The organism is Mycobacterium xenopi, assembly GCF_009936235.1.
Lineage (GTDB): Bacteria > Actinomycetota > Actinomycetes > Mycobacteriales > Mycobacteriaceae > Mycobacterium > Mycobacterium xenopi.
Genome location: NZ_AP022314.1, coordinates 3,094,063 through 3,550,560 on the forward strand (window position 1 = coordinate 3,094,063; position 456,498 = coordinate 3,550,560).

General features: G+C 66.5%; 430 protein-coding genes, 6 tRNA genes, 46 pseudogenes and 5 riboswitches (2 of these 487 cut by a window edge). Of the genes and pseudogenes, 165 read left to right on the forward strand and 317 right to left on the reverse strand.

Annotated elements, in window-relative coordinates:
- From ruvC to pdxS, 5 genes are all read right to left on the reverse strand, one after another.
- On the reverse strand, positions 1-236 hold the start of the coding sequence (ruvC, locus tag MYXE_RS14405; protein WP_085198592.1) for a crossover junction endodeoxyribonuclease RuvC. 319 nt of this gene lie to the left of the window's left edge; the window shows 236 of its 555 coding nt (coding positions 1-236); the start codon lies at positions 234-236; the stop codon falls past the left edge of the window.
- A gap of 93 nt (positions 237-329) precedes the next feature.
- The gene (locus MYXE_RS14410; RefSeq protein ID WP_003919977.1) at positions 330-1,082 is read right to left on the reverse strand and encodes a YebC/PmpR family DNA-binding transcriptional regulator; all 753 of its coding nucleotides are present in this window, start codon (positions 1,080-1,082) and stop codon (positions 330-332) included.
- 72 nt (positions 1,083-1,154) lie between these two features.
- Positions 1,155-1,751: a pyridoxal 5'-phosphate synthase glutaminase subunit PdxT gene (gene pdxT, locus MYXE_RS14415; protein WP_003919976.1), complete on the reverse strand. Its 597-nt coding sequence runs from the start codon at positions 1,749-1,751 to the stop codon at positions 1,155-1,157.
- A complete protein-coding gene (tesB, locus tag MYXE_RS14420) occupies positions 1,748-2,590 on the reverse strand; it encodes an acyl-CoA thioesterase II (RefSeq protein ID WP_085198594.1) in 843 nt (280 codons plus the stop codon). The genes pdxT and tesB overlap by 4 nt, the downstream gene beginning before the upstream one ends.
- A gap of 9 nt (positions 2,591-2,599) precedes the next feature.
- On the reverse strand, positions 2,600-3,448 hold the full coding sequence (gene pdxS, locus MYXE_RS14425; RefSeq protein WP_232061834.1) for a pyridoxal 5'-phosphate synthase lyase subunit PdxS: 849 nt from the start codon (positions 3,446-3,448) through the stop codon (positions 2,600-2,602).
- Between the two features lie 264 nt (positions 3,449-3,712).
- On the opposite strand from pdxS, the gene MYXE_RS14430 reads away from it, so the two are divergent.
- Positions 3,713-4,801 carry a PPE family protein gene (locus MYXE_RS14430; protein WP_085198596.1) on the forward strand — a complete coding sequence of 363 codons (1,089 nt, stop codon included), beginning with the start codon at positions 3,713-3,715 and terminating at the stop codon, positions 4,799-4,801.
- Between the two features lie 19 nt (positions 4,802-4,820).
- A complete protein-coding gene (locus MYXE_RS14435) occupies positions 4,821-6,197 on the forward strand; it encodes a PE family protein (RefSeq protein ID WP_085198598.1) in 1,377 nt (458 codons plus the stop codon).
- 46 nt (positions 6,198-6,243) lie between these two features.
- Here MYXE_RS14435 and MYXE_RS14440 read toward each other — a convergent pair whose 3' ends face one another.
- From MYXE_RS14440 to MYXE_RS14475, 8 genes are all read right to left on the reverse strand, one after another.
- Positions 6,244-7,278: an NUDIX hydrolase gene (locus MYXE_RS14440; RefSeq protein ID WP_085198600.1), complete on the reverse strand. Its 1,035-nt coding sequence runs from the start codon at positions 7,276-7,278 to the stop codon at positions 6,244-6,246.
- Entirely contained in the window at positions 7,278-8,402 is a 1,125-nt protein-coding gene (locus tag MYXE_RS14445; protein ID WP_003919970.1) for a glycosyltransferase family 4 protein, read from the reverse strand. Before MYXE_RS14445 ends, MYXE_RS14440 begins: the two co-directional genes overlap by 1 nt.
- Positions 8,402-9,289, reverse strand: coding sequence for a phosphatidylinositol mannoside acyltransferase (locus tag MYXE_RS14450; RefSeq protein WP_232061836.1), 888 nt, complete (start codon positions 9,287-9,289; stop codon positions 8,402-8,404). The genes MYXE_RS14445 and MYXE_RS14450 overlap by 1 nt, the downstream gene beginning before the upstream one ends.
- Positions 9,290-9,348: 59 nt before the next feature.
- Positions 9,349-10,014 carry a phosphatidylinositol phosphate synthase gene (pgsA, locus tag MYXE_RS14455; RefSeq protein ID WP_085198604.1) on the reverse strand — a complete coding sequence of 222 codons (666 nt, stop codon included), beginning with the start codon at positions 10,012-10,014 and terminating at the stop codon, positions 9,349-9,351.
- Positions 10,011-10,586, reverse strand: a complete 576-nt coding sequence (locus MYXE_RS14460) for an ATP adenylyltransferase (RefSeq protein WP_085198605.1) — start codon at positions 10,584-10,586, stop codon at positions 10,011-10,013. The genes pgsA (MYXE_RS14455) and MYXE_RS14460 overlap by 4 nt, the downstream gene beginning before the upstream one ends.
- On the reverse strand, positions 10,579-12,687 hold the full coding sequence (gene thrS, locus MYXE_RS14465; RefSeq protein ID WP_085198607.1) for a threonine--tRNA ligase: 2,109 nt from the start codon (positions 12,685-12,687) through the stop codon (positions 10,579-10,581). The genes MYXE_RS14460 and thrS overlap by 8 nt, the downstream gene beginning before the upstream one ends.
- 80 nt (positions 12,688-12,767) lie before the next feature.
- Entirely contained in the window at positions 12,768-13,382 is a 615-nt protein-coding gene (locus MYXE_RS14470; protein WP_039889768.1) for a PaaI family thioesterase, read from the reverse strand.
- 19 nt (positions 13,383-13,401) lie between these two features.
- Positions 13,402-14,283, reverse strand: a complete 882-nt coding sequence (locus MYXE_RS14475) for an aldo/keto reductase (RefSeq protein WP_085198609.1) — start codon at positions 14,281-14,283, stop codon at positions 13,402-13,404.
- Between the two features lie 58 nt (positions 14,284-14,341).
- Here MYXE_RS14475 and MYXE_RS14480 point away from each other — a divergent pair, with 58 nt between their 5' ends.
- Positions 14,342-14,839 (forward strand): DUF1990 domain-containing protein, encoded by a 498-nt coding sequence (locus MYXE_RS14480; RefSeq protein ID WP_085198611.1) that lies wholly within the window; start codon positions 14,342-14,344, stop codon positions 14,837-14,839.
- A gap of 21 nt (positions 14,840-14,860) precedes the next feature.
- Here the strand turns inward: MYXE_RS14480 and MYXE_RS14485 are convergent, their stop codons facing one another.
- Positions 14,861-15,313, reverse strand: coding sequence for an Rv2617c family stress response/phage resistance protein (locus MYXE_RS14485; protein WP_003919962.1), 453 nt, complete (start codon positions 15,311-15,313; stop codon positions 14,861-14,863).
- Between the two features lie 83 nt (positions 15,314-15,396).
- Here MYXE_RS14485 and MYXE_RS14490 point away from each other — a divergent pair, with 83 nt between their 5' ends.
- Positions 15,397-16,119, forward strand: coding sequence for a helix-turn-helix transcriptional regulator (locus MYXE_RS14490; RefSeq protein ID WP_003919961.1), 723 nt, complete (start codon positions 15,397-15,399; stop codon positions 16,117-16,119).
- Here the strand turns inward: MYXE_RS14490 and MYXE_RS14495 are convergent.
- The 5 genes and pseudogenes from MYXE_RS14495 to fdxA all read right to left on the reverse strand — a co-directional run bounded on the left by MYXE_RS14495 (position 16,114) and on the right by fdxA (position 18,898).
- Positions 16,114-17,061 carry an NAD(P)H-dependent flavin oxidoreductase gene (locus tag MYXE_RS14495; RefSeq protein ID WP_085198613.1) on the reverse strand — a complete coding sequence of 316 codons (948 nt, stop codon included), beginning with the start codon at positions 17,059-17,061 and terminating at the stop codon, positions 16,114-16,116. The two genes, MYXE_RS14490 and MYXE_RS14495, sit on opposite strands and share 6 nt — an antisense overlap.
- A gap of 10 nt (positions 17,062-17,071) precedes the next feature.
- Positions 17,072-17,416: a cupin domain-containing protein gene (locus MYXE_RS14500; protein WP_003919959.1), complete on the reverse strand. Its 345-nt coding sequence runs from the start codon at positions 17,414-17,416 to the stop codon at positions 17,072-17,074.
- Between the two features lie 33 nt (positions 17,417-17,449).
- Positions 17,450-17,874 (reverse strand): annotated as a pseudogene (locus tag MYXE_RS14505) (hypothetical protein).
- A complete protein-coding gene (locus MYXE_RS14510) occupies positions 17,871-18,545 on the reverse strand; it encodes a helix-turn-helix transcriptional regulator (protein WP_003919957.1) in 675 nt (224 codons plus the stop codon). Before MYXE_RS14510 ends, MYXE_RS14505 begins: the two are co-directional and overlap by 4 nt.
- Positions 18,542-18,898 carry a ferredoxin gene (gene fdxA, locus MYXE_RS14515; RefSeq protein WP_003919956.1) on the reverse strand — a complete coding sequence of 119 codons (357 nt, stop codon included), beginning with the start codon at positions 18,896-18,898 and terminating at the stop codon, positions 18,542-18,544. Before fdxA ends, MYXE_RS14510 begins: the two co-directional genes overlap by 4 nt.
- A gap of 85 nt (positions 18,899-18,983) precedes the next feature.
- On the opposite strand from fdxA, the gene MYXE_RS14520 reads away from it, so the two are divergent.
- Both MYXE_RS14520 and MYXE_RS14525 read left to right on the forward strand, forming a co-directional pair.
- A complete protein-coding gene (locus MYXE_RS14520; protein WP_003919955.1) occupies positions 18,984-19,583 on the forward strand; it encodes a DUF2249 domain-containing protein in 600 nt (199 codons plus the stop codon).
- A complete protein-coding gene (locus MYXE_RS14525; protein ID WP_003919954.1) occupies positions 19,583-20,401 on the forward strand; it encodes a class I SAM-dependent methyltransferase in 819 nt (272 codons plus the stop codon). The genes MYXE_RS14520 and MYXE_RS14525 overlap by 1 nt, the downstream gene beginning before the upstream one ends.
- Here MYXE_RS14525 and MYXE_RS14530 read toward each other — a convergent pair.
- Together MYXE_RS14530 and MYXE_RS14535 are read right to left on the reverse strand one after the other, a co-directional pair.
- A complete protein-coding gene (locus MYXE_RS14530) occupies positions 20,380-20,841 on the reverse strand; it encodes a group III truncated hemoglobin (protein ID WP_085198615.1) in 462 nt (153 codons plus the stop codon). The two genes, MYXE_RS14525 and MYXE_RS14530, sit on opposite strands and share 22 nt — an antisense overlap.
- Complete coding sequence (locus tag MYXE_RS14535; protein ID WP_085198665.1) at positions 20,834-21,577, reverse strand: helix-turn-helix transcriptional regulator; 744 nt, start codon at positions 21,575-21,577, stop codon at positions 20,834-20,836. Before MYXE_RS14535 ends, MYXE_RS14530 begins: the two co-directional genes overlap by 8 nt.
- A 269-nt stretch (positions 21,578-21,846) precedes the next feature.
- Here MYXE_RS14535 and ctaD (MYXE_RS14540) point away from each other — a divergent pair, with 269 nt between their 5' ends.
- The gene (gene ctaD / locus MYXE_RS14540) at positions 21,847-23,565 is read left to right on the forward strand and encodes an aa3-type cytochrome oxidase subunit I (RefSeq protein ID WP_112650148.1); all 1,719 of its coding nucleotides are present in this window, start codon (positions 21,847-21,849) and stop codon (positions 23,563-23,565) included.
- A gap of 592 nt (positions 23,566-24,157) precedes the next feature.
- Here ctaD (MYXE_RS14540) and MYXE_RS14545 read toward each other — a convergent pair.
- Entirely contained in the window at positions 24,158-24,547 is a 390-nt protein-coding gene (locus MYXE_RS14545) for a pyruvate kinase (RefSeq protein ID WP_085193869.1), read from the reverse strand.
- A gap of 627 nt (positions 24,548-25,174) precedes the next feature.
- On the opposite strand from MYXE_RS14545, the gene MYXE_RS14550 reads away from it, so the two are divergent.
- A complete protein-coding gene (locus MYXE_RS14550; protein ID WP_085193867.1) occupies positions 25,175-25,507 on the forward strand; it encodes a cupin domain-containing protein in 333 nt (110 codons plus the stop codon).
- Positions 25,508-25,685: 178 nt separating this feature from the next.
- Here MYXE_RS14550 and MYXE_RS14555 read toward each other — a convergent pair whose 3' ends face one another.
- On the reverse strand, positions 25,686-25,925 hold the full coding sequence (locus MYXE_RS14555) for a hypothetical protein (protein ID WP_085193865.1): 240 nt from the start codon (positions 25,923-25,925) through the stop codon (positions 25,686-25,688).
- A gap of 769 nt (positions 25,926-26,694) precedes the next feature.
- Here MYXE_RS14555 and MYXE_RS14560 point away from each other — a divergent pair.
- The 3 genes and pseudogenes from MYXE_RS14560 (at position 26,695) to MYXE_RS14570 (ending at position 29,338) form a co-directional block, all read left to right on the forward strand.
- Entirely contained in the window at positions 26,695-27,078 is a 384-nt protein-coding gene (locus MYXE_RS14560; protein ID WP_161552176.1) for a hypothetical protein, read from the forward strand.
- Positions 27,079-27,124: 46 nt separating this feature from the next.
- Positions 27,125-28,529: pseudogene (locus tag MYXE_RS14565) on the forward strand (transposase).
- Positions 28,526-29,338, forward strand: a complete 813-nt coding sequence (locus MYXE_RS14570; protein ID WP_085193861.1) for an ExeA family protein — start codon at positions 28,526-28,528, stop codon at positions 29,336-29,338. Before MYXE_RS14565 ends, MYXE_RS14570 begins: the two are co-directional and overlap by 4 nt.
- A gap of 221 nt (positions 29,339-29,559) precedes the next feature.
- Here MYXE_RS14570 and MYXE_RS14575 read toward each other — a convergent pair whose 3' ends face one another.
- The 5 genes from MYXE_RS14575 to MYXE_RS14595 all read right to left on the reverse strand — a co-directional run bounded on the left by MYXE_RS14575 (position 29,560) and on the right by MYXE_RS14595 (position 33,613).
- Positions 29,560-30,789 carry a lyase family protein gene (locus MYXE_RS14575; protein WP_085193859.1) on the reverse strand — a complete coding sequence of 410 codons (1,230 nt, stop codon included), beginning with the start codon at positions 30,787-30,789 and terminating at the stop codon, positions 29,560-29,562.
- Positions 30,786-31,346, reverse strand: coding sequence for a protocatechuate 3,4-dioxygenase subunit alpha (gene pcaG / locus MYXE_RS14580; protein ID WP_085193857.1), 561 nt, complete (start codon positions 31,344-31,346; stop codon positions 30,786-30,788). The genes MYXE_RS14575 and pcaG overlap by 4 nt, the downstream gene beginning before the upstream one ends.
- Complete coding sequence (pcaH, locus tag MYXE_RS14585) at positions 31,339-32,088, reverse strand: protocatechuate 3,4-dioxygenase subunit beta (RefSeq protein WP_003919948.1); 750 nt, start codon at positions 32,086-32,088, stop codon at positions 31,339-31,341. The genes pcaG and pcaH overlap by 8 nt, the downstream gene beginning before the upstream one ends.
- 89 nt (positions 32,089-32,177) lie before the next feature.
- Positions 32,178-32,654, reverse strand: coding sequence for a hemerythrin domain-containing protein (locus MYXE_RS14590; protein ID WP_003919947.1), 477 nt, complete (start codon positions 32,652-32,654; stop codon positions 32,178-32,180).
- Positions 32,651-33,613 (reverse strand): Rieske (2Fe-2S) protein, encoded by a 963-nt coding sequence (locus tag MYXE_RS14595; RefSeq protein ID WP_085193855.1) that lies wholly within the window; start codon positions 33,611-33,613, stop codon positions 32,651-32,653. The genes MYXE_RS14590 and MYXE_RS14595 overlap by 4 nt, the downstream gene beginning before the upstream one ends.
- Before the next feature lie 279 nt (positions 33,614-33,892).
- Here MYXE_RS14595 and MYXE_RS14600 point away from each other — a divergent pair.
- The 5 genes and pseudogenes from MYXE_RS14600 to phtC all read left to right on the forward strand — a co-directional run bounded on the left by MYXE_RS14600 (position 33,893) and on the right by phtC (position 37,465).
- Positions 33,893-35,222 (forward strand): annotated as a pseudogene (locus tag MYXE_RS14600) (aromatic ring-hydroxylating dioxygenase subunit alpha).
- Complete coding sequence (locus MYXE_RS14605; protein ID WP_003919943.1) at positions 35,219-35,737, forward strand: 3-phenylpropionate/cinnamic acid dioxygenase subunit beta; 519 nt, start codon at positions 35,219-35,221, stop codon at positions 35,735-35,737. Before MYXE_RS14600 ends, MYXE_RS14605 begins: the two are co-directional and overlap by 4 nt.
- Positions 35,734-35,958, forward strand: a complete 225-nt coding sequence (locus tag MYXE_RS14610) for a hypothetical protein (protein ID WP_003919942.1) — start codon at positions 35,734-35,736, stop codon at positions 35,956-35,958. Before MYXE_RS14605 ends, MYXE_RS14610 begins: the two co-directional genes overlap by 4 nt.
- Positions 35,955-36,749 carry a 3-(cis-5,6-dihydroxycyclohexa-1,3-dien-1-yl)propanoate dehydrogenase gene (gene hcaB, locus MYXE_RS14615; protein WP_085193853.1) on the forward strand — a complete coding sequence of 265 codons (795 nt, stop codon included), beginning with the start codon at positions 35,955-35,957 and terminating at the stop codon, positions 36,747-36,749. The genes MYXE_RS14610 and hcaB overlap by 4 nt, the downstream gene beginning before the upstream one ends.
- Entirely contained in the window at positions 36,746-37,465 is a 720-nt protein-coding gene (gene phtC, locus MYXE_RS14620; RefSeq protein WP_003919940.1) for a 3,4-dihydroxyphthalate decarboxylase, read from the forward strand. Before hcaB ends, phtC begins: the two co-directional genes overlap by 4 nt.
- A gap of 1 nt (position 37,466) precedes the next feature.
- Here the strand turns inward: phtC and MYXE_RS14625 are convergent, their stop codons facing one another.
- Positions 37,467-38,255, reverse strand: a complete 789-nt coding sequence (locus MYXE_RS14625) for an IclR family transcriptional regulator (protein ID WP_003919939.1) — start codon at positions 38,253-38,255, stop codon at positions 37,467-37,469.
- A 35-nt stretch (positions 38,256-38,290) separates the two neighbouring features.
- Here MYXE_RS14625 and MYXE_RS14630 point away from each other — a divergent pair, with 35 nt between their 5' ends.
- Together MYXE_RS14630 and MYXE_RS14635 are read left to right on the forward strand one after the other, a co-directional pair.
- The gene (locus MYXE_RS14630; RefSeq protein ID WP_003919938.1) at positions 38,291-38,977 is read left to right on the forward strand and encodes a sensor domain-containing protein; all 687 of its coding nucleotides are present in this window, start codon (positions 38,291-38,293) and stop codon (positions 38,975-38,977) included.
- Positions 38,978-39,004: 27 nt separating this feature from the next.
- Positions 39,005-39,664: a DedA family protein gene (locus tag MYXE_RS14635; protein WP_003919937.1), complete on the forward strand. Its 660-nt coding sequence runs from the start codon at positions 39,005-39,007 to the stop codon at positions 39,662-39,664.
- Between the two features lies 1 nt (position 39,665).
- On the opposite strand, the gene MYXE_RS14640 is transcribed toward MYXE_RS14635, so the two are convergent.
- The gene (locus MYXE_RS14640) at positions 39,666-40,253 is read right to left on the reverse strand and encodes a TetR/AcrR family transcriptional regulator (RefSeq protein WP_085193851.1); all 588 of its coding nucleotides are present in this window, start codon (positions 40,251-40,253) and stop codon (positions 39,666-39,668) included.
- A 153-nt stretch (positions 40,254-40,406) separates the two neighbouring features.
- On the opposite strand from MYXE_RS14640, the gene MYXE_RS14645 reads away from it, so the two are divergent.
- A complete protein-coding gene (locus tag MYXE_RS14645; protein ID WP_003919935.1) occupies positions 40,407-40,853 on the forward strand; it encodes an anti-sigma factor antagonist in 447 nt (148 codons plus the stop codon).
- 23 nt (positions 40,854-40,876) lie between these two features.
- Here the strand turns inward: MYXE_RS14645 and MYXE_RS14650 are convergent.
- Positions 40,877-41,445 (reverse strand): annotated as a pseudogene (locus MYXE_RS14650) (maleylpyruvate isomerase N-terminal domain-containing protein).
- Between the two features lie 189 nt (positions 41,446-41,634).
- On the opposite strand from MYXE_RS14650, the gene MYXE_RS14655 reads away from it, so the two are divergent.
- Positions 41,635-42,660, forward strand: a complete 1,026-nt coding sequence (locus tag MYXE_RS14655; protein ID WP_232061618.1) for an SDR family oxidoreductase — start codon at positions 41,635-41,637, stop codon at positions 42,658-42,660.
- 106 nt (positions 42,661-42,766) lie between these two features.
- Complete coding sequence (locus tag MYXE_RS14660) at positions 42,767-44,131, forward strand: HNH endonuclease signature motif containing protein (RefSeq protein WP_085193849.1); 1,365 nt, start codon at positions 42,767-42,769, stop codon at positions 44,129-44,131.
- A gap of 169 nt (positions 44,132-44,300) precedes the next feature.
- Here MYXE_RS14660 and MYXE_RS14665 read toward each other — a convergent pair whose 3' ends face one another.
- Both MYXE_RS14665 and MYXE_RS14670 read right to left on the reverse strand, forming a co-directional pair.
- A complete protein-coding gene (locus MYXE_RS14665; protein ID WP_085193847.1) occupies positions 44,301-44,978 on the reverse strand; it encodes a UdgX family uracil-DNA binding protein in 678 nt (225 codons plus the stop codon).
- Between the two features lie 64 nt (positions 44,979-45,042).
- A complete protein-coding gene (locus MYXE_RS14670) occupies positions 45,043-45,600 on the reverse strand; it encodes a hemerythrin domain-containing protein (RefSeq protein WP_085193844.1) in 558 nt (185 codons plus the stop codon).
- Positions 45,601-45,962: 362 nt separating this feature from the next.
- Between MYXE_RS14670 and MYXE_RS14675 the strand changes: the two genes are divergently transcribed.
- Positions 45,963-47,006: a YncE family protein gene (locus MYXE_RS14675; RefSeq protein WP_085193842.1), complete on the forward strand. Its 1,044-nt coding sequence runs from the start codon at positions 45,963-45,965 to the stop codon at positions 47,004-47,006.
- A gap of 14 nt (positions 47,007-47,020) precedes the next feature.
- A complete protein-coding gene (locus MYXE_RS14680) occupies positions 47,021-47,428 on the forward strand; it encodes a hypothetical protein (RefSeq protein WP_003919929.1) in 408 nt (135 codons plus the stop codon).
- On the opposite strand, the gene MYXE_RS25120 is transcribed toward MYXE_RS14680, so the two are convergent.
- From MYXE_RS25120 to MYXE_RS14695, 4 genes are read right to left on the reverse strand one after another with little or no spacing between them, the layout of a single operon-like run.
- The gene (locus MYXE_RS25120; RefSeq protein WP_081485272.1) at positions 47,343-47,660 is read right to left on the reverse strand and encodes a hypothetical protein; all 318 of its coding nucleotides are present in this window, start codon (positions 47,658-47,660) and stop codon (positions 47,343-47,345) included. The genes MYXE_RS14680 and MYXE_RS25120 overlap by 86 nt on opposite strands.
- Before the next feature lie 2 nt (positions 47,661-47,662).
- Positions 47,663-49,153 carry a molybdopterin-dependent oxidoreductase gene (locus MYXE_RS14685; protein WP_085193840.1) on the reverse strand — a complete coding sequence of 497 codons (1,491 nt, stop codon included), beginning with the start codon at positions 49,151-49,153 and terminating at the stop codon, positions 47,663-47,665.
- Positions 49,154-49,163: 10 nt separating this feature from the next.
- Positions 49,164-49,643, reverse strand: a complete 480-nt coding sequence (locus MYXE_RS14690) for an oxidoreductase (RefSeq protein ID WP_085193884.1) — start codon at positions 49,641-49,643, stop codon at positions 49,164-49,166.
- Positions 49,644-49,700: 57 nt separating this feature from the next.
- The gene (locus MYXE_RS14695) at positions 49,701-51,485 is read right to left on the reverse strand and encodes a glycoside hydrolase family 15 protein (protein ID WP_085193838.1); all 1,785 of its coding nucleotides are present in this window, start codon (positions 51,483-51,485) and stop codon (positions 49,701-49,703) included.
- Between the two features lie 77 nt (positions 51,486-51,562).
- Between MYXE_RS14695 and MYXE_RS14700 the strand changes: the two genes are divergently transcribed.
- Entirely contained in the window at positions 51,563-52,675 is a 1,113-nt protein-coding gene (locus MYXE_RS14700; protein WP_085193836.1) for an enolase C-terminal domain-like protein, read from the forward strand.
- A 161-nt stretch (positions 52,676-52,836) separates the two neighbouring features.
- Positions 52,837-54,579, forward strand: a complete 1,743-nt coding sequence (locus tag MYXE_RS14705; protein WP_232061896.1) for a DUF7159 family protein — start codon at positions 52,837-52,839, stop codon at positions 54,577-54,579.
- Positions 54,580-54,649: 70 nt separating this feature from the next.
- Here MYXE_RS14705 and MYXE_RS14710 read toward each other — a convergent pair.
- Positions 54,650-54,721, reverse strand: a tRNA-Val gene (locus MYXE_RS14710).
- Between the two features lie 170 nt (positions 54,722-54,891).
- Between MYXE_RS14710 and MYXE_RS14715 the strand changes: the two genes are divergently transcribed.
- From MYXE_RS14715 to MYXE_RS14725, 3 genes are all read left to right on the forward strand, one after another.
- Positions 54,892-54,964: transfer RNA gene (locus tag MYXE_RS14715), tRNA-Gly, on the forward strand.
- 24 nt (positions 54,965-54,988) lie between these two features.
- Positions 54,989-55,059 (forward strand) — tRNA-Cys (locus MYXE_RS14720).
- Positions 55,060-55,076: 17 nt separating this feature from the next.
- Positions 55,077-55,151 (forward strand) — tRNA-Val (locus MYXE_RS14725).
- A 13-nt stretch (positions 55,152-55,164) separates the two neighbouring features.
- Here MYXE_RS14725 and MYXE_RS14730 read toward each other — a convergent pair.
- Together MYXE_RS14730 and MYXE_RS14735 are read right to left on the reverse strand one after the other, a co-directional pair.
- Entirely contained in the window at positions 55,165-55,437 is a 273-nt protein-coding gene (locus MYXE_RS14730; RefSeq protein ID WP_085193834.1) for a hypothetical protein, read from the reverse strand.
- Positions 55,434-55,913, reverse strand: coding sequence for a hypothetical protein (locus MYXE_RS14735; RefSeq protein WP_085193832.1), 480 nt, complete (start codon positions 55,911-55,913; stop codon positions 55,434-55,436). Before MYXE_RS14735 ends, MYXE_RS14730 begins: the two co-directional genes overlap by 4 nt.
- 31 nt (positions 55,914-55,944) lie before the next feature.
- On the opposite strand from MYXE_RS14735, the gene MYXE_RS14740 reads away from it, so the two are divergent.
- Both MYXE_RS14740 and MYXE_RS23615 read left to right on the forward strand, forming a co-directional pair.
- Positions 55,945-56,226, forward strand: a complete 282-nt coding sequence (locus tag MYXE_RS14740; protein WP_142688746.1) for a hypothetical protein — start codon at positions 55,945-55,947, stop codon at positions 56,224-56,226.
- 400 nt (positions 56,227-56,626) lie between these two features.
- On the forward strand, positions 56,627-56,899 hold the full coding sequence (locus MYXE_RS23615) for a hypothetical protein (RefSeq protein WP_085193828.1): 273 nt from the start codon (positions 56,627-56,629) through the stop codon (positions 56,897-56,899).
- A 53-nt stretch (positions 56,900-56,952) separates the two neighbouring features.
- Here MYXE_RS23615 and MYXE_RS14745 read toward each other — a convergent pair whose 3' ends face one another.
- The 13 genes and pseudogenes from MYXE_RS14745 to MYXE_RS14815 all read right to left on the reverse strand — a co-directional run bounded on the left by MYXE_RS14745 (position 56,953) and on the right by MYXE_RS14815 (position 65,843).
- Positions 56,953-57,129, reverse strand: a complete 177-nt coding sequence (locus MYXE_RS14745) for a hypothetical protein (RefSeq protein WP_161552097.1) — start codon at positions 57,127-57,129, stop codon at positions 56,953-56,955.
- Positions 57,130-58,248: 1,119 nt separating this feature from the next.
- Positions 58,249-58,440, reverse strand: a complete 192-nt coding sequence (locus MYXE_RS14755) for a hypothetical protein (protein ID WP_085193826.1) — start codon at positions 58,438-58,440, stop codon at positions 58,249-58,251.
- Positions 58,441-58,971: 531 nt separating this feature from the next.
- Positions 58,972-59,535, reverse strand: a complete 564-nt coding sequence (locus MYXE_RS14765; RefSeq protein ID WP_085193824.1) for an HNH endonuclease signature motif containing protein — start codon at positions 59,533-59,535, stop codon at positions 58,972-58,974.
- Between the two features lie 25 nt (positions 59,536-59,560).
- Entirely contained in the window at positions 59,561-60,277 is a 717-nt protein-coding gene (locus tag MYXE_RS14770) for a hypothetical protein (RefSeq protein WP_085193822.1), read from the reverse strand.
- Complete coding sequence (locus tag MYXE_RS14775) at positions 60,270-60,689, reverse strand: hypothetical protein (protein ID WP_085193820.1); 420 nt, start codon at positions 60,687-60,689, stop codon at positions 60,270-60,272. Before MYXE_RS14775 ends, MYXE_RS14770 begins: the two co-directional genes overlap by 8 nt.
- A complete protein-coding gene (locus tag MYXE_RS14780) occupies positions 60,670-61,020 on the reverse strand; it encodes a hypothetical protein (RefSeq protein WP_085193818.1) in 351 nt (116 codons plus the stop codon). Before MYXE_RS14780 ends, MYXE_RS14775 begins: the two co-directional genes overlap by 20 nt.
- Positions 61,014-61,166 (reverse strand): hypothetical protein, encoded by a 153-nt coding sequence (locus MYXE_RS14785; protein ID WP_161552099.1) that lies wholly within the window; start codon positions 61,164-61,166, stop codon positions 61,014-61,016. Before MYXE_RS14785 ends, MYXE_RS14780 begins: the two co-directional genes overlap by 7 nt.
- A gap of 29 nt (positions 61,167-61,195) precedes the next feature.
- A complete protein-coding gene (locus MYXE_RS14790; protein WP_003919054.1) occupies positions 61,196-61,471 on the reverse strand; it encodes a hypothetical protein in 276 nt (91 codons plus the stop codon).
- Positions 61,472-61,757: 286 nt separating this feature from the next.
- Positions 61,758-62,105, reverse strand: coding sequence for a hypothetical protein (locus MYXE_RS14795; protein WP_085193813.1), 348 nt, complete (start codon positions 62,103-62,105; stop codon positions 61,758-61,760).
- Positions 62,102-63,781: a DUF3631 domain-containing protein gene (locus tag MYXE_RS14800; protein WP_085193811.1), complete on the reverse strand. Its 1,680-nt coding sequence runs from the start codon at positions 63,779-63,781 to the stop codon at positions 62,102-62,104. The genes MYXE_RS14795 and MYXE_RS14800 overlap by 4 nt, the downstream gene beginning before the upstream one ends.
- Positions 63,781-64,092: pseudogene (locus MYXE_RS24590) on the reverse strand (DUF2742 domain-containing protein); the annotation flags it as partial. The gene MYXE_RS14800 and the pseudogene MYXE_RS24590, both read right to left, overlap by 1 nt.
- A gap of 146 nt (positions 64,093-64,238) precedes the next feature.
- Entirely contained in the window at positions 64,239-64,454 is a 216-nt protein-coding gene (locus tag MYXE_RS14810; protein WP_085193809.1) for a helix-turn-helix domain-containing protein, read from the reverse strand.
- 252 nt (positions 64,455-64,706) lie between these two features.
- Entirely contained in the window at positions 64,707-65,843 is a 1,137-nt protein-coding gene (locus tag MYXE_RS14815; protein WP_169714182.1) for a tyrosine-type recombinase/integrase, read from the reverse strand.
- A 344-nt stretch (positions 65,844-66,187) separates the two neighbouring features.
- Between MYXE_RS14815 and MYXE_RS14820 the strand changes: the two genes are divergently transcribed.
- Entirely contained in the window at positions 66,188-66,946 is a 759-nt protein-coding gene (locus MYXE_RS14820; RefSeq protein ID WP_003919060.1) for a DUF732 domain-containing protein, read from the forward strand.
- A 48-nt stretch (positions 66,947-66,994) separates the two neighbouring features.
- Here MYXE_RS14820 and MYXE_RS14825 read toward each other — a convergent pair whose 3' ends face one another.
- Genes MYXE_RS14825 through MYXE_RS14835 form a run of 3 tightly spaced genes read right to left on the reverse strand, consistent with a single transcriptional unit; the run spans position 66,995 to position 69,212 of the window.
- Positions 66,995-67,297 (reverse strand): DUF732 domain-containing protein, encoded by a 303-nt coding sequence (locus tag MYXE_RS14825; RefSeq protein WP_197904869.1) that lies wholly within the window; start codon positions 67,295-67,297, stop codon positions 66,995-66,997.
- A gap of 18 nt (positions 67,298-67,315) precedes the next feature.
- Positions 67,316-67,651 (reverse strand): DUF732 domain-containing protein, encoded by a 336-nt coding sequence (locus MYXE_RS14830; protein ID WP_085193803.1) that lies wholly within the window; start codon positions 67,649-67,651, stop codon positions 67,316-67,318.
- Positions 67,652-67,658: 7 nt separating this feature from the next.
- Positions 67,659-69,212 carry an alanine/glycine:cation symporter family protein gene (locus MYXE_RS14835; RefSeq protein WP_232061620.1) on the reverse strand — a complete coding sequence of 518 codons (1,554 nt, stop codon included), beginning with the start codon at positions 69,210-69,212 and terminating at the stop codon, positions 67,659-67,661.
- Between the two features lie 176 nt (positions 69,213-69,388).
- Here MYXE_RS14835 and MYXE_RS14840 point away from each other — a divergent pair, with 176 nt between their 5' ends.
- The 9 genes and pseudogenes from MYXE_RS14840 to msrB all read left to right on the forward strand — a co-directional run bounded on the left by MYXE_RS14840 (position 69,389) and on the right by msrB (position 76,553).
- On the forward strand, positions 69,389-70,114 hold the full coding sequence (locus MYXE_RS14840) for a Clp protease N-terminal domain-containing protein (protein WP_085193799.1): 726 nt from the start codon (positions 69,389-69,391) through the stop codon (positions 70,112-70,114).
- Between the two features lie 49 nt (positions 70,115-70,163).
- Positions 70,164-70,640 carry an RNA polymerase sigma factor gene (locus MYXE_RS14845; protein ID WP_003919065.1) on the forward strand — a complete coding sequence of 159 codons (477 nt, stop codon included), beginning with the start codon at positions 70,164-70,166 and terminating at the stop codon, positions 70,638-70,640.
- The gene (locus tag MYXE_RS14850) at positions 70,637-71,227 is read left to right on the forward strand and encodes a methylated-DNA--[protein]-cysteine S-methyltransferase (protein WP_085193797.1); all 591 of its coding nucleotides are present in this window, start codon (positions 70,637-70,639) and stop codon (positions 71,225-71,227) included. The genes MYXE_RS14845 and MYXE_RS14850 overlap by 4 nt, the downstream gene beginning before the upstream one ends.
- 78 nt (positions 71,228-71,305) lie before the next feature.
- Positions 71,306-71,809 carry a hypothetical protein gene (locus tag MYXE_RS14855; protein ID WP_085193795.1) on the forward strand — a complete coding sequence of 168 codons (504 nt, stop codon included), beginning with the start codon at positions 71,306-71,308 and terminating at the stop codon, positions 71,807-71,809.
- Positions 71,797-72,369, forward strand: coding sequence for a GNAT family N-acetyltransferase (locus tag MYXE_RS14860; RefSeq protein ID WP_085193793.1), 573 nt, complete (start codon positions 71,797-71,799; stop codon positions 72,367-72,369). Before MYXE_RS14855 ends, MYXE_RS14860 begins: the two co-directional genes overlap by 13 nt.
- A 21-nt stretch (positions 72,370-72,390) precedes the next feature.
- Complete coding sequence (locus MYXE_RS14865; protein ID WP_085193879.1) at positions 72,391-73,173, forward strand: pyrimidine reductase family protein; 783 nt, start codon at positions 72,391-72,393, stop codon at positions 73,171-73,173.
- Positions 73,174-73,184: 11 nt separating this feature from the next.
- Positions 73,185-74,760 (forward strand): annotated as a pseudogene (locus tag MYXE_RS14870) (alpha/beta fold hydrolase).
- Between the two features lie 23 nt (positions 74,761-74,783).
- Positions 74,784-76,130: an arabinofuranan 3-O-arabinosyltransferase gene (gene aftC / locus MYXE_RS14875; RefSeq protein WP_085193789.1), complete on the forward strand. Its 1,347-nt coding sequence runs from the start codon at positions 74,784-74,786 to the stop codon at positions 76,128-76,130.
- Between the two features lie 15 nt (positions 76,131-76,145).
- The gene (gene msrB / locus MYXE_RS14880; protein ID WP_003919072.1) at positions 76,146-76,553 is read left to right on the forward strand and encodes a peptide-methionine (R)-S-oxide reductase MsrB; all 408 of its coding nucleotides are present in this window, start codon (positions 76,146-76,148) and stop codon (positions 76,551-76,553) included.
- 69 nt (positions 76,554-76,622) lie between these two features.
- Here the strand turns inward: msrB and MYXE_RS14885 are convergent, their stop codons facing one another.
- The 4 genes and pseudogenes from MYXE_RS14885 to hemE form a co-directional block, all read right to left on the reverse strand.
- Positions 76,623-77,366 carry a class I SAM-dependent methyltransferase gene (locus tag MYXE_RS14885; protein WP_003919073.1) on the reverse strand — a complete coding sequence of 248 codons (744 nt, stop codon included), beginning with the start codon at positions 77,364-77,366 and terminating at the stop codon, positions 76,623-76,625.
- Positions 77,363-78,058 carry a hydrogen peroxide-dependent heme synthase gene (gene hemQ, locus MYXE_RS14890; RefSeq protein WP_003919074.1) on the reverse strand — a complete coding sequence of 232 codons (696 nt, stop codon included), beginning with the start codon at positions 78,056-78,058 and terminating at the stop codon, positions 77,363-77,365. Before hemQ ends, MYXE_RS14885 begins: the two co-directional genes overlap by 4 nt.
- Before the next feature lie 4 nt (positions 78,059-78,062).
- Positions 78,063-79,420: pseudogene (locus MYXE_RS14895) on the reverse strand (protoporphyrinogen oxidase).
- A complete protein-coding gene (gene hemE, locus MYXE_RS14900; protein WP_003919076.1) occupies positions 79,417-80,466 on the reverse strand; it encodes a uroporphyrinogen decarboxylase in 1,050 nt (349 codons plus the stop codon). The pseudogene MYXE_RS14895 and the gene hemE overlap by 4 nt, the downstream one beginning before the upstream one ends.
- Before the next feature lie 132 nt (positions 80,467-80,598).
- On the opposite strand from hemE, the gene MYXE_RS14905 reads away from it, so the two are divergent.
- From MYXE_RS14905 to MYXE_RS14930, 6 genes are all read left to right on the forward strand, one after another.
- Positions 80,599-81,078 carry a hypothetical protein gene (locus tag MYXE_RS14905; protein WP_003919077.1) on the forward strand — a complete coding sequence of 160 codons (480 nt, stop codon included), beginning with the start codon at positions 80,599-80,601 and terminating at the stop codon, positions 81,076-81,078.
- Between the two features lie 10 nt (positions 81,079-81,088).
- Positions 81,089-81,826 (forward strand): gluconate 2-dehydrogenase subunit 3 family protein, encoded by a 738-nt coding sequence (locus tag MYXE_RS14910; protein WP_085193785.1) that lies wholly within the window; start codon positions 81,089-81,091, stop codon positions 81,824-81,826.
- Positions 81,819-83,513, forward strand: a complete 1,695-nt coding sequence (locus MYXE_RS14915; protein ID WP_085193783.1) for a GMC family oxidoreductase — start codon at positions 81,819-81,821, stop codon at positions 83,511-83,513. The genes MYXE_RS14910 and MYXE_RS14915 overlap by 8 nt, the downstream gene beginning before the upstream one ends.
- Positions 83,514-83,523: 10 nt before the next feature.
- Positions 83,524-84,357, forward strand: coding sequence for an enoyl-CoA hydratase/isomerase family protein (locus tag MYXE_RS14920; RefSeq protein ID WP_085193781.1), 834 nt, complete (start codon positions 83,524-83,526; stop codon positions 84,355-84,357).
- A gap of 130 nt (positions 84,358-84,487) precedes the next feature.
- A complete protein-coding gene (locus tag MYXE_RS14925) occupies positions 84,488-85,138 on the forward strand; it encodes a DUF3000 domain-containing protein (RefSeq protein ID WP_085193779.1) in 651 nt (216 codons plus the stop codon).
- Position 85,139: 1 nt separating this feature from the next.
- Positions 85,140-86,393: an HRDC domain-containing protein gene (locus tag MYXE_RS14930; RefSeq protein ID WP_085193777.1), complete on the forward strand. Its 1,254-nt coding sequence runs from the start codon at positions 85,140-85,142 to the stop codon at positions 86,391-86,393.
- A gap of 25 nt (positions 86,394-86,418) precedes the next feature.
- Here the strand turns inward: MYXE_RS14930 and dxs are convergent, their stop codons facing one another.
- Entirely contained in the window at positions 86,419-88,341 is a 1,923-nt protein-coding gene (gene dxs, locus MYXE_RS14935) for a 1-deoxy-D-xylulose-5-phosphate synthase (protein ID WP_085193877.1), read from the reverse strand.
- A 324-nt stretch (positions 88,342-88,665) separates the two neighbouring features.
- On the opposite strand from dxs, the gene MYXE_RS14940 reads away from it, so the two are divergent.
- The 4 genes and pseudogenes from MYXE_RS14940 to MYXE_RS14955 form a co-directional block, all read left to right on the forward strand.
- Positions 88,666-89,955: an ArsB/NhaD family transporter gene (locus tag MYXE_RS14940; protein WP_003919084.1), complete on the forward strand. Its 1,290-nt coding sequence runs from the start codon at positions 88,666-88,668 to the stop codon at positions 89,953-89,955.
- A gap of 84 nt (positions 89,956-90,039) precedes the next feature.
- Entirely contained in the window at positions 90,040-90,483 is a 444-nt protein-coding gene (locus MYXE_RS14945) for a CBS domain-containing protein (RefSeq protein ID WP_003919085.1), read from the forward strand.
- 79 nt (positions 90,484-90,562) lie between these two features.
- Positions 90,563-91,854, forward strand: a pseudogene (locus MYXE_RS14950) (ArsB/NhaD family transporter).
- Positions 91,855-91,930: 76 nt separating this feature from the next.
- Positions 91,931-92,214, forward strand: a pseudogene (locus MYXE_RS14955) (response regulator transcription factor); the annotation flags it as partial.
- Positions 92,215-92,232: 18 nt separating this feature from the next.
- Here the strand turns inward: MYXE_RS14955 and MYXE_RS14960 are convergent.
- A complete protein-coding gene (locus tag MYXE_RS14960) occupies positions 92,233-93,426 on the reverse strand; it encodes a class I SAM-dependent RNA methyltransferase (protein ID WP_085193875.1) in 1,194 nt (397 codons plus the stop codon).
- A gap of 8 nt (positions 93,427-93,434) precedes the next feature.
- Complete coding sequence (locus tag MYXE_RS14965) at positions 93,435-95,429, reverse strand: APC family permease (protein ID WP_085193772.1); 1,995 nt, start codon at positions 95,427-95,429, stop codon at positions 93,435-93,437.
- 131 nt (positions 95,430-95,560) lie between these two features.
- Between MYXE_RS14965 and MYXE_RS14970 the strand changes: the two genes are divergently transcribed.
- A complete protein-coding gene (locus MYXE_RS14970) occupies positions 95,561-96,229 on the forward strand; it encodes a potassium channel family protein (RefSeq protein ID WP_003919090.1) in 669 nt (222 codons plus the stop codon).
- A complete protein-coding gene (locus MYXE_RS14975; protein ID WP_003919091.1) occupies positions 96,226-96,924 on the forward strand; it encodes a potassium channel family protein in 699 nt (232 codons plus the stop codon). Before MYXE_RS14970 ends, MYXE_RS14975 begins: the two co-directional genes overlap by 4 nt.
- On the opposite strand, the pseudogene MYXE_RS14980 reads toward MYXE_RS14975, so the two are convergent.
- Together MYXE_RS14980 and MYXE_RS14985 are read right to left on the reverse strand one after the other, a co-directional pair.
- Positions 96,839-97,422, reverse strand: a pseudogene (locus MYXE_RS14980) (DUF3159 domain-containing protein). The gene MYXE_RS14975 and the pseudogene MYXE_RS14980 sit on opposite strands and share 86 nt — an antisense overlap.
- A 122-nt stretch (positions 97,423-97,544) precedes the next feature.
- Complete coding sequence (locus tag MYXE_RS14985) at positions 97,545-97,913, reverse strand: OB-fold nucleic acid binding domain-containing protein (protein WP_003919093.1); 369 nt, start codon at positions 97,911-97,913, stop codon at positions 97,545-97,547.
- A 178-nt stretch (positions 97,914-98,091) separates the two neighbouring features.
- On the opposite strand from MYXE_RS14985, the pseudogene MYXE_RS24595 reads away from it, so the two are divergent.
- Positions 98,092-98,753, forward strand: a pseudogene (locus MYXE_RS24595) (alpha/beta hydrolase).
- A gap of 11 nt (positions 98,754-98,764) precedes the next feature.
- Here the strand turns inward: MYXE_RS24595 and MYXE_RS24600 are convergent.
- Both MYXE_RS24600 and dut read right to left on the reverse strand, forming a co-directional pair.
- Positions 98,765-99,516, reverse strand: a pseudogene (locus MYXE_RS24600) (DUF3710 domain-containing protein).
- 53 nt (positions 99,517-99,569) lie between these two features.
- Entirely contained in the window at positions 99,570-100,034 is a 465-nt protein-coding gene (gene dut / locus MYXE_RS14995) for a dUTP diphosphatase (RefSeq protein WP_003919096.1), read from the reverse strand.
- Between the two features lie 25 nt (positions 100,035-100,059).
- Here dut and MYXE_RS15000 point away from each other — a divergent pair, with 25 nt between their 5' ends.
- Complete coding sequence (locus MYXE_RS15000; RefSeq protein WP_003919097.1) at positions 100,060-100,536, forward strand: DUF3093 domain-containing protein; 477 nt, start codon at positions 100,060-100,062, stop codon at positions 100,534-100,536.
- A 13-nt stretch (positions 100,537-100,549) separates the two neighbouring features.
- Here MYXE_RS15000 and MYXE_RS15005 read toward each other — a convergent pair whose 3' ends face one another.
- Positions 100,550-100,852 carry a DUF4193 domain-containing protein gene (locus tag MYXE_RS15005; protein ID WP_003919098.1) on the reverse strand — a complete coding sequence of 101 codons (303 nt, stop codon included), beginning with the start codon at positions 100,850-100,852 and terminating at the stop codon, positions 100,550-100,552.
- Positions 100,853-101,015: 163 nt separating this feature from the next.
- On the opposite strand from MYXE_RS15005, the pseudogene cei reads away from it, so the two are divergent.
- Positions 101,016-101,668, forward strand: a pseudogene (gene cei, locus MYXE_RS15010) (envelope integrity protein Cei).
- Between the two features lie 6 nt (positions 101,669-101,674).
- Here the strand turns inward: cei and MYXE_RS15015 are convergent.
- A complete protein-coding gene (locus tag MYXE_RS15015) occupies positions 101,675-102,550 on the reverse strand; it encodes an inositol monophosphatase family protein (RefSeq protein ID WP_003919100.1) in 876 nt (291 codons plus the stop codon).
- A gap of 123 nt (positions 102,551-102,673) precedes the next feature.
- Between MYXE_RS15015 and ppgK the strand changes: the two genes are divergently transcribed.
- From ppgK to MYXE_RS15030, 3 genes and pseudogenes are all read left to right on the forward strand, one after another.
- Positions 102,674-103,441 carry a polyphosphate--glucose phosphotransferase gene (gene ppgK, locus MYXE_RS15020; protein ID WP_085193762.1) on the forward strand — a complete coding sequence of 256 codons (768 nt, stop codon included), beginning with the start codon at positions 102,674-102,676 and terminating at the stop codon, positions 103,439-103,441.
- Between the two features lie 345 nt (positions 103,442-103,786).
- A pseudogene (locus MYXE_RS15025) lies at positions 103,787-105,189 on the forward strand (RNA polymerase sigma factor); the annotation flags it as partial.
- Positions 105,190-105,229: 40 nt separating this feature from the next.
- Positions 105,230-105,643, forward strand: a complete 414-nt coding sequence (locus MYXE_RS15030) for a RidA family protein (protein WP_085193873.1) — start codon at positions 105,230-105,232, stop codon at positions 105,641-105,643.
- On the opposite strand, the gene MYXE_RS15035 is transcribed toward MYXE_RS15030, so the two are convergent.
- Complete coding sequence (locus MYXE_RS15035; protein WP_039889475.1) at positions 105,592-105,951, reverse strand: DUF952 domain-containing protein; 360 nt, start codon at positions 105,949-105,951, stop codon at positions 105,592-105,594. The two genes, MYXE_RS15030 and MYXE_RS15035, sit on opposite strands and share 52 nt — an antisense overlap.
- 128 nt (positions 105,952-106,079) lie before the next feature.
- Here MYXE_RS15035 and MYXE_RS15040 point away from each other — a divergent pair, with 128 nt between their 5' ends.
- Complete coding sequence (locus MYXE_RS15040; protein WP_003919105.1) at positions 106,080-106,277, forward strand: DUF7455 domain-containing protein; 198 nt, start codon at positions 106,080-106,082, stop codon at positions 106,275-106,277.
- A 13-nt stretch (positions 106,278-106,290) separates the two neighbouring features.
- On the opposite strand, the gene MYXE_RS15045 is transcribed toward MYXE_RS15040, so the two are convergent.
- On the reverse strand, positions 106,291-106,530 hold the full coding sequence (locus tag MYXE_RS15045; RefSeq protein ID WP_003919106.1) for a DUF3039 domain-containing protein: 240 nt from the start codon (positions 106,528-106,530) through the stop codon (positions 106,291-106,293).
- A 74-nt stretch (positions 106,531-106,604) separates the two neighbouring features.
- On the opposite strand from MYXE_RS15045, the gene MYXE_RS15050 reads away from it, so the two are divergent.
- From MYXE_RS15050 to ideR, 3 genes are all read left to right on the forward strand, one after another.
- Complete coding sequence (locus MYXE_RS15050; protein ID WP_003919107.1) at positions 106,605-107,009, forward strand: DUF3099 domain-containing protein; 405 nt, start codon at positions 106,605-106,607, stop codon at positions 107,007-107,009.
- A gap of 148 nt (positions 107,010-107,157) precedes the next feature.
- Positions 107,158-108,117, forward strand: coding sequence for a sigma-70 family RNA polymerase sigma factor SigB (gene sigB / locus MYXE_RS15055; RefSeq protein ID WP_003919108.1), 960 nt, complete (start codon positions 107,158-107,160; stop codon positions 108,115-108,117).
- A 125-nt stretch (positions 108,118-108,242) separates the two neighbouring features.
- Entirely contained in the window at positions 108,243-108,935 is a 693-nt protein-coding gene (gene ideR, locus MYXE_RS15060) for an iron-dependent transcriptional regulator IdeR (RefSeq protein ID WP_003919109.1), read from the forward strand.
- Positions 108,936-108,938: 3 nt separating this feature from the next.
- Here the strand turns inward: ideR and MYXE_RS15065 are convergent, their stop codons facing one another.
- Both MYXE_RS15065 and MYXE_RS15070 read right to left on the reverse strand, forming a co-directional pair.
- Entirely contained in the window at positions 108,939-109,994 is a 1,056-nt protein-coding gene (locus tag MYXE_RS15065; protein ID WP_003919110.1) for a DUF4192 domain-containing protein, read from the reverse strand.
- A gap of 105 nt (positions 109,995-110,099) precedes the next feature.
- Positions 110,100-110,525 (reverse strand): trypsin-like serine peptidase, encoded by a 426-nt coding sequence (locus MYXE_RS15070; RefSeq protein WP_174893205.1) that lies wholly within the window; start codon positions 110,523-110,525, stop codon positions 110,100-110,102.
- A gap of 199 nt (positions 110,526-110,724) precedes the next feature.
- On the opposite strand from MYXE_RS15070, the gene MYXE_RS15075 reads away from it, so the two are divergent.
- From MYXE_RS15075 to MYXE_RS15085, 3 genes are read left to right on the forward strand one after another with little or no spacing between them, the layout of a single operon-like run.
- On the forward strand, positions 110,725-111,690 hold the full coding sequence (locus MYXE_RS15075; protein WP_003919112.1) for a proteasome assembly chaperone family protein: 966 nt from the start codon (positions 110,725-110,727) through the stop codon (positions 111,688-111,690).
- Positions 111,691-111,724: 34 nt separating this feature from the next.
- On the forward strand, positions 111,725-112,747 hold the full coding sequence (locus tag MYXE_RS15080) for an alpha/beta fold hydrolase (protein WP_003919113.1): 1,023 nt from the start codon (positions 111,725-111,727) through the stop codon (positions 112,745-112,747).
- A gap of 34 nt (positions 112,748-112,781) precedes the next feature.
- Positions 112,782-113,468 carry a PhzF family phenazine biosynthesis protein gene (locus tag MYXE_RS15085; RefSeq protein ID WP_085193760.1) on the forward strand — a complete coding sequence of 229 codons (687 nt, stop codon included), beginning with the start codon at positions 112,782-112,784 and terminating at the stop codon, positions 113,466-113,468.
- 17 nt (positions 113,469-113,485) lie between these two features.
- On the opposite strand, the gene MYXE_RS15090 is transcribed toward MYXE_RS15085, so the two are convergent.
- The 3 genes from MYXE_RS15090 to MYXE_RS15100 all read right to left on the reverse strand — a co-directional run bounded on the left by MYXE_RS15090 (position 113,486) and on the right by MYXE_RS15100 (position 115,097).
- Positions 113,486-113,971, reverse strand: coding sequence for a peroxynitrite isomerase (locus tag MYXE_RS15090; protein ID WP_003919115.1), 486 nt, complete (start codon positions 113,969-113,971; stop codon positions 113,486-113,488).
- Positions 113,972-114,017: 46 nt separating this feature from the next.
- Entirely contained in the window at positions 114,018-114,482 is a 465-nt protein-coding gene (gene nrdR, locus MYXE_RS15095; RefSeq protein WP_003919116.1) for a transcriptional regulator NrdR, read from the reverse strand.
- A 156-nt stretch (positions 114,483-114,638) separates the two neighbouring features.
- Positions 114,639-115,097, reverse strand: a complete 459-nt coding sequence (locus MYXE_RS15100; protein ID WP_039889478.1) for a LysM peptidoglycan-binding domain-containing protein — start codon at positions 115,095-115,097, stop codon at positions 114,639-114,641.
- A 239-nt stretch (positions 115,098-115,336) separates the two neighbouring features.
- On the opposite strand from MYXE_RS15100, the gene lexA reads away from it, so the two are divergent.
- Positions 115,337-116,032: a transcriptional repressor LexA gene (gene lexA, locus MYXE_RS15105; protein WP_085193757.1), complete on the forward strand. Its 696-nt coding sequence runs from the start codon at positions 115,337-115,339 to the stop codon at positions 116,030-116,032.
- Between the two features lie 17 nt (positions 116,033-116,049).
- Here the strand turns inward: lexA and MYXE_RS15110 are convergent, their stop codons facing one another.
- On the reverse strand, positions 116,050-117,981 hold the full coding sequence (locus MYXE_RS15110) for an LGFP repeat-containing protein (protein ID WP_050947626.1): 1,932 nt from the start codon (positions 117,979-117,981) through the stop codon (positions 116,050-116,052).
- A 342-nt stretch (positions 117,982-118,323) separates the two neighbouring features.
- On the opposite strand from MYXE_RS15110, the gene MYXE_RS15115 reads away from it, so the two are divergent.
- On the forward strand, positions 118,324-119,511 hold the full coding sequence (locus MYXE_RS15115) for a TerC/Alx family metal homeostasis membrane protein (protein ID WP_085193755.1): 1,188 nt from the start codon (positions 118,324-118,326) through the stop codon (positions 119,509-119,511).
- Between the two features lie 10 nt (positions 119,512-119,521).
- Here the strand turns inward: MYXE_RS15115 and MYXE_RS15120 are convergent, their stop codons facing one another.
- Positions 119,522-120,682, reverse strand: a complete 1,161-nt coding sequence (locus MYXE_RS15120) for an acyl-CoA dehydrogenase family protein (RefSeq protein WP_003919334.1) — start codon at positions 120,680-120,682, stop codon at positions 119,522-119,524.
- A gap of 203 nt (positions 120,683-120,885) precedes the next feature.
- On the opposite strand from MYXE_RS15120, the gene MYXE_RS15125 reads away from it, so the two are divergent.
- Entirely contained in the window at positions 120,886-121,275 is a 390-nt protein-coding gene (locus MYXE_RS15125) for a hypothetical protein (RefSeq protein ID WP_332102145.1), read from the forward strand.
- Here the strand turns inward: MYXE_RS15125 and hflX are convergent.
- The 7 genes and pseudogenes from hflX to MYXE_RS15160 form a co-directional block, all read right to left on the reverse strand.
- Positions 121,257-122,708: a GTPase HflX gene (gene hflX, locus MYXE_RS15130; protein WP_085193752.1), complete on the reverse strand. Its 1,452-nt coding sequence runs from the start codon at positions 122,706-122,708 to the stop codon at positions 121,257-121,259. The two genes, MYXE_RS15125 and hflX, sit on opposite strands and share 19 nt — an antisense overlap.
- Positions 122,709-122,754: 46 nt before the next feature.
- A complete protein-coding gene (dapF, locus tag MYXE_RS15135) occupies positions 122,755-123,627 on the reverse strand; it encodes a diaminopimelate epimerase (protein WP_085193750.1) in 873 nt (290 codons plus the stop codon).
- A gap of 60 nt (positions 123,628-123,687) precedes the next feature.
- On the reverse strand, positions 123,688-124,623 hold the full coding sequence (miaA, locus tag MYXE_RS15140; RefSeq protein WP_085193748.1) for a tRNA (adenosine(37)-N6)-dimethylallyltransferase MiaA: 936 nt from the start codon (positions 124,621-124,623) through the stop codon (positions 123,688-123,690).
- Positions 124,611-125,296 (reverse strand): annotated as a pseudogene (locus tag MYXE_RS15145) (class III extradiol ring-cleavage dioxygenase family protein). Before MYXE_RS15145 ends, miaA begins: the two are co-directional and overlap by 13 nt.
- Positions 125,297-125,306: 10 nt before the next feature.
- Entirely contained in the window at positions 125,307-126,218 is a 912-nt protein-coding gene (locus MYXE_RS15150; RefSeq protein WP_003919340.1) for a DMT family transporter, read from the reverse strand.
- Positions 126,219-126,312: 94 nt separating this feature from the next.
- Positions 126,313-127,239, reverse strand: coding sequence for a DMT family transporter (locus MYXE_RS15155; RefSeq protein ID WP_003919341.1), 927 nt, complete (start codon positions 127,237-127,239; stop codon positions 126,313-126,315).
- 54 nt (positions 127,240-127,293) lie between these two features.
- Positions 127,294-128,274 carry a DMT family transporter gene (locus MYXE_RS15160; protein ID WP_169714181.1) on the reverse strand — a complete coding sequence of 327 codons (981 nt, stop codon included), beginning with the start codon at positions 128,272-128,274 and terminating at the stop codon, positions 127,294-127,296.
- Positions 128,275-128,613: 339 nt separating this feature from the next.
- Between MYXE_RS15160 and MYXE_RS15165 the strand changes: the two genes are divergently transcribed.
- Positions 128,614-129,942 (forward strand): DUF349 domain-containing protein, encoded by a 1,329-nt coding sequence (locus tag MYXE_RS15165; RefSeq protein WP_085193744.1) that lies wholly within the window; start codon positions 128,614-128,616, stop codon positions 129,940-129,942.
- On the opposite strand, the gene MYXE_RS15170 is transcribed toward MYXE_RS15165, so the two are convergent.
- From MYXE_RS15170 to recA, 4 genes are read right to left on the reverse strand one after another with little or no spacing between them, the layout of a single operon-like run.
- Positions 129,939-130,529, reverse strand: a complete 591-nt coding sequence (locus MYXE_RS15170) for an Rv2732c family membrane protein (RefSeq protein WP_003919344.1) — start codon at positions 130,527-130,529, stop codon at positions 129,939-129,941. The genes MYXE_RS15165 and MYXE_RS15170 overlap by 4 nt on opposite strands.
- On the reverse strand, positions 130,526-131,992 hold the full coding sequence (miaB, locus tag MYXE_RS15175; RefSeq protein WP_085193742.1) for a tRNA (N6-isopentenyl adenosine(37)-C2)-methylthiotransferase MiaB: 1,467 nt from the start codon (positions 131,990-131,992) through the stop codon (positions 130,526-130,528). Before miaB ends, MYXE_RS15170 begins: the two co-directional genes overlap by 4 nt.
- 45 nt (positions 131,993-132,037) lie before the next feature.
- The gene (gene recX / locus MYXE_RS15180) at positions 132,038-132,565 is read right to left on the reverse strand and encodes a recombination regulator RecX (protein ID WP_003919346.1); all 528 of its coding nucleotides are present in this window, start codon (positions 132,563-132,565) and stop codon (positions 132,038-132,040) included.
- A complete protein-coding gene (recA, locus tag MYXE_RS15185; RefSeq protein WP_085193740.1) occupies positions 132,531-134,663 on the reverse strand; it encodes an intein-containing recombinase RecA in 2,133 nt (710 codons plus the stop codon). Before recA ends, recX begins: the two co-directional genes overlap by 35 nt.
- A 280-nt stretch (positions 134,664-134,943) precedes the next feature.
- On the opposite strand from recA, the gene MYXE_RS15190 reads away from it, so the two are divergent.
- On the forward strand, positions 134,944-136,035 hold the full coding sequence (locus MYXE_RS15190; protein ID WP_085193132.1) for an IS630 family transposase: 1,092 nt from the start codon (positions 134,944-134,946) through the stop codon (positions 136,033-136,035).
- A gap of 28 nt (positions 136,036-136,063) precedes the next feature.
- On the opposite strand, the gene MYXE_RS15195 is transcribed toward MYXE_RS15190, so the two are convergent.
- From MYXE_RS15195 to MYXE_RS15205, 3 genes and pseudogenes are all read right to left on the reverse strand, one after another.
- A complete protein-coding gene (locus tag MYXE_RS15195; protein WP_003919348.1) occupies positions 136,064-136,258 on the reverse strand; it encodes a DUF3046 domain-containing protein in 195 nt (64 codons plus the stop codon).
- 10 nt (positions 136,259-136,268) lie between these two features.
- Positions 136,269-137,434, reverse strand: a pseudogene (locus MYXE_RS15200) (glycosyltransferase).
- A gap of 53 nt (positions 137,435-137,487) precedes the next feature.
- Entirely contained in the window at positions 137,488-138,798 is a 1,311-nt protein-coding gene (locus MYXE_RS15205) for an IS256 family transposase (protein ID WP_232061621.1), read from the reverse strand.
- Positions 138,799-138,960: 162 nt separating this feature from the next.
- Between MYXE_RS15205 and MYXE_RS15210 the strand changes: the two genes are divergently transcribed.
- Complete coding sequence (locus MYXE_RS15210) at positions 138,961-139,386, forward strand: limonene-1,2-epoxide hydrolase family protein (protein WP_003919350.1); 426 nt, start codon at positions 138,961-138,963, stop codon at positions 139,384-139,386.
- Positions 139,387-139,404: 18 nt separating this feature from the next.
- On the opposite strand, the pseudogene pspM reads toward MYXE_RS15210, so the two are convergent.
- The 4 genes and pseudogenes from pspM to pgsA (MYXE_RS15230) all read right to left on the reverse strand — a co-directional run bounded on the left by pspM (position 139,405) and on the right by pgsA (MYXE_RS15230) (position 142,204).
- Positions 139,405-140,240: pseudogene (gene pspM, locus MYXE_RS15215) on the reverse strand (phage shock envelope stress response protein PspM).
- Positions 140,241-140,255: 15 nt separating this feature from the next.
- Positions 140,256-141,077 carry a phage shock protein PspA gene (gene pspA, locus MYXE_RS15220; RefSeq protein WP_003919352.1) on the reverse strand — a complete coding sequence of 274 codons (822 nt, stop codon included), beginning with the start codon at positions 141,075-141,077 and terminating at the stop codon, positions 140,256-140,258.
- 129 nt (positions 141,078-141,206) lie between these two features.
- Positions 141,207-141,533 carry a transcriptional regulator ClgR gene (clgR, locus tag MYXE_RS15225; protein ID WP_003919353.1) on the reverse strand — a complete coding sequence of 109 codons (327 nt, stop codon included), beginning with the start codon at positions 141,531-141,533 and terminating at the stop codon, positions 141,207-141,209.
- Positions 141,534-141,613: 80 nt separating this feature from the next.
- Positions 141,614-142,204 carry a CDP-diacylglycerol--glycerol-3-phosphate 3-phosphatidyltransferase gene (gene pgsA, locus MYXE_RS15230; protein ID WP_193364237.1) on the reverse strand — a complete coding sequence of 197 codons (591 nt, stop codon included), beginning with the start codon at positions 142,202-142,204 and terminating at the stop codon, positions 141,614-141,616.
- Between the two features lie 57 nt (positions 142,205-142,261).
- On the opposite strand from pgsA (MYXE_RS15230), the gene MYXE_RS15235 reads away from it, so the two are divergent.
- Positions 142,262-142,783, forward strand: a complete 522-nt coding sequence (locus tag MYXE_RS15235; RefSeq protein ID WP_039889532.1) for an amino-acid N-acetyltransferase — start codon at positions 142,262-142,264, stop codon at positions 142,781-142,783.
- A 5-nt stretch (positions 142,784-142,788) separates the two neighbouring features.
- On the opposite strand, the gene MYXE_RS15240 is transcribed toward MYXE_RS15235, so the two are convergent.
- Complete coding sequence (locus tag MYXE_RS15240; protein WP_003919356.1) at positions 142,789-143,670, reverse strand: oxidoreductase; 882 nt, start codon at positions 143,668-143,670, stop codon at positions 142,789-142,791.
- A gap of 236 nt (positions 143,671-143,906) precedes the next feature.
- Here MYXE_RS15240 and MYXE_RS15245 point away from each other — a divergent pair, with 236 nt between their 5' ends.
- A complete protein-coding gene (locus tag MYXE_RS15245; RefSeq protein WP_003919357.1) occupies positions 143,907-144,932 on the forward strand; it encodes a diacylglycerol kinase family protein in 1,026 nt (341 codons plus the stop codon).
- 1 nt (position 144,933) lies between these two features.
- Here the strand turns inward: MYXE_RS15245 and MYXE_RS15250 are convergent, their stop codons facing one another.
- A complete protein-coding gene (locus MYXE_RS15250; protein ID WP_232061838.1) occupies positions 144,934-145,230 on the reverse strand; it encodes a hypothetical protein in 297 nt (98 codons plus the stop codon).
- 94 nt (positions 145,231-145,324) lie between these two features.
- Between MYXE_RS15250 and MYXE_RS15255 the strand changes: the two genes are divergently transcribed.
- The 5 genes from MYXE_RS15255 (at position 145,325) to MYXE_RS15275 (ending at position 153,004) form a co-directional block, all read left to right on the forward strand.
- The gene (locus tag MYXE_RS15255; protein ID WP_161552101.1) at positions 145,325-145,483 is read left to right on the forward strand and encodes a hypothetical protein; all 159 of its coding nucleotides are present in this window, start codon (positions 145,325-145,327) and stop codon (positions 145,481-145,483) included.
- 498 nt (positions 145,484-145,981) lie between these two features.
- On the forward strand, positions 145,982-149,230 hold the full coding sequence (locus MYXE_RS15260) for a thioester reductase domain-containing protein (RefSeq protein ID WP_085197017.1): 3,249 nt from the start codon (positions 145,982-145,984) through the stop codon (positions 149,228-149,230).
- A gap of 20 nt (positions 149,231-149,250) precedes the next feature.
- Positions 149,251-150,159 carry a metal-dependent hydrolase gene (locus MYXE_RS15265; RefSeq protein ID WP_085197015.1) on the forward strand — a complete coding sequence of 303 codons (909 nt, stop codon included), beginning with the start codon at positions 149,251-149,253 and terminating at the stop codon, positions 150,157-150,159.
- Positions 150,160-150,165: 6 nt separating this feature from the next.
- Entirely contained in the window at positions 150,166-151,917 is a 1,752-nt protein-coding gene (locus MYXE_RS15270; RefSeq protein ID WP_085197013.1) for an SDR family oxidoreductase, read from the forward strand.
- Positions 151,918-151,927: 10 nt separating this feature from the next.
- Positions 151,928-153,004, forward strand: a complete 1,077-nt coding sequence (locus tag MYXE_RS15275) for a PDR/VanB family oxidoreductase (RefSeq protein ID WP_081485254.1) — start codon at positions 151,928-151,930, stop codon at positions 153,002-153,004.
- An 87-nt stretch (positions 153,005-153,091) separates the two neighbouring features.
- Here the strand turns inward: MYXE_RS15275 and MYXE_RS15280 are convergent, their stop codons facing one another.
- The gene (locus tag MYXE_RS15280; protein WP_085197011.1) at positions 153,092-155,665 is read right to left on the reverse strand and encodes an FtsK/SpoIIIE family DNA translocase; all 2,574 of its coding nucleotides are present in this window, start codon (positions 155,663-155,665) and stop codon (positions 153,092-153,094) included.
- Here MYXE_RS15280 and MYXE_RS15285 point away from each other — a divergent pair.
- Genes MYXE_RS15285 through MYXE_RS15295 form a run of 3 tightly spaced genes read left to right on the forward strand, consistent with a single transcriptional unit; the run spans position 155,664 to position 157,675 of the window.
- The gene (locus MYXE_RS15285; RefSeq protein WP_003919364.1) at positions 155,664-155,978 is read left to right on the forward strand and encodes a putative quinol monooxygenase; all 315 of its coding nucleotides are present in this window, start codon (positions 155,664-155,666) and stop codon (positions 155,976-155,978) included. The genes MYXE_RS15280 and MYXE_RS15285 overlap by 2 nt on opposite strands.
- Positions 155,975-156,799 carry a mycofactocin-coupled SDR family oxidoreductase gene (locus MYXE_RS15290; protein ID WP_161552177.1) on the forward strand — a complete coding sequence of 275 codons (825 nt, stop codon included), beginning with the start codon at positions 155,975-155,977 and terminating at the stop codon, positions 156,797-156,799. The genes MYXE_RS15285 and MYXE_RS15290 overlap by 4 nt, the downstream gene beginning before the upstream one ends.
- A 3-nt stretch (positions 156,800-156,802) precedes the next feature.
- Positions 156,803-157,675, forward strand: coding sequence for an SAM-dependent methyltransferase (locus MYXE_RS15295; protein ID WP_003919366.1), 873 nt, complete (start codon positions 156,803-156,805; stop codon positions 157,673-157,675).
- Positions 157,676-157,725: 50 nt separating this feature from the next.
- On the opposite strand, the gene MYXE_RS15300 is transcribed toward MYXE_RS15295, so the two are convergent.
- The 6 genes from MYXE_RS15300 to MYXE_RS15325 form a co-directional block, all read right to left on the reverse strand.
- On the reverse strand, positions 157,726-159,402 hold the full coding sequence (locus tag MYXE_RS15300; RefSeq protein WP_085197006.1) for a ribonuclease J: 1,677 nt from the start codon (positions 159,400-159,402) through the stop codon (positions 157,726-157,728).
- 18 nt (positions 159,403-159,420) lie between these two features.
- Positions 159,421-160,323, reverse strand: a complete 903-nt coding sequence (gene dapA, locus MYXE_RS15305; protein WP_003919368.1) for a 4-hydroxy-tetrahydrodipicolinate synthase — start codon at positions 160,321-160,323, stop codon at positions 159,421-159,423.
- Between the two features lie 93 nt (positions 160,324-160,416).
- Positions 160,417-161,169 carry an FAD-dependent thymidylate synthase gene (gene thyX, locus MYXE_RS15310; protein ID WP_003919369.1) on the reverse strand — a complete coding sequence of 251 codons (753 nt, stop codon included), beginning with the start codon at positions 161,167-161,169 and terminating at the stop codon, positions 160,417-160,419.
- A 137-nt stretch (positions 161,170-161,306) separates the two neighbouring features.
- Complete coding sequence (locus MYXE_RS15315; protein WP_085197004.1) at positions 161,307-161,987, reverse strand: cell division protein DivIVA; 681 nt, start codon at positions 161,985-161,987, stop codon at positions 161,307-161,309.
- 115 nt (positions 161,988-162,102) lie between these two features.
- Positions 162,103-162,609, reverse strand: a complete 507-nt coding sequence (locus MYXE_RS15320; RefSeq protein ID WP_003919371.1) for a dihydrofolate reductase — start codon at positions 162,607-162,609, stop codon at positions 162,103-162,105.
- A gap of 49 nt (positions 162,610-162,658) precedes the next feature.
- Positions 162,659-163,459 (reverse strand): thymidylate synthase, encoded by an 801-nt coding sequence (locus tag MYXE_RS15325; RefSeq protein ID WP_003919372.1) that lies wholly within the window; start codon positions 163,457-163,459, stop codon positions 162,659-162,661.
- A 43-nt stretch (positions 163,460-163,502) separates the two neighbouring features.
- Between MYXE_RS15325 and MYXE_RS15330 the strand changes: the two genes are divergently transcribed.
- Both MYXE_RS15330 and MYXE_RS15335 read left to right on the forward strand, forming a co-directional pair.
- On the forward strand, positions 163,503-164,243 hold the full coding sequence (locus MYXE_RS15330) for a dienelactone hydrolase family protein (RefSeq protein ID WP_003919373.1): 741 nt from the start codon (positions 163,503-163,505) through the stop codon (positions 164,241-164,243).
- Positions 164,244-164,257: 14 nt separating this feature from the next.
- Complete coding sequence (locus MYXE_RS15335) at positions 164,258-165,286, forward strand: TIGR03617 family F420-dependent LLM class oxidoreductase (protein ID WP_003919374.1); 1,029 nt, start codon at positions 164,258-164,260, stop codon at positions 165,284-165,286.
- Here the strand turns inward: MYXE_RS15335 and MYXE_RS15340 are convergent.
- Genes MYXE_RS15340 through dapB form a run of 10 tightly spaced genes read right to left on the reverse strand, consistent with a single transcriptional unit; the run spans position 165,261 to position 176,077 of the window.
- A complete protein-coding gene (locus MYXE_RS15340) occupies positions 165,261-166,184 on the reverse strand; it encodes an aldo/keto reductase (RefSeq protein WP_050947637.1) in 924 nt (307 codons plus the stop codon). The genes MYXE_RS15335 and MYXE_RS15340 overlap by 26 nt on opposite strands.
- 59 nt (positions 166,185-166,243) lie before the next feature.
- Positions 166,244-167,353, reverse strand: a complete 1,110-nt coding sequence (locus MYXE_RS15345; RefSeq protein ID WP_085197002.1) for an acyl-CoA dehydrogenase family protein — start codon at positions 167,351-167,353, stop codon at positions 166,244-166,246.
- Complete coding sequence (locus MYXE_RS15350) at positions 167,350-168,540, reverse strand: acyl-CoA dehydrogenase family protein (RefSeq protein WP_085197000.1); 1,191 nt, start codon at positions 168,538-168,540, stop codon at positions 167,350-167,352. Before MYXE_RS15350 ends, MYXE_RS15345 begins: the two co-directional genes overlap by 4 nt.
- 12 nt (positions 168,541-168,552) lie before the next feature.
- Positions 168,553-169,581: a phosphotransferase family protein gene (locus MYXE_RS15355; protein ID WP_085196998.1), complete on the reverse strand. Its 1,029-nt coding sequence runs from the start codon at positions 169,579-169,581 to the stop codon at positions 168,553-168,555.
- Complete coding sequence (locus MYXE_RS15360) at positions 169,574-170,350, reverse strand: SDR family oxidoreductase (RefSeq protein WP_085196996.1); 777 nt, start codon at positions 170,348-170,350, stop codon at positions 169,574-169,576. Before MYXE_RS15360 ends, MYXE_RS15355 begins: the two co-directional genes overlap by 8 nt.
- A 48-nt stretch (positions 170,351-170,398) precedes the next feature.
- Positions 170,399-171,220 (reverse strand): SDR family oxidoreductase, encoded by an 822-nt coding sequence (locus MYXE_RS15365; protein ID WP_039889534.1) that lies wholly within the window; start codon positions 171,218-171,220, stop codon positions 170,399-170,401.
- 13 nt (positions 171,221-171,233) lie between these two features.
- A complete protein-coding gene (locus MYXE_RS15370; protein ID WP_085196994.1) occupies positions 171,234-174,419 on the reverse strand; it encodes an acetyl-CoA carboxylase family protein in 3,186 nt (1,061 codons plus the stop codon).
- A 7-nt stretch (positions 174,420-174,426) separates the two neighbouring features.
- Positions 174,427-174,882 (reverse strand): flavodoxin family protein, encoded by a 456-nt coding sequence (locus MYXE_RS15375; protein ID WP_085196992.1) that lies wholly within the window; start codon positions 174,880-174,882, stop codon positions 174,427-174,429.
- Positions 174,879-175,343 carry a tetratricopeptide repeat protein gene (locus tag MYXE_RS15380; protein ID WP_085196990.1) on the reverse strand — a complete coding sequence of 155 codons (465 nt, stop codon included), beginning with the start codon at positions 175,341-175,343 and terminating at the stop codon, positions 174,879-174,881. Before MYXE_RS15380 ends, MYXE_RS15375 begins: the two co-directional genes overlap by 4 nt.
- Positions 175,340-176,077, reverse strand: a complete 738-nt coding sequence (dapB, locus tag MYXE_RS15385; protein ID WP_085196988.1) for a 4-hydroxy-tetrahydrodipicolinate reductase — start codon at positions 176,075-176,077, stop codon at positions 175,340-175,342. Before dapB ends, MYXE_RS15380 begins: the two co-directional genes overlap by 4 nt.
- 183 nt (positions 176,078-176,260) lie before the next feature.
- Here dapB and MYXE_RS15390 point away from each other — a divergent pair, with 183 nt between their 5' ends.
- A complete protein-coding gene (locus MYXE_RS15390; protein ID WP_112650153.1) occupies positions 176,261-177,631 on the forward strand; it encodes an HNH endonuclease signature motif containing protein in 1,371 nt (456 codons plus the stop codon).
- Between the two features lie 17 nt (positions 177,632-177,648).
- Here MYXE_RS15390 and MYXE_RS15395 read toward each other — a convergent pair whose 3' ends face one another.
- The 7 genes from MYXE_RS15395 to aldR form a co-directional block, all read right to left on the reverse strand.
- Positions 177,649-177,855: a hypothetical protein gene (locus MYXE_RS15395; protein WP_112650154.1), complete on the reverse strand. Its 207-nt coding sequence runs from the start codon at positions 177,853-177,855 to the stop codon at positions 177,649-177,651.
- 33 nt (positions 177,856-177,888) lie between these two features.
- Positions 177,889-178,623 (reverse strand): hypothetical protein, encoded by a 735-nt coding sequence (locus MYXE_RS15400; RefSeq protein ID WP_085195061.1) that lies wholly within the window; start codon positions 178,621-178,623, stop codon positions 177,889-177,891.
- A complete protein-coding gene (locus MYXE_RS15405; protein ID WP_085195059.1) occupies positions 178,623-179,186 on the reverse strand; it encodes a hypothetical protein in 564 nt (187 codons plus the stop codon). The genes MYXE_RS15400 and MYXE_RS15405 overlap by 1 nt, the downstream gene beginning before the upstream one ends.
- Before the next feature lie 10 nt (positions 179,187-179,196).
- Positions 179,197-180,381 (reverse strand): hypothetical protein, encoded by a 1,185-nt coding sequence (locus MYXE_RS24605; protein ID WP_232061623.1) that lies wholly within the window; start codon positions 180,379-180,381, stop codon positions 179,197-179,199.
- Positions 180,378-180,686: an RNA 2'-phosphotransferase gene (locus tag MYXE_RS15415; RefSeq protein ID WP_139821150.1), complete on the reverse strand. Its 309-nt coding sequence runs from the start codon at positions 180,684-180,686 to the stop codon at positions 180,378-180,380. Before MYXE_RS15415 ends, MYXE_RS24605 begins: the two co-directional genes overlap by 4 nt.
- Before the next feature lie 86 nt (positions 180,687-180,772).
- A complete protein-coding gene (locus MYXE_RS24990; RefSeq protein WP_269474394.1) occupies positions 180,773-180,898 on the reverse strand; it encodes a hypothetical protein in 126 nt (41 codons plus the stop codon).
- A gap of 483 nt (positions 180,899-181,381) precedes the next feature.
- Entirely contained in the window at positions 181,382-181,897 is a 516-nt protein-coding gene (aldR, locus tag MYXE_RS15425) for an HTH-type transcriptional regulator AldR (protein ID WP_085195055.1), read from the reverse strand.
- 103 nt (positions 181,898-182,000) lie between these two features.
- Between aldR and ald the strand changes: the two genes are divergently transcribed.
- A complete protein-coding gene (ald, locus tag MYXE_RS15430) occupies positions 182,001-183,116 on the forward strand; it encodes an alanine dehydrogenase (RefSeq protein WP_003919390.1) in 1,116 nt (371 codons plus the stop codon).
- A gap of 11 nt (positions 183,117-183,127) precedes the next feature.
- Here ald and MYXE_RS15435 read toward each other — a convergent pair whose 3' ends face one another.
- From MYXE_RS15435 to MYXE_RS15460, 6 genes are all read right to left on the reverse strand, one after another.
- On the reverse strand, positions 183,128-184,144 hold the full coding sequence (locus tag MYXE_RS15435; protein WP_003919391.1) for a nitronate monooxygenase: 1,017 nt from the start codon (positions 184,142-184,144) through the stop codon (positions 183,128-183,130).
- A 4-nt stretch (positions 184,145-184,148) separates the two neighbouring features.
- Positions 184,149-185,495, reverse strand: coding sequence for a M16 family metallopeptidase (locus tag MYXE_RS15440; RefSeq protein WP_003919392.1), 1,347 nt, complete (start codon positions 185,493-185,495; stop codon positions 184,149-184,151).
- Positions 185,473-187,740, reverse strand: coding sequence for a polyribonucleotide nucleotidyltransferase (locus MYXE_RS15445; RefSeq protein WP_085195053.1), 2,268 nt, complete (start codon positions 187,738-187,740; stop codon positions 185,473-185,475). Before MYXE_RS15445 ends, MYXE_RS15440 begins: the two co-directional genes overlap by 23 nt.
- Positions 187,741-188,082: 342 nt before the next feature.
- The gene (lppU, locus tag MYXE_RS15450) at positions 188,083-188,580 is read right to left on the reverse strand and encodes an LppU family putative lipoprotein (protein ID WP_003919394.1); all 498 of its coding nucleotides are present in this window, start codon (positions 188,578-188,580) and stop codon (positions 188,083-188,085) included.
- 8 nt (positions 188,581-188,588) lie between these two features.
- Complete coding sequence (rpsO, locus tag MYXE_RS15455; RefSeq protein ID WP_003919395.1) at positions 188,589-188,858, reverse strand: 30S ribosomal protein S15; 270 nt, start codon at positions 188,856-188,858, stop codon at positions 188,589-188,591.
- A 99-nt stretch (positions 188,859-188,957) separates the two neighbouring features.
- Positions 188,958-189,932, reverse strand: coding sequence for a bifunctional riboflavin kinase/FAD synthetase (locus MYXE_RS15460; RefSeq protein WP_039889538.1), 975 nt, complete (start codon positions 189,930-189,932; stop codon positions 188,958-188,960).
- A 115-nt stretch (positions 189,933-190,047) separates the two neighbouring features.
- Here MYXE_RS15460 and mntR point away from each other — a divergent pair, with 115 nt between their 5' ends.
- Positions 190,048-190,740, forward strand: coding sequence for a manganese-binding transcriptional regulator MntR (gene mntR, locus MYXE_RS15465; RefSeq protein WP_003919397.1), 693 nt, complete (start codon positions 190,048-190,050; stop codon positions 190,738-190,740).
- A gap of 1 nt (position 190,741) precedes the next feature.
- On the opposite strand, the gene MYXE_RS15470 is transcribed toward mntR, so the two are convergent.
- The 4 genes from MYXE_RS15470 to MYXE_RS15490 all read right to left on the reverse strand — a co-directional run bounded on the left by MYXE_RS15470 (position 190,742) and on the right by MYXE_RS15490 (position 194,784).
- A complete protein-coding gene (locus MYXE_RS15470) occupies positions 190,742-191,932 on the reverse strand; it encodes a lipid-transfer protein (RefSeq protein ID WP_003919398.1) in 1,191 nt (396 codons plus the stop codon).
- A 343-nt stretch (positions 191,933-192,275) separates the two neighbouring features.
- Positions 192,276-193,154, reverse strand: a complete 879-nt coding sequence (gene truB / locus MYXE_RS15480) for a tRNA pseudouridine(55) synthase TruB (protein ID WP_085195051.1) — start codon at positions 193,152-193,154, stop codon at positions 192,276-192,278.
- Complete coding sequence (gene pptT, locus MYXE_RS15485) at positions 193,151-193,828, reverse strand: 4'-phosphopantetheinyl transferase PptT (protein ID WP_085195049.1); 678 nt, start codon at positions 193,826-193,828, stop codon at positions 193,151-193,153. Before pptT ends, truB begins: the two co-directional genes overlap by 4 nt.
- Positions 193,825-194,784, reverse strand: coding sequence for a metallophosphoesterase family protein (locus MYXE_RS15490; protein WP_003919401.1), 960 nt, complete (start codon positions 194,782-194,784; stop codon positions 193,825-193,827). Before MYXE_RS15490 ends, pptT begins: the two co-directional genes overlap by 4 nt.
- A gap of 139 nt (positions 194,785-194,923) precedes the next feature.
- On the opposite strand from MYXE_RS15490, the gene MYXE_RS15495 reads away from it, so the two are divergent.
- Entirely contained in the window at positions 194,924-195,505 is a 582-nt protein-coding gene (locus MYXE_RS15495; protein WP_003919402.1) for a DUF3558 domain-containing protein, read from the forward strand.
- A 64-nt stretch (positions 195,506-195,569) separates the two neighbouring features.
- Entirely contained in the window at positions 195,570-197,219 is a 1,650-nt protein-coding gene (locus MYXE_RS15500) for a CocE/NonD family hydrolase (RefSeq protein WP_085195047.1), read from the forward strand.
- 21 nt (positions 197,220-197,240) lie between these two features.
- Here MYXE_RS15500 and MYXE_RS15505 read toward each other — a convergent pair whose 3' ends face one another.
- A complete protein-coding gene (locus tag MYXE_RS15505) occupies positions 197,241-197,801 on the reverse strand; it encodes a DUF1802 family protein (protein WP_085195045.1) in 561 nt (186 codons plus the stop codon).
- Positions 197,798-198,063, reverse strand: a pseudogene (locus tag MYXE_RS15510) (DUF2277 family protein). Before MYXE_RS15510 ends, MYXE_RS15505 begins: the two are co-directional and overlap by 4 nt.
- A gap of 56 nt (positions 198,064-198,119) precedes the next feature.
- On the opposite strand from MYXE_RS15510, the gene MYXE_RS15515 reads away from it, so the two are divergent.
- Complete coding sequence (locus MYXE_RS15515) at positions 198,120-198,875, forward strand: enoyl-CoA hydratase (RefSeq protein WP_085195043.1); 756 nt, start codon at positions 198,120-198,122, stop codon at positions 198,873-198,875.
- A 17-nt stretch (positions 198,876-198,892) separates the two neighbouring features.
- On the opposite strand, the gene MYXE_RS15520 is transcribed toward MYXE_RS15515, so the two are convergent.
- Positions 198,893-199,570 (reverse strand): DUF5642 family protein, encoded by a 678-nt coding sequence (locus tag MYXE_RS15520; protein WP_139821149.1) that lies wholly within the window; start codon positions 199,568-199,570, stop codon positions 198,893-198,895.
- A 172-nt stretch (positions 199,571-199,742) separates the two neighbouring features.
- Positions 199,743-199,982, reverse strand: a complete 240-nt coding sequence (locus tag MYXE_RS15525; RefSeq protein WP_085195041.1) for a hypothetical protein — start codon at positions 199,980-199,982, stop codon at positions 199,743-199,745.
- 510 nt (positions 199,983-200,492) lie between these two features.
- Between MYXE_RS15525 and MYXE_RS15530 the strand changes: the two genes are divergently transcribed.
- Complete coding sequence (locus MYXE_RS15530; protein ID WP_003919409.1) at positions 200,493-200,822, forward strand: hypothetical protein; 330 nt, start codon at positions 200,493-200,495, stop codon at positions 200,820-200,822.
- 36 nt (positions 200,823-200,858) lie between these two features.
- Here MYXE_RS15530 and MYXE_RS15535 read toward each other — a convergent pair whose 3' ends face one another.
- The 8 genes and pseudogenes from MYXE_RS15535 to rimP form a co-directional block, all read right to left on the reverse strand.
- Entirely contained in the window at positions 200,859-202,205 is a 1,347-nt protein-coding gene (locus tag MYXE_RS15535) for an MATE family efflux transporter (protein ID WP_085195039.1), read from the reverse strand.
- Positions 202,171-203,172: a DHH family phosphoesterase gene (locus tag MYXE_RS15540; RefSeq protein ID WP_085195075.1), complete on the reverse strand. Its 1,002-nt coding sequence runs from the start codon at positions 203,170-203,172 to the stop codon at positions 202,171-202,173. Before MYXE_RS15540 ends, MYXE_RS15535 begins: the two co-directional genes overlap by 35 nt.
- Entirely contained in the window at positions 203,147-203,617 is a 471-nt protein-coding gene (gene rbfA / locus MYXE_RS15545; protein WP_003919412.1) for a 30S ribosome-binding factor RbfA, read from the reverse strand. The genes MYXE_RS15540 and rbfA overlap by 26 nt, the downstream gene beginning before the upstream one ends.
- Positions 203,617-206,285: pseudogene (infB, locus tag MYXE_RS15550) on the reverse strand (translation initiation factor IF-2). Before infB ends, rbfA begins: the two are co-directional and overlap by 1 nt.
- A 66-nt stretch (positions 206,286-206,351) precedes the next feature.
- Positions 206,352-206,609 carry a DUF448 domain-containing protein gene (locus tag MYXE_RS15560; RefSeq protein ID WP_232061624.1) on the reverse strand — a complete coding sequence of 86 codons (258 nt, stop codon included), beginning with the start codon at positions 206,607-206,609 and terminating at the stop codon, positions 206,352-206,354.
- 171 nt (positions 206,610-206,780) lie between these two features.
- Positions 206,781-207,842 carry a glycoside hydrolase family 172 protein gene (locus tag MYXE_RS15565; RefSeq protein ID WP_085195037.1) on the reverse strand — a complete coding sequence of 354 codons (1,062 nt, stop codon included), beginning with the start codon at positions 207,840-207,842 and terminating at the stop codon, positions 206,781-206,783.
- A 13-nt stretch (positions 207,843-207,855) separates the two neighbouring features.
- Positions 207,856-208,899, reverse strand: coding sequence for a transcription termination factor NusA (gene nusA / locus MYXE_RS15570; RefSeq protein WP_003919416.1), 1,044 nt, complete (start codon positions 208,897-208,899; stop codon positions 207,856-207,858).
- 49 nt (positions 208,900-208,948) lie between these two features.
- A complete protein-coding gene (gene rimP, locus MYXE_RS15575) occupies positions 208,949-209,488 on the reverse strand; it encodes a ribosome maturation factor RimP (RefSeq protein ID WP_085195035.1) in 540 nt (179 codons plus the stop codon).
- 209 nt (positions 209,489-209,697) lie between these two features.
- On the opposite strand from rimP, the gene MYXE_RS15580 reads away from it, so the two are divergent.
- Together MYXE_RS15580 and MYXE_RS15585 are read left to right on the forward strand one after the other, a co-directional pair.
- Positions 209,698-210,204, forward strand: a complete 507-nt coding sequence (locus MYXE_RS15580; RefSeq protein ID WP_085195033.1) for a hypothetical protein — start codon at positions 209,698-209,700, stop codon at positions 210,202-210,204.
- Positions 210,201-210,683: a ferritin-like domain-containing protein gene (locus tag MYXE_RS15585; RefSeq protein ID WP_085195031.1), complete on the forward strand. Its 483-nt coding sequence runs from the start codon at positions 210,201-210,203 to the stop codon at positions 210,681-210,683. Before MYXE_RS15580 ends, MYXE_RS15585 begins: the two co-directional genes overlap by 4 nt.
- A 7-nt stretch (positions 210,684-210,690) precedes the next feature.
- On the opposite strand, the pseudogene MYXE_RS15590 reads toward MYXE_RS15585, so the two are convergent.
- The 8 genes and pseudogenes from MYXE_RS15590 to mqo form a co-directional block, all read right to left on the reverse strand.
- A pseudogene (locus MYXE_RS15590) lies at positions 210,691-212,438 on the reverse strand (proline--tRNA ligase).
- 95 nt (positions 212,439-212,533) lie between these two features.
- A complete protein-coding gene (locus tag MYXE_RS15595; RefSeq protein WP_039889543.1) occupies positions 212,534-214,114 on the reverse strand; it encodes an MFS transporter in 1,581 nt (526 codons plus the stop codon).
- Positions 214,115-214,147: 33 nt separating this feature from the next.
- Positions 214,148-215,348: pseudogene (cobA, locus tag MYXE_RS15600) on the reverse strand (uroporphyrinogen-III C-methyltransferase).
- A complete protein-coding gene (locus MYXE_RS15605; RefSeq protein ID WP_085195073.1) occupies positions 215,345-216,724 on the reverse strand; it encodes a cobyrinate a,c-diamide synthase in 1,380 nt (459 codons plus the stop codon). Before MYXE_RS15605 ends, cobA begins: the two are co-directional and overlap by 4 nt.
- A 94-nt stretch (positions 216,725-216,818) precedes the next feature.
- A complete protein-coding gene (gene cobO / locus MYXE_RS15610) occupies positions 216,819-217,433 on the reverse strand; it encodes a cob(I)yrinic acid a,c-diamide adenosyltransferase (protein WP_085195029.1) in 615 nt (204 codons plus the stop codon).
- Between the two features lie 19 nt (positions 217,434-217,452).
- A pseudogene (locus MYXE_RS15615) lies at positions 217,453-219,266 on the reverse strand (VWA domain-containing protein).
- Positions 219,263-219,790 (reverse strand): GNAT family N-acetyltransferase, encoded by a 528-nt coding sequence (locus tag MYXE_RS15620; RefSeq protein WP_003919426.1) that lies wholly within the window; start codon positions 219,788-219,790, stop codon positions 219,263-219,265. The pseudogene MYXE_RS15615 and the gene MYXE_RS15620 overlap by 4 nt, the downstream one beginning before the upstream one ends.
- Positions 219,787-221,193, reverse strand: coding sequence for a malate dehydrogenase (quinone) (gene mqo, locus MYXE_RS15625; protein WP_232061839.1), 1,407 nt, complete (start codon positions 221,191-221,193; stop codon positions 219,787-219,789). Before mqo ends, MYXE_RS15620 begins: the two co-directional genes overlap by 4 nt.
- A 136-nt stretch (positions 221,194-221,329) precedes the next feature.
- Between mqo and MYXE_RS15630 the strand changes: the two genes are divergently transcribed.
- Positions 221,330-222,328 carry an alpha/beta hydrolase gene (locus MYXE_RS15630; RefSeq protein ID WP_085195023.1) on the forward strand — a complete coding sequence of 333 codons (999 nt, stop codon included), beginning with the start codon at positions 221,330-221,332 and terminating at the stop codon, positions 222,326-222,328.
- Between the two features lie 5 nt (positions 222,329-222,333).
- Positions 222,334-223,713 (forward strand): mycothione reductase, encoded by a 1,380-nt coding sequence (gene mtr / locus MYXE_RS15635; protein WP_003919430.1) that lies wholly within the window; start codon positions 222,334-222,336, stop codon positions 223,711-223,713.
- Positions 223,714-223,735: 22 nt separating this feature from the next.
- Here mtr and MYXE_RS15640 read toward each other — a convergent pair whose 3' ends face one another.
- The gene (locus tag MYXE_RS15640) at positions 223,736-224,200 is read right to left on the reverse strand and encodes a Fur family transcriptional regulator (RefSeq protein WP_003919431.1); all 465 of its coding nucleotides are present in this window, start codon (positions 224,198-224,200) and stop codon (positions 223,736-223,738) included.
- Positions 224,201-224,344: 144 nt separating this feature from the next.
- Here MYXE_RS15640 and MYXE_RS15645 point away from each other — a divergent pair, with 144 nt between their 5' ends.
- From MYXE_RS15645 to MYXE_RS15675, 7 genes and pseudogenes are all read left to right on the forward strand, one after another.
- On the forward strand, positions 224,345-225,421 hold the full coding sequence (locus tag MYXE_RS15645) for an alkaline phosphatase family protein (protein ID WP_085195071.1): 1,077 nt from the start codon (positions 224,345-224,347) through the stop codon (positions 225,419-225,421).
- 119 nt (positions 225,422-225,540) lie between these two features.
- Entirely contained in the window at positions 225,541-226,659 is a 1,119-nt protein-coding gene (gene nicT, locus MYXE_RS15650) for a Nickel transporter NicT (RefSeq protein WP_085195021.1), read from the forward strand.
- Positions 226,660-227,010: 351 nt separating this feature from the next.
- Positions 227,011-227,310: a PE family protein gene (locus MYXE_RS15655; protein WP_003919434.1), complete on the forward strand. Its 300-nt coding sequence runs from the start codon at positions 227,011-227,013 to the stop codon at positions 227,308-227,310.
- 15 nt (positions 227,311-227,325) lie between these two features.
- Positions 227,326-227,689 (forward strand): annotated as a pseudogene (locus tag MYXE_RS24610) (PPE family protein); the annotation flags it as partial.
- Positions 227,690-228,145: 456 nt separating this feature from the next.
- Complete coding sequence (locus MYXE_RS15665) at positions 228,146-228,454, forward strand: hypothetical protein (protein ID WP_161552104.1); 309 nt, start codon at positions 228,146-228,148, stop codon at positions 228,452-228,454.
- A gap of 182 nt (positions 228,455-228,636) precedes the next feature.
- Positions 228,637-228,780 (forward strand): hypothetical protein, encoded by a 144-nt coding sequence (locus MYXE_RS15670; protein WP_157139211.1) that lies wholly within the window; start codon positions 228,637-228,639, stop codon positions 228,778-228,780.
- A gap of 2 nt (positions 228,781-228,782) precedes the next feature.
- Positions 228,783-229,967 carry a PPE family protein gene (locus tag MYXE_RS15675; RefSeq protein WP_085195016.1) on the forward strand — a complete coding sequence of 395 codons (1,185 nt, stop codon included), beginning with the start codon at positions 228,783-228,785 and terminating at the stop codon, positions 229,965-229,967.
- 113 nt (positions 229,968-230,080) lie between these two features.
- Here MYXE_RS15675 and MYXE_RS15680 read toward each other — a convergent pair whose 3' ends face one another.
- From MYXE_RS15680 to MYXE_RS15735, 12 genes are all read right to left on the reverse strand, one after another.
- Positions 230,081-230,812, reverse strand: a complete 732-nt coding sequence (locus MYXE_RS15680) for a gamma-glutamyl-gamma-aminobutyrate hydrolase family protein (RefSeq protein WP_172468596.1) — start codon at positions 230,810-230,812, stop codon at positions 230,081-230,083.
- A gap of 120 nt (positions 230,813-230,932) precedes the next feature.
- On the reverse strand, positions 230,933-231,484 hold the full coding sequence (locus MYXE_RS15685; protein ID WP_039889565.1) for an alpha/beta hydrolase: 552 nt from the start codon (positions 231,482-231,484) through the stop codon (positions 230,933-230,935).
- Between the two features lie 147 nt (positions 231,485-231,631).
- Positions 231,632-233,134 carry a cobyric acid synthase gene (locus MYXE_RS15690; RefSeq protein ID WP_085195012.1) on the reverse strand — a complete coding sequence of 501 codons (1,503 nt, stop codon included), beginning with the start codon at positions 233,132-233,134 and terminating at the stop codon, positions 231,632-231,634.
- Between the two features lie 70 nt (positions 233,135-233,204).
- On the reverse strand, positions 233,205-234,062 hold the full coding sequence (gene map / locus MYXE_RS15695; RefSeq protein ID WP_003919441.1) for a type I methionyl aminopeptidase: 858 nt from the start codon (positions 234,060-234,062) through the stop codon (positions 233,205-233,207).
- A 37-nt stretch (positions 234,063-234,099) separates the two neighbouring features.
- Positions 234,100-234,675: a DUF1707 SHOCT-like domain-containing protein gene (locus MYXE_RS15700; protein ID WP_003919442.1), complete on the reverse strand. Its 576-nt coding sequence runs from the start codon at positions 234,673-234,675 to the stop codon at positions 234,100-234,102.
- Between the two features lie 57 nt (positions 234,676-234,732).
- Positions 234,733-236,541 (reverse strand): penicillin-binding transpeptidase domain-containing protein, encoded by a 1,809-nt coding sequence (locus tag MYXE_RS15705; RefSeq protein WP_003919443.1) that lies wholly within the window; start codon positions 236,539-236,541, stop codon positions 234,733-234,735.
- Between the two features lie 147 nt (positions 236,542-236,688).
- Positions 236,689-237,543 carry a GNAT family N-acetyltransferase gene (locus MYXE_RS15710; protein ID WP_003919444.1) on the reverse strand — a complete coding sequence of 285 codons (855 nt, stop codon included), beginning with the start codon at positions 237,541-237,543 and terminating at the stop codon, positions 236,689-236,691.
- A 42-nt stretch (positions 237,544-237,585) separates the two neighbouring features.
- Positions 237,586-238,746 carry a flavodoxin-dependent (E)-4-hydroxy-3-methylbut-2-enyl-diphosphate synthase gene (ispG, locus tag MYXE_RS15715; RefSeq protein WP_085195010.1) on the reverse strand — a complete coding sequence of 387 codons (1,161 nt, stop codon included), beginning with the start codon at positions 238,744-238,746 and terminating at the stop codon, positions 237,586-237,588.
- A gap of 8 nt (positions 238,747-238,754) precedes the next feature.
- Complete coding sequence (locus tag MYXE_RS15720) at positions 238,755-239,957, reverse strand: M50 family metallopeptidase (RefSeq protein ID WP_085195008.1); 1,203 nt, start codon at positions 239,955-239,957, stop codon at positions 238,755-238,757.
- Positions 239,954-241,117, reverse strand: coding sequence for a 1-deoxy-D-xylulose-5-phosphate reductoisomerase (gene dxr, locus MYXE_RS15725; protein WP_085195006.1), 1,164 nt, complete (start codon positions 241,115-241,117; stop codon positions 239,954-239,956). The genes MYXE_RS15720 and dxr overlap by 4 nt, the downstream gene beginning before the upstream one ends.
- On the reverse strand, positions 241,114-241,875 hold the full coding sequence (locus MYXE_RS15730; protein WP_003919448.1) for a DUF4097 family beta strand repeat-containing protein: 762 nt from the start codon (positions 241,873-241,875) through the stop codon (positions 241,114-241,116). The genes dxr and MYXE_RS15730 overlap by 4 nt, the downstream gene beginning before the upstream one ends.
- A 21-nt stretch (positions 241,876-241,896) precedes the next feature.
- Positions 241,897-242,346, reverse strand: coding sequence for a DUF1778 domain-containing protein (locus tag MYXE_RS15735; RefSeq protein WP_085195004.1), 450 nt, complete (start codon positions 242,344-242,346; stop codon positions 241,897-241,899).
- Between the two features lie 118 nt (positions 242,347-242,464).
- Here MYXE_RS15735 and MYXE_RS15740 point away from each other — a divergent pair, with 118 nt between their 5' ends.
- A complete protein-coding gene (locus MYXE_RS15740; protein ID WP_039889544.1) occupies positions 242,465-242,719 on the forward strand; it encodes a DUF2631 domain-containing protein in 255 nt (84 codons plus the stop codon).
- A 3-nt stretch (positions 242,720-242,722) separates the two neighbouring features.
- On the opposite strand, the gene MYXE_RS15745 is transcribed toward MYXE_RS15740, so the two are convergent.
- The 6 genes from MYXE_RS15745 to pyrH all read right to left on the reverse strand — a co-directional run bounded on the left by MYXE_RS15745 (position 242,723) and on the right by pyrH (position 247,603).
- On the reverse strand, positions 242,723-243,586 hold the full coding sequence (locus MYXE_RS15745) for a cytochrome c biogenesis CcdA family protein (RefSeq protein ID WP_085195002.1): 864 nt from the start codon (positions 243,584-243,586) through the stop codon (positions 242,723-242,725).
- A gap of 12 nt (positions 243,587-243,598) precedes the next feature.
- Positions 243,599-244,108 carry a protein disulfide oxidoreductase gene (locus MYXE_RS15750; protein WP_085195000.1) on the reverse strand — a complete coding sequence of 170 codons (510 nt, stop codon included), beginning with the start codon at positions 244,106-244,108 and terminating at the stop codon, positions 243,599-243,601.
- Between the two features lie 85 nt (positions 244,109-244,193).
- Entirely contained in the window at positions 244,194-245,279 is a 1,086-nt protein-coding gene (gene rlmN / locus MYXE_RS15755; RefSeq protein ID WP_003919453.1) for a dual-specificity RNA methyltransferase RlmN, read from the reverse strand.
- Between the two features lie 22 nt (positions 245,280-245,301).
- Positions 245,302-246,201 (reverse strand): phosphatidate cytidylyltransferase, encoded by a 900-nt coding sequence (locus MYXE_RS15760; protein WP_085194998.1) that lies wholly within the window; start codon positions 246,199-246,201, stop codon positions 245,302-245,304.
- 17 nt (positions 246,202-246,218) lie between these two features.
- On the reverse strand, positions 246,219-246,776 hold the full coding sequence (gene frr / locus MYXE_RS15765) for a ribosome recycling factor (protein ID WP_003919456.1): 558 nt from the start codon (positions 246,774-246,776) through the stop codon (positions 246,219-246,221).
- 74 nt (positions 246,777-246,850) lie between these two features.
- Positions 246,851-247,603, reverse strand: coding sequence for a UMP kinase (gene pyrH, locus MYXE_RS15770; RefSeq protein WP_003919458.1), 753 nt, complete (start codon positions 247,601-247,603; stop codon positions 246,851-246,853).
- Positions 247,604-248,029: 426 nt separating this feature from the next.
- Between pyrH and mbp1 the strand changes: the two genes are divergently transcribed.
- Positions 248,030-248,272, forward strand: coding sequence for a microaggregate-binding protein 1 (mbp1, locus tag MYXE_RS15775; protein WP_085195069.1), 243 nt, complete (start codon positions 248,030-248,032; stop codon positions 248,270-248,272).
- A 313-nt stretch (positions 248,273-248,585) separates the two neighbouring features.
- Positions 248,586-248,966 (forward strand): annotated as a pseudogene (locus MYXE_RS15780) (PAS domain-containing protein); the annotation flags it as partial.
- 406 nt (positions 248,967-249,372) lie between these two features.
- Here the strand turns inward: MYXE_RS15780 and MYXE_RS15785 are convergent.
- Entirely contained in the window at positions 249,373-249,858 is a 486-nt protein-coding gene (locus MYXE_RS15785; protein ID WP_085194994.1) for an MPT63 family protein, read from the reverse strand.
- 395 nt (positions 249,859-250,253) lie between these two features.
- Positions 250,254-251,018, reverse strand: coding sequence for a cutinase family protein (locus tag MYXE_RS15790; protein ID WP_039889546.1), 765 nt, complete (start codon positions 251,016-251,018; stop codon positions 250,254-250,256).
- A gap of 557 nt (positions 251,019-251,575) precedes the next feature.
- Here MYXE_RS15790 and MYXE_RS15795 point away from each other — a divergent pair.
- Together MYXE_RS15795 and MYXE_RS15800 are read left to right on the forward strand one after the other, a co-directional pair.
- On the forward strand, positions 251,576-251,854 hold the full coding sequence (locus MYXE_RS15795; protein WP_003919464.1) for a hypothetical protein: 279 nt from the start codon (positions 251,576-251,578) through the stop codon (positions 251,852-251,854).
- A 229-nt stretch (positions 251,855-252,083) separates the two neighbouring features.
- Entirely contained in the window at positions 252,084-252,830 is a 747-nt protein-coding gene (locus tag MYXE_RS15800) for a cutinase family protein (RefSeq protein WP_415624490.1), read from the forward strand.
- 70 nt (positions 252,831-252,900) lie between these two features.
- On the opposite strand, the gene MYXE_RS15805 is transcribed toward MYXE_RS15800, so the two are convergent.
- The gene (locus MYXE_RS15805; protein WP_003919466.1) at positions 252,901-253,314 is read right to left on the reverse strand and encodes a ChaB family protein; all 414 of its coding nucleotides are present in this window, start codon (positions 253,312-253,314) and stop codon (positions 252,901-252,903) included.
- Between the two features lie 28 nt (positions 253,315-253,342).
- Complete coding sequence (locus MYXE_RS15810) at positions 253,343-253,879, reverse strand: DUF1360 domain-containing protein (protein WP_085195065.1); 537 nt, start codon at positions 253,877-253,879, stop codon at positions 253,343-253,345.
- A 175-nt stretch (positions 253,880-254,054) separates the two neighbouring features.
- On the opposite strand from MYXE_RS15810, the gene MYXE_RS15815 reads away from it, so the two are divergent.
- Positions 254,055-254,738: an HAD family hydrolase gene (locus MYXE_RS15815; RefSeq protein ID WP_003919470.1), complete on the forward strand. Its 684-nt coding sequence runs from the start codon at positions 254,055-254,057 to the stop codon at positions 254,736-254,738.
- Between the two features lie 55 nt (positions 254,739-254,793).
- Here the strand turns inward: MYXE_RS15815 and MYXE_RS15820 are convergent, their stop codons facing one another.
- The 3 genes from MYXE_RS15820 to rpsB are packed head-to-tail and all read right to left on the reverse strand — an operon-like array spanning position 254,794 to position 257,940.
- Positions 254,794-256,227 carry an amidase gene (locus MYXE_RS15820; RefSeq protein ID WP_085194991.1) on the reverse strand — a complete coding sequence of 478 codons (1,434 nt, stop codon included), beginning with the start codon at positions 256,225-256,227 and terminating at the stop codon, positions 254,794-254,796.
- A gap of 29 nt (positions 256,228-256,256) precedes the next feature.
- Positions 256,257-257,093, reverse strand: coding sequence for a translation elongation factor Ts (tsf, locus tag MYXE_RS15825; RefSeq protein WP_003919474.1), 837 nt, complete (start codon positions 257,091-257,093; stop codon positions 256,257-256,259).
- Positions 257,094-257,106: 13 nt separating this feature from the next.
- A complete protein-coding gene (gene rpsB, locus MYXE_RS15830; protein ID WP_039889547.1) occupies positions 257,107-257,940 on the reverse strand; it encodes a 30S ribosomal protein S2 in 834 nt (277 codons plus the stop codon).
- 203 nt (positions 257,941-258,143) lie between these two features.
- Between rpsB and MYXE_RS15835 the strand changes: the two are divergent.
- Positions 258,144-258,659: pseudogene (locus MYXE_RS15835) on the forward strand (M23 family metallopeptidase); the annotation flags it as partial.
- 21 nt (positions 258,660-258,680) lie between these two features.
- Here the strand turns inward: MYXE_RS15835 and MYXE_RS15840 are convergent.
- From MYXE_RS15840 to MYXE_RS15885, 10 genes and pseudogenes are all read right to left on the reverse strand, one after another.
- A pseudogene (locus MYXE_RS15840) lies at positions 258,681-259,594 on the reverse strand (tyrosine recombinase XerC).
- Positions 259,595-259,733: 139 nt separating this feature from the next.
- Positions 259,734-261,470, reverse strand: a complete 1,737-nt coding sequence (locus tag MYXE_RS15845; protein ID WP_112650156.1) for an IS1634 family transposase — start codon at positions 261,468-261,470, stop codon at positions 259,734-259,736.
- 164 nt (positions 261,471-261,634) lie between these two features.
- Entirely contained in the window at positions 261,635-262,795 is a 1,161-nt protein-coding gene (locus tag MYXE_RS15850; protein ID WP_085194898.1) for a lactate 2-monooxygenase, read from the reverse strand.
- 24 nt (positions 262,796-262,819) lie between these two features.
- Positions 262,820-263,674 (reverse strand): siderophore-interacting protein, encoded by an 855-nt coding sequence (locus MYXE_RS15855; RefSeq protein ID WP_085194899.1) that lies wholly within the window; start codon positions 263,672-263,674, stop codon positions 262,820-262,822.
- Positions 263,675-263,707: 33 nt separating this feature from the next.
- Positions 263,708-264,880 carry a DNA-processing protein DprA gene (gene dprA / locus MYXE_RS15860; RefSeq protein ID WP_085194900.1) on the reverse strand — a complete coding sequence of 391 codons (1,173 nt, stop codon included), beginning with the start codon at positions 264,878-264,880 and terminating at the stop codon, positions 263,708-263,710.
- Positions 264,877-266,388, reverse strand: coding sequence for a YifB family Mg chelatase-like AAA ATPase (locus MYXE_RS15865; RefSeq protein ID WP_085194901.1), 1,512 nt, complete (start codon positions 266,386-266,388; stop codon positions 264,877-264,879). Before MYXE_RS15865 ends, dprA begins: the two co-directional genes overlap by 4 nt.
- The gene (locus MYXE_RS15870) at positions 266,388-266,756 is read right to left on the reverse strand and encodes a YraN family protein (RefSeq protein ID WP_003919488.1); all 369 of its coding nucleotides are present in this window, start codon (positions 266,754-266,756) and stop codon (positions 266,388-266,390) included. Before MYXE_RS15870 ends, MYXE_RS15865 begins: the two co-directional genes overlap by 1 nt.
- Before the next feature lie 136 nt (positions 266,757-266,892).
- Positions 266,893-267,624 carry a hemerythrin domain-containing protein gene (locus MYXE_RS15875; protein WP_050947635.1) on the reverse strand — a complete coding sequence of 244 codons (732 nt, stop codon included), beginning with the start codon at positions 267,622-267,624 and terminating at the stop codon, positions 266,893-266,895.
- Positions 267,625-267,841: 217 nt separating this feature from the next.
- Positions 267,842-268,210, reverse strand: a complete 369-nt coding sequence (locus MYXE_RS15880; RefSeq protein WP_085194902.1) for a PadR family transcriptional regulator — start codon at positions 268,208-268,210, stop codon at positions 267,842-267,844.
- Positions 268,211-268,321: 111 nt separating this feature from the next.
- Positions 268,322-269,401, reverse strand: a complete 1,080-nt coding sequence (locus tag MYXE_RS15885) for a DUF190 domain-containing protein (RefSeq protein ID WP_085194903.1) — start codon at positions 269,399-269,401, stop codon at positions 268,322-268,324.
- Between the two features lie 197 nt (positions 269,402-269,598).
- On the opposite strand from MYXE_RS15885, the gene eno reads away from it, so the two are divergent.
- Complete coding sequence (eno, locus tag MYXE_RS15890; RefSeq protein WP_085194904.1) at positions 269,599-270,864, forward strand: phosphopyruvate hydratase; 1,266 nt, start codon at positions 269,599-269,601, stop codon at positions 270,862-270,864.
- A 10-nt stretch (positions 270,865-270,874) separates the two neighbouring features.
- On the opposite strand, the gene MYXE_RS15895 is transcribed toward eno, so the two are convergent.
- From MYXE_RS15895 to MYXE_RS15935, 9 genes and pseudogenes are all read right to left on the reverse strand, one after another.
- Positions 270,875-272,902, reverse strand: coding sequence for a proton-conducting transporter transmembrane domain-containing protein (locus tag MYXE_RS15895; protein ID WP_085194906.1), 2,028 nt, complete (start codon positions 272,900-272,902; stop codon positions 270,875-270,877).
- The gene (locus MYXE_RS15900; RefSeq protein WP_085194908.1) at positions 272,899-273,696 is read right to left on the reverse strand and encodes an NADH-quinone oxidoreductase subunit B family protein; all 798 of its coding nucleotides are present in this window, start codon (positions 273,694-273,696) and stop codon (positions 272,899-272,901) included. Before MYXE_RS15900 ends, MYXE_RS15895 begins: the two co-directional genes overlap by 4 nt.
- Positions 273,697-275,217 (reverse strand): hydrogenase large subunit, encoded by a 1,521-nt coding sequence (locus MYXE_RS15905; protein ID WP_085194911.1) that lies wholly within the window; start codon positions 275,215-275,217, stop codon positions 273,697-273,699.
- Positions 275,214-276,725 carry a proton-conducting transporter transmembrane domain-containing protein gene (locus MYXE_RS15910; protein WP_085194913.1) on the reverse strand — a complete coding sequence of 504 codons (1,512 nt, stop codon included), beginning with the start codon at positions 276,723-276,725 and terminating at the stop codon, positions 275,214-275,216. The genes MYXE_RS15905 and MYXE_RS15910 overlap by 4 nt, the downstream gene beginning before the upstream one ends.
- A gap of 3 nt (positions 276,726-276,728) precedes the next feature.
- Entirely contained in the window at positions 276,729-277,409 is a 681-nt protein-coding gene (locus MYXE_RS15915) for a hydrogenase (RefSeq protein ID WP_085194915.1), read from the reverse strand.
- Positions 277,409-278,329 (reverse strand): respiratory chain complex I subunit 1 family protein, encoded by a 921-nt coding sequence (locus tag MYXE_RS15920; protein WP_232061840.1) that lies wholly within the window; start codon positions 278,327-278,329, stop codon positions 277,409-277,411. The genes MYXE_RS15915 and MYXE_RS15920 overlap by 1 nt, the downstream gene beginning before the upstream one ends.
- 35 nt (positions 278,330-278,364) lie before the next feature.
- Positions 278,365-278,868: an NUDIX hydrolase gene (locus MYXE_RS15925; RefSeq protein WP_085194917.1), complete on the reverse strand. Its 504-nt coding sequence runs from the start codon at positions 278,866-278,868 to the stop codon at positions 278,365-278,367.
- Positions 278,869-278,884: 16 nt separating this feature from the next.
- Positions 278,885-278,959, reverse strand: a riboswitch (Fluoride riboswitch).
- 82 nt (positions 278,960-279,041) lie between these two features.
- On the reverse strand, positions 279,042-279,350 hold the full coding sequence (locus MYXE_RS15930; RefSeq protein ID WP_039889550.1) for a hypothetical protein: 309 nt from the start codon (positions 279,348-279,350) through the stop codon (positions 279,042-279,044).
- A 182-nt stretch (positions 279,351-279,532) separates the two neighbouring features.
- A riboswitch (Fluoride riboswitch) is annotated at positions 279,533-279,594 on the forward strand.
- A gap of 525 nt (positions 279,595-280,119) precedes the next feature.
- Positions 280,120-281,522 (reverse strand): annotated as a pseudogene (locus tag MYXE_RS15935) (IS1380 family transposase).
- 137 nt (positions 281,523-281,659) lie between these two features.
- Here MYXE_RS15935 and MYXE_RS15940 point away from each other — a divergent pair.
- The 6 genes and pseudogenes from MYXE_RS15940 (at position 281,660) to MYXE_RS15965 (ending at position 286,922) form a co-directional block, all read left to right on the forward strand.
- A complete protein-coding gene (locus MYXE_RS15940) occupies positions 281,660-281,959 on the forward strand; it encodes a PE family protein (protein WP_085193927.1) in 300 nt (99 codons plus the stop codon).
- Positions 281,960-281,969: 10 nt separating this feature from the next.
- Positions 281,970-282,492: pseudogene (locus tag MYXE_RS15945) on the forward strand (PPE family protein); the annotation flags it as partial.
- Between the two features lie 258 nt (positions 282,493-282,750).
- Positions 282,751-283,323, forward strand: coding sequence for a PE/PPE C-terminal domain-containing protein (locus MYXE_RS15950; protein WP_161552106.1), 573 nt, complete (start codon positions 282,751-282,753; stop codon positions 283,321-283,323).
- 180 nt (positions 283,324-283,503) lie between these two features.
- On the forward strand, positions 283,504-283,716 hold the full coding sequence (locus tag MYXE_RS24615; RefSeq protein ID WP_232061626.1) for a DUF732 domain-containing protein: 213 nt from the start codon (positions 283,504-283,506) through the stop codon (positions 283,714-283,716).
- A 64-nt stretch (positions 283,717-283,780) separates the two neighbouring features.
- Positions 283,781-283,842: riboswitch (Fluoride riboswitch) on the forward strand.
- A gap of 3 nt (positions 283,843-283,845) precedes the next feature.
- Positions 283,846-285,396 (forward strand): MutS-related protein, encoded by a 1,551-nt coding sequence (locus MYXE_RS15960; RefSeq protein ID WP_232061627.1) that lies wholly within the window; start codon positions 283,846-283,848, stop codon positions 285,394-285,396.
- Positions 285,393-286,922, forward strand: coding sequence for a MutS-related protein (locus tag MYXE_RS15965; RefSeq protein ID WP_085193921.1), 1,530 nt, complete (start codon positions 285,393-285,395; stop codon positions 286,920-286,922). Before MYXE_RS15960 ends, MYXE_RS15965 begins: the two co-directional genes overlap by 4 nt.
- Before the next feature lie 21 nt (positions 286,923-286,943).
- On the opposite strand, the gene MYXE_RS15970 is transcribed toward MYXE_RS15965, so the two are convergent.
- The gene (locus MYXE_RS15970; protein WP_232061628.1) at positions 286,944-288,056 is read right to left on the reverse strand and encodes an MFS transporter; all 1,113 of its coding nucleotides are present in this window, start codon (positions 288,054-288,056) and stop codon (positions 286,944-286,946) included.
- A 56-nt stretch (positions 288,057-288,112) separates the two neighbouring features.
- Between MYXE_RS15970 and MYXE_RS15975 the strand changes: the two genes are divergently transcribed.
- Together MYXE_RS15975 and MYXE_RS15980 are read left to right on the forward strand one after the other, a co-directional pair.
- Positions 288,113-289,383 (forward strand): IS3 family transposase gene (locus MYXE_RS15975; protein WP_415624423.1). Its coding sequence is split into 2 segments (ribosomal slippage): positions 288,113-288,386 and positions 288,386-289,383, totalling 1,272 coding nucleotides; the frame shifts between segments, so codons are not numbered across the junction.
- 52 nt (positions 289,384-289,435) lie between these two features.
- A pseudogene (locus MYXE_RS15980) lies at positions 289,436-290,429 on the forward strand (ERCC4 domain-containing protein).
- Positions 290,430-290,462: 33 nt separating this feature from the next.
- On the opposite strand, the gene MYXE_RS15985 reads toward MYXE_RS15980, so the two are convergent.
- Complete coding sequence (locus tag MYXE_RS15985; RefSeq protein ID WP_085193600.1) at positions 290,463-290,651, reverse strand: hypothetical protein; 189 nt, start codon at positions 290,649-290,651, stop codon at positions 290,463-290,465.
- A gap of 57 nt (positions 290,652-290,708) precedes the next feature.
- Positions 290,709-290,769: riboswitch (Fluoride riboswitch) on the forward strand.
- A 229-nt stretch (positions 290,770-290,998) separates the two neighbouring features.
- Between MYXE_RS15985 and MYXE_RS15990 the strand changes: the two genes are divergently transcribed.
- Positions 290,999-291,994, forward strand: a complete 996-nt coding sequence (locus MYXE_RS15990) for an ABC transporter ATP-binding protein (protein ID WP_085193602.1) — start codon at positions 290,999-291,001, stop codon at positions 291,992-291,994.
- A 28-nt stretch (positions 291,995-292,022) separates the two neighbouring features.
- Here the strand turns inward: MYXE_RS15990 and ettA are convergent, their stop codons facing one another.
- Positions 292,023-293,696 carry an energy-dependent translational throttle protein EttA gene (ettA, locus tag MYXE_RS15995; protein WP_085193604.1) on the reverse strand — a complete coding sequence of 558 codons (1,674 nt, stop codon included), beginning with the start codon at positions 293,694-293,696 and terminating at the stop codon, positions 292,023-292,025.
- A 23-nt stretch (positions 293,697-293,719) separates the two neighbouring features.
- Positions 293,720-293,786, reverse strand: a riboswitch (Fluoride riboswitch).
- Positions 293,787-294,076: 290 nt separating this feature from the next.
- Between ettA and MYXE_RS16000 the strand changes: the two genes are divergently transcribed.
- From MYXE_RS16000 to MYXE_RS16010, 3 genes are all read left to right on the forward strand, one after another.
- A complete protein-coding gene (locus tag MYXE_RS16000) occupies positions 294,077-294,745 on the forward strand; it encodes a cysteine--tRNA ligase (RefSeq protein WP_161552107.1) in 669 nt (222 codons plus the stop codon).
- Positions 294,724-295,557: a galactan export ABC transporter ATP-binding subunit Wzt/RfbE gene (gene wzt, locus MYXE_RS16005; RefSeq protein WP_085193608.1), complete on the forward strand. Its 834-nt coding sequence runs from the start codon at positions 294,724-294,726 to the stop codon at positions 295,555-295,557. Before MYXE_RS16000 ends, wzt begins: the two co-directional genes overlap by 22 nt.
- 194 nt (positions 295,558-295,751) lie before the next feature.
- The gene (locus MYXE_RS16010) at positions 295,752-296,510 is read left to right on the forward strand and encodes a GAF and ANTAR domain-containing protein (protein ID WP_039891309.1); all 759 of its coding nucleotides are present in this window, start codon (positions 295,752-295,754) and stop codon (positions 296,508-296,510) included.
- Between the two features lie 13 nt (positions 296,511-296,523).
- On the opposite strand, the pseudogene MYXE_RS16015 reads toward MYXE_RS16010, so the two are convergent.
- Positions 296,524-297,503: pseudogene (locus MYXE_RS16015) on the reverse strand (NAD-dependent epimerase/dehydratase family protein).
- A gap of 113 nt (positions 297,504-297,616) precedes the next feature.
- On the opposite strand from MYXE_RS16015, the gene MYXE_RS16020 reads away from it, so the two are divergent.
- Complete coding sequence (locus MYXE_RS16020) at positions 297,617-298,975, forward strand: WS/DGAT/MGAT family O-acyltransferase (RefSeq protein ID WP_085193612.1); 1,359 nt, start codon at positions 297,617-297,619, stop codon at positions 298,973-298,975.
- An 11-nt stretch (positions 298,976-298,986) separates the two neighbouring features.
- Here the strand turns inward: MYXE_RS16020 and MYXE_RS16025 are convergent, their stop codons facing one another.
- The 4 genes from MYXE_RS16025 to rplS are packed head-to-tail and all read right to left on the reverse strand — an operon-like array spanning position 298,987 to position 301,306.
- Positions 298,987-299,292 carry a DUF2469 domain-containing protein gene (locus tag MYXE_RS16025; RefSeq protein ID WP_003922054.1) on the reverse strand — a complete coding sequence of 102 codons (306 nt, stop codon included), beginning with the start codon at positions 299,290-299,292 and terminating at the stop codon, positions 298,987-298,989.
- Complete coding sequence (locus MYXE_RS16030; protein WP_085193614.1) at positions 299,289-300,062, reverse strand: ribonuclease HII; 774 nt, start codon at positions 300,060-300,062, stop codon at positions 299,289-299,291. Before MYXE_RS16030 ends, MYXE_RS16025 begins: the two co-directional genes overlap by 4 nt.
- Positions 300,063-300,064: 2 nt before the next feature.
- Entirely contained in the window at positions 300,065-300,916 is an 852-nt protein-coding gene (lepB, locus tag MYXE_RS16035; RefSeq protein WP_003922056.1) for a signal peptidase I, read from the reverse strand.
- A 48-nt stretch (positions 300,917-300,964) separates the two neighbouring features.
- Entirely contained in the window at positions 300,965-301,306 is a 342-nt protein-coding gene (gene rplS, locus MYXE_RS16040) for a 50S ribosomal protein L19 (protein ID WP_003922057.1), read from the reverse strand.
- 298 nt (positions 301,307-301,604) lie between these two features.
- Here rplS and MYXE_RS25315 point away from each other — a divergent pair, with 298 nt between their 5' ends.
- From MYXE_RS25315 to MYXE_RS16055, 3 genes and pseudogenes are all read left to right on the forward strand, one after another.
- A complete protein-coding gene (locus tag MYXE_RS25315; RefSeq protein ID WP_161552108.1) occupies positions 301,605-302,063 on the forward strand; it encodes a serine hydrolase in 459 nt (152 codons plus the stop codon).
- Between the two features lie 115 nt (positions 302,064-302,178).
- Positions 302,179-303,581, forward strand: a pseudogene (locus MYXE_RS16050) (IS1380 family transposase).
- 171 nt (positions 303,582-303,752) lie between these two features.
- Positions 303,753-304,259, forward strand: a pseudogene (locus MYXE_RS16055) (hypothetical protein); the annotation flags it as partial.
- A gap of 82 nt (positions 304,260-304,341) precedes the next feature.
- On the opposite strand, the gene trmD reads toward MYXE_RS16055, so the two are convergent.
- The 5 genes from trmD to MYXE_RS16080 form a co-directional block, all read right to left on the reverse strand.
- Complete coding sequence (trmD, locus tag MYXE_RS16060) at positions 304,342-305,028, reverse strand: tRNA (guanosine(37)-N1)-methyltransferase TrmD (protein ID WP_085195796.1); 687 nt, start codon at positions 305,026-305,028, stop codon at positions 304,342-304,344.
- A complete protein-coding gene (gene rimM / locus MYXE_RS16065) occupies positions 305,028-305,546 on the reverse strand; it encodes a ribosome maturation factor RimM (RefSeq protein WP_003922060.1) in 519 nt (172 codons plus the stop codon). Before rimM ends, trmD begins: the two co-directional genes overlap by 1 nt.
- A 25-nt stretch (positions 305,547-305,571) precedes the next feature.
- On the reverse strand, positions 305,572-305,814 hold the full coding sequence (locus tag MYXE_RS16070; RefSeq protein ID WP_003922061.1) for an RNA-binding protein: 243 nt from the start codon (positions 305,812-305,814) through the stop codon (positions 305,572-305,574).
- Positions 305,815-305,822: 8 nt separating this feature from the next.
- Positions 305,823-306,302 (reverse strand): 30S ribosomal protein S16, encoded by a 480-nt coding sequence (rpsP, locus tag MYXE_RS16075; RefSeq protein WP_003922062.1) that lies wholly within the window; start codon positions 306,300-306,302, stop codon positions 305,823-305,825.
- A gap of 190 nt (positions 306,303-306,492) precedes the next feature.
- Entirely contained in the window at positions 306,493-306,912 is a 420-nt protein-coding gene (locus MYXE_RS16080; RefSeq protein WP_003922063.1) for a nuclear transport factor 2 family protein, read from the reverse strand.
- A 48-nt stretch (positions 306,913-306,960) separates the two neighbouring features.
- Here MYXE_RS16080 and MYXE_RS16085 point away from each other — a divergent pair, with 48 nt between their 5' ends.
- Positions 306,961-307,836 (forward strand): D-alanyl-D-alanine carboxypeptidase family protein, encoded by an 876-nt coding sequence (locus MYXE_RS16085; RefSeq protein ID WP_039890871.1) that lies wholly within the window; start codon positions 306,961-306,963, stop codon positions 307,834-307,836.
- 41 nt (positions 307,837-307,877) lie between these two features.
- Here MYXE_RS16085 and MYXE_RS16090 read toward each other — a convergent pair whose 3' ends face one another.
- The 5 genes from MYXE_RS16090 to ffh all read right to left on the reverse strand — a co-directional run bounded on the left by MYXE_RS16090 (position 307,878) and on the right by ffh (position 314,676).
- Positions 307,878-308,483, reverse strand: coding sequence for a TetR/AcrR family transcriptional regulator (locus tag MYXE_RS16090; protein WP_085195794.1), 606 nt, complete (start codon positions 308,481-308,483; stop codon positions 307,878-307,880).
- A gap of 1 nt (position 308,484) precedes the next feature.
- Entirely contained in the window at positions 308,485-310,266 is a 1,782-nt protein-coding gene (locus tag MYXE_RS16095) for an N-acyl-D-amino-acid deacylase family protein (RefSeq protein WP_085195792.1), read from the reverse strand.
- A gap of 79 nt (positions 310,267-310,345) precedes the next feature.
- Complete coding sequence (locus MYXE_RS16100) at positions 310,346-312,019, reverse strand: serine/threonine-protein kinase (RefSeq protein WP_085195790.1); 1,674 nt, start codon at positions 312,017-312,019, stop codon at positions 310,346-310,348.
- 37 nt (positions 312,020-312,056) lie between these two features.
- Complete coding sequence (locus tag MYXE_RS16105; RefSeq protein WP_085195788.1) at positions 312,057-313,124, reverse strand: metal-dependent hydrolase family protein; 1,068 nt, start codon at positions 313,122-313,124, stop codon at positions 312,057-312,059.
- 4 nt (positions 313,125-313,128) lie between these two features.
- The gene (ffh, locus tag MYXE_RS16110; RefSeq protein WP_085195786.1) at positions 313,129-314,676 is read right to left on the reverse strand and encodes a signal recognition particle protein; all 1,548 of its coding nucleotides are present in this window, start codon (positions 314,674-314,676) and stop codon (positions 313,129-313,131) included.
- A 171-nt stretch (positions 314,677-314,847) separates the two neighbouring features.
- Between ffh and MYXE_RS16115 the strand changes: the two genes are divergently transcribed.
- The 3 genes and pseudogenes from MYXE_RS16115 (at position 314,848) to MYXE_RS16125 (ending at position 318,624) form a co-directional block, all read left to right on the forward strand.
- Positions 314,848-316,113, forward strand: a complete 1,266-nt coding sequence (locus MYXE_RS16115; RefSeq protein ID WP_085195784.1) for a class I SAM-dependent methyltransferase — start codon at positions 314,848-314,850, stop codon at positions 316,111-316,113.
- A gap of 359 nt (positions 316,114-316,472) precedes the next feature.
- Positions 316,473-317,356 (forward strand): annotated as a pseudogene (locus tag MYXE_RS24995) (PPE family protein, SVP subgroup).
- Positions 317,357-317,428: 72 nt separating this feature from the next.
- A pseudogene (locus MYXE_RS16125) lies at positions 317,429-318,624 on the forward strand (PPE family protein).
- A gap of 51 nt (positions 318,625-318,675) precedes the next feature.
- Here the strand turns inward: MYXE_RS16125 and MYXE_RS16130 are convergent.
- From MYXE_RS16130 to sepIVA, 11 genes and pseudogenes are all read right to left on the reverse strand, one after another.
- Positions 318,676-321,147: a [protein-PII] uridylyltransferase gene (locus tag MYXE_RS16130; RefSeq protein WP_085195778.1), complete on the reverse strand. Its 2,472-nt coding sequence runs from the start codon at positions 321,145-321,147 to the stop codon at positions 318,676-318,678.
- 87 nt (positions 321,148-321,234) lie between these two features.
- Positions 321,235-321,516: a P-II family nitrogen regulator gene (locus MYXE_RS16135; RefSeq protein WP_232061841.1), complete on the reverse strand. Its 282-nt coding sequence runs from the start codon at positions 321,514-321,516 to the stop codon at positions 321,235-321,237.
- Positions 321,425-322,954, reverse strand: coding sequence for an ammonium transporter (locus tag MYXE_RS16140; RefSeq protein ID WP_232061631.1), 1,530 nt, complete (start codon positions 322,952-322,954; stop codon positions 321,425-321,427). The genes MYXE_RS16135 and MYXE_RS16140 overlap by 92 nt, the downstream gene beginning before the upstream one ends.
- Before the next feature lie 136 nt (positions 322,955-323,090).
- Positions 323,091-324,347, reverse strand: a complete 1,257-nt coding sequence (gene ftsY, locus MYXE_RS16145) for a signal recognition particle-docking protein FtsY (protein ID WP_415624429.1) — start codon at positions 324,345-324,347, stop codon at positions 323,091-323,093.
- A 10-nt stretch (positions 324,348-324,357) separates the two neighbouring features.
- Positions 324,358-327,971, reverse strand: a pseudogene (gene smc, locus MYXE_RS16150) (chromosome segregation protein SMC).
- A 37-nt stretch (positions 327,972-328,008) separates the two neighbouring features.
- On the reverse strand, positions 328,009-328,290 hold the full coding sequence (locus MYXE_RS16155; RefSeq protein ID WP_003922078.1) for an acylphosphatase: 282 nt from the start codon (positions 328,288-328,290) through the stop codon (positions 328,009-328,011).
- Complete coding sequence (locus MYXE_RS16160; protein WP_003922079.1) at positions 328,277-328,690, reverse strand: OsmC family protein; 414 nt, start codon at positions 328,688-328,690, stop codon at positions 328,277-328,279. Before MYXE_RS16160 ends, MYXE_RS16155 begins: the two co-directional genes overlap by 14 nt.
- Positions 328,691-328,793: 103 nt before the next feature.
- Positions 328,794-329,651, reverse strand: coding sequence for a DNA-formamidopyrimidine glycosylase (mutM, locus tag MYXE_RS16165; protein WP_085195774.1), 858 nt, complete (start codon positions 329,649-329,651; stop codon positions 328,794-328,796).
- Between the two features lie 5 nt (positions 329,652-329,656).
- Complete coding sequence (gene rnc / locus MYXE_RS16170) at positions 329,657-330,349, reverse strand: ribonuclease III (protein ID WP_003922081.1); 693 nt, start codon at positions 330,347-330,349, stop codon at positions 329,657-329,659.
- Positions 330,346-330,924 (reverse strand): YceD family protein, encoded by a 579-nt coding sequence (locus MYXE_RS16175; protein WP_003922082.1) that lies wholly within the window; start codon positions 330,922-330,924, stop codon positions 330,346-330,348. The genes rnc and MYXE_RS16175 overlap by 4 nt, the downstream gene beginning before the upstream one ends.
- 44 nt (positions 330,925-330,968) lie before the next feature.
- Positions 330,969-331,706, reverse strand: coding sequence for a cell division protein SepIVA (sepIVA, locus tag MYXE_RS16180; protein ID WP_085195772.1), 738 nt, complete (start codon positions 331,704-331,706; stop codon positions 330,969-330,971).
- Positions 331,707-331,918: 212 nt separating this feature from the next.
- Here sepIVA and MYXE_RS16185 point away from each other — a divergent pair, with 212 nt between their 5' ends.
- A complete protein-coding gene (locus MYXE_RS16185) occupies positions 331,919-333,151 on the forward strand; it encodes a permease (RefSeq protein ID WP_085195770.1) in 1,233 nt (410 codons plus the stop codon).
- Positions 333,152-333,274: 123 nt separating this feature from the next.
- Here the strand turns inward: MYXE_RS16185 and coaD are convergent, their stop codons facing one another.
- The 5 genes from coaD to MYXE_RS16210 all read right to left on the reverse strand — a co-directional run bounded on the left by coaD (position 333,275) and on the right by MYXE_RS16210 (position 336,970).
- Complete coding sequence (gene coaD, locus MYXE_RS16190; protein WP_003922085.1) at positions 333,275-333,757, reverse strand: pantetheine-phosphate adenylyltransferase; 483 nt, start codon at positions 333,755-333,757, stop codon at positions 333,275-333,277.
- 75 nt (positions 333,758-333,832) lie between these two features.
- Positions 333,833-334,399 carry a 16S rRNA (guanine(966)-N(2))-methyltransferase RsmD gene (rsmD, locus tag MYXE_RS16195; protein WP_085195814.1) on the reverse strand — a complete coding sequence of 189 codons (567 nt, stop codon included), beginning with the start codon at positions 334,397-334,399 and terminating at the stop codon, positions 333,833-333,835.
- Between the two features lie 34 nt (positions 334,400-334,433).
- A complete protein-coding gene (locus MYXE_RS16200) occupies positions 334,434-335,054 on the reverse strand; it encodes a vitamin K epoxide reductase family protein (RefSeq protein ID WP_003922087.1) in 621 nt (206 codons plus the stop codon).
- Between the two features lie 8 nt (positions 335,055-335,062).
- Positions 335,063-335,818, reverse strand: coding sequence for a DsbA family protein (locus tag MYXE_RS16205; RefSeq protein ID WP_003922088.1), 756 nt, complete (start codon positions 335,816-335,818; stop codon positions 335,063-335,065).
- Between the two features lie 57 nt (positions 335,819-335,875).
- Positions 335,876-336,970: an alpha/beta hydrolase gene (locus tag MYXE_RS16210; protein WP_085195768.1), complete on the reverse strand. Its 1,095-nt coding sequence runs from the start codon at positions 336,968-336,970 to the stop codon at positions 335,876-335,878.
- Between MYXE_RS16210 and MYXE_RS16215 the strand changes: the two genes are divergently transcribed.
- Entirely contained in the window at positions 336,969-337,802 is an 834-nt protein-coding gene (locus tag MYXE_RS16215; protein ID WP_003922090.1) for an aldo/keto reductase, read from the forward strand. The genes MYXE_RS16210 and MYXE_RS16215 overlap by 2 nt on opposite strands.
- Positions 337,803-338,660 carry an aldo/keto reductase gene (locus MYXE_RS16220; RefSeq protein WP_003922091.1) on the forward strand — a complete coding sequence of 286 codons (858 nt, stop codon included), beginning with the start codon at positions 337,803-337,805 and terminating at the stop codon, positions 338,658-338,660.
- A 73-nt stretch (positions 338,661-338,733) separates the two neighbouring features.
- Here MYXE_RS16220 and MYXE_RS16225 read toward each other — a convergent pair whose 3' ends face one another.
- From MYXE_RS16225 to MYXE_RS16235, 3 genes are read right to left on the reverse strand one after another with little or no spacing between them, the layout of a single operon-like run.
- On the reverse strand, positions 338,734-339,444 hold the full coding sequence (locus tag MYXE_RS16225; protein ID WP_085195766.1) for an HNH endonuclease family protein: 711 nt from the start codon (positions 339,442-339,444) through the stop codon (positions 338,734-338,736).
- A gap of 48 nt (positions 339,445-339,492) precedes the next feature.
- Positions 339,493-341,715 (reverse strand): ATP-dependent DNA helicase RecG, encoded by a 2,223-nt coding sequence (gene recG, locus MYXE_RS16230; RefSeq protein ID WP_085195764.1) that lies wholly within the window; start codon positions 341,713-341,715, stop codon positions 339,493-339,495.
- A gap of 2 nt (positions 341,716-341,717) precedes the next feature.
- A complete protein-coding gene (locus tag MYXE_RS16235) occupies positions 341,718-343,403 on the reverse strand; it encodes a DAK2 domain-containing protein (protein WP_112650185.1) in 1,686 nt (561 codons plus the stop codon).
- A gap of 187 nt (positions 343,404-343,590) precedes the next feature.
- Here MYXE_RS16235 and rpmB point away from each other — a divergent pair, with 187 nt between their 5' ends.
- On the forward strand, positions 343,591-343,785 hold the full coding sequence (gene rpmB / locus MYXE_RS16240) for a 50S ribosomal protein L28 (RefSeq protein WP_003922095.1): 195 nt from the start codon (positions 343,591-343,593) through the stop codon (positions 343,783-343,785).
- Between the two features lie 75 nt (positions 343,786-343,860).
- Here rpmB and MYXE_RS16245 read toward each other — a convergent pair whose 3' ends face one another.
- From MYXE_RS16245 to MYXE_RS16255, 3 genes are read right to left on the reverse strand one after another with little or no spacing between them, the layout of a single operon-like run.
- Positions 343,861-344,544 carry a uracil-DNA glycosylase gene (locus MYXE_RS16245; RefSeq protein ID WP_085195762.1) on the reverse strand — a complete coding sequence of 228 codons (684 nt, stop codon included), beginning with the start codon at positions 344,542-344,544 and terminating at the stop codon, positions 343,861-343,863.
- The gene (locus MYXE_RS16250; RefSeq protein ID WP_003922097.1) at positions 344,541-344,831 is read right to left on the reverse strand and encodes a DUF1330 domain-containing protein; all 291 of its coding nucleotides are present in this window, start codon (positions 344,829-344,831) and stop codon (positions 344,541-344,543) included. The genes MYXE_RS16245 and MYXE_RS16250 overlap by 4 nt, the downstream gene beginning before the upstream one ends.
- Positions 344,832-344,840: 9 nt before the next feature.
- The gene (locus MYXE_RS16255) at positions 344,841-345,755 is read right to left on the reverse strand and encodes a thiamine-phosphate kinase (protein WP_112650186.1); all 915 of its coding nucleotides are present in this window, start codon (positions 345,753-345,755) and stop codon (positions 344,841-344,843) included.
- Positions 345,756-345,936: 181 nt separating this feature from the next.
- Between MYXE_RS16255 and MYXE_RS16260 the strand changes: the two genes are divergently transcribed.
- A complete protein-coding gene (locus MYXE_RS16260) occupies positions 345,937-346,512 on the forward strand; it encodes a DUF3515 domain-containing protein (protein ID WP_085195760.1) in 576 nt (191 codons plus the stop codon).
- Positions 346,513-346,530: 18 nt separating this feature from the next.
- On the opposite strand, the gene MYXE_RS16265 is transcribed toward MYXE_RS16260, so the two are convergent.
- Both MYXE_RS16265 and MYXE_RS16270 read right to left on the reverse strand, forming a co-directional pair.
- Positions 346,531-347,580 carry a D-alanine--D-alanine ligase family protein gene (locus MYXE_RS16265; RefSeq protein ID WP_232061843.1) on the reverse strand — a complete coding sequence of 350 codons (1,050 nt, stop codon included), beginning with the start codon at positions 347,578-347,580 and terminating at the stop codon, positions 346,531-346,533.
- 187 nt (positions 347,581-347,767) lie between these two features.
- Positions 347,768-348,748 (reverse strand): NAD(P)H-dependent glycerol-3-phosphate dehydrogenase, encoded by a 981-nt coding sequence (locus MYXE_RS16270; RefSeq protein WP_085195810.1) that lies wholly within the window; start codon positions 348,746-348,748, stop codon positions 347,768-347,770.
- Between the two features lie 128 nt (positions 348,749-348,876).
- On the opposite strand from MYXE_RS16270, the gene cofC reads away from it, so the two are divergent.
- The 3 genes from cofC (at position 348,877) to mutT1 (ending at position 352,839) form a co-directional block, all read left to right on the forward strand.
- Complete coding sequence (gene cofC / locus MYXE_RS16275) at positions 348,877-349,527, forward strand: 2-phospho-L-lactate guanylyltransferase (RefSeq protein WP_085195756.1); 651 nt, start codon at positions 348,877-348,879, stop codon at positions 349,525-349,527.
- Positions 349,528-349,607: 80 nt separating this feature from the next.
- Positions 349,608-351,824 carry an RNA degradosome polyphosphate kinase gene (locus MYXE_RS16280; protein WP_085195754.1) on the forward strand — a complete coding sequence of 739 codons (2,217 nt, stop codon included), beginning with the start codon at positions 349,608-349,610 and terminating at the stop codon, positions 351,822-351,824.
- Positions 351,825-351,900: 76 nt separating this feature from the next.
- Positions 351,901-352,839, forward strand: a complete 939-nt coding sequence (mutT1, locus tag MYXE_RS16285) for an 8-oxo-(d)GTP phosphatase MutT1 (RefSeq protein ID WP_085195752.1) — start codon at positions 351,901-351,903, stop codon at positions 352,837-352,839.
- A gap of 62 nt (positions 352,840-352,901) precedes the next feature.
- Here mutT1 and MYXE_RS16290 read toward each other — a convergent pair whose 3' ends face one another.
- The 3 genes from MYXE_RS16290 to leuC form a co-directional block, all read right to left on the reverse strand.
- Positions 352,902-353,510 carry an HU family DNA-binding protein gene (locus MYXE_RS16290; protein ID WP_085195750.1) on the reverse strand — a complete coding sequence of 203 codons (609 nt, stop codon included), beginning with the start codon at positions 353,508-353,510 and terminating at the stop codon, positions 352,902-352,904.
- A gap of 211 nt (positions 353,511-353,721) precedes the next feature.
- The gene (leuD, locus tag MYXE_RS16295; RefSeq protein ID WP_003922106.1) at positions 353,722-354,318 is read right to left on the reverse strand and encodes a 3-isopropylmalate dehydratase small subunit; all 597 of its coding nucleotides are present in this window, start codon (positions 354,316-354,318) and stop codon (positions 353,722-353,724) included.
- Positions 354,319-354,355: 37 nt separating this feature from the next.
- Positions 354,356-355,759 carry a 3-isopropylmalate dehydratase large subunit gene (leuC, locus tag MYXE_RS16300; RefSeq protein WP_085195808.1) on the reverse strand — a complete coding sequence of 468 codons (1,404 nt, stop codon included), beginning with the start codon at positions 355,757-355,759 and terminating at the stop codon, positions 354,356-354,358.
- Positions 355,760-355,825: 66 nt separating this feature from the next.
- Between leuC and MYXE_RS16305 the strand changes: the two genes are divergently transcribed.
- A complete protein-coding gene (locus MYXE_RS16305) occupies positions 355,826-356,527 on the forward strand; it encodes an IclR family transcriptional regulator (RefSeq protein WP_085195748.1) in 702 nt (233 codons plus the stop codon).
- 73 nt (positions 356,528-356,600) lie between these two features.
- Positions 356,601-357,119, forward strand: a complete 519-nt coding sequence (locus tag MYXE_RS16310; RefSeq protein WP_085195746.1) for a pyridoxamine 5'-phosphate oxidase family protein — start codon at positions 356,601-356,603, stop codon at positions 357,117-357,119.
- 15 nt (positions 357,120-357,134) lie between these two features.
- On the opposite strand, the gene MYXE_RS16315 is transcribed toward MYXE_RS16310, so the two are convergent.
- The 5 genes from MYXE_RS16315 to MYXE_RS16335 form a co-directional block, all read right to left on the reverse strand.
- Positions 357,135-357,207: transfer RNA gene (locus MYXE_RS16315), tRNA-Glu, on the reverse strand.
- Between the two features lie 72 nt (positions 357,208-357,279).
- Positions 357,280-357,351, reverse strand: a tRNA-Gln gene (locus MYXE_RS16320).
- A gap of 107 nt (positions 357,352-357,458) precedes the next feature.
- Entirely contained in the window at positions 357,459-358,925 is a 1,467-nt protein-coding gene (gene gltX, locus MYXE_RS16325; protein ID WP_085195744.1) for a glutamate--tRNA ligase, read from the reverse strand.
- On the reverse strand, positions 358,922-359,710 hold the full coding sequence (locus MYXE_RS16330; protein WP_003922111.1) for a fumarylacetoacetate hydrolase family protein: 789 nt from the start codon (positions 359,708-359,710) through the stop codon (positions 358,922-358,924). Before MYXE_RS16330 ends, gltX begins: the two co-directional genes overlap by 4 nt.
- A 29-nt stretch (positions 359,711-359,739) precedes the next feature.
- On the reverse strand, positions 359,740-360,351 hold the full coding sequence (locus MYXE_RS16335; RefSeq protein WP_003922112.1) for a TetR/AcrR family transcriptional regulator: 612 nt from the start codon (positions 360,349-360,351) through the stop codon (positions 359,740-359,742).
- A gap of 83 nt (positions 360,352-360,434) precedes the next feature.
- Here MYXE_RS16335 and MYXE_RS16340 point away from each other — a divergent pair, with 83 nt between their 5' ends.
- The 3 genes and pseudogenes from MYXE_RS16340 to MYXE_RS16350 form a co-directional block, all read left to right on the forward strand.
- Positions 360,435-361,646 carry an oxygenase MpaB family protein gene (locus tag MYXE_RS16340; RefSeq protein ID WP_003922113.1) on the forward strand — a complete coding sequence of 404 codons (1,212 nt, stop codon included), beginning with the start codon at positions 360,435-360,437 and terminating at the stop codon, positions 361,644-361,646.
- 19 nt (positions 361,647-361,665) lie between these two features.
- Entirely contained in the window at positions 361,666-362,889 is a 1,224-nt protein-coding gene (locus MYXE_RS16345) for an MFS transporter (protein ID WP_085195806.1), read from the forward strand.
- Positions 362,890-363,036: 147 nt separating this feature from the next.
- Positions 363,037-363,939 (forward strand): annotated as a pseudogene (locus MYXE_RS16350) (MFS transporter); the annotation flags it as partial.
- Between the two features lie 184 nt (positions 363,940-364,123).
- Here MYXE_RS16350 and MYXE_RS16355 read toward each other — a convergent pair.
- The 5 genes from MYXE_RS16355 to MYXE_RS16375 form a co-directional block, all read right to left on the reverse strand.
- Complete coding sequence (locus MYXE_RS16355; RefSeq protein WP_085195742.1) at positions 364,124-365,134, reverse strand: 3-isopropylmalate dehydrogenase; 1,011 nt, start codon at positions 365,132-365,134, stop codon at positions 364,124-364,126.
- Between the two features lie 49 nt (positions 365,135-365,183).
- Positions 365,184-366,770, reverse strand: coding sequence for a phosphoglycerate dehydrogenase (serA, locus tag MYXE_RS16360; protein ID WP_003922117.1), 1,587 nt, complete (start codon positions 366,768-366,770; stop codon positions 365,184-365,186).
- Positions 366,771-366,848: 78 nt separating this feature from the next.
- Complete coding sequence (gene ilvC, locus MYXE_RS16365) at positions 366,849-367,850, reverse strand: ketol-acid reductoisomerase (protein ID WP_086009218.1); 1,002 nt, start codon at positions 367,848-367,850, stop codon at positions 366,849-366,851.
- A gap of 32 nt (positions 367,851-367,882) precedes the next feature.
- A complete protein-coding gene (ilvN, locus tag MYXE_RS16370) occupies positions 367,883-368,389 on the reverse strand; it encodes an acetolactate synthase small subunit (protein ID WP_003922119.1) in 507 nt (168 codons plus the stop codon).
- Complete coding sequence (locus MYXE_RS16375) at positions 368,389-370,233, reverse strand: acetolactate synthase large subunit (RefSeq protein ID WP_039890876.1); 1,845 nt, start codon at positions 370,231-370,233, stop codon at positions 368,389-368,391. The genes ilvN and MYXE_RS16375 overlap by 1 nt, the downstream gene beginning before the upstream one ends.
- Before the next feature lie 361 nt (positions 370,234-370,594).
- On the opposite strand from MYXE_RS16375, the gene MYXE_RS16380 reads away from it, so the two are divergent.
- Entirely contained in the window at positions 370,595-370,906 is a 312-nt protein-coding gene (locus tag MYXE_RS16380; protein WP_081485402.1) for a PH domain-containing protein, read from the forward strand.
- Positions 370,907-370,919: 13 nt separating this feature from the next.
- On the opposite strand, the gene MYXE_RS16385 is transcribed toward MYXE_RS16380, so the two are convergent.
- Positions 370,920-371,765, reverse strand: a complete 846-nt coding sequence (locus tag MYXE_RS16385; protein ID WP_039890926.1) for a DoxX family protein — start codon at positions 371,763-371,765, stop codon at positions 370,920-370,922.
- Positions 371,766-371,938: 173 nt separating this feature from the next.
- On the opposite strand from MYXE_RS16385, the gene MYXE_RS16390 reads away from it, so the two are divergent.
- On the forward strand, positions 371,939-373,060 hold the full coding sequence (locus tag MYXE_RS16390) for a PQQ-dependent sugar dehydrogenase (RefSeq protein WP_003922123.1): 1,122 nt from the start codon (positions 371,939-371,941) through the stop codon (positions 373,058-373,060).
- A gap of 63 nt (positions 373,061-373,123) precedes the next feature.
- On the opposite strand, the gene MYXE_RS16395 is transcribed toward MYXE_RS16390, so the two are convergent.
- From MYXE_RS16395 to MYXE_RS16460, 15 genes and pseudogenes are all read right to left on the reverse strand, one after another.
- Positions 373,124-373,612 (reverse strand): flavin reductase family protein, encoded by a 489-nt coding sequence (locus MYXE_RS16395; RefSeq protein ID WP_172468591.1) that lies wholly within the window; start codon positions 373,610-373,612, stop codon positions 373,124-373,126.
- Between the two features lie 48 nt (positions 373,613-373,660).
- Positions 373,661-374,407 (reverse strand): DUF6390 family protein, encoded by a 747-nt coding sequence (locus tag MYXE_RS16400; RefSeq protein ID WP_085195740.1) that lies wholly within the window; start codon positions 374,405-374,407, stop codon positions 373,661-373,663.
- Positions 374,404-375,540, reverse strand: a complete 1,137-nt coding sequence (gene hypD / locus MYXE_RS16405; RefSeq protein WP_003922126.1) for a hydrogenase formation protein HypD — start codon at positions 375,538-375,540, stop codon at positions 374,404-374,406. Before hypD ends, MYXE_RS16400 begins: the two co-directional genes overlap by 4 nt.
- 15 nt (positions 375,541-375,555) lie before the next feature.
- Positions 375,556-375,828, reverse strand: a complete 273-nt coding sequence (locus MYXE_RS16410; protein ID WP_003922127.1) for a HypC/HybG/HupF family hydrogenase formation chaperone — start codon at positions 375,826-375,828, stop codon at positions 375,556-375,558.
- A 15-nt stretch (positions 375,829-375,843) separates the two neighbouring features.
- Positions 375,844-376,956, reverse strand: coding sequence for a hydrogenase expression/formation protein HypE (gene hypE, locus MYXE_RS16415; protein WP_085195738.1), 1,113 nt, complete (start codon positions 376,954-376,956; stop codon positions 375,844-375,846).
- Positions 376,953-377,618 carry a D-sedoheptulose-7-phosphate isomerase gene (locus MYXE_RS16420; RefSeq protein ID WP_003922131.1) on the reverse strand — a complete coding sequence of 222 codons (666 nt, stop codon included), beginning with the start codon at positions 377,616-377,618 and terminating at the stop codon, positions 376,953-376,955. Before MYXE_RS16420 ends, hypE begins: the two co-directional genes overlap by 4 nt.
- Positions 377,618-378,331, reverse strand: coding sequence for a HypC/HybG/HupF family hydrogenase formation chaperone (locus MYXE_RS16425; RefSeq protein WP_085195736.1), 714 nt, complete (start codon positions 378,329-378,331; stop codon positions 377,618-377,620). Before MYXE_RS16425 ends, MYXE_RS16420 begins: the two co-directional genes overlap by 1 nt.
- Positions 378,328-380,698, reverse strand: a pseudogene (gene hypF, locus MYXE_RS16430) (carbamoyltransferase HypF). The gene MYXE_RS16425 and the pseudogene hypF overlap by 4 nt, the downstream one beginning before the upstream one ends.
- 39 nt (positions 380,699-380,737) lie before the next feature.
- The gene (locus MYXE_RS25320; protein WP_086009215.1) at positions 380,738-380,857 is read right to left on the reverse strand and encodes a DUF6893 family small protein; all 120 of its coding nucleotides are present in this window, start codon (positions 380,855-380,857) and stop codon (positions 380,738-380,740) included.
- 12 nt (positions 380,858-380,869) lie between these two features.
- Positions 380,870-382,207, reverse strand: a complete 1,338-nt coding sequence (locus tag MYXE_RS16435) for a hypothetical protein (protein ID WP_112650161.1) — start codon at positions 382,205-382,207, stop codon at positions 380,870-380,872.
- Complete coding sequence (locus MYXE_RS16440; RefSeq protein WP_003922135.1) at positions 382,204-382,851, reverse strand: DUF6084 family protein; 648 nt, start codon at positions 382,849-382,851, stop codon at positions 382,204-382,206. Before MYXE_RS16440 ends, MYXE_RS16435 begins: the two co-directional genes overlap by 4 nt.
- Positions 382,848-383,471 carry a DUF5947 family protein gene (locus MYXE_RS16445; protein WP_003922136.1) on the reverse strand — a complete coding sequence of 208 codons (624 nt, stop codon included), beginning with the start codon at positions 383,469-383,471 and terminating at the stop codon, positions 382,848-382,850. Before MYXE_RS16445 ends, MYXE_RS16440 begins: the two co-directional genes overlap by 4 nt.
- Before the next feature lie 48 nt (positions 383,472-383,519).
- Positions 383,520-384,422 carry a NifU family protein gene (locus MYXE_RS16450; protein WP_085195732.1) on the reverse strand — a complete coding sequence of 301 codons (903 nt, stop codon included), beginning with the start codon at positions 384,420-384,422 and terminating at the stop codon, positions 383,520-383,522.
- Positions 384,423-384,425: 3 nt separating this feature from the next.
- Positions 384,426-386,225 carry a nickel-dependent hydrogenase large subunit gene (locus MYXE_RS16455; RefSeq protein ID WP_038430799.1) on the reverse strand — a complete coding sequence of 600 codons (1,800 nt, stop codon included), beginning with the start codon at positions 386,223-386,225 and terminating at the stop codon, positions 384,426-384,428.
- A gap of 38 nt (positions 386,226-386,263) precedes the next feature.
- Positions 386,264-387,319, reverse strand: coding sequence for an NADH-quinone oxidoreductase subunit B family protein (locus tag MYXE_RS16460; RefSeq protein WP_085195731.1), 1,056 nt, complete (start codon positions 387,317-387,319; stop codon positions 386,264-386,266).
- Between the two features lie 382 nt (positions 387,320-387,701).
- Here MYXE_RS16460 and MYXE_RS16465 point away from each other — a divergent pair, with 382 nt between their 5' ends.
- Both MYXE_RS16465 and MYXE_RS16470 read left to right on the forward strand, forming a co-directional pair.
- Entirely contained in the window at positions 387,702-388,013 is a 312-nt protein-coding gene (locus MYXE_RS16465) for a hypothetical protein (protein ID WP_085195729.1), read from the forward strand.
- A gap of 132 nt (positions 388,014-388,145) precedes the next feature.
- Positions 388,146-389,090 carry a hypothetical protein gene (locus MYXE_RS16470; RefSeq protein WP_142688747.1) on the forward strand — a complete coding sequence of 315 codons (945 nt, stop codon included), beginning with the start codon at positions 388,146-388,148 and terminating at the stop codon, positions 389,088-389,090.
- A 5-nt stretch (positions 389,091-389,095) separates the two neighbouring features.
- On the opposite strand, the gene MYXE_RS16475 is transcribed toward MYXE_RS16470, so the two are convergent.
- The 9 genes from MYXE_RS16475 to gatC form a co-directional block, all read right to left on the reverse strand.
- On the reverse strand, positions 389,096-390,373 hold the full coding sequence (locus MYXE_RS16475) for an ATP-binding protein (RefSeq protein WP_085195725.1): 1,278 nt from the start codon (positions 390,371-390,373) through the stop codon (positions 389,096-389,098).
- 136 nt (positions 390,374-390,509) lie between these two features.
- Positions 390,510-392,030 (reverse strand): Asp-tRNA(Asn)/Glu-tRNA(Gln) amidotransferase subunit GatB, encoded by a 1,521-nt coding sequence (gene gatB / locus MYXE_RS16480; protein ID WP_003922147.1) that lies wholly within the window; start codon positions 392,028-392,030, stop codon positions 390,510-390,512.
- Between the two features lie 70 nt (positions 392,031-392,100).
- A complete protein-coding gene (locus MYXE_RS25325) occupies positions 392,101-392,949 on the reverse strand; it encodes a PadR family transcriptional regulator (protein ID WP_112650187.1) in 849 nt (282 codons plus the stop codon).
- 616 nt (positions 392,950-393,565) lie between these two features.
- Positions 393,566-394,819, reverse strand: a complete 1,254-nt coding sequence (locus MYXE_RS16490) for an MFS transporter (RefSeq protein ID WP_003922150.1) — start codon at positions 394,817-394,819, stop codon at positions 393,566-393,568.
- 657 nt (positions 394,820-395,476) lie between these two features.
- Complete coding sequence (locus MYXE_RS24640) at positions 395,477-395,878, reverse strand: MinD/ParA family ATP-binding protein (RefSeq protein ID WP_232061632.1); 402 nt, start codon at positions 395,876-395,878, stop codon at positions 395,477-395,479.
- A 157-nt stretch (positions 395,879-396,035) separates the two neighbouring features.
- Positions 396,036-396,632, reverse strand: a complete 597-nt coding sequence (locus MYXE_RS24645) for a nucleotide-binding protein (RefSeq protein WP_232061633.1) — start codon at positions 396,630-396,632, stop codon at positions 396,036-396,038.
- Positions 396,633-396,772: 140 nt separating this feature from the next.
- Complete coding sequence (locus MYXE_RS16500) at positions 396,773-397,804, reverse strand: ATP-dependent 6-phosphofructokinase (RefSeq protein ID WP_003922152.1); 1,032 nt, start codon at positions 397,802-397,804, stop codon at positions 396,773-396,775.
- 96 nt (positions 397,805-397,900) lie between these two features.
- Complete coding sequence (gatA, locus tag MYXE_RS16505) at positions 397,901-399,385, reverse strand: Asp-tRNA(Asn)/Glu-tRNA(Gln) amidotransferase subunit GatA (protein ID WP_161552109.1); 1,485 nt, start codon at positions 399,383-399,385, stop codon at positions 397,901-397,903.
- Positions 399,382-399,681, reverse strand: a complete 300-nt coding sequence (gene gatC, locus MYXE_RS16510) for an Asp-tRNA(Asn)/Glu-tRNA(Gln) amidotransferase subunit GatC (RefSeq protein ID WP_085195721.1) — start codon at positions 399,679-399,681, stop codon at positions 399,382-399,384. Before gatC ends, gatA begins: the two co-directional genes overlap by 4 nt.
- A 99-nt stretch (positions 399,682-399,780) precedes the next feature.
- Between gatC and MYXE_RS16515 the strand changes: the two genes are divergently transcribed.
- Complete coding sequence (locus MYXE_RS16515; protein ID WP_112650188.1) at positions 399,781-400,440, forward strand: ACT domain-containing protein; 660 nt, start codon at positions 399,781-399,783, stop codon at positions 400,438-400,440.
- 18 nt (positions 400,441-400,458) lie between these two features.
- Here MYXE_RS16515 and MYXE_RS25000 read toward each other — a convergent pair whose 3' ends face one another.
- On the reverse strand, positions 400,459-400,581 hold the full coding sequence (locus MYXE_RS25000) for a hypothetical protein (protein WP_269474396.1): 123 nt from the start codon (positions 400,579-400,581) through the stop codon (positions 400,459-400,461).
- 155 nt (positions 400,582-400,736) lie between these two features.
- Here MYXE_RS25000 and MYXE_RS16520 point away from each other — a divergent pair, with 155 nt between their 5' ends.
- Positions 400,737-401,012 (forward strand): cytochrome P450, encoded by a 276-nt coding sequence (locus MYXE_RS16520; RefSeq protein WP_085195719.1) that lies wholly within the window; start codon positions 400,737-400,739, stop codon positions 401,010-401,012.
- A 15-nt stretch (positions 401,013-401,027) separates the two neighbouring features.
- Here the strand turns inward: MYXE_RS16520 and ligA are convergent, their stop codons facing one another.
- From ligA to MYXE_RS16540, 4 genes and pseudogenes are all read right to left on the reverse strand, one after another.
- Entirely contained in the window at positions 401,028-403,112 is a 2,085-nt protein-coding gene (ligA, locus tag MYXE_RS16525; RefSeq protein WP_085195717.1) for an NAD-dependent DNA ligase LigA, read from the reverse strand.
- A gap of 39 nt (positions 403,113-403,151) precedes the next feature.
- Positions 403,152-403,481, reverse strand: a complete 330-nt coding sequence (locus MYXE_RS16530) for an ArsR/SmtB family transcription factor (protein WP_003922158.1) — start codon at positions 403,479-403,481, stop codon at positions 403,152-403,154.
- Positions 403,478-403,975, reverse strand: a pseudogene (locus MYXE_RS16535) (SRPBCC family protein). Before MYXE_RS16535 ends, MYXE_RS16530 begins: the two are co-directional and overlap by 4 nt.
- A gap of 76 nt (positions 403,976-404,051) precedes the next feature.
- Complete coding sequence (locus tag MYXE_RS16540) at positions 404,052-405,068, reverse strand: uroporphyrinogen decarboxylase/cobalamine-independent methonine synthase family protein (RefSeq protein WP_003922160.1); 1,017 nt, start codon at positions 405,066-405,068, stop codon at positions 404,052-404,054.
- Positions 405,069-405,125: 57 nt separating this feature from the next.
- Here MYXE_RS16540 and MYXE_RS16545 point away from each other — a divergent pair, with 57 nt between their 5' ends.
- Positions 405,126-405,749, forward strand: coding sequence for a sensor domain-containing protein (locus MYXE_RS16545; RefSeq protein WP_003922161.1), 624 nt, complete (start codon positions 405,126-405,128; stop codon positions 405,747-405,749).
- Positions 405,750-405,863: 114 nt separating this feature from the next.
- On the opposite strand, the gene mnmA is transcribed toward MYXE_RS16545, so the two are convergent.
- From mnmA to MYXE_RS16565, 4 genes are all read right to left on the reverse strand, one after another.
- Positions 405,864-406,937, reverse strand: a complete 1,074-nt coding sequence (gene mnmA / locus MYXE_RS16550; RefSeq protein ID WP_003922162.1) for a tRNA 2-thiouridine(34) synthase MnmA — start codon at positions 406,935-406,937, stop codon at positions 405,864-405,866.
- Positions 406,934-408,112 (reverse strand): cysteine desulfurase family protein, encoded by a 1,179-nt coding sequence (locus tag MYXE_RS16555; RefSeq protein ID WP_085195715.1) that lies wholly within the window; start codon positions 408,110-408,112, stop codon positions 406,934-406,936. The genes mnmA and MYXE_RS16555 overlap by 4 nt, the downstream gene beginning before the upstream one ends.
- A gap of 104 nt (positions 408,113-408,216) precedes the next feature.
- Positions 408,217-409,173: an electron transfer flavoprotein subunit alpha/FixB family protein gene (locus MYXE_RS16560; protein WP_003922164.1), complete on the reverse strand. Its 957-nt coding sequence runs from the start codon at positions 409,171-409,173 to the stop codon at positions 408,217-408,219.
- Positions 409,174-409,206: 33 nt separating this feature from the next.
- Complete coding sequence (locus tag MYXE_RS16565) at positions 409,207-410,007, reverse strand: electron transfer flavoprotein subunit beta/FixA family protein (protein ID WP_003922165.1); 801 nt, start codon at positions 410,005-410,007, stop codon at positions 409,207-409,209.
- A 242-nt stretch (positions 410,008-410,249) separates the two neighbouring features.
- On the opposite strand from MYXE_RS16565, the gene MYXE_RS16570 reads away from it, so the two are divergent.
- From MYXE_RS16570 to MYXE_RS16580, 3 genes are all read left to right on the forward strand, one after another.
- The gene (locus MYXE_RS16570; protein WP_003922166.1) at positions 410,250-411,038 is read left to right on the forward strand and encodes a class I SAM-dependent methyltransferase; all 789 of its coding nucleotides are present in this window, start codon (positions 410,250-410,252) and stop codon (positions 411,036-411,038) included.
- 52 nt (positions 411,039-411,090) lie between these two features.
- The gene (locus tag MYXE_RS16575; protein ID WP_003922167.1) at positions 411,091-412,671 is read left to right on the forward strand and encodes a 1,4-alpha-glucan branching protein domain-containing protein; all 1,581 of its coding nucleotides are present in this window, start codon (positions 411,091-411,093) and stop codon (positions 412,669-412,671) included.
- A gap of 94 nt (positions 412,672-412,765) precedes the next feature.
- A complete protein-coding gene (locus MYXE_RS16580) occupies positions 412,766-414,010 on the forward strand; it encodes a glycosyltransferase family 4 protein (protein ID WP_085195713.1) in 1,245 nt (414 codons plus the stop codon).
- Here MYXE_RS16580 and MYXE_RS16585 read toward each other — a convergent pair.
- Entirely contained in the window at positions 414,007-414,744 is a 738-nt protein-coding gene (locus tag MYXE_RS16585) for an acyltransferase (RefSeq protein ID WP_085195711.1), read from the reverse strand. The genes MYXE_RS16580 and MYXE_RS16585 overlap by 4 nt on opposite strands.
- Positions 414,745-414,891: 147 nt before the next feature.
- Here MYXE_RS16585 and MYXE_RS16590 point away from each other — a divergent pair.
- Positions 414,892-416,174, forward strand: a pseudogene (locus MYXE_RS16590) (outer membrane protein assembly factor BamB family protein).
- 9 nt (positions 416,175-416,183) lie between these two features.
- Here the strand turns inward: MYXE_RS16590 and MYXE_RS16595 are convergent.
- From MYXE_RS16595 to ctaD (MYXE_RS16630), 8 genes and pseudogenes are all read right to left on the reverse strand, one after another.
- Positions 416,184-416,866, reverse strand: a pseudogene (locus MYXE_RS16595) (esterase).
- Between the two features lie 75 nt (positions 416,867-416,941).
- Positions 416,942-418,159, reverse strand: a complete 1,218-nt coding sequence (locus tag MYXE_RS16600) for a class I SAM-dependent methyltransferase (RefSeq protein WP_085195798.1) — start codon at positions 418,157-418,159, stop codon at positions 416,942-416,944.
- Positions 418,117-419,100 (reverse strand): class I SAM-dependent methyltransferase, encoded by a 984-nt coding sequence (locus MYXE_RS16605; RefSeq protein ID WP_085195709.1) that lies wholly within the window; start codon positions 419,098-419,100, stop codon positions 418,117-418,119. The genes MYXE_RS16600 and MYXE_RS16605 overlap by 43 nt, the downstream gene beginning before the upstream one ends.
- A gap of 11 nt (positions 419,101-419,111) precedes the next feature.
- Positions 419,112-419,857 (reverse strand): annotated as a pseudogene (locus tag MYXE_RS16610) (enoyl-CoA hydratase).
- Complete coding sequence (locus MYXE_RS16615) at positions 419,848-420,663, reverse strand: NUDIX hydrolase (RefSeq protein WP_003922175.1); 816 nt, start codon at positions 420,661-420,663, stop codon at positions 419,848-419,850. Before MYXE_RS16615 ends, MYXE_RS16610 begins: the two are co-directional and overlap by 10 nt.
- Positions 420,660-421,502 carry an ABC transporter ATP-binding protein gene (locus MYXE_RS16620; protein WP_003922176.1) on the reverse strand — a complete coding sequence of 281 codons (843 nt, stop codon included), beginning with the start codon at positions 421,500-421,502 and terminating at the stop codon, positions 420,660-420,662. Before MYXE_RS16620 ends, MYXE_RS16615 begins: the two co-directional genes overlap by 4 nt.
- A gap of 33 nt (positions 421,503-421,535) precedes the next feature.
- Positions 421,536-422,771: a phosphoserine phosphatase SerB gene (gene serB, locus MYXE_RS16625; RefSeq protein ID WP_003922177.1), complete on the reverse strand. Its 1,236-nt coding sequence runs from the start codon at positions 422,769-422,771 to the stop codon at positions 421,536-421,538.
- Positions 422,772-422,796: 25 nt separating this feature from the next.
- Positions 422,797-424,541 (reverse strand): annotated as a pseudogene (gene ctaD / locus MYXE_RS16630) (aa3-type cytochrome oxidase subunit I).
- A 154-nt stretch (positions 424,542-424,695) separates the two neighbouring features.
- Here ctaD (MYXE_RS16630) and MYXE_RS16635 point away from each other — a divergent pair.
- Complete coding sequence (locus tag MYXE_RS16635) at positions 424,696-425,811, forward strand: ABC transporter substrate-binding protein (RefSeq protein ID WP_085196416.1); 1,116 nt, start codon at positions 424,696-424,698, stop codon at positions 425,809-425,811.
- 127 nt (positions 425,812-425,938) lie between these two features.
- A complete protein-coding gene (locus MYXE_RS16640) occupies positions 425,939-426,979 on the forward strand; it encodes an NAD(P)-dependent alcohol dehydrogenase (protein ID WP_003922180.1) in 1,041 nt (346 codons plus the stop codon).
- A gap of 11 nt (positions 426,980-426,990) precedes the next feature.
- Here the strand turns inward: MYXE_RS16640 and MYXE_RS16645 are convergent, their stop codons facing one another.
- The 14 genes and pseudogenes from MYXE_RS16645 to MYXE_RS16695 form a co-directional block, all read right to left on the reverse strand.
- Positions 426,991-427,326: a DUF3349 domain-containing protein gene (locus tag MYXE_RS16645; RefSeq protein ID WP_003922181.1), complete on the reverse strand. Its 336-nt coding sequence runs from the start codon at positions 427,324-427,326 to the stop codon at positions 426,991-426,993.
- A 108-nt stretch (positions 427,327-427,434) separates the two neighbouring features.
- Positions 427,435-428,409 carry a class 1b ribonucleoside-diphosphate reductase subunit beta gene (nrdF, locus tag MYXE_RS16650; RefSeq protein ID WP_003922182.1) on the reverse strand — a complete coding sequence of 325 codons (975 nt, stop codon included), beginning with the start codon at positions 428,407-428,409 and terminating at the stop codon, positions 427,435-427,437.
- Between the two features lie 118 nt (positions 428,410-428,527).
- Positions 428,528-430,072 carry a flavin-containing monooxygenase gene (locus MYXE_RS16655; RefSeq protein WP_085196405.1) on the reverse strand — a complete coding sequence of 515 codons (1,545 nt, stop codon included), beginning with the start codon at positions 430,070-430,072 and terminating at the stop codon, positions 428,528-428,530.
- Between the two features lie 129 nt (positions 430,073-430,201).
- Positions 430,202-430,942, reverse strand: a complete 741-nt coding sequence (locus MYXE_RS16660; RefSeq protein ID WP_085196414.1) for a TetR/AcrR family transcriptional regulator — start codon at positions 430,940-430,942, stop codon at positions 430,202-430,204.
- 80 nt (positions 430,943-431,022) lie between these two features.
- A pseudogene (gene nrdE, locus MYXE_RS25330) lies at positions 431,023-432,639 on the reverse strand (class 1b ribonucleoside-diphosphate reductase subunit alpha); the annotation flags it as partial.
- 24 nt (positions 432,640-432,663) lie between these two features.
- Positions 432,664-432,801 (reverse strand): annotated as a pseudogene (locus MYXE_RS25335) (hypothetical protein); the annotation flags it as partial.
- A 156-nt stretch (positions 432,802-432,957) separates the two neighbouring features.
- Positions 432,958-433,863: pseudogene (locus tag MYXE_RS25340) on the reverse strand (Hint domain-containing protein); the annotation flags it as partial.
- Positions 433,852-434,361: pseudogene (locus tag MYXE_RS25345) on the reverse strand (ribonucleotide reductase N-terminal alpha domain-containing protein); the annotation flags it as partial. The pseudogenes MYXE_RS25345 and MYXE_RS25340, both read right to left, overlap by 12 nt.
- 17 nt (positions 434,362-434,378) lie before the next feature.
- Positions 434,379-434,828 (reverse strand): class Ib ribonucleoside-diphosphate reductase assembly flavoprotein NrdI, encoded by a 450-nt coding sequence (gene nrdI, locus MYXE_RS16670; RefSeq protein ID WP_003922186.1) that lies wholly within the window; start codon positions 434,826-434,828, stop codon positions 434,379-434,381.
- Positions 434,829-434,922: 94 nt separating this feature from the next.
- Positions 434,923-437,109, reverse strand: coding sequence for a hypothetical protein (locus MYXE_RS16675; RefSeq protein WP_085196401.1), 2,187 nt, complete (start codon positions 437,107-437,109; stop codon positions 434,923-434,925).
- Positions 437,106-437,438, reverse strand: coding sequence for a helix-turn-helix domain-containing protein (locus MYXE_RS16680; RefSeq protein WP_085196399.1), 333 nt, complete (start codon positions 437,436-437,438; stop codon positions 437,106-437,108). Before MYXE_RS16680 ends, MYXE_RS16675 begins: the two co-directional genes overlap by 4 nt.
- Entirely contained in the window at positions 437,435-438,466 is a 1,032-nt protein-coding gene (locus tag MYXE_RS16685; RefSeq protein WP_112650164.1) for a tyrosine-type recombinase/integrase, read from the reverse strand. The genes MYXE_RS16680 and MYXE_RS16685 overlap by 4 nt, the downstream gene beginning before the upstream one ends.
- A 206-nt stretch (positions 438,467-438,672) precedes the next feature.
- The gene (locus MYXE_RS16690; RefSeq protein ID WP_085196395.1) at positions 438,673-438,933 is read right to left on the reverse strand and encodes a redoxin NrdH; all 261 of its coding nucleotides are present in this window, start codon (positions 438,931-438,933) and stop codon (positions 438,673-438,675) included.
- A 455-nt stretch (positions 438,934-439,388) separates the two neighbouring features.
- The gene (locus tag MYXE_RS16695) at positions 439,389-439,946 is read right to left on the reverse strand and encodes an NAD(P)H-dependent oxidoreductase (protein ID WP_003922188.1); all 558 of its coding nucleotides are present in this window, start codon (positions 439,944-439,946) and stop codon (positions 439,389-439,391) included.
- An 87-nt stretch (positions 439,947-440,033) separates the two neighbouring features.
- Here MYXE_RS16695 and MYXE_RS16700 point away from each other — a divergent pair, with 87 nt between their 5' ends.
- The gene (locus MYXE_RS16700) at positions 440,034-440,636 is read left to right on the forward strand and encodes a TetR/AcrR family transcriptional regulator (RefSeq protein ID WP_085196392.1); all 603 of its coding nucleotides are present in this window, start codon (positions 440,034-440,036) and stop codon (positions 440,634-440,636) included.
- Positions 440,633-441,670, forward strand: coding sequence for a DNA polymerase IV (locus MYXE_RS16705; protein ID WP_039890950.1), 1,038 nt, complete (start codon positions 440,633-440,635; stop codon positions 441,668-441,670). Before MYXE_RS16700 ends, MYXE_RS16705 begins: the two co-directional genes overlap by 4 nt.
- Before the next feature lie 2 nt (positions 441,671-441,672).
- On the opposite strand, the gene MYXE_RS16710 is transcribed toward MYXE_RS16705, so the two are convergent.
- Together MYXE_RS16710 and MYXE_RS16715 are read right to left on the reverse strand one after the other, a co-directional pair.
- Positions 441,673-442,545 carry an SDR family oxidoreductase gene (locus MYXE_RS16710; protein WP_003922191.1) on the reverse strand — a complete coding sequence of 291 codons (873 nt, stop codon included), beginning with the start codon at positions 442,543-442,545 and terminating at the stop codon, positions 441,673-441,675.
- A gap of 22 nt (positions 442,546-442,567) precedes the next feature.
- Positions 442,568-443,227, reverse strand: coding sequence for a TetR/AcrR family transcriptional regulator (locus MYXE_RS16715; protein WP_081485399.1), 660 nt, complete (start codon positions 443,225-443,227; stop codon positions 442,568-442,570).
- 105 nt (positions 443,228-443,332) lie between these two features.
- Here MYXE_RS16715 and MYXE_RS16720 point away from each other — a divergent pair, with 105 nt between their 5' ends.
- Positions 443,333-444,808 (forward strand): cytochrome P450, encoded by a 1,476-nt coding sequence (locus MYXE_RS16720; RefSeq protein ID WP_085196390.1) that lies wholly within the window; start codon positions 443,333-443,335, stop codon positions 444,806-444,808.
- Between the two features lie 56 nt (positions 444,809-444,864).
- Here MYXE_RS16720 and MYXE_RS16725 read toward each other — a convergent pair whose 3' ends face one another.
- A complete protein-coding gene (locus MYXE_RS16725) occupies positions 444,865-445,383 on the reverse strand; it encodes a 2-isopropylmalate synthase (RefSeq protein ID WP_003922194.1) in 519 nt (172 codons plus the stop codon).
- 161 nt (positions 445,384-445,544) lie between these two features.
- Positions 445,545-445,970, reverse strand: a complete 426-nt coding sequence (locus MYXE_RS16730) for a DUF302 domain-containing protein (protein ID WP_003922195.1) — start codon at positions 445,968-445,970, stop codon at positions 445,545-445,547.
- A gap of 115 nt (positions 445,971-446,085) precedes the next feature.
- Between MYXE_RS16730 and MYXE_RS16735 the strand changes: the two genes are divergently transcribed.
- From MYXE_RS16735 to MYXE_RS16750, 4 genes are read left to right on the forward strand one after another with little or no spacing between them, the layout of a single operon-like run.
- Positions 446,086-446,421, forward strand: a complete 336-nt coding sequence (locus MYXE_RS16735) for a hydrogenase maturation nickel metallochaperone HypA (RefSeq protein ID WP_003922196.1) — start codon at positions 446,086-446,088, stop codon at positions 446,419-446,421.
- Between the two features lie 12 nt (positions 446,422-446,433).
- The gene (hypB, locus tag MYXE_RS16740) at positions 446,434-447,210 is read left to right on the forward strand and encodes a hydrogenase nickel incorporation protein HypB (protein WP_085196412.1); all 777 of its coding nucleotides are present in this window, start codon (positions 446,434-446,436) and stop codon (positions 447,208-447,210) included.
- Positions 447,211-447,212: 2 nt separating this feature from the next.
- Positions 447,213-447,707 (forward strand): hydrogenase maturation protease, encoded by a 495-nt coding sequence (locus MYXE_RS16745; RefSeq protein ID WP_085196388.1) that lies wholly within the window; start codon positions 447,213-447,215, stop codon positions 447,705-447,707.
- 5 nt (positions 447,708-447,712) lie between these two features.
- Complete coding sequence (locus MYXE_RS16750; protein ID WP_085196386.1) at positions 447,713-447,958, forward strand: HypC/HybG/HupF family hydrogenase formation chaperone; 246 nt, start codon at positions 447,713-447,715, stop codon at positions 447,956-447,958.
- 15 nt (positions 447,959-447,973) lie between these two features.
- On the opposite strand, the gene MYXE_RS16755 is transcribed toward MYXE_RS16750, so the two are convergent.
- Positions 447,974-449,419 (reverse strand): FadR/GntR family transcriptional regulator, encoded by a 1,446-nt coding sequence (locus MYXE_RS16755; protein WP_085196384.1) that lies wholly within the window; start codon positions 449,417-449,419, stop codon positions 447,974-447,976.
- 74 nt (positions 449,420-449,493) lie between these two features.
- Complete coding sequence (locus tag MYXE_RS16760; protein ID WP_085196382.1) at positions 449,494-450,690, reverse strand: thiolase family protein; 1,197 nt, start codon at positions 450,688-450,690, stop codon at positions 449,494-449,496.
- An 84-nt stretch (positions 450,691-450,774) separates the two neighbouring features.
- On the opposite strand from MYXE_RS16760, the gene MYXE_RS16765 reads away from it, so the two are divergent.
- Entirely contained in the window at positions 450,775-451,197 is a 423-nt protein-coding gene (locus MYXE_RS16765; RefSeq protein ID WP_050947764.1) for a Zn-ribbon domain-containing OB-fold protein, read from the forward strand.
- Here the strand turns inward: MYXE_RS16765 and MYXE_RS16770 are convergent.
- Both MYXE_RS16770 and MYXE_RS16775 read right to left on the reverse strand, forming a co-directional pair.
- Positions 451,190-453,355 (reverse strand): acyl-CoA dehydrogenase, encoded by a 2,166-nt coding sequence (locus MYXE_RS16770; RefSeq protein WP_085196380.1) that lies wholly within the window; start codon positions 453,353-453,355, stop codon positions 451,190-451,192. The two genes, MYXE_RS16765 and MYXE_RS16770, sit on opposite strands and share 8 nt — an antisense overlap.
- A gap of 141 nt (positions 453,356-453,496) precedes the next feature.
- Positions 453,497-454,255 carry an SDR family NAD(P)-dependent oxidoreductase gene (locus MYXE_RS16775; protein WP_085196378.1) on the reverse strand — a complete coding sequence of 253 codons (759 nt, stop codon included), beginning with the start codon at positions 454,253-454,255 and terminating at the stop codon, positions 453,497-453,499.
- Positions 454,256-454,333: 78 nt separating this feature from the next.
- Between MYXE_RS16775 and MYXE_RS16780 the strand changes: the two genes are divergently transcribed.
- Positions 454,334-455,875 (forward strand): ATP-dependent DNA ligase, encoded by a 1,542-nt coding sequence (locus tag MYXE_RS16780; RefSeq protein ID WP_085196376.1) that lies wholly within the window; start codon positions 454,334-454,336, stop codon positions 455,873-455,875.
- Between the two features lie 98 nt (positions 455,876-455,973).
- On the forward strand, positions 455,974-456,498 hold the beginning of the coding sequence (locus tag MYXE_RS16785) for a carbon starvation CstA family protein (RefSeq protein WP_161552110.1). The gene runs 1,815 nt beyond the window's last position; only the first 525 of its 2,340 coding nucleotides appear in the window; its start codon is at positions 455,974-455,976; the stop codon falls past the right edge of the window.

Below are 456,498 nucleotides of genomic sequence, written 5' to 3' on the forward strand. Positions count from 1 at the left end.
ACCGTCGACACATTCTGCTGGGAGAACACCCGCTCGATCGCGATGACGTCGGGGTGGTGGGTGTCCAGCCAATGCTCGACGATGTCGCTGATGGTGAGCAGCCGCCGCGGCAGCGGCTCGTCGGCGGGGGTGCGCACCACGTCGACGTCCAGCGCGATCACCTGTCTGCCTTGTCTGCTCTCCACCACCGACAGACCGCAGCGGGTCAATCCGGGGTCGACTCCCATTACGCGCACCGCATGCTCCCTCGACGCCGAACGGCTGTTCGATAACCCTAGCGGCTGGGGCCGACATCGGCGGGCAGCGACACAGCTCGCAACCCGCGCCTGTCAGGCCTCGATCTGCGCCAGTATCTCGTCGGGGATGTCGGCGTTGGTGTAGACGTTTTGCACGTCGTCGCTGTCTTCGAGCGCGTCGACCAGTTTCATTACCTTGCGCGCGCCCTCGGCGTCGAGTGGAACCGTCACCGACGGCTGGAACCCGGCCTCCGCGGAGTCGTAGTCGATTCCGGCTTGCTGCAAGGCGGTGCGCACGGCCACCAGATCGCCGGGTTCGGTGATGACCTCGAAGCTGTCACCGAGGTCGTTGACGTCCTCCGCGCCGGCGTCCAGCACGGCTGCCAGCACATCGTCCTCGGTGAGGCCGTCCTTCTCCAGCGTGACAACCCCTTTGCGGGAGAACAGGTACGAGACCGAGCCGGGGTCGGCCATTGTGCCGCCGTTGCGGGTCATCGCGACCCGCACCTCGCTGGCTGCGCGGTTGCGGTTGTCGGTGAGGCATTCGATGAGAATGGCCACCCCGTTGGGGCCGTAGCCCTCGTAGGTGATGGTCTGCCAGTCGGCGCCGCCGGCCTCCTCGCCGGCACCGCGCTTGCGGGCCCGCTCGATGTTCTCGTTGGGCACCGAGCTCTTCTTGGCCTTCTGGATCGCGTCGTAGAGCGTGGGGTTGCCCGCTGGATCACCACCCCCGACGCGCGCGGCGACCTCGATGTTCTTGATCAGCCGGGCGAACATCTTGCCGCGGCGGGCGTCGACGATGGCTTTCTTGTGCTTGGTGGTGGCCCATTTGGAGTGGCCGCTCATCCGCTACTACCTCTTGTCCTTGCTCTCCCGAAGTTCGCCAGACGAGTCTACGTGGGCTTGACGAGCGCGAGCTCACGCTCGCCCGTTGACAATGTCGACGAACAGGCGGTGGATGCGGCGGTCACCGGTCATCTCGGGGTGAAACGCCGTCGCCAACATCGGGCCCTGCCGAACCGCCACGATATGCCCGGCCGCGCGGGCCAGCACCTGCACCTCGGCGCCGGCCCGCTCCACCCAGGGCGCGCGGATGAACACCGCATGCACCGGCCCGTCGAGCCCCGCGAACTCCAGGTCGCCCTCAAATGAGTCGACTTGACGACCGAAAGCATTGCGGCGCACGGTCATATCGATGGCCCGCAACGGAACCGCCTCCCGGCCGTTCGCGCCGGCGTCGAGGATCTCGCGGGCCAGCAGGATCATCCCGGCGCAAGCCCCGTACGCGGGCAACCCGTCGGCCAGGCGTGCACGCAACGGTTCGAGCAGGTCGAGGTCGCGCAGCAGATGGCTCATCGTGGTGGATTCCCCGCCGGGGATCACCAGCCCGTCCACCGCGTCCAGTTCGCTGCGGCGGCGCACCGGGATCGCGTCGGCGCCGGCGTCGCGCAGCGCCGCAAGGTGCTCCCGGGTATCGCCCTGCAGCGCCAGGACACCGACTCGTGGCGGCGTCATGGCGCAGCACGCAAGTCGCGCTTGTAGCGGGTCAGACCCTCCTGCATCACCGCCGCGACCATCTCGCCGTAGTGGTTGAAGATCTTGCCCTGGGTCAGCGACCGCCCGCCGCAGGCCGACGGCGAGGACTGGTCGTAGAGCAGCCATTCGTCGGCCCGGAACGGGCGCATGAACCACATCGCGTGGTCCAGCGACGCGACCTGGAGGTGGTGACGCTCGTCGAGGTGGTTGACCTGCGCCGAACCCAGCAGCGTGAGATCGCTCATATAGGCCAGCGCGCAGATGTGTAGCACCGGATCGTCGGGCAGCGGGTCGCGGTGGCGAAACCACACCTGCTGCTGGGACGCCAGCCCGGGCAGGCGTCGCAGTTTCTCCCGGGGCACGATGCGGACGTCCCACTCGTCGAACTGTCGGAATCCCGCGTCGTCGAACACCTCGACCGAGGCCAGCCCCGGCAGGTCATCCGGTGACGGTGCGGACGGCATCACGTCTTGATGCTCGATGCCACTTTGGTCGGTTTGAAACGACGCCGACATGGAGAAGATCGTCTCCCCATGCTGGATCGCGTTGACACGCCTGGTGCAAAAGGAGCCGCCGTCGCGGATGCGTTCGACGAGAAAAACGGTGGGCGCCTTGGCATCTCCTGGCCGCAGAAAGTAACCGTGCAGGGAATGCACCAGGTAGTGCGGGTCGACGGTGCGCACCGCCGACACCAGCGACTGGCCTGCGACATGGCCGCCGAAGGTGCGTTGCCAGTTGCCCGATTCCGGGCTGAACACGCGGCCGCGGTAGATGTTGACCTCGAGTTGTTCGAGATCAAGGATCTGCTCGATCGACACGAAACGTTCTTACCAGCCGCGTTCGGCCAGGCGATGCGGCGTGGCGATCTCCTCTACGTTGATGCCCACCATCGGCTCGCCGAGCCCGCGCGACACCCTGGCCAGCACATCCGGGTCGTCGTAGAACGTGGTGGCCTTGACGATCGCGGCGGCGCGCTGGGCAGGGTCGCCGGACTTGAAGATGCCCGAGCCGACGAACACGCCCTCGGCGCCAAGCTGCATCATCATCGCGGCGTCGGCCGGGGTGGCGATCCCGCCGGCGCAAAACAGAGTGACCGGCAGCTTGCCGGCACGGGCCACCTCGACGACAAGCTCGTAGGGTGCTTGCAATTCCTTTGCGGCGGTGTACAACTCGTCGTCGGTCAGCGATGTCAGTCGCCGGATTTCGCCGGTGATCGCACGCATGTGTGTGGTCGCGTTGGACACGTCGCCGGTGCCGGCTTCGCCCTTGGAGCGAATCATCGCCGCACCCTCGGTAATGCGTCGCAGCGCCTCACCGAGATTGGTCGCCCCGCACACGAACGGCACGGTGAACTTCCACTTGTCGATGTGGTGGGTGTAGTCGGCCGGGGTGAGCACCTCGGACTCGTCGATGTAGTCCACTCCCAGGCTCTGCAGAATCTGGGCTTCGACGAAATGCCCGATGCGGGCTTTGGCCATCACGGGAATCGTGACCGCGGACATGATGCTTTCGATCATGTCGGGATCACTCATCCGCGACACGCCGCCCTGAGCGCGGATGTCGGCAGGGACCCGTTCCAGCGCCATGACCGCCACGGCGCCGGCCCCTTCGGCGATGCGGGCCTGCTCGGGGGTGACGACGTCCATGATGACGCCACCCTTGAGCATCTCGGCCATGCCGCGCTTGACTCGCGCGGTCCCGGTCTGCCCGCGCCCGTTCGACGAACCGGCGGTGTCCACTGCTGGTCTCCTTGTAGCTGGTTACCAGCCAGTCTAGTGGTCTGCGTCCAGCCCGTTTTCCAGCCGCGTTGACGCCGCCGGATTTTCTCGGATTCCGGTCAGGCGACCCGGGATCAGGTGCTAGATATTTCAATGTTTGGCCACGCCTTGGATGTCCATGCTGGCCGCGGCAGCGGTTGTCGTCGCTGAGGAGGGTTTCGGTTGTTGCCGGATTTCGTAGCACTGCCGCCGGAGATCAATTCGGCGCGCATGTACGCCGGTCCGGGGTCGGGCTCGATGTGGGCTGCGGCCGCGGCGTGGGACGGGTTGTCCACGGACTTGCGTTCTGCAGCAACGTCATTCCAGGCGGTGATGTCGGGCCTGACCGGCGGGGCCTGGCAGGGGCCGGCGTCGATGTCGATGGCAACCGCAGCCGTTCCGTACGTGGGATGGTTGACCGCGGCGGCGACCCACGCCGAGTCGGTGGCGGAGCAGGCCAGGGTAGCGGCCGCTGCGTTTGAGACGGCGCTTGCTGCCACTGTGCCGCCAGGCCTGGTCACGGCCAACCGGACCCGGCTGATGTCGTTGGTCGCGACCAACTTCGTGGGCCAGAACACCGCGGCGATCGCGGCGGCGGAAGCGGAGTACGCCGAGATGTGGGCCCAAGATGTGGCCGCGATGTCGGGCTACGACGCCAAGACGCTGGCGGCGACTTCGCAACTGGAGCCATTTGGCGAGGCGCCCGCCAACCTGGCCGGGACGGCCGCCAGGTCCGCGGCGACCTCGGCGTCGGCCGGGACTGCGCCGGGTCTGTCGGCACTTGCCCAATCGCTGGACTTCTCGTCACCGTCCACGTTGGGCATGTCACCGCTCAACATGCTGTCGACGCCCGCGCAGTTGGCGATGTCTCCGGTGAGCACGCTCATGGGGCAATTGACGACGGGCGCCAACCATGGTGCGACTAGCGCTGCCCCGGCAGTGGGTTCTGCTTTGGGCGCCGAGGTCGCATCGAGAACAGGAGCGCTGAGCCCGGCAGGCCCGGGCGGGCCGACGGTGTCGGCGGCGGCGGGCCGCGCAGGCTCTGTCGGCGCGTTGTCGGTGCCGCCGAGCTGGGCGACGGGCGCGCCAGGCACTTCGCCGATGTCCGCGATCACCGCAGCAGCGGGCACCGGTGCGAGCCGGGTTCCCCCCGGCATACCGGCGATGCCGCTGATGCCGCCGGCGGGCACGCCCGCACGCGCGGCGGCTGGTGTGGCTCCACCGGTGACGCCGCCACGCACAAGTGTGGTGCCGCGCACGGTGGTGGGCTAATTGGAGGCAGACCAACGCGATGTCTTTCGTGGTGACGACGCCGGAGATGCTGGCGGCTGCAAGCGGTGACCTGCAGCGAATTGGCACGGCGCTAAGCGCGGGAAACGCGGCCGCCGCCGCTCCGACAACGGGTGTGTTGGCGCCTGCGGCCGATTCGGTGTCGGCGCGCACCGCCGCAGTTTTCGCCGGATACGCCCGGCAGTATCAGGCTCTCAGCGCACAAGCTGCGGCGTTCCACAGTCAGTTCGTCCAAGCGTTGAACGCCGCCGGCAACTCATATGCCGACACCGAGGCTGCCAATGCCGCCGCCCAGCTGGCGGGCCACGTGGGCGGTAGTAATGCGGGCGTCGGCCACCTCACCAACGGCAACTTGAGCACCGCAAACGTCGGCCTGCTCAACTCGAGCACGGCAAACCTTAATTCGGCCAGCAACGTCAACAATGCGGCGCTTGCGTCGACGTTGTCGCGCACCGGGACTGCGTTGATCATGGGCGGCACCGGAAACCCGCAACCCGACCCCGGCTACGTTGCTGCCGTAAATCAGCTCTACATCGCGCCCAAGTACCCCGGTTACAACCCGGTGGGGCTTTATACGCCTGAGCAGTTTTGGCCGGTAACGGGTCTGACCAGCCAAACGTTCGGCCAGTCGGTGAATCAGGGTGTGCCGTTACTGAACAACGCGATCATGACTCAAACCGCTGGCGGCAACCATGTCGTCGTCGTGGGTTACTCGCAGAGCGCCACGGTGGCCACTCTGGAAATGCGCCATCTCAATGCGTTGCCGGCCAGTGCACGGCCAAGTCCAGACCAGCTCTCCTTTGTGCTGCTGGGCGATCCGAACAATCCCAACGGCGGGATCCTCGAGCGCTTCCACGGCTTGTACATCCCAGGCCTGGATGTGCTCTTCAACGGCGCGACCCCGCCAAACACGCCCTACCCCACCGCGATTTACACGATCCAGTACGACGGCTGGGCCGATTTCCCGCAGTACCCAATTAATCTCGTCGCCGATGCCAACGCCGTTGCAGGCATCTATTACCTGCACGGCGCGTATCCGGATCTCACGGCCGCACAGCTTGCTGCGGCTGTGCAACAGCCGGTGTCTGCGGGGTACACCGGTGCCACCTCCTACTACTTGATCCCGACGCAGAATCTGCCGCTCTTGGAACCGCTGCGTCAGGTCCCCGTCGTAGGGAACCCGCTGGCCGACCTCCTCCAGCCCGACCTGCGCGTGATTGTCGAGCTGGGCTATGACCGGGCCGGCTACGCGAATGTTCCCACTCCGGCCGGATTGTTTCCGAACATCAACCTGTTCGCCGTGGCCGACGACCTGAGCCACGGCACGGTGCAAGGCCTGCACGACGGACTGGTCGCTGCGGGAGTGCGCCCCGCATAGCGGTCCGTACCCGCGACCTCCCCCCGGAGACGCCCCGCGGGAAACGTCAGCGGATGGACTGCAGCTGGGGCCGCGGTTGCAGTGCCCGACGGTCGGCGAGCGCGTTGGCATCGGCGAGCAACTCCGACAGTTGCAGCGGGTAGACCGTCTCGCCGGCGGCGGCCAGCTCGGCGATGTCGGCGGCGGTGCACCAACGCGCGGCGTGGATGTAGCGGCGCTCCAACTCGGTGCGCCCGGTGATGGTCGGCTCGAACCGGCGGGTGCGGTAGACGAAGAAGAACTCCTGGCTGTCGATCACCGCGCCGTTGAAGTCGAATACCGCGTCGCGCCGCCAGATCGGTCCGATCATGTCGTCGGCGCCGACGCGCAGCCCGGTCTCTTCGGCAAGCTCGCGAGCGGCGGCTTCCGCCAATTGCTCGCCCGGGCGCACCTGGCCCCCGACCGTGAACCACCAGCGCGGCGCGCTGCCGTCGGTGATCGCCGGATCCGATCCGCATAGGAGCAGCACCGCGCCGTCGTCGTCGAGTAGCACGACCCGCGCTGATGTGCGCTGGCTGGACACACCGTAGGCGGCATGGCCCACCGGATGCGAACGCTCGGCGATTTCGAAATATGTTGGCAGCGAAGCGGTTCCACCCAGCCGCAGCAGCCGTACCGTGGGGCGTTCACGCAACGCCAACGTGTCGCGGACCGCGTCGTTGTGAAATCGGCGGGCCAACAGCACCCGCGCTTCCGCGTCGGCGAGCTCGGCGACCAGCGCCGAGGGCAGGGCCGCGGGGTCGACCATCGCCAATGCGGCCGAGAGCTCGTTTTCGCACGCCTCACGCGCATGCCGCGGCGCACGCTCGGCGGCATCGGCCAGTGCGGCCAGCCGCTTGCCTTCGGGGCCACCGCCGTACGCGTCGACCGCGATGGCGCGGGCCACCACGGCGCGGCGCGCTAACGCCCCGTCCAGTGCCTGCCAGGACAGGTCGTAGCGCACGTGCAACCGGTCGAGCCGGTTCGCCGTCTGATACACCCACGCCGCGAACAGCACCAGCACCCCGACCAGCACCGCGACGGCCACCACCAGCCAGACCATCAGCTGGCCACCTGCACCTTCGCCCCCGACCCGGCGACCGTCTCGTAGACCCGCATGATCTGGTTGGCCACCACCGACCAGTCGTATCGGCGCACCGCCTCGGCACCGGCCGCGACATAGCGTTCCCGCAAGACGTCGTTGCTCAGCACGTCGACCAGGGCGGCTCCCAGCGCCGCCGGATCGTCGACCGGCACCAGGCAGCCGGCCTGCCCGTCGCGCAGCACCCGCCGAAACGCGTGCAGGTCGCTGGCCACGACCGCGGTGCCCGCGGCCATCGCCTCGACCAGCACGATGCCGAAGCTCTCGCCGCCGGTGTTCGGTGCACAGTACACGTCGGCGCTCCGCAGCGCCGACGCCTTGCCGGCGTCGTCGACCTGACCCAAAAAACGCAGGTGGTTCACCAATTCGCCGGCCTGGCTGCGTAATTCGTCTTCGTCGCCGCGGCCGACGATCAGCAGCTGCACATCTGGGAAGTGCCGCACCACGCTCGGCAGCGCGCCGAGCAGCACGCTCATGCCCTTGCGCGGCTCGTCGTAGCGGCCCAAAAACAGCACGGTCTTGCCGGCCCGCGGATATCCGGGCAGCCGCGCCGCCGAGGCAAAAGAGGCCACGTCAACGCCGTTGGGAATCTCCACCGCGTCCGAACCCAGGGCTTCCATCTGCCAGCGCCGCGCCAGATCGGACACCGCGATGCGGCCGACGATCTTTTCATGCATGGGCCGCAGAATGCCCTGGAAGACTGACAGGGTCAGCGATTTGGTGGTCGAGGTATGGAAGGTTGCCACGATCGGGCCCTCGGCCACGTTCAACGCCAGCATCGACAGGCTGGGCGCGTTCGGCTCGTGCAGATGCAAGACGTCGAAGGCCCCCTCGGCCAGCCAGCGCTTGACCCTGCGGTGCGTCGCCGGGCCGAACCGCAGCCGGGCCACCGACCCGTTGTAGGGAATCGGCACCGCGCGCCCGCCGGAGACCACATAGTCGGGCAGGCAGACCTGCGGCGACGACGGCGCCAGCACGCTGACCACATGCCCGCGGGCGCGCATCACCTCAGCCAGCTGCAGCACGTGTGACTGCACCCCGCCGGGAACGTCGAACGAGTACGGGCAGACCATGCCGATCCGCATCAGGCCGCCCCCAAGCTGGCCCGACGCTCCTCGGGCAGATCGGCTAACCACTGCGGTTGCAGCATGTGCCAGTCGGCGGGGTGCGCGGCGATGTTGTGCGCGAACCGGTCGGCCAGCGCCTGGGTGATGACGCCGACGTTCCCGCTCGCGCAATCCAGCGCCGGATAGACCTCGAAGCCCCACCCGTCTGTCTCATACCAGCAGTGCACCGGGAGCAAGGCCGCCCCGGTTTCCAACGCGAGCTTGGCCGGGCCCGCCGGCATCCGGGTGGGTTCACCGAAGAAATCGACCTGCGCTCCGGTTCGGGTGAGGTCGCGCTCGGCCATCAGGCAGACCACCCGGTTGTCGGCCAGCCGCTCGCACAGCAACTCGAATGGTGGACGCGGGCCGCCGGACAACGGCAGCACCTCGAAGCCCAGGCCCTCGCGGTAGTCGATGAAACGCCGGTAGAGCGACTCGGGTTTGAGCCGCTCGGCGACCGTGGTGAACCGGCCGTGGGTCTGCGCCAGCCACACCCCGGCCATATCCCAGTTCCCGCTGTGCGGCAGGGCCAGAATTGCTCCCCGCCCGGCTGCCAGCGCCGCGGCCAGGTGCTCCTTGCCGGCAACCGAGTCATTGAGCTGACGGGCCAGCGTGCGGTGGTCCATCGTCGGCAATCGAAACACCTCCCGCCAGTAGCGGGCGTAGGAGGCCAGCGAAGCACGAATCAGCGTACCGGGCACGTCGCACGGTGGCACGCCGATGACCCGGGCCAGATTCTTGCGCAGCTGCTCGGGTCCGCCGTTGCGGGCCGCCACCAGCGCTCCCACGTCGAACACGTTGCGGGCGGCGAATTCCGGCATGGCCCGCACCAGCAGCCAGCCCACCGCATATCCCCAGTCCGCCATCACGCCACCCAGCGGGAAGCGGCTCACCCCAGGCACTTTCAGACCCGCGGGCACCGAGATCACGGCTCGCTCTTTTCCGGTTTCCCGCGCTCGTCCGAGGGGCGCATGGGATCGGCGGCCCCGGGCGAGTGCCGCACGGTGTGCAACCGCTGGGCGCAGGTGATCATGCTGGCCACCGCCAGCAACCACATCGCCACATGCAGCGCCCAGGGCAGCGGAAACACCGGCAGATCCGATAACCCGGCGCCGACCAGCGCGATGATCAGCCGCTCCGGCCTTTCGATGAAGCCTCCGTCGCCGCGCAGTCCGCTGGCTTCGGCGCGGGCCTTGATGTAGGAGATCACCTGCGAGGTCACCAGGCAGATCATCGTGGCCACCACCAGCGACGCGCTGTGCAGGCCGAACGCCGCCCACCACAACAGCCCGCAGAACACCGCGCCGTCGCTGATGCGATCGCAGGTGGCGTCAAGCACCGCGCCGAAGCGGCTGCCGCCGCCGCTCTCGCGGGCCATCGCCCCGTCGAGCGTGTCGAACATGACGAAGAACCAGATCACGAAGGTGCCGGCGAACAAGCGGCCGGTCGAAAACAGCGTCAGCGCGGCCAGCACCGCGGCGGCGGTGCCGATGATGGTCACACTGTCCGCGGTGAATCCAGTCCGCAACAGGCCTCGCGCCAGCGGCGTGGTGACCCGTGCGACGCCCTCACGGGACAAAAACTTGCTCACGGTTGTTTCGCCCACTCGGTGGCCAGCAGCCGGCGAGTGTCGCGCAGCAGCTGCGGGATGACCTTGGAGTCGCCGATGATCGTGATGAAATTCGCGTCGCCGCCCCAGCGCGGAACCACGTGCACATGCAGGTGCTCGGCCAGCGAACCGCCCGCCGAGGTTCCCAGGTTCAGGCCCACGTTGAAGCCGTGTGGCCGCGACACCGCCTTGATGACGCGAATCGACTTCTGGGTGAAAGCCATCAATTCGGCGCTCTCCTGCTCGGTGAGGTCCTCCAGTTCGGACACCCGCCGATAGGGCACGATCATCAGGTGCCCTGGGTTGTACGGGTACAAGTTCAGCACCGCGTAGACCAGCTTGCCGCGCGCGACCACCAGCCCGTCCTCGTCGGGAAGCTGCGGAATGTCGGTGAACAGCTGCGCGGGATCGGAGTTCGCCCGCCGCAGTGGCGCCTCGGCCAAGTAACTCATCCGGTACGGCGTCCACAACCGCTGCAGGTGGTCGACCTCACCGACGCCCCGGTCTACCAGGGTCGCCGCCTCCTCGCGCTCGCGGTCGTCGTCGTCAGCCACGACTGCTCACCTTCACTAAATCAGCTGTGGGAGTGGCGTTCTCGCGTTTTCTAATCCATTTCACAATTGTCTCGACCGCCTCGTCGCGGGGCACGCCGTTGATCTGGGTGCGGTCCCCGAAGCGGAAACTCACCGCGCCTGCCGCCATATCACGGTCGCCGGCCAGCAGCATGAACGGCACCTTGTGGTTGGTGTGGTGCACGATCTTTTTGGCCATCCGGTCGTCGCTGGCGTCGACTTCGACCCGCACCCCATGCGACTTCAGTTGCGCGGCAACATCTTCTAGGTACGGCACGTGATCGTCGGCCACCGGGATGCCGACCACCTGTACCGGCGCCAGCCATGCCGGGAATGCGCCCGCGTAGTGCTCGGTGAGGATGCCGAAGAATCGCTCGATCGAGCCGAACAGCGCGCGGTGGATCATCACCGGTCGCTGCCGGGTGCCGTCGTCGGCGGTGTACTCCAGTTCGAAACGCTCCGGAAAGTTGAAATCCAGCTGAATGGTCGACATCTGCCAGCTGCGGCCCAGAGCATCGCGGGCCTGCACCGAGATTTTCGGGCCGTAGAACGCCGCCCCTCCCGGGTCTGGCACCAGCTCCAGACCCGATTGCCGGGCGACCTCGGCCAGGGTGGCGGTGGCGTCGTCCCAGATCTCCTCGGAGCCGACGAACTTCTCCGGGTCCTTCGTCGACAGCTCGAGGTAAAAGTCTTCTAGTCCGTAGTCACCGAGCAGGTCGAGCACGAACCGCAGCAGCGACGCCAGCTCGCCGGGCAGTTGCTCACGGGTGCAAAAGATGTGCGCGTCGTCCATAGTGAACCCGCGCGCCCTGGTCAATCCGTGCACGACCCCGGACTTCTCGTAGCGATACACAGTGCCGAATTCGAAGAGCCGCAACGGAAGTTCGCGATAGGACCGCCCGCGTGACCGGTAGATCAGGCAGTGCATCGGGCAGTTCATCGGCTTGAGGTAGTAGTCCTGCCCAGGCTTGCGCACGGTGCCGTCCTCGTTGTGTTCGGCGTCGAGGTGCATGGGCGGGAACATGGCCTCGGCGTACCAGTCCAGGTGGCCGGAGGTGTGGAACAGCTGCGCCTTGGTGATGTGGGGTGTGGTAACGAACTCGTAGCCCGCCTCGAGGTGCTTGCGCCGGGAATAGTCCTCCAGCTCCCGACGGATGATGCCGCCTTTGGGATGGAAAACCGCTAGGCCGGAACCGATTTCGTCGGGAAAGCTGAACAGGTCGAGCTCGGCGCCGAGCTTGCGGTGGTCGCGTCGCGAGGCTTCCTCGATAAGCTGCAGATGGCGCTCGAGCGCCTCCTGCGATTCCCAGGCCGTGCCGTAAATGCGTTGCAGGCTGGGGTTGTTCTGGTCGCCGCGCCAGTAGGCGGCTGAGGTGCGGGTGAGCTTGAACGCGGGAATGTGGCGAGTGGTAGGAATGTGTGGACCGCGGCACAGATCGCTCCAAACCCGTTGCCGGGTACGGGGATTGAGGTTGTCGTAAGCAGTCAGCTCGTCGCCGCCTACTTCCATCACGGCCGGGTCGCCGGACTTGTCTTCGACGAGCTCCAGTTTGTACGGCTCGTCGGCCAGTTCGGCGCGGGCTTGTTCTTCGGACTGGTAGACGCGCCGCGAGAACAGCTGGCCGTCCTTGACGATCTGGCGCATCCGCTTCTCCAGCGCCTCGAGATCTTCAGGGGTGAACGGCTCGGGCACGTCGAAGTCGTAGTAGAAGCCGTCGCTGATCGGTGGGCCGATGCCGAGTTTGGCTTGCGGGAACAGGTCTTGCACGGCCTGGGCCAGCACATGTGCGCACGAGTGCCGGATGACGCTGCGCCCGTCCTCGGTGTTGGCCGCGACCGGGACGACGTCAACGTCCTGCTCGGGCGCCCAGCTCAAGTCACGCAGCTTGCCGTCGGCGTCGCGCACGACCACGACGGCGTCGGGCGCGCCACGGCTCGGCAACCCCGCGGCCTGAACGGCGGCGGCCGCGGTCGTCCCGGCCGGCACCCGGATCAGGGGTTGCGGCGGTCGCGAGTCCGGCGCAGCCGGGCGCAGCGGGTCGCGGCCATCGGCTCCTGAGGCAGGTTGTGCGGGCGCGCTCACGGCGTGGTCTCCAGAGATGTCAAAGGTTGTCGCACCGTAGCGACCATGCTATCGGGGCGGCCGCCCACGACGGCTTGGCCTCATGGCTGACCGGGCTTGAGCAGGACGAACAGCCCCTGCGCTTCGGTCAGCAGGGTGTCGCCGTCGCGGAGGCTGCCCGACACGAAGATCTTGCGGCCGTCGACGAGATCGACGCCCGCGTCTACCTGCAGCATCTTTTCGATCGGCACGACGGTGCGGTAATCGAGGTGCAAGTAGGCGGTGCGCTGATACGGGCCGCCGGTGAGCACCGCCGACGTCATGCCGAGCACCGAATCGAACAGCAACCCCAGTGCCCCGCCGTGCACCGCGCCGTTGCGGCCCAAGTGAAATCGGCGGAAGCGGGCCCAGCCGCGCAGCCGGCCGTCGTCGGTTTTGCTCATCGACATCGGCACCGCGAGGATGTTGCCGCGGTTCGGCAAATCCATCCGCCGGCCCGACGGCGAGGACCACTCGTCGGTGTCGAACGGGGCCAGCAGCTCGGAAACCTTCTCGATGAGATCCGCCGCCTCGCTGATCACCTCGCCGGGTGCGTCGACGGCGCGGGCGTGATCTTGAAGGGTTCGCACGGCTTCGATGAACCGCCCGTAGTCGGGTCCACCCTTGGTGGTCGGTTCGGGCGGGTTGAATCCGCCGCCAGGATGTCGGGCCACCAGGACACCGTACGAGTGGCACCTAGGCGTTCTGCTCGCCGATGGCGCCTAAAAACTCGACCTCCTGCTCGGAAAGCCTGATCTCGGCGGCGGCGACGTTCTCCTCCAGGTGCGCCACGCTCGAGGTGCCCGGAATCGGCAGCATCACCGGCGAGCGGTTGAGCAGCCAAGCCAGCGCCATCTGCGCCGGCGTGGCGTCGTGCTCGGCCGCCATCCGCGCCAGCGGGCCATCCGGCGCGGCGAGCGGCCCGGCGGCCAGCGGGAACCACGGGATGAAACCGAGTCCCTGGTCGGCGCACGCCTCCACGAGCGGTTCGGCGGACCGGTTGGTCAGGTTGTACAGGTTCTGCACCGACACGATCGGCGCGATCTGCTGGGCGGCACGCAACTGATCGACGGAGATCTCCGACAAGCCGATGTGGCGAATCTTGCCTTCCTGTTGCAGTTTGGCGAGCTCACCGACCTGGTCCTCCAGCGGGAACTTGTCGTCGATGCGGTGCAGTTGGAACAGGTCGATGGTCTGCACGCCGAGCCGGCGCAGGCTCATCTCGCATTCCTGGCGCAGGTAACTCGGGTAGCCCAGCGGAACCCAGATGTCCGGGCCGGTGCGCAGCAGCCCGGCCTTGGTCGCGATCACCAGATCCCGATACGGATGCAGCGCCTCGGCAATGATCTCTTCGCAGATGTACGGGCCGTAGGAGTCGGCGGTATCGATGAAGTTGACGCCGAGATCCACCGCGCGACGCAACACGCGCACGGCTTCATCACGGTCGGCGGGTGGACCCCACACACCGGGTCCGGTGAGGCGCATCGCGCCGAACCCGAGCCTGTTGACGGTCAACTCGCCGCCCAACGTCAACGTCCCGGCTGCTGCCGCCGGCCTTTTCGAGGTTTGAGTACTCACCCCGACGACCGTACGCCTTCCCCCGATTAGCACCTGCGGGCCATGGCAAGCTAAGCCCGTGGACTTGCACGCGTTGACGAGCCTGCCGTTCACGTATCCCGAAGTGGGCGCGACCGCGGGCCCAATCCCGCCGGGATACCACCACATCGGCTACATCAGCCAGATCGGCACCGGTCAACAGCGGTTCGAGCAGGCCGCCGACGCGGTCATGCACTGGGGCATGCAGCGCGGTGCCGGACTGCGAGTGCAAGCCAGCAGCGACGTCGTCACCGTTGGCGCCGTGGTCGTAGTCAAGCTCGGTTTTCTGCGCGCACCATGCCGGATCGTGTACGTGCTCGACGAACCCAACCTGCGCGGTTTCGCCTATGGCACCCTGCCCGGCCACCCCGAATCCGGCGAAGAGCGGTTCGCGGTGCGCTACGACCCGCTCACCGCCGCGGTGTTCGCGGAGGTGTCGTCGTTTTCCCGGCCGGCGAACCGGTGGAGCAAGGCCGGCAGGCCCTTGCTGGCGGTGGGCCAGCGCGTCCTCGCCAGACGCTACCTGCGCGCGGTGTGACGAGCGGGCCCACCGATTGCGCTATGTTCCGCTCCGCGCGGTGTGGCCGCTGTGCACACCCTCGGCCAGCCGGGCCAGCGCGACGGCTGAGACCAGCAAACCAAAGTCGCGCAACGCAATGTCGTAATAACCCGACAAGGTCAGCAGGTTGATGATGATGCCGGCCAGCCACGCCGCCACCACCCACGCGCCGATGCGCGGAGCGATCGCGACGAGCACCCCGGCGGCGATTTCGATGACACCGACGACGTACATGCACTGGTCGGCGTTGCCCGGGACGATGCCGTCGATCCAGCCGGCCAGGTATTTGCTCCAGTGATCCGGATGGGTCAACAGGTTGAAGAACTTGTCCAGGCCGAACAGGATCGGCGCAACCGTGAAGAGCGTGCGCAGCAGCGCGTATGCCTGAAACGACGGATCCTTCAACTGGCCGCCGGCAACGGGCCTGGGAGCGGCAGTGCGGTCGGTGCTCATTAGGTGGCGTCCTCCTTCTAACAGATTACAAATTGAACGTTAGAATGGCGCGAGTGTAGCGTCAAGACTTTTATCTGTTAGAAATGGTCATGCAGTCCGCGCGGGACTCGTTGCAACGCGATGCCGCCGGAATCGGCGCGCTGGCCGATCCGGTGCGCCACCGGCTCTATGAGTTCGTGTGCTCGCAACCGGAGCCGGTGAGCCGCGACCAGGCGGCCGACGCGACCGGCGTCGCACGACACCAGGCGAAGTTCCACCTCGACCGGCTGGAAGCCGAAGGGCTGCTGGAAAGCGCCTACGCGCGTCTGACGGGCAGGTCGGGGCCCGGCGCGGGGCGCACGTCGAAGTTGTATCGGCGGGCTGACCGGCAGATAGCGATCAGTCTTCCTCCGCGCGAGTACGAGCTGGCGAGCCGCTTGATGGCCAGGGCCATCGTGGAATCGGCGACCAGTGGCGCGCCCGTCGCCGACGTGCTCAACAAAACCGCCCGCGACCACGGCCGCGCCATCGGCATGGCCGCCGTCAACAGTCGACGGCCACCAGTTGACCCGCAGTCAGCCCTGGAGCTGGCGGCCACGGTTCTCCGCCAACACGGCTATGAGCCCCGGCTCGACGGCGGCGAGGTATATCTGGCCAACTGCCCGTTTCATGCGCTGACGCAGGAGCAACCGGAGCTTGCCTGCACCATGAACCACGCGATGATCAGCGGCATCGCCGATGCGCTGCGGCCGTATCACCCGCACGCTCGGCTGGAGCCGCGACCACCACACTGTTGTGTCGTGCTCGCGGCCGCTCGCAGGTCATGAACCCCACGCCCCGAGCAGACGTTCGGCACCTGTGCACAGCGCCGCGATGACCTCATTCACCGGCTGCACGGAGGTGACCATCCCGACCGCTTGACCGGCGTCGACGGGAGCGATTCGGGGGTCGTCGGCGGCTATCGCGGCAGTCAGCTCGGCGCGCGCGTCGCGGTCAGCGGCCAGCGCAGCCTCTCGGCCCGCCCAGCGTGCGACGAAATCGTTGGACAGCACACGCGAGGGGAAACGCTTCGGCCACCCCAGTCCGCGCCCGATATCGAAGACGCGGGTGGTTGTGGTGTCGGTCTCGCGGGCGGAGATGAGCGCTCGGCGGGCGCCGTCGGTGGTCAGCGCCTCCGGGCAGGCCGACAGGCACGTGCCCAACCATGCGCCGCTGGCACCCGCGGCCAGCACGGCGGCGAGGCTTCGCGCCGACGCGATGCCCCCGCCCGCCAGCACGGGAACCGAGACGACGTTCAGGACGGCGTCTAGCAGCGGCAGCGTGGCGACCTTCGCCTCCCCGTGTCCGCCGCCCTCGGCCCCGCGCGCCACCAACACGTCGACCCCGGCGTCTTGGGCCTGCATGGCTCCGCGGCTGTCGTATACCTGTGTGGCAGTGGGGATTTTGGCGGAATGGGCCCGCTCAACCCATGACCAGTCGTCGCTGAAGCTGACTGACAGCAGTGCCGGGCCAGCAGCCAGCGCGGCATCCAGCAGCCCCGGTTCTTTGCGAATCACCCAGTGCACCAAGCCAATTCCGAACATGCCTGGTACGCGCCGCAGCTCAGCTTGCAGCAACGACACCGACCCGGTGCTGCCCATGCCAATCATGCCCAGGCCGCCGGCTGCGGTGACGGTCGCCGCTAACCGGCCGCCGGCCACCCCGCCCATGGGGGCGTTGACAATGGGAAGCCGCAGGCCGAAACTTCGCGACCACGGCGTCGACAACATTGTTTCGCCGCTATGGGGCAGAGGACAGACTCTTGAATACGGTCAGCATGATCACCGAGTCCTCGACTGCCTGCAAGGAGTGCCGCTGCGGCGGGATCACGACGTAGTCGCCGGTCTTGCCGTCCCAGGAGTCGGCGCCGGCGGTGAGGTGCACATGGCCCTGCAGCACCTGCAGCGACGCCTGGCCGGGGCTGTCGTGCTCACTTAGTTCGCGTCCGGCAAGCAGCGCCATCACGGTCTGGCGCAGTTCGTGGGTGTGCCCGCCGTGAAGCGTGTGAGCGGCGCGCCCGCTGTTGGTCTGCCGCGCCTCGGCCAGCTTTTGCGCGGCCAGGTCGGTCAGCGAAATGGATTCCATAATGTCCTTCGGTCGAGGTCGCTCATCGGGGTTTCAGCTGGATAGTAGAAGACCGCCCGCCGCGGCCAGCGCGATCACCTTGACCACCTCCAGCCCGACATAGGCGTAGTGGCCTCGAGAGCGTGGCGCGTTCAGCCCGGCGAGCACCTGATCGGAGCGGCGGTTCAAGCGCGGGCGCACCGCGCCCAGTTGAAGAGCCAACGCGGCAAACGCGACGACGAATGCCGCCGTGACGTCGGCAGGTGGCGGGCCGCCACGGCGGCCGCCACGATGATGATCGCGAACACGACCTCCACGCTGTTGAGGGCGCGGAATACCAGACGACCGATGCCAAGCCCAATCTGCAGCGTCACGTTGGGCGCACGGAACTTCAACGGCGCTTCCAGAAACGAGATAGCCGCCACCATCCCAAACCAAATGAAGCTGACCGCGGCGGCAACCGACGCTGCGGTGCTCATGTGGGAGCTCCCTGCAATGTGAGGTGCGCAAGACAAAGATCGGGTTCCACAAACGCGTCCAGCCGATCGACGACAACCGGCGCCTTCCAGGATTCCAAAGCGCCTTGCATGAGCCCGAGATGAATCGGGCACACCACGGCGGTCCGGGTTTCGGCGAGTTCGAGGAACGGGCAATGCCGCAGGCCGACCTGGATCTCCTCTCCGGACGCGCGGCGCTCGGGAGCGAAACCGAGCTGGTCGAGCACGCCGACCAACTGGTCGACAGACTCCTGCACGCTGATTCGTTTCGCACGTCGGGCTGGTAATTGCAGCTGTTGTCCCCACGCACGTCCTGCGGCCAGCGCCTTGGCGCGCGAATTCCGCTCAGCCGCGAAACCGCTGGCAAGTATTTCAGCCAGCAGCTGGTAACGCCGCGGTCCGCCGCGGTCCATCTGCCTGACAGCCCGAAACATCAGAGCCGGACGGCCCGGACCTTCCCGGTCCGAGTCCACACGCTCGACTTGCCCATCGCGAACCAGGGTGTCGAGATGGAAGCGGACGGTGTTCGGGTGCACACCCAACTCGTCGGCGAGCGTGACGATGCTCATGGGGACGTCGGCCGCCCTCAGTACACGCAGTATCTCCCGGCGGCGGCCGGCAGGCTCTTTGCGTAGCCCGGCGATTTCGTTCACACTCCTTGGGATTCGTTGACTTTGGGCAGACTGGCCACCAGCGGCGCGTCAACGCCGAGTGGGCCGATCTTGGCAGCCCCGCCTGGTGACCCTAGCGGCTCGTCGCGGCCGGGCAGGGGCTGGAAGAAAAATGCCGCGTTGTCTGCTAGATACGGCTGCAACTCTTCGGGTAAGTCGTCCTCGTAGTAGATCGCTTCAACCGGACACACCGGTTCGCAGGCTCCACAATCCACGCATTCATCAGGGTGAATGTATAGAGAGCGGCCGCCTTCGTAGATGCAGTCCACCGGGCACTCTTCTACACAGGCCCGGTCCATCACATCGACACACGGCTTCCCGATCACGTACGTCATGCTGCCGGAGTTTACACAACGCTATTTGTGGAAACTAGGAAGGCCAGGTTACCCTTTGTCAAAACCAGGAAGGGTAACCGAATCCATGGCCGTCACCGAACTCGACGTACGCGCGCTGCGCAAGCCGGACAAACACCCGACGATCTTCGCCACGTATGCTGCCCTTGCGGTCGGCGAGTCCTTCGTTTTGGTTAACAACCACGACCCCAGACATCTGCGCGAGGAGTTCGAAGTCGACCACGCTGGCAGCTACTGCTGGGACTATCTCGAAAAGGGGCCCGCGGTCTGGCGGATCCGGATCACCAAGCTGACCTCGACCCCACTACCCCGGATTTTGACTAATACCGCCGAGGTCACCAACACCGAACCGGATGTGCGCCAAGTGGTGTGGAAGCTGGAAGTCCATGACCGAGACCTGGACTCGAACATCATCGCGCTGCCGCCCGGCGGCGGGATCGACACGCACAGCGGGGCTGATGTGGACGTCTTGATCCACGTGCTCTCCGGCAGCGGGGAGCTGACCACCGAACGGGGAACGATCGATCTGGCGCCCGGCGCGCTGCTGTGGCTGCCACGACGTTCGCGCCGGCAGTTCAGCGCTGGCCCCGAGGGCTTGCGCTACCTGACGGTGCATCAAAAGCGTGCAACCTTTCCTCTGACCCCCACTGTGCGGCAGGCTGTCTGATGGTCCGTCGGCAAGGGGGCTCGCGGCAGGCCCTACCGTCCACTCGCCGCGCCGATGAAACCATGCAGGGGCATTGGCTTTTGGCCAAGCTGGGCAAACGAGTGTTGCGCCCGGGCGGTCTCGAACTTACGCGCACATTGCTGTGCCACGCAGGGGTGAACAATGCCGACGTGCTCGAGCTGGCACCGGGTTTGGGACGCACCGCAACCGAGATTCTCGCCCGCCGGCCGCGCTCGTACCTCGGCGTAGAGCAAGACCCTGATGCGGCCAATGTGGTCCGCCGCCATGTCGCCGAGCATGGAGATGTGTGGGTCACCGATGCTGCCACGACCGGGCTCCCCGATCACAGCATCGATGTCGTCATCGGCGAGGCGATGCTTACCATGCAGGGCGACACGTCGAAGCATGCCATCGTTGCCGAGGCGGCCCGCGTGCTGCGGCCGTGCGGGCGCTACGCCATTCACGAACTGGCCCTGACGCCGGACACGATCCCTGACGAGATCAAAACCGACGTCCGCCAGTCCCTCGCCCGTGCGATTAGAGTCAACGCCCGTCCCCTAACCATTGCCGAATGGTCGCGATTGCTGGCAGACCACGGGCTGGTCGTCGACCACATCGCGACCGCCCCAATGGCACTGTTGCAACCGCGCCGGCTAATCTCCGACGAAGGCCTCCTCGGTACGCTGCGATTCGTCAAAAACCTCATCTCCCACCGCGACGCCCGTCGGCGGGTTCTGCTGATGCGTCGAACTTTTCGCACCTATCGCAACCAGTTGGCCGCCGTAGCGATCGTCGCTCACAAACCCGACACCGACTGAGGGGGACGCGGCACCAAAGCGTTGAGGTCGTGCGAGTCGCTACCGGCCAATCGTCGATGCATGGCCCAGGCGATCCGGGCGGCCTGGATTTTCGCGCGCTCGGCCACCGGCCCTCGATACATCTCGTCCACAGTGCTGTTCCAGGTAGCCAGCCAACGCACGAAATGACGGGCGGACAACGGGGTTCGACGGTGGACGTGTCGGTGCGCGTTTAGCGCACTGCCCCGGTAAAGCGCGGCACGAAACAGCACTGTCTCCCAGAAGTCACACATCTTCGGGATATGTGAGTCCAGACCGTAGGCCCGGACCTCGGCGAACGGCTCGGCCAAGACCTCGTCGACCAGCAAGCGGCCGTAGAAACGGCGCAGCAACGCTTCCACATCAGCGCGGCTCGTCAAATCCGCAGGCTCCAGGCCGGGCGCCGTCTTGAGCTCAGTCATCGGCGATCACCCTGGCGACGCACAGTTCGGGTTCGACGAACGGCTCGAGTTCGGCCTTCAGCGCCGGTGTCGGTGTCGTCTTTAATTTCCCTTCGGCTACTGTGCTATTGGCTAGCAGTCCTTGCAGCAAGCCCAGGTGCAGCGCGCACCCAACTTCTGGATGCGTACGCGCCACCTCCCGTACCGGGCAAGCGTGTAGCCGAATCACTCGCTGCCCCTTGCCGCCACTCGGTTTCGCCGCCTGGACCAATTCAGGGCAGAATCCCATGCGCTCGAAAATCTCCACGGTCATCGCGGCTTGGCGGTCGACGATCGCAGACCCCGAATCGGAAATACGCGGTGTGGCAGGGTCTTCCCATGGTGGATTCGCTACAATCTGGTCGGCGAGCCGCCGCCCAGCCCGCTCAGCGCGCCGTCGGCGCGTTTCCACGTTGCTACCCAAGCCAAGCGCGAGTATTTCGGCGAAACTCTGATAGTCCAGGCGTCCTCGCACGGCCGCGTATCCGGTGCGTGGACGGCCAACGCCCGCCCGCGTGATGCGGGTCCGCGTGACGATTCCCTCCTTGCATAACGCGTCGAGGTGAAACCGCACGGTCGTCACGTGTAGCCCCAGCCGTGACGCCAGCTCTACCGCGTCTACCGGACTTTGATATTCACGGACCAGCTCCAGCACTCGGTCGCGTTGCCGCAGCATGCGTGGCCGTCGTCGCCCATGTCGGCTGGGCTGGTCCGTCATCTCGATGTCCCCTCGCCGGTCTACCGTGTTCGGCATTTAACGGATATTATTCATCAATAATAGCTGTTGGTCGCGGTGCGCGACAGGAGGTGAACCGATGACTGGTAGAGCTAGCCAGTTGGTTAACACTGGCCTTGACGAGGTAGTCGCGGCAACTATGCACCGAGCATTGGAACCACGCGAGGTGCGGTGACCGATGCCTCGGTTCAGCTACCACACGCTGGCTGGTTAGCCCCCACGTTAGGCCCGCGCACAGAGAGGACGGGCGTGTGACGGCCGAAGTGTCTCCACCGGTACAACTTGAAGCCCGCCGACCCTTTCCGGCCCGGTTGGGTCCGAAGGGCAGCCTGGTCTACAAGCTGGTGAGTACGACCGATCACAAGATGATCGGGATCATGTATGTCGTCACCTGCTTCGCCTTCTTCTTTATCGGCGGCATATTGGCGCTTTTGATGCGCGCCGAACTGGCCGCGCCCGGGCTGCAGTTCCTGTCGAACGAACAGTACAACCAGCTGTTCACCATGCACGGCACGATCATGCTGCTGTTCTACGCCACCCCGATCGTGTTCGGCTTCGCCAACCTGGTATTGCCTCTTCAGATCGGTGCACCCGACGTCGCCTTCCCACGGCTCAACGCCTTCTCCTATTGGCTGTTTCTGTTCGGTTCCTTGATCGCGATCGCCGGGTTCATCACCCCCGGCGGCGCCGCCGACTTCGGTTGGACCGCCTACACACCGCTCAGCGACGCCATTCACTCCCCTACCGCCGGAGCCGATCTGTGGATTATGGGCCTCATCGTTGCCGGTCTGGGCACCATCCTGGGTGCGGTGAACATGATCACCACCGTGGTGTGTATGCGTGCCCCGGGCATGACGATGTTCCGCATGCCGATCTTCACCTGGAACATCCTGGTGACGTCGATCATGGTGTTGATCGTGTTTCCGCTGCTGACTGCGGCGCTGTTCGGTCTGGCCGCCGACCGGCACCTGGGCGCCCACATCTACGACGCCGCTAACGGCGGTGCGATCCTTTGGCAGCACCTGTTCTGGTATTTCGGCCACCCCGAGGTCTACATCGTCGCGCTACCGTTCTTCGGCATCATCACCGAGGTCATCCCGGTGTTCTCCCGCAAACCGATCTTCGGCTACACCACGCTGGTCTATGCGACGTTGGCTATTGCTGCTTTGTCTACCGCGGTGTGGGCGCACCACATGTTCGCCACCGGAGCCGTTCTGTTGCCGTTCTTTTCGTTCATGAGCTATCTGATCGCGGTGCCCACTGGGATCAAGTTCTTCAACTGGGTCGGCACCATGTGGAAGGGGCAATTGACATTCGAAACACCGATGCTGTGGGCGTTCGGTTTCCTCGTCACCTTCTTGCTCGGTGGCCTCTCCGGTGTGCTGCTGGCCAGCCCGCCGCTGGACTTCCACGTCACCGACACCTATTTCGTGGTCGCGCACTTCCACTACGTGTTGTTTGGCACCATCGTGTTCTCCACGTTCGCCGGGGTGTATTTCTGGTTTCCGAAGATGACCGGCCGGCTGCTCGACGAGCGGCTGGGCAAGCTGCACTTCTGGTTGACGCTGATCGGGTTTCACACCACGTTTTTGGTGCAGCACTGGCTGGGCGATCAGGGCATGCCCCGCCGCTACGCCGACTACCTGCCCAGCGACGGTTTCCAGCCGCTCAACGTCGTCTCCACGATCGGGGCGTTCATCCTCGGCGTGTCGATGCTGCCGTTCGTGTGGAACGTGTTCCGCAGCTGGCGCTACGGCGAACCGGTCACGGTCGACGACCCGTGGGGCTACGGCAACTCGCTGGAGTGGGCCACCACCTGCCCGCCGCCACGACACAACTTCTACGAACTGCCCCGCATCCGGTCGGAGCGTCCGGCCTTCGAACTGCATTACCCGCACATGGTGGAGCGACTGCGCGCCGAGGCGCACATCGGCCGCCACGGGTCCCAACCGGTTTCGATATCGCCATGACCACAGCCAAGCCGCCTAGACAGGCGCGACAGCAGTAATTGAAAGATGTGTTGGGCATCGAAAGGGGACGCATGTGAACGGCCAGGGGAGCAAAAGTAGCGACGGTGTGCAGCGGGTCAACTGGCCGGCAACCCTTGCCGCCCCAACAGCCCCGGTGCCGCCAGTGTGCGGCGCCCAGTCTCGGGTGATCGATGCACACGGTCAGCACGTCGCGATTGACCGACACCACCCGCCCGCTGATCTTGCCATCATCGAAGTGGACCGCGTCGCCTACATGTCCATGGTCGAACACCTCAGGCAACGTGCAACCGATGCGCGGAACAGAGTGGCCATTGGTGACGGAGGCAGGTGAGCAATCGCACGTCAACTCCAGAACATCTGCGCAGTGCAGGACCAAACTTAGCTCCGTCTCGGGGAGCTCACCAACTTCGACCGAAGCTCCACCAGCTGAGCCTGTAGTACAGTTCCGACGCCCAGGTAAGGTGTCTGTCGCGCACTTACCACGAAACCGACTGCGCCGTTTGCGGTTTCGTTTTTGTCCTCTAGCACAAGGCGACGTGTTGACCCACGGATGTCCCGCAAACACAACACATCACCCACCCGGCGGCGGTTCAACCAACGCGGCGGCACCGTGAGCGACACCATGCCGGGTTCCGGCGGGGTCGACCGGTTCATCGGCCGATGTCAGCCACGCCCGCGCCGGGGTGACGACCTCACCAAGTGCGTTTCGGTACGGGTGCAGTTTGACGACTCGTGGTCCGGGTGCCAGGGGGCCGGTCCGCAGCTTGGGCCCGGCCAGATCCATTGCCACCAAACAAGTGGTTCCCACGGATGCGGCCGCCTGGCGTACATGCCGTGCCATCGCACGCCACGCCGCGACATCGTCGTGAGCGCAATTGATCCGCGCGATGTTCATGCCGCACTGCACCAGGGCGCAAACCAAGTCGCGGTCTCTCGCGGCCTCTGACGGCAGCGTGACCATTATCCGCGTTACGGTGCGCGGGCCGCGGCCCTAGCAACCCACCGTGCGTTGTCGCAAGATCTCGCGATGAAAGCCCGAGCGCCGCAAGCTCGCTTTGCAGTTCACGCAGGCCGTATTGACGTCGCCCAATAGTGCACAAGGTTTCGTACGCTCGGCCGACGCTCGGGTGCAACAGCGGATAACCATCCCGCCCACGAGGATTCCGCATGTGACAACGTGGCCAAGAGGTCATCCACCTGCTTGAGCAGACGGATCAGCCGGCGGGTGGTATCGGTTTCAACCGGTGCCTGTAGGTTGCGTGGGATGCCGCTCAACTGGCCCGCTGAGTGCTCACCTAACATTTGGAGCCCCTCGTTCCGCCGCAGCACAATAGGGGGCGACACTCCGCCCAACGACTCCTGATGCGGATCGTCAAGCTCATAAGAGCCTACCCATGACCACCGCCGGTGCGGTCGAGGCATTCATCCAGCATCGGCTCTGGGAGAGCGTGAGCACGACAGAGATCTCGACTCGGCGCTCCACCGATACCACCCACTCGCAACAAAGCGGCCGGTGGCGTGCGCTGTACACTCATAACGGCCTCAAAAGGCGCGTCACCGGCATACTCTCCAACGACGGATCTCGTAGATGAAGAAGTTCTCTTTAACAGCTCTGGCCCGCGAGCAGCTGGACCGCGCGGCAACCGAACATAGCGGACGTAGCGCGTCCACCGTCTTCGGCGGTCACGAACAAGTCCTGCGGCAGACTGTCATCGCCCTGCGTGAAGGACACACACTCACTGACCACGGCAATCCGGGTGAGGCGACTTTACAGGTGCTAACCGGTCGTGTTCGCCTCACCGCCGGCGGAAGTGAGTGGATCGGCCGAACTGGAGACCTCCTGGTGATTCCTGACGTCAAGCATGGTCTCGATGCTCTCGAGGACTCGGCCATCCTGCTTACGGTGGCCAAGAAGCCATGAGCAACCGAACCTGGCTATCCTGAGGCTCCCCTCCTCAGGCCAAGGCAAGCGGCTCGCACGCAGCGCGCCTGGTTAACTCCACAACCGCGAGACGTCTTCGAATGAGCGCCGTGGGGTGGCCGGTGGTGTTGGTTCCATGGCGGGTGCCACCCGGAAAAAGCAAGCCCACGTATCTTTTTCAGCACGTGTCCGTGTCAGCCACAGCAGATGTTCGAGTGACCCCAATAACTCCAGGTGTCTCCACGGCACGCTGGTTGGCAGCGTCCTGGCTGGGGTGACGGCGCACCTCCTCGAATTGCTGGCGTCGCTCCACCCGCACGATCAGGTCGATCTCGGCGGGCTGACGGCCGACGAAGGAGGTCGCGTACTCGCAGTTGAGGGCATCTGCGATAGCGGCGGGCAACGTCCAGCCCAGCACTGGCAGGCCAACCTCGGCTCGGCACCCAGCGCCGCGGCGGCCGCCTCCCGATGGTCGGGATGTCCGGTCCCCAGTCATCGATTTCGCGAAACGATTTGGCGCGCAGGGTCTACTAGTGTTCGACTACACGGGAGTGCCGTCGCCGGCCGCATTATCCGATCCGGGCACCGCCGACGGCTACGACTCCCACCGGCTGGCGGTGGAATGATCTCATCGAAGCAGGCTGGGCCGCACTATAATCCACGTAAACCACTCATCCTCATCCCAAGGATCGAGGCCCCAGCAGAAGCGGCGCATCACAGCGTCGGAGACCACGTGCACCCATGCTGTTCGGAGGCTTTCAGGGTGAGCACGTGGGGGTAGCGTTCCGGCGCTGACGGTGAGCAGCCCGTCGTTCGGTTGTGGTTGTGGTTGCTGCTTGTGGCGCCGGGGCGGCACGGTGATCAGGTCATTGGTTGGCGACGGCCCTCCCGTCGTCTCTTGCCGGAGTGCTACGGGAGGGCCGCCTGTTCGCGCTCGGAGGCGCAGTGGTCACCGTAGAAGCAGATCTTGATGGAGTCGAGCGCAGGTTGGCGGCCGGTGAGCTGAGCTGCCCGTCGTGCGGGGGTGTGCTGGCGGGCTGGGGATGGGCTCGGCCGCGGCAGGTGCGCGCCCGGACGGGCCGGTGCAGCTGTGCCCGCGGCGGTCGCGATGCACTGGGTGCGGGGCGACGCATGTGTTGTTGCCGGTAACGGCGTTGCTGCGTCGCGCCGACACGGCGGCGGTGATTGTGTCGGCGCTGGTGGCGAAGGCCGCGTGCCGGGTCGGGTTTCGGCGGATCGCCGCGGATTTGGCTCGCCCTGCGGAGACGGTGCGCGGCTGGCTGCGCCACTTCGCCGAGCGTGTTGAGGCGGTGCGCTCGGTGTTCACCGTGTGGCTGCGCGCAGTCGATTCTGACCCGGTGATGCCGGATGCGGCCGGCGGGGTGTTCGCCGATGCGGTGGTGGCGATCGGCGCGCTCGCGACCGCGATCGGGCGCCGGTTCATGCTGTCCGGGGTGTCGCTGGCCGAGACCGCGGTGGCGGTGTCGGGTGGGCGGTTGTTGGCGCCGGGTTGGCCCGGTGAGTGGGTGCAACACGAGTCGACCCTGCCGCCGCCGCCGATCACGCCGTAAATCTGTGCGCTGTCGTGTGTTTGGCAGACAGCAAAGGAGGCGGCCGGTGGCGGTCGGCGATGATGAGGCGAAGGTGCGGGCCGAGCGGGCCCGGGCGATCGGGTTGTTCCGGTATCAGTTGATCCGGGAGGCCGCCGATGCGGCGCTTTCCACCAAACAGCGGGGAAAGATGGTGCGCGAGTTGGCGTCACGTGAGCACACCGACCCGTTCGGGCGGCGGGTGCGCATCAGCCGGCAGACCCTCGACCGGTGGATCCGGGACTGGCGCGCCGGCGGGTTCGACGCGCTGGTGCCCAGCGTGCGCCGATGCACCCCGCGCACCCCGGCCGAGGTGCTGGAGTTGGCGGTGGCGCTGCGCCGGGAGAACCCGGAGCGCACCGCCGCGGCGATTCAGCGGATCTTGCGCACCCAGCTGGGCTGGGCGCCGGATGAACGCACCCTGCAGCGCAACTTTCACCGGCTCGGGCTGACCGGGGCCACCAGCGGGTCGGCGCCGGCGGTGTTCGGCCGGTTCGAGGCCGAGCACCCGAATGCCCTGTGGACGGGGGATGCGTTGCACGGCATACGAATTCAACTCCGCAAGACCTATCTGTTCGCGTTCCTCGACGATCATTCCCGGCTGCTGCCCGGCTACCGGTGGGGCTACGCCGAGGACACCGTGCGGCTGGCCGCCGCGCTGCGCCCGGCGCTGGCCTCCCGCGGCGTACCGAAAGCGATCTACGTCGACAACGGCTCGGCCTATGTGGATACGTGGTTGTTGCGGGCGTGCGCGAAACTCGCGCCTTGTTCATTCCGCACCAGGCCGACCGGAAGGACGAGGCAAAATCGAGAGATTCTTCAGAACGGTGCGCGAGCAGTTCCTGGTGGAGATCACCGGCGAACCCGACGTCGTCGGCCGCCACCACGTCGCCGACCTGGCCGAGTTGAATCGGCTTTTCGCGGCCTGGGTGGAAACCGTCTACCACAGGCAGGTGCATTCCGAAACCGGGCAGACCCCGCTGGCGCGCTGGTCAGCCTCTGGCCCGGTCGCGCTGCCCACCTCGGAGGCGCTTACCGAGGCGTTCTTGTGGGAGGAGCACCGCCGGGTGACCAAGACCGCCACCGTGGCGCTACACGGTAATCGCTACGAGGTCGACCCGTCGCTCGTCGGACGGAAAGTGGAGCTGGTGTTCGACCCGTTCGATTTGACCCGCATCGAGGTGCGGCTGGCCGGCGCGCCGATGGGGCTGGCCATCCCGCATCACATCGGGCGCCATTCACACCCGAAAGCCAAACCCGAAACCCCCACCGCACCACCAAAACCCAGCGGCATCGACTACGCCCAGCTGATCCAGACCGCGCACGCCGCCGAGCTTGCCCGCGGCGTCAACTATGCCGCCCTGTCCGGCAACACCGGCCAGATCCCCGGCCAGCTCGACCTACTCACCGGCCAGGAGACCCAACCGAAATGATGCCCAACCTGATCTCCTACTTTGGTTTCTCGCGGACACCATTCGGCCGGGATCTGGCCCCTTCCATGCTGCATCGCCACAGCGCGCACAACGAAGCCATCGCGCGCATCGGCTGGTGCATCGCCGAACGCCGCATCGGGGTGATCACCGGCGAGGTCGGCGCTGGCAAGACCGTCGCCGTGCGCGCCGCGCTGGCCGCCCTGGACCGTAGCCGCCACACCGTCATCTATCTGCCCGACCCCACCGTCGGAGTGCGCGGCATCCACCACCGCATCGTCGCCTCACTCGGTGGACAGCCCCTCACCCACCACGCCACCCTGGCCCCACAGGCCGCCGACGCGCTGGCCGCCGAACACGCCGAGCGGGGCCGCACGCCCATTTTGGTCGTCGAGGAGGCACACCTGCTCGGCCACGACCAATTAGAAGCGTTGCGGCTCTTGACAAATCACGAGCTCGACTCATCCAGCCCGTTCGCCTGCCTGCTCGTCGGCCAACCCACCCTGCGGCGGCGAATGAAACTCGGCGTGCTCGCCGCGCTCGACCAACGCATCGGGCTGCGCTACACAATGCAGCCCATGACCGACAAGGAAACCGGCAGCTACCTACGTCACCACCTCGCGCTGGCCGGGCGCGACGACACGCTGTTCTCCGACGATGCGGCCGCCCTCATTCATCACACCAGCCGGGGCTACCCGCGCGCGGTCAACAACCTTGCCCTGCAAGCCCTCGTCGCCGCCTTCGCCGCCGACAAGGCCACCGTCGATGAATCCTCCACCCGCACCGCCATCGCCGAAGTCACGGCAGACTGAACACCACACCGACGCCCCAAACACCACCGACCCCGCCGGACAACTCCCGGCGGGGTCAATTCATGGCCGCACATCCTCACCGTCAACGCCGCCATCATGCTCATCCTGAGTGCCGGTCAACAACCCAAGGACCAAAACGACCTCACTGAGCCCGCGGCCCTGAACCCGACCTCACTCATGAAAGTCCGAGCCTAACTGCGACCCACGGATGATGGCCGGCCTCACGAGCGGCCCTGCAGTACTGCCCGCGCTCGTGCTAAACCATCGTCGACAACACGGTCGATCACCCCGAAATATGTTGGCGACGGGTTCTTTTCGACGAAATCAGCGATAGCTCGTTGCTCACTCGAAACCTCTGCTGCGGCGAGGTTGTCAGCCATCCGACCGGGGTGAACCTCCAGACCGACGAGCAACTCGCCGCAGTGCGAGCCCGCGACGACGGTCCGGCGGGCCAGGGTGCGCAACGTGTCCCACTCCACATGCCAGGAGCCGTCGGGGCGTTCGTCGTTCGCCAATGCCGCCGCGGTGTGCAGGGTCGCGGCTAGAGGAGGTGCGGCCACGGCGGCCCGCCGGATCAACACAGACAGCACCGGATTGCACTTGTGCGGCATCGTGGATGATCCGCCCCGGTTTGTGCCGGCGGGTTCGCGCAGTTCACCGATCTCGGGGCGGGTTAAGACAACGACATCGGAGGCGATACGGCCCCAGGCATCGGTACAGCCAACAAGAGCGTCCGCGACGGCGGTTACCGGCGTTCTGCTGGTGTGCCACGGCATCCGGGCCGCGAGGCCCAGGGCAGTCGCCGTGGTTTGCGCCAAGCGCAGCGACATCTCCGCGGCGTTGTCGGGCCCGGCACTTAACGCTGCTAATTCCGTTGTGGCGGCTAATGTTCCGGCGGCACCGCCAATCTGGGCCGGTGTGGTCAGCGCAGTCAGCCGGTCATAGGCGTCGACGACACCGTTCAACCACCCCGCGGCTTTTGCGCCGAATGTTGTGGGTACCGCATGCTGGGTCAAGGTGCGCGCCACCATCGGGGTGTGCCGATGGGTGGTCGCTAGCCCCGATAGTGTCGAAATCTGTTCTTTTACAACTACTTTCAAATGATCGATGGCATCCCTTGCACCCAGCATCAACGCGGTGTCGAGGACATCCTGACTGGTGAGGCCGCGGTGAATCCACCAACTCACCGCCGGAGCTGCCCGGCCGCGAAGCAACTCGACCAGACCGATGACCGGGTTGCCGCCGTCCTCAGCAGCCTCGGCAAGCATTTCGCAATCCTGTTGCTCGACCAGTTTCGACAGATCAACACCGGCGCACTCGGCCGGGGCGAACCCGGCGTCGGCCAACCCGTTGAGCCAAGCGGATTCGACCGCGATCATCGATCGCAGCAGCGCCGCGTCGGTCATCAAGTCGCCGGCCCGCTGGTCTCCAGGCCAGAGCAGATTGGTCATCGCCGATCACCGCCGTAGGCCAGAAATACCGTTTCGTCGACGCCCTGAAGGTGGATGTCGAAGCGATACGTGGCACCGGCCTCGCCGATGCAGATCAGGGTTTGTCGACGCGCGGCGTCGAGACCGGCTAGCAGTGGATCGGCCCCGAAGTCGCCGCCCGGCAGATATGCGCGAGTGAACAGCCGGTTCAACAGCCCGCGAGCGAACACGGTGAGCGCGAAAAAAGCCGGGCGCCCAGCGCTCGGCGATCCGGGCGCCACGGTGGTGAAGCTGTAGCGCCCGGCCGAGTCGGTCGCCGACCTGCCCCACCCGGTGAAGGTGGACCCATCACGCCGCAGCGAGCCGGGCCGCTGGACGATGTTGCCGTCGGGGTCGGGCTGCCACAGCTCGACCAATGCGTCGGGCACTGCCTGGCCGGCGCCGTCGTAAACCGTCCCGTACAGTCGGACCGCGCCCACGTGGGCATCGCTGACCAAACGGCTGTCGCCGTCATAGGGCAAGGCGCAGTGGAAGAACGGCCCGACCGTTTGGCCCGGGGTCTCGAGCGGGCTAGCCATCGCTATCGGTCCACATCGCGCCCAGCACGATGTCCCAGCGGTAACCGGTCGCGTATTCCGGCACCGTCACGTCGTGGTCGTAGGTGGCGATCAGCCGGTTGCGGGCAGCGGGGTCGATGACGGATTGAACGATCGGATCCAGCCCGAACAGCGGATCGCCCGGGAAATACATCTGGGTGACCAGCCGCTGCGTGAACGCCGTCCCGAAGACCGAAAAGTGGATGTGCGCCGGGCGCCAGGCGTTGTGGTGGTTACACCAGGGATAGGGGCCCGGCTTGATCGTCAAAAACCGGTAGCTTCCGTCGGATTTGGTCAGGCACCGGCCCACGCCGGTGAAATTCGGGTCGATCGGGGCGGGGTGCTGATCGCGCTGGTGGTGGTAGCGTCCGCCGGCATTTGCTTGCCAGATCTCGACGAGCTGGCCCGCAACCGGTCTGCCCACCCCGTCCAGGACCCGCCCGGTCACGATGATGCGTTCCCCAATCGGCTCGCCAGCATGTCCGGCGGTGAGGTCGGCGTCGAGCGGCTCGACATCACCCTCGCCGAAGCACGGGGCCCAGCGCTCGATCTCCTCCGGGTTCACCTGGACGGGCAGCGATTTCGGATGGCGCAGGGCGCTGCTGCGATATGGCGGGTAGTCCAGCCGCGGCTGGGTGTCGCCGCCGCGGTAGCCGGCTGCGATGCGCGCGATTTCCGCGGTGATGTCGCGTTGCGTTGCGACGCGCGGCGCGGCAGCTTCCATAAAGCGTGACGGTACTACGGTTCGGACGACCCCTGCCGCGGCCGTCCACGGCCCGCAACGTGGAGGGCGGCGTCAAACGGTGTTCGGGCTTACAGCGCCCGTAGCAGCGCCTTTCTTCCTTTCACCCGCAGCTTGTGGACGGTGGAGTCGCGTAATTCCTTGATGCGACCGGCCATCTGGTTACCGAGCGTGTCGAGTTCTTCGTCGCTGAGTTGCACCGGCGGCGGGGCGGGGATCATGTCGCGTTCCTCTTCGTCGGCGTGCGCTTCGAGCACCCTTGCAAACGACCGCCATTCGTCGGCGTAGCCGGGCGCGCTCGGCGGTGTGCGGAGAAGCACCGCCAGCTGGTCGATGACTTGGCGGTGTTCGGCATGCGCGATCGCGATCAATCGGCTAGCCGCCGACATGGCGGGGTAATACAGGTCGTCTTCGATGCGAAAGTGGATGTCCAGTTCCACCAGCAGTTCGTCAAGCAGGTCCTGGCGTTCGGCCGGCGCCTCGCTGATCCTTTTCACCAGCCCCTTGATCACCTTGTGGTGGTCTTGCAGCACGGTGTACGCATTCAATTGGCCACTCCCTTCGCCGCGCCGAGTGCGTCCTGGCCGTCGCCTCGCAGCTCGACCATCCCGTCGTTGATCCGCGTCTGATAGCACGGCAGTGGGGCCGCCGCAGGCCCGCGCAGCACCTCTCCGGAGTCGACGTCGAATCGCGAACCGTGCCAGGGGCATACGATTCGGCCGCGGTCGATCCAGCCGTCGACCATTGGCGCAGCAAGGTGTGGGCAGAACTCGCCGAACGCCGATACCCCGTCATCGCCGTTGCGGCACAGGACTACTCCCACACCGTCGATTTCGATGCGGTGCGGCTTCCCGTCGTGCAACGCCGCCGCCGGCGCTACCGGCACCCAGCCGGCGGTGCGCAGCCGCTTGCCGGATTGGTCTATGCCGAGACCCGATTCGAACACCAGCGCGCCCCCCAGATAGCTGCCGCCGACGGTGATTGCGTAGCCGAGCGCGCTGATCGCGATGCCGCGAATGTGCCGTCCGCGACGGCGATCCCACCACGACACCAGGTAGAGGGCTGTGGCCAGGAGGTTCAACACGCCGTGCACCACCCCGATGCGGCGCTCTTCCTCATGGGTGTGCTGCCAATCGGTCACACCGGTGACGGCGGAACCGATGTTCGCCAGGATGCCCAGCCCAAGCGAACGCGAAGCGAACCGCGCCGCATCGAACACCTCCGAGGCGGGCCGGCCCGGCAACAGGCTGACCGCGTCGAGCGCCACGGTCGTTCCGATCGCCCCACTGGTCAACGACGCCAACGGCGGATGCACTGGATGCCCGAGCCAGACGCCGTTCAGCGCGTTGGTGACCCGGTCGCGGGCCCCGCCGAGCGCGTTGTAGACGAAGCTGAGCATGTGCTCGAACCGGTAGCTTGGCCGATCCAGCCACTCCTGACGCCCGATAAACGACAGCACCCAGGTCCCGAACTTGGGCAACCGCCGGCTAGCTGAACGCTGAAACATTGGCATCGAAGCTTCCTCAAATACGGAGATAGTCGCCGATACCTTACGCATATCATCGGATCTACCCAAGTCGGACGCAAATGATCTTCCGCATTTGCGGTTTACCATCGTGTTCGCGGAGAACCCGGCGGATGATGCTTTGCTGGTTCAATCCGCGTTCATCGTTTTCGACAGCCAATTCACAGGGAGCCTCAAGCCGCCGCTCGGATTGACCCGGACATCGATCTTCGGCATCCTCTACTTGACAGAACTATTCTCTGTAGAACAGATAAGGCCGCCATGACCGATCACAGCTGTCTCTTCGACAGCGTCCGGCGCGGCATGATTCCCGCCCACATCTACAACGACCGGGAAATCTTCGAACTGGAAAAACAGCGGTTGTTCAGCCGGACCTGGATATTTGTCGCGCACGAGTCAGAGATCCCGCAGGATGGCGACTACGTTGTGCGACGGGTGCTCGGCGATTCGTTCATCATCACCCGAGACTCGAATGGCACTGTGCGAGCGTTGTTCAACATGTGCCTGCACCGCGGCATGCAAGTGTGCCGTGCCGAGATGGGCAATGCCTCGAACTTCCGCTGCCCCTACCACGGCTGGTCCTACCGCAACGACGGCCGCCTTATCGGCCTGCCGTTTCATCGTGAGGCCTACGGCGGCGACGACGGGTTTCCGAAGAAAACTCAAACCTTGCTGCCCGCACCGAAGTTCGACAGCTACAACGGCTTGCTTTTCATCAGCCTGGACGCCCATGCGCAACCGCTTGAGGACTTTCTCGGCGACTTCAGGTTCTACCTGGATTTCTATACCAAGCAGAGCCGCCACGGCCTCGACGTGCGCGGACCGCAGCGCTGGCGGATCAAGGCCAACTGGAAGATCGGCGCAGAGAATTTCGCCGGCGATATGTATCACACCCCACACACCCATGCTTCGATCGTCGAGATCGGGTTGTTCCGTGAACCCAAAGCGCAGAAACGCAAAGACGGCGCCACCTACTGGGCCGGCAGCGGCGGTGGCACCACCTACAAGCTTCCCCCTGGCAACTTCGAGGAGCGCATGCGCTACGTCGGCTACACCGACGACATGATCACCCGGATCAAAGATGTCTGGACCCAACGGCAGCAACGACTGGTCGGCGACGACGGATTCATGATCTCAGCGGCGTCGTGTTTCCCGAATCTGAGCTTCGTGCACAACTGGCCGAAGGTGCACGACGGCGACGACGTGGTGCCGTTCATCTCAATCCGGTTGTGGCAGCCGATTAGTGAGAACGAGACCGAGGTGTGCTCGTGGTTTGCGGTGGACTCGGCGGCTTCCCCGGCGTACAAGCACAAGTCGTATCAGGCCTACCTGATGTGCTTCGGGTCGACGGGCATGTTCGAGCAAGACGACGTCGAGAATTGGGTATCGCTGACCAACACCGCCGGCGGTTCGATGGCGCGGCGGCTGCTGTTGAACAGCCGCATGGGCCTGCTCCCCGACGACCGCCCGCTGGTCGAAGCGTTGCCCGTGGAGTCCTTTCACGGGCCCGGGCACGCACAGGTCGGCTATAACGAGCACAACCCAGCGCCAGCTGCTCAGGCTGTGGGCCGATCACTTGGAGACAGCATGACAAATGCCCTGCCGTTCGACGATGTTCGGCACCTGCAGGCGCACCAGTTCCTGGTCGACGAAGCGTATCTGCTCGACGTTCAGGACTATGACGCGTGGCTGGACACCCTGACCGACGACATCCGCTACGTCATGCCGGTGCGTGTCACCACCGCGCTCGGTGCTGGATTCGATACGTTGCCGGGGATGGCGCACTTCGACGAGGACAAACACTCACTGAGCCGCCGTGTCGCCCGGTTTCGCACCGAGCACGCCTGGACCGAGGATCCGCCGTCGCGGCTGCGCCACTTCATCACCAATGTGCGAACCTTCGCCGGCGACGACGACGCCCACCTGCTCGTCGAATCGGCCGAGCTGCTGTTCCGCAGCCGCGGCGACGTCAACGAGGCCGCCGTGCTGTCCTGTGGCCGTGAAGACGTGCTGCGTCGTTGCGGCGCACAATGGAAACTGGCGCGGCGCACCGTGATCGTCGACGAGTCCGTGCTGCGCATGCAGAACCTGGCGGTGTTCTTGTGAACGATCAACCACTCACCATCGCAAACGAATTCACCGAGGTAGTGGTGCGCCGAGTGGACACCCGCAACGGATCGCGGCTGCTGATCAGCGCCCCCAAATCCGGGCGGTCGATCAGCCTGGATGCCCTGGAGTTGGAGGCATTGACCCGGCAGAACACCCGCACACTGGAGGCGATGGTCGGCAATGCGCACGGCCCACTGCTTCCGGACGAACCACAATGACCGGCTGGCTGGACGGCAAACGCGCGCTGGTGGTGGGCGCCGGCTCGGGAATCGGCCGGGCGGTCGTCGACGCCTTCCGCGCCGAAGGCGCGAAAGTCGCTGTGCTGGAACGAGTTCCAGACAAATGCCACCTGTTGCGGCAACAGCTGCCCGACGTGCCGGTTGTCGACGGGGATGCCATCGACCGCGACGCCAACGACCGCGCGGTCGCCGCAGCGGTGGACGCCTTCGGCGGCCTGGACACCCTGGTCAACTGCGTCGGTATCTTCGACTTCTACCAAGGCATTTGCGACATCGACGCCGACAAGCTCGCCAGCGCATTCGACGAGATGTTCCACACCAATGTGCTCAGCCATCTGCAGTCGGTCAAGGCCGCCGTGCCCGCGCTACGGGCCGGAACCGGGCCGTCGATCGTATTGACCGAGTCCGCGTCGTCGTTCTACCCGGGCCGCGGCGGGACGCTTTATGTGTCATCGAAATTCGCGGTACGCGGGTTGGTCACCACCCTCGCCCATGAACTGGCGCCGACGATACGAGTCAACGGCGTGGCCCCCGGTGGCACCCTGGGCACTGACCTGCGCGGCCTGGCCAGTCTCGGACTCGACACCGTCCGCCTCGATGACACCCCCCACCGCGCCCGCGACCTCGCCGCGCGCACTCCGCTCAACGTCGCGCTCACAGCCGAAGACCATGCGTGGAGTTTCGTGTTCTTGGCCTCCGACCGGGCCCGCGGCATCACCGGCGAAACCGCCCATCCTGACGGCGGATTCGGGCTGGGAGCCAAGCCGTGACCGACTTTCACGAGCAACGGGCACTGATCGCCCAGGCCTGCCGGGTGGCGGCCGCCCGCGGATTGGTCGACGGCGTGCTCGGTCACCTCAGTCTGCGCATCGACGACGAGCGGCTGCTGATCCGCTGCCGCAGCGACACCGACACCGGAGTGGCGTTTACCCGCCCGAGTGACATCCGGCTGATCCGCTTCGACGGCACCGAGGCCGCCGCCGGAGAACTAGACGGCTACCGGGTACCCAACGAACTTGCCATCCACGTCGAAACCATGCTCGCGCAACCACAACACCGGGCCGTCGCTCATCTGCACCCGCCGGCCGTCGTCGCCGCCGACCTCGCCGGTATCGGTCTGCGGCCTGTCTACGGCGCCTACGACATTGCGGGCGCGCGCCTTGCACGTGACGGTGTGCCGGTGTACGAACGAACGGTATTGATCCGAAACCGCTTGCTGGGCAAGGAAATGGTGGCCGCGATGCACGGCCGCCCGATTGTGATCTGCCGCGGGCACGGGATCACCAGTGCGGCAACCACCGTGCAACAAGCGGTGTTACAGGCGATCAGCCTCGATGCGCTGGCGCGGATGTCGTTACAGGTACAGGCGGCCGGCGGCACCCTACGCGACATCGACGATCGGGACTGGGACGACCTGCCCGACCTGGGCCCGGGTTTCGCCGTCGAAGCTGCCTGGCGGCACGAGATCGCGCGCATCGGAGAATGACCTACCCCAGCTGATCGCCAATTTCCTTGGCGGCCTTCACCAGTGCCGCCGCGACCGCGGGGTATTGCGACTTGGGCAGCCGATGCTGCGGCGCCGCAACGTTCAGCGCCAGCGCGAGCCCCGGCGCGCGGGTCGGTATCGGCACGGCGACCGACGCGACCCCTTCCTCGCTTTCCTCCCGGTTGACGGCGTAGCCGCGCTCCCGCACCCGCACAAGTTCGGCTTCCAGCGCGGTGCGGCTGGTGATCGAATGCGGTGTAATGCGTTGCAGCTCTTTGTCCGGTAGCAACTGGCGCAGTTCCTGTTCCGACAACTGGGCGAGCATGGCCTTGCCCGTCGAGGTGCAGTGCGCCGGCATGGTGCGGCCCAGCCGCGACGCGACCCGGACCGCGGTAGGGCCTTCCACAGCGGCGATGAACCGCACGGCGGCACCGTCGAGCATCCCGACATGGACCGTCTCGCGCAGCCGTTCGCTGAGTGCGCGCATTACCGGCGTGGCGGCGCGCCCGATGTCCATCCGGCTGAAGATGGCGAACGCCACGCTGGTCAACGCCGGGCCCGGACCGTAGGCCTTCGACACCGGGTCTTGCCGGACGAATCCACGGTAGGCCAACATCGCCAGCAGCCGGTGCGCGGTCGACGACGCCACACCCAGATAACGGGTGGCTTCACTCAACCGGATTTCGGGTTGCTCGCCGAGGAGCAACAGCAGTTTCAATGCCTTGTCGACCGACTCGATCGGATACTGGGGCGCAACGGAGTCAGCGCAACGCTGCCGCTTTTTCTGCATGCCAGAAACGCTACCTGCGCTAGCGTACGAGCATCATGACAAAATCGGCCGCGCTACTGGCGACACTGACGATCGCGCTTGTCGCCTGCACGACATCGGTGTCAGGACACGCGGTTTTGCCGCCGGGCGGCCCGGCACCGTCGTCGTCTCCCGCTCCGGCCGGTCCCCCCAAGGCCAAGCCGCCGCCGATCTTCGCGCGCGACTTGCTGCTGCACGACGGGGACAGCAGTCCTTTCGGTCCCGCAGCCATGACCGACGTGGGCGACACGTATTTCACCAGCGTGCGACCGCCGGAATGTTCGGCAGCGTTGTTGTTCAAGGGTTCACCGCTTCGGCCACCGCATTCCACCGATTACGCCGACTCGGCATACAGCTTCGGCGGGTCTGCGATGTATAGCGAATCGGTCGACGTCTACGACAAGGCTTTAGACGTCCATGCTGTGGTCTGGGACGGCTATGGCGCAGTGTCGCGATGCACCGCCGAGGCCGTCGGTATTGCCCCCGCGGGCGCGTTCGCGGGGATGAGACTCAGCTATTACGGGGTACCCGCCGATGGCGTGCTGGTGTGGACCATGACCCGTCCCGACTGGACCTGCGACTACGGGTTGGCGGTGGTCCCGCGGGCCGCGCTGCTGTTGACGCTGTGTGACCACGAGTCCCGATTCCGGATGGCGGACTGGGCCTCGACACGTCGAGAGCAGATCCTGGGCCGGGCCGCCTGACCGCGCCGGGTCAGGCATGCTGTTCCCATGACGGTGGTTTCCCTGCTGCAGGCCATCCCACCTGTGGCGGTCTACCTGGTGGTCGGCGCTGTGGTAGGGATCGAAAGTCTGGGCGTGCCGCTTCCCGGCGAGGTCGTCCTGGTCACGGCGGCGCTGATGTCGTCACACCATGAACTGGCGGTCAACCCCATCGGGGTTGGTGTCGCCGGAGTGATTGGCGCCGCGGTCGGTGACTCGATCGGTTACACGATCGGCCGACGGCTCGGCATGCCGCTTTTCGACTGGTTGGGCCGACGATTCCCGAAACATTTCAGTCCCGGCCACATCGCGCTCGCCGAGCGCACGTTCGACCGCTGGGGGGTGCGGGCGGTGTTTTTCGGGCGGTTTATCGCACTGCTGCGGATATTCGCCGGACCGCTGGCCGGCGCGCTCAAGATGCGTTATCCGCGGTTCCTGCTGGCAAATGTGTCCGGTGCCATCTGCTGGGCCGGTGGCACCACCGCGCTGATCTACTACGCCGGGGTCGCCGCCGAACGCTGGCTGACCCGGTTTTCCTGGATCGCCCTGGTGGTCGCCGTCGTGGCCGGCGCGATCGCCGCGGTGCTGCTGCGGGAACGCACCGCTCGCGCGGTCGCCGAACTCGAAGCCGAGCCCGCCGACAAATCCGGCACAGCTGCGAGCAGTTAGCTCAACCCCGATGCTGCTCAATGAGCATGCGTGCCATGACTTTAGCGCGCTGCGCCGCCTCCACGTCACCTTCGGCTGCCGCGACGATCGAGCCCTTCATCAAGATGTGCCACGACCGAGCGAAGTTCTCGACGTCACGCAACCCGGCCGCGCGGGCGCGTTGACGAACGATGTCGCGGATGTTGTCCAAATAAGCGACACTGGCCTGGCCAGCCGGATGCTGGGCACCCATTTCGAGCAAGACGTTGATAAACGAACAGCCCTCGAAGCCGTCACGGTTGGCAAACCAGTCGTGGAAGACGTCGAAGATCGCCAGTAGTTGTTCTTCGGGCGTCTTGCCGCGCAACCGCGACTGCTTTTCCACCAAACCGAGGGTCCACCGTTGTTCCCGGCGTTCGAGCACGGCCAGCACCAGATCGTTCTTGCTGGGGAAATGCCGGTAAAGCGTTGCTTTGGCGACCCCGGCGCGCTCGACCACCTCGTCGGTTCCCACCGCGCGGATGCCCCGCCGAGTGAACAGGTCGTACGCCGTGCTCAAGATGCGTTCCCGAGCCGACACCGCAGCCGATGCGACATCAGCGCTCGTCATAGCTGGCTTACCATACTCTTAGCTGCCTGCTGTAGACAGACCGACCTGTCTCGTTATAGAAAAGAAACCTACGAAGTTCACGGTCTGTCTTAAGACGTGTAGGACGGACATCCATCGCCGGTGCATCACGCGCCAGACGATTAGGAGTCCACGATGAATCTCTCCACGGCAGAACCCCTTCCCAGCAGCCTGAACCATTTGACGCTGAGCACGCGTCTGGTCGCGGAGCTGGGCGATATGCACAGCACCCTCAGGGCCACCACTCAACGCAGCGGCTCAGCGGTGATGGTCTACGCCGGCGGTGAAATCGACGCGTGCAACGAAACCACCTGGCGACGGCTGTTGCGTGAGGCGGCCGCTGCCGTCAGCCCGCCGGGACCGCTCGTCATTGACACCAATGGCCTAGATTTCATGGGCTGCTGCGCGTTCGCTGTGCTCGCCGACGAGGCAAAGCGGTGCCACGGTCGCGGCATCGAGCTGCGCCTGGTTACCCTGCAGCCGGTCGTCGCACGCACTGTCGCGGCGTGTGGGTTGACCGGTCTGCTGCCCGTCGACCAAAGTGTGGATGCCGCGCTGTCGGCGGTCGCCGTCCCTGAGTAGTGTCCTGCTCATCGACGCGGCAGCTAGCCGCGGATGCGTTGGGCCAGAACATCTTTGCCGGAACCACTAAGTTGGTTGAGCGCATCCGGACGTGCGGCCATGGCCATCAGAAGCGCTTCTACGGGCCCGGTGACTGCGCGGCCCCTCCCGTGGGTCCAGTCGAGATCCGTTGCGACAAGACGCACACCGCGGGTGCGGCGGGCACCGCGTACGACGGGAGCGGTCAACGCGTAATTCAGCACGGTGCGTAAGCGTTCCGACGGGATGACGCGCGCATCAGCTCGACAAGCTGCTCCGGTGAACGGTTGGCGTACTCGGCGACACCGATTGCATTGATGCGGTTCGGCCAAAACCCGCCTTTGACGAAACGCCACGCCAGCTGCCAACGGGTGAGCTCGTCATAGCTAAGTGCATGGGCGACAACGTCTTTGACGCGCCAACGCTCACGTAGACTTGGCTGCTCCCACTGCTGTGGTAGTAGGTCAGAAAGCAGGTCAGCGAAATTTGCGTGTGCGGTCTGGACGGTTGCGAATGCGGCGAAGCGAGCTAAGGTGTCGCTCCAACCGGACGGATCGTCGAAGATCGCACGCATCTGCTCGGTGTTGTCTGCATGCCGTTGCAGGTTGCGGTGGCGCAGATGCACGCGGGCACGGCCCGCGCCGTCGTGCCGGGCGATCGCTGGTCACTACTTACCGAGCGAGGATGTTTACCAATCCGGCGTCCGGGTAGAGCCAAGACCGTGGCTTTCAACTCAATTCGCCGGCGAACAAAGGACCGGCAGGTGGTCGTGATCACCGGGGCCAGCGCGGGGATCGGTCGTGCGACCGCGCGTCTGCTGGGCCAGCGCGGGGCAGCTGTCGGTCTGCTGGCACGCGGCGAAACCGGTCTTCAGGCAGCCGCCGCAGAGATCGAGGACGCCGGCGGTGTCCCGCTGGCGATCCCGACCGACGTATCCGACTACGGTGCCGTCGACCAAGCCGCCCGCCGTGTCGAGGAACGGTTCGGTCCGATCGACGCCTGGATCAACGTCGCTTTCACGTCAGTGTTCGCGCCGTTCGCCGAGATCGACCCGGACGAGTTTCGTCGGGTGACCGAGGTGACCTACCTCGGTTACGTCTACGGCACCATGGCCGCGTTGAAGCGCATGCGCCCCCGCGATTGCGGCGTGATCGTCCAAGTGGGCTCTGCCCTTGGTGCCCGCGCGATTCCACTGCAATCGGCATACTGCGGCGCCAAGCACGCGGTCAACGGATTCACCGAGTCGCTGCGCACCGAACTCATGCACGAGGGCAGCAGCATTCGGGTGACCGTGGTCCAGATGCCGGCGGTCAACACCCCGCAGTTCTCCTGGGTGCTCTCGCGTCTGAGCAAGCATCCGCAGCCGGTGCCGCCGATCTATCAGCCCGAGGTGGCGGCCCGCGGCGTCATTCACGCACTGGACCATCCGCGCCGCAAACAGTATTGGGTGGGGGCCAGCACCGTCGCCACCATCTCGGGTCAGCGGCTCGTGCCGGCGCTGCTCGACCGCTACCTCGCCCGCACCGGCTACAGCTCCCAGCAGACCGAGCAGCCGGTCAGTCCGGGCCGGCCCGCGAACCTGTGGGAGCCGCTCGACGGCCCGGGCGGTCGCGACTTCGGGGCGCACGGCGTGTTCGACGATCGCTCACACGCGCACAGCACGCAATTCTGGGCGACCCGGCATCGTCGGTCGCTGGCGGGCGCCACGCTGATGGCCAGTGCGCTGGCCGTATCCGACTGGGGTCGCCGTCGTTTTCAGCAGCGACGCGTTGGCGGATTGCGGCCCTGATCGGGGCGTTGTCCCAGTTGTTCAGAGTTTTCCACAGTTGGGATTCCGTCCCCAGGCGGCGCCTTCGGGTCGGTTCGGTGTCGGTGACCGCTCGTAGCATTCGTACATGCGTTCGCCCAGCCGTGAGGAGATCATCGAGGTCTTCGATGCCCTGCATGACGCGGTGTCGCGGCTCGGTGAGCTGTCCTTTGAGGTGCTGACGACGCCGGAGCGGTTGGCCTTGCTGGAGCGGCTCGAACACGAGGCGCGCCGGTTGCCGGTGGCAGGACATGCCCTGATCAACGGCGTGCGTCAGCAGGCCACACCGACCGAACTGGGCGGCAAGTTGTCGCATGCCTTGGCCGATCGGCTACGTATCAGCCGTCCAGAAGCCGCGCGGCGCATCCACGAAGCCGAAGATCTCGGCGACCGGCAGGCTTTGACCGGCGAGCCATTGGCGCCGCGACTGGCTGCCACCGCCGCCGGGCAGCGCGCCGGAGACGTCGGCGCTGGCCACGTCGCGGTGATCCGCCGGTTTTTCGAGCAGCTGCCGTGCTGGGTCGACGCGGCCACCCGCGAGCGCGCCGAAGCCAAGCTCGCAGCGTTGGCCACCCAGTTTCGACCTGATCAGCTGGCCAAGCTGGCCGACAAGCTCGCTGACTGCCTCAACCCCGACGGCGACTTCACCGACGAGGATCGCGCCCGTCGGCGCGGCCTAAGCCTGGGCAAACAAGACATCGACGGGATGAGTCCCATCCGCGGCTGGCTCACCCCCGCCATGCGCGCCACCGTGGAGGCGGTGCTAGCCAAACTGGCCGCGCCCGGCATGGCCAACCCGTACGACGACAAACCAGTCATCGACGGCACTCCCAGCGAAGAAGCCATCACGCGCGACACTCGTTCAGCCGCGCAGCGCAATCACGATGGCTTGCTTGCCGGGCTGCGAGCGCTGCTGGCCAGCGGGGAACTCGGCCAGCACAACGGATTGCCGGCCAGCATCATCGTCACCACCACCTTGGCAGAATTGGAGGCCGGTGCAGGGCGTGGGCTTACCGGCGGCGGATCGCTGCTGCCGATGAGCGACGTGATCCGCATCGCCGGTCATGCCCATCACTATTTGGCCATTTTCCACAAGGGCCGCGCCTTGGCGCTCTACCACACCAAACGTCTGGCTTCACCGGCGCAGCGAATTGTCTTGTACGCTAAAGACCGTGGCTGCACCGCGCCCGGCTGCGACGTGCCCGCGTACTTCACCGAGGTCCATCATGTGACCGACTACGCGAAATGCCGCGCCACCGACGTCAACGACCTCACCCTGGCCTGCGGAACCAATCACCGAATCGTCCAGCCCGGCGGCTGGCAAACCCGTAAGCGCAAAGATGGCCTCACCGAATGGATCCCGCCACCGCATCTAGATCGCGGACAGCCGCGCATCAATACTTTCCACCACCCGGATAAGCTGCTCCGCGATGAGGGAGACGACGACCCGTGAGAATGGGCGCCGCGCCCGACATCCACACGTGGCGGAGTGGACCACCGGCGCGCCACCACCGGCCGCTCCGGGGACACGTTTGCGGCGTTGGGTATGCCAAGGCAGGGTGACCGCGCCGATGGTCACCATCACGGTGTACCCGCAGGGACGCGGATCAAACGGGCCCGCGTCACCGCCGTTGACGTCGGCGGCCGGCCAAACTGGCTCGGGCGCTGCGCAGGTCCTCGACGAAGAGCTGGTACATCTCGTGGCGGCGCTCGGTGCGGTCGCGCACCACCGCTGACGGGTGAACGGTGGCCACTACCCGCGGCTCCGGCTCGACGCTGACGTCCGCCTCGCGGGGCAGCTGCAGCAGCTCGCCGCGATGCGCCGAGATCCGAAAGGCCGCGCCCAGAAGCGATTGTGCGGCGGTCGCGCCGAGGCACACGATCACCTGCGGTCGCACCGCCTCGATTTCGGCGATCAGCCAGGGACGGCAGGCCACCACTTCGGTACGGCTGGGTTTTTGATGTATGCGCCGCTTTCCGTTCTTGCGGGTGAACTTGAAGTGCTTGACGGCATTGGTCTGATACGTCACACCGGGGTCGATGCCCGCCTCGTCGAGCGCCCGGGCAAGCAGTCGGCCGGCCGGACCCACGAACGGCAAGCCCTCAACGTCCTCGCGGTCACCCGGTTGCTCACCGATGAGCATGAGCTGCGCATGCGAATCCCCGTGCCCGAAAACCGTTTGCGAGGCGTTCTCGTACAGGGAGCAGCCCCGGCACACATTGGCGGCAGCCTCAAGTGAATCGAGGTCGCGATCCTCAGGTAAATAGCTCGCCGCGCTGGTTTTCCGCGCCGCAGCCATGACCGATCCTCACGCCTTAGAAGTCGAAGAGTCGGTCCTGCCCGGCCTGCATTGCGGGGCCCGCTCAGCCCTTGCCGACGATAGCGTCGCGGGCTCGGTCCATCATCGCCGCGAATGGGCCGGCCAGCATGTTGGCGACCTGGGATTCGACCCCGGCGTGCGGGCGGGTGGGCGCGATTGCTTCGGCCAGTTCGACGGCGCGGCCCATCCGCTGCAGCTCGTCGTGGTCCAGCTGCTCTTCGAGCTTGGCGAACTCCTCCTGCTCTTCGTGCTCGGCGTGCTGGACGACCGCATCGCGAAGCTCGGTTAATTGGCTGCTGAACTCGTCGGAGTCGACATCGAGTGACTCCAAATGATTGAGCACCTTCTTCGCTTCGTTTTCTTCCTGCAGCCGTGCGCCGACCACCTTGTCGCCGTTTGGGATTTTCCGCTTTGCGCGCGGGTGCACGATCTCTTCCTCCGCGGTTTCATGCACCGCGAGCAACCGCCGCAGTTCGATGAACGTTTTCTCGCGCTGTTTGCCGCTCGCCTTCAGCGTCTCGGCGAACAGCGACTTGATCCGTTCGTGCTGGCCAACGAGGAATTGCGTCACCTCGGTCGCTGACCTAACAGTTGTCGCCATTGTGTCCTCCTGAAGAGTCCTGGATCGCGCGCCGGGCTGTGGTGCGCGTTGCTGAGGGCTACCCCGACGTGCCGGGCACCAAACACCGCACGAAGGTGTCAGCCTGCCGACAGGCTTGGTGATGGACTGGGTTTACCAAAGACGTTGTGCGGGTGGGCAATACGCTTGAACCTCGACGCCGAGAACGCGAAACCGTTCTTCGACTTGGCAACGGGGTGTCGTTTTCGAGGTCCGCACCGCCGGTGGGCCACCGCTGCGGCTGAACCCCAGCGGCGATTGAACGCCGTCGGGCTATGTGTAGCCGACGACACGCCGGGGTACAGCAACCGACGGGTTGAGGCAACTGCGGAAGGAGAGCGGCCGTGCACGGGTCGCTGCTGTGGCGCTGGTGCGGTGCGGCGGCCGTCGCCGCCATCGCGGCCGCGGGCTGTTCGGGCCCCCAGCAACCGGAACGCACACCCGAAGTGACGGTGCGGTGGGTCGGCGCAACACTGCACGACCCGCTGTGGTCATACCGCACCCACGCGCTGATCGGGCTCACCGCGGACGGTCGCCTGGCCGAGGTCAGCGATCCGCTCAGCCCCCAGCATGCGAAGACGCTGCTCTCCCCGCCAATGCCGGCCGGGCGCAACCTGCAGATCAGCCGCACCGACGACCGCCACCTGTTCGTGCCGCAGCCCAACCGTAACAAGGTGGCGGTCGTCGATCTCGGCACGCTGCGCCAGGTCGACGAGTTCGACGCCGGCCCGGCGCCTGCCTACCTGACCGAAGACGCCGGCCTACGGATGCTGCTGGCGCTGTCGGCCGACGGATTGTCGGTGACACCGGTCGATCAGCATGGCTACCGCAAACTGGCCACCGCCATCGTCACCGGAGACCCGGCCGACACCATCGACGGCGCCAACCGCGGGCGCGCAATCGAATACCACCTCTACGGCCCGTCGGGAATCCGCTACTACAAAGGCCCGTCGTCTCCGCCCGCGCAACGCGGGTCGCTGCACATCGACGTCGCTGTCTCGGCCGGCGACAGCACCCAGGTCACGCGAAGCTATGTGGCCGGGCGCGACGACGGCGTGCTGTATGCCGTCGACGCGCGCCGCGGCGGTGAGGGCATGCTGGTGCTGGCCCGCACCCGGCTGTCCTCCCCCATCCGCAAGCTGGGCACCGACGACACGCGCATCTACGCGGCCACCGATCATGAGGTGGTGACGCTGGAGACGGCTAGCTTCACCGGATACCCGCATGGCACGATTCCCGTCCTGCACGTCACCAACTACCGGGCGGGCCTGCCGCCCGGCCCGGTCCGGTCCGCCCCGGTTTCGGGCATGGCGGTTGGGCCGCACCGGGTCTATCTGACGCTGGCAGGCACACCGTATGTGCTCAGCGTCGCCAAGCCGCACCTGTGAGACAAGGAGGCTCGATGAGCACAGCACCCCGAAGCCAGACGCCGGTCAACGTCGACGACGACCTACAGGTGGTCATCGAGCAGATCGACGCGCTCAAAAGACTCGGGGCGAAACACGAACTGGCCGAGGGCGAAAGCTACGACTTTTCCATCAGGTGGGGCACGGCGCTGGCGGGGCGGCTGCGTCGGCTCGTCCACTACAGCACCCGCGGCTTGCTCAGCGACGCAGACGGGCGCCGGTTCCGGTCTTTGTGCGACGACCTGCGCACGCTATCGGACCTTATCGACCGATTCGAGCTTGCTCATCCGGTGTTCACCGCTGGACCACCGGCCAAAGCTAAGCGCCACGGGGCAGGTCGATTCGCCAACTCGCGGCGCGGTATTCTCCGTCGTGGTCGAGAAAATCCTTCTCCCGCAACCTGATTCCGGTTCGTGGCTTGGGGCAGTCGGGATTGCGGCAAGTGAGCGCCACCATATAGGCGTCTGGGTCTTCGTCGAGGAACAAAAAGCCGAGGTACAAAGCCCGCCCGACGTCGAATTCCGTTCCGCCGCAGCTTTCGCAGTGCCCGCCCTTGGCGGCGACTTGCCGGAGAACCCATTCACGCTCGGCGGGCTGCAACTCAACCAACTCGGGGCGCACCATCGGCTCGGTCATGGTCAGATCTCCACGTCCTTGTCGTAGTGGATGTTGTCCTCACGCCACCCGCCCAGGCCCATGCCGATACCGGTGTAGTCGTCGATGAATTCAATCTGGTTGATCCACTTGGCCATTTTGAATCCCACCTGGGTCTCCACCCGCAACCGCAGCGGTGCACCGTGTTTGATCGGCAACGGCTTGCCGTTCATCTCGTAGGCCAGGATGGTCTGCGGCTTGTAGGCCAGCTCGAGATCAATGACCTCGTAGAACTGCCCCAGCCCGTCGGAGCTGGGTTCGTCGCGGCTGTTGTCCTGCATGGTCAAAAAGCAGATGTAGCGTGCCTGCGGCAGCGGCTTGACGTGTTCTACCAGCTTGCTCAGGTGCAGGCCGCTCCATTGGCCGAGGCTCGTCCAACCTTGCACGCAGTTGTGCATGACCCGCTGCGTTTCCGGTTCGGCCAGCCCCCGCAGTGCGGCGAGGTCCAGGGTCACCGGGTTTTCCACCAGCCCGCCGACCCGCAGCCGCCAGTCGATGAAGTTGTGCACCGCCATCACCTTGTACTCGGTCGAGCAGGGTGGCTTGCCATTGACGCGGTGTTCTCTCGACAGTTTGCGCAAGGGGTAGTTCTGCCGTGAATTCAACGGCCGCAACAACATCAGCTTGGCCGGCGTGTTGATCGCGCCAAGGATGCGGTGTACCTGCACGGGCCTGCGAAGGCTCCACTTCGTTGCCGCGATGTGGATCGCGATGATTGCACCGACGATCACCGCCGACAGTGCGGTCGCCCAATAGATGTTGCGGACGGAGCCGAAGATCATGGCGGCGTTGAGTTGACCCCAGCCCCAGAAGAAGATCATCGACAGGTGGATCACGATGAACACCAGGAAGGCGAGCAGACCGAAGAAATGCAGGCTACGCGCCCACTGCCGTCCACCCCACATTTGGACATACCACGGAAACCGTGCCTCGATCGCCGGGGATTGGGCTGCACCGGTGAGGATCTGGAACGGGGCGAGCAGGAAGATCACGCCCGCGTAGGTCAGCTTCTGGATGGCATCCAGCGGCTCGCCGGGCAGCAGCGGCGGCAGGTTGAACGTCATGTAGGCGACGATGTCGTTCCAGGCTTCCGGGAAGATCGACCACGAATAGGGCCAGTACCGGTGCCACTGGCCGGTAGCGAACAGCAGCAGGTAGTACGACAGCCCGACCAGAATCCAGCAGATCACCGAGAAGAAGTGCCAGTGCCGGCCCATGCCCAATTTCTTGTGGCCCGGCAGCGCAACGAGCGAGCTGTAGGACTCTTCTTCGTCGAGGGTGTCGTACAGCTTGTCGGTCGGCATTTCCTTGGTGGTGAAGCGTGCCCACTCGGTGCCGGGTTTGCTGTCGTCGTTCCAGTACAGCTTGGGGTGGGTACCCAGGATTTCGATGCCGCTGCGCAACAGCAGCGTCAGAAACAGCACGTTGAGCCAGTGGTCGACCCGCAGCCACACCGGATAGTCGAGCGTCGACATTGCTGGGCCTTCAGTCGTGCCAGCCCTGCCGCTGGGGATAGGCGACGTTGATGCCCAGCAGCACCGACATGTGCACCGCAACAAAGGCTCCCGCGAAGGCGAACGCGAACGTCGCAGGGGCGAAGTCCCACCGGCCCGTCACCGCGGTCAGCCCGGGCAGGCTGGCCGCGCGGCTCGCGAAGTACAGCACGACAACGACGACCGAGACCAGATCGCCGACAAACCAGCCCAGCTGTGGCGCGCGAGGCTTGAGGGCAAGCCACATCGCGCCGGCTGCCACCACGCAGGCAGCGATCGTCACGGCGCAGTAGACCACGAAATACCGCGGCAGCGCCTCGTGCGTGGCCATGACGTACGCGTGCGAGACGGCGATGCCCAACAGCAGCAGACCGCCCAGCCCGGTTACCGTGCGCGGCAGGTCGAACGCCACATAGCCATTGAGGCGAAGCCATCGATACAGCCGGCTGCGCCGCCACGTATGGACAATCATGTTGGCGAGAGGAACCACGGCGGCTACGTACCCCGCGGCGCCGCTCGGCAAACGCGTCTATCCGGTGCCGACGCCGACCGGCGGACGGCATCCGTCGGCGAGTCGATGCGCCGTCTCGAACAACAGCGCATGCACGAACGCCTGGGGTAGGTTGCCGCGCAGCTGGCGTTGGGCCACGTCAAATTCCTCGGTGAGCAATCCGGGTGGGCCGCAGGCGGTGCGGTTGCGCTCGAACCATCGAGCGGCGGCCACGTGGTTGCCGTGCTGATGATCGGCCAGGGCCATCAGGAAGCCGCACAGGAGGAAAGCGCCTTCGGCTTGGCCGAGTGGCCGCTGGTCGGGCTGAAACCGGTACACGAAACCGTCGCGACCCAGATCGGCACGTACGGCCTCGAGTGTGGCCACCGCGCGCGGATCGCCGGTCGGGATCGGCCCGCGGATCGACGGCATCAACAGTGCCGCATCGATCCGCGGATCATCCGGTGCGCGTTGCCATCTGCCACTCGGGTGTAGGCAGTCGGAATCGGCGTCGGTGACGAGCAGGTCAGCCAAGCGCTGCCACTCGGCACCCTGACGTGCGGGCGCCTGCTCAGCGATGCGCCGCAGCCCGGCCGCGCAGATCAGCCGCGAATGGGCCCAGCGCCGATTGTCTATCTCCCAGATGCCGGCGTCGGGCTCGCGCCAACGCTCTCCGATAGATCGCACCAGCGTTTCCGCCGCACGCCAGTGCGGGCTGTCCAGGCGGTCACACCTCGCGGCGGCCGCCAACAGCAGCAGCGCCTCGCCGAATGTGTCGAGCTGGAACTGCTCGGTCACCCAATTGCCGGTCTTGACATCGGCACCCGGATAACCCGGCAGGTCGAGCGGCTGTTCGCGCGGCGGTGGCTGGCCGATTACGGAATACGCGGGCCGAAGTCGCGGCCCGTCGGCAAGAACGCGTTCGCTGACAAAGCGGACGGCGTCGTCGAGCAGCGGATAGCTGCCGGCCGCGGCGACGGCCTGACCGGCGTAACACTGGTCGCGGATCCAGCAGTAGCGGTAGTCATAGTTTCGGCCTTGCTCAGCCCGTTCCGGCAACGACATCGTTGCCGCGGCCACCATCCCGCCGCCGCCGCTCGTCAAGCCGCGCAGCACTGCGTAGGCGGTCTGGGTGTCGAGATCGGCCAAGGTGCCCGAGAACGCGGGAACCGCGTTGGCCCAAGCCTGTTCGGTTTCTCGCCACGCGTCGTTGGGCCGCACGGCGGTTGTGGGCAACTCCTGGTCGGACACTTCTAGCACCAAGTCGAAGTCGTGTCCGGGCGCGACGTTCATGACCGCGTGCAGCGCGCCGTCGTCGCCGCGGTGGGCCTCGCCGGGGCCGGTCCACCGGAACCGGTGTCGTCCCGTCCGCCCGGTCCACACGCCATCGCTGTCGCACAGGTCGCGCATCGGCTCGACGCCGAAATCCGCGCGCAGGTCAAGGGTGACCCGCATCCGCATCGGCGCATCTAGCGCGACGATGCGCCGCAACAGCACCGCGGTGTGCGGGTCGCCCGGAAATGCAAGTGCCTCACGGCATTCCACGATCCCGTCGGTGGTAACCCAGCGCGACCGCCAGATCAGCGACCGCTGTTCGTAGCGGCCGCCCCACACGAACCGCGGGTGATCCGGTGACACGGCGTAGACACCGCGCCCGCCCAGCAACGAACACAACACCGCGGGGCTGTCCCAGCGGGGCAAGCACATCCAGCAGCAATCACCGCGCGGCCCGACGACAACTCCCCGTTCGCCGTCGGCGAGCAGTGCGTATTCCCGAAGCACGTGCGGCGCAAGCTCTTCGGCGAGTACTGGTTTTCCCTGCATCGTCACCCTTCCGCTCGCCCCGCCTTGCAGGTGCAAAACCGGGCATACCCGGTTTGCGTTGCGGGTAGACACCGGGCATGACTTCACGTGCCACCACCGCCGTTCCCGTCGAATCCGTGGAAGCCCGCGCCTACACGATTCCCACCGACGCACCCGAGTCCGACGGCACATTGGCCTGGGACTCGACGACCCTCGTGCTGGTGACGGCACGCGCAGGCGACAAGGTCGGGACCGGGTACACCTATGCGGACACACCCGTCGTGACCGTGGTGCGATCGAAGTTGGCAGACGTTGTCACCGGTCGCGACGCCCTGCAACCGCCCGCCCGATGGGCTGAGATGCAGCACGCGGTGCGCAACCTGGGCAAGCCCGGAGTGGTGGCCGAAGCCATCTCCGCCGTCGACATCGCGCTGTGGGATCTGCGGGCCCGGCTACTGGACGAACCGCTGACGATCGCGCTCGGCGCCGTCCACGACGCCACCCCGATCTACGGCAGCGGCGGATTCACCTCGTATGACAACGACACGCTGCGGGCCCAGCTATGTGGCTGGGTCGAGGCCGGGATCCCGCGAGTCAAGATGAAAGTGGGGCGCGACCCCGACGCCGACACCGCACGGGTGAGCGCGGCGCGGTGCGCGATCGGCGATGCCGCCGAGCTGTTCGTCGACGCCAACGGCGCCTACAGCCGCAAACAAGCGCTGCTGTGGGCGGGCCGCTTCGCCGAGTACGACGTGCGGTGGTTCGAAGAGCCGGTGAGTTCCGACGACCTCGACGGGCTGCATCAGTTGTGCGTGCAAGGCCCGGCGGGAATGGACGTCACTGCCGGTGAATATGGTTACCACTTACCGTATTTCCAGCAGATGCTCGATGCGGGCGCGGTGGACTGCCTGCAAGCCGACGTCACCCGCGCCCTCGGGATCACCGGGGTGCTCAAGGTCGGCGCGCTGTGCGACGCCCGCAGCATGGACCTGTCGTTGCATTGTGCTCCGCAAATCAGCGCCCACACCGGCACGGCGGTGTGGCGCATGCGGCACTTGGAGTATTTCCATGACCACGTCCGCATCGAAGGGATGGCCTTTGACGGCGCTTTGGCGCCGCAGCCAGGTGGCGTCCTGCGTCCGGACCGCAGCGCGCCGGGTCACGGACTGACCGTCAAGGAGGCAGACTTGGAGGGGTTCCGGGTGGTCTGATCGCGGTGTTGTGGTCTGTGCGGGCGCGAAATTCACAGCTCCGACTTAATTAGCCGGTGTAACGTCTTGCCCGGCTGGGACGAAGATGGTGTAGATCGCGGCCCGCGCGCGGTGTTCTCCTCCGATCAGACCGCGATGAGCCCAGGGACTTAGGAGGAGCGATGGACGTCGTACTCGGGGTCTCGATGGCGCCGGAATCGGTTCGCATGGTGGTGGTCGAGGGCCAAAACGGCGACGGCGTGACCGTCGAAGAAGACAGTTTCGACACCGCCGCCGGCTTGGGCTTGGCAACCCTCGGCGCGTCCGAACAAGTAGTGGCGGCCATTCTCGGTACCCGCGAAGGCGCCGCCGAAGCCGGCCATCATCTGCTGGCGACCGGCGTCACGTGGACCGACCAAGCCGAGGCCGCCTCGCTGCGCGACGCGCTGGCCGCCCACCAGGTCGAAAACGTCATGCTGGTGTCCGCCTTTCTGGCCGCGGCCGCGCTGGCGCAGACGGTCGGCAGCGCGATCGGCTACGAACACATCGCGATGCTTTTCGTCGAGCCCGATACGGCGACCTTGGCCGTGGTGGACTCCGCCGACGGTTCGATCACCGACGTGCGCCGCCAGTCTCTTACTCCGGGCGACGACCCTGGGCCCGGGTTGCTCTCGCTGGTCGCCGGTCTGGAAGCACTGCAGTCCCGGCCGGAGGGCTTGTTCGTGGTCGGCAGCGGCGTCGACGTCGCGGCGATCAAGCCGCGACTCGAAGCTGCGACGCCGCTTGCGGTCAGCGCACCCGAGGAGCCGGAGACGGCGCTGGCCCGCGGCGCGGCGCTGGCGTCGGCCAACGCGCCGCTGTTTGCGTCGTCGACCGCCGCTTTGGCCTACGCGCAGGATCCCGGCACCGGTGAGGTCGATCCGCTGGCTTACCTGGGTTTCGTGCAGGGTTCCTCGGATCCTTCGGCGGGTGATGGGGTTTTGGCTTACAGCGCCGCCGGTGAAGCCAACGAGGCAGCCGTCTCCGCCGACACCGGGCAGCGGCGTAGGCCGGTGTTGCTGGTCGGTAGCACGTTAGCGACGATCGTTGTCGGAGGCGTTGTGGCGCTGGCGATTTCGTTGGCCATCAGCATACGGCCGACCGTCGCCTTGCGTCCCGAGCCCGCTCAAAGCCTCATCGTGCCGGCCCAGCAGCCACCCCCGCCGTCGGCCGCCCAGCCGCCCGCACCGCAACCGGAGCCGATGCACCAGGCGCCACCGGTTGTGCCCGCGGCAGGACCGCCGCCGGCCGTGAACCCCCCGGCCCCGCCGGAGCCCGTTCCGGTGGCCGCACCGGTGCCTGTAGCACCGGCGCCGCAGCCCGTTCCGGTGGCCGCACCGGTGCCTGTGCCAATCCCCGCCCCGATGCCAGTGCCCGCGCCGCCGCCGGCGCCTGTCCACATTACGGTTCCCGCGGCGCCGGTTCGCCTTCCGCCCCCGCAGCCGCCGGTACAGCTGCCGATCTCTGCTTCTCCCGTGCAAGCACCGCGGCCGCCGGTTCATGTGCCCACCCCGCCGGTGCTGGCGCCCGCTCCCACGCCGCCGGCTCACGTTCCGGAGACGCAGCCGCCGGTGCACATTCCGTCACCGCAGCCACCGGTTCACGTTCCGGAGCCACAGCCGCCGGTTCGCATTCCGGAGCCGCAGCCGCCGGTTGACCTTCCGTCACCGCAGCCGCCGGTGCGCATTCCAACGCCCGAGCCCCCGGCACGCGTGCCGGCTCCCGCACCGATCCATCTGCCCGCCCCCGAGCCACCAGCGTTCCCGGCCATGCCGGCTCCCGCAGCCCCACGAATCCCGACCATGCCGGCCCCGGCGATGCCTGCGGCACCTGCTGTCCCGGCTGTGCCGCGCTTCAACGTGCCGATGCCGGCATTTCACTTCTAATAACGGTGAACCAAAAGGCGATGCTGAGGGCCGCGGCCAGAACAACCGACGGTAAGCGCAAAGCACGAAGTGGTCCCGACTGGGATCGAACCAGCGACCTTCCGCGTGTGAGGCGGACGCTCTCCCGCTGAGCTACAGGACCGATGCCGCGGGCCAGACGAGGTCGAAGGTTAGCACGTGACGGGCGACTTGAGAGAACGTGCTGTACGCGCCGCGGTGAGGTATACCCGAAGATGTCAAGAGATTTGTGCGGTCCTGCTCAAGTGGACTATCGTCGTGCTTCGCACCGGGCGACGATCTCGTCCGTTGCGCGCGGATGTAGCGCAGTTGGTAGCGCATCACCTTGCCAAGGTGAGGGTCGCGGGTTCGAATCCCGTCATCCGCTCGAAGGTGGTGGCGTTAACCCCGCGGTGGAGTGGCCGAGTGGTGAGGCAACGGCCTGCAAAGCCGTGCACACGGGTTCGATTCCCGTCTCCACCTCTCTTTCTTCGGCCCGGGCGCGGTTAGCTCAGCGGGAGAGCGCTTCCCTGACACGGAAGAGGTCGCTGGTTCAATCCCAGTACCGCGCACCAGTATTTATGCAGGTCAAGCGCAATTTGTCAGGGCTTGGCCGAAGGTCATGCCAAATACGTGCCAAACGGGGCTGAACGTCGGGCAGGTGTCGTCGTGCAGCATGTCGATGTGCTGGCGACCGTCGCGGTCGGTCCAGCGTTCGATATCGGAATTGCATTCGGGGCAACGCACCTCCAGGTGGGACAGAATCTCGGGGGCTCCGATGATGACCTGTCCGGTTATGACGGTGCGGTCGCGTCGTCTTGCTTCTGCGCGGACACGAGCCCGGCGTTGGGCGCGGTTCACGCCGCACCGCCTGCCGTTAGGCGGCATTCGGCGCATAGGCCGATGGCGATTGAGTCAGGATGCTCGAGCGCCGCGTCGCAGAATTGGCAGTGCTCGTCCACAGTCGCGCCTGTCTCAGAATCTTGGCGCGACTGGCGCGACTGTGAATTGGGCGACGAAGGGCCATTGTGTTTCCGCACGTCATCGTCAGTTGCGCCAGTCGCGCCAGTCGCGCCAAGGTTTTCAGGCGTAGGAGTGCTGGCGTCACTGGCAGCATTGGCCAGTCGCCACCAAGTGACCCGCGGGAAGCCTCTACTTTCAACCACCAGGCCAAGCGAATTGACGGCACGCTGCAATGTGCGTTCTTTGATGCCAGCTTTAGCGGCGTCAGCCTTGGCCGTCTTCGACGAGACTGCACCTTGCTCGGTCAGATAGTCCGCGAGCCAACGCTCGGCTTCCCCCTTTGCGCCGTCGGTCGATGTCGCGGTGGGTCTCATGGAGCGGATCGGGCCTCTCGCTGAGCGCATCGTGGCAGGATACGACCGCATCTGGGCCGGTAGCCGCTACCGTATGACGCTCACTGCTGACGCTGAGGCGGCGCGGCAGCAGATCGACGAGATCATCTCCGAGTACGAGGACGATCCAGACGTGTGCGGGCGTCGCGTCCTCGGCCCTGAAACGGTTGATGACGGGCTGGACGTCGCCGAGTACATCGCACAGTGCGGGTGGGATGAGCGGGACGTTTACGTCGTTCCAGCCCTGTACGACGAGGCACGCTGTTGCTCAGCTAATCGCCGAGGGGCAAATTGAGGAGACGGCGGGCGACCGCGGAAGGGCGTACCGCCGGGTACACGGGTACACGGACGGTACTGGCCACCAGGGGTATCCACCAGGTGGATGCCCGCCGGGTACACGGGTACACGGACGGTACACCACCACCTACCTGCGGAAACAACCGTGTACCGAACCGTGTATCCGGTACACGGTTGTCACACACAGGGAGCGCCCCACCAGCGGAAACGCGACAGTCACCGGGCGAGCCGACCGAAAACACACCCGGCTCGCCGGAACGGTCGGCGCAAGCGCCAGCAAAGTCGAAGCCAATCGTTTAGGCGCCGAGGGTCTAAGCCAGGCTTATGTCCCCCACCGTCGGCGCAGCGGCGTAGTAAGCTGCGCCGATTCGACAGAGCGAGGATGCGAGCGAGGCGTGATGACCGAATACGAAATCGAGGTTGAGCGCGACGGCCGCTGGTGGATGATCCGCGTGCCCGAAATCGACCAACTCACCCAAGCCCGCCGCATCGACGAAATCGAGGATATGGCGCGCTCACTCATCGCCATCAGCACCGATCAGCCAATCAACGACATCACCGTACAAAACATCGCTACCGGTGGCCCGCTGCTGTCCGGCGGAATCGTTCACCACTACCGGGCGCGCCGGAGTGGTGTTGGGCGGATTCTTCGCGCGGTTGCGCCAAGCTGATCGCCGACGGCGGGCCGCCAACCCGGTGGCGTCAACAACGTGGCTGGTCGTCGCTAGAACTTCCAGGTCAAGTAGTCGCCGCCGTGGCCGTATCGCTCGTTCCACGCCTGCCGGAAAGGACCCACCAGCGGCGGCTCGCGGAACTGGGCGGGGTTGTCGGAGAGCGCCACCAAGGTCTGCTGCGCCATCATCGTGTCCAGCCAATGCTGCTGCGCCGCACCGTAATCCACTGCGCACCTCCCCCCGGTTCCAGTGCATTGAAAGATTCATGCGTCATACTCCTTGTACGGTTGGGCGTGCCCGAGATGATCCCGTCCAGGTCCGGCCGCCGGACTTTTCGGTGACACCAACGAAAAGGGACGCGCGGGCCGTGGGCAGTTGGACTTGCGCGCGGCGGCCAGGCCCTCATCCGGCCCGACAGTTTCACGCGGTCCACCCGTCCACAGGTGTCCACCCGTCCGCAAACCGGCGATGACCAGCAAAAACCCGTGGACACTTCAGAATGTGGTGGACACTTCGACCCGTCCACCCGTCCACACGAAATCGCAGGTCAAACGGTGTGTGAGGAGGGGTGGACCGCCCGGAAACGCGCCAACACCGGCGCGCCAGGCGTTCGCGAATCAACTGTCCGGGGCGGCGGGGCCGCGCGCGCCTTTCTGACGCGGACAGCGGCAGCGATCACACCGTTGCCGTACCGCACACCAGCGGCCCGCAGCGCATCCCTTACACGTCGGCGCGCCGGCCTCCGCGGCAACCCCCAGCTTCGACAAAAGTCATCGGTTACATCGGTTACACCCGAAACATCACAGCTCAGCGATGATGTGGACGTACCCGCCGACAACGGGTGTGTAACCGACGAATCGGTTACGCGGTTTACACTGCGGCGCGCCACCAACATGCGCTCCGACCAGCGGTGTTGCCGATGTAACCGATGTAACCGACCCGAACCGTGGCACATTCCAGCACAATGTCCGACACATCATCATCGTCGTCGTCGAGCTAACCCCGAGCAAACTCGCCTATCGGCTTCGCGAGTTCCGCATTAAGACCAAGCACAATGCGAATGCGTCGGCTCGCGGCTATCGCTTAGAGGACTTCGATGACGTTTTCACGCGCTACACCCGTCAGAACCCGTCAGAACCCGTCAATCCGCAGGTTAATGAGGCTTTTGCATCTGACGGGTTGTTTGGGCAACCCGTCAACCCGTCAGAAAGCGTCAGACGTTTCGGGCCGTCTACCAGCGACTCTGACGGTTTGACGGGTTCTGACGGGTTACCCGCCGGAAACCGTCACAAAGTTCTCGACGACGGCCGCATTGACTGCATCCACTGCGGCCCGGTCGTTGTGTGTCAACACACCATGCACACCGCGGCAGCAAACGACGGATAGGCACGCGAAACGATGACCGATCGGCGGGCGTCGCCGGGCGCGGCGGGCCGCGGCGAATCACCGTCGGCCGCGCCGGATTCAGTGACCGGCTCCACCAGTCGCATTCGCAGAAAGTGGTCGCGCTGCTCAGGGTGCAGCCAGTCCAAGGACATCGCCCTTATAGCAGTGACGCAGCAGCCCGTCCTGGTCTTTGGCGCAGATGAGCGCCGCCGTGACCCGCCAGCAGGCGGCGAACGGGCCACCGCTTGCGCCCAGCGCGTGACCCGATGTCGCGGCACCGTACATCATTGCTAGTCCCCCCTCGGCTGATAGTCGGCGCGGGCGCGCCACTGGCCGCTCACCGGGTCGAACTCGTAGGGCTCCGCGGCCGGTCGGCCAATAGTAGGCGTCGGTGCGCGGCGGCGGTGGCACGCGCTGGGCGAACCGGCCGCCCAGTGCGTGCGCGAACCACCGGGCCGACGGCCACCTCCACGATCCTCTTATCCTCCCGCCTGCGCGCGTGCCTCCGCGCGCGCCTCAGCGGTTACGATGGAGGTCTCGATAACGCCAGCGCAGCGGCGTAGTAGCTGCGACAAAACACCGAACAACCCGCACGCAGCAGCGCGACCGCTATCGCGTTCCGAGTTGGATGGGCGGCCTAACGGTATCCCGGTAGGTGGTCTAAGCAACGGCGACGACGGCTGCTATTCGGTCATCAGGCCGGGGTGGTGTTCGTGGTTGCGGTAGCGGCGGCTGAGGTTGCCGCGTTGTGCGATGGCTCGCTGTCTGCCGGCGGTGGCTTGTGCTTGTGTTTTGATGGCGTGGCAGTGTCGGCAAACTCCCTGAATTTCGTTGGCGGACAGGACGGGTGTGCGTGGGATGCCTTGTGCGGCTAGGCCGATGATGTGGTCCATCTCGTCGATGCGCTGTGTGCAGCCTGGGTAGGCGAGCTGGCATGTTTTGTCGCGTCTGCGTACTTGGTCTTTGATGCGTTTGGGGATGTGTGAGCGTGGCCTGTTGCCCCATGCCATGTTGATCTCCTTTGTTGGTTGGGTGCCGGGCCTAGGCCTGGGTGTCAGGTCACCTGGGCGCGCGCTAGCCCGGCGGTCTGTGGGTGGTGAGATGGGCCGGGTTGTTCCGGCGACGGTGAGAACGGTGCCTTGGTCGCCGTCGTCCGTGGTGGCGGCGTTCATGGTGTCGAGCGCTGCCGCCTTTTCGGTGTCGGTGATGGTGAGGGCTTGGCCGGCGTAGTTGAGTGTGTTCGTCATTGGCGCGGGTCTCCCTTTTGGTTGGTTAGTTGCCTTCGGCGACAAGCTGTTTGAGGGCGGCCTGTTCGGCGTTGAGTCGGGCTTGCTGCAAGCCGGATGCCCGTACGTTGTCTTCGTCGAAGGTGGCCGGGTCGATTTGTTCGACGGCTCGGCGGTGCAGCTCGGTGATGCTGGGCGGTGCGTCGTGGTTGAGGGGTTGGCCGGCTGCGGCTTTGTCGCGGGCCTCGGCCGCGGCGGCGTCGATGGCGGTGTGGGTGGCGGCCTGGAGTTCGGCGAGGTGGTGGTCGTGGGCGCGTTGCGCGCGGGCTGTGAGTACTTGGTCGAGCCATGCGCTGAAGGTCAAGTCTCGGTACAGCCGTTGCACGCGGGTTGGGCGGGTTCGGGGCGCGCCGTTGGCTCGCGGCGGTAGCGGGTCGATTTGGTTGAGTCGGGAAGCGTGGGCGGCGGCGGCTCCGGCCTGTGCGTCGAGTCGTTGGAACTCGTCGAACGCGGCGAGCAGCTCTGCGAGGTCGAGGTGCTGGGCGGCGGCCAGCTCGTCGAGTCGCTTCTTGGCTTCGTCGCGGCGTTGCCGGTAGTTGTCCTGCCCGATGTACGCCTCCTTGAACAACCGGAGTTCGGTGGCGTCGCGGGCGTCGCGCTCGGCTTGTTCGATGGCGGCCCGGCGGTCGCGGAGCCGCTGTGCTTCGGCTTCGGCGGCGGCGAGCTGGGCGGCGATCTCGTCGGGTGTGGCCGGCTTAGGCATTGCGGTGCTCCCTGAGTTTCGATGCGATGGATTCGGCTGCGGTCGTGTGTTGTGGGTTAGGCGGCGGCCCGCCGGCGCGGGCCTGCGCCCGATTGGGTGCAAGGCCCGGTTGTGGCGCTTTCGGTGGTTGGGGCTGCGATCGGGTGAGGTCAACGGGTGTGAGGCCGGTCCCCAGTGCACCGTTGTGATCGGCTGGCACGCGGCGCAATTGGGCGGTTTTGGCTGCCATGTTCTCGGCGATGCGCTTATGCCGTGCGGTGACATCACTGACCGGAATGTCTGAGTAGTCGTCTGACATTTGTCTGACGCGCTCGATACGGGCACGCAGCTCAGCCGGTGAGAGCTGGGCCAGGTGTTCATCGATTGCTTCGTCCCAAAGCTTCGAGAAGCTGTCAGGCTGGTCGTCGCTCACTCATTGCCTCCTTGTACGACAACACGTCGCTGCGGCGGAAAAGCAAACGGCCGTCGACTGTTTGGCCGTCGAGGTCGGCGGCGATCTGCTGAACACGTCGCTGCGTTCGTCCCAGGATTGCCGCGGCCTGGGCTGTTCCGATCAGTTCGGTCATGTCCAATTGTTCAGCGGCAGCGACATTTCCGTTTCGCGACCGCGAAGTGCTGAGTTCTGTTTGAAGCCGCTCGAGCAGCGCGGGAAGCCATCGACGGATCGGGTGATCGGGTGCTGTCACGGCATCGACGACGCGCGCGCAGTAGTGGCACGCCTTGAGTTCCGCTGCGGTCAGCATTGCGGTCGCCTCGTGGCAGCCTCGATGGCGTCAACTAGCGCCAAGGCCAAGTCGCGGGCCTCGTCGGTGTCCAGCTCGAATTGCAGTGCCGGGCCGAGCGTTAACGCAATGTGGCGGCCGCCGCGGTTGCCGGGATCGACTGACACGGCAGCGCGGAACCGTTTGGGCCGCAGCCTCACTGGCCGGCGTCTCGTTCGCGCTCGGTCGCAACAGCCGCCAGCTCGGCGGCAATCAGCGCGTCCAGGTTTTCGGCGCCGATTTCGAGGCGCAGCCGTATGAACATGTTGCGGGCCAGCGCGGCAAGCAATTCCTCGACGCGGCCAGCCGCGACGGCCTCGGCCACGATCGAGTCGAACAAGATGCCATCGTGGTCGCCGCTGGCCGCGACCAACCGCCAGGCGCGGAATTGGTCATCGAGCCAGAAGGACGGCGGGGCATGGGTGGGGGTCACGGATGTTCCTTCCGGTTGGTGGTGTTGCGCGTGTGGGAAATTCCCACACGTGAACGCAAGTCCGACTGAATCGTCTTTGTGTCGTGGCCCGTCACGCTAGCGATGGCCCGCAGGCTCAGCCCTGATTCCCGATAATCGGATGTGAGCATTGTGCGCCGACGCCTCGACGATGGGGCGCGTTTGACGCACCCCATCGTTAGGCGTTGGTGTTTGAGCCGCTGGGCGCGGGTTGGTTTGCGCGGCTTGCTGATCCGCGCTGTGGCAGGGATCGGTTTCGGTTGCGCAGTCATCGGTTGGCCTTTCGCCGATGCCAGCCGCAGGGCTCGCCTGGGCGGGTGACCCGGATTCGGCAGCGGCCGCCGGTCGCTGTAGGCCTGCCGCAGCGGTGGGTGCGCTGGGCGGCGGCGATTCTGCGGACGTATTCAAGCGGCAGCGGGCCAGCCTGGTCATGCGGTGCCTCCGGGCAGGTCACGTCGAAGCGCACCGACTCGTCGCCGAGCGAGCCCCGATGGGCCAGCAGCAGGTATGCAGCTCCGTCTATGTCCACGGCGACGACGGCGGCATAGTCGCGGCCGCCGACATCACATAAACACGCCGACCGGTGGTCGTCGATCAGCAGGCGGTCGCCGCTCATCGGTCGTGCAACCCCATGTCGTGTTCGTGGATACGGTGACACTGGTCGCAGCGGGTTCTGCCGGCGGCCGGTGGGCGCTGGCCGCAGTCACGGCAGAGTCCCGCGCGGGAGCGCTCGTCGGCTTCGGCGCCGTTACGGGCGCGCCCAACGCAGGAAAGGTGTGTGTCGCCCTGGCCGGCGCTGACGGGCCTGCCGCACACCGTGCAAGCCGTGTTTTCGTGCGAGTCGAGCCGATCGGGCAGGACATCAGGCGTAGCCTGGCCCACCTCCCCAATAGTTTGCTGGCAGCCGTCGCGGTGGCCCTGAGTCGGGACGTGAAAGCCACATTCATGGCAGCGGTCGGGGCCGGCCGGCGGGACGAAACCCGATGGCGCCGCGCCGTTTACTGCCGGAGAACCGTCCACAAGCGTCCAACCCGTCCGCAACGCGTTCTGACCTGCGGTTTCTTGTGGACACTTGTTTTCTTGTGGACGCTTCGATCCGTCCTCACCTTCCGATCCGTCCACACGTTTATGCTGGTCAAACTGTGTTGCGGACGGGTTGGACGCTTGTGGACGGACGTACCGCGCAAACGCATCAGAGAGTGTCGTCAACGCGTACCCGCGCACGGTGTTGCGCTCAGCCCGTTCGGGCTTGATTCCGAAGTCCTTTAGCCGGTAGGCGAGTTTGCGGGCCGACAGCTCGAAGTCGTCCCACGGCGAGTCTTCTAGGCGCCTCAGCTCGGCCACCAGCTCGGTCGACGACAGGAACGGCTGGCCTTGTTTGGCGAACACGTCGCGGATATCGGACAGCAGCCGAACGCCCAGAGAAGCGTCCTCGGCGTTCCCCTCGGCGGCGGCCACCAGCGCCGTGCACGCGGCGCGCGCCAGCTCGGGCCACCGGCCACCGGCCGCATCCGCAACCGCTATCAGCGGCTCCCACGTGTCGGCGGCTCGGTCCTCAACCGGCATGTCCGGTTCGGCAGCGGCCAGCGCGTCGAGCTGGGCGGCACACCACGCGGCCAGCCGCCCGCGCAGCGCGGCCAGCCTGGGGCCGTCGCGACGAGTGCGGAATTGCGAGACGCGCTCGTCGCGGGTCCGCCGGCGCAACGTGACGTTGACGGCCCGGTCGGTGATGGTGTCTGGCATCGACCCGATCCCAGCCAGGGCGACCATCGCGAAGGTCGAAAACTTGGTGGGTATCTGATTCGGCCCCACGCAGCGCAGCGCGGGGCGGCCGCGCTGGTGACCGGCATTGACGAGTGCGCGCAAATCCTCGTGCTGCTCGGCGACTCGCTTGGAGCCAAATAAAGCGTCGGCCTCGTCGATGAGCAGGGTGGGCGGATGTGTGTTGCCGATGCAGCGGTAGATGGCGGCCACCGTCGCGTTCACCGACATCAGCGGCTCGTGGCAAGTGCCGGCAATGATGTCGAGCAGCCTGCTTTTCCCGCACCTCTTCTCAGGGCTGGTGATTACGAGCCGGGGCGCGCACTCGAATGCGGGTAGCGCGTGCGTCGCTGCGGTCCACAACGCCACTCCGACAGCGCTGTGCAGGTCTGGGAAAACCACGTAACGCTGGAACGTGGACAACACGTCGTCGAGCAGCGCCGCGCCGTCCGCCGGGCCATCTTCCGCATGCCAGGCCCGCAAGTCGTCGGCCCGGTCGTCGTACTCCGCGTCGTAGGCGTGGGCGCTCATCAGGCCGCCCCCCGTCGTCTGGGGATGTACGCGCCGGCGCGGGTGGCGTCGTGGCGCTGGCGGATGCTCCGCGCGATCGCAGGCCAGTCGGCGGCGGCAGATACGTCATGTGACGCTTCGGCCAGGGCGGCCTGGCAGGTTTCGACCCGCAACGCCCAATGGCGGGCGGCATCAAGCAGAGCGCACCATTTGCGCGGGTCATCGTCCGCCAGCGCAATCCACGCTGGCGTTCCCGCCATCGGCCAGTCGCCAACCCGCTCGAGTATTGGGACGACGAACTCATGCACGGACCACCATGCGACTTGGCGGGATTCGACCGTGTGGCGGCGGCCCCATGCACTACCCTTGGTGTTGGCGGTTGGGTGTCCTGGCCCTTCTCCTGCTCCTGATTCGGTCCCGGCGTTGGTGGCGTCGGGGCCGTTTCGTCTTTCAGGCGGCCCCAGCCTCTTGCCGGGCCTCACGCCGCACCACCGAATGGCCGCATGGCGGCGTCGATCTCGTTGAGGTCCACCCGAACGATCCTCCGGCCGCAGCGGTATCCAGTCAGCCGGCCGTCCGCCACCATCTGCCGGATGGTGCGCTCGTTAACGTCCAGGTAGGCCGCCGCGTCCTTCAGTTTCGCAAAGCGGCGGCGCGCAGCCAGGTTTGTAAGTTCAGTTTCCTTGGCGGGCATGACATCTCCCAGGTCACAGATGTGGAGACGTGAGCGGCAAGTCGTCACCCGTCTCCACATGGGGGGTGCTGATGCTGCTCGACGTTCTCCGCCTGGAAGATGTGAGGCCGCCTGTGCCTCTACGTCGTTCGCCTTTTCCGTTGGGCCGCCTGGGCCCACATACTCGGGCTAGCGCGCTTGAGTATATGTAAAACTCCGCGAGAAATGCCGACGGTGCCGGTTCCTTCGGCGTGTCTCGGGCAGGTTCGCCGTTCAGCTGTTGGCCATCTTGGACAGCAGCGCGGCTATCTCGCGGTCTCTCCCCTGGGCGGCGTGCTGGTACCGCATGGCGGCTTGGGGCGTCGAATGACCAAGGCGGGCCATCAGCTCGGCCAGGCTCGCGCCAGTGGCCGCGGCCAGCACAGCCCCCGAGTGGCGCAAGTCGTGCCAGCGCAGATCGTCGCGGCCGGCGGCTTTCCTCGCCTTGTACCAGTGCCGCTGCACAGTCGACGGCTGTAAGTGTCCGCCGTTGTCGGCAGGAAATAGCAGCGAATCACGCGTGCTGCCAACGAATTTCGATAGATGGTCCTCGATTTGAGGGATGATGTGCGGGGGGATCGCGACATCGCGCACCCCGGCGTCACTCTTGGGTGTGGTGACGGCGTAGGTGCCGCCGTGTGTTCGCACTGCGGCGCGGCGGATGCGAATAACTTCGTCTGACAGGTCGATATCGTCGCGGCGCAACTCAACTGTTTCGCCGAAACGTAAAGCGCACCATGACGCCAGGGTGACCATCAGCCGAAGCCGCTCGGGCATCGCGTTGGTGAGCGTGGCCAGCTCGTCGACCGAGGCGGGCCTGATCTTGTGGACCCGTTTGGCGCGGCCGGCGCCAACGATGCGACACGGGTTGGCGTCAATCAGCTCGTCGTTGACCGCGCTGCCCATGATGGTACGCAACAGGCTGTAAGCGTGGCTGCGCATCGTCGGACGATCAACGAGCGTTTTGCCGTACCACTCCCGGACGTCCTTGGGGGTGATCGCGGCGAGTTGGCGGCTGCCGAATGCCGGCAACAGATGGCCGTCAAGGATGGCCTGGTAGTGCTCGCGGGTGCGGGCCTTGATCGGGCGGCCCGCGACCTGGCGGCCGGCCAGCCAGCCCGCCGCGTAGTCGCCGAAGGTGACGCGCTCGCGCGGTCTGGTGGCTGTGGCCGCATTCCAGAGGTTCGCGTCGATTTCTCGACGGCGGTCGGTCAACCATGCTTCGGCGTCGATCTTGGCGGCGAACGTATTCGGCGCAGTGACATAGCTGCCGTCCGGGCCGGTGTAGCGGACCTGATACCGCCCGGAGGGCAACTTGCGGATGTTTCCGAATGCGCGCTTGTCTCGTTTGGTGTCGGCGTCGCGTGCCAAACTTCGTGCCAAATCGGACCGCCTCACCGGGGCCGAATAGGTCGAACCTAGTACCCCATTTCGTGCCAAATACGTGCCAAACAAGCATACCTGATGTTCCGCTTGCTTCCGCTTAATTCACGCGGTACTATCCGCGATGTCGCCAGCTCAGAGGCTTTCTGCGCTGGTCAGGCACCAGGTCCGCAAACACCCAAAACGCCAACTTCAATCCCAGTACCGCGCACCAGTATTTATGCAGCGGTTCAGCGGCGACACGAATCCGCGATCCCTCCCGTGTGACGCTGACCCGGGGGCTGTTGGCCAGATGACAGCCGGACGCGACGCTGCGGGCCTAGGCTCAGACCATGCGCGATCGGGACACGATCGACGCCGAGTTGCGGCGCCTCGCCGCTCTGCGCCGTTCGATGCGCGAGCATGGCGGCGAGCTGTCGAGTCGCCGGCTCGACGAACTTCTGGACGAGCGCCTAGGACACCGCGCGGCGCCGTCCGAGACCGCGTCGACGTATGCCGAAACCGACCGCATCACGCCTCGCCGAGGTAGGCGCGTGCTGCGCCGCGTCGGCCCCGTCATGCTGTTGCCGCTATCCCTGGTGGCCGCGGCCACTGTGCTCGTGGTGATGTTCACGGCTCACAACCACCACCCTGCGGCACAGCCGACACAGCCAAGGGTGGTCCCACCATCGGGCGCACCGCCGACAGCCCCGCCGCCGAGTGCGCAACCCAACCCCGCTGTGCCGCGCACATCCGTGCCGCCGCTCGACATCGTCGACAAAGCCTTCATCGATGCGCTGAAACAGGAGGGCGTGCCAGTGCCCAGCCGCGACTACGCGATAGGCCACGGGCACGCGGTCTGCGATTTCCTAGCGCGCCAACCGAGCTTGGCGGAGGCCGTCAACTTCGTGCAGCGAACCTCGGTGTGGGACGCCGACCAAAGCGCGAACGTCGCCGCGGGCGCGATCGTTTCGTACTGCCCTCAGTACGAACCCACAAGTCCGGACCAGATGCAGCAGGCATTCCAAAATGCGCTCACCGACCTGCAACGCATCCAGGGTGACCTGCAGGGCATCCGCGATGATCTGCAAGCCATTCCGGGCCAGCCGTAACCCGAGCCGTCACCGAAAACTCGCCGACAGCGACCCCGTCGCGCCTGATTACAGGTATCGCGGGCAATATGCGGTCGCTGCGGCCACGGTGAAGTTTTTCGCGCTGTTCAACGTGAACCCCGGATTGGCTTGCCTTAGCTGTTGGACGATGTCCTTTTGACTCTTGCCGTCGTCCAACAGTTGGCATACCGCTCTGCCGCTTGCGATGACGCTGTCTGGGCTTTGATAGGTGATGCCCAACCGGTCGAGCGAATGCAGGAAGTTCGCGTCGTCGCCGGCCGGGTCGGCGTGCGCCGGCGCAGCCAGCAGCATCGCAGCGATTGCGCCGATCAGCATCGGTAAAAGCCTCATGAAACGCCCCTATGCTCGCTAGCCGCTGCCGCCGCTTTCGCCGCCGCCTGCCTGCATGTATTTGGGGCAGTACGCCACGGACGCGAGCACCGAAAACTTGGCCGCGTCCTGCGCGGAAAAGCCGGGGTTGGCCTGCCTTAGCTGGTTGACGACGTCCGTGGCGTTCTTGCCGTCGTCGAGCATCGCGCACACTGCTTTGCCGGATGCGACGGCTCCATCCGCGTTCTGGTACGTGATGCCGGCTTTGGTAAGGGCGTCAAGGAAACTCGCATCGCCGCTGGACGGCTCGGCGTGCACAGATGCGGCCAAACCGATTACACCAGCAGCGCTTGCCAGCGCGAGTATTACTCTCATCGGCCGACTATTGTCCCACAGCGGCGACATCGGCGCTCGACGACCGATTCACGCTTTCCGGGTGGGAGCCGGTGTCGTTTGTCACTGCGCCAAGCCACGGCAGACGTCGCCTCGGGTCACGGTCGGCCGGGTACGCCGGGCGTTGCCAGATCTCACCGCTGAGAACGCCGGGCAGGTCCGCTTCGTCGGCCACGAAAACCGGCCGGGCGCCCCGCTGTGACTGCCGATGAAAATCGTTCAGCACGGCGAACGCCCATTTGCTCAGCAAGCAGATCGCAACCAAGTTGACGATTGCGATCAACGCCATCCCGACATCGGCGAGCGCCCACACCAGCGCCAGCTTGGCGATCGCGCCGAGCGCGACCGCGACTAGCGTCGAAATTTTCAGCAGGTTGATCGCCCGTTGTCTGCCCCCGAGAAACAGCAGGTTGGCTTCCGCGCACACGTAATCGCCGAGTACCGACGAGAACCCGAAGACAAACACCACGACGCTCATCAACCCGGTGGTCCAGGACCCCAACCCCGCAGCGACTGCGGACTGCGTCAGGCTCGCGCCGACGACCGCGCCGGCGTGGGCCGGATCGTAGACCGCCGGGCCAGAAACCAAGACGACGAGCGCTGTGGCCGTGCAGATCACCATGGTGTCGACGAACACGCCCAGCGACTGGATCAGACCCTGCTCGACCGGGTGCGACACGGTCGCGGTGGCCGCGACGTTGGGTGTACTGCCCATCCCCGCTTCGTTCGCAAACAGGCCGCGCTTGACCCCATTGAGCATCGCAACGGCGAGACCGCCACCGAAACCGCCTGCCATTTGCGGGATTCCGAACGCGCCGCCGATGATCTCGTGAAAAACCCCAGGCAAGTTTCTGATGTGCACGAGCACGATCACCAGTGCCAGCAACGCATACGCCATTGCTACGACGGGTAGGACGACTCCCGCGACCCTGGCGACACTGCGGACGCCGCCGAAAACAATCGGCGCTGTAAGCGCGACGAGAATCACTGCGGTCCAACCCACCCCGACATGATGCGAGATCTTCAGGACATCGCTGATCGCGTTGGCTTCCACCATGTTGAACGCGACGCCGAACGTGAACACCAGCAGCACAGCAAATAGCACACTCCCCGCCTGCGAGCCCAGTCCACGCTGGATGTAAAACGCCGGGCCACCGCGGAATGTGCCGTCACCGCAACGAACTTTGAAGACCTGGGCGAGAGTGGCCTCGATCAACGCGGTCGCCATGCCGACGCCCGCCGCCACCCACATCCAAAAGATCGCGCCGGGACCTCCGACGGTGAGCGCGATAGCGACGCCCGCGATGTTTCCGACCCCGACCCGCGCCGCAAGCCCGACGCAGAACGCCTGGAACGACGAGATCCCCACGCCGTGGCGGCGGGACACCCGCAGTTGGCGAATCATCCTGCCGAAGTAACGGACCTGGACGAAGCGGGTCCGCACCGTCAAATAGATGCCAGTCCCGATCAGCAAGTAGACGAGGACGTATGCGCAGAGGACTTGGCCCACCGGATCGATTAACTGCGACCGAAGGAAGTCCATGCGTGCTTCCTCCCGGAGCTGGGCCGCCAACAATTGCCCGAATGTTAGGGGCGGATTGTTGACGAGGCGTTTCGCCACCCCGCCGCGCCGCCACGAAAACTGTTAAAAAAACCCTCACGCCTGATCGCCGCCGCGACGTGGATCGTCAACCTAAAGTTGACCACATGACGGAGCCAATGCCCCACCCGACCGCGGTTGCCTACCCCATCCGCCTGGACGACCTAATCAATGCCATCAAGCGGGTCCATACCGACGTGCTCGATCAACTCAGCGACGCCGTCCTGGCCGCCGAGCATCTCGGTGAAGTCGCCGATCACTTGATCGGGCACTTCGTCGACCAGGCGCGCCGCTCCGGCGCATCCTGGACCGACATCGGCAAAAGCATGGGTGTCAGCAAACAGGCCGCGCAGAAACGGTTCGTGCCCAGATCGGATATCACCGCGCTCGACCCGGACCAGGGCTTCGGACGGTTTACCCCGCGGGCCCGCAGCGCTGTCGTGGCGGCCCAAAATGCCGCGCACGAGGCACGCAACCGGGAGATCACACCCGCGCATCTGGTGCTGGGCCTACTCGATGATCCCGAGGCGCTGGCTACCAAACTGCTTAACGAACAGGGCGTGGATCCCGAGGTTGTCCGCTCGGCGGTAACGCTGCCGCCGGCCTGTGACGAGCCGCCGCAGCTGACCCCGTTCAGCGGACCAGCACGCAAAGCGCTCGAACTGACCTTCCGCGAGGCGCTTCGGCTCGGGCACAACTACATCGGCACCGAACACCTGCTGCTGGCGCTGCTCGAACTGGAAGACGGCGACGGGCCGCTGCACCGCGCCGGCGTCGACAAGGACCGTGCCGAGGCAGACCTGACGTCGGTGCTGGAGGCGATCGTCGCCGGCAAAAGCGACTGAGCGCATCTCACGTCTCGGCCGTATCCGGCGTCTACAGAATGTGGCAGCAATGAAGCCGTTCGAGGATGTGGTCGCCGAATACGGCGCGACCGTGTTGCGGGTTTGCCGCGCGGTGGTCGGTGCTGACGACGCGGAAGACGCGTGGTCGGAAACGTTTCTGTCGGCGTTGCGCGCCTATCCGCGACTACCGCCTGGCACCAATGTCGAGGCCTGGCTAGTCACGATCGCGCACCGGCGCGCCCTCGACGCCGGCCGGGCCCGGTCCCGGCGCCCGGTTCCAACCTCCAACATCGCCGACCGGCCGGCCGCATCCAGCGACCCCGCCGCCCGCGACCAGAGCCTGTGGACGGCAGTGGCCCGACTTCCCGACAAACAACGCCTGGCCGTCGCCTACCACCACATCGCCGGTCTGCCGTTCGCGGAGATCGCCGAGCTGCTCGACACCTCCCCCGACGCGGCCCGCCGCGCCGCCGCCGACGGTATCAAAACACTTCGCAAGGCTTACCAGAAAGACCAAAGCGCATGAACACCAACCTGTTTAACGCATCCGACGAGACGGCCGCCTTGGTGCGGCTGCACACCCGTCTGGAGCGCAGCGCCGAACAGCTTGGGCTGCTCGACGTGGCCTACCGCACCGTCGACACCCCGGTGGGTGTGCTGCTGCTGGCGACCACGGACGTCGGTCTGGTGCGGGTCGCCTACGACATCCAAAACCACGACGCGGTGCTGGACGCGCTGGCGCGCACGGTCAGCCCGCGTATCCTACGGGCGCCCGCGCGGCTGGACGCCGCTGCCCGTCAGCTCGACGATTATTTCGCGAAGCGCCGCAAGCACTTTGAGCTTCCACTCGATCTGCGGCTGGCCACCGGGTTCCGCCGCATGGTGCTCGACCACCTGCGCCGCATCGGATACGGGCAGCGGGAAACCTACGCCGCTGTGGCCCGCGCCGTCGGCAAACCCCGCGCCGTTCGTGCCGTCGGCACCGCCTGTGCGCGCAACCCGCTGCCCATCGTCATCGGGTGCCACCGGGTGGTGCGATCCGACGGATCAGCCGGCTTGTACGCCGGCGGAGCGCAGGCCAAGTCCGCGCTGCTCAGCCTGGAAGCCGGCTGAGACGGCGGGCTGCAAACAAACCGGCTCGGTTACGGGCCGGCCGTGTGCGATTATTCCTAGGGTCGCCGAGGAGGGAAGATGCGCCGCTGGCTGGTTGTTCTGGTGTTCGTCTCCGCGGTGGTGATCGCCGCGCCGCCCGCCTCGGCAGGCGACGCCCCCATCGGTCGGCTCGGTGACACGCTGCGGGTGGACACCGGCAAAGTCGTTGCCGACGTCACCGTCAGCCGCGTCGAACCGGTCGACCCGCCCCCGGGTTTCGGCTACATCCGCAGCGGTGTGCCGATCAAGAGTTTTCCCGGCACCCAGGTTGCTCGCGCGGACGTGACGGTCCACACCATCAAATCGCCCACCCCGTTCCAAATGGCCTCCGACTTCACCTTCGACGGCGTCACCCCGTTCGCAGACGCCTACACGTCACGGCCATCCGACGCGCCCGACGCGCTGGACCGTGCGCTGCTGAACGCACCTCCCGGCGCCACCGTGCACGGCGGCGTGTACTGGGACGCCTACCGCGACCCGGTGTCGAACGTGGTGCTGCTGGACCGGAAAACGGGTGTGCACCTCGCGCAGTGGAACCTTTAGCCGTAAAGATCGCCACGGCGGATTCGGCCGATGTCGACGAACTGGCTACGCTTGCCGCACACACCTTTCCGCTGGCATGCCCGCCGTCGGTGACGGCCGACAACATCGCGTCGTTCATCGACGCGCATTTGTCCGCGCCGCGATTCGCCGAGTATCTCGCCGATCCTAATCGGTTGATTCTCGTTGCAACGCAAGGAAATCAAATGGTCGGATATGCGATGCTGGTTCACGGGGTCGGCGATGACGTCCAGGTGCAGCGCGCCGTCGGCCCGCGCACGGCCGTCGAGCTCTCCAAAATGTATGTGCTGCAGCAGTATCACGGCACCGGGGTATCGGCGGCGCTGATGGACAAGGCGTTGGACAGCGCATCCGGCGCTGGCTGTGTGTGGCTGGGTGTTAATCAGCACAACCGACGCGCACAACGCTTTTACCGCAAGCACGGCTTTACCGTCAACGGCGCCAGGACATTTCGGCTGGGAACCCAGATCGAGAACGACTACGTGATGGTTCGCGAGCTTCCCAGGCCGGCGCCGGCAGGGCCGTGCAACCGGGCGCCGTAGCGGCGTGGTGCAATCATGCTCATGCCCGACCCGACCGCCGGTGCAGCCCCCGGCCTACGTCTGACACTGCTGGGTTCGGTCCGCGAGGTCGACGACGGGGACCTGCCCGAGCTCTACGGCTACCCCGCCGACCACCGCGGGGTCTGGGTGCGGGCGAACTTCATCGCGAGCGTTGACGGCGGCGCCACGGTCGAGGGCACCACCGGCGGGCTGGGTGGGCCCGGCGACCGGGCACTGTTCAACATGCTGCGCGCGCTGGCCGACGTCGTCGTGGTCGGCGCGGGCACCGTGCGGATAGAGAGCTACAGCGGCGCCCAGCTGACCGTGGCACAGCGGCAGTATCGCCAGGCCCGCGGGCTCTCCGAGGTTCCGCAGCTGGCGATCGTCACCCGCTCCGGTCACCTCGACCGCGATATGCCGGTGTTCACCCGCACCGAGGTACCGCCGCTGGTGCTCACCTGCACCGCGGCCCTCGACGAGACGCGGCAGCGACTGGCCGGGCTTGCCGACGTCGTCGACTGCTCGGGCGATGACCCCGGCCGGGTCGACGAGGCCCGTGCGCTGGCGCAACTGGCGGATCGTGGCCTGTCCCGGGTCTTGACCGAGGGCGGCCCGACGCTGCTGAGCTCGTTGGTCGAACGCGACCTGCTCGACGAGCTGTGTCTGACGATCGCGCCGTGTGTCGTGGGCGGTCAGGCCCGCCGCATCACGACGGGCCCCGGCCAGGTGCTGACCCGGATGCGCTGCGTGCACGTGCTGGCCGATGAGTCGGGCTACCTGTACACCCGCTACGTGAAAGCCTGACCGCGTGGCGGCTGGCTACTGTGGTCGGCATGAGTCGGCACGCCACGCTCGCCACGGCCCTGGTGGCGGTGACCACGCTGTTGGCCGGCTGCGTGCCGGGCTTGGCCGCCAACCCCGGTTCGCCACCAATTCCGGCGCGCGACCGCGCGGCGCGGCCACCACCACGCCGCCGCCCGGCGGGCCGCCGCCGATCGCGGTGCCCAAGAACGACTTGTCGTGGCACGACTGCACCGCGCGGGTCTTCGGCGACGCCGCAGTGCCGCCGCGCCGGGCATCAAATTGGACTGCGCGAGCTATGACGCCGACCTCGACCCGGTCAACGGCGCAGCCGGAACGCTGAGCATCGGCGCGGTGCGGGCCCGCTCGGTGCAGACCCCGCAGGATGCCGGCCCGCTGGTGTTTACCACCGGATCCGACCTGCCGTCGTCGGTGCAGCTGCCGGCGTGGCTGTCGCGCGCGGGCGCCGACGTGCTGCGCAGCCACCCCATCGTCGCCGTCGACCGGCGCGGCATGGGAATGTCGAGCCCGGTCGACTGCCGCGACCAATACGACCGCCAGGAGATGCGCGACCAGGCTCAGTTCGAGGCCGGCGACGATCCGGTGGCCAACCTCAGCGACATCTCGGACAAGGCGACCACCAGCTGCACCGACACGATCGCGCCCGGCGACTCGTCCTACGACAACGCGCATGCGGCCACCGACGTGGAACGGCTGCGCAGCATTTGGGACGTACCCACGCTGGCGCTGATCGGCATCGGCAACGGCGCCCAAGTCGCGTTGACCTACGCCGGGTCGCATCCGGACAAGGTGGCCCGGCTGATTCTCGACTCCCCAATTGCCTTGGGGGTCAACGCCGAAGCGGCTGCCGAGCAGCAAGTCAAAGGTCAGCAAGCGGCGCTGGACGCGTTCGCGAAGCAGTGCGCGGCGGTGAACTGCGCCCTGGGTCCCGATCCCAAGGGGGCGGTCAGTTCGCTGCTGGCGGCGGCCCGCGGCGGGCACGGTCCCGGCGGCGCCTCGGTGGCCTCGGTCGCCAACGCCATCGTCACCGCGCTGGGCTACCCCACCGGCGACCGCGTCACCAACACCACGGACCTGGCCAACGCGCTCGCGGCCGCCAACGCCGGCGACGCCAACCTGTTGACGAACCTGATCAACCGAGCCGAGGCGACCCGCAATACCGACGGGCAGTTCATCAATTCCTGCGGCGACGCGCTGAACCGCCCGACGCCAGACCGGGTCCGTCAGCTGATCGTCGAATGGGGCAAGCTGTATCCGCAGTTCGGTGCCGTCGGAGCGCTCAACATGGTCAAGTGCATTCACTGGCCGAGTGGCTCGCCGCCGCAGCCGCCGAAAAAGCTCAAGGTCGACGTCATGCTGATGGGTGTGCAGCACGACCCGATCACCGGCTCGGAGGGGGTGGCCGCAACAGCCGCCGCGGTCATCAACGCGAGCGCAGCCAGCAAACGGGTGATGTGGCAGGGCATCGGCCACGGCGCCAGCATCTACTCCTCATGTGCGGTGTCGCCGCTGATCGCCTACCTGGACAGCGGCAAGTTGCCCGACACCGACACCTACTGTCCTGCCTGACTTATCGGGGCGCTCAGTGGCCGGTGTACGGTTCGCTCGTGACGGCAGTTGATTCCATCCGTACCGGTTGGCGCGATTGCGTGCTGGCCGCGTTTCGTCCCCGGACCAGCGCACCGCGGGCCGCGACCGTGCTGCGCTCGGCGTTGTGGCCGGTCGCCATCTTGGCGGTGATCCACCGCAGTGTCGTGGTCACCACGAACGGCAACATCACCGACGACTTCAAACCGATTTACCGGGCCGTGCTGAACTTCCGCCACGGCTGGGACATCTACAACGAACACTTCGACTACGTCGACCCGCACTACCTGTATCCGCCCGGCGGCACCCTGCTGATGGCGCCGTTCGGGTACCTGTCGTTCACGCCGTCGCGGTATTTGTTCATCCTGTGCAACACCGTGGCGATCCTCATCGCCTGGTATCTGTTGCTGCGGCTGTTCAACTACACGCTGGCCTCGGTGGCCGCCCCTGCTCTGCTGCTGGCGATGTTTTGCACCGAAAGCGTGACCAACACGCTGGTGTTCACCAACATCAACGGCTGTGTGCTGCTGGCCGAGGTGCTGTTCTTCCGCTGGCTGCTCGACGGCAAGGTCAGCCACCAGTGGTGGGCCGGCATCGCGATCGGGCTGACGCTGGTGACCAAACCTCTATTGGCGCCACTGGTGTTGTTGCCGCTGCTGAACCGCCAGTGGCGGGCGGTGGTCGCTGCGGTCGTGGTGCCGCTGGTGTTGAACGCCGTGGCCTGGCCACTGGTCAGCGACCCGCAAGACTTCGTCACCCGCACCGTGCCGTACATCCTGGGCGTGCGTGACTACTTCAACAGCTCGATCGAGGGCAACGGCGTCTACTTCGGCTTGCCGACGTGGCTGATCTTGTTCCTGCGGATCGCGTTTACGCTGATCGCGATCGCCAGTCTGTGGCTGCTGTACCGCTACTACCGGGTTCGCGACACGCGGTTCTGGATGCTGACCTCCTCCGGTGTGCTGCTGCTGTGGTCGTGGCTGGTGTTGTCGCTGGCGCAGGGCTACTACTCGATGATGCTGTTCCCGTTCCTGATGACGGTGGTGCTGCCCAACTCGGTGATCCGCAACTGGCCGGCCTGGCTGGGGGTCTACGGGTTCATGACGATGGACCGCTGGCTGCTGTTCAACTGGATGGGCATCGGGCGTCCGCTGGAATACCTCAAGATCACCTACGGCTGGTCGCTGCTTTTGATCGTGGTGTTCTGCGTTCTGTACTTCCGCTATCTGGACGCCAAGGCCGAAAACCGGCTCGATTCCGGGATCGATCCGGCGTGGCTGACGCCGGAGCCCGCGCGAGGCGCGGTGATCGCAAGCGCGGCGCAGCCGGGCGCAGCGGGTCACCGCCATTAGCGCTAGCGTGGACGCATGACCTCTCCACGCGTGCAGCTCAGCGATGACGAATGGCGTCAAAAGCTCACTCCCGAGGAGTTCGCCGTGCTGCGCCGGGCCGGCACCGAGCCTCCGTTCACCGGTGAGTACACCGACACCAAGACCGAGGGTGTCTACCAGTGCCGCGCCTGCGGCGCCGAATTGTTCCGCAGCAGCGAGAAATTCGAATCCCATTGCGGCTGGCCGTCATTCTTCGACCCGGCGAACTCCGACGCAGTGATCCTGCGCCCCGACCATTCGATGGGTATGACGCGCACCGAGGTGTTGTGCGCCAATTGTCACAGCCACCTGGGTCACGTGTTCACCGGTGAGGGCTATCCGACGCCCACCGACCGGCGCTACTGCATCAACTCGATCTGCCTTCGCCTGGTGCCAACCGCTTAATCCCGCGAGAGTGCAACTATCGACGCGTCGCGCGAGAGGCGACGTGGCTAATGGCACTTTCGCGACGGCCTAGTCCACCCGAGTGGCGTGGCATTCCCAGAACGGGGCGTGCGCGCGGCCATTGGTCAGCCACGGCTCGATAATGCGGAACCGTTCAGCCAGCGGCTTGATTTGCTCGGCCATCTCGGGGTTGCGCGCCAGCATCAAGTCGAAGGTCTCGCTGCTCATGTTGATCTGGTAGGTGGTCGGCCCCAGATAGGTGATCTGCCAGCCGGCGTCGGGCAGCACCTGGCGAAAGTCGTTCTCGGAGAGCGATCTGGGCATGCGGAAGCCGTTGACGTCGTGCTCGCCAAACTCGAACATGTACAGCCGCGCCCCCGGCTTGGTGGCCCGGTGCAACGCCTGCGCATAGGTGTGCTGCAGCTCCCGATCGGTGCTGAAGGTGTGGTAGAAGGCGCAGTCGACGACCGTGTCGAAGCGGTTCTCCAACCCTTCCAGCTTGGTGGCGTCGGCCAGCTGGAAGTTCACCGACACCCCCGCTTTGCGCGCGTTCTCGCGGGCACGCTGCAGCCCGGTCGGTGACGCGTCGATCCCGGTGGCCTGATAGCCCTTCGACGCGTAGTAGATGGCGTGATGGCCGGGGCCGGTGCCCGGGTCGAGGACCTCGCCTTTGACCGCGCCGAGCGCCACCAATTGCTGCACCACCGGTTGCGGGCCGCCGATGTCCCACGGCGTGGCGGTCGGCAGGCCGTGCGAGGTCCGCTGATCGCGGTACATCTCTTCGAAGCGGGCCGGATCCGTCGACGCAGTCACGGCAGCGACGCCACCAGCTGATCGACCGGCACCCGCGGGCCGGTGAAAAACGGTGTCTCGGCGCGGGTATGACGCCGCGCTTCGGTGGCCCGCAGCTCGCGCATCAGGTCGACGATGCGGTGCAGTTCAGGCGATTCGAACGCCAGGATCCACTCGTAGTCGCCCAGCGCGAAGGCCGGGACCGTGTTCGCGCGGACCTCCTTGTAGCCGCGGGCGGCCATCCCGTGCTCGGCGAGCATGCGGCGGCGCTCCTCCTCCGGCAACAGGTACCACTCGTAGGACCGCACAAACGGATAGACGCAGACGTAGGCGCCGGGCTCCTCGCCGGCCAGGAACGCCGGGATGTGGCTCTTGTTGAACTCCGCCGGGCGGTGCAGCGCCACGCTGCTCCACACCGGCGTGCAGGCCCGCCCCAATGTGGTGGTGCGCCGGAAATCTTCGTAGGTCGCCTGCAGCGCCTCGACGCGCTCGGCATGCGTCCAGATCATGAAATCGGCGTCGGCGCGCAGGCCGGCAACGTCGTAGAGGCCGCGCACCACCACGCCGCGTTCTTCCTGCTGCTTAAGGAAGGTGGCGGTTTCGTCGACGACCCTTTCGCGGTCGTCGCCGAGGGCGCCGGGCCGCACCGCGAACACCGAAAACATCAGGTAGCGGATGGTGGCGTTCAGCGCGTCGTAGTCCAGGCGAGGCATAGCTCTATCGTGCCACGCCCGCACCCAGCAACTCCGACACCGCTCGACGCGCAGCGGCGATGCAGGCCGGCACCCCGATACCGTCGAGATAGTTGCCTGCCACCGCCAGCGCCGGCGGCAAACCGGCTCGAATTTCTGCGACGATATCGGCGTGGCCGGGCCCGTACTGCGGCATCGCGTCGACCCAGCGCCGAACCCGGACGTCGACCGGTTCGACCGTCACCCCGAACACGGTCGCCAAATCCCCCACGGCCCAAGCCAGGAGTTCGTCGTCGGTGGCGCGGCAGCCCACGTCGTCGTCGAACCGCCCGAACGAAAGCCGCACCAACTCGAGGCCACTGCGGCGGCCCCACTTGCGCGACGACAACGTAATCGCCTTGGCGTGCAACGCTTCCCCGCTGGCCACCAGCACGCCGGACTGCTCGGGAAACCCGGTACCGGGCGGCACCGCCAGCGCCACCACCACCGACGATGCACAGGCGATTCGCCTGGCGGCCGCCGCGCTGCGCGGGGCAATCGCGGCGACGAGGCCGCCAGCCGCGGGGCCGGAACGGCCAGGATCACCCCGTCAGCCCGCCACTGGCCACCGGCGCCGTCGCACAGTGTCCAGCCGGGCCCGGCGGGCTCGATCCGCTCGACCCCGACCCGCTCCCAGCTCAGGCCGCTGCGGCGGATCAGCTCGTCGACCAGCACCGCGTAGCCGCCGTCGACGGCGCCGAACACCGGGCCGTCGGTAACGGCCGGCAACGCTGCCCGGACCGCGTCGGTCAGGCTGGCGGCGCCGCCGTCGAGCGCCATGGCCAGCCCGGGGGCGGCCGAGCGCACTCCGATGGTGGCGGCTGAGCCGGCATAGACTCCGCCCAGCAGGGGATCCACCGATCGGGCCACCACCTGCGGGCCGAAGCGGTCGGCCACCAGGGCGGCCGTCACCGGGTCGTCGCCGGCACGCCAGTCCAGCGGGCGGCCGGGTTCCGCGGCGATGCGCGCCACCGTCGCCTCGTCGACCAATCCCGCCATCGCTGCCGCCGACGACGGGATCCCGGCGATGGTGCCTGACGGCAACGGGTGCAGCCGGCCTTGGCTGTAGATCAGTGGGCGCGCCCCGGTGGTGCCCAGGTGTCGATCCGAAAGGCCGAGCTCGGCCAGCAGCGCGGGCACTTCCGGGCGGCGCACGACGAACGCCTCGGCGCCGACGTCCACCGGCTGGCCGCCCACCCGCTCGGTGCGCAACACCCCGCCGAGGCGGTCGGCCGGGTCGAACACCGTGATCGTGACGTCGTCGCCGACCAGCGCCCGCAGCCGATACGCTGCCGTCAAACCCGAAATCCCGCCCCCGACAATGCAATACGAGCGCGATGTCATAGCGAGTGCACCAACGACACCAGCTCGGTGAGGATGACCGGGTCGGTTTCGGGCAGCACCCCGTGCCCTAGGTTGAAAATGTGCCCGGCCGCACCGGCGTCAACGGCGCGACGACCGTCGTCGACCACGGCGCGTGCCGCGCGCTCCACCACCGCCCACCCCGCCAGCAACACCGCGGGGTCTAAGTTGCCCTGTAGCGCCGTGCCGGGCTGCACCCGGCCCGCGGCGTCGGTCAGCGCCGTTCGCCAGTCGACGCCGACCACCGTCGCCCCGGCGGCCGACATCGCCCCCAGCAGTTCGGCGGTTCCCACCCCGAAGTGCGTCATCGGCACGCCGTAGCTCGCGAGCGTGCCGAACACCCGGGCGCTGTGCGGCAGCACGTAGGCGCGGTAGTCGGCAAGCGACAGCGTGCCCGCCCACGAGTCGAACACCTGGATGGCGTCCACCCCGGCGTCGAGCTGGACCCGCAGGAACGCCACCGTCAGGTCGGCCAGCTTGCCCAGCAGCGCGTGCCAGGCGTCCGGATCGGACAGCATCATCGCCTTGGTCCGGGCATGGTGGCGGCTCGGACCGCCTTCGACCAGGTAGGACGCCAGCGTGAACGGCGCCCCGGCAAAACCGATCAACGGGACATCCCCGAGCGCGGTCACCAGCAGCGAAACAGCCTCCGCTACCGGCTGAACATGTTGCGGCTCAAGTTCTTTGAACGCCGCGACGTCGGCGGCGGTGCGCACCGGTGTCGCGATCACCGGTCCGACGTCGGGAACGATGTCCAGCTCGACGCCGGCGGCGCGCAGCGGAACCACGATGTCGGAGAAGAGGATCGCGGCGTCGACGCCATGGCGGCGGATCGGCTGCAAGGTGATCTCGCAGATCAATTCGGCGTCGAAGCAGGCGGCCAGCATGCTGTGCTTTTCGCGCAGGGCCCGGTATTCCGGCAGCGAGCGTCCGGCCTGCCGCATAAACCACACCGGGACCCGGTGCGGTTTGCGGCCGGCGGCGGCGGCCAGATACGGCGACCCGGGGAGGTCGCGGCGAACGGTCATCGCGCTCAATGCTGCCACGAACAGCGCTTCGGCCACGCCAGTCGACAGCGACGTGTGCGCGCCGCCGTTTTGGGGAATGTGCGGATAGGCGGACGCTCGGGCACCGCCCCGACGCAGGAAAGGACGCGGTTGATGGTACTGACGGACAGAGCAGGAACGGCCGGCGACGTGGTCGGCGAGGTCGAATACTTCATCGACCGAGTGTTGCGCAACATCGCCCACGGCCGCTTCGAACGCTCGTTATCGGGGTTGACGGCATTCGCGGCGGTGGTGACGACGGCGGAGGTCTACGCCGAGCATTACCGGGCCAGCTTCGGCAACAAATGGATGTGGAGCCCGATCGCGGTGACCCCGCCGGTGGTGGTCGCCGGGGTGGCGGGCGTGTTCTCGAAGCGCTGGGCCAAACGGTGGCTGCCGATCACTGCTGCGGTGTACGCAGCCAACGGGCTGATGGGCCAGTACTTCCACGCGCGCGGGGTGTCGCGGCGGCCCGGCGGCTGGCACCTGGCCAGCTACAACGTGCCGATGGGCCCGCCGATCGCCGCACCCGGGCTGATGAGCATCGTGGGCGCGATGGGTTTGTTGGCCGCGGTCTTGCGTCGTGAGAAGTAGAGGGCCGGCGATGCGCGACATCCCCAGCGGCCGACACCTGCCACAGCTGCGACCCGACGGCAAGCCGCTGCATCCGTCGTGGCTGCCGCGCCAGCGCCGCGGCGTGACACCACAGATGATCGGGCGGTACCCCGACTATGACGTGCTGTCGAGCGTCGACAGCTGGGACGCGGCCACCAGGCGCGTGGTGTTGGCCCGACTGGACAAGCCGGGACCGTTGCGGTTCTTCGACTCCTCCGAAGAGCCGACGCTGCGCGCCTTCTGCGACACCGTGCTGGCCCAGGATGCCGAGCCGCGGATACCGGTTGCGGAGTTCGTCGACGCCAAGCTGGCCGACGGTCAGCTCGACGGCTACCAGTACGCCGACATGCCCGACGACCGCGACACCTGGCGACTGGTATTGGCCGGTCTGGATGAGGCGGCCCGCGACGCGGGCGCGGAATCGTTCGCGGCGGCCGACCTGCAAACCCGGGAAACGGTCGTCGGGCGGCTCTCCGACGGACAGCTCTACGGCGGCAGCTGGGAGAAGCTCAACGTGAAGCGGGCCTGGTCGGTGGTGATGCGGATGGCCCTGTCGGCGTTCTACAGCCATCCGTGGGCATGGAACGAGATTGGTTTTGGCGGGCCGGCATATCCACGGGGTTTCATGCGGCTCGGCGGTGTGGGCGTGCGCGAGCCCTACGAAAAGCCGGGCGCCACCGCCGAGGACCCGGTGGAAATCGTCGAACAGGAAAAGCTCGATGGGTGATTTCTGGCGCGGGCTGCTCAAGGGCGCGCTCGGCCCGCCGGACAACGATTCGCGGTTTTTGCTCGACGTGCATTCGCGTGACCTGCCCGGCGAGGCCACCATGCGCCGCTACCACGACGACGAGGAGGTCGACCTGGTGGTGGTGGGCGCCGGCGCGGGGGGTTCGGTGCTGGCGCAGCGGCTGGCCCGCGCGGGGTGGCGGGTCGTGATCCTGGAGGCCGGCCCGTTCTGGCACCCCGATGAGGACTGGGTTTCCGACGAGGCCGGGTCGCACCAGCTGTATTGGACGCAGAAGCGGATCATCGGCGGCGCGGACCCGATCGAGTTGGGCAAGAACAACTCCGGCCGCGGTGTGGGCGGGTCGATGATCCACTACGCCGGCTACACGCCACGGTTCCATCCCAGCGACTTCGAAACCTACAGTCGCGACCGGGTGGGCGCGGATTGGCCGATCAGCTACGCCGAGCTGCGCCCGCACTATGCGCGTCTGGAGCAGGAGCTGCCGGTCGCCGGCCAGGACTGGCCGTGGGGAGATCCGCACCGCTACCCGTTCTCACCGCATCCCGTGTCGGGTGCGGCGCTCAAGCTTTGGGATGGTGCGATCAAACTCGGCATCGAGATGCGGGCCGGCCCGGTCGGCATCGTCAACGGCACGTTCGGCAACCGGCCGCACTGCATCTACCGTGGCTACTGTCTGCAGGGCTGCAAGGTCAACGCCAAGGCCAGCCCGTTCGTCACCCATCTGCCTGACGCGCTGGCCCACGGGGTGGAGATCCGCGCGAATTGCATGGCAGGCCGCATTGAGCTGGACAAACACGGAAAGGCTTGCGGTGTAACGTATTTCGGCGCACATGGTGGCCAGGAGCGGTTCCAGCGCGCCAAAGTCATTGCTGTGGCTGGTTATTCGATTGAAACGCCGCGGCTGTTGCTCAACTCAACCAGCGGCCGGTTCCCCCACGGTTTATGCAACAACAATGATCAAGTGGGCCGCTACGTGATGGTGCAGGGCGCCACCCAAAGCGCGGGCCGCTGGCCCGACGAGATGAGGATGTACAAGGCACCGCCACCGGAGGTGTCGTCGGAGCAGTTCTACGAAACCGATCCGGATCGCGGCTTCGCACGCGGGTTTTCCATCCAAACCGTGTCACCGCTGCCGATCGCCTGGGCCGAACATGTGCTGGCGGCCGGGCATTGGGGGGCGGCGCTGCGCGAGTACATGCGTGACTACAACCACTGGGCCACCGTCGGGGTGCTCAACGAGCTGCTGCCGCTGCCCGACAACCGGGTCACGCTGGCCGACGAGACCGATCAATACGGCCTGCCGGTCGCGAAATTCGACTACTCGCTATGCGACAACGACAAGGCGAACATGGCGTACTCCACCCAGGTGATCGCCAACATTCTGGACGCCGCCGGTGCCCAAGACGTGCTGACCATCCAGCGCTTCGCCCACCTCATCGGCGGCGCCCGGATGGGTAGCGACCCCGACACCAGCGTCGTCGACTCCAACCAGCGGGCCTGGGCGGTGCCCAACCTGTTCATCACCGACGGCTCGGTGTGCCCCACCCAGGGCAGCGCCAATCCGGCGCTGACCATCATGGCGCTGGCGTCACGGCTGGCCGACAAAATCGTCCGCGGCGACGTCACGGCCGATGCCGGGCTCAGCGGCGGACCCAGGCGTGCGTAACCTCGTCGGTATGCCAGTCAGATATCCGCCAGTCAGCTACGACGAGTTTCCCAGTCTCCGAATCGAACCGGGCACCGATGGGGTGTTGCAGGTGGTCCTCGATTCGCCCGGTCTCAATTCGGTGGGGCCGCAAATGCACCGGGACCTGGCCGACATCTGGCCGGCGATCGAGCGTGACCCCAGCGTGCGCGCGGTATTGGTGTGCGGTGAAGGCAAAGCGTTTTCCTCCGGAGGAAGCTTCGACCTGATCGAGGAAACCATGGGGGATTTCGCAGACCGGGTCCGCATCATGCGCGAAGCCCGCGACCTGGTGCTCAATATGGTCAACTTCGACAAACCGGTGGTCTCAGCGATCCGCGGCCCGGCGGTCGGCGCCGGCCTGGTGGTGGCCTTGCTCGCCGACATTTCGGTGGCCGGACGCGGCGCCAAGATCATCGACGGGCACACCAAGTTGGGGGTCGCGGCCGGTGACCACGCCGCGATCTGCTGGCCGCTGCTGGTCGGCATGGCCAAGGCCAAGTACTACCTGCTCACCTGCCAGCCCCTTACCGGCGAGGAGGCCGAGCGCATCGGGCTGGTGTCGACCTGCGTCGACGACGACGACGTGCTTGCCACCGCGACCCACATTGCCGAGGATCTGGCGCGAGGTGCGCAGATGGCGATCCAGTGGACCAAACACAGCCTCAACCACTGGTATCGGATGTTCGCGCCGGCCTTCGAAACGGCGCTGGGCCTGGAATTCATCGGGTTCAGCGGCCCCGACGTGGCCGAGGGACTGGCCGCCAACCGGGAGAAACGTGCACCAAGCTTCACCGCCGACCCACAGGTCAACCGCGTGCAGTAGGCCCGCGACGGTTCGCTGTGCTCGCCGTGGCCGGCGGCGGCCCGAAACGGCGCGCCTGCCCACACGTGTCGGCGGATGGGTCTAGCGTCAAAGGATGTGAGCCGCCCCGGCGACGCCGCACGGCGAGGTGATGCCGCGGACCGGCGCCCGGGGCCCGGCCGGCGACAATGCAGAGCGCAGCGATGAGGAGGAGCGGCGTTTGAGCCCAGCCGAACCGGCCGTGTTCCGCGAGGCGGTGGCCGCGATGAACGCCGCCACGGTCCGCGCGGAAATCGAGCTCGGCCCGATCCGTCCGCCGCAGCGCCTGGCGCCGTACAGCTACGCGTTGGGCGCCGAGGTCAAACATCCCGAGCTCGACGTCATCCCGGAGCGATCCGAGGGCGACGCGTTCGGGCGGCTGATCCTGCTCTACGACCCGGACGGGTCCGAGGCATGGGACGGCACCATGCGGCTGGTCGCCTACATCCAGGCCGACCTGGACCCCAGCGAGGCGGTCGACCCGCTGCTACCGGAAGTGGCGTGGAGCTGGCTGGTCGATGCCCTGGAGATCCGCGCCGAGCATGTCACCGCGCTCGGCGGTACCGTCACCGCCACCACGTCGGTGCGCTACGGCGACATCTCCGGTCCGCCCCGCGCCCACCAGCTGGAACTGCGGGCGTCCTGGACGGCGACCACTCCCGAGATCGGCACCCACGTCGAGGCGTTCTGTGAGGTGCTCGAGCACGCCGCGGGACTTCCCCCGGTGGGGGTGACCGACCTGGGTTCGCGGTCTCGCGCCTGACATGTGCAACGCGGCCCCAGAGCAGCGTGGCGTGCAGGCCGAGCCCACCCCGCTGCTGCACCCGGCCGGCGGGGTGCCCGAGCTCTCGGTGTCGGTCGGCGAGATTGCCGCGGCCGCCGAGCTACTCGCCCGGGGTCGCGGGCCGTTCGCGGTCGACGCCGAGCGGGCGTCGGGTTTCCGCTACTCCAACCGGGCCTATCTGATCCAGATCCGCCGCGCCGGTGCGGGTACCGTGCTCATCGACCCGGTCAGCCATGGAAGCGACCCGGCGGCCGTGTTGCGACCGGTCGCCGAAGTGCTCGCCGAAGACGAATGGATTTTGCACGCGGCCGACCAGGATCTGCCGTGCCTGGCCGACGTCGGCATGCGACCGCCGGCGCTGTACGACACCGAACTGGCCGGGCGGCTGGCCGGATTCGAACGGGTGAACCTGGCGGCCATGGTGCAGCGGCTCCTGGGGCTGAGCCTGGCCAAGGGCCACGGCGCGGCCGACTGGTCCAAGCGTCCACTACCGGCGGCGTGGCTCAACTATGCCGCCCTGGACGTCGAAGTTCTCATCGAGCTGCGCGAGGCGATCGCAGCCGTCCTGGCGGAGCAAGGCAAAACACGTTGGGCCGCAGAGGAATTCGAACATCTGCGAGCTACGGCGGCGCGGGTGGCGCCGAGCACCCGCCGCGATCACTGGCGACGCACGTCGGGAATCCATCGGGTTCGCGACCGGCGCGGCCTGGCCGCGGTGCGCGAGCTGTGGACCGTGCGCGACCGCATCGCCCAACGCCGCGACGTCGCGCCCGGCCGCATCCTGCCCGATTCGGCGATCATCGACGCGGCCATCGCCGACCCGAAGACGGTCGAGGACCTGATCGCTTTGCCGGTGTTCCGCGGCCCCAAGCAGCGCCGCAGCGCGGCGATCTGGCTGGCGGCGCTGGAGGCGGCAAGGCAAAACCCTGAACCCGTGGACGAGGTCGAGCCGCCCAACGGGCCACCGGCCCCGGCGCGGTGGGTCAAGCACAGACCGGAGGCCGCCGCGCGGCTGGATGCGGCCCGGGCGGCGCTCACGGAGTTGTCGCAGCGAGTGTCGGTGCCCGTGGAGAACCTGATCTCCCCCGACCTGGTGCGACGGCTGTGCTGGGACTGGGACGGCGGATCACAAGCCGACACCGAGCGGGTGATTGACGAGTTTCTCGCCGCCGGGCAGGCCCGCGCCTGGCAGCGCGAGCTGGTAGTGCCGGTGCTGGCTGCAGCGCTGAGTTAGCAGCCCGAGCAGACGCAAAGGCCCATCAAAACCCTTGGCTTTGAGGGCATTTGCGTCTGCTCGGCATAGCGTCGTCGCCTAAGGCCGCGACCCAGCCGGTGATCTGGCGGGCCACGTCCTGCTCGGTCAACCCAACCTCGGCGAGTATCTCGCCGCGGGAGGCGTGCTCGTAAAACCGTTGCGGTAGCCCCACATCGCGGCACGGGACGTCGATCTCCGCGCGCCGCAATGCCGCCGACACCGCGCTGCCCACACCGCCGTTGACGCCGTTGTCCTCCAAAGTCACGACCAGCTTATGCGCCACCGCCAACTCGCGGATCGCATCCGGCACCGGCAACACCCAGCGCGGGTCGACCACCGTCACGCCGATGCCCTGGTTGCGCAACCGCTTGGCCGCCGCCAGCGCCATCGCGGCGAACGCCCCCACCGCGACCAGCAACACGTCGTGGTTCAGCCCGTCGGCGGGCGCCGCGAGCACGTCGACGCCGGCGCGCCGCTCGAGCGCCGGAATGTCTTCGCCCACATCACCTTTCGGGAACCGGATGGCCGTCGGACCGTCGTTCACGTCGAGTGCCTCGCCGAGCTCCTCACGCAGACGAGCGGCGTCGCGGGGCGCGGCCACCCGCATGCCGGGCACAATGCCCAGCATCGACAGGTCCCACATGCCGTTGTGGCTGGCGCCGTCGGGGCCGGTGATGCCGGCCCGGTCCAGCACCAGGGTGACCGGCAATTTGTGCAGCGCCACATCCATCATGATCTGGTCGAAAGCCCGGTTGAGGAACGTCGAGTAGATCGCCACCACCGGGTGCAGCCCGCCCATCGCCAACCCGGCCGCCGAGGTCAAGGCATGCTGTTCGGCGATGCCGACGTCGAACAACCGGTCGGGGAAGCGCTTGCCGAACGCCGTCAGCCCGGTGGGCCCGGGCATGGCCGCAGTGATCGCGACGATGTCGCGGCGCTGAGCGCCGTAGGCGACCAGCGCCTCGGCGAACGTCGCGGTCCAGCCCGGCCCCGCCACCTTGGTGGCCACGCCGGTAGCCGGGTCGATGACGCCGCAGGAATGCATCAGCTCGGCCTCGTCGGCCTCGGCCGGTGGGTAGCCCATCCCCTTGCGGGTGACGACGTGGACAATCACCGGTCCGCCGAAACCCCGGGCGTGGCGCAGCGCGGACTCCACGGCGCGTTCGTCGTGGCCGTCGACCGGTCCGACGTACTTCAACCCGAGATCGGTGAACAGCAGCTGCGGGGACAACGCGTCCTTGATGCCGGCTTTGACGCTGTGCATGAGGTGATAGACCACCTCGCCGACCACGGGCATCCCGCGGATAGCGCCGCGGCCCTTCTCTAGCAACTGCTCATAGCCAGGCTGCAGTCGCAGCATCGCCAGATGGTCGGCGAACCCCCCGATGGTCGGGGCGTAACTGCGGCCGTTGTCGTTGACGACGATCACCACCGGCCGGCGGGCCGCGGCGATGTTGTTCAGCGCCTCCCAGCACATGCCCCCGGTCAGTGCGCCGTCGCCGACGACGGCCACAACGTGCCGGTTGCGGTGCCCGGTCAGCTCGAACGCCTTGGCCAGCCCATCGGCATAAGACAGCGCCGCGCTGGCATGGCTGGACTCCACCCAGTCGTGCTCGCTTTCGGCCCGGCTCGGATACCCCGACAGGCCGCCTTTTTTGCGCAAAGTCTCGAAGTCGGCGCAGCGCCCGGTCAGCATCTTGTGCACATAGGCCTGGTGGCCGGTGTCGAAGATGATCGGATCGTGCGGTGAGTCGAACACGCGGTGCAGCGCCAGCGTCAGCTCTACGACGCCGAGGTTGGGACCCAGGTGTCCGCCGGTGGCGGCGACTTTGTGGATCAAAAACTGCCGGATCTCGTGTGCCAGATCCCGCAGCTGTGCTTGCGAAAGGGGCTGCAGATCGGCGGGCCCGCGGATCCTTTCGAGCATCTCGCCAGTGTACGCAAGGACGACCACCGCTTGACAGGCCGCGAAGTTCTGCGGTCGGCGGAGTGCCCACGCTCCACGGGCGCCGACGAGTCCCCACGGCAGCCACCCGCGTCTTTGGTAGCGTGGCTCTGCGGTGAGCCGGGAAGCCTGGTCGGCGTCGACGTTCTGCGACCTGGGAGTAAACCGTGGACTTCCCCGCCAGCCGGACCGCATCGCTGCGATGATGATCGTCCCCGAGCACCACCCGCCCGGGGACCGTGGTCACCGACATGTCTGCAGAGCCTGCGGCGGCCCTGCGAGCGCAAACGCGGCGGAGCTCCGGCGATGAGCGTCATCGCGGTGGCGGTGTTCGTAATCGCCTACGCGCTAATCGCCTACGAGCGTTTCGACAAAACCCTGGTGGCGCTCGCCGGCGCGGCGATTGTGGTCACCTTGCCGGTAATCAGATCCGAAGACGTCTTCTACTCCCATGACACCGGAATCGACTGGGACGTCATCTTTTTGCTGCTGGGGATGATGATCATCGTCGGCGTTTTGCGCCAGACCGGTGTCTTCGAGTATGTCGCGATCTGGTCGGCTAAACGCGCCAAGGGTTCGCCGCTGCGCATCATGATCTTGTTGGTGGTCGTGACCGCGTTCGGGTCAGCGCTGCTGGACAACGTCACCACCGTGCTGCTGATCGCACCGGTCACCCTGCTGGTGTGTGACCGGCTGGCGATCAACGCGGCACCGTTTCTCATGGCTGAGGCGTTCGCATCTAACATCGGCGGCACGGCGACGCTGGTCGGCGATCCGCCCAACATCATCATCGCCAGCCGGGCCGGCCTGTCGTTCAACGACTTTTTGATCCACCTGGCCCCGGCAGTGATCGTCGTGATGCTCGTCGTGGTGGCGATGCTGCCGGTGCTATTCCCCGGCGCGTTCGCCGTCGACGCCGGGCGGGTCGCCGACGTCATGTCGCTGGAAGAGGGCGAGGCGATTCGCGATCGCGGGCTGCTGGTCAAGTGCGGTGTTGTCCTGGCGCTGGTATTAGCCGGTTTCATCGCGCACTCGGCGCTGCACATGGAGCCCTCCGTCGTGGCGCTGCTGGGCGCCGGGATCCTGATCGTGATCTCCGGGCTGGAGCGCTCCGACTACCTGTCCAGCGTCGAGTGGGACACGCTGCTGTTTTTCGGCGGGTTGTTCATCATGGTCGGCGCACTGGTGAAGACCGGGGTCATCAACGAGCTCGCACGCTCGGCCACCAACGCCACAGGCGGCAACGCCCTGTTGACGACCATGCTGATCCTCGCGGTGTCGTTGGTCTTCAGCGGGATTGTCAACAATGTCCCGTACGCCGCGACAATGACTCCGATCATCGCCGAGCTGATCCCGTCCATGGTGGGCCCGGCCAACCCCGAGGTGTTGTGGTGGGCGCTTGCCCTCGGGACCGGGGTCGGCGGCAACCTCACCGCGGTGGGCGCCAGCGCCAACGTCGTCATCCTGGGAATCGCCCGGCGCGCAGACAATCCCATCTCGTTTTGGGAGTTCACCCGCAAGGGCGCGCTGGTCACGGTCGCCTCGCTAGCCCTGGTGGCGATTTATCTGTGGGTGCGCTATTTCGCGTTCAGCTGATGGCAGCGCAGGAGACCACAACCACTTCGCGACGCCCCGCACCTGGGCGTGTGATCGCCGCCGCAGCCGACGTATCGTCGAATTATGCGGGCAGCGGAGATCGCCGAGAACTTCCCAGTCGTAAGCATCGAGTCCGACGCGCTGGACGCCGCGCGCATGCTCGCCGAGCATCGCCTGCCGGGGATCGTGGTCACCGACCCGTCAGGCAAGCCGTATGCGGTGCTGCCGGCCTCTCAGGTGGTCCGATTCATCGTGCCGCGCTATGTGCAGGACGACCCGTCGCTGGCCGGTGTGCTCAACGAGTCGATGGCCGACCGCGTGGCGGAAAAGCTGGGCGGCAAGACAGTTCGCGAGGTGCTGCCCGACCACCTGCTCAACATCCCCTACGCCGAAGCCGACGACACCATCATCGAGGTGGCCGCGATGATGGCGCGGTCGAGAAGCCCGTTGGTCGCGGTGGTCAAGGACGGCGCGCTGCATGGGGTGATCACCGCATCGCGGCTGCTGGCCGCGGCGCTGAAACCTTGACGCTCGGCACGCCGAAAAGCACGGCGGACCCGAGTCTTTGCGCTGGCCGATGCGCGACGGTCAATCGGCGTAACCGCCGATGAGCGCCGTCGCGGTCGCGGTGTTCGTGGTCGCCTATGCACTGATCGCCAGCGATCGCATCGACAAGACCGTGGTTGCCCTGGCCGGTGCCGCCGTCGTGGTCACCTTGCCGGTGATCAACTCCGCCGACATCTTCTACTCCCATCGGACCGGAATCGACTGGGACGTCATCTTTTTGCTGCTCGGCATGATGGTCATCGTCAGCGTGCTGCGCCAGACCGGCGTCTTCGAATACGTCGCGATCTGGTCGGCCAAACGAGCCAAGGGCTCCCCACTGCGCATCATGATCCTGCTGGCGCTGGTCATGGCGGTGGGATCGGCGCTGCTGGACAACGTCACCACCGTGTTGCTGATCGCGCCGGTCACCTTGCTGGTGTGTGACCGGCTAGCGATCAACGCGGCGCCGTTTCTGATCGCCGAAGTGTTCGCGTCCAACATCGGCGGCGCCGCGACGCTGGTCGGTGACCCGCCGAACATCATCATCGCCAGCCGGGCCGGGCTGACGTTCAACGACTTTCTGCTGCACATGGCGCCGATCGTGCTCATCGTCATGGTGGTGTTCGTCGCGCTGTTACCGCGGCTGTTCGCTGGCTCGTTCGACGTCGATGCCCAGCGAGTCGCCGACGTGATGTCGCTGGACGAGGGGGGAGGCCATCCGCGACCGAGGATTGCTGGTGAAATGCGGCGTGGTGCTGGCACTGGTGTTCGCCGCATTCGTCGCCCATCCGGTGCTGCACGTGGAGCCGTCGCTCGTGGCCCTGCTGGGTGCCGGGCCTCCTGGTCGTGATATCGGGGCTCGAGCGCTCCGACTATCTGGCCAGCGTCGAATGGGACACGCTGCTGTTCCTTGCCGGCTTGTTCGTGATGGTCGGCGCCCTAATGAAAACCGGTGTTATCGACAAGCTGGCACACGCGGCCACCGAGGTGACCGGCGGCAACGCGCTGTTCACCGTGATGCTGATCCTCGGGGTATCCGCACCCGTGTCGGGCGTCATCGACAACATTCCCTATGTCGCCACCATGACACCGATCGTCAGCGAACTGTCCGCCGCGGTGCCGGCGCATCCTCACCCTGACGTGTTGTGGTGGGCCCTGGCGCTCGGCGCCGACTTCGGCGGCAACCTAACCGCTGTCGGGGCCAGCGCAAACGTCGTCATGCTCGGAATCGCCCGTCACGCAGACAATTCCATTTCGTTTTGGGAGTTCACCCGCAAAGGCGTTGTGGTCACGGCGGTCTCGCTTGTCCTCGCCGCGGTCTACCTGTGGGTGCGCTATTTCGTCTGGGCCTGAGCACATTCCGGTGGCCACGAAATGCGTCTAAGGGCGCCGTGACGGCGTTCCCCGATACGATGTCGCTTGCCAGCGGCGCGATGACCTCGAGGCGTGTCGGGCAACGATGCGCGGTGAGCCCTTTCTGCGGTGAGCGCGCTGATCCGGGAATTCCTGCACCGGACACAGCGCTCAGACGGGTTGCCGGACACCATTCTCACACCCCGCGAAGAAGAAGTGCTGAAACTGATCGCGAAAACCCTTGGCATCAGCGCCAAGACGGTAGACCGGCATCGGACAAACACGCTGCAAAAGCTTGGCCTGCGCGACCGACTGGCACTGACGCGCTACGCGATCAGAACCGGCCTGATCGAACCCTGACGATAGCAGTCGCAGCCTCTAGCGGGTCAGCAGCGCCACACACTCCACGTGATGGGTCAGCGGGAAGGCGTCGAACACCCGCAGCCTCTCGACCGTGTAGCCGTGACCGCGGTACAGACCGATATCACGGGCGAATGATGCTGCCTCGCAACCGATGTGCACGACCCGTTGCACTCTCGCATCAGCCAGCAGCTCGATGACCTCACGACCTGCGCCCGAGCGCGGTGGGTCGAGCACTGCCACGTCAGCGGCCACCGATTGCGCCGCCAGCGCGCGGCGCACCGAATCGGTGATCACATGCACTTGCGGCAGGTCGGCCAGCGCCGCGCGCGCGGCCCGCGACGCTGCCCGAGCGGTGTCGACGCTCAGCACCCGCCCCGACTCCCCCACCGCCGCAGCCAGCACCGCCGCGAATAGGCCCGCGCCGCCGTAGAGGTCCCAGGCCGTCGTCCCGGCAGCGGGCTGCGCCCAGTCGCGCACCATGGCGCTGTAAACCTGCGCCGCGTCGCGGTGGGCCTGCCAGAACGCGGTCACCGGCACCCGCCAGGTGCGCCCGGCCGCTCGCTGCACCGCCTGAGATCCGCCCTCGACCACCTCCGCGAGGGTTCTGCGCCCCCGCTTGGCTGTGCACACCACATGCCGCTGCCGGTCGTCGTCGACGGCGACATGCACATGCGCGCCCGGCGGCCAGTCGGCTGACGCCAAACCGTCGGTCATCCCGGCCGGTAGCTGCCCGCAGCGCAGGTCGGTGACCAGTTCGTCGCTGTGGTAGCGATGAAAACCGGCCCGCCCGTCATCCCCCACGTCGAGCCGCACCCGGGTTCGCCAACCGGTCGGACCGGCCGCGCCGAGGGGTTCGGCTTCGCCGTGCCAGCGGTAGCCACCCAGGCGGGCCAGCTGGTTGCTGACCACGCGTCCCTTGAGGTCGCGCGCCGCCTCCGGGCGGGCGAACGCCAGATCGCAACACCCGGCGCCCTCGACCCCGGCGATCGGGCACAGTGACGGGACCCGATCGGCCGACGGGTCGATCACCTCGACGGTCTCGGCGTGCCAATAGGAGCCACGGTCGGCGGTGACCCGTACCCGCACCCGCTCACCGGGCAGCGCGTAACGCACGAACACCACCCGACCCTCGTGACGTGCCACGCAACTGCCGCCGTTGGCCGGAGCGCCGGTGGTCAACGTCAGCTCCGAACGTGGGGTTCCGGTCAACTCGCCGATCAATCGAAAATACCCCGTCGGGCGTCGCCCGGAGCAGCGTGCGGCTGCAGTGTCTTGACCCGCTCCGACGAACTCAGTTGCCAGGGAACCGAAGTCACCATCACATTCGGCATGAACAGCAGCCGGCCCTTGAGCCGAAGCGCACTCTGGTTGTGCAGCAACTGCTCCCACCAGTGCCCCACCACGTACTCCGGAATGAACACAGTCACCACGGTCCGCGGCGACTCCTTGCTCACCCGCTTCACGTAATCCAAAACCGGGCGGGTGATTTCACGATAGGGCGACGCGATCACCTTGAGCGGCACGCTGATATCGCTGTCCTCCCACTTGCGCACCAACTCACGGGTTTCGGCGTCGTCGACGCTGACGGTGACGGCCTCCAGGACATCCGGCCGGGTCGCTCGCGCGTAGGCCAGCGCACGCAGTGTGGGCAGGTGCAACTTCGACACCAACACCACGGCGTGGTTGCGGCTGGGCAACACCACCTCCTTGTCGGCGGCGGCCTGCTCTTCCAGTTCCTGGCTCACCGTGTTGTAGTGCCGGCGGATCAGCTTCATGATCACGAACAGCGAGCCCATCGCGAAAACCGCAATCCACGCCCCGGCAAGGAATTTGGTGATCAGAACCACGAACAGCACAGTGCCGGTGGACAAGAAGCCGACCGTGTTCACCACCCGGGAGCGCATCATCTTGCGCCGCAGCGCAGGGTCGGTTTCGGTCCGAAGTAACCGGGTCCAGTGCCGAACCATCCCGATCTGGCTCAAGGTGAACGAAATGAATACGCCGACGATGTAGAGCTGAATCAGCGCAGTCACCTGTGCACGGAACGCGATGATCGCCGCTAGGGCGGCCACCGACAAGAACACGATGCCGTTGGAGAAGGCCAACCGATCCCCACGGGTATGCAATTGGCGCGGCAGGTAACTGTGCTGCGCCAGCACGGAACCCAGCACGGGGAAGCCGTTGAACGCAGTGTTGGCCGCCAGCACCAGGATCAATGCCGTCACCGCAGCGATCAGCAGCAACCCGAGGTGGAAGCTGCCGAACACCGCCTGCGCCAACTGAGCGACCAAAGTCTTTTGGTGATACCCGGGCGGCGTGCCGGTCAGCTGTTTGGCCGGGTCATCGACAACCTGCACGCCGGTCTTCTCGGCCAGCACGATGATGCCCATAAACAGGGTCACCGCGATGGTGCCCAACATCAGCAGTGTCGTTGCGGCGTTGCGGGACTTGGGTTTCCGAAACGCTGGTACCCCGTTGCTGATTGCCTCCACCCCGGTCAGTGCCGCGCATCCCGACGAGAACGACCGTGCCACCAAAAACATCAGCGCGAAACCGGCGATCTTGCCGTGCTCGGCATGCATCACAAATCCGGCGGACTCGGCCCGCACCGGATCACCCAGCGCGTAGATGCGGAAAAGCCCCCAGCCGAGGATGATGAGCACCCCGGCGATAAACGCGTAGGTGGGGATCGCGAACGCCACCCCGGACTCCCTTACGCCGCGCAGGTTCATCGCCATGACCAAAAGGATCGCGCTCACCGAGAACAGCACGGTGTGGTCGGCCACGAACGGGATGGCCGAGCCGATGTTCGACATCGCCGACGCCGTCGAAACCGCAACGGTCAGAACATAATCCACCATCAGAGCGCTGGCCACCAGCAGACCGGCGTTGTCACCGAGGTTGGTGGTCACCACTTCGTAGTCGCCGCCGCCCGAGGGATAGGCATGCACGTTCTGCCGGTAACTGGCCACCACCACCAGCAAGACGACCGCCACCGCCAGGCCGATCCACGGTGTCATCGAGTAGGCGGCCAACCCGGCCACCGACAGCATCAGGAAGATCTCCTCGGGGGCATACGCCACCGAGGACAGCGCATCCGAGGCGAACACCGGCAACGCGATCCGCTTGGGCAGCAGGGTGTGGCTTAGCCGATCGCTGCGGAACGGTCGACCCAGAACCAACCGGCGCGCCGCGGTCGAGAGTTTGGACACGAGAGCCAAGGGTATGCGCATGCGGCTCTGGCGGTAGCGTTCCCTAGGAGGGGACATGTTCCGGCTCACATCGGCGAGCTCACGGCTGCCGACAGGGCCCCGAGCAAAGGCTGCCGCCGAAAGGACCTCAGGTGCGGGTAGTAGTGATGGGGTGCGGCCGGGTGGGGGCCGCCGTGGCCGACGGGCTATCCCGTATCGGCCACGATGTCGCGATCATCGACCGTGACAGCACCGCTTTCAACCGGCTCAGCCCGGATTTCGCGGGCGAACGGGTGCTGGGCGTGGGGTTCGACCGCGACGTGTTGCTGCGCGCGGGCATCGAGGAAGCGGGCGCGTTCGCCGCGGTGTCATCCGGGGACAACTCGAATATCATCTCCGCCCGGCTGGCCCGCGAGACATTCGGTGTGCCGCGGGTGGTCGCGCGGATCTACGACGCCAAGCGTGCCGCCGTCTACGAGCGGCTTGGCATCCCCACCATCGCCACCGTGCCGTGGACCACTGACCGGCTGCTCAATGCCCTGCTGCGGGAAAGCGAAACCACCAAGTGGCGCGACCCCACCGGTACCGTCGCCGTCGTTGAACTTGTCGTACACGAAGACTGGGTGGGCCACCGCATCACCGATCTGGAAGACGCCACCGGGGCACGGGTCGCGTTCATGATCCGGTTCGGAAGCGGGCTGCTGCCCGAACCCAAGACCGTTATCCAGGCCGGCGATCAGGTCTATGTCGCCGCGATAGCCGGACGCGCCGCCGAGGCCCAAGCGATCGCCGCCCAGCCACCAAGTGAGGACCTCGAATGAAAGTCGCGATCTCCGGAGCCGGCGCGGTCGGCCGTTCGATCGCCCGGGAACTCATCGAAAGCGGTCATGAGGTGACGTTGATCGAACGCAACGTCGACCACGTCGACGTCGACTCGGTGCCGGCCGCGCACTGGCGGTTGGGCGACGCCTGTGAGCTCAGCCTGTTGGAGTCGGTGCATCTCGAGGAGTTCGACGTCGTGGTCGCCGCCACCGGTGATGACAAAGCCAACGTGGTGCTGAGCTTGTTGGCCAAAACGGAATTCGCGGTGCCCCGCGTGGTAGCGCGGGTCAACGATCCGCGCAACGAATGGCTGTTCACCGACGCCTGGGGCGTCGACGTCGCGGTGTCGACCCCGCGGATCCTGGCGTCGCTCGTCGAAGAAGCAGTCGCGGTCGGCGACCTGGTGCGGCTGATGGAGTTCCGCAAGGGCCAAGCCAACCTGGTCGAGATCACGCTGCCCGACGACACCCCGTGGGGCGGCAAGCCGGTGCGCAGGCTTCAGCTGCCGCGCGATGCCGCGCTGGTGACGATACTGCGGGGGCCGCGGGTCATCGTGCCCGCCGCCGACGAGCCGCTGGAAGGCGGCGACGAGCTGCTCTTCGTTGCGGTCACCGAGGTGGAGGAGGAGTTGCGTCGGCTGCTGCTGCCGGAACACCAGCCTGCGCCGGACGCATCGCACGTTGGGCAGCCTTGATCGCCGCGTAGGTCGCCATCGCCGCCGCGACGCTCAACGGCCAGCCCATCGCGATGCGAGCCACGCCCAGCCAGCCGGTCTGGTCGGCGTCGTAGAGCAGCCGCTGCACCACGAACCGCGCACCGAATACCAGCACCCAGGCCAGGGTCGCGGCGTCGAACGCCAACACCGCACGGCGTACCCGCCGCCAGCCGCGGTCCTGCCCGCTCGCCCAGCTCCACAGGTAACCGACCAGCGGCCGTCGGATCAGCACCGACACCGCGAAGATCACCGCCCACAGCAGCGAGGTCCAGATGCCCAGCAAAAAGTAGCCCTTCGATTCCCCGACCGCGTAGGCAAACACCGCGCAGCAAGCGACCCCGAAGAAGCCGCCACCGCCGGCTGCGTCGATTCCCGTCGGACCAGGCGCCACAGCAAGACCAGCGCCGCGGTGCCGAGCGCGGCGCCGATCGCGGGCAGCAACCCGAACACGCTGGAGACGCCCACAAACACCACCACCGGCAGCGATGAGTAGACCAGCCCACTGGCCCCGCCCAGCTGTGCCAGCAGGCGCTGGTCGGCGCTGCGCTCGACCGCCATGGTTTACCCCCTCGGATGGGGCGCCGTCGTGTGCGGTCCCCTCACCGCTGGATTTCGTAGCGCGGGTTATACATCGCCTTGGCGCCGCTTTCCAGCGTGCCCAGCCGGCCGTGCACCCGCAATGTGCGCCCCGACTCGATGCCGGGTATCCGGCGCTGGCCCAACCACACGAGGGTCACGGTGTCGGTGCCGTCGAACAATTCGGCGCGAACGCCGCCCGCGCACCCCTTGGCATTGGCTTCCACGCTGCGCAACGTGCCCACCATCGTGACCTCCTGGCCGCGCTGGCAGTCGATGGCCCGCTGGGCCCCGGTGGTGACGGCTTCGTCGGACAGCTCCTCGACGTCGAGTTGCTCGGGATCCTCCGTCAACCGCCGGGTGAGCCGGCGCAGATAACTCTCGGCCGTCATGGCCTCTCCTGACACGTCAGCCAGTCCATCGTGGACGCCATCCATTAATGCCAACGGACACCGTAGACCTGTTGGTTCCCCAATGCCACGCACTCCCCGGGGGTTGGTTGGAGTACCCGTAATCGCCAGGCAGTATCGGGGCGTGGCTGTGAATTTGCGCGGCGTCAGGGCCGTGTTGTTGCCCGGGACCGGCTCCGACGACGACTACGTCGCGCGGGCGTTCCGCGGGCCGCTGCACGAGGCCGGTGCGGTGGTGCAAGCCCACCGGCCGCAGCCCAGCCGCCTGGTCGACGGGTATCTGGCTGCCATGGACACCGCGGCGCGCCACGGCCCGATCGTGGTCGGCGGGGTGTCGATCGGTGCGGCGGTGGCGGCCGCCTGGGCACTGGCTAATCCCGATCGCGCGGTCGCGGTGATGGCGGCGCTGCCCGCATGGACCGGGGCGCCGGCGACGGCACCCGCCGCCGACGCGGCACGGCATTCGGCGCAGCAGCTGCGCCGCGACGGGTTGGTGGCGGCGACGGCGCAGATGCGCGCGTCCAGCCCGCGCTGGCTCGGTGACGAATTGGCCCGGTCGTGGCTGAGCCAGTGGCCGCAGCTGCCCGACGCGATGGAGGAAGCGGCCAGCTATGTCGCGCCGACCTGCGCCGAACTGGCCCGGCTGGTTGCACCGCTGGCGGTGGCCGCTGCCACGGACGACCCCATCCACCCGCTCGACGTCGGTGTCGAATGGGTCCGTGCCGCGCCGCGCGCGCGTTGCGGACAGTGACCCTGGATCAAATCGGCGCCGAGCCCGCCACTTTGGGCGCGGCCTGCCTGGCCGCGCTCGCCGACCTGTAGACGCGGTCGGGTCAGCCGCTGGTGCTGCTGCGCAGCTGTTGCATCGCCGAGCCGCCGGCGCTGCGCCGCGGCCCTTGCTGGGGGCGGCGGGCTGCTGCGCCGCGGCCTGCTGAGCGGCCGCAGCCTCACGCAGCTGCGCCGCCATCGGTTCGGGCAGCTGGATAGGCAACGGCGTGCGCACCGGCAGCGGGGTGTTGCCACGGCGAACCACGGTGTCCGTCAAGGCAGCACGGGCCTCCTCGGTCAATGCGTCGACGGTTTCGTGCGAACCGTTGACCACGCACCGGATCATCCAGCGGTAGCCGTCGACCCCGATGAACCGGACCGCACCGGCCGCGACGCCGACCACTTCACGGCCCCACGGACCGTCTTGGATCGAGACTTTGACCGAGTCTTTGCGCAGCGACTCGGCAAGCTCAGCGGCCACCTCGCGCCACAGGCCGCCGGTCTTCGGCGCCGCATACGCCGCGATGGTAAAGCGGCCGTTGGGCGTGACGACCCACACCGCGCTCGGAACACCGGCCTCGGTCAGCTCGACCTGCACCTGACCCGCCGCCGGCATGGGTATCAATACCGAGCCGAGGTCGAGGCGGGCCAGTTCGGCGTCCGCTGGATCGTCGAAATCTTCGATGTCGAACGGACCGGTCAGCTCTTCGGATGGCCCGGGCTCGACCGCTTCGCTTTGCGGCGGTGCGGTCGTCGGCTCGGGTTCGACGACACCGTCGCTATTGGCAGTTTTGGATCTGCGTTTACCGAATGCCATAGCCAGCGCCGCTCCTCCTGCTCATCGCTTCGCTTTGCATCGTCGCAGGCGGGTCACAGACTCGCGTGTCCGCCGGAGGAACCGTGGCCACCGTCGCCGCGGGATGTCCCGGCCAGCCCGGCCTCGTTGAACGACGAGACCTCGACAAGCTCGACCAGCTCCACCCGCTGCACCAGCAATTGGGCGATGCGGTCACCGCGATGCACAACGATCGGCGTGTCCGGGTCGAGGTTGATCAACGCCACTTTGATCTCACCGCGGTAGCCGGCGTCGATGGTGCCCGGACTATTAACAATCGAAAGCCCTACGCGCGCAGCTAAACCCGAGCGCGGATGCACCAAGCCGACCATGCCGTGCGGGATGGCAACCGCGATCCCGGTACGCACCAGCGCGCGCTGACCCGGTGCCAGCTCGACATCCTCGGCGCTGTAAAGATCCACGCCGGCGTCACCGTCGTGGGCCCGGCTGGGCAGGGGAAGTTCGCGGTCCAAGCGGACAACCGCCAGACTGGTCGACACGGGGCCACAGACTACTCTTGACCGGGTGTCCGGGGCGCGCGTCGCACCGCACAGCGTGCGGTACCACGAGCGATTGTGGGTGCCGTGGTGGTGGTGGCCGCCGGGTTTCGCGCTGGCCGCGCTCATCGCGTTCGAAGTCAATCTCGGCATACCCGGCCTGCCCGACTGGCTACCGTTCGTCGCGTTGTTCGCGGTGGCCGCCGGGGCGCTGTTGTGGTTGGGACGCTTCGAAATCCGGGTGACCGTCGGCGACAACGGCGTCGAATTGTGGGCCGGCCAAGCACACTTACCGGTCACCGCGATCGCACGCTCCGCCGAGATCCCGCGCTCGGCCAAGTCCGCGGCCCTCGGGCGCCAGCTGGATCCCGCGGCGTACGTGCTGCATCGGGCCTGGGTTGGGCCGATGGTGCTCGTGGTGCTCGACGACCCCGACGATCCGACGCCGTACTGGCTGGTGAGTTGCCGTCACCCGGATCGGGTGCTCTCGGCATTGCGCAGTTGACCTGCCCGCCCGGTCAGGCCGCGCAGTCGGTACAGATCATCACGCCGTTCTTCTCACTGGCCAACCGGCTGCGGTGCTGCACCAAGAAACAACTCGAGCAGGTGAACTCGTCGGCCTGCTTGGGAATCACACGCACGGACAGCTCTTCGCCGGACAAGTCCGCGCCGGGCAGTTCGAAGGATTCAGCGGACTCCGATTCGTCGACGTCGACCACGGCCGACGCCGCTTCGTTTCGCCGTGCTTTGAGCTCCTCCAGCGAGTCCTCGGAAACGTCATCGGTCTCGGTGCGCCGTGGGGCGTCATAATCGGTAGGCATTTCGCATCCCCTCGTTACCTTGCCAAGCAACGCTTTGTACCAGCGTCGAACGCATCCACCAAACGATTCGTGCCCGTATCGCCGTGTGTTCAAGTGTGATTTACATCACACACCCAGTCTGCCCTCGGTGGGCGGTTTTAAACATCGCGTTTAGAGTGCGAACGTGGTCGCGCAAATCACCGAAGGCACCGCTTTCGACAAGCACGGCCGGCCCTTTCGACGACGCAATCCTCGGCCGGGCCATCGCCCTGCTGCTGGTTCTGCTGGTCGCGACGGCCGTGGTGTGGACGATGGCGCTCACCCGCTCATCCGAGGTCCACGAGATCACGGCGTGCAATCCGCCCCCGCGCCTGACCACTGGCGAACAGCCGCGGCTAGGCGAGCAAGTGCCTCGAAGCGCGATGACGAACGTCACCCCGGCCAAACTCGCCGAAACCAAGATCCACGTGCTGAACGCCAGCGGGCGGGGCGGTCAGGCCGCCGACGTCGCGGATGCCTTGCGCGATCTCGGTTTCGCCCAGCCGAGCGCCGCCAACGACCCGGTTTACGCGAACGGCCCGGCTGAACTGCCAGGCGCAGATCCGGTTCGGTGAGGCGGGCCAAGCGTCGGCGGCCGCCGTGTGGCTGGTTGCGCCGTGTGCCGAACTGTTCCGCGATGACCGCGCCGACGATTCCGTCGACCTCGCGCTTGGCACCGACTTCACCACGCTGGCGCACAGCGATGACATCGAGACCGTGCTGGCCAGTCTGCGCCCGGGCGCAACCGAGGAGTCCGATCCCGCGCTGATCTCGAAGATCCACGCCAACAGCTGCTGAGGTGCGCTAGTCGCGGATGGGCTGCAGGCCGTCGAACTGCTCGAGCGCGGCCAACAGTTGGTCGGCGATTCCCGGTGCGGCTGCGACCACCAAACCCCCGGTGCCGCCCGGCCCATCCGGTGCTGGCACCACGACCCGCGCGCCGGCCTCCGCGGCGATCAACGCCCCGGCCGCGCAGTCCCACAGGTGCAGCCCGTGTTCGTAGTAGGCATCCAGCCGGCCCGCTGCGACCATGCACAAATCCAGTGCGGCCGAACCGATGCGACGCACATCACGAACGATCGGCAGCATCCGGGCCAACAGCGCCGCCTGCGCAGCGCGGCGCCGCCTGGAGTACCCGAATCCGGTGCCAAGCAACGCCAACGACAGGTCCTCGACCGCCGTGCAGCGCAGCGGGCGGGTCCCCTGTTCGTCGGTGACGTGTGCCCCGAGCCCGGCGCCCGCCGAATACACCCTGCCGGCGGCGACGTCGGCGACCGCACCGGCCACCGAGACGCCGTCCACCTGCGCAGCAACCGACACCGCATACGCAGGGATGCCGTAGACGAAGTTCACCGTGCCGTCGATGGGATCGAGCACCCACCTGACAGCGCCGTCAGCGGCGGTGGCGGGATCGGCTGGTCCGCCCCCCTCCTCACCGAGAATCAGGTCGGCGGAACGCAGTTGCGCCAGCCGGTCGCGCAGCAGCCGCTCGGTCTCGGTGTCGACCACGGTCACCGGGTCGGTCGGCGTGCTTTTGGTCCGCACCGGCGCGTCGCCGGCATCGGGAGCGCCGGCGCCGAATACTTCGCCACGGCGACGCCGCACGAACGCAGCGGCCTCCGCGGCCAGCGTTTCGGCCAGCGAACGCAGCTGCGCCGGCTGGTTGTCAGTGCTCGTCACCGGTCTATCGCACCACAGCGGTCGACGGCGAGTGGTCGTGCGCCGTCTGACCAGCAGTTCTACCCAGGTCCGCGTGGTCGTCGGGCTAAGGTGTGGGCAGCCACCTCTCGTCGAGGAGATCCGATGACCAGCAGCACACAGCCGCAACGCGGGTTCGGCGTCGACGTCGGCGGCAGCGGCATCAAGGGCGGCGTTGTCGACCTGGCCACCGGGGCGCTCATCGGCGACCGGTTCAAACTGAGCACCCCCCAACCTGCCACTCCGGCGGCGGTGGCCAAGACGATTGCGGCGATTGTCAACGAGTTCGGTTGGTCGGGGCCGCTCGGCGTGACCTACCCCGGGGTCGTCACCGAGGGTGTCGTGCAGACCGCGGCCAACGTGGACAAGTCGTGGATCGGCATCAGCGCGCGCGACGTCATCAGCACCGAACTCAACGGCCAACAGGTCACCGTGCTCAACGACGCCGACGCGGCGGGGCTAGCTGAAGAACGCTACGGCGCCGGCAAAGACAAATCCGGCGTCGTGGTGTTACTCACCTTCGGAACCGGGATCGGGTCGGCGGTCATCCACAACGGAAAGTTGCTGCCCAACACCGAATTCGGACACCTCGAGGTGGGTGGCAAGGAGGCCGAGCACCGGGCGGCGTCATCGGTCAAGGAAAGGCGCGGCTGGAGTTACAAGAAATGGGCCCGGCAGGTCACCAAGGTGCTGGTGGCGATCGAGAATGCGATGTGGCCTGACCTGTTCATCGTCGGCGGCGGCATTAGCCGCAAGGCCGACAAGTGGGTGCCGCTGCTCACCAACCGGACCCCGGTGGTGCCGGCCGCCTTGCAGAACACCGCCGGCATTGTCGGCGCGGCAATGGCGGCGACCACAGACGTCACGCATTGAAATTGCCCGCTCAGCCGGGTCGGAGCGCGGGCTGTCGTTACAATGGTCAGCGGCGGCCGCCTGAACCGATAGCGGCGCGTATCCACGCCGACATTCGACATAACCGATACTTTCGGTCAAGCACGCCCAAGCGCACCGGAAGTGAGTCCGACCGAAGGGGTGTACGTGGCAGCGACCAAGGCAAGCCCGTCAACCGATGAGCCGGTGAAACGCACCGCCACCAAGGCCCCCGCCAAGGCCGGGGCAAAACGGTCCGCAGCGAAGTCCACCCACGGCTCCGCCGCTACCACGCGGACCGCTAAGAACACCACCCGCGCTAGCAAGACAACTCCACGCGCCGCGAAGGCGGCGGCGCCAAACGCGCCGAGACCACGAAAGCCCAAGCCACGAAAAAGAGCCGCACCCCGGCCAAGGCTGCCACCCCCACATCGGCGCGAAGCCGCGCCACGAAGAAGACCGCCGCGCCAAAGGATGTCGAAGTCGTTGCCGACGCGCTGGATTCCGCGGTCGATGATCTCGACGTGGAACCGGACCTCGAGGGGGAACCGGACGCCGACATCGAACCCGAGGACCTCGATATCGATGCCGCTGACCTGAGCCTCGACGACCTCGAAGACGTCGCAGCCGAAGGTGCGGACGTCGACCTCGACCAAGCCGACACCGACGACGTCGACGTGGCCGCGCCCACCATGGCCGTTGATGACACCGTCGACGAGGACGAAGAGATCGCTGAGCCAAGCGAAAAGGACAAGGCTTCAGGCGATTTCGTCTGGGATGAAGACGAGTCGGAGGCGCTGCGCCAGGCGCGCAAAGACGCCGAACTCACCGCATCGGCGGACTCGGTTCGCGCCTACCTGAAGCAGATCGGCAAGGTGGCGCTCCTCAACGCCGAGGAAGAGGTCGAGCTGGCCAAGCGGATCGAGGCCGGCCTCTACGCCAGCCAGCTGTTGGCCGAGACGGCCGAGCGCGGCGAGAAGCTGCCGACCGCGTTGCGGCGCGACATGATGTGGATCTGCCGCGACGGCGACCGGGCGAAAAACCATCTGCTGGAAGCGAATTTGCGTCTAGTGGTCTCGCTGGCCAAACGTTACACCGGCCGCGGCATGGCGTTTTTAGACTTGATTCAGGAAGGCAACCTGGGGCTGATCCGCGCGGTCGAAAAGTTCGACTACACCAAGGGATACAAATTTTCCACCTACGCCACGTGGTGGATTCGCCAGGCCATCACCCGGGCGATGGCCGACCAGGCACGCACCATCCGGATACCGGTGCACATGGTCGAGGTGATCAACAAGCTGGGCCGCATTCAGCGTGAGCTGCTGCAGGATCTGGGCCGTGAACCCACTCCGGAGGAGCTCGCCAAAGAAATGGACATCACGCCGGAGAAGGTTCTGGAAATCCAGCAATACGCCCGGGAACCGATCTCGCTCGACCAGACCATCGGCGATGAGGGCGATTCGCAGCTTGGCGATTTCATCGAGGACAGCGAAGCCGTGGTGGCCGTCGACGCGGTGTCGTTCACTCTGCTGCAGGACCAATTGCAGTCGGTGCTGGAGACGCTCTCCGAGCGGGAAGCCGGCGTAGTACGGCTGCGCTTCGGTCTCACCGACGGCCAACCGCGCACGCTTGATGAGATCGGCCAGGTCTACGGGGTCACTCGGGAACGCATCCGCCAGATCGAGTCCAAGACGATGTCGAAGCTGCGTCACCCCAGCCGTTCCCAAGTGCTGCGCGACTATCTGGACTGAGAGCTGGATCGAAGGCGGTGTGGCTGCCTACGGTGACCGCATGCCAGCCAACCGCATTCACGTGTCGACGGGTTCGGATTTCGAGACAACCGTCGGCTATTCCCGAGCGGTACGTGTCGGCCGACACGTCGCCGTCGCCGGCACCACCGGTGCCGGACCAGCCGATGACATTGGCCTTCAGACCCGAGATGCCTTGCGCCGCATTGAGTTTGCTTTGAAAGAGGCCGGCGCGTCGTTGACCGACGTTATCCGCACCCGCATCTACGTGACCGACATCTCGCGCTGGCGGGAGGTCGCCGCGGTGCATGCCGATGTGTTCGGCGAGATCCGCCCGGTGGCCACCATGGTCGAGGTCTCGGCTCTCATCTCCCCTCACTTGCTGGTCGAAATCGAGGCCGACGCCTATGTCGAGTCGTCCAGCGGCGGGAATGCGCCGTCCGGGCCGGGCCGGTAAGCGGTGACGTTGATCACAGCGGCGACCGGCAAGGGGCCATACAGGTGCGGGAACAACATCGACGCCGGGTCCGTTGACTCGCCTCGCTCCCAACGCACCGGTGAATCGAGCCGGCCCGGATCGATGTGCAGCAGCACCACGTCCTGACGCCCGCGATAAAGCCGGTTGGCGGGCAGGTGGACCTGCTGCGGCGTCGACAAATGGACGAAACCCGCGCTGGCCAGCGAGCCCGGGCGAACGTATCCGCAGTCCTGAGCAGACGACCACTCAAGCGCCGGGCACAGATGCACCAGCACTCCAGGTTTCACGCCACCACCCTGCCCGGAGAGCAACCGCAGCGGGCGTGAGAAACGACACAGCGGGTAACCACTGGGGAACAACGCGGAAGCCCGCAACGTCTGAGACAGTAAAGATACGCCAGGAACGGGGAGAAGCTATGAACGCCACATTGACCAGTCCGGAACTCACCAGGGCTGATCGGTGCGATCGGTGCGGCGCCGCCGCCCGTGTGCGTGCCAAGCTTCCGTCCGGCGCTGAGCTTCTTTTCTGCCAGCATCACGCCAAAAAGCACGAAGCCAAGCTGACCGAGATGTCTGCGGTGCTAGAAGTCAGCGGCGCGCCGCTCGAGCCGTAAAACGACGAGCGGGTCAGTCCTTTTTGAGCCTGTCGTAAATTCGCTTGCACTCCGGGCAGACCGGAGAGCCCGGCTTCGCCGAGCGGGTGACCGGAAACACCTCACCGCACAAGGCGACGACATGGGTGCCCATCACCGCACTCTCAGCGATTTTGTCCTTTTTGACGTAGTGGAAGTACTTAGGGGTGTCGCTGCCGGTCCCGTCGTCGACGCGTTCGTCGGTGTCGGTGCGTTCGATCGTTTGGGTCTGCATAGCTCATATTGTGCCGGAAACCGGCTGCCGAAACCGGTTGTGCCGTGATCCGCCAAGTATGGGACAGTGGAGAAATGAAGCACGGCTCGGAGCCGGGTTTCGACGACGATGGTCGACCAGTCCTCATCACCGCCGCCGCGCCGCCATACGAAGTGCAGCACCGCGAGCGGGTGCGCAAGTACCTCACGCTGATGGCGTTTCGGGTCCCGGCACTTGTTTTAGCGGCACTCGCCTACGGCATGTGGCACAACGGCTTGATCTCACTGCTGATCGTGGCCGTCTCGGTGCCGTTGCCGTGGATGGCGGTGTTGATCGCCAACGACCGGCCGCCGCGCCGCGCCGACGAACCCCGGCGCTTCGACAGCACGCGGCGCCGCACGCCGCTATTCCCGACCGCCGAACGTCCAGCGCTCGAGCCACGCAGACCGTCGACGCCGCAACCGGAGTCGCCACCGCCGGCGCATGGCGGTTCCGCATAACCGGTCACTCGCCGCAGTTCTCAGGACATTCTCAGGTCGTCGGCGCATTCGCGCACGTCAACCGGTGTGAGATAGCCCGCCGGTGGGAACTCATCACGTGGGTTGGTCGTTGGACCACATGACAGTTCAAGCCGATCGGGAGGGCGCTATGGCAAATGCCACCACAGGCCGGGTTGACAGCGATCTGGATGCTCAGAGCCCAGCCGCGGACCTGGTGCGCGTGTATCTGAACGGCATCGGCAAGACGGCGCTGCTCAATGCCGCCGACGAGGTCGAGCTCGCCAAGCGCATCGAGGCCGGGCTTTACGCCCAGTATCTGCTGGAGACCCGGAAGCGCCTCGGGGAGAACCGCAAGCGGGAACTGGCGATGGTGGTCCGCGACGGTGAGGCGGCGCGCCGGCATTTGCTGGAAGCCAACCTGCGGCTGGTGGTGTCGCTGGCCAAGCGCTACACCGGCCGCGGCATGCCGCTGCTGGACCTCATCCAGGAAGGCAATCTCGGCCTGATCCGTGCGATGGAGAAGTTCGACTACACAAAGGGATTCAAGTTCTCGACGTATGCCACGTGGTGGATCCGCCAGGCCATTACTCGTGGCATGGCCGACCAGAGCCGCACCATCCGCCTGCCGGTTCACCTGGTCGAGCAGGTCAACAAGCTGGCCCGCATCAAGCGGGAGCTGCACCAGAACCTGGGCCGCGAAGCCACCGACGAGGAGCTGGCCGAGGAATCTGGCATTCCGATCGACAAGATCAACGATCTGCTGGAGCACAGCCGGGACCCGGTGAGTCTGGATATGCCGGTCGGTTCCGACGAGGAGGCTCCATTGGGCGACTTCATCGAGGACGCCGAAGCGGCGTCGGCGGAGAACACGGTCATCGCCGAGCTGCTGCACACCGACATCCGCAGCGTGCTGGCCACCCTCGACGAGCGCGAGCAACAGGTGGTTCGGTTGCGCTTCGGGCTGGATGACGGGCAACCGCGGACGCTGGATCAAATCGGCAAGCTGTTCGGTTTGTCGCGTGAGCGGGTCCGCCAGATCGAGCGCGAGGTGATGGCCAAGCTGCGCCACGGCGAGCGCGCCGACCGGCTGCGCTCGTACGCCAGCTAGGAACACCGGCTGACACGAGCAAAGATGCCCGCCGCGGGTCGCGGCGGGCATCGTGTTGCCGTTGAGTGTTCGTAAACCATTCCCGCAGCTCGGCAAGTAGACTCGGCGGCGATGGAGGGTGCGGAATGAACGAGCTGGTTGACACCACCGAGATGTACCTGCGGACGATCTACGACCTCGAAGAGGAGGGCGTGACGCCGCTGCGCGCGCGGATCGCCGAACGGCTTGAGCAGAGCGGTCCGACCGTCAGCCAGACCGTGTCGCGAATGGAGCGCGATGGGTTGCTGCGGGTGGCCGGCGACCGGCACCTGGAACTCACCGAAAAAGGCCGCGCGCTGGCTATCGCCGTGATGCGCAAGCACCGGCTGGCCGAACGGCTGCTGGTCGATGTGATCGGGTTGCCGTGGGAGGAAGTGCACGCGGAGGCCTGCCGGTGGGAACACGTGATGAGCGAAGACGTCGAACGCCGGCTTGTGAAAGTGCTCAACAACCCGACCACGTCCCCGTTCGGCAACCCGATTCCCGGGCTGAAGGACCTTGGTGTGGGACCGGGTTTCGGCGCCGAGGACGCCAACCTGGTGCGGCTGACTGAATTGCCGTCGGGCGCGCCAGTGGCCGTGGTCGTCCGCCAGCTCACCGAGCACGTCCAAGGCGATATCGACCTGATCACCCGACTCAAGGACGCGGGCGTCGTACCCAATGCACGCGTGACCGTGGAGACCAACCCTGGCGGCGGGGTGACCATCGTGATACCGGGTCACGAAAATGTGACACTGCCGCACGAGATGGCACACGCCGTCAAGGTCGAAAAGGTCTAACCGTCACACCGCGCGCCGACCGAATGCTCGCCGCGGCAGCCGCACGCCGAGCCGCGCGGCCAGCCGGTAACCGGTAAGCGCCAGTTCGCGAATCCGCTCGGGCCGCAGACCTGACTGCAACGCCTGGTCGAGCATGCCCGCCATCCGGTGGCCGGGTGCGCAGCGCAGTGCCGCCTCCAGCGACACGCCGGCCAGGGGGCCGTCGCCGCGGGCGTAGGCACTGAACGCCAGCAGCACCAGCGCTTCGACCCGCCAGGGTTCGGGCAGACTGCGCGACAACACCGCCCACAAGCACTCCGCCGCGGCCGCGTCGACACCGATGGCAAGGGCATACATCGTGTCGCGGACCTGCACATCGCTCAGCGCACAACCCAGCCTGGCCAGCTCCAATATGGACAGCTGGTGTGCGTCGGCAACACGCGCCGCCGCGTCGACCAGCTCCTTGATGTCGCGACGTGCTGTGGCGTCGGGATCGCCGCGCTGCGCCTGCTCACGTGACGCCGACTGCTCGGCGATCGCTGCCGCCAACTCGGCGCTGTCCGCCGTGTCGTCGACCGCGATGACGGCCTGCAGGTCGGCCCGGCGAGCGTAGAGTCGCCGCCCGTCCAGCACGGCAGCCACCGCCAGCGGCGACGACGACGGATCATCGACGACACCCGCGGACCCACAACCGTCGACGCAGCGCCAGCGTCCACCCGCGGCCACCCGATCCACCACATGAGCGGCCCATAACACGATGTCGCGTTGCGACAGCGCGTCGTTGAGCGCTGTACAGAGTTCGCGGTATTCGTCCGCGCACACCGGGCAACGGGCCCCATCGGCGTCGACGATCACCGCGATCGCGGCCTCGGGCGAAGCCGCCGCGGCGACCTCGGCGAGCTGCCCGACCCGCTCGGCAAGATCAGCGGACAGATCGACACGCATCACCGCGCCCATTTCGCCGCCGTCGATCGACACCAGAACCAGCGATTTTTCCGGCACGAAACCGAGGACGGCCGGTAACGCGGCTATCAGCGTGCCGGGACGATCGAGTTCAAAGTCGGATCGATGTGTCGTCATGGGCCACACGCTGGTCTGCAGCACCGTCAACCGGCAGGCAAGCGAGGTCGCCCAGCGGTGCGGCTGTGGATGAATTCAGCACTGTGGGTCGAACTGGTTGCCTGCTCAACGGGCCGCTGATCGGGCTGCAATCGCGTAGTCGGCGTGCGGATCACGGCCGGCGATCCAGCGCGGATCCAGATAGACCGCGTCAACGGTCCAGGTGTCGTCGGGCGCGGTATGCCCACCGAAACCCGGGACGAAGGTCGGCTGGGTGCCGCCGCCTAGGCAGTGCGCGGCGGTCAGCACCAGATCACCCCCGACCGAGTCGAGCACGGACCCTGTGCAGGTATGCAAGTCACCGCCGGCCAAGAAGAAGGCGCCCACCCGCGGGTCGGGCGCGACCGGACCGGCGACGACACGCGCGACGGGGTGGCTGGCGCGCATCTCCCGCACCCTGGAGGTGACCGTGGGACTTGCCGGCGGGCCGCAGGCCGACAGCAGCAACGCCAGGCTGACCGGTACAACCCCCATCACCGCCATGGCCCGCATCGGTGTACATCATGCCCGAGGCGTCGCCGACGACCCGGACCCGACACCAGCATCGGGGTATGGAATGCTGCCCCAGGCCACCGCGTTTCGAACATACAGGCGGGCTAACTAGTGTGCTGAATTAGATTCTTGGCACCCGTCGATTTGAGGGAAACTGGTGACGTGGCGCGATTCAGCGCCGTGGTGAGGAGGCACAACGATGGCCGACGAACACAAGCAGCCCTACCAACCCGAGCAAACGGGGATGTACCAGCTTGAGTTGCCGGCGCCGCAGTTGTCGTCGCCTGACGGTCGAGGCCCGGTCTTGGTGCACGCGTTGGAGGGCTTCTCCGACGCCGGTCACGCGATCCGACTGGCCGCAGCCCATCTCAAGAATTCCCTGGACACCGAGCTGGTGGCATCGTTCGCGATCGATGAGCTGCTGGACTACCGCTCGCGCCGGCCGCTGATGACGTTCAAGACCGACCACTTCACCGACTACGACGATCCCGAGCTGAGTCTGTATGCGCTGCACGACAGCGTCGGGACACCGTTTCTGCTGCTGGCCGGCATGGAGCCGGATCTGAAGTGGGAGCGTTTCGTCACCGCGGTGCGCCTGCTCGCCGAGCGGCTGGGGGTGCGGCAAACCATCGGCTTGGGGACGATCCCGATGGCGGTCCCGCACACGCGGCCGATCACGATGACCGCGCACTCCAACAACCGTGAGCTCATCGCCGACTTCACGCCGTGGATCGCCGAGGTGCAGGTTCCCGGCAGCGCCTCGAACTTGCTGGAATACCGGATGGCCCAGCACGGCCACGAGGTCGTCGGATTCACCGTGCATGTCCCGCACTACCTGGCCCAGACCGACTACCCGGCCGCGGCCCAGGCGCTGCTGGAGCAGGTCGCCAAGACAGGCGCACTCGAGCTCCCGCTGACGGCGCTGGCCGAGGCGGCAGCCGAGATCCGGGCAAAGATCGACGAGCAGGTTGAGGCCAGCGCCGAGGTGGCTCAAGTGGTGGCCGCCCTGGAGCGCCAGTACGATGCTTTCGTCGCCGCACAGGAGAACCGGTCACTGCTGGCGCGCGACGAAGATCTGCCCAGCGGTGACGAACTCGGCGCGGAGTTCGAGCGGTTCTTGGCCCAGCAGGCAGAGAAGAAACGCAAGGACGACGACCCGAGCTGAGCGTCCGGCCCGGCCCGACGACGGAGTTGGCGACATGAGCAAGCGGAAGCCCCACCTCCGGCCGGTGCGCGAGGTGACGCCGTCACTCCAATTTCGCACCATCCACGGCTATCGACGGGCGTTCCGAATCGCCGGCTCCGGGCCGGCGATCCTGCTGATTCACGGGATCGCGGATAACTCCACCACGTGGGAAATGGTGCAGGCCAAGCTCGCACAGCGTTTCACCGTCATTGCGCCCGATCTGCTCGGCCACGGCCAGTCCGACAAACCCCGCGCCGACTACTCGGTGGCCGCATACGCCAACGGCATGCGGGATCTGCTCAGTGTCCTCGACATCGACCGGGTCACCGTGGTGGGTCATTCGCTCGGCGGCGGGGTGGCTATGCAATTTGCTTACCAGTTCCCGCAATTGGTCGAACGGCTAGTCCTGGTCGCCACCGGCGGCGTCACCAGGGACGTCAACATTGTCTTGCGCTGGGCGTCGTTGCCCATGGGCGGTGAAGCTCTGGCGTTGCTGCGGCTGCCATTGGTGCTGCCGTCGCTGCAGATCGCCGGACGTGCTGCGGGAAGGCTGTTCGGATCGACCGCCCTGGGCCGCGACCTGCCGGACGTGCTGCGAATCCTGGCCGACTTGCCTGAGCCCAAGGCGTCGTCGGCGTTCACCCGCACGCTGCGGGCAGTGGTGGATTGGCGCGGCCAGATGGTGACCATGCTGGATCGATGTTATTTGACGAAATCCGTTCCAGTGCAAATCATTTGGGGAACAGATGACGTGGTCGTGCCGGTCAGCCATGCGTGGATGGCGCATGCGGCGATGCCCGGCTCACAGTTGGAGATCTTCGAAAACTCCGGGCATTTTCCTTTTCACGACGATCCCGACCGCTTCATCGAGGTGATCGAGCGCTTTATCGATACGACCGAGCCGGCCGAATACGACCAAGACATGCTCCGCGAAATGCTGCGCACCGGCGGCGGCGAACGCACCGTCTCCGGCCCGGTCGGAACCCGCATGGCGGTACTCAACGCCATCGGCGCCGACGAACGCAGCGCCACCTAGATCACCCGCGGCCGCCACGTCGTACAGTCAGCCCATGGCGATCGACGTCACGGTGCTACGCGTGTTCACCGATCCTCAGGGCAACTTTGGAAATCCCCTGGCTGTTATCGATGCCAGCACCGTGGAACCGCGGCGTCGACAAAGCCTGGCACGCCAATTAGGTTACAGTGAAACGATTTTCGTCGATGTGCCCACACCGGGCTCGACCACCGCACACGCGCGCATCTACACGCCCCTGACCGAGCTTCCGTTCGCCGGCCACCCGACTGTTGGCGCTTCGTGGTGGCTTCGCGAGCAGGGCATGCCGATTCGCACCCTGCAGGTACCGGCCGGCATCGTGCAGGTCAGCTACGTCGGTGAACTCACCGCGGTCAGCGCACGCTCGGAATGGGCGCCCGAATTCGCCATCCACGACCTAAATTCGCTCGAGGAGCTTTTCGCCGCCAGCCCTGCGGACTACCCCGACGACGTCCAGCACTACCTGTGGACCTGGACCGACCAGTCTGCCGGACTGGTGCGTGCGCGGATGTTCGCCGGCAATGTCGGTGTGCCCGAAGACGAAGCGACCGGAGCGGCGGCTGTGCGGATCACCGACTACCTCAGCCGCGACCTCACCATCACCCAGGGCAAAGGCTCGGTCATCCAGACCACCTGGAACCCCGAAGGTTGGGTTCGAATCGCCGGCCGCGTCGTCAGCGACGGTGTAATGCACGTCGTGTGAACACCACCCAAGCCCGGTCATCCCGTGCGGCGCAACACCGCGGTCAGGTGGTCCTGCAGCGGCTGCCCGACCGCACCCATCCGCACCGAATACCGCAGCTCGTCGCCCTCGACGCGGAAATGCCGGCCCAGTGCGGTGACTTCTTTGGCAGTCGGCGTGAGCCCGATCGCCGACGAGGCCATCTCGATGTCGATGACATCACCGGTCGTCGAGTAGGTGCCCACCTCGATTTCGGTGATCCCACTGGGATGGGCCAAGACCAGCTCCACCCGGCCCGGCTGCGGCACGCGAAGGTACCCGGTTTCGGCGTGCAGCGGCGCGCCGTCGGCGAGCGCCTTGGTTTTTTGTCCGTAGCTCAGAAAAGGCTTGCCGACGTGAGAGAACACCACCTCTTCGAGATATTCGAACGGTTCGATCGTCGGATACTTGCCCGAGCCACGACCCGCCCAGGTGCCCAGCAGCGGCGCTAATGCTTCGAGGTCGGGGTGTAGCTCAGCAGGCATGCCGCAAGCCTAACGATGAGGTGTTGGGGGCCCGGTCCACGGCCGCTCAGTTCGGCGCGGACACCTTGCGGTGTGCCCGCAGCGCCTCGATCTCCCGCTCGAAGTCGTCGGCCGAGGTAAACGACCGGTACACCGATGCGAACCGCAAATAGGCCACCTCGTCGAGTTCACGCAGCGGACCGAGGATCGCCAAGCCGACTTCGTGACTGGGGACTTCCGGCGACCCCTTTGCGCGCACGGTGTCTTCGACTTGCTGGGCGAGCAGATTCAGTGCATCGTCGTCGACCTGGCGGCCCTGACATGCCCGGCGCACGCCGCTGATCACCTTTTCCCGGCTGAACGGTTCGGTGACGCCGCTGCGCTTGACGACAGCCAGCACCGCTGTCTCCACGGTGGTGAAGCGCCGCCCACATTCCGGGCACGACCTGCGGCGCCGAATCGCCTGGCCTTCGTCGGTCTCTCGGGAGTCGACGACCCGGGAATCAGGATGGCGGCAGAACGGACAGTGCATGACCGCTCCTTCGTCCTGCCGGCAGATCTCAAACCACTTCGAGATTACCTGCGAGCTCCGCGCCAGGGCCACGACCGCCGTGCGCGGCAGATTTTCACCGCCACCACCACCGACGCCCGTTGGGCCCGCGCTGGTTTCGCGCTGCATCGCGGCGCGTCAGCCGACCGGGGCGATCAGCGTTTGGCCCGCGGTCAGCGTCGCCGACCGCAGGTCGTTCAGCTCCCGGATGCGCTGGACGACCTGGCCGACCGGAGCGTCGGGCGCCACGCGGGCGGCTAGGTGCGGCAGCGTCTCGCCGGCATCGACGCGCACCACCGCGAGCCGAGCCGGCAGCGGCCCAGGCTTGGCACCATCGACCGTCTCGCCGAAGTGGGCGATCACCCCCAACCACAGGGTGATCAATGCGGCCAGCAAGGCAAGGCCCACCGTCGTGGCGGGCCCGATCGGACGCCGGTGATGTGGCGCCGTGGACATCCACATCCCGGTTCCGCGGTAACGCGGCGGAGCAACCCGCGGGCGGGGCGGTCCAGGTCGTCGCCCCGCGTCCGGGCAGCCCGCCCGCGTTGGCCTGCCCGAATGCCCGATGGTCGGCCGCGTTGCCTGGATGAGCGTCATGGGGTCCTCCCGTCCTGTCATGGTCGATCGCATGTTCGACTGTATTCGCTCGTGCGTTCGATTTGATGCAAATCTCCGAACGCGTGATCGAATCGTTGCGAAGCCATTGAACTGTAAGCGATGGCACCGACAACTTCCCGAGCCATATCGCGGGTGCTCCGACCGGCAAGGCAACACGACGCGACACGTGTCGAACAAATGTTTGAGGATCGGTCGATATCGGGCTACATTAAGGGGCTATGAGCGATAGCACCGACACCCCCACCGGCATCGGCCGCCGCGCGCGAGCTGCGGATTCAGCGCTGACCGAGCGGCAGCGCACCATCCTGGAAGTCATCCGCGCCTCGGTCACCAGCCGTGGATATCCGCCGAGCATCCGCGAGATCGGTGACGCGGTAGGGCTTACGTCGACTTCGTCGGTGGCTCACCAGCTGCGCACGCTTGAGCGCAAAGGCTATCTGCGACGCGACCCGAATCGCCCGCGGGCGGTCGACGTCCGCGGAGCCGACGACTCCGCAGCGCCTGTTCTCACCGACGTTTCCGGCTCGGACGCCTTGCCCGAACCGACATTCGTCCCCGTGCTGGGCCGCATCGCGGCGGGTGGGCCGATTCTGGCCGAGGAAGCCGTCGAAGACGTGTTTCCGCTGCCGCGTGAGCTGGTCGGTGAGGGTGCGTTGTTCTTGCTGCGGGTCGTCGGCGACTCGATGGTCGACGCCGCGATCTGCGACGGCGACTGGGTGGTGGTGCGCCAGCAAAACGTGGCCGACAACGGCGACATCGTCGCAGCGATGATCGACGGCGAAGCCACCGTCAAGACGTTCAAACGCACCGGCGGTCAAGTCTGGCTGATGCCGCACAATCCGGCATTCGACCCGATCCCCGGCAACGACGCCGCGATCCTGGGCAAGGTCGTCACCGTCATCCGCAAGATCTGACATAGTCCAGGCCCCGCCTAGCGGGCCTTGATGAAGCCGTTGGCACGGGCGACTTCTTCGCTGGCGAACCAGAGTTCGGCGAAGGCGTCGTCGTAGAGTTTGCTGTCGGGCGTGTAGTAAAGGCCGAAGCTGGCATTGCCCTTGACGGGATACCCCTCCGGCGCCTCACGCGGATCCTCCAGCGGAAGATGGATCGTGGGCTTGGCCGCAGTCCGCGCGTCGGCGTCGTCGGTTTCGACGGCCGCATGCCGTCCCGTCGTGCGCACCTGGGCCTCCGACGGAATGCGGGTGGGGGCGGTGTCGACCGCGTCGGGGTCGTCCACACCGATTTCGTCCTCGAAGCGCGCGGGTGCCCCGCCCGCAGGCTCGGTGCCGGCCGCTCGTGGCGCTGCGTATCGCGCACTGGGCATCCGATCCGTGCTGGGCGCCGGCTGATCCGGTGCGGCCACCGGCTGGGGATGACCCGGCATCTGCGGGTACCCCGGGGCGAACGGTGACAAGCCGAGGTCACGCCCGGGCTCAATCGCCCACTGGTCGTCGGTGGTCGGCACGGATGCGGGGCGCGGGGGTTCAACATCGCGGGCGGTTTCCCGGCTAATGGCGCGTCGAGCGGCGACCCTGCGCCGACGCGCCCACAGCGTCGCCGACACCAGCAGACCCGCCACGAGCAACGCCGGGACCACTACCGCTAGCCACCACCAGCGCCAGGTCGTTTTTCCGCCAGCGGGCATGACGGGTCGGCTCGGCTGGGTTTGGCCCGGCGCCTGCAGACCTGACAGCGACGACGCCAGGCTCGGCGGCTCGGCGGCATAGGTGTTCGTGGCGCGGTTCCAGGAGATGGTGCCGCCGGTGAATTTCTGCGAGACCACGTCACCGTTCACCGTCTGATCGCCAACCGGCGCGCCGAGCTTGCCTTTCGCGCCGCCGAGCTTGTCCCACGCGGCTTTCATCGCGCCGCGCACGACGAAGGCACCGTGGGCCGGTGTCCAGAAAATCACCGGCTTGTCCGCGGCGGAAAAAGTGCTGATGCGACTGGCCGGCTTGATGCCGCCGTCGGTTTCGTTTGCCGTCGGGAAGCCCAGGTCGCTGCCGACTGGCCCGCCGAGTGACTCGTATTTCGCCAACAGGTCGCCTTCTACGGCGTTGGCCCCGGTGGCCGGGCTGAAAAAGACCTTCCCGCCGACGAAGTTCTGGGCTACTCCGTTGTCGCCCACCGGGTATTGTCCGCCTTGCTTGGCGCCCAGTGGACCTGTCGCTCCACCGGCTGCGCGCCACGCTGTGTTGATCGCCGCCGTGGCATCGATGGGCACCTGAAGGCCGGTCAGTTGCTGCGCCAACTCCGGTGGAACCGTGGTGAACACCTTCGTCATCCGGTTCCATGACACGCGTCCGCCGCTGAACGACTGGGTCGCGTTTTCGCCGTCGTAGGTTTCGTCGCTGACCGGAACGCCCAGCGGCCCGCCCGAGCTGCCGAGCTTGTCCCACGCGGCGTTCATGGCGCCGCGCACCACGAACGCGCCGTGGGCAGCCGACCAGAAGATCACGGGCTTGTCGCTCGCGGAGAACGTGCTGACCAACGTGTCCGGTCCGGCCAGGCCAGGTACTTCGCTAATGGTCGGGAAGCCCAAATCGCTGCCGGCCGGTCCGCCCAGTGATTCGTATAGGTCCAGAATCGGCCCATACAACGATCTGGCCCCGGTCGCGGGCGTGAAGAAGATTTTGCCGCCGGCGAAGTCTTGGACGAAGCCGTCGCCGACGGCATAGACCTGGCCCTGCTTGGGGCCCAGACGCGAATCGGCGCCACCGCCAGCTTCCCATGCCGCGGTGATAGCGGCGTCGGCGTCGCTTTCCGGCGACGCCACCGCAACCGGCGCCACCGCCACGGGCACTACCGCGGCGGCCAGCGTCAGCACCGCACGGCCCACGAGCCCGCCTCGCCGCATCGTCATCGGCCCTCCCTGACCGCGGCTCTTGCTAGATCTCGCGGGCGCCAATTGGGGGGATTCCTCCTCACGCAGGTCCGCATCATTGTCGCGCCAGAACGCCTTTTTAGCACCCGACCGCAATTGCGAAGTCACAGTACAGACATTACGGAAAGAGATACCCAGCCGATGTCGAAATGATGCACGCCATACCGGTGTCGCGGGCGTGGCCGGTACATCTCGCGCGCAGATTGCGTTACCGTCCGGGATTGGGGCTTCACTCCGCAAGGCTGGGTTCGCCACGTCCCGGGGACGTCCCGATCCGAGGCCGAAGACCGTGCGACACATGCCGGGAGGAATAGGCACCACATGGGCGTTTCCGCATTGGTCTGGGGCCTGACCATCGCAGTCGTCGTCGCTTTGGCGTTATTCGACTACCTTTTCCACGTCCGCAGGTCACACGTGCCGACTGTGCGCGATGCCGCTATCTGGTCGGCCGCCTATATCGGCGCGGCGATTGTGTTCGGCGGCGTGGTGGTAATGGTTGGCGGCGCCACGATGGGCATTGAGTTTTTCGCATGCTATCTCAGCAACGAGGCGTTATCGGTTGATAATTTGTTCGTTTTTCTGGTCATCATGGCTAGCTTCGTGGTGCCTCGGACCGCTCAGCAGAAAGCGTTGTTGTTCGGCATTGTTTTCGCGCTAATCACGCGCACCGGATTCATCCTTCTCGGTGCGGCGTTTGTCAGGATTTTCGACTGGGCGTTTTACTTCTTCGCAGTGGTTTTGCTGGTGACGGCGGTGGTCCTTGCCAAACCCGAGGCAGCCGAGCGCCGCGCCGCAGATACGCTGGTCATTCGCATCGCCAAGCGGTTCTTGCGCACCTCGCACAACTACGACGGCGACCGCTTGTTCATCGTCGAGAACGGCAGACGGGTGATGACGCCGATGCTGCTGGTGATGACGGCCCTTGGCGGCACCGACCTGCTGTTCGCATTCGACTCAGTGCCAGCGCTGTTCGGCCTTTCCCGAAACGTTCACCTGATATTCGCCGCCACCTCTCTTTCGCTGCTGGGCCTGCGCCAGCTGTATTTCCTGATCGACGGGCTGCTCTACCGCCTGGTCTACCTGTCCTACGGATTGGCCCTGATACTTGCGTTCATCGGCGTCAAACTGACGCTGCAAGCGTTGCGGGAGAACAACATTCCGTTCATCAATGGCGGCAAGCCGGTTCCTGTGGCCCAAGTGAACACCACCGCGTCGTTGGCTGTGATCAGCATCATCCTGCTCCTCACAACGGTGGTGTCGTCGCTGTCGATGCGAGGACGGGCCCAAAACGCCGTAGCACGCGTCCGCCGCCACGCGAGCGAATACCTCGACCAGCGTTACGAAACGGATCCGGCCGAACGGGAAAAGATCTTCGCCCAGCTACTTGACGAGGAACGCCAACTATGCGCGCTACCAAGCAAATACAAAGCCCATATCAGCCAGGAAGACGACCTGATCAAGCTGCTGCGTCAAGCTCATCAGGCTCACGACACGCGCAATCCGCGCTGACGCGCCGTGCCTAGACACCAAGGCTGCGGCCGATGATCTCCTTCATGATCTCGGTGGTGCCGCCGTAGATCGTCTGCACCCGGGCGTCCAGATACGCTCGGGCGATCGGATATTCGCGCATGTAGCCGTACCCGCCGTGCAGCTGCAGACACCGGTCGACCAGGTGCACCTGTTTCTCGGTCGCATACCACTTGGCCATCGCAGCCTGCTCGGCGCTGAGCTTGCCGTCAAGATGCAGGCGGATGAACTCGTCGACCACCATCCGGACCACGGTGGCCTCGGTCGCCAACTCCGCGAGCAGGAACCGGCTGTTTTGGAAGCTGCCGATCGGCCTGCCAAAAGCCTTGCGCTCCTTCGTGTATTGCAGTGTCTGCTCAAGCACTGTTTCCATTGCGGCGGCGGCCATGACGGCGATTGAGATCCGCTCCTGGGGCAGGTTCTGCATGAGGTAGATGAACCCTTTGCCCTCCTCGCCGAGCAAGTTCTCCACCGGGACCTTGACGTCGGTGAAAGACAGTTCGGCGGTGTCCTGTGCATCCAAGCCGATCTTGTCCAGATGACGGCCGCGTTCGAACCCCTCCATGCCGCGTTCCACGACGAGCAGCGAAAAGCCGTGCGCGCCTTTGTCGGGATCGGTCTGGGCCACCACGATCACCAAATCGGAGTTGATCCCGTTGGTGATGAACGTCTTTGCGCCGTTGAGCACATAGTGGTCGCCCTGCTTGACGGCGCGGGTCTTGATGCCTTGCAGGTCGCTACCTGTGCCGGGTTCGGTCATCGCGATCGCTGTGATCAGTTCGCCGGTGCAGAATTTCGGCAACCAGCGCTGCTTCTGCTCGTCGGTGGCCAACCGCAGTAGGTAGGGCGCGACGACGTCGTTGTGCAGCCCGAACCCGATTCCGCTGTAGCGTCCCTTGGTGGTCTCTTCGGTGATGATCGTGTTGTAGCGGAAGTCGGGGTTACCCCCACCGCCGTACTCCTCGGGCACCGCCATGCCCAGAAAGCCCTGCTTGCCGGCCTCCAGCCACACGCCGCGGTCGACGATCTTCGCCTTTTCCCAATCGTCGTGGTAGGGGGCGACGTGGCGATCCAGGAAAGCCCGGTAAGACTCCCGGAACAGTTCGTGTTCGGGTTCGAACAGGGTGCGCTCGTATTTGACAGCACTATCCATGACGACCTCCGGCGGACGCGGCTTTGCCGCCCAACATATACCAACCGGATGGTTGGGCGGACTGGCGGTAGCGCTTACCCTCGGCCCATGGCGGAAAAGCTCCGGGTGCAAGAGCGCAGGCAGGTTCTCGAGTTCACCTTCGCCGACATGCTGCGCTACGCCGCCCGTATTCACCTGCCGGCGTCGCGAACGCTTTCAAAGTCATGCAGTACGCCTTCGACCTGTTGTCACCGACCGAACCGCCGCAGCGGCGCTGCGTCGTGGTTCGCACCGCGTTCCAGGGGCCCGGTGCGCGCGACGGGTTCGAATTGGTCACCAGAGCGGTCACCGACGGGCGGTACACGGTCGACCTCGACTTGACCCGACCCGAGTGTGGCCGGCTGCGGCAGAGCTTCGTGTTCGCGGTTCACCTTGGTGACCGGTCTGCGACCCTGCTGCTGCGGGACGGCTTCGTCACCGAGGAATTCATCGACCTGGCAGGCAAACCCGACCGCGACGTCGCCGAGGAGACCCGCTTGGACGAGCTGAAGGCCGACCTGGCGGGGCGTCTGCTGGCCGTGCCGGCCGACTGCGTCTACGAGGTTGTTGCCTGACTCCCCGCCGCCGCGAACTCGCGCAGACTGGCGGCCAGCGCGACCGGAACCCGCGCCTTGATCCGGGTGCCATGCGCATGGTGTTCGGCTTCCTGCACACGGCCGTCGGTGTGCACTCGCGACACCAGGTCGCCGCAGTGGTAGGGGATCACCACGTCGACGGCGGTGTCAGTGGGCTTAGACAGCTCAGTCAGCTCGGCCATGCGCTTGCGCAAGATGTCGATGCCCTCCCCTGTGCGGGTCGAGACGAACACCGCCCCCGGCAGCGCGCGGCGCAACTTGGCCAACGCGAGATCGCCGGCGGCGTCGACCTTGTTCACCACCAGCAGCTCCGGTGCCGGATCGCCGTGGTGGTCGGCGATCACCTCGCAGAGCACGTGGCGCACCGCGCTGATCTGCGCGAGCGGGTTGACGTCGGAGCCGTCGACGACATGCACCAGCAGGTCGGCGTCGACGACTTCCTCCAGTGTGGACCGAAACGCCTCGACGAGCTGCGTGGGCAGGTGGCGCACGAAACCGACGGTGTCGCTGATCACGAAGGACCGCCCATCGTCGAACTGCCCACGCCGGGTGGTGGGTTCCAGCGTGGCAAACAGCGCGTCCTCCACCAGCACTCCCGCGCCGGTGAGGGCGTTAAGCAGGCTCGACTTGCCGGCGTTGGTGTAGCCGACGATCGCGATCGAGGGCACGTCGCTGGCCAGCCGGCGGCGCCGCTGGGTGTCGCGGACCCGTTTCATGCCCTTGATGTCGCGGCGCAACCTGGCCATCCGCTCGCGGATGCGGCGCCGGTCGGTCTCGATCTTGGTCTCACCGGGACCACGCAGGCCCACGCCGCCGGTGCTGCCGCCGGCGCGGCCACCGGCCTGCCGCGACATCGACTCACCCCAGCCGCGCAGCCGCGGCAGCATGTATTCCATTTGTGCCAGCGACACTTGCGCCTTGCCTTCCCGGCTGGTGGCGTGCTGGGCGAAGATATCGAGGATCAGCGCGGTGCGGTCGATGACTTTGACCTTGACCGCCTTCTCCAGCGCGGTGAGCTGCGCCGGCGACAGCTCGCCGTCGCAGATCACGGTGTCGGCGCCGGTGGCCAGCACCACCTCGCGCAGCTCCTGGGCCTTCCCCGAGCCGATGTAGGTCGACGGGTCAGGCTTGCTGCGTCGCTGGATAAGCCCTTCGAGCACCAGGGAGCCGGCGGTTTCGGCCAGTGCGGCCAATTCGGCCAGGCTGGCCTCGGCGTCGGCGGCGCTGCCCTCGGTCCACACGCCCACCAGCACAACGCGCTCGAGCCGCAGCTGGCGGTACTCGACCTCGGAGATGTCGGCGAGTTCGGTCGACAGCCCGGCGACCCGGCGCAGCGCCGAGCGGTCGTCGAGGGCCAACTCGCCCGCGCTGGGCTCAGGCAAGACCTGATCGGGGGATTCCGGATATGTCATAGGCAATTACCGATGGTGCACGCCGAACCGGCGGTGTGCATCCGAATCAACGCTGTTGGCGTCGCCACCATTCCTCGTTCAGCTGCCCGGCGGCGACCAGCACCGACGGCCCGCGCAAATAGCTGGTGGCTTCGGTGAGGGTGACGCTGACCTCACCCCCGGGCACCCGTACCGCCAGTGTGCCGGTGGTGGCGCCGCTATGCGCCAACGCCGCGACCGCGGCGGCCACGGTTCCGGTGCCGCACGAGCGGGTTTCACCGACCCCGCGTTCGTGTACCCGCATCCACACCGCGCCGCCGTGCGGGGCGGTGAGGATCTCGATGTTGACCCCGTCCGGGAACTGCGCCCGGTCGAAGGTCACCGGTGCTCCAATATCCAAGGCGGCCAACGTTTCAGCCGTAAGTTGCGGATCCAGGCACGCCAGATGCGGGTTGCCCACATCGATCGCCAGGCCGCTGAACCGCCTGCCGCCGACCACGGTCTCCCCCACGCCGAGCCGGTTGGCCTTGCCCATGTCGACGGTGACGTCGGCGTGGCCCTGGCTGACGTCGTGCACCGTGACCGGGCGAGCCCCGGCCAGCGATCCCACCACGAATTCGTCGCGCCGCTCGAGCCCGCTGACCCGCAGGTAGTGCGCGAACACCCGCGCACCGTTGCCGCACATCTGGGCGATCGAGCCGTCGGCGTTGCGGTAGTCCATGTACCAGTCGCCGGCGTCGACGCCGTCGGGCAGGCGGTCGAGCACACCGGCAGCCTGCGCGGCGGCGGCGGTGGTGATCCGCAAAACCCCGTCGGCGCCAAGGCCGCGACGGCGGTCGCAGAGTGCGGCCACCGCCTGCGCCGTCAGGGCCAGCCTCGCCTCCAGGTCGGGCAGCAGCACGAAGTCGTTCTGGGTGCCGTGGCCTTTGGCGAAGATCATGTGCGCCACCCCTCGATCCCGGCTGCGCCGACAGAATCGTCGCCGGCGCGGATCACCTGCTCAGGATACGTGCCGCCAGGCGGCCAGCACCGCGGAGACGGTGGCGGCGCGGTCGGGCGCGGCGGCGTCGATCCAGTGGATACGGTGGTCGCGGCGAAACCAGGACCGCTGCCGCCGCACGTAGCGGCGAGTGCCGAGGTAGGTCTGCCGGCGCGCGTCGTCGAGCAACTCCGGCGTTCCACCGGCATCCAGCGCTGCGATCACTTGGGCATAGCCCAGCGCCCGGGACGCGGTGACGCCGTTGCGCAGGCCCCGCTTGAGCAAGCCGACCACTTCGCCGACCAGGCCACACTCGAACATGGTGTCGGTGCGTCGGGCCAGTCGCTCGTCGAGAACTGAAGTGTCGCAATCCAATCCGACGATGACGGTGTCCCAGCGTGCCCGACCGATCGGCGGTGCCGAGGCGGCAAACGGCCGCCCGGTGACTTCGAGGACCTCCAGGGCCCGCACGATGCGGCGGCCATCGCTGGGCAGGATCGCCGCGGCGGCGGCCGGGTCGCGGCTGGCGAGCTCGGCATGCAGCCCAGCGGCCCCGACGTCGGCGAGCCGCTGCTCCCACTTGGCCCGCACGGCCGCATCAGTCGCCGGAAACGACCAGTCGTCGAGCAGGGACTGCACGTAGAGCATCGACCCGCCTACCACGATCGGCACCGCTGCCCGGGCCATGATCGCCTCGATGTCGGCCGCAGCACCCTGCTGGTAGCGGGCGACGGAGGCGGTTTCGGTGACGTCGAGGACGTCGAGTTGATGATGGGGGATGCCGCGACGCTCGGCGACCGGCAGTTTGGCGGTGCCGATGTCCATGCCGCGGTAGAGCTGCATGGCGTCGGCGTTGACGATCTCCCCACCCAGCCGCTCGGCGACGTCGAGCGCCAGCTGCGACTTGCCGGTGCCGGTGGGGCCGACAATCGCCAGCGGCCTGGTCACGGCTGCCAGACGCCGGCGAAGTAGCCCACGCCGTAGGGCGCTCCGCGGTAGAGCTCCTTGGCCGATCGCGGCGCCGGCTCGGCCAGTCCGGCCAACACCTGAAACGGCACCCGCCCGACCACCTGGGCCGGCAGCCGGGTCAGCGCAGCCGTGTCGCCGCAGGCCAGCGCGTCGTCGAGGGCGAGTTGCACGTCGACGTCGCCCGGGTGGTAGCCGCCCGGGGCCGCCGGGGTCAAGGTGTTCGCGCCGTCAGCGACGATCAGCACTCCCGTCGGTTCGACCAGCTGGTCGATCTCGGTGCGCAGGCGTCGGCCCCGGGCCATTGCGGCGTCGACGTGGTGGTCGTCGGCGTAGACGCGGACTTCCGCCCGGGCGTGCGGCTGGGCCTGCTCACGTGCCCACGCGGTGATCAGGGCACACAGCGGCAGTGCGCCGGGCCGACGGGGGCATGCGGCGAGAGCCGCACCGGCAGCTCGACCCCGAAACCGGCGAAGGTGCCCGCGCTCTCGGGTCCGACCACGCCATCCGAACGCCCTGAGCCGACGGCGATCCAGTGCGCCGGCAGCGAAGCAGCAGCGGTGATCACCGCCTCGCGAAGGTCGGCCACCTCAGCGGCAGCGGTTCCGGCGAGCTGCGGGACCAGCAGCGGTGCGGACGGGATAATCGCAATGGCGCCCAGCACGCCACCAAAACTAACGTTTCGGCGACATCACGGGTTGGCGGGTGGCGGCGGCGCCGCCGCGGTCGACGGCGAGTGTGGCGGCCTCGTCGCGGGCCAAGGCCACCGTCGCCGCAATCATCACGACCACCGCGATCGCCAGCGTCGACCACCCGGCCTGGCCCGGCCGCAGCACTTCACCCAGCATGGCGATTCCCAGCAGCGAACCCAGCAGTGGCTGGCACACCGTCAGCGTCGGCAGCGACGCGGTCAGCGCGCCGGCGCGAAACGACGACTGCTGCCACACCGTCGCCCCCAACGCGGCCAGCAGCCAGCCATACAGCTCCGGGGTCCGCAGCAGCGTCCCCACACCGGCACCGAGCACACCGATGACGCCCTTGGTCAAGACCGCGAAGAGCGCCCACGACAACGCCGACGCGATCGCCAGCAGCACCGCAACCGCGGGGCCGGAACACTTGCGGGCCGCCACCAGGCAGGACACCAGCGCCGGCCCGATCAACACGATCGCGACGGCCCAAGTGGTGATCGAGGCGCGCGCGTGACCGGCCGACGGGTGGCCGACGGTCACCACGATTGCAACCGCAACGGCCAGCAAGGCCGCCCACGTCCATTCCCGCCTGGTCATCCGGCGACGGGTCACGCGAGCATTGATCGGCAACGCGAACAGCAGCGCCGTCACCAGCAACGCCTGCACCAACAGCACCGATCCCAAGCCCAGCGCCGCGGCCTGCAGCCCGAAGCCGACGGCACCCGCCAGACTTCCCAGCCACCACCGGGGGTATAGCAGCAGCCTGGCGAACAACCCGACATGGCCGACCGGCTTGTCCGTGACCTGCCGCGCGGCGCGCTGGTGGATCACGTTGCCGACCGCGATGAACAGCGCAGCACTTAACGCCAGCAGTGCCGCGATGTCCGTCCTCGGCATGCCTGACCTCCCCGCCGACGTGCGCCGGCGCATATCAACTGTTGCACGAACCTGCTGCGACCCTGGGCAACAAGGCGCGGCGCGCCGGGAACCGTTAGCCGCTCAGGTGTTGCGACGCGGCGGTCGGTAGGTCGCGGGCCCTCGCGTCACGCCCCGCGCCAGCGGCCATGGTTGCGGCCTCACCGCGAGCCAGGGCCACCGTTGCGACCATCACCACCACGGCGGCGACGACGAGCACAAGCCACTCGGCGCCGTCGGCACGCAAACTCTCGCCGAGCACGGTGACCCCGAGCACGGTGGCCACCACCGGCTTTGCCACGGTGATGGTGGGCAGCGAGGCGGTCAGGGCGCCGGCGCGGAACGCGGACTGCTGAAAGACCATCGCGACCACCGCGGCGAGCACCCATGCATACAGCTCCGGCGTCTGCACCAAGTGGCCGGCACCGTGTTCAAGCACGTCGACAATGCCCTTGGTCAGCACCGCGAACAGCGCCAACGACGAGCCCGACACCACCGCCAGCAGCACCGCAGCAGCCGGCCGATCCGACCAGATCTGGGCGCCCAAAACACATAGCCCCAACGCCGGACCCATCACCAATGCCACGACGATCCAGGCTTCCAGCGAGCCGCGCGACTCACCGGCTGTCGGATCCCCGACGGTCACGACCACCGCCAGCGCCGCGGCCAGCAGTATCGCCCACATCCACTCGCGCCCTGTTATCCGATGACCGGTCACCCGCGCATAAATCGGCAGGGCGAAGAGTATGACCGTGACCTGCAGCGCGGTGACCAACATGACCGAGCCGTGGTCGAGCGCTGCGGCAATCAGACAGTAACTGGCAATATCCCCCATTCCGCCCAGCCACCACCGGACGTCGCGCAACAGCATGCCAAACAGCGCCAAGTGGCCGACGGGCTTGTCGGTGACCAGCTGCGCGGACCGCTGACGGATCACACTCCCGATCGCGGCTGCCAGCGCAGCGCACAAGGCGAACAGCGTCGCAACATCGGTATTCGACATGGGCTGATCTCCTCGCCGACGTCCGGCCCGCAAGCCGTTACGCACACTTACCGTTCACCCGCTGTTCCCCGACGGGCCGAGAAACACTCTATTGCGCCCGCCAACCTGGCCAACCAGGGGAAGCACCCGGCGCGAGACTGCGTCGCCTAGCCCGACATCCTGTCGCCGTTCGGCGCCGGCGGCCATGGTGGCGGCCTCGCCGCGCGCCAGGGCTACGGTCGCCACGACCACGACGACCACCGTCGCGATCAGCACGAGAATCTCGGCACCCGGGGTTTGCAAGGTTTCACCGAGCACGACCACCCCGAGCACCGATGCGACCACCGGCTCGGCCACCGTCATGGTCGGTAACGAGGCGGTCAGCGCGCTGGCCCGAAACGACGACTGCTGAAAAACCGTTCCGACCAGCCCGGCCACTAGCCAGGCATACAGCTCCGGCGCGTGCAGCACCGGTCCCAGCCCCTGCCCAAGCACCGCGACAATCCCCTTTGTCAGCACCGCGAACAGCGCCCACGCCGACGCCGACACCACCGCCAGCAGCACGGCGGCCGCCGGCCCCGGGCAGATCCGCGCCCCCAGGACACACAACACCAACGCCGGTCCCATCACCGCGGCAACCACCGTCCACGCCGCGGCCGACCCGCGCTGGACGCCAGCGCTCGGATCACCTACGACGATGAACACCGCAACCGCCGCCGCCACCAGCACCGCCCACACCCACTCCCAACGGCTCACCGGATGCCGGGTGAGCCTGGCATTGATCGGCAACGCGAACAGCAACGCCGTCACCTGCAGCGCCTGCACCAACACCACCGACCCCAGCGCCAATGCCACGGCTTGCAAACCGAAACTGGCAACCGCGGCCACACCGCCCAGCCACCAGCGGGTGTCGCGTAGCGACATGCGGAACAGCTGCAGGTGCCCCACAGGCTCGTCGGTGATCTCCTGCGCAGACCGCTGGCGGATCACATCCCCCGCTCCGGATATCAACGCGGCGATCAGGGCAAGCAGCGCGGCGATATCCACCTTCGCGATGGGTGACCCCCTAACCGGCTGGCCGGCCCGCAAGCCGTTACCTGCCTGCTATTCAGCGACCGTTCCACGAAGCCCCCATTGTGCTCGCGCAGGGTCGCATCGCCCCGAAGACGCGCGCCCCACGGCTGGGTCGTGCCCGATCTGTAACGCTTGCATACCACCGCGGCCCGCCGGTTTGACGACAACGAGCAAAAGCAAACGTGCCCGCATGTTGCCCGCCAAGCTGCTTGAATACAGTTGGAACCGGTCAGGAGCACTGCTTCTGACTTGCAGCTGATGGCGCCGCGGTGCGCGGCAGGTGCGCGGACGCAACCGCGCGAAGGGTGGTGACGGCAGCGTATGACGGCTGAAGAACCTCGCAGCAACGATTCGCCCCGTCCGGCACCCCGCCCCGGGCCACGTCCCGGGCCCCGACCGACATCACGGCCGTCCCTGCACCCCGTCGCGGCGACCCCGGTCAGCGACCCCCACCGGTTCGGCCGTGTCGACGACGACGGCACGGTGTGGTTGATCACGGCGAGCGGCGAGCGGGTGATCGGCTCATGGCAAGCCGGCGACTCCGAAGCTGCGTTCGCGCATTTCGGCCGGCGGTTTGACGATCTGAGCACTGAAGTCGCGTTGCTGGAGGAGCGGCTCGCATCCGGCACCGGCGATGCCCGCAAGATCAAAGCCACCGCGTCGGCGCTGGCCGAGTCGTTGCCAACGGCGAACGTGCTCGGCGACGTCGACGCGCTGGCCGCCCGGTTGACCGCGATCCGCGAACATGCCGAGTCCATCGCCGCCGCCGACCGTGCCCGCCGCGAAGAACATCGCGCGGCGCAGACCGCGCGCAAGGAGGCGCTGGCCGCCGAGGCCGAAGAGCTGGCCGCCAATTCGACGCAGTGGAAGGCCGCCGGCGACCGGCTGCGCGCCATCCTCGAGGAGTGGAAGACGATCACCGGGGTGGACCGCAAAACCGACGATGCGCTTTGGAAGCGGTATGCTGCGGCCCGCGAAATGTTCAACCGCCGGCGGGGATCGCATTTCGCCGAGTTGGACCGGGAACGCTCCGGGGCCCGCGACACCAAGGAGCGGCTGTGTCAGCGCGCCGAAGAACTCGCCGAATCGACGGACTGGAGCACCACCAGCGCGGAGTTCCGCAAATTGCTGGGCGAATGGAAGGCGGCCGGGCGGGCCGCCCGCGAGGTCGACGACGCGTTGTGGCGGCGCTTCAAAGCCGCCCAGGACAAGTTCTTTCAGGCGCGTAACGCCGCGACCGCCGAGCGCGATGCCGAGTTGCGCGCCAACGCCGCCGCCAAAGAGGCGCTGCTCGCCGAGGCCGAGAAGCTGGACACCAGCAACCACGACGCCGCCAGAGCGGCGCTGCGGTCGATCGCCGAGCGGTGGGACAAGATCGGCAAGGTGCCACGGGAGCGTTCCGCCGAGCTGGAACGACGGCTGCGAGCGGTGGAAAAGCGGGTGCGCGACGCGACTGAGCCGACTTGGTCCGACCCGCAGGCGCAGGCCCGGGCCGAGCAGTTCCGCGCCCGCGCCGAGCAATTCGAACGCCAAGCCGAAAAGGCGCAGGCCGCCGGCCGTAGCCAAGAAGCCGACGAGGCCAAGGCCAACGCCAAGCAGTGGCGCGAGTGGGCCGAGGCCGCCGCCGACGCGCTGACCCGCAAACCCTAGGGCCGCCGGCCGGGACCCGGCGGTTTGTCTTCGTCCGGGTTGTCGAGGCTTTCCAGCAGCGTTTTGGATTGCTGGCCCGCGGCAGCGCGGCGGCGTTGTTCCTCGGCGGCAAGCTGCACAATGGTGCGCGACCACACCACCCGGGCCCAGTGAAACGTCAGCAGGATCACGGTGATCCACGAAATAACGAGACCCACACCCGGGCCGGGATGACCTTCAGCCACCGTCTGCCGCGACCAGACCGCAAGCAGCCCAACGGCACTGGCTAGCGCCGAGCCGGCCAGCGCCACCCAGGCCAACGCCCAGCGCCGGGTCATCAACGCCAGCATCGAAAAGCCGACGCCGAACACCAGCGCCAGCCAGCCGAACACCCGCGACGGCAGCGCCAAGGCGGCGGCGGCGGCTCCGTGGCTGGCGAACAGCACATCCCAGCCCCGGACATCGCCGGTGTGCGGCAGGATAAACGAGCCCAGCAGCACGAACACCAGGATGGCGACAACGAAACCTCTTGCGCCAGGGTCGATTTCACGCGCTATGCGACGCTCGGCGTCCTCCAGGTCCGCTTTGAACGCGTCGAACTCGTTCATCGGCACCCAATTCTGGGCATGCCGAGGCCCACCGCGCGCGGCCGCTGCTCCTGCACATCGCCGGCGCGGGTGCGGCGGTGCGAAAGAATGCCGGTGTCCGCGATCAGGTGATGCGGCGCGGCACCGGTGACCACGGTGGTGACGATGTCACCAGGCCGTATCTGCTGCTCGCCGGGTGTGAAGTGGACGAGCCGACCGTCACGTGCCCGCCCGCTCATGCGCGCGGTTCGGCTGTCTTTGCGGCCTTCACCAGTGGCGACGAGCAGTTCGACGGTGTTGCCGATCTGGGCGCGGTTTTCCTCCAGCGCGATCTGCTCCTGTAGGGCAACTAGCCGTTGATAGCGTTCTTGCACAATATCTTTGGGCACCTGCCCGTCGAGGTCCGCGGCCGGTGTGCCGGGGCGCTTGGAATACTGGAAGGTGAACGCACCCGCGAACCGAACCCGTCGCATCAGCTCGAGCGTGGCGGTGAAGTCCTCCTCGGTTTCACCGGGAAAGCCGACGATCACGTCGGTGGTGATGGCGGCGTGCGGTATCGCCGCGCGCACCCGATCGATAATGCCCAGGTAGCGCTCGACCCGGTAGGACCGCCGCATCGCACGCAAAATCCGGTCGGAACCCGACTGCAGCGGCATGTGCAGGGCCGGGCAAACGTTGGGGGTTTCCGCCATCGCCTCGATGACGTCGTCGGTGAACTCCGCCGGATGCGGTGAGGTGAACCGGACCCGTTCTAGCCCCTCTATGCGCCCACACGCCCGCAGCAGCTCGGCGAAGGCGCCACGGTTGCGGGGCAACCGTGGATCGGCGAACGAGACGCCGTAGGCATTGACGTTCTGGCCCAGCAGCGTGACCTCCAGCACGCCCGCGTCCACCAACGACTGCACTTCGGCGAGGATGTCGGCCGGACTGCGGTCGACCTCCTTTCCCCGCAGCGACGGCACGATACAGAAGGTGCAGCTGTTGTTGCAGCCGACGGAAATGGAAACCCAAGCGGCGTAAGCAGATTCGCGGGCTGCCGGCAATGTTGACGGGAACACCTGCAGCGCCTCGGCGATTTCAACTTGGGCAACCTTGTTGTGGCGGGCTCGCTCCAGCAGTGCGGGCAGTGACCCGATGTTGTGGGTGCCGAAGACGACATCGACCCACGGCGCCTTGCGCAGCACCGTGTCTCGGTCCTTCTGCGCAAGGCAACCGCCGACCGCGATCTGCATGTCCGGGTTATGCCGCTTGCGCGGGGCCAAGTGGCTCAAGTTGCCGTAGAGCTTGTTGTCGGCGTTTTCCCGGACGGCGCACGTGTTGAACACCACCACGTCGGCGTCGGCGCCTTCGGGGGCGCGCCGGTAGCCGGCCTCTTCCAGCAATCCCGCCAACCGCTCGGAATCGTGCACGTTCATCTGACAGCCGTAGGTGCGCACCTCGTAGGTGCGTGTCGGCGACGCCGCCGCCACCGCTGGTGCTGTCATGGAACCCACGTCGCCATGGTACGGCCGCTCAACGGGCGGCCACGCCTACACCCGGCGGCGCTCCCGTTCGGCGGCCAGTTCGGTGCTGACCACGTCGTAGGCCAGGGTCTGGTCGTACCCCCGGCGCACCAGCATGGCCACCAACCGGCGGCCGACCCGCACATCGTCGTCGGCCAGGGTCTCGCGCCGCAGCCTGGCCCGCACTAGCTGCTCGGCCCGGTCGCGTTCCACACCGGCGTCAAGGCCGCCCAGCACCGCGGTGATCACGTCGTTGCCGACGCCCTTGCGGTGCAGTTCAGCGGCCAACGCGCGCTTGCCTTTTCCTGCATTCGCCCGCCGGGAATCTACCCATTGTTGGGCAAAACCGACATCGTCGACCAGGCCGACAGCGGCCAGGCGGTCCAGGACCCGGTCGCTGACATCGGCCGGGTATCCCCGTTTGGCCAGCTGTCCTTCGAGCTCAGCGCGGGTGCGGGACCGCGCGGTGAGCAGGCGCAGGCACAACGCCCGCGCCTGCTCCTCGCGGGCCAGCGCCCCGTCAGAAGTCGACGGGGGCGGGCAAGACGTCGTCATCGGTCACCACCGCGCCAATGCCGAGCTTTTCCTTGATCTTTTTCTCGATCTCGTTGGCCACTTCGGTGTTCTGCAGCAGGAAGTTGCGGGCGTTCTCTTTACCCTGCCCGAGCTGCTCGCCCTCGTAGGTGAACCAGGCACCAGACTTGCGGATTAAACCCTGGTCCACCCCCATGTCGATAAGCGAGCCTTCCCGGCTGATGCCCTTGCCGTACAGGATGTCCAGCTCGGCTTGACGGAAGGGGGGTGCGCACTTGTTCTTGACAACCTTGATCCGGGTGCGGTTACCCACTGCGTCAGTGCCATCCTTGAGCGTCTCAATTCGCCTGACGTCCAGCCGAACTGAGGCGTAGAACTTCAAAGCCTTTCCACCCGTTGTCGTTTCGGGCGAGTTATGTACCATCACCCCGTCGACGAAATAGTTATGATTGCCCTCCACCTCGATATCGAAGCGATTCATCGATCGAGTGTGCGGTTTGACATGCACATCGAGAACACGGGCTGGCACCAGCCGCTGTGTAGGTTCGGCAAATTGCGGCGTCACCTGACTCTGACCGCGGAACCGTGGCAACAGCTTGTACTCCATGGAAGGCGCCATGTAGGGAGCTACCATCTCTTGGAACTTCGCCGTCGCAGCCGTGGAGAACACCAGCACCGCCTTACCGGCCGAGTCGGCTGAGCGCAAACGAACATCCAGTCCGTAACTGTCGCGTAGGTAGTCACGCAACCGCACACGGGTGCCTTCAGACATGGCCTCAACGCATATTTCGATGCGCCCGCTGCCGCCAGCGGTACGTTCCTGTAATCCCTTCGATCGCAGGGTGAATGAACCGTCATCCATGTACCAGATGGCCAGGGCCAGCGGCGTCAGCGCCTTGAGATACTCTTCAGAGAAGAATTTCTTGCCGTCTCCTAAGTACACTGCGCGTTGCAACTCGGCGAGTTCGGCCAGTGGAGTGAAGTCGACAAAGCTCGCACCCTTGTCGTTTTCCCGTACCACATGCCGGATGTTCCCCATTAACGCGGTCTTCCACCGCAGATACTCAACCTGCTTGGCGCCGTGTCCCAGCCGGAACCGAACACCATTGCGATCACGCCGATTAGGCGACAGATTGCCGTCACCCATCAGCGAACCAAGTACCACCTGGAACTGCTGGTCGCTGAGCAGGTGTGGTTCGGCCGCCAGTACTCGGTCTCCGGTGTTGAGGTCACCAGCTTCAGTCCAGCCGCCCGGCGTGCGGATGAGGTGGTTGGGGGTCGCTGCGAACTGCGATTTGCCGTTGCCACCGGACTTTTCGACAGTGAACTGCAGGAACTGTTCGGCTGGTCCGTTGTTGAACCGGTTCACCACCTTGCGGGGCACTATCCGGTCTGTGTCGGGGTCGTAGGACAGTACTTCGACGTCCATCTTGTTGTTGACAATCTTGCCGATCTTTTCGGTGGTGCCGTCGGCAAGCGTCACCCGGGTGCTGTAATTCATGCAGCCGAACATCACCCCGACCTTCTCCCGCAGCTGGTTGATGAAGATGGCGGTGGTGCCCGAGTTGTTCAGTGCGCCAGCCATTTTCCGCATTGCCTGGCTCATCAGGCGGGCTTGCAGGCCGACATGGCTGTCGCCCATCTCGCCTTCGATCTCCGCACGCGGCACCAGCGCGGCCACCGAGTCGATGACCAGAATGTCCAGCGCGCCGGAGCGGATCAGCATGTCGGCGATCTCTAGTGCCTGCTCACCGGTGTCGGGCTGACTGACCAGCAGCGAATCGGTGTCGACCCCGAGCTTTTTGGCGTACTCCGGATCCAGCGCATGCTCGGCGTCGATGAACGCCGCGATGCCCCCTGCAGCTTGGGCGTTAGCCACCGCGTGCAATGCGACGGTGGTCTTACCCGAGGACTCCGGGCCATAAATCTCCACGATCCGGCCACGCGGCAGACCACCGATGCCCAACGCAACGTCCAATGCGATGGATCCGGTCGGAATGACCGAGATCGGCTGACGCGACTCGTCGCCGAGGCGCATCACCGAACCTTTGCCGTAACTCTTCTCGATCTGGGCCACTGCCAGCTCGAGAGCCTTCTCCCGGTCCGGGGCTTGCGTCATGATGATGCCTCTCCTGTAGTCGGTGTTCGGTTGACCGGTATTGGTCAGTTGGCCGTGACGCTAGGACAGCCCACCGACAAGTCGGTGTCTCCGAACCCCCACCACAGTAGCGAACGTGTGTTCGACAGCAAGTAGGCGCGCCGAGATCGCGGGAACAGACGGCGAAAACACCCCAAAACCCCGCTAGTGTCTCGCGCCAGAAATTCGTTACATAAATGTAATCGGTGCGGATCGGCGGTGTTCCACGGCGAAACGCATTGGTGCGTGGGATGATTCGCATGTGGCATCACAGGGGCGACCGAAAGCGGAATTGGTGTTGACCGATGAAGAACACGAGACGCTGACCCGGTGGGCGCGGCGGCGCAAATCCGCCCAGGCGCTGGCGTTGCGGTCACGGATCGTGCTCGGTTGCGCCGAGGGCTTGACCAACAAGCAGGTCGCGGCGCGCGAGCGGGTATCGCAGCCGACCGTGGGCAAGTGGCGGAGCCGGTTCGTCGAGGCACGGCTAGACGGGCTGGTCGATGACCCCCGGCCGGGCCGGCCGGCGTCGGTGAGCGCCGAGCAGGTCGAGAACGTGGTGGTGGCCACCTTGGAGTCCACTCCGGCCAACGCCACGCACTGGTCGCGGGCCTCGATGGCCCAACGCTGCGGGCTGTCGAAGTCCACGATCGGGCGGATCTGGAAAGCATTTGAGCTGCAACCACATCGGGCCGAGCACTTCAAACTGTCCAATGATCCGCTGTTTGTGGAGAAGGTCTATGACATCGTCGGGCTCTATCTTGACCCGCCCGAGGCCGCGGTGGTGCTGTGCGTGGACGAAAAGAGCCAGGTCCAGGCGCTGGCGCGCAGCCAGCCGGCGTTCCCGATGATGCCCGGCATGCCCGAGAAACGCACCCACGACTACGTGCGCTCGGGCACCACCAGCCTGTTCGCCGCCTTCGACATCGCCGACGGCACCGTGATCACCGCGCTGCACCGGCGCCACCGCGCCATCGAGTTCCGCAAGTTCCTGGCCAGGATCGACGCCCAGGTCCCCGACCACCTCGACGTCCACCTGGTCTGCGACAACTACGGCACTCACAAAGCGCCCACCGTGCAAAGCTGGCTCGAGCGCCACCCTCGCTTCCACATGCACTACACCCCAACCTATTCCAGCTGGATCAACCAAGTTGAGCGCTGGTTCGCCGAGCTGACCCGCCAACTCCTTGAACGCGGCGACCACCGCAGCGTCCAAGCACTCGAAAAAGACATCCGTGCCTGGGTCGCCGCCTGGAACGACAACCCCAAACCATTCGTGTGGACCAAGACCGCCGAACAGATCCTCCAGTCCATCCAACGACTAATGAAACGAATTTCTGGCGCGGGACACTAGAGGGGTTTGCATCTGCTCGCCGGGGGCCTCACCACTGCTCGCGCGGGACGTCGAAGTCGATGCACAGCGCCCGCCATACGTCGCGCGGATCCACGCCGTCCTCGATCGCCTGGGCCGCGGTGCGCCCATCCAGACCGGTCAGCACGTGGTCGACCAGCACCGAGGCGCCGTAGGCCGCGCCGAAGCGCAGGGTGACCAGCTCGTGGAACTCCGTCAACCGCATACCCGCGAACCTACCCAGCAAGCGCGCGGTGACACACCTCGACCGGATCGGCCACCTCGGCGACGCTGGCCGCCGCCTGCCGAGCGGCTTCCCGGTAACGCGGTGACGACAGCACCTCACCGACCGCAGCGACCAGCCCGTCGGCGCTCAACGGCCGAACCAGGAGCCCACTGCCTTGGCGTACAACACGATTCGCCATTTCCCACTGGTCCCCGCCGCCGGGCACCACCACCAGCGGCACACCGGCCAGCAGCGCCTTGGCCACCATCCCGTGACCCCCGCCGCACACCACCACATCGGCCTGCGCGAGCAGTTCGTCCTGGCGTCCCAGGCCGACCACGGCCCACGGCGGGACCGTCAGATCGGGACCGTTGAGCCGCGACACCACGACCCGCGCACCCGCCGGCAACCCCCTGCCGGGAACCAGGCAGTCCAAGGCGACCTGTGCCATCCCCCGCGCACCGGTCAACGCCGTCGACGGTGCTACCACCACAACCGGTCCAGAACCGGGCGGGATCGCCAGCACGTGGTTGGTCGGCTCGAAGTGCAGCGGACCCACCACGACGGCCTCGGCCGGCCAGTCCGGGCGGGGTACCTCCAGAGCGGGCAGGGTGGCGATCAGCCGCCGCGACGGCCCCGGGTCGCGGGCGGCAGGCCAATGCCGACCCGGGCCGCCGCGCGCTGGCGCGTCCCCGCACGCAGCGATCGCGCCGTCAGCGAGCGCAGTACCGCGTCTCGCAGGCGACCGCGGATGCCGGTGCCCGCCGCCAGCCCGCTACCCACCGGCGGCAGCCCTTTCGACGGCAGATACAGCGGATGTGGGCTGAGTTCGATCCACGGAATGGCGAGCAGTTCCGCGGCCATGCCACCGCAGGCGGTGATGACGTCGGATACCACCAGATCGACTGCCAGCGCCCGTAAACGGGGAAGATTGAGCACAGCCATCCGCGCCGCCCGGTGGTGAATCTTGGCCCCGGCGTCGCGGTCGTCATCAGCCGCGGTGGGCTCCAGTCCGTCCAGCTCGGCGGCCTCGATGCCGGCGGCGCGGGCGACGTCGAGCCATTCGGTGCCGGTGAGCAAAATCGGCTGGTCACCTGCGGCCAGAAAGCGCTGGCACAGCGCGATAGCGGGAAACGAGTGCCCGGGATCCGGCCCGGCGACCACCGCGACTCGCATCACCCCTACCTTGTCACAGCCGAGCAATTGTCAATATCTGTGGATGGAGAATTTCAGGCGGCCTCCTTCCGGGCTTCCTCGGTGGCCGGTTCGTCGGTGCGTTCGAGGAGTTTGCCGTTCTCGAACTTGGCGCCGGCCCGGACGAGGGCGACCAGGTGGGGTGCGTTCACCGCGCGCCAGCGTGACTGGGCGGCCTCGATTAGCTTGTAGGCCACGGCGATTCCCGCCGCGCGTGAGCCCGGACCCTTGGTGATCTTGCTTCGATTACGCACCGTTGAGAAGGTGGATTCGATGGGATTTGTCGTTCTCAGGTGCACCCAATGCTCGGCGGGGAAGTCGTAGAAGGCCAGCAGCTGGTCGAGGTCGTCGGTGATTTTGGCGACCGCCTTGGGATACTTGGCGCCGTAGGCCGCCTCGAATGCCTTGACCGCGTTCAGCGCGTGGCGTTTGTCCTCGGCGTTCCAGATCTCTGCGAGCGCCTTCTTCGCGCCGGGGTGCGCGGATTTCGGCAGTGCGGCAAGAACATTCGCAATCTTATGAAACCAGCAGCGCTGTTCCTTGGTCTCCGGGAACACCTCGCGCAGCGCGCCCCAGAACCCCAGTGCGCCATCCCCGATGGCCAGTACCGGCGCGCGCATGCCGCGCCGCTTGCAGTCACGCAACAGATCCGCCCACGACTCGGTGGCCTCGCGGTAGCCGTCATCGAGGGCGATCAGCTCTTTGCGGCCATCCGCGCGCACCCCGATCAGCACCAGCAGGCACAGCTTGGTCTCCTCCAGGCGCACGTTGACGTGGATGCCGTCGGCCCACACGTACACATAGTCCACACCCGAGAGGTCGCGGGCCGAAAACGCCTTCTGCTCGGCTTGCCAGGTCTGGGTCAGCTTGGTGATCGTGGCCGCCGACAGGCCCTTGGTCGAGCCCAGAAACTGGCCCAGCGCCGGCCCGAAGTCCTGCGACGAGAGCCCATGCAGGTACAGCAGCGGCAGCACCTGCTCCACCTGCGGGGTCTTGCGCGCCCACGGCGGCAGGATCGCCGAGGAAAACCGCACCCGCTCACCGGTTTCCGGGTCAACCCGCTTATCGTTGACCCGCGGCGCGTGCACCTCGATCGCACCCGCGGCGGTGGTCACCTCACGCGGCTCGTGATAGCCGTTGCGCACCACCAGCCGATGCCCGTTCTCGTCGCGCTCATCGGCGAACTGGGCACAATAGGCGGCCACCTCGGCCCGCAACGCCGCGGCCAGCATCTGCTGCGCACCCTCGCGCACGATCTCATCGATCACCGACGACACCGGGCCCGCCAACACGACAGGCGCAGCCGAACCATCACGATCGCCGGCCTCAGGGACTACATTGAGCATGGGTCGTACCTTCCCGAACCAGCGCGTCAACGCCGGTCCTTGATCAGACAAATGGACTTCAGATCATCCTCGGGAAGGTGCGCCCAATCACGCCGCCTCGCCGAGGCTCATCCACAGGTTCTGATCATTGCTCTCACAGCCGCCGTCTTTAGGCTGACAACCATGACCGAGCCGACCACTGTTGACAACACCCGGACCGTCGAGCAGTTCCTCTACGCGCTGCAGGACGAGGACTTCGAAGCCGCGGACGCCGCATTAGCCGACGAGGTGGTCTACCAGAACGTCGGGTTGCCCACCATCTACGGCCGCGGACGGACGATAAGTCTGTTCCGCCGGATGCAGGGCCGTGTCAAGTTCGAGGTCAAGATCCACCGCATCGCCGCCGACGGTGCCGCGGTGCTCACCGAACGCACCGATGCGCTGATCGTGGGCCCGTTGCGGCTGCAGTTCTGGGTCTGTGGCGTCTTCGAGGTCCACAATGGCCGAATCACCTTGTGGCGCGACTACTTCGACTTCTACGACATGCTCAAGGCCACGGTGCGTGCGCTGGCCGCCGCCGTGTTCCCGTCGCTGCGACCGTCGTTCTAAGGCCGTCGCCGAAATCCCCTAGACCCGCGGCAAGCCGCCCAGTTCGTCGAACGCCCGCGCCCAGCCGATCAGGCGGTCGGTCGCGTCGGCCAGTTCGTCGCGGTAGCGTTGCTGCAATGCCGCCGGGGTAGCTGCTGGGCTGCCGTTCCCGTTCGCTGATGACACCAATTGTGCTGCGGCAGTTACCATTTCGTTGTACTGACGCACACCGGCGCTCAACTGTGCGGTCAACGCATTGATCGTGGGGGCCAGGTGAGACCGCGATTGCGGACTCAAGTTGGCGGTTCGCTCCATTGACACCACTTGTGCCGCGGTGGCCGCCATGGCAGCGGAGGTCTGGTTCGCCGCATCGGTCAGGTCCCGAATTTCGTCGGGGGGCAAGATGTTGCCCCGCTCCATGACGCTCAGCAAAGAGAAGAATCCACGCTCGGATGCGCCCAGCGCATGCATCGCCGCCGCGCCGCAGAGCCGGGCGGCGGCAGCCGGCGCACGCTGGCGGGTCGCTGCGTCGGCAGCGGCAACGAGCGCAGCCATCGGTAGCGCATCAACAACAGCGTCGCCGGAATGGCCGAGCCCGCCGCGACAGATCCGGTGACCACCAGCAACGCCACGAACCATCCCCAAGCCGCGAGCAATACCGTCACGGTTGCCCAAAACGCTGACGCCACACCGAAAATCACAGCCCATCGCAATGCCCGGCGGCGTCGCCGCAGCAGCCGGGCGCGCGGATCGGTCACCGCGCTGATCTTGTGTGCGAGTAAGTCGGAAAGCTCGTTGGCGGTGTCGAGACCACGCTGCCACAACGTGCGCCACCCTCCGCCGCCCATCGCCTGCTGGCTCGACTTCACCGCCATTTGCGACTCTCCCGTTTACTTCTGGCCGATGGGCTTTTCTGGGGTTGGCTCTGAAGTTGTCGCGGGAGTGGCGGGTGTGCCGGTCGCTCCGGAGGTTCCCCCTGCCGGCAACGCCTCACCGCGCATCGACGCCCTGATCTGCTCGAGGCGTTGATGGCCTGCCATCTGCACGCTGGCCTGTTCGACCTCCAGCATGCGGCCGGCAACGGTGCTCTGCGCCAACTCGGTCGCGCCGATGGCGTTGGCGTAGCGGCGTTCGATCTTGTCGCGCACCTCGTCGAGGCTCGGCGTGTTGCCGGGCGCGGCTAGCTCGCTCATCGACCGCAGCGACGCACTCACCTGTTCTTGCATCTTGGCTTGCTCGAGCTGGCTGAGCAGTTTGGTGCGCTCAGCGATCTTCTGCTGTAGCACCATCGCGTTCTGTTCGACGGCTTTTTTGGCCTGGGCAGCGGCCTGCAAGGCTTGGTCGTGCAACGCCTTGAGGTCTTCGACGCTCTGCTCGGCCGTAACCAGTTGGGCGGCAAAGGCTTCGGCGGCATTGTTGTACTCGGTGGCCTTGGCGGTGTCTCCTGCGGCGGTGGCCTGGTCGGCCAGGGTCAGCGCCTGCCGAACGTTGACCTGAAGCTTTTCCACATCGGCGAGCTGGCGGTTCAGCCTCATCTCGAGTTGGCGCTGATTGCCGATCACTTGCGCCGCCTGCTGCGTCAGCGCCTGGTGTTGGCGCTGGGCTTCCTCGATGGCCTGCTGAATCTGCACCTTGGGGTCGGCGTGCTCGTCGATTTTCGCGTTGAACAGCGCCATCAGGTACTTCCACGCCTTGACGAACGGATTGGCCATGAGTGAGCTCCGCCTTCGTATCGAGATGTGCTGGTGGACTGCCACGCCCGCCTGGTGCTCAATTTATCGGTTCAGCGTCGATCCTGGCACCCATGCTGCCCACCCGCCGGATACGGTGGGCAACGCGGCTCAGGCCACCGCCAACGACACCGGCGGGATGACCACCTTGGTGCTCTCATCGATGTTGGCCGCGCTGGCCGTCGTGGGGAGGGCCGCGCGTTCGTAGGCTGCGATCCGCTCACCGGCGTCGATGAGCACCTCCGACAGCGGAACCTCCAACGCGTCACAAATCGCGCTCAGCAGCTCACTGGACGGCTCCTTGCGGCCACGCTCGACCTCGGAGAGATATCCCAGGCTGACCCGCGCAGAATCGGATACGTCACGCAGCGTACGTCCTTGCGAAGTCCGCGCCCGGCGCAGCACGTCGCCGATGACCTCCCGTAACAATGACGCCATCGCGCTCTCCTTTGTCCGGGTCGTCGGTGTTTCGCAGCGGTCATTAACGTCAACGCCGCCCGCCGCGGCGTGGTTCCCGGTCAGCGGGTCGTGGAGCGAACTTCCCAGGCCGCGGATGCGACGTAGTCGACCCCGGTGACAACCGTCAGCACCAGGGCCGCGGTCATCACCGCCGTGGCCACCATGAGCCAGGATCCCGAAAGCGGAAGGACAAACAGGCCGATCGCCACCGCTTGGACGAGCGTCTTCAATTTGCCGCCCCAGCTGGCCGGAATGACGCCACGGCGCAGCACCGCGAAGCGTAGTGCCGTCACCGCGATCTCACGAACGAGGATCAGCACGGTCACCCACCACGGCAGGTCACCAAGCATCGACAGCCCGATCAGCGCCGCCCCGATGAGCGCCTTGTCCGCAATCGGGTCCGCCAACGTGCCCAACTCGGTCACCATGCCGTAGGTGCGGGCCAGCGCCCCGTCAAAGCGGTCGGTGACGACGGCCACAGCGAAGATCACGAAAGCCGCGATGCGGCTGGTGGTGTCATGGCCATCACCGGCGAATAGCGCGAGCACGAAAATCGGGACCAGCGCCAGCCGTAAACCGGTCAGCATGTTGGCGACATTGGTGACGCGGACGCGCCCCACCGTGGGACCGGTTTGAGGCTGTCCCGACACCGCCTCAGAATAACGGGTGCCCAGTTGGCACGTCCCGAATCCCGATACTGTGCACGCGTGGACCCAGCGGGAAGTTCAGCGGGCACCCGGCCAGTGGTCCGGCGCGCGCGAACCTCGGATGTCCCGGCGATCAAACGACTTGTCGACACCTACGCCGGGAAGATCTTGTTGGAAAAGAACCTGGTGACGTTGTATGAGGCAGTCCAGGAATTCTGGGTGGCCGAACACGACGGGGAGGTGGTGGGCTGCGGCGCACTGCACGTTTTGTGGTCGGACCTCGGCGAAATACGCACCGTTGCGGTGCGTCCCGATATGACCGGTCGCGGTGTCGGCCACGCGATCGTGGATCGTCTTATCGAGGTGGCGCGTGAGCTGCAACTGCAACGGCTGTTCGTATTGACGTTCGAAACCGAGTTTTTCAGTCGCCACGGCTTCACCGAGATCGAGGGCACGCCGGTGACCGCCGAGGTGTACGAGGAGATGTGCCGCTCGTATGACCTGGGTGTGGCCGAGTTCTTGGACCTGAGCTATGTCAAGCCGAACATCCTGGGCAACTCGCGAATGCTGTTGATTCTCTAGGGGATTCAAAGCGGGAATTTGATACCCGTGAGCTGTTCGGACAGTTCCCAGAGCGCGGCGGCGGTGGTTGCACGCTTGGCCGGCCAGCTGCGCCAGGTCGGCTGGGTGCGGCCGTAGAGACCGAACCGCGGTCCGACGAACGTGTCACCCGGCAAGTCCTGCGACACCGCGTACAACGTTTGACGCGCACCGAAGTCGGCATCGGTGGATACGACACGGTCGACGGCCAATACCACCGCGTCGCTGACTCTGTGGCCGGAGCGGCCTTGCAGGTTGGTGTGCGACCAGCCGGGGTGGGCGGCCAGGGCGCGCAGCGCGGAGCCGACGCTGGATAGCCGCCGCTGCAGCTCGCTGGTGAACAGCAGGTTGGCGAGCTTGGACTGGCCATAAGCCAGCCACCTCGAATACCGGCGGGACTGCCAGTTCAGGTCTTTGATGCTGAGGTAGCCGATCGTGTGCAGCAGCGAGGACACGGTCACCACCCGATCGGCGAGCTTGGGCAGCAGCAGGTTCGTCAACGCGAAATGACCGAGATGGTTGGTGGCGATGTGGCTCTCAAAGCCGTCGGCGCTCAGCGTGTAGTCGGTGGCCATGATCCCGGCGTTGTTGACCAGGATGTCGACAGTGTGCACCTCGTCGGCGAAGCGCCGCACCGACGACAGGTCCTGCAGGTCGAGATGACGCACTTCGACCTGACCGGTTTCGGGGCCGGTCATGCGCTCGGCCGCCGCCTTGCCCTTCTCGGTGTCGCGGACCGCGAGGATCACCCGGGCCCCGACCCGAGCCAATTCGCGTGCGGTCACCTCACCCAGCCCGCTGTTGGCCCCGGTGACAATGACCGTGCGCCCGGCGAACGACGGCAGGTCTGCTGCGGTCCATCCAGCCATGGCGGCCACACTAATGCGGAGTTGTCCGCGGCTTTGCCCGGGCCGCCGGCCACCGGGGACGCCACCGGTATCGTCCTGGGGATAGCCGCGGCGGCCCATTTGGGTGGCCGATGTCCCCCGCTGAGGAGTATTCAAGTGCGACGCGACGTATCCGCCTCGTCAGCCCCGTCCGACAACGGTCGCCGGCGGGCGCGACCGCGATGCACCCGCGTCGAGCAGACGTCGACGGCCTCCGGATGTATCTAGGAATCGTCGTCAACCCGAAAGCACGCAAGAATCTTGCTGCGCCGGGTGATCGCAGCGCCGCACTGCGCCGCATCGTCGGTGCCTGGGGCGAGGTCCACGAAACCGCCTCCGTCGAGGACCTCCGCAACACTGTGCAGCAGCTGTGTCCGCGGGTCACTCACCTGGTGGGCGATGGTGGGGACGGGTCGCTGCACTGGTTGATCAACGAAGTCCGGCAATGCGACGCTGATCCGCAACATTGGCCGACGTTCGTGCCCACCAACCACGGCAGCGTCAACGCCGTTGCCCGCAAGGCGCGGGTGCGCGGCAAAGCGGATGCGATTGTGCGCGCATTGGTAGTTGCCGCCGAGTCGGATCGGCCTCCGCCCGAGGTGTGCCTGGACATGTTGGAACTCGACGGCGAAACCGCCGATGGCGCACCGTTTCATCGGCTGTGTTTCGGGCTGGCCGCCGGAGGCGTCGGCAACCGGTTCTACGACAAGTACTACGCCAACCCGGATCATGGCCGCGCGGCCGTCGCCCGGGTGATCGGCCGCATGTTCGGCGACTACATAACCTCCAAAGTTGCCCCCGGGCGATTGCATCGGAGTGACTGGGCCTCGCACCTGTTCGCCCCGACGCACGCCCGCGTCGTCATCGACGGCGAGGAGGTCCCGACGAGGGCGCATCGGCTGCTGCACGCCGGCGCGATCGACCTGCGCATCGGCGGCCCGTTCCGGCTGTTCCCCAAGGCATGCGAACCCGGGGCGCTGCAATTTCAAGCCGGCGAATTGAGGCCATCGTTAATCGTCGTGCAGCTTCCCGCGGCACTCACCCGCGGCACGGTTCGCGGCCGGCGGGTCCGCGATGTCAACGGCCAGGAAATGACCATCGAGGCCGAGGATGAACCGCTGTCGCCGATCATCGACGGCGAGCGTTTCGACGGCATCGTCAAACTCGTGGCCCGCGCTGGGCCGCGTATCCGCATCGCCCGGGTGGCGGCGTCGACCGGTGCCGTCCGGCGCGACCGGCGATAACTCACCGCCGGTCGCGGATGGTGCGGATGATCTGGGCGGAGAGTTTCGGATCGCTCAGCAGTTGGTCAACGAGCGCCGAGAGGACCTCTTGTCCGGTGACCCGGGCGAGCCCCAGCCGGTCGGCCGCGTCTCGCTGCCAGATGTCGAGGGCACGGTGCTGGGCGGGCGAGAGGTCGACCGTTCGGCGGGTTCGGGTGACGCGTGTTCGTCCGAGAACGACGGGTTCGGTGGGTGCCGCTGCAACCGATGGTGTCAGTGGGGTGGCGCGCGGGCGCGACCGTTCGGCGTCGGATTTCATGCGGTCCACGGTGCTCATAATGGCGTGACCTCCTATCGGCGTGTGTCAGTATATCAGTATATCAGTATATCAGTCCTCAGTAGGTCCGTAACTGATGAGTGACGGCGTTGCGGCGTGCGCGCTGGCATCCTCGATCGGGGCCATCGCGCGGCAACCGACCCCACCCGATGCCGTGCCGCCGGACGGCCGCGACCTGGTCGAGGTTACGGCGTTGGCCCGACGCGTTTCCATACCCGGCATGGGCCGTTGCTGAAGACCTGAACTCTGGCTCAGCTAAGCAGAGGAATGGTGGTCTGATGCTGTTTGCTATATATCTAGGTTCAGGGGACTAATTGACCATCGGCGATTCCAACACCGGCCGATTCCGGGCTGATTATCATCAATTACACTAATCCGTTAATCAGTACGTCAGTATTAGCGTAGTCACGCATGAAAAATTGCTTTCAACAGGCGACTTTGGGTAATGAGATACTGAGACCAGTACATCCGACGATACTTAGCTCCTTATAATCCATCAAACGTTGGTCAAGCCAAGGATGGATCAGGACCTATCTTGAGCGACACAGATGAAAACCGATCCTGGAAATTAGCCTGGAAAGTTCTTGAGAGATAGATGTATAGTGTCTGCAAAAGCTTAATAGATTTTGCTTGACATCGATTAGCAGAGCTAGGATCAGCCTTGCGGATGTAGTCAAAGAAGTTGTTCTGTTGATTTCGGTCACCACCGACCTGGAAAGGGGATACTCCTACGATGGAGACGCTCATCGACTACCTGCGGGCGTGGGAGGCGCAGAGGCCGGATCAGATCCTCTTCCGGTTCGTTGATGTCGAGGGCCGCGAACTCGAACACTACACGTACCAGAGCTTCGCCGAACGGACCCGCGAACTGGCCGCCTACCTGTTCGCCGAGGCCGCGCTCAGACCCGGAGATCGGGCGCTGCTGGTCTACCCCCCGGGACTGGAGATGGTCGCGGCATTCTTCGCCTGCGCCCGCCTCGGGGTGATCGCCGTACCGGTCAGTCCTCCGCTGCCAGTGGCTTTCGAAGCGGGGCTGGCCAAGCTCAGCTTCATCGCCCGCGACTGCCAGGCCAAGGCGGTGCTGTCGACCAAGCAGTTGGAGTACGACTACCGCCTGCTGCTGGGTCACCGGCAAGGCGCGCTGCCCTGGCCAGACGTCGAGCGGCCGCTGGAGCTGCCCTGGTTCGCGACGGACGGCACCCAGGACTTCGGTGGCGCGCCGGTGGCGGACACGCCCGGCCGGGTGCTGTTCCTGCAGTACACCTCGGGTTCGACCAGCGACCCCAAAGGCGTGATCGTCAGCCACGCCAACGTCATCGCCAACGCCTCGGCGTTCACCGGTGACGAAGTGTGCGTCTCGTGGCTTCCTCAGCACCACGACATGGGCTTGATTTCGGCTTACCTGTTCGTGCTGCTGAAGGGCGGGACCACGCACGCGCTGTCACCGGTCGACTTCCTCCAGCGGCCGTCGGCCTGGCTGCGGCTCATCAGCGACGCACGGGCCACCCACACCCCGGCGCCGAACTTCGCCCTCGAGTACTGCCTGCGCGAAGACAAGCTTCCCGCATCCGAGCTCGCCGGCATAGACCTCAGCAGTTTGGACAGCATGGTCATCGGGGCAGAGCCGTTGCGGGCCAACACCTTTGCACGTTTCCGGCAGCGCTTCGCGCCCTATGGGCTGCGGCCCGACGCGTTGACGGGGGCTTACGGCTTGGCCGAAAACACGCTGATCGTCTCGCTTCGGGGGCGCCAGACCGTGACTTTGAACAAGCGTGCGCTGGAAAAGAATCTCGCGCGGGTCGAAAAAGCTTTGCCGGAAAACCACAATCAGGCTCCGGTGGTGAGCTGCGGGAAGCCGCTCGACGGAAACGTGGTCCGGATCGTCGACCCACACACGCGGCAGGACCTGGGCGAAGGCCGCATCGGCGAGGTTTGGGTGGACGGCGCTTCCAAGGGAGGCGGCTACTGGCGGTGCCCGGAGAAAACCGCGGAGACGTTCGAAGCCCGCATTGCCGGCGACGAGGAGCACACCTATCTGCGGACGGGTGATCTGGGCTTCCTGTACGAGGGCGAGCTGTTCGTCTGCGGACGGACCAAGGACCTGATCATCGTGCGCGGCGTCAACTGCTATCCCTCGGACATCGAGGCCGTCGTGGAGCGGTCGGCGTCGCAGGTCCGCGACGGCTGTGTGGCCGCGTTCTCGGTCGAGAATGCCGACCAGGAAGCCCTGGTCGTGGTCGCCGAGGTGCGAGACGAGCACGCACTGCCGGACGCCAAGGCGTTGGCGCGAGCGATCCGCAGGCACTGCCACGTCGATCCGCACACGATCGTGTTCGTGCCGCCGCGCAGCATTCCCAAGACCACCTCGGGCAAGATCCGGCGCGCGCAGACCCGCCAACTCTGGCTGGACAAAACGTTGCCGGTGCTCGCGAGCCACACGTATCAGAGCCACGAGGCCCCCGATGCCGCCGCTGGTCCGCTGGACCGCTTCCGCAACCTCATCGAAAGCTATGACCTCACCGGCGATGAGGACTGCTCGTTCGCCGACCTCGGCATCGACTCGCTGGCCCTGGCCGAGCTCCGCTCGGACCTACAGGCCCTGCTGGACGAGCACGGCGCGGGGCAGCTGGCCGAGGAGGTCAACACGCGCCTGCTGCAGCGGCTGACGGTCGCCGAGTTCTTCCGGCTCATGTGCGAATTCGGCGACGGCTCCGGGCAGCCGCTGAACGCCCTGCAGCAGGCGTTGGATCAGATTTCGGTCGAGTACGAGGAATACGAGACCGCGCGGATGCGCGCCGACGCGCGGCTGCCGCTGCCGGCGCTGCCGCCGGCGCGAGAGGGCGCGCCCCGCGACGTCCTGTTGACCGGGGCGACGGGTTTCCTGGGGCCGTTCCTGCTGAGCAGCTTGCTCGCGCGAACGTCCTACACCATCCACGCCCTGGTGCGCGCCACCGATGCGGCACACGGCCTGGACCGGATCGTGGCCTCGCTGCGCCGGGCGCAGCTGTGGTCAGCGGCCGTGGAAGCCGAGATCCGGGCGCGGGTGCGCGTGGTGTGCGGGGACCTGGCCGAGCCTTTCCTGGGAGTTGGCGAGGCGGCGTTCCGACAGCTCGCCGAGAGTGTTGACGCCATCGTGCACAACGGCGCCCTGGTCAACTACGTGCGGACCTACGACGCCCTGCGGCCCACCAACGTGGGCGGCACCTGGGAGCTGTTGCGACTGGCCATGACCGGGCACCGGAAGGCGTTCCACTTGGTCTCCAGCACCTTCATCTACGGCTGGAGCACACTGCCGGTGGTCGGGGAGGACTATGCCAACGAGGAGATGAGCGGCCTGGACTTCGGCTATTCGCAGACCAAGTGGGTCGCCGAGCAGCTCGCGTTTGCCGCGCAGCGGCAAGGCCTCGACGTGCGCATCTACCGGCCGTCGTTGATCTCCCCCACCAGCGCCGGCTACGGCAGCCAGGACGACATCTATGTGCGCCTCACCGCGTTCATGATCGAGCACGGCCTGGCTGTCAACGCTCTCAACCAGATCAGTCTGCTGCCGGCCGACCTGGTCGCGGAGCACATCGTCGCGCTGATGGACCTTCCCGCAGAGGCGGGCACGGTGTTCAACATGACCGCCGATGACTACTACAACCTCACCGACGTCACCCGGCTGTTAACCGAACGCCACGGCTACCGCTTCACCTACCACGACATCCCGTCGTTCACCGAGCAGGTGAACCGCCGGTGCACGCCGCGCGACCCGCTGTATCCACTGGTCGATTTCCTCACCCGGTCGGCCGGCAAGATCGAGGCGATGCGCGACAAGCGCTACGACAACATTCAGTACCGGCGCGCCCGAGCGTTGGCCAAGGTTCGCCGGCGCGAGCCGGCGCTGGCCGAGACGGTCGATAACCTCGTCGGGTTCCTGCGGCGTGAGCGTCTGATCACCGAGGCGGAGAGGGGGAGCCTCGGCGACGACGCAGTAGCCTAGCTACTACGAGGGAGGTCTTGATGTTCACCGTCGATGACCAGGCAGCGGGTCCTCACGACGCGTCACTCGATCACGAACGCATCGTCTTGCAGGCGCGTGACGTCGAATTCGACTGGGCCAACCTGCCGTTCTACTACGTGCCCAACGAGCCCTTCGCCACCCACTTCTGCAACGTGCTGCACCTGTTGCTGCCCGCGGGCGAGGAGTGGATCGTCGAGGTGTTCAAGAAGGCGTTGCCGTTGATCCAGGACGACCAACTGCGGCTGGATGTGCAGGGCTTCCTCAGCCAGGAGGCCATGCATTCCCAAGCGCACGCCGGTGTGCTTGAGCACTTCGCCGCCAACGGCATCGACGTGACACCGTTCACCGACCAGATCCGCTGGCTGTTCACCAAGCTCATCGGCGACCGGCCCGGTTGGGGCCCGAACCGACGGCAACGCTGGTTGGCCGAGCAGGTGTCGATCGTGGCGGCCATCGAGCACTACACCGCGATCTTGGGGGAATGGATTCTCGACACCCCGCAACTCGACGCGCTCGGCGCCGACCCAGTGATGCTCGACCTGCTGCGCTGGCATGGCGCAGAGGAAGTCGAACACAAAGCCGTCGCGTTCGACACCATGAAGCATCTGCGCGCGGGGTACTGGCGCCAGGTGCGCACCCAGCTGCTGGTGACACCGGCGATGTTGTGGCTGTTCGTCCGCGGCGTGCGGTTCATGTACTCGGTCGATCCCTACCTGCCTGCGGGGACCAAACCGCGCTGGCGCGACTACTTCCGCGCGGCGCGCCGGGGTTTGGTACCCGGCCCGTTCGAGTTCCTGCGGGTCATCGGCGCCTATTACAAGCCGAGTTTCCACCCGTCCCAGCTGGGCGGGGTGGGACGTGCCGTGGAGTACTTGGCCAAGTCGCCCGCCGCTCGCGCGTCTCACTGACCAGCAATGACAGCTACCAACGTCACGGCGTCGGACGGCGTCACCCTGGCCGTGCACCCGTACGGCGAGATTGATCAGCGACGCCCGACCATCCTGGCCGTCCACGGCTATCCCGATAACCACCACGTGTGGGACGGGGTGGCAGCAGAACTGGCCGACCGCTACAACGTCGTGACCTACGACGTGCGCGGGGCCGGTGACTCTTCAGAACCGGCGGATCGCTCGGGATACCGGTTCCCGCAACTGGTTTCGGACATCGGCACGGTGATTGACAGCCTAGAAGTGGACGAGGTCCACCTGCTGGGCCACGACTGGGGTTCCATCCAGTGCTGGGCGGCGGTCACCGACGACTCGGTCAGCGGCAAAATCGCGTCATTCACGTCGATCTCGGGGCCACACCTGAACTACGCGGGCAAATTTCTGCGGTCACCGCGCACACCGCGCGCCGTCGCCGACGTTGCCAAACAGATCCTGGCCTCGTCCTACATCTGGTTCTTCTTGTGCCCGGGTGTGCCGGAGATCGCGATCCGAACCCGGGCAACGGTGAAAGTCTTTGAGGCCGTTGAGCGTATCGGCCGATCGAGCACCCGTAGCCAGCGCCCTGCGGCGTACCGGTCGACCCGTGACTACCTCAACGGGCTCAACCTGTACCGCGCCAACATGCCCGGGCCGTTTCTCGCGCCTGGGAAGCAGCTGCCGCAGACCACCGTGCCGGTGCAGGTGCTGGTGGCACGCCAGGACTATTTCGTCTCCCCCGCCCTGCAGCGGTTCACCGGCTCGATCCCGCCTGGCAGCAGGGTCATTCCCATCGAGGGCGGGCATTGGGTGGTCAGCTCCCGGCCCGACGTCATCGCCCGGCTCACCAGCGAATGGGTCGACCGGGTCATCGAGGGTGCACCCGGCGCAGGCGAGTCCGTCGTGCACACCGGGCCGCGTGACGTGCGCGGCAAACTCGCGCTGGTCACCGGGGCCGGTGCGGGCATCGGCCGGGCCACCGCGGTGGAGTTGGCCCGCCAGGGCGCCCACGCCGTCGCGGTCGTCGACCGCGACCTCGCCAGCGCCGAACACACCGCAGACGCGGTGCGTGCAGCCGGCGCGGAGGCCGCGGTCTACCAGGTCGACGTCAGCGACGAAGCGGCGATGAATAACCTTGCCGCACAAGTACTGAGCAAGCACGGCGTGGTCGACATCCTGGTGAACAACGCCGGCATCGGCATGGCCGGACGGTTCTTGGAGACCACACCGGAGCACTGGGATACCGTCATGGCCGTCAACGTCCGCGGAGTGATCAACGGTTGCCGCGCGTTCGGTGCCCGGATGGTCGAGCGCGGCCAGGGCGGCACGATCATCAATGTGGCGTCGGCGGCGGCTTTTCTGCCGTCGAAGTCGATGGTCGCCTACGGCACCACCAAGGCAGCGGTGCTGGCGCTGAGCGAATCCCTGCGCGCAGACCTGGCCGACGAGGGCATCACAGTCACCGCTGTGTGCCCGGGTTTCGTCAACACCAACATCGCCAAAAGCACCGTCTACGCGGGAATGACGGCCGAGCAGCAGCAGCGGGCCCGAGAGAAGGCCGATGCCGCGTATCGGCGTCGCAACTACACCCCGGAAGCCACCGCCAAAGCGATTGTCAAGGCGATCAAGACCGGCCCGGCGGTGTTGCCGATCGCAGCCGAGTCCCGGGTGGCCTACGCGCTGCGCCGGATCAGTCCCTCGCTGCTTCGGCTCGTCGCCCGCTTCGACATTCGACAAACCTAGGTGATTGCCTGTGCCCCACACTATTTGGAACAGCCGGCCCGCCGACCTCTATGGTCGTCGCAAACGCGACCGTGTGCTGACCGCATTGTGTGGTGTGGGTGTTCTCTTCGGCGGCCTGGCGTCGGCGTCGCGGTGGTCACCGTCGCGGGTGACTCCCGTGCAGCGCGCCATCACCGCGGTGGTCACCAAGCGCGAACAGCTTTGCCCCGACGTGGTCGCGTTGACGCTGGCCGACCCCGACGGGGGGTTGCTGCCGTCATGGACGCCGGGCGCACACATCGACGTGCGGCTGCCCTCGGGCCGCCGCCGCCAGTATTCGCTGTGTGGCCCGCCCGGTCGGCGCACCGACTACCGCATCGCGGTACGCCGGATCACCGACGGCGGGGGCGGGTCGGTCGAGATGCACGAGTCGTTCGACGTGGGCGACACGCTGGTGTTCGAAGGGCCCCGCAATGCCTTCTACCTCGTCACCGACGAACGGGACGTGCTGTTCGTGATCGGCGGTATCGGGGTGACCCCGATCCTGCCCATGATCCAGCTGGCCCAGCAGCACGGAATCAATTGGCGCGCAGTCTATGCCGGCCGCAGCCGGGAGTACATGCCACTGCTGGACGAGGTGGTGGCGGTGGCCCCGGACCGGGTCACGGTGTGGGCCGACGACGAGCGCGGGCGGCTGCCCGGCGCCGAGGACCTGCTGGCCGACGCCGACTCGACGACCGCTGTCTACGTGTGCGGGCCGACCGGCATGCTGGAGTCGGTGCGTGCAGTGCGCGACGAATACGCCGACGCACCACTGCATTACGAGCGGTTCAGCCCACCCCCGGTGGTCAACGGGCGTCCGTTCGAGCTGGAACTCGCGCGTTCGCGACGGGTGCTGTCCGTGCCGTCGAACCGCTCGGCGCTGGCCGTCATGCTCGACCGTGACCCGGCAACCCCATACTCCTGCCAGCAAGGGTTCTGCGGGACGTGCAAGGTCAAAGTCCTGGCCGGACAGGTGGATCGCCGGGGTCGCGCCGCAGAGGGCGACGACGAAATGCTGGTCTGCGTCTCCCGGGCGAAAAACGGTCGCGTAGTCATCGACGCCTGATCGGCGCCTGAAAGCCTTGCGCCGAGCGTCGTGCGCCGAGTGTGAAATGGTTGCGAAATTTGGGCCCTCAGACTCAAGGGCTCGGCGCTACTCGGGTTCGTCTCCCCCGATGCCCCGGATCGACGCCAGCGTCGCGGCCAGTTCGTCGGGCTTGACCAGCACCTCGCGTGCCTTCGAGCCTTCCGACGGCCCGACGATGCCGCGGGTTTCCATCAGGTCCATCAGCCGGCCGGCTTTGGCGAAGCCCACCCGGAGCTTGCGCTGCAGCATCGAGGTGGAGCCGAACTGGCTGGACACCACCAGCTCGACGGCCTGCAGGAACACGTCCATGTCGTCGCCGATGTCGGGGTCGACGTCGCGGCGTTCCGCGGTGGGCTTAGCGGTGGTAACACCCTCGGTGTATTCGGGTTCGGCCTGCTCCTTGCAGGCGGTGACGACGGCGTGGATCTCCTCGTCGGTGATATATGCCCCCTGCAGCCGAATCGGTTTGCTGCCGCCCATCGGCAAAAACAAGCCGTCGCCCATGCCGATCAGCTTCTCTGCGCCCCCCTGATCGAGGATCACCCGGCTGTCGGTCAGCGACGAGGTCGCGAACGCCAACCGGGACGGCACATTCGTCTTGATCAGCCCGGTAACGACGTCGACCGAAGGACGCTGGGTGGCCAGCACCAGGTGAATACCGGCGGCGCGGGCCTTTTGGGTGATCCGCACGACGGCGTCTTCGACGTCGCGCGGCGCGGTCATCATCAGGTCAGCCAGCTCGTCGACGATCGCGACCACATACGGGTAAGGCCGGTATTCGCGCTGGCTGCCCAGCGGCGCGGTGATCTTCCCGGAGCGCACGTGAGCGTTGAAGTCGTCGATGTGACGTACCCGGGACGCCTGCATGTCCTGGTAACGCTGTTCCATCTCGTCGACCAGCCACGCCAGCGCCGCCGCCGCTTTCTTGGGCTCGGTGATGATCGGGGTGATCAGATGCGGAATGCCTTCGTACGGTGTCAGTTCCACCATCTTCGGATCGACCAGGATCATCCGGACTTCTTCCGGGGTGGCCCGTGCCAGTAGCGAGACCAGCATCGAGTTGACGAAGCTGGATTTCCCGGACCCGGTGGAACCGGCGACCAGCAGATGCGGCATCTTGGCCAGATTCCACGAAATGTATTCGCCTTCAATATCTTTGCCGAGCGCGATCACCAACGGGTGGTGGTCCCGCCGTGTCGAGGGCGCAGTGAGCACGTCGGCTAGCCGCACGGTCTCGCGGTCGGTGTTGGGCACTTCGATGCCCACGGCCGACTTGCCGGGGATCGGGGCCAGCATCCGTACACTCTCTGTGGCCACGGCGTAGGCGATATTGCGTTGCAGCGCAGTGATTTTCTCTACCTTGACGCCCGGCCCCAGCTCGACCTCGTAGCGGGTGACGGTGGGCCCGCGGGTGCAGCCGGTGACCGCGGCGTCGACCTTGAACTGCTGCAGCACCGACGTGATGGCCTCCACCATGCGGTCGTTGGCCGGACTGCGCCGTTTCGGCGGGTCACCCTTGATGAGCAGGTCCAGCGACGGCAGCGTGTAGGGCCCTTCGACCACCCGGTCCAGCGGCAGCGTCTCGTGTTTGGGGGCCGACCGGTCGGCACGACGACGGCTGCGAACCGTCGGCTCCGGGATGGTGGGAGTGTCGTCCGGCCTGACCGCATCCTCCTCCGACAACCACGGTTGTGCTTCTTTGTCGTCGTAGTAGCCGTCCGAATAGTCTTCTGCTGCAACCCCTTTGAGGCCAGTGACGTCGGGTTCACCGTAGCAGGCCCGGGTGCCGAACATGGCGCGCAGCGCTTCGGGAACTTCTCGGATCGTGGTCCCGGTCAGCAGCAGCAGACCGAACAGCGCGCCGATGAACAGCAGCGGCGCCGCGATCCATGCGGTCACCCCCTCCGAGAGCGGCCCGCCGATGGCGAAGCCGATGAAACCGGCTGCCTGCCGACGCGCATCAGGGCTCGGCGGTGACCCGGCCCACAGATGCCACAAGCCGAGCACCGACAGACCCACCAACGCCGCGCCGAGGATCAGCCGCGGCCGCGCGTCGGGGTTGGGCTCGGTGCGCATCAGCGTGACCGCTGCGCCGGCAGTCACCAGTGGCAGCACGACGGCGGCTGAGCCGACGAACATCCGCAGCACCGCGTCCACCCAGGCACCAACCGGGCGGGCGGCGTCGAACCACGAGCCGGCGGCGATGACGACGGCTACGCCCAGCAGCATCAGCGCGATCCCGTCGCGGCGGTGGCCGGGCTCGATGTCGTGGGCGCGACCCACCGAACGGGCGGCGGCACCCGCGGTCCTGGCCAACAGGAGCCACGTCCCGCGCGCAGCGTCTCCGCAGTTCAGCCCCATGGTGACCAGCAGCGACCGCGCGCGGCGCTTCCTGACCCTTTTGCGTGGCGTTCGCGGTCGTGTCGACCGGGAACCACCCCGCGAAACGGCTTTTGACCTGCCTGTTCGGGTGCCGGATCGGGCGACGGTCCTACTAGCCATGGTCGCAAGCCTAATCGCAAAAACACCATAGACACCATCCGCCACACTGGTTACGGCCATGTAGGTACCTCGGGGTCGACGCCGCCTGGGTAGGGTGACACTCGTCACGCCGTCAGCCGACCGCAGGAGGCCCAGCATGCCCGTCGTCGTCGTTGCCACCTTCACCGTCAAACCCGAATCCGTGGATACGGTCCGCGAGGTCTTGAAGCGTGGAGTCAACGACGTGCACGACGAGCCCGGCTGCCAGCTCTACGCCCTGCACGAAAGCGGCAACACTTTCGTCTTCGTCGAACAATGGGCCGACGCCGACGCGCTGCAGGCCCACAGCACCGCGCCCGCGATCGCGACGATGTTGAAAGAGGTCGGCGAACATCTGGCCGCGTCGCCGGACATCAAAACGCTGACACCCGTCGTCGCCGGCGACCCCGGCAAGGGACAGCTCCGTCCCTGATGCACCGGCCCCTGCGCGGCAAGGTCGCGTTCATCACCGGCGCCGCACGCGGCCAGGGCCGCGCGCACGCGCTGCGGCTGGCCTGTGACGGCGCCGACATCATCGCCGTCGACCTGTGTGGGCAGATCGCCAGCGTCCCTTATCCGCTGGCCACTCCCGACGACCTGGCCGCCACCGCCAAGCTGGTCGAGGACGCGGGTGCGCGCGTCGTGGCCTGCCAAGGCGATGTCCGCGACCGCGCGTCGCTGGCGGCCGCGTTGCAGGCCGGCCTGGACGAGCTCGGCCGGCTGGACATCGTCGTAGCCAACGCCGGGATCGCGCCCATGCAGGCGGGCGCCGACGGCTGGCGTGACGTGATCGACGTCAACCTCACCGGCGTGCACCACACGGTGGAAGTGGCGACACCGACGATGATCGAGCAAGGCGACGGCGGGTCGATCGTGCTGATCAGCTCGGCCGCAGGCCTGGCCGGCATCGGCAGCGGCGACGCCGGATCGATCGGCTACGCCGCGGCCAAGCACGGAATGGTGGGGTTGATGCGTGTCTACGCCAATCTGCTGGCACCGCATAGCATTCGGGTTAACTCGCTACATCCGGCTGGCGTCGACACGCCGATGATCAACAACGAGTTCACCCGAGCCTGGCTGAACCAGATTGTTGCTCAATCAGATTCGCCACCAGACATGGGCAACGCTTTGCCGGTGCAGGTGCTCCAACCCGAGGACATCGCCAACGCGGTGGCGTGGCTGGTGTCTGATCAGGCGCGCTACATCACCGGCATCACCTTGCCGGTCGACGCCGGATTTCTGAACAAACGGTAACTTATGGCACGAAATCCGGTAGCGCAGACCGCCTTCGGCCCAGTGGTATTGACGGCTGTCGAACAGCACGAGCCACCCGGGCGGCGGCTGGTCGATGACGATCTGGCGGGTGGGTTTCTGCCGGCGCCGGCGCGGCTGCTCACCGCTGCAACCCGCTCGTCGGTGCTGCGCCGACTACTGGTGGATACGATGGAGCGTTCCGGCCCTGGACTGTGGGCCAATCTGACCTGCCGTAAGCGCTACATCGGCGACAAGCTGCACGAAGCGCTGGACAGCATCGACGCGGTCGTCATCCTGGGAGCTGGGCTGGACACCAGCGCCTACCGGTTGGCGCGGCATAGCCGCATTCCGGTCTTCGAAGTGGACCTTCCGGTCAACATCGCGAGGAAGGCGGCGGCCCTGCGCCGGGTGTTCGGCGAGCCGCCACGATCAGTTCGGTTGGTGGCGTTGGATTTCGAGCGCGACGACTTGCTCACGGCACTGGCCGAATACGGCTACCGGACGGACTATCGCGTGTTCTTCGTCTGGGAAGGGGTAACCCAGTACCTCACCGAGAATGCCGTACGCGCGGCGTTGGACGGACTGCAGCCTGTTGCGTCGGGTAGCCGTCTGGTGTTCACCTATGTCCGCCGCGACTTCATCGACGGGACCAATCTGTATGGCGCGCCCACGTTGTACCGGCGGATGCGGCAGCGTCGGCAATTATGGCACTTCGGATTACGGCCCGAAGAAGTAGCGGAGTTTCTCGCCCCGTTCGGCTGGCGGCTGATCGAGCAGGTCGGACCCGAGCAGCTGGTTCACCGCTATGTTCAGCCGACGGGCCGCAACCTCACCGCCTCCGAGATCGAATGGTCGGCGTACGCCGAGAAGACGTAAACGCCCCTCGCTCAGGCTCGAAACAAAAGGCTTAGCGGGTGTTCGCGAGGCTAAATCTCGATCACGGTCGGCACGATCATCGGCTGACGGCGGTAGGTCTCGCCCACCCACTTGCCGACGGTGCGGCGCACCGCTTGGGCGATGCGGATCGGGTCGGTGACGTTCTCCTCGGCGAGCAAATCCAGCTCATCTTCCACCTTGCGCACCGCAGGCTCCAGCGCCTTGGGATCTTCGGAAAAGCCGCGCGAGTGCAGATGCGGGGGCGCCGCCGCACGCCCGGTGTCGCGCCGCACCACCACGGTTACCGCGATGAACCCTGACGACAGGATCAGCCGTTCACCCAAAGTGATCTCGCCGACGTCGCCCGTGATAAGGCCGTCGACGAACATCTTGCCGACCGGCACAGCTCCCGCGATACGGGCCTTACCGGCAACGAGGTCGACACTGACACCGTTCTCGGCCAACAGGATCGACTCCTGCGGCACCCCGGTGCGGGCGGCCAGAGCGGCGTTGGCGCGCAGCATCCGCCAGGTGCCGTGGATCGGCATGACATTGCGCGGCCGCACCCCGTTGTAGAGGAACAGCAGCTCGCCCGCATACGCGTGGCCCGAAACATGCACCCGCGCTTGAGCATTGGTGACAACGCGGGCGCCGATCTTGGAAAGTTCGTCGATGACGCCGTAGACGGCTTCCTCGTTGCCCGGTATCAACGATGACGACAACACGATGAGGTCACCGGCCGTCAACGTGATGCTGCGGTGCTCGCCGCGCGACATACGCGCCAGCGCCGACATCGGCTCGCCCTGTGTGCCGGTCGTGATCAACACGACCTGCTCGGGCCGCATCGTTTCAGCCACGCTGATGTCGATCAGGTCGGAGTCGGCCACCCGCAGGTAGCCGAGGTCACGGGCGATGCCCATGTTGCGCACCATCGAGCGGCCCACGAACGACACCCGTCGGCCCAACGCGACTGCGGCGTCGATGATCTGCTGCACGCGGTCGACGTTGGAGGCGAAGCACGCCACGATGACCCGGCCGTCGGCGCCTCGGATCAACCGGTGCAGGGTGGGACCGACCTCGCTTTCCGACGGCCCGACGCCGGGGATTTCGGAGTTCGTCGAGTCGCACAGGAAAAGGTCCACGCCGGCGTCGCCCAGCCGCGACATGCCGGGCAGGTCGGTGGGACGGCCGTCGAGCGGAAGCTGGTCGAGCTTGATGTCGCCGGTGTGCAGGACGGTTCCCGCTCCGGTGTACACCGCGATGGCCAGCGAGTCGGGAATGGAATGGTTGACGGCGAAGTATTCACATTCGAATACGCCGTGAGTAGTGTGCTGGCCCTCGCTGACCTCCACGAACACCGGTTTGAGTTGGTGCTCACGGCATTTCGCCGCGACCAGCGCCAGCGTGAACTTCGAGCCGACCACCGGGATGTCGGGCCGCAGCTTGAGCAGGAAAGGGATGGCTCCGACGTGGTCCTCGTGCGCGTGGGTGAGCACCAGCGCCTCGACGTCGTCGAGCCGGTCTTCGATGTGGCGCAGGTCCGGCAGGATCAGGTCGACACCGGGTTCGTCGTGGGTGGGGAACATGACCCCGCAGTCGATGATCAGCAACCGGCCCAGATGCTCGAAAACCGTCATGTTGCGGCCGATTTCGCTGATGCCGCCGAGCGCGGTGACCCGCAGACCGCCAGGGGCGAGAGGACCTGGCGGGGCGAGGTCTTCGTTCACCTGCGGCTCACCTGTCGCCTACCGCAGCACCGAAGCCGCGCGCATGTCGGTGGCCAATTCGTCCGCCTGCTGCGGGGTCGCGGGCATCTGAGGCAGCCGGGGGTCCCCGACGTCGATGCCTTGCAACCGCAGGCCCGCCTTGGCCATCGTCACCCCGCCGAGACGGCTCATCGCGTCACACAGCGGGGCGATTTCGACGTTGATCTTGCGGGCGGTAGCCACATCCCCGGATTGGAAGGCCGACAACATCTCTCGCAGCTGACCGGCGGCCAGATGAGAGATCACGCTGATGAAACCGGTGGCTCCCATCGCCAGCCAGGGCAGGTTCAGCGCATCGTCACCGGAGTAATAGACCAGCCCGGTTTCGGCCATCAGCTGTCCACCACGGTGCAGATCACCCTTGGCGTCTTTGACGCCCACGATGTTGGGGTGAGCCGCGAGGGCCCGCAGAGTGTCGGGTTCGATCGGCACCACCGAGCGCGGCGGGATGTCATACAACAGCACCGGCAGCTCGGTGGCATCGGCCACGGCAGTGAAGTGCGCGATCAACCCGGATTGGGGCGGCTTCGAGTAGTACGGCGTAACCACCAGCAGGCCGTGCGCGCCCTCAGCTGCGCACGCTTTGGCGAGATGGATGCTATGCGCGGTGTCGTAGGTGCCCGCGCCGGCGATGACACGCGCACGATCGCCCACCGCTTCCAGCACGGACCGCAATAGCCGCAGCTTCTCGTCGTCGGTGGTGGTCGGCGATTCGCCGGTGGTCCCGGACACCACCAGGCCGTCGCATCCGGCGTCGACGAGGTGAGTGGCCAGCCGGGCCGCGGCGGCGGTGTCCAGGGAGCCGTCCGGGGCGAACGGGGTCACCATCGCGGTCAGCAGGGTGCCCAGGCGGGCGTGCACGTCGAATCCGCCGGTGCTCACGGTCCCAAGGCTACCTGCCCATCCCCCAGCGACCGGCGCGAGCGGGCGCGTTTGTGCGCCGCCGGCGGTTCGCCACGGGAGGTCTGCGGTTTCTCACGCTTCGGTGGCGAGCGGACTGGTGGCGACCTCGGTGCCGTCGGCCAGGGTGGTGATTTCGAAGTCGGCGAAGACGGCGGGGGCGATGTCGATCAGCTGGCGCAGGCAGGCGATCGCGAGCCGCCGGATTTCCACGTCGGCGTGCTCGCTGGCCCGCATCGCGATGAAGTGCCGCCACGCACGGTAGTTGCCGGTGACGACGATCCGCGTTTCGGTGGCATTGGGCAGCACCGCGCGAGCCGCTTGACGAGCTTGTTTGCGCCGTAACACCGCGTTGGGCTGGTCGGCGAACTTGGTTTCCAGCTTGGCCAGCAGTTCGGTGTAGGTGGCCCGACTGGCATCGGCAGCCCTGGTGAGGATCTGCTCTAGTTCGGGATCGTCTTCCATGCCGGGTGGCACAACGACCTGGGAGTCGCGTTCCGGCACGTAGCGCTGCGACAGCTGGGAGTACGAGAAGTGGCGGTGGCGGATCAACTCGTGGGTGCAGGAGCGCGAAATCCCGGTGATGTAAAACGAGACGCTCGCATGCTCGAGTACGGAAAAATGGCCGACGTCGATGATGTGCCTGATGTAGGAGGCGTTGGTCGCGGTCTTCGGGTTCGGTTTCGACCAGCTCTGGTAACAGGCCCGGCCGGCGAACTCGGTGAGGGCTTGCCCCCCGTTGGCGTCAGTGCTCCACGGCACATCGGGAGGCGCCAAGAACTCGGTCTTGGCGATCAACTGCACGCGCAATGGCGCCGTTTCGGCCACGGCGCTCACCTTATCGCCCGGTTTCCCTCACGCCGACGGTATCTGGTGGGCCCCGCACCGGCCTGCGAAACTGATCGAGACGGCCTTGGGGAGCGAAAATCCGCGACACGCCCTAGGGCGATCCCAAACGATTCGGCTCACCCCGCGCTGCTTTTCTGCTCGAACGGCACCACGACGCCGTCGCTCGACGGCTCGTGTCCCTCCTGATGCGCCGATTCGAGCATGGCCGGGACAGCCTCGAGTCCGCGGTAGACGACCATCAGTTGCTCGAGGATTTTGATCTGGTGCAGATTCGCCTCGTCCACCACGCGCCGGGCTTGCTCGCGACAATCATCGGCCTCGCGCTTGGCGTCGGCGAGCAGTTGGTCCCGCTCCTGCTGCGCCTTCTGCCACGCGTCCTCGATCGCCGATTGTGTTTCAGCGCGCATCCTGGCAAGTTCGGCTTCAAGTTCCTTTTTGGCTTCGGCACACTCGGCTTCGGTGGCGCTTCGCTGCGCCTCCGCCTCTGCCAACAGCTCGTCGTGCTTTCGCCGCGCGTCCTCGGCATCCGACTCGATGGCCGCGACCAACGCTTCCATCTCCGCTTTTGCCTCGGCGCACATCTCGGTCACCTCGTCGACCACATGCCGCAACAGCTTGCCCATGCGATGCGCCATCGCGTGTGGCGATTGCGAGGTGTCGTTGAGGAGCGCGACCTCTTTTCGCAGCGCGGCGGCTTCATCGCCCGATGTCTTCAGCCGGGTCTTGAGGCTCTCGATCTCGTCGAGCAGCACCTGGCGCTCCGCGGTCAACTCCTCGATACAGGCGTCAACGGCCATCGGATCGTAGCCCAGGAGAACGCGAGGAAACCTGTCTGCGGGTCTGGTTTTCACGGCTCGCTCCCCTTTCTGAAACACCTGCTAGATCCACTAAAACCGACCCACGTTGAGTATGTCACGGTTCACCCACCGCTGCTGGACAACGCCGGTAGCTACGCAATCGGTACCGCAGCCCGGTGCTGCTGGTCAGCCACTCCCCGGTCGTGCCTTGCCAGGTCTCGTCGAGCACCGGTGCCAGCGCATCGCCGTCCTGGCGGGCCAGGTCGATGTCGACCTCGGTGACCTCGCATCGCGATGCCAGCGGAAGGGCGAGAGGGTAGAGCTCCGCACCGCCAATAACCCAGGCCTCGCCGTCCTGCAGGGCGTCTTCGAGGGATCTGACAACCTCGGCGCCGTCGGCCACGTAGCCCGCTTGGCGGGTCAGTACGACGTTTCGGCGACCCGGCAGCGGCCGCACCGTGGCCGGCAACGATTCCCACGTCCGTCGACCCATTACCACGGTGTGACCCAGGGTGAGCTGTTTGAAGCGGGCCTGGTCCTCAGGCAACCGCCACGGGATACCACCGCCGCGACCGATGACGCCCGACGTCGATTGAGCCCAGATCAGGCCCACGTCCCCCATGTGCGCCACTCCTCCTCGTTAATCCGCTCTGCATCGTCATCGGCGCGGGTCATATGGCGACGGGGGCCTTGATCGCCGGGTGCGGATCGTAATTTTTGATGACAACGTCCTCATAAGTGTAATCGAATATCGAATCTCGATGTGCCAGAACAATTTCCGGATATGGTCGGGGTTCGCGGCTGAGCTGCAGACGCACCTGCTCGACGTGGTTATCGTAGATGTGGCAGTCGCCGCCGGTCCAAATGAACTCTCCCACATCCAGATCCGCCTGCGCAGCCATCATATGGGTGAGCAGCGCGTAGCTAGCGATGTTGAACGGCACCCCGAGGAACAGGTCGGCACTGCGCTGATAAACCTGGCAGCTCAGCCGCCCGCCGGCCACGTAGAACTGGAACAGCAGGTGACACGGTGGCAATGCCATCTTGTGCAGCTCCCCGACGTTCCACGCAGAGACGATGATTCGCCGCGAGTCGGGGTCGGTGCGCAGCAGGTCCAGCGCCGCGCTGATCTGGTCGACGTGCTCACCCGACGGGGTCGGCCACGACCGCCACTGCACCCCGTAGATCGGCCCCAGATCGCCCGTGGGAGAGGCCCATTCGTCCCAGATGGTGACGCCATGCTGCTGCAACCAGCGCACGTTGGAGTCGCCGCGCAGAAACCACAGCAGTTCGTAGACCACCGATCTGACGTGCACCTTCTTGGTGGTGATCAGCGGGAAGCCGGCCGACAAGTCGTAGCGCATCTGCTGGCCGAACAGGCTGCGGGTTCCGGTGCCGGTGCGGTCGGACTTGGGCGTGCCCTGCTCCAGCACCAGCCGTAGCAGATCCTCGTACGGCGTAGCGATTGGCACGCCGCCCAGCTTACGTCGAGACGCGGGGAGTAGAACGGATGCCATGCCGCAGATTACCGACACCATAACCACTGCCGATGGCAGCTGTACCGTCCAGCTGTTCACCCCCGACGGTGACGGGCCCTGGCCCGGCGTTGTGATGTATCCCGACGCCGGCGGGGTGCGCGACACCTTCCGCGACATGGCCGCCAAGCTGGCCGGCTTCGGCTACGCGGTGCTGCTGCCCGACGTGTATTACCGCCACGGCCACTGGGAGCCGTTCGACATGCGGACCGCGTTCAGCGACCCGGCGGAGCGCAAGCGGCTGATGTCGATGATCGGCAGCGTCACCCCGGACATAATGGCCCGCGACGCAGGCGCGTTCTTCGACTACCTCGCCGGTCGCTCCGAGGTGCGCGGAGACCGGTTCGGGGTATGCGGTTATTGCATGGGCGGGCGAACGGCTCTGGTCGTGGCCGGCCGCCAGCCCGGCCGCGTTGCGGCTGCCGCGTCGTTCCATGGCGGCGGGCTGGCGACCGACAGCCCGGACAGTCCACACCTGCTGGCCGATCGCATCCAGGCGGCCGTGTACGTCGCAGGAGCTCAGAACGACGGCTCTTTCACCCCCGAGCAGGCCGAGCAGCTCGACAAAGCGCTGACTGCGGCCGGCGTCGAGCACACCATCGAGACCTACGCCGCAGAGCACGGCTTCGCGGTCCCGGACAACCCGCCGTATGACGAGGCCGCCGCCGCGCGCCATTGGGCAGCGATGCGCGACTTCTTCGGCGCCAAGCTCTCCGGATAACCGGCGTGCCGCCGATGCACGTCGACGCCATGACGACCCCGGCGCCGCTGAGCCGCGTCGGCGACCTCGCCCGCCGAGCCCAGTCGGCCGGGTTCTCCGGGCTGTTGTTCACCGAGACGGGCCGCACGGCCTATCTCAACGCCGCCGTGGCCTCGCAGGCCGCGCCCGGACTGGAGTTGTCCACGGGTGTGGCGGTGGCCTTTCCGCGTAGTCCCTTCGTCACCGCGACGACGGCGTGGGAGCTCGCCGAAGCAACCGGCGGCAAGTTCCGGCTCGGTCTGGGCACCCAGGTGCGCACGCACGTCGTGCGGCGTTACGGTGTGCCCTTCGATCGGCCCGGTCCGCGCCTGCGCGACTACGTGCTCGCCGTCAAGGCGTGCTTCGCGGCGTTTCGGACGGGGACGCTCGATCACCACGGCGAGTTCTACGACCTCGACTTCATCACTCCCCAGTGGAGCCCGGGGCCCATCGATGCCCCAGACCCGAAAGTTGATATCGCGGCGGTGAATCCGTGGATGCTGCGGATGGCAGGCGAGGTGGCCGACGGCGTGCATATCCATCCCATCGCCGAGCCCGGTTACCTGGCCCGGCACGCCATGCCGAACATCGCTGCAGGAGCGGCCAAAGCCGGGCGCACACCATCGGACATCGCCGTGATCGTGCCGGCGATGACGATCGTCGGCGATAGCGCCCACGAGCGCGACAAGGAACGAGAACAGGTGCGGGCCAGTCTCGCCTTCTACGGAAGCACGCCCAATTACGCGTTCATCTGGGACGAGGCCGGGTTCGAGGGCACGACCGCCCGGATTCGGGAGAAGCAGAAGGCCGGCGACTTCGCCGGCATGGCCGCCCAGATCACCGACGAGCACCTGGCGGTCTTCGCTACCGAGTCAACTTGGGACGGGCTGGCCGATGCACTGACCGGCAAGTATGCGGGAATCGCCACCAGGCTGGTGCTGTACAACGCGCTGACCGATCCGGAGCGCGTCGAGCGCTACGGCGAAGTTGCTCGCCAAATCAGTCGCCGATCAGCCGCTGCATGAAATCGGGGTAGCGCGCGCCCTGCACTGTGATCCGCGTTGCGGCATCATCAATTTCGCGTAGGTCGTCGGCGGTGAGCTCGACATCGGCTGCCGCGACGTTCTCCTGGAGGCGCTCCAGGCGGCGGGTGCCCGGAATGGGGACGATCCACGGTTGCTGCGCGAGGAGCCAGGCCAGCGCGATCTGCCCGGGTGTCGCATTCTTGCGTGCCGCGATCGTGTCCAGTAGATCAACGACGGCCTGGTTGGCGGCTCGGGCGTCGGCGGCAAATCGCGGAATGGCGTTGCGGATGTCGGTGCGGTCGAATTGGGTGTCGGCGCCGATGCTTCCGGTGAGGAAGCCTTTCCCGAGCGGACTGTACGGCACAAAGCCGATGCCGAGTTCGGCACAGGTGGGCAACACCTCGCTTTCCGGTGCGCGCCACCAGATCGAGTACTCGCTTTGCACGGCCGTGACGGGCTGGACAGCGTGGGCTCGCCGTATTGCCTCGGCGGATGCCTCCGACATGCCGAAATGCTTGACCTTGCCGTCCTGGATCAACTCCTTGACCGTCCCGGCTACGTCCTCGACGGGTACCTGCGGGTCGACGCGGTGCTGGTACAGCAGGTCAATGGACTCCACACCCAGCCGTCGCAGCGACGCGTCGGTGACCCGCCTGATGTTCTCTGGGCGGCTGTTGAGTCCCGCGATGTTGCCGGTCGCGTCGAAGGCGAAGCCGAACTTGGTCGCAATGACCACCTGACCGGTGAACGGCGCCAATGCCTCTCCGACCAGTTCTTCGTTGTCTCCGTAGGCTTCGGCGGTGTCGAAAAACGTGACACCGCGCTCGACGGCCGAACGGATCACCGCGATCATGTCACTTCTGGAACCAGGTGGGCCGTAGCCACGGCTCATTCCCATGCAGCCCAACCCGATTGCGGATACTTCCAGGCCGTTGCCCAGGGTGCGCGTGTCCAATTTCAACTCCCGCTGTCGCGCGGCAGGTCGACCAATTCGGCCAGCGTGGCGCGATGCCGGTAACCGGTGCCCAAGGCCAGCTGGTCGCTTTTGGCTCGCTTCAGGTAGAGATGAGCCGGGTACTCCCAGGTCATTCCGATTCCGCCGTGCAGCTGAATACATTCCTCGGCGGCATGCACCGCCACGTCGCTGCAGTAAGCCTGCGCGAGGGCCGCCGCGATCGTCGCGTCCGGGTCACGGCGCGCACAGGTGTCGGCGGCGTAGCGGGCTGCGGCTGCCGCGGAGCTCACCTCCAGCCACAGGTCCGCCATCCGGTGCTTGATCGCCTGATATGACCCGATCGCGCGACCAAACTGCTTGCGGCCCTTGACGTAGTCGAGCGTGGTGTCGAAACACCATTGGGCGACGCCGAGCTGCTCGGAGGCCAGCAGCGCCGCCCCGGTGTGCAGCGCCGCCGCGAGCGCCGCCTCCGCCGACCCGGTAGCAACCCGCGACGATGTAGCGCCGGAAAAGCGCACGCTGGCAAGGGGTCTCGTCATATCCAGCGCCAATACCGGCGTCACTGCTACTCCTGCCGCCGTACGCGAGACGGTGTGCAGCTCGAGTCCGTCGGGGCCTGTTGCCGGCACCACCAGCACGTCGGCTTCGGCTGCGCCAGCGACGCTGGTGACCTCGCCGGCCAGACCGTCCGCACCGGTGCTGACGCCGGTGACTGGGTCGCCCGGCGCGTTCGATAGCGGCACTGCCAGCGCCGCAGTGATCTCGCCAGCCGCTAGGCGCGGCAGGGTTTCGGTGTCGCCGGCCTGCAGCAGCGCGACGGTGGCGAGCACCGCGCTGGACAGATATGGCACCGGGGCGACGGCCCGGCCGATCTCCTCCATGACGACGGCGGCCTCGCGGGCACCGGCTCCCGCGCCACCGAGCTCCTCGGGCACCAGCAGCCCGGCCACCCCGAGGTCGGCCGCCAACTGCTTCCACACACCTGAAAAGTTCGGCGGCCCAGGGTCGTACAAGCGCATTACCGCTTCCGGCGGACACCGGTCGGCGAGCAAGTGGCGGACGCTGTCGCGCAGGGCTTCCTCGGTGTCGGAATACAGCAGGTCGGCGTTCATCGCTCCAGGTCCTTCCAGGCGACGTGTTTGTCGACGCGGTGTTCGGGCGGCAGCCCGAGGACCCGTTCGGCGATGGTGTTGCGCAAGATCTCCGACGTGCCGCCTTCGATTGAATTGCCTCTGGCCCGCAGATAGCGATATCCCGGCTCGCGCCCGATCAGGTCGACGGTTTCAGGTCGCCGCATCGTCCAATCGTCGTACTGCAGGCCCGATTCGGTGTGCAGTTCCAGCTCGAATCCCGAAATCGCTTGCGCTAGACGTGCGAAGGCGATTTTCATGCCCGCGCCTTCGGGCCCCGGCTGGCCGGCGGCCAGCCGCTGGCGCAGCCGTTCACCGGTTAGTCGGATGACCTCCGAGTCAACCCACAGCCGCATCATCTGGTCGTGCATCGCGGGGTTGCGCAACGCCGGCTCGCTTCGCCAGGCGTGGGTGACCTTGCCGATCATCCCGCCTTCCCGGGGAACGCCGGGCCTGTTGCCGATGGCGAGCCGCTCGTTGTTGAGGGTGGTGGTCGCAACCTTCCAGCCGCCGCCCTCAGGTCCGAGCCGGTTCGCGTCGGGGACTCTGACGTCGGTGAGAAAGACCTCGTTGAACTCGGCTTCACCGGTGATCTGACGCAGCGGACGGATCTCGATCCCGGGAACCGTCATGTCGCACAGGAAGTACGTCAGCCCTTGGTGTTTGGGCACGGTCGGGTCCGTGCGCGCGAGGAGGATGGCCATCTGGGCGTGTTGCGCCATCGAGGTCCACACCTTCTGCCCGTTGACGATCCAGTCCCCGTCGTCGCGAACCGCCCGGGTGGCGAGCCCGGCCAGGTCCGATCCGGCGCCTGGTTCGCTGAACAGTTGACAGTAGATGTGTTCGCCGGTGTAGAGCGGCCGCAAGAACTTTCGCTTCTGTTCGTCGGTGCCGAACGCCGCGATCGTCGGCGCCGCCATGCCCATGCCGATGACGTTTCTGCCCAGACCGGGCGGCGGCGCACCCGCCGCAGCCAGTTGGGCCTCGACACGCTGCTGGAACGTTCGCGGCAGCTCGAGGCCGCCGCACCCGCGGGGAAAGTGCACCCATGCCAGCCCGGCGTCGAAGCGTGCGCCGAGAAACTCGCGGGGGTCGGTGGTCGCCGGATTGTGTTGCTCGAGCAGTGTGCGCACCCGGGTGTCGAGGTCTGCGGCGATGTCGGTGCTCATCTCGGTCTCCGTTCAGATGCCAGCGTCCGCGGCTACTTCGCGCGCCTTGCGGACCAGGGCGTCGATTCGTTGCACGGTAGGCGTGCCGGCGGCGGCTTTGTTCTGCGGCTCGTCCATGGCGCGGCGCATCACACCCTCGGCGACGATGGCCACCTTCCACAGCCCCAATGCATGCCAGTACTTCAGGGCGGCCGCGTCGCGGCCGGTTTCGGCGAGATACACCGCCGTCATCTCGGCACGATCGGGGAACCCGTCGAGCGCGGCGGCGGCGAAGCTTCCGGCCCACTCATCCTCGCCAGGCTCGGGCCAGTACGCCAGCAAGCTGCCCATGTCGGCCAACGGCTCACCGAGCGTGGACAACTCCCAGTCCAACACGGCAACCACTTCCCCGTTTGTATGCGAGGTGATGACGTTGCGCAGGTGAAAGTCGCCGTGCACCAACGTCAGTTCCTGTTGTGCCGGAGCGGCGGCGGCCAGCCGTCTGGTCAGGTCGTCGAGGTCGGGCAGGTCGCGGGTTTTCGACAGCTCCCACTGTCGCGCCCAGCGTTTGAGCTGACGCTGGGCGTACGGTTTGTGGCTGGCCAGATCGGCCAAGCCGAATTCGGTGATGTCGACGGCATGGATCGTGGCCAGCGTCTTGGCCATTGAGAGCCCGATTTGCCTGCGGCGCTGCGGCGTTAGCGATTCCGCTTTTTCCATGCGGTCGATCACCAGGCCGTCGACGTATTCCATCAACAGCAGTGGAACGTCGTTCGGGTCGCGGGTCAGCCCGTAGATCGTTGGCGTGGGCACCGCGGTGTCCTGCAACGCCGACAGGATCCGCGCCTCGCGGGCCACGTCGTGCGCCGACGCCAGCAACTGCCCCAGCGGGGGGCGGCGCAGCACCCATTCGCGGTCGTCGGCGTCGCGCACCAGGTAGGTCAGGTTCGACTGCCCCAGCCCGATCCGCTCGAAGCTCAGCGGGCCGGTGAACGCGATCCCGAGCCGTTCGATCCAGTCTGCGACGACGGCCGGATCGACACCGAGAACGACGCTAGTCACTGGAGCCGTTCCTGAACGCCTGGGCGTTGCCGAGGAGTTGGCCGCCGTCGATCACCATGGTCTCCCCGGTGATCCAGCTGGCAGCGTCGGAGACCAGGAATGCCACCGCGCCTGCCACGTCGACTGGCTCACCAATGCGTCCCAGCGGTGTCGTCGACGCCAAGGCTTCTTCGTTGCTCTTCCATAGCGCCTCGGCAAGCCGAGTGCGCACGACGCCAGGGCAGATCGCATTCACCCGGACCCGCGGTGAAAGTTCCAGTGCCAGTTGCTTGGTGACGTGGATCAGCGCGGCCTTCGTCGCGTTGTACATGCCCATGTACGGCGCAAAATGCATGCCGCCAATCGACGACGTGTTCACAATCGCGCCGCCATGCTCACCCATCCATGCCTTGACGACAAGCGACGTCCACAGCAGCGGCGCCCACAGGTTCACGTCGAAGATCTTGGCGAAACGGGCGTGGTCCTGTTCGATCAGCGGGCCGAACGCCGGGTTGGTTCCGGCGTTGTTGACGAGAATGTCGACGCTGCCGAAACGCTCCAGCGCTAAGTCGATACACCGTTGCGCGGCAGCCTCTTCGACGGCATGGGCCGCGACGCCGAGAGCGTTGCCGCCGACCTGCGCGGCGGCGGCGTCCGCGCTGTCCTGCTTGCGTGACGTCAGCACGACATTGGCGCCGTGCTGGGCCAGTCGCTGCGCGACAGCCAGCCCGATCCCCCGCGAAGCGCCGGTGATGATCGCCGTGCGGCCGGTGAGATCTTCAGTAATCATGTGCGCTGCTCCTCCTCATCGCTTCGCTCTGCATCGTCGACAGCGCGGTTATCGGTTATCTCCTAGCAGGGTGCGCTGGTAGCGGCGCATGCCGCGCAGCCAGCGGTCGTAGTCGGCGGCCTTTTGACGGTACATGTCCAGTACTTCCGGGTGGGGAAGGATCAAGAACCGCTCCTCCTCGATGGCCGCCAACACGCTGTCGGCGACCTTCGACGGCTCTAGCACTTCGCCAGCGGTGGTGACCGCGCGCGTGGCAAGATCGCCCAGCGGATCGCCGGACTGTTCACCGGAGTACAGCAGCTTGGTGTTCACACCCATAGGACACAGGCAGCTCACCCGGACGCCCTTGTCGCCGTATGTGATGTTGAGCCACTCGGCGAAGCCGACCGCCGCGTGCTTGGTGACCGAGTAAGTGGCCGAGCCGAGTTGGGTGAGCAAGCCGGCCGCCGACGCGGTGCTGACGAAGTAGCCCTCGCCGCGCTCGACCCAACCGGGAACGAGCAATCGCGCGGCGCGGATGTGTGCGCGCAAGTTGACGTCGAGGCTACGATCCCAATCGCTTTCGCTGACATCGAGACCGGCCGCGCCGGTAATGCCAGCATTGGCGAAATACAGGTCAACCGGGCCGAATTCGCTTTCCGCCAGCCGGATGAGCCGCTGGATCTCGGCGGTGTCGGATGCGTCGGCGCCTACACTAACAGCTGTGTCCCGTTGGTCCGCATTGATGTCTTCGGCAACGGCGGTCGCAGCTTGAGCGTCCAGATCGGCGACGACGACCCGCGCACCGTCGCGTGCGAGCCTGGCCGCCAGTGCGCCGCCGATACCGCCGCCCCCGCCGGTGACAATCGCGGTCTTCCGGGCAACTTTCACGCGCGAATTCCTCTCAGCGGCGGGCTAACCGGGTAATCCATGCCCGCGAGTCAGCCGGGTCGATTACGTCGTCAAGCTCAAATGTGGTCGCCGACGTGAGGGCCTTGCCGTGCTGGTAGGCAGCATCGACCAGCTTTTCGAACAGGTGTTGGCGCTCGGCGGGATCCGCGACCGCGGCCAGCTCCTTTTTGAAACCCAGCCGTACCGCGCCTTCGAGGCCCATGCCGCCGATCTCGCCCGTTGGCCAAGCGACCGTGAAGTCTGGGGCACGGAATGATCCGCCGCCCATCGCCATCGCGCCAAGCCCATATCCCTTGCGCAAAATGATCATTCCCAACGGAACCGTTAGCCGTGCACCGACAACGAACAGCCGACTGAACCGCCGGACGGCCGCTTGGGTTTCCACCTCCGGGCCGACCATGAACCCGGGTGTGTCGCATAGTGAAATCACCGGTAGCCCAAAGGCTTCACAGAGCGTTAGGAAGTCGGCGATTTTGTCGGCAGCCTCGGCATCGATGGCACCACCGAGATGATGACTGTTGTTGGCCACCAACCCATACGCCATGCCCGCGACTCGGACCAAAGCCGTCACCACGCCGACCCCATAGTCTGGGCGTAGCTCTAGCGTCGAGCCGACGTCCACCACTGATTCGATTGCCCGGTGGACGTCGTGGGCACGTAACCGATTCTCCGGCACCACATGGCGGGCAAGCCGTGGATCGGGTGCTTCCCAATCCTCAGTACTGCCTTGGAAATACGACAGGTATTGCTTGGCCAGCGACACCGCGTGCGCCTCGTCACGAGCAGCCAAGCCGACCACTCCGTTGCGCCGCTGCATGTCGATCGGCCCGATGTCCTCGGGCCGGTATACGCCGAGTCCGCCGCCCTCGATCATCGCCGGCCCGCCCATGCCGATATTGGCGTCCGGCGTTGCGATGATCACATCGCAAATCCCGGCCAGCGCCGCGTTACCGGCGAAGCAGCGTCCGGACACGATCGACACCAGCGGTACCTGTCCGCTCAACGCACCCAGCGCGCGGAAGGTCGGCACGTCAAGTCCGGCGATGTTACCGAGATCGGTGTCGCCGGGACGACCGCCGCCGCCTTCGGCGAACAGTACTACCGGAATACGTTTGCGGGCAGCCAGTTCGAAGACTCGATCCGTTTTGGCGTGGTTGCGCATGCCCTGCGTCCCGGCGAGCACGGTGTAGTCGTAGGAGAGCACCGCCACCTCGGCACCACCGATGGTCGCGACGCCAGCGACCAGGCCGTCGGCCGGGGTGTTGGTGATCAGATCCTCCTCGGAGCGGCGGCTGCGCTGCGCGGCGATCGCCAGCGCGCCGTATTCGACGAAGCTGCCCGGGTCTACGAGGTCGGCAATGTTCTCCCGTGCGGTGCGGCGATTTTGCCTATGCCTTTTAGCAACTGCCTCCGGCCGGCCTTCATCGAGGGTGAGGAGATGCCGGTGGCGCACTTCGTCGAGGTCGGCCCGTGGCCGGTCGAGGTCGAGCTGTGCAGCAGCGTCGCCCATGGTGTCCGCGCCGGTGCGAGTAAATACCACCAAGGGGTCACCGGTTCCGACCACCTGTCCGGGCTTCACGAGGTTGCGGACCGTGCGCAGGGCGTCGGGTGCTGCGAGCACGTGCTGCATCTTCATCGCTTCCAGCACCGCCACCGGTCGGCCCGCAGCGAATTCGGCTCCTTCGGGCGCGACCTCGACCACGGTGCCGGCCATCGGTGCGCACAGCGCTTCTTCACCTGGATACAGCTCGAGTGCGGTAACTCGAATCTCCGGTTGGCGGGTCAACGCGGCGGCCGCCAACTCGGGAAGCTTGGCGTCGAGAAAGCCGGTTGTGACAAGCCCGGATTGAACCTCGCTAGCGGACAGGATTTCTCGTAGCAATGGGATGTTCGTACCGATGCCCTCGATGCTGAAGTCGGCCAGCGCTGTTCGCGCTTTACGCAGGGCCGCCGGAAACGACGTCCCGTGCACATGGGTGATCACTTTGGCCAGGAGTGAGTCGTAGCGCGGGCTCAGGGTGAGCCCGGGACGGCCGTAGGTGTCGACGCGCACTCCTGGGCCGCTCGGCGGCGTGAACCCGGTCAGGGTTCCCGCGGTCGGAACCACGGATCCGTCGGCGTCGATCGTCTCCATGTTGACCCGGGTCTGGATCGCGATTCCGCGCGCCGGGGCCGGCTCACCGGTGACATCGGTGCCGTGAGCCGTGATTCCGGCGGGTAGCCCCAAGTCGTCGAGTGCCGTGCCGTCGGCGATGGCGAGCTGGGCGGCTACCAGGTCGACCCCGGTGGCTTCTTCGGTGACGGTGTGCTCCACCTGGATTTGCGGATTGACCTCCAGGAACACGAATCGCTCGCCGGCAACCAGGAACTCGACAGTGGCGAGTCCGCGGTAGTTGACATGAGCACACAGCCGCGCTGCGTTTTCGTGCAGATCGCAGCGCATTTCGTCCGTAACAGCTTGTGACGGTGCGATTTCGACGAGCTTCTGGTATCGGCGCTGGACGCTGCAGTCACGGTCGCCGAGCGCGAGAGCATGCGCGCCGGCGGCGACGATCTGGACCTCGATGTGGCGGGCGTCTTCGAACAATGCCTCGGCGAACACCGCGGGGTTGCCGAAGCCGAGTTGCGCTTCGGCGGCGCACTGGCGGTAGGCGTCGTCGAGCTGCTCCGCGCTACGGACTACCCGAACACCACGGCCTCCTCCGCCGCCAATCGCTTTGATCATGATCGCGCCGTTGTGTGCGGCGAAAAATGCGTGAATGTCCTCGACACTGCTGGGTCCGTCGGTCGCATCCAGCACCGATATCCCTGCGGCGATCGCCGCGCGGCGGGCCGCGGACTTGTCACCGAATAGCTCGAGCAGGTCGGCAGCTGGGCCGACAAACCGGTATCCCGCGGCGGTGCAGGCCCGCGCGAACCCGGGGTCCTCGCTGAGGAATCCGTAGCCTGGATGGATCATCGAGGCCCCGGCCTTCTTAGCTGCCGCCAGGATCGCGGCGTGATCCAAGTACGCGGCGGGGCCAGTGCCTGGCAAGCCGATCGCCTCGTCGGCGGCGTGCACATGCGGGCTGTCGGCGTCGTCCTCGGCGTATACCGCTGCGGTGTCGATGCCCAGTTCTGTTGCGGTGCGGATGATTCGAAGCGCAATCTCGCCGCGGTTGGCGATCAGCAGCGTCATGGCTCTGTCACTCCATCAATGTGGCGGCCAAGGTGCCGCCCAGCTCGTAGGCCCGCTCGCGCGCCGCGGCGTCGATGCCGCCGACGACCTCCAGTACGTCGGCGGCTTTGATCAACGACAGTCCGGTGGCCACCTTGCCGACAGCCGTTGCGGCGCCGACGGTGTCGTTGTTGCCGTGTACCCACAGGCCGTAGGGCCGGCCGGCGACGTGGTCGAGGCTCGGGTAGTAGACGGTGTCGAAGAAGTGCTTGAGCGCTCCTGACATGTAACCGAGGTTGGCGGTGGTGCCGAAAAGGTAGCCGTCGGCGTCGAGCATGTCCGGGACGGTGGCAGCCAGGGCCGGACGTACCACCACGTCGACGCCTTCGATCTCCGGGTCGTTGGCGCCGGCGAGCACGGCCTCGAGCAGTTCGCGGGTCGCGGGCGACGGCGTGTGGTGAACGACCAGCAGGGTTTTGCTCATCGACCGCCCTGCAGTTGCGCGGCCTTCTTCATGGCCTCCCGTGCGCGGCGGCGGTCGCCGGCGTAGTCGTAGGCGCGGGCCAACCGGTACCAGCGCCGCCAATCGTTGGGGTTCTCTTGGAGTTCGGCGCGGACGGTGTCGAACAAGACATCGGCGGCCCGTCGGTCAATGCGGCCGGAGGGTCGTCGTGGCAGTGCGCTGACGTCGAGTTCCATTCCCTCGTCGGCAATGAGGCGGGCTAGTTTCTGGTGGGCGAACCCGGCGCGCAGCGTTGAGATCATGGCCCACAGCCCGATTGCCGGCAGCACGAGTAGCGCTAGCCCGAGACCGATTGCGGCGGCTCGGCCGGAGCCAATCATGACGACGGCGATTCGGACAAGCAGGGCCAAGTACACCAGCAGCGCAGCACACATGAACGCGATGAGCAGTGGGATGCGCAGAGCGCCTGGGCTTTTCGTCATTGCAGGTTGAGCAAGGGTTCAATGCCAACCGTCAGGCCGGGACGCTCCTTGATGTGGCGCACCGCCAGCAAGACCCCAGGCACAAACGAGGTGCGGTCGAGGCTGTCGTGGCGGATGGTCAGTGTCTCGCCCGCCATGCCCAACAGCACCTCCTGGTGGGCGACCAGTCCGGCCAACCGCACAGAGTGTACGGGGATTCCATCGACCTCGGCGCCGCGGGCACCCGGCAGGCTCGTGCTGGTGGCATCGGGGTTGGGCGGCAAATCTTTTCGCGCTTCGGCGATGAGCTGGGCGGTGCGCGTGGCCGTGCCCGACGGCGCGTCCGCCTTGTGGGGGTGGTGCAGCTCGATGACCTCGACGGAGTCGTAGAACGGCGCGGCCTGCTTGGCGAAGTGCATGCACAGCACTGCCCCGATCGCGAAGTTCGGCGCGATCAGCGCCGCGGTGCCGGGTTTGGCGGCGAGCCATGAGCGCACTTGCTGGAGCCGCTCCTCGGTGAAGCCCGTGGTTCCGACGACTGCATGAATTCCGTTGTCGATCAAGAACGCTAGGTTGTCCATGACCACGTCGGGGTGGGTGAAGTCGATGACCACCTCGGTGTGGCTGTCGGTGAACAGAGTGAGCGGATCGCCGGCGTCGACTTCGGCGGACAGGGTCAAATCGTCGGCGGCCTGCACGGCCTGCACCATCGTCGAGCCGACTTTGCCTTTAGCTCCCAGCACGCCTACCCGCATAGGTGCAGCGTAGCCCGGTGACGATGCGGGTCGGCACGACCCGAGGAGGAGCCGGGCAATTCAAACACGAGCCCGGTGACGATGCGGGTCGGTCGTGGTCGGCTTGTCCACAGTTTGGCGTTGATCCACAGCGGATAGCTTGCGCGGTGACCAATGTCGGTGCCCGCCGATAGAATTTCGAACATGAGTTCGACTCGCGTGGCAGCTCCGCCGGAGCTGAGGGCCGCCTTAGAGGCCCTCGATGCGGCGGTGGCCCAGGTTCGCGAGTTGGACCTCGACGCCTACGAGCCCGCGGTGCGGCTACGGGCCTTGGAGCGGCTAGAGACGTCACGGCGCCACCAAGCGGTGGCCAGCCACGACCTCATCGCCAGCCTGGCAAAAGAAGAGTTCGCCGCCATCGGCGGGGCGCCCCATAAGGTGATCGCCGACTGGCTGCGCATCAGCTGCGCCGAGGCGCGCCGGCGCATCCACAACGCGGAACAGCTCGCCCCCCGACTCACGCTCACTGGAGAAAAGCTGCCGCCCCAACTGCCGGCCACCGCCCAGGCGTGGCGCCAGGGAGTGCTCGATGAGCAGCATCTGCGGGTCATTCAGAGATTTGTGCGCGACCTGCCGGAGATCACTCCGACGGCCACCGTCGAGCATGCCGAGCGGTTGTTGGCGGGGCAGGCCGCCGAGCTTCGCCCCGACCAGCTAGAGAAGGTGGCCAACCGCTGCGCGGTCCTGATCAACCCCGACGGAAAGTTCTCCGATACTGATCGGGCCCGCCAGCGGGGCTTCACCTGGTCAGGCCAACGCCGCGACGGGATGAGCATCGGCAAGCTCGTCGCCTCGCCCGAACTGCGCGCCAACCTCGATGCCTGGTTTGCCCGATTTGCCGCCCCGGGCATGTGCAACCCCGACGACCCAACCCCGTGCCTTAGCGGCCAACCCGACCACGAGGCGGCGAGCAAGGACGTGCGAAGCCATGCCCAGCGCCAACACGACGCCCTCAACGCGCTGGTGCGCGGCCAGCTCGGCGACCCCAAACTAGGGGTGCACAACGGATTGCCGGTCACGGTGATCGTGTCCACGACGCTCAAGGAGCTGATCGCCGGCACCGGGCATGCGGTCACCGGCGGCGGAACACTGTTGCCAATGCGCGACCTGATCCGCATGGCCGGCCACGCATACCACTATTTGGCGGTCTTCGACGACCACGACAGCCGTCCCCTATATCTCGGGCGCACCAAACGCATCGCCTCACCGGATCAGCGGGTGGTGTTGTATGCGAAAGATCGCGGCTGTACCGCTCCCGGCTGCGATGTGCCCGGCTATTGGTGCGAAGTCCACCACACCGAAGACTGGGCGCGCGGCGGGCACACCAACATCGACAAACTCACCCTGGCCTGCCAACCCGACCACAACCTCGCCGAACAGGGTTGGCGCACAATCAAACTCGGCAACGGACAAACCCAATGGATTCCCCCACCCCACCTGGACCACGGTCAACCCAGAACCAACAACTACCACCACCCCGAGCGCTTCTTCGAAGATGAAAACGACACCGGCTGATCAGCGCCTGCCGCGCATCACGTCGCGCAGGAGTGAGCGAACAGCAACATCGGCCACGAAATGAGCGACGCCAGGAAGGTCACCAACACGTCGTGACCCTGCTCGACCCGTACCTGGCGCAGCCCCTCACCGTGCGCGCCGGCAACGATCGCGCCGGTGGCCAGATAGGGAATCGCGCACACCAAGGCAAGTTCGAGCAATGCGCCGATGCTGACCGAACTCATCATTGGATTGTGTTGATGAGCAGCGTGACGTGGTCACACGCCGGCCATTGAGCGGCCTCTAAGGACGAGTTCGACCCGATCCAGCAGCTCGCTGGGGTTTTCATTGGCGCTGTCTTTCCAGACGACGAGTGCGTTGAGAAGGTTGATCGGCTGAACAGTGAGTCGCAAACCTATTATCACGGTCTTGGTGCCGACACTCCCAGCCTCCACCGGACGGTAAGTAATTGCGACTTCCAACCACGTACCACTCACCGGCTGCGGAGTGGGCCTGGGCTCGATCGACTCAATCAGCTCACGTCGGATTTCGGTCAACTCGCTGCCGCGCTCGGCAAACCGAACAACCAGGGCCGAGGGGGTGATATGCAGAAGACATCGAAGCCACATCCGAACGATGCCGTAGAGGGTCAGCGGGGTCACGCCTAAGAGGAGAAAGGCGCCACCGTACGCTAGCCACGCCGGATAGCCGGGTGCGGACCCCGCGGCGACCATAGCGACCCCCATCAGCGGGATCAACACCAATGTGCTGTAGGCGTTGCCCTCGTACCAGGGAATGTAGCGGCAGATAATCTCATCGCCCGACCGGCTGACCGCGGCACGAAAAATCCGGCGCTGCCCGAAAAGGATGATGCCGCCGGTCACAGCAATGCCGAGAGACAGGTACCAAGCCGATCCAATCAGCACATTGACGACTGCTAACAGGCACAGGGCGCCGCCGAAGCTGTAGCGCACAACGCGCGTCCAACGGTATTTCGCCGCGCCGCCGGCCATCAGTCACCTTCTCGCGTTGTAATTACTGGGACAACGCCGCGGTAACCTGCGGGCGCAGGGCCTGCCGCCGCACCCGGCCGGACGGTCAGCCGGATATGTGCCCGGTCCACCGGTGAATCGTGTAGCGCAGTCACCGTCAGTTGCGCGATCAGCGTCTCCTGGCCAGCCGTGATGATCCGGGACTCTGACGCGCTATCGATCGCGCCGAGCTCATGCGTGATCTGCATTGCGAGTAAACCCTGAATCCCGCCGGATTCGCCGGCCGGGCCGAGTTCGCGGCGGACCTCATGACATCCCGGCGCCGATTGCAACTGCTGCTCGCTCAGCATCGTGAACACTTCGGCGGGGTCCAGTGGGGCCTTCACGCGATGCATCGTCAACACCGCGTTGGCACAAAACACGTCGATGCACGGATCGTCGCGACAAGCCCACACACGAACCCCGGGGGCCGAATCAAAGGGCTCCCAGCCCTTCGGTGCCCCCACCTCAACGAGGAAACCGGCGAAACGATTGACCGGTGACACAACGAGGCCATGCTTCTCTGTGAACTCATCGAATCGCATCGCCGTCGCCCTACCCGAAACCAAAAATCGATTCCACGCCGTGCACCGCACTACCGACCGCATCCGCGACCGGATGCCACGCCGCTTCGACGCCCTTAGATGCCAGTAAGCTGGCGCCCGCTCCGATGACAGCGCCCGCCACCAGACCAACCGCTGTCCCTGCCCCCGGAAACGCCGAACCGATCAGTGCACCAGTCTCTGCGCCCGCCCATAGTCCGGCAGCGACACCTGCTCCCTCCCGGGTGACGGCCTCGGCCACGGAGTCTCCGTCATGGATGTCCGACATGACGGCCGGTACCGCGCTGGCCGCAGCTACCACCCCGCCGACACGGGAGAACCCTTTAAGTTCGATTCCGCCGATCTTTGGATCCTCAAACCACTTCAGCAAGCCGGGGTCAGCCTTGCCGGGGCCCGTGCCAGGGGATTCGTTGATCAACCTGAGCGTCGTCTGACGCACGCCCTCGGCGGTACCACCGGCCACCGCACCGGCAGCCCCGATCGCCACATCCCCCTTCGTCACCGTGAGCCCGGGGCCCTCGCCGGCGCGACCGTCCGCTGCCGGCGTCGACGTTGACGGTAATTGTGCCGCGCCGCCGTCGGCTCCAGCGCCTTGAACCTGGCCGTTCTTGGTGGGCTGCTCACCGCTCTGCTTGCCAGGCGAAGAGTAGACACCAGCACCACCGTCGGAGCCGAGGCCGCCGTCGCCGACGGCGGCGCGCATCGCGGTGGCCAGTTCATGGTCGGTGGTGTGCGCCTTGACCTTCACCGTGTCGAGGTCGGCTTGGAGAATCTGGCGCTGCAGCTCAGCTTCCTGCGGCCCCAGCAGCAAAGCGGCAGTTTCGCCGACGCTGACCTTCCAGTCTGCCGTGATGGTGAAGCCCAATGTCTCGGCGGTCTCGTCGACCTGGCTCATCATCGCCTTGCAGCTTTGCACGTCCGCCGAGGCCATGCTCACCGCGGCGGCCACTTGCGTCGACTCGTGGCCGTCCTTATCGATGTCGGTGCGCAGCCTCCCTAGGCTGCTGTGAAACGCCGAGCCTGCCTCGCCCTGCCAGTCGGCGAGCAGCTGACCTGTCTGACCCAAGTCCTCCCCGAACAGGCCCAGGGTCGTTGCGCGGTTGGTGGCCACCTGGAACACCTTGAGCACCGCGGCGGCGTCCCAGCGACGCACGTCGTCGGGAGTCAGGTCGGTCATCGCGGGTCGAGCGCCGAAAGCTCCTGCGCGCTGTGTCCCTCGTTGGCGGTGAAGGCCGTCCCTGCCATGGCCATGTGGTACGACAGCCCACCCACACTGCGCTTGTGCTCGGCGTGACGGGTCTCCCAGCGCGTCATCACTTCCGACAGCGCCTTAGCCGACTCGCCGATCCAGCCCGGCGCGGCATCAGCCAGCTGGTCCTCATGCACCATGAAGTTGATCGCAGCGTCGCCGACCGAGGCTTCCAGGTGGGTGCTGCCCGCCGCCACCGCCGCCGGGTCCACCTGGACGAACTCCCCTGCCATGCCACCTCCCATGACTACGGCGCAAATTGTAACGGTGTTGGTTACCGTCGGCGAACCGGTGCGCTGCTGATCATCGCCCGCGCGCATTACATCGCGCAGGAGTGAGAAAACAGCAACACCGGCCAGGAAATCAGTGACGCCACGAAGGTCACCAACGCGTCGTGTCCCTGCTCGACCTGCACTTGGCGCAGGCCCTCACCGTGCGCCAGCAACGATCGCGCCGACGGCGAGATAGGGAATCGCGCACACCAAGGCAACTTCGAGCAATGCGGCGATGCTGACTTGATAGTTCACCAGGCGACGCAACAGGGTGAGCAGATACGCCGTCTGCCGGGATGGGCGACATCGTGGTGGTCGGACGAATCGGACATAAGGATCCTCGACGATTAGGCCAGGCAGACGCCACCGAGCTCCAGTGCCGGCCACAGCGCGATCGATCGGAGTACGGACAGCGTCAGGTGCAGACCCTGCAAGTGCTCCAAGTGGGTCGGTGTGAGTGCTGGCCCAAACGATGCCCACCGCGAGGTAAGGAACGCCGGATAGCACTGCGATACAGGCAAGTTCGACGATCGTGAGGTGGAAGTTCAATACGCGGTCGAGCAGGCTGAGCTATGAACTCACTTCCGGTAGAGGCCACCGATAGCCGTTGTGTTAACGACCATTCTGGTGGTGCGGTCGATTTTCAGGTCCTCCCTCTAGATCGGCGCTGCCCCACGCAGATGCTCGAAGATCAAGGAGGTCTGGGTGCCCGCGACGTCGGCATCTGCGTTGAGGTTCTCGACCACGAACGACCGCAGGTCTTCGGTGTCGCGAGCCGCGACGTGCAGGATGAAATCGTCGGGACCGGCAAGGAAGTAGACGTCCATCACCTGCGGCTTACGCCGGATCTGTTGGATGAAATTGCGGATCTTGCCGCGCGCGCTGGACTGCAGGTTGACCGCGATCATTGCCTGCAACGGCAGTCCGATCGCGACGGGGTCGAGGTCGGTGTAGAAGCCGCGGATCACACCAAGCTCCACCAACCGTCGAACCCGGCCATGACAGGTCGAAGGGGCGACACCGACCTTCTCCGCGAGCGCGCTGTTGGTGATCCGGGCATCGGCATGCAACAGGCTCAAGATTCGACGGTCCACATCATCGAGACCTGCTGGCCGAAGATCCTTCGCCCCGGGTGCGTCAGCACGCGCGGTTTCAGTCGAATCTACAGACATAAGCCGCAGTCTAGAGAATCATCGACAGCTAGATTGCAGGCATATCGAACTTTCTTCACAATTGAAGAAGGTCTTTTCAGCGAGCTCTGGCATAGGAGCGATCATGCGCGTCGGGATTCCGGCCGAGACCAAGAACAACGAATTCCGGGTCGCCATCACCCCTGCCGGCGTCGCGGAACTGACCCGGCGGGGCCACGAGGTACTTGTCCAGACCGGCGCCGGAGAGGGCTCGGCCATCGCCGACACCGACTTCAAGGCCACCGGCGCGCAACTGGTCAACACAGCCGAGGAGGTGTGGGCCTCTGCCGAACTGGTGCTCAAGGTCAAAGAGCCAACCCCGAGCGAGTACGCCCGCCTGCGACGCGGTCAGGTCCTGTTCACGTTCTTGCACCTGGCGGCTTCGCGGTCGTGCACGGAAGCGCTGCTGACCTCCGGAATCACATCGATCGCCTACGAGACCGTCCAGACTGCTGCCGGCGAGCTGCCGTTGCTGGCGCCGATGAGCGAGATCGCCGGACGGCTCTCCGCTCAAGTCGGCGCTTACCACCTGATGCGCACCCACGGTGGCCGGGGCCTGCTAATGGGTGGAGTACCTGGCGTGGAGCCGGCCGATGTCGTGGTGATCGGCGGTGGCACCGCCGGCTACAACGCGGCCCGACTCGCCAACGGGATGGGCGCTCACGTCACGGTTTTGGACATCAACATCAACAAACTGCGCAAGCTTGACGCCGCGTTCGGCGGTCAGGTCCGCACCAGATACTCGTCGGCCTACGATCTTGAAGACGTCGTAAAGCACGCCGACCTGGTGATCGGCGCCGTCTTGGTGCCCGGCGCCAAGGCGCCTAAAGTGTTATCAAATTCCCTTGTCGCGCAGATGAAACCCGGTGCAGTGCTGGTCGATATCGCCATCGACCAGGGTGGCTGCTTCGAGGACTCGCGGCCGACCACGCACGACCGTCCGACGTTCGCGGTGCATGACGCGGTGTTCTACTGTGTCACGAACATGCCCGCTTCGGTGCCGAAGACGTCGACGTTCGCGTTGACCAACGCCACCATGCCCTATGTGATCAAGCTGGCCGACCACGGTTGGAGAGCCGCCTGCCGGTCCGATCCGGCGCTGGCCAAAGGGCTTTCAACCCACGACGGCGCGCTGCTGTGCGAGCAAGTTGCTGACGACCTCGATATGCCGTTCACCGACCCGGCAAGCGTGCTCGCCTGATGGCGCGGGCACTACACGAGTGACGCCACGATCTCCGCGGCAGGGCCTGGGCGAGCCGTAGCGAACGCGGTTCCGGCCCAAAGGTTTATCCCATGCGGGTCATCGGCAGCCGCGGCTGCCTTGCGGATCGGCGACGTCATGTGGTTGACCTCTGGATAGCCAAGCGGCGCAACGTCATCGAGCATGCGGGTGAAGTCGTTTTCGAGTCCACGCGCATATCGCCCCGAGAATGCCCGAGTCACCAACGTCCTGCCGAACTGCGGGTTTTGCAACGCAGTGCGATGCGCCGAGCACGTGCCGGCTTCGTCGGCCAACAGCAGCGCGGTGCCCACTTGTGCGGCCACCGCTCCGCTGCGCAATACACCGGCGACATCTTCGGCGGTTCCCAAGCCACCTGCGGCGATCAGCGGAACATCGTGCGCGGCACGGATTTTGCCCAGAAGTTCACCCAGCGGCTCGGTGCCGGGCTTCATGTCCGGGGCGAAGGTGCCGCGGTGCCCGCCGGCATCCGGCCCCTGCACCACTAGGCCGTCGGCGCCCGCGGCCAGGGCCACACCGGCCTCATAGGCCGACGTCACCGTGATGAACAGCAAGATTCCCTGGGCACCCAAGCGCCGCAGCACATCCGGTGACGGGGCACCAAACGTGAAAGACACCACCTCGGGCCGGACGTCGGCAATCACCTCGAGCTTGCGCTGCCAACCGTCGTCGTCACCGAACCGGGGCTGGCCCACCTCGACGTCGTAGTGCTCCGCGATCTCGTCAAGTTCTTCGGCGTAGCGGTCCAGCTGCACGTAGTCGGCGACGCTGGGCTGCGGCACAAACAGGTTGACCCCGATTGGGCCGGTCGTGGCGGCGCGCGCGGCCGCAATGTCGTCGGCCAGGCGCTCCGGGGTCAGGTATCCGCCGGCGACGAAACCCAACCCGCCCGCATTCGTCACCGCGGCGGCCAGCGCCGGCGTACCTGGGCCGCCGGCCATCGGCGCTCCCACCACCGGGACCTCGAGATCCCAGAACCCTAAGACCATGGCGCTACTGTACTATCGCCCGAAGCTGTTGGGGCACCGCTCGTTTCGAGCGGTATGGACCCAGAACCGCGACGCCGTAGGGTCTGCGCAGGAGCCGGCGCGCCACCGAGTTGACTTCGTCGACGGTGACGGCGTCGAGCTCCTGCAAGGTCCGCTCGATGCTGCGATGCTCGCCGTAATTCAGTTCACTGCGCCCGATGCGGTTCATCCGCGAACTGGAATCCTCCAGGCCGAGGACCAGCCCGCCGCGCAACGACCCCTTGGCGATCCGGCATTCGGCCTCCGTGATACCGTCGCGCGCCACCGATTCGAGCACGTCACACGTCACCTGCGCGACATCGTTGAACCGCTCGGGCAGGCAGGCGGCATATATCGACAGCGCACCGCTGTCGGCGAAGATGTCCAGCGACGAGTACACCGAATAGGCCAGGCCACGGGTTTCGCGGACCTCCTGGAACAGCCGAGAGCTCAGGCCACCACCGAGCGCAGTGTGCAGCACCGAAAGCGCCCAGCGGTGCCGCCAATGCCGGCCGGGTGTGCGCACTCCCAGACTCACATGGGTTTGTTCGGCATCGCGGTTGAGCACCGCCATACGCGGTCGGCCATTGATCCGCCCGGCGCCTTTGCGTGGCGCCGCGGGCCGGCGTCCGCGCACCAGCCGCGGCCCGAAATGTTCGCGAACCAGCCCCACCACTTCGTCGTGGTCGACGTTGCCGGCCACCGCGACGATCATCCGCTCCGGTGTGTAGCGGCGCGTGTGAAACGAGTGCAGCTGGGAGCGGGTCATCGCCGACACCGATTGCACGGTGCCGATTACCGGGCGACCGACGGGATGGTCGCCGAACAAGGCGCCCAAGAACAGGTCAGCCAGCGTGTCCTCGGGATCATCGTCGCGCATCGCGATCTCTTCGAGCACGACATCGCGTTCCAATTCGACGTCCTCGGCCGCACAGCGACCGTTGAGCACCACATCGGAAACCAGGTCGACCGCCAGTTCGAGATCGCTGTCGAGCACGTGCGCGTAGTAGCAGGTGTGCTCCTTGGCCGTGAACGCGTTCAGCTCGCCCCCGACAGCATCCATCGCCTGCGCGATATCCACCGCCGTGCGGCTCGGCGTGGACTTGAACAGCAAGTGTTCCAAAAAGTGCGCGGCCCCGGCGACGGTGGCTCCCTCGTCACGCGATCCGACTCCGACCCAGACCCCCACCGACGCGGAGCGCACCGCGGGCAGATACTCGGTGACCACGCGCAGCCCGCCGGGCAGCGTGGTGCGCCGGATCGCGGCGGACGGCTCGGCGCTGTGCGGGCCGCGCCGCAGGGCGCCCCTGTTAACTGCTGGCCGTCGCGGCATCGGCTGGCGCGGCCCCTGAACTCGCGGACTCGTCGTCGCCGAGGGGCACCAAGGAGATCTTGCCTCGCCTGTCGATATCGGCGATCTCGACTCGCAGCTTGTCACCCACGTTGAGCACGTCCTCGACCCGGGCAATGCGCTTGCCCTTGCCGAGCTTGGAGATGTGCACCAGGCCGTCGCGTCCCGGCAGCAACGACACGAACGCGCCGAAATCCGTTGTCTTGACCACGGTTCCGAGGAACCGCTCGCCGACCTTGGGCAGCTGCGGGTTGGCGATCGCGTTGATCCGCTCGATCGCTGCCTCCGCGGAGGGTCCATCGGTGGCACCGACATACACCGTGCCGTCGTCCTCGATGGAAATTTGCGCGCCGGTCTCCTCGGTGATGGCATTGATGATCTTGCCCTTGGGCCCAATCACCTCACCGATCTTGTCGACCGGCACATGGATGGTGGTGACCCGCGGTGCGTAGGGGCTCATCTCGTCGGGCCTGTCGATGGCCTCGGCCATGACCTCCAGGATGGTCAGCCGGGCATCACGCGCCTGAGCGAGCGCGCTGGCGAGCACCTCCGACGGGATCCCGTCGAGTTTGGTGTCGAGTTGCAGCGCGGTGACGAAGTCCCTGGTGCCGGCAACTTTGAAGTCCATGTCGCCGAAAGCGTCCTCGGCGCCGAGGATATCGGTCAGCGTGACGAAGCGGCGCTCGGTGCGGCCATCGGGCAGCTCCACATCGTCGGAAACCAGACCCATTGCGATGCCCGCCACCGGCGCTTTAAGCGGCACCCCGGCGTTGAGCAGCGCCAGCGTGGACGCGCACACCGACCCCATCGACGTCGAACCGTTGGAGCCCAACGCCTCCGAGACCTGGCGGATCGCGTACGGGAATTCCTCGACGCTGGGCAGCACCGGGATCAGTGCCCTCTCCGCCAGCGCGCCGTGCCCGATCTCGCGCCGCTTGGGCGAGCCGATTCGGCCGGTTTCGCCGGTGGAGAACGGCGGGAAGTTGTAGTGGTGCATGTAACGTTTGGTGGTTTCCGGCCCCAGCGAGTCGATCTGCTGGGCCATCTTGATCATGTCAAGCGTTGTGACGCCGAGGATCTGGGTCTCGCCGCGCTCAAACAAAGCGCTGCCGTGCGCTCGCGGCACCACCGAGACTTCCGCGGACAGCGCGCGGATGTCGGTGACGCCACGGCCGTCGATGCGGAAATGGTCGGTCAGGATGCGCTGCCGGACCAGTTTCTTGGTCAGCGCGCGAAACGCCGCACTGACTTCTTTCTCACGACCGGGATAGGTGTCGGCGAGCCGCGCCAGCACCTCGGCCTTGATCTCGTCGGTGCGGTTGTTGCGCTCGGTCTTGCCGGGGATGGTCAGCGCGGCGGCCAGTTCGTCGGTGGCCACCGAAGCCACCGAGTAGTACACGTCGTCGCCGTAGTCGGGGAACAACGGGAATTCGCCGGTCGGCTTTGCCGCGGCGTCGGCCAGTTCCTGCTGGGCCGCGCACAGCGTGGCGATGAACGGTTTAGCAGCCTCAAGACCTTCGGCCACAACGGTTTCCGTCGGCGCCTGCGCTCCGCCTGCGATCAGTTCGACGGCGTTCTCGGTGGCTTCGGCCTCCACCATCATGATGGCGACGTCCGGCTTGCCTGTTTCGGTCGTGTCCGTCAAGCGACCGGCGACCACCATGTCGAATGTGGCCCGCTCGGTCTGTTCGACCGTCGGGAACGCCACCCAGGTGCCGTCGATCAGCGCGACCCGGACCCCGCCGATCGGGCCGGAGAACGGCAGCCCGCCCAATTGGGTCGATGCCGACGCGGCGTTGATCGCCAGCACGTCGTAGAGCTCGTTGGGGTCCAGGCTCAGGATCGTCACCACGATCTGGATTTCGTTACGCAGGCCGTTGACGAACGACGGGCGCAGCGGCCGGTCGATGAGCCGGCAGGTCAGGATCGCGTCTGTGGACGGCCGTCCCTCGCGACGGAAGAACGAACCGGGAATGCGACCCGCGGCATACATGCGCTCCTCGACGTCGACCGTTAGCGGGAAGAAGTCGAACTGTTCCTTGGGGGTCTTGCCGACGGTGGTCGCCGACAGCAGCATGTTCTCCTCGTCGAGGTAGGCGACGACGGAGCCGGCGGCTTGCTGTGCCAGCCGGCCAGTTTCGAAACGGATGGTGCGGGTGCCGAAGCGTCCGTTGTCGATGACGGCGGTCGACTCGAAAACACCCTGTTCAATTTCTGTGACAGACATGGACGTCCGTGCGGCCTCTCTGGATATTCAGCTGTTTCGCGCGGTCACACAAACCCGGTGGGTTCCAGGAAACCAGCAGCTCAGCGAGTCTGAATCCGACTACGGCCGTCGATCGAAGCGGCCGGTGTACGCCCGGCAGCCACTACCGAAGACCGCGCGATACAGACTCGCCTTTCCTGCGGTTTGTCATCCTGTTGTGACGCGCTGGGACGGTACGCGCGGATTGCGCGCCCGCACCTGATCTGAGCGATCTGGCCCAGAACGACCCCACTCTACACTGTCTAGCTGCGTGTTCTTGCCAATCCCGACGCCCGGGGCGTTCCGGCGCGGCTGGTCAACCCTTTAGGTGACGTCCTCGACGCATACCGCGAATCGCCGCTTCGCATACGCGTAGCCCACGCCGCTGACACACTGGTCGACGCTGACCGGGTCCCTCAGACCGGTGAGAATCTGGGTGGCGCGCTGGCGATGCGGCACGGATTTGTCGTTGCAGTCCACCCGGACCGGGTCGGTGCGGTTGGCGGGGTCGACGCTCATGCACTCGCCGACTACCCAGTCGATATCCAGGCAGGCGGTGCGGGTCTCGCTGAATCCGTTGCGCATCGAGTAGGCAGAGTCGACGTCGCCCGGGCACTGATCGCGGGCGACGACGGTGGCCGCGACCTTGAAGTTCGATGCCCGGCTACCACAGGCCACCTTGGCCGCTACTGGCGGTCGGGCGGTGCCCTCGAGCCGCAGGCAGTCGCCCACCCGCAGGGCACCGGTGGTGGGCCCGGGCGACCACCCGCCGCACGCGGTGAGTGCGATTGCCGCGATCGCCGCCCCAGCCAGCGCGCGCATCGGCTCTGTCAGCGACGCAGGCCCAGTCGCTCGATAAGCGAGCGGTAACGCTCCACATCGATCTGGGCCACATATTTCAGCAGGCGGCGGCGCCGCCCTACCAGCAGCAGCAGCCCGCGCCGCGAGTGGTGGTCGTGCTTGTGCACCTTCAGGTGCTCGGTCAGGTCGGCGATCCGTTTGGTCAACAACGCCACCTGCGCCTCGGGAGACCCGGTGTCGGTCTCGTGCAGGCCGTACTCTCGCAGGATTTCCTTTTTCTGCTCGGCTGTCAGCGCCACGAAATACTCTCCATCAATCGGTCCGCGGGGTGAATTCGGCGCGGCCGCCGCGAACTGCAGCTACACGCCGTGGCGCCGGAAAGTCTAGCAGCGGCCAAACTAGCCCGCAGATAGCAGTGCGCGGGCTCGGTCGGTGTCGTCGTTCATCGCGGCTACCAGGTCGCGAACCGAGTCGAACTTGCGCTGCCCGCGGATGCGTGTCACAAAGTCGAGCGCCACGTGCTGGCCGTACAGGTCGGCGGTGGCGTCGAGCACATATGCCTCGACGGTGCGGGTGCGCCCGGAAAACGTCGGGTTGGTGCCGATCGAGACCGCGGCTTTGTAACGCTCGCCCGGCACGACCGTGCCGGTCGTGGGTCCACGCCCCAGCACGGTGAACCAGGCGGCATACACCCCGTCGGCCGGGATCGCCGAGTACATCGGCGGCGCCACATTTGCGGTGGGAAAGCCCAACCGCATGCCCCGGCCTTCGCCGCGAACCACCACACCCTCCACCCGATGCGGGCGGCCCAGCGCCTCGGCGGCAGCCACCACGTCACCGGCATCCACGCAGGAGCGGATGTAGGTCGACGAAAACGTCACCGTTTCGCTGTCATGGCGCTCGGACACCAGTGACATCGCTTCGACCGCGAACCCGAACCGTTCCCCGGCGCGGCGCAGCGTTTCGACCGTGCCGGCCGCCTTCTTGCCGAAGGTGAAGTTCTCCCCCACCACGACTTCCACCACGTGCAAGTGCTCAACGAGCAGCTCGTGGATGTAGCGCTCGGGCGTCAGCTTCATGAAATCGCTGGTGAACGGCATAACCAGGAACACGTCGATGCCGAGTTCCTCGACCAGCTCGGCACGGCGCGCCAGCGTCGTCAGCTGAGCGGGATGACTGCCCGGGAAGACCACTTCCATCGGGTGAGGGTCGAAGGTCATCAGCACGGTCGGCACGCCTCGAGTCCGGCCGGCCTTGACCGCGTGCGCGATCAGCTCGGCGTGTCCCCGGTGCACACCGTCGAACACCCCGATCGTGAGTACGCATCTGCCCCAGTCCGTGGGGATCTCGTCCTGCCCCCGCCACCGTTGCACAATCGCAAGCCTACGGCTCGCGGGGATACGGAGCGGTCCGCAGCGCACCTTCACCGCAGTCGAGGCGGCGCTGCGCCGACCCCCGATCAGGCCAGGCTTGCTTAAACTTCCTGTTGTGCGCCCCGACGACGATCCCGGCGAGCTCAGTGCGGTTGCCCAGGACTATCTGAAGGTCATCTGGAACGCCCAGGAGTGGTCGCGGGAGAAGGTCAGCACCAAGATGCTGGCCGAAAAGATCGGGGTGTCGGCCAGCACCGCATCGGAATCCATCCGCAAACTCGCCGAGCAGGGTCTGGTCGATCATGAGAAGTACGGGGCGGTGACGTTGACGGACTCCGGCCGCCGCGCGGCCCTGGCGATGGTGCGCCGGCACCGCCTGCTGGAGACCTTCCTGGTCAACGAGCTCGGTTACGGCTGGGACGAGGTGCACGACGAGGCCGAGGTCCTCGAGCACGCGGTCTCCGACCGGCTGGTGGCCCGTATCGACGCCAAGCTGGGGTACCCACGACGCGACCCGCACGGCGACCCGATCCCGGCCTCCGATGGACAGGTGCCCACACCACCGGCGCGTCAGTTGTGGGCCTGCCGTGACGGTGACTCGGCAACGGTGGCGCGTATTTCGGATGCCGATCCGGAGATGCTGCGGTATTTCGATTCCATCGGCATCAGCCTGGATGCGCGGCTGCGAGTCTTGGCGCGCCGCGAGTTCGCCGGGATGATTTCGGTGGCCGTCGAATCACCCGAAGGAGCCTGCAGCACAGTCGAATTGGGCAGCCCTGCGGCGCGGGCGATCTGGGTGGTGGCCTGAGCTACCGTTCGGCGCGCTGATAGGCGGTGACGACGGCCGCACCGCCGAGCCCGATGTTGTGTTGCAACGCCGCGGTCACGTTGTCGACCTGACGCTTGCCGGCGGTGCCGCGCAGTTGCCACGTCAGCTCCGAACACTGCGCCAAACCGGTCGCGCCCAGCGGATGCCCCTTGGAGATCAAGCCGCCGGACGGGTTGACCACCCAACGCCCGCCGTAGGTGGTGTCGCCGCTGTCGACGAGTTTGTGCGCCTCGCCTTCCCCGCACAACCCGAGCGCCTCGTAGAGCAGTAACTCGTTGGCGGAAAAGCAGTCGTGCAGCTCGATCACCTGAAAATCATCAGGCCCCAGACCGGATTGATCGTAAACTCGCTGCGCTGCTTGCACATTCATGTCATATCCGACCAGATTCTTGGCGGTGCCGTCGAAGGTCGACGCGAAGTCGGTTGTCATCGCTTGGCCGACAATCTCGACCGCCTGAGCGGCCAGCCCGTGCTCGTCGACGAACCGCTCGCTGGCCAGGATCGCCGCGGCCGAGCCATCCGACGTCGGCGAACACTGCAGCTTGGTGAGCGGATCGGAAATCATCCGCGAGGCCAGGATGTCGTCGAGCGTATACGACTCCTGGAACTGTGCATACGGGTTGTTGACCGAGTGCTTGTGGTTCTTGTAACCGATCTTGGCGAAATGTTCTGCGGTGCTGCCGTATTGGCGCATGTGCTCGCGACCGGCGGCGCCGAACATCCATGGTGCGACGGGCATCGCGAACTCGTCGATCTCGGCCATCGCCTTGACGTGTCTGGCCATCGGCGATTCGCGGTCCTGCGCGCCGCCGCCCAGCGAGCCGGGCTGCATCTTCTCGAATCCGAGCGCGATCGTGCAGTCCGCCACACCGCCGCGGATGGCCTGCGCCGCCAAGAACAACGCGGTCGAGCCGGTGGAGCAGTTGTTGTTGACGTTGACGATCGGGATTCCGGTCATGCCCAGCTCGTAAAGCGCCCGCTGGCCCGACGTCGAGTCGCCGGCAACGTAGCCGACGTAGCCCTGCTCGACCTCGCTGTAGTCGATGCCGGCGTCCTCGAGCGCCTTGGTACCGGACTCCCGGGCCATGTCGGGGTAGTCCCAGCCTTCACGGCGCCCTGGCTTTTCGAATTTCGTCATGCCGACGCCGACGACATACACCTTGTTGGTCATCGACATAGCCTAACGCTGGCGAGCAGACGCAAAATCACCCTTTCCGCGCCGGGAAAGGGTGATTTTGCGTCTGTTCGCGCAGCTGGGGGACCCCAGGCGGGTGAGCGGTTAGCAGCCCGCTTCGCGCCAGATCTCGCGGGCGACACCGATCAGCCGTTTGCGCCTTTCCCTGCGGCGTTGCTCGGCGGTTCGCCCGCCGTAGAGGCTTGATTTGCGGCGCATTTGTCGATCCTCGCAAATCCCGATCTTGACGAAACGGCGACAACGGATCGTCGTACTTCGCGCTCATCGAGGCACAGTCCACACCCGTCATCCGCACCCAGGAGGTCGCGAGCAGACACGGCTATAGCGTGGCGGGCCGAAGGACGACCACCGACTTGGCGCGGGCACCCTCGTCGCGCAGCAGCGCGACCACTCGGTCGTCGGCAGTGGCGGCGGCGTAGACGCCGTCAATACCGGCGGCCGAAAGCCGGCGCCCGTGTCCGACCGCGGCGGCCTCCGTCACGGTGAGCTGCCGTCGAGGAAACACCAGCAGGCACGCCTCATCGAGGGTGTGGCTTAGCCGCGGCCCCTCGGCCAGCTCGTCGAGCGTAACGGCTTGCTCGATCCCGAAGCGGCCCACCCTGGTCCGTCGCAGCGCCGTCAGATGCCCGCCGACCCCGAGCCCGTCGCCCAGGTCGCGGGCCAGCGCGCGGATGTAGGTTCCCGACGAACAGTCCACCTCGACGTCGATGTCGACCAGCTCACCGTGGTGGCGCACGGCGAGCGGCTCGAACCGGTCGACCCGCACCGGCCGGGCTTGCAGCTGCACCGTTTGGCCTTCGCGGGCCAACCGGTAGGCCCGCCGGCCGCCGATTTTGACCGCGCTTACCGCCGACGGCACCTGGCTGATCTCGCCGCACAGCCTGCCCATCGCCGCGGCGATCGCCGCGTCGCTAAGGTGCTCAGCTGAAACCTGTTGTAGCAGTTCACCTTCTGAGTCATCCGTCGAGGTGGCCTGGCCAAGCCGGATCGTCGCTGCATACGATTTCGACGCGCCTGACAGCAGGCCCAGGATTTTGGTGGCTCGCTCGATCCCGATGACCAGCACGCCGGTGGCCATCGGATCCAGCGTCCCGGCGTGCCCCACCTTGCGGGTGGCGAAGATCCGTCGGCACCGCGCCACCACGTCGTGGCTGGTCATTGCGGCTGGTTTGTCGATGACGACGATACCCGCGTTCATAGCACAATCGCAGTGAGCACCAAGCTATTTCGCACTAGCCAACGTCCCCGCAAAGCGGTCAGCGGTGGGCCGGACAGCGCCGTCCCGTCGATGAGGATCTTGGACACGAACACACCGGTGGTGCCCTCGGGATCGACGTCGAACACGATGTGAGCATCCTCGAACCCGAGCCAGCGCCGCGTCATCGGAAACCACGCCTTGTAGGTAGCCTCCTTGGCGCAGAACAGGATACGGTCCCAGTGCAAACGGTCGGGCAACGCCGCGATTTCGTGGCGTTCCTCGTCGAGGGTGATCGCGTCCAGCACGCCGTCGGGCAGCACGTCGTGCGGCTCGGCGTCGATACCCAGTGAGCGCACCGCCGGGCTGCGACCCACCACGGCGCCGCGATAGCCCGTGCAATGGGTGAGGCTGCCCACCACCCCGTCCGGCCAGCTCGGTTCGCCCTTCTCGCCCTTCAGGATCGGTGCTGGGGCCAGGCCCAGCTGACCCAGCGCGATACGGGCGCAGTGGCGCACAGTGATGAACTCGTTGCGCCGCTTGGGCACTGAGCGCGCGATCAACGGTTCCTCTTCGGGTAGCGGTTTCAGGCCCGGCGGGTCGGAATACACCTCGGCAAACGCCAGGTGGTCGCGATCGCCGGGCAGCAGTGACGACAGCAACGTCGGCTCCGTCATCGCCGTTGCCGCAGCCGTTCCCGGAACCGCTCAGCCTGGGCGCGCATCTGCGGAGTGATCACGAAATGACCGCCGAACTCGTTGAGATAGCCTGGCGCATACTGCGGATCGGGCAGCACTTGACGCAGCCAGGCATACGGCTTGCGGCGTCGCCACTCCCGTGGGTAGCCCACCGACACCTCTTCGAAGCGCACACCGTCATACCAGGTAGTGCGAGGGATGTGCAGATGCCCGTACACCGAGCAGATCGCGTTGTAACGAGTGTGCCAGTCGGCGGTTTCGGTAGTTCCACACCACAGCGAGAATTCCGGATAGAACAGCGCCTCGCAGGGTTCGCGCACCAGCGGGAAGTGGTTCACCAGCACGGTCGGGGTCATCCAATCGAGCTGCTCGAGCCGGGCGCGGGTAATAGCCAGCCGGTCGCGGCACCACGCCTCGCGGGTGGGGTACGGCTCGGGAGAGAGCAGAAACTCGTCGGTGGCCACCACGTTGCGTTCGCGGGCGATGGCAAGTCCCTCGGCTTTGCTGGCGGCCCCGTCCGGCAAGAAGGTGTAGTCGTAGAGCAAAAACATCGGCACGATGGTCGCCGGGCCGCCGCGTTCGGTCCACACCGGGAACGGATGCTCGGGCGTGACGATGCCCATCTCGTCGCACATGTTGACCAGGTAGTCATAGCGCTCGCGGCCGAAGACCTGCACCGGATCGCGGCCGGTGGTCCACAGCTCGTGGTTGCCGGGCACCCAAATCACCTTCGCGAAGCGTCGGCGCAGCACATTCAGCGACCAGCGGATGTCGTCGGTGCGTTCCGCGACGTCGCCCGCCACGATCAACCAGTCGTCGGGTGAGGAAGGGTGCAGCGATTCGGTGACAGGCTTGTTGCCGATGTGGCCGGTGTGCAGGTCGGAGACCGCCCACAGCGTCGGCTGCCCGCCGCCTGCGCGATCGTGTCCTGCCACGACTGCCCAGCCTAACGGTCGGCCGGCCGGGTGCCCGCTATCCGGGTCGCCGCCGAAGTAGAACAGGTTCTTGTTTCCGCTGTGCCCGCGCCGACCCGGCTTGTACACTCCCGGCAATCAGGTCGAGTCAGGGGGTGTGATGGTCACCAAGCTGCGCCTGATCGCGGCGCTGGGTGCGCTTGTCGCCGCGGTCATCGTGGTGTGGTACAGCGCGCCGCCCGCTGCGACCGGCGGCGGCAGCGTCGAATTGCGGTCCACCGCAGCGCCGATGGAGCCGGCCACCACCATGAAGAGCCCGATCATCGCGACGACCAACCCCCGCCCGTTCGACCCGTGTGAAGACATCCCGTTCGACGTCATCCAGCGGCTCGGTTTGAGCTTCACCCCGCCGGAGCACGAGGAAGGGCTGCGCTGCCACTACGACGCGGGCAACTACCAGCTGGCGGTCGAGGCGATCATCTGGCGCGGCTACGCCGAGTCGTTGCCCCCGGACGCCGTCGAGACCACGATCAACGGCCACCGCGCCGCCCAGTACTGGGTGCTGAAGCCGACCTGGCGCAACAGCTACTGGTACGTCTCCTGCATGGTGACGTTCAAGACCAGCTACGGGGTGATCCAGCAGTCGCTGTTTTATTCGACGGTGTATTCGGTGCCCGACGTCGACTGCCCGTCCACCAACCTGCAGCGGGCACAAGAACTCTCGCCGTACTACGTCTTTTGAGGTCTTGCGGGCCCGCTTGCCGGTCCGGTCGCGGCGTCCGGCGCCGGACCCATAACCTGAGGCGGTGAGTGCCACATCCACCGACCTTGGTGGTCGGTCGCTGCGCACGCGGGTGAACCGGCTCACCGGGCGGGCTCTCGGCCGACTGTTACGCCTGCCCGAGCCCACCTCGCAGTACACGGTGAACCCCGTTCGCATCCCGATGCGCGACGGAGTCGAGCTGCTTGCCGACCACTACGCGCCGACCGCACCGGCTGCCGGCACGCTGCTGGTCCGCGGGCCCTACGGCCGCGGATTTCCGTTCTCGCTGCTCTACGGTGCGCTCTATGCCGCCCGCGGCTACCACGTGGTAGTGCAGAGCGTGCGTGGAACGTTCGGCTCGGGCGGTGTCTTCGAACCGATGATCCACGAGGTCGACGACGGCGCCGACACCGTCACCTGGCTGCGCCGTCAGCCGTGGTTCACCGGTCGATTCGCCACCGTCGGTTTGTCCTATCTGGGCTTCACCCAGTGGGCGCTGTTGCTCGAACCGCCGCCGGAGTTGGCCGCGGCCGTGATCACCGCCGGCCCACACGATTTCAGCGCATCGACCTGGGGCAGCGGGTCGTTCAACCTCAACGACTTTCTGGGCTGGAGCGACCTGGTCGCCCACCAGCAAGACCGCCCCCGACTACGCACCGTCGTCCGTCAACTCCGGGCCCGGCGACGGTTGAGCCGGGCAACCCGGGGGTTGCCGCTGGGTGAAGCGGGACGAGCGCTGCTGGGCGAGCGCGCCCTGTGGTACGAGTCGTGGCTTGAACATCCCGACCGTGATGACCCTTTCTGGCGGCCGCTGCGGTTCGACGCCGCGCTGGACCGCGTGCAAATTCCGGTGCTGCTGATCGGCGGCTGGCAGGACATTTTCCTCGACCAGACGCTGGAGCAGTATCGGCGCCTTGATCGGCGGGGCGTCGAGGTGGCGCTGACGGTCGGGCCCTGGACGCACACGCAGCTGCTCCGCGACGGGCTGGGCTGCATCACTCGCGAATCGCTGAGGTGGCTGGACTGCCACCTCGGCGGTGCGGGCACCCCACCCCGGCCGAGCAGGGTGCGCGTCTTCATCACCGGCCAAGGCTGGCTGAACCTGCCCGACTGGCCTCCGCCGACCACCGAACGCGTGCTGTATCTGCAGCCCGACGGCGGCCTGGGGGCCACGCCACCGCCGCCGACGGCGACGCCGGCGTCGTTCCGGTATGACCCCGCCGATCCGACTCCCACCGTGGGCGGTCGGCTGCTGTCGCCCGACGGCGGTTACCGCGACGACGCGTCGCTGGCCCGCCGCGCCGACGTGCTGAGCTTCACCGGCGACCCGCTGACCGAGGATCTGTGCGTGCACGGCAATCCCGTCATCGAGCTGGCGCACAGCTCGGACAATCCGCACGTCGACGTGTTCGTCCGCATCAGCGAGGTGGATGCCCGAGCCCGCTCGCGCAATGTCAGCGACGGCTACCGGCGGCTGACCGGCGGCGCGGGCGCGGTGCACCTCGAAATGGACGCCATCGCACACCGATTCCGCGCGGGCTCACGCATTCGTGTGCTGGTGGCCGGCGGCTGCCATCCGCGCTTCGCGCGCAACCTCGGCACCGGCGAGCCGCCGGTGTCGGGCACAGAGCTGAAGCCAGCGACGCACGTGGTGCGCTTCGGCGCCTCCCGGCTGGTGCTTCCGCTCGCCTAGCCCGCTTCTGGCGGGCACCGGTCAGCCGACGGCGTCGCGGACCCGGGCCGCGATCCGGGCCAGCGTGGCGTCCTCGTGCACCGGTGCGGCCAGCGTCGGCGTCACCGGCAGCTGCACCCAACTGCTGCAGCCGGCGTAGTCGGGCATGCGGGGTAACCGCAGCGGCTCGGCCAACGGCGCCGCAGAGACCACCAGCACCGCTAGCCGGTGCTTGGGCCGGAAATCGAGCCGATCCGCGCGCACCGAGTCGGCCGTCCAGATATGCAGATCTTCGATGGCATCGATGTTCTCGGGGCGGTTAACTCGCAGCGCCGCAACAACTTTCGCTGCAGCACGGATTACGATGTGCTCGTTGGTGCTGTCCGCAGCGGCCGGCAACAGCAGATCGTGATGTTCGGGTCGGACCCGCTCGGCGTGGCTGTGCGCCACGGTCGGAAACAGCAAAAACTGCTCGGCCGCCACTTCGAATCGCTTTTCGTGAATCCCGCCCTTGCGCAGCAGCACGGTTTGGCGCCCGTCGAGCAGCGCGCGCACGACAGCGCTCCACTCCTTGAGCGCGGGCGCGGTGGCGGTTAGTGTCATCGGGCCGCCATTCGGGCCTGGACTTCGGGCCGGCGCAGCGGCGGGATAGTTTTGGGGGTTGGCGTCGCGGCGGCAGGGCGTCCAGCAGACGCGTCGTCGCCGCCGCGACTTCGGTGACCGCCGCCTCGAATGCCTCGGCGCCGGCCGGTGACGGGTGTGTGATGCCGCTGACCTTCCGCACGTATTGGCGTGCGGCGGCGGCGATCTCTTCGGCGCTGGCGGCGGGCACCAGTCCGCGCAGCTCGGTGATGTTGCGGCACATGGCTCAACGATAGGTGCGCCCGCGGCGGCCTGCAGGCGACTGGCTACGGTGATCCGATGAGCGAAAACACCTTGCAGGTCGACACCAGCGAGCGGATCCGTACGCTGACCCTCAACCGACCGAGGTCGCGCAACGCGCTCTCGGCGGTGCTGCGGGACCGCTTGTTCACGGCCTTGGCGCAGGCTGAGGCCGACGACGACGTCGACGTGGTGATCCTCACCGGCGCCGACCCCGTATTTTGTGCGGGTCTTGATCTCAAAGAGCTGGGCGAGCAGTCGGCGCTGCCCGACATCTCCCCGCGCTGGCCTGCTATGACAAAGCCGGTGATCGGCGCGATCAATGGTGCCGCTGTGACCGGCGGCCTGGAGTTGGCGCTGTACTGCGACATCCTGATCGCTTCGGAGCGCGCGCGATTCGCCGACACCCATGCGCGCGTGGGCCTGCTTCCGACCTGGGGGCTCAGCGTGCGGCTGCCGCAGAAAGTGGGCATCGGTCTTGCCCGTCGGATGAGTCTCACCGGCGACTATCTGTCCGCCGACGACGCGCTGCGGGCCGGGCTGGTCACCGACGTGGTGCCGCACGAGCGGCTGCTGCCGGCCGCCCGCGAGGTTGCGGCATCGATCGTCAACAACAACCAGCCCGCGGTGCGCGCATTGCTGGCGTCGTATCACCGCATCGACGAATCACAAACCAGCGCGGGCCTATGGTTGGAAGCCGCGGCGGCCAGGCAGTGGATGACCACAGCGACCGGCGAGGACATCGCCAGCAACCGCGAAGCGGTGCTGCGGCGCGGACGCGCGCAGGTGCACTGACCAGCCAGTGAGCGCTGCTACTGGCCGCGCACCGCCGATGTGGCCTTCACCAGCAGGTCTGAGAGCAACCCCTGCGGGTTGAGTTGCGCGTCCGTGCTGCCCATGACGACAACGGAGGTTTGGTCGTCGAGGGCCGCGGTGAAGACATAATCCGGGTCGTCGGCGGCATCCACGCTCAGCTTGGCTCCGGTGGTAGTGATGCCCGCAATGTTCGGCGCCGGAATACGTTCGGCGGTCCCACTCGCCTTGGGGGAGCCGGACACCGAGACCCGGTCGCAGCCTGCCGGTGGCTGGCTGGCGCGCACCGGCTGGGGCAACCGCATCGCGACGACGTAGATGTTGCCCTGATCTCCCTGGCCGCGGACCCCGGCGGCCTGGGTGCCAACGGAAGGTTCAACATGGGGCGGGATGAGGACCGCGCGACATTGCGGCGGGTCCACCTGGGCACCGGTGAACGCGGTGATGCCAGAGCTGGCAATGTCTTGTTGGCTCAAGGTTTTCGAAGGTTCCGCCTCGCCCGCGAAGCCCGGCGGAAGGTCGTCTTTGACGCGCTCGACACGCGAGATGTCGTATGCGGAGCGTGCCGGCGACGCCGCTGGCGGCTGCACCGCCGATGCGCCGGAGGACCTGCTTTCTGCCGGATGCCCGCACCCGGCGAGGACACTCACACCGAGTGCCGCCAGCAAGGAAGTCATTTCTGCAGTGCAGCGTCGTGGGGAAGTCATCGCATGAGCCCTTAGCAACGGTTTGTCGATTGTCAACCGCCGACAGCCAAACAGCGCTGTTAACAAGCGGCTTCACGGCAGCGTCGGCGTCGTGATCGGCGGCTGGAGGCCGAGTCACCTGCTCGGCCTCCAGCCAGCCACCTCACCACCACCACCACCAGCGGTGCCACCAGCCGCGGTGATGCCACCAGTGCTGCGGCAGCGGCGAGCCGTAGCCCGCGGCCGCGACGTTCGTGACGGTGGTCATGGCGGGCCCGGCCGATGTGGGCGCCGGGGTGGCATGGGCAGCCGGGGCGGCGCCGAACAGCAGGGCGCCGCCGACCAGTCCGGCCCCCACCGCACCAATCGCCGCGCGACGCGCCACGTCCGACGAAACCGACATGACAAACCTCCTTCGTCTCGATTCCCTGACTTAAATTGCCGTTCAATGTAATTGAATACCCAAAAGTCTGGCAATTGTCAAAGGATTCAACTGATCTCACCAATCGGCATTATAGGCAACCCGGCCACGTCGCGAGAATTGGGGCGCGAAAGAAGCGGTTTTCACGTATTTCGAGACCTCACGCCTAAGTTGTACGTATCTGAGTAACTACTGGACGTCAGTACCTACGTAACTACATATTCGCATGTCATCGCATATACTGCACGACTGATATCCGCGTCCGAGGAAATCAGTATTCGATCAACAGTCACGCGCTTGTCATCGCCAATCCTCATATCACAGTATTGCGCGAGTGGTCGTTTCAGTCGTGCCTCTAAAAATCAATTTGTCGACCCACTGAATATGATTCCAATGCAAAGGCGGGTCGGTGCCACGGCGGTCGGAAACCCTGAAATGCGCCGGTGTTGATAAGCTGATTTAGCCCAGTCTGCGCAACGGAAGGTCCGCCCCATGAGCCATGCCGCCGACCGCTACGACGCCGGCGCCGAACGGTTCCGCGCCCCCGCGGCAGCCGCTGCATCGCCCACCTCATTGGACGGGGCCGAGGTCACCGAACGGCTCACCGCCATCCGGCAATCGCGGGGGCGGCGCACCCGACGCACCGTCGACCTCACCGCGGCCCAGCACCGGGGTCTCGATATCTGGCAGCGAGAGGCAGCCGACCGTCTCGGACTGGCTCGCGTCACCGGACAAGAGGTCCTCAGCGCGCTTATCGACCAACTGCTGAACGACCGCCAGCTTTCGGCCCAAATCCTCCGGGCCATCCAGGCCCGGCGCTGACCGGCCCAGCGGCATGGCCAGCCCCTCTCCTGCTGCTCACCTTGTACCGGTCACCGCCCAGCGACCGGAAACAGAGCGAGGCCCGACAAAGGCCAGTCGCAGCACCATGAATGTCGTTAGCCCCGACCAGATTCCTGCCAACCCCCAACCGAACACCAGCGACAGCCAGATCAACGGCAGAAAGCCCGCCAACGCGCTCACCACGGTCGCGGTACGCATGAATCGCGCGTCGCCGGCACCCAGCAGCACCCCGTCGAGGCCGAAAACGGTTCCGGCAACCGGTAATTGGGCCACCAGAAACCACCACGGCACACCGATGACGGCCAGCACCGCTGGGTCATCGGTGAATAGCCGCGGCAGAGCCGACGCGCCGAGGGCCAGCGGCGCGGCCAACGCGACGGCCGTGATCGCGGAAAACATGGTCACCCGGCGCGCCACCGATTTGGCGTGCGAGACCTGGCTTGCCCCGAGCGCGGCCCCGACCAGTGCCTGCGCCGCGATGGCCAGCGAATCGAGAACCAGCGCAAGAAATTCCCACAACTGCAGCACGACCTGATGCGCCCCTAACGCGGCGGCACCGAACCGGGCCGCTACCGCCGCCGCGGACACAAAGCACGCCTGAAAGGCCAGCGTTCGCACCACCAGGTCGCGGCCCATCACCAGCTGGGCCCGCAGCACGCCGCGGTCGATGCGCAACGGCACCCGTTCGGCCAGCAGTGCGCGGCCGAACAGCAGCGCCGCCAGCCACTGGCCGGCGAGGTTGGCCACCGCCGAACCGGCCAGCTCCAACCGCGGCAAGCCCAACCAGCCGTATACCAACAACGGGCACAACAGCGCTGAAAGCCCAAACCCCGCAACCACATAGCGCAACGGCCGCACAGTATCCTGCACCCCGCGCAGCCAGCCGTTGCCCGCCAACGACACCAGAATTGCCGGCGCACCCAGGATCGCGATGCGCAGCCACGGCAACGCCGCCGTCGCAATCTCGGCGCGCGAGCCGACAACCGACACCACCGGCACAGCGACCGCCTCTACGACGATGACGATCAGCGCACCCAGGCCCAGCGCCAACCACGTCGCCTGAACACCTTCGGCCACTGCCGCGGCGCGGTCGCCGGCGCCGAAGTAGCGCGCCGAACGCGCCGTCGTGCCATACGACAAGAACGTCAGGTCCGAACCGACCAGGCCAAGTATCAGCGCACCGATCGCCAATCCGGCCAGGCTCACGGCACCCAGCCGGCCAACGACCGCCGTGTCGAACAACAAGTAGAGCGGTTCGGCGGCCAGCACACCCAACGCCGGCAGGGCCAAGCCAGCGATCTGCCGGCCACCGGCGCGCGCGTACTCGTCAGCCGAGCGCGGCGCACAGCGACGCGACAACATCGGCCATCGAGCCGACGGTCGAGTACCCGGCCGCCAGCTTGTGTCCACCACCGCCGAACGTTGACGCGACCGCCGCCAGATCGACGGCCGCTTTCGCCCGCATGGACACCGACCACTGCTGCGGCTCAACCTCTTTCAACACGGCCGCCACTTCAGCTTCTTGCGTGGTGCGCACGATGTCGACGATGCTTTCAACTTCTTCTGGCCGCGCCTGAGTCCACTCCTGGTGCGCCACAACCACATACACCAATCCGCGACCACCCACCGCGTCGGGCAGCAGCTGCGCCGAGCCCAGCACCCGCGACAGCATCCACAGCCAGGCGAACGGATGGGTGTCCAGCAGCATCCTGCTGACTGCGGCGTTGTCCACACCGAGCTCGACCAGGCGGGCCGCCAACCGGTGGGCGCGGGCAGTGGCCCAGCGAAATGACCCGGTATCGGTGATCAGCCCCGCGTACAGGCAGTGCGCCACGTCGACGTCGATCGGCTCACCCCACGCATCAAGCAGCTCAGCGACCAGCATTGTGGTGGAATCCGCCGACGGGTCAACGTAATTCGCGGTGCCGAACAGCTGATTCGACGCGTGATGGTCGATGACCAGCAGCTGGCGTCCCGTTGTGGCCAGATCACCAAGCCCGCCCAGCCGGTTGAGGCTCGGAATGTCAACCGTGACGGCAACATCCACGTCGCGGCGCATGTCGTCCGGCTCCACCATCAGCCACCCGCCGGGCAGCGACCGCAGCGATTCCGGCAGCACGGCCGGTGCGGCAAAGCTCACCTGAACCTGTTTGCCGCAGCGGTCGAGCACCAAGGCCAGCGCCAGCCCCGCGCCGATGGTGTCGGCGTCGGGAAAGACATGGCAGACAACGCCGATCGCGGAAGCGTCGGAGAGCACCTGCGCGGCGCCGGCGGCGTCGACGCGTCTGGCGTCGGAGACGAGGTCAGTCGTCGGGTCGGTCGTCGTCACCGACATCCTTAACATCCGGGTTCGTCCGGTACGGGTCGGGCTCCCCGGCCGGCTTGGCGCCCGATCGCACACGCGCCAAATCGGCGTCGGCGGCGCGGGCCCGGGCCAACAACTCCTCCATCCGCTGCGCGGTGTCGGATGCGGTGTCGCGGATGAACGTCAAAGTGGGGGTGAACCGCACACCGGTGCCGGCCCCGACCTTGGTGCGCAGCACTCCCTTTGCTCGTTCGAGCGCCGCGGCCGCACCGGCGTAATCCGGTGGCTCGTCGAGCGTGCGACCCATCACCGTGTAATACACGGTCGCGTCGTGCAGGTCGCCGGTCACCTTGGCGTCGACGATGGTCACCCCGGCCAGCCGCGGATCCTTGATCTCGTGCTCGATCGCCGAGGCGACGATCGTGACGATCCGCTTGGCCAGCCGGCGCGCCCGGGCCGGATCGGCCATCAGGCGCGTTCCTTTTGAACCAGCTCGTAGGTCTCGATGACGTCGCCTTCCTTGATGTCCGCGTAGCCCAGCGTCAGACCGCATTCGTAGCCGTCGCGGACCTCGGTGACGTCGTCCTTTTCCCGGCGCAGCGACTGCACGGTCAGGTTCTCGGCGACCACGATGTTGTCGCGCAGCAGCCGCGCCTTGGCGTTGCGCCGCACCGAGCCCGAGGTGACCAGGCAACCGGCGATCAGGCCGACCTTCGAGCTGCGGAACAGTGCCCGCACTTCGGCGCGGCCCAGCTGGACTTCCTCGTACACCGGCTTGAGCAGCCCGCGCAGCGCCTTCTCAATGTCGTCGATGGCCTGGTAGATCACCGAGTAGTAGCGGATCTCCACGCCCTCGCGGTTGGCCAGCTCGGTGGCCTTGCCCTCGGCGCGCACGTTGAAGCCGATGATGATGGCATCCGAGGCCGACGCCAGGTTGACGTTGGTCTCGGTGATCGCACCGACACCGCGGTCGATGACCCGCAGCGCCACCTCGTCGTCGACCCGGATGCCCATCAGCGCCTCTTCCAGGGCCTCGACCGTACCGGCGTTGTCGCCCTTGAGGATCAGGTTGAGCTGGCTGGTTTCCTTCAGCGCCGAATCCAGGTCCTCCAGCGATATCCGCTTGCGCGCCCGCGCGGCCAGCGCGTTGCGCTTGCGGGCGCTGCGCCGGTCGGCGATTTGGCGGGCGATGCGGTCCTCGTCGACGACCAGGAAGTTGTCACCGGCGCCGGGCACCGACGTGAACCCGATGACCTGCACCGGCCGCGACGGCAACGCCGCCTCGACGTCCTCGCCGTGCTCGTCGACCATGCGGCGCACCCGGCCGTACGCGTCGCCGGCCACCACCGAGTCGCCGACGTGCAGGGTGCCGCGCTGCACCAGCACGGTGGCCACCGGGCCGCGGCCGCGGTCCAACTGCGCCTCGATCACCACGCCCTGCGCTTCCATGTCGGGGTTGGCGCGCAGGTCCAGCGCGGCGTCGGCGGTCAGCAGCACCGCCTCCAGAAGCTGGTCGATGTTGGTGCCCTGCTTGGCGGAGATGTCGACGAACATGGTGTCGCCGCCGAATTCCTCTGGCACCAAACCATATTCGGTTAGCTGCCCGCGGATCTTGGCCGGGTCGGCACCCTCCTTGTCGATCTTGTTGACTGCCACCACGATCGGCACCTCGGCGGCCTGCGCGTGGTTGATGGCCTCCACCGTCTGCGGCATGACACCGTCGTCGGCGGCCACTACCAGGATCGCGATGTCGGTGGCCTTGGCACCGCGGGCGCGCATGGCCGTGAATGCCTCGTGACCGGGAGTGTCGATGAACGTGATCGGCCGCTCGACACCGTCATGCTCGACCGACACCTGATAGGCGCCGATGTGCTGGGTGATGCCGCCGGCCTCGGCCTCGCGGACGTTGGTCTTGCGGATGGTGTCCAGCAGCCGGGTCTTCCCGTGGTCGACGTGACCCATGACGGTCACGACCGGCGGACGCACCCGCAGGTCCTCTTCGGTGCCCTCGTCCTCGCCGTAGCTCAGGTCGAACGACTCCAGCAGCTCACGGTCTTCGTCTTCCGGGCTGACGACCTGGACGTTGTAGTTCATTTCGCTGCCGAGCAGCTCGAGCGTTTCGTCGCCGACCGACTGGGTGGCGGTGACCATCTCGCCCAGGTTGAACAGCGCCTGCACCAGCGCGGCCGGGTTGGCGTCGATCTTCTCGGCGAAATCCGACAGCGACGCACCGCGGGCCAGCCGGATCGTCTCACCGTTGCCGTGCGGCAGCCGAATGCCGCCGACGACCGGCGCCTGCATCGAGTCGTATTCCTGGCGCTTCTGCCGCTTGCTCTTGCGACCGCGCTTGGGAGCGCCACCGGGACGGCCGAACGCACCGGCAGCGCCGCCGCGTTGCCCGGGCCGCCGCCGGCCCCGGGACGACCGCGGAAACCGCCGGCGGGCGGGGCACCGACCCCACCACGGTATGGACCACCGCCCCCGCCGGCGCGACCGCCGGTCGGGATTCCCGTTCGGCCGCCGGGAGCGGGCCGCGGCACACCCGGACGGGGCGGGCGCCCTTGTCCGGCAGCAGGCCCGCCGGGGCGTGGCGGCATGCTGCCCGGTGACACACCGGGACGCGGTGCCCCGGGCCGGGCAACGCCGGGACGGGGAACCTGCGGCCGCGGAATGGGCCGCTCGACCGGTTGCGCGGTCGAAAACGGGTTGTTGCCGACGCGCGGCGTGCGGATCCCCGGCTTGGGTCCCGGGCTGGGCCGTGGCCCGGGTGTCGGCGGACGTGTCGCGCTGGGAGACTCGGCGGGAGGAGCCGCGGACGCCGCGGGCGGCTCGGCTGCGGCCGGTTCAGCCGGCTTGCGAGCGGCGGTTTTCGCGGGTGCGGCCGCTACGCCGCCGTCACCGGCGGCCTTGGTGGCCTCGGCAGCCGCTTTGCCGTTGCCCGCGGCCTTATCCGCTGCCTTCTCGGCGGCGGCCTTTCCGCCGCCGAAGGACTCCCGAAGCCGACGCGCGACGGGTGCTTCCACCGTCGACGACGCCGATTTGACGAATTCACCCTGCTCGCTTAGCCGGGCGAGAACTTCCTTGCTGGTAACACCGAGTTCCTTGGCCAACTCGTGTACGCGGGCCTTGCCTGCCACTACTTCTCCTGTCCATGAGGCGACAGCGGTGGTGGGCCGCGCCTCGGGTTTAGCTATGACGCATGGTCATTGGGACTTCACGGTGTGCTCATGTTCTTTGGTACCTGTTCTGTTGCCGGGTGAGTCGAGCGTACTCAGAGATTCCAAGTGCTCGACCACCGCGGAGGTGTCCGGTGAACCGGCGATGCGCAGCGCTCGGGCGAAAGCTCGCCGCCGGATCGCTTCCCGCGCGCATTGCGGGTCGGGATGCAGCCATGCACCCCGCCCCGGAAGGCTACCCGCTGGGTCAACGATCACGGCGTATTCGCCGTTCCCGGTCGACACAGCGACCACGCGAAGCAGTTCGACGGCCAACTCTCGCTTTCGGCAGCCGACACACGTTCGCACCGGCCCATCGGTGCGCCGATGCCTGCGCGCATCGGTCGCCGAAGTCTCGCGCTGGATCACGGCTCAGTCTACCGTCATCGAACCGTCAGTCAGAACCACCCGGCCAAGCTAGCCCACTTCAAGATCGTCGGCGTCGGGCAGCTGCGGGCGCGTGGTAGAGGGGCGGTCCAAGTAGAACACCGCGGTGGAGGCGATGTCGTCATGCCGGGGCTGGTAGCGCCCCCGCGACTTCCACCCGAGCGCTTGGATGTCCACCCGCAGCTCAGCGTGGAAGTGAATGGGGTCCAGCAGGTGCCAGCGGTACATGCCGAACCGCTGCTGGCTGCGGTACAGGCCGTCGGGACGGATGATCTGGTGCAGGCCGAGGAACGGTGTCGAGTACGCGGTGTAGCCCTGGCCGGGCACGTCGAAGTTCCAGGCGCCGCCGAAATAGTCCTCGGTGCCGGTGCCGCAGATCGTGGGAAACTTCTCGTCGCCGTCGAAGTAGAACTTGACCTCGCCCTCGCCCCACCAGCCGGGGCGGTTGACACCCCAGGCGAGGTAGGTGCCCACATACTTGCCCGCCCCCCGGACCCGGTCGAGGATCGGGTGCACGGTGCCGACCGCGAGCGGGTTGCTGCGGTGGAACTGGCTGTGCAGGTAGCCGGCGCCGGTGACGTCGACGTCGATCTCGTAGCTGATCTGGTAATAGACGGCAACGGGGTGCGACGCGCGGTTCTCCAGCGTCAGCCGGGCGTGCCGCGGGGCGGGCATCGGCCAATAGCTGTTGAAGCCGCCGTGCGGGTTCACCGCGACCGGCACCGAGGACAGCTGGGCGAACTCACACCAGCCCTGCCCGAAGAAATCGCCGAGCGGGACCTCGACCGCGGGCTCCTCGGCGCGGTCCCAGTAGCAGCGCAAGATCAGGCTGCGCCAGTGGCTGCGATCCGTGGTCAGCCAGATGTGCGTGATCAGCGCCGGTCCCTCGATGCCGGCCAGCTCGAACGTGGTGTGCCCGTCGACGTGGACGCTCGGTGAGATCTTCCACCCCGGCCCCAGGTCGGCCGCGCAGGCCGCGCCGGTGCCGTCGGCGGCGCGGGCGCCGCCGCCCTTGGCTCCGTCGAAGTTCTCCGGGCTGATGGACCGAGACTGGGCGCCGCTCAACCGTGCCAGCGAACGCAGATCGATCATGCCGGTGCCCGGGCTAGCGGTCGTGGGCCATCCCGTGGCTGGCGCCGTGCTCGGGTTGAGGCGCCGGATGTGACGGCGTATCACCCCGGATGTCGATACGCCAGCCGGTAAGCCGCGCCGCCAGCCGGGCGTTCTGCCCCTCCTTGCCGATGGCCAGCGACAACTGGAAATCAGGCACCACTACCCGGGCGGCCCGCGCCGCCTGGTCGATGACCGTGACCGAGACCACCTTCGCCGGTGATAACGCGTTGGCGACGAAACGCGCCGGATCCTCGTCGTAGTCGATGATGTCGATCTTTTCCCCGGAAAGCTCGCTCATCACGTTGCGCACCCGCTGGCCCATCGGGCCGATGCAAGCACCTTTGGCGTTCAGGCCCGGAACGTTGGATTTCACGGCAATTTTCGAGCGGTGACCGGCTTCGCGGGCCACGGCGACGATCTCCACCGACCCGTCGGAGATCTCGGGAACTTCCAGTGCAAACAGTTTGCGCACCAAGTTCGGGTGGGTGCGCGACAACGTGATCAGCGGCTCGCGAATGCCGCGGGTGACGCCGACCACGTAACAGCGCAGCCGGTTGCCGTGCTCGTAGACCTCGCCGGGAACCTGTTCGGCGGCCGGGATCACGCCCTCGGAGCCCTTTGTCTCACTGCCCAGCCGGACCACGACCAGGCCGCGAGCGTTGGCGCGGCTGTCACGCTGGATCACTCCGGCGACGATCTCGCCCTCGCGGGTGGAGAACTCGCCGTAGTTGCGCTCGTTCTCGGCGTCGCGCAGCCGCTGCAGGATCACCTGACGCGCGGTGGTCGCCGCGATCCGGCCGAAACCCTCGGGAGTGTCGTCCCATTCGCTGATGACGTTGCCGTCGGCATCGGTTTCGCGGGCGATCACCCGTACCGCACCGGTTTTGCGGTCGATGTCGATACGCGCGTCGGGCTGATGCCCTTCGGTGTGCCGGTAGGCGGTCAGCAGCGCGGATTTGATGGTTTCGACCACGACATCCACCGAAATGCCTTTGTCCGCTTCGATCGCGTGCAGCGCGGCCATGTCGATGTTCATCAGCGCCGCTCCTCCTCACCGCCACGCTGTGCCTCGTCGCTGGCGTGGTTCATGTTGCGGCCTCCGTTCCCGCACACCCACCCGTGGTCGCCAACTCCAACTCTCGTTGGGCGGGTGGCGAAAACTCGACCTGCACAACCGCTTTCGCGATTTCATCGAGCGCCAGCTCGCGCACCGTCCAATCGCGGTTACGGTCGTCACGGACGACGAGCCTGATCGTGTCGCCGCGCGTCTCGCCGACCCGGCCGACCAGCTGCGATCCGTCCGTCAACGTCAAGTGGACCTTACGCCCACGCGCCCGGCGGAAGTGTTTCTCGCTGGTCAGCGGCCGGCCCACCCCGGGCGAACTGACCTCCAGCACGTATTGACCCCGGATCCTGTCGACCCCGTCCAGCAATCTCGACGCGGCCCGCGACAGCGCCGTGATCGTGTCCAGGTCGAGCGGCTCGTCGCCGTCGGCGATGACCATGATGCGGGGCGGACGGCGCCGAGTGTCGATGACGACATCTTCGATCTCGTAGCCGGCGCGCGCGAACTCCCCATCGAGTAGCTCGATCACCTCAGTCTGCGAAGGTAGCCCGGTGGCCACGGCGAGCTCCTCATCTTGAGTTGTCCGGTCATCGCTGGGTGTCGCCGGCGGGGCGGCTCCGGCGACCCTCCGGCGCGCATCAGTCGGCGTTCCAGGGGAATCAGCTACCAACGATACGCCAGGAAACGCGTCTCAGCGGCCAGCGCCGCTGGCGGGCCCACTATTCGTCCGGCGTCTGAGCCGCCAGCGCCCAATGGCAGGATGTTGCTGTGTCAAGCGCAGTACCAGTCGTCACCCGAAGGCGTGTACTGGCCGGCGGCACCGTGTTGGCTGTGCTCGGGGCGGTGGCGTCGGCGTGCGGCTCTGGGCAACCGCCCCAGCAGGTCGACGAGCTGGACGCACAGTCGAGGCAGGCGCGCCACGACAGCGAGCTCGCCACCGCAGCGGCCGCCGGCGCGCCGCCGCAGATGGCGGCCGCGTTGAAGCAGGTCGCCGCGGAGCGTGCCCGGCATGCGGTGGCGTTGGACACCGAAATCGCCCGGGTCAGCGGGCGGACCCCGGCAAGCTCAAGCGCATCGCCCAGCCCCACGCCCACCCAGGCTGCGGCGCCGCCGCCGCTGACCGAGGTGCTCAACTCGCTGCGGGCCTCGGCGGATTCCGCGACTCGGCTGGCGACCGCCTCGTCGGGTTACCGGGCGGGGCTGTTGGCTTCCATCGCCGCCGCATGCACGGCGGCCTACACGGTCGCGCTGGCGCCGAAAGGGGCAACGGGGTGACCTCGGCCGAGCCGACCCAGGCCACCGACGCGTCGAGCCGCTCGGGTGACCCCGAAGACGCCGCCCTGTGCGACGCGCTGGCCACCGAGCACGCAGTCGTCTACGGCTACGGCATCGTGTCGGCGCACACCACGCCCGATCTCAACGCGATGGTCGCGGCCGCGCTGCGCGAGCATCGCCGCCGCCGCGACGCGGTGATCGCGATGCTGGCAGCCCAGTCGGTCACCGGGCCCGTCGCCGCCGCCGGCTATCAGCTGCCCATCCCGGTGAACAACGCCACCGACGCGGCGCGCCTGGCGGTACGGATGGAAAACGATGCCGCGGCGGCGTGGCGGGTGGTGGTCGAGCAGGCCAAGACCGCCGATCACCGGTCGTTCTCCGTGACCGCGTTGACCCAGAGCGCGGTGTGGACCGCGCGGTGGAACCGGGTAGTGGGCGCCTGGCCGATCACCACCGCCTTCCCGGGCGGCAGCGGATAGACGCGGGTCAGTTCGACACCGCGGCGGTGATGTCGGTGGCCAGCGAGACACCTGTCGCGAGTTCGCGGGTCCGGCCGTCGAAGCGGTTGCGCAACTCGACCACGCCCTCGGCCCAGCCCCGCCCTACCACGACGATCCAAGGCACGCCCAGCAACTCGGCGTCTTTGAACTTGACCCCGGGCGATGCCTGACGGTCGTCGAGCAGCACCTCGATGCCCAGGCGGTCCAGATCGGCGGCCAGCGCGGTGGCTCCGGCACGAGCCTCGGGGTCCTTGTTGGCGATCACCAGATGCACGTCGAACGGTGCCACGGCCGGCGGCCAGCGCAGGCCCAGCTGGTCGTGATGCTGCTCGGCGATGACGGCCACCAGCCGGGAAATCCCGATACCGTAGGAGCCCATCGTCAGCCGCACCGGTTTGCCGTCCTCGCCGAGCACGTCGACGGCGAAGGCGTCGGTGTATTTGCGGCCGAGCTGGAAGATGTGGCCGATCTCGATGCCGCGGGCAGACACCAACGGACCCGCGCCGTCGGGGACGGGTCGCCGTCGCGCACCTCGGCGGCCTCGATGGTGCCGTCGGCGGTGAAGTCCCGTCCGGCGACCAGCCCGACGACATGCTTGCCGGGCTCATCGGCGCCCGTGATCCAACTGGTACCGTCCACGATCCGCGGGTCAACGAGATAACGAATGCCGTTCTTCTGCAATGCTTTTGGCCCGATATAGCCTTTCACCAGGAACGGGTATTCGGCGAAGTCGTCGTCGCCGAGCAGCTGGTATTCGGCCGGCTCGAGCGCGGCGGCCAGTCGCCGCTCGTCGACCTCGCGGTCACCCGGCAGCCCGATGCCCAACAGCTCCCAATCACCGCCCGGCTGGCGCACTTTGACCATCACGTTTTTAAGCGTGTCGGCGGCGGTGACGCTGCGGCCGAGGCCGGCGTTGTTGGCCCAATCCACCAGCGTGGCAATGGTCGGGGTGTCACCGGTGTCGTAGACCACCGGCTCCGGCAATCCGTCGACGGGCAGCGCATCCGGGCGCGCGGTGACGACCGCTTCGACGTTGGCCGCGTACCCGGATTCCAGGCATCGCACGAACGTGTCCTCACCGATCGGGCTTTCGGCCAAAAACTCCTCGGAGGCGCTGCCGCCCATCGCCCCGGACACCGCAGACACGATGACGTAGCGGATTTGCAGCCGGTCGAAAATCCGTTGGTAGGCCTCACGGTGCGCATGGTAGGAGGCCTTGAGCCCGGCGTCGTCGAGGTCGAAGGAGTAGGAGTCTTTCATCAAAAACTCGCGGACACGCAGAATGCCGGCCCGAGGCCGTGTTTCGTCGCGATACTTGTTCTGGATCTGGTAGAGCACCAGCGGAAAGTCCTTGTACGAGCTGTATTCGCCCTTGACCGTCAGCGTGAACAGTTCCTCGTGTGTCGGGCCGAGCAGATAGTCGTTCCCGCGACGATCTTTGAGCCGAAACACGCTGTCGCCGTATTCGGTCCACCGGTTGGTCGCCTCGTATGGAGCCCGCGGCAGCAGCGCGGGAAACAGGATCTCCTGTCCGCCAATCGCATTCATCTCTTCGCGGACGACGCGCTCGATTTTGCGCAGCACCCGCAACCCGAGCGGCAGCCAGCTGTACAGGCCGGGCCCGACCGGCCGGATGTAGCCGGCGCGAATGAGCAGCTTGTGGCTGGGCACTTCGGCGTCGGCGGGATCCTCGCGCAGCGTGCGCAAAAACAGCTCGGACATCCGGGTGATCACAGCAAGCGAGCCTAATGGCGACCGTCAGCAGACGCAGAATCGCACAGAACCACCCGACGGAATGCGATTCTCTGTCTGCTCGCCGATGAAGGGGCCTACAGCTCGCCGGCCTCCAGCGCGTCTTTGACCTCTTGCGCGTGCGCGACCTGCTGGGCTGAGTATCCGATCAGCAACGCCGCACCGCCGACGATAATGGCCACCCCGGCGACCCACAGCAGGCCGTAGGTGTAGCCGTGGTCGAGCGCATGCAACTGGGCGGGGTTCATGTATTTCACCGGGCCGTTGGTGCCGCCCAGGTACAGCGTCCGCGAGGTGATGACGGCCTGGATGATGGCCAGCACCACCGGGCCGCCCAGGTTTTGCAACATCAACACGATCGCCGACGTGGGTCCAATCCGGTCGAACCCGACGCCCGCGATCGCCGACAGCGCCAGCGGGACGATGATCATGCCGATCCCGATCCCGCCGACGACGATCGGCATTATCAGATTGGGGAAATACGGCATGCTCCCGTTGAGGGTCGAGCCGTAGAGCATTGCACCCAGCACCAGCACACCGCCCGCGATCACCACCGCGCGCGGCGGGAACCACGACACCAGCTGCGACGACGCCCCTAAGCCAATGCCCATCGCGATGGCGAACGGGATGAAGCCGACACCCGCGCGCAATGCGCTGTAGCCCATGATGTCCTGCACGTACAGGCCAATCAGCACGGTGAGCGTGAACAGCACGCCCCCGGCCAAAAATATGGCCGCGAACGTGGCCAGCCGATTGCGGTCAAAGAACAGGTCGAAGGGCACTATCGGGTTCTCGGCGGTGCGTTCGACGATGGCGAACGCCACGAAAGCCCCCGCCGCCACCACGCCCGAACCGATCGTCGTGACCGAGATCCACCCCTTCTCCGGGCCCATCGAAAACGCGAACACCGCTGCCGTACAGACCAACGTGGCCAGGAAGGCCCCGGTGGCGTCGAGCTTCATCCGCTCCCTGACCGTTTCGCGCAGCGTGGTGCGGGCCAGGTAGATCGTCAGCAGTCCGATCGGTACGTTCACCAAAAACGCCAGCCGCCACGACACCTCGGTCAGCGCGCCGCCCACGACGAGGCCCATCACCGAGCCCACACCGGTCATCGCGCCGAACACCGCGGTGGCGGCATTACGCGCGGGTCCCTTCGGGAACGTGGTGGCAATCAGCGCAAGAGCCGTCGGTGAGGCGATGGCCGCGCCGATGCCCTGCAGCAGCCGGGCGATGACCAGCGTGGCCTCGTCCCAGGCGATACCGCACAGGGCCGAGGCGATCGTGAACAGCGCGATACCGACGATGAAAGTGCGCTTGCGGCCGATGGTGTCACCGAGGCGGCCGCCGAGCAGCATCAGCCCCCCGAAGGTCAGTACGTAGGCGGTGATCACCCAGCTTCGTCCGGCGTCGGACAGGCTCAGCTCGTTCTGAATCCTAGGAAGCGCGACGATCGCGATGGTGCCGTCCATGGTCGCCATCAGCTGCATGCCGCCGATCGCGACCACCGCGGCGACGAACCGCCACGATGGCAGCCACGTCGGGGAGTACCTGCTCATACGGTCCAAAGCAGCCTGTCCGGAGCGCGCCGATACTACCCGTCTGGGGCCTGTGCTGGTCGCGTGCCGGACCGCCCGCTCTGCATCGTTGAGAGCCGTCATAAGGCGCAACCCTACAGTAACCTTAAGAATTGTTTAAGCGCCGAAAGCCGCCACCGCGCCGATCACGATGATCGCGGGAGGCCGGATGCCCTCGGCGCGAATCTTCTCCGGCGCGTCGGCCAGGGTGGCCCGCAACGTGCGCTGCGCGGCGGTGGTGCCGTGCTGCACCACCAGCACCGGCGTATCCGCTGGTCGACCGCCATGGATCAGCACCTCGCTGAATTGCTCGATGCGCTCCACCGCCATCAGCAAAACGATCGTGCCCGACAGCGCGGCCAATGCGTCCCAATTCACTAACGATTCGGGATGCCCCGGCGCAATATGGCCGCTGACCACCACAAATTCGTGGCAGACCGCGCGGTGGGTGACCGGAACACCGGCCAGCGCCGGCACCGCTATGGCACTGGTCACACCGGGCACCACCGTCACCGGGATTCCGGCGTCGGTGCACGCCAGCAGTTCTTCGTAGCCGCGGGCGAAGACGAATGGGTCGCCGCCCTTGAGGCGGACGACAAACTGGCCGGCTTTGGCCCGCTCGATCATCACCGCGTTGATCGCGTCCTGGGCCATGGCCCGCCCGTACGGGATCTTGGCCGCGTCGATCACCTCGACGTGAGGCGGCAGTTCGGCCAGCAGTTCCGCCGGCGCCAGCCGATCTGCGACGACGACGTCGGCGTGGGCAAGCAGGCGCCGCCCCGCACGGTGATCAGTTCCGGGTCGCCGGGTCCGCCGCCGACCAGTGCGACACCGCCGGGCACGATGTCGTCGGTGGCTGCGGTGATGATGCCGCGTTGCAGGGCCTCGCGGATCGCCGAGCGGATCGCCGCCGAGCGGCGATGCTCGCCGCCGCCAGCACCCCCACCGACAGGCCGGCGTAGTCGAATGTCGCCGGAGTGACCGCGGTGCCCTCGACGGCAATGTCAGCGCGCACACAAAAGATTCGCCGTCGCTCGGCCTCGGCGACGACCGCCGCGTTCACGGCCGGGTCGTCGGTGGCCGCGATCGCGTACCACGCTCCATCGAGATCGCCGTCGCGATACTCCCGCCGCGACAAGGTGATTCCGCTCATCGCCTCGACGGCGCGGGTGGCGCTGCGGGTGATGACGTGCACGTTGGCACCGCTGGCGATGAGCAGCGGTAGCCGGCGCTGGGCGACAGTGCCGCCACCGACGACGACGACCTTCTTGCCGGCCAGGCGCAACCCGACCAGGTACGCGTTCTCAGGTGTCGTCACCCGGCGAGTTTAGAACCGTGCTGGGCGGCATGCGCGACGAAGCGGGCCACCGCGCCCGGTGTGGCCGCCGGGTGAGTGTGCAGGTATGACGCGTGCACGCCGGCATGCACCGCGCCGTCTCGTACCGTATGAGCCTGGCCATCGCGATAGACCCACGCCGGCTGGACGGCATCGGTGAAAGTTACTGCGGTGCGGTGGAATTCGTGTCCGACGACCCGCTGGCCGGCGCCGAACAGCGTGGAATCGGCGACCGCGACCGCATCGCGGTAGCCCAAGCTCAGTTCGGCGGTGAACCGGGCCGAGCCGGCCAGCACGCCGCACATCGGGTGCCCGTCGAGGTCGGAGACCAGGTAGGTCAGCCCGCCACATTCGGCGTGCACCGGGGCACCGGCGGCGGCCAGCTCGTAAATCTGTTGTCGCGCCGTGGTATTGGCCGACAGCTCGGCGGGGAACTGTTCTGGGAAGCCACCGGGCAGGACCACCGCGCCGCTGCCGTCGGGCAGGGAGTCGACGCACGGGTCGAATTCGACGACCTCGGCCCCGGCCGCCCGCAGCAGTTCGGCGTGTTCGGCATAGGAGAAACTGAACGCCTTCCCCGCCGCCAGGGCCACGGTGACGGGCCTGCGCTCGACCTCACCGATCGCGGCCGCGGGATCCCAAGCCGGATCGGCGACCCGGCTTGCGGCGGCGGCCGCCACGGCCGCGACATCGACATGACGGGTGACCAGCGCCGTCATCGCTTCGACCGCAGACTGGGCTCGACGGCCATGCTCGACAGCGGTGATCAGGCCGAGATGCCTTGTGGGCAATTCGATTTCGTCGCTTCGCGGGATGGCGCCGAGAACCGGCACGCCGGCGTGCCGGCAGGCTTGCCGCAGCACCTGCTGGTGCCGGGCCGATCCGACCCGGTTGAGGATGACACCGCCGATGCGGGTAGCCGGATCGAAGCTGGAAAACCCGTGCAGCAGCGCGGCGATGCTGTGGCTTTGCCCACGCGCGTCGACCACCAGGATCACCGGGGCGCCCAGTAGCGCGGCGACGTGCGCGGTGGAACCCGGTGCCGGGGTGGCCGCATCGAGGCCGATACGGCCGTCGAAAAGACCCATGACGCCCTCCACCACGGCGATGTCGGCGCCGGCGGCGCCGTGGGCGTATAGCGGGCCGATCAGCTGCTCTGCCACCAGGACGGGGTCGAGGTTGCGTCCGGGCCGCCCGCAGGCCAGCGCGTGATAGCCGGGATCGATGAAGTCGGGGCCGACCTTAAAGGCCGCGACCCGGTGGCCGGCCCGCCGTAGTGCGCCGATCAAACCCGTTGCGATCGTGGTCTTTCCGCTGCCCGAGGTCGGCGCGGCGACGACGACGGCGGGCGCGCTCATCGTCGTGTCCGCCACCGCGAGCCCGCGCACAGTGACGGCGTCAACGGCGTGTCGGTGGACGGGCACGCTCGGTCGCGAGCAGCGCCAGAGCTGCTCACCACTCGATGCCCTTCTGCCCCTTACGACCGGCATCCATCGGGTGCTTGACCTTGATCATCTCGGTGACCAGGTCGGCGGCCTGGATCAGCTGCGGCGGCGCATCGCGGCCCGTGATCACCACATGCTGGCGGCCGGGGCGGCCCAGCAGGGTGTCGACCACCTCGTCGACGTCGACCCAGCCCCAGTTGAGCGGGTAGGTGAACTCGTCGAGCACATAGAAGTCGTGCCGTTGCGCGGCGAGGCGCCGCGCGATCTCGGCCCACCCGTCGGCGGCGGCCGCGGCGTGGTCGTCGACACCGCCGGGCTTCCGCGACCAGGACCAGCCGGCGCCCATCTTGTGCCATTGCACCGGCCCGCCCAGCCCGTGCTCGTCGTGCAACCGCCCGAGTTGGCGAAACGCCGCCTCCTCGCCGACCTTCCACTTGGCGCTCTTCACGAACTGAAAGACCGCGATGTCCATTCCGGCGTTCCACGCCCGCAGCGCCATCCCGAACGCGGCGGTCGACTTGCCCTTGCCCGCGCCGGTGTGCACGGCCAGCACCGGCGTGTTGCGGCGGGCCCGGGTGGTCAGCCCGTCGTCGGGGACCTGCAGTGGACGGCCTTGTGGCATAACCGTTTACCCCACCGGCTTAGGCGACGCGACGCACGGCGCGGCTCAGATGATCGGCGCGCAACTGCTCCAGCCGAATCGTCGGTGCCCCCAGCCGCGCGGCCAGCTGCTCAGCTAACCCCAGACGCACGTACGACGTCTCACAGTCGACGACCACCGCGGCCGCGCCCTCGGCGACCAGCCGCGCTGCCGCTAGCCGGCTGCGGCCCAACGGGTCCGGGCCAGTGGTGGCCCGCCCGTCGGTGAGCACCACCACCAAGGGCCGGCGCGCGCGGTCGCGCACCTTCTCCCGCACCACCAGTTCGCGCGCGGCCAGCAAGCCTTCGGCCAGCGGCGTCTTGCCGCCGGTGTCGAAGCGGGCCAGTCGCCGGCTGGCGATGTGCGCCGACGACGTCGGCGGGAGCAGCAACTGCGCACCCCGTTCGCGGAAGGTGATCACCGCGACCTTGTCGCGCCGCTGGTAGGCGTCACGCAGCAGCGACAATGTGGCGCCGCCGACCGCGGCCATCCGGTCGCGGGCGGCCATCGACCCGGATGCGTCGACGACGAAGATCACCAGATTGCCTTCGCGGCCTTCGCGGACGGCACGGCGAATGTCGCTGGGCCGTAATCGAAGTCGCCCGGCGCTGTAAGCCTGCTCGGCGGCGGCCAGCATCGTGGCGAACAGGTGCAGGCCATGCCCGTCGTCGCTGTCAGTCGCGGCCACCACGGCGCCGGTCGCGTTGCGGGCCCGGGAGCGACGGCCCGGCGCTCCGGCGCCCATCCCGGGCACGGTCAGCACCCGGGTGCGAAACGGCGCCGTGGGCGGCGCGCTTGGTTTCGGCGGTTGCGGCGTCGAGCGCATCGATTTCCCTTGCGGTGCAGCATCATCGGCGCTCTGCCCACCGCCGGGGGGATCCGGCTCGGGCTCGGGGTCGTGGTCGCCGGCCTGGGCCAGTGCGGCGTCGAGCTGGTCGCGGTCCAGGCCGGGGTCGTCGAACGGATCGCGGCGGCGCCGGTGCGGCAACGCCAACTCGGCCGCCACCCGGATGTCGTCGTCGTCGACGGTGTCGCGACCGCGCCAGGCGGCATGCGCCGCCGCGGTGCGGCCACGACCAGATCGGCGCGCATGCCGTCGACCTCGAACGCCGCGCACAGCGCGGCGATCCGGCGTAACTCGTTGTCCCCCAACACCACAGCGGCGACCGACTCGCGGGCCGCGGCGATCCGGCGGGCCAGCTCGGCGTCGGCGGGCGCGTAGCGCTCGGCGAACGCGTCGGGATCGGCTTCGTAGGCCATCCGCTGCCGGATCACCTGGGCGCGCACCTCGACGTCACGCGACGCGCGCACGTCGACGGTGAGCCCGAACCGGTCCAGCAGCTGCGGGCGCAGTTCGCCCTCTTCGGGGTTCATGGTGCCGATCAGCACGAACCGGGCCTCGTGCGAATGCGAGATGCCGTCGCGTTCGATGTGCACCCGGCCCATCGCCGCGGCGTCGAGCAGCAGATCGACCAAATGATCGTGCAGCAGGTTGACCTCGTCGACGTAGAGCACGCCGCCGTGGGCGCGGGCCAACAGCCCCGGCGAGAACGCGTGTTCCCCGTCGCGCAGCACCCGCTGCAAATCCAGCGAGCCGATCACCCGGTCCTCGGTGGCGCCGATCGGCAGCTCGACCAGCCGAGATTCGGCGCCGTGGGACAGCAGCGCGGCCAGACCGCGGACGGCCGTGGACTTGGCGGTGCCCTTCTCGCCGCGGATCAGCACCCCGCCGATCTCCGGGCGGACCGCACACAGGATCAGCGCGAGCCGCAGCTGGTCGTGCCCGACGATCGCGCTGAACGGATACGGCTTCACGGTTGCACCTTTACACCGGTGCGGGGCCCGCGCGCCGACGATGCGGGCCGGGTAACGGCCCGCGGAGGAGGCGGGCTGGCGGGCTTGAGCATCGGGACATGCGGAATGCCGTCCTCGACGAAGTCGTCACCGTCGCGCACAAACCCGTGCTGGGCGTACATCTCCGCCAGGTAGGCCTGGGCGTTGATCCGGCACGGGTAGTCGCCCACCTCGGCTAGCGCAGCACGCAGCAGCCGGGTGGTGTGGCCCTGGCCGCGGGCGCTGCGTTTGGTGCACAGCCGGCCGATGCGGAACGCCTTCTCGCCGCCGGGATACTCCTCCATCAGCCGCAGCGTGCAGATCACCTCGCCGTCGGGCTGTTGCAGCCAGAAATGGCGGGTTTCGGCGAGCAGGTCGCGTCCGTCCAGCTCCGGATACGGGCAGGCTTGTTCGACGACGAACACCTCCACCCGCAGTTTGAGCAGTTCGTACAGGGTCGGCGCGTCGAGGTCTTTGGCCCACGCCCGGCGCAGCGCGACCGTCATAAGCCCAACACCTTCGTGCCCCACGACCACACCTCCTCGAACAGCGTCGGCTCACTCGACAAGGCGATGCCCAGCGACGGCACCATCTCTTTGAGCGCGGGCAGCCACGACCGATAGCGGTCGGCAAAGCAGCGCTGCAGCACCTCCAGCATGGCCGACACCGCGGTCGACGCCCCGGGCGAGGCACCCAACAGGCCGGCGATGCTGCCGTCGGCCCCGCTCACCACGGTGGTGTCGAACTCCAGCCGACCCCGCCGGATCACCTGCACGCGCTGGCCGGCGACCGTCGTCTGCCAGTCGGAGTCGACCGCGCCGGGGGCGAACTCCCGCAGCGCGTCAATCCGCGCGCGTTGCGACAGCGCCAGTTGGCCGAGCAGGTAGCCGACCAGGTGTCGCTGCCCAATCCCGACGCGCAGCATCGAGGGCGCGTTGGCCGGCCTGAGCGAGCGGGGCAGGTCACCGACGCACCCATGCTTGAGGAATTTCGGCGACCAACCGGCGAACGGCCCGAACGCCAGCCACGGCTTGCCGTTGACCATCCGCAGGTCCAGGTGCGGGGCCGTCATCGCGGGCGCGCCGGGTGCGGGCAGGCCGTATACCTTGGCCCGGTGCGCGGCGGTGAGCGCCGGGTTGCCGCTGCGCAGGAATCTGCCGCCGATCGGGAACCCGCCGAATCCCTTCACCTCTTTAATTCCCGCTTTCTGCAGCAGCGGCAGCGTATGGCCGCCGGCGCCGACGAACACGAATTTCGCGTTGAGCTTGCGGTGTGCTCCGGTACGGCGATTGCGGACCTTGAGCATCCAGCCGCCGTCGCGGCGACGACTCAGTTGACGCACCTCGTGGCCGAACCATGCCGTCATGCCCGTGCGCAGCCCGAACCCGACGAGCTGTTTGGTCAGTGCGCCGAAGTCGACGTCGGTGCCGTCGTCGGCCCAACTCAGCGCCACCGGTTTGGACAGGTCCCGCTCGGCGGCCATGAGCGGCAGCCGGCGGGCGAACTCGTCGGTGTCGTCGATGAATTCGGTGCGCGCGAACAGCGGGTTAGCGGCTAGGGCGTGATGGCGGCGGCGCAGGTAGTCGACGCGCTCGGCCCCTTGCACGAAGGCGACGTGCGGGACCGGGTTCAGAAAGCTGCGCACGTCGGTCAGCATGCCGGTTTCTGCGGCGTAGGCCCAGAACTGGCGGGTTACCTGGAACTGCTCGTTGACTCGCACCGCCTTGGCGATGTCGACGCGGCCGTGACGGTCCGGCGTGTAATACAGCTCGCAGAGCGCGGAGTGGCCGGTGCCCGCGTTGTTCCACGGGTCGCTGCTTTCGGCGGCGACCGCGTCCAGGCGTTCGACCAGGGCGATCGACCAGCCCGGCTCCAATCGCCGCAACAATGCGCCGAGCGTGGCACTCATGATGCCCGCCCCGACCAGCACGACATCGGCCTTGGCGAGCTTCGCGTCTGACACCAGATAGTTCGTCCTTACGGGTACGGCTGTCCGGGCGTCCTCAGGTTATCCCGGGCACCTCGCACGCTTTAAGCTGGCGAGCGTGACTGGCTGGGTGCCCGATGTCCTGCCCGGCTATTGGCAGCACACGATCCCGCTGGGCCCCGATCCCCACGGCGAGGGCGACATCGCGGCGACGCTGGTCCGTCGCGGAGAGCCCACCAAGACCGATCACGCCGTGCTGGCCGTGCACGGTTACACCGACTACTTCTTCAACGCCGCGCTGGCCGATCACTTCGCCGAGCGTGGTTTCGCGTTCTACGCGCTGGACATGCACAAGTGCGGCCGGTCCTGGCGCGCCGGGCAGACCCCGCACTTCGCCACCGATCTGGCCGACTACGACCGGGAACTCGACTCGGCGTTGGCGGTGATTCGCGCCCAGAGCGGCCCGCCCACGGTGCTGGTTTACGGTCATTCCACCGGCGGGCTGATCGTGTCGTTATGGCTGGACCGCTTGCGTCGCCGGGGCGCCACCGCACAGGCCGGCATCGGCGGCCTGGTGCTCAACAGCCCCTGGCTGGATCTGCACGGCTCGCCGGTGCTGCGCTGGGCGGTGACCTCGGTGCTGATCGCCGCGGTCGCGCGACTGCACGGCAAGGGGGTGGCCCGCACCCCCGGCGCGGGCGGATACGGCGCCAGCTTGCATCGGGACTACCACGGCGAGTTCGATTACAACCTGCAGTGGAAACCCCCGGGCGGCTTTCCGATCACCTTCGGCTGGCTCCACGCTGTCCGGCGCGGCCAGGCTCGGCTGCATCGCGGGCTCGACGTCGGCGTGCCGAACCTGATCCTGCGCTCGGACCACAGCGTCGCCGAAAACGCCGACCAGACCACGCTGCAATGCGGTGACGCCGTGCTCGACGTCGCCCAGATCGCCCGTTGGGCCGGCTGCATCGGCAACCGCACCAATATCGTCCCGGTGAAAGACGCCAAACACGATGTCTTTCTGTCGATGCCGGGGCCGCGGCAAGTCGCCTATCGCGAACTCGACGCCTGGCTGGACGCCTACCTCGGCGCCCCGGTGATGTCCGGGGACGGGTGAGCAGCGTGGAAACCTACGATCTCGCGATCATCGGGACCGGTTCGGGCAATAGCATTCTCGACGAACGCTACGCCGGAAAGCGGGTGGCGATCTGCGAGCAGGGCACCTTCGGCGGCACCTGTCTGAACGTCGGATGCATTCCCACCAAGATGTTCGTCTACGCCGCCGAGGTAGCCCAAACCGTCCGCGGTGCAGCCCGTTACGGCGTCGATGCGCACATCGACCGGGTGCGCTGGGACGACATCGTCTCGCGCATCTTCGGCCGCATCGACCCGATCGCGATCAGCGGCGAAGACTATCGGCGCTCCTCGCCCAACATCGACGTCTACGCCCAGCACACCCGCTTCGGTCCGGTCCAACCCGACGGGCGCTACCTGCTGCGCACCGACCTCGGCGACGAATTCACCGCCGAACAAGTGGTCATCGCCGCCGGGTCACGGCCAATGATCCCGCCGGCGATCCTTGCGTGCGGGGTCGAATACCACACCAGCGACACCATCATGCGGATCGCCGAGTTACCCGAGCATCTGGTGATCGTCGGCGGCGGTTTCGTCGCAGCCGAATTCGCGCACATCTTCTCGGCGCTGGGTGTGCGGATCACGCTGGTGATCCGCGGCGGCACACTGCTTCGGCATGCCGATGACACCATCTGCGAACGCTTCACCCGGCTCGCATCGACGAAATGGGAGCTGCGCAGCCACCGCAACGTCGTGGGCGCGCACCACAAGGGTTCGCAGATCGTGCTGGAACTCGACGACGGTTCGACCGTGCGCGCCGACACCGTGCTGGTGGCCACGGGCCGGATGCCCAACGGCGATTTGTTGGACGCCGAACAGGCCGGCATCGATCTCGATGAAAGCAGGGTGGTGGTCGACGAATACCAACGTACATGCGCCCGAAACGTTTTCGCGCTCGGCGACGTCTCCTCGCCCTACGAGCTCAAACACGTTGCCAACCACGAAGCCCGCGTGGTGCAACACAACCTGCTGTGCGACTGGGACGATACCGAGTCGATGGTGATGACCGACCACCGCTACGTGCCGTCGGCGGTGTTCACCGATCCGCCGGTCGCCAGCGTAGGTATGACTGAAAATCAAGCTGTGGCAAAGGGTTTCGATATCTTATGCGCGATCCAGGATTACGGCGACGTGGCCTACGGCTGGGCGATGGAGGACACCACCGGGATCGTCAAGATCATCGCCGAGCGGGGCAGCGGCCGGTTACTGGGCGCCCACATCATGGGCCATCAGGCCTCCTCGATCATCCAGCCGCTGATCCAGGCGATGAGCTTCGGGCTGACCGCCCAGCAGATGGCCCGCGGCCAGTATTGGATTCATCCGGCGCTGCCGGAGGTCGTCGAAAACGCGCTGCTGAACCTGCGGTGACCGGAGCTGCCCGCCGGCCCGGTCAGTCCGCGGCCTGACATTGCGGGCAGAGCCCGTGCAGCGTCAACCCCGCCTGCTCCGACAGCGCGAAGGAGCTGCCCGCCCTCGCGTGCTCGAGCGCCGAACTCAGCCGTCGTGCCGGCACTTCGATGATCGCGCCGCACCGGGTGCACACCGCGTGATGGTGTGGGTCTGCGGCCAATCCGTAGGTTGTGACCCCGTTCTCGAGCGTCAACGCGTGCAGCACTCCCTGGTCGACCAGCGTTGTCACCGTTCGGTAGACGGTCGCCAAGTCGGGCGGGGTCACCCCGGCCGGGGCGGCCTCGCGCAGCCGATGATGGATCTCCGCCACCGACAGGTGACCGTTGACCGGTTCGAGCACCGCCAGCACCGCGATCCGTGACGCCATCCGCCGCAGCCCGTGGGCGCGCAACAATTCGCCGATCCGCTCGGTGACGGCCGCGTCCAACGCCGATGGCCCGGTCACCCCTTCAGTATCACGCACCGCGGCGGCGAAGCACAGCCATTGACCGGATCGGTTGGCGCAGCTGCCAGACTGGCCGTCGTGTCGAGTTTGTCGCGCGCCGACTCGCTGCGTTCCATCTGCGACGTGTTGCCCACGGCGGCGGCGATGCTGAAAGTCACGGACGCCGTCGATGCGCTCGGGCTGAGCGACTGGGTCGGCGACGTCCGGCGCGTTGTGGTGGTGCTGGTCGACGGCCTGGGTTGGCACCTGTTGCCGCAACTGGTCGCCGACGCGCCGCTGCTGGCGTCGGTGGTGGCCGGCGAGGTCGGCAGGCTCGACGAACTGGTTTGCACGTTTCCCTCCACCACGCCGACCAGCCTGGTGTCGCTGGGGACCGGCACGCAACCGGGTGACCACGGCGTGTTGGGCTTCACGCTGAAGGTGCCGCACACCGACCGGGTGCTCAACCACATCTACTGGCGCGACGACCCGCTGCCGGCCCAGTGGCAGCCCGTCCCGACATGGTTCGAGCGGCTGGCCCGCGCCGGAGTCGGCGCCCGCGCGGTCCTGCCGGCGGCATTTGTCGGCAGCGGGCTCACCGATGCGGTGTACCGCGGAGCCCGGATCCGCCCGATCACCCGCGACGCGGACTACGGCGAGCAACTGTCCGACGAGATCGGCGCGGCACCGGGATTGATCTACAGCTACACGGCCGCCCTGGACACCGCCGCGCATCTGTCCGGGATCGGCTCACCGCAATGGCACGCCGCGGCAACCTATGTCGATACGCTGCTGAGGCGACTGGTCGAGTCATTGCCGGCGGATGCGGCGCTGCTGGTCACCGCCGACCACGGCGGCGTGAACGTCGCACCGGAGGCCCGGGTCGACCTCGACACCGACCCTCGGCTGGCCGCGGGAGTGCGGGTCGTCGCCGGTGATCCACGGGTGCGCTACCTGTACACCGAACCCGGGGCCGCGGCCGATGTGCTGGCGGCCTGGAGCGAACTGCTGGCCGGGCGGGCCGAGGTATACAGCCGTGACGACGCCGTGGCGACCGGGCTGTTCGGCCCGGTACGCCCGGAACACCTGCCCCGACTCGGCGACGTCGTCGTCATCTGCACCGGCGAGGCGGCGGTGCTGGCCACCGCCCACGAGCCGCCCGAGGTGGCCGGCCTGATCGGCCTGCACGGCGCCGCGACCGCCGCGGAGATGGCGATTCCGCTGATCGTGTTCCGCGGCTGACCGTCTGCCGTCGGCACCTGCGAAACACTTGCATTTTTCCTGCCAATCACCCGCAAGACACCTATCCGTGATCTACCGTTCTGTGCGGCCGGGGTGTACCGACTCTGAGGGGACGCGACATGCTCGGGGGTGCCCTGGAAGAGCAGCCGTCGACGTGGTCGAGGCTACGGGCTGCGCTGGCGCCCGACGAGTGGCTGCGGCTGGGATCGATGTCCGCCGTGATCGTCGCGTTGCACCTGATCGGGTGGATCACCCTGGTGCTGGTCGTCGAGCCGGCCCATTTGAGCCTCGGCGACAAGGCATTTGGCCTCGGCGTCGGGCTCACCGCCTACACGCTGGGGCTGCGGCACGCGTTCGACGCCGATCACATCGCCGCGATCGACAACACGACGCGCAAGCTGATGAATGACGGGCAGCGGCCGCTGGCCGTCGGGTTCTTTTTCTCCCTGGGTCACTCGTCGGTCGTGTTCGGGTTGGCGGTGCTGCTGGCCATCGGGGTCAAGGCCATCGTCGGGCCCGTCGAGCAGGGCTCGTCGAGGCTGCACCATTACACCGGCGTGATCGGCACCAGCGTGTCAGGGGCGTTTTTGTACCTGATCGCTGCCATCAACGTCGTCATCTTGGTCGGCATCCTGGGGGTGTTCGCGCGGATGCGCCGCGGCCACTACGACGAGGCCGAACTCGAGAAACAGTTGAATAGCCGCGGATTGCTCAACCGGCTGCTGGGTCGCTTCACCAAATCGATCACCAAGTCATGGCACATGTACCCGGTTGGACTGTTGTTCGGGCTGGGCTTCGACACCGCCACCGAGGTCGCACTGCTGGTGTTGGCGGGTAGCAGTGCCGCGGCGGGCGTGCCGTGGTATGCGATTTTGTGCCTGCCGGTGTTGTTCACCGCCGGCATGTGCCTGCTGGACACCGTCGACGGCTCGTTCATGAACTTCGCCTACGGCTGGGCGTTTTCCAACCCGGTGCGAAAGGTCTACTACAACATCACGATCACCGGGCTGTCGGTGGCGGTCGCCCTGCTGGTGGGCAGCGTGGAACTCCTGGGGCTGCTGGCCGAGCAGTTCGGCTGGACCGGCGCATTCTGGGACTGGATCGGCGGGCTCGACCTCAACACAGTCGGGTTTGCGATTGTCGCACTGTTTGTCCTGACTTGGGTTGTGGCCCTGCTTGTTTGGCGCTATGGCCGCATCGAGGAGAAGTGGAGCGTGCAAACCGAGCGCGTCGGGTAAAGCGCGTCGACGACGAACTGGCTTGGATCAGCGCCAAGCCGCGAGCGCCGCCGAGCCCGATTCGGTTTAAATCCTTCAATTTTGGTGTGACGAGCGCATTGCATGCGCCCGCCCGGGTAATTGTGTGCGCCAAACCGCGGTATCACACGCGTGGTAACGCATGGGCGCCAGTTCCCGGGTGCCGTTATTGCTGATCGGTGCCCCTTTTCTCGATCCGGCTGCTCCCACTGATCACATGCTGAACATGGTTGCGTCACTTCACGTTACATGCACCTGTATATCGCAGGACGGCATGCGGTCGACACGTTACCACAGCGGCTGGATCGATCGAATTCCCGTTAGGAGGATTTCATGTCTTTCGTGACCGTGCAGCCGGAGCTTCTCGCAGCAACGGCAGACAGCTTGCAGGCGGTTGGGACAGTTATCAACGCTGCCAACACGTCCGCGGCAGGACCGACGACGGGGGTGATTCCCGCCGCCGCCGACGAGGTGTCGGCGCTCACAGCAGCCCAGTTCGCCGCGCATGCCTGGGTATATCAGGCACTCGGCGCCCAGGCCGCCGCGATCCATCAGATGTTTGTCACTGCTCTGGCAGCCAGCGCCGGTTCATATGCGGCGACGGAAACCGCCAACGCGATCGCTGCGAGCTAATGGAGGTGCTGAGCAATGGATTTCGCGGTACTACCACCGGAAGTCAACTCCGGTCGCATGTATGCCGGTCCCGGCTCGGGTCCGATGCTGGCCGCAGCAGCGGCCTGGGAGGGGTTAGCCGCCGATTTAGCTTCGGCTGCTGCCGATTACAAGTCGCTGATCGTCAACCTGATCAGCGGGCCATGGCAAGGGTCCGCGTCGGCGTCGATGGCCGCTGCCACGGCGCCGTATACGGCCTGGATGAGTGTCACCGCGGCCCAGGCCGGCGAGGCCGCTCGTCGTGCCGAAGCGGCTGCCGGGGCGTACGAAACCGCTTTCGCATTGACCGTGCCCCCGCCGGTGATCGCCGCTAACCGTGCGCAACTGGTGGCAACCGCCCGGTTGGACGGCGGTCGCCCCGCCGGCAAGCGGGCTGCCGGCCGCGTTAGGCAGCACTCCCCTTGCCGGTCCGCCGGGGCTCGCGGCTGGTGTGCCGGCGATGCCACTAGTCGGCGGAACGGGCCATGGCCTAAGCGCTGCACCGAAATACGGCTTCCGCCCCACGGTCGTGGCACGCCCACCAGCCGCGGGGTAAGCAACCGGTTGCCGGTGCGCCTGCGGCGCACTCCGCGTAGCCGATGACTCAGACAGGTGTCCGGCTGAGTCCAGCTGACCCGCCCGCGGACCGTGGTGGGAAGAATTCACAGCGTAGTTGGCCGTCGGCCGCTGACCATCGCTTTTGCGCTGGTACAGTTGAGCCACCGTGACCAGAAGCGACAGACCGCCGCGTTCGCGATCGGCGATCGCGATCGTCGCGGCGCTGTGCCTGTTCGCTGCCGTCTTCGGCGGTTGGGCGTTGCAGTTCGAGCGTGCCGTATCGGTCCCGCTGCCCGCTTCCGCGACATCACTGGCCGGCGCGCATGCCGACCAGCCGCATTTCGACCACACAAAATCGCCGGTAAGCCAGACGGCGTTCAAACCTGCAGGCTTGAAACGCAATCGCCCCGAGCCGTCGCTGCGCTTGATGCCGGCGTTGCGGGAATCCCCGCTGCCCGGCGCCGTTAGCGCCGCGGGTCGGCAGCTGGGCGGAGCCGATTTTGCTGCGCCCGTCATTGCCCTTGCCGGTCAAGATCTCTTAACACAGTTCTGCGTCGCTCGGCGCTGATCGCTTAGCGCTGCCCGTTGCCTTCGCAGCAACGGTGGATGAGCGCTGTCCGTCTTCAACCGTCACGCCCATCGTCGGGTACTGGCGTCCAAGGCAATTCGCCCTGTGCCGAATCAACCTGTGCGCCACGTGGCGGCACCCATCTCTCTATTCCATATACCCGTGTCGTTGAGGAGAAGTCGATGTTTTTAGTAACCATCCAACCGCCCACATTGGCAGCCAACTCGTCGGCCGCAGCGCGCCATCGCACGACGCCATCTGGCTGCCGTTGGTATGCAGCCAGCAACGCCGTCAACTGGGTGACGGCCAGCTACGAGGAGGTGTAGCAATGGATTTCGCGATGCTGCCGCCGGAAGTCAACTCCGCGCTCCTGTACTCCGGCCCCGGTTCTGGACCGATGCTTTCCGCCGCGGCGGCCTGGGACGGGCTCGCCGGGGAACTCAGCGCCGCGGCCGTCGACTACGGCTCGGTGGTCTCCGGGCTGACCAGCGGGGCGTGGCTGGGCACGTCCGCGTCCTCGATGGCCGCGGCCGCCGCACCGTTTGTGGCGTGGCTGGCCGCCGCAGCCGGTCAAGCAGAAGAGGCCGCCGCTGCAGCCAAGGCGGCGGCGGCCGCTTTCGAGGCGGCGTATGCGATGACGGTGCCGCCGCCGTTGATCGCCGCCAACCGCGCGCAGCTGATGTCGTTGGTCGCGACAAACGTTGTGGGCCAAAATAGTCCGGCGATTGCTGCCACCGAAGCACACTACGACCAGATGTGGGCGCAAGATGCGGCTGCGATGTACGGCTATGCCGGCAGCGCAGCGGTCGCATCAAAGCTGACTGCTTTCAGTGCACCGCCGACCACCGTAGATCCGGCCGGACTAGCCAGGCAGGGCGCGGCGCTCGCACAAGCCGCCAGTACGTCTGGCGCGACAGAGACACAGACGGGACTGTCCCAGTTGACTGCCGCAATACCGAAGGCGCTGCAGGACCTCACCTCGCCCGGCTCGTCAAACTCGCCGGGCTCGCTGATGTCTGCGGTGAACACCCTCAACACCCTTTCGACCCCGGTGCGGACCGCCGCGTATCTGGCGAACACACCGATCACGAGCGTCAATTCGTTGAATTCCATTGCCAAATCACTGGGGTCGACGACCACGGCCGCGGCTTCGAGTGTCAAAGCGGGGCAATCGGGCATAGCAGGCGGGTTGGGTTCGTTGATGGCCACGATGGGCTCATCCGCGAGCCTGGGTTCGGGCGGGCCTGCGGTATCGGCGGGTATCGGCCACGCGGTGTCGATCGGCCCGTTGTCGGTACCGCAAGCATGGACGGCGGTCGCGCCGGCCGGCGGCGTCGGCCAGCCTGCTGCGGGGTTGGCGGGATCCACCGCCGGGGCCGCACCGGCAACCGGGGCGGCGAGCGTGCCGCCCGTGATGCCGATCGGGTCCATGGGCGGGCGCGGTTTGAACGCTCCCGCGTCCCAATACGCCTTGCGGCCGACTGTGATTCCCCGCTCACCGTCGGCCGGGTGAGGGTAAGCCGTGGTCTTGTGCCGTCGCAACCGCCCCAACGAAGGCCGCTGCTCCCCGACCAAAACACCGCCACGACAACGCGATTGCGCGCACGGTACGCGTACGTGGTCGGCTCAGCCGGTTTCGATCGTGCTCACCCGGGCGTCGGCGTAGGCCCGCGCGGCGTCCACCACCGCCGCGAACAGCCGCAGATCCTCGAGGCTTTCCTCGGGATGCCACTGCACGGCCAGCACGAAGTTGCCGCCGGGCAGTTCGAGCGCCTCGACCACACCGTCGGCGTCCCACGCGCTGACCACCAGGCCGTCGCCGACTTGGGCAATGGCCTGGTGGTGGTAGCAGCGTGCCTGGCAAGACTCGCCCATCAGCGCGGACAGCCGGGTGCCGGGCACGGTGCGTACCGGCAACGTGGTGAACACCGCGTTGCCGGCCCGGTGTCCGCTGTGGCCGATGACGTCGGGGAGATGCTGATGCAGCGTGCCGCCGAAGGCGACGTTGAGCACCTGGGCCCCGCGGCAGATGCCCAGCACCGGCAGCCCGCGCCGCAGCGCCGCGTCGAGCAGCGCGAACTCCCAGGCGTCGCGGTCGCGGCCCGGCTCGTCGGTGGCCGGATGGGGCACCTGGCCGTAGGCGCAGGGGTCGATGTCCTTACCACCGGTGATCACCAGTGCGTCCAAGCCGTCGAGCACACGATCGGCGATGTCGGCATCGACCGGCTGCGGCGGCAACAACACCGCGATACCGCCGGCCCGCGTGACACCGTCGAAGTAGGCGGCAGGTAGAAATCCGGCACGCACGTCCCATATCCCACTCTGGGCCTGGTCCAGGTAGGTGGTCATGCCCACCACCGGTTTAGCGGATCGGGAGGCGTTCAATACCGCGCATCCTCTCCTCGGTGACGACCGCACCGCACTCGACCATCGTATTTGCGTCCGACGGATGGCCCGCTGGCAGCGCCCGCCGGGTGGCTAGAAGGTGTGGGTGCGCAGCACGATCTCGGCTGCCAGTTGCGCGGTTGCCTCATGCGCATTGCGCCGTCCCAGCAGCTCGACGATGCGGTAGTCGGCGTAGACGTATCGCTGACTGGCCCGCGCCACCGCCCGCGCGGCGGGGGTGCTGACCAGGGCGGTCGTGTTGACCTCCACCGGCGGGCAGTGCGCGTCGCGGATGACGCCGGTCAGATCGGCCACGCGCGGATGCCCTCGGTCGATGGCGACCAAACCGGTGAAACGGTCCAGCCGGGTCGCTGCCAGTTCCCACGCGACGTCCCCACCGGCGCGGTCGCCGACCACCACTCCCCACTGGATGTCGAGCGCGTCGAGGATGCCGACCACCGACTTGGGGGTCAGCCTCGGATCCGGGCCGACGACGATGGTCCGCAGCGACGCGGTATGCAGGCGTTCGCACACCGCGTCGTACGCGGCGACCGCACGCTGCGCCGCACCAAGCACCACCACGACGGAGCCCTTGTCCGGACCGGTCACGCTGACCGGGACGGGGAAGCCGTCGACGGTAGTCATCATCGTCGAGGGCACTCGATGCAAGGTACGTCATTCGGCTCGTCCGCGGGCCGTTTCTCTCAAGTCTCTCAGGGCAATATCAGGATCCGTACTCGCCGCATTGACCCACACGTATACGGGAGGGGCGTATTGGCAACTGCGGCACTGCTATTCGCCCAGCCGGCAGGCGATGTGCGGACGCGGGGGCGGCCCGTCGTCCAGCAGCCCGGTGATCGCGTCAATATCGACGTGCGCGGCCAATAGATCTGCGATCAAGTCCAATTGGGCATCGCGGCAGGCCGCGACGTCGACATCGGCGGCGACCACGAACCCGTGGCGGCCGGCCGCGGCCGCAGCGTCGGTCAACCACCGCCGGCGAAACGCGTCGTTGTCGAACAGCCCGTGCCAATGGGTGCCGAACACGTGACCGCGTCGATAGCCCTGCGGGCCGTCGCCCGCCTCGAACCATGTCGCCTCGCTACAGCGCTGCACCCGGCCGTGGTGGATCTCGTAGCCGGTGAGCGGGCTTTGCCATCGGCGAAGCACCTTGTCGGTGTCGAACACGATGTCGGCGTCCAGCAGGCCGAGCCCCTCGACCTGCCCGGATTTGGTTTCGACCGCGTCGTCGATGGTCCGGCACAGCATCTGAAAACCACCGCAGATGCCCAGCACCACGCGGCCCGACCGGGCGTGGGCGATCACGGCCCGGGCCAGTCCGCGCTCGTGCAGCCAGCGCAGGTCGGCGACGGTGGCCTTGCTGCCGGGCACCACGATCACGTCGACGTCGGCCACGTCGGCGGGTTCGCTGGCCCAGCGCACCAGCACACCGGGTTCGCAGGCCAGCGCCTCGATGTCGGTGGAATTGGAGATCCGCGGCAGGCGCAATGCGGCGACTCGCAGCCATTGGCGGCCGCGCGGCGGCGCTGGGAGGCCCAGTACCCGGTTGGCCTGCACCGACACCGAGTCCTCGGCGTCGAGCCAGAGCTGTTCGGCGTACGGCAGCACGCCGTAGGTGGGCCGGCCGGTCAGTTCGTGAAGTTGTCGCAAACCAGGGGCCAGTAGCGCGGGATCACCGCGGAATTTGTTGACGATGAACCCGGCGACGAGTGCCTGGTCTTGCGGGTCGAGCAGCGCGACGGTGCCGAACAGGTGGGCCAGCAGGCCGCCGCGGTCGATGTCACCGACCACGATCACTGGCAGGTGTGCCGCCCGGGCCAGGCCGAGGTTAGCCAAATCTGTTGCGCGCAGGTTGATCTCCGCGGCCGACCCAGCACCCTCGCAGATCACCGCGTCGAATTCGGCTCGCAGGCTTGACAACTCGGCGGCCACCACTGCAGCCAGTCGATCCCGGTGCGCCCAGTAGCCGGCCGCGGTGACCGAGTCGGCCACCTGTCCCCGGATCACCAGCTGCGATGTGCGCTCACCACCGGGTTTGAGCAGGATCGGGTTGAACCTGATGCTGGGTTCCAGGCCCGCGGCCCGGGCTTGCATGGCCTGTGCGCGGCCGATTTCGCCGCCCTCGACGGTGACGACGGAATTGTTGGACATGTTCTGGGCTTTGAACGGTGCGACGCCCAGCCCCTTGCGGGCCAGCAGCCGACACAAGCCCGCGACGACGATGGACTTGCCGGCGTCGCTGCAGGTGCCGGCCACCAGCAGGGCCCCGCTCACGTTGCTGTGGCGAGCAGACGCAGAATCGCACGATCGCCACCTCGAAAGTGCGATTCTGCGTCTGCTCGCGCTAGAGGCATGTGAGGATTTCGGCGCCGGTGTCGGTGACGAGCAGCGTGTGCTCGAACTGAGCACTCCACTTGCGGTCCTTGGTTACCACCGTCCACCCGTCGTCCCAGATTTCGTAGTCCAGCGCACCGAGGTTGATCATCGGCTCGATGGTGAACGTCATCCCCGGCTCGAGGACGGTGGTAACAGCGGGCTGGTCGTAGTGCAGCACCACCAGCCCGTTGTGAAACGTAGTGCCGATGCCGTGCCCGGTGAAGTCACGAACGACGTTGTAGCCGAACCGGTTTGCGTAGGACTCGATCACCCGGCCGATCACCGACAACGAACGGCCCGGTTTGACCGCTTTGATCGCGCGCATCATTGCCTCGCGAGTGCGCTCCACCAGCAGCCGATGCTCCTCGGAGACGTCACCGGCCAGAAACGTCGCGTTGGTGTCACCGTGCACTCCGTGGATGTAGGCGGTGACATCGATGTTGACGATGTCGCCGTCCTCGATCACCGTCGAATCCGGAATCCCATGGCAGATCACCTCGTTCAACGACGTGCAGCACGACTTCGGAAAACCCTTGTAGCCCAACGTCGACGGGTAGGCGCCGTGGTCGATCATGTATTCGTGTGCGATACGGTCCAGTTCGTCGGTCGTCACCCCAGGCGCGACCGCCTTTCCCGCCTCGGCCAGCGCGCCGGCCGCGATCCGGCCCGCGATGCGCATCTTCTCGATGACCTCGGGCGTCTGCACCCACGGCTCACTGCCCTCTCGCGCGGTCGGCTTGCCCACGTATTCCGGACGCGGGATCGACTTGGGCACCGGCAGTGTCGGAGACAGCACGCCAGGGGACAGCGCGGCTCGCACAGGCATGCCGCCAGCTTACTGGCGGTCCCCCGGGCGATCAGACTTAGCGGCGTTTCAGCCAGGACCGGCGCGGCCCGCGGATGACCACCGATCCACACACCACCCGGCCGGTCAGCACCACATGCGGAGTGCCTTCGGCCGGGGCGTTCTTACGGCGGTCGGTGGCGCTGCCGACGTAGACCTCGACGTCGTCGATCGAGGCGCTGGCACCGTCGGGCAGGCGGATGTCGACGCCGCCGAATTTCATGTCGAGCTCGATGACCACCACAGGTCCGGCGAAACGGGCCTTGACCAGGTCCAATTCGACCGGGCCCAGGCGGCGCACCAGCGCCAGCCGGGTCGGCACGATCCATTCACCGTGGCGTTTGAGTGATCCCAGCCAGCCGCGCAACTCGACACGGTCAGCAGCCGACGTGACGATCGCGCCGGGGCCGGGCAGGTCGCCGACCAGGCCGTCAAGTTCGCCACGGGTGCGGGCGTACGAGACCTGCGACGAGCGCTGCTCGAACTCGTTGATGTCGATCAGTCCGAGCGCGACGGCGTTGTGCAGCCGCCGCAGGGTGCCGTTGCGGTCGGCGTCCGAGATCCGCAGGTCGGCCAATTCGTCGGGGCGGGTCATAGCGGTTTTAATGTACCGCTGCCCGGGTGTGTGGGCTGTCGCGGAAACCCCGGGATATCAGGTCAGGTAGTCGGCGGGCAGTTGATCGAACATGAACTTGGTCATCCGCACCGCGTACTCCGAACTGCCGCCGCCGACGATCAGCGACGCGAACGCCATATCGCCGCGGTAGCCGGCGAACCAGGAATGCGACCCGCCGGGGAATTCGGCTTCACCCGTCTTCCCGAATACCGCGCCGCAGTCGGAGATGTCGGATGCGGTGCCGTTGGTCACCACCAGCCGCATCATCGGGCGCAGCCCGTCGAGCATCTTGGGGGTGATCGCGGTGCTGTCCCCGGCGACCTTCGTCGGTCGTCCCTCGATGAGCTGCGGCAGCGGCGTCTTGCCGGCCGCGACCGTGGCCGCGGCCAGGGCCATGCCGAACGGGCTGGCCAGCACCTTGCCCTGGCCGAACCCGTCCTCGGTACGTTCGGCCAGGTCGACGGTCGGCGGAACGGATCCCGTCACAGTGGGGATGCCGTCGACCTGGTAGTCGAGGCCCAGCCCGTACTGGGCGGCCGTCTGCGACAGGCCGCGTGGCGGCATCCGGCTGGCCAGCTCGGCGAACGTGGTGTTGCACGAACTGGCGAACGCGCGCGACATCGGCACCACGCCGAGGTCGAATCCGCCGTAGTTCGGAATGGTGCGATGCCCGATGTCGATCTCACCCGGGCAGCCCAACAGCGTGTTCGGCGTGGCCATGTCGCGCTCCAGCGCCGCGCCGGCGGTCACCATCTTGAAGGTCGAGCCGGGGGGGTACAGGCCGGTGGTGGCGACCGGGCCGTCGGCGTCGGCGGCGGCGTTCTGCGCGACGGCGAGGATCTCCCCGGTCGACGGCTTGATCACGACGATCATGGCCTTGCGGGCCTGGTTGTCCACGGCGTGCTGGGCGGCGTCTTGCACCGCGCGGTCCAGGCTGATCGTGATCGAGGGAGCGGGTGACGGCTCGACCTCGTGCAGCACGGCCACGTCGACACCGTTCTGGTTGACGCTGACCACCCGCCAGCCCGCCTGGCCGTCGAGTTGGTCGACCACGGCCTTCTTCACCTCGCTGATGACGGCCGGTGCGAACCGGTCATCGGTCGGCAGCAGTTCGGCTTGCGGCGTGATCACCACCCCGGGCAGGTTGCCGATCGCGGGGGCGACACGGTTGTTGTCGTCGACGCGCAGCGTGATCAGGTCCAGCGGCTTGCGCGACGAGCTGGCCTGCTCGGCCAACTGCTGCGGATCCAGCGTGTCGTCGAACGGCCGCAGCGCGTCGGCCACCGCGCGGGCCGTGCCGATCAGCTGAGCGCCGGCCCGGCTGGCGTCCAGCGTGTAGTGGTACAGGTAGCCCGGGACCAGCACGTCGGTGCCGCCGGCCTCGTTCACCGAGGCCCGCCGCGGCGGGTCGGCGCGCAGCGCGAACGTCTGGTGGTCGCCGAGCTTGGGATGCAATCCGGTAGCGGTCCACCGGACCTGCCAGCGGCCCTCGTCGCGCGCCATCTTCAGCTGGCCGTCGTAGGTCCAGGTCCGGTTCTTGGGCAGATGCCACGTGTAGCGGTAGGCGACGGTTCCGGTGTCCTCGGTGTACTTGGCGCCCAGTACCCGGGCATCCAGGTGGCTGGCCTGCAGGCCCGCCCAGGCCGCGTTGAGCGCTGCGCGGGCATCGCTGGGATCGTCGGTGAGCTGGGCCGCGGTGGCCGTGTCACCGGTGGCCAGTGCGGCAAAGAAGCGCTCGGCGGCCGGACCGGGGCCGTCGGGACGCGGGGTGCAACCCGCTGCGGCGAGCACCGCAGCCAAAACCAAGCACGCAGGGGCTGATACAAATGAGGTTTTTGTTGCCATTGAGGCTGATGTTAAGCGCGGTGTCGGCCTCGCGGCGAAAGCCACACCGATACCGAACCGTTACGCACGGCGGGATCGCGGAGCGACATGCCACTGCGAATAACTCGGGGTCGCTTATTCCGTCGCCGCGATGCGCGCGCGGCGCCGTCAGTCCAGCAGCACGGTGGCGAACGTGCCGACCTCACGGAAGCCGACCCGGGCGTAGGCGGCGCGGGCCACGGTGTTGAAGTCGTTGACGTACAGGCTGGCAATGCGTCCGGTGCCCACGATCACCGCCGCCAGCGTGGCGGTGCCGGCGGCCCCCAAACCCCGCCCGCGGCGCTCCGGATGCACCCAGACCCCCTGTATCTGGCCCACCGCCGGCGACTGCGAGCCGACCTCGGCCTTGAAGATGACCTCGCCGTCCTCGAAGCGCGCCCACGCGCGCCCCGCCGAGATCAGGTTGGCGACCCGGCGGCGATACCCTCGACCGCCGTCGCCTAGCCGCGGATCGACACCCACCTCGCCGATGAACATGTCGACGGCCGCGACCAGATACGCGTCGAGCTCGTCAGGCCGCACCTGGCGCACCTCGGGGTCGATCGCACAGGCGGGCATGCAGTTCAAGGCCATCAACGGCTGGCGGTCACGCACGTCGCGGGCCGGGCCCCAAGCGGATTCCAGCCGCCGCCACATCGGCATCACCAGTTCGGCCCGCCCGACCAGCGACGAGCAGCGGCGCGCCGCGCTCATCGCCTCGTCGGCGAAGGCGTGCAGATCCTCCAGCGCGCCGCGCAGCGGAATCAGGTTGGCTCCCGCATAGCACAGCGACTCGTCAGCTCCGCGGCGTGTCCACAGTTCGCCGCCGATCGCGTTGGGGTCGATGCCGTGGTCGGCGACCCGCGCGGCGACCATGCACGATCCGACGGGGTCGGCGTCGAGGACCCGGCCCACGGCCGCGGCGTCGCGCACCACCGACACCCGTCGCTCGTCGACCAGGCGAAAGATGGGCGGAGCCGACATAGGGAGTCTTTCTGTGCGGCCGGGTGGCCCGAATAGCCTTTATTAGCTTACGGTCACAACGGGTGAACCGCTCGTAGTTGTGCCCGCTTCGGAGCCCATCTGGGAAGCCAGCCGCATGGCTTCTTCGATCAGCGTCTCGACGATCTGCGACTCGGGGACGGTCTTGATCACTTCCCCGCGCACGAAAATCTGGCCCTTACCGTTGCCCGACGCGACGCCCAGGTCGGCCTCGCGGGCCTCCCCCGGACCGTTGACCACACAGCCCATCACCGCCACCCGCAGCGGCACCTCAAGGCCCTCGAGCCCGGCACTGACTTCGTTGGCCAGCGTGTAGACATCGACCTGGGCGCGACCGCACGACGGGCAGGACACGATCTCCAGCGAACGCGGCCGCAGATTGAGCGACTCCAGGATCTGGTTGCCGACCTTGACTTCCTCGACCGGCGGCGCCGACAGCGAGACCCGGATGGTGTCGCCGATGCCCTTGCTCAGCAATGCGCCGAAGGCCACCGCGGACTTGACGGTGCCTTGGAACGCCGGCCCGGCCTCGGTGACACCGAGGTGCAGCGGGTAGTCGCATTGGGATGCCAAGAGCTCGTAGGCCTGCACCATGACGACGGGGTCGGTGTGCTTGACGCTGATCTTGATGTTGCCGAAGCCGTGCTCCTCGAACAGCGAGGCTTCCCACAGCGCGGACTCGACCAGCGCTTCGGGGGTGGCCTTGCCGTACTTCTCCAGGAAGCGTTTGTCCAGCGAGCCGGCGTTGACGCCGATGCGGATCGGGATGCCGGCATCACCGGCGGCCTTGGCGACCTCGGCGACCCGGCCGTCGAACTCCTTGATGTTGCCCGGGTTTACCCGCACCGCCGCGCAGCCCGCCTCGATCGCGGCGAAGATGTAGCGCGGCTGGAAGTGGATGTCGGCGATCACCGGGATCTGGCTGTGCCGGGCGATTTCGGCCAGCGCGTCGGCGTCCTCCTGGCGTGGGCAGGCCACCCGCACGATGTCGCAGCCGGCGGCGGTCAGCTCGGCGATCTGCTGCAGGGTGGCGTTGACGTCGTGGGTTTTGGTGGTGCACATCGACTGCACCGAGATCGGATAGTCGCTGCCCACCCCGACGTCGCCGACCATCAACTGACGCGTCTTGCGGCGCGGCGCCAAAGTCGGCGCGGGCGATGCCGGCATCCCTAGGCCGACGCTCATCGGTTCTCCTACTGAAACAGCCTGATCGGGTTGACCAGATCGGCGGTCACGGTCAACAGCATGTAGCCGACCACTAGCACCAACACTACGTAAGTTGCCGGCATCAGCTTGAGGTAGTTCACCGGCGCGGCCGCGACCATGCCGCGCGCCGAGCGGATCATGTTGCGGATCTTCTCGTACACCGCGATCGCGATGTGCCCGCCATCGAACGGCAGCAACGGCACCAGGTTGATCGCACCCAAAACAAAGTTCAGCTGGGCCAAGAAGAACCAGAACGCCACCCACAGCCCATGGTTGACGGTGTCGCCGCCGATAATCGACGCGCCCACCACGCTGATCGGTGTCTCCGGGTCGCGCTGGCCGCCGCCGATGGCATGCACCAGCGCGCCGACCTTGGTCGGGATCGCGGCCAGCGCCTTGCCCAGCTCGACGGACAAGTCGCCGGTGAAGGTGAAGGTGGCCGGGACGGCGGAGATGACGTTGTACCGCGTCGGCGGGTAGGCCTTGGGCGCCACGCCGATCATGCCGACACTCGACGGCGTGTCACTGTTGCCGGCCCAGCGCTGGGTGGGGACGACGGTGACCGGCAAGGTGAGCGTCTTGCCGTCGCGCTCGATGACGAACGGGACCGTGCCGTGCTGCTTGCGCACCGCGGCCGCCATCTCGTCGAAGGTGCGCACATCGGTGTCGCCGACCTTGACCACGACGTCGCCGACGCGGATCCCGGCGGCCGCGGCAGGACCGGGGCCGGTGCACTGCGCGAACTGGCCTTTACTTACTTCCGCTGGGACACACGCGGTTTCGCCGACAACCGCCGCAGTGGGCGGATGCAGATTAGGCAGGCCCCAGGCCACGGCGATCACGTAGACCAGCAGCAAGCCAATGAGGAAGTTCATGCCCGGGCCGGCGAGCAGCACCGCGGCGCGCTTCCAGGTTTTCTGCTTGTACATGGCGCGGTCGCGTTCGTCGGGCGCGAGGTCCTCGACCACCGTCATCCCGGCGATGTCGCAAAAACCGCCCGCCGGAATGGCCTTGACGCCGTATTCGGTCTCGCCGCGCCGCGTCGACCACAATGTCGGGCCGAACCCGACGAAATAACGACGGACCTTCATCCCGGTGGCGCGCGCTACCCACATATGCCCGCACTCGTGCAGCGCCACCGAGATCAAAAGGGCCGCCGCGAATGCCACGACGCCGAACACGAACATCATCGGGTGGGCATGACCTCCTGGGTGACGGCGCGGCGCGCCCGTTCACGCGCCCAGCGCTGCGCATCGAGTACGTCATCCACGGTAGCGGGTTCCGCGGCCCACTCGTCGGCATCGGCGAGCACGTCGGCGATGGTGCGCACGATCGCGGGAAAGCTGATCCGCCCGGCCAGAAATGCCGCGGCTGCTTCCTCATTGGCGGCGTTGTAGACGGCGGTCAGGCAGCCGCCGGCCCGCCCGGCGCGCCGGGCCAGCTCCACCGCCGGGAAGACCTCGGTGTCCAGCGGTTCGAACTCCCAGCAAGACGCCGTGGAAAAGTCGCAGGCAGCGGCGGCGCCGGGCACCCGGTCGGGCCAGCCCAACGCCAGCGCGATCGGCAGCTTCATGTCCGGGGGGCTGGCCTGGGCAATGGTCGAGCCGTCGGTGAACGTGACCATCGAGTGCACGATCGACTGCGGGTGGACGACGACGTCGATGCGCTCGTAGGGCACGCCGAACAGCAGATGAGTTTCGATCAGCTCGAGCCCCTTGTTGACCAGCGACGCCGAATTCAGTGTGTTCATCGGCCCCATCGACCAGGTCGGATGCGCCCCGGCCTGCTGGGGGGTGACGTGCTCGAGCTCAGCGGCCGACCAGCCGCGGAACGGCCCACCGGAGGCGGTGAGCACAATCTTGGCGACCTCGTCGGAGGCGCCGCTGCGCAGGCATTGGGCCATCGCGGAATGCTCGGAGTCGACGGGCACGATCTGCCCCGGCTTGGCCGCCCGCAGCACCAGTGGGCCGCCGGCGACCAGCGATTCCTTGTTGGCCAGCGCCAGCCTGGCGCCGGTGGCCAGCGCGGCCAGGGTGGGCTTTAGGCCGAGCGCCCCCACCAGGGCGTTGAGCACGACGTCGGCCTGCGTGTCTTCGATTAGCCGGATGACGGCATCGGGTCCGCGGTAGGCGACGTCGCCGATCGTCTCGGCCGCGCCCTCGTCGGTGACCGCGACATTGCTCACGCCGGTCTCGGCGCGTTGCCGGGCGAACAGCTCGGGATGCCCGCCGCCCGCCGCCAGGCCGACCACCTCGAAGCGGTCCGGGTTGGCGGTGATGACCTCCAGGGCCTGGGTGCCGATCGAGCCGGTGCTGCCCAGCACCAGAACTTTGACGCGGCGGCTGGTCACCCACCTATTGTGCCGTGTGCCTGCACGGCCCGGTGAATGTCGACGTCGCCGGAGCCGGTGCGCACCCGGATCAGCAGCGTCTCGTCCCCTTCAGCGGGTCCCTCGGACGACCGCAGCTGGTTGGTGACGACGCCTGAGCCGGTCACGATGTCGAGTTGAGCGGCGGTGCCCTCGGGTATGCCGAGTTCGATGTCGCCGCTGCTGGTGTGGGCGACCGCCGCGCCGCGAACCGCGGCAACGACGTTGACCGCACCCGACGAGGTCTGCGACTTCGCCGTGCCGCAAAGCCGGTCGACGGTCAGCGAGCCGCTGGCAGCCTGGAATTTCAAGTCACCGTCGAGCAGGCCCACGTCGACATTGCCTGACGCGGTAGCCGCCTTGAGCCGGCCGACGATCGACTGCACCGCCAGGTTGCCGCTGGACGAGGCAAACCGGAAGGAGGCGAATTCGCCCTCGGCGTGCACGTCGGCCGAGGCCACCGCCACCTGCACACCGGACTGCGACGGCAATTCGACGACGATGTCGACCGCGCCCATCCGATAACCCAGAAAACCGTGCTTGGCCGGCGCCACGGCCAGTTTGCCGTTGGCGCAGGAGATGCGGGCCTGCTCGGCGGACCGGACGTCGGCTTGGCGGGAGGGGTCGTGCGGGCGAACTTCCACGACGGTGTCGCGGCGGTCGGTGGCGACCAGGCGGACCGAGCCGCTATCGGCTTGGATGCTCGCCGTGATCGGTTGCGGGGTGGCAAAGGTCGGCATCGATTTCTCCTTATGTTGGCGTCAGCGCACCCAGCCGGCGACGTGATGACCGGTGGCGGATTGCGCGGCGGCGGCCGCGGCACGCACCAGCCAGGCGTTCAGCGACGACCCCTCGCGGCGAGCGGCGGCCTCGATCGCCGGGCGCAGGCCTTCGGGCACCCGCAGGGTGATCCGCCAGGTGCCGCCCCCGTCGTCGCCCGTGGCCAGCCGTGCGTCGGTGGGCTCGCCGAGCGGGGCGGACACGATGAACTCCGGGTCGCGGCCACGCAGCCGGATTTCCACCGCGCGCGGGGCCAGCTCACCGGTGATTTCCTCGGCAGCCTCCGACAGGGCCTGCAGCAGGGCCAGCCGGATGGCGGATTCCAGCGCAGCAGTGAGCCGCTCGGCGAGCGCTTGGGCATCCGGGCCACTCGCCGCGGCCGCGACATCGAGCTCGGCTCGCACGGCGTCGACGTACGGCTGCAAGTCCATGCCGCCATGATGACATCATCATGATGTCATCACACGACATCAATCTGGTGCGCCAGGCGCGGCGATCGCCGTGTGCCACAATGGCGCCCGACACCGCCAACCCAACCGAGGAGTCGCCGTGGTCAGTACCGAGGTCGAGCGCCGCGTCGAGGTCGACACCGCCGAGGTGCCATCTGCGGCATGGGGCTGGAGCAAGATCAACTACCGGACCTGGCGCATCACCGGCCTGGCCATCGTCGTGTTTTTGTTGTGCATGCTGCGCGGCAATCACGTCGGCCATATCGAGGACTGGTTCTTGGTCGGGTTCGCCGGCGCGACACTGTTTTTCGTCGTCCGCGACTGGTGGGGCCGCCGCCGGGGCTGGATCAGGTAGGGCTTAGCGCCGCAGCCGACGGTAGACGGTTGCGGCCGCGAGCCCGGCCACGAGCACCGCGAGCGCCACAACCCACGGCCAGCCGCCATGCTGGTGCACCCATCCGGCGAGCACCCGCTGGATGCGGCCGGCGGCGGTGAGCACCGGGTCGCGCGGATTGGCGTGGGCGTGCGCCAGGCGCATCTCGTAGAGGCCGTAGTAGCCGACGTAGAGGCCGACCGCGACAAGCAGCGCGCCGCTGATCCGGTTGACGAACGGCAGGATTGCCCGGATGCGGTCGGCCACTGCCGAACTCGCGGCCGCGGCGGCCACCGCCAGTACGCCGACCACCAACGCGAGGCCGCCGACATAGGCCAGGTAGACCGACACCCGCACCAGCAGGGAGCCGCTGCGCGACGCCGCCGCCGTGACGGCCAAGAACGGCCCGATTGTGCACGACAGCGAGGCGATCGCATAGCTGACGCCGTAGCCGTACATCGACCCGAGCCGCACGGTGGGCGCCCCCCGCCTGCCCAGCGGCGTCAACATCTTGAGCTCACGCCCCATCAGCAGCCAAACTCCCAGCGCCACAAGCACACTGCCGATCAGCACGGTCAGATAGGGCACGTATCGTTGCGCCGCGGCCGCCGCAGAGACCGTCAGCGCCCCGAATAGCCCGAACACGGTGGCAAATCCCAGGGCCATGCCCACGGTGGCGGCCAGCGCGCGGCCCAGTGACGCCACCGACGCGCCCACCGCCGGGGAGTGGCCGGCGCGCTCGCCGCGCACCACCAGCACCAGGTAGGCCGGCAGCATCGCAAAACCACACGGGTTCAGCGCTGCGACCAATCCGGCGGCGAAGGCCAGGCCGACAAGGCCGTGGTTCACAAATAGCGCCTGCTACCGCGTGAGCGCGGCCACACGGTCGGACAACTCCTGCTGCGGCATGGCCGCCGTGGGGTTGTTGACGAATGTGGAGGAGCCGTCCGCCTTATAGAAGACATACGCCGGCTGCCACGGCACGTTGTAGCGGGCCCAGATCGCGCCGTCGGCGTCGTTGAGGTTGGTGAAGTTCAGGTTGTATTTGGAAACGAAATCCTGCATCGCGCCGACGTCGGAGCGTGCTGCCACGCCGACAAACGTGACCGCCGGGTTGGCCGCCGCCACTTGGCTCACACCCGGAGCTTCGGCGTTGCAGAACGGGCACCACGGCGTCCAGAACCACAGCACAGCCGGCTTGCCCTGCAGGCTCGCCCCGTTGAAGGGGGCGCCGCTGAGGGTAGTGGCGGTGAAGTTCAACCGATCGTCGCCTGCCATGGCACGCGGTGCGACGCTCAACCCGAACGCCAGCGCGGCGGCGATGACGCCGACGACCAACGCTTTGATCAAGACTGCGAAGTGAATTCTCATGGCAGACCCCTACTTTCATGTGCTGCCCTTAACCACGCAAAGCTGGCCTGGTTTGTTCAAAATACGCCGACGATTCGCTCCCGGTTCAGTTCTCGGCGGCCAGTTGGCCGCAGGCGGCACTGATTTCACGACCTCGGGTGTCGCGCACGGTGCAGGAGATGCCTGTTCTGCGCACCCGGCGCACGAATTCCCGCTGCGCGGCCTTGGGGCTGGCGTCCCACCGGCTGCCCGGCGTCGGGTTGAGCGGTATCACGTTTACGTGGGCCAGCCGTCCGAGCGCCCCGCGCAGTCGCTCGCCCAGCAACTCCGCGCGCCAGGGTTGGTCGTTGACGTCGCGGATCAGCGCGTATTCGATCGACACCCGCCGCCCGGTCACGTCGGCGTAGTACCGGGCGGCCTCGAGGACCTCCCCGACGTTCCACCGCGTGTTGACCGGAACCAGCGTGTCGCGCAGCTCGTCGTCGGGAGCGTGCAGGGACAGCGCCAACGTCACAGCGAGACGCTCGTCGGCGAGCTTGCGGATCGCCGGCGCCAATCCCACCGTCGACACCGTCACCGCCCGGGCCGAGATCCCGAACCCGGAGGGCTCGATGATGCGGCGCACCGCGGCGACCACCCGCGCGTAGTTGGCCAGCGGCTCGCCCATGCCCATGAACACCACGTTCGACAACCGCTCACCGAAGTCGTCGCGCAGCGCCGCGGCCGCGGTGCGCACCTGTTCGAGGATTTCGGCGGTCGACAGGTTACGGGTCAGCCCGCCCTGCCCGGTCGCGCAGAACGGGCACGCCATCCCGCAGCCGGCCTGTGAGGAGAGGCAGACCGTGTTGCGCTGCGGGTAACGCATCACCACCGACTCGAATGTGGTGCCGTCGCTGGCGCGCCACAATGTTTTGCGGGTCTGCCCGGCGTCGCACGCGAGGACACGGACGACGGTCAGCAGGTTCGGAAACATGGTGGCGGCTACCTGGTCACGCACCGCAACCGGCAGATCGGTCATCTGGTGCGGGTCGGCGGTCAGCCGGCCGAAGTACTGGTGCGCAAGCTGCTTGGCGCGAAACGCCGGCAGGCCCAGTGCCTGGACCGCGGCGACGCGCCCGGCCGCGTCGAGGTCGGCCAGGTGCCGCGGCGGCAGCTTGTGCCGGGGAGCCTCGAACACCAGTGGTGGAGCCATGACTAGTCCAGTATCGGCGCGATTAGGGCAGCAGCGTCAGCACGATCCAGGCCGCCACCGCCGAGGGCAGGAACCCGTCGAACCGATCCAGGATCCCGCCGTGACCGGGTAGCAGGCTGCCCATGTCCTTGATGCCGAGGTCGCGTTTCACTTGGGACTCCACCAGGTCGCCGAGCGTGGCCGTGACCACGAGGACCAGCCCCAGCAACGCCCCCGTCCACCCCGGCTTGCCGGTCAGATAGATCACGCTCACGGTGGTCACGGTGATCCCGAGGACCAGCGAGCCGGCCAGGCCCTCCCAGGTTTTTTTCGGGCTGATCGCCGGCACCATGGGGTGCCTGCCGAACAGCACGCCCGCGGCATACCCACCGACGTCGGAGGCGACGACACCGACCGCCAGGGAAAACGCCCGTCCGGCACCGTCGTGCTGGTAGACCAGCAGGGCAGCAAACGACGCAAACAGCGGAACCCAGGCGGCCAGCAACACCGTCGCCGACACGTCGCGGAGGTAATTCGCCGGGGCAGCATCGGGACGGGGCGCTGCCGTGCGGCCGTGGCGGCTCAGCAACCGCCACATCATGCAGACCACGACGGTGCCACCGAAGCCTGCCAACACGCCACGTGTGCCGAACGGCCAGCTCAGCCACAGCGTGGCCTGGCCGCCGATTACCAGCGGAACAATCGGTAACACGTATCCGGCGGCCCGCAGCTGCCGGGCGACCTCGAGCGTGCCCAGCAGCACACCGACCGCGAGTATCCCGACGAACGCATACCGGGCGTACACCAGGCTGGCGACGACACCGCCACCCAAAAGAACGCCCACAAGGATTGCGATGGGCAGATTGCGGCCGGCCCGAGAGGTCTCGGGCGCGGGCTCCTTGCGCGAACTGCCTGCACCTGTATCTGTGTCTGCCACGGACATGGTTTGCTGATCGGCCGCTAGACCTCCAGCAGCTCGCCTTCCTTGTGTTTGACCAGTTCATCGATCTGGGTGACGTACTGGTGCGTCGTCTTCTCGAGGTCCTTTTCGGCTCGACCGACTTCGTCTTCGCCGGCCTCCCCTTCCTTACGGATACGGTGCAGTTCCTCCATTGCCTTGCGACGGATGTTGCGCACCGAGACCCGCGCTTCCTCGCCCTTGTGCCGTGCTTGTTTGACAAGCTCGCGGCGGCGTTCCTCGGTCAGCTGCGGCACGGCCACCCGGATCAGGGTGCCGTCGTTGGTGGGGTTCACGCCCAAATCGGAGTTCCTGATGGCCGTTTCGATGGCGTGAAGCTGGTTGGCCTCGTACGGCTTGATGACGACCAGCCTGGCCTCGGGCACGTTGATGCTGGCCAACTGGGTGATCGGGGTGGGGGCACCGTAGTAGTCGATGACGATCTTGGAAAACATGCCGGGATTGGCCCGGCCGGTCCGGATGGTCGCCAGATCGTCGCGGGCCACCGAAACGGCTTTTTCCATTCGCTCCTCGGCGTCCAGAAGAACCTCGTCGATCATCTCCGCCGCTCCTCTTCGTCGCTGCGCTGTGCATCGTCGCAGGCGGGTGTCATCTGCGCCGCTCCTCCCCCCGGTCAGGTGGTGACCAGCGTTCCGATCTTCTCACCCGCGACCGCGCGGGCGATATTGCCGTCGGTCAGCAGGTTGAACACCAAGATCGGCATGCCGTTGTCCATGCACAGGCTGAACGCGGTGGCGTCGGCGACCCGCAGTCCGCGGTCGATGACCTCACGGTGACTGATCACGCTGAGCAGTTCGGCGTTGGGGTTGACCCGTGGATCCTCGGCGAACACCCCGTCGACCGCTTTGGCCATCAGCACCACGTCCGCGCCGATCTCCAGCGCCCGCTGCGCGGCCGTCGTGTCGGTGGAAAAGTAGGGCAACCCCATGCCGGCGCCGAAGATCACCACTCGCCCCTTCTCCAGGTGCCGACGGGCCCGCAGCGGGATGTACGGCTCGGCGACCTGCCCCATGGTGATGGCGGTCTGAACGCGGGTGACAATGCCCTCTTTCTCTAGAAAGTCTTGCAGCGCAAGGCTATTCATGACAGTGCCCAGCATTCCCATGTAGTCGGAGCGGGTGCGTTCCATGCCGCGCTGCTGCAGTTGGGCACCGCGGAAGAAGTTGCCGCCACCGATTACCACTGCGACCTGCACGCCGTCGCGGACCACCTCGGCGATCTGGCGGGCCACCTGCGCCACCACGTCAGGATCCAGGCCCACCTGCCCGCCGCCGAACATCTCGCCACCGAGCTTGAGCAGCACGCGCGCGTACTTGGGCCGGCTCGACAGGTCGCCGCCTTGCCCGTTGTCCTGCGGCTCGGTCATCAGACTCCTCGTATAAGAGCGCCATCCCGGCGACCACACCTAGAACGGCAACCCGATCCTCCCGCATGGCCGTCCCCCGGGAGGTAATTCTGCGCCGAACGTGAAACCAGAGCGAAAATTTCGCCCTTGGATTCAAGCGGTGGCTGCGCGCTCGCCGTCCAACTTAATACCCGTGGGCTGCACCGTCGCCCCAGCCAGACCCGCGCCGCCGCGGTCGGGCCGCCCGGGCGAGGACATGGCACGTGTCGAGCACGACCCGCTGCACAGCACCCGACCGGCAGGTGACCGCGCCGACGCGGCTGGCGAAGGCCGCGGCGCATGTTTGACTCTCCGGCCGCGCGGGAATGCGACGCTTGCGGCGGGGAAATCCATGAACTCAACGACATGGCCTCGCGGCGCCGATTAGCAGCCAACGAGGAGGAATCCATGGCGGAAGAAAACAGGAGCGGACCCGCAGAAGGCGTGAAGGGCGTCGTCGAAGACGTCAAGGGCAAGGCCAAGGAAGCGGTCGGCAACCTAGCTGGCCAAGACGAACTGGCCCGTGAGGGCAAGGCCCAGCAAGAAAAGGCCCAGGCGCAGCGAGACGCCGCCAAGAAGGAAGCCGAAGCCGAAGCGGCCCGCGGCGGCGCGGAGGCCGCGGAGAAGAAGCAGCAAACCCACCAGGAATAGCTCGGCAGAAAAGACGGGCCCGGTTCTTGACACATGGACCGGGCCCGTCGGCTGTGCAGCGGTGGGGTAAGCCCCGGTGTGGCAAATGTCACCGCGTCGGTTCATCACCGGTTCACGATCGCCATGTTCAATTGGTTAGTGCCCGGGCCACTTACTTACCGGCGCGGACCAAATGGGATCAGCTAGGCGACGAGCGGCCTTCCCGGCGGCGTAGCCGCGCTCAGTTTCACGCAGACTCGGTCGTTCAACCAACGATGGCGTGTCGTACCGATGAGATATACGGGGAATCATCATGGACACACCAACGCGGTTTCTGTCCTTGGAAGACGGCGGCGCACAGCCCGGCTGGACGCCACCGCTCACCGGTGGATGGTCTGAGCACCTGGGTTGGTTCAGTTTCTATTTCGGCGACGGCCGCTGGGTGTGGTCACCCCAAGTCGAGCAAATGCATGGCTATCGCCCGGGGACGGCAGTTCCAACCACAGAATTGGTGCTGTCCCATGTTCATCCCGACGATCTAGCGCAGGTAGCCCACACCTTGCGGGCACTACGGCGCACACCGCGTCCGTTCAGCTCGCGGCACCGCATCGTGGACGTCGATGACCACATCCATGACGTGGTAGTCAGCGGCGCGCCGTTCTACGACGAACGCGGTGCGCTTCAGGGAATACACGGCTCGTATGTCGACATGACGCCGGCAACCGACGGCTTCGGGGCCGGGGCTGACCGCCAATCCGAATACGCCCGGATGGCGGCGCGCCTGCGTGTGGTGTCCAGCGCCGGTCATACCGACGAGCAGCGGCAACGGGTTCGCGCTGCCACCCGCTGCTGAGCCGCCAGCAATTTCGCTCCCCACAGGCAGATCGCCGAATCGCGTGGACGCCTTACCCGCCCGAGCAGCTGACACCGCCGAATAATCGACGTAGCCCTATCGTCGACACGGGAATCTTCGCCCCGCCGGCCATGGCCTGCGATCGCTCGCACGGAGAGGTGCCCGCTTCTCCCGCAGGACACCTCGCGGCCGCACCGCGGTGTCGTTGTGCCGTCACCAGACGCAACCTCCCCGCGTCGATCGACGCGGGGAGGCCAGCCTGGGCGATTTATGCGTTGGTGGTCCAGATCAGGACGTCTTCGACTCCGTCGTTGTAGACGACGCTGTCCGGCGGAGCGCCGGTCACGTCGAAGTAGATCTTCCCGCTGGCCTGCTGGCCCTGGGCGAGCGGAGCATCGGACAGGCCGTTCGGTGCCGGCTGCGGCGGAATGATCACCCGGTAGTTCTGACCGTTGCCCGCCCGGGCATTGAAGTCTGCGACCAGCGGGGTGACGGTGCCGCTTTGCGCCACCGCGGTCACGTCCGCCTGCCAGATCTTCCCGGCCGGGGGGTAGCCCGGGATCACCACGTTGCTCGGTTGCAGGTTGCTGACCGTATAGGCCGTCACCAGCGGTCCGTCGACCAGCTGTTCGGTGGTGCCGAATCTCTGGATCGTCGGGTTGACGGCAGAAGCCGTTGCAGCAGTGAACACTGTGGCGGTCGCTACCGCGGCCGCGCCGATTGCCGCTTTCACAGCGGCCCTGGTGAACTTCACGCTATCTCCTCTCGATGGAGCCCAGCTTTTGTTCCGGCGGCGCGCACGCTTTGGGCGAACTCCACCGCACGCAACTGTCCATAACCGGTCCACAGCGTCCTCAAACACCGATGGTCGAAGTTGGTCGCCCAGCGTCCAGGCGACGGGCCGCGGCAAATTCGGTTGGCACTGCCTCGAGCTATGCGGGACCCCGCAAGGCGATCGCCCCAGTCGCGCCGAGGAAACAGCGTGACCCGGAGCGCCCGCCGAAGACGATCCAGGCGTTGCGAGCGCCGGGCCGCCAAGCCCGCAATCCTGACCGGTCCAGCCGACACCCTGGCACGGCCTTCCAATCGGCCCGCGCCGCTTACCAATCGACGCCTTGACGAGACGTTGCCTCGCCGGACAGGCGGAGATCACCCCCCAAAGCCGCCGCCGGGAGACGCGACCGTCACCGGCGCACCGGAACCTCCGCCGAGACGGCTTGCTGCGAAGTCCGCTCCCTTGTCGATGATGCTGCCGTCGTCGGCGTATGCATCGTGCGCGGCGAAGTTCATCCCGTCAGAGCACACCGGGTCCTCGGGAGCACACACCTTCATGGTCTTGCCCTGGTACGCCGGGCCAATGACGACGGGTGGCTGGCCGAGGAAGTTCATGGCCCGCACGTTCGGCATGCCGAACAAGACGACCGCGGCAACATGGTCAGCCACGCTGGGCGCCAGAGGCTTTGGCACGGTCGCCGGGTCGACGCCATCCGGCACCGCGGGCGAGGTGACGAAGCCCATGACCGCGGCGCCCTGGGAGTAGCCGCTGAGCACCATCTTGGTCTGCGGGCAGTTCGCCGCCATGGAGACGACGTGGGCGCCCGCGTCTCTGATTCCGTCGAGACCCGATGTGGCCCAATCGTCATTGGCGGGGTAGTTGACCGGATATACGTCGAGCGGCCTTCCGACACGGGAATCGAGCGCGTTGACGAAGGCCTCGCCGGTGGGACCGAGACCCGGAGGCTCGCCGGTACCGCGGGCGAATACCACCTGTGCATCCGGACATGGCTGGGCCGACGCGGATGGCGCGGCCACACCGGACAGGGCATATGCGCTGAGGCCCCCCGCGGCGGCTACCAGCGCGGGGCCCAGGAAACGAAGGCGGGGAAGTACATTCATGCCGCAGGAGGTGCCCATGCGACCGCCTGCCTAAACGACGAATTTTTTCGGCGGCGACCGACGCGGGCCGCGCGGGCTACCTTCGGTTGGCAAGCCGCGGTTTGGTCAGCGAGGCGACGGATCGGTGGACGAGTCGGTGGGCGTACACATGGCCGAAACCGCAGCCCGTCGGACCCCGCCAGCTCATCACGGAAACGCGGCGAATGTGCGTCGAGCGTGTAACGATTGCTCGAACGGTTTTCAAGGTGCCTTTAATTTTTCCGTTCGACTGTTTGCTGATGCCCGAAGCCGGTGCCGCCCACTGCGCCGACTTCTGCCCCCTCAAGCGCAGGTGGCTAAATGGAATCCCCGGTACACCGATTTGTGTTCGCAGTTTGCTCCGGATGATTTGACGGTCACCGCAATTGCGGATTACCCGACTGGTCGAGCGTTTTGTTGTGTCTCGATTTGGGTAGAGACTTGATCACAGTTGTGCTGCGCTCGGCGACGTGCGGCGCAGACCGAATATCCCCGGCCGGCGGGCGAGCGCAGCACTGGCGCACAACACGCGTTCGGCTGGTGGGGAGGTAGCCAGCATGGGAACTGCCGTCGATCACAATGTCACGTCGACCGAGCCGCGGACCCTGCCCGAGCTTCTCCGGTTGCTGGGGGTGAACGATGAGCCGGTGGCCAAACAGTGGGAGCCGATCACAGCGTGGCTTGCCGAGAACGAGGCCAGTCCGGAGTTGTGGATGAGCTTGCTGGCCAACGGTTACGGGTTATTGCTTGAGCAGATGGTTCCGACTTTTCACCGTCCTATCCCGCACCGGCGCATCACCACGGCCTCCGGCACGAAGGAGACGTTGCTCATCTAGCAGACCTTGAGCCGGACCGCCGACTGCTAACACAGCGAATTTGGCGCGCGGCGGTTCGCCGAAAGCGTCCAGGCCGCGGCCACGGTCCGGCAACGATCCGAACCTCACCGCAGGCTCTACTATCCACGCACCTCAGACCGTGTTTTGCGACGTCGAACAACGGGTATTGCGATGGCGGAAGTGTCAGGGTGCCGCGACGTGTGGAGTGAAAATGAACGCCTTGGGATGGATGAAGGCAAAGAAGACACGCCGGTGGCCGGTGGGCCTGACCCCACCGCTTGCCCGGTTTCTTGGTGCTGCTGCGCTGACAGCAGCCGCCGCGCTCAGCCCGCCGCTCGGTTTTTCCCCCGCCTTCGGTGCTTCGTGCCCGGACATTCAAGTGGTGTTTGCCCGGGGCACGATGGAGCCGCCCGGCATCGGCGGAACCGGGCAGGCATTCGTCGACGCACTGAGTTCGCGAATCGGTAACAAGCCGATCGATGTGTATGCCGTCAATTACCCTGCCAGTCTTGACTTCCCGACCGCGGTCGACGGCGTCATCGACGCGGGCAACCATCTCATCTCGATGACCCGGAACTGTCCGAACACCAAGATGGTATTGGGCGGGTACTCCCAGGGAGCCGCTGTTACCGGCTATGTCACCGCGGACACCATCCCCGCCGGCTACACCCCGCCGGCAGGCATCACCGGGCCGCTGCCGGCGGAGGTGGCGGAACATGTCGCCGCGGTCGCGTTGTTCGGCAAGCCATCGAACGCCTGGCTGGAGGCGCACGACGCACCGCCGATCACCATCGGCCATCGCTATTCAGCCAAGACCATCGAACTGTGTGCCGAGGGCGACCCGATCTGCTCCCCGGACGGCACGGACAACGCCGCGCACGCCGTGTATTCGGTGAACGGCATGGAAGGCCAGGCCGCCGACTTCGTTGCGCGTCGCCTGGGCGCGGGATGGGACAGCTCGAACCAGCCGTCCTGACCCGCTCGGCTGACCTCCAGCACAGCACGCGTCCCGGTAGGCGCCGATGTGGCCCTGCTAAGCACTGCGCTTAGCGGGCCCGCGCGCGACGGTTGGCCTTCTTGATCGCGTCGACGAGTTCGGATTTGCTCATCGTCGACCGCCCGCGCACATCCAGTCGGCGGGCCACGTCGAGCAGGTGCTTTTTGCTGGCGTTGGCGTCAACGCCTTCCGCCGACGGAGCCGTGTTCCGCGGGCCCCCGCGCTCGGCGGCCTTGTCAGAGGGGCCTTTCCGCTTCTTAGGCTCCCAATGGTCGCCGACTTTCTCGAACTCGTGCTTGAGTGCGGCATAGCCCACCCGGTGGGCCCGCTGCTCGCTGCCGTACTGCTTGGCGGCGGCGTCGTGCGCTTTCGCGAATGTCCGTTGCGCCTTGGCGCTAGAGCGCTGCAAGGTGCTGGGCAGCTCGCTTTTTTTGGCCCTGCCGCCTTTGGTTGTCTTGGGCATCAAAACCTCCGATCGTTGTGCTGTTACCTCATCCCTGCGTGGACTGCTGGGCCTTGGCGTAGGCCAGTTGGAGAAAATCGGCGCCGGCCAAAGCGCTAAAGCTGCCCGCAATCAGCCGGGTCAGCCGCGGGGCAAAGATCAAGCCGACGACGAACGCGGTGGCCACCCACATGTCCAGGCAGAACGGACACGTCATCAGCTCGCCCAGGCTGTGGCGCGGTTGGCTGTCGTGCCGGCTTTCTTCCTGCACCTCGGCGGGACCACCACTGCCCGCGTAGTGGGTAAACGGTGCACGCAACGGGCTGGTCACCGAGTCCTTGGCCAGCGTCCGCGAAAGTTTGTGGGCACCAACCGTGATCGTGATCAGGTCTTGAAAGTGCCACCGGTCGGGCAGCCTGCGACCGGTCGCCGCGGCGATCACCGCCGTCAAGGCCACCAGCGCGGCGTAGATGCCCAAGACGGCCAGGTATCCGCGCAGCGGCCGCGGGTTGTCCCGGCGATAGGCGTCGGCTTCCTGCCGCGCACGCTCGGCCGCCCCCGCGGCGGCTTGGCGTAACTCACTCACCGGCACTCCTTCGTCGGCGGCTGCTCCCGGACGCCGGTTACCCGAAGTCGACGCCCGGCAATCCCGCGCCGTCCGCCGCCGGCCCGTGGCGGTTGTTTCCGGGGACGTCGCCGGGGTATCTGTCGGAGTACCTGATGAGCCGACACGAGCCGACGCGACGAGAGGACGGGTTGTCGTGGCCACATCCACCGTCGACGCACCAGCTGTGTTGTTCGACGTCGACGGCACGTTGGTCGATTCCAACTTCCACCATGCGGTGACCTGGCATCGAGCGTTTCTGGACGTCGGTCAAGACGTCGCGTGCTGGCGGATTCACGGGCTTGTCGGGCGCCCGGGCTCGGAACTGGTCCGCATTCTGCTCGGTGATGAGCTGGCTGACGCTTGCGGTGACGAAGCCCAGCGCGTGCACGGCCGCTATTTCGGCGAGCTTGAGCCGGTGCTGCGCGCCCTGCCGGGTACCCGGGACTTGCTCGAGGCGATCGCATCGCGGGGATGGCGCACGGTGTTGGCCTCGTCAGCGTCGGTCCAGACGTTGGAATTGCTGCGCCGGGTGCTCGACGTCGACGACCTGGTGTGTGACGTCACCTCCAGCGTCGACGTCGACCGCGGCAAGCCCGATCCGGATATCGTCGTCAGCGCACTGCACCGCGTCCAAGCCGACCCGGCACGCTCGCTGTTCGTCGGCGACTCGGTCTGGGACGTGGAGGCGGGACGGCGTGCGGGTGTGCCGACCGTCGCCGTGCTGTGCGGCGGGGTGGCACGGGAAGCGCTGGAACAGGCGGGCGCGGCCGCTATCTACGCCGATCCGGCGGACATCCATACCCACTTCGACGAATTCAGTCGGCTGCTGCCCGCCTGAGGGGTCAGGTGAGCGGCTCCCCGCGGTGACACCGCGTGCAGGTCCGGCGCAGCTGCTACGGGTGTGTTCCGCGGTGCTTGTCGGCTGCGGCCTGAATGCGGGGCCACGGTCGCGCCTCTTCGAGTTCGTAAGCCAGTTCCAAAAGCCGCGCCTCGCAGCCGATGTCGGCCGAGATCATCATGCCCACCGGCATGCCGGTGGCGGATTCGGCCAGCGGCAGCGAGATCGCGGGCTCGCCCGTGACATTGTGCAGCGGCGTGAATGCGACCCACTCGCGCATCCGGCCCATGATCTGCTCGTAGTCTGCGGTTGGGTCGAGGTGGCCGATTCGCGGCGTCTCCTCGGCCAGCGTGGGCGTCAGCACTGCGTCATAGGTTTTGGCGAAACGCGCAGTGTGCCGGCGCACGCCGCGTAGCCGCATGATCGCCACCGGGAGCCGATGCAGGTTGCGGCGCGCGTGGCGGGCCAGGCCCAGTGTCAGGTTGTCCAGCCGGGTGGGATCGAACGTGTCGCCGAACCGGCGCCGGCTGATGTACAGCTGTCCCAGTGCTAGCAGCGCCCAATAGAGCACGAAGTCGTCGGCGAAAGTCGAAGGCACTGGCGGGTTTTCGACATGCTCCACGCGATGTCCCAGTTCCTCGAGCAGCCGTGCCGATTTCAAAGTCAGCTCGCGGATTTCGGGGCTGCATTCGCGAACCACCGAACGCGTCAGCACGGCAATCCTCAGCCGCTGCCTGCCGGGATGGGTGACGTCGCCGATCGGCGGCAGGTTGGGCTGACGCCAGATGCGCTCGGCTTCCCGGTGGAAAGCCGCGGTGTCGCGCACCGATCGGGTGACCACACCGTTGGCGACCAGGCGTATTGGCATGCGGCGCAGGTCCTTGTCCACCGGCAGCCGGCCGCGCGACGGCTTGAGGCCCACCAGCCCGTTGCAGGCGGCGGGGATCCGGATGGAGCCGCCGCCGTCGTTGGCGTGGGCGATCGGCACCGCACCGGCCGCTACGAACGCGGCCGAACCCGACGACGAGGCGCCCGCCGTGTAGTCGGTGTTCCACGGGTTGCGGACGGGTCCGAGTCGGGGATGCTCGGCCGATGCGCTGAAGCCGTACTCGGACATCTGCGTTTTTCCCAGCGCGACGAGGCCGGTCGCCAGGTACAGCCGGGTGAACTCGCCGTCCCTGGCAGCCCGGCGCGGCACCCACGCGTCGGTACCCTCCATCGTCGGCAAGCCGGTGACGTCGACGTTGTCTTTGACGAAGCTCGGCACGCCGCTGAAGAAACCGGCCCGCGGTGTCGCCGCGTCGGCTCGCGCCTGGTCGAACGCTTGGTAGGCCAGCCCGTTAAGGGCGGGGTTGACGGCCTCGGTGCGCGCAATCGCCGCCTCGATCACGTCCGCCCGCGCAAGCCGCCCAGTCCTGATCGCTTCGGCGAGCGCCACCCCGTCGAGGTCCCCGAGCGCGTCGTCGCCGAAGGCGTGCACATGTCGCATACGCCGACGCTAGCAACGGCGGCGACCCGCTACTGCTGACCCACCTCGAAACGGACGAAACGCGTCACGGTCACGCCGGCGTCGTCAAGCAGCGCCTTGACGGTCTTCTTGTTGTCGGACACCGACGGCTGGTCAAGCAACACGGCATCCTTGAAGAAGCCGTTGAGCCGACCCTCCACGATCTTGGGCAGCGCCTGCTCGGGCTTGCCTTCGGCCTTGGCGGTCTCCTCGGCGATGCGGCGCTCGCTGGCCAGCACGTCGTCGGGCACGTCGGCGCGGCTGAGGTAACGGGCTCTCAGCGCGGCGATCTGCAAGGCCACCGCGTGCGCGGCTTCCTTGGCCTGGTCTCCGGCGCCGGTGTATTCGACCAAGACCCCCACCGCGGGCGGCAGGTCGGCGGCCCGCTTGTGCAGGTAGGTCTCGACCGTGCCGTCGAAGTAGGCGACCCGACGCAGCTCAAGCTTTTCGCCGATCTTGGCCGACAACTCCGCGATGGCCTGCTCGACGGTCTTAGTCCCCGAACTTTGGTCGATAGGAGAAGCCTTGAGCGTGTCGAGGTCGGTTGTCTTCGACGCCGCCGCGGCCGCGACAATCTGATCGGCCAGCGCACCGAATTCGGCGTTTTTGGCGACGAAGTCGGTCTCGCAGTTGAGCTCGATCAACGCGCCGTCGGTGGCGGCGACGAGACCTTCGGCGGTGGCCCGCTGGGCGCGCTTGCCGACATCCTTGGCGCCCTTGATGCGCAGCGCCTCGACGGCCTTGTCGAAATCCCCGTCGGCATCGGCCAGCGCGTTCTTGCAGTCGAGCATGCCTGCGCCGGTCAGCTCCCGAAGCCGCTTGACGTCGGCAGCGGTGTAGTTCGCCAATGCTCAGCCTTTCCTAGGAGGGCTCTGTGGTCTGTTCGGTTGCGGTTTCGGTGGTGATCGGTTCTGGAGCCGGCGTCGTCGCGGCCAGGAGTTCTTGCTCCCACTCCGGCAGCGGCTCGGCAGCTTCGGCCTCGGGCTTGCCGTCGCCGCGGCCCAGACCGGCGCGGGCCTGCAGGCCTTCGGCCACCGCGGAGGCGATCACCCTGGTCAGCAGCGCGGCCGAGCGGATCGCGTCGTCGTTGCCGGGGATCGGGTAGTCCACCTCGTCGGGGTCGCAGTTGGTGTCGAGGATCGCGATCACCGGGATGCCCAGCTTGCGGGCCTCACCGACGGCGATGTGCTCCTTGTTGGTGTCGACGACCCAGATCGCCGACGGCACCTTGTTCATGTCGCGGATACCGCCCAGGCTGCGTTCGAGCTTGTTCTTCTCGCGGATCAGGCCCAGCACTTCCTTTTTGGTGCGGCCCTCGAAGCCCCCGGTCTGCTCCATCGCCTCGAGCTCTTTGAGCCGCTGCAGCCGCTTGTGCACCGTGGCGAAATTGGTGAGCATGCCGCCCAGCCACCGCTGGTTCACATACGGCATGCCCACCCGGGTGGCTTCGGCGGCGATCGATTCTTGTGCCTGCTTCTTGGTGCCGACGAACAAGATGGTCCCGCCGTGGGCGACCGTCTCCTTGACGAACTCGTACGCCTTGTCGATGTAGGTCAGCGTCTGCTGCAGGTCGATGATGTAGATCCCGTTGCGGTCGGTGAAGATGAACCGCTTCATCTTGGGATTCCAGCGACGGGTCTGATGCCCGAAGTGGGTGCCGCTGTCGAGCAGCTGCTTCATGGTTACAACAGCCATGGTCGGCCAATGTCCTTATGTGTCGGTTGTCGCCCGGCATCGGGTGAGACCGGGCCCTGGCGCCTGCGAGATGCCGCACCCGCCTGGCTTTTGGCGGGACCGCGCGGCATCCGGTTGGCCGCAGACACGCGAAGTCAGCCCGCTGCTGCGGGCTGCGCCGACGAGTTTACACGCCGGTACCTGGTGGTTTGTCCACAGCCTGGCTGGCGGGTGTGCCCGCACCGCGGTGGACTGAGCGTGTGCGATGGGTTGCGATCCTGGCGGTGGCGTTGCTGTGTGCGGGCCGGGCCGTTGCCGAGGACGCCCGGCTGGACTGGCCGCTGCGGCCGCCGCCGGCCGTCGTGCGCGGTTTCGATGCGCCGTCGCCCAATTGGCATCCGGGGCATCGGGGGGTCGACCTGGCCGGTGTGCCGGGCCAGCCCGTCTATGCGGCCGGCGCGGCGACCGTGGTGTTTGCCGGTGTGTTGGCGGGGCGACCGGTGGTGTCACTGGCCCACCCGGGTGGTTTGCACACCAGCTACGAGCCGGTGCAGGCCACCGTGCATGTCGGTCAGCGGGTGGCCGCGGCAACGGTGATCGGCCAGCTGCAGGCGGGCCACCCCGGCTGCGGCGCGGTCGCGTGCCTGCACTGGGGCGCGATGTGGGGGCCGGCGGCCCGCGCCGACTATCTCGACCCGCTGGGGTTGCTGGGCTCGACGCCGATCCGGCTCAAGCCGCTGCGCGGGTAGCCGCGCAGCAAGTCATGCGCGCGGATGGGCTTGATCGTGGACCTTGCGCAGTCGCGCCACCGAGACGTGGGTGTAGAGCTGGGTGGTGGCAAGACTGGAATGGCCGAGCAACTCCTGAACGACGCGCAGGTCGGCCCCGCCTTCGAGCAGGTGGGTGGCCGCGCTGTGCCGCAGCCCGTGCGGTCCGACGTCGGGTGCACCGTTGACCGCGGCGACGGTCTGGTGTACGACGGTGCGAGCCTGGCGCACGTCGAGTCGGCGCCCCCGGGCACCGAGCAGCAGCGCCGCCCCGATTCGCCGGTGGCCAGGGCTGGACGTCCGTCGGCCATCCATGCGCGCAGCGCGTCGGCCGCCGGCTCGCCGAACGGGACGGTGCGCTGCTTGTCGCCCTTACCGAGGACGCGCACCAGCCGGTGCCCGAGGTCGACGTCGTCGATGTCTAGGCCGCACAATTCGCTGACCCGGATACCGGTCGCGTAGAGCAACTCGACGATCAACCGATCTCGCAGCGCAAGCGGATCACCTTGCTGCGAACCGGATTTCGCAGCAGCCATGGCAGCCAAGGCCTGATCTTGGCGCAACACCGCCGGGAGCGTGCGGCGCGCCTTCGGCACTTGCAGCCGCACAGCCGGATCGCTGTCGAGCAGACCGCGCCTGACCGCCCATGCGGTGAACGCCTTGACCGCCGAGGTGCGCCGGGCCAGCGTGGTGCGGGCTGCGCCGGCACCGGCTTCGGCCGCCAGCCAGGACCGCAGCACCGCCAGGCTCAGCGCATCCAGCCCCGAGCCGGGGACCCGTTCGGCCAGAAATGCGAACAGCGAGCGCAAATCGCTCAAGTATGCGCGACGGGTGTGGGCCGACCGACCGCGCCGCAGGGCGAGATACTCGGCGAACTCGTCGAGGATGGCTTCGGTGTCAACCGCCACTCCCTTACCGTCGCAGACCCCTCCGGGCACGACGGCCAGGCGCGGCGTGTGTCGGACTCAGAGATTTGGTTAGCCCGAAGTTCCCCCTGATTGGGGCTGATTTGTCTGGTTGACCTGGGGTTTTGTGGTGTGTTACTGACTACGGCAGGCCGTGGCGATGGGAGACGCCCAGGAGGTCGAAGGCTCGCCGTTGCAGCGGGGTGGGGGTGGTGGTCTTGGTGAACGCTGGCAGGTCGTGGGTGGGTTGGATGTAGTTGGCGCAGATGGTGGCCAGGTCGGTGAGCAGGCTGGTGAAGCTGTGCACCGGGTAGTTGTCTTCGGTGCGTTTGCGGGCGGCCTTGGCGAGGGCTTTATCGGAGCGTTGGGCGGGGGCGACGGGGTCGGTGCGTTTGGCGGCGGCGGCGGGTTTGTCGTTGTCGGCGAACAGGATTGGGGCCAGGGCTTGTTTCATGTGCCAGCTGATGTAGTAGGACAGCATGCGTAAGAACATGTGCGCGCGGACCCGCTCGGCGAGCCGGTGCCGGATGGGCCGCACGTCTAGTTCGCTGTTGAGCGTGCGGAAGAAGCGTTCGACGTCGGCGAGGTCTTTGTAGCGGCCCACCACGTCATCGCGGCCCAGGGCGTGCTCGGGCAGGCTGGTGCGCAGCACGTAGATGCCGTCGAGGGCTGCCTCGGCGGCGATGGCCTGCTGGTTGCGGGTGAAACTGAACGCCTCGTCGGTGATGTGCAGGTCAAAGTGTTTGGCCATCTTGAACTTGTTGCATACCTTGCCCACCCGCAGGGCGATCTTGTCTTGCCCGCGTAAGGGTCGTTTCTGGCGGCGGGTGGCCTCGGCGATGGTCTGCAGCTCTGTTTCGGTGGCCGCCAAAAGTTCGCCGCGTTTGCGGGCGCGCTCCTCGGCCAGGGCGGGGTTGTGGCAGCACACCAGCCGCTCGCCCGGATAGTCGGGATGGGTGAGCTCGAACAGGTTTTGCTCATCGAACAGCGACAGCTGCAGCGCCCCGTCCTCGACCAGGGTCTTGATCTGCGGGGCGCGCAGCGCGCTGATCCAATCCAGGGCCGCCGGGCGCAGCTCGTCGCGGATGCGCGCACTGGTGAGCATGCCCCGATCGCCCACCAGGGCGATGTTGGATAGCCCGAACCGGGTTTTGAGCTTATCGATCTGGGCGGTCAGGGTTTTCGGGTCGGCGGTGTTGCCGTCAAACACCTCGATCGCGACCGGAACCCCGGCCGGTGAGCACAGCAGCCCGTAGACGATCTGGCGCCGACCCTTGACGCCGTCGCGGGCGTGTCCGATCGCCCCCAGCGGGCAGGTGTGGCCCTCGAACGCCGCCGAGGACACGTCATAGAGCACCAGGGTGCCATTGGCCAAATGACGTGCGGCCAAGGCGGTTTCGATGCCATCTTTGCGGGCCAGCGCCCAGTCCATCGCCTCATACAGGTCGTCCTCATCGGCGCCCGCCACACCCAGCACCACACCCAGGGAGCTGGTGGCGGTCTGGGTGCGCAGCCCGCGCGCGATCGCCAGTTTCGACCCCGGCGCGATCACCGTCGCGATCAGCATGGCGCACACCAGATCCCGGTTACGCGAGGGCGTCGGGTCGATCAGCTCGGCGATGCCCAGCTTGGCGGCGGTGCCCAACACGGCGGCCACATGCCCGTGCGGCAGGCTGCGGGTGATGTCAAACGCCTCGGATAGATCCCAGTCCGCCGGGGGTAGGCCCTTCAGCGCGCGATCGAGTCTGTCGACCTTGTGTTCCGGCCAGCGGGTCAGGTTGGCCAGGGTGCGGGTCTTGACCTTGCCGTTCTCACGGTAGCTTTCCCGCAACAGCACCGCCGGCGGGGATCCCCGGTTGGGCACCCGGGTGATGTACATGATTACTTTCTAACACAAGAGCAGCGCGATAGTTGCGATATCAGAGAATGACACGCCGAACTATTCTAAATAATACATGAGTACATATCGGGCAGTTGAACACAGAAACACCTGCTCACAACACAGATCGGGCCTCAGCCCCCACTACAAGGGGGAACTTCGGGTTAGCCGACCGGTCGCAGCGCCGCCGGCGTGAGATCGCGCAACGTGGGATAGCCGTCGACGGCCATGATGAGGTCGGCTTCGGCCAGCAGTGCGCGCAGCACATGAACGATGCCGTCGACTCCGCCGAGAGCCAGCCCGTAGGCGTACGGGCGGCCGATGCCCACCGCGGTTGCGCCCAGCGCCAGAGCCTTGATGATGTCGGCACCGCTGCGCACCCCGGAGTCGAACAGCACCGGCAGCCCGTCGGCGGCCTCGACCACGCCCGGCAGACAGTCCAGCGCCGGCAGACCGCCGTTGGCTTGGCGCCCGCCGTGGTTGGAGCAGTAGATGGCGTCGACCCCACCGTCTTTGGCGCGCCGGGCGTCGTCGGGGTGGCAGATGCCCTTGACGATCAGCGGCAGCTTGGTCAGCGAGCGCAGCCACGGCAGGTCATCCCATGTCAGCGAATGGCCGAACTGTTGTACCCAGCGCAAAACGACGCCCTGCGGGTCTTCTTCCGGCGGGCGTTGCAGTCCGGCGCGGAACACTGGGTCGCTGGTGTAGTTGCTCAGGCAGTGGCCCCGCAACTGCGGGAAGTTTGCCGTGCCCAGGTCCCGCGGGCGCCAACCAGGGACCCAGGTATCCAGTGTCACCACGATGCCCTTGTAGCCCGCGGTTTCGGCGCGATGCACAAAGCTGGCGGCCAGTTCCCGATCCGTCGGTGTATACAGCTGAAAGAAACCCGGGGTGTCGCCGAATTCCGCGGCGACCTGTTCGAGCGGGTCGACGGTCAGTGTCGACACCATCATCGGAACACCGGTGCGGGCGGCCGCGCGCGCGGTGGCCAGGTCGCCGTGGCCGTCCTGAGCGCAGATGCCGATGACCCCGATGGGCGCCATGAACACCGGTGACGGCAACGACAGCCCGAACAGCTCGACGGAGAGGTCGCGGTCCTTGGCGCCGACGAACATCCGCGGGATCAGGCCCCAGCGTTCAAATGCGGTGCAGTTCGCCCGCTGAGTGCGTTCGTCGCCGGCACCGCCCGCGACATATGACCACACCCACGGGGGCATCGCGGACCGGGCTTTGGCTTCCAGCTCGGCCAAGGCCATGGGCAGCGACGGGACAACACCCGCCAAACCCTGAAGGTAGATTTCGTTTTGGTAGTCGGAGAACGCCACGACGAAGAGGATGCCAGGGCGCGATCAGTCCGCGACCCCCGCCGCCTCGGCTTCGGCGAGTTCCTTCTTCCACTGCCGAAAGGTTTCTTCGGTGCGACCCCGCCGCCAGTAACCGGAGATCGACGCCCGTTGCGCGTCGACTTCGCGCTCTTTGCGGATGTAGGGGCGAAGGTTGTGCATGACAGCCTGGGCTTCTCCGTGGATGAAGACGTGCACTTGACCGGGCAACCACTGGGTGGTCTTGACCGCCTCGATCAACGGCGCGTGGTCACCGGCGCGGTCCTCGGGTACCAAGTCGGCTCGACCGCCTCGGTAGATCCAATTCACCTGGACCGATTGCGGTGCGGTGAGCGGAATCTCGTCTTCTGGGCCGGAGATTTCGATGAATGCCTTACCCACCGCGTTGTCCGGCAACGCTTCGAGGGCAGCAGCGATGGCGGGAAGGGCGGATTCGTCGCCGGCCAGCAGATGCCAGTCAGCGGTGGGGTCGGGGGCATAGGCGCCGCCAGGGCCCATCAGGTACATCGGCTGGCCCGGCTCGGCGGTCGCTGCCCATGGCCCGGCCACCCCGTGCTCGCCGTGTACCACGATGTCGACGGTGAGCTCGCGGGCTGCCGGGTCTGCGCGGCGCACGGTCATGGTGCGGATCACCGGCTGCTTCTCGACCGGCAGGCCGGAAAAGCTGTCCAGGGTCAACGGCCGGGGCAGCGCGGCCACGTCGACGTCGTCGGCGACGAATACCAGCTTGACGTACGAGTCGGTGAAGTCGTTGGGAACAAACGTGTCGAAGCCGCTGCCGCCGAGCACCACCCGGACCAGATGCGGCGCGAGTTGTTCACGACGCACCACTTCGAAGCTGTGCACTGGTCGACCCGCCACATCGCCTCCCTCCAAAGCGGACCGTCCGCCCGACTATACGAGCCGGGCGGTTTGCGCTGCCTGCTGTGTACCCACCCGGACGATCCTCCAACGGCCCTCACGCTGCTCGGCTAAACCGGCAACCTCCAGCATCGCCAGCGGCCCGAACACCTGGGCCGGCGCTAGCCCCGACCCCACAGCAATCTCGTCGATCGTGGCGCCGCCGCGGCCCGGCAACGCCTCATACACCTGCCGCTCGGCGTCGCTGAGCGCGTCCAACGCCGTCGCGGGCCGCGGTTCGTCGGCCACCAGTTCCCCGATGCGGCCGACCAACTCGACGACGTCGTCGGAACGGGTAACCACCTCCGCGCCCGCGCGCAGCAGCGCGTGACAGCCAGCCGACGCCGACGACGTGACCGGTCCGGGAACCGCGCCGACCACCCGCCCCAATGCCCGTGCCCACGCCGCCGTGTTCGCCGCGCCGCTGCGCAGCCCGGCCTCCACCACCACCGCCGCACCCGCGAACGCGGCGACCAACCGGTTGCGCGTCAAAAACCGGTGGCGGGCCGGCCGCACACCAGGCGGGTACTCGGTGACGAGCAGACCGTGCCCGCCGATCCGATGCAGCAGCGCCGAATGCCCTGCCGGGTAGGGAATGTCGATCCCACCGGCGAGCACAGCCAGGGTGATCCCGTCGGATGCCAGCGCCGCGCGGTGGGCCGTCCCGTCGATGCCATAGGCGCCGCCGGAGACCACCGTGACGCCTTTTTCGGACAATCCCGCCGCGAGGTCGGCCGCCACGTGCTCGCCGTAGGCGGTCGCAGCGCGGGTTCCGACGACGGCCGCGGCGCGATGAGCGGTTTCGTCGAGCCGCGCCGGCCCCTGCGCCCACAACACCATCGGTGTCCTGCCCTGCGGTTTGGCGCGCACCGCGGCGCCGCCGAACGCGGCGAAAGCCAGCACCGGCCACTCGTCGTCGTCGGGTGTGATCAGCCGCCCGCCGCGCCGACGCAGAAGCTCCAGATCGGCTGCCGCTTGGTCGATTTCACGTCTCGCTTCGGTGTGTCGCGCAAGCCTGTCGTTGACCTGGCCCCGCCGAACTCGTTCGGCCGCCTCGACCGCACCAACGCGTTGAACCAACGCCGCCAGCTCGGCGCACGGTGGTTCGGCCACCCGCGACAGGTACGCCCAGGCCCGCAGTGTCGGGCCGTTCGCCGACTCGGTCATCGCGATGCTCCCGGTTGGCGAAAGCTCAGCGCGGCAGCGACCTCGTCGACACCGGGTGCTGAGCGGCCGGCCAAATCGGCCAGCGTCCACGCGACACGCAAAGTGCGATCGACGCCGCGGATGCTGAGCAGGCCGCGGTCCAGCGCAGCCCGCAGCGGTGCCATCGCCACGCTGTCCAGCCGGAACTTTCGCCGCAGCAGGGTGCCGCTGACTTCGGCGTTGGTGCGGAATCCATGTGGCCGCCAACGCTCGGCCGCCGCGTAGCGGGCCCGCGCCACCCGGCGGCGCACCTGTGCCGTCGACTCGCTGTGGGTAGCGGAGAACGCGCTGGCCCGCACCGGGTGCATCTCGACGCGCAGGTCGACCCGATCCAGCAGGGGCCCCGACAGCCTGCCCAGATAGCGCCGTTTCGCCGCGGCCGGACAGATGCAGTCTCGCGGGTCCGAAGGCGCGCACGGACACGGGTTAGCCGCCAGCACCAGCTGGAAGCGCGCCGGGTAGCGCGCCACCCCGTCGCGGCGCGCGATGCGAATCTCTCCGTCTTCCAACGGTGTTCGCAAAGCCTCCAGTGCACTCACACCGATTTCGGCGCACTCGTCGAGGAACAGCACCCCGCGGTGGGCGCAGCTGACCGCGCCCGGGCGCGCCATCCCCGAGCCGCCTCCGACGAGCGCGGCGACGCTGGAGCTGTGATGCGGCGCGACGAACGGCGGCCTGGTGATCAAGGGCGTCGCATCCGACAACAGCCCGGCCACCGAGTGAATCGCGGTGACTTCCAACGACTCGCTTGCCGACAGCGACGGCAGCAAGCCCGGAAGGCGTTGCGCCAGCATGGTTTTGCCCACTCCGGGCGGACCGGTCAGCATGAGGTGATGCCCGCCGGCGGCCGCCACCTCGACCGCGAAGCGGGCCTGCGCCTGCCCCACCACATCAGCGAGATCGGCTGCCGACTCGGGCGCAGCGGATATCGCGCTGATTCGGCCGTCCAGCGACGCCTCGCCGCCCAGCCAGGTTTGCAGTTGTCCCAGGGTGCGCACACCCCAGACGTCGATGCCGTCAACCAGGCTGGCCTCCGCCAGGTTGCCGGCCGGCACTACGACGGCCGACCAGCCATCGGCCTTGGCGGCCACCACTGCCGGCAGCACCCCGCGCACTGGGCGCACTCGCCCGTCGAGAGCCAGTTCCCCCAGCAGCACCGTGGTTTGTAGCCGCCGCCACGGTTTTCTTCGCTGCGCGGACAGCACCGCGGCCGCCAGGGCCAGGTCGTAGACCGACCCCATCTTCGGCAGCGTCGCCGGCGACAACGCCAGGGTCAGCCGGCTCATCGGCCACTGATTGCCGCAGTTGGTGATGGCGGCGCGGACTCGGTCCCGGGACTCCTGCAGGGCGGCGTCGGGCAGGCCCACCAAGTGCACGCCCGGTAGCCCCGAGGTGATGTCGGCTTCGATTTCGACGATCTCACCGTCCAAGCCCCGCACTGCGACCGAGAACGCCCGCCCCAGCGCCATCAGCTGATCCCTTGCAGATGGGTGATCTCGGGGGTGCGGCAGCGCCCGATCCGCACGCCGATGACGTCGATGCGGATGGCCGCCCACCCGCGGTCCTGACCGGCCAGCCACAGCGCGGCCAGCCGACGCAGCCGGCGCGCCTTCTGCGGGGTCACCGCGTTCGCCAGGCCGCCGAAACCGTCGCCGGTGCGGGTCTTGACCTCGACGAACACCACCGTGCGCGCAGCAGCGTCGGTGGCGATCACGTCTATCTCGCCGTACCGGCAGCGCCAGTTGCGGGTCACAATCCGCAACCCCGACCGGGTCAGGTGATCGACGGCCAGTTGCTCACCCAGTGCTCCCAGCTCGGCTCGCGTCAACGTCGTCATGCCGTCACAGTGCCTTGAAGGGCCGACACAGCAAGCCGACCCCAATACCGCCACCACACCGCGGCGCCGGGTTATCCCCAGTCACGCATCGATGCACAGCGGGCGACGTGCGGGCCCGGCCCGCGAGCTCGAGTAACTACGGGGTGAACTGGGCCAGCTCGTAGATGCCGAGGCTTTTTTCGATGTCGGCAACTTGGTCGACGATGCCTTCGAAGCCGGCGTGCCCGAAGCGGCGGTGCTCCTCGTCTTCGAATGTGTCGGCCAGCTCGAGAAACTCTTTGGCGGGCATGGTGTCCCGCAATGCCGGGAACACGACGGTGTCCTCGCGCGCCTCGTGTGGCTCGTACATGCGCACAAAAGCCGACAGGTCATGCAGCAACCGCTCCCGGCTTTGTGGATCCGAGACAGCCGGGGCGCTGGTCGCAGCAAGAACCCGATCGGTCAGCGCGCGGCCACGCTGGTGCTGGGTGCGCAAAATCGCAGTGACGTCGGTGAGTTTGCCAGCCTGTTCGAGTCGGGGAAACACGTACTGCTCTTCGAGGTGCTCGTGATAATCCTCGATGAAATGGCGAATGATGCCGGCCCCGGCGGCCAACGGCTGGGCCGGTATCGGCTCGCCCGCTTCCAGACGGCGGATGGCTTCCCGGTAGATCAACAGCACCCGCTTGAGCACCCCGTGCTCGCGCATCAGGTCTTCGGGTGGGGTGACTGGCGCCTCTTGCTGGGGCGCATTCGGTTCCGATGACCGGCGGCCACAGGCGGCCAGGGCTAGCCCACCGGTCGCAACGACCGAGATGCCCAGCAGCTCACGCCGGCCAAGCCCCGGCACGGTTTGTTCAGACACGCTGGGCAACCCTCTCTCGCACATCTCGATATCGCGCCGACAACTAACCAAGCAATCCGGACAGCGGACAACAACCCGTCGAACGTTACTCGCCGCTATCGGTTTTCGATACCGCTATCCCGGGGCGGTGGACAGGTCTTTTCGTGAACCTCAAGCTCACGCGCCAGTGCCGAGATTCGCCGCAAACCACGTGTTCGCATGACATATCGCCGACGCGGGTGCCTTTTCGATCGATGCGCGTCTAGCGGGCACCGCGTCGAGCGCTACCGCGCACCGAGGATCGCTGCGACGCAGGCCTGACGTCCGGTAGCAACCGGTCGCCGAGCACTTCACGAGCCAACTCCGCCAAAGCCTTGCGGTCTTGTCGCAGGGCCCGCTTTCCGGCCTGCGTGACTCGATAAACGCGTCGGGCGCGGCCGTCGACCACCCGTCGCTTGGAGCTCAGCAGCCCGTCGGCCTCCAGCCGATGCAGGGTCGGATACAGCGTTCCCGGGCTGATGTCGTGGCCGTGACGCGCGAGTTCTTTGGTGATCCAGGCACCGTGGATTTCCTGTTCGGAAGCATGATGCAAGATATGAAGCCGCACCGCGCCGCGCTGGAATTCACCCATCACCCGCACCTGTCAGCACTAGGACAAACCCGATATCGGAAGCCGATTCTACGCGCGTTGCGCTGTTGTTCAACGCGGTTGCAGGAGGGCAGCGCTGCCAGGCAACAGATATCAGTACCCGTAGCGTGCGATGCGCATGCCATCACCGCGACCGTCATCGTCGCCGGTCACCAGCGCGGGCACCATCTCACTGGTCACCAGTCCGTGCTCGCGGGTGAGTTCGTCGACCACGTCGAAGGATTCAGCAATGTTGTCGGGACTGTCGATGATGATGGTGACAACCGGGACCCGACGGCCCAGCGAGAACAGGCGATCGCCGTGCGGTTCGTGGTCGCCGTGGAAGCCCCAGATTCCCCGCAACACCGTCGCGCCCCGGGACGCCCTGCGCTGCCGAAGTCGGTGGATCAGCGCACGGTGCACGGGCATGCCGTCACAGCGGGCTGACTCGGAGGTATAGACCATCAGCTTCTGCCACAGCGGCAGCCCGTGATCGTCGGTTCCCGGTAGCGCATGCGGTCTTTCCAGCATCTCGCCGTCGCGCTTGCACACCCTGACCCGTTCAAGCGTGACGAGCGGCCGCCGCAGCAGTCCACCGAGTTCTGGCAGCACCCGCCCGATGCGCTCACCGCTTCCGACAGCAATGATCATCATCGGTACATCCGCGTTGCGGTCGAAGAACCGGGCACGTTTGCGCTGTCCACGCACGGTTCCGTCGACGCCAAGGAATACCGACGCGCCCGCGAGCTGACGCCGATACATCAGGTCGCACAGCGCGATGTATGCGGGAACGCCGTAGACGCGTTCCTTGCGACCGACGTAGATCGTCAGTTTGGTCGCCTCGTGCAGATCGTCGGACAGCTGGACGGGTCCAATGTCGTCGCGCAGCAAGCGCGCCCGCTCGAGGGTCACTAACCCGCGTCGCGGCATCGCAAGTCGCGGCTCGAGTAGCGCCTCGATCGCTGTCCTGGTATCCACCGCGATGACAGCGACGGGCGGGTCCTCGGACAAGCTCAGGGATTGGTCGCTTCTTAGCTGGTGCCGCGAGCCGAAGCCGGCAATGCCGCGCAGCACTATGCTGGTTGCCACTCGTCGCTCTTCGTATATGCCGAGCAACACATCGGCGAGGAACCGGCCGCGGGTGCGCTGACGCTCGTCGAAGTACGCGCTGAGCTTGAGGCAGTCCTCGTCCACCAGGCTCCTCCGGTTGCGGTGCAAGTGTTTTGTGTTGTTCCAACCAGCGTGCTGGTAGATTCTCTCCCGAGATGGCGGTGGGGCTCGCCACAACCGTACGTCCACAGCGGACGGCCAACGGTCCCTCCTGACACACACGTGCTCGACGGGACACCGAGACATCTGTGTCCGGTCGGTTGCGATTGGGAGGAATGTAAGTGGCGGTGCAGTTTTCGTCGATATCGGCGATCGAAATCTTGGATTCCCGGGGGCGGCCGACGTTGTCGGTGCGGGCAACACTTGCTGACGGACGTCGGGTCGGCGCCGGCGTGCCGTCCGGAGCGTCGACCGGCAGCCGGGAAGCTGTCGAACTGCGCGACCACGACGAGCGCTATGGCGGCCTGGGTGTGCGGCGCGCTGTGGCGCATGTCAACGGGCCGATCGCCGACAGATTGACCGGTCTACCGTTTACGTCTCTGGAGCAGATCGATCAGACCTTACGGGAATTGGACGGCACCGTCGACAAGTCCCGGTTGGGCGCTAACGCAATCATTGGGGTTTCGATGACCGCGGCACGGGCATTCGCGCTTGATGCCGGGCAGCCTTTGTGGCAGTGGCTGATTCCGACGGGAGTGGTTCCCCGGTTGCCGGTGCCACACTTCAACGTCATCAACGGCGGGGCCCACGCGATCAATGATCTCGACTTCCAGGAATTCATGATCGCCCCGCTCGGCGCACCGTCGTTGCCTGAAGCGGTTCGCGCAGGCACCGAGGTGTACCGGCAGCTGGGGGCGGCTTTGGCCGACCGCAAACTTGCGACCGGTCTGGGAGACGAAGGCGGCTTTGCACCCGAAATTAACTGTCCTGAAGACGTTTTAGCACTGCTTACGCAGGCTATAGCCGATGCCGGCTACACGTCCGGCCGAGACGGTATCGCCATTGCGCTGGATCCCGCCGCCAGTGAATTCCACCGTGACGGCCGCTACCAGCTGTGCGGTGAATCGCTGACCAGCGACGAACTAATCGACCGTTACCGCGGCATCGTCGAGGCTTTCCCAGTGTGGAGCATCGAGGATGGCATGGGTGAGCACGACACCGCGGGCTGGCAGAAGCTCACCGAGGTGTTGGGTGAGCGGGTGCAACTCGTCGGTGACGACAATTTCGTGACTAACCCCGACCTGATTGCTTCCGGGGTGCGCAACGGTATCGGTAATGCGGCGTTGATCAAGCTCAATCAGATCGGCACGGTGTCGGAAACCCTTGAGGCGCTGAGCGTGTGCCGAGCGGCCGGATACGGCGCGATGATTTCACACCGCTCAGGTGAAACTCACGATTCGTTTATCGCCGACCTGGCGGTAGGCTGTGGGTGTGGTCAAATCAAATCCGGTGCTCCAGCCCGCGGGGAGAGAGTCGCCAAATACAATCGCCTCCTCGAAATCGCTGCTGCTGCGCCAGATTTAGGCTTCGGCTTGGCCCGCCGCTGACCGGCTGGCCTCAGGCGGTCGCGATCACCACCGCGAGAACGGCCAGCACCGCGATGAGCATGTAGGTCATGTAGGCGTCCAGACGGCCGGACTGAAGCAGCTTGGCGGATCGCGACACAAATAGCAGTGCTTGTGCCAGTGGCCGGTAGAAGTATCGTTCGACGACATCGACGACGTCCACGCGGTAGGTGCGCGGCACAGCTGTGCGACCGGCAGGGCCGTCTGCGGCGTCGACCAGTTCGGATCGAGTCAGCAGGACCGTCGAGAGCACGGTGCGAACCGGGTTGGCATAACCGAACGACGTGTAACCGACCCCCCGGTCGACGCCCGGCGACGCCGACGACCATGGGACGACCCGACGGGTCCGGAACGGGTTACGGCCGGCGAACATCGCGCTAAACCCGGCGATCACAGCCGCCATCGCGGGAAGCACAATCCATAGCCAACTCGGCGATAGCGCTGAGAACTCTGCGTAAACCGGCTGGAGCACCCACGGTTTGGCGTTTGCTCCCGCTGCGTTGTTGCCTACCAACGGCAACAGGCCAGCTCCGATCACTCGTACCTGCATCGGTGCGAACGCGCCGATTCCCAGACAGCCGGCCACCAACACGCCGACGCCGAAGCGGTACGGCCATTGGCGGTCTGGGCGCGCAAGACCGGGATCGAGCGGCGGCTCTCCGATGCGCACCGGTCCGAAAGCCGTCAGCGCGACGACACGCACGAACGTCACCGCCGCGATGCCGACCGTCAGCGCGATCAATGCTCCGGCCGCGGCGGTCGACAGTTGCAGGGCAAGGCTGGACACCCGGAACTGCTGCATCAACGACTCGAGCGTTAACCATTCCGAAGCGAATCCGGCAGTCAACGGCAATCCGGCCAGGGTCAGCGACCCGACCACCAAACCCGTTCCCGCCCAAGGTAGGCGACGCGCCACCCCGCCCAGCCGGTCCAGATCGGTGGTTCCGGTTGCCTGCTCGATCGTCGAGGCCGACACGAACAGCAGTGTCTTGCCCAAAGCGTGGGCCATCATTTGGGCGGTACCGGCCACCAGCCCAGCGGCGATCAATCCCGGCTCACCTGCCGAGGCCCCCATCAGCGCCACCCCGTAACCGGCAGTGATCAACCCGGCATTTTCCACGCTCGACCAGGAGATCAACGCCGCCAGGTCCGCATTGACCGCGGCGTGGGCAATGCCCAGGATGGCCGTCGCTCCCCCGACGACCAGCACCACGCAGGCCAGCCAGACCGGTGGCGGACCCAGCGCGTTCAGTGTGCGCCACATTCCGTAGAAGCCGACGTTGACGGCCACACCGGCCATCACGGCACGTGCTGGGCCCGGGGCCGCCGCATAACCACGTGGCATCCAGATGTGGGCGGGCACGAGCCCAACTTTGATGCCAAAACCCAAGAGCAGCAGCGCATACGCCGTCTGGCCGGCAACACTGCGTGGATCCACCGCGCTCGCGGTGAAAACGAAAGTATGCGTACGCCCAGCCAGCAGCAGAGCCCCTAGCAGCACCGCAGCACCGCTAGCCTTTCCGAACACCACGGTGATCACCGACGCCTCCATACGGCCTGGCAAGCCGCGGTCGTAGCCGGCCAACAGGTAGAAGGCGATCGTCAGTGTTTCCCAACCGAACAGCAGCACGAAGAAGTTGTCGGTGGTGATGATCACTGCGACTGCGGCCAGTGCAGCGCCGACCGCGGCCGACAGCCGGGGACGATTGCGGTTAGCCGACGCCGCTGCGGCCGCCAGGACCGGGACCGCAACCCCGAATGAAACGATCAAGAACAATCCCGACAGCGCATCAACGCTCATACTGGCCGGGCCGAGTCCAGCCAACCCACCAAGCTCCAAACGCCCGGTATGACCGGATAATCCGCGGGCACCGGCGATCACGAACACCGATGCAGCGGCGACGTTCAACCCCCACGCGGTAAGGCCCAGACGCAGTTGTGCCCGGTCGGTGCCCCCCATCCCCGCGCACCAGCCGATCAATACCGCCGCTGCCGTCAAGGCCAGTCCCACGGCGATCACTGCGCGCTCCTCTTCTGGCGCAACGGAACCCGACCCAGTGCGAGCAGGATGCCGTGCAGCACACTGAACGGCGAGGCCGGCGCGCCGGGCACCCACACGTCAACAGGCACCAAGTCGGAGACTCCGGTACCTCCGATGTATCCGCCGCCGAGGACCCCTCCGCTGATGGCATCGGTGCCGACGGCGATGACCACGGTCGGTGCGGGCATCGCGTCGAGCGTGCGGCGCAGCGGCTCGACCATCCCGGACACACCGATGCCCGTCACCAGCAAGATGTCGGCATGACGAGGGCTGGCGGTGAAGAAGATTCCGAGGCGGTGCACGTCGTAGACCGGGTTGGTCAGCGCCTGGATCTCCCATTCGTCGCTGCCGTTGGACCCGGCGTCGACATGACGAATATGCACCGAGCGCCGCAGCCTACGCACCCGGCGGGCCAGGCTCGCGCGCAGCTCGTCGAGTGCCTCGTCGCTTTCGTCGACTTCTCCCACCACCAGCGCTGACCGGGCCAGTTCCGCGGTGGCGCAGCCTTTTTCCCAGGCAAACCAGGTAGGAGCCAGGTTGACGCAGCGCCCGCACACAATGCAGCGGCCCCGGTCCAGCCGTGGCCGTGGCTGCACCGAGATCGCATCGGTCGGGCATGCGGCAGCCGCCTGGGCAACTTCGTCCGGCACCGTCGCGCCCGGATCGCCGACCACGCGGACCGCAGCGGGAAATTGGTCGAAGTACTCGTCGGCGTGCTTGGGCCATCGAGTGGTGACGACCCCGTCCCGCAATCCTCTGAACACCCACGGCATCTACATCGCCACCCCGGCATAGCACAGGCCGAAACTTGCTTCGATAAACGGAAAGTCGGTGAAGACGTCGCCGCCGAACACGTCGTGGAAAAGCAGCATGTTGTGCAGCGAGGCCGTGCGCGCAAAACAACGCCGGATCACCCCGTCGCGTACCTCGAGGCCGTAGATCACCTCGCCCTGCGGCGCCTCGGCCCAGCCCAGCGCGAAGCCGTCGACGGTTGGTACCGGGGCGGCGATGTGTGGGTCGGAAATCGTTTCGAGCCGCTCGCAGGCCCGTGCGATGAACCGAGCGGCATCGTCGATTTCGGTCCACCGCACCCGCAGCCGGGCCAGTGCGTCACCGCGGTCGTCGATCGCGGACGCGTCGATGGGCGGAAGTTCGGCGTAGCCGTCGTAGGTGCGCTGGCGAGCATCGTCGTCGCAACCCGACCCGCGGCCCACCGGGCCGAGCGCGCCGTGCGAGCGGGCCAGCGCCGGGTCGAGCTGCCCCGTGCCCCGCAGCCGGTCGAGGAAAGACGCGTCCACCATCAACGCGTCCCGATCGCCGTGGATGCGGCGAAGGAGGGCACCGACGTGTTCGGAAATAGCAGCCGGCGTCAATCGCGGCTCGGCGTTGACGCCACCGGGGCAGACGACCGAGCGACCAAACCTGTTGCCGCACAGCGCCGAGACCAACCGCAGCACACACTCCTTGTGCCAGCCGAACCTCGCGGTCGGTACGGCGATCCCGGCCGCATCGCAGAGCCGCATCACCACGTCGAGGTGGTTGGCGATGCGTTCTAGCTCGGCGTGGATCACCCGTGCCATGCGCGCGCGTGGCGGCGGGGTCACATCAGCAAGTGTCTCGACGGCGTGGGCGAACGCCAGTGCGTGGGCGATCGACGCGACGCCCTCCACCCGTTCGGCAACCAAAATCCCGTCGCTCACCGGCAACGATTCGAACCGCTTGGCGATACCGCGATGCTTGTAGTGGGGCCGAATGTTCAGATGCGGGATGTCCTCGCCGGGCGTTTCGATGAGAAATTCGATCGATTCGAACACCCCCGAGCGCACCGGCCCGAGCGGCAGCGTGAACACGCCGCCACCTCTGACGTCGACGGGCCCATGCTGCTCTGCCGCGCGGGAGTGGATGTGCCGTTCAAGGGTCGCTTGTTCGGCATGTCCAGGGCGCGGCCTGGGTTGCCCGGGTTCGCGGGGCAGCAGCAGGGGGTCCAGCCGCGGATGCCCGGTCGGCACCACACCGGAGAGATCGTGCAGCGCGCGTTCGTACCAAAACGCCGCGGGCACATCGGGTGTCAGCGACGGGTAGGACAGCGAGCCGTCTGTTTGCGGTGACAACTCGGTCCGCAGGCAGGCCACCGAGCCGGCACCGACGAGCAAGGCGTGCAGTTGCGCCGCATCGCCGCGATGGGTGCTGTAAACCCCGGCGAATCGCTCACCCTGCGCGACGAGATCGACGATCCGCGTGCGCCATTCAGCTAGGCTCAGATCGACCACAGTGGCCGTTGTCGTGGTGTTCACTGCACACCTGCCCCGAGTTCAGTGGCGCCGCGGTTGAGCAGGTCGACCAGATCCGACGGTGGCGCCAACCCCAATACCACGAGGACCAACACACCCACCACCACCGGTGCCACCATCCAGCGGCTGGGTTCACCGCGACCCAATGCCGCCTGCCCGGTGGCAGATACCTCCGACGCAGGCCGGAACAAGATCTGCGTCGTCGCCAGCGTCAGGCCGAGGAAGGCCAGGTTGACCAGGATGACCAGCGCGACCGTGGCGATGTTGCGGCTGTGGGTGAAGCCGCCGGAAACGATCTGGAATTCGCTGCGAAACAAGCCGAATGGCGGCATCGCCGACAATGCCAGAACGGCAACCAAGAACATCGGTCCTGACCACGGTAGCAGCGCGACGCCCTGCGCCATGCGGCCGAGCTCCTTGGTGCCGAACTTGCGCACGAGCACACCAGCGCCCATGAACGCGTTGGCCTTGGCGGCAGCGTGCGCGAGGACATGCAACAGCACCCCGGAAAACGCGATCGGCGCCCCGAAGCTGACACCGATCGCGATGATGCCCATATGTTCGACGCTCGAATAGGCAAGCAACCGTTTGATATCCCGCTGCTCGAGCAGATACAGCGCTGCCAGAAGCAGTGACAGCACGCCGAAGACCAGCAACACGGTTTGCGGGAAGCGCGGTCCCAGCGCTGCCACGGCGATCTGGTAGTAACGCAGAATCGCGTAGAAGCTCACCGCGAGCAGCGATCCCGATAGCAGCGCCGAAACCGGTGTGGGTGCCTCGGCGTGGGCATCCGGAAGCCAGGTGTGCACCGGAAACAGACCGACCTTGGTGCCGAACCCCACCACTGCCAAGACGAACGCCAATCGTACTGGGGTGTCAGGTAGTTGACTGCCAGCAGCGACCAACGGGTCGAACGCCAAGTCGTAGGACTCGCCGAGCACCCGTGCCCCTGAGTAGTACATGAAAATGGTGGCCAGCAATGCGATTCCCAGTCCAGAGGAAGCGATCAACACATACTTCCATGCGGCCTCGGTTGCCCCCTCTGTGTTATCCAATGCCACCAGCAGCGCCGAGACCACCGTGGTGATTTCGACCGCGATCCACAGTACGGCCAAGCTGTTCACCAGCGGCGCACAGATCATCGACCAGGCAAACGCATTCAGCCCAAGGAAAAAACGAGTGCTGTAGCGAGCGAATAGCTCTTGCTCGTCCGCGGTGTCGGAACGCACGGCCCGCTCCTCGTCGGCGAAATAGCCGATGGAGTAGACCCCTACGGTCGCGTACAGAAAACAGGTTCCCAACAAAAAGATCACTGATAGCGCATCAGCGCGCAGGTAGTGCCCCGCACTGATGGTGCCCTCGAGGCTCTGCGGCACCAACGCCGCCGCGAGCAGCAGGGCAACGATCCCGGTCAGCGCGGTCGTCGCCGCGGCGACCCGATGTGGCGCCCGGACACAGATGAGCATGCTGACCAGTGGCAAGGCAACGAGCAACACCATCAAAGCGGACATCGGCTACCCCCTGAGCCGGTCGAGTGTCTCGGTGGATAGTGACAGAGTCCGCCGTTGATGGGTGCGCATCAGCACTCCGAACACCACCACGGCTACCAGCAGATCGAACAGGAAAGCCACCTCCAGGATCAGCGGCATCCCTGCAGCGACCACCAGACTGGCCAGCGACGCGCCGTTTTCCAGGGAGAAGAATCCAATGGCCTGGCTGACGACGTCGCGGCGAACGATCATCAAGACGAACGCGACCAGCACGACCGCCACCGACAGGCTCAGCGCAGTGGTGGGCAGCACCTCGGAATGGATGCCAAGCACGCCGACCGAGAAAAACCCGGACGCGCCAATGCCGATCGAGATCAGCACTTGGCTTGCAACTCCGACCACGCCGCTGCCGGCAATCTCCTCGGGTGCTTCCCGAAGCAGCCGCATCACCAGCAATGGCACAGCGATCACCTTGAGCAAGAAGGACAGGATAGCCAGCGCGTACAACTCGGGAACGTGATGATGGAAGGCCACGACGGCGGCCAGCACGCTGACAGCCAGGGACTGTCCTGCGTACAGCCGCACTTGGCCACGCAACAGCGCCTGCCGCAGCATCCCGAATTCCAGCAGCAGCACGATCAGCGCAACCGTATTCGCGGTTCCGTCGTAAACGGTGGGAACGAACTGGTTATCCGCTAACGCCATCAGCCGCCCCCCAAGTAGAGGGTGAAAACCGCGAGGACGGCGAGCAGCAGTGCGGCCGAGACGAATTCGGTGATCTTATAGAGCCGCAGTTTGGCGTAGCTGTTGTCCAGTACGGCGATGGCACAGCCGAGCAATATCGCCTTTGCCAATATCGCGGCGATGGCCAGCCCTATCTCAAGCGGGGAGGTGCCCTCGGCCATCCCCCAGGGGGCGACGAATACGTTCAGCAAAATGATGTACAGCACGAACTGTTTGGCCGCCGATCCCCAGTGCAGCAGGGCCAGGTCTGGCCCGGAATACTCGAATGCGCGCCCCGTTTCGATCATCCCGAATTCGATTGTGCCGGTGTGTGTTTCAACTGGAATCCGGGCAGTCTCATACAGGATCACCATGAACAGCGCTGCGGAGGCGAGTAGGTGCGCGGGCCGCACGATCTGGTCGGGCCCGCTGCGGACCGTCGCTCCTAGCACATACGGCAGGTCGGTGGTGGTGATCATCGCGACCGTGAAAACGACCAACAGCATGACAGGCTCGGTGATCGCAGCGAATGTCTTGGCACGGCTTGAAGCCAGTTGTGCGTATGCATCGCCGGTTTCGGCCGCACCGACAGCAACCAGGAAGCTCGCAAACGCCAGAATCAATCCCCCACCGAGGATGTCACCCATGTATCCCAGGGGCAGCGCGTAACTGGTGAGCACCGGAATCAACATCGGAACGGTCAGGTAGCAGGCAAACGATGCGACCGGCGCCAGGCGAAAGAATGGACCCGCGCCGTTTGGTGTCAGCGACTCTTTGCCGAAGAGCTTCACTAAGTCGAAGTAGGGCTGCAATATCCGTGGACCACGGCGGCCCTGCAGCCGCGCTTCCAACCAGGAGATGAAGCCACTGATGCCTGGCGCACCAGCAGCAACGGTCACCACCTGCAAACCCTGGATCAGTGGTAGCGGCAACGATGTCATCGATCACCCGGATCCGGGCGCCACAGGTTGCCCAGGTAGCGGGCGTATCCACCACGGCGCAGGTCCGGAAGAAACCCGGCGATCGGTGGATGCAGAGTGACGGTCCTCAGCTCGTCCCAACCAACCCACACCGGCCGCCGGTCCGGCTCGCGGGCAACGGGAGTGGCAGCAGTGTCGAAGTCCTCAGCGATGAAGACCAGCTCGACAATGCGCCGATGCTCGACGGGGTCATTGACTTCGAGGACCAGGGCACACCTGTTGGGGTACACGTCGAGACCGGTCTCCTCGCGTGTCTCCCGCCGCGCGCAGGATGCCATGCCTTCGTGCGGATGCGGGCGCCCGCCGGGCAGCACCCAGTCGCCGCGGTCGGGACGCTGCAGCAGCAGCACCGCATCGCCGCGGACCACCGCCACCGCACAACGCAATTCGACCAACGAGTCGTCGACGGAAGTCATCGCCTTACCGCCGTGAGCGTTGAGCGACGGCGAAAATGAGCACACGCCACCTACGACCCCTTCGTTCGTAGAAGCCATCAGCCTTGTGGCGGTTCGGAAGTCGCACTTCCGGACGGGCTCCATCGCCGGTGCAAGTTAACCAACGGCGACGCCGTGGGTCAAGCCGAGCGTGATCGCTGCGTGATCCCACAATGCGGGCGATCGCCGACAGCGAGCGGTCAGGACCGATCTCGAGTGTGCAGATAGGTCATGAGGACGTCTTCAGCCCGGTGGTATTGCAGTGAATCCACCCACAGGCGCCGGATTGCCGCCTGCCCGGGCCGCCAACGACCACCCGGTGTCGCCACGTAACCGCCAATGCCGGCCTCGGCGAGCAAACTAAGCACGGGGTCGATATCATCGGGCCCAACGTCGGCGAGCTCCGCCCATGCGCTGGCAAAGACGCCGTTGTCGGTGCCGCCCGGTGGTAGCCAGAACATGACGTCGAAGCGCGCGGGATTTCTGATTGGGCGCATCGGGGAACTCACGATGGCTCCTGCGCTGTTGTCGTGGACATCCGTCTTCCCTGGTAGGACATTCAGGGACTGTCGGCGCCATCCGCGGTTACGGCGAGCCCCACCACCACAGTCCATCATCGCGCGCCGCAGGGAAATTCGCCAGCGGAGCGCGCGTGTCTTCACTTGCACGTCCCGTTAACCGTGGGCTAACATCGCGGACAGGCGATGAGGCTCGCCTTGAACTGCCACAACGGCTAATGGCTTCTACCCGTGACTGACTGAGAGTCGGGTAGAAGGTAGGTGAGCGGTTGGTGGCATTCCTTGTTCAGGTCTTACTGTGGTGTTTCCGATGTGCCGGTGGCACTCGGCGGATAGGCGGAACCGGGCTGGGTGAACGTCGGGTAGCCGCACTCGATTACCCCGTAATGCGCGTGCGACAGGTGCTCGACCGACCGCGGCGGCACACTAAAGTGCGTGCTGCACAGGCCCGGTCGACTCTTCGTAAGTGCTTCTGCCACAGCGTGTTTGCAAGCAAAGCGGCACACAGAAGCAAAGAAGCTCGAGGGAGTCCTCCGTAGCGCGGGCGCTCTGCATCACCCTCACCCGCCGGTCCTCGACATATCTCTAAGCCTGAATCCGTGGATGGGTGATTTCGTGTTGCCGTCGACGCGGTTGTTTTGGGATGCGGCCGAGTGTGGCGCGGTGGGGCGTGGGTGATCCGCTGGCCTGTACCAGCTTTCCTTTGGGTTCCTTGGGTCGGGCCTGGGATGGCGGGGCGGACAGGGCTTGGAAGGTGGGGTCAGGCGGCGCGGGGTTGCGCGATCGGGTAACCGATGACGTTGTGCCACAGGGCCTTCCATCTGGCTCGCCAATGCCAGTGGGCGGGTAGGTGCAGCATTGGTTTGCGGGCCGGGGCGGCGAAGCGGGCCGGGATGTTGATCAGGTCGCGGCGCAGGGTAGCCCCGCGGGCCACGGCATGGTGGCCACCGGCGAGGGTGCCGACGGCGCGCAGCAGGTTATGGGCGATCACCGCGCAGGCCAGCCAGGCGCAGTTGGCCGCGAACAGCCCCGACGGGATGTGTGCCAGTGGGCCGTCGATTAAATCGGCGAAGGTGGTTTCGATGATGGCGTGGCGTCGGTGGGTGATATCGGCCTGGTCGACCGGCAGCGCGGAGTTGGTGACAAACGGGTGATAGCGCCACACCGGAAACAACGCATCCAGGTGGCGGGCGTCTTTGACCCGGCGCACTACCAGCCGCACGGTCAGTGTTCGGCCGCGGGCCAGGCGCAGGGTGTAGGGGTTTCGGCGACCTGGGCATCGGAGATCAACGCCCCGGTGTCGGGGTCTTCGACCGCGCCCGGGTAGTGCACCGGGGTCCAGGCGGCCTCGTCGATGGCGGCGATCGCGGCGTTGATGCGCTTGTTGCGGCTGATCGACAGGGAGAATTCGGCGCCTCGCTGAATGCAGGTGGTGATCACTTTCTTGGTGCCAAACATTGAGTCGCCGCGCACCAGGATCGGCGCGTCGGGGTTGATCGCTTTCGCGGTGGTGATCGCCTGCTTGAGCTGGTATGCGGCACCGCGCCCGGAGGCGGCTTTGCCGCTCCGTAGCTGCGCCTCGGCGATCACCGGCGCGGCGGTCGCCGTGGAGATGGTGGTGATCTGTGGGGACAGGCCCAGCCGCAGCAGCGCGCGGCTGGCGATCTTGGCATGACCGAAGGAGGCGCCCTGCTTGGCGTGGCCGTAGACCGGGCGCAGCAGCGAGTCGATGTCCAAAAACATCCGCTCGTCGGCGCCAGCCAGCAGCGGGGTGCGCGCCGCCAGTGCGATCAGATGCTCGCGGGCCACTGCGGCGAGTTGTTTGGTATGCCCGAAGGTGAACTCGCGCAAAAAGATCCCCAACGTCGATGGGGCATATACCTCGTTGAACACCCGGGGTGTGCCGCCGGCGCGCAGCACATTGGCATCATCGATGCTGTCCGCGCCGCACATCATCCCGGCGACGATCGAGGTCAGCTTGCCAGCCGGGTTGACCGCGCCGGACTTCACCCGAGTCGACGGCAGATCCACGCGCTCGTTGATCAATTCCGAAAGACCGGTCTGCTCAGCCAGTTCCAGCACTGGCACCAACCCGGCCGCCGACAGCAGATTCTGCTCGTCAAACACCGCCGATCCGGTGGTGAACGTATACGATGAGTGCATCGAAAGTGCCTTCCCGGACTATGGACAAATGCGGCCTCAGCACTCGTATTGTCCCAGTTCAGAAGGCATTTTCGCTGTTCACACGCCGATCAAATCACCGGAACCATCCACGGATTTAGGCTAAGGGAGGTAGAGCCATGTCTTTTGTCACCACACAGCCGGAAATGCTGGCTGCTGCGGCCGCCGATTTACGGGGGATCGGCACGGCGATGGCCGCCCACAACGCGGCTGCGGCCGCGCCCACGACCGGGGTGATCCCCGCCGCCGCCGATGAGGTCTCGACGCTCACCGCAATGCAATTCGCCATGCACGCCCAGATGTATCAGGCTGTCGGCGCGCAAGCCGAGACCATTCACGAGCTGTTCGCGACCACGCTGAATACCAGTGCCGCATCGTATGCGGCCACCGAGGCTGCTAACGCCATCGCGGCCAGATGAGAGGTGTGGCATGGACTTTGGGGCGTTACCGCCGGAGGTCAACTCCGGCAGAATGTATACCGGCCCGGGGTCGGGACCCATGCTGGCTGCCGCGGCCGCCTGGGATGCGCTGGCCGCCAACCTGCACTCTGCCGCGGCCGCCCATGGCGCAGTGGTCGCGGGGCTGACCGGCGGGCCCTGGCTGGGCCCGGCTTCGGCGTCGATGGCCGCTGCGGCCGCACCCTACGCGGCGTGGTTGACGGCCACGGCCACCCAGGCGGAACAAGTCGCCGCCCAGGCCAAGGCGGCCGTGGTTGCCTACGAGGCAGCGTTTGCGATGACCGTGCCCCCGCCGGTGATCGAGGCCAACCGCAGCCTGCTGATGTCGCTGATCGCGACCAACTTCCTGGGTCAAAACACCCCGGCGATCGCGGCCACCGAAGCGCAGTACCTACAGATGTGGGCCCAGGATGCCGCGGCGATGTATGGGTATGCCGCGACTTCGGCGCACGCTGCGACGCTGACACCGTTCGCCCCGCCGCCGATCACCACGAACCCGGCCGGGTTAGGCGCCCAGGCCGCCGCGGTCGGCCACACGGTCGGCACGTCGTCCGCGGCCCACGCGTCGTCGATCATGTCGGCCGTGCCCGGGGCGTTGCAGAGTCTCGCAGCACCCGCACCGGCCGACCCGCCGGCAGCGCCGTCGCCGCTGTCGTTGCTGTCGTTGCTGTCGATCCCGAGCGCCACCGCGTCCACGACCAGCACTGCCGCATCGTCGACGAGCGCGCCGCCTCTCCTTCCTGTCGGCCGCGGTGGCGTCACGCAACATCGCGCTACAGGAGCAACGCGAAAGATCTGAGGCCGCCGAAGGCATCATTCGGGGCGGCGTGCCAGGCGCGCCATTCCTGCCGCCCCCACCGCTTCCGGAGGGCCCAGCGGGTGCCGGCTTCAAGACCACACCGCCGGTATCGGCCAGCATTGGCCAGGCGTCTTCGCTCGGCGCGCTGTCCGTGCCGCGAGGCTGGGCCACTGCCGCCCCCGCGATACGCGCTGCCGCCTTGGCGGTGCCATTCACCAGCACCGCCGCCGCCCCAGCGGCGATGCCAGGAAACCCGGGAAGCTTAGTCAGCGGCATGGCCCTGGCCGGTATGGCCGGCAGCGCCATCGGCAACACCGTCAGCCCTGCCCGCCAGCAGCGCACGCCTACGATGGCACCTACAACGCGCGTGGAGCCACAACCGCCGGGCAATCCCGCGCCGGCGATCTCTGCCGAACTGCGGGAACTCGCCCTTGCCGTCTTGCGCGAATCTGGAGATCTCACCGACGAAGAATTCACCGAGAAGCAACGCCTTTCCGGTGTCAGAACGCCGCGCCGTCCGCTATGACGGCCGCTCCACAAGTTCGATGAGCAACAAAACCTCAGCACAAGCCAGTTAAGGAGAATGATGTTTCGAACACTAACTCTCACAAGTGGACTCGCCGTCGCCGCGGTTTGTCTGGCAGTGCCCGCCAGCGCCGACCACGCTGGATACCTCGCACGGCTGGACAGAAACCACGTTAGCTATGTGTCGCAACCCGACGCCGTGCACTGGGGCTCATCGGTGTGCGACGAACTGCGCAACGGTGCCGATGTCCCAGCGGTGGTCTCGACACTGAAGAACAACGGCGGCTTCACCACTCGTGATGCCGGGGCGATCATCGGGGCAGCAACCAGCGAACTATGCCCTGACCAACATCAGACGGCGATGCAATGGGCTTACGGCCAAACCGGCAGCTAGTGGCTCGGCGGACTCGACAACCCGCCAACTGTCCATTGACACGCCGAAACGGGCGCCGGGTAGCATCAGGCCAGGCGATGAAGCTCGCCTTGACCGCCACCAAAGGCTGATGGCTTCTACCACAGATTTGTGCGGAGGTCGGTGCCAATGGCGGGCTTTACCAGCATCCTTTCCCCCTATCCCGAGACGGTGGTCGCTGCCGATGTGGCTCCGAGTTGCTTTCCCGATCTGCACCTCGACGACATCATCGCCGCGGTAACCGGCGGCCATTCCGACGATCATCTGGAGAACTTCTTTTACGCCCCGTTGCGCGACGTTTCCGCAGTCGACTACCGCCATCGGGTATTCCGCGATCTCGACCGCGACCAGATGCGTCGGGCAATCCAAAACTTCGTCGACGGCATGCGCACGATGCGGCGGCGTCTCGACCGGGCCCAGCACCTGTGGCACCCACTGCAACGGCAAGGTTGGTTTGTCGACGCGGTCGAAGCCTATCGCGCCGCGGTGGAATCGCTGCGGGACGATCTGATCCGGGTCGAGCCGGCTTCTCCTGGGTTGCGCGCCTTCGCCGACCATGTGAACCAGTACGTCGACAGCGACACCTTCAAAGCACTGGTAGCTGACACCCAAGCGGTACGAGCCGAGTTGCGCAATGTTCGCTACACCGTGCACATCCAGGGCTTGCGGGTGCATGTCGACAAATTCGAGGGCCAAGGCGACTACAGCAATGCAGTGGTCGCAACCTTTGACCGGTTCGCCACCGAGGCGACCAAGGATTACCGTGTGCCGCTCAAAGACTTTCCCGACATGAACCACGTCGAGGAGCAGATCCTTGAGCGCGTCGCCAAACTCTATCCGGATGTGTTCGCGCTGCTCGACGAATACTGCCGCCGCAATCAGCACTTCGTCGAACGCACCATCGCTCGCTTCGACCGTGAGATCCGCTTCTATCTGGCCTATTTGGCCTTTGTGCACCGCTTCACCGCGGCCGGGCTTGCTTTCACTTTTCCGGAAGTCACCACAGAAACCACCGCGGTCGATGTAGACGACGCCTTCGATCTGGCACTGGCGATCAAATCGATTGACGAAGACAAACCCATCGTATGTAACGACTTTCGGCTGTCGGGACCGGAGCGCATTTTCGTAGTAACGGGTCCCAATCAGGGCGGCAAAACCACGTTCGCCAGAACAATCGGCCAGTGCGCCTATCTTGCCGCACTGGGCTGTCCGATACCCGCAAGACGGGCCAAGCTCATGCTGCCCGACCACATCTATACCCACTTCGAGCGACAGGAGTCTTTGTCGACCTTGCATGGAAAGCTCGACGACGAGCTGGTGCGAATTCACGACATCCTTTGCCGCGCCACCGAGGCGAGCATCGTCATCATGAACGAAAGCTTCTCGTCCACCACCGCCGACGACGCCCTGCTGATCGGCACGGAGGTTCTCCAACGCATCATCAAGCTGGGCTGCGTGGCCGTCTATGTCACCTTCTTGGACGAACTGTCCACCCTCGATCCGGCATGCGCCAGCATGGTCGGTGAAGTCGCGCGCGACGATCCGACCCGTCGGACTTTCAAGTTCACCCGGCGGCCGGCGGACGGCCTGGCCTATGCCGCGGCATTAGCCGATAAATATGCGCTGAACCCTGAGGTACTGCGACAAAGGATCGGGCGATGAGAGTTCGTCTGCTACATCCCGAATCTGACCCCGAACTCAAACCGACGCTGCCGTGGCAGTTGCAGGACATCATCGACGACGACCTCGAGCTTCGGCGGGTCTACCAAGCCATGGCGGGTAATGACGAGTTTCTGCTCGAAACCGCAAAGCGGGTGGTACCGCTGGGCGTCGCCGACCCGGACATCATCGTCTACCGCCAACAGGTGTTGGCCGACTGTCTCGCGAACCGTCCTGTGGTGCAACAGATGTATGACATCGCGGTGGACGGCGCCGAAGTGCGGCGCAAGGTATTTCTGGGCGGGTTGATGTCGCGCAATCCCGAGTCAATCCTGCGCCGCTCGATCCGCGTCCTCGAACTGCTCACCGAGAACCTCATACAGATACGCAGCGTCTGCGACCAACACGGGAGCCAGTTTCGCTCTCCCGGCTTTCGGCAGTTGGTGGCCATGATCGCCGAACAGCTTTCCGATGACTACCTACGCAGGCTCGACGAGCACCTCAGCGAGTTAGCGCTGCCGCGAGGCGTTTTGCTCAGCGCGCAGCTGGGAGTCGGCAACAAAGGCGAACGCTACATGCTTCACCAAGCGCCCCGGCGCAGCTGGTGGGAACGGTTGACCGGAAACCACAGCGACGCATCTGGGTTCACAGTGGACGACCGCGACGACGCAGGAGCGCAGGCCCTCACCGAATTGGCCGGACGTGCTATCAACGACGTCGCCAACGTCGTCACTCAATCCGCCGACCACGTCCAGGGATTCTTCGAGCGATTGCGTACCGAAGTCGGGTTCTACCTCGGGTGCCTCAACCTGCGTGATGAGCTCACCAAATTCGGTGTCCCGACGTGTTTTCCGGTGCCAACGCCGGCCGATGTGCCGGAACTCCAGTGCCGCGATCTACGGGATGTGGGGCTGTGTCTGACCACTGTTAAAAAGGTCGTCGGCAACGACATCGACGCCGACGGCAAATCGCTGATCGTGATCACCGGCGCAAACGAAGGTGGCAAGTCCACGTTTTTGCGCAGTGTGGGCGCGGCCCAGGTGATGATGCAGGCCGGTATGTTCGTCACTGCTGAATCGTTTCGCGCCAACGTCCGCGACGGCGTTTTCACCCATTTCAAACGCGAAGAAGACATCACCCTGACGCGCGGCAAGCTCGACGAAGAACTCGCCCGGATGAGTGAGATCGCCGAGTACATCGAGCCCACATCGCTGTTGTTGTGCAACGAATCCTTTGCCTCGACCAATGAACGCGAGGGTTCGCAGATCGCACGCGGAATCATTTACGCCATGGTGGACAGCGGCGTCAAAGTCGTGTTCGTCACCCATCTCTACGACCTCGCCCACAGTCTGTATGTGCGCCACAACCCGGCGGACTTGTTCTTGCGGGCCCAGCGCCGACCCGATGGTGTGCGTACCTTCCGGCTGCTGCCCGGGGAGCCCAAGCCGACCAGCCACGGCGAGGACTCATTCCGGCGCATCTTCGGCGTACCCGCCTACGCCAGCGGCGAGCGTGTCGAATCCGGTTGAGATTTCGGCAGATCCGGGCAGTCAATTGCTGGTAGCCGGACGCAACATTCCGGAGGCGACGACCGCGCCGACCATCCATGCTGCCGCGTAACCGAACGCCACCAACGGCGAAGCCACCGTATAGAGCAAGCCGACGACCACGGTCGCCACCACGTCGCCGATTGCCTGCACCGCGCCGAGGACACCGAATCCGCTGCCGCGCAACCGATCCGGAAGCAGCTGGGAAACCACAGCGGATTGGGTAGGCTCGGCGAGACCGATTCCGGCCCCGGCCGCCCCGAACGCCAACGCGACAGCCACCACGCTGTGCCCTCCGGCCGCAAACACGCCGTAAGCGATCACGTACACGGCCGCGCCGGTCGCGAAGACGGCGCGCGGCCCCGTTCGGTCATACCACCGCCCGGCAGTCAGCGACGCGACCGTGGCGATCACGTTGTGGCCCGCATAGATCAGGATTGCCAGCGATGTCGCCGCGGTCAGGGAACGATGAGGCGAGGTAAGCAACTGTGTGGCACGCAGTATCAACAGAGTCGTTGCAACATTGCCAAACTCGAACAACGCCACTGGCAACAAGGCCCGCAACATACCGGCGTCGCGCAACGCGCCCAACTCGAGGCGTCGCCGCACCGTTGTGGTTGCGGCACCGGCCCGGCGGCGGGCTTCGCGAGCGGCCACGATGATCGCCAGGGCCGCGAACAGGCCCGGAATTGCCGCCAGGTAGAGCGCGGGCCGGACACCCACCCAGGCCACCAACCCGGCCGCCAGCAACGGGCCGGCCACCGCACCCAGGTTGTCGCCGGCCCGCTCGAGCCCGAATGCCCTGCCGTGCGCCGACTCTGGGCTCAGCGAAGCCAGCAGCGCATCTCGCGACGGCGAACGCAAACCCCGGGACAGCCATGCGATGGCGCGAAGCACACCGGCCTGCCACACCGTCAGGGCCGCGCCGATCGCTCCGGTCGCGACCGCGGTGCCGAGGTAACCACCCGAGGCGATCCGTCCTCGCCGGGCCGGGTCGTTCGCCAACGGGCCGCCGATCAGCTTCATCACGCCGATGAGAGCATCGCTGATCCCATCGATGACGCCGAGGGCCGCCGCCGACGCGCCCAGCGTGCCCGTCAGAAACGTTGGCAGCACCGATGTGAACCGTCCCGGGTTTCGTGCACACCTTCTTTTGAGGGAAGGATGGCACGATGCCGAGCAAGTACGATGAGAACACCAAGGCCAAGGCGGTGCGGCTGGTCCGAGAGCATCGCGATGACTACGAGACCGAGTGGGCGGCGATGCGCGCGATCTCGGCGCGGTTGGGGATGAGCGCGGAGACGCTGCGCAAATGGGTGCGCCAGGCCGAGGTGGACGACGGTGAGGCTGCGGGTGTGCCGACTGAGACCGCACGCGAGCTGCGGGAGCTGCGCCGCAAAACCAAGGAACTTGAGCAAACGATCGAAATACTAAAGGCCGCAACAACTTTCTTCGCGCGGGAGTGCGACCCGCTACACCGCTGATCTGCGAGTTCATCGACGAACACAAGGACCGGTTCGGGGTCGTACCGATGTGCCGCGCCCTGGGTGTCCAGGGCGTGGCGATCGCCCCACGCACCTACTGGGCACACCGGTCGTCGGCGCCGTCAAAACGGGCCCTGTGGGACACCACGATCACCGAGATCCTCGCCGGCGTCTATGAGCCTGACGAGCACGGCAAACGCCCACCGGAGTGCCTGTACGGCAGCCTGAAGATGTGGGCGCACCTGCAGCGCCAGGGCATCCCGGTGGCGCGCTGCACGGTCGAACGGATCATGCGCAAGCACGGCTGGCGCGGGGCCACGCGCGCCCGGACGATACGCACTACCGAGCGCGATCCGGCCGCCGCGAGAGCGCCGGACCTGGTGCGGCGGCGCTTCCATGCATCGCGGCCCAACGAGCTGGACGTGGCGGACTTCACCTACGTGCCGCTCGATGGCGGCGGGTTCGGCTACACCGCATTCGTAATCGACGCCTATGCCGGGCTGATCGCGGGCTGGGAGTGCTCGTTGACGAAGAACACCGCCTTCGTCGAGCGGGCGATCCGCCAAGCCACGGCATACCGGGCGCGGCAGGGACATCCGCTCACCGGTGACACGATTCATCACAGCGATGCCGGATCACAATACACCGCAACACATTTCACTGAGACACTGATGCTGGCCGGACTCGTCCCGTCGATCGGGACTGTCGGGGACGCCCTCGATAACGCGTTGGCCGAAACCACGATCGGGCTCTACAAAACCGAGTGCGTGCGCGCGGGCTCCCCGTTCCGCACCGGACCGATCCGCACCCTCGCCGACCTGGAGAACATCACCTCGGCGTGGGTGCACTGGTATAACACCGCCAGGCTCATGCACCGCCTTGGCCGCCGCCCGCCAGCCGAAGCCGAGGCCGAGTACTACGCCCGGCTGCAAGCCGGCGACCCCATCAGCAGTCCGTAGGCTCGGGTCGCGACGGGGGTGTCACCCAACACCGATGGCAGACTCGGGACTTGTGGCGGAGTTGTTGATCGCGGTCAACCCGGATGAAGACTCCAGGCTGCCGTTGTTGCTGAGGGTCCCGCTCGGTGGCGGTGACCTGCTGTTCCGCACGTCGGGAACCTGGCCGCGGGAAAAAGCTTTGTTCGCCTACCCGGTACCGCTGGACGAGTGGCCCGACGATCCGGTAATCGTCGAACGAGTGCGGTTGCGGTCGTGTCGTCGGCGCGGCGCAGCGATCGACGTGATCGCCGACCGGTCCCGGCACAACCGCTCCCAGCTCGTGTTCACCCAGGCTCGGGGCCGCGACGTGGTGTTTTGGCAGTCGCCGCGCACCCGCAAACAGGCACGCCCGAACGTGCGCACCCCGACCGCCCGCGCGCACGGCATCGAGGAGCTGCAGATCGTGGTCGACAGCCACGAGCAGTACGCCTACCGGTTCGCAACCCAGCAGGTCACCACGGTCAAGCGGGCGCTGCCGTGCGGGGACTACGGAATCGTCGTTGATGGTCAGCTTGTCGCCAGCGTGGAACGCAAGTCACTGGTCGATCTGGTAGCCAGCCTCACCGGCGGCAAGCTGCGCTACCAGGTCGGCGACCTAGCCGCGCTCCCGCGCGCGGCGGTGGTCATCGAGGATCGCTACTCGCAGCTGTTCAACTTGACCGCATCCGGCCCGCGGTGGTCGCCGACGGGCTCGCCGAGTTGCAGATCCGCTGGCCGAACGTGCCCGTCGTGTTCTGCGAGACCCGCCAGCTCGCCGAGGAATACACCTACCGGTTCCTCGCCGCCGCCAACGCCTGGGCGACCACCGAACACGCTGCCATGCAACGTATCTCACCGATCAGAGTCGACATCGCCCACCTCGACCAGGCACCCGCAGCGCCGACGCCATCCACCGCCGAAGTCCGCGCCTGGGCTCGCGGCACCGGCTTACCGGTACCCGACCGCGGCGGCTCCGCCCCGAGATCTGGACTGCTTGGTACGACACCAACTCGTCGAACCGAACCTAGCGTCTACGGCCGCGTACTACGCTCACCACCAGATCAGGAAGCACACCGGTCACACGAAACGAGGTGTGCATCAAACCCGGGATGGTTCAATGTGGTCACTTCGTGCCCGGTGTCGGAAAGGAAACTGGCTGCTCCTACCGCACCGACACCCGGGGTGAGCCACCGTTGCGTTGGTGCCTCGGTCACCTCGTCGGCGCCCAAGCCACGATCGGAATCGGTCATACCCACAACCTAATCGGTCGCGCGACGCGCACGCTTGATCTTCTGCGTCAGGGTAATGTTGACGTTGGCGATGAAGCTCGCCTTGATTGCCGCACCGGCTGATGGCTTCTACCGCGTGATGGTCACGGTAGAAGGCGGGTGAGAGTTGTGAGACGCTTCAGCGGCCTCGTGCGGGACCACTATCACCAAGCCGTGGCTAGAAGACCCAACGGCCCGGCCACTCACCGTCTACCACGCGTGGTCCACGGACGGCATTGCCGGATTCTGCTAACCGGCATCTCCGCGCAACGGCGCGATGACGAGATCAAGGGCCAGTTTCTCGACACCATCCATAGCGGGAGGCGCACATGGGCACTGCAATCCAAGTGGAAGGGCTCACCAAGTCGTTCGGATCGTCGCGGATCTGGGAAGACGTGACGCTGACCCTGCCGGAGGGAGAAGTTAGCGCGTTGATCGGCCCCTCCGGTACCGGCAAGACGGTGTTCCTGAAGTCGTTGATCGGTTTGGTGAAGCCGGAGCGGGGCTCGATCGTCGTCGACGGCACCGACATCATGCAATGTTCGGCCAGGGAACTCTACGAGATCCGGCGGCTCTTCGGTGTGATGTTCCAAGACGGTGCGCTGTTCGGGTCGTTGAATTTGTTCGATAATTGCGCATTCCCGTTGCGTGAGCACACCAAGAAGAAGGAAAGCGAAATCCGTGACATCGTCATGGAAAAGCTGGAGATGGTCGGTCTTGCCGGTGACGAGAAGAAGTTCCCCGGCGAGATCTCCGGGGGGATGCGCAAGCGCGCCGGGCTGGCCCGCTCGCTGGTGCTGGACCCCGAGATCATCCTGTGCGACGAGCCCGACTCCGGTTTGGACCCGGTGCGCACCGCGTATCTGAGCCAGCTGCTGATCGACATCAACGCCCAGATCGATGCCACGATCCTGATCGTCACGCACAACATCAACATCGCACGCACCGTGCCGGACAACATCGGCATGCTGTTTCGCCGCAAGCTGGTGATGTTCGGTGCCCGAGAGGTGCTGTTGACCAGTGACGAGCCGGTCGTTCGGCAATTCCTCCACGGCCGCCGCATCGGCCCGATCGGCATGTCGGAGGAAAAGGACGAGGCCACCATGGCCGAGGAGCAGGCCCAGGTCGAGGCCGGCCACCACCACGGCGGTGTCGAAGAGATCGAAGGTGTGCCGCCGCAGATCAACCCCACGCCCGGCATGCCGGAGCGCAAAGCTGTCACCCGCCATCAGGCACGCGTCCGCGAGACCCTGCATCTACTGCCGAGGAAGGCGCAGGAGGCGATCCTGGACTCCTTCGAAGGCGAGTCCCTCGGCGCACGCTAAGCGAGCGGGGCGGGTACAGCAGCGGCCCTCAGTCGCGGGTGAGCCTTCGATGGGTCACCCGATGAGGGCGCGCGGCTTCAGCCCCCAACCTGACGATCTTGTTCTGTTCGTATGCGGCGAAGTTGCCTTCGAACCAATACCACTGCGCGGGATCGCTTTCCGTGCCCTCCCACGCGAGAACATGGGTCGCAACCCGGTCCAGGAACCACCGATCGTGGGCGGTGACAACTACGCACCCGGGAAACTCGCCGATCGCGTTCTCCAGCGACTCGAGCGTTTCGGTATCCAAGTCGTTGGTTGGCTCATCCAGCAGCAGCACGTTGCCGCCCTGCTTGAGGGTAAGAGCCAGATTGAGCCGGTTGCGCTCCCCACCCGAAAACAACCGCGCAGGCTTTTGTTGATCGGCGCCCTTGAAACCGAACGCAGCCAGGTACGCCCGCGAAGGAACCTCCACCGACCCGATGCGCAGGACGTCGTCACCGCCTGACACAACCTCCCAGGCGGTGCGGTTGGGGTCGATGTTCGCACGATTCTGGTCCACGTAAGCGATCCGGACGGTGTCGCCGATTCTGATCTTGCCCGAGTCCGGCGCCTCGTTCCCGGTGATCATTTGGAACAGGGTGGTCTTGCCGACGCCGTTGGGCCCGATAATGCCCACAATTCCATTGCGCGGCAAGGAGAACGACAGATCGCGAAACAGCTCGCGACCGTCGAACGACTTGGCCAAATTTTCGACGTCGATCACCAAGCTGCCCAGCCTTGGACCGGGTGGAATGTGGATTTCGTCGAAGTCAATGCGACGGGTCTTGGCGGCCTGCGCCGCCATTTCCTCGTAACGGCGAAGCCGTGCACTGCTTTTCGCCTGCCGGGCCTTGGCTCCCGAGCGAACCCATTCCAACTCGCGCTGCAGGTAACGCAGCCGCTTGGCGTCCTTGCGTCCTTCGACCTGCAGTCGGGCGGCCTTGGTGTCGAGGTAGGTGGTGTAGTTGCCTTGATAAGGGTAAGCGTGGCCCCGGTCGAGCTCGAGAATCCACTGCGCGACGTTGTCGAGAAAATAGCGGTCATGGGTGACGGCGACAACAGTGCCCGGATAGTCGGCGAGATGCAGTTCGAGCCATTGCACGCTCTCCGCGTCGAGGTGGTTGGTCGGCTCGTCCAGCAGCAGCAGATCCGGCTGCGCTAACAGCAACCGGCACAACGCGACTCGACGGCGTTCACCGCCGGAAAGATCCCGCACGTCGGCGTCGGACGGCGGGCAGCGCAGCGCGTCCATCGCCTGTTCGAGACGGGAGTCAAGGTCCCAGGCGCCGCGGTGGTCCAATTGCTCCTGCAGCGAACCCATTTCAGTAAGAAGTTCATCGCTGCAGTCGTCGGCGAGGCGGGCGGTGATCTCGGTGTAGCGCGCCAGCAGTGCCTCGGTATCGGCCACTCCGGCGCGCACATTGTCGAGCACGCTCTTGTTTTCGTCGAGAACCGGCTCCTGTGGCAGCAGGCCCACGGAGATGTCCGGCGCAGCTCGCGCGTCCCCGTTCGACGGCTTCTCGAGCCCGGCCATCACGCGCAGCAGAGTCGACTTGCCCGCTCCGTTGGGGCCAACCACGCCGATCTTTGCCCCGGGAAGGAACGACAGGGTGACGTCGTCAAGGATCACCTTGTCACCGCGCACGACGCGGGCTCGGTTCAGCTGATAAATCCACTGCACGACAGCCTCCTGATCGGATCGGTTGGTCCGCAGGAACCATCGGCGGCACCCGGGCCGCGGTTGGAGGCGAGTCCCACCGCCAGCATTAATCCCGATCACGAGCCTAGCCCGCTGGCCGAACGTGCTGCTAGCGTGGAGATGACCGCGACAACTCGTTCGCGGCCCGGCGATGAAGCTCCGCCTTCGTTTGCGCCGTCAGGCGCTGATGGCTTCTACCCCGTAACACCGGTCCTCGCAGACCACTGCCTGTACAGCGAAGGAGAAGCCACGGTAATCCGCGATTCCAGTGACGTCGACGTGATGATCGGCCACGTTGCCGCGGGCAGCATAATCGGCGCCGGCCTGATGGTTCCGTCGACAGCCGAAACGTTCACGTGCGCGTGCTCGTCGTTGGCGATCTTTTGCGCCGGGTGCTTGAGGACATTCACTCGGCCCAGGTGCTGGCTGCCCTGATCACTCGCAATGACTCTGTTGCCGAACTTCTCAGCCGCTCCGGCCTTATGGTGCGACCGGTGGTAGGGACGTTCTCCACCGAGGCTGACGCCGCAGCCGGGATCGGTAAACCGTTGAATGTGGTGATCACCGCGACGGGAACCCACGATGCACCGATGCGGCGATCCACAGTGGGTGTGGCGCCTGTGCACAGCTCGGTGCCTTTGTCGCAAGCAGCGCCCGATGCCGTGCGTTTTGCGTTGGCCAACTCCAAACACCAGCAACAGCTCGATATCACGCCGTCCCTGCTGGCGCGCTCGCAGGCTGTGCTGGACCGCTGGCGCGATCGCATCGCGCAGTGGAGCCAGTGGTCGAGTCGACCGGTTCCGGCAAGCTGGCGCACCGCAGTGGTCGGCGCCCTCGATGACCTCGATGTCGCGCGCGTGATCGAGCTGATGGATGAACTCGAAAACGCCGATCACATTGAGCCGGGTGCGAAGTTCGAGGCATTCAGCTACGCGGATCGCGTACTCGGGGTGGACCTTATGCGCGACCTCGGTCGCGTGCGACGGTGTTCCACGACCGGCACCAAAGGATGTATGCGCACTCGAAGCTGACGACGGCACCGCCGGCACCGGCGGTCAGCATCGACGTCAGCCATGCATGGGTGGAGTTCCCGATCTTCGACGCCAAGTCCCGATCGCTTAAGAAAGCGTTCCTCGGCAAGGCGGGCGGGGTCATCGGGCGCAACGCGTCCAACGTTGTGGTGGTCGAAGCGCTGCGCGACGTCAGCTTCTCGTTGCGCCGAGGCGACCGGGTCGGGCTGGTGGGGCACAACGGCGCCGGCAAAACCACTCTGCTGCGTTTGCTGTCCGGCATCTACGAACCCACCCGCGGCCACGCTCACGTAATTGGCCGCGTGGCACCGGTATTCGATCTCGGGATAGGCATGGATCCGGAGATCTCCGGTTACCAAAACATCATCATCCGTGGGCTGTTTTTAGGCGAAACCCGCAAAGCGATGCTGTCGAAGGTCGAGGAAATCGCCGAATTCACCGAGCTCGGCGAATATCTGTCGATGCCGCTGCGCACCTACTCCACCGGCATGCGGATGCGACTGGCCATCGGCGTAGTCACCAGCATTGACCCGGAAATCCTGTTGCTCGACGAGGCCATCGGATCGGTCGACGGAGAGTTCCTGCACAAGGCATTAGTTCGTTTGCAAAACCTGGTCGAGCGTTCGGGCATCTTGGTGTTCGCGGCCCATTCCAACGAATTCCTTGCGCGGATGTGCAAGACCGCCATCTGGATCGACCACGGTCAGATCAAGATGATCGGCCCGGTCGATGAAGTGGTCCACGCCTATGAGGGACCCGCCGCCGCGCGGCATGTTGCCGCCATCTTGGCGGAGAACGCCGCCGGTCGGTGAACCGACAGCAGCATCGCTTGCAGCCACTAAGGCCGAGTTGACGCCCGGCCAACACATGACAATAGTGAGCAATTAGGCCATCGAGCGGGCAGCCGATATAAACGATATAAATGAGTCCTGCTGACCCGGCCGTTGCCGGGAAATGAGCGCCGCTGACAATTCAGGCCCGGGAATTACCGAAGTGAGGGAATGACGTGGCAAACGAGCCTGACGTGGGCTCCGGTGCGTCGTCATCAGCCGCGGCACCGGATCCCGCGACCGTGTTCGCTGCCCTCGCCGAGATCATCTACCAGGGCTCGGACCCCAGTGACGTGTACGCGGCGATCTGCGTCGCTGCCACCCTGATCGTTCCCGGATGCGACCACGCCAGCCTGCTGCTGCGGCGTGACGGCGGCTACGTCACCGTCGGCGCCAGTGACCGGATCGCGCAGCAGATCGACGACCTCGAGCTCAGCGTCGGCGACGGGCCGTGTCTGGACGCCATCGAGGAGGAAACCCCGCAGATCGAACCGGACCTGACCACGCCGTCGCAGTGGCCCCAGCTTGCGGCGCGGCTCGTCGCGGAGACACCGGTGCGCGGTGCGATGGGGTTTCGGATCCTGGTCGATCGCCGCAAAACCGGTGCGCTCAACCTGTTCAGCGACACCCCTAACCGCTTCAACACCGAGTCCGCGGGACGGGCCATTGTGCTGGCCGCGTTCGCCAGTGTGGCCATCAACGCCATCGCTCAGGGAGAAGACGCGGCCACCTTGCGGCGTGGGCTGCTCAGCAATCGCGAGATCGGCAAGGCCATCGGCATGCTGATGTTGCTCCACAAGTTCTCCGAGCGGGAAGCCTTCGATTTGCTGCGCCGCTACTCGCAAGACCTGAACATCAAACTGGCCGACGTAGCTCGGGCGGTCATTGAAAACCGCGGCCAGTTGCCCTCCCGCAAGCTGAACCCGGGCGCCTAAAGCGGGTCGGCAGTCACAGCGCGGCGGCCAGTGCTGCGAGAGTCTCCGCCGAGGTGTAGGTCGGCTGCCAGCCGAGCTCCTTTTTGGCTTTCGTGGTGTCCATCACCACGGACGCGCGCGCCACATGCAGCCATTCCAGCGCCGACGGGATGAACGGTAACCGTGAAATTGCCGCAGACGCCGCCGAGGCAGCCGCGGCCGGCACTCGCACCGGCCGCCGCCCAGCGCCTTGGCCACATCTGACACGGTGACCAACCCGTCGCCGGCGATGTTGTACGCGCCGGGCGGTGCCGGAGCCGTCGCCGCCAACGCGATCGCCGCGGCGACGTCGTCGTGGTGGACCAGCTGCAGCGGAAACCCCGGATCGGGCAACACCGGCTTCAACACCGGCAGCAGACCTGTGACCGCGCGCACTGGGGCGGGCAGCTGGTTCCAGGGCATTGCGTCGGCGAGCGCCCGGGCTTTCGGGCCGGCGACGATGCATGGCCGCAGGACGAACACCTCCAGCGACGAGTCGGCCGTGATTTCGGTGAGCGCGGCCTCACAGGCGGCCTTCTGCTCGGAGTAGTAATGCTCCGGTGATCCACGTGCCGGCACGTCTTCGGTCAGCGGGACAGGATTGTCGGCGTGGTAGCCGTACGCCGCCACCGACGAGGTGTACACCAGACGCCTCGGGCGCTGGGCGGCGACGGTCGCCTCGAACACATTGCGCGTGCCCTGCAGGTTGATTCGGGCACTCTCTTCCCGTGAGCCCATGATGATGAACGCCAGGTGGATGACCACATCAGCGTCGGCGACCAGCGCGTCGACCGCCTCGCGGTCCACGATGTCGCCCTGTCGGTAGGTGGTCTTTTCCCACCCCAGCGTGGCGGGGTCGAAGGGGCGACGCGCCATCCCGACGATCTTCTCCACCGCGGGTTCGTGTTCCAACGCCGTCACCGCGGCGATTCCGATTTCTCCGGTCGGACCGGTGACAGAGACAGTCAACCCCATCCGGCCATTGTTCCCGGCGGAGCTAAGAGCGCAAACACGCGATTACCGAACGAGTATGACGCGCATGTGTTGCAGTGACACAGTAGATAGATACCCGGCGTGGGAGAGGGAAGATGAAGCTGATATCACCGACCGATTCGATGTTTCTGCTCGGCGAATCGCGCGAGCATCCCATGCACGTCGGCAGCTTGCAACTTTTCCAACCGCCTGCGCACGCCGGGGCAGAGTTCGTGCGCGAGGCTTACGAGGCGATGCTGGGGTGTACCGACGTACAGCCCACCTTCCGCAAACATCCGGCTTTCTTCGGTCCGGTCACCAACCTGGCATGGGCTTTCGACGACGACATCGACCTCGAGTACCACTTCCGGCGATCCGCGCTGGCCAGCCCGGGCCGGGTACGCGAGCTCCTGGAATTGGTTTCGCGCCTGCATGGCAGTCTGCTCGACCGGCACCGTCCGCTGTGGGAAGCCCATCTGGTGGAGGGGCTGAACGACGGGCGCTACGCGGTCTACGTCAAGTTCCATCACTCGCTGCTCGACGGCGTGTCGGCTGCCCGGTTGATGCAGCGGGCGTTCACCACGGACCCCAACGACAACGAGGTCAGGGTGCCGTGGGCGCTAAAGCCGCGTCGACGCCACCGCGGCGGCCCGGGACGCTCTCCGCTGCAGCTACTGACCGGAACAATGGGATCGCTTGCCGCGCTTGGTCCTTCGACGGCCTCGCTGGCGCGCGCAGCATTGCTCCAGCAACAACTGACGTTGCCGTTCCAAGCCCCCAAGACGATGTTCAACGTCCGCATCGGCGGTGCCCGGCGCGTTGCTGCTCAATCGTGGTCACTGGACCGGATCAATCGCGTGAAGACCGCCACCGGGGTCACCGTCAACGACGTCGTGCTGGCAATGTCGGCCGGTGCGCTGCGGGCCTACCTGATCGAACAGGACGCGTTGCCCGACGCCCCGCTGGTCGCGATGGTCCCGGTGAACCTGCGAAGGGAGGACCAGGGCGACCACGGCGGCAACAGGGTGGGCACCGTATTGTGCAATCTGAACACCCACATCGAGGATGCGGCGAAACGCCTTGAGGCGATCAATGTTTCGATGTGTGACAGCAAGGCCGTGTTCAACCAGCTACCGCAGGTGCAGCAATTGGCGCTGTCTGCCTTCATGACCGGGGGCCTGGTCTTCGCGTTGATTCCCGGTTTCGTCCGCACCGCCCCGCCGCCGTTCAACATCGTGATCTCAAACGTGCCGGGAGCCCGGGAGCCGCTGTATTGGCGCGGCGCGCGGATGGTCGGCAACTACCCGCTGTCGATCGCTCTGGACGGTCAGGCGATGAACATCACCGTTACCACCAACGCCGAGAACCTGGACTTCGGGCTGGTGGGCTGTCGGCGCAGCGTGCCACACCTCCAGCGCATGCTCGGGCATCTGGAGACGTCGCTAAAGGATTTGGAGCGCGCCGTCGGCGCCTGACACGAACGTGCTTACTCGGGGAGCCGCAGCTCGGGTTTCTCGACTTCCTCGATATTGACGTCTTTGAAGGTCACCACCCGCACTTGCTTGACGAACCGAGCTGGCCGGTACATGTCCCACACCCAGGCATCGGTGAGACGCAGCTCGAAGTAGATCTCCCCGTCGGCGTTGCGCGGCACCATCTCCACGCTGTTTGCTAGATAGAACCGCCGCTCGGTCTCCACGACGTAGCTGAACTGGCCCACGATGTCCTTGTATTCGCGGTACAGCGAGAGCTCCATCTCGGTTTCATACTTTTCGAGATCTTCGGCACTCATTTGCCCAGCCGTCCTTCTCCCTCGCCAAGTTCCCCGGCTCCCATTTTCCCCCAGCCGTTGCCACGGGCCTGATCCGGTGGTGCCGGTTTGAATTCCGTGACCAGCCGGGTGCCCGATGCCGTCGCCACCCGCCGGACGTTGATGAACGAATGGCGGTGCTCCGGACACGGGCCGAGCTCATTTAGCGCTGCGCTGTGCCCGGGCGTGCAGTAGCCCTTGTGCTCGGCGAACCCGTACCCGGGGTGCTTGGCGTCCAACGCCACCATCAACCGGTCGCGGCTGACCTTCGCCAGCACGCTGGCGGCGGCGATGCAGGCCGCGGTCGCGTCGCCGTCGACCACAGGCAGCGACGGTACCGGCAGCCCAGGCACCCGGAAGCCGTCGCTCAGCACATACCCGGGGCGCACCGAGAGCCCGGCCACCGCTCGCCGCATGCCCTCGATGTTGGCCACGTGCACCCCACGCCGGTCGACTTCGCTGGGCGGGATGTAGACGATGTGGTAGGCCAGGGCGTAGCGGCGAATCGCCGGAAACAGCTTTTCCCGGGCCTTCTCGGTGAGTTTCTTCGAATCGTCAAGGGCGGCAAGACTTTCCAGTCGTCCTGGCCCGAGCACACACGCGGCGACAACCAGGGGTCCCGCGCACGCGCCGCGGCCCACCTCGTCGACCCCGGCTACCGGGCCCAGCCCGCTGCGATACAGAGCCGATTCCAGGGTGCGCAATCCGGAGGATTTGCGGATCACCGTCCGCGGCGGCCACGTCGTCGCCATGGCTATCGACCTTGCTGCGGGTTCACCGACCTCACTAGGCCCCAGCGCGACGGCGGCCACACAATGAACCGGGCCTTACCGATGACATTGCCCACCGGCACGGTCGCCGACATCGGGTCGCCGGTACAGAGCAGTCCCTTGAGCGCATCCGCCGGGACACTGGCGCAGTGGGCCCGCGAGTCCGCCGAATGGGTCCGGTTATCCCCCATCACCCACAGCCTTCCCTGCGGGACCGTGACCGGCCCGAACTCGCTGCCCAGACACGGGTACATCGACGGGTCTGCCATCATCGCCTTCGGATTCAGGTACGGCTCTTTGAGCCGGACACCGTCGACCGTCAACCCTGTGCTGGCTCGGCACTGCACGGTCTGACCCGCTACCGCGATCACCCGCTTGACCAAATCATTCTCGTCGGGCGGGACGAACCCGACAAACGACAGCGTGTTTTGCACCCAGCGCACCACGGTGTTGTGCGAGCGGATCGACCTGTATCCGATGTTCCACGACGGCGGTCCCCGGAAGACGATGACGTCGCCAGGCTGCGGCGAGCCGAACCGGTAGCTGATCTTGTCGACCATGATGCGATCGCCCACGCAACCCGAACACCCGTGCAGGGTGGGTTCCATGGATTCCGACGGGATCAGGTAGGGCCGGGCCACGAACGTCAGCATCACGTAGTAGAGCAACACCGCGATCGCGACCAGCAGCACCGTTTCCCGCATCGCCGCCCGCTTCGTGCGTTTCGGTTCCTCGGCGGCGGCGTCGGGCGCGGCGGGATCGCGAGTGGCGACTGGGGGCTCTGCCGAATCGGAATCGGATTGGGGCTGCGGCGACGAGTCCGCGGTTTCGGTCACGACATCAGCGTAGCCAGCGCGATTCGCGGTATCGCCAGCCGCACGGGGTCAGCGCTTCTCCTTGATCTTGGCTTTCTTGCCGCGACGCTCCCGCAGGTAGTACAGCTTGGCCCGCCGAACGTCGCCTCGGGTCACCACCTCGATGTGGTCGATATTCGGCGAATGCACCGGAAACGTCCGTTCGACCCCCACCCCGTAGCTCTCCTTGCGCACGGTGAACGTCTCGCGGATGCCGCCGCCCTGGCGGCGCAGCACCACACCCTTGAACACCTGGATGCGCTGCTTGTTACCTTCGATCACCTTGACGTGCACGTTGACCGTGTCGCCGGGGTTGAAGGCCGGAATGTCGTCGCGCAGCGACGCCTTGTCGACAAAGTCCAGCGTGTTCATTTCGACAGCACTTCCTTGCAGTCGCGGCCGCGGGACTACCCCACACGCCAACGTGAGGCGGTCAGCGAGCCGACGGGTACTGGGCGTATCTCGCAGCAGGCGGCGCAGCCCGTCGCACCGACAACTGCCGGGGACACCTGCTGGAGACAACTGCCCAATTGTGCCAGACGGCGTCCCCGCAGCGAAATCACAGCGAATCGCCGGGCATCGCTAACCTGCACGGACGTCCGCAGATGGTAGATATGACGCAGGTCTAACCACACCAACCCGGAACGCCTCTGCTACATGCGCTAGGCGGGTGGCAGTGCGCCAGGGTCGAATTGGCGACCTACCGTCCGAGGAGGGCTATGCGATCGCGGCCGCCGATGCTAGTCGTCGCGTTGGCGGTGACTGCGTTGGTCGCGGGCTGCGAGGCCAAGGTCTACGGCGCGGCGGCTGCCAAACCGGCGCCGCCCCACGCCGCCCCGGTTGCGCCGCCGCCGAAGCGATCGTTGCGCCGCAGTCGCAGGCCCGGGCCGTCGCCCTGGCCGGGCTGCGCGACCGCATCCGGCAGGCAGCTGACCAGGCTGCCAGCGACGGCGCCACGATTTCGGTTGCGCTGCTCGACCGGGCCACCAACCAGCTGATCGTCAACGGCGACCCCCAGGTGGTCGCCACCGCATCGGTGGCCAAGCTGTTCATCGCCGACGAGCTACTACTGCAGGAATCCCAGGGCAAGGCCACGCTGTCGGCCGACGAACGCCACACCTTAGCCTAAATCCGTGGATGGTTCCGGTGATTTGATCGGCGTGTGAACAGCGAAAATGCCTTCTGAACTGGGACAATACGAGTGCTGAGGCCGCATTTGTCCATAGTCCGGGAAGGCACTTTCGATGCACTCATCGTATACGTTCACCACCGGATCGGCGGTGTTTGACGAGCAGAATCTGCTGTCGGCGGCCGGGTTGGTGCCAGTGCTGGAACTGGCTGAGCAGACCGGTCTTTCGGAATTGATCAACGAGCGCGTGGATCTGCCGTCGACTCGGGTGAAGTCCGGCGCGGTCAACCCGGCTGGCAAGCTGACCTCGATCGTCGCCGGGATGATGTGCGGCGCGGACAGCATCGATGATGCCAATGTGCTGCGCGCCGGCGGCACACCCCGGGTGTTCAACGAGGTATATGCCCCATCGACGTTGGGGATCTTTTTGCGCGAGTTCACCTTCGGGCATACCAAACAACTCGCCGCAGTGGCCCGCGAGCATCTGATCGCACTGGCGGCGCGCACCCCGCTGCTGGCTGGCGCCGACGAGCGGATGTTTTTGGACATCGACTCGCTGCTGCGCCCGGTCTACGGCCACGCCAAGCAGGGCGCCTCCTTCGGTCATGCCAAGATCGCCAGCCGCGCGCTGCTGCGGCTGGGCCTGTCCCCACAGATCACCACCATCTCCACGGCGACCGCCGCGCCGGTGATCGCCGAGGCGCAGCTACGGAGCGGCAAAGCCGCCTCCGGGCGCGGTGCCGCATACCAGCTCAAGCAGGCGATCACCACCGCGAAAGCGATCAACCCCGACGCGCCGATCCTGGTGCGCGGCGACTCAATGTTTGGCACCAAGAAAGTGATCACCACCTGCATTCAGCGAGGCGCCGAATTCTCCCTGTCGATCAGCCGCAACAAGCGCATCAACGCCGCGATCGCCGCCATCGACGAGGCCGCCTGGACCCCGGTGCACTACCCGGGCGCGGTCGAAGACCCCGACACCGGGGCGTTGATCTCCGATGCCCAGGTCGCCGAAACCCCTACACCCTGCGCCTGGCCCGCGGCCGAACACTGACCGTGCGGCTGGTAGTGCGCCGGGTCAAAGACGCCCGCCACCTGGATGCGTTGTTTCCGGTGTGGCGCTATCACCCGTTTGTCACCAACTCCGCGCTGCCGGTCGACCAGGCCGATATCACCCACCGACGCCACGCCATCATCGAAACCACCTTCGCCGATTTAATCGACGGCCCACTGGCACACATCCCGTCGGGGCTGTTCGCGGCCAACTGCGCCTGGCTGGCCTGCGCGGTGATCGCCCATAACCTGCTGCGCGCCGTCGGCACCCTCGCCGGTGGCCACCATGCCGTGGCCCGCGGGGCTACCCTGCGCCGCGACCTGATCAACATCCCGGCCCGCTTCGCCGCCCCGGCCCGCAAACCAATGCTGCACCTACCCGCCCACTGGCATTGGCGAGCCAGATGGAAGGCCCTGTGGCACAACGTCATCGGTTACCCGATCGCGCAACCCCGCGCCGCCTGACCCCACCTTCCAAGCCCTGTCCGCCCCGCCATCCCAGGCCCGACCCAAGGAACCCAAAGGAAAGCTGGTACAGGCCAGCGGATCACCCACGCCCCACCGCGCCACACTCGGCCGCATCCCAAAACAACCGCGTCGACGGCAACACGAAATCACCCATCCACGGATTCAGGCTTAGACGCCATGCTTCAGTCATCCGACGACGACGCGGCCGAGAAGTTCTGGAACCAGGCCGGCGGCGAGACGATCATCCGCGACGTCGCCGCCCGCTACGGGCTCGCTGCCACGCAGCCACCCAGCGACGGGCGCTGGTGGGACACCACCACTTCGACCCCGGACCTGATTCGCTACTACCAGATGCTGCTCGACGGCTCCGGTGGCCTCCCGCCGGAGCGGGCCAAGATCATCATCGACGACCTGGCCAGCTCGACCCCCACCGGCGTCGATGGCTACCCGCAGCGGTTCGGCATACCCGACGGGCTCTACGCCGAACCGGTCGCGGTAAAGTAGGGCTGGATGTGCTGTATCGGCGAGGACTGGATGCACCTGTCGACCGGGGTGGTCGGCCCGGACAGCCGCTACATCATGGTCGTCGAGTCGCTGCAGCCCTCCGATGACACCACCGCTCGGGCAACCATTACCAAGGCCGTCAAGACGATGTTCCCGACCGGTCGCATCTGATCGCGCCGACTGTGCAGGTTATGGACGTGGATTCGCCGATTTCTCGCCAATAAGCTGCACAGTCGACGCAGCGCACCTTCCGCTACTCGAGCAAATCCGGGCGGCGTTCCCGGGTGCGCTGCCGCGACGCCTGCTCACGCCAGGCGGCGATTCGGGCGTGGTCGCCGGACAGCAGCACCTCGGGCACATCAAGACCACGCCAGCTCGGCGGCCGGGTGTAGCACGGGCCTTCCAGCAGACCCACCCGCCCGGGCGAGTGCGAATCGTCGTCGAGCGATTGCGGATTGCCTAACACGTTGGGCAGCAGTCGCAGCACCGCCTCGATCATCACCAGCGCCGCCGACTCCCCGCCCGGTAACACGTAGTCGCCGATCGAGACCTCTTCGACGCGCATCCGGCGGGCGGCGTCGTCCATGACCCGCTGGTCGATGCCCTCGTAGCGGCCGCAGGCGAACACCAGGTGCATCTCGGTGCTCCAGCGCCGCGCGGTCGCCTGGTCGAAGAGCACACCGGCGGGCGTAGGGACCACGAGAAGCGTTTCGCTTGAACAGATTTCATCAAGCGCTTCGCCCCAGACCGGCGCCTTCATCACCATCCCGGGGCCGCCACCGTAGGGGGCGTCGTCAACGGAGCGGTGCACATCATGGGTCCAGCGCCGCAGGTCGTGCACGTTGAGTTCGACCAGCCCCGACTCGATTGCCTTGCCCGGCAACGACTGGCGCAGCGGATCCATATAGCTGGGAAATATCGTCACGACGTCGATACGCACTAGGTCCTCAAATCCAAAAGACCGTCCGGCGGATCGATCTCGACGATGCCGGACTCCAACGACACCGAGGTCACGATCGCGCTGACGAACGGCACCAGCAGCTCGCCGACGTCGTCGCGCTTGACCGCCAGCAATTCCCCGGCGGGAGTGTGCAACACCTCGCTCACCGTGCCGATGTCCTGGCCTGCCGTGGTGCGCACCCGAAGTCCTTCCAGCTGATGGTCGTAGTACTCGTCCGGGTCGTCGATTGGCGGCAGATCCTCGGAATCGATCACCAACAAGCTGCCGCGCAGCGCGTCGGCCGCATCGCGATCGCACACACCGGCCAGCCGCACCAGCAGCCTCCCGCCGTGCGGTCGGGCCGCGTCGACAACGTAGCTGCGCTCCTGGTCGGTTGCCTTGGCCCGCAACACCGATCCCGGCGCGAACCGGGCATCGGGCTCGTCGGTGCGGACCTCGACGACAACCTCGCCGGTCACGCCGTGGGCTTTCACCACACGCCCGACTGCTAACTCCATGGGAGTCCCATGAGCCTTGGGTTCGCTACTGGTCGGTGTCCACCACGTCGACGCGAATGCCGCGGCCACCGATGCCGGCGACCAGTGTCCGCAGCGCGGTGGCGGTGCGGCCCCCGCGGCCGATCACCTTGCCCAGATCGTCGGGGTGAACATGCACTTCCACAGTGCGCCCGCGCCGATTGGTGACCATGGCGACCCGGACATCGTCGGGATTGTCGACGATGCCGCGCACCAGGTGCTCAACCGCGTCGACGACGACGGTATGCATCGGCCCGGTCAATTCTCGGACGCCGCTTCAGTGTGCTCGCCGCCCTCGGCCGGCTGCTCGGTCTTGTCGGCTTCGGCGGCTTTCTTGGCGGCCTTCTTGGCGGGAGGCTTCTTCTTCGGGGTCGCGGCCTCGGTGGTCGGAGCGCCCTCGGCGGCGGCAAGCGCGGCGTTGAACAGCTCGAGCTTGCTCGGCTTGGGCGCCCGGGTCTTCAACTTGCCCTCGGCGCCGGGCAGCCCCTTGAACTTCTGCCAGTCGCCGGTGATCTTCAGCAGCTTCAGGACAGGCTCGGTGGGCTGGGCGCCGACCGACAGCCAATACTGGGCCCGCTCGGAGTCGATCTCGATGAGGCTCGGCTCCTCCTTCGGGTGATACCGGCCGATGATCTCGATCGCGCGGCCGTCACGGCGGGTCCGCGCGTCCGCGACGGCGATGCGGTACTGGGGATTGCGGACCTTGCCAAGCCGGGTGAGCTTGATCTTCACAGCCATTCAGCGACTTCTCCTGTGCGTGTCACGCTGCAATTCAGCGACCCGGGCAGGATGCCGGGGTCCGGTTTTGCCTCGCGTGTGTGTCCCGCCGGCGAAGCCGAACGGCGGCACGTCGCGCGGTGGACAGCCGCCCATTGTGCCAGAACACACGCGTCCGGTGGAATTCCGGCCGGCTGACCCCGCCGAAACGTCACGGGCGGCGGTCGAAGCACTTGGCCTCCACCCGGCGGCTCATCCGCCAGCCCTCGGGTGTGCGGACGAACTCGTCGTCGTACCACAGGCCCAGCAGCATCGTGGTGGGTTCGTCCCCGCCGAACACCATCGGATTGAAACAGAAGGTGCGCGCGGTCGCGGTGTCGCCGTCGATGCGGATCGACGGCAAGCCCAGCATGTGCGCGTAGTTGGCGAAGGTCGGCAACACCTCGGCCAGCCACGCCTTCACCTGCGGGTAGCGGCCGTCCACGCCGCCCATCGCGCGATAGTCGATGTATGCCTCCGGAATGAACACCTTGTCGAGGTCGTCAAATCGACGAGAGTCGATGGCGGTGGAGTAGTCCACCAACAGCTGCTGGATCTCTAATCGGTCGGATATTTCGGCCAGGCTCAACATAGAAGGTGATTGAACACGATCCGGCGGCGCGGGCTACGCTCAGCGACCATGCGAAGGCTTGTGTCGTGTCTCGCTGTGGCACTTGCCGCCGCGTTCTTGTGGCATCCGCCTGCGGCGACGGCCGACACCACCGTCCAGCCCGTGGGCTCGGTGCCGATCCCCGACGGTCCGGCACAGACCTGGATCGTCGCCGACCTCGACAGCGGGCAGGTGCTGGCCGCGCGCGACGAGAACGTGCGCCACCCGCCCGCAAGCACCATCAAAGTCCTGTTGGCGCTGGTGGCGTTGGACGAGCTGAACCTGGACTCCACGGTTGTCGCCGACACCGCCGACACCCAGGTCGAATGCAGCTGTGTGGGGGTCAAACCGGGCCGCAGCTACACCGCGCGCCAGCTGCTCGACGGTCTGCTGCTGGTATCGGGTAACGATGCGGCCAACACGCTGGCCCGCATGCTGGGCGGCCAGCAGGCCGCGGTGGCCAAGATGAACGCGAAGGCCGCCGCCCTGGGCGCAACGAACACCCAGGCGGCCACCCCCTCGGGGTTGGACGGGCCGGGCGGCTCGGGCTGGTCGACCGCGCACGACCTGGCCGTCATCTTCCGGGCGGCCATGGCCAACCCGGTTTTCGCGCAGATCACCGCGGCCCCGTCGGCGCAGTTCCCCGGCGACGGCGGCGAGCGGCCGATCGTCAACCAGGACGAGCTGCTGCAGCGCTACCCGGGTGCGATCGGCGGGAAAACCGGGTTCACCAACGCTGCCCGCAAAACGTTCGTCGGGGCCGCGGCCCGTGACGGCCGGCGGCTGGTCATCGCAATGATGTACGGCCTGGTGCGCGAGGGTGGACCGACCTACTGGGACCAGGCCGCCGCTTTGTTCGACTGGGGATTCGCCCAAGGCCCGCAGTCGGCCGTCGGCGCGCTGTAGTCGGGCGGCGTCAGCCCTGTGACGCCGAGGAACCGCTTGAGTCAGCCGTCGAACGATACCCGGGCTATTCCGTTGAGCAGCGACATCAGAAGCGGTATCCGCTGGGCTTCGATGTCGGGTTGAGGCAGCACCGCCTGCACGATGGCCGACCCGTCAAATGTGTTGGCGACCATGGCCACCACGGCGGGGAAGATGTCCTCCGGAAAGCTATCGGCACCGGGAAGCGCCCGGGCGACGTCGTAGATTTTCGAACGGTACTGTTCAAGGACGCTCCGCAAAGTGGCCCTGAGCTTTTCGTCAGTGCGCGCAGCGACCATCAGTTCGTACAACACGGCGTTCGCCGAATTACGAGTGATGTCACGAAGAATGGTCAGCACCGCTTCTAAAGGCGGCCTTTCAGCGGGTATTTCGGCGACTTGCTTGGTAAACAACTCCAGTTGACGCCGTGACACCTCATTTGCCGTGGCCGCCATGAAGTCGCCCATGGTGGCGAAGTGCCGAAATAGCGCACCGTCGGAAACCTTGGCGCGCTTGCTGATCGCAGCGGCGGATGCCCGTGCGTACCCGGCTTCTGCGATGGTCGCGATACTGGCGTCGAGCAGACGGGCGACTGTTTCGTCGCGGCGTTGCCGCTGGGATCTAGCCATCTCAGACGCGCGCAACCCGGGGCTGGCGAGCCTTGGCGCGCAGGACCCGGCCCGACTTCGCCGTTGTGCCGTAGCCGTCGCGGAACTGCCCGTGGCGACACACCACCGCTCCGCCCACACCGGTCGCCACGACCGCAGCGTCGTTGCGGTTGACCATTCGCCGCAAGCCACCGTAGAAGGGAACCGCCTCCTCGTAGTAGCCGTCCACCGATTCGTCGAGACCGTCTGGATCGATCACCACGAAATCTGCGCGGTCACCGCGCCGCAGCGTGCCGGCGTCGAGCCCGAACCAATCGGCCACTTCAGCGGTCAGCCGATACACCGCCTGCTCGACGGTAAGAAACGGCGCTCCGGCTCGTGCGGCATCCAGTGTGCGCTTCAGCAGGCGCAGCGGATAGTTGTAGAACGCCATGTTGCGCAGGTGCGCGCCCGCGTCGGAGAAACCCATGTGGATGGTGGGCTCGGCGGCAAGCTTGTCCAGTTGCTTGGGCCGGTGGTTGGCGACGGTCGTGGTCCACCGCACGTTGCGTTCACCGTTGTCGACGAGCACGTCGAGAAACGCATCCAGCGGGTGCAGCCCACGCTCGTCGGCGATCGCCCCGAAGCTCTTGCCGACCAGCGACTTATCGGGGCATTCGACGATTACCGCATCGTGGAAGTCGCGGTGCCACAACGTCGGGCCGAGCTTCTTGCGGTCGAACTCACGCCGGAATTTCCGGCGGTACTCGAGGTCCGCCAGCAGCGTGTTGCGCGCAAGCTGGTCGCGGAGATGCAGCGCCGCGGTTCCCGCGCCGAACTCCTCGAAGACCGGCAAATCGATTCCGTCGGAATACAGCTCGAAGGGCACGGGCAGGTGCTGCAAGCGCACCTGCGAGCCGAGCACCGCATTGAGCAGTCGTGTGCCCAAGCCGAACACGGCGGCCGCGCCGGGCATCGACTTGGCGTCCGCGGAGACCAGCAGGCTCATCCGCACCGGCTTGCGGCGCCCGAACATATGGCCGCTGGCCAAGAAGAACAGCAATCCCGACGCCGGCTTGGCAATATTGGGGGCACTCTGCAGAATGCGGCTGCGCCGGCGCAGCACCTCGATCAGCGTGCGCCGCTCGTGCCAGGTGGCAAACGTGGACGGGAGCGCTCGCGACCGATAGCGGTCGCCGTCGAGTTTGTCGATGGCCGCGTCCATCCCCGACATGCCGAGCAGGCCCGCGTCAAGCGCCTCGTCGAGCAGTGCCGTCATCCGCTGCAACTCGGCGCCAGTCGGTCGTACACCATCGTCGGTGGCCCGGCCCAGGCCCAGCACGGCCGTGCGCAGGTCCGAATGACCGACCAGCGAGCCGACGTTCGGCCCAAGCGGCAAATCATCAAGCGCTGCAACGTATTCGGCGGCCGTCGACCAGGTCTTGCCGGCCTTCAGCGCGCCGAACACAAATTCGCGCGGCACCGCTTCGACCCTGCTGAACAGGTCGGCGGCGTCCGCCGAGTCGGCATACACGGTCGACAGCGAACAGTTTCCCAGCACTACCGTGGTGACGCCGTGCCGCACCGATTCCCGCAATCCGGGGTCCAGCAGCACCTCGGCGTCGTAGTGGGTGTGCACATCGACGAAGCCCGGGACCACCCACTTGCCGGCCGCGTCGATCACTTCCGGGCAGCCCGCCTCGTCCAGCGGCTCGGCGGACACGGCCGCGACGACGCCATCGCGAATCCCCAGCGTGCGGGGCTGCGGCGGGCGGCCGGTGCCGTCGAACCACAGCCCGTCGCGAACGATGACGTCGTAGCCCACAGCCCCTCCGGGTTCAAGGTCTCTGCGAGCCTACCAAAGTTAGTAAGTACTTACAATCATTTAATCCCCGCGCGTGTCCTCACCGAGTTGTCGTCGGGGCCGCCGCAGTGCTGGTGGCAGGAACGGGCACGACGATGCCAGGGGGCACCTCGCCGACTCGCGCGGCCACAGCCGGAATTACGATCCGCCCGCCCTTTTGACCGCACTCATCGGTTTCGACGGTCACCGTCATCACCCCGCGCAGTGGCCCATGCGTCTGCGGTTGCAGCGAAATCGTTTGCGTGGTGGTCTCTTTGGCCGCCGTTCCGTTCGGGCCCACGCAGGGGAACTGGACGATTTCCGGTCGCGACTGCCAGGCGCCGTCACGGAAATCCAGGACAAGCGTGTGCCCGCCACTTGCCGTGCTCACCGTCTGGTGGTCGTTGTCGTCGAGCAGGATCCCGCCGGCAACGCATCCGGCCGGTAGGCACGACGAACGAAATGCCCACCAGGTGGTCACGTTCGGCGGTTGCGGGTCGGGGATGTCGTTGTAGGTCTGCTGGGCGCGGTTGACGTCCACCTGGTAGGTGCCCTCGAGCATGGCGGGCGGCGCGGCGGGAGTGCTGCTGGTCGTGGTGGGAGCCCGGGTTAATGTCGTCGCGGGAATGCCCGCCTGGGCGGGGGTCGTGTCGTTTTTGCGATAGATCGTGCCCACTGCCAGCAGGCCAATGAGCAGCGTGAGCGCCGCCCCGGCCGCCGCCCCGGCCAAGATCCACGACCATCGGCGGCTCGTCGGCACCGGCGCGGTGGCAACCGAGGGCAGAGCGCTGCGCCGCCCTGACAGCGGTCGCCGTACCGCTGTCAGCAGCGACCGGGCAGTACTGCCAGCGCGTTTCGACGGCGATTGGCCTGCCCCGGCCACACTTTCGACCGCTGCTTCATCGGGGTAGTCCAGGGCGAGGACGGCCTCGGGGCTGCGGTCACCGACGAGAAGGCCCGCCTGTTCGCTTAGCGCATGGGCGAATTGGGCACAGCTGCCGAACCGGTCGGCCGGTTTTTCGGCCAAGGCTATCGACAACACGCCGTCAAGATGACCCAACTGCGGGTGCCGATCGCCGCGTCGGGGTTGGGCTCCGGTGAGCAGATGAAGCGCGGTGGCCGCGAGCGCGTACTGGTCGGCGCGCGCGTCGATGCGCGAGCCAGTCAGCTGCTCCGGCGCAGCGTAGGCGAACGCGCCCCCATCCGGGCTCCTGCGGCCCAGCCGTCGGATGGTGCCGAGTTGTCGTGCTATTCCAAAGTCCGTCAACAGGATTCGTGGTTCACCATTGCCGGGGTTGGTCAAGAAGATGTTGGCTGGTGTGACGTTGCGGTGCAGCATTCCTCGCTGGTGCGCGTAATCCAGTGCCCCGGCGATGGCCGCGACGATCGACAGCGCCTCACCGGCTGGCATCCCGGCTGGAAACTGCTCGCGGATGAGCTGTGCGGCGTTGATGCCGTCGAGGTATTCCATTGCGATCCACAGCCGGCCGTCGAACTCGCCGCGGCCATACACCTGCACGATGTGCGGGTGATACAGCGTTGTGGCGAGCGGGGCTTCCCGGTGGAACCTCTCGCAAAACTCGCGGTCCGCTGTCATCGCGCGGGGAAGGATTTTCAACGCGTCCTGGCGCGACAGCCGGGGATCTTGAGCGAGATAGACCTCACCCGCTTCGCCCGTACCCAGCATCCGGATGATGGTGTAACCGGCAAAGGTCGACCCAGGGGCCAACGGCATCCCTCGATCCTATCGGCGGTCGCAGCCGCGCGTCGGCTCAGAACAGCCGACCGCGCAATATCACCACGTCGGGGCTGCTCAGCACGCCAGGGCCGAGCCGCGGATCGTCGTTGTAGCACAACAGATCTGCCGATGCGCCGTGATCGAGGCCGGGACGGCCCAGCCAGCGCCGGGCGTCCCAGGACGCCGCGCCCAGTGCCTGGATGGGGCTCATCCCGATCCGCTTGAGCGCCTCGACCTCATCGGCGATGCGACCATGGGCCACCATGGTGCCGGCGTCGGTGCCGGCATACACCGCTATGCCCGCATCGCGCGCCGCGGCGATCCGCGAATGACACCTCGCGTGCAGGTCGCGCATGTGAGCCGCATACGTCGGGTAGCGGTCTGCGGAGGCAGCAATGCTCGGAAAGTTCTCGATATTGATCAGCGTGGGCACCAAGGCGGTGCCGTGCTCGACCATCAACTCGATCGTGTCGTCGGTGACCCCAGTGCCGTGTTCAATGCAGTCGATCCCGGCATTGATCAACCCGGGCAGCGCATCCTCGCCGAAGACGTGCGCGGTGACCCGCGCTCCGTGGGTGTGCGCGACATCGATCGCCGCCTTAAGCACGTCGTCGGACCACAGCGGCGCGAGATCGCCCACCTGCCGGTCGATCCAGTCCCCGACGAGCTTCACCCACCCGTCACCTCGCCGCGCCTGCTCGGCAACCAACTGGGGCAGCTGCGATTCATCGTCGAGTTCGATTGCGAAACCAGGCGTATAGCGCTTGGGGCGGGCCAGATGCCGGCCCGCGCGGATGATGCGCGGCAGATCGGCATGATCGTCGAGGCTGCGGGTGTCGGTCGGCGAACCGCAGTCCCGCAGCAGTAACGCGCCCACGTCGCGTTCGGTCTCGGCCTGGTCGATCGCCTCGTCGAGGTCGACGACGCCGTGCGCGCCCAACCCGACATGACAGTGGGCATCCACCAGGCCCGGGATGACCCAGCCGCCGTCGAACACGGTGTCGGCACCGGCCACTGGCTCAAGGCTGATCTGCCCGTCGACGATCCACAGCTCGAGCGCAGCTTCGTCGGGCAGACACCTGCCGCGGATGTGAAGCCGCATCCGGCTACTTCTTGCCTGGGAACTTCAGTTTGGACAAGTCGAAGTCCGCCAAACCCGGTGGCAGTTCGTTCAGCCCCTCCGGCAGGTGTGACAGATCCGGAAATCCCGACGGCAAACCGGCGCCAAACGGGCTTCGCGCTTTGGGCGGTGTGGGACCGCGCTTCTTGCCTTTCTTGCCCTTGCCCGCTTTGGTTTTCGCAGCTTTGCGCCCGGATTTGCGCCCCAGCCCGGGCATGCCCATGCTGCCCATCATCGACGACATCATCTTGCGGGCCTCGAAGAACCGGTCGACCAGCTGGTTGACCTCCGAGACGGTCACGCCGGAGCCGTTGGCGATGCGCAGCCGCCGTGAGGCGTTGATGATCTTGGGGTCGGCCCGCTCCTCGGGCGTCATCCCCCGGATGATCGCCTGCAACCGGTCGAGCTGTTTGTCGTCGACGGCGGCCAGCGCCTCTTTCATCTGACCCGCCCCGGGCAGCATGCCCAGCAGGTTGCCGATCGGTCCCATCTTGCGGATGGCCAGCATCTGCTCAAGGAAGTCCTCCAGGGTCAGCTCGCCGGTGCCGATCTTGGCGGCGGCGGCCTCGGCCTGTTGCGCGTCGAAAACCTGCTCGGCCTGCTCGATCAGGCTCAGCACGTCGCCCATGCCCAGGATGCGGCTGGCCATCCGGTCGGCATGGAAGACGTCGAAGTCCTCCAGCTTTTCGCCGGTGGACGCGAAAAGGATTGGCACACCTGTTACTTCGCGCACGGACAGTGCGGCGCCGCCGCGGGCGTCGCCGTCGAGCTTGGTCAGCACCACGCCGGTGAAGCCGACACCCGCGCCGAACGCCTCGGCGGTGGTGACGGCGTCCTGCCCGATCATCGCGTCCAAGACGAACAGCACTTCGTCGGGGTCGATGGCCGCGCGGATCGCGGCGGCCTGAGCCATCATCTCGTCGTCGATGCCGAGCCGCCCGGCGGTGTCGACGACGACGACGTCGAAATGCTTGGCCCGCGCCTCGGCAAGCCCCTGGGCGGCCACCGCGACCGGATCACCGGGACCGGCGTCGGGCGACGCGCCGGGATGCGGCGCGAACACCGGGACCCCGGCCCGCTCACCGACCACCTGCAGCTGGTTCACCGCCGCGGGCCGTTGCAGGTCGGCAGCCACCAAAAGCGGCGTATGCCCTTGTCCGCGCAGCCATTTGGCCAGTTTGCCGGCCAGTGTGGTCTTACCCGAGCCTTGCAGACCGGCGAGCATGATCACCGTCGGCGGCGTCTTGGCGAATGCCAGTTGCCGGGTTTGGCCGCCGAGGATGCCGATCAGTTCCTCGTTGACGATCTTGACGACCTGCTGTGCGGGGTTGAGCGCGCCCGATACTTCCGCACCCTTGGCGCGTTCTTTGATGCGGCTGACGAACGCCCGCACCACCGGCAACGAGACGTCGGCTTCCAGCAGCGCCAACCGGATTTCGCGGGTGGTGGCGTCGATGTCGGCGTCGGTCAACCGACCCTTGCCGCGCAGGCTCTGCAGGGCGCCGGTCAGGCGGTCGGAAAGCGATTCGAACACGCCGACCAGCGTAGCGAGGCGACGACACACGCTGCGGAGCGCGGCAGGGCGAGGCTCGGGCTCGGTTGCGGCAGGCCGGACAGCAACTCATAATCGCCGCTAGCCAGGGCAGCCAGTTACGCCGACGCGGATCCAGGATCAGCATCAACCCGCAACGAGGTCACCGGTGAAGTGAACGACGACCCGGGCGCGGATGCCGTCCGTCGCCAGTATGAGCGGTGGAGGTATCCCCGCCCCGTAGCGGATCTCGAGGCCTGGACCGCTGACCACTGGGAATGGTTCGACCCCGCGCATGCGCACCGAATATTGTGGCCCGATCGCGAATACAGACCCGATCTCGATATTCTCATCGCAGGTTGTGGCACAAGCCAGGCGGCAATTTTTGCCTTTACCAACCCCCTGGCAAAAGTGGTAGCCGTCGATATCAGCCAGCCATCCCTGGACCATCAGCAATATTTGAAAGAAAAGCATGAGCTGGACAACCTCGAATTGCGCCTGCTCGACATCGAAAAGCTGACGACGCTTGGACTCGACTTCGACCTGGTCGTAGCGACCGGCGTTTTACATCACCTGGCCGATCCCGTGAAAGGTATGAAAGCGCTCGCCGGATGCCTGCGGCGGGATGGCGTGCTGGCAGTGATGCTCTATGCGAAATACGGCCGTATCGGCGTCGAGCTGCTGGAGTCTGTATTTCGCGACATGGGACTCGGCCAGGACGAAACATCGGTCAAAATTGTCAAAGACACACTCTCGGCGCTTCCGCCGGATCACCCTGTTCAGAATTATTTGAAGATCGCGCGAGATTTGCAGTCCGACGCCGCGCTGGTCGACACGTTTCTGCATGGCCGTGCGCGCAGCTATACGGTAGACGAATGTATTGACCTCGTCACCTCTGCCGGGCTGGTATTTCAAGGGTGGTTCCATAAGGCGCCGTATTACCCGCACGATTTGTTCGCGCCGGCCAGCAAGTTCTATTCGGCCGTAAATGCGTTGCCGGAAAGGAAGTTGTGGTCGGTGATGGAGCGTCTACAGACATTGAACGGGTGCCATTTCTTCATGGCGTGTCGCTCGGAGCGGCCCAAAGAGAGCTACACGATCGATTTCTCGACCGTCGACGCCCTCGAATACGTACCGATGCTGCGCACCCGCTGCGGCGTCTTTGGCACCGACATTGTTTGGCCCGGCGCGCGTATGACCATGAATCCGGCTCAGTTGCCGTTCGTACAGCACGTCGACGGGCGTCGCACGATTCGACAGATTGCCGCCTGTGCGGCGGCGCGGACGTCCCAGGCAACCCCAGCCGACGCCGCCAACCTGGAAGCGTTCGCCCGCAAACTATTCCAGTCGCTGTGGCGTCTCGATTGGGCGGCGATGGCGCTGAACCCGTCCACAGCGAGCGCCTCTCCGTCAACTCACACCAAGCGACCACATATGTGAGCATTCCGTAACGGCACCTTAACGGTGACTGGGCGTAACCAGCCTTTTACCTGATCGCAAATCACACACCGGCGCGTCAGTTTGCGGATTTAAGTTCGCCGACTCCAGCGATCGGGTTATGGCCACCGCGAGAAATCTCGCACGTGGTCGCCGGCACCACTGGATGCCTGAAAATGGGCGGCCACCGGAAGCAATTTGTTAAAAGTTCGTCCGCCGACGTTAAGAAGCAATTAACGCGCTGGGGTTTCCGCACTCGCTACGCGAAGGTATAGCCGTGGATCCATTGCCAGACATCATCACACGGTGATCACCCCGGTCGGCCCTCTTAACGGGTCGACCTATTTCCCTAGGAGAAGTACATGTCTTTCGTGAAGACGCTGCCCGAAGCGCTCGCAGCGGCGTCCAGCCAGCTGGAGGGTCTCGGCACTTCGATGGCCGCCGAGAGCGCCGCCGCCGCCGGTCCGACCACGGCCATCGCCCCCGCAGCCTCGGACGAGGTGTCGGCGCTACAGGCGGGAATTTTCTCCACCTATGGCCAGCTCTACCAGACAGCCAGCGCCCAAGCCCAAGCCATTCACCAACAATTCGTGAACCTTTTGGCGGCCAGCGCCGGGTCCTACGGAGAAACCGAGGCGGCCAACCAGGCGGTGGCCGCCTCGACGCCGCTGACAGGGCTGAGCTCCCTGGTCGGGGCGTCGCCGGCTGCCGCGCCGACGCAAGCCACGGGCCTGGGCGACATCCTCGAAGGCTTGGCCCAGGCGCTCGGTAATTCGCCGCTAAGCAGTCCCATCGCCAACTTATTGAATATCAACACCGGCAACTGGGCGTCGGCGGGATCGGACCTGATCGGAATGGCCGGCGGCGGTCTTCTCACCGCCCTGCCCGAAGAGGCCGCCGAAGGCGGACTGGAAGGCGGCTTGGCCGACCTGGCCGGCACGGTCAGCCCGGCGGGGGCGGCGGTGCCGCGGCGCTGGGCGCCACACCGGTGTTGGCCGGGGTCGGGCAGGCATCGTCGGTCGGGGGCATGTCGGTCCCGCCCAGTTGGACCGGCGAAGCGTCGGCGGCCAGCGCTCCGGTACGCCTGGCGGCTCACAGCTGGACGACCGCCGCGCCGGAGACCGCGCCGGTAGCCACAATGCCCGCCGGAATGCCGTCGGTCGCGTCGGCCGGTCGCGGCGGCTACGGCTTGGGCGCCCCACGCTACGGCGTCAAACCAAAGGTAATGCCCAAACCCAGCGTTTAGAAAATTGAGCCGGCCAACGGTGTCCGGTAATCCCGATGCGCCACTGGATTTTATAGACAGGATCTGGAGAAAATGTTCTTCGATTTCGCAGCGCGGCCCCCGGAAATCAATTCGGCGCTCATGTACTCCGGTGCCGGGGCAGGCCCGATGGTGGCCGCCGCCGCGGCGTTCAGCAACTTGAGCGGTGAGCTAAGCGCGACGGCGGCGTCCTACCAGTCGGTGATCTCACAACTCACCGGCTCAGCCTGGCAGGGTCCGTCGGCCGCGGCGATGGCCGCCGCCGCCGAGCCCTACATCACCTGGCTGAGCACGACCTCGGGGCAACTGCAGCACGCCGCCTCCCAGGCCATCGCATCGGCGGCCGCCTACGAGACCGCCTTTGCCGCCACGGTGCCGCCGCCGGTTATCGCCGCCAACCGGGCGCAGCTGGCGATGCTGGTGTCGACCAACTTCCTGGGGCAAAACACCCCGGCGATCGCGGCCAACGAGGCTCAATACGCGGAAATGTGGGCCCAGGACGCCGCCGCAATGTATGGCTACGCCGCGTCCTCGGCGGCCGCCGCGCAGCTCACCCCGGTGACTCCGCCGGCGGAGACCACCAACCCGGCGGGTCTGGGTGCACAAGCTGCCGCGGTCTCCAATGCCGTGAGCAGCAGCGCGACGACATCGGGACTCAACGGGGTGCTGTCCAGCCTCACCAACGCACAAGGAGCGCTCGCCAACCCGCTCGGCCTGGCGGCGAACGCGAGTTCGGGAACCTCGATCTGGCAAGGTCTCAAGGACCTGATGAACACCGGCATCGTCTTCAACAGCATCAACTCCGTGGATGTCACGGCGTCGTGGTGCACGATGATGATGATCTCGGCGGGGGCGACTTTGGGACATTTCATCAGCAACGCCCTGGCGGGCGTCACCGTCGGCGACGTCACCCCCTGGGTGCGGGCCTGGGCGGTGGAATCCTTGCGAGCTCGACCGCACCAGCGGCCGGCGGCTACGGCGCGGCCCCGGTCGCGGCGGGTATGGGGCAGGCCTCTCTGGTGGGCAGCTTGTCGGTGCCGGGCACCTGGTCCTCGGCCGCCCCGGCAGCCAGCGCCGCCGCGGAATTCGAGGGCTCGGGCTGGACGGTGGCTCCGGAAGAAGAAATGCCTGTGGCCACGGTGCCGGCCGGGATGCCGTCGGTGGCGTCGGCTGGGCGCAGCGGCTACGGTTTCGGCACACCGCGATACGGAGTCAAGCCCACCGTCATGCCCAAGACCGTCCTGGTGTGACGAAGCCAGGGCCCGCCGGCTGGCCGTCAAAACCGGCGTTCAGTAGGCCGTTTAGTAGGCGTAGTCGACGGATCTGTCGACCACGGCGGTGTCCAACACGGCGATCAGTTCCCGTTCCACCGCCGCCTGCACTTTCGCGGGCACCTCGGCCGCGTCGGTGGACGCCCTGACGCAGAACACGTCGTCGACCATCGACCCCAGCGTGGTGACCTTCGCCCAGATGATATCGGCGCCCGCGCGCTCCAATCCTCCGGTCAGTGACGCGAGCAGCCCCGTCCGGTCGGACGTGCGGATTTCGACGATCAGCTGATCGGGCGTGCCACCGAACCACAGAATGCGTGGCGGCGGGGTCGGCCGATAGCCGGGCACCCCGGTCAGCACCTCCCCGATGGGGCTGCTGTCCTCGTCCGCCTCTCGGCGGTCCAGCATGCCCAGGATGTCGAGGTCTCCGGCCAACGCAGCGACCAATTGCTGGCGCAGCAGCTCGGCCGCGGCTGGGCTACCAAAAAGCGGCGACACCACGAATTCGTTGATTGCGGCGCCGTGGTGAACGTTGACCGCAGCGGAGTGCACTCGCAACGAGTTCAGCGCCAGTACGCCCGCGGCCTTCGACAGCAGGCCCCGCTGATCGGGCGCGATCATCACCACGTGGTAGCGCGTACCGTCGCCCGGCCTGACCTCCACGTGCACCCCGTGGTCGTCGGCCAGCGAAAGATACTCGGGGTCAATGGGATCGGGGTGCGGCAAATTTTGCCCGGCCATCACCATGTGGCAGCGGCGCACCAATTCGCCGACAAGCGAGGCTTTCCAGTCACCCCACACCCCGGGGCCGGTGGCCAACGCGTCAGCTTCCGTCATCGCGTGCAGCACGTCGAGCAGCACCGGGTCTCCCCCGACCGCGTCTGCGACAGTCGCGATGGTCTGGGGGTCGTTTAGATCACGGCGAGTCGCCGTCTTGACCAACAGCAGGTGGTGGCGAACGAGTTTCGCCAGCATCGCCACGTCCGCCTGCCACATACCCAGGCGGGTACCAATCGCCGTGGCCAACTCGGCGCCGATCACGCTGTGGTCGGTGGACCGGCCTTTGCCGATGTCGTGCAGCAGTGCACCAAGCATCAGAAGGTCAGGCCGTGCCACGCGGGTAGTGAAAGCACTTGCCTGCACGGCAGTTTCGACCAGATGACGATCCACGGTCCAGGTGTGGATCACGTCGCGGGGCGGTAAGTCGCGGATTGCAGCCCATTCGGGCAGCACCCGGGCCCACAGCCCGACGCGGTCGAGCGACTCGATCGTCGAGACCGTGGCCGGCCCCGCACTGAGCAGAACCAACAGGTCATCCAGAACGTCGGGTGGCCACGGGGTAGGCAAATCGGGTGCCGCGTCGGCGAGTCGGCTCAGCGTGGCGGCCGCGATGGGCACGCCGGAGACAGCCGATGCGGCGGCCACTCGCAGCAGCAGGCCGGGGTCGTGTTCTGGTCGGGCATCGCGGGCCAACACGACCTCCCCGGCGTACTCGACGACGCCTTCGTCCAGCGGCCGGCGGCGTCGCCGCCGCAACGCCGACATGCCGCGCCGCGGCAGCGAATTGGCGGCGGTCCTTAACGCGGCGTCGACGTGATAGCTGATCGTGCGCGCGGCGTCGGACAGCATGCGCGCCAGATCGAACCTGTCGCCGAGCTGCAGCGCCGAACTGATGTCGTCGGCGTACTGGGCCAGCAGCACGTCATGCCCGCGGCCGGATACCCGGCGCAGTTCGGTGCGCACGTCAACCAGTGCGCGACAGGCGTGGTCCACTGAACCCGCCGCGACCTCGGGGTTGCGAATCGCCTGGCGATCGGCGAGCTGCGCGATCGCCAGGCCGTCCAGCAACTGGATGTCGCGCAGGCCACCACGCCCGAACTTCAGATCCGGTTCAACGCGGTGCGCTATCTCGCCGGTGCGCTGCCAGCGGGCCTGGGTTGCCTCGACGAGTTCAGCGAATCGCGAACGGATTCCGCTCCGCCATTGTCGGCGGACGCCGTCGACCAGATGCGCCGACAGGGCCGCATCGCCGGCAATGTGGCGCGCTTCCAGCATCGCCAGACCCGAGGAGATGTCCGCATCGGCGATTTGCATTGCCTCGGCGACGGTTCGCACGCAATGGTCAAGACGAATGTTGGCGTCCCACAGCGGATACCACAACAGGTTGGCGACCCTGCCGACGATGTCGGTGGGCATATTGTTGTGTACCAACATCAGGTCCAGATCGGAGTGCGGCAGCAGCTCGCGTCGGCCCAACGATCCGGTCGCGACGATTGCGAAGCCGCTGTCTTGCGTGATGCCGATCTCCACGGCTTTCGTCGTCAGCCAGGACTCATGCAGCTCCTGCCATGCCTTTCGCAATGCGGCCGCATTTTGTTCGCCCGGATCCCGGGTAAGTAGCCGCTCCCGCGCTGCGACCAAATCGGTTGCCGGGCGGGCACTTCCAGCGGCCGGGCCCTCCCACCGAGAGTCAGGGGCAGAATCCAGTCTGCGCGGTCTCATGCTATCTGGCCGAGCAGACGCAAAGGCTCCTCAGCGCCCACGGAATCGGGTACCTTCGCCTCTGCCCGCGCATACTCGCGGTAGCTCTCACAGCGCATCAGGTCCGCGCTCGCCCGTGCGCACCCGCACAACAGTCTCCACCGGGGTGACCCACACCTTGCCGTCGCCGATCTTGCCGGTGCGCGCGGCGCGGACCACCCTGTCGACCACCTTGTCGACGACGGAATCGTCGACGACAACCTCGATCCGAACCTTCGGGACGAATTCGACGGAATACTCAGCGCCCCGGTAAACCTCCGTGTGACCCTTCTGCCGCCCGTACCCCTGCACTTCGCTCACCGTCATCCCCAGGACGCCCGCCTCCTCCAGGCTGGTCTTGACGTCGTCGAGCGTGAACGGCTTCACGATCGCGGTGATCAGCTTCATTTCCACTCTCCTCCAAGGCGTGACGACCAGGAACCGAACCGCTGACGACCGCGAAATCGTAGCCGCTCTCAGCGTGCTGAGCCTCATCGATGCCTGAGGCTTCGTCCTCGGCGCTCAGGCGCAGCCCGATGGTGTATTTCAGGATCAGGGCCAAGATAGCGGTGACGACCGCTGAATACCCGAGAACACTGAATGCGCCGATTGCCTGGCGTTCCAACTGAGCGAATCCGCCGCCGTAGAACAGGCCGGGTGACACGCCGGTGACACCCGCGATGGCCGTGGTCTGCGGGGCGGCCAGCAGACCCACCAGCAGCGTTCCCACCAGACCGCCGACCAGATGCACTCCGACCACGTCGAGCGAATCATCAAAGCCCAACCGGTATTTCAGCCCGACTGCCAACGCGCAAAACACGCCGGCCGCGACGCCCACCACCAAGGCCCCCACCACGTTGACCGACGAGCAGGACGGCGTGATGGCGACCAGTCCGGCAACGATGCCCGACGCGGCGCCCAGCGAGGTGGCGTGTCCGTCGCGGATGCGTTCGGTGAGCAGCCACCCCAACATGGCGGCGGCGGTTGCCACCGTGGTGGTCATGAACGTGGAGCCGGCGGCGCCGTTGGCGCTGGTAGCCGATCCGGCGTTGAACCCGTACCAGCCGAACCACAGTAGCCCAGCACCCAGCATCACGAACGGCAGGTTGTGCGGCCGCATGATCGTCTTGGGCCAGCCCTGCCGCCTGCCGAGGACGATCGCCAGCACGAGGCCCGCCGTCCCGGCGTTGATGTGCACGGCCGTGCCGCCGGCGAAGTCGATGGCGTGCAGCTTGTTCAGGATCCAGCCGCCGTGCGCGGCCGCGAACTTGTCGGCGGCGAACACCCAGTGCGCGATCGGGAAGTAGACGAATGTCGCCCACAATCCGGCGAACAGCGTCCAGCTGCCGAATTTCATCCGGTCGGCCACCGCTCCGGAGACCAGCGCGACGGTGATGATCGCGAACATCAGCTGGAACGCGACATACACGACGTGAGGGATGGTGCCCGCCAACGGGATCTGAACACCCCCGGTGTGGGTGCTCGGATCCTCGGCGACGGCGTTGACACCGATAAGACCCTTCAGGCCCCAGTATTCGGTTGGCCTGCCGGCGATGTTGCCGACGTCGTCGCCGAAGGCGAGCGAGTAACCGTAGAGCACCCACAGCACCGTCACGACGCCCATCGCGCTGATGCTCATCATGATCATGTTGAGCACGCTTCTGGCGCGGACCATGCCGCCGTAAAAGAACGCCAGGCCGGGCGTCATCAACAGCACAAGAGCCGAGCTCGCCAGCATCCAGGCGGTGTCGCCAGTATTGGGAATGCCCATGGTTGGGAATTGGTCCACTCGACATCACCTCCGGTCGGCGCGGTCCCGGCCGCCAACGGTGACCGATGACCTTGTCAGACAATGCGCAAAAGTTGTTGCGGCGTTAGTGCCTCAACGTTTCGCCGAAGTTACGTGATTCTCACCGGGTCCAGCGTCAACCGAGCAGGGCGTCGACGAACGCCGCCGGCTCAAACGGAGCGAGGTCGTCGGGTCCCTCGCCGAGCCCGACCAGTTTCACCGGTACCCCGAGTTCCTGTTGGACGCGGAAAACGATGCCGCCCTTGGCTGTTCCGTCCAGTTTGGTCAGCACCGCGCCGGTGATGTCGACGACCTCGGCGAATACCCGGGCCTGCGCCAGCCCGTTCTGGCCGATGGTGGCATCGAGAACGAGCAGTGCCTCGTCGACGGCGGCGCGTCGCTCCACTACCCGTTTGACCTTGCCGAGCTCATCCATCAGCCCGGTTTTGGTGTGCAGGCGCCCGGCGGTGTCGATGACGACGACGTCGGCGCCGGTGGCGATGCCCTTGTCGACCGCGTCGTAGGCCACCGAGGCCGGGTCGGCGCCCTCGGCGCCCCGCACCACTTCGGCGCCCACCCGCGCGGCCCAGGTCTGCAGCTGGTCGGCCGCCGCGGCCCGGAAGGTGTCGGCGGCGCCGAGCACCACGCGCCGGCCGTCGGCCACCAGCACCCGCGCCAGCTTGCCGACAGTGGTGGTTTTCCCGGTGCCGTTGACGCCGACGACGAGCAGCACCGACGGGTGGTCGGCGTGCGGCAGCGCGCGGATTGTGCGGTCCAGCTCGGGCCGCAGCTCGGCGATCAAAACCTCCCGAAGCACGGCGCGGGCGTCGGTTGCGGTGCGCACGCTGCTGCTAGCCAGCCTGCTGCGCAGCTGCGTGACCACCGACGCGGTGGCCGCCGGGCCGAGGTCGGCCACCAGCAGGGTGTCCTCGACGTCCTGCCAGGAGTCCTCGTCCAGGTCGCCGCCGCCGAGCAGGCCCAGCATGCTGCGGCCCAAAGTGTTCTGCGATCGGGCGAGCCGCCCGCGCAGCCTTTCCAGGCGCCCTTCGGGTGGGGCGATGGCGCTGATATCGGGAACGACGGGCGGCGCCGGCGCGTGCTCGGGCAGTTGGACGTCGGCGATCGACCGCTTGACGGTGTCGCGCGGAATGGCTGCGTCGTCGCCCACACCGGGCAGTCCCGTGGTGTCGAGGACCTCCGGCGATGTCCCCTGGGTGAACGTGATGCCCGACGACGTGGTGTATCCCCCGCCACGATCGGCACCAGCGGTCTGCGCACGAGCCGACAGGCGGATCCGCCGACGCCGGTAGCGGATCAGGCCCGCGATCAGCGCAGCGACGACCACCAGCGCGGCGACACCCGCGACGACGATCCATACAGCGTCGGACACCATGTGCTCCTGGCTATCGTGAGCTGCCGACGAGCTGGTCCACCCGCTGGCCGCGCATCCGCTGCGAGATCACTGTGGTGATGCCGTCGTCGCGCATGGTCACGCCGTAGAGCGCGTCGGCCACCTCCATGGTCGGTTTTTGATGCGTGATCATGATGATCTGCGATTGCTCCCGCAATTCTTCGAACAGCCCGAGCAGCCGCTGCAGGTTCACGTCGTCCAGGGCCGCCTCCACCTCGTCCATGACGTAGAACGGCGACGGCCGGGCCCGGAAGATCGCGACCAGCATCGCAACCGCGGTCAGCGCCTTCTCGCCGCCAGACAGCAACGACAGCCGTTTGACCTTCTTGCCGGGCGGGCGGGCCTCGACTTCGATGCCGGTGGTGAGCATGTCGTCGGGATCGGTCAACCGCAGCCGGCCTTCCCCGCCGGGGAACAACGCGGCGAACACCGCGCGAAACTCGCGTTCCACGTCGGCGAACGCCTCGGTAAACACCTGCAGGATGCGGGCGTCGACGTCGGCGACGACGTTGAGCAGGTCCTTGCGCGCGGCCTTGACGTCTTCGAGCTGAGTGGACAAAAAGTTGTAGCGCTCCTCCAGCGCGGCGTACTCCTCCAGCGCCAGCGGGTTGACCCGGCCCAGCTCGGCCAGCTCTCGTTCGGCGCGCTTGGCCCGGCGTTCCTGGGTGGGCCGGTCGAACGGCATCGGTGCCGGTGGGGTGACCTGCTCGCCGCGTTCCCGGGCCTGCTCGTACTCGGCGAGCTCCAGCTCGGTGGGTGGCAGCGGGACCTGCGGACCGTACTCGGCGACCAGGTCGTCGGGCGCCATCCCGAACTGCTCGAGCACCATCTGCTCGAGCCCTTCGATGCGTAGCGCCGCCTCCGCCTTGGCCACCTCGTCGCGGTGCAGCGCCTCGGTGAGCGCCGCGATACGGGTGCGCAGCGCGTCCACCTCCTCGCGGACCGCGGCCATTGCCGCCGAATGTTGTTGGCGCTCAACGGCTAACGAGTCGCGGCGACGCGAGGCTGCAGTCACGACCTGGCTGAGCCGCCCAGCCAGCAATCGTCCGGAATCGGCTACCGCCGCAGCGACCGCTGCGGCATGCTCTCGGGCAGCGCGGGCCTGCTGCGCGCGCAGCCGTGCCTCACGCTCGGCGGCGGCGGCTCGCCGCAGCGAATCCGCCCGTCCTCGAACGGCATTGGCGCGTTCCTCGGCGGTGCGCACCGCCAGGCGGGCTTCCACCTCGTCGGCGCGGGCGGTTTCCAACCGGCTGCGCTCGGCGGCGATCTGCTGCCGGTCGACGGGGTCGCCCGCGGACAGGGCTTGGGTCTGTTGAGCGGTGCGCAGCCGGGACTCCAATTCGGTGAGCTCCTCGACCGTTTGCGCGCGGCCGGTCTCTAATTCCTCGCGCTGCCGCAGCAGTCGAACCCACTCCTCCTCGGCGGTGCGGGCATCCTGGCCGAGCCGGCCGAGCTGCTCGTAGATCGCCGAGATCGCGGCGTCGGATTCGTTGAGCGCGGCCAGCGCCTGCTCAGCGGCGTCTTGGCGGGCGGCCTGCTCGGTCAGCGCGCCGGCAAGCGCGGCGCCCAGCTCGTTGGCCTGGGTCTCCGCGGCGGCCAGCTCGGCGCGGGCCTTCTCGATTTCGGAGGTGAGCTCCAGCATCGAGGGCTTGCGGTCCGAACCGCCGCTGACCCACCCGGCGCCGACCAGATCGCCGTCGACAGTCGCCGCGCGCAGCTGCGGGTGCGCCGCCACCAGGTCGAGCGCGTCGGACAAGTCGCCGACCACCGCGACACCGGACAGCATCGCGGTCATCGCGCCGCGCAGCCGCCCGGGCGCCTCGACGAGGTCGACCGCCCAGTGGGCGCCGTCGGGCAGGGGTAGGTGGCACGCGCCGGGTCGTCGTTCGCCGGCCAGTCGCTGAGCACGATCGCCGCCCGCCCGGCGTCGGCTTCCTTGAGCGCGGTCACCGCGGCCCGGGCCGCACCCAAACTGTCGGCGGCCAGCGCGTCGGCGGCTGCCCCGAGCACCGCGGCCAGCGCCGCCTCGTAGCCCGGGCGCACCTTGACCATCTCTGCGATCGACCCGAAAAGCCCTGCGCTGCTGTGGTTCCGACTGAGCCACCCGGTGCCGTCCTTGCGTTCGAGGCTGACCGACAGTGCGTCGATGCGGGCTCGCAGCGACGCCACCTGCCGTTCGGCGCCGCGCTCGGCGGCCTGCAGCTCCGCGACCCGCTCATCGGCCAGCCGCAGCGCAGCGACCATCCGCTCGTGATGCTCGTCGAGGCCGACCTCGCCCTGGTCCAATTCGCCGACCCGGGCCTGCACGGTTTCGAATTCGGCCTGCGCCTGCTGGGCACGCGTGGCTGCCTCTTCGATGCGTTCGGACAATTTGGCGATGCTGTCATCGATCGATTCCACCCGCGCACGCATGGTCTCGACCTGGCCGGCCAGCCGGGCCAGCCCCTCGCGCCGGTCGGCCTCCGCGCGGACCGCTGCCAGGTGGGCCCTTTCGGCGTCGGCGAGGCTGCGCTCACGCTCGGCAAGTTCCGCCCGCGCGGCATCCAGCCGGCTTCGCGCCGCGGCCAGCTCCGCAGACAGCTGCTGCTCCTGCACCGCCACCTGCTGGGCTTCCGCCTCCAGTGCGTCGGGGTCGGGCCCGCCGGTCGCGGGTGGCTCGAGGTCGAGGCGCTGGGCACGCTCGTCGGCGATGCGCACGGTCGCGCCCACCCGTTCGGCCAAGGCGGACAGCCGAAACCAGAGCTGCTGGGCCGATTCGGCGCGTTCGGAAAGGCGGGCCAACGCGTCCTCTTCCGCCGCCAGCTCCTCGGAGGCCACGGCGAGCCGGGCGGAGGCCTCGTCATGCTCGCGGCGCAGCGCTGCCTCGGCGTGGCTGGTGTCTTGCAGTTCGGCCCGACGGGTGACGATGTCGTCGGCGGCCAGCCGCAGCCGGGCATCACGCAGGTCGGCCTGGATGGTTTGCGCCCGGCGGGCGACTTCGGCCTGCCGGCCCAGCGGTTTGAGCTGGCGGCGCAGCTCGGTGGTCAGATCGGTGAGCCGGGCCAGGTTTGCTGACATCGCATCGAGTTTGCGCAGCGCTTTTTCTTTGCGCTTGCGGTGCTTGAGCACGCCCGCGGCTTCCTCGATGAACGCCCGGCGGTCTTCGGGCCGGGATTGCAGGATTTCCTCCAGCTTGCCCTGCCCGACGATGACATGCATCTCGCGGCCGATGCCCGAGTCGGAGAGCAGCTCCTGCACATCCATCAAACGGCAACTGCTGCCGTTGATTTCGTATTCGCTGGCACCGTCGCGGAAGATCCGGCGGGTGATCGACACTTCGGAGTATTCGATCGGCAATGCGTTATCGGAGTTGTCGATGGTGACGGTGACCTCGGCGCGGCCCAGGGGCGGACGCGAGGAAGTCCCCGCGAAGATGACGTCTTCCATCTTGCCGCCGCGCAAGCTCTTGGCCCCCTGCTCGCCCATCACCCAGGCCAGCGCGTCGACCACGTTGGATTTGCCCGAGCCGTTGGGACCCACCACCGCGGTGATGCCCGGCTCGAACCGCAGAGTCGTCGGTGAGGCGAAGGACTTGAAGCCCTTCAGCGTCAGACTCTTGAGGTACACGACGTGCCAGACTACCGCCCGATCAAGCCGACACCGGTTAGCGCGCGCTGAATCCGGGGATGTCCTCGGTTTGTTCTGACCACTCGACGTCGACGGCGTCCACCCGCCCGGGTGTATCGCCGCTTCGTAGCAGGTCAAGCAGCTGTTGGCAGGTGTCGCGGGGTCCCTGGGCGACGACCAGCACCCGTCCGTCGAGGCGGTTGGCGACATACCCGGTCAGGCCGAGCTCCAGCGCGCGCGAGCGGGTCCACCACCGGAAACCGACTCCCTGCACCCGCCCGCGGATCAGCGCGGTGAGGCGAACCTCAGGCTCTGCCATCGGCGATCTCCAGTTTTACGGTGGTGCCCGACTTCAGGGTTCGGCCGACGGTGCAGGCCTGATCGACGGCGCGGTTGACGACGACCAGCAGGCGCTCTGCCTCAGCCTCGGTCAACCCGGACAGGTCGACCTCAAGCGTCTCCTCCAGCAGCGGATACCGCTCCTGCTGACGGTCGGCTGCCCCAGACACCCGGATGGTCGCCTTGTAGTCGTCGCCGAGCCGGCGAGCCAGCGGCTGGTCGGTGGCCATCCCGCTGCAGGCGGCGAGCGCGATCTTGAGCAGCTCGCCGGGGGTGAAGACACCGTCGACGTCCTCGGAACCGACGAGTACCTGCGCGCCGCGTGAGCTGTGCCCGGTATAGCGGCGCACCCCGGTGCGTTCGACCCACAGTTGCGTCATGGCTTCTTTCTTACCGTGCCGTCTGGGCCGCGCGAGCGGGCGTCGTGGTACCGCCTTCATGGCGTGTCGGTGGACAAAACGCCCCTTCGCGCAACGAGACCGGTCATCGCCGAAGCCGCGGCCGCGGCTGACACCTCGGGCAATAGAACGACGAGCGGTTCATGAACTTCTCGCGCCGAATCAGCGAGCCGCAGCGCCGGCACGGCTGGTTCTCGCGACCGTAAGCGTCGAGGGAGCGGTTGAAGTACCCCGATTCACCGTTGACGTTGACGTACAACGAATCGAACGAGGTCCCGCCGTGGGCTAGCGCGTCGCGCATCACGTCCGCGGCGGCCTGCAGTACCACCGCCAGCTGTCGGCGCGGCAACGCGGCGGCCAACCGTGAGCCGTGCACCTTGGCGCGCCACAGTGCTTCGTCGGCGTAGATGTTGCCGATGCCCGACACCACGGTCTGGTCGAGCAGCTGGCGTTTGAGCTCAGAATGCTTGCGCCGCATCACATTAACCACCGCGTCGGCGTCGAATTTCGGGTCGAGCGGATCGCGGGCCAGGTGCGCCACGGGGACGGGCACCGCGCTGCCGTCGACTGTTACCAGATCGGCCAGCAGCCAGCTGCCGAACGTGCGCTGATCGACGAAACTCAGCCTGGTGCCGTCGTCGAGCACCGCCGCGATGCGCAGGTGCGCGGTATTCGGGATGGCACCCAGCAGCATCTGTCCGCTCATGCCCAGATGCACGACCAGGGCGGTGTCCGCGTCATCCAACCTCAGCCACAGGTACTTCCCGCGACGATCGGTGCCGGTGATGCGCGCGCCGAGTAGCCGTGCGGTCAGGTCCGCGGGCCCGGCTTCGTGGCGGCGCACCGCGCGGGGGTGATGAACTCGGACCGCCGTGATCGTCTTTCCCGCGACATGGGTTTGCAGGCCGCGCCGCACCACCTCGACTTCGGGTAGCTCGGGCATTCAGCTCAGGCGCTCTCCAGCGCGTTCCACGCCGCCGCCGCCGCTTTTTGCTCGGCTTCCTTCTTGGATCGGCCCACCCCGGTGCCGTATTCGGTGTCCATCACGACGACGACGGCGGTGAACTCCTTGTCGTGGTCCGGCCCGGTGGAGGTCACCACGTATGACGGCGCGCCCAGGCCGCGCGCCGCGGTCAGCTCCTGCAGGCTGGTTTTCCAATCCAGCCCCGCGCCCAGCGTCGGCGCGGCGTCCAGCAGTGCACCGAACAACCGCAGGATCACCTCGCGAGCGGTGTCGATGCCGTGGTGCAGGTAGACCGCACCCAACAGCGACTCCATGCCGTCGGCCAGGATGCTGGATTTGTCGGCTCCACCGGTGTTGGCCTCGCCGCGGCCCAGCAACATGTAGGCGCCGAGACCCTGGTCCGTCAACTTGCGTGCGACATCGGCCAACGCCTGGGTGTTGACGACGCTCGCGCGCAGCTTGGCAAGATCGCCCTCCGAGCGGTCCGGGTGGCGGTGAAACAGCTCATCGGTGACGGTCAGGCCGAGGACCGCGTCGCCGAGGAACTCCAGGCGTTCGTTGGTGGGCAGGCCGCCATGCTCGTAGGCGTAGCTGCGGTGCGTCAACGCCAGCGACAGCAACTCGTCCGGCAGGTCGACCCCCAGGGCATCGAGCAGCGGCTGGTATGACCGGCTCACAGGTCGGCCTCGGGTGCGTCCAGCATTCCGGCCAGCTTGGCCCAGCGCGGATCGATCCGATCGTGGTGATGACCTGGCTCGGCGGAGGCCAGCGGAACACCGCATTCCGGGCACAAGCCCGGGCAATCGGTCCGGCATACCGGAGAGAACGGCAGTTCCAGGCCGACCGCGTCGATGATCGACTGCTCCAAGTCGACCGTGTCGTTGATAACCCGACCGACCTCGTCTTCGTCGGTGGTCTCCTCGGTGAGGGTATCCGGGTACGCGAACAATTCGGTCAACTCGACCTCCACCCGCCCGCTGACCGTGGTCAGGCAACGCGCGCACTCCCCAGTGGTGGGTGCCGCCACCGTGCCGGTGACCAATACGCCCTCTGACACCGACTCGACCCGCAGATCCAATTCCAGCGGCGCACCGCGCTGGATCGCGATCAGCTCCAATCCGATTCGCGTCGGACTGCTCACCGTGTCCCGCAGCGCGAATATCGCTCCGGGGCGCCGGCCCAGCCGCGCGATGTTGACGATCAGCGGCGAAATCGGCGGCCGTGATGCGATTGGGCTATGCTGCCTCGCCATAGCCCAATCCTACGGTCCCGGCAGCCCGGTGCTGCCGCCGCAGGCTAACGGGTGGCGTAGTCGTGGGTGCCGGCAGCGGTGCGTAATTGGTGACGACCGCGACTCACCGACCGCAGCGTGCCGTTCAGGTATTCCTCGAACTCGGCGAGCTTGCTGTCGACGTAGATGTCGCACTCGCCGCGCAGCCGGTCCGCCTCGGCGTGCGCCGCGTCTATCAGACGGGTGGCCTCGGCGCGCGCCGCCTGCACCACTTCGGTCTGCGACACCAGCCGCTGTTGTTCCTTGATGCCTTCTTGCACGGCCTTTTCATAAGAGATGTTGCCGTTTTCGACCAGCCGGTCGCATTCTGCCTTGGCCCGGCTGGTACTGGCGTCATATTCGCGTTTGGCCGCTGCCGCGATGCGGACCGCCTCGTCGCGCGCATCGCTGACCATCCGCTCGCTGTGCTGGCGGGCCTCGCTGACCATCCGGTCGGCTTGGGCCTTCGCCTCGGAAAGTATCCGGTCCGCTTCGGCACGGGCATGGTTGAGCATCGACTCCGACTCGGTGGTTGCCGAGGACACCATGGAGTCGGCGTGGGCCTTGGCCTCGTTCAGCATGGATTCCCGCGCATCGAGCACGTCCTGGGCATCGTCGAGCTCACCGGGAATCGCGTCCTTGATGTCGTCGATAAGTTCCAGCACGTCGCCGCGAGGCACCACACAACCGGCCGTCATCGGCACGCCACGGGCTTCTTCGACGATCGCGCTGAGCTCGTCCAGCGCTTCAAAAACTCGGTACACGGCAACACCCTCCCGGCATCGTTGTTGTTACCAGTGTGCCTGGTGTTGCCTCTGTGACGGCGCTGGCGGGTCCGGTGTGTCGAACATTGCCACCCCGGGGGCGTTGCCGCCCAGCTCCACCACGCGCCGTCACTCTCCGCCCCGGTGGTTAGTGTCAATCGTCGGCCCACGGGCGAATATACCCCTGTGGGGTATAAACGGGCGCGGTTAGCATGGTGTGGGCCGCATCGACCGCTGGCCACCGAACCGCGAACGAGGAGGATCTGTTGGGCACCGTGCTGGATGCGGTCGAGCGCGCTTTGGCGCTGGCGGGTTCCATGACGTGGGAGATCCTCTGGGCCCTGGTGGTGGGGTTTTTGCTGTCGGCGCTCGTGCAGGCGGTCGTACGCCGCTCGACGATCGTCGCCCTGCTGGGCGACAATCGGCCGCGCACCCTCGCCGTGGCGACCGGACTGGGCGCCGCATCGTCGTCGTGTTCCTATGCCGCAGTCGCACTGGCCCGATCGCTCTTTCGTAAAGGCGCCGACTTCACCGCCGCCATGGCATTCGAGATCGGCTCGACGAACTTAGTGGTCGAATTGGGCATCATCATGGCCCTGCTAATGGGCTGGCAGTTCGCCGCGGCCGAATTCGTCGGCGGCCCACTGATGATCGTGATCTTAGCCGTGTTGTTCCGGCTATTTGTACGCCCACCGCTGGTCGCCGCCGCCCGCCGACAAGCCGAGCGCGGAATCGCCGGTTCGATGGAAGGCCACGCCGCGATGGACATGTCCGTTCAACGCGAAGGCTCGTTTTGGCAGCGGCTCTTTTCGCCGCAGGGCTTCACATCGGTCTCACATGTATTCGTCATGGAGTGGGCGGCAATCCTGCGCGACCTCGTGATCGGGTTGTTGATCGCTGGCGCCATCGCTGCCTGGGTTCCTGAATCATTTTGGCAGACATTCTTTTTCACCCAACATCACGCGCTGTCCGCGCTTTGGGGCCCGATCGTGGCACCATTGGTCGCGATCGCATCGTTCGTCTGCTCGATCGGAAATGTGCCACTGGCCGCGGTCCTTTGGAACGGGGGCATAAGCTTTGGCGGCGTGGTGGCCTTCATCTTCGCCGACCTACTGATTCTGCCGATTCTCAACATCTACCGTAAGTACTACGGCACCGCGATGATGGTGACATTGCTGGGCACCTTCTACGCCGCAATAGTCGGAGCTGGCTACCTCGTCGAATTACTGTTCGGCGCAGCACATCTGGTTCCCAGCCACCGCAACGCCACCGTGATGCACGCCGGGATCTCGTGGAACTACACCACCTGGCTCAACATCGTGTTCCTTGCCATCGCGGCGATTCTTCTCGCGAGATTCGTGGCGACCGGGGGCGTGCCGATGCTTCGCATGATGGGCGGTCCGCCGGACGCAGAGCACGACCATCACCACCACGGGCACTGCTGAGAATTCTGGCCGCTCGAATCCCGACCGGCAGCCCGGCGGTCGGGCATCCGTTGATCGACCAGGGTCTCGCAACTCACCCAACGGTACCGCAGGCGCACCGTCGAACAGCAGCTGGCGCGTGAATCACCCTCCGCGGGAAAGCTTTTCGCGAAGGCGCCGGTTCACCGGTTCAGGAAGCAGGTCAGACACGTCACCGCCAAGCATCGCGACTTCTTTGGCCAACGACGACGACACGAACGAATACCGCGGTGTGGTAGCCACGAAGAACGTGTCGACCCCGGCGATATGTTTGTTCATCTGCGCCATCTGCAACTCGTATTCGAAGTCGGTGCCGGTGCGCAGACCCTTGACGATCGCGGTCATGCCGCGAGATCTGACGAAGTCGACCACCAGCCCCTCCCCGGCCTCGACCCGCAGGTTGGGCAGGTGCGTCGTCGACTCGTTGATCATCGCGATCCGCTCGTCGAGCTCGAACATGCTCGTTTTGGTGGGGTTGGCCAGGATGGCGACGACCACCTCGTCGAACTGAGCGGAGGCGCGCTCGAAAATGTCGATGTGGCCCAGCGTCACCGGATCGAAGGATCCCGGGCATACCGCGCCGGTCATATGCGCCGCTCCTCCTCCTCGCCGCGCTCGGCATCGTCGCCGGTGGTCATGACCGATGACGGTAGCAGGAACCGTTCACCTCGCCGGACCGCTCAGTTCGGCGAATTCCAGCCGGGTGTCGCCGTAAACGCGGTGCTGCCACGGCAACCAACCGGACGGCCAGCTCAGCGGCGTGCTGGCGGCGGCCCGCTCCACCGCCGCCACGGTTCCCGCGCTCGCCCACCCGTGGGCGGTCAGGGCGCCCAACACCGCCTCGATTTCGCCGGTGTCGACGTCATAGGGCGGATCCGCCAGCACCAGGTCCACCGGGTGCTCGGCCTCGACACTCACAGCCGCCGCCACCGGGCAGCGGCGCAGTGTCGCCCCGGGCAGGCCGACGGCCTCGATGTTGCGGGCCAGCACGGCCGCGGTCCGCTGATCCGACTCGACGAACAGGGCCGACGCGGCACCGCGTGATAACGCCTCCAGCCCCAGCGCGCCGGAACCGGCGTACAGATCGAGCACCGACAGGCCGGCCAGCTCCAGCCGCGCGGTCAAGATGCTGAACAACGACTCGCGCACCCGGTCGGTGGTCGGTCGTGTTCCCCGCGGCGGGATCGCGAGGCGCCGGCCGCGTGCCGTTCCGGCGATGATCCGCGTCAGTTCACCACCACCGCACGTCACCGCCTTAGCCGGGCTAGAAGAGTGTCGACCAGTAGTCCCAAAACCGCACCAGGATCAGCAGGATGACTGCGGTGAACCACAGCGTGGTGATCGACCACCGCCACCGGTAGAGCGTCAGCGCCGCGCCGACACCGCTCCCCTGGGCCGGGCCAAACGCGATCGACGCGACTACCACGAGCAGTGGGATGGTGACCGCCCAAACCACCATGCAGTAGGGGCACAGCGCGCCGATGCGATACAGGCTTTGGAATATCAGCCAGTGCACGAACCCGGCACCAGCCAGTGTGGCGGCAGCCAGTGCGATCCAATACCACTGCGGCAATGGCACTTTCGTCACGGCCAGCACGCCGGTGACGACGACCACCGTGAACGCGGCGATACCGATCAGCGGATTGGGAAATCCCAGCAGCGACGCCTGCGGCGTCGCCATCACCGACCCGCACGACACCACCGGGTTGAGGTTGCACGACGGCACATACGACGGGTTGGTCAGGGTCTTGATCTTTTCCACCGTCAGCGTCACCGAGGCGACCAACCCGATGACCCCGGCGATTAGCACCCACCACGCGCTGGGCAACGCCACCGACGGCGCGGCTGCCTGCCCGCCGGGCGGCTGGACGGGTTGCGCCGACACGGTAACTGTCACGACGCGGCTGGTGCCGCGGCCGCGTCAAGGCCCGGCACGTCGCCGACAATCTCTTTGATCTTGGCGACCAGCGCCTCAGGCGTTGACGGTTCGTAGTCCTGGCCATTGATCCGGATCGTCGGGGTGGCGTGAATACCTGTGGCCGAGGCCATGCCGTCGACCCTCGGCACGTACTTGCCGCTGTTGATGCAATCGGGGACCTTGCCCACCACCCCGGCTTCACGGGCAATCTCGATCAGCCGCGCATTGTCGGGAAAAGTCGAGCCGGTTTCGGACGGCTGGAGGTTCTTGGTGAACAACGCGGTGTGGAAACGCCGGAACGCGTCGATGGATTCGTCGGCGACGCAGTAGGCCGCCGCCCCGGCTCGCGACGAATAGTTGTCATTGCGCGCACTGTCGAGGATGCCGACCATGTAGTAGTCGGCGGCGATGGCGCCGCTGTCGATGAGTTTGGACACCGTCGGCCCGAACGTGCGCTCGAAATTACCGCACGCCGGGCACAAGAAGTCCTCGTAGAACGCGACCACGGCCTTGGGGTCTTTGGTGCCGTCCTTGGTGATCAGCTTGCTCGACGTCACCCGCACCGGCTGGCCGGGGGCGGGCTTGTGGCCGTGGGTCAGCACGATATACAGCACGAGGCCGACCGCGAAGATCACCACGATCCCCGTCAGCCCGATCTGGATCAACAGGTTGCGCCTGCGATCGGCTGCCTTCAAGTCGTAGCGCGCGGGACGGTTAGGTTTGCTGGCCACAGGTTCGCGGATCCTCCGGTTGGCGGCTTGGCGCCTCTAGAGTACCGGCGGGCAGGCTCATGCCCGGCTCAGATGGGCGCGCAGCGCCGAAACGAGCTCGGCGGTGCCAGCGGCACAGCCGCCGCCGAGCGGGAACAAATTGGCGAAACCGTGGGTCAGCGACCTCATGGAGCGCACGTCGACCGGGGTTTCGGCGGCTCGCAGTGCCGCGGCGTATTGCTCGCCCTCGTCGCGCAGGGGGTCGAAGCCGGCGGTTGCGATCAACGCGGGCGGCAGCCCGGACAAGTCCTCGGCAAGCAACGGCGACACCCGTGGATCGGTCGGCTCGAGATCGGAGTCGGCCAGGTATTGGGTTTCGAACCAGTCGATGTCGCGTTTGGTGAGCAAGAAACCGTCGGCGAACAACGACAGCGAGCGGGTGCGCGCGGTGAAATCGGTTCTGGGGTAGACGAGCCACTGCAGCGCGGGCATCGGGCCGCCGTCAGCCCGCGCTGATTGCGACACGACGGCCGCCAGATTGCCGCCCGCGCTATCGCCGCCGACCGCCACCTTGCCCGGGATTGCGCCGAGTTCGGCGGCGTGTTCATGGGCCCAGCGAAAGGCCGCGTAGGCGTCGTCAAGACCGGCCGGAGCCGGGTGTTCGGGGGCCAGCCGGTAATCGATCGACAGCACGTGGATGTCGGCGTCACGGCAGGTCAACCGGCACAGCGCGTCGTGGGTGTCCAGGTCGCCGATGGTCCAGCCGCCGCCGTGGTAGAAGACCAGCAACGGCGTCGGCTCGGCGACGGCCGGGCGGTAATGCCGAGCGGGGATGTCGCCGCCCGGTCCGGGTATCGACATGTCGTTCACCGCGACGTGAATCTGCGGCCCAGGCAGCGCCCGGCATGCCTCGCGCATCAGGGTCCGGGAGGCGACCACGTCGTCGTCGACCACCAAGCCGGTGATGCCGACAGCCCGCTGCGCGGCCAACAACACCTGCAATGTGGGATCGAGCGTATTGCCGTCGATGATCACTGACCGCCCGCCGGTGAGCAGGCGCTTGGCCCCCGTTGGAATCCACGGAATGACCTTCAGCCCAACGTTAGTGGCGGTGCTCTGGAAGCGAACCGGCCACCGGTGCAGGTCGGGCGCGCCTGGCAGACTTTTCGTCATGACTGCTCCCCTCGTCACCCTGAACGACGGTCATTCGATCCCCGCAGTCGGGTTCGGCGTATTCAAGATTCCACCCGAACAGACCGAACAGGCTGTCCGCGCGGCGTTGCGAGCCGGCTACCGGCACATCGACACCGCGGCAATGTACAACAACGAACGCGAGACCGGTCGGGCGGTTGCCGACTCGGGCATCCCAAGGGACCAGATCTATCTGGTCACCAAGCTGTGGAACGCCGACCAGGGCTACGACAGCACTCTGGCGGCGTTCGACGCCAGCATGGCACGGCTGGGCGTCGACTATCTCGACCTATATCTGATCCACTGGCCACTGCCTGCGGCGGGCAAGTTCGTCGACACCTTCAAGGCGTTCGTGCACCTGCGCGACCAAGGCCGGGTCCGGTCGATCGGGGTCAGCAATTTCGAACCTGAGCACCTGAAGGTCCTCATCGACGCCACCGGCATCGTTCCCGCCGTCAATCAAGTCGAGTTGCATCCGCGATTTCCCCAGACCGCATTGCGTGAGGTGCATGCCCAGCTCGGCATCGCCACCGAGGCGTGGGCGCCGCTCGGGCAGGGCTCGCTGCTGACTCACCCGACGGTCACCGCGGTCGCCGAGGCCTGTGGCCGCACACCGGCACAAGTGCTGATTAGGTGGCACATCCAGCTCGGTAATATCGTGATCCCCAAGTCGGTGAACCCGGCACGGATTGCGAGTAATTTCGACGTGTTCGATTTCGAACTCAGTGCGGACCAGATGGCGTCGATCTGCTCGCTCGATGACGGAACCCGGCTTGGCCCTGATCCACGAACCTTCAATTTCACAGGCAGGTGAATGACGTTGACTGGCAGCGCCGCTGAGCGTTCTTTGATCCCCTCGGTAACGCTCAATGACGAGAACACGATGCCAGTGCTCGGCGTCGGTGTCGCGGAATTGTCCGACACCGAGACGGAACGCGCAGTGTCGGCGGCGCTGGAAATCGGCTGCAGGCTGATCGATACCGCAGCGGCATACGGCAACGAAGCCGCCGTCGGACGCGCGATTGCCGCGTCTGGCATCCCCCGGGCCGAAATTTTCGTCACCACCAAGTTGGCCACCCCCGACCAAGGGTTCACTAGCTCACAGGAGGCGTGCAAAGCAAGCCTGGACCGGCTCGGTCTGGACTATGTCGACCTTTTCCTGATCCATTGGCCGGCCCCACAGCTCGGCAAGTATGTGGACAGCTTTGGCGGCATGATCCAGTCCCGGGGTGACGGCTACGCCCGCTCGATCGGCGTTTCGAACTTCACCGAGGAACATTTGTCGACGGTGATCGACCTGACCTTCTTCACGCCCGCGGTCAACCAAGTGGAGCTGCACCCGTTGCTCAACCAGGCCGAGCTGCGCAAGGCCAACGCTGAGCACAACGTGGTCACCCAGGCCTATAGTCCGCTGGCCCTTGGCCGTCTGCTGGACAACCCGACGGTGACCTCCGTGGCCGCCGAATACGGGCGGACCCCGGCGCAGGTGTTGCTGCGCTGGAACGTGCAACTGGGCAATTCGGTCGTCTTCCGCTCCGGCAAACCCGAACGCATCGCAAGCAACCTCGACATCTTCGACTTCGAGTTAGCCGCCGAGCACATGGACGCGCTCAGCGGCCTCAACGACGGCACCCGCGTGCGCGAGGACCCGTTGACCTACACGGACACCTAAAGACGGCGAGCAGACGCAAAAGCGCACATTTACGGCCGCATTCGGGGGATTTCGTGTCTGCTCGCGCTGAGGGTTATCCGGTGGGGCAGGTGGCGGCGGCACGGTGCAACACGTCGGCGGATGGCTGGTCGACGGGCAACGCGTAACCGCGCAGTACGGCGACGTACTGGACGGCGTACTGGCACCAGAACGCGGTGTTGGGCGGCATCCAGAGGGCCGGCTGCGAATCAGCCTTGTCCTCGTTCGCCTGTCCCGACACGGCTAGGAGGTTGGCCGGATCGTTGGCAAAGCGCAACCGTTGCGGATACGGCCAGTTGTAGGCGCCCATATCCCACGCCAGCGCCAGCGGGACGATGTGGTCGATTTGCACGGACTGACCCACCCGCGCGCCGCGCTGGAAGTGGATGGTCGCGTTGGTGTACGGGTCGTGCAGCGTCCCTGTGGCCACCGCCTCGGGGCAGCGTTTGATCGACACATAGGTCTTGTCGGTCAGGTCGCGGTTGAGGATGTCGTCGCGAGTGTCGCAGCCATTGTGGCCCCCGGGCGCATCGTTGTCGTCGTCCCAGGCATCTCCGAACGCGGCCCGGCGGTAGTCGTAGCGATGGATTCTGGCCGGCACCACCGTGATTCCGGCCAACACGTCGGTGCCGGGTTGCAAGGTCGGAACGTCGGCACGCGCGGCGAATTCCTTCGCGCGATCTCCAGCCGACGACGTCACCTGATAGGCGACCACAACGGCGATCGCGGCAACCACCGAAAGCCAGAGCAACGCTTTCTTATTCACAAGCGTCGCGCCTCCTCATCGCTACGCTTTGCATCGTCGCCGGCGCGTTCATGCCTTGTCCAGGTACTCGACGCGTTCGGTGGTGGTGAATGGCGCTGCCAGCAGTGTCAGTCCGGGATGGCCAGGATCCTCGTCGTAAATCCGCTCGGACACGTCCCGTGCGGTTTCGATGATCTCTCGATGCTCGGCCAGCGACAACAGGCGCAACGTGATGGCACGACCAGATTGTGTGCGGCCCAACACATCTCCCTCGCGGCGCTCCTTCAGGTCGAGGTCGGCCAAGGCGAATCCGTCCAGGGTTTGAGCGACCGCGCGCAGTCGAGTGCCCGCCCGCGAATCCGGGGAGACCCAGCTCACCAGCAGGCACACGCTCGGGTGCGCGCCTCGGCCGATGCGACCGCGCAGCTGATGCAATTGGCTGATGCCGAACCGGTCGGCGTCCATGATCAGCATTACCGTGGCGTTGGGCACGTCGACACCAACTTCGATGACGGTGGTGCAGACCAGCACGTCGATATCGCCAGCGCGAAATGCCGCCATGACGGCATCTTTATCTTCCGCCGGCAGCCGCCCATGCATGAGACCGAGCCTCAGGCCGGCCAATTCACGGCTACGTAGCCGCGCGAACAGGTCGACCGCGGTGGCCGAAGGTCGGCCGCTCTCTTCAGTCTGGCCAGGGTCATCGGTCTCGTCGATCCGTGGCGCTACCACATAGGCCTGGCGTCCGGCCGAGACCTCCTCGATGATGCGCTGCCAGGCACGGTCCAGCCATGTCGGCTTGTCATTGACGAAAATCGCGGTCGTAGTGATCGGCTGGCGGCCACGCGGAAGTTCACGCAATGTCGAGGTTTCCAAGTCGCCGTAGACGGTAAGCGCAACGGTCCGAGGTATCGGTGTTGCGGTCATCACTAGCAGATGCGGTGTAATGCCGGCAGGGGCCTTGGCCCGCAACTGATCTCGCTGCTCCACTCCGAAACGATGCTGTTCGTCGACAACTACCATACCCAGCCGGTGGAACTCCACGGCATCTTGCAGAAGCGCGTGCGTGCCGACCACGATACCCGCCTGCCCGCTGGTAATTTCGGCTCGCACCTGTTTCTTCTGCGCAGGAGACATCGAGCCGGTGAGCATCGCCACCCGCGTCGCGTTCTCAGCGCCCCCCAGCTGCCCGCCCATTGCCAGCGGCCCCAACACCTCGTTTATCGATAGAACATGTTGTGCTGCAAGTACTTCTGTCGGTGCCAGCAGTGCGCACTGGTATCCGGCGTCGACCATCTGCAGCATGGCCAGGACCGCCACGATCGTTTTCCCTGAACCGACCTCACCCTGCAACAACCGGTTCATCGGGCGGGTCGCTGCGAGTTCGCGACGCAACACCTCGAGCACCTCACGCTGACCGACGGTGAGTTCAAATGGCAGCTGCTGCAACAGTTCTTGTGCCAAACCGTCGGACCGGGGCGGTGCCGAAGGACCGGATTCGGAGAGTTCACCGTGCCTGCGAGTCACCAACGCCCATTGCAGGCCGACGGCTTCGTCGAAAGTCAGCCGCTGGCGGGCCCGTTGGCGTTCGCTTTCGCTTTCCGAGAGGTGTATCGCGTGCAACGCCTGGTCTTCGGAGATCAAACCGTACTCGGCGACAACCGACTCCGGCAGCGGGTCGGGTACCGGGTCTAGCACGGCGAGTACTTGCCGCACACATGCGTAGATGTCCCAACTTTGCACTTTTGTGCTGGCCGGATAGATCGGGTAGAAGGCCCGTTCGAACGCCGACTGCAGCACCTCGCCGCTGATTTTCTTCGAGGCGTGGGCAATCGAGCGCAGCGACTTGCTGCCGTGGTCCTTGCCGTCCGGAGAGTTCAATATCAGGAAATCGGGATGCGTAAGCTGCATGGTGCCCCGGAAATAGCTCACCTCCCCGGACAGCATGATCCGGGTTCCTTTGGCGAGCTGGTCTACGAACCACTGCTTGACGTTGAAAAACGTCGCGGTCACCCGGTTGCGGCCAGAACCGATCGTGATGACCAGGTACTTCTCCTTCGGACGTTTCTTCATCGGGCGCGACACCGCGCCGGTGACGGTGTCGACGAGCGTGATGTGCTCGCCCGCCGGCGGCCGCTCGTCGCCGACACCGCGCACCGCCGCGCCCTCGACGTAGGTGCGCGGATAGTGGCGAAGCAAATCCTGAACCGTGCGGATGCCGAATGCCTCGTCGAGCGGGTCGGCCGATTTCGCCCCCAGGACGTAATCCAGCCGGTCGGTCAGCGCCACCACGGCTACTCGACCCCGATCAGAAGCGCGTCGCCGCGATGCCCGGTGCGGTAGCTCACCACCTCGGTGCCCGGATGATGGTCGTGCACATGGACTTTCATCGTGGATTCGACGACGGCGCCATCGGCATCCAAGCCTGCGCCGACCAACATGGTTACCAGCTCGCCACCGGCAGCCAGCAACAGATCGACCAGGCCGGTTGCCGCCGAGCCGATATCGTCGGCCACGATCAACACCTCATCACCGGCGATACCTAAGCCGTCACCGGGCCGGCAAGGGCCGGCGAAGGTCAGTGCTTGCTCGGTGGCAACGCGCACCGACCCGTGTCGGGCGGCGCTGGCCGCGCGGGCCATGGTGTAGCCGTCGTCGACTGCCTGCCGCTCAGGGTCATGCACCGCGAGCGCGGCCAGCCCCTGCACCATCGACCCGGTCGGCAGCGGCACCACGTCGATCCCCCAGCCGATGGCGGCGGTGCAGCCGGCCACGAGTTCTTCGGCGGCCACATAACCGTTGGGCAACACCATGACCTGCGCAGCGCCGGTGTCCACCACTGCCCGCAACAGCTGCTGCGCGCTGACCGCGGTAGCGGGTTCGGCCGCCTCAGGGTCAGGCCGCAGCACGCAAGCGCCCTCGCCAGCGAACAGCTCCGCGGCACCGTCACCGTCGACAACAGCCAGAACCGCCCGCTCACGCGTCCAGCTGCCCGGCGGCAATCGGGTCGCTGCCCCGGTCAGCGCTGAGATCTGGATCCGGCGCGGCGTCCCGAACACCAGCCCGGCCTCGACGGCGGCGCCGGCGTCGTCGGTGTGGACATGAACCGAGTAGCCGCTGACCGCATCGGATGCCGAGGCCGCGATCGCCACCGAGTCACCGAGCTCGCCAAGCCGATCCCGCAGCGCATCAGCTCCGGCGGCGTCGCAGCCACCCAGCAAATACATGACCTCGAACTGCGGCGCTGGGATTTCGCGGGGGGCCTGGGCTGATAGCAGCCGCGGTGACGGCGCATACACCGTACGAGCCGGCGCCAGGCCGGTGATGGTCGCGCTGAACGCATCGAGAAGCACCAGCAGGCCGCGCCCGCCGGCGTCGACCACGCCGGCGTCGGCGAGAACGTTCAGCTGTTCGGGAGTCTTCTCCAGCGCCACGACCGCAGCGTCACCGGCGGCCGTAATCGCTTGTGCCAGCCCTTCTCCGTCGTCCGCGCACTGCTCGACAGCGTCGGCCGCGGCCTGCAGCACCGACACGATGGTGCCGGCGACCTCCTGCCCACCCATCGAGGCGACCACCAGGTCCACACCGTGGCGCAGCGCGGCCCCGAGCACGGCGGCGTCGATGTCGGGCAGTTCACCACCGGCCTCGGCGGCGGCCGTGGCCGTCACGTCGGCGATACCGCGCAGGATTTGCGAGAGAATAACTCCTGAGTTGCCGCGCGCGCCATGCAGCGCACCAGCAGAGAGGGCCGCCGCCACTCGGGCCACGTCTGCGGAACCGGATTTGAAGTTCGCGACCGCGTTGGCCTCAGCCAGCGCCGAGCGCATGGTGAACAGCATGTTGGTGCCGGTGTCGCCGTCGGCGATGGGAAACACGTTGAGCCGGTTGATCTCGTCGATGTGCATGATCAAGTCGCTGACGGCGGTGTGTGCCCAGTCGCGCAGTGCGAATGCGTCCAGGGGACGATCCGACCTAGCCACATCGGACACCACCTCGCACACCTCCTCTGGTGGCGCCAGCCTAGCGAGTTGAGCCGACAGGACAGGTCACACAGTATCGCCAGGTGTTGGTCGTTTTGGCGCATCGCCACGCCGCCGGTTATCCTGGCCAAGTCGTCGGGTCACCCGTAGCCCGGTTGTTGGCCCCAAAGATTTGAGGAGTTTCGTCATGGCCGCCGTCTGCGACATCTGCGGAAAGCGCCCCGGCTTCGGCAAATCGGTGTCGCACTCGCACCGCAGGACCAGCCGGCGGTGGAACCCCAATATCCAGACCGTGCGCGCCGTTGCCCGTCCCGGCGGCAACAAGCAGCGGCTCAACGTGTGCACGTCCTGCATGAAAGCCGGCAAGGTCGCCCGCGGCTAGCGGCTCACGAGCAGACGCAAACCAACCCACTCGCCCGGCGTGTCGCACGACGCCAGCCTCTGTTCGGCCGAGGAACTAGGGCAGCCGCCAATCGACCGGTTCGGCGCCCATCTTCTCCAGCAGCTCGTTGGCCCGGCTGAACGGCCGTGAACCGAAGAAACCTCGAGACGCCGACAGCGGCGAGGGATGCGCCGACTCGATCGCGACGCAGTCGCCGCCGGCCAAGATTGGCTTGAGCGTGGAGGCGTCACGGCCCCACAGAATCGCCACCAGCGGCTGCTTGCGATCCGCCAGGGCCCGAATTGCGTGCTCGGTGACCATCTCCCAGCCCTTGCCACGATGTGACGCCGGGTTTCCCGGTTGGACGGTGAGCACCCTGTTCAGCAGCATCACTCCGCGCTGAGCCCACGGGCTCAAGTCGCCGGACGACGGTGTGGGATAGCCCAGGTCGTCGACGTATTCGGCGAAAATGTTCTCCAGGCTGCGCGGCAGCGGCTGCACACCGGGGGCCACCGAAAAGCTGAGCCCCACCGCATGTCCGGGAGTCGGGTACGGATCCTGTCCGACGATCAGCACCCGCACCTGTTCGAATGGAAATGTGAAGGCTCGCAACACATTCGGTCCGGACGGCAGGTAGCGGCGCCCAGCGGCCAGCTCGGCTCGCAGGAATCGCCCCATCGCGGCGACCTGTTCGGCCACCGGCACCAGCGCGCGGGCCCAGCCGTCCTCGACTAATTCGTGCAGCGGTCGCGCGGTCACGGCAGTCCCTGCGCCAGCAGCACCACGGTATCTGCGCCCGCCCGACGGTCCTGCGAAATGCGTTGGTATTCAGGCGATTCGGCCCAACTCCAGAAGGCCGCCTCGTCGGGAAACGACATCAGCACCACCTTTTCGCGGTCCCACTGGCCTTCGACGACTTGCGGAGCTTCGTCGGCGGCCAGCAGTGTTCCGGCGTAGCGCGAGAAGACCTCCATGAACTTCGCCTGGTAACGGTCGTAGGCGGTGCGGTCGGTGAATCTGAGCTGAGCGATCGCATACACGGTCACGGCGCTACCTTAACGACTGTTGAATGCTTGCCAGCCCGCGTATCCGCGCCACTCCACCCCGTCGACGAGCACCCGGGCGGGACCGTCCAGCACCCGGCCGATGACCCGCCAGCCCGCCGGGACGCCCCCGGCGAAAGCCGCAACCAACGCATGGTCCTCTCCCCCGCTGAGCACCCACGACCACGGGTCGACGCCCACCGCGTCGGCGGCCGCGGTCAGCGCCCGATGATCGGCGGCCAGCGCTGCGGTGGACACGTCGATCCCTACCCCGGACGCCTTGGCGACATGGCCCAGATCGGCCACCAGCCCGTCGGACACGTCGATCATCGCTTGCGCGCCGGCCCTGGCGGCCGCCCGGCCCTGCCCGTAGGGCGGGCGCGGCACCAGATGGCGCCGCCGCAACTCGTTGAAGCCCTCAATTCCGCTGCGCCACAAGGAATATCCGGCAGCTGAATATCCCAACTCGCCGGCGACGGCGATCACCGAGCCCGGGCGGGCTCCTGCTCGCAGCACCGGCGCACCCCCGGCCAGATCGCCCAGCACCGTCACCGCGACCACCCACTGCGGGCAGTTGACCAGGTCGCCGCCGACGATGCCGGCCCCGATCTGTCCCGCCTCGTCCCACATGGCATCGGCGAACTCGCTGACACGTGCGGCGAGGGTTTCGGGCGGTGCGCCCAAGCCGACGACGAACGCGGTCGGCGCCGCGCCCATGGCCTCGATATCGGCCGCGTTTTGCGCGACGGCCTTGCGGCCGACATCCTCCGGCGTCGACCAATCCAGCCGAAAATGCCGGCCCTGCACGAGCATGTCGGTCGAGATCACTGTCCGGCCGTCGCCGGTGAGCACCACCGCCGCGTCATCACCGGGTCCGAGCGCGGTTGTGGGCGGTTGCCGGCGGCCTGCCAACAGCCGGTCGATCATGCCGAACTCGCCGAGCTGTCTGAGGGTGGGCCCAGGCTCGCCGCTGCTCACGTCGCTTCCTCCCGGCCCGTTGATCCCCGATGAATACCGGTCGACCTGCGGTAAGTTTGGTCCGCCGACTTCGGCGGCGGACACGTGGAGTGTAAGCAGGTGATGGGACCGCCCCGAAAACTACGACGCGATGGACGCGCAATCGAAAAGTGAGCAGCTGGCCGGTTCGGACGGGCCGCCACGGGCATTGCTGATCGCAGCACTGCTGCTGACCGTCGTCGTCATCGGGATCATGTTGGCCATCGCGGCCACTCGCCACCCGCCGCAGCAACCGGTCGCGATCCCGGCCGTTCCCGCCCCGCAGGCCGACGATCCGGCCTGCCGGGCGTTGCTGCAGGCGCTGCCGCAGCGGCTCGGCGACTACCAGCGTGCCCCGGCAGCGCGGCCCGTGCCGCCCGGGGCTGCGGCCTGGCGTGCCCGCGGCACCGCCGAGCCGGTGGTACTGCGGTGCGGTCTCACCCGGCCGCCAGACTTCGTGGTGGGCTCGCCGATTCAGGTGGTCGACCGAGTGCAGTGGTTTCAGGAGATGGACACCCAGGCCGGCGGCCAAGCGGGCCGCAGCACGTGGTACACGGTCGACCGGCCGGTGTATGTGGCGCTCACACTGCCGCCGGGGTCGGGGAGCACGCCGATTCAGGAAATATCCGAGGTGATCGACCGCAGCATCGCTGCGGTACCGATAGCGCCGGCACCGCCGACGGGCTAGCGCAGCGGTCGGGTGCCGCTAGCGCAGCCCGACACCACGGGCCAACGCGGTCTCGACCATGATCGCCAGCAACGCGGGGTAGTCGACCCCGCTGGCCGCCCACATCCGCGGAAACATCGAGATCGTGGTGAATCCGGGCATGGTGTTGACCTCGTTGATCAGCGGCCCGTCGTCGGTGAGGAAGAAATCGACCCGGGCCAGCCCTTCGCAGTCGATAGCCCGAAACGCCCGGATCGCCAAATCACGTATCGCATCGCTGACGTCGTCGTCAATTTTGGCCGGCACGTCGAGCTCCGCAACGTCGTCGAGGTACTTGGTCGCGAAGTCGTAAAAGGGGTCATCGCGACCACGGACCCCGGCCAATCGAATCTCCCCGACGCTGCTGGCTTGGACTGTTCCGTCTGGGATTTCGAGCACACCGCACTCTAGTTCGCGGCCAACCACAGCGGCCTCCACAAGGACTTTGGGATCGTGCTGGCGGGCGTGGTCGATGGCCGCGGGCAGCTGGGCCCAGTCCGTCACCCGGCTGACACCGATCGACGAGCCGCCGCGCGCAGGTTTGACGAAAACCGGCAGTCCCAGGCGTTCCCGCTGCTCGGGCGTCAACGTCGGCTGCGACGACCGCAGCACCTCGTAGGCGCCGACCGGGAGCCCGTCAGCGGCCAGCAGCTTTTTGGTGAACTCCTTGTCCATTGCGGTCGCACTGGCCAGCACGCCGGCGCCCACATAGGGAACGCCGGCCAGTTCGAGCAAACCCTGAATGGTGCCGTCCTCGCCGTACGGGCCATGCAATACCGGAAACACCACGTCGACCGAGGCGAGCACCTCGCCGGCGCTCAGCTTCCCCTCGGTGTTGACCGACACCAGCTGGCCGCGCTGGCGCGGATCCTGCGCCAACGCCAGCGCGGTGCCCGATGCCGCGCTGACCTCAGGCAACCGGCCATCGGTGATGGCCAGGGTTTCCGGGCGGGCGTCGGTGAGCACCCAGGAGCCATCACGCGTGATGCCTACCGGCACGACGTCGAAGCGTTGCCGGTCCAAGTGACGCAGAATGCTGCCCGCAGACATGCACGAAATCGCGTGTTCGTTGCTGCGTCCGCCGTAGACCACAGCGACGCGGGTACGGCCTTGGGATGTCGGCGATCCGGCGTCTCCGCTCGACGCGGGCCGGTGGCGAGCACTCACAACCTCAAGAGGCTACCGCCATGGCGGCCTGGCACCCGGTACGGCGGCCCTGACCTGGGCCGATGACGGGTCACTCCGGCTTAGTGCTGCGGCCCAGCAGCAAAACCACCGCTTCGTCGACGGATAGGCCCTTGTGGCAGACGCGGTGCACGGCGTCGGTCAGTGGCATCTCCACGTCGTAGCTGGACGCCAGCGCCAGTACAGATTCGCACGACGTCACCCCTTCGACTACATGGCCGTCACGCGCCTGCATGGCCGACTGCATTGTGCCGCCCCGGCCCAGGCACTCGCCGAAAGACCGGTTGCGCGACCGCCGTGAGGTGCAGGTGGCCACCAGGTCGCCCACCCCGGCCAGGCCGGCGAGCGTGGCACCCTTGGCTCCCAGTGCGATCCCGAGCCGCATGATCTCGGCAAGCCCCCGGGTGATGATCGCCGCGGCGGTGTTTTCGCCGAGCCCCGCACCGGCCGCCATCCCGCACGCCAACGCGATGACGTTCTTGCATGCGCCGCCAATCTCGGTGCCGATGACGTCGGCATTGGTGTACGGACGGAAGTAGCCGGTGTTCAGCGCGCGCTGCAATGCGACCGCCCGCCCGGAGTCGCTGCACGCCACGACGGTGGCGGCGGGCTGACGCTGAGCAATCTCGCTGGCCAGGTTGGGGCCGGAAACCACCGCAACCTGGTCCGGATCGACGCCGGTCACCGCGACGATCACCTGGCTCATCCGCATCAGCGTGTTCAGTTCGATGCCCTTGGCGAGGCTGACCAGGGTGGCGCCCTCGGCAAACAAACCCGCCCACTGTTCGACGTTGGCCCGCATGGTCTGTGCCGGAACACCCAGCAGCACGGTCGACGCGCCGCTGAGCGCCTCGGCGGCATCGGCCGTGGCGCGGATCGCCGAGGGCAACTGGACGCCGGGCAGGTAGCCGGTGTTGCAGCGGGTGGCATTGATCTCCTCGGCGACCTCGCCACGGCGGGCCCACAACGTCACCGCAGTGCCGGCTTCGGCCAACACCTTGGCCAGCGCCGTGCCCCACGCACCGGCGCCCATCACCGCAACCGCACCGTCCACGCCAGCCACCGATACCAACTCCCAATGCCGTGTGTCTGCTGCATCCGCAGGCGCCCACCCTAGCCCGGCGGAGGCGCAGCCCGTATCCGCGCTGGCAGGATGAGCGCATGAGCGGCACCCGGGCCGACGGTCACGGTGACGTTGGCCTGATCGTGGCCGTCAAGCGGCTGACCGTCGCCAAGACGCGGCTGGCGCCGATCTTTTCGGCCCGAACCCGCGAGGCGGTGGTGCTGGCCATGCTCGTCGACACCCTGACCGCGGCTGCAGCGGTTGACTCGTTGCGCTCGATCACCGTGATCACGCCCGACGACGCTGCCCGCGCCGCCGCAGCCGAGCTGGGAGCCGAGGTGCTCGCCGATCCGACGCCCGAGGGCCACCCCGATTCACTGAACAACGCGATCACCGTCGCGGAACGTCTGGTGGCCGAATCGGTGCCGAATCTTGTTGTGCTGCAAGGCGATTTGCCCGCATTGCAGCCGCAGGAGCTGTCTGACGCGATCGCAGCGGCGCGCAACCACCCGCGAAGCTTTGTCGCCGACCGGCTCGGCACCGGCACCGCGGCCCTGTGCGCGTTCGGAACCGAGCTGCAGCCACAATTCGGGCCGGATTCCTCAGCGCGGCACCGCCGTTCGGGTGCGGTGGAGCTCACGGGTGCGTGGCCGGGTTTGCGCTGCGATATCGACACGCCCGACGACCTGGCGGTGGCCCGACGCCTGGGAGTCGGTCCCGCCACCGCACGAGCCTTAGCCGGCCATTAGCCCGGCCCGGTGTCCGGGCGAGACACAATGCGGCCCCGGACCGATAACAATGGAGTGAACAGCACGCCAACGGTGAACGGATGGCCGCCGCAGTGTGGCAGCACCAGCGGGTAATGCGCAATGATCGAAAAATGACCGAAATCGAAGCCGAGGTGCGCCCTGACGAGAGCGTGTGGCATCCGGGTGACTCGGCCCCGGCGGCTCCGCCCGCTGCAACCACAGCCGTCATCGAGGCAGAGCTTCCCGAGGACCGCTATCTGAACCGGGAGCTGAGCTGGCTGGACTTTAACGCGCGGGTGCTGGCGCTGGCCGCCGACACCTCGCTGCCGTTGTTGGAGCGCGCCAAGTTCCTCGCGATTTTCGCCTCCAATCTCGACGAGTTCTATATGGTGCGCGTCGCCGGGCTCAAACGCCGCGACGAGATGGGGTTGTCGGTGCGCTCGGCCGATGGTCTGACCCCGCGCGAGCAACTGCGCCGCATCGGCGAGCAGACCCAGCAGATTGCGACCAGGCACGCGCGCGTGTTCCTCGATTCGGTGCGCCCCGCGCTCGCCGAGGAAGGCATCCACGTTGTCACCTGGGCCGACCTCGACGAGGCTGAACGTGATCAGCTCTCGACCTACTTTCACGAGCAGGTCTTTCCGGTTTTGACGCCGCTGGCCGTCGATCCGGCCCACCCCTTCCCGTTCGTCAGCGGCCTGAGCCTGAACCTGGCCGTCACGGTGAAGCGCCCCGAGGACGGCGGAACGCATTTCGCGCGGGTCAAGGTGCCCAACAACGTCGATCGTTTCGTCGAACTGGCCGGGCGTGCGGGCCCGGACGGAAAGGCGGTCGTGCGGTTCTTGCCGATGGAGGAGTTGATCGCGGCCTTCCTGCCGGTCCTGTTCCCGGGTTTGGAGATCGTCGAGCATCACGTGTTCCGCATCACCCGCAACGCCGACTTCGAGGTGGAAGAAGACCGCGACGAGGACTTGCTGCAAGCGCTGGAGCGGGAATTGGCGCGCCGGCGGTTCGGATCGCCGGTGCGACTTGAGGTCTCCGACGACATGACCGAAAGCATGCTGGAGCTGCTGCTGCGCGAGCTCGACGTGCATCCCGGCGACGTCATCGAAGTGCCTGGCCTGCTTGACCTGTCGTCGCTCTGGCAGATCTACGACCTTGACCGGCCGACCCTGAAGGATCCCCCGTTCGTGCCGGCTACACCGCCGGCGTTCGCCGAGCGGGAAACGCCGAAAAGCATTTTCGCGACGCTGCGCGAAGGCGACGTGCTGGTCCATCACCCGTATGACTCGTTTTCCACCAGCGTGCAGCGATTCATCGAGCAGGCAGCCGCCGACCCCAACGTGCTGGCGATCAAGCAAACGTTGTACCGCACGTCCGGTGATTCGCCCATCGTGCACGCGCTGATCGAGGCCGCCGAAGCCGGAAAGCAGGTGGTGGCGCTGGTCGAAATCAAGGCGCGCTTCGACGAGCAGGCGAATATCCGGTGGGCGCGCACCCTCGAACAGGCTGGCGTGCATGTGGTTTACGGGCTCGTCGGGCTGAAGACCCACTGCAAGACCGCGCTGGTGGTGCGGCGCGAAGGCTCGGCCATCCGCCGCTACTGCCATGTCGGCACCGGCAACTACAACAGCAAGACGGCGCGGCTCTACGAGGACATCGGCCTTTTGACCGCCGCTCCCGATATCGGTGCCGACCTGACCGACTTGTTCAACTCGCTCACCGGCTATTCGCGCAAGGTGTCCTACCGCAATCTGCTGGTGGCCCCGCACGGCATCCGCACGGGCATCATCGAACGAGTCGAGCGCGAGGTCGCCGCTCACCGCGAAACGGGCAACGGGCGGATCCGGCTCAAACTCAACGCGCTCGTCGACGAACAGGTCATCGATGCGCTCTATCGCGCGTCGCAGGCGGGCGTGCGGGTCGAGGTGGTGGTCCGCGGCATCTGCGCATTGCGTCCGGGTGCCAAGGGCTACTCCGAAAACATCGTCGCTCGCTCCATTCTGGGGCGTTTCCTGGAGCACTCCCGGATCATCCACTTTCGCGCCATCGACGAGTTCTGGATCGGTAGTGCCGACATGATGCATCGCAATCTTGACCGCCGAGTCGAGGTGATGGCGCAAGTCAAGGATCCGCGGCTGACCGCGCAACTGAATGACGTGTTCGAATCCGCGCTGGATCCGGCCACTCGCTGCTGGGAACTGGGGCCCGACGGCCAGTGGACGGCGTCGCCGAAGGATGGGCGCCAGGTGCGCGACCACCAGGTATCGCTCATGGAGCGGCACCGCAGCCCCTGACCTACCGCATCAATCATGACCGCCAGACCGCATATACATGGTTACGAGCGGCCCGAATTAGCCTGCAGGAGTTGAGGTGTCGACACGGACCTCGGTGGATGGGCAACGCCCGGCGGGTAAAGCCGTGCCCGCCGCCGGTGCGGTGCTGTGGCGGCCTCGCCGCGGTGAGGACGGAGTCGAAATCGCGCTCATCCACCGTCCGCGTTACGACGACTGGTCGCTGCCTAAGGGAAAGGTCGATGCCGGTGAGACCGAACCGGTGACGGCGGTGCGCGAAGTGTTCGAAGAGACCGGTCACCGAGCGCATCTGGGTCGGCGGATCGCCGCGGTGAGCTACCCGATCGAGCAAGGTGTGAAAAAGGTGCGCTACTGGGCGGCGCGCAGCACGGGCGGCGAATTCACCCCCAACCACGAAGTCGACCAATTGGTCTGGCTGCCGGTACCGGCCGCGATGAAGAAGGTCGCCTACGCACAGGATCGAAAGGTTCTGCGCAGATTCGCCAAACACCCCGCAGACACCCAGACCGTGCTGATCGTCCGGCACGGTACTGCCGGCAGCCGGTCGCGCTTCTCGGGAGACGACGCCAAGCGGCCCCTGGACAAGAAGGGCCGTGCGCAGGCCGAGGCACTCGTCGCGCAGCTATTGGCGTTCGGCGCCACTGATGTATACGCCGCGGATAGGTTGCGCTGCCATCAGACCGTTGAACCGCTTGCCGAGGAATTGGGTGTGGTCATCGGCAACGAACCGCTGCTGACCGAGGAGGCTTACGCGGAAAACCCCAAGCGTGCCCGGCGCCGGGTTCTGGAAATCGCCGCGCGCGGGCATACACCGGTGATCTGCACCCAGGGCAAGGTGATTCCCGACCTGATCGCGTGGTGGTGCGCTCGCGACGGTGTGCGGCCGGATAAATCACGCAACCGTAAAGGCAGTACCTGGGTGCTGTCACTGGCCGATGGCCGGCTGATCGCGGCCGACCACATCGGCAGCGCTTTGGCGGTCAACGCCGTGACGTAAAGGCAAACACCCTCCGGGATAAAGCCGCCCGAAGGGTGTTTGCGTCTGGACCTGTTATCGGTTTACCGCCGGCCTCTTCTCGCAGTGGATTTCTTGGCCGGCGCCTTCTTGGCGGTCGACTTCTTGGCCGGCGCCTTGCGGGCAGTAGCCCTCGAGGCAGTCCGCTTAGCGGCCTTCCTGGCGGTCGACTTGGTCGCCTTCTTGGCCGCAGTCCGCTTCATCGCGGCCTTCTTCGCCGGCGCCTTCTTGGCCGCCGACTTCTTGGCAGGTGCCTTGGTTGCGGCCTTCTTGGCCGCTCTGGCAGCCTTTTTGGCCGGCGCCTTCTTCGCCGCCTTCCTGGCCCCGCCCGAGAGGACGCCGCGTTTGACGGCTGGACCTTCCGCCGGGAGACGCTGCGCTCCAGAGACAACCGCTTTGAATTGGGCCCCTGGACGGAACGCTGGCACCGACGTCGGCTTCACCCTTACCGTCTCCCCGGTGCGCGGATTGCGGGCCACACGCGCTGCGCGGTGGCGCTGTTCGAAAACACCGAAGCCGGTAATAGTGACGCTGTCACCCTTGTGCACCGCGCGCACAATGGTGTCGACGACGTTCTCGACGGCGGCCGTCGCCGATCGACGGTCTGTACCCATTTTCTCCGTGAGTACGTCGATGAGCTCTGCTTTGTTCATCCAAAACCCTCCGAAGTCAGTGGCCCTCTTTGGACCGACTAGAAGACACGGTAAACCCTTACACGGTTGATTTCCAAGAGCCACGCGCAATTTCAGGGGCCTTTAGCGAATTTTTTAGGAATCTACTTGCCCCCCTTGGCCGGTCGCCAGGCCCAAAAACAGCTAACGGACAGGGGCCCTGGAGGGCCGAAATTCGGCCCTGATCGACACGTCAGGAAGTGGTAAAAGTACGCGGCTTCCACTGCGGACGGGCAGCCTCGAAAGACTCGATTTCGCCGAGTTTCCGCAGCGTAAGGGCTATATCGTCAAGTCCTTCGAGCAATCGCCAGGCGGTGTAATCGTCAATCTTGAACGGCAGCAGCACCGTTCCGGCGGTGATATTTCGATCTTGAAGATTGGCAGTGATTTCCAGCCCCGGGCTGGCCTCGATAAGCTTCCAGAGTAGTTCGACACCCTCTTGGGCGACTTCGGCCGCCAACAGGCCCGCCTTGCCCGCGTTGCCCCGGAAAATGTCACCGAACCGAGACGAGATCACCACCCGGAATCCGTAGTCCATCAGTGCCCACACCGCGTGTTCACGCGACGATCCGGTGCCGAAATCGGGTCCCGCGACTAGTACTGAACCCCTGTCGAACGGGCTGAGATTCAGCACAAACGACGGGTCCGTGCGCCACGTCGCGAACAATCCGTCGGCGAAACCCGTTCGGGAGACCCGCTTCAAATAAACGGCGGGAATGATCTGATCTGTGTCAACATTGGACCGCCGCAGCGGCACGCCAATCCCCGTGTGGGTGCGAAACGCTTCCATGCTCATCTCCTGTCGCTACGTGATCCAAATCCGCTGCTCAATCCAAATCCGCCGGGGCGGAGAGCCTGCCGCGCACGGCGGTCGCGGCGGCGACCGCCGGCGACACCAAGTGCGTGCGGCCGCCCTTGCCCTGCCGCCCCTCGAAGTTGCGGTTGGACGTCGCAGCGCAGCGCTCCCCCGCCGCGAGCTGATCGGGGTTCATTCCCAGACACATTGAGCAGCCGGCCTGGCGCCACTCGGCGCCCGCAGCGGTGAAAACTTCACCGAGCCCTTCCGCTTCGGCCTGTGCGCGCACCCGCATCGAGCCGGGAACGATCAGCATCCGCACGCTTGGAGCTATTTTGCGGCCGCGCAATATCTCGGCCACAGCACGCAGGTCCTCGATCCGGCCATTGGTGCACGAGCCCACGAACACCGCGTCAACTGAAATGTCGCGCATTGGCGTGCCGGGGCGAAGGTCCATGTACGCCAACGCCTTCTCGGCGGCTTGGCGCTCGCTGTCGTCGGTGAACAGCTCGGGGTCCGGCACCGCGGCGTCCAGCGGCACCCCTTGTCCCGGATTGGTTCCCCACGTGACGAACGGACTCAGCGAGCCCGCCTCCAGCTCGACCTCGGTGTCGAATTCGGCGCCGGGGTCGGTGCGCAGCTGGTTCCAGTACGTGACGGCGGCGTCCCACTGCATGCCCGTCGGCGCGTGCGGCCGCCCTCGCAGGTACTCGTAGGTGATCTCATCCGGTGCCACCATGCCCGCACGTGCGCCGGCTTCGATGCTCATATTGCAAATCGTCATCCGGCCTTCCATCGACAGTGATTCGATGGCACTGCCCCGGTATTCGATGACATGGCCCTGCGCGCCGCCGGTGCCGATCTTTGCGATCAGTGCGAGGATCACGTCCTTGGCCGTCACTCCGGCAGGCAACTGGCCGTCGACGTTGACCGCCATCGTCTTGAATGGTCGCAGTGGCAGCGTTTGGGTCGCCAGCACGTGTTCCACCTCCGACGTGCCGATGCCCATCGCCAGCGCGCCGAAAGCGCCATGGGTGGAGGTGTGGCTGTCGCCACAAACAATCGTCATACCCGGCTGGGTGAGACCCAATTGCGGTCCCACCACATGCACGATGCCTTGCTCGATATCTCCCATCGGGTACAAGCGGATGCCGAATTCAGCGCAGTTGCGCCGCAGCGTGTCGACTTGAGTGCGCGATACCCGGTCGGCGATCGGCTTGCCGATGTCAACGGTCGGCACGTTGTGATCCTCGGTGGCAAGGGTCAAGTCGGGTCTCCTAACCCGGCGGCCGGCCAATCGCAGTCCGTCGAACGCCTGCGGGCTGGTGACCTCGTGCACCAAATGCAGGTCGATGTAGATGAGGTCCGGATCGTCGCCACCGCCGGAAGCCACAACGTGGTCGTCCCAAACCTTCTCCGCCAACGTACGCGCCATCGCCACCCCGATTCTTCAGTCCCACACCTCGCGTGTTCTCACAATGCGAGACGCTAATATCTCTTTGTGAGACAGGATAGCGGCATCGGGGTGCTCGACAAAGCTGTGGGTGTGCTGCACGCGATCGCGGAATCGCCGTGCGGCTTGGCTGAACTGTGCGAACGCACCGGCTTGCCCAGGGCCACCGCGCACCGGCTTGCCGCCGGCCTCGAGGTGCATCGTCTGCTGGCTCGCGACAGTGAAGGCCGCTGGCGGCTAGGTCCCGCGGTGAGCGAACTTGCGGCCCATGTCGATGATCCGCTGCTGGCGGCCAGCCCGGCGGTGCTAGCTTCGCTGCGCGAGGTCACCGGCGAGAGCGTGCAGCTATACCGCCGCGACGGCAATTGGCGGATTTGTATTGCCGCGCTGGAACCGCCTGCGGGCCTTCGGGACACGGTGCCAGTGGGTGCGCGGCTGCCGATGACGGCCGGCTCAGGCGCCAAGGTGCTGCTGGCCTACAGCGACACGGCCACCCAGCAAGCCATCCTGCCCGCGGCGAAGTTCAGCGAGCGCGCGTTGGCCGAGGTGCGGCGGCGTGGTTGGGCCCAAAGCGTGGCCGAGCGCGAGCCCGGCGTGGCCAGCGTCTCGGCGCCGGTGCGAGACTCCCGTGGCTCAGTGGTCGCCGCGATTTCGGTTTCCGGACCGATCGACCGCCTGGGCCGCCGCCCCGGCGCACGTTGGGCCGCCGACCTATTGGCTGCAGCGGACGCAATTACCCGTCTGCTGTGAACGTGATGGCCCCCGACGGCGCCCCGGCAGCTGCGCGGGGCCCTTGGGCGACGACCTGACAGACTAACGCTTCATGGGAACCAATCAGCGCGCGCAGATTGTCATGTCGGAGGCCGAGATCGCCGATTTTGTCGCCCGCAGCCGCACGGGCACGCTGGCCACCATTGGTCCCGGCGGCCAGCCGCACCTGACCGCGATGTGGTACGGCGTCGTCGACGGCGAGATCTGGCTGGAGACCAAGGCCAAGTCGCAGAAAGCGGTGAATCTTCGGCGCGACCCGCGGGTCAGTTTCCTGATCGAAGACGGCGATACCTACGACACGCTGCGGGGGGTCTCCTTCGAAGGCGTCGGCGAAATCGTCGACGACCCTGAGACTATCTTCCGAGTCGGTGTCAGCGTCTGGGAGCGCTATACCGGCCCCTACACCGACGAGCTGAAACCGGCGGTGGACCAGATGATGCACAAGCGGATCGCTGTGCGCATCGTCACACGGCGCACCCGCTCGTGGGATCATCGCAAGCTTGGACTGCCCCATATGCCGGTCGGCGGCTCGACAGCGCCGAGCGTCGCGGCAGGCAAACCAGCCGGGTGACCGCGCCGACACAAGTAGCCCCGATGGGATTCGAACCCACGCTACCGCCGTGAGAGGGCGGCGTCCTAGGCCGCTAGACGACGGGGCCAGAACCGATCCGAGCTGTCAGCATAACCCACCTGGGAATGCCCTCCTAATCGCTTGCGGCGGGCATATTTTGCTGGGGTACCAGGACTCGAACCTAGAACGGCTGAACCAGAATCAGCTGTGTTGCCAATTACACCATACCCCAATGGTTGCCTAAAACCGCTGGTCAGAACCCGTAATCGGATTCTGCGGGCAGTGCCCGCCAGCCGGTGCGGCCGACGTGCAGACTATCAAAGATTAGCGTCGCACAGCTCAGGCGTGCACCGTCCGGTCGCGGACGCCGCGCAGCCGCCGCAGGCTGCGGTCGCGCCCGAGCAACTCCATCGACTCGAACAACGGCGGGCTGACAGATGTTCCGGTGACCGCGACCCGGACCGGTCCGAACGCTTTCCGCGGTTTCAGCGCCAGCTTCTCGACCAGCGCATCCTTGAGAGCAGCCTCGATGTGGTCGGCGGTCCAGTCCGTCACGGCCTCCAGTGCAGTCAGCGCAGCGTCGAGCACCGCCCTGGCATCCGGTCCCAGCTCCTTGGCGGCGGCCTTCGGATCGAGCGCGTACTCGTCGTCATTGAAAAACTTCAATAACTGCCACGCGTCACCGAGGACGACGATGCGGGTCTGCACGAGCCTTGCCGCGACGGCAAAACCCGCGTCGTTCAAGCCCGTGTCATAGCCGTGCGCAGCGAAGTAATCACGCAGGCGCCTAGCGAAATCGTCGGCGTCGAGCAGACGAATGTGCTCGGCGTTGATTGCGTCGGCCTTCTTTTGGTCGAACCGGGCGGGATTGGGATTGACGTTCACCACGTCGAAAGCCGCGACCATCTCGTCAAGGCTGAACACATCGCGCTCACCGGAGATCGCCCACCCCAGCAACGCTAGGTAATTCAGTAGGCCCTCCGGGATAAAACCACGGTCTCGATGAGCAAACAGATTCGACTGCGGGTCGCGTTTCGACAACTTCTTAGTTCCCTCGCCCAAAACAGTTGGCAGATGGGCGAATTCGGGAATTTGCTCAGCCACGCCGATACGCATCAACGCCTGATACAGCGCGATCTGCCGCGGGGTGGACGGCAGCAGGTCCTCACCACGCAGCACGTGGGTGATCTTCATCAGGGCGTCGTCAACCGGATTGACCAACGTGTATAACGGATCACCGGTCGCGCGGGTCAGCGCGAAATCGGGCACAGTGCCGGCCGCGAATACCATGTCCCCGCGCACCAGATCGTGCCAACTGATGTCGTCGTCCGGCATTCGCAGCCTTACCACGGGTTTACGGCCCTCCGCCAGATACGATGCCCGCTGGGCATCGGTGAGATCGCGGTCGAAATTGTCGTATCCCAGCTTGGGATTGCGCCCGGCGGCGATGTGGCGGGCCTCGACCTCCTCCGGAGTCGAAAATGCTTGGTAGGCCTCTCCGGCCGCGAGCAGCCGGTCGATAATGTCGCGATAGATGTGCGTGCGCTGTGATTGCCGATATGGGCCGTAAGGGCCGCCGATTTCGGGTCCCTCGTCCCAGTTCAAACCGAGCCAGCGCAGCGCATCGAGCAGCGCCAGATAGCTTTCCTCACTGTCGCGGCCGGGATCGGTGTCTTCGATGCGGAATACAAAGGTGCCGCCGGTGTGTCGGGCGTAAGCCCAATTGAAAAGGGCTGTGCGAATCAGCCCGACGTGGGGAATCCCGGTGGGCGACGGGCAGAACCGCACCCGCACACCGCTACTCATGATCGCCCCTTTCGCACAACAGGATTGGTCAGCGTGCCGATACCTTCCACGGTGATGCTGACGGTGTCGCCGTCCTCGATCGGACCGACACCGTCGGGTGTGCCGGTGAGAATGAGATCGCCCGGCAATAACGTCATCACCGCTGAAACCCATTCCACGATCGCGCCGACGTCGTGGATCATCATCGACGTGCGGCTGCGCTGCTTGACTTCACCGTTGACCTCGGTGCACAGCTCGAGGTCTGCCGGGTCGATATCGGTGACGATCCACGGCCCGACCGGGCAGAACGTGTCGTGTCCCTTGGCTCGTGTCCACTGCCCATCAGCCTGCTGCTGATCGCGGGCCGTTACGTCGTTGCCGATGGTATAGCCCAGGATGCTCTCGGCCGCGCGGGCCGCGGGGACGTCTTTGCACGGGCGGCTGATCACCACAGCCAGCTCGCCCTCGAAATGCACCGGTGATGCGTTGGCGGGCAACCGAATTGGCACATTCGGTCCAATAATCGCAGTGTTGGGCTTAAGGAAGATCACCGGATCGGCCGGTGCGGTCTCACCCATCTCGGCGACGTGGGCCGCATAGTTCTTGCCGACACAGATCACCTTGCTGGCCAGCATCGGCGCCAGCAGCCGCACATCGGCCAACGGCCAGGTTCGGCCCGTGAAGGTCGGTGTGCCGAAAGGGTGTTCGGCGATTTCACGAGCGATCATCGCAGCGGGATCGCCGGCTTTACCCTCGATGCTGACGAAGGCGACGCCATCCGGGCTGGCAATTCGACCGAGGCGCATTCATCAGAGCCTAACCGCCGCGCGCACGCCTACCGCGCGGTGACCATCGCGACCAGAAAGTCCTCCAAGTGTTCGCGGGTGACATCGAGTTCGCCTCGCAACCACTGTGTGACCACCTCGAACCCGCCGGCGACCAGGGTGAGCGCAGCCAGGTCGATATCGGGATCCAGTGCGTCCTGTCCGGCCAGCAGCACCCGCCCCTGATCGGCCATCACCTGCGCCAGCATCTTGATCAGGTCACGCCGGCGCGTGCGCAACACCTCGGTGGCCTGCGACTCGATGAGCAGCCGGGCGCGGCGAGAATCCTCGCCGAGGAAACCCAAACCGGTGCCGATCGCTGCGCGCGCCCGCAGCATCGGGTCGGGCGGGCTGGCCTCGATCGCGGGAAGCAGGGCGTCGAATGCCCGGGTGATCTGGTCGTCGAGCAGGGCTAGCAGCAACTCGTCGACACTGCGGAAGCTCTCATAGAAATAGCGGTCGTTGAGCCGAGCCTGCGAACACACACCCCGCACGGTCAGGCTCCCGACGCCACCGTCAGCGATCAGATCCAACGCGGCGTCGATCAACAGCGCCTGCCGTCTGGATCGCCGCTCGCTATGGGTGGCGCCGCCATAGGTGCGCGCCGAACCCGCCACAGACACGATTCTCGCATCCTTGACCCGGTCGAACCATCTGGTGAAGACTGTCCCCAGATAGTCTGCGTAGCGCTGCGGAAAGGACAGAAATGAGGCTTGACGAGCGCAAACTGCCCGACCCGCCGTTCCTGTCAGGATTTCCACTGAACGTGTTCACGCGCCTGCTGGCACCGGGTGATATCCGAGCCACCGTCGCCCAGCGGGAGTCGTTTCGGCGCTTCGCCAAGCTCGGTGACCCGTTAGCCGATGACGTCGTCGCGATGATGCAGCGGCTGCCACCCGGCGAAGGCCGGCGCATATTCGAACTTGCCGTCGACCACGGCATCAATGCGGTCGATTACCCGCCCGACGAACTCGTGGCCTTCTTCGCGCAGGTCGACGACCGGCCTTACTGGTTGGACCAGGCCAAGCTTGATCTGGCGGTGCGGGTCACGATGCGCACCGGCCTGTGGAGCATCGCCCTAGCGCTGCCCGGACTGGCTCTTACCGGTGGCTACCTGGCGTCGAAGGCCGACAAGCCGCTGGTGGGGACCGGCGACCTGCGGCGGATGGCGCCTCGGCGGCTCAACGAAACCGCGACCTGGTTTATCGACGTGACCTCGCCCGGCGGCCTGAGCCGCTTCGCTCCCGGATTCACCGGCACCCTGCGGGTTCGCTTGATGCACGCCTTGGTGCGCGCTGCGATGTGCCGGCGTGCCGACTGGAACTTCGACGAATGGGACCACCCGATCAACCAGGTGCAACTGGCCGGCACGCTGATGCTGTTCTCGCTGGCCAACCTGGCCGGTTGCCAAGCGATGGGGCTGCGGTTCTCGCGGCGGGAACGCGATGCGATCTTCCACCTCTGGCGCTATGTCGGGCTGCTCATGGGTGTTCACCCGGAGTTGCTTCCCGCCACCGAAGACGACACCTGGCGGCTGTTCTGGCTGGAAGCCGACACCGAATTCCAGCCCGATGAGGACTCCTACCGGCTCGCCCAAGCGTTGCACTCCGGCCCACCGGGCGAGGACCCGCTGACCGCGCTCGCCCGCGGCTACCTCTCCTCTTACAGCCGGCTGGTCCTGGGCCGGTCGAACGCCGACCAGCTTGGGTTGCCGGACAACAAACCGCTGCAGGCCGCGGTGCTGGCCACGTCGGCGATCAACCGGGTGCTCGAACTGCGGCGGCTGGTGCCGGGCGCGACCCGGTTCAGCGAGCAGTTCGGCCAATGGTCGCGGCGCCGGTTCGTCGCCCGCGGCTTCACCGCGACCGGTGGCGATCGCAGCTACCGCCGCCACGACGCGCTGGCTGCCGCGGGTTAACACCTGGAACCATGGAACCGTGCCGACGACATCGATCAGCACCGGCCGGCGCTGGGTATTGCTGACGATTTCGCTGGCGTCGACGCTGTGCGCGACCGTCTTCATCAACGGCATCGCCTTCCTGATCCCCGCGCTGGACGCTGAGCGCGGCATCAGTTTGGCTGAGGCCGGTCTGCTGTCCTCGATGCCCAGCCTGGGCATGGTGGTGACCCTGATCGCCTGGGGTTACTTGCTGGATTTGGTCGGCGAGCGGGTGGTGCTCACCGTCGGCTTGACGCTCACGGCGGCGGCGGTCTTCGCCGCGGCGTCGGTTCATGGGCTGGTGGCCGTCGGAACGTTTTTATTCCTCGGCGGCATGGCCGCCGCCAGCGCCAATACTGCCAGCGGCCGACTGGTGACCGGCTGGTTTCCGCGTGACCAGCGTGGCCTGGCGATGGGGATCCGCCAGACGGCTCAGCCGCTGGGAATCGCGTTGGCTGCCTTGGTTCTTCCCGAGCTCGGGGAGCGCGACTTTTCGGTGGCGTTGTTGTTTCCGGCCGCGGTGTGCGCCGCCTCGGCGCTCGTCAGCGCGGTCGGCGTGCTCGACCCGCCGCGAAAGAAACGGGCCACCGCCGACGCGGCGGAGCTGGCCAACCCCTACCGCGGCACAACGGTGCTGTGGCGCATCCATCTGGCGTCGGCGTTGCTGATGGTGCCGCAGACCGTCGTCTTGACGTTCATGCTGGTCTGGCTGATGCGGGCGCACGGCTGGTCGACAGCCTCGGCCGGCGTGCTGGTGAGCGTCTCACAACTGCTCGGCGCGCTGGGCCGCATCGCCGCGGGCCGTTGGTCGGATCGCGTGGGCTCGCGGATGCGCCCGATCCGCATCATCGCCGTCACGGCAGCGGTGGTGATGCTGGTGTTGGCGCTCACCGATCACCTGCGCTGGCCCCTTGCGGTGGCGGTCATGCTCGCCGCGTCGGTGATCACCGTGCTCGACAACGGGTTAGCGTTTACCGCCATCCCCGAAATCGCCGGTCCGTACTGGAGCGGGCGTGCGATGGGAGCGCAAAACACCACTCAGCGGTTGACGGCTGGCGCCGGGCCGCCCGTCTTCGGCGAATTGATCGACGCGAGTGGGTATCCGGTGGCGTTCGCGGTGTGCGCGCTGTTTCCGCTGTTGGCGCTGCCGGTGGTGCCGGTGGGTGCGCGGCCGCACCACACGGACGTCGCCGCGGCACGGCCGAGCCCGCGCGTTCGCTGAGTTTCGCACCGCTTGATCTGCAGGCGGTTGTGAAACCATGGGCTGATGCCGACGGAATCGGTCAGCACCGGGGCGCGCTGGTCGATGTTGGTCATCGCGTCGGTAGCGACGTTGTCGTCATTTCTGTTCATCAACGGCGTGGCCTTCATGATCCCGGAGCTGGAAGCCAACCGAGACATCACGCTGACGGGAGCCAGCCTGCTGTCGTCGATGCCGAGCTGGGGCATGGTGGTCACCCTGATCGCCTGGGGCTATCTGGTTGACCACGCGGGCGAGCGCATCGTGCTGAGGTTGGGTTCCGCGCTGACGGCAGCGGCCGCGTTCGCCGCCGCGTCGGCCCACTCGCTGGTGGTGGTGGGCGCATTCCTGTTCCTCGGCGGCATGGCCGCAGCGGGGGCCAATTCGGCCACCGGCCGACTGGTGACCGGCTGGTTTCCGCCGCAGCGGCGCGGGGTGGCGATGGGAATCCGCCAGACGGCCCAGCCGCTGGGAATTGCCTTGGGGGCAGCGGTGATTCCCGAACTGGCGGAGCACGGCTTCGCGGCCGCGATGATGTTTCCTGCCGTAATCTGCATGCTGTCGGGCGTGGCGTGTGCGCTGGGTGTCCTCGACCCGCCGCGAAAACCGCGGGCAACGGCCACCATTGCGGAGCTGGCCAGCCCCTATCGCGGATCGAGCGTGCTGTGGCGAATCCACATGGTGTCGGCTCTGCTGATGATCCCGCAGACGGTGACGGTGACCTTCATGCTGATCTGGTTGCTCAACGAGTACCACTGGTCGGTGGGGGCGGCGGGCGCGCTGGTCACTGCCTCGCAGCTACTCGGCGCGTTGGGCCGCATTCTGGTCGGGCGATGGTCTGACCGGGTCGGGTCACGGATGCGGCCCGTGCGTACGATCGCGGCCACCGCGGCTGCGACCCTGATGGTGCTGGGATTCACCGATCACCTCGACTCCTCGGCCGCGGTGTGGTGCATGGTCATCGCGTCGGTTATCGCGGTACTGGACAACGGGTTGGAGTCCACCGCGATCACCGAGTTCGCCGGGCCGTACTGGAGCGGGCGCGCGCTGGGCACCCAGAACACCACCCAACGGCTAGCGGCGGCCGTGGGACAGCCGATCTTCGGTGCGCTGATCGCCTCGGGCGGCTACCCGCTCGCGTGGGCGGTCTGCGGACTGTTTCCGCTGGTCGCGGTGCCTTTGGTACCGGCCAGACTGGTCCCGCCCGGGCTATCCGCTACAGCGCCGCGACGATCCGGTCGCCGATTTGGCCGGTGGAAAACCGCTCGTTCGCCCGGCTGGCCAGGTGAGCCGCCACCGCCCGATCCACCCGCGCCGCGGCGGCGTCCTCACCGAGGTGGGCGAGCAGCAGCGCCACCGACATGATCGCCGCGGTCGGGTCAGCGATGCCCTGACCGGCGATATCGGGCGCGCTGCCGTGGACCGGTTCGAACATCGACGGGTTGGTGCCGGTGGCGTCGATATTGCCGCTGGCGGCCAGGCCGATGCCGCCGCACACCGCCGCCGCCAGGTCGGTGATGATGTCGCCGAACAGGTTGTCGGTGACGATGACGTCGAACCGGCCCGGGTCGGTGACCAGGTGAATCGTCGCCGCGTCGACGTGCTGATAGGCCACCTCGACCTCCGGGAACTTCTCACCGATCTCATCGACGGTCCGCGACCATAGCTCGCCGGCGAATGTCAGAACGTTGGTCTTGTGCACCAGGGTCAGGTGTTTGCGCCGCAGCCGCGCGCGCTCGAACGCGTCGTGCACGACCCGGCGAACCCCGAACGCGGTGTTGACGCTGACCTCCGTGGCCACTTCGTGGGCGGTGCCGACGCGGATTGCGCCCCCGGTACCGGTGTAGGGGCCCTCGGTGCCCTCGCGCACCACGACCAAGTCGATCTCGGGGTTGCCGCTGAGCGGGCCGATCACCCCTGGGTATCGCCGCGCCGGGCGCAGGTTGATGTGATGGTCGAGCTCGAAGCGCAGCCGCAGCAACAGACCGCGCTCCAAGACCCCGCTGGGAACGGACGGATCACCAATCGCGCCGAGCAGGATCGCGTCGTGGGCGCGCAACTCGTCGAGAACCGAGTCGGGCAGCACTTCCCCGGTGGCATGGAAACGGCGGGCACCTAAGTCGTAGCTCGTCTTCTCCACATCGGGCAGTACCGCGTCGAGCACCTTGACGGCTTCGGTCACCACCTCGGGGCCGATCCCGTCCCCTGGGATAATCGCCAGTCTCAATGGCGCCGCTCCTTTTCATCGCTTTGCTCTGCATCGTCGCTGGCGCGCATCAAGACAGGTCAACCACTTCGAGCTTGTTGGCGTCGACGGCCGCGCTGATGGCCGCCCGCACATCCTCGGGCACGTCGCGGTTGAGGCGCAACAGGATGGTCGCACCGGGACCCTCGGTGTCCTCCGACAGCTGTGCGGCGTGGATGTTGACCCCCGCCGCGCCGAGCAGCGTGCCGATCTTGCCGAGCGCACCTGGCCGATCGATGTAGTTGATGATCAGGTTGATGCCCTCGGCGCGCAGATCGAAGTTGCGACCGTTGATCTGCACGATCTTCTGCACCAGCTGGGGGCCCGACAGCGTGCCCGCGACGTTGACCACCGAGCCGTCGGCGGCCACTGCCCGCACGTCGACCAGGCTGCGGTGGTTGGGGCTTTCGGTGGCAGTGCTGATCTCGGCGACGACTCCGCGTTCTTCGGCGATGGCCGGGGCGTTGACGAATGTCACGGGCTCTTCGATGACTGCCGAGAATAAGCCACGCAGGGCCGAAAGCCGCAGCACTGCAACGTCTTCCGCGGCTAGCTCACCGCGTGCCTGCACCGACAGCGACACCGGAAGCTCGTCGCAAAGAGCACCAGCAAGCAAACCGAGTTTGCGCACCAAATCCAGCCACGGCGCCACCTCCTCGCTGACCGCCCCGGCCCCGACGTTGACCGCATCGGGAACGAATTTTCCTGCCAGCGCGAGCTTTACGCTTTCGGCGACGTCGGTGCCCGCCCGGTCCTGCGCCTCGGCGGTGGAGGCGCCGAGGTGGGGGGTGACCACTATTTGCGGCAGCTCGAACAGCGGGCTGTCGGTGCACGGCTCCTTGGCGAACACGTCGATACCGGCGGCCCGCACGTGTCCGCTGCGTACGGCTTCGGCCAGCGCCATTTCGTCGACCAGGCCGCCGCGTGCGGCGTTGACGATGATGACGCCGGGCTTGGTCTTGGCCAGCGCCTCCTTGTCGATCAGCCCGAGCGTCTCCGGGGTTTTCGGCAGATGCACGGAGATGAAGTCCGACCGGGCCAGCAGCTCGTCCAGGCTGAGCAGTTCGATGCCGAGCTGCGCTGCCCGTGCCGGCGACACGTAGGGGTCGTAGGCGATCAGGTGGGCTCCGAACGCGGCCAGTCGCTGGGCGACCAGCTGCCCGATGCGGCCCAGCCCGATAATTCCGACGGTCTTGCCGAAGATCTCGGTACCCGTGAACGACGAGCGCTTCCACTCGTGGGCGCGCAACGAGGCGTCGGCCGCGGTGATTTGGCGCGCCGCCGCCAGCAGCAACGCCAACGCATGCTCGGCGGCGCTGTGGATGTTCGACGTCGGTGCGTTGACGACGAGCACACCGCGCGCGGTGGCAGCCTCGACATCGACGTTGTCCAAGCCGACCCCGGCGCGCGCGACGATTTTCAATTTGGGCGCCGCGGCCAACACCTCCGCGTCGACGGTGGTGGCAGAACGCACCAGCAGCGCGTCGGCCTCGGGCACCGCGGCCAGCAGTTTCTGCCGGTCGGGGCCGTCGACCCACCGGACTTCGACGTCGTCACCGAGCGCGGCGACGGTTGATTCGGCGAGTTTGTCGGCGATCAATACAACAGGCAAGCTCACTCGGCCAGACTAATAGGCTTCGCGGGACAGCCGCCTTCCAGCCGTGCAGCTATGGCGGTCAAACCGCGCGAAGATGGCTCAGGCGGTTTCGGTGATCGGACGGTCCACCCAGCTCATCAGGCCGCGCAGCTTCTTGCCGGTGACCTCGATGGGGTGTTCGGCGTTGCGCTTGCGCAGTTCGGCCAGCTGCTTGCCGCCGTTCTCGACGTCGGCCACCAGTTTCTTAACGAAGGTGCCGTCTTGGATTTCCCGCAGGATTTCGCGCATGCGTTCTTTGGTGCCCGCGTCGATCACCCGCGGACCGGACAGGTAGCCACCGAATTCTGCGGTGTCGGAGACCGAGTAATACATCCGGCCGATGCCGCCCTCGTACATCAAATCGACGATCAGCTTCAGCTCGTGCAGCACCTCGAAGTAGGCCAGTTCCGGCGGGTAACCGGCTTCCACCATCACGTCGAAGCCCGCCTTCACCAATTCCTCAGTGCCGCCGCACAATACCGTTTGCTCGCCGAACAGGTCGGTTTCGGTCTCGTCTTTGAACGTGGTTTTGATGACGCCGGCACGGGTGCCGCCGATCGCCTTCGCATACGACAGCGCCAACGCCAGCCCGTCGCCGCCCGGATCTTGCGCCACCGCAACCAGACATGGCACACCCTTACCGTCGACGAATTGCCGGCGCACCAGGTGCCCGGGCCCCTTGGGCGCCACCATCGCGACCGTGATGTCGGGTGTCGGCTTGATCAACCCGAAATGGATGTTGAGCCCGTGACCGAAGAACAAGGCGTTGCCCGGCTGCAGGTTTGGCTCGATGTCGCCTGCGAAGATGCTCGGCTGCGCGGTGTCGGGTGCCAGCAGCATGATCACGTCGGCCCACTTGGCGACCTCGGCCGGGGTGTCGACCTGCAAGCCCTGCTCGGTGACCTTGGGACGCGACTTCGAGCCTTCCTTCAGCCCGACGCGGACGTCGACACCCGAGTCGCGCAGGCTCAGCGAGTGTGCATGGCCCTGGCTTCCGTAGCCGATGACACCGACTTTGCGGCCGGCGATGATCGACAGGTCGGCGTCGTCGTCGTAGAACATCTGCACTGCCACGTGTTTTCTCTCCTTGGTTGTTATTTGGCTCCGCCCATTCCGCGTGGACCGCGGGACAGCGACACCAGACCGGATTGGACGATCTCGCGGACACCGAACGGCTCCAACACCTTCAGCAGGGCTTCCAGCTTGGCTGGTGTACCAGTGGCCTCGATGGTCAGCGACTCCGGGGATACATCGATCACCTTGGCGCGGAACAGGTTTGCCGCTTCGCTGACTTGACTGCGGGTACTGGCATCGGCTCGTACCTTGATCAGCGCCAGTTCTCGGGAGACCGAATTGTCCTCATCCTGCTCGACGATTTTGATGACGTTGATCAGTTTGTTGAGTTGCTTGGTGACCTGCTCGAGCGGAGTGTCTTCAGCGGAGACGACGATGGTCATTCGGGACATGTTCTTTTGTTCGGTGGCCCCCACCGCCAGCGACTCGATGTTGAAGCCACGCCGGCTGAACAGTGCCGCCACCCGTGCCAGCACACCGGGTTTGTCCTCGACTAGCACCGACAGCGTGTGAGTCGTCGCGCTCATCAGGCGTGGCCTTCATTAGGGTCGTCGAAGAGCGGACGGATCCCGCGGGCGGCCTGGATCTCGTCGTTGCTGGTGCCCGCGGCCACCATCGGCCACACCTGCGCGTCGGCGCCGACGACGAAGTCGATCACCACCGGTTGGTCGTTGATCGCGCGGGCGGCCTTGATGACCTCGACGACGTCTTCTTCACGCTCGCAACGGAATCCGACGCATCCCAGTGCCTCGGCCAGCTTGACAAAGTCCGGGATACGGTGCGAATGGGTGGCCAGGTCGGTCTGCGAGTAGCGCTCGGCGTAGAACAGCGACTGCCATTGGCGCACCATGCCCAGGCTGCCGTTGTTGATCAGCGCCACCTTGATCGGTGCGCCCTCGACCGCGCAGGTGGCCAGCTCCTGGTTGGTCATCTGGAAGCAGCCGTCGCCGTCGACCGCCCACACCTCGGCGTCCGGCCGGGCGATCTTGGCCCCCATCGCCGCCGGGATGGCGAAGCCCATGGTGCCCAGCCCGCCGGAGTTGATCCAGGTGCGCGGCTTTTCAAACGAGATGAACTGCGCCGCCCACATCTGGTGCTGCCCCACCCCGGCGACGTAGACAGCGTCGGGCCCGGCGATCTTGCCCAGCGTTTCGATCACGTACTCAGGGCTGAGACTGCCGTCGCTCTGCGGTCCGTAGGACAGCGGGTAGGTGGCCTGCACCCCACGCAAGTACTGCCACCACTCGTCGAAGTGGAAGGCGGCTCCGTCGTGGCGCAGCGCCGCGACCAGCTCGGTGATGACAGCCTTGACATCACCCACGATCGGCACGTCGGCGTGACGGTTCTTGCCGATCTCAGCGGGGTCGATGTCGGCGTGGATCACCTTGGCCTCCGGGGCAAACGAGTCGAGCTTTCCGGTGACCCGGTCATCGAAACGGGTGCCCAGCGCGATCAGCAGGTCGCTGCGCTGCAGGCCCGCCACCGCCGCGACCGTGCCGTGCATGCCCGGCATGCCCAGATGCTGGGGGTGGCTGTCCGGGAAGGCGCCGCGCGCCATCAAGGTGGTGACCACGGGGATACCGGTCAGCTCGGCCAGCTCGCGCAGCTCTTGGGTGGCATTGCCGCGGATGACCCCACCACCGATGTACAGCACGGGTTTGCGGGCGGCCGCGATCAGTCTGGCGGCCTCCCGGACCTGCCGACTGTGCGGCTTGGTGGTGGGCTTGTAGCCCGGCAGGTCCAACCGTGGCGGCCAGCTGAACGTGCATTGGCCCTGCAGCACGTCCTTGGGGATGTCGACGAGCACCGCGCCGGGTCGGCCGGTGGAGGCGATGTGGAAGGCCTCGGCCAGCACCCGCGGGATCTCGTCGCCCTCGCGGACCAGGAAGTTGTGCTTGGTGATCGGCATGGTAATGCCGGAGATGTCGGCCTCCTGGAAGGCGTCGGTGCCGATCAGCGAGCGCCCGACCTGCCCGGTGATCGCCACCACCGGGATGGAGTCCATCTGCGCATCGGCCAACGGGGTCACCAGGTTGGTGGCGCCGGGACCGGAGGTGGCCATGCACACACCCACCTTGCCGGTGGCGTGCGCATAGCCGCTGGCGGCATGCCCGGCGCCCTGCTCATGACGCACCAGCACGTGGCGCAGCTTCTTCGAGTCGAACAGCGGATCGTACACCGGCAGCACGGCACCACCGGGAATACCGAAGATGACCTCGACGTCAAGTTCCTCCAACGACCGGATCACCGACTGTGCGCCGGTAAGTTGTTGCGGCGCAATACGTTTCTGATGTGGGTTTGACGACTTTGTCGTTGTCCGGGTGCCGTTGACGGGCTGCGATGGCGCCGACGGCGCGGTGGGTGCACTCACGGTGTCCTCTTTGGGTCCTCTTCGTTGGTGTGGGAACGGCGACAACAAAAAACCCCCGCCAGCTCAGCTGCTGCACGAGGGTTGCGCGTTGGTGCTCGAAAGCTATCCCGGCGTGGGCTAGTCAGCCACCAACGCGCCGACCAAGTACTACGAGCATTTCGCGGCTGTCCATGACGACCGACGGTAGTCTCCGCACAGGTCAACCGTCAAATCTCGGCGGTTGAGCCGGTTGCCGGTCGGCCGCGCCGGTCGGCGGTGACATGATGCAGGGGTGGCTACCGGTTCTTCGGAGCAACCGTCCCCCGCGGCCTCGGTGGTGATCAAGATTTCCCCGATAGCACACTTCGCGGTGGGCTTTCTGATGCTGGGCCTGCTCGTGCCCGTGTTGACGTGGCCGCCAACCTTACCGCTATTAGCGATTCCGATTATCTTGTCCGCGTTGATCATTCGTCTACGCACGATCGCCGACCACGACGGAGTCACGGCGCGGACGCTGCTGGGCAGCCGAACGATCCGTTGGGACGATATCGACGGGCTGCGGTTCACTCGGGGCTCGTGGGCGCGGGCGCGGCTCAAAAGCGGCGGCGAACTGCGGTTGCCTGCGGTCAGCTTCGCGACCTTGCCACTGTTGACCGAGGCCAGCGGAGGCCGGGTGCCCAACCCGTACGCCTGAGCGCGCCGGCCTGCTAATGCAGGGGGTTGGCGCCGTTGAGCAAAACCCAGACGGCGGCTCCGGCGCCGATACCGAGGAGCAGCGCGGCGAAGGAGCCGACGAACGGCCGCCGCGCCCAGCCTCGGCCGGCGTCGAAGCCGTAGCGGCCCGGGCCGATGAGGATAACGGCGGCGGCGACAACGATGAGCGTCAATTCGTATTCGTGTCCGCCCGGTAGGAAGAACCGAAATGATCCAGGGTTCGACTGCGCCGACATGTCGGCCAGCAAGCCGTTGAGCAGATAGGCCAGCGCCCCCGCGGCGGCAACCGGCGTGAACAAGCCCAGTACCAGCAGGACGCCCGCAACGATCTCGCCGCCCGCGGCCACGTAGGTCAAGACCTCCGCATGCTGGTAGCCGGCGTCGGACAGCGAGTTCTTGAATCCGGTCGGCCCCTCGCCACCCCACCACCCGAACAGCTTTTGCAGTCCGTGCGCGACCAGCACCGCGCCCAGGCCCACACGCAGCAGCAATAGGCCAAGGTTCTGGGTACCGCGCCGGCCGGCGGCACGTATGCGCTCGTCGTCCTCACCGGTGTCGATCTCGTCCGGCCCCGATGCCGCGTGGCGGCCACCGGACTGCGGCTCGAGGTAGGGCAGTGGCTGTTGGCCGGTCAAGCCGAAGCCCGAGCCGACCCGTCGCACGTCGCCTGTGCCACTGCCGTAGTGCGGGATCGTGGTGGTTTCGAAATCGCCTGCATAGTTGGCTGACGGCAGGTCGTCTTCCGGGTCGACCAGGCTGGCGGAAGCCGGACGGACCTGGGTTGGCGCCGCGGAATCGTCCGGTCGCCGCCAATTCGAGTCATTCGATTGACTGGTCACGCGTGCCAGGGTAAGGGCAATTTCGCCGGAATTGGGGATTTGAGCGGCGCTTTCGCGGGACTTAATCGACACGTCACCACCGCGAGACACCGGCGGGCCGCCCTGTGGGCGAATCGGCTGCCGCGAGCATTGACGGACCGAGTGGGCGGAGGTGGCGCGGTAACCTGGCCATCATGCGGGTACGGCTATCGCCGCGGGGCGGGCTCGCCGCGATATGCGCGGCGATGCTGGTCTCGAGCGGCTGCGCGCGGTTCAACGACGCCCAGTCGCAGCCGTTCACCACCGAACCGCAGCGGCGACCGCCGGCCACCTCCACACCTCCCCCGCCCCCGCCGCTGCCGGCCAAACCGTTCCCCAAGCAATGCCCCGCGCCCGGGGTCATGCAGGGCTGCCTGGAGAGCACCAGCGGGTTGATCATGCTGCCCGACAGCAAGTCTGCGCTGGTCGCCGAACGCACTACCGGCGCGGTCAAGGAGGTATCGGTCAGCGCCGAACCGAAAGTCAAGACCGTCATCCCCGTCGACCCCTCCGGTGACGGCGGGCTGATGGACATTGTGCTGTCACCGACGTACTCACAGGACCGGCTGATGTATGCCTACGTCAGCACGCCCAGCGACAACCGGGTCATCCGCATCGCTGACGGCGACGTGCCCAAGGACATCCTGACCGGCATCCCGAAAGGTGCCACCGGCAACACCGGCGCGCTGCACTTCACCAGCAAAACCACGCTGGTGGTGCTCACCGGCGACGCGGGCAACCCCGCAGCGGCTGGCGACCCGGCGTCGTTGGCGGGCAAAGTCATCCGGATCGAGCAGCCGACCACGATCAATCAGGCGCCGCCGACCACGGCGCTCACCGGCATCGGCGCCGGCGGCGGGCTGTGCACCGACCCCGTCGACGGCTCGCTGTATGTCCTCGACCGCGCCCCTACCGCGGACCGCCTGCAGCGGATCGCCCGGGACTCGCGGGTTTCCACGGTCTGGACGTGGCCGGATCGGCCCGGTGTGGCCGGATGCGCCGCGCTGGACGGCACCATCCTGGTCAACTTGGTCAACACCAAGCAGACGGTGGCCGTCCACCTGGCGCCGGCGACCGGCGCGGTCACCGGCGCACCCGAGGTGGTCCGCCAGGACACCCACGCCCACGCCTGGGCGGTGCGGATGGCCCCGGACGGCAACGTCTGGGGCGCGACGATCAACAAGACCGCGGGCGACGCGGAAAAGCTCGACGACGTGGTCTTCCCGTTGTTCCCGCAGGGCGGCGGCTTCCCACGCACCAACGAGGACAAGACCTAAAGCTGTCGATGCGCGCCCGTACGACGGCGCACGCAGCAGCGAAACGATCGACCTAAGCCGGTCTCACGCCTCGTGGCCGGGTTGGAGGTCGGCGACGTCGGAAAAGCTGACCAGGGCCTCGGAGCGGTCGGCGGCGGTGGCGGCGACGGGTTCCAACAGGTAGCCAACATGATCGCCGAGGTCGATCCGGCTCAGGGTCTTGCCGACGAACCACGCGATCGCGTCATCGAGAATCGGCATGCCCGCGGGCCCACTGTGCCACGAGCAGCGCTCGAATTTGTTGATCTGGTCACCAGTTTGGCCGCCGAACAGCCGGGCCAGGCCGAGGTGGCGGCGCGCCAAGAGATGCACGGCGAGGTGCTCCGAGCGGGCCGCTACCCCGAAGGTGTGGTTGCGCCGTGACAGTCCGACGAGAAACCGGCGTGGCTGCAAGCTGGTTTGGGTGGCGAAGCCGACCAGGCAACCGGACGCATGGCCGCCGGCCTGCGTGGTCACCACGTACATCGGGTAATCCAGCATCGCGACCAGCCGGTCGAAGGATTCGTCGCCCACCCGATCATCATGGACCGGCGCTGAAGACTTCGACGCCACCAAACGCAACTACACCTGGGCCAGCCGCTGGTTGGTGACCCGAAGCTGGCGCGTCGTGCTGTCCGCTAACGCCTCGATCTGCTCGGCCTGCAGCCGCCCGCACACCCGGCCCCAATGGATCGCCACCTCGTCACCGACGGCCACGTCGGGCACCGCGCTGTAGCCGTCCGCCCACACGTCGAGTCGGCGTGCCACCGGCTCGGACAGATCCAGCGCGTGCCCATCCCAGACCAGAACGCGGCAAGACACCTCGACATCGTCGCCGTCGCGGGAAAGCACTGTGCCCCAGGTGATCCGGCAATTGTCCAAGACGCTGAGCGGATGCTCGTCGACGCCCCGGCCCAATAGGCGCGACCACGGGTAGATGCCGAACACGTGGAAGCAGTGGTTAGCAGCCGCCTCACTAACCAAACCCGGCCCGAGATGCGACCAGTAGTGTCCCGCCTGCGGGCCGATGATGGCGAGCAGCTCATCCACGAACTGCTCCGGGTCGAGGTCGGCGCCCAGCCCGCCGCCGAGCCAGTAGGATTCGACCAGACGATAGTCCAACGGGTCGGCGATGCCGGTCATTTTCGACAAAACCTGCAAATACGGCCACGCGCCAGCGAACTTCCTGGCCGCCGCCCGGATCTGCGTTACCGAGCCGTCCCGCAACGTGGCTGCCAGCGGCGGGCCGCAGTAGCCCAGTGCGTTGGGGGCATAGGCGTAGCGGGCGAACATCTCCGCCCCGCGAACATCCAGCGCAGCCGCGGTCATGCCCGTCCTGACGACCCGACGAGCTTGGCGGCGTCACGGTGCATTCGCCCGAAGTTGTAGTAGGCCGCGCACGCGCCCTCGGGGGACACCATGCAGGTACCGATCGGAGTCTCCGGAGTGCAGGCGGTGCCGAAAACCTTGCACTCCCAAGGCTTGAGCACGCCTTTGAGCACCTCGCCGCATTGGCACGCCTTCGGGTCGGCCACCCGCACACCGGGCATCGCGTAACGCAGTTCTGCGTCGAAGTCTGCGAAGTCGTCGTTTAGCCGTAGTGCGCTCTGCGAAATGAAGCCCAATCCGCGCCATTCGAAGTGCGGCCTCAGCGCGAACACCCTGGCCATCAGCGCCAGTGCGGCCGGGTTGCCGTTTTCGGGCACCACCCGGGAGTACTGGTTCTCCACCTCGCAGCGTCCCTCGCGAATCTGAGTCAGCAGCATCGCCACCGACGCCAGGATGTCCAGCGGCTCGAAACCGGAGACTACCAACGGTTTTCCGTACACTTCGGGCACAAACCGGTACGGCCGGTTGCCGACAACGGTCGACACATGCCCGGGCCCGATGAAACCGGACAGCCGCAGGTCCGGTGATTCCAAAATGGCCTTGATCGGCGGCACGATCGTGACGTGGTTGCAGAACACGCTGAAATTCTTCAACCCCAGTTCGCGGGCGCGCACCAACGTCACCGCGGTGGACGGAACCGTGGTCTCGAAGCCGATGGCGAAGAACACCACCTGCTTGTCGGGCTTGTCGACCGCGATTTTTAGCGCGTCCAGCGGTGAGTAGACGAACCGCACGTCGGCGCCGCGCGCCTTGGCGTCGAGCAAGTTGCCGTTGGAGCCGGGCACTCGCATCATGTCGCCGAAGCAAGTGAAGATCACGTCAGGTTGCTCGGCCAGCCACATCGCGTCGTCGATGCGGCCCATCGGGATCACGCACACCGGGCAGCCGGGGCCGTGTACCAGCTCGACGTTCTCGGGCAGCAGGTGCTCGATGCCGTGGCGGTAGATGGTGTGGGTGTGCCCGCCGCACACCTCCATGAACTTGAAATGCTCGCTGTCGTTAGCCAAGTGCTTGATCGCAACCAGCAGTCTGCGGGCCGCGGCGGGATCGCGGAACTCGTCGACGAATTTCATCGCAAAGCCTTCCAGTCAGACGATCGCGGTGGAATCGAAAGCTTCCATCTCGGTGGCGTACGCGTCGCCCATCTTCTTGACCGCCGCCAGCGTGAGCAATGCCTCGGTTTCGTCGATCTTGGCCATCGCGAAGCCGACGTGAACCAGCACCCAGTCATCGGGCTGTGGCATATCGTTTTCCAGCAGCCGCACGCTGATCGTGCGCTGTACGCCGCTAACGTCGACCTTAGCCAAATAGTTTTCAGCGTCGGTGATTTCGACGATGCGCCCCGGTATTCCCAGACACATTTCAGCTCCACCTCCTCAGCAGATCCGCGGCAGGGGGTCACCGACGAGCATGTCGACGATGCGGGTGCCGCCGAATCCCGTGCGCACCACCACAGTCTCCGCGGGCTCCGCCACGATCTGCCCGATTTCGGCCGCCTCGGCGCCAAGCGGATGCGACCGTAACGCCGCCAGCGCGGCATCGGCTTCCTCCGCTGGGACGACAGCGACAAACTTGCCCTCGTTGGCGACGTAGAGCGGGTCGATACCCAGCAGCTCGCACGCGCCACTGACCATGGGGTGCAACGGAAGTCTGTCTTCGTCGAGCACCACTCCCAAACCACATGCCTGCGCCAACTCGTTGCAGACGGTGCCCACCCCGCCGCGAGTGGGGTCGCGCAGCCACCGCGTGGCCGGCGCCGCCGCCAATAGCAGCTCCACCAATGGGCTCACCGACGCCGTGTCGGAACGGATATCAGCTTCGATCGCCAAATCACCGCGGGCCAGCATCACCGCCATGCCGTGATCGCCCATTGATCCCGACAGCAGCACCTTGTCGCCGGGACGGACCGATTCCGCGGACAGCCGACGACCCTTGGGAATAACGCCGACGCCGGTCGTCGTGATGAACACGCCGTCTGCTGCCCCGTTGGGCACCACCTTGGTGTCCCCGGTGACGATCTGCACAGCGGTTTCGGCTGCGGCCGCGGCCATGTCGGCGACGATCTCCTTCAACTCAGCGATCGGAAAACCCTCTTCGAGAACGAATGCCGCTGAAATCCATTGCGGAACAGCGCCTGTCACTGCGAGGTCGTTGGCCGTCCCGTGCACAGCCAGCTCGCCGATCGAGCCGCCGGGAAAGCTCCTGGGCTGCACCACGAACGAATCGGTCGACAACACCAGCCGCTCACCGCTCGGCAGGCTCACAACAGCGCCATCGCCGAGCGGTTCCAGCAACGGATTCCGGAATGCTTCGACGAAAACCGCGTCGACCAGTGCGGCCGAGGCCTTTCCGCCGGCGCCGTGCGCCAGCGTGACATGCTCGTCGAGCAGCCGGGGCCGGCGTCGGCGAAACGACTCGATGCGATCGATCACATCGCTCTCGGCGAAACGCGGGCCCGAGGACAGGTATTCGCTTGCCGACTTACTCATCGGGCCTCCGCTCGCTGACTGGCCAGCTGGTCATGTACCGCCAACCACAGCTCGTAGCCCAGCAGGGCTTGAGCTTCTTGAATCCGGTGCACGCTCTGCGAATGAACCACAAAGCACGCGTCGACGTCCGCGCTTTTGGCGAATGCGCCGCCCTCGTATCCGGCGAAGCCGACGGTGTACATGTCGCGATGACGCGCTTCGGCCAATGCCGCCATCAGGTTCGGCGAGCTGCCGCTGGTCGACATCGCGATCGCGATGTCGCCCGGTTTGGCGCGGGCGATCAGCTGCCGGGCGAAGACCAGCTCGAAGCCGACGTCGTTGCCCAGTGCGGTCAGGATCGCCTGGTCGGCGGTCAACGACCAGGCCGGCAGCGGTGCCCCGACGGGTGGACGGGCGAATAGCCTTGCCAGCGTGGTGGAGTCGGTGCAGCTGCCACCGTTGCCGAAGGTGAATAGCCGCCCACCGGTGGCGAAGCGGCGCGCCATCTCGGTTGCCGCCCGGTGCAGCAGTTCGGCGTTTTCTTCCAGGGTGTGGCGGCGCAGCGTCAGGCTTTCGGCCGCCTTGGCTTGCGCCGACGCGGTCAGGTCGGCCAACAGCGACTTGGGATCGGTTTCCTGGGCGTCGATAAACGGGTACAGGAAGTTGGTGGGTTCGTCGGTCATCAGCCGTCCTCCTCGACTCTGCTGATCGCCGTTCCCGCGTGCACCAGCACTAGATCGCCGTCGGCCACCGGGTCGACCAGCGCGGTCGCGACGGTCTCGATCCCCTTGGCGGTGCGCACCTGGGCCAGGCCGTCCGCCGACGGCGCGACCACCTCGCCGAGGCGGCCTTCGTCGCTGCAGGTGACGCAAACGTCGTCGGCGCATTGCTGTTTCAGCAAGCCCGGGTGCTCGAAGCACACGTGGGTGAGCTCCCACAACAGGTGGTAGAACAGCACGAACCCACCGGTGGCGGGGACGCGGGGATCGGGGTCGTCGAGCCAGAGCACGTGGTCGGCCATCCCTGGCTGCGGCCGCTGGCCGCTGCCGATCCACACGGTGGTGGCACCCCATGCCGGGCATCGGCGCATTACCGAGCGCACCTGCGGATCGTCGGCGCCGGAAACCGCGATCACAATGTCACCGGGGCGCACCGAAATCCGCACCACGTCGACGACATCAGGACCGGTAATCGCCACGGCCGGCAATGCCCGCTTGCCGACGATCACCGGGTGAATGAATTCGACCGCGATATGCAGGGCGTGCGGCTCCCAGCCCGGCGCGATGGACCACATGGTCGCGCCGGCTGCGAACCGCCTCGCCAAGGTGAACGCGGTAGCGGCCAAATCCGCTGTCAGATCCGCGCCTAGGCCGCGGTCGACCGCGGTGGTAGTCATCGCTGTACCACCCTCTCCTCACCGAACAGTTTCCCCTCGACAGAGTCCTTGACCGCATCATCCAGCGCGGTGAGCACGCAAACCGCGGCCTGACCGAGCGCCAGCCCACCGTCGTTCGGCGGAACCGTGTGATGGGTCAACACCTCAAATCCTGTCTTTTGCAGCAGATTTCGGCATGAAGTCAGCAGCAACACGTTCTGGAACACCCCGCCGGTAAGGCCCACCAACCGCACGTCGCCCGCGATCAGCCCGACCACATCCGCGACCGCGGCCGCGACAGCTTGGTGAAAGCCGGGCCGCGAGATCGGCCGGGTTCGCCCCGACGCGCAGCATCGACGCGATCGCACGGACCATGCCGAGCGGGTCGATTACCCCGTCGCGGCGCACCTCCAGCCACAGCTCTATCGGCTCGTCCGCCGTTTCGGCCAGCACCTCGAGTTCGATGGCGGCCTGGGCCTCGTAGTCGATTCGCTGCCGCACGCCCAACAGCGAGGCCACCGCGTCGAACAGCCGCCCCATGCTCGAACACGGCACACATCCCACGTTCGTTTCCAATTGCCAACGGGTGGCGCGCAGCTCGGCAGGCGTCGCCGCTGCCACCGGGGCCAGATCCGGGGTCCACTCGATGCCGGCCATCCACAGCTCAGACAGCGCCATCCGCCAGGGGTTGCGCACCGCGGCGTCGCCGCCGGGCAGCGGTACCGGCAGCAGGTGGCCGACCCGGGTGAACCGGTGGCTGTCGGGTCCGATCGCGAGAATCTCACCGCCCCAGATGGTTCCGTCGCTGCCGTAGCCGGTGCCGTCGAAGGACACGCCGATGATCGGTTCGCCGAGCCGCCCCTGCTCGGCCAGCAACGACACGACATGGGCATGGTGGTGCTGGACGAGATCCAGTGGGCGGTCGCCGGTATGGCGCTCGGCCCAGCCGCGCGTCTGATATCCCGGATGCAGGTCGGCGGCCAATCGCACAGGGTGCTGCCGGATTTCGCTGAGCTGGGTGACTGCACGCTCGAAGGCGCGCAGCGTTTCCAGGGTGGCCATGTCGCCGATATGACCGGACATGAATGCGCGCGAACCGTCGGTGAGACAGAAGGTGTTCTTCAGTTCCCCGCCCACCGCCAACACGGCCGGTGCGTCGCGGCCGAGGTCGACCGGCAGCGGCGCATAGCCACGCGATCGGCGGATCGGCAGTTCGTGGCCGTCGACCACGCGCACCACCGAGTCGTCGCAGGGTACGTGGATGGGCCGGTTGTGGTCGAGCACCGCGTCGCACAATGGCGAAAGTCGCTGCGCAGCATCGTCTTCAGTGAAGCAAATCGGTTCGTCGGAACGGTTGGCACTGGTGAGCACCAGCGCGTCGGGCACCGGCGCCTCGGCGCCCGGGACGGGCGCGAGCAGCAGGTGATGGATCGGCGAGTACGGCAACATCAGCCCCAGCAGCGGGTTACCCGGTGCGACGGCGTCGGCGACCGGCGCGTCCTCACGCCGCCGCAGTAACACGATAGGGCGGGCCGGGCTGGCCAGGATCTCGGCCTCGGTGGGCTCGATCTGCGCGTAGCGACCGGCCACTTCCAAGTCGCGCACCAGCATGGCAAACGGCTTGGCGCCGCGCGCCTTTCGTGTGCGCAGCCGGGCGACCGCCGTCTCGTCGTCGACGATGCAGGCAAGATGGTAGCCGCCGATGCCTTTGACCGCGACGATGGCTCCTGCTGCCAGCGCCTGCTGGGTGGCGGCAAGTGCTGCGTCGGCTCCGTCGATCCGCCGACCTGAGTACGAAAACCACAGCGACGGTCCGCAGCCCGGGCAAGCGATGGGCTGAGCATGAAATCGGCGGTTGGCGGGATCGTGGTATTCGGCGGCACAGCGCTCACACATAGCGAACGCCGACATGGTCGTGGCCGGCCGGTCGTACGGCAACGCTTTGATGATGGTGAATCGCGGGCCGCAATTGGTGCAGGTGATAAACGGGTGCCGGTAACGGCGGTCGGCAGGGTCGAACAGCTCGGCGACGCAGTCCTCGCACACTGCGATGTCGGGCGGGATCGGCGTAGTGGCCCCCGGGACCGTCTGGCTTTCCACGATATGGAAACCACCGTCAGCCCTGACTCCGATGTCGACGACGTCGACGCTGTTGATCTTCGCTAGCGGCGGCGCATTGGCACGCAATCGGCGCCCGAATTCGGCCAGACTTTGCCGCGGCCCCTGCACCTCCACGAAGACTGCGCCGGAGTCGTTGCCGACGAAACCGGTCAGGCGCAGCTCGGTGGCGATCCGGTGGACAAAGGGCCGAAATCCGACGCCTTGCACCACCCCGGTAACGGTGAACCGCTGCCGGGCGGTGTCAGACCGCACCAACGTGTCAGTCATGTCGACCGCCAAGCGGCTTTACGCGCCGCGTGCCGCGTGCTACATGTGCCGAATCTTGAGGTAGCGGCGGGCATCGGGAAGAGACATGATGCCCATCGCCAGGGCGGCAACGACTATGAGCGCCAGGATGCCGACAAACACCCAACCTACGATCTCCATGTCGATTTCCTTTCATTCGGAGGGCTGCGCTTCAAGCGGCTCAACCTCGTCGGGCGAGAAGTACAGGTACCGGCCGTACCAGTCGTGCAGGTCCGCTGCCGGATCATCGTCGACGACGACGCCGAGATGCTTGTTGCCGTCGACGTCTTCGTGCACCGACGTGACACGAGCGGTCTTGCCTGCGAAGAAAAGGTCTTGCGCATCGGCGCGGCGCGCTGGGCGCAGCCGCACCCTGCTGCCTCTCGCCACCGCAACACCGTTCACCAGCACGGCGTCGATCTCCGGGCGCACTGCGTTGTCCGCCAGTGGATCCCACCAGTCCACCCCCTCGGGTATTTCGGGGAGGAGCCGCCGACCGGTGGCATCTGCGCTCTGATGGGGCTGGCGCAGCACCCCGTGCAGGCGCTGCATCTCTTCGGGCGACATTGCGTCGCAGCGATCGATGATCTGGGCAGCCAGCGGATCGGTCGCGCGCGCCTGCGCCTTCTCCTCCTCGGTCATGGTCATCACCCGCAGGGTGAGTATCTCGTCGATCTCGGTGGCGTCGTACAGCGCGGTCCGGCTCTGCTCGGCGATTTCGGGATGGTCGTAGAGAATGATGGGTGAGATCAGCAGTAGATCGCGGTCGCCGGGTGCGCCGGCCAGCACCGGGAAGCATCGGTGCTGCTCGCAACGGCCTGCGGCCGCCGCAGCGTATTCAGGCGGCTCGAGCAGCGAAATAAACTCGCCTCCAATAACTTCCGCGATGATGTGGCTGCCAATCAAGGATCGGGCGATCGCGTCGTCTTTATCCGTCGCCGGTGCACCGGTGTTGTGAAGGGTAACGGTGACGCGGTCCAGTGCGCCGTCACATTCGACTCCCACTGACAGCGACGCACAGATCTGCTGCCTCGTGCGCACTAGCCGGCCACCGGCGACCGCTTCGATGTCGGTTCCCGCCGGCGCCGTCACAGGCACAATCCACGACCCCGGAGGCTCAGCGAATTCGAAAGGACCGAAGCACAACTCGCGTTCCACTGCTTCGTCCCATGAAAGCCAGGAACCCGCCGCAGTCGTCAGTTCATCGACTGGCTGATAACGCCCGCACCCGATGTCGCGCTCGGCACCGCGATGCTGCAGCTGCAGGAATCGCACCACCAGTTTGACCGCGTCCGCGTTCTCGACGAGGAACTGCGCCGACATGTCCGCGTCCTCGCCGATCCCGGCAACAGCGGCACCTGGAGGGCCGAGAACACCGAACTGCCAACGTGATTGGTTCTTGCTGGACGTCGCGCGGTACGGATATAGCAGATAGCCTTCATAAAGCACGGCGTCGGCGACGCTGCGGGCGCGGTCCCAGTTTGCGCTCATGGGACCTCCTCGTGCGCCGCGGCCAGCAGCGCGGTGACCGCGTCGTCGAAACCCAGGAAGCCTCGCGCGGACTTATACGCAGCCAGCGCCGCCACCGTGTCGTGAGAAAGCCGGACCCATCCGCTGTTCGGGTAGTGCTGTTGGATGAGATCCCGCCACACCGCGACCGGCATGTCGTATCGGTCCTCGCAGTCCCACGGCACTTGCTGTACCGAAAAGCCGCGGTCGCCGGCCATGAATACCGTTCCACTGAAAAGAAATTGCAACGACACCACACCATCGCGCAAGGCATGGAAGTACTTGGCTGCGGCCACCTCGAAGTCGTAGGTGCACGGCAGCGCGAGGGCTAATTCGGTGGCGCCGGTGAACCCCGGCACCATTGCCGCGCAGTGCTGCCACAGGAAGCTTCGCTGGGTAGTCGCCCAGCGTTGGCGTGGCCCGAACAAATCGACGAGCCCGGCGGCCTCTTCGTCGGAATAACTGCGCCGCAACGGATCGATGCGAACCTGGCAGCGCAGGGCGATGGCCTGCACCGGCTGGCCGTCGGCAACCGAGATCGCGACCCGCGCGGTTAGCGTGGGCGTCACGGCGTAGGCTTCCGGGGCCACGTCTATGACGTCGAAGGCGAGATCGGCCGCGGTCATGGTCGTCGCTCCGCACTGCGCGCGGCGAGCGCGGCGAAGAAATCATCGATGAATTCGCGGGCTTCCTGCCCCCCGTCGAAACCGCGCCACAGTTTCCGCAGAGTCCCGACGAATTCGTAGCAGGCGTCGATGGGCACCAGATAGCAGATCGGGTCTCCCACGTCGGGTACGCGCACCAGCAGCGCTTCGACGTCGTCGGCGAGCAGGCCCACACGGGGTTCGGTGGCGCTGATCGCGGTCCAGGCGTCCAAGTCGAGTTCGGACTCGGTGGCACCAGCGGGCCCCGGATAGAACGCGACGATGCGACCCAGCGTCGAGTTGCGGAAGAAGAACGTCACCCCGACCGGAATCTGCAGCGCCTCCCAGGCCCGCCGATCCAACCGGAAATCGGGGAATGCCAAGTAGCGGTCGGGGACCGCGCGGTACTTCAACTCCGCATGCTGGTCGGTGAACAGCAGATAGCAGGCTCGGCACACGCACATCAGTTGGCGGGCAGCGACATTCACGACGTGTTGGTGCGAGTCGGCGATCGCTTCCGAGCACATGTCACATCGCTGGCCCACTGGCGCGGGCGCGCGCCGGCTGGTGATCCGGGACAGCACATCGTAGGCGCTAGTCATGCCCGCCGCCCCTTCTCATCGCTTCGCAGCGCAACGTCGCCGGCGCGGTCATGCCGAGGCTCCCATCGGCTCGGTGGGCACCGCCACCGACAGCACCCCGTCGCGAACCAGCAGCGGGAATGGATCTAGGTGTGCCGCTGGATCACCCAGCCCGGCACCAGCGTGCACGACGTCGAAATCGTTGCGACATCGCGGGCAACGCAGCACCGGTGCACCGGTGTCGTCCGCCCGGTGCAGTGCCGCACCGGCCAGCGACCCCTCGCATACCGGGCAGTAGTCACGGTAGGCGTACAGCTGCTCACCGACCCGGCAGGCCAGGATGGATACGCCCGCGACGAAGAACCCGCCCACTTCGCCGGGCGCCAACTCGGCTATATCGGGCACCTGATGCCAGGCAGCGCCGTTCGAATGCACCTTCGCCAGCAGTGATTCGGCCGGGATTATGTGCGTCGAATCGGCTTCGGCCGCAACGACTTCGATCGACGAAATCTCTGGCGCGGCGGCCCGCACGGCGTCCTCGACGGCCAATTCCAGTGTCAGCGCCGACGACGGGCAGCTCTTGCAGCTGCCGGAGAACCGCAGCCGAACGGTGTCACCGACGATGTCGAGCAGATGCACGTCGCCGCCGTGCGAACCCAGGTAAGGCCGGACGCGGTCCAACGCGTCTGCGACCCTGCGCTCGAGGTCGTGCGGGTGTAGCCCGTGCACCAGCAGCAGGCTGGCAACCAGGTCGTCGCCGGCCAGTCGCTCGACGAGCCCCGGATCGTCGATCATTTCCACGATCCGTTTTAGACCCGCGCCGTAGAGCTCGACTACCTCGCGGACCAGCTGCTCGGCGCGCTCACGTGCAGCGGACCCGGCCGCCGACGTGGCGTCCAGCAGCGTCTGGATCCGATCGCCCGCCGTGCGCCATTGCGCGTGCCCTCCCAACTCCTCGGGGCGATCAGCCATCCATTACTCCCCGGTAGCTGCTTGCGTCGGCGAGTGCAGCCGCTCCAGCGTCTTGCCCTTGCCCAGATACATGTGCACCCCACACGGCAGACACGGGTCGAAACTGCGCACCGTGCGCATGATGTCGATGCCCTTGAAGTGCTCCCGGTCGTTCTCCTCGAAGATCGGTTGACCTTGCACCGCGTCCTCGTAAGGACCTGGCGTGCCGTAGAAGTCGCGCGGGTTGGCATTCCACGGCGTCGGCGGATACGGGTGGTAGTTGGCGATCTTGCCGTCGCGAATCACCATGTGGTGGGACAGCACCCCACGCACTGCCTCGGTGAACCCGCAACCGATGCCTTCCTTGGGCACCTCGAACTTCTCCCAGGTCTTGGTGCGGCCGGCCCGGATCTCGGCGAGCGCTTTCTCGGCGAAGTGCAGCGCACACGCGGCCGCGTAGGCCTGGAAGTAGGTCCGCGCCCGATCGCGCTCGATGGTGTTAGAGCCGTGCTTGGGAATCTTCCACTCGAATTCAACCGGGCCCTTGAGCGCGGTCTTGGGCAGGTTGATCTGTACGGAATGCCCGGTGGATTTGACGTAGCCGATATCGACCAGCCCGCCCAGCGCGGTCGCCCACAGCCGCGCCAGCGGCCCGCCGCCAGTATCAAGTGCCAAGTAGTCACCGTTGTGGAACCAGCGGGGCGACATTACCCAGCTGTACTTGCCACCGTCCATGTCCCGCTTCTGCGGGTGCGGCAGGGTGTGCTGGTTCCACGGGTGCCGACGGTCCACCGGATTACCCAGCGGGTCGGTCTTGACGAACATCTCCTGGTCGGTCCAGTCGTCGTAATACGAACTGCCTAAAAGAATCCGGATGCCCAGGTTGATGTCGACCAGCGACGTGGTGACGAGCTTGCCGTCGACCACTACTCCGGGTGTGACGAACATCTTGCGACCCCAGGACTCCATATCCCGGTAGTCGAAGTTGCAGTATTCCGGATCCTGGAAGGAGCCCCAACAGCCCAACAGGGTGCGCCGCAAGCCGACCTTCTCATACCCGGGGATCGCCTCGTAGAAGAAGTCGAAGAGATCGTCGTGCATCGGCACGACCTTCTTCATGAACTCCACATAGCGCATCAGCCGGGCCATGTAATCGGTCATCAGCTGAACCGTCGCGACGGTGCCGACCCCGCCGGGATACAGCGTCGACGGGTGCACGTGCCGACCTTCCATGAGGCAGAACATTTCCCGGGTGTAGCGGGACACCTGCAACGCCTCGCGATAGAACTCGCCGCTAAACGGGTTGAGCGAGCGCATGATGTCGGCGACGGTCTTGTACCCGTGCGCGTCGGCGTGCGGGGCTGGGGTGTTCTCGGCCCGAGCCAACACCCCCGGGTTGGTCTCCTTGACCATCTTCTCGCAGAAGTCCACGCCGACCAGGTTCTCCTGGAAGATGTTGTGGTCGAACATGAATTCCGCGGCCTCGCCGAGGTTGACGATCCATTCGCCCAGGTGAGGTGGCACCACTCCGTAGGCCATGTTCTGCGCGTAGCACGAACAGGTGGCGTGGTTATCCCCGCAGATCCCGCAGATGCGGCTGGTGATGAAGTGCGCGTCTCGCGGGTCCTTGCCCCTCATGAAGATCGAGTAGCCGCGGAAAATCGACGACGTGCTGTGACACTCGACGACTTCTTTGTTCTCGAAGTCGATCTTGGTGTAGATCCCGAGGCTGCCCACGATCCGGGTAATCGGATCCCACGCCATCTCCACCAGTTGGCCGGGTTCTCTCTTTTCATGCGATGGCTTGGGGATGATCTGTGTCATCGAACTTCACTTTCTATCTAGTGATGGTCTGCCACGCCCTACCAGGTGCGCCGGGCTCCGGTGGTGAGTTCTGCGCGCTTGTGCCGCCAGCGCGGCTCCTTGTCGAGGGTGCGCGCGGTGATGCGCCGCAGGGGGCGGATGAACGAGCCGTATAGCCCCGACGCGGCACCCGAGACCTTGCCGCCCGGCGGCTCGTCCATGAACGGCATGAACTTGTCCGGGAACCCCGGCATGGTGCAGCCGATGCAGATCCCGCCGACGTTCGGGCAGCCGCCCACACCATTCATCCACCCCCGCTTGGGCACATTGCACTTCACGACCGGCCCCCAACAACCCAGCTTCACAATGCATTTCGGTGATCCATACTCGGTGGCGAAGTCACCCTGCTCGTAATACCCGGCCCGGTCGCAGCCCTCGTGCACGGTGTGGCCAAACAACCAGCTGGGCCGCAGCGCCTCGTCGAGCGGGATCATCGGCGCCTGACCGGTAGCCATGTAAAGCAGGTAGGTCAGCGTTTCGGATAGGTTGTCCGGTTGGATCGGACAGCCCGGAACGCAGACGATCGGGATTCCGGCCTTGCTCTTCCAGTCCCAGCCGAGGTAGTCCGGTACCCCCATCGCGCCGGTCGGGTTACCGGCCATGGCGTGGATGCCGCCGTAGGTGGCGCAGGTGCCGGCCGCGACGATCGCGGTCGCCTTGGGCGCCAACCGGTCCAGCCACTCACTCGTAGTTATGGGCTGGCCGGTCGCCGGGTTGTTGCCGAACCCACACCAATAACCTTCGTCCTTGATCTGCTCGTTGGGAATCGATCCCTCCACGACGAGCACAAACGGTTCCAGCTCACCGCGCTCGCCCTTGAAGAACCACTCGAGGAAATCGTCCGCCCCCCCTTCAGGTCCGCACTCGAAGTCGATCAGCGGCCAGTGCACAGCGATCTTGGGCAGCCCGGGGAGCGCGCCGAGAGCGATCTCCTCCACGCTGGGTTGGGTGGCGGCAGTCAACGCCACCGAATCGCCGTCACAACTCAAACCCGCGTTGATCCAGAGAACGTGAATCAGGGTGTCTTCCGCTTTGACTGCTGCTTCCGTTGGCATACTGCAGCTTTCCGGGGCTGGACTGGGCTGTGGCCCCTGACGCCGCCGGAGTCGACCGTCGGCCCACTTACGCGGCGCTATTTGCTGGTTTACTCGCGCCGCGATATGTTGTCAACGGCCTTTTGGCGCCACGGAAAATCAGCGTCTACTTCCACGAATTCGCCGCGTTTCGTCGAAGCACAAGGTAGGCTTGGGCCGTCAATAACGGCGGCTGCGAGCCGCCTAGGTGTGTATTACACGAATTTGCGCAACGACCGTCATGCGAATTAGTTGCAAGTCGGTCATGCGAATCAATTGCAGTTAGCTGGCTCCCGCATATTGGTCGCTGGCTTTGCCGCACAACCGAGCTATCCTGAATCGGCGGGGCGCACCGTAAAGCACTATGAACCGTGACGAGCTGTTCGCCTCGATCGAGGCGGCGCGCCCCGGTCGTGACGACGTCGTGTATCTCGAACGACGTGCCGATGACTACAACTGGCGGATTGTGCCCGCCGGCGACGAGAGCGTCGGCGTGCGGCCGGCGGAGGAACCCGAGCCCGATGCGTGGATGTCGTTCTCGGCGGCATGGCCCCTGGATGATCCCGACCGGTTGCGGGCGTTCTTCGACGATCTACTCGCCGAGCTGGAGTCGATGGCCTCGCATACCGATCGGTGCCGCTGGCCGTTGGACGAGCCGTGGCCACACTTCCATTGACCGACGGGCCGCAGCGTGGATTACCGCATCACTGCAGACGACCGGGCTCGGTTCAAACGGTGCCGGCGAGAATGGGATTTCGCCTCGCCGCACCGGCGCGATCTCGAGCCGGTCGGCGCCGCCGGTTCCCCCTTGCCAACCGCCCTCAAAGATGCGCTGGCGGTCTACTACTACCCGGGCACCTGGGACTGGCCGCACGAATTGAAGCAATCGCTAGTCCACAAGGCCGTCAAGCGTTCTCTCGACGACGCCGGTGCGACTCATGCGCTGCCGACCGCGATCACGCTGCTCGACACCTACGACGCGTGGGCGAGCACGGTCGACGACTTCGCTCCGGTGAAGGTCGAGCACGAGGTCCAAGGATTGGTACCCGATCCGCGCGATCCGGAACGGGGATTGCAGACCGCGGACGGGGCCGCGGTGATCTACACGTGCCGAATAGATCTGTTGGCGGTCGACGCGGCCGACGAGTACTGGGTGGTTGGCCACCGGATCGCAAACGCATGGCAGGACCCGGAGATGTTGATCCGCGACGAGGCTGCGGTCGCGCAATGCTGGGCATGGGAGCAGGAGTATCTCGGGATGGAGATCTCGGGCACGATCCACAACGAGATACGCCTCAGCGGTCCACTCGATCGGCCCTTGTCTGCCGGCAGTCCGGGGATCCGGGTGCGCCAAAGCGAGGGCAGCGGGGGCGGTCGAGCGATCCCGCAGCACCGGCGGTTAACCGCACGCGCATCACGCGCCGACGACTCGGCCCGCATCCAGCAGTGCACGGTCGGCCCGCTGCGGCGAACCCGGATCCGCCGCAGCCGCGCCGAGATCGGCGCGGTAGGCGCCCTGATCGGTTCGGAGGCTCTCGACATGAGCGGTAAGCCCGCGATCTATCCGACGTTCGCCCCGCACTGCCAGGCCTGCCAATTCAGCGCCCCGTGTCTGGCGCTCACCAAGGGAGACGACCCGGAACCCATTCTGGCAGCGCAGTTTCGGCGCCACCTGCCCGAGGATCGCCAGAAGCCGAGACTGGGCCAGTCCACCTGGAGCTTCGGCAGGGGCGCCGCACCGCCCCAGTGGTGATCGCGTCACAGCCGCGTGTGTTGCTCGATGTCATCGAAGAACTCGGCGAGCACGGCCTCCGTCAGCGACGGGCGGGTCTCTTTGATGGCGGTCAGGTAGTCCTCCGTGTGGGCCGGCTCGCCGCGGCGGAACTCGATCTCGCGCTCGAACCCCAACTGTGCGCCCTTGCGGGCGGCGAACTCGATATCGGCCGGGGTGAACATCTCGGTGGCTTCGACGAGCGCGTCAACGTTGACGGAATCGGCCGCGCGGCCAAGGTATCTGGCCCAAATCGCCGCCCGCGCCGCCGCGTCGGGAGGTCCGACGGGTATGACGTAGTCGAACCGGCCAGGCCGCAGGAACGCCGAGTCCAGCGAATGCACCGAGTTCGTCGCGCAGATCAGCAACCGCTCGTCGCGCTGACGAAACACCGGGATCAGCTTCAGCAGCTCGTTGGTGGCACCGTGCGCGGGATCCGACGGCACGCCCGAGCGTGACCCCGCGATCTCTTCGACCTCGTCGATGAATACCACGACCGCGTCCAGCTCCGTCAACGTCGTAAAGGCTTCCCGCAGCGCGCTTGCCATGGCCACGTCGGGTGCCGCCAACCGCGACGGGAACAACTCGACGAACGGCCAACCGAGCCGACCCGCAACGGCCTTGGCGAAGGTGGTTTTGCCGGTCCCCGGGGGCCCGAACAGGATCACCGCTTTCGGTGGTGAGACCCCGTACTGCTCGGCGACGTTTGGCTCGGTGAGCGGCAGCACGATCCGCCGTTCGATGACCTGCTTTTCCTTTTCCATGCCGGCCAGCGCGTGCCACAAACCGCGAGGCATCGGTTGCCCACCGAGCTCGGCCAGCAGCCCGGCGTCCGATGCGCCGAGGGGGTCGACCTTCTCGAAATACACCAGCTCGGTGCGCTCGTGGTAGCCGGAATTGCGCAGCGCCGCCGTTCCCGTCGCCTCCGCCGGCAGCAGTGCACCGATCCGCCGGACACCAAGCGAACGCAGCCGCAGTTCAAGTTCAGCCAGCAGTGCGCTACCGATACCCCGATTACGCCATCGGTTGCTCAGCCCGACCATCGAAACCCACGCTCGTTCGGCCTGAAATTGGGCCACGGCGATGCCCACCAGCTCGTCGCCGACCACGGCGACGATCGCCGGCTGACCCGACCTGGCGGCCGAAACCACCTCCGAGATCGGGAAAACGGGTGACGCCTCACCGGGACAGCGACTCTGGTCCCAGACCGAAATCGCCTGATCGAGGTCGTCGTCGTGAAAGTCGCGGAGTCGCCACGGCGGCACTGGTACTACCTTCCTAACGAGTGCAGACAGACCTGCCAGCACAAGAAGGCACATACGCTGCGGCAATCCGTTCCGAGACGAACCACCCATTCGGGTGTTCGAGCGGGTGATCCTATCCCGGTGTGGTCTGTGTGGCCTAGCCCCGCCCGCAGGCAGAAAGCACAAGTTCGCGCACCCGCGCGGCGTCGGCCTGGCCCTTGGTGGCCCTCATGACCGCGCCGACGATGGCGCCGGCCGCCTGTACTTTGCCGCCGCGGATCTTCTCGACGATGTCGGGGTTGGCGGCTAGCGCTTCGTCGACCGCGGCCTGGATCAGCGAATCGTCGCGCACCACCGCTAACCCGCGGGCGTTCATCACCTGTTCGGGTTCGCCCTCGCCCGCCAGTACGCCTTCGACGACCTGGCGGGCCAGCTTGTTCGACAGCTTGCCCTGGTCGACCAGTGCGATAACGGCAGCGACCTGTTCGGGAGTGATGGGCAATTCGTCGAGCTCGACTCCGGCCTCGTTGGCCTTTTGCACCAGGAAGTTTCCCCACCAGGCGCGGGCCGCCTCGCTGGGCGCGCCGTGCTCGACGGTGGCGATGACCAGGTCGACGGCACCAGCGTTGACCAGATCGCGCATCACCTCATCGGAGAGCCCCCACTGCTGCTGAATTCTCTTGCGGCGCAACCACGGTAGCTCGGGGATGGTTTGGCGCAACTGGTCGACAAATTCGGTGCTGGGAGCGATGGGCTCCAGGTCGGGCTCCGGGAAGTACCGGTAGTCCTGGGCGGTCTCCTTGGTGCGGCCGGGACTGGTGTAGCCGGCTTCGTGGAAGTGCCGGGTTTCCTGGATGACCCGGCCCCCGGATGCCAGGACAGCGCCCTGGCGCTGCATTTCATAGCGGACCGCGACCTCGACGCTCTTGAGCGAGTTGACGTTCTTTGTCTCGGTACGGATACCGAATTCGCTTGTGCCGATGGGCTTTAACGACACGTTGGCGTCGCAGCGCATCGAACCCTGGTCCATGCGGACATCGGAGACGTCCAAGGCGCGCAACAGGTCTCGCAGCGCCGTCACATAGGCGCGGGCAATCTGGGGTGCCTTGGCGCCGGTTCCCTCGATCGGCTTGGTGACGATCTCGATCAGCGGCACGCCGGAGCGGTTGTAGTCGATCAGCGATGTGGTCGCCCCCTCGATGCGGCCGGTGTCGCTACCGAGGTGGGTCAGTTTGCCCGTGTCTTCTTCCATGTGGGCGCGTTCGATGCCGACCCGCCAGCTGGTGCCGTCCGGCAGCGGCACTTCCAGGTAGCCGTTGACCGCGATCGGCTCGTCGTACTGGGAGATTTGGTAGTTCTTCGGCATGTCCGGGTAGAAGTAGTTCTTCCGCGCAAACCGGCACCACGGCGCGATCTCGCAATTGAGTGCCAGCCCGATCCGGATCGCCGACTCCACTGCGGCCTGGTTGACCACGGGCAGCGAACCCGGCAGCCCCAGACACACCGGGCATACCTGGGTGTTGGGTTCGGCGCCGAATGCGGTGGGGCAGCCGCAGAACATCTTGGTGGCGGTGGATAGCTCGACGTGCACCTCCAGGCCGAGGACCGGCTCGTAGCGTGCGACGACCTCGTCGTAGTCGAGCAGCTCGACCCCAGCGACCTTTGCGGCAACCGTCATGGCTTCGATCGTAGTGAAGACATCACGTCTTGCTTGCCGGCATGCCCCGATCCATGCCGAACCCCCGGTGTCACTCGGCGTCGGCGAGCAACCTGTAGATTTCGCGGCGGGCGTTCTTCAGGATCGCGACGACCCGCTGCTGTACTTCAGCAGTAGTCGCGTATGCGGATTGCGCCACTGCGCCGAACAATTGAGCCAACTCCGCTCGCAGGTTGGCCCGATTTGGGTCGACGCCCTCGGCGAACTGCTTCCAGGGAGCCGTCTTGATTTTCTGAGCCGCAGCGCGTCCTTTGTCGGTCAGCTCGAAAAGTCTTGTGCTCCCTTCGGTTTCAGAGCTGACGATCAAACCCTCGTCATCCAGCAGCTGCAGCGTCGGATAGACCGAGCCCGGGCTGGGCCGCCAGGCATCCTGGGTGCGTTCGGCGATCTCCTGAATCATTTCGTAGCCATGCATGGGGCGCTCGGCGAGCAAATGCAAAATCGCCGCACGGACATCACCAGGGCGCACGCGGCGGCCGCGGCGACCGGGCCCGCGCCGCTGGCCGCGGGCGCCTGGGCCGAAGCCGAAGTCGAAACCGAAGTCGGGGCCGGGCCCGAAACCCAAGCTAGCGCCGGGCCCGAGGCCAAAATCCGCTTCCGGCCCAGGTCCGCCCGGGCCGTGCTCCGACCCGGGCTCATGCGGCGGGGGCGGTGGGTGGCCGGGCCCGTGCTCATGCGGCGGGGGCGGTGGGTGGCCGGGCCCGTGCTCATGCGGCGGGGGCGGTGGGTGGCCGGGGTGTTTCTTCGGGCCGGGGGCCTTCTTGGCAGGCGCCTTCTTGCCGACAGCCTTCTTGCCGGGGGCTTTCTTGGGGCCTGGGCCGTGGTGTTCGTGGGGCGGTCTGTCGTGGTGGCCGGGGCCATGCCTGGGTCCGGTGGCCAACCTGGGTTCGCGGCCGGGGCCAAGATGGCGGCCACCGAGATCGGCCTCCTCGTCGTAGTCGGGCTCCAGTTCGAATTCCTCGTCGTCGGGCTCGAATTCGGGTTCCTCGTCGTAATCCGGTTCGGGTTCGTCATAGTCCCACTCGACCGGAAGATCGCCCTCGTACACGTCGAGGTCTTCGGGATGCGGTGCTTGAATTCTCGACGGTGCGTCGTGGCCCGCAGGCTGGTGTTCGCCGACAGCTTCTAGCTCTACAGGAGCGTTGTCGCCTCGATCGCTGAGTTCGTCGCCGGTCAGCGGGTCGGTGACCAGTTCGTCTGCCTTGTCTTTCTTCGCTCGTCCACGCCGGGGCCTGGGCGCTTGCGATTCAGTCATGGTGATCACTCGCTTTCGGGTGGAGCAGGTAGTTATCTACGATAGGGAAAGATATATCGTTTACTATCGCTTGCGCAAGGGCTTGGCGAGGCTTTGCAGCCCGACCCGGCGGCGCCGCGTGACGGCCGCCGGGTCACCGGCCGCAGCGACTTGCTACAGGTAGCCGAGATGGCATGTGCCGTCTGGCTTTTCGACCGAGACCCGCGGCCTGCGGGAAATTCGATCGGCCGGGCGGTGGCCATCAGGAAGGGCCATTGACCCCGGCACCGAGCGGCTCGCCGGCGGGACGGGTTTCTGGCATGGCGAACAGGTACAGCGCGAAGCCGGCTGCGGCGATGGCGCCCAGTGAGACAAACGCGGCGTGGTAACCGAACGCGACCACGACGATGCCTGCCACCAGGTTCGACAGCGACGCCCCGATGCCCCACGCGGTGATGACCGCTCCGAGACTGACGTTGTACCGGCCAGTTCCCTGCGTGACATCGGAGACCACTAGGGGAAACAGCGCGCCGAAAATGCCGGCTCCGACACCGTCCAGCAGCTGCACACCGACCAGCCAGTGGGAGTCGTCTGAAAGAGGGAACAGAAAACCTCGCAAGGTCAACACGGCAAAGGCGACCAGGAAAATCGGCTTTCGTCCCCAGCGGTCGGCGCGGGCACCCGTGATGAACGCGACCGGGACCATGACGGCCTGCGCAGCGACGATGCACGCCGCCATCAGCGTGGTTCCGACGTGTGTGTTGTTCAAGGCCAGCTCCTGGCCAACGAGCGGCAGCATGGCCGCGTTGGCGAAGTGAAACAGCACGATCGCGACCGCGAAGGTCGCCAACCGGCGGTTGTGCAGCAGGGCTGCCAACCGGGACGGCTGGCGGTGCTGTTCGCCCGCCGCGCCGCGCAGGCCACGGGCCACCGCGTGGTCGATCGCGTCGGCCGGGATCCGCAGCGTTGCAATGACGCTGATCGCGGCAACGCTGGCGAGCAGCCAGAACACCACCAGGGGGCCGAAGAAATAGGCCAGCACGCCGGCAACCGCAGCGGCCGTGGCATTGCCCGCATGGTTGAACGACTCGTTGCGCCCGATTCGCCTCGCGAAAAACCGCACCCCGACAACGCCTAACGTGATCGCCGCCAACGTCGGGGTGAGCACGGCGCACGCGATCCCGACCACGGCTTGCAGGACCGAGATCCTGTAGATGCCGGGAACCAGCGGCATCGCCAAGGACGCGACGCTGATCGCGATAGCGGCGGCAATCATCAGTGCCCGCTTTGCCGCCGTGCGATCGACCAAGGCGCCGATGGGCGTCTGAGCGAGGATTCCCACGGCGGTAAACACCATCAGAACGAACCCGATCGACGCCTGATCCCAATGGTGAGCCAGCAGAAGGTAAATCGACAGGTACGGGCCGAGCCCCTCGCGAACACCCCCCAACGAGAAGTTCAGCACATCGAGGGCGTGCGACGTTCGCCGCTGAAGCGCCTCAGCGGTTGTCGACATCGCCGTTCACACCGCGCGATCCGAGTCGATGCCTTCAACGCGCGAACAGCTGCCCTGGCTGGTTGGCATGCTCGGCGGCGTCGGCGCTACGTCCATGTCGATCCGCGACGCTAGCCAGCGAAGCTGAAATGAAGCTGAAGAAGTCGGCGTCAGCTGGCTTATGCGACGTCACCGCGGCAGAACTGCGCTAACTCGGACGCCACCATGTGACGTCACGCTGGCCGGCACCAGGCCACGGCGAAAGATGGCGCCTATCGATGCGGGTTTCGCCGGTCGCCGCCGGCCTGAAACCATGGTGGGGTCCTCTTGGTGACCAAACACCAGATCGCGAACAAGACAACGACGACGGTCGCCACTGACACAATGATCCCCGCGCCGATCGCGACCTGCGCTGCAGTCTGATATAGCCGGTCCGGCTCTGATGGCGAACTCCCGACCGATGGCGGCGCTGCGGCGGAAGTCGAAGGGACCGACGGCTTAGGTGTATCACTCATGCCTCGCATCATGCCGATTGCCACCGGTGCCGTGGTGGCATTCCAGCCACGAAGCATCGATCCAGGCCGACTAGCGCCCCAAACTTGCCTCCGGCCACCCAGCCAGGCAGCGATTGTGCGAGCATCACGGGTGGGATGCCAACCGTGGAACAGGAATGCTAACTCAATTGCGCTGGGGGAACGCCGAAGCGAGCGCAGCCGCCATTTCTAGATATCGACGCCTGCTCTGGTTGCTCAGCCGCTCGAGGCTGATGGCCCTGCCCTCATGCACATGCCGGTCGAACGGCAACACCACGACACGCTGAGGCGGGAACTGAGACGCCAACCGCTTGAGTTCCGTGGCGGCCAGGGTGTTGGGTTTGACGCCTTCGATGCGGTTGATCGCCAGCACTGCTGATTCGCCCAGTCGCTGATATCCACTGGCGCGCAACCACTTCAGCGTCGTACCGGTCTTCCGCGCGGCACCGGCGGATATGCTGGTGACCACTACGAGAGCTCGTGACTCCCGTAGCACAGCCTCGATGGCGCCGTGTGCGAGGCTATACGCGCAGTCGATTAATGCCACCGAATAATGCCTTCGCAGAAGGGAAAACGCTTTGACGAAGTCATCGCGGCCTACTAGTCCATCACTGGCGGCATAATCCGGGCAAGTGAGTAGTTCTAGCCCCGCACGGTTGCGCCACGTATATGCCCCTATGTCGACATACCGCCCTGCCGCTGCGTCAGCGACAAGGTCGAGCAGGCTCAATGGATTTCGGTTTACCGTGCCGGTCGGCGAGGTCTCCGCCGCCGAGGTCGACAGCAAGAACTCGGTCGTCGCGTATATGGGCGAAGGTTGAGCCCAACGCCTCAACCACCGCGGTCTTGCCCACGCCGCCTTTGAAGTTGAGGACTGCTATGGGGAACACGCCGCCTACCGGGGCGCGAACCCGGTTGCAAAGGCTCAGCTCGTATTCGCGGTCCCTGCCCGAAGGACGGAGTCGCCGCGCGAGCCGGTTCACCAGGCCCTGCCATGGGTGGCCGGCCGGCAGCTTCTCTAACCCCTCGAGCCTGTCGAGGGTGTCCCAGCTGGGACGTCGGCCAACCGGCTCTGGCATCGGGCGCGCGGGCACGGTCGGGGTGTCGGCGGATGACCGGATCCGCGGCGGCGGCTGATACGCCGCTGGGTCTCGGCGGTAGGACCGCGGGGCGATGTTGGGTTCGGGGTTAGGGCGAACGGGTCGGCCCTGCGGGGGCCGGTGGGCAACTGCTTGGCCGGTCGGCTGCGCCGACGACACCGGTCGCTGAACCTCGCCGCGATAAGCACCGCGGTTGTTCATGTTGTCGACGGTAACCGGTGTGACTGGCAGGGTTCGCGCCAACTCTGGCAAATTACGTGAAACATGTGGTGCACGGCGGGTAAACGCCAACGATGCGGGACGGAAGCCGTTCGTTCGCCGTGGGCGGATCGACGGTCGGGTCAGCCGAAGAACGCGGCGGCGTCGTCGTAGCGACTCTGCGGCACGAGCTTGAGCTGGCGTACCGCGTCGGCCAGCGGCACCCTACCGATGTCTTGGCCGCGCAGCGAGACCATCATCCCGTATTCGCCGGTGTGGGCGGCATCGGCTGCGTTCACCCCAAACCTGGTGGCCAGCACCCGGTCGAAAGCGGTCGGTGTGCCACCACGTTGAACATGGCCGAGCACCGTCACCCGCACGTCTTTGTTGATGCGCTTCTCCACCTCGGTGGCCAGCTGCGCGGCCACGCCGGTGAAGCGTTCATGACCGAACTCGTCGATGCCGCCTTCGCGTAACTTCATCGACCCAGGGACCGGTTTGGCGCCTTCGGCGACCACGCAGATGAAGTGCGAGTCCCCGCGCTGGAATCGACTTTTGACCAGACGGCACACCTCTTCGACGTCGAAAGGCTGTTCAGGGATCAGCGTCATGTGCGCGCCGGATGCCAGCCCGGCGTTCAACGCGATCCAGCCGGCGTGGCGGCCCATCACCTCCACCAGCATCACCCGCTGGTGTGATTCGGCGGTGCTGTGGAGTCGGTCGATGGCCTCGGTGGCCACCGTCAACGCGGTGTCGTGGCCGAAAGTCACGTCCGTGCAATCGATGTCGTTGTCGATGGTTTTCGGCACGCCGACGACGGGCACGTTCTCCTCGGAAAGCCAGTGCGCGGCGGTCAGGGTCCCCTCGCCGCCGATCGGGATCAGCACGTCGATTCCGTTGTCGTCGAGGGTCTGCATGATCTGGTTCAGCCCGGCGCGCAGCTTGTCAGGGTGCACGCGGGCGGTGCCCAGCATCGTGCCGCCCTTGGTCAACAACCGGTCGTTGCGGTCGTCGTTGTGCAATTGGATGCGCCGGTTCTCCAGCAGCCCGCGCCAACCGTCCTGAAAGCCGACGACCGCCGACCCGTAGCGGGCGTCGCAGGTGCGCACCACCGCCCGGATGACGGCGTTGAGCCCCGGACAGTCGCCGCCCCCGGTGAGAATCCCGATCCGCATGCCCTCATCTTGCACCGAGGTCGCGGGTAGGTGCGCCGAGCAGACGCAGAATCGCACACAATGGTCGCAATTAATGCGATTCTGCGTCTGCTCGCCCTAGATGGGCGACGGCAACGGACCGCGCGCAGCCTCGTAAGCCGCCCCCACCCGGTAGAGCCGATCGTCGGCGAGGGCGGGAGCCATGATCTGCAGCCCGACCGGCAGCTGGTCGTCCGGCGACAAGCCCGACGGCACCGACATGCCGCAGTGGCCGGCCAGGTTCAGCGGAAGCGTGCACAGGTCGAACAAGTACATCGCCAGCGGATCGTCGACCTTTTCCCCCAACCGGAACGCGGTGGTCGGGGTCGTCGGCGACACCAGAACATCGACGGATTCATAAGCCTTATCGAGGTCGCGGGCGATCAAGGTGCGGACCTTTTGCGCCTGGTTGTAATAGGCGTCGTAGTAGCCGGCCGACAGCGCATAGGTGCCAATCATGATGCGCCGCTTGACTTCTGGGCCGAACCCGGCGGCGCGAGTCAACGCCATCACCTCTTCGGCGCTGTGCGTGCCGTCGTCGCCGACTCGCAGCCCATAGCGCATCGCGTCGAACCGCGCCAGGTTGCTCGACACCTCCGACGGCAAGATCAGGTAGTAGGCCGCCAGCGCGTAATCGAAGTGCGGGCAGTCGACTTCGCTCACCTCGGCGCCGAGTGCGGTCAACTGTTCGACGGCGGCGTTGAACGACGCCAGCACGCCGGGCTGGTAGCCCTCGCCGCTGTGCAGCTGGCGGACCACCCCGATGCGCACCCCGCGCAGATCTCCGTCCGCGCCGACCTTGGCCGCCCCGACCACGTCGGGCACCGGGGCACCGATGGACGTGGAGTCGCGCGGATCATGCCCGGCGATCACCTGGTGCAGCAGCGCGGTGTCCAGCACGGTGCGCGCGCACGGACCGCCTTGATCCAGCGACGACGCGCAGGCCACCAGCCCGTAGCGCGACACCGTGCCGTAGGTGGGTTTGACGCCGACAGTCGCGGTCAGTGCGGCGGGCTGGCGGATCGAGCCGCCGGTGTCGGTCCCGATGGCCAGCGGCGCCTGGAACGCGGCCAGCGCCGCCGCGCTGCCGCCGCCCGAGCCGCCCGGGACGCGCTCGACATTCCACGGGTTGCGGGTGGGGCCGTAGGCGGAGTTCTCGGTCGACGAGCCCATGGCGAACTCGTCCATGTTGGTCTTGCCCAGGATGGGGATCCCGGCCGCACGCAGCCGGACGGTCACGGTGGCGTCATATGGGGATCGCCAGCCCTCGAGGATCTTGGATCCGCACGTGGTGGGCATGTCGACGGTGGTGAACACGTCCTTGAGCGCCAGCGGCACGCCGGCCAGCGGGGACGGCAGGGGCTCGCCGGCGGCCAGTGACCTGTCGACGGCGCCGCCCGCGGCCAAGGCCTGATCGGCGGCCACGTGCAAAAAGGCGTTGTACCGTTCGTCGGTTGCCTGGATCTGGTCCAGGCAGGCCTGGGTGAGTTCGGTGGACGACAACTCCTTGGCGGCGAGTTTGGCGGCCAGCGTGGCAGCGTTAAGCCGGACAATGTCGGTCATTGCGGCTCACCGAGGATCTTCGGAACGGCGAATTGCCCGTCGATAGCTTCGGGCGCCTGGGCCAGCGCTTCCTGTTGGGTCAGGCCCGGCGTGATCTCGTCCGGTCGGGTCACGTTGACGTCTTTGAGCGGGTTGCCGGTCGCCTCGACCCCGGCGACATCGACCGCCTGGATCACGCTGACGTGGGTCAGGATGGCGTCGAGTTGTCCGGCGAAGCTGTCCAACTCGGCGTCCGTCAACGCCAGCCGGGCCAGCCTGGCCAGGTGCGCAACCTCGTCACGGGAGATCTGGGACACGACCGAAAAGCCTAATCTCGCGGCTCCCGACACCGTCACGCAGCCACAGGCCGCACAGTCGAAATGCCGTCGGCCCATCGCTGTGTCACAGTGATGCGCGTGCCGTCATATCTGCTGCGTGTCCAGCTGGTGGACCGACCGGGCAGCCTTGGTTCTTTGGCCGTGGCGCTCGGCTCGGTGGGAGCCGACATTTTGTCGCTCGACGTGGTGGAACGCGCGTCGGGGTATGCGATCGACGACTTGGTGGTCGAGCTGCCGCCGGGGGCGATGCCGGACACCTTGATCACCGCCGCCGAAGCGCTCAAGGGCATCCGGGTGGATAGCCTGCGGCCGCATACCGGGCTGCTGGAGGCGCACCGTGAGCTTGAGCTACTCGACCACGTCGCCGCGGCCGGTGACAACGATTCCCGGCTGAAGGTGCTCGTCGACGAGGCTCCCCGGGTGCTGCGGGTGGGCTGGTGCACGGTGATGCGCAGCGGCGGCACGAGGGTGGATGTGGTGGTCGGCAGTCCGGGCGCGCCCGAAACGAAGCTGGATTCGGCGCCGTGGCTGCCGATCGAGCGTGCCGAGGTCTTGGACGGCGACGCCGATTGGGTGCCGCAGACCTGGCGCAATCTGGACACCACCCTGGTGGCGGCGCCGCTGCTGGATACGCACACCGCGGTGATGCTGGGCCGGCCCGGCGGACCGGCATTCCGCCCCTCGGAAGTGGCGCGGTTGGGCTATCTGGCCGGAATCGTCGCGACCATGCTGCGCTGAGCGCGGCCAGTCGTTCGGTCAGCGCGTCGCGGCTGCGATCACGGCATCGACGATGCGGCGGATGCGCTCCGGCGCCTGCTCGGGGTCTGGCTGGCCGGCGTCAAGCCAGGCGATGACGGCGTCTGTGGTGAGGGTCGGCAACAGATGTGCCGCCCAGCTGCGCCAGCGCTCGTCATCGATGCTTGCTAGGTGGCGGCGCGTGATTTCGGTGGAGATCTCGTGGAGGGCTTCGACGACGTCGCGGAACTCGGGTTCGCGGGCGGCGTGGCGAAACAGCAGGCGACACCGGAGACCTTGTGCTGCTCGACATCGGATCGGCCAACCACGATCCGACGGTGTTCTGCCCGCCCGACCGTCTCCAGATCGCCCGCAAGCAAGCACCCCATGTCACCTTCGGATACGGCGCACGTTATTGCATCGGGGCGCCGCTGGCCCGCATTGAGTTAAAAATTGTTTTCGTACAACTCATTTCGCGTTTCCCGTCAATGCATCTGGCGGTCGATCCGGCGACGCTGACCGTGCGCAGCGACGTCCTGGCCCGGGGGCTCGTCGAACTGCCCGTGCCGTGGTGAACCAAGCCTGGGCGGTTACGTTGCATCCGAAATACCGGCCGGCCCCTTTTCCAGCAGCTTCCGAAACCCCTCTTCGTCGAGGATAGGCACGCCCAGCTCGACGGCCTTGTCGTATTTCGACCCGGGTGAATCCCCAGCCACGACGTAGTCGGTCTTCTTCGACACCGAACCGGCTGCCTTGCCCCCGCGGGCAACGATGGCCTCCTTGGCGTCGTCGCGCGAGAACCCGGTCAGCGACCCGGTCACGACAACCGTCAGACCCTCCAGGGTGCGCGGCACGCCGGTGTCGCGCTCGTCGGCCATCCGCACGCCCGCGGCCCGCCACTTCTCGACGATCACGCGGTGCCAGTCGACGCTGAACCATTCCTTGACCGCTTCGGCGATCGTCGGCCCGACGCCCTCGACCGCCGCCAACTGTTCGGTGGACGCCGACATGATCGCATCCAGGCTGCCGAACTCGGCCGCCAGTGCCCGCGCCGCCGTCGGCCCCACGTGGCGGATCGACAGTGCCACCAGCACCCGCCACAGCGGCCGGGATTTTGCCTCCTGCAGGTTGGCCAGCAACCGCTTGCCGTTGGCCGACAGCTGACCCGCTTTGGTTCGGAAAAGCTCGGTGCGTAACAGGTCGTCCTCGGTGAGGGTGAACAGGTCACCCTCGTCGGCGATGACCTTGGCCTGCAGCAGCGCGATGCCGGCCTCGTAGCCCAGCCCCTCGATGTCCAGCGCGCCGCGGCTTGCGACGTGGAAAACACGCTCCCGCAATTGCGCCGGGCATGAACGCGCGTTGGGGCAACGGATATCGGCGTCGCCTTCTTTTTCCGGCGCCAACCGGGTGCCGCACTCGGGACATGTTGTCGGCATGACGAATTCGCGTTCCGAGCCGTCGCGCAGGTCGACGACCGGGCCCAGCACCTCAGGGATCACGTCACCGGCCTTGCGGATCACCACCGTGTCCCCGATGAGCACACCCTTGCGTTTGACCTCCGACGCGTTGTGCAGGGTGGCCAGCCCGACCGTCGAGCCGGCGACCTTCACCGGTTCCATGAATGCGAACGGTGTAACCCGCCCAGTGCGACCGACATTGACCCGGATGTCCAGCAATTTGGTCTGCGCCTCTTCGGGCGGGTACTTGTAGGCGATGGCCCACCGCGGCGCCCGCGACGTCGAGCCCAGCCTGCGCTGCAGCGCCACCTCGTCGACTTTGACAACGACCCCGTCGATTTCATGGTCGATGTCATGGCGGTGCTCGCCCCAGTACTCGATTTGCCGCTGCACGCCGCCCATGTCGTCGACCAGCGTGGTGTGCTCCGAGACCGGTAGACCCCAGGCCGCCAGCGCCAGGTACGCCTCGTGCAGGGTTTGCGGGCTAAAGCCTTCGGTGTGTCCTATCCCGTGGCAGATCATCCGCAGTTTGCGGCGCGCGGTGACCGCGGGGTCTTTTTGCCGCAGCGATCCGGCCGCGCTGTTGCGGGGGTTGGCGAACGGCGACTTGCCGTCGGCGACCAGGGCGGCGTTGAGCGCCTCGAAGTCGGCCAGCCGGAAGAATACTTCTCCGCGCACCTCCAGCACCGTCGGTATCGGGAAGTCGTCGCTGGCCTGCAGCCGCTCGGGGACGTCGTCGATGGTGCGCGCGTTGAGCGTGACGTCCTCACCGGTGCGGCCATCCCCCCGGGTTGCCGCCCTGGTCAAGCGGCCGTCGCGATACACGAGCGACAGCGCCACCCCGTCGATCTTCAGTTCGCAGAGATAGTGTGCCTGATCGCCGATCTCGGCGCGAACCCTAGCCGCCCAGGCGGCGAGTTCCTCCTGATTAAACGCGTTGTCCAGCGACAGCATGCGCTCGAGGTGTTCGGCCGGCATGAAGTCGGTGGCAAACCCTGCGCCGCCCACCAGCTGGGTCGGCGAGTCGGGTTTGCGCAGTTCCGGGTATTGCTCCTCGAGCGCGACCAGCCGGGCGAACAGCTTGTCGAATTCCGCGTCGGAGATGATTGGTGCGTCGCGCACGTAGTAGCGGAACTGGTGTTCGCGCACCTCGTCGGCGAGTTCCTGCCACTGCCGCCGAATGTCCGGCGCGACCTGGTCAACCTCTGCCGAACCCACAGTCGCAGGTTATCCGAGAAACCCGACACGGCTTCCGGGTCATTGCTCGACGTAGGCGCGTAACCGGTCGATGGCAGCGTCCCACCGCCGCGACAACTGCGTGAGGTAGTCGCTGGCTTGGGTCAGCGGCTCGGTGCGCACCGCCCAGATCCGCTCGCGGCCCCGGCGGCGGCTGCTGACCAGGCCCGCCTGCTCCAGCAGCTGCAGGTGTTTGCTGGCCGCCTGCCGCGTAACCGGAAGCGCTTGGGTTACTTGGGTGGTCGAGCTCGGACCGGCCTCGCAGAGGCGGACGACGATGCGGAGCCGATTCGGGTCGCCTAGAGCGCCGAAGAGCGGTGCCGACCCCTCGATGCCGACAGCTGTGGTCACACCGCCTCGTCCTTGGGTGCCGCAGACACTCCTGCGAGGTACTTGCGCACCAATTCGACCTGATGGGCCCAGCCGCCGCTGTTGGCTTCGAATGCGTCGGATCGGCGCGGCTCGGGCAGTGCGTCGAAGCCGCTTTCCATGATCGTGAGCAACACGCCGTCAGGGTCTCCGCCAAGGCCAAAGTGGTGGGCTCCTCGTCGACGTCCGGCTCGCCCGCACACGGATGCCAGCGGTAGGCAAACCTTCTCGGCGGCTCGACCGCGACGATCTGCCAGGTGCTTCAGGTCCCGGAGTGCGGCTGCTGAAGCCGGGCGACGATCGTCGTCGATGGTGGTCGGGGTGATCGTCGCCGTGACCGCGATCCCGGCGACTAACGGCCCGTCGAAGCGGACGCCAAACCAGCGCGTGAACTCCTCCGCGTCGCTGATGGCCCGCCACACCCGCTCCAGCGGTGCACGCACCACCACCTGCTTTTCGATTCGATCGGCACCCATATGCAACTTCCTAGTTGCGTGTCAGTACACCATGCGCGGCGATGAAGCGCAACCTTTCGGTTGCGTTTAGGATCGGCTAGATCGCGTCAGGGTCTTCGGCCAGAGCCTCGGCGGCCTTCCGAGCGAGCCCGATGGCGGTGCGGGCCCATTCCGGCGTCGCACCGGCCAGGCCGCACGCCGGGGTGATGCCGACGCGATTACGCACCTGCGCGCGAGGAAAACCAAGCAGGTCGGTGAGCGCCACGGCGGCCGCTGCGATTTCTTCGACGGAGGGCCGCCGCGCGGGGGTGGTGGCGGGCACAACGCCGAGCATGACGGTGCGTCCCGATTCGATGAACTCTGCGATACCGTCGAGGTCCGCACTGTGCGGGGTGGTGGTGGCGCCGATCGAAAGCGCATGAAACTTGCTGGCGCACAATAAGTTCCACGGCAGCGACGACGCGCAGCTGTGCAGCAGCACATCGGCGCCGGCGGCGGCGGCGCAGGTGTCGAGCGCCGCGGTGGCCAGCGCCTCGTCAATCGGATCGACCGGGGTCAAGGCGGTCACTCCGGTCAGTCGCCCGGCCACCGCGGCCGGCAACGACGGCTCGTCGAACTGGACCGCGACCGTAGTGTCGAGCCGCCGCGATACCGCGGCCCGGTGAGCGGCGACTCCCTCGGCCAGTGACGCGGCGAGGTCACGCACGGCACCGGGATCGGTGATCGCCCGGTGCCCGTTGGCCAACTCCAACTCGGCCGCCAGCGTGACCGGTCCGGGGGCTTGCACCTTGACCGGGCGACCACTGCCGCGAAGGCCCGCCTCTTCCCAGGCCTCTTCCAGCGCATCGATGTCCTCGTCGAGCAGGCTTGCCGCCCTGCGCATCACCGCGCCAGGCCGGGCAGCGACCCGGTAGCCACGCGGCACCGTGTCGATCGCCACGTCGATCAGCAGCGCTCCGGCACGCCCGATCATGTCGGCGCCCACGCCGCGGGCGGGCAACTCCACAATGTGGGCCAATGCGTCGGCCAGCTCACCGACGACCACCTCGGCGGCCTGCCGCGGCGAGTCGCCCGGCCACGAGCCGTTGCCGGTGGCCGTCGCGAAAACGCTCATCGCCCAACCGTACTGGCGCCCCGCGGCTACGCTGACAGCAGGGAAGGACTGCACAAGATGTCGCGACCGCTGCTGGTGTGTTGTGCGGCGTTGCTGGCCGCAGCATGCACCCGCGTGGTGGGGGGCGCAGCCGTCCCAGCGTTCGGACCCCTGGGTGGCCTGTCCGGCGTCGACGTCGACGACGTTCTGTTGGACCAGTCGCGGATGCGCGCGATTACCGGCACCGGTGACGACCTGACGATCATCCCGTCGATGGACGGCAAGCAACTGGTAGACCTGGACTCGCTGGCCGCGACGGCGCCGCCGCAATGCCGGTTCGTTTACGCCGACACCGCCGTGTTCGGGCCTGACGTCGAGCAGTTCCACAAAACGACGTTTCAGGCCCCGCCCAAGGGCGCGCTGATCTCCGAAGGCGCCGCCGGGTACCGCGACGCCGACACCGCGCGCCGCAGCTTCGAGGCCCTGGTTGGCACCGTGGAGCACTGCGCGGCCACGTCGGCGGGCTGGCTATTGGTGGGCGAGTGGAGCGCCGACGCCGACTCGCTGCACACCAGGCCGGGTGCCTGCGGGCGCGACTATCGGGTCAAGGCATCGGTTTTGGTGGAAGTGACTTTCTGCGGTTTTCCCGAGTCGGTGCCTGACATCGTGATGACCAACATTACGGCGAAAGTGCCTGGCTAGCATCGAATGTGAACCTGTTGCGAGAAACTGGCCCACCCCTCACCGATCAGGTGTTGCAGCCACCGCTTGAGTCTGAGGCCAGAGTTTCGCAACAGTTTCACGCTCGGCGAGAGCTTACGAGGTGGCGGCGATCGTGGCGCTGCCAATCACCTCGTCACCGTCGGGATCCGGTCGATACAGCACCAGCGTCTGCCCGCGAGCCACACCCCGCAGCGGGGCAAGAAGCCGAACCACAAGCGTGCCGTCGTCCAATTCTGCTGTAGCAGGGACAGTTTCGCCGTGGGCACGAACCTGCACCACGCACTCGACAGGCTCTGACGGCGGCGTGCCGGCGGTGAACACCGGTTCCCGCCCGGTCAGCGTCCACACGTCGAGGTCGGCGACATCGCCCACCCGCACGGTGGCGGTGTCGGCGTCGATCGCGGTCACGTAACGGGCTCGACCGTTTGGGCCGGGACCGGCGATGCCCAGCCCTTTGCGCTGCCCGATCGTGAAGCTGTGCACACCGTCGTGCTCGGCCAGCACGGTGCCCTGCGAATCGACGACGGTTCCACGGCGCACGCCGATGCGCTCGCCGAGAAACGCGCGGGTGTTCCCGGACGGGATGAAGCAGATGTCGTGGCTGTCCGGCTTTTCCGCGACCGCCAAGCCCCGGCGGGCAGCCTCGGCGCGGATCTGCGGTTTGGGCGTGTCACCGATCGGGAACGCGGCGTGGCGCAACTGATCTGCGGTGAGCACCGCCAATACATACGACTGGTCCTTGTCCCGGTCGACGGCGCGGCGCAGCTTTCCGTCGCACAGCCGGGCGTAGTGGCCGGTGGCCACGGCGTCAAAACCCAAAGCCAGCGCCCGCGCTGACAGCGCAGAAAATTTGATCCGCTGGTTGCACCGCACACAAGGGTTGGGAGTTTCCCCGCGGGCGTAGGAGGACACGAAATCGTCGATCACGTCCTGCTTGAACCTCTCCGCGAAATCCCATACGTAGAAAGGGATTCCGAGTACGTCTGCGACCCGGCGGGCATCGCCGGCGTCTTCCTTGGAGCAGCAGCCGCGTGAGCCGGTGCGCAACGTGCCGGGCGCTTGCGAAAGAGCCAAGTGCACGCCGACCACGTCGTGACCGGCGTCGACCATCCGGGCAGCGGCCACCGATGAGTCGACACCACCGCTCATCGCGGCGAGAACTCTCATTGCGACGCCCCCGCCGCTGCCAGGGAGGCCTGCCGCGCGCGGGACACCGCACTCGGCAAAACCCGCAGCGCCGCGTCGACGTCGGCGTCGACGCTGGTGTGTCCCAAAGACAGTCGCAGCGAACCCCGCGCACTGGCCGCATCGGCGCCCATCGCGAGCAACACATGCGACGGCTGGGCAACGCCAGCGGTACATGCAGATCCGGTCGAGCACTCTATTCCGTTAGCGTCCAACAACATCAGCAGTGCGTCGCCCTCGCAGCCGTCAAACGTGAAGTGAGCGTTCCCGGGCAGCCTGGTTTCTCTCGGCCCGTTGAGCCGGGCGCCTTCGACCCCGGCGAGGACGCCGTCGATGAGCCGGTCTCTCAGCAGGCGAAGCCGTGCGCTGTTGGCCTCCAGCTCGTCGACCGCGATCTGCGCCGCCGTCGCCATCGCGACAGCACCAGCGACATCCGGTGTGCCGGAACGGATGTCACGTTCTTGGCCGCCGCCGTGCGACAGTGGTACGCAGCTGACGTCGCGGCGCAACACCAAAGCCCCTACCCCGGGCGGACCGCCAAACTTGTGCGCGGCCACACTCATCGCGGACAGGCCGCTGGCGGCGAAGTCGACCGGCAGCTGGCCCACGGCCTGAATGGCATCACTATGCATAGGCACGTCGAATTCGGCTGCGATGGCAGCGAGTTCGGCGATGGGCATGATCGTGCCGACCTCGTTATTGGCCCACATCACCGACACCAGGGCCACGTCGTCGTAGCCGTCGAGAGCGTCGCGCAAGGCCGCCGGCGACACCGATCCATCTGGGGCGACCGGCAGCCAAGTCACCTCGGCGCCTTCGTGTTCGGCGAGCCAGGTCACCGAGTCCAGCACGGCGTGATGCTCGACCGCGGTGGTGACGATGCGCCGATGGCGGGGCTGTGCGTCGCGGCGAGCCCAGTAAATGCCCTTGACGGCCAGGTTGTCGCTTTCGGTGCCGCCCGCGGTGAAGATCACCTCCGACGGTCGAGCGCCCAGCTTCTCGGCGATCAGCTCGCGTGATTCCTCCATCCGCCGGCGTGCCGCGCGGCCGGTGCTGTGCAGCGACGAGGCATTGCCGACGGTGGCCAGCACAGCCGTCATCGCCTCGATGGCTGCGGGATACATCGGAGTGGTGGCGGCGTGATCGAGGTACACCATGACTCGCCCAGGATACCGGCCGGTGTGAGGGGGCCGGGCAGACGCAAAAGCCCCTCAATCCGCCGCACGAAATGGGGGGCTTTAGCGTCTGCTTGCCGGGGCCGCTACCCCTTGCGGGCCTTGATCGCCTCGGTCAGCTGTGGGGCCACCTTGAACAGGTCACCGACCACCCCGAAGTCGGCGATCTCGAAGATCGGCGCTTCCTCGTCCTTGTTGACCGCGACGATCGTCTTGGAGGTCTGCATCCCGGCGCGGTGCTGGATGGCCCCGGAGATCCCCAAGGCGATGTAGAGCTGCGGCGAGACCGTCTTTCCGGTCTGGCCCACCTGGAACTGGCCAGGGTAGTAACCCGAATCGACCGCGGCGCGCGACGCACCCACCGCGGCCCCAAGCGAGTCGGCCAACTCCTCGACCACGCGGAAGTTCTCCGCGCTGCCCACCCCTCGTCCGCCGGACACCACGATGGCAGCCTCGGTCAGCTCCGGGCGGTCGCCAGCGACGGCGGGCTGGCGAGCGGTGACCTTCGCGGCGTTCTCCGCGGGCGCGGGCACCTCCACGGTGACCTGTTCGCCGGCGCCTTCGGCTGGCTCGGCTTCGATCGCACCGGCTCGCACGGCGATCACTGGCGTGTCGCCGTTGGCTTGTGCCTCGACGGTGAATGCGCCGCCGAAGATCGAATACAGTGCCTTGCCGCCGGGTTGGACGTCGACCACGTCGACCAGCAGTCCCGAGCCGATCCGTGCGGCCAGCCGACCGGCGATTTCCTTGCCGTCGGCGCTGGCAGCCAGCAACACCGCTGCCGGTGACGATGATTCAGCAAGGTTGGCCAGTACGTCGACCTGTGGGGTGATCAGGTACTGGTCGACGATGTCGGACTCGGCGACATAGATCTTCTCTGCGCCGGCGGCCTTCAGCCCATCGATCAGCGAGGCGGCCGTGCCCGGGGTACCGACGACGACGGCGGCGGGTTCGCCCAGCCGACGGGCCGCGGTGAGCAGTTCCGCGGTGACCTTCTTCAGCGCACCTTCAGCGTGCTCGACGAGCACCAGTACTTCAGCCATGGGTTTCGTGTGTCTTTCAGTGTCGAAGGGGTCTTAGATCAGTTTTTGAGCGACCAGGTACTCGGCAATCTTGGTGCCACCGTCGCCCTCGTCGACGACCTTCTCGCCAGCGGTCTTGGGTGGCTTGGGATTTGACGCCAAAACCGTCGAGCCGGCGTTGGCCAGGCCTACCTCGTCGGGTTCCACGCCGATCTCGGCCAGCGTCAGCTTGATCACTTCCTTCTTTTTCGCCGCCATGATGCCCTTGAAGGACGGGAAGCGCGGCTCATTGATCTTCTCGTTCACGCTGATCACTGCGGGCAACGGGGCCTCGAGGGTGAACACGCCCTCGTCGGTCTCGCGCTCGCCGATGATCTTGCCTCCCTCGACCGACACCTTCCGCAAGTGGGTCAACTGCGGCAGCCCGAGATATTCGGCGATGATGGCCGGCACCGCACCGGCGGTCCCGTCGGTGGACTCGTTACCGGCGATCACCAGCTCGGTGCCCTCGATGGTGCCCAGCGCGCGGGCCAACGCCCACGCCGTCTGGATGACATCCGAACCGTGCATCCCCTCGTCGAGCAGGTGCACCGCCTTGTCGGCACCCATCGACAGCGCCTTGCGAATCGCTTCGGTGGCCCGCTCTGGGCCCGCGGTCAGCACCGTCACCGAGCCTTCGATGCCGTCGGCAGCTTCTTTCTCCCGGATCAGCAACGCCTCCTCGACCGCGCGCTCGTTGATTTCGTCCAGCACGGCGTCGGCCGACTCGCGGTCCAGGGTGAAATCGTCGTCGCGGAGCTTGCGCTCCGACCAAGTGTCTGGGACCTGCTTGATCAGGACCACGATGTTCGTCATGACTGTGGTTCGTCCTCCTTGACGGAGTCCTGCAGCCGTCGGCGGCAAGACCTTGGTTACGTTGGTGCGCGGCCACACCCGCGTGTTACTAGTCGGTAGCTTTTGTGCGGTTTCGCTCTCACACCATAGCGGGTCGTGCTAAGCCGAAGGTTCGGCTCCTCCCCTCGAACGGGCGCGGGGCCCAGCGTCTTATCGAGGTGGACGGTTCGCCGACGGGGCGCTTCAGGATAGCCTGCCTTGCAATGAACGCCATCGAGAATCCGCGCTGTGTCGACGCCGCGCCCGCCGCGTTGGCGCTGACCGGTGAACGCACCGTGCCGGACCTGGCGCAGGAGAACTACTGGTTCCGCCGCCACGAGGTCGTCTACCAGCAGCTTGCCCAGCGCTGTGCGGGCCGCGAGGTGCTCGAGGCCGGCTGCGGGGAGGGCTACGGCGCCGACCTGATCGCCCGGGTGGCGCGCCGGGTCATCGCCGTCGACTACGACCACACCGCAGTGGCCCATGTTGGTGCCCGCTACCCGCGGGTGCAGGCGCTGCACGCCAACCTGACCGAGCTGCCGCTGGCCGACGACTCGGTGGACGCGGTGGTCAGCTTCCAGGTCGTCGAACACTTGTGGGACCAGCCACGGTTCGTCCGCGAGTGCGCGCGCGTGCTGCGTCCGGCGGGGATGCTGATGGTGTCTACCCCCAACCGCCTCACGTTCTCACCGGGCCGTGACACCCCGCTCAACCCGTTTCACACCCGCGAACTCGATGCCGCCCAGCTGACCCGGCTCCTGGTCGACAACGGGTTCTTGGCGGTAAACATGAGCGGCGTGTTCCACGGGCCGCGGCTGCGGGAAATGGACGCCCGGCACGGCGGCTCGATCATCGAGGCCCAGATTGCCCGGGCAGTGGCCGACGCGCCGTGGCCGGCTGACCTGTTTGACGATGTCGCGGCGGTCACCACGGCCGACTTCGAGATCGTCGAGGCCACCGACCGCGACATCGACGACAGCCTCGACCTGGTCGCGATAGCGGTGCGGGCGTGAGCCGCCTCAGCAACGATGATGCCGGCGTAGCCGGGATTGAGGAGTTGCGCCGATGAACCACAGCGCCACCGCTAGTCGGGTGCCGGGTTTGTTCACCCTGGTGCTGCACACGCATCTGCCGTGGCTGGCCCACCACGGCCGCTGGCCGGTCGGCGAGGAATGGCTCTACCAGTCATGGGCAGCGGCCTACCTGCCGGTGCTGCGGGTACTGCGCGCGCTGGCCGAGGAGGACCGCCACCGACTGGTCACACTCGGGATGACACCGGTGGTTGCCGCGCAGCTCGACGACCCGTACTGCCTCGACGGCATGCACTACTGGCTGGCGAACTGGCGGCTGCGCGCGGCCGAGGCCGCCAGCCTGCGACCCGGCGCCCAGTCAGAACCAGTGACTGCATGCTCGCCGAACGCCTTGCGCGTCTTCGGGATTCGCGACTGCGCCGAAGCCGACCGGGCCCTCGACGACTTCGCCACCCTGTGGCGCCATGGCGCCAGCCCGCTGCTGCGCGCCTTGATCGACGCCGGCGTCGTCGAACTGCTCGGCGGCCCGCTCGCACACCCCTTCCAGCCGCTGCTGCATCCGAGGCTGCGCGAATTCGCGCTGCGGGAAGGGCTGGCCGACGCTCAGCAGCGGTTGGCGCACACCCCCGCCGGGATCTGGGCGCCCGAATGCGCCTACGCCCCAGGCATGGAACACGACTACGCCGCCGCCGGGGTAAGCCACTTCATCGTCGACGGCCCCTCGCTGCACGGCGACACCGCCCTGGGCCGCCCGGTCGGCGACACCGACGTGGTCGCGTTCGGCCGCGACCTGCAGGTCAGCTACCGGGTGTGGTCGCCGAAGTCCGGTTACCCCGGCCACGCCGCCTATCGCGACTTCCACACCTACGACCACCTCACCGGGCTCAAGCCCGCCCGGGTGACCGGCCGCAACGTCCCGGCGGACGCCAAGGCGCCCTACGATCCCGAGCGCGCCGATCGCACAGTGGACACCCACGTCGCCGACTTCGTCGACGTGGTCCGTCGCCGGCTGTTCGGCGAAACCGAACGGATCGGCCGCCCGGCGCATGTCATCGCGGCTTTCGACACCGAACTGTTCGGTCACTGGTGGTATGAGGGACCGACGTGGCTGCAGCGCGTGCTGCGCGCATTGCCCGCAGCGGGGGTGCGGGTTGGTACGCTCTCCGACGCGATCGCCGACGGGTTCGTCGGCTCGGCAGTCGAATTACCGCCCAGCTCTTGGGGTTCGGGCAAGGACTGGCAAGTCTGGGCCGGTGAGAAGGTGGCCGATCTGGTGCAGCTCAACGCCGAAGTGGTCGACACCGCGCTGACAACGGTAGACAAGGCGTTGGCCCAAACTGCGTCGTTGGACGGCCCGACGCCGCGCGATCAGATCGCCGACCAGATCCTGCGGGAGACGCTGCTCACGGTGTCCAGCGACTGGCCGTTCATGGTAAGCAAGGACTCCGCCGCCGACTATGCGCGTTACCGGGCCCACCTGCATGCGCACGCGACCCGCGAGATCGCCGGCGCGTTGGCGTCGGGGCGGCGCGAGACCGCCCAGCGGCTCGCCGACGGCTGGAACCGTGCCGACGGGCTGTTCGGTGCGCTGGATGCACGAAGGCTGCCGCGATGACGGCCATTCCGCGTCACGAGCGGGCGCGTCCGGACAGCGACACGCGGTTGGTCGCGACATTTCGGGCCCCCTTGCGCAGAGGGCGGGCACCCGAGTGAGAGTCCTTGTGGTGTCGTGGGAATACCCGCCGGTGGTGGTCGGCGGGCTTGGCCGGCACGTCCACCACTTGTCGACCGCGCTGGCCGCGGCCGGCCATGACGTCGTCGTACTGTCTCGCCGTCCCACCGGTACCGACCCGAGCACGCATCCGTCGTCCGACGAAATCAACGAGGGCGTGCGTGTTGTCGCGGCTGCGCAGGATCCGCACGAGTTCACCTTCGGTGCCGACATGATGGCCTGGACACTGGCGATGGGACACGCCATGATCCGTGCCGGGCTGGCGTTGAAAAAGCCCGGCACCAACCGCTCCTGGCGCCCCGATGTAGTGCACGCACACGACTGGCTGGTGGCCCACCCGGCCATTGCCTTGTCCGAATTCTATGACTTGCCAATGGTTTCCACTATTCACGCGACGGAGGCAGGTCGACACTCCGGATGGGTGTCGGGTGCGCTCAGCCGCCAGGTGCACGCAATCGAATCCTGGCTGGTACGCGAATCCGATTCGCTGATCACCTGTTCGGCGTCGATGCGCGAGGAGATCACCGAGCTGTTCGGACCAGGGCTGGCCGAAATCACGGTCATCCGCAACGGGATCGACGCCGACCGCTGGCCGTTCGCAACACGCCGTCCACGCACCGGACCGCCGGAGCTGCTGTATGTGGGCAGGCTGGAGTACGAGAAAGGCGTACACGACCTCATCACAGCGTTGCCGCGAATCCGGCGCAGCCACCCTGGCACCACGTTGACCATCGCCGGCGATGGCACCCAGCAGGATTGGCTCGTTGAACAGACCCGTAAACATCGTGTGCGCAAGGCGGTCAACTTCGTCGGGCACCTGGACCACCACGAGCTATTGGCAGCGCTGCACCGCGCCGACGTTGCCGTGCTGCCCAGCCACTACGAACCGTTCGGACTCGCGGCGCTGGAAGCAGCAGCAGCCGGCACCCCGCTGGTCACGTCAAACATCGGCGGCCTGGGTGAGGCGGTGATCGACGGACAGACCGGGCTGTCCTGCCCGCCGCGCGACGTGGCGCGATTGGCAGCCGCGGTGCGGGCCGTGCTCGACGATCCCGACGCGGCGCAGCAGCGTGCCCTGGCCGCCCGCCAACGACTCACTTCGGATTTCGATTGGCGCACCGTCGCCCAGGAAACCACGCAGGTCTACCTCGCAGCCAAACGCCGTGAACGCCAACCACTTCCACGGTTGCCGATCGTCGAACACGCGCTGCCGGACCGCTAACGCGCCGCCTTCTTGCGTTCGATGTCGGCCAGCGCAGCTGCCAGCTCGGCGCGCTGAGCGGCCGACGCTTCCCAGGCCAATCGCCGGTTTTTGACGACTTTGGCAGGCGCGCCGACCGCGATCGAGTAGTCCGGGATGTTGCCCTTGACCACGGCATGCGATCCCAGCACGCAACCTCGCCCGATGGTGGTCCCCCGCAGCACGGTCACCTTGGTCGCGATCCAGGTGTCCGGCCCGATCCGCACCGGTGTCTTGACGATGCCCTGGTCTTTGATCGGCGTGTTGATGTCGTCCATCCGGTGGTCGAAATCACATATGTAGCACCAGTCGGACATCAGAACCGAGTCGCCGAGTTCGATGTCGAGGTAGGTGTTGATGACGTTGTCGCGGCCGAGCACCACCTTGTCGCCGAACCGCAGCGAGCCCTCGTGCGCGCGGATGGTGTTCTTGTCGCCGATGTGCACCCAGCGCCCGATCTCCAGCTGCGCCAGTTCGGGCGTGCAGTGAATCTCCACGTCTTTGCCGAGGAAGACCATGCCGCGGGTGATGATGTGCGGGTTGGCCAGCTTGAACTTCAACAACCGCCAATACCGCACCAGATACCACGGGGTGAAGGCCCGGTTGGCCAGCACCCACTTCAGCGATGCCAGCGTCAGGAACTTGGCCTGGCGTGGGTCGCGCAGCCTCGATCCGCGCCAGCGCCGATGCAGCGGTGCGCCCCACATGCTCGTCATGGCCGGAAAGCCTAGTCGGGCGTCTGCGGTGAGGCGCACGCTAGTCTCGGCACCGTGTTCGGGCGACTCCCCTGCCCCCGTACGCCGAGTGTGCGGGTTATGGAGGCAAATAGCGGCATTTTTCGCCATAACCCGCACACTCGGCGCATGAAGGTGGCCGCGGCGGCGCTGACCGCGATCATGGCGGCCGGGTGCGGCAACACCGACTCGTGGGTGCAGGCGGCGCCGGCCCCGGGCTGGCCGGCGCAATACGGCGACGCGGCCAACAGCAGCTACACGTCGACAGCCGGGGCCACCACGCTGACACTGCGATGGACTCGCTCGGTCAAGGGCAGCCTGGCTGCGGGACCAGCGCTCAGCAGTCGCGGTTGGCTGGTATTGAACGCCCAAACCCCAAGCGGCTGTTCGCTGATGGAGTGGGAGAACAACGACAACGGCCGACAACGTTGGTGCGTGCGGCTGGTTCAGGGCGGTGGCTTTGCCGGCCCGCTGTTCGACGGCTTCGACAACGTCTACGTCGGTCAGCCCGGGGCTATCTTGTCGTTCCCGCCAACACAATGGACCCGCTGGCGGGCACCGGTGATCGGAATGCCTTCTACTCCAAGAATTCTCGACGAGGGTCAACTGCTCGTGGTCACCCACCTGGGCCAGGTCGTGGTGTTCGACGCGCATCGCGGCACCGTGGTGGGCAGCCCGCTGGATCTGGTCGACGGCGTCGATCCGACCGATCCGACGCGCGGGCTAGCCGATTGCCCACCCGCCCGGCCGGGCTGTCCGGTCGCGGCGGCGCCGCCTTCGCGGCGTCCAGCGGGATGGTGGTGATCGGCCTGTGGCCCCCGGGCGCCAACGCCGCGGAGCTGGTGGCGCTGAAATATCACCGGGGCCAGAGTCCGCTGCTGACCCGCGAATGGGCCAGCGATGCGGTCGCTGCAGGTGTGCTGGCCAGCCCGGTGTTGTCGGCCGACGGGTCGACCGTGTACGTCAATGGCCGCGACGAGCAACTGTGGGCGCTCAACGCCGCTGATGGTAAGCCGAAATGGTCTGTGCCACTGCACTTTCTGGCACAGACACCGCCTGCGGTGTCGCCCGGTGGGCTGATCGTCTCCGGCGGCGGGCCCGACACCCGGCTGGCCGCGTTCAGGGATGCCGGCGATCACGCCCAGCCACTGTGGCGCCGCGACGACATCAACCCGCTGTCGTCGTCGAGCCTGGCCGGCGACGGCGTCAGCTACACCGTGGCCAGCGGCGCGCCCGGCCCGGGTGCAGCAGGCCTGTCGTTGTTGGTCTTCGATCCGGCCGACGGTCACACGATCAACAGCTATCCGCTGCCGCAGGCCACCGGATATCCGGTGGGCGTCTCCGTCGGCCACGATCGCAGTGTGGTGACCGCGACCAGCGAGGGCCAGGTTTACAGCTTCGCGCCGAAATGACCCCGCGCCCTACACCGTTAGCGGCGGAATATCTTTGCGCGCCACTCGCACTTGGCTGGCGCCGGCCGCGGGGGCAGCAGTTCCCCCGGCGCAAAGTAGAAGATCACGTCGTCGTCGGTGATGGCGAAGTTCTGGTAGTGCGAGGCGTCGCGGCCGGTGCCGGGCAGGACCGCACCGCCGAGCCCGGTTTGGCGACCCAATTCGCGCTGGACGATCGGGTAAATGGCATCCAGCGGCTTGGTCCCGGACGCAAAGAGGGTGTCGAACGTCACCGGCTGACGTCGCGGGAGGTCGTAGTTGAACGCTTTGTAGAAGGTGGACGGGCGAGGCCCGCCGAGGTCCTCGAACACTTTGAGCACCACGCTGCGAGTGCGCGGCGGTTGGCCGGACTGGTACTGCTCCGACGTCACGTCCATTTGGTAGGGCACATCGCGTGACGCCGACGTCTGCGCGACGTTGACGAACCCGTCGCGGTTCTGGGTGAGGAAATCGGCGATCGCCTGTTCGTCGGGGTAATCGACGGGAAAGCTCATGTTCACCGTGTAGGTGGCGCTGGAGGCCTGCACCTGGCACGTCTGGCCTTCGACGGTTCCGCCCAGGCTGGCGCAGGGCGATACCGCGCCCGCCGCGCCGGGCCAGCCGGTCGCCAGCACGGCAGCAGCCACCAGTACGGCCGCGTTCACATTACGCATGCGTCGAATTATCCCCGCAGACAAAACGGCATCAGCAACGCCAGAAAGCAACTGGCTTCCCAGCCTACCTGGACCCTACCGGGAGGCACGGCACACGAACGCCGTCGCAGCACCCGCCGGCCTCGAGCCGATCCGGGTCACCACTACTGACAACGGCCGGCTACCGCGTAACCGCAGTCGATGCCGCAACGCGTCGGGATCAAGGTCGACACCGCGGACCAAGATCTCCAACGGGCCACAGTCCAGGTCCGTCAGCGCCTGGCGCAGCCGCTTCTCGCTGAACTCCAGCTGCTCGAGAACCTCGAAGCCGCGCTGCCCTGGCGGCAGCCGGTCGCCGGATAGGTAGGCGATGTCCGGGTCGAGCTGCCACAGGCCGTGGCGCGCGCCGTAGTGGCGGACCAGGCCCGCGCGCACGACGGCACCGTCGGGGTCGACGATCCATCGCCCGGCCGGGCGCACCGGGCAATCGTCTGGCTCGGCGTCGGTGATCTGCTCGCAGCGGTCAAGCATGCTAGCCCGGCGGCGTACCCCCGGCTCGGCCAGCCCCGACGACCACAGGCATGCTTCGCGCACACTGCCGCCATGCGACGTCACCTCCACCTCACCGTCGAACCCGAGGACGTCGAAATCGATTCCGGGAGCGCACTTTACGACCAGATCCCGACCACGGTAGACGCTCAGCAGGTGGTCCAGTGCGGGCTGGTAGTCGCGCGGGTCGAAACGCCGGCGGCCACAGTGCCGCCGGGCCGGGTCGGCCATGACGGTGGTGTCACGGGTCACCGGATGCAGGGCGTCGGCGCGGCACAGATCGACAGTGTCGGCCAGGTTGTGCTGCGCCATCGCCAGCCGCACCGGGTCGATGTCACTGCCCAGCACCCGGGTAGCAACCGCGCGCAGCGCGACCAGTTCGGTGCCGATCGAGCAGGTCACATCGTGGACGAGGCGACCGGCCAACCGGTTCGCCCGGTGTCGCGCTACCGCGCCCGCACTGGCTTGCTGCAGCGCCTCGTCGGTGAACAGCCAGTTCGACACATCGCAGAGCCCGGCCAGCTTGGCGGCCGCTCGCCGGCGCAGCAGCGTGGTCTCCACCAGCGCGGGCGCCCGCTCGCCGAAACGAACCCGCGCCGCGGCAACATCGGCAAGACGGGTGGCTTCTGTCAACGCGAATCCGGCGACCACGTGCAGCGCCGCAGCGCCCGATTCCGACCGCAGGTAGCTGACGTCGTCGCGGCTGAACCTGAAGCCGCCGTTCAGGGCGGCTTTACCCCGGTGAGCATGACGTTGTAGAACCACGCCTTCGGCACCACGCGCCGCCACAGGTTGGCGTCGACCCAACTGAGCATCTTCCAACCGGTGAACGCGAATTTCGCCCAGCCCCAACCCAAGCGCCCCGGTGGGACCGCGGCCTCGATGGTACGCAGCGGCCAGCCCAGCATGGCCGCGCTGAACTCTTCGGTGGTGCTTCGCACGTCGACTGCGCCGGCGTTGGTTGCCATTCGCTCAAGCTCGCCGGGCGTGAAAGTGTGCAGGTCGACCAGCGCTTCCAGCGCCGCGGCCCGCGACGATTCATCGAGCTCGGCTTGCGGGCGCCGCCAGCCTCCTAAGCCCGGCAGCTTGGTGACACTGGTGGTGATCCGCCAGGTCAGCGTGGATAACGTGCGCGCGTAGCGGTCGCCGACGGTGGTCGGCTCGCCGGCGAACACGAACCGCCCGCCCGGGCGCAGCACGCGGATGGCCTCGCGCAGCGACAACTCGACCTCCGGGATGTGGTGCAGCACCGCGTGTCCGACCACCAGGTCGAATGTGTCGTCGTCGTAGGGAATGCCCTCAGCGTCGGCGACCCGACCGTCGATGTCGAGTCCCAGTGACCGCCCGTTGCGGGTGGCGACCTGGACCATGCCCGGCGACAGGTCGGTAACCGAACCGCGCCGCGCAACCCCCGACTGGATCAGGTTCAGTAAGAAAAAGCCTGTGCCGCAGCCTAATTCAAGGGCGCGGTCGTAAGGCAGCACGCGGATCTCCTCGTCGGGGACTACGGCGTCGAAGCAGTGGCGGGCGTAGTCGACGCAGCGCTGGTCGTAGGAGATCGACCATTTCTCGTCGTAGTTCTCCGCCTCCCAGTCGTGGTAGAGCACTTGCGCGAGCTTGCTGTCGTGGCGGGCCGCCTCGATCTGCTCGGCGGTGGCATGCGGCTGCGGCGACGGCTGCCCGGCGACCTTCGAACTCCTCGTCATGAGACGCCAGCCTAGCCACCGTCCCGGTCAGCGGTACGGGCGAACACCTCCAGGTAGCGGCGTCTGTCAGCGGCCATCCGTTCGTCGCGGCTCACGTCGAAGACATCGCCGATGCCGGCCTTCGCGGCGGCCAAAGCATATGCGGGGCCTTCCACGAAGCGGCGGCCCACGCTGCGGCCGCGTCGTATACCTCGTCGGGGGCCACCATGTCGTCGATCAGGCCCAGCGTCAACGCCTCTTCGGCACCGAAAAAACGCCCGCTGTACACCAGGTCTTTGGCTCGGCTGGGGCCGAGCATGCGGGTCAGCCAGGTGATCGCGGCGCCGTCGGGAATCAGGCCGGCCAGGATTTCGGTGGCGCCGAACTTGACGTTGTCGCCGCTGACCCGCCAATCGGCCGCCAGCGCCAGGGTGAGCCCCGCACCGAGCGCGTAGCCGGTGATAGCGGCCACGGTGGGCTTGGGGATGGCGGCCACCGCCTCGACGGCATGGTGGCGCACCCGCGCCCATGTCTCGGCCTCCTCCGCGGTCAGGGCCCGCAGCGCGGGCATGTCGTCGCCGACGGAAAAGATCTCATGGCCGCCGAACACGATGACGGCGGCAACGTCGTCGCGGCGGCCCAGTTCGGCAGCCGCCGCTGCGATCTCCCGGTACATCTGGCGGGTCGCCGCGTTGGTGGGCGGCCGCGACAGCACCAGCGTGGCCACGCCCGGATGGTCGGCGCCGAGGTAGACGCTGACGAACTCGCTTACCGCCACCGTCGGCCTCGCGCCTGGTTGTAGCGGTCGGCGTCGAAGAACTCGATTTCCCAGTTGTCGCCCTTCATCGCCAGGTCAGCTTGCACGGTGACGATCCGTCGCTCAACCGCCAGGACTTCGGCGACGGTGTGACCGGCCAGCGAGTCGAGCTGGGTCCAGGTCGGTGGCAGCAGGAAACTCCGCCCGGCCGCGAAGTCCTCGATAGCGGCCTCGGGCGTGGTCCACCCGGCGCGATCGGATTCGGTGTTCTCCCCGTCGGCGCGCTGACCCTCAGGCAGTGCGGCGACGAAGAAGTAGGTGTCGTAGCGGCGGGTACGCTCGGCCTCCGGGGTCACCCAGTTAGCCCACGGCCGCAGCAGATCGGCACGCAACACCAGGTTTTCTCGCCTCAGGAAGTCGGCGAACGACAGCGTCCGGTCGGCCAGCGCGCGGCGCGATTCCCGGTACACGGCGGCGTCGCCGACGATGCCGTGCGGGTCGTCGGCGGGACCTGCGAACAGCACCCCGGATTCTTCGAAGGTCTCGCGGGCGGCGGCGCACACCAGCGCCTCGGCCAAGTCGGACTGGATACCAAACCGCTGGGCCCACCAGCTCGGCGGGGGTCCCGTCCAGGCGATGTCGGCGTTGCGGTCGCGGTCGTCGACGCCGCCCCCGGGAAACACCATCACCCCGGCGGCGAACTCCATGGCCGAATGGCGGCGCATCAAAAATACGGCCAGGCCGTCGGCGGTGTCGCGAACCAGCATCACGGTCGCCGCCGGGCGCGGTGTCAACGGCACGAACGGCTCGTCGGTCGACGAGGTCATGATCGCCTCCGGTGGGCTGCGCGGGCGCGGGTGCGCCGAGCGAAGTAACGGCCGTCGATGACGTCCACCGCGATCGACTGGCCGAACGCCGCCGACAGGTTTTCGGCGGTAAGCACATCCGGCAACAAGCCCGCCGCCACGACCTGCCCTTCCGTCAGCAGCATGCAGTGGCTAAAGCCGAGCGGAATCTCCTCGACGTGGTGGGTCACCAGCACCAGGGCCGGAGCGTCGGGGTCGGCGGCCAGGTCCGTCAGCCGCGCCATCAGCTCCTCGCGGCCACCCAAGTCCAGGCCGGCCGCCGGCTCGTCGAGCAGCAGCAGTTCGGGATCGGTCATCAGCGCGCGGGCGATCAACACCCGTTTGCGTTCACCCTCGGAGAGGGTGTCGTAGGTGCGATCGGCCAGGTGCTCGGCGCCCAGGCTCTCCAGCATGTCGATCGCCCGGGTGTAGTCGACATCGTCATAGCGCTCGCGCCACCGGCCCAGCACCGCATAGCCGGCCGACATCACTAAGTCGCGCACCACTTCGTCGCCCGGCACCCGGTGCGCCAGCACCGACGAACTCAAGCCCACCCGGGAGCGCAGCTCGGTCATGTCGACCCGGCCCAGCCGCTCGCCGAGCACGTAGGCTACCCCCGACGACGGGTGCTCGGCCGCGGCGGCGATCCGCAGCAGCGATGTCTTGCCCGCCCCGTTGGGCCCGACGATCACCCAGCGTTCGTCGAGTTCGACCTTCCAATCGACTGGACCCACCAGAACTCGCCCGTCACGGCGCAGCGAAACGTTTCTGAAGTCGATCAGCAGATCAGGGTCGACTGCGTCACTTGCGGTTTCGGGCACCCGACAATGGTGCCGCACACCCCGCGAGCGCGCTCACTCGGGCGGGATCTCGACGCGCCGCAACACCCCGTCGACCGCGTCGGCGGCCTCGATCTCCCCGCGCGTGACGCCAAGGATGAACAGCACGGTGTCCAGGTACGGGTAGGTCAGTGACGCGTCGGCGATCTCGCGCAACGCGGGTTTGGCGTTGAACGCCACGCCCAGGCCCGCAGCGGCCAGCATGTCGATGTCGTTGGCGCCGTCGCCGACGGCGACCGTCTGCTCCAGCGGCACCCCCGCCTGGTGCGCGAAGTCGCGCAGCGCCTTAGCTTTTCCGGCCCGATCGATGATCGGGCCGACCAGTCGGCCGGTGAGTTTGCCGTCGACGACCTCGAGTTCATTGGCGGCAACGAAGTCGAGCATCAGCTCGTGGGCAAGCGGCTCGATGATCTGCCTGAACCCCCCGGACACCACGCCGATGTGAAAACCTAGCCGCCGCAGCGTGCGCAATGTGGTCCGCGCGCCGGGCGTCAGCTGCAACTCGTCGGCGACTTCGTCTAGCACTTCTGCGGGCAAGCCCGCCAGCGCGGCGACCCGCTGTTGCAGCGATGCCGTGAAGTCAAGCTCGCCGCGCATCGCCTGTTCGGTGATCGCCGCGACCGTGTCTTGCGCGCCCGCGCGGGCGGCGAGCATCTCGATGACCTCGCCCTGGATCAGCGTCGAATCGACGTCGAACACGATGAGTCGTTTGGCCCGCCGCTCCAGGCTGTAGTCCTCGACCGCGATGTCGATGCCCTGGTCGGCGGCCACCCTGGTCAGGACGGCCTGCAGCTGGCCCCCGGCGCCCGGTGGCACCGAGACGCGCAGCTCCAAGCCGGTGACCGGGTAGTCCGAGACACCCCGGATGACGTCGATGTTGACACCGAGTGCGGCCACCGCGCGGGCCACCGCGCCGAACGCGTCGGCGGTGATCGGTCGACCCAGCACGACGATGGTGTGCGTCGACGGTTCCCGGATGACCGGAAGCCCCTCGCTGCGCTCGATGGTGACGTCCAGGCCCTTGGCGTGAATAGCCGCCTCGAGTTCTTTCCGCAGGGCGTTGCCTTCGGCCTCTTCCAGCGCAGCAGACACCAGCACGCCCAGCGTCAATCGGCCGCGGATCACCACCTGTTCGACGTTGAGCAACTCGACCTCGTGCCCGGAAAGCACTTCGAACAGTGCGGAGGTGACACCGGGCTTGTCGACACCGGTGACGGTGATCAACACCGACACCTTTCGCGGTGTGCTCACCCCAGATTGCCGCCGCTACAACGCATTACGTGCGAACGCTTACGTCGTCGGCTCTGGTGACGTCACCGCTTTCGGGGCCGTGGCTGCGGCCGATGTGCGCTTCGGCGCGCAGTCGCTCCACCATGTGCGGGTAATGCAGTTCGAAGGCCGGACGCTCCGACCGGATGCGGGGCAGTTCGTAGAAGTTGTGTCGTGGCGGCGGGCAGGTGGTGGCCCACTCCAGCGAGTTGCCGTAGCCCCACGGGTCGTCGACCGTGACCGGTTCGCCGTAGCGCCAGCTGCGGAACACGTTCCACACGAACGGCAGCATCGACACGCCGAGGATGAACGCCCCGATCGTGGAGACGACGTTGAGCGGCTGGAAACCGTCGCTGGGCAGGTAGTCGGCGTAGCGGCGGGGCATGCCCTGATCGCCCAGCCAGTGCTGCACCAAAAACGTGGTGTGAAACCCGATCAGCGTCAACCAGAAGTGCAGCTTGCCCAGCCGCTCGTCGAGCAGCCGCCGGTCATCTTCGGAAACCAGAAATACACCCCGGCGAACGTGGAGAACACGATGGTGCCAAACAACACGTAGTGGAAGTGCGCGACCACGAAATAGGTGTCGGTGACGTGGAAGTCCAGCGGCGGGCTGGCCAGCAGCACACCCGTGAGACCACCGAGCAGGAAGGTGACCGCAAAGCCGATCGCAAACAGCATCGGGGTCTCAAACGTCAGCTGTCCCTTCCACATGGTGCCCACCCAGTTGAAGAACTTGATCCCAGTGGGCACCGCGATCAGATACGTCATGAACGAAAAGAACGGCAACAGAACGGCTCCGGTGGCGAACATGTGGTGCGCCCACACCGCCACCGAGAGCGCAGCAATAGCCAACGTCGCATAGACCAGCGTCGTGTAGCCGAAGATCGGTTTGCGGGAGAACACCGGGAAGATCTCGGTGACGATGCCGAAGAACGGCAGCGCGACGATGTAGACCTCGGGGTGGCCGAAGAACCAGAACAGGTGCTGCCACAACAGAACTCCGCCATTGGCCGGGTCGTAGATGTGGGCGCCCAGGTGCCGGTCAGCGGCCAGACCGAACAGCGCCGCGGTCAGCAGCGGGAACGCCAACAGCACCAAGATCGACGTCACCAACGTATTCCAGGTGAAGATCGGCATGCGGAACATCGTCATGCCCGGGGCACGCATGCACACCACGGTGGTGATCATGTTCACCGCACCCAGGATGGTGCCCAAACCGGCAACGATGAGGCCCATAATCCACAGATCGGGGCCGGCGCCGGGCGAGTGGATCGCGTCGGTCAGCGGCGTGTAGGCGGTCCAACCGAAGTCGGCGGCGCCGCCAGGGGTGATGAACCCGGCGATCGCGATCAAGGAACCGAACAGAAACAGCCAGTAGGAGAAGGCGTTGAGCCGTGGGAAGGCGACGTCGGGTGCACCGATCTGAAGAGGCAATACCAGGTTGGCGAAGCCGAACACGATCGGAGTGGCGTAGAACAGCAGCATGATCGTGCCGTGCATGGTGAACAGCTGGTTGTACTGTTCGTTCGACAGGAACTGCAGCCCGGGCGCGGCCAGTTCGGCGCGCATCAAAAGCGCCAATATGCCGCCGATAAAGAAGAAGGCGAAGCAGGTGACGACATACATGATCCCGATCATCTTGTGATCGGTGGTCGTCACTAGCCGGTAGACCAAGTTGCCCTTGGGGCCCGTGCGGGGCGGAAACGGACGACTGGCCTCGAGTTCTCCCAGCGGGGGCGCTTCGGCTGTCACGAGCTCCTCCAAACATCCTCAGAGGCAGATACCCCTGGTCTTCTGTGGAATCCTAGCGTCCGATCCGTTCGGTAAAGAGCTTAGTCCTACATACCGTCGTAACAGCGCGCGCAGCCGGGCCGGTGCACGGCGGTCGGATGTTACCGTCGTGCACGTGCTGTTCAGCCGTGTGCGACCCGGCGTTGTGCCGGCCGCGGCCGCGGTGGCAACAGCGATTTTTGTGACGCTGTGCTCTGGTTGCAAACCCGCGCCGCTCGGCGGCCAGCGCACGTCGCCGACCCGATCGGTGATCACCAGCACCACCACCATCGCCGGTGCCGGCGTCCTGGGGAATCAGCGTCGCCCCGATGAATCGTGCGCGCCGCAACCGGCGCCGGTGGACCCGGGTCCCCCGACCCGCTCCGCGCCCAACGCCGCCGGCGTGAGCCCCGCAGCGGCCGACGTCCCCGCCGAACCGCAACGCATCGTGGTGCTCGCCGGTGACCAGCTCGACGCGTTGTGTGCGCTAGGGCTGCAGTCGCGGATCGTGGCCGCGGCGTTACCGGACGGCTCGTCGAGCCAGCCGGCCTACCTGGGCAGCGCCATCCACCGATTGCCCGGCGTGGGCACGCGCAGCGCTCCCGACGTGCCGGCGATCGCGGCGGCCAAACCGGATCTGATCCTGGGCTCGATAGCGCTGACGCCACACCTGTATCCGGCCCTGACGGCGATCGCGCCGACCGTCTTCACCGGCGCGCCCGGCGCCGCCTGGGAAGATAACCTGCGTGGGGTAGGCGCGGCCACGGCACGCGCCGGCGCCGCCGACAAGATCGTCGACGAGTTCACCGCCCACGCCGCGCACATCGGCGCCGCGCATGACGCCAGCCACTACCAAGCGTCGATCGTCCAGCTGACCACCAACACGGTGCGAGTTTTCGGCGCCAACAACTTCCCGGGCAGCGTGCTCACCGCTGTCGGCGTCGACCGGCCGGCGTCGCAGCGATTCACCGATAAGCCGTATGTCGAAATCGGCGCCAGCGACACCGATCTCGCGGGCGCGCCGGATTTTTCGGCGGCCGACGCCGACATCGTCTACGTGTCGTTCACCTCGCCGGCCGCCAAAGACCGCGCCCCCACCGTGTTCGACAGCAACGCGTGGCGCAAGCTGTCCGCCAACCGTGATAACCGGGTGTTCGTGGTCAACAACGAGGTATGGCAGACCGGGCAGGGCGTGGTCGCGGCCCGCGGCATCGTCGACGACCTACGCTGGGTCAACGCCCCGATCAACTGACGACCGGGCTGACCTCCCGTCGTGTTCGACGTCCAGAACGCACCCGAATACATAGGATACCTATGCTAATCTGGTGGCGTTCCCGCAATATTCTGATGGTGAAGTAGACGCGCCCACGAGGTTTGCCATGAGCACAGTTTCTGCGTATGCGGCCACATCGGCCACCGAACCGCTGACGAAGACCACGATCACTCGCCGCGACCCGGGCCCCCACGACGTGGTGATCGACATCAAGTTCTGCGGTATCTGCCACTCGGATATCCACACTGCCAAAGCCGAATGGGGCCAACCGAATTACCCCGTCGTCCCGGGTCATGAAATCGCCGGCGTGGTGAGCGCGATCGGTTCTGATGTCACCAAATACCAGGTCGGCGACCGCGTCGGCGTGGGTTGCTTTGTGGACTCCTGCCGCGAGTGCAGCAGCTGCCTTGCAGGTGTGGAGCAGTATTGCAAACCGGGGATGACCACGACTTATAACGGTGTCGGCCGAGACGGTCAACCGACCTACGGCGGATACAGCCAAGCGATCGTCGTCGACGAGAACTATGTCTTGCGCATCCCCGACGCGCTGCCGCTGGATGCTGCCGCGCCGCTGATGTGCGCGGGCATCACGCTGTACTCGCCGCTGCGACACTGGAACGCCCGGCCTGGCAAGCGGATTGCGGTCATCGGCCTCGGCGGGCTTGGCCACATGGGCGTCAAGCTGGGCAAGGCGATGGGCGCCGAGGTGACGGTGCTGTCGCAGTCGCTGAAGAAGATGGAGGACGGGCTGCGCTTGGGCGCTAGCCACTACTACGCGACCTCGGATCGCGACACCTTCCGCAAGCTGCGCAATAGCTTCGACCTGATCCTGAACACGGTTTCCGCGAACCTAGACCTTGGCCCGTACCTGAATCTGCTCGACGTCGACGGCACCCTGGTCGAACTCGGCATTCCCGAGCACCCGATGCCCGTGCCAGCCTTTGCGCTGGTGCTGATGCGCCGCAGCCTGGCCGGGTCGAACATCGGCGGTATCGAGGAGACGCAGGAGATGCTGAACTTCTGCGCCGAGCACGACGTGCGGCCCGAAATCGAAGTCATCGAGGCCGACTACATCAACGAAGCCTACGAGCGCGTGCTGGCCAGCGACGTGCGCTACCGCTTCGTCATCGACACCTCAACACTGTAGGCGGAGCCCGATCAGGCCGAGTCGGCCCGGTCGAGGTTCACACCGTGAAGCGGCCAGCCGGCAGCGGCGAGCGTTCCGGCGACACGCCTGACGTTCTCCGGGCCGGCGTCGTAGTGGGTCATGTCGGAGACGAATTCCGCGACCACGTCGCCTTCGCCGGTGCCAGCGGCCAGCGCTGCCGATCCGGGTGTGGTGATTTTCTGGATCAGTTCGCGAACCTGGTCGTCGGTCAGGTCAGTGCTGCGCAACAGCGTCAAAAGCGGCACGCGGTCAGGTCCTGGCACACCGTCGGGGTAGCCGGCCCGTAGCCACTCCAACACCGAATTTAGAAACGACTCGCTCGCCATACCACCAGTGTTCCGGCAGCGGGCCCACCGGCGCCACTGTGCCGCTGTGTAATTGACGCAGGTCACACGTCGTTCACAGCCATAACGGCAGATTCGGATCAGCCGGCTTTAGAAGTCCCAGTCTTCGTCTTCGGTGACGACGGCTTTGCCGATCACATACGACGATCCCGAGCCGGAGAAGAAGTCGTGGTTCTCGTCGGCGTTGGGCGACAACGCCGAAAGGATCGCGGGGTTCACGTCGGTCTCGTCGCGTGGGAACAGCGCCTCGTAGCCGAGGTTCATCAACGCCTTGTTGGCGTTGTAGCGCAGGAACTTCTTGACGTCCTCGGTGAGCCCCACCTCGTCGTAGAGGTCTTGGGTGTACTCCACTTCGTTGTCGTAGAGCTCGAACAGCAACTCGTAGGTGTAGTCCTTGAGCTCTTGGCGCTTGGCCTCATCGACCAGCGCCAGCCCGCGCTGGTACTTGTAGCCGATGTAGTAGCCGTGGACGGCCTCGTCGCGGATGATCAGCCGGATCATGTCGGCGGTGTTGGTCAGCTTGGCCCGGCTCGACCAGTACATCGGCAAGTAGAACCCGGAGTAGAACAGGAAGCTTTCCAGCAGGGTTGAGGCGACTTTGCGCTTGAGCGGCTCGTCGCCACGGTAGTACTGCATGACGATCGCGGCCTTGCGCTGCAGGTTGGGGTTCTCCTCTGACCAGCGGAAGGCGTCGTCGATCTCGGCGCTCGAGCACAGCGTCGAGAAGATGTTGCTGTAGCTGCGCGCGTGCACCGACTCCATAAACGCGATGTTGGTGTAGACGGCTTCCTCATGAGGGGTCAGCGCATCCGGAATCAGGCTGACCGCCCCCACCGTGCCCTGGATGGTGTCGAGCAGCGTCAGCCCAGTGAAGACTCGCATGGTCAGCTGCTTCTCGCCGGCAGTAAGCGTGTTCCAGGACGGAATGTCGTTGGACACCGGGACCTTCTCGGGCAGCCAGAAATTTCCGGTCAGCCGATCCCAGACCTCGGCGTCCTTTTCGTCTTGCAGCCGGTTCCAGTTGATCGCCGATACCCGGTCGATCAGCTTCACGTTCTCGGTCACCAGCACCCCATTTCACCAGGACGTTTTTTGCTGTCCCCTAACGTCAAACACTACCCCTGGTGGGTGACAACTCGCCGCAGCACAACACCTTGTGTCTGGGCGTGTCTTGGGCGTGCCGTCAGCGGATGCGGTCGGCCAACGCGGTCTTGCCCACCCCGAAGAACTGGTACTCGGCGGGTTTGAGCGAGCGGGTGCCCATCCAGTACTGCCAGGTGTAGCCGCCCCAGAGCACCCGGTTGTTGCCGTGCTCGTCGAGGTACCAGCTGCTGCACCCGCCGGTGTTCCACACCGAGCGACTTAGCTTGCCCTGCAGTTCGGCGTTGAACCGGTCCTGTGCGGCGCGGGTGGGAGCCAGCGCCTGCGCGCCCAGCCGGTCGCACGTCGCGATCGCCTCAGCGACGTAGTGGATCTGCGACTCGATCATGAAGACCACCGAGTTGTGGCCCAGTCCGGTATTGGGGCCCAGCAGGAAAAACAGGTTGGGCACGTCGGCGACGGTGATTCCGCGGTGGGCAGCCAGACCTTCTCGGTTCCAGCGGTCGACCAGGTCCTCGCCCTGCAGTCCTTTGAACTGCACGTACGTGTAGGAGTCGGTGACGTGAAAGCCGGTGGCGAACACGATCACGTCGACCGGGCGGTGGGTGCCGTCGGCCGTGACGATCCCGTCGGGTGTTATCCGCGCGATGTGGTCAGTGACCAGTTCGGTTTTCGGGTTGGCCACGGCCGGATAGTAGGTCGACGAGTTGAGGATGCGCTTGCAACCGATCCGGTAGTTCGGGGTCAGCTTGCGGCGCAGCTCGCGGTCTTTCACTGCCCGACGGATGTTCCACTTGGCAAGCGCCTCAATGACTTTGAGGGCATTCGGCCGCTTGGTCATGCCGTAGGCCAAGGCCTCCTGGCCCCAGTAAATGGTCATCCGCAGCGCCCACGCGAGGCCGGGAACACTAGTCAAGGCGCGCCGCAGCCACGCTGGCAGTTCCTCGTTGGTGCGCGGCACCACCCAGGGCGGAGTGCGCTGGTAGAGCTGCAGCTGACCGACCTGGTCGATGATCTCCGGCACGATCTGGATGGCGCTGGCGCCCGTGCCGATTACCGCCACCCGCTTGCCGGTGAGGTCCACGTCGTGATTCCACTGCGCGGAATGGAACGCGACGCCTCCAGCAGCCACGAAATCGTCACGTCCCTCGATGTCGGGAATGGACGGGATATGCAAAGCGCCCGCACCCGAAATCAGGAATTGCGCGACGTACTCGCGGCCGTCGTCGGTAAACACGTGCCAGCGGAACTCGTCTTCGTCCCAGTACCCGCGGTTGGCGAGGGAGTTGAACACGATGTAGCGGCGCAACCCGTATTTATCGGTGACGCCTTTGAGGTAGTCCCAGATCTCGTCTTGGTAAGAAAACAGATGCTTCCAGTCGCGCTTCGGTTCGAACGAGAACGAGTACAAGTGCGACGGGATGTCGCAGGCGCAGCCGGGATAGCTGTTGTCACGCCAGGTGCCGCCGATGTCATCGGCCTTCTCCAGGATGAGGAAGTCCACACCCTGCTTCTGCAGCGCGATGGCCATGCCGAGGCCGGAGAACCCGGTGCCGATAATCAGCGCGCGGGTGTGCACCGGGGGCGCCTGGGTGGCGGGCTGTGGCATCGGCTCGGCAACGGTCATCGCGCATCGGTCTTTCTGTTCGGGGTTCGCTGGCCGCCGGCACGTCGGCGCCGCCACGGCACAAGTATCCAGTACCAAAGGTATCGGATAAGTGTGGTCGATCGCCGCGGCGATGTCAACGCCGCCGACTTAGCTGGCCGCGGAGTTGCGTGGCACCGCGTTGTGCAGCGGCAGGTCAGGGTCGTACTGGATGCCCAGCACCTCGGCGGTGCCGTTGATCACTCCCAGCATGATGGTCGTCAGATGGGTGACGAACTCGTCGCGAGGCATCCGGCGCGGGCTGTCCGGGCTGGGGCCCAGCCACCAGTCGGTCGCCGACTCCGCCGACCCGAAGGCGGCGAACGCGGCAAGCTCGATCGCGGCACGATCGAGCTCCATTTCCCGCAGCTCGTTGTTGAACATCTCGGCCATCGCCAGCGTGATCTCGCGGCCTTCGTTGAGGGTGCGGATCGTCGCTTCGGACTGTTCCGGGAAGCGGCCCTGGATGAAAAACCGCAACACGTTGGGATGCTGGTCGACGAGGTTGACGTACTCTTCGACGCTGCGCCGGATCACCTCGCGCGCAGAGTTGGTGGAGAAGTCGATCGACGGGAAAATCGCCGCCCACAGCATGTCGCGCAGGCGTTCGCCGATCGCTTGGAACAGATCCGACTTGTCGGTGAAGTGCCGGTAGATCTTGGGCTTGGCGGTGCCGGCTTCTGCGGCGATCTCACGGACGCTCACGTCGGGCCCCAACCGGTCGATGGCGCGAAAGGCCGCTTCGACGATCTCGCGACGCACCTTCTTGCGGTGCTCGCGCCAGCGTTCACTGCGCGCATCGACCTTCACGCCCGGTTTGGTGCCGGGGTGGGGTCGGGGGATTCTCACCACGTCAAGCACTTTACCTTTGCTGTCGGGCGGTCACTGGCGTCACGCAAAATGCCGAACCGCGCCGCTTCGCGGGTGGGCCTTTAAAGCATGCAGGACACGCAGCCCTCGACCTCGGTGCCTTCCAGGGCCATCTGGCGCAGCCGGATGTAATACAGCGTCTTGATGCCCTTGCGCCAGGCGTAGATCTGGGCCTTGTTGACGTCGCGAGTAGTCGCGGTGTCCTTGAAGAACAGCGTCAGCGACAGCCCTTGGTCCACGTGCTGGGTGGCTGCGGCGTAGGTGTCGATGATCTTCTCGTAGCCGATCTCGTAGGCATCCTGGTAGTACTCCAGGTTGTCGTTGGTCATGTACGGCGCTGGATAGTAGACCCGGCCGATCTTGCCCTCTTTGCGGATCTCGATCTTCGACACGATCGGATGGATCGAACTCGTCGAGTGGTTGATGTAGGAGATCGACCCGGTCGGCGGCACCGCCTGCAGGTTCTGGTTGTAGATGCCGTGCGCCTGCACTGACTCCTTCAGCCGCCGCCAATCGTTCTGATCCGGGATGCGGATACCGGCGTCGGCGAAGAGCTGGCGCACCTTGGGCGTCTTGGGCTCCCACACCTGGTCGGTGTACTTATCGAAGAACTCACCGGTCGCATACTTAGACCGCTCGAATCCCTTGAAATGCGTGCCGCGTTCGATGGCGATCTTGTTCGACGCGCGTAGCGCGTGGTAAAGCACCGTATAGAAGTAGATATTGGTGAAGTCGATGCCCTCTTCGGACCCGTAGAAGATCCGCTCCCGGGCCAGATAGCCGTGCAGATTCATCTGCCCCAGCCCGATCGCGTGAGACTCGTTGTTGCCCTTCTCGATCGACGGCACCGACCAGATATGCGTCTGATCCGATACCGCGGTCAGTGCACGGATCGCCACTTCGATGGTCTGCGCAAAATCGGGCGAGTCCATGGTCTTGGCGATATTCAGTGACCCGAGATTGCATGAAATGTCTTTGCCCACTTTGGCATACGACAAGTCGGCATTGAACTCCGACGGCGTGGACACCTGCAGGATCTCCGAGCACAGGTTCGAGTGGGTGATCTTGCCCTCGATAGGGTTCGCCCGGTTCACCGTGTCCTCGAACATGATGTAGGGATAACCCGATTCGAACTGCAACTCGGCCAGCGTCTGGAAGAACTCCCGCGCCTTGATCTTGGTCTTGCGGATCCGCGGATTGTCGAGCATCTCGTAGTACTTCTCGGTGACCGAGATGTCGGCGAACGGCAACCCATAGACCCGCTCCACGTCGTACGGCGAGAACAGGTACATGTCGTCATTGCGCTTGGCCAGCTCGAAGGTGATGTCGGGGATCACCACGCCCAAGCTCAACGTCTTGATCCGGATCTTCTCGTCGGCGTTCTCGCGCTTGGTGTCTAGGAAGCGGTAGATGTCGGGGTGATGGGCATGCAAGTACACCGCTCCAGCACCTTGGCGCGCGCCAAGCTGGTTGGCGTAGGAGAACGAGTCCTCAAGCAGCTTCATGATCGGGATGACGCCCGAGGACTGGTTTTCGATGTTCTTGATCGGTGCGCCATGCTCACGAATGTTGCTCAGCAGCAATGCGACTCCCCCACCCCGCTTCGAAAGCTGCAGCGCGGAGTTGATGGCGCGCCCGATCGACTCCATGTTGTCTTCGATGCGAAGCAGAAAACAATTGTGGACGACCGCGCCACGAACCGTGTAAGTATGCGTGCCCTCGACGTGAAGGTTGTACACCTTCTCCGGAACTTCCTGCGTGTGCTTCAGTTCGCGGATTCCGTACACGTGCCGCCCGTGCACGACCTGGTAAGTCTTGCGCGACGATCCTCTTCGGCCCACGTAGTTGTGCAGGTTCTTGCCGACCTCGAAGATGAACTCTTCATTCGTTCCAGGAAGCCCGGGAACGAACACCTGACCAGTCAGGTTGCCCGCCTGGTTGATGTATTGGCGAACGACCGAAACGATCCCCAGACGACGCAGGATCAGCTGTACCTGATCAACTAGCTCTGGACTTACTAGGTCAAGCATCATCCCACCGGTGGTGCTGCACCCGTCCCCCCGGAACAATCCGGCCAGCAGCCCACGCTGGAACTCCTCATCAGCCGTCAAGACATCCGGGGACAATCGCTTTGCGCCGTAGCCGGTTCCAGCCATGGAAAGAACGAGTGACGCCACAATCCTGCTGTTGCAGACCATGCGGACCGTGTGATCGACAGCGTCCTCATGGACGGCGAGATCAGCTGCGAACGCCCGCTTGAATGCTAGGGCCAACTCCTGCTGGTATTCGATTTCGTGTGCGCCGACTGTGAAGTGGACACCGTTAGGTACTCGTGAATCTGTCCGCTTGGAGATGTGGCCCCGAGATACGTACCAACCAAGGATAAGACCGAGGTCATACGATTCCTCGACATAGCGGTTCACCGAAACGAAGCCGATCCGGTGACGCTGCTTGCTTCGATTCTTGGCGTCGGAGTTAACCTTCCGGATCAGTCCGTCGACTTCTTCGTGAACACCTGGGCCGACGTGCTCCATTAGGTCATACACACGTCGCTCGCGTCGCTCAAGCGGCGCTGCAGTCACGATGAAGTCTGTAGCGTCAACGTCTTTGGCAGCCAGCCACACGAATCCATTGAAGGGGTCGGCACCATCCCCTTCAATAAGGCTCTCGACCTCGCGCGTCGTCCATACCAGAATCGGGTGCTCCGGAGTGCATCGAATCGGTTCTTTGTGCCCGAAGTGTGAGATCGATACCAGGGCTTGGTTGTTCGGATTCTCGACAACGGATTCGACGACGGAATAGGACCCGTCATGCGAGAGCACCCGGTCACCGGCATGCAAAGTCTCGATGGCCTTAGGACCCTCAGGCGTATACACCGGCGTCCCAGCGGGAAAGCAGCTCACCGGCTCACCGCGCTGCTTCTTGCCCGAGTTGAGGAACGTCGGCGTAGCCGGCTGGAACCGACCGTCGATGATCTCGTCGACGAGCTTCTCGGCCAGCGCGGTGTCACCGGCGGCCAGGGTCAGCGCGACCATGCACACCCGGTCCTCGAAACGCTCCAGATAGCGCTTCCCGTCGAATGTTTTCAGCGTGTAGGAGGTGTAGTACTTGAACGCGCCAAGAAACGTCGAGAACCGGAACTTCTTGGCGTATGCACGATCGAACAGCGACTTAACGAACGCTCGCGAGTACTTCTCGAGCACCTCCGGCTCGTAGTATTCCTGCTGGACGAGGTAGTCGAGTTTCTCGTCCAGGTCATGGAAGAACACCGTGTTCTGGTTGACGTGCTGCCGGAAAAACTGGTGCGCTGCCTGAATATCCTTGTCGAACTGGATCTTGCCGTCCGCGTCGTACAGATTCAGCATCGCGTTGAGCGCGTGGTAGTCCGTTTCCCCGGGCAGCGCGTGCCCGCTGGACGTTACAGGCTCTGCAGCTGTGGCAGTTGGCGACACGTCTCGTCCTTCCAGAAGTCAGCTAGGCCCGCGCGGACCGCTTGCACGTCCTCGTCGGTGCCCATCAGTTCGAATCGGTAGAGATAGGGAACGCCGCACTTGCGCGAGACCACCTCGCCCGCGTAGCAGAACTCCGCACCGAAGTTGGTGTTGCCCGCCGCGATCACGCCGCGCAGCAGCGCCCGGTTGTGTTCGTTGTTCAAGAACGCGATGACCTGCTTGGGCACGTAGCCGCCGTCGTTGATGTTCGGGGTCGCCCGGCCGCCGCCGTAGGTGGGCAACACCAAGACATAGGGCCGATCCACCTCGATGCGCCCGTGCAGCGGTATCCGCGTGGCCGGAATACCCAGCTTCTCCACGAAGCGGTGGGTGTTCTCCGACACGCTGGAGAAATAAACCAAGCTGGACGACGGCACCGCAATCTCCTTTACGCGGTGAGCGCGGCTCCGGCTGGCGGAGTGTCGATATTCGTTGTGGCGATATTCATCTCTTGATTCCTCTCGGTTGTTTTCATGCGGTTTCTTCTGTCTGTTCTGAAAGGCTTTCGAGGCGGCTGGCGGTGTAGGCGCTCCAGTCCCGTTGGGCGAACTTGGCCCAGCCGGATGTGGTTGTGGCGTGGAGACCGAGTTGAGCTGCGATGACCGCAGCGGGAACGTCGTTGGCCAGGGCCAGAAGGGCACGGCTGCGGCTGATTCGGTCCGGAATGTCAGCGTCTGTGAGTTTTCTGCTCAGTGTTGCCGTGTGGATCGGCATGCCGGGCTGACCGCCGGGGAACAGGTAATGCTCGCCGTTGGGTGTGCGGGCCCGCCGCTCGTTGCGTGCTGCGGCGGCGAGCTCGTTGACGAGTGCGCCCACGGGGGCGGGTAGCTGCAGTGGATGTTGAGCCAGCTTGATTAGCGTGCTGCCAGCGCTGGTGGTGATATCGCCGGTCGTGAGCTGTTGGATTTGGGTCAGCCGTGCGCCGTAAAGCAGCACGAGAAGCCCGGCAACTCGAGTTGACAGGTCCTGCGCGCCGTCACCATCGAGGAGCCTGTCGATGCGCTCATGGTGAGCGTCTTCGCAGACAATCTCGCTGGGCAAAGCTGGGCGTTGAAGTACGACCTTGAGATCACTTGCAGTGATTCGTCTTTGGGCAAGCCAGTGAATAAATCCTGCGATGTTGGCGCTTCGTTGTGCGTTGCCGGCTGTCCAACCATCGAGCATGGGCTGTGTCAGGTCACCGACCTGGATGCCTTGCTCGTCAAGGTGATCAAGCAGTCGCACCGCGGTACGGATCCGTTCGCGACCAGAATCAGCGGCACCGGTGGTGTAGCCGCGGCGGCGAGCTCGGCGGCGCGCCGCCCGAAGCACCGCCCACCGGGCATACGGCCCGATCAGGCTGGACTGGCGAGCAGGCAACCCAGCGGTCAGCTCATTGACCCAGGTCTCGAACCGCTCGATGGGCTCATCACGTCGCGGCAAAATGTTCGCCTCGACGAGCATCGCGCGCACCCAGTGTCGGGTGTTGGTCGGCGGGCATTGATCCAGGGTGGCGTGGGACAACGGCTCTGGATCCGCGGCGAGCGTGTGCAGCACCGATTCTGCGGCTGGCTTGCTCAGCCAGCGCAGCGTTGAGGCCGGCTGGCCCCGATCGGCCAGGATGACGGGCAGCTGCTCAAGTTCTGGCCGCATCGTTCCGTCGACGGTGATGAGCAGTCGGGTGGCCTGTACGACCGAGCAACGCAAGCACATGCCGGCGTAGTGCTGCGGGCCGCTGTGACCGCAGCTGCGGCAGGTGTAGTCGATCGAGACATTCGCGCATGATCCGCAGACGCGGGCTCCGGTCGCGTCCAGCGCGATAAGCACCTTGGTGTCACCGCAAGCGGCGCAGGTCTCTGGGTAGGCGATCGTGCGTCGGTAGCACCGAAGGCATACCGGCCCAACCGGCCAGCGGGTGTGTACTGGGCATTGGTGGCCGCAGATTGCGCACCGCGCATAAGGATTATCGGCGCAACGGAAACATAGATCCTTCAGGCCGCGTTGAGCACGCACCGCGATGGGGCCGACGGTGCCGCACTGGCCGCAGGCGCGTGCCGGTGCGTCGTAGCACCGCTGGCATAACGGGCCGGCGCTGGTGAGCTTCTTGGCGTGGTCAGTGCGGCCGCAACCAACGCACACGTATTTGGGCCGAGCGCAGTTGCCGCACAGTGGCAAGCCCTCAGCGGTGCGTTTCGACGGGACGTGGCTTTGACCGCATCCACCACACGTTTCCCGCCTGGCCGGGTCTTTCTGGTAGCAGCGGCGGCAAAGCCCACCTGTTTCGGTAGTGGTGACTCGATGGCCGAGTCGACCGCAGCGCTCGCAGATGTGCTGGGTGCGCCGAGATGCGCACCATCCGCAGCAGCGGGCACCGTCAATGACTCGGTCGAGCTTGGGGGTGATGCGTCCGCATTGAGCACACGCGACCGGCTGCACCGGGTAATCCGACTGCCACAGCAGATACGCCATGCGCGCGAACGCGTAGGGGCAGTGTGGATTCGGCGTGGTCCACGGTGTGGCCTGCTCCATAAGATAAGCCGCCAGCGATTGCCGCGAACGCGGCTTGGCGGCGTCGGCGCGTTGGAGCAGGTTCTCGAGCTCGCTATCGGCAATGACGATGTCGGCAGCGGCGAGGCTGTCGGCGATCGCGGTGAATGACGTGGCGAGGGCGGCGGTCATCGTTGCTCCCCGGGCCGCCGGATCTTGGTGCGCCGCGCCGAGGACATAGCCGTCACGGTGCTATTCGACTGTCCTGCTGCTTTTCTCGTGGCGACCTCAGTGATCTTCGGTTCGATGAGATCGTTAGGAGTGCACTCCAGGATGTCGCACAACGCGATGAGGGTGTGCATGCTCAACCGTTGCGGCTGCCCCGTGACCATGCGATAGACCTGCTCCCGTGAGAGGCTCACGCCGCGATCGGCCAGGTGCGGCTGCAGGTCGGTAGTCGAAAACATGCCCTTCTCAGCCATTTTCATGCGCAGATGCCACGCGTAATCCATCTGCTTCATCGCGGCCGCCGATCGAAGTGCTGGCCATAACGTGACTGCATCGACTGGCTGATCAGCCGATTGCGGTACTCGTTGGACACCCCGACATAGATCGCGGTCGTGGAGGAGAACGAATGCCCAACCTGCTCCTGGATGAACCGTTCCGGATAGTCAAACTCCACCAGATGCGTGACGTAGGAATGCCGCAGCGAGTGCAGATCCAGCGTCGGATCAATCCCGGCCTCATCACGTACCGTCGTGAACGCCACATTGAGCATGCGCGTGCCGATTCGGGTGCCGCGCTCAGTCAACCACAACGCCTGACCGGTATCCGCCGGAAACTGTGGACGCACCTCGGCGAGGTAGTGGTCGAGAACTTCGACGATCCAGCTCATCTCTGGAACCGTGAGCACGGTGCGCCGCTTGGCCGCTCCGCCCCGCGATGCCTTGCCATAACGGACCGACAACGCACCGAACCTGCCGAACTCATCCATCTTCGAATTGCGGCGCAGGTCAACCACATCGGAGTAGACGACCTCACGACGGCGTAACCCGTAGGCGTAGCAGAACTTCAGCATCGCTGCGTCCCGCAGCGCCGTCATGGCACCCTTGCGGCCCCGTGAGCGAATCAATCCAACACGGGCATCGGCGGCATCAAACAGCGCCTGCACCTCGTCATAGGTCAGCGGACGCCGAGTCGGGTCGCCCTCGTACTCCCCGACATGGATGATGGAGTTGTCTTCGTGAAATACCTGCTGCGGGACCTGGCCGAACTGCTGCGAACATTCGGCAACCCAGCCGTAGCGTTGGTCGAGCAGATACTCGCAAAACATCCGGATATCGATCTCATAGTTACGTGCCGTCGACACTCGCAACGGCGAAGAACCAGAACGCAAATCACTGATCCAGGCCTCGCCCTCGGCCGGCGTCCACTGCCACGGATACAGCCCGGAGAACTCCACGAATCGCCGCACCAACCGAAGCCGCGGCACGATCGTCGCGTCCCGCAAAAACCGTGCTCGCTGCTGGCTTTCCCAGCCCTGCAGCATGGCCTCAAGAACAGCTTGCTCCGGATCGAGATGAACAACATTGGGCGCCAATACCCGTCGGGCCGCGCCCTGGGAATCACTAGTCACAACACCCGTTGTAGCAGATGCATCATCGATGCATGAGGATTTCGGGCGGTGTTGACCATCGGCGATTCGCGTCGAGGTCTCACCCCCCGACCCCTGAGCTGCTACAACAGACAACATTGCTAGCTCACCAATGTTGCATCAGATGACAATATTGCTCCATTCGCGAGCGCCTTGATGCGGTCGGGACGGAAGCCCGACCAGTGTTCGTCTCCCGCCACCACCACGGGAGCTTGCAGATAGCCCAGCGCCATCACGTAGTCCCGCGCCTCTGGATCCAGCGTGATGTCGACCGTCTCGTAGGCAATGCCCTGCTTGTCCAACGCCTTGTGCGTGGCGTTGCACTGCACACACGCGGGCTTGGTGTACACGGTGATGCTCATCGGCGATTCGGCTCCTCTGCTGAACGAATGGGCACGGACTGGCAACTTCTCAGGCACTACCTCTGCGCTACTGCTCGACAGACCGTCAGACCCGGAAACTCCGGTGCCCGGCTGGGTCGCGGGTCCGCACACACAGGCCGGATTCCCCGAACTTCACCACCCGTACGGACTTGGTGAGCCTTTGGGTCTGTCGATGCTTCAAACACTACACCTAGTGGGTCCCGATAAGAAGGGATACAAGATGTTCTGAACAACATTCGTGAAATTCCCAGGTCGTAAGCGCAGTGGAAGGTCTGGCGTCGGCGTGTCGTAGATCACATTTCGGTCACTGCGGTCGCGTCATCGCCATCTCGACCGTCTTAGCACCACCCACCGACATCGTCGGCGACATCACCGCGCCACAGCAAAGCCCCCGAGCGGCTAAACGAGGCGGCCCGGCGGCACGGCGCGCCGGGTTAGCTCACTTCGGCGGCCAGCTTGCCCACCACGTCGCGCACGTTCGACGCCAGTTCGGCGCTTTCCCGCGGATGCTTGCCCTGCAGCGACCGCAACGGCACCGAGAGCTTGATCGCCTCGACGACGCGGGGCCCGGCGATGCCGAACGACTTACGCGTCTCGTCGTGCGCCCACACCCCGCCATAGCGGCCCAGTGATCCGCCAATCACCGCCAGCGGCTTGTCTTTCAGCGCACTGTTGCCGAAGGGCCGCGACAGCCAGTCGATCGCGTTCTTCAGCACGCCGGGAATGCTGCCGTTGTATTCGGGAGTGACCACCAGGGCCGCGTCGGCGTCGGCAGCGGCGGCACGCAGCGCGGTCACCGAAGCGGGCACGTCGGTCTCGTTGTCGATGTCCTCGTTGTAGAACGGCAAACCACCAAGTCCGTCGAATACGGTGACGGTGACGCCATCCGGGGCGACGTCTGCCGCCAATTCCGCGATCTGACGGTTCACCGACGCGGCGCGCAGGCTTCCCACCAGCGCCAGCACCTTGACGTCCGGTTTGCGATCCGACATGTGCACCCTTTCGCTTAGTGGACTATATCCTCGCGGCACCGAACCGGACCATGGTCCGATTTATTCCGGTCGCGCTACAGTGCAGGGGTGAGCGTTGCCGACCATGCCCGTGAGCTGGCTGTTTGCGCGCCATACGAGCGCGGAGACGCGGCCCGCAATCGCGCGCTGCTCCTGGACGCGGCCCGCCGGCTAATCGGCGAACGCGGCGCCGAGGCGGTCACCACGGACGACATCGCCGCGGCCGCCGGTGTGGGCAAGGGCACGGTGTTTCGCCGGTTCGGCAGCCGCGCCGGTCTCATGATGGCGCTGCTCGACGACGACGAACGCCACCTTCAGCAGGCATTTCTGTTCGGGCCGCCGCCGCTCGGCCCGGACGCGCCCCCGCTGGAGCGCCTGCTGGCGTTCGGCCGCGAAAGACTGCGCTTCGTCCACACCCACCACACGCTGCTCTCCGCGACCAACCGCGATCCGCAGAGCCGCTGCAGCGCGCCGGCCAGGGTGCTGCACACCCATGTTCGGATGTTGCTGGCCTCCGCCGAGACCACCGGCGATCTAGACGCCCAAACCGACGCGTTGTTGGCCCTGCTCGACGCGGACTATGTCGCGCATCAACTCCACCACCGTGGCCACACGCTTGAGAGCTTGAGTTACGCGTGGGAAAGCTTGGCACGCAAGCTGTGCGGACGCTGAGCACCGGGTGGGTGCTGCATGTCGACCTGGACCAGTTCCTGGCCGCGGTCGAGTTGCGCCGCCATCCCGAGCTGGCCGGGCTGCCGGTGATCGTGGGCGGCAGCGGTGATCCGAACGAACCGCGCAAGGTGGTCACCTGCGCCTCCTATGAGGCCCGTAAGTTCGGGGTGCACGCGGGCATGCCGCTGCGCAGCGCCGCCCGCCGCTGCCCCGACGCCACCTTCCTGCCCGCAGACCCGGCCGCGTATGACGCGGCCTCCGATCAGGTGATGAGCCTGCTGCGCGACCTGGGCTACCCCGTCGAAGTGTGGGGCTGGGACGAGGCTTACATCGGGCTGCCCGCCAGCGCCGATCCTGTCGACGTCGCCGAACAGATCCGCGCCCTCGTCGCGGCAGAGACCGGGCTTTCCTGCTCCGTCGGAATCAGCGACAACAAGCAGCGGGCCAAGGTCGCGACCGGATTCGCGAAACCCGCCGGCATCTACCAGCTCACCGATGCCAACTGGATGGCCGTCATGGCCGACCGTCCAGTCGACGCACTATGGGGCGTCGGCCCGCAGACTGCGAAAAAGCTTGCGGGCCTTGGGATCACAACTGTCAAAGAGCTGGCCCGCGCCGACGCCGAAGTGCTCACATCGACGTTCGGCCCGCGGACCGGGCTATGGCTGCTGTTGCTGGCCAAAGGTGGCGGCGACACCGACGTCAGTGCCGCGCCCTGGGTTCCGCGGTCCCGTAGCCACGTCGTCACCTTCCCGCGTGACCTCACCGACCGAACCGAAATAAATGCTGCGGTAACCGAATTGGCGCAGCAAGCACTGGCCGACGTGGTGGCGCAGTCGCGGATCGTGACCCGCGTCGCCGTCACAGTGCGCACCTCAACGTTTTACACCCGCACCAAAATCCGCAAGCTCGATGCGCCGTCCACCGACCCCGGCGTCATCGTCGCCGCCGCGCTGCGGGTGCTCGACCTGTTCGAGCTGGACCGGCCGGTCCGGCTGCTGGGTGTGCGCCTGGAACTGCAGATGCCGACGTGATTTCACCGCGGCAGCGCCGACGGCCGCAGCGCCCGGGTAAAGAACACATTGACCCGGCGCATAACCACGCTGTAGGGCCACCAGGCCACCCGTTTGAACGCATACAACGCGCGAATGTCGGCTGACGTGTAGATCAAAAACCGGTTCTTGGCCACCCCGGCCAGGATCTTCTCCGCTGCTTTCTCCGGTGACACCGCATGACCGCTGAAGCGGTCGACCCAGCGTTTGACCTTCGGATCGTCGCGGTCGACGCCGGCGATCTCGACGGTATTGACCAGCGGGGTGTTCACTGCCCCGGGGACCACCACCGACACCCCGATGCGATGGCGGGCCAGGTCGAAGCGAAGCACTTCGGAAAGCCCGCGCAGCCCGAATTTGCTTGCGCTGTACGCGGCATGCCAGGGCAGAGCAACCAGCCCGGCCGCCGAGGACACGTTGACCAGATGCCCGCCGCGGCCGGCAGCCATCATCGGCGGGATGAACGACTCGATCACGTGGATCGGGCCCATCAGGTTGATCGCGACCATCTTGCTCCACTGCTCGTGGCTGAGCTGGTCAACCGTTCCCCACGCCGACACCCCGGCAACGTTCATCACCACATCCATCGCCGGGTGGCGGGTGTGGATGTCGGCGGCGAACGAGGCGACCTGGTGATAGTCGGCGACATCCAGCGCCCGATGCTCGGCCACCTGAGCACCCAACGCACGCGCGTCGGCCACTGTTTCGGCCAGGCCGTCGGAGTTGCGGTCGGTCAGATACAGTTCGGCACCTTGGGCGGCGAGCCGCAACGCGGTGGCGCGGCCGATGCCGCTGGCCGCGCCGGTGAGAAAGCATCTCTTACCCGCGAAATACCCGGGAAGCTGTTTCTGCGCCATGGCGGTGACCATACCGGCGCCGCTATGCCTGCCCACCCCACAACGCGTTGAGCCACAGCTGCTCCAGCACCCGAATGCCCCGCTGCACGTCCCCGTCGGGACCCAAAAACGTTGTGTCACCGGAGAGCATCAGCGCGGTGGTGACCGCCAAGGTCCGAACCAAAGCCGGGATGTCGTCGCTGATCGGATGCGCGGTACCGGCTTTGATCTCCTCTTCGACAATTCGGATGATCTGCTCGATCACCGTGTCGACCTGCTGGTCAAGGATTTTGCGGATCTCGGCGTCGGTGTTGCGGGCGGCGTTGCACGCCGACATCACCGGGTCGTTGTGGGCGTAGACCGCGGCGGCGCTGCCGACCATTCGTTTGGCGAACGCCGCTGGCGACTCGTCGGGCCGCCGGGGCGCGAAGTATTCCGTCAGCTCTTCTAGCTCATGGGTGGCCTCGGCCAGAATCTGGGCCAGCACCGCGTATTTGGAGTCGAAGTAGAAGTAGAACCCCGATCGGGCCACACCGGCGCGGTCGCTGATGGTGCTCACTGACAGTTCCGTGAACGGCTTCTCCTCCAGCAGTTCCCGCACCGCCTGCAGGATTGCCTGTCGTTGCCTATCGCCCCGCCTCGGCGGAACCGGCGCAGCACGGGTCCCAGCGGCCGCTGCTCCGGTGTCGTGCTGGGTGCTCACGCTTCGACCATGCCCCACATGCGGCCAAAAGAAAACTTGACAGCCGTCAACTCTGACCGAAGGATTGTCGTCAGTGACGGCTGCCACAACCGGTAAGGAGCGTCGATGGCGACCATCAGCACCCCGCACTACCTGCTCGACCAGGCGCGACGTCGATTCACCCCCACGCTGAACAACATTCCGGGCATGGGGGCGATCGAAAAGCGGCTGCTCGCCCATGAGTGGAAGACCAAGGTGCTGGCGGAACCACCCGCGGGAAGCGGCCTCAAACCCGTTCTCGGCGATTCCGGGCTGCCGATCCTTGGCCACATCATCGAGTTGTTCCGGGAAGGACCGGACTATCCGCTGTTTCTGTATCAGACGCGCGGTCCGGTGTTGTTCGTCGACTCGCCGATCCTGCCGTCGGTCACCGCGCTGGGGCCCGACGCCACGCAGGTGGTGTTCACCAACAAGAACAAGGACTTCTCGCAGAAGGGCTGGCATCCGGTGATCGGCCCGTTCTTCAACCGCGGGCTGATGATGCTCGACTTCGACGAACACCTGTATCACCGGCGGATCATGCAGGAGGCGTTCACCCGCACCCGGCTGGCCGGCTACGTCGAGCACATCGACCGGGTGGCAAGCGCGATCGTGGCCGACTGGCCCACCAACGACGCCCGGTTCCTGTTCCATCCGGCGATGAAAGAGCTCACCCTCGACATCGCCTCGATGGTGTTCATGGGCCACGAGCCGGGCACCGACCACGACCTGGTCACCAAAGTCAACAACGCCTTCACCATCACCACCCGCGCCGGCGGCGCGATCGTCCGCTACCCGGTGCCGCCGTTCAAATGGTGGCGCGGCCTGCGCGCCCGCAAGGTGCTCGAAGACTACTTCTACGAGCGGGTGAAAGAGCGCCGCAACGCCCGGGGCACCGACATGCTCACCGTGCTGTGCCACACCGAGGACGAGGACGGCAACAGCTTCACCGACGAGGACATCGTCAACCACATGATCTTTTTGATGATGGCCGCCCACGACACCTCGACGTCGACCACGACCACGATGGCCTTCAACCTGGCCGCCCACCCGGAATGGCAAGAGCGCTGCCGTGACGAGTCGGCCAGGCTGGGCGACGGCCCGCTGCACATCGAGTCGCTGGAGAAGCTCGAGTCGCTGGACCTGGTGATGAACGAGTCGCTGCGGCTGGTGACGCCGCTGCCGTTCAATATGCGCCAGACGGTGCGCGACACCGATCTGCTCGGCTACTACGTGCCGGCGGGCACCAACGTGATGATCTGGCCGGGCATGAACCATTGGCTGCCCGAGCTGTGGACCGAGCCGCGGAAGTTCGACCCCGAGCGCTTCGCCGAACCACGCGCCGAGCACAAGAGGCATCGCTACGCATTTGCGCCGTTCGGCGGCGGGGCGCACAAGTGCATCGGAATGGTGTTCGGGCAGTTGGAAGTCAAGACCGTCATGCACCGGCTGCTGCGCCGCTACCGGCTGGAATTGCCGCGTCCGGGCTACCGGCCGCGCTACGACTACGGTGGCATGCCAATCCCGATCGACGGCATGCCGATCGTATTGCGGCCGCTCTAGTTCCCGGGGGGCGAGCAGACACAAAGGCATCCGAACACACCGCTTGGAGGGCGCCCTTACGTCTGCTCGGCACAGGCCAGCAGCCGGTTGGCGCAGGCGATGACGGCCCGCAGGGCGGATTCCGTGCGGTCTTGCGACCAGCCCATCGCCCATTCGGAGCGGACGCCGTTGCTGCCGCAGATGAACGTCGCGGTGTGTTCGCGGGAGTGTATTTGGTGGAACCGCAGCGTCTCGACGCGAACGCCGCGTTCGTGCAGCATCGCAGTCAGCGCCGCCACCGGCCCGCTCGCGGCCGCCATTGACGTGGTGATGCGGTCCCCGACGGCGATGACGGCCCGGAAGTTGCGACACTGCGGGCCCAGGCGGGTGGCGGACCGCGGCTGGTCGAGGCACGCCCAGTCGCCCAACCGCAGCGGGCCGGAGTTCGGACCGTAGGTGGCCGCGAAGCTCTCCCACGTCATGGCATCGGCCTGCTCGCGCAGCCCGCGGGGCATCGGGACGCCGAACTGGTCGGCGAACCACGAGCTCGCAGTGGTGGATCGGCTGGTTTTTCGGCTCAGCGATGTTGGGGTCATGTGCGGTCTTCTCTGGTCTGCAGGAATGACCGACGGGTAGTAGCTTCCGACCCACAGCGGGGGGTCGGTCCGGGTCAGACCCCGCTGCGGGTGCTGGCTACTACGGCAAGACGCTGCACGTGCGCGAGAGTAGACGCTGGTGCCAAGGCCGTGCAACTCCTTTAGGTGTTGCCTTCGGCACCCTGTGGACCCCGGCTCACCTCCTGCAAAGCTTCCTGCAGCAGGCCGGTGACCGCGTCGGCGATCGCGCCCAGGCCAGGCTCCTGGGTCACGTCGGCCATCAACCTGGGATCCATTGCGTCGATGATCACCTTCTCCGGGGCGTCCCGATCTCGGCGGACCACCACGTTGCACGGCAACAGCACGCCGATCTGTCGGTACAGGTTGACTGCCTGATGCGCGAACTGGGGATTGCAGGCACCCAGGATCAGGTAGTCCTCCATGTCCTGGCCCAGCTTGGCTTTCAACGTGGCCTTCACATCGATCTCGCTCAGCACACCGAAGCCTTTGTGCGCCAGAGCTTCTCGGGTCCGCGTCACGGCGTCTTCAAACGAGGTGTCCACGGTGGTGGATAGCGCAATGCCCATGGTCGGCTCCTCTCTGCCCCCATTGTGCTTGCAGCGACCCCCACCGGCGCGAGAGTTTTGCCACCCGGGCCGTCTCAGCGGTGTACAACGGTGCTCATGGGCGTGGTGACCAACCATGCATGAGCTGTCGTTGTGCCAGGCGATCGCCGGAGTGGTCAAACCTTATGCCGACGGCCGCCACGTCGACGTCGTCCGAGTCAAGATCGGAGCACTTCGCCAGGTGGTCCCCGAATCGTTGTCGTTTTGCTGGACACTTGTCCGCGACTACGAGGACATGCCCGACGCCGAACTGGAGATGGAATTCGTCACCGCCGAGGTGCAGTGCCGAGCCTGCGGGCGGCAGTCCGCAATCAGCTCGCAGTGGTCGCTGCTGTGCCCGAACTGCCAGAGCGCCGACGTCGAAATACTGCGCGGTGACGAGTTTTTGGTGACCTCGCTGGACGTTTCATGAAAGGTGCATGCCATGGGTAGGTTTCACCGGCACGACGACGGCACCGCGCATGCCCATGAGCACGGCGACCACCCGCACACCCACGAGCACGGCGACCACAGCGGCTACGACACCAGCCGCCAGCGCGTCGACGTGCTGGAATCGATCTTCGCCGAAAATGACCTTCGCGCCGGCTACAACCGGGAGGCGTTCGAAATACACGGCGTCAAGGCGCTGAACCTGATGAGTTCGCCGGGCTCCGGTAAGACGACCGTGCTGGAAGCCACCCTCGACGAGTTCGCCGGGGAGATCGCCGTCGGTGTGATCGAGGGCGACATCGCCACCGACCTGGACGCGGCCAAGCTCGGTGGCCGCGGCGCCCAGATATCCCTGCTCAACACCGGAAACGGATTCGGCGGCGAATGCCATCTCGACGCCCCCATGGTCAACCGTGCCTTGCAGGGCCTGGATCTCGCCGAGCTGGATCTGGTCATCATCGAAAACGTCGGAAACCTGGTATGTCCAGCCGAATTCGACGTCGGCGAGCACGCCAAGGCGATGGTCTACTCGGTCACCGAGGGTGACGACAAGCCGTTGAAGTACCCGGTGATGTTCCGCGCGGTGGACGTGGTGCTGCTCAACAAGATCGACTTGGTCCCGTATCTGGATGTCGACGTGGACAGCTACACCGCCCACATCCGCGAGGTCAACCCGACGGCGACCATCCTGCCGGTCAGCGCCCGCACCGGTGACGGCATGTCGGCCTGGTTCGGTTGGTTGCGCCGATTCGTGGCAGGCGAGTCGCCGTGACGATGTCGGCGCGCAGCGCCCGCATCCTGGTGGCCGGTATCGGCAACATCTTTCTCGGCGACGACGGCTTTGGCCCGGAGGTGCTGCGGCAACTGCCCGGTCGGCTGGCCTCGGAGTCGGTGCGCGTCAGCGACTACGGAATCGGGGGCATGCATCTGGCCTACGACCTGCTCGAAGAATGGGACGCCTTGGTCCTGGTCGACGCGCTGCCCAACCGTGGTTGCCCGGGGACGGTGCACGTCTTCGAGGCCGACCACGGCTGGCTGGCGTCCACGCCTGCGCTCGACGCGCACGCGATGGACCCCGCGGCGGTGTTCGCGAGCGTTCGCGCCCTTGGCGGGGTGGTCCCGAGGACTATCGTGGTGGGGTGTGAGGTCGCCGACGTCGCCGACGGGATGGGCTTGAGCGAGCCTGTGCGTGCAGCGGTGCCGGAGGCGGTAGCAGCGGTCGAGTCGGCGGTGGCGATGCTGGCTGACGCGGCGGCGCGGGAGGTTTGATAGCGATGTGTTTGGGAATTCCCGGCCAAGTCGTCGAGATGCTCGACGGCTACGACGGACAGCTCGCGCTGGTTGACGTCGCCGGCGAAACCCGAAAGGTCAACGTCGGCATGCTGCCCGACGAGACGTTCGCCCCGGGCGACTGGGTGATCATCCACATGGGTTTCGTGGTCGAGAAGACCGATCGGGCCGGCGCCGAACAGGCGATGGCCGGTTTGGAGTTGATGGGCCGCGGCGACAGTCCGGTGTGACGGCGAGCAGACCTGCTACAGCCACCACGACGTGGCGGTGTCGAGGTGGCGGCGGGTGCGGTAACGGGCCAGGCTATCGTCACCGTCGTCGATCGCCCCGATGATCCGCAGGTGGGCGTGCGCAACCTCGACGGCATCGGCACGGCTGAGGGGCCGCTGGTCCAGACTCACCCACTGCCGGCGGAACAGCTCCACCAGTATCCGAAGAAACAACTGCAAGACGGGATTTCCCGCGAGCTGAGCCAGCCCGGTGTGGAACAAGAACTCCGCCATCCCGGCTTTGCGGAAATCATCGGTGATCTCGTCGATCGGGTGCCGGTGTAAGTCGAGAAATGCTTTCACGTCTGGATGTTTGCGCCGTTTAACCACTTTCGCGACATTGTCGATCTCGATGGCATCGCGCACCATACGCAAGTCTTCGCGAGTCGGTCTGCGGTATTGCAAGTACAGCGCGATGGCGTCGATGCTTGCCTGCGCCCGCGGCTTTGCCACGACCAACCCGCCACCGGGCCCTCGCCGCATGAGAGCGACAGCGTGATATTCCAACAACCGCACCGCTTCTCGAAACACCGACCGGCTCACCCGGTAGCGGTCCAGCAACTGGCTCTCGGTTCCGAAGACCGAACCGAGCCGCCAGCCGCTGGCAGCGATATCGTCTTGGATGGTGGCGGCCAACTGCTCAGCGAGCTTGACGTGTGATGCCTCTTTCGTATCGCGGTGCCGACGTCGGGAGGGCATTGCCCGGCCGGAACCGTGATGTCGCCGCAGCCACGCAGTCACCGATTGGACGTGACGCTCGGTAAGCGTCTTTGCGCGCGCAGAATCACCAGCGGTAGCCGCAGCGACAATCGCCGCGTGGTCGTCGTGCGTGCGGTGCAACGCCTCGACTGCGTCACCCGCGGTATCCAGGCTCGAACCTTGGGCGAATCGCACGGTCAGCCGCATAAGGATTTCGATGAAGAGTTGCAGCACCGGGTTTTTCGCTTGATCGGCCAGTGCGACATGGAATTCGTCGCGAGCCATCGCTGAGCCGCGGATAAGCGGTTCCTCCGCCTTCAACACCTCACGGAGACGGGTGATCCCGGCCTCGTCGATCCGGTCTGCGGCCAGCGCTGCTGCCAACGGCTCGAGCAAGAGGCGTGCATTGAGCAGATCGTCGATCGTGACACCGAGATACTCCAGGTAGATCACGACCGCCCGAGTTGCCGCTGCCGGGTCGGGCTCGGCGACGAACAGGCCGCCGTTTGGTCCGCGCCGCATACGCGCAACCTGATGGTGCTCGACCAGGCGAACGGCTTCCCGCAGGACTGACCTGCTCACCCGATAGCGTTGTTGTAGAGCCTGTTCGGACCCCAATGATTCCCCGATGGGCCAGCCTCGACGAACAATGTCGGCTTCGATGCGCCGAGCGATCTGCGCGGCCCGTTTATCGGAGCGCTGGTCAAGGCCGGCACTGCTCACACTCGGATTCCACGGCCCGTCCGTCGTAGTCGGAAATCCGCTGCTAGTGGTCATGAAAGCTGCCGCAAGGGAATTCAGCTTGTCAGCAATATGCAGCCAGCGATCGGGCCGCCGCCCACCGCTACCGCGGCTACTTCCGGGCGCGGCGACACCTGCCGTTGGCCGGCGTCCCCGCGCAACTGCAGGCACGCCTCGTGTAACACCCAGTAGCCGTGCATCCGCCCGGCAGATAGTTGGCCACCATAGGTGTTCAGGGGCAGCACCCCGTCAAGGGCGATCCGCGTCGCGCCCTCGACGAACGGGCCAGCCTCGCCGTCATCGCAGATGCCAAGCGCTTCCAGCCACGCGAACGTCAGGAAAGTGAACCCGTCGTACAACTCCGCGATGTCCACGTCCGCGGGCCGCAGATCCGTTCGCGACCATAGCTGGGCTGCAGCATCGACCGACGCCATCTTCGGATAGTCCTCACGGTGAAACCAGCCACCGGCACCGTTGGACCCGCCGATCGCCTCCACCGCCACAGGCCGGTGAGGGCAGTCACGCGCGTAACCTGCCGCCGACACCACCACCGCAATCGACCCGTCGACCGGTACGTCACAGTCCAGCAGCCCGAACGGCGACGACACCGGCCGCGCCGCCAGATACTCGGCCATTGTCAATGGTTCTCGGTACACCGCAAGCGGATTCAACGCGGCATTGCGCCGGCTGTTGATCGCCAGCCAACCCAGCTGCTCCTTGGTGGTTCCATACAATTGCATGTGGCGGCGGCAATTCAACGCCAACCAGTTCGCCGCGGAATAAGCGTGGGCTGCAACGAGTTCAGCCACATCGTCCATCGGGCCAATAGCCGGTCGATCGCCATCGGCGGGTGATTCGACAATCCGCGCCAGGGCAGGACGTGGCGCGTTGGCCGATGACGGCGACGTCGGCACCGTGCCGCCGATCATCTGGACCGTTCGGTAGACCAACACATGACGCGCTCGCTTCTCCGCGACCGCAAGGCACGCCGACATCACCGGGCTCAACAGACCGCCGGTGTCGAAGCCGGTTCCGCAGTCGGCGGGTTGGATGCCCAGCTCGGCGCTGACCTCGTCCGGCGGGGTATCCCCGAGCGTGGCGATGCCATCGACCTCGCTTACCGCCAAGCCGGCGTCGGCGATCGCGTCGCGCACCGCCTCCAGCGTCAGTTCGAGCCCCGGAATGCCGGTGCGGCGGCCGATCCGCGAAATACCGACACCGGACAGGATCGCGTCCTTCTCGAAGTACCGCATCAGCTCCGCCCGCCAGACCGAGAATCAATAAAGTGTACTCTATTAGCCGTGCCGAGCGAGCCGCCATCGTCGCCTGCCCCCCGCATGCTTCCTCACGACCGCACCCTATGGTCGCGCGACGCCGCCGGCCGACTGCTCATCGAGCACTGCGATTGTTGTCGGCGCTGGGTTCATCCTCCGAGCGGACACTGCCCGCAGTGCGGCGGTCCACTGATCGCCCGCCCCGTGTCCGGTCGCGGCACGGTATTGACGTATACGGTGAACTTCCATCCCTATAATCCGGCGGTCCCGACACCGTATGTCATCGCCATCGTCGAGCTCGCCGAGCAGCAGGGGTTACGGCTTGCCACTAATATCGTTGACTGCGAACCGGATTCGGTGGCCTGCGGTATGCCCGTCGAGGTTCAGTTCGAGCAGCAGGGAACTGGCGCAGATGCCGTCTTCGTCCCGGTGTTCGCCCCGTCCGACGGTCCGGCCAGTAGCGCAAGCGCACCAGCCGTTAGTTGAGCAGCGGGTCGCGCGGCATCCCGAGAATACGCTCGGCGATCTGGTTACGAGTCACCTCAGAAGTCCCGCCGGCGATCGTCATGCCCCGGGCGCCCATCACCATCCGCGCGATCAGCCCACCCGCACCCTCGGCGAGCGCGATCTCGGGCCCCAACAGCGCCGCGGCGATCGCCGCGCCCTCGACCATGTGCTCGGCGAGTTTGAGTTTGGTGATGTTGCCTTCCGGTCCCGGGCCCGCACCCTCGACACTGCGGGCGGCGCGGCGCAGGTTCAGCAGCCGCAGCGCATGATCCTCGGCCAGGAAGTCGCCGACGCGAATAGCCGCTCCCGCCAAGCGATCCGCGCGTTTCTGAGCCAGCTGCACCAGCTGTGACGCGATGCCCTCGTAGAACGACCCGCCGCCCCCGATGCTGACCCGCTCGTTGCCCAGGGTCGCACGTGCCACGGTCCATCCCCCGTTGGGCTCCCCGACGACGTCTTCGTCGGGCACGAACACGTCGTTGAAGAACACCTCGTTGAATTCCGAACCGCCGGTGATCTGCCGCAGCGGTCGCACCTCGACCCCTGGCGCCTTCATGTCGATGATCATCGCGGTGATACCCGCATGCTTCGGGGCGTCCGGATCGGTGCGCACAGTCGCCAACCCGCGGCGGCAATACTGGGCTCCGCTGGTCCACACCTTCTGCCCGTTGACCTTCCAGCCCCCCTCCACCCGAGTGCCGCGGGTCTTGATGCCGGCGGCATCCGAGCCGGCGTCAGGTTCGGAGAACAGCTGGCACCAGATCTCCTCTTGCCGCAGCGCGGGAAGCACGAATCGTTCGATCTGCGAATCGGTTCCATGCTGGATCAGCGTCAAGATCACCCAGCCGGTGATCGAGTAGTCGGGGCGCTTGATGCCGGCCGCGGCAAACTCTTGCTCGATCACCAGCTGCTCCACCGCGTCGGCGGCCCGCCCCCACGGCTTGGGCCAGTGCGGCATGACATAGCCGGTCTCGATCAACTTGGCCAGCTGTGCCTTCTCGTCCAGGCCGGCGATTTCGGCGGCATCGGCGCGGATTCGCGCGCGCAGCTCTTCGGCCTCGGCCGGCAGGTCCAGGCTGTTGGAGCGAGTGACGCCGGCGGCGGTGCGGTCGAAAACATCTCGCGCGGGCGCATCACCGCCGAACAGTGCCCTGAGCACCAGCGCCCGGCGCAGATGCAGATGCGCATCGTGCTCCCAGGTGAACCCAATGCCACCGTGCACCTGGATATTGAGTTCGGCGTTGCGCGCATAGGCCGGAAAAGCCAGCGCCGCAGCCACCGCCGCGATCAGCCGGAACTGCTCCTCGTCCTCGCCGGCGGCCCGGGCCGCGTCCCACACCGCGGCGGTCGCCGACTCGGCACCCACCAACATGTTCGCGCAGTGATGCTTGACCGCCTGGAAGGTCGCAATGGTGCGGCCGAACTGCTGGCGCACTTTCGCATACTCGACGGCGGCGTCGACGCAGTCCGCCGCCCCGCCGACCGCTTCGGCAGCCACCAACACTCGCGCGCGGGCCAGCGCCGATTCGCGGGCTCCGGGCAGGATGTCGTCGGCGGTGACCGCTACGTTGCTTAGCGTGACACGCCCTGAGCGCCGGGTGGGATCGGTGTTCGTGGGAACCTCGATCGACACGCCGTCGCGGCCGCGGTCCAGCAACAGCACATCCTCGCCGGCGGCGATCAACAGCACGTCAGCCAGTCCCGCCCCGAAGACGATGCCGGCCTCACCGTTGGCGACGCCGCCGTCGACCACAACGTCGCCCTCGAGACCGACACCGCCAGTGATCGTTCCGTCGACCAGGCCCGGCAGCAGCCGCGCCTTCTGCTCAGCGGTTCCGCCATGTGCGATTACCGCCGAGGTGACGACCGTCGGCACGAACGGTCCCGGCGCCACCGCCCGGCCGAGCTCCTCGACGACCACCACCAGCTCGGGCAGTCCGTAGCCGGATCCGCCGTGCTGCTCATCGATGTGCAGACCGAGCCAGCCCAGTTCGACCAGCTCTTGCCAAAACGGCGGCCGGGGCTCGTCGGCCGAATCGAGCAGGGCCCGCGCCGCCCAGCGCGCCTTCTGAGCAGTCAGGAACCCGCGGGCCACCTCGGCGAGCTCGCGATGGTCGTCGGTTAATGCGATACCCATCAGGGCCCTCCTCCTAGACGGGACGGGCGGTGGTTTGAGTGTACTTAATCGGCTAGCTGCCGCTTAGCGCCGCGAAACAGAAGCCACGGCTGTGATCTCGCGATCGAGCACGACCGTGGCTTCTGTTTGGCGGCGAGGGCATCACTTGGGCGCGAACCGCTGTCCGGCGTCCAGCCGCAGGCACTGCCCGTTGAGCATCGGGTTGTCCACGATGGCCGCGACCAGTTTGGCGAACTCCTCGGGACGGCCCAGCCGTCGCGGGAACGCCGCGTCCTTGGTCAGCGCGGTCGCGTATTCCTCCGGGATGCCCTTGGTCAGCCCGGTCGCGAACAGGCTCGGCGCAATCGCTAAAACCCGGATGCCCAGCGACCCCAGGTCGCGTGCCATGGTCAGGCACATGCCCGCGATGCCTGCCTTGGCCGCGGTGTAGGCGACCTGGCCGATCTGTCCTTCGAACGCTGCGATCGACGCGGTGTTGACGATGACCCCCCGTTCCTCGTCCTCGGGCTCGTTTTTGCTCATGTGCCACGCGGCCAGCCGGCTGATGTTGAAGGTCGCGATGAGGTTCAGGTCCACCACCGAGCGGAAGGATTCGAGATCGTGCGAGCCCTCTTTGGTCAGCGTGCGCTTGGCGATCCCACCGCCGGCGGTGGTTACGGTCACATGCAGACCGCCCAGATCGTCGACCGCAGCCTGCAGGGCTTTCTCGGTCCCGGCGAAGTCGGTGACGTCCACCGCATGAAACGGGCCCCCGAGGGCAGTGGCGACGTCCTTGCCGTCGGAACCCTCGCGGTCGAGTATCGCGACACTGGCGCCGCGCGCGGCCAGCAGTTCGGCGCTGGCACGCCCCATCCCCGAAGCGCCGCCGATGACGACCACCTTCTTGCCGTTGATCTCCATTCAAACCTCCTTGTTCCGGTAGATGCACGGTATCGCGGCCGTGCATGACGTTGTCGGCCAGCCGTGTAAAGCTGAGCTGTGTTGCTGATCGACGTGGCGACCACGTCGCTGGACGTGGCCGGCGTGACCGCACGTCGCACCAAGGTCGCGCGCATCGCCGAACTGCTCCACCGCGCCGCCCCCGATCCCAGGCTGGTCGAGATCATCGTCTCCTGGCTCTCCGGCGAGCTGCCGCAACGCCAAATCGGCGTCGGGTGGGCCTCCTTGCGCTCACTGCCGCCGCCCGCTGCGCAGCCAACCTTGACCGTCGACCGGGTCCACGCCGCCTTCACGCAAATCGGCGCTACCTCCGGTAAGGGTTCGCAGGGACGGCGCGCCGATCTGGTCGCGCGGCTGTTTGCCGCCGCCACCGCGACCGAGCAGACGTTTCTGCGGGGGCTGCTGTCCGGAGAGCTGCGTCAGGGAGCACTGGCCGGGATCATGACCGACGCCGTTGCCGCCGCCACCGGCATCCCGGCGCCCGCGGTGCGGCGTGCGGCGATGCTGGGCGGGAATCTGCCCGCTGTCGCCGCAGCCGGCCTGACCGGTGGTGCCGCCGCGCTGGCAGTATTTACCCTGCGGGTGGGCCGGCCGGTCGGCCCGATGCTCGCCCAGACCGCGACCGGCATTGCTGACGCACTCGAAAGGCTGGGCGGCACAGCGCTTTTCGAAGCAAAACTGGACGGCGCACGGGTACAGATCCACCGGGCCGGCGACGACGTCGTCGTCTACACCCGAAGCCTCGACGACGTCACCGCACGGCTGCCCGAAGTGGTCGAGGCAGCGCTGGAACTCCCGGTCCACGAGCTCATCGCCGACGGCGAGGCGATCGCACTGCGCGCCGACAACCGGCCGCAGCCGTTCCAAGTGACGGCGTCCCGGTTCGGCCGCTCGGTCGACGTCGCGGCCGCCCGCGCCGCGCAGCCACTGTCGGTGTTCTTCTTCGACCTGTTGCGCTGCGACGGGGTCGACCTGCTCGACGCCCCGACCAGCGAGCGCATCGCCGCCCTGGACGAGATCGCACCGGCACGGCACCGGGTCGACCGGCTCGTCACGTCGGATCCATCCGCCGCGGCCGACTTCCTGGATGCGACGCTGGCCGCCGGTCATGAGGGGGTGATGGCCAAGTCGCCGAGCGCACCCTACGAAGCGGGCCGCCGCGGGGCGACCTGGTTGAAGGTCAAACCCGTGCACACCCTTGACCTGGTCGTGCTCGCGGTCGAGTGGGGTTCGGGACGGCGCCGCGGCAAGCTCTCCAACATCCATCTCGGCGCGCGTGACCCCGCCACCGGCGGCTTCGTGATGCTGGGTAAGACGTTCAAGGGCATGACCGACGCCATGCTCGAGTGGCAGACCCAGCGGTTTCTGCAGCTAGCCGTCGGCCGCACCGACGGTTACGTCGTCAAGCTGCGACCGCAGCAGGTCGTCGAAGTCGCGTTCGACGGAATCCAGGCATCGCCGCGCTATCCCGGCGGGCTGGCGCTGCGTTTCGCGCGGGTGCTGCGTTATCGCGACGACAAGCCCCCGGCCGAAGCCGACACTATCGACACGGTGCGCGCAATTTACCAGCGGCACAACTGATTCGTCACCTGCCGGCCAAGTCGCGTTAACATTTCGCGGCCCCACCGGTGCGAAAATCGCCGGAAGCCAAATACTTTAGTGCGGTCGAAGGAGGCGCCGTGGCGGGAGGGCCGGACGGCAGGCTCGACGGACACGTCCACTTCATTCGGACGCACGCCCACCTGCCACCGGTCGCGATCGTCGACCGCTCGCCGATCACCCCCCGGCACAAACTCGTCTTCGGGATCATCGCGGTCATCGGCGCAATCGCCTGGGCCGTCGTCGCGTTCGCCCGACGAGAAACGGTCAACGCGGTCTGGTTGGTCGTCGCCGCGTGCTGCGTCTACGTCATCGGCTTCCGCTTTTATGCGCGGTTGGTCGAGATGAAGATCGTTCACCCCCGCGACGACCACGCCACCCCGGCGGAAATCTTCGACAACGGCACCGACTACATGCCTACGGACCGGCGCGTGCTGTTCGGTCATCACTTCGCCGCCATCGCCGGAGCGGGTCCGCTCGTCGGGCCGGTGCTGGCCACGCAGATGGGCTATTTGCCCTGCAGCATTTGGATCGTCGTCGGCGCGGTTCTCGGCGGATGCGTGCAGGACTACCTGGTGTTGTGGATTTCCACGCGACGGCGTGGC

Bases quoted from the DNA above. Each gene is read 5' to 3' on its own strand.
- MYXE_RS15605 (WP_085195073.1), bottom strand. From the start codon at position 216,724: ATGAGCGCGCCCGCCGTCGTCGTCGCCGCGCCGACCTCGGGCAGCGGA.
- MYXE_RS15070 (WP_174893205.1), bottom strand. From the start codon at position 110,525: ATGCGGGCCATGGCGGTGATGGGGGTTGTACCGGTCAGCCTGGCGTTG.
- MYXE_RS15865 (WP_085194901.1), bottom strand. From the start codon at position 266,388: ATGGCGCTGGGGCGGGCGTTCTCGGTCGCAGTGCGGGGCTTGGACGGT.
- MYXE_RS14865 (WP_085193879.1), top strand. From the start codon at position 72,391: ATGCCCGACCCGACCGCCGGTGCAGCCCCCGGCCTACGTCTGACACTG.
- MYXE_RS15405 (WP_085195059.1), bottom strand. From the start codon at position 179,186: ATGCGATTCGATGAGTTCACAGAGAAGCATGGCCTCGTTGTGTCACCG.
- MYXE_RS16460 (WP_085195731.1), bottom strand. From the start codon at position 387,319: ATGCCAACGGAAGCAGCAGTCAAAGCGGAAGACACCCTGATTCACGTT.
- MYXE_RS14705 (WP_232061896.1), top strand. From the start codon at position 52,837: ATGGACGTCGTACTCGGGGTCTCGATGGCGCCGGAATCGGTTCGCATG.
- MYXE_RS16220 (WP_003922091.1), top strand. From the start codon at position 337,803: ATGACGTTGACTGGCAGCGCCGCTGAGCGTTCTTTGATCCCCTCGGTA.
- MYXE_RS15170 (WP_003919344.1), bottom strand. From the start codon at position 130,529: ATGAACGAGTTCGACGCGTTCAAAGCGGACCTGGAGGACGCCGAGCGT.
- MYXE_RS15335 (WP_003919374.1), top strand. From the start codon at position 164,258: ATGCACGTCGACGCCATGACGACCCCGGCGCCGCTGAGCCGCGTCGGC.
- MYXE_RS14850 (WP_085193797.1), top strand. From the start codon at position 70,637: ATGAACACCAACCTGTTTAACGCATCCGACGAGACGGCCGCCTTGGTG.
- MYXE_RS15260 (WP_085197017.1), top strand. From the start codon at position 145,982: ATGGAGACGCTCATCGACTACCTGCGGGCGTGGGAGGCGCAGAGGCCG.
- MYXE_RS15280 (WP_085197011.1), bottom strand. From the start codon at position 155,665: ATGCTGGGCCTCCTGCGGTCGGCTGACGGCGTGACGAGTGTCACCCTA.
- MYXE_RS16025 (WP_003922054.1), bottom strand. From the start codon at position 299,292: ATGAGTGCCGAAGATCTCGAAAAGTATGAAACCGAGATGGAGCTCTCG.
- MYXE_RS15150 (WP_003919340.1), bottom strand. From the start codon at position 126,218: ATGCCGAGGACGGACATCGCGGCACTGCTGGCGTTAAGTGCTGCGCTG.
- dxs (WP_085193877.1), bottom strand. From the start codon at position 88,341: ATGCTCGAAAGGATCCGCGGGCCCGCCGATCTGCAGCCCCTTTCGCAA.
- MYXE_RS15340 (WP_050947637.1), bottom strand. From the start codon at position 166,184: ATGGGAATGAGCCGTGGCTACGGCCCACCTGGTTCCAGAAGTGACATG.
- MYXE_RS15255 (WP_161552101.1), top strand. From the start codon at position 145,325: ATGAGTGACGGCGTTGCGGCGTGCGCGCTGGCATCCTCGATCGGGGCC.
- MYXE_RS14810 (WP_085193809.1), bottom strand. From the start codon at position 64,454: ATGCCCGCCAAGGAAACTGAACTTACAAACCTGGCTGCGCGCCGCCGC.
- MYXE_RS16380 (WP_081485402.1), top strand. From the start codon at position 370,595: ATGCTGGGCCTGCTCGTGCCCGTGTTGACGTGGCCGCCAACCTTACCG.
- MYXE_RS15720 (WP_085195008.1), bottom strand. From the start codon at position 239,957: ATGATGTTCGTGTTCGGCGTCGTGGCATTCGCGGCGGCCCTTTTGATC.
- MYXE_RS14690 (WP_085193884.1), bottom strand. From the start codon at position 49,643: ATGATTGTCCATACGTGGCGGCGCAGCCGGCTGTATCGATGGCTTCGC.
- MYXE_RS15845 (WP_112650156.1), bottom strand. From the start codon at position 261,470: ATGTACATCACCCGGGTGCCCAACCGGGGATCCCCGCCGGCGGTGCTG.
- MYXE_RS16080 (WP_003922063.1), bottom strand. From the start codon at position 306,912: ATGTTGAGCCTGGCCGAAATATCCGACCGATTAGAGATCCAGCAGCTG.
- MYXE_RS16500 (WP_003922152.1), bottom strand. From the start codon at position 397,804: ATGCGGATCGGGATTCTCACCGGGGGCGGCGACTGTCCGGGGCTCAAC.
- MYXE_RS16765 (WP_050947764.1), top strand. From the start codon at position 450,775: ATGCTTCCTCACGACCGCACCCTATGGTCGCGCGACGCCGCCGGCCGA.
- MYXE_RS16675 (WP_085196401.1), bottom strand. From the start codon at position 437,109: ATGACCGCCGCCCTCGCCACGTCATTCACCGCGATCGCCGACAGCCTC.
- MYXE_RS14830 (WP_085193803.1), bottom strand. From the start codon at position 67,651: ATGAGAGTAATACTCGCGCTGGCAAGCGCTGCTGGTGTAATCGGTTTG.
- MYXE_RS15285 (WP_003919364.1), top strand. From the start codon at position 155,664: ATGCCCGTCGTCGTCGTTGCCACCTTCACCGTCAAACCCGAATCCGTG.
- mnmA (WP_003922162.1), bottom strand. From the start codon at position 406,937: ATGAGAGTTCTCGCCGCGATGAGCGGTGGTGTCGACTCATCGGTGGCC.
- MYXE_RS16105 (WP_085195788.1), bottom strand. From the start codon at position 313,124: ATGCGGCTTCACATCCGCGGCAGGTGTCTGCCCGACGAAGCTGCGCTC.
- hemE (WP_003919076.1), bottom strand. From the start codon at position 80,466: ATGACCGTTCGCCGCGACCTCCCCGGGTCGCCGTATCTGGCCGCCGCC.
- MYXE_RS15245 (WP_003919357.1), top strand. From the start codon at position 143,907: ATGTATCTAGGAATCGTCGTCAACCCGAAAGCACGCAAGAATCTTGCT.
- MYXE_RS14485 (WP_003919962.1), bottom strand. From the start codon at position 15,313: ATGAGCACCGACCGCACTGCCGCTCCCAGGCCCGTTGCCGGCGGCCAG.
- frr (WP_003919456.1), bottom strand. From the start codon at position 246,776: ATGATCGACGAGGTTCTTCTGGACGCCGAGGAGCGAATGGAAAAAGCC.
- MYXE_RS14680 (WP_003919929.1), top strand. From the start codon at position 47,021: ATGAGCACAGCACCCCGAAGCCAGACGCCGGTCAACGTCGACGACGAC.
- MYXE_RS14445 (WP_003919970.1), bottom strand. From the start codon at position 8,402: ATGCGGATCGGCATGGTCTGCCCGTACTCGTTCGACGTTCCCGGCGGG.
- MYXE_RS16070 (WP_003922061.1), bottom strand. From the start codon at position 305,814: ATGCATACCGTCGTCGTCGACGCGGTTGAGCACCTGGTGCGCGGCATC.
- MYXE_RS16340 (WP_003922113.1), top strand. From the start codon at position 360,435: ATGAGGCTTGACGAGCGCAAACTGCCCGACCCGCCGTTCCTGTCAGGA.
- MYXE_RS15125 (WP_332102145.1), top strand. From the start codon at position 120,886: ATGCAGTACGCCTTCGACCTGTTGTCACCGACCGAACCGCCGCAGCGG.
- MYXE_RS16720 (WP_085196390.1), top strand. From the start codon at position 443,333: ATGGCGACCATCAGCACCCCGCACTACCTGCTCGACCAGGCGCGACGT.
- MYXE_RS14855 (WP_085193795.1), top strand. From the start codon at position 71,306: ATGCGCCGCTGGCTGGTTGTTCTGGTGTTCGTCTCCGCGGTGGTGATC.
- MYXE_RS16565 (WP_003922165.1), bottom strand. From the start codon at position 410,007: ATGACGAACATCGTGGTCCTGATCAAGCAGGTCCCAGACACTTGGTCG.
- MYXE_RS15880 (WP_085194902.1), bottom strand. From the start codon at position 268,210: ATGGGTGAATTCCAGCGCGGCGCGGTGCGGCTTCATATCTTGCATCAT.
- MYXE_RS14670 (WP_085193844.1), bottom strand. From the start codon at position 45,600: ATGGCGACAACTGTTAGGTCAGCGACCGAGGTGACGCAATTCCTCGTT.
- MYXE_RS16725 (WP_003922194.1), bottom strand. From the start codon at position 445,383: ATGACCCCAACATCGCTGAGCCGAAAAACCAGCCGATCCACCACTGCG.
- MYXE_RS15710 (WP_003919444.1), bottom strand. From the start codon at position 237,543: ATGTCGGCTCCGCCCATCTTTCGCCTGGTCGACGAGCGACGGGTGTCG.
- MYXE_RS15030 (WP_085193873.1), top strand. From the start codon at position 105,230: ATGCCAGCCAACCGCATTCACGTGTCGACGGGTTCGGATTTCGAGACA.
- MYXE_RS16280 (WP_085195754.1), top strand. From the start codon at position 349,608: ATGGCCGCCGCAGTGTGGCAGCACCAGCGGGTAATGCGCAATGATCGA.
- MYXE_RS14770 (WP_085193822.1), bottom strand. From the start codon at position 60,277: ATGCCTAAGCCGGCCACACCCGACGAGATCGCCGCCCAGCTCGCCGCC.
- MYXE_RS15005 (WP_003919098.1), bottom strand. From the start codon at position 100,852: ATGCCTACCGATTATGACGCCCCACGGCGCACCGAGACCGATGACGTT.
- clgR (WP_003919353.1), bottom strand. From the start codon at position 141,533: ATGGCGTCATTGTTACGGGAGGTCATCGGCGACGTGCTGCGCCGGGCG.
- pptT (WP_085195049.1), bottom strand. From the start codon at position 193,828: ATGACGGAGCCGACGTTGCTGTCGTCACTGCTGCCCGGCGATCGCGAC.
- MYXE_RS14765 (WP_085193824.1), bottom strand. From the start codon at position 59,535: ATGACGAACACACTCAACTACGCCGGCCAAGCCCTCACCATCACCGAC.
- MYXE_RS15705 (WP_003919443.1), bottom strand. From the start codon at position 236,541: ATGGCAACAAAAACCTCATTTGTATCAGCCCCTGCGTGCTTGGTTTTG.
- MYXE_RS16260 (WP_085195760.1), top strand. From the start codon at position 345,937: ATGGACGCGCAATCGAAAAGTGAGCAGCTGGCCGGTTCGGACGGGCCG.
- MYXE_RS14925 (WP_085193779.1), top strand. From the start codon at position 84,488: ATGCCGCGGACCGGCGCCCGGGGCCCGGCCGGCGACAATGCAGAGCGC.
- MYXE_RS15795 (WP_003919464.1), top strand. From the start codon at position 251,576: ATGGGAACTGCCGTCGATCACAATGTCACGTCGACCGAGCCGCGGACC.
- MYXE_RS16100 (WP_085195790.1), bottom strand. From the start codon at position 312,019: ATGCCGTTGGCCCCTGGGTCGACCTTTGCCGGTTACACCATCATCCGG.
- rplS (WP_003922057.1), bottom strand. From the start codon at position 301,306: ATGAACACGCTGGACTTTGTCGACAAGGCGTCGCTGCGCGACGACATT.
- MYXE_RS16390 (WP_003922123.1), top strand. From the start codon at position 371,939: ATGCGGGTACGGCTATCGCCGCGGGGCGGGCTCGCCGCGATATGCGCG.
- MYXE_RS15205 (WP_232061621.1), bottom strand. From the start codon at position 138,798: ATGCTCAATGTAGTCCCTGAGGCCGGCGATCGTGATGGTTCGGCTGCG.
- MYXE_RS16215 (WP_003922090.1), top strand. From the start codon at position 336,969: ATGACTGCTCCCCTCGTCACCCTGAACGACGGTCATTCGATCCCCGCA.
- MYXE_RS16685 (WP_112650164.1), bottom strand. From the start codon at position 438,466: ATGCTGCAGGGCTGGGAAAGCCAGCAGCGAGCACGGTTTTTGCGGGAC.
- MYXE_RS15990 (WP_085193602.1), top strand. From the start codon at position 290,999: ATGGGCACTGCAATCCAAGTGGAAGGGCTCACCAAGTCGTTCGGATCG.
- MYXE_RS16085 (WP_039890871.1), top strand. From the start codon at position 306,961: ATGCGAAGGCTTGTGTCGTGTCTCGCTGTGGCACTTGCCGCCGCGTTC.
- MYXE_RS16645 (WP_003922181.1), bottom strand. From the start codon at position 427,326: ATGGCGAGCGAGTCGTTTCTAAATTCGGTGTTGGAGTGGCTACGGGCC.
- MYXE_RS14410 (WP_003919977.1), bottom strand. From the start codon at position 1,082: ATGAGCGGCCACTCCAAATGGGCCACCACCAAGCACAAGAAAGCCATC.
- mutM (WP_085195774.1), bottom strand. From the start codon at position 329,651: ATGCCCGAGCTACCCGAAGTCGAGGTGGTGCGGCGCGGCCTGCAAACC.
- MYXE_RS16020 (WP_085193612.1), top strand. From the start codon at position 297,617: ATGAAGCTGATATCACCGACCGATTCGATGTTTCTGCTCGGCGAATCG.
- MYXE_RS15730 (WP_003919448.1), bottom strand. From the start codon at position 241,875: ATGCCGACCTTTGCCACCCCGCAACCGATCACGGCGAGCATCCAAGCC.
- coaD (WP_003922085.1), bottom strand. From the start codon at position 333,757: ATGACCGGCGCGGTATGCCCGGGATCCTTCGATCCGGTGACGCTGGGC.
- MYXE_RS14945 (WP_003919085.1), top strand. From the start codon at position 90,040: ATGCGGGCAGCGGAGATCGCCGAGAACTTCCCAGTCGTAAGCATCGAG.
- MYXE_RS16605 (WP_085195709.1), bottom strand. From the start codon at position 419,100: ATGACGAGGAGTTCGAAGGTCGCCGGGCAGCCGTCGCCGCAGCCGCAT.
- ftsY (WP_415624429.1), bottom strand. From the start codon at position 324,347: ATGGTGTCCGACGCTGTATGGATCGTCGTCGCGGGTGTCGCCGCGCTG.
- MYXE_RS16185 (WP_085195770.1), top strand. From the start codon at position 331,919: ATGGTGTGGGCCGCATCGACCGCTGGCCACCGAACCGCGAACGAGGAG.
- MYXE_RS15870 (WP_003919488.1), bottom strand. From the start codon at position 266,756: ATGACGACGTTGACGCGAGCCGAGCTGGGAGCACTGGGTGAGCAACTG.
- map (WP_003919441.1), bottom strand. From the start codon at position 234,062: ATGCCTGTGCGAGCCGCGCTGTCCCCTGGCGTGCTGTCTCCGACACTG.
- MYXE_RS15395 (WP_112650154.1), bottom strand. From the start codon at position 177,855: ATGAGTTCGGTCAGCATCGGCGCATTGCTCGAACTTGCCTTGGTGTGC.
- msrB (WP_003919072.1), top strand. From the start codon at position 76,146: ATGACCTCTCCACGCGTGCAGCTCAGCGATGACGAATGGCGTCAAAAG.
- MYXE_RS14975 (WP_003919091.1), top strand. From the start codon at position 96,226: ATGAAAGTCGCGATCTCCGGAGCCGGCGCGGTCGGCCGTTCGATCGCC.
- MYXE_RS15250 (WP_232061838.1), bottom strand. From the start codon at position 145,230: ATGAAATCCGACGCCGAACGGTCGCGCCCGCGCGCCACCCCACTGACA.
- MYXE_RS15400 (WP_085195061.1), bottom strand. From the start codon at position 178,623: ATGGCCGGCGGCGCGGCGAAATACCGTTGGACGCGCGTTGTGCGCTAC.
- ald (WP_003919390.1), top strand. From the start codon at position 182,001: ATGCGCGTCGGGATTCCGGCCGAGACCAAGAACAACGAATTCCGGGTC.
- MYXE_RS15790 (WP_039889546.1), bottom strand. From the start codon at position 251,018: ATGGGCACCTCCTGCGGCATGAATGTACTTCCCCGCCTTCGTTTCCTG.
- MYXE_RS15110 (WP_050947626.1), bottom strand. From the start codon at position 117,981: ATGACGATGCGGCGAGGCGGGCTCGTGGGCCGTGCGGTGCTGACGCTG.
- MYXE_RS15700 (WP_003919442.1), bottom strand. From the start codon at position 234,675: ATGACCCGCCCCGACGAATTGGCCGACCTGCGGATCTCGGACGCCGAC.
- pyrH (WP_003919458.1), bottom strand. From the start codon at position 247,603: ATGACCGAGCCGCAGGACAACGGGCAAGGCGGCGACCTGTCGAGCCGG.
- MYXE_RS16540 (WP_003922160.1), bottom strand. From the start codon at position 405,068: ATGAGCGTTTTCGCGACGGCCACCGGCAACGGCTCGTGGCCGGGCGAC.
- MYXE_RS15075 (WP_003919112.1), top strand. From the start codon at position 110,725: ATGGCCGACGAACACAAGCAGCCCTACCAACCCGAGCAAACGGGGATG.
- MYXE_RS15090 (WP_003919115.1), bottom strand. From the start codon at position 113,971: ATGCCTGCTGAGCTACACCCCGACCTCGAAGCATTAGCGCCGCTGCTG.
- MYXE_RS15735 (WP_085195004.1), bottom strand. From the start codon at position 242,346: ATGGACTTGCAGCCGTACGTCGACGCCGTGCGAGCCGAGCTCGATGTC.
- ppgK (WP_085193762.1), top strand. From the start codon at position 102,674: ATGACCAGCAGCACACAGCCGCAACGCGGGTTCGGCGTCGACGTCGGC.
- MYXE_RS15100 (WP_039889478.1), bottom strand. From the start codon at position 115,097: ATGACGCTCATCCAGGCAACGCGGCCGACCATCGGGCATTCGGGCAGG.
- MYXE_RS16425 (WP_085195736.1), bottom strand. From the start codon at position 378,331: ATGACTACCACCGCGGTCGACCGCGGCCTAGGCGCGGATCTGACAGCG.
- MYXE_RS16555 (WP_085195715.1), bottom strand. From the start codon at position 408,112: ATGGTGTACCTCGATCACGCCGCCACCACTCCGATGTATCCCGCAGCC.
- leuD (WP_003922106.1), bottom strand. From the start codon at position 354,318: ATGGAAGCGTTTCGCACCCACACGGGGATTGGCGTGCCGCTGCGGCGG.
- MYXE_RS16570 (WP_003922166.1), top strand. From the start codon at position 410,250: ATGAACGCCATCGAGAATCCGCGCTGTGTCGACGCCGCGCCCGCCGCG.
- dapB (WP_085196988.1), bottom strand. From the start codon at position 176,077: ATGCGGGTAGGCGTGCTGGGAGCTAAAGGCAAAGTCGGCTCGACGATG.
- MYXE_RS14700 (WP_085193836.1), top strand. From the start codon at position 51,563: ATGACTTCACGTGCCACCACCGCCGTTCCCGTCGAATCCGTGGAAGCC.
- MYXE_RS14575 (WP_085193859.1), bottom strand. From the start codon at position 30,789: ATGACCAATCTGCTCTGGCCTGGAGACCAGCGGGCCGGCGACTTGATG.
- rpmB (WP_003922095.1), top strand. From the start codon at position 343,591: ATGGCCGCCGTCTGCGACATCTGCGGAAAGCGCCCCGGCTTCGGCAAA.
- MYXE_RS15535 (WP_085195039.1), bottom strand. From the start codon at position 202,205: ATGTTGTCGCGTCGCTGTGCGCCGCGCTCGGCTGACGAGTACGCGCGC.
- MYXE_RS15165 (WP_085193744.1), top strand. From the start codon at position 128,614: ATGACGGCTGAAGAACCTCGCAGCAACGATTCGCCCCGTCCGGCACCC.
- MYXE_RS15295 (WP_003919366.1), top strand. From the start codon at position 156,803: ATGGCACGAAATCCGGTAGCGCAGACCGCCTTCGGCCCAGTGGTATTG.
- rimM (WP_003922060.1), bottom strand. From the start codon at position 305,546: ATGGAGTTAGCAGTCGGGCGTGTGGTGAAAGCCCACGGCGTGACCGGC.
- MYXE_RS25320 (WP_086009215.1), bottom strand. From the start codon at position 380,857: ATGGAGATCGTAGGTTGGGTGTTTGTCGGCATCCTGGCGCTCATAGTC.
- MYXE_RS15440 (WP_003919392.1), bottom strand. From the start codon at position 185,495: ATGCCGCGACGGCCAGCAGTTAACAGGGGCGCCCTGCGGCGCGGCCCG.
- MYXE_RS16750 (WP_085196386.1), top strand. From the start codon at position 447,713: ATGTGTTTGGGAATTCCCGGCCAAGTCGTCGAGATGCTCGACGGCTAC.
- cofC (WP_085195756.1), top strand. From the start codon at position 348,877: ATGAGCGGCACCCGGGCCGACGGTCACGGTGACGTTGGCCTGATCGTG.
- cobO (WP_085195029.1), bottom strand. From the start codon at position 217,433: ATGCCACAAGGCCGTCCACTGCAGGTCCCCGACGACGGGCTGACCACC.
- MYXE_RS14605 (WP_003919943.1), top strand. From the start codon at position 35,219: ATGACAAATGCCCTGCCGTTCGACGATGTTCGGCACCTGCAGGCGCAC.
- MYXE_RS15435 (WP_003919391.1), bottom strand. From the start codon at position 184,144: ATGGTCTTAGGGTTCTGGGATCTCGAGGTCCCGGTGGTGGGAGCGCCG.
- MYXE_RS15940 (WP_085193927.1), top strand. From the start codon at position 281,660: ATGTCTTTTGTCACCACACAGCCGGAAATGCTGGCTGCTGCGGCCGCC.
- MYXE_RS14940 (WP_003919084.1), top strand. From the start codon at position 88,666: ATGAGCGTCATCGCGGTGGCGGTGTTCGTAATCGCCTACGCGCTAATC.
- MYXE_RS14660 (WP_085193849.1), top strand. From the start codon at position 42,767: ATGCGTTCGCCCAGCCGTGAGGAGATCATCGAGGTCTTCGATGCCCTG.
- MYXE_RS16695 (WP_003922188.1), bottom strand. From the start codon at position 439,946: ATGTCGGATCGCAAACCGGACGTCAAGGTGCTGGCGCTGGTGGGAAGC.
- ilvC (WP_086009218.1), bottom strand. From the start codon at position 367,850: ATGTTCTACGACGACGACGCCGACCTGTCGATCATCGCCGGCCGCAAA.
- MYXE_RS15515 (WP_085195043.1), top strand. From the start codon at position 198,120: ATGAGCGAAAACACCTTGCAGGTCGACACCAGCGAGCGGATCCGTACG.
- MYXE_RS15315 (WP_085197004.1), bottom strand. From the start codon at position 161,987: ATGGCCGTTGACGCCTGTATCGAGGAGTTGACCGCGGAGCGCCAGGTG.
- MYXE_RS15530 (WP_003919409.1), top strand. From the start codon at position 200,493: ATGAGCCATGCCGCCGACCGCTACGACGCCGGCGCCGAACGGTTCCGC.
- MYXE_RS15820 (WP_085194991.1), bottom strand. From the start codon at position 256,227: ATGCGACATGTGCACGCCTTCGGCGACGACGCGCTCGGGGACCTCGAC.
- MYXE_RS15360 (WP_085196996.1), bottom strand. From the start codon at position 170,350: ATGATTACTGAAGATCTCACCGGCCGCACGGCGATCATCACCGGCGCT.
- MYXE_RS15330 (WP_003919373.1), top strand. From the start codon at position 163,503: ATGCCGCAGATTACCGACACCATAACCACTGCCGATGGCAGCTGTACC.
- hflX (WP_085193752.1), bottom strand. From the start codon at position 122,708: ATGACATATCCGGAATCCCCCGATCAGGTCTTGCCTGAGCCCAGCGCG.
- MYXE_RS15350 (WP_085197000.1), bottom strand. From the start codon at position 168,540: ATGAGCACCGACATCGCCGCAGACCTCGACACCCGGGTGCGCACACTG.
- MYXE_RS16655 (WP_085196405.1), bottom strand. From the start codon at position 430,072: ATGACCGTTGCCGAGCCGATGCCACAGCCCGCCACCCAGGCGCCCCCG.
- nicT (WP_085195021.1), top strand. From the start codon at position 225,541: ATGCTCGGGGGTGCCCTGGAAGAGCAGCCGTCGACGTGGTCGAGGCTA.
- MYXE_RS23615 (WP_085193828.1), top strand. From the start codon at position 56,627: ATGACCGAATACGAAATCGAGGTTGAGCGCGACGGCCGCTGGTGGATG.
- MYXE_RS16410 (WP_003922127.1), bottom strand. From the start codon at position 375,828: ATGTGTCTGGGAATACCGGGGCGCATCGTCGAAATCACCGACGCTGAA.
- MYXE_RS15470 (WP_003919398.1), bottom strand. From the start codon at position 191,932: ATGACCAACAAGGTGTATGTCGTCGGCGTCGGCATGACGAAATTCGAA.
- MYXE_RS15195 (WP_003919348.1), bottom strand. From the start codon at position 136,258: ATGCGGTTGACGGAGTTCCACGAGCTGGTCACCCTGCGCTTCGGCGCG.
- MYXE_RS14920 (WP_085193781.1), top strand. From the start codon at position 83,524: ATGCCAGTCAGATATCCGCCAGTCAGCTACGACGAGTTTCCCAGTCTC.
- pcaG (WP_085193857.1), bottom strand. From the start codon at position 31,346: ATGGCTAGCCCGCTCGAGACCCCGGGCCAAACGGTCGGGCCGTTCTTC.
- MYXE_RS14630 (WP_003919938.1), top strand. From the start codon at position 38,291: ATGACAAAATCGGCCGCGCTACTGGCGACACTGACGATCGCGCTTGTC.
- MYXE_RS15915 (WP_085194915.1), bottom strand. From the start codon at position 277,409: ATGGCGTTAGCGGATAACCAGTTCGTTCCCACCGTTTACGACGGAACC.
- miaB (WP_085193742.1), bottom strand. From the start codon at position 131,992: ATGACAGCACCAGCGGTGGCGGCGGCGTCGCCGACACGCACCTACGAG.
- nrdR (WP_003919116.1), bottom strand. From the start codon at position 114,482: ATGCACTGTCCGTTCTGCCGCCATCCTGATTCCCGGGTCGTCGACTCC.
- MYXE_RS15270 (WP_085197013.1), top strand. From the start codon at position 150,166: ATGACAGCTACCAACGTCACGGCGTCGGACGGCGTCACCCTGGCCGTG.
- MYXE_RS16265 (WP_232061843.1), bottom strand. From the start codon at position 347,580: ATGTCTGCGGGCAGCATTCTGCGTCACTTGGACCGGCAACGCTTCGAC.
- MYXE_RS15670 (WP_157139211.1), top strand. From the start codon at position 228,637: ATGTTTTTAGTAACCATCCAACCGCCCACATTGGCAGCCAACTCGTCG.
- rbfA (WP_003919412.1), bottom strand. From the start codon at position 203,617: ATGGCCGATCCGGCCCGGGCGCGCCGGCTGGCCAAGCGGATCGTCACG.
- MYXE_RS16030 (WP_085193614.1), bottom strand. From the start codon at position 300,062: ATGGCGACGACGTGGCCGCCGCGGACGGTGATCCGCAAATCCTCCGGA.
- MYXE_RS15750 (WP_085195000.1), bottom strand. From the start codon at position 244,108: ATGAGAATTCACTTCGCAGTCTTGATCAAAGCGTTGGTCGTCGGCGTC.
- MYXE_RS16440 (WP_003922135.1), bottom strand. From the start codon at position 382,851: ATGACCGCGGCCGATCTCGCCTTCGACGTCATAGACGTGGCCCCGGAA.
- aldR (WP_085195055.1), bottom strand. From the start codon at position 181,897: ATGTCTGTAGATTCGACTGAAACCGCGCGTGCTGACGCACCCGGGGCG.
- hcaB (WP_085193853.1), top strand. From the start codon at position 35,955: ATGACCGGCTGGCTGGACGGCAAACGCGCGCTGGTGGTGGGCGCCGGC.
- MYXE_RS16545 (WP_003922161.1), top strand. From the start codon at position 405,126: ATGTCGCGACCGCTGCTGGTGTGTTGTGCGGCGTTGCTGGCCGCAGCA.
- MYXE_RS16615 (WP_003922175.1), bottom strand. From the start codon at position 420,663: ATGACCTCGTCGACCGACGAGCCGTTCGTGCCGTTGACACCGCGCCCG.
- MYXE_RS14665 (WP_085193847.1), bottom strand. From the start codon at position 44,978: ATGGCTGCGGCGCGGAAAACCAGCGCGGCGAGCTATTTACCTGAGGAT.
- ideR (WP_003919109.1), top strand. From the start codon at position 108,243: ATGAACGAGCTGGTTGACACCACCGAGATGTACCTGCGGACGATCTAC.
- mqo (WP_232061839.1), bottom strand. From the start codon at position 221,193: ATGAGTGCCACGCTCGGCGCATTGTTGCGGCGATTGGAGCCGGGCTGG.
- MYXE_RS16575 (WP_003922167.1), top strand. From the start codon at position 411,091: ATGAACCACAGCGCCACCGCTAGTCGGGTGCCGGGTTTGTTCACCCTG.
- MYXE_RS15655 (WP_003919434.1), top strand. From the start codon at position 227,011: ATGTCTTTCGTGACCGTGCAGCCGGAGCTTCTCGCAGCAACGGCAGAC.
- MYXE_RS16640 (WP_003922180.1), top strand. From the start codon at position 425,939: ATGAGCACAGTTTCTGCGTATGCGGCCACATCGGCCACCGAACCGCTG.
- MYXE_RS15900 (WP_085194908.1), bottom strand. From the start codon at position 273,696: ATGCCGTGGGTGTTCAGAGGATTGCGGGACGGGGTCGTCACCACTCGA.
- MYXE_RS15390 (WP_112650153.1), top strand. From the start codon at position 176,261: ATGAGTTCGACTCGCGTGGCAGCTCCGCCGGAGCTGAGGGCCGCCTTA.
- MYXE_RS15080 (WP_003919113.1), top strand. From the start codon at position 111,725: ATGAGCAAGCGGAAGCCCCACCTCCGGCCGGTGCGCGAGGTGACGCCG.
- MYXE_RS14520 (WP_003919955.1), top strand. From the start codon at position 18,984: ATGGCCGTCACCGAACTCGACGTACGCGCGCTGCGCAAGCCGGACAAA.
- MYXE_RS16680 (WP_085196399.1), bottom strand. From the start codon at position 437,438: ATGAAGCAGATGGATTACGCGTGGCATCTGCGCATGAAAATGGCTGAG.
- MYXE_RS16490 (WP_003922150.1), bottom strand. From the start codon at position 394,819: ATGTCGACAACCGCTGAGGCGCTTCAGCGGCGAACGTCGCACGCCCTC.
- MYXE_RS15520 (WP_139821149.1), bottom strand. From the start codon at position 199,570: ATGACTTCCTTGCTGGCGGCACTCGGTGTGAGTGTCCTCGCCGGGTGC.
- ilvN (WP_003922119.1), bottom strand. From the start codon at position 368,389: ATGAGCGCGACGACTCACACGCTGTCGGTGCTAGTCGAGGACAAACCC.
- MYXE_RS14490 (WP_003919961.1), top strand. From the start codon at position 15,397: ATGGTCATGCAGTCCGCGCGGGACTCGTTGCAACGCGATGCCGCCGGA.
- lexA (WP_085193757.1), top strand. From the start codon at position 115,337: ATGAGCGATAGCACCGACACCCCCACCGGCATCGGCCGCCGCGCGCGA.
- MYXE_RS16310 (WP_085195746.1), top strand. From the start codon at position 356,601: ATGGGAACCAATCAGCGCGCGCAGATTGTCATGTCGGAGGCCGAGATC.
- MYXE_RS15155 (WP_003919341.1), bottom strand. From the start codon at position 127,239: ATGTCGAATACCGATGTTGCGACGCTGTTCGCCTTGTGCGCTGCGCTG.
- MYXE_RS14905 (WP_003919077.1), top strand. From the start codon at position 80,599: ATGGTACTGACGGACAGAGCAGGAACGGCCGGCGACGTGGTCGGCGAG.
- fdxA (WP_003919956.1), bottom strand. From the start codon at position 18,898: ATGACGTACGTGATCGGGAAGCCGTGTGTCGATGTGATGGACCGGGCC.
- MYXE_RS16175 (WP_003922082.1), bottom strand. From the start codon at position 330,924: ATGGCGAGGCAGCATAGCCCAATCGCATCACGGCCGCCGATTTCGCCG.
- MYXE_RS16420 (WP_003922131.1), bottom strand. From the start codon at position 377,618: ATGACCGACGAACCCACCAACTTCCTGTACCCGTTTATCGACGCCCAG.
- MYXE_RS14595 (WP_085193855.1), bottom strand. From the start codon at position 33,613: ATGTTTCAGCGTTCAGCTAGCCGGCGGTTGCCCAAGTTCGGGACCTGG.
- lppU (WP_003919394.1), bottom strand. From the start codon at position 188,580: ATGCGCGCGCTGGCTGGGGCGGCGATCGCGGCAATCGCACTCACCGCG.
- MYXE_RS15805 (WP_003919466.1), bottom strand. From the start codon at position 253,314: ATGCCCAAGACAACCAAAGGCGGCAGGGCCAAAAAAAGCGAGCTGCCC.
- truB (WP_085195051.1), bottom strand. From the start codon at position 193,154: ATGAACGCGGGTATCGTCGTCATCGACAAACCAGCCGCAATGACCAGC.
- MYXE_RS14845 (WP_003919065.1), top strand. From the start codon at position 70,164: ATGAAGCCGTTCGAGGATGTGGTCGCCGAATACGGCGCGACCGTGTTG.
- MYXE_RS14910 (WP_085193785.1), top strand. From the start codon at position 81,089: ATGCGCGACATCCCCAGCGGCCGACACCTGCCACAGCTGCGACCCGAC.
- dapF (WP_085193750.1), bottom strand. From the start codon at position 123,627: ATGATCTTCGCCAAAGGCCACGGCACCCAGAACGACTTCGTGCTGCTG.
- MYXE_RS14640 (WP_085193851.1), bottom strand. From the start codon at position 40,253: ATGACGAGCGCTGATGTCGCATCGGCTGCGGTGTCGGCTCGGGAACGC.
- wzt (WP_085193608.1), top strand. From the start codon at position 294,724: ATGTATGCGCACTCGAAGCTGACGACGGCACCGCCGGCACCGGCGGTC.
- MYXE_RS16160 (WP_003922079.1), bottom strand. From the start codon at position 328,690: ATGACGCAACTGTGGGTCGAACGCACCGGGGTGCGCCGCTATACCGGG.
- MYXE_RS15380 (WP_085196990.1), bottom strand. From the start codon at position 175,343: ATGACGAAAAGCCCAGGCGCTCTGCGCATCCCACTGCTCATCGCGTTC.
- MYXE_RS25120 (WP_081485272.1), bottom strand. From the start codon at position 47,660: ATGACCGAGCCGATGGTGCGCCCCGAGTTGGTTGAGTTGCAGCCCGCC.
- MYXE_RS15965 (WP_085193921.1), top strand. From the start codon at position 285,393: ATGAGAGTTCGTCTGCTACATCCCGAATCTGACCCCGAACTCAAACCG.
- rlmN (WP_003919453.1), bottom strand. From the start codon at position 245,279: ATGGCTCCACCACTGGTGTTCGAGGCTCCCCGGCACAAGCTGCCGCCG.
- MYXE_RS16585 (WP_085195711.1), bottom strand. From the start codon at position 414,744: ATGACGAGCATGTGGGGCGCACCGCTGCATCGGCGCTGGCGCGGATCG.
- MYXE_RS14495 (WP_085198613.1), bottom strand. From the start codon at position 17,061: ATGTTGTCGACGCCGTGGTCGCGAAGTTTCGGCCTGCGGCTTCCCATT.
- gatB (WP_003922147.1), bottom strand. From the start codon at position 392,030: ATGACGGTTGCCGCAAAGGTCGCTGGGGTCGAGCTGCTCGACTACGAC.
- MYXE_RS15370 (WP_085196994.1), bottom strand. From the start codon at position 174,419: ATGACGCTGCTGATCGCCAACCGCGGCGAGATTGCGCTTCGAATCATC.
- MYXE_RS14530 (WP_085198615.1), bottom strand. From the start codon at position 20,841: ATGACTGAGCTCAAGACGGCGCCCGGCCTGGAGCCTGCGGATTTGACG.
- MYXE_RS15210 (WP_003919350.1), top strand. From the start codon at position 138,961: ATGACCGAGCCGACCACTGTTGACAACACCCGGACCGTCGAGCAGTTC.
- MYXE_RS14570 (WP_085193861.1), top strand. From the start codon at position 28,526: ATGATGCCCAACCTGATCTCCTACTTTGGTTTCTCGCGGACACCATTC.
- MYXE_RS14450 (WP_232061836.1), bottom strand. From the start codon at position 9,289: ATGGCGGACTGGGGATATGCGGTGGGCTGGCTGCTGGTGCGGGCCATG.
- MYXE_RS16690 (WP_085196395.1), bottom strand. From the start codon at position 438,933: ATGAGCATCACCGTGTACACCAAGCCCGCGTGTGTGCAGTGCAACGCC.
- MYXE_RS14525 (WP_003919954.1), top strand. From the start codon at position 19,583: ATGGTCCGTCGGCAAGGGGGCTCGCGGCAGGCCCTACCGTCCACTCGC.
- pspA (WP_003919352.1), bottom strand. From the start codon at position 141,077: ATGGCCAATCCGTTCGTCAAGGCGTGGAAGTACCTGATGGCGCTGTTC.
- MYXE_RS16775 (WP_085196378.1), bottom strand. From the start codon at position 454,255: ATGGAGATCAACGGCAAGAAGGTGGTCGTCATCGGCGGCGCTTCGGGG.
- MYXE_RS15085 (WP_085193760.1), top strand. From the start codon at position 112,782: ATGGCGATCGACGTCACGGTGCTACGCGTGTTCACCGATCCTCAGGGC.
- MYXE_RS16435 (WP_112650161.1), bottom strand. From the start codon at position 382,207: ATGAGCGCAAACTGGGACCGCGCCCGCAGCGTCGCCGACGCCGTGCTT.
- MYXE_RS15620 (WP_003919426.1), bottom strand. From the start codon at position 219,790: ATGACGGTCGCGCTGCGCCGGGCGTGGGCCAAAGACCTCGACGCGCCG.
- MYXE_RS15525 (WP_085195041.1), bottom strand. From the start codon at position 199,982: ATGTCGGTTTCGTCGGACGTGGCGCGTCGCGCGGCGATTGGTGCGGTG.
- MYXE_RS16445 (WP_003922136.1), bottom strand. From the start codon at position 383,471: ATGACTAGCGCCTACGATGTGCTGTCCCGGATCACCAGCCGGCGCGCG.
- MYXE_RS14930 (WP_085193777.1), top strand. From the start codon at position 85,140: ATGTGCAACGCGGCCCCAGAGCAGCGTGGCGTGCAGGCCGAGCCCACC.
- hypE (WP_085195738.1), bottom strand. From the start codon at position 376,956: ATGAGTAAGTCGGCAAGCGAATACCTGTCCTCGGGCCCGCGTTTCGCC.
- MYXE_RS15645 (WP_085195071.1), top strand. From the start codon at position 224,345: ATGCTGAAAGTCACGGACGCCGTCGATGCGCTCGGGCTGAGCGACTGG.
- recX (WP_003919346.1), bottom strand. From the start codon at position 132,565: ATGACGACGTCTTGCCCGCCCCCGTCGACTTCTGACGGGGCGCTGGCC.
- MYXE_RS14985 (WP_003919093.1), bottom strand. From the start codon at position 97,913: ATGACGGCCGAGAGTTATCTGCGCCGGCTCACCCGGCGGTTGACGGAG.
- pdxS (WP_232061834.1), bottom strand. From the start codon at position 3,448: ATGGCCGAGATGCTCAAGGGTGGCGTCATCATGGACGTCGTCACCCCC.
- MYXE_RS14835 (WP_232061620.1), bottom strand. From the start codon at position 69,212: ATGGACTTCCTTCGGTCGCAGTTAATCGATCCGGTGGGCCAAGTCCTC.
- MYXE_RS15265 (WP_085197015.1), top strand. From the start codon at position 149,251: ATGTTCACCGTCGATGACCAGGCAGCGGGTCCTCACGACGCGTCACTC.
- MYXE_RS15050 (WP_003919107.1), top strand. From the start codon at position 106,605: ATGAAGCACGGCTCGGAGCCGGGTTTCGACGACGATGGTCGACCAGTC.
- hypD (WP_003922126.1), bottom strand. From the start codon at position 375,540: ATGAAATTCGTCGACGAGTTCCGCGATCCCGCCGCGGCCCGCAGACTG.
- MYXE_RS16560 (WP_003922164.1), bottom strand. From the start codon at position 409,173: ATGGCTGAAGTACTGGTGCTCGTCGAGCACGCTGAAGGTGCGCTGAAG.
- dprA (WP_085194900.1), bottom strand. From the start codon at position 264,880: ATGACCGAGTCGGCGAACGGCCCGACACTGCGGGCCTGGGCGTACCTG.
- rpsB (WP_039889547.1), bottom strand. From the start codon at position 257,940: ATGGCTGTTGTAACCATGAAGCAGCTGCTCGACAGCGGCACCCACTTC.
- MYXE_RS16330 (WP_003922111.1), bottom strand. From the start codon at position 359,710: ATGCGCCTCGGTCGAATTGCCAGCCCGGATGGCGTCGCCTTCGTCAGC.
- MYXE_RS15240 (WP_003919356.1), bottom strand. From the start codon at position 143,670: ATGGCTGGATGGACCGCAGCAGACCTGCCGTCGTTCGCCGGGCGCACG.
- MYXE_RS16770 (WP_085196380.1), bottom strand. From the start codon at position 453,355: ATGGGTATCGCATTAACCGACGACCATCGCGAGCTCGCCGAGGTGGCC.
- MYXE_RS14800 (WP_085193811.1), bottom strand. From the start codon at position 63,781: ATGAGCGCCCACGCCTACGACGCGGAGTACGACGACCGGGCCGACGAC.
- MYXE_RS14825 (WP_197904869.1), bottom strand. From the start codon at position 67,297: ATGAGGCTTTTACCGATGCTGATCGGCGCAATCGCTGCGATGCTGCTG.
- nusA (WP_003919416.1), bottom strand. From the start codon at position 208,899: ATGAACATCGACATGGCCGCGCTGCACGCGATCGAAGCGGACAAAGGC.
- MYXE_RS15505 (WP_085195045.1), bottom strand. From the start codon at position 197,801: ATGACACTAACCGCCACCGCGCCCGCGCTCAAGGAGTGGAGCGCTGTC.
- MYXE_RS15685 (WP_039889565.1), bottom strand. From the start codon at position 231,484: ATGACTACCGTCGACGGCTTCCCCGTCCCGGTCAGCGTGACCGGTCCG.
- sigB (WP_003919108.1), top strand. From the start codon at position 107,158: ATGGCAAATGCCACCACAGGCCGGGTTGACAGCGATCTGGATGCTCAG.
- MYXE_RS15040 (WP_003919105.1), top strand. From the start codon at position 106,080: ATGAACGCCACATTGACCAGTCCGGAACTCACCAGGGCTGATCGGTGC.
- MYXE_RS15675 (WP_085195016.1), top strand. From the start codon at position 228,783: ATGGATTTCGCGATGCTGCCGCCGGAAGTCAACTCCGCGCTCCTGTAC.
- MYXE_RS14695 (WP_085193838.1), bottom strand. From the start codon at position 51,485: ATGCAGGGAAAACCAGTACTCGCCGAAGAGCTTGCGCCGCACGTGCTT.
- MYXE_RS14500 (WP_003919959.1), bottom strand. From the start codon at position 17,416: ATGGAATCCATTTCGCTGACCGACCTGGCCGCGCAAAAGCTGGCCGAG.
- rpsP (WP_003922062.1), bottom strand. From the start codon at position 306,302: ATGGCTGTGAAGATCAAGCTCACCCGGCTTGGCAAGGTCCGCAATCCC.
- MYXE_RS16455 (WP_038430799.1), bottom strand. From the start codon at position 386,225: ATGACACAGATCATCCCCAAGCCATCGCATGAAAAGAGAGAACCCGGC.
- MYXE_RS14795 (WP_085193813.1), bottom strand. From the start codon at position 62,105: ATGAGCGGCGACCGCCTGCTGATCGACGACCACCGGTCGGCGTGTTTA.
- MYXE_RS15320 (WP_003919371.1), bottom strand. From the start codon at position 162,609: ATGGGGGACGTGGGCCTGATCTGGGCTCAATCGACGTCGGGCGTCATC.
- MYXE_RS14645 (WP_003919935.1), top strand. From the start codon at position 40,407: ATGAATCTCTCCACGGCAGAACCCCTTCCCAGCAGCCTGAACCATTTG.
- MYXE_RS16255 (WP_112650186.1), bottom strand. From the start codon at position 345,755: ATGATCGACCGGCTGTTGGCAGGCCGCCGGCAACCGCCCACAACCGCG.
- MYXE_RS14820 (WP_003919060.1), top strand. From the start codon at position 66,188: ATGCGCGATCGGGACACGATCGACGCCGAGTTGCGGCGCCTCGCCGCT.
- MYXE_RS15445 (WP_085195053.1), bottom strand. From the start codon at position 187,740: ATGTCTGTCACAGAAATTGAACAGGGTGTTTTCGAGTCGACCGCCGTC.
- MYXE_RS15375 (WP_085196992.1), bottom strand. From the start codon at position 174,882: ATGAGCAAAACCCTGCTGGTCGTTCACCACACGCCGTCGCCCGCGACC.
- MYXE_RS15065 (WP_003919110.1), bottom strand. From the start codon at position 109,994: ATGACGACACATCGATCCGACTTTGAACTCGATCGTCCCGGCACGCTG.
- MYXE_RS15760 (WP_085194998.1), bottom strand. From the start codon at position 246,201: ATGTCCGTGGCAGACACAGATACAGGTGCAGGCAGTTCGCGCAAGGAG.
- MYXE_RS14755 (WP_085193826.1), bottom strand. From the start codon at position 58,440: ATGTCCTTGGACTGGCTGCACCCTGAGCAGCGCGACCACTTTCTGCGA.
- MYXE_RS15985 (WP_085193600.1), bottom strand. From the start codon at position 290,651: ATGACCGATTCCGATCGTGGCTTGGGCGCCGACGAGGTGACCGAGGCA.
- MYXE_RS24605 (WP_232061623.1), bottom strand. From the start codon at position 180,381: ATGACCGACCTGACTCCCGACGACGTGCGTCGCTGGGACGCCGCCGCG.
- MYXE_RS14435 (WP_085198598.1), top strand. From the start codon at position 4,821: ATGTCTTTCGTGGTGACGACGCCGGAGATGCTGGCGGCTGCAAGCGGT.
- MYXE_RS15045 (WP_003919106.1), bottom strand. From the start codon at position 106,530: ATGCAGACCCAAACGATCGAACGCACCGACACCGACGAACGCGTCGAC.
- MYXE_RS16450 (WP_085195732.1), bottom strand. From the start codon at position 384,422: ATGGCTGATCGCCCCGAGGAGTTGGGAGGGCACGCGCAATGGCGCACG.
- MYXE_RS16130 (WP_085195778.1), bottom strand. From the start codon at position 321,147: ATGAGACCGCGCAGACTGGATTCTGCCCCTGACTCTCGGTGGGAGGGC.
- pdxT (WP_003919976.1), bottom strand. From the start codon at position 1,751: ATGACGCCGCCACGAGTCGGTGTCCTGGCGCTGCAGGGCGATACCCGG.
- MYXE_RS14625 (WP_003919939.1), bottom strand. From the start codon at position 38,255: ATGCAGAAAAAGCGGCAGCGTTGCGCTGACTCCGTTGCGCCCCAGTAT.
- MYXE_RS16760 (WP_085196382.1), bottom strand. From the start codon at position 450,690: ATGCGGTACTTCGAGAAGGACGCGATCCTGTCCGGTGTCGGTATTTCG.
- MYXE_RS15495 (WP_003919402.1), top strand. From the start codon at position 194,924: ATGGTCACCAAGCTGCGCCTGATCGCGGCGCTGGGTGCGCTTGTCGCC.
- MYXE_RS15345 (WP_085197002.1), bottom strand. From the start codon at position 167,353: ATGAACGCCGACCTGCTGTATTCCGACACCGAGGAAGCCCTGCGCGAC.
- MYXE_RS16735 (WP_003922196.1), top strand. From the start codon at position 446,086: ATGCATGAGCTGTCGTTGTGCCAGGCGATCGCCGGAGTGGTCAAACCT.
- MYXE_RS16710 (WP_003922191.1), bottom strand. From the start codon at position 442,545: ATGGCGCAGAAACAGCTTCCCGGGTATTTCGCGGGTAAGAGATGCTTT.
- MYXE_RS16090 (WP_085195794.1), bottom strand. From the start codon at position 308,483: ATGGCTAGATCCCAGCGGCAACGCCGCGACGAAACAGTCGCCCGTCTG.
- MYXE_RS14840 (WP_085193799.1), top strand. From the start codon at position 69,389: ATGCCCCACCCGACCGCGGTTGCCTACCCCATCCGCCTGGACGACCTA.
- MYXE_RS16465 (WP_085195729.1), top strand. From the start codon at position 387,702: ATGAACCGTGACGAGCTGTTCGCCTCGATCGAGGCGGCGCGCCCCGGT.
- MYXE_RS15120 (WP_003919334.1), bottom strand. From the start codon at position 120,682: ATGGATAGTGCTGTCAAATACGAGCGCACCCTGTTCGAACCCGAACAC.
- MYXE_RS14735 (WP_085193832.1), bottom strand. From the start codon at position 55,913: ATGAGACCCACCGCGACATCGACCGACGGCGCAAAGGGGGAAGCCGAG.
- mbp1 (WP_085195069.1), top strand. From the start codon at position 248,030: ATGGCGGAAGAAAACAGGAGCGGACCCGCAGAAGGCGTGAAGGGCGTC.
- MYXE_RS24645 (WP_232061633.1), bottom strand. From the start codon at position 396,632: ATGAACAACCGCGGTGCTTATCGCGGCGAGGTTCAGCGACCGGTGTCG.
- MYXE_RS16210 (WP_085195768.1), bottom strand. From the start codon at position 336,970: ATGACGAAAAGTCTGCCAGGCGCGCCCGACCTGCACCGGTGGCCGGTT.
- MYXE_RS16290 (WP_085195750.1), bottom strand. From the start codon at position 353,510: ATGAACAAAGCAGAGCTCATCGACGTACTCACGGAGAAAATGGGTACA.
- MYXE_RS14915 (WP_085193783.1), top strand. From the start codon at position 81,819: ATGGGTGATTTCTGGCGCGGGCTGCTCAAGGGCGCGCTCGGCCCGCCG.
- MYXE_RS15415 (WP_139821150.1), bottom strand. From the start codon at position 180,686: ATGGCAGGGGAGTTCGTCCAGGTGGACCCGGCGGCGGTGGCGGCGGGC.
- MYXE_RS15115 (WP_085193755.1), top strand. From the start codon at position 118,324: ATGGGCGTTTCCGCATTGGTCTGGGGCCTGACCATCGCAGTCGTCGTC.
- MYXE_RS14780 (WP_085193818.1), bottom strand. From the start codon at position 61,020: ATGCTGACCGCAGCGGAACTCAAGGCGTGCCACTACTGCGCGCGCGTC.
- MYXE_RS15875 (WP_050947635.1), bottom strand. From the start codon at position 267,624: ATGTGCGAGAGAGGGTTGCCCAGCGTGTCTGAACAAACCGTGCCGGGG.
- MYXE_RS14550 (WP_085193867.1), top strand. From the start codon at position 25,175: ATGAAGAAGTTCTCTTTAACAGCTCTGGCCCGCGAGCAGCTGGACCGC.
- gltX (WP_085195744.1), bottom strand. From the start codon at position 358,925: ATGAGTAGCGGTGTGCGGGTGCGGTTCTGCCCGTCGCCCACCGGGATT.
- leuC (WP_085195808.1), bottom strand. From the start codon at position 355,759: ATGGCGCGTACGTTGGCGGAGAAGGTTTGGGACGACCACGTTGTGGCT.
- MYXE_RS16155 (WP_003922078.1), bottom strand. From the start codon at position 328,290: ATGGCAGAGCCTGAGGTTCGCCTCACCGCGCTGATCCGCGGGCGGGTG.
- MYXE_RS15565 (WP_085195037.1), bottom strand. From the start codon at position 207,842: ATGATCGATCTGCGTTCGCTGGCACGGTTGAGCGGCGCCCAGTCTCGG.
- MYXE_RS15595 (WP_039889543.1), bottom strand. From the start codon at position 214,114: ATGACGGCTCTCAACGATGCAGAGCGGGCGGTCCGGCACGCGACCAGC.
- hemQ (WP_003919074.1), bottom strand. From the start codon at position 78,058: ATGCCTCGCCTGGACTACGACGCGCTGAACGCCACCATCCGCTACCTG.
- hypB (WP_085196412.1), top strand. From the start codon at position 446,434: ATGGGTAGGTTTCACCGGCACGACGACGGCACCGCGCATGCCCATGAG.
- MYXE_RS14685 (WP_085193840.1), bottom strand. From the start codon at position 49,153: ATGTCGACGCTCGACTATCCGGTGTGGCTGCGGGTCGACCACTGGCTC.
- MYXE_RS16730 (WP_003922195.1), bottom strand. From the start codon at position 445,970: ATGGGCATTGCGCTATCCACCACCGTGGACACCTCGTTTGAAGACGCC.
- pcaH (WP_003919948.1), bottom strand. From the start codon at position 32,088: ATGGAAGCTGCCGCGCCGCGCGTCGCAACGCAACGCGACATCACCGCG.
- recA (WP_085193740.1), bottom strand. From the start codon at position 134,663: ATGACGCAAGCCCCGGACCGGGAGAAGGCTCTCGAGCTGGCAGTGGCC.
- ispG (WP_085195010.1), bottom strand. From the start codon at position 238,746: ATGAGCGTCGGCCTAGGGATGCCGGCATCGCCCGCGCCGACTTTGGCG.
- MYXE_RS14545 (WP_085193869.1), bottom strand. From the start codon at position 24,547: ATGGTCACGCTGCCGTCAGAGGCCGCGAGAGACCGCGACTTGGTTTGC.
- MYXE_RS16400 (WP_085195740.1), bottom strand. From the start codon at position 374,407: ATGACCGCGGCTGCGCTGGATGTTCGCGGGGCGGAGATGTTCGCCCGC.
- MYXE_RS15800 (WP_415624490.1), top strand. From the start codon at position 252,084: ATGAAGGCAAAGAAGACACGCCGGTGGCCGGTGGGCCTGACCCCACCG.
- MYXE_RS14635 (WP_003919937.1), top strand. From the start codon at position 39,005: ATGACGGTGGTTTCCCTGCTGCAGGCCATCCCACCTGTGGCGGTCTAC.
- MYXE_RS14535 (WP_085198665.1), bottom strand. From the start codon at position 21,577: ATGACGGACCAGCCCAGCCGACATGGGCGACGACGGCCACGCATGCTG.
- MYXE_RS16745 (WP_085196388.1), top strand. From the start codon at position 447,213: ATGTCGGCGCGCAGCGCCCGCATCCTGGTGGCCGGTATCGGCAACATC.
- MYXE_RS15910 (WP_085194913.1), bottom strand. From the start codon at position 276,725: ATGTCCGCTTTGATGGTGTTGCTCGTTGCCTTGCCACTGGTCAGCATG.
- gatA (WP_161552109.1), bottom strand. From the start codon at position 399,385: ATGACCGACATTGTCCGGCTTAACGCTGCCACGCTGGCCGCCAAACTC.
- MYXE_RS16270 (WP_085195810.1), bottom strand. From the start codon at position 348,748: ATGGGCGCCGGTGCGTGGGGCACGGCGCTGGCCAAGGTGTTGGCCGAA.
- MYXE_RS14440 (WP_085198600.1), bottom strand. From the start codon at position 7,278: ATGGTCTGGCTGGTGGTGGCCGTCGCGGTGCTGGTCGGGGTGCTGGTG.